Annotated in this window: 354 protein-coding genes and 5 pseudogenes (1 of these 359 running past the window's edge); 200 read left to right on the forward strand and 159 right to left on the reverse strand. The window is 74.0% G+C overall.

What is annotated here, in order from left to right; all coding sequences use genetic code 11:
* The 3 genes in view from ACZ51S_RS02100 to cpt are tightly spaced (at most 19 nt apart) and all read left to right on the forward strand, a layout consistent with a single transcriptional unit that may run on beyond the window.
* Positions 1-643 carry the 3' portion of a glycine C-acetyltransferase gene (locus ACZ51S_RS02100; RefSeq protein WP_388936610.1) on the forward strand. The gene continues 566 nt to the left of window position 1, outside the view, so the window shows 643 of its 1,209 coding nt (coding positions 567-1,209); its start codon lies off the left edge, out of view; its stop codon occupies positions 641-643.
* 12 nt (positions 644-655) lie between these two features.
* Positions 656-1,570 carry a LysR family transcriptional regulator gene (locus tag ACZ51S_RS02105; RefSeq protein WP_468801787.1) on the forward strand — a complete coding sequence of 305 codons (915 nt, stop codon included), beginning with the start codon at positions 656-658 and terminating at the stop codon, positions 1,568-1,570.
* A gap of 19 nt (positions 1,571-1,589) precedes the next feature.
* Positions 1,590-2,138, forward strand: coding sequence for a chloramphenicol phosphotransferase CPT (gene cpt / locus ACZ51S_RS02110; protein WP_468479898.1), 549 nt, complete (start codon positions 1,590-1,592; stop codon positions 2,136-2,138).
* Positions 2,139-2,308: 170 nt separating this feature from the next.
* On the opposite strand, the gene ACZ51S_RS02115 is transcribed toward cpt, so the two are convergent.
* Positions 2,309-3,184, reverse strand: coding sequence for a LysR family transcriptional regulator (locus ACZ51S_RS02115; RefSeq protein ID WP_468477211.1), 876 nt, complete (start codon positions 3,182-3,184; stop codon positions 2,309-2,311).
* Between the two features lie 71 nt (positions 3,185-3,255).
* Between ACZ51S_RS02115 and ACZ51S_RS02120 the strand changes: the two genes are divergently transcribed.
* Complete coding sequence (locus ACZ51S_RS02120; RefSeq protein ID WP_468477210.1) at positions 3,256-3,624, forward strand: nuclear transport factor 2 family protein; 369 nt, start codon at positions 3,256-3,258, stop codon at positions 3,622-3,624.
* Between the two features lie 26 nt (positions 3,625-3,650).
* On the opposite strand, the gene ACZ51S_RS02125 is transcribed toward ACZ51S_RS02120, so the two are convergent.
* Positions 3,651-4,439, reverse strand: coding sequence for a DeoR/GlpR family DNA-binding transcription regulator (locus ACZ51S_RS02125; protein WP_388936596.1), 789 nt, complete (start codon positions 4,437-4,439; stop codon positions 3,651-3,653).
* Between the two features lie 208 nt (positions 4,440-4,647).
* Here ACZ51S_RS02125 and ACZ51S_RS02130 point away from each other — a divergent pair, with 208 nt between their 5' ends.
* Both ACZ51S_RS02130 and ACZ51S_RS02135 read left to right on the forward strand, forming a co-directional pair.
* Complete coding sequence (locus ACZ51S_RS02130) at positions 4,648-5,550, forward strand: SIS domain-containing protein (RefSeq protein WP_468477209.1); 903 nt, start codon at positions 4,648-4,650, stop codon at positions 5,548-5,550.
* Entirely contained in the window at positions 5,547-6,389 is an 843-nt protein-coding gene (locus ACZ51S_RS02135) for a class II fructose-bisphosphate aldolase (protein WP_467883921.1), read from the forward strand. The genes ACZ51S_RS02130 and ACZ51S_RS02135 overlap by 4 nt, the downstream gene beginning before the upstream one ends.
* A gap of 86 nt (positions 6,390-6,475) precedes the next feature.
* On the opposite strand, the gene ACZ51S_RS02140 is transcribed toward ACZ51S_RS02135, so the two are convergent.
* On the reverse strand, positions 6,476-6,976 hold the full coding sequence (locus ACZ51S_RS02140; protein ID WP_468477208.1) for a hypothetical protein: 501 nt from the start codon (positions 6,974-6,976) through the stop codon (positions 6,476-6,478).
* 128 nt (positions 6,977-7,104) lie between these two features.
* On the opposite strand from ACZ51S_RS02140, the gene ACZ51S_RS02145 reads away from it, so the two are divergent.
* Entirely contained in the window at positions 7,105-8,295 is a 1,191-nt protein-coding gene (locus tag ACZ51S_RS02145; protein ID WP_468477207.1) for an acyl-CoA dehydrogenase family protein, read from the forward strand.
* A gap of 67 nt (positions 8,296-8,362) precedes the next feature.
* On the opposite strand, the gene ACZ51S_RS02150 is transcribed toward ACZ51S_RS02145, so the two are convergent.
* The gene (locus tag ACZ51S_RS02150) at positions 8,363-9,694 is read right to left on the reverse strand and encodes a phosphatase PAP2 family protein (protein ID WP_468959305.1); all 1,332 of its coding nucleotides are present in this window, start codon (positions 9,692-9,694) and stop codon (positions 8,363-8,365) included.
* A 206-nt stretch (positions 9,695-9,900) separates the two neighbouring features.
* On the opposite strand from ACZ51S_RS02150, the gene ACZ51S_RS02155 reads away from it, so the two are divergent.
* Both ACZ51S_RS02155 and ACZ51S_RS02160 read left to right on the forward strand, forming a co-directional pair.
* Positions 9,901-10,731, forward strand: coding sequence for a DUF2182 domain-containing protein (locus ACZ51S_RS02155; protein ID WP_468959307.1), 831 nt, complete (start codon positions 9,901-9,903; stop codon positions 10,729-10,731).
* A gap of 138 nt (positions 10,732-10,869) precedes the next feature.
* Positions 10,870-11,541 (forward strand): DUF1326 domain-containing protein, encoded by a 672-nt coding sequence (locus ACZ51S_RS02160; protein WP_468959309.1) that lies wholly within the window; start codon positions 10,870-10,872, stop codon positions 11,539-11,541.
* Here the strand turns inward: ACZ51S_RS02160 and lysA are convergent.
* Complete coding sequence (gene lysA / locus ACZ51S_RS02165) at positions 11,538-12,872, reverse strand: diaminopimelate decarboxylase (protein WP_468959310.1); 1,335 nt, start codon at positions 12,870-12,872, stop codon at positions 11,538-11,540. The two genes, ACZ51S_RS02160 and lysA, sit on opposite strands and share 4 nt — an antisense overlap.
* 13 nt (positions 12,873-12,885) lie before the next feature.
* Complete coding sequence (locus ACZ51S_RS02170; RefSeq protein ID WP_468959313.1) at positions 12,886-13,365, reverse strand: SAV_915 family protein; 480 nt, start codon at positions 13,363-13,365, stop codon at positions 12,886-12,888.
* Between the two features lie 480 nt (positions 13,366-13,845).
* Here ACZ51S_RS02170 and ACZ51S_RS02175 point away from each other — a divergent pair, with 480 nt between their 5' ends.
* The 7 genes from ACZ51S_RS02175 (at position 13,846) to ACZ51S_RS02205 (ending at position 20,679) form a co-directional block, all read left to right on the forward strand.
* Positions 13,846-14,646: a class II aldolase/adducin family protein gene (locus ACZ51S_RS02175; RefSeq protein WP_468477201.1), complete on the forward strand. Its 801-nt coding sequence runs from the start codon at positions 13,846-13,848 to the stop codon at positions 14,644-14,646.
* Between the two features lie 105 nt (positions 14,647-14,751).
* Positions 14,752-15,753: an ABC transporter permease gene (locus tag ACZ51S_RS02180; protein ID WP_468959316.1), complete on the forward strand. Its 1,002-nt coding sequence runs from the start codon at positions 14,752-14,754 to the stop codon at positions 15,751-15,753.
* Between the two features lie 52 nt (positions 15,754-15,805).
* The gene (locus tag ACZ51S_RS02185; protein WP_468477199.1) at positions 15,806-17,350 is read left to right on the forward strand and encodes an FAD/NAD(P)-binding protein; all 1,545 of its coding nucleotides are present in this window, start codon (positions 15,806-15,808) and stop codon (positions 17,348-17,350) included.
* Positions 17,347-17,784 (forward strand): tyrosinase family oxidase copper chaperone, encoded by a 438-nt coding sequence (locus ACZ51S_RS02190; protein ID WP_468477198.1) that lies wholly within the window; start codon positions 17,347-17,349, stop codon positions 17,782-17,784. Before ACZ51S_RS02185 ends, ACZ51S_RS02190 begins: the two co-directional genes overlap by 4 nt.
* A gap of 29 nt (positions 17,785-17,813) precedes the next feature.
* Complete coding sequence (locus tag ACZ51S_RS02195) at positions 17,814-18,680, forward strand: tyrosinase family protein (protein ID WP_468477197.1); 867 nt, start codon at positions 17,814-17,816, stop codon at positions 18,678-18,680.
* A 56-nt stretch (positions 18,681-18,736) separates the two neighbouring features.
* A complete protein-coding gene (locus ACZ51S_RS02200; RefSeq protein WP_468959319.1) occupies positions 18,737-19,198 on the forward strand; it encodes a MoaF-related domain-containing protein in 462 nt (153 codons plus the stop codon).
* A gap of 71 nt (positions 19,199-19,269) precedes the next feature.
* On the forward strand, positions 19,270-20,679 hold the full coding sequence (locus ACZ51S_RS02205; RefSeq protein ID WP_468959321.1) for an amino acid permease: 1,410 nt from the start codon (positions 19,270-19,272) through the stop codon (positions 20,677-20,679).
* A 53-nt stretch (positions 20,680-20,732) separates the two neighbouring features.
* On the opposite strand, the gene ACZ51S_RS02210 is transcribed toward ACZ51S_RS02205, so the two are convergent.
* Positions 20,733-21,599 carry a helix-turn-helix transcriptional regulator gene (locus tag ACZ51S_RS02210; protein ID WP_468477194.1) on the reverse strand — a complete coding sequence of 289 codons (867 nt, stop codon included), beginning with the start codon at positions 21,597-21,599 and terminating at the stop codon, positions 20,733-20,735.
* A 260-nt stretch (positions 21,600-21,859) separates the two neighbouring features.
* On the opposite strand from ACZ51S_RS02210, the gene ACZ51S_RS02215 reads away from it, so the two are divergent.
* The 3 genes from ACZ51S_RS02215 to ACZ51S_RS02225 all read left to right on the forward strand — a co-directional run bounded on the left by ACZ51S_RS02215 (position 21,860) and on the right by ACZ51S_RS02225 (position 26,399).
* A complete protein-coding gene (locus ACZ51S_RS02215) occupies positions 21,860-22,240 on the forward strand; it encodes an SgcJ/EcaC family oxidoreductase (RefSeq protein ID WP_468477193.1) in 381 nt (126 codons plus the stop codon).
* Between the two features lie 446 nt (positions 22,241-22,686).
* Positions 22,687-24,813, forward strand: coding sequence for a serine/threonine-protein kinase (locus ACZ51S_RS02220; protein ID WP_468477192.1), 2,127 nt, complete (start codon positions 22,687-22,689; stop codon positions 24,811-24,813).
* Positions 24,810-26,399 carry a phytoene desaturase family protein gene (locus ACZ51S_RS02225; RefSeq protein ID WP_468959323.1) on the forward strand — a complete coding sequence of 530 codons (1,590 nt, stop codon included), beginning with the start codon at positions 24,810-24,812 and terminating at the stop codon, positions 26,397-26,399. Before ACZ51S_RS02220 ends, ACZ51S_RS02225 begins: the two co-directional genes overlap by 4 nt.
* Before the next feature lie 37 nt (positions 26,400-26,436).
* Here ACZ51S_RS02225 and ACZ51S_RS02230 read toward each other — a convergent pair whose 3' ends face one another.
* The gene (locus ACZ51S_RS02230) at positions 26,437-27,612 is read right to left on the reverse strand and encodes an FAD-dependent monooxygenase (protein ID WP_468959325.1); all 1,176 of its coding nucleotides are present in this window, start codon (positions 27,610-27,612) and stop codon (positions 26,437-26,439) included.
* Positions 27,613-27,690: 78 nt separating this feature from the next.
* Between ACZ51S_RS02230 and ACZ51S_RS02235 the strand changes: the two genes are divergently transcribed.
* The 4 genes from ACZ51S_RS02235 to ACZ51S_RS02250 all read left to right on the forward strand — a co-directional run bounded on the left by ACZ51S_RS02235 (position 27,691) and on the right by ACZ51S_RS02250 (position 29,815).
* Entirely contained in the window at positions 27,691-28,299 is a 609-nt protein-coding gene (locus ACZ51S_RS02235; RefSeq protein WP_468801838.1) for a TetR/AcrR family transcriptional regulator, read from the forward strand.
* 84 nt (positions 28,300-28,383) lie between these two features.
* Positions 28,384-28,767: a VOC family protein gene (locus ACZ51S_RS02240; protein WP_468477188.1), complete on the forward strand. Its 384-nt coding sequence runs from the start codon at positions 28,384-28,386 to the stop codon at positions 28,765-28,767.
* Entirely contained in the window at positions 28,764-29,441 is a 678-nt protein-coding gene (locus ACZ51S_RS02245; RefSeq protein ID WP_468959327.1) for a DinB family protein, read from the forward strand. Before ACZ51S_RS02240 ends, ACZ51S_RS02245 begins: the two co-directional genes overlap by 4 nt.
* Positions 29,442-29,452: 11 nt before the next feature.
* On the forward strand, positions 29,453-29,815 hold the full coding sequence (locus tag ACZ51S_RS02250; RefSeq protein WP_468477186.1) for a DUF4180 domain-containing protein: 363 nt from the start codon (positions 29,453-29,455) through the stop codon (positions 29,813-29,815).
* Between the two features lie 194 nt (positions 29,816-30,009).
* On the opposite strand, the gene ACZ51S_RS02255 is transcribed toward ACZ51S_RS02250, so the two are convergent.
* Positions 30,010-30,339, reverse strand: a complete 330-nt coding sequence (locus ACZ51S_RS02255; protein ID WP_468959329.1) for a CPCC family cysteine-rich protein — start codon at positions 30,337-30,339, stop codon at positions 30,010-30,012.
* A 60-nt stretch (positions 30,340-30,399) separates the two neighbouring features.
* Positions 30,400-32,394, reverse strand: coding sequence for a serine hydrolase domain-containing protein (locus ACZ51S_RS02260; protein WP_468477184.1), 1,995 nt, complete (start codon positions 32,392-32,394; stop codon positions 30,400-30,402).
* Positions 32,395-32,650: 256 nt separating this feature from the next.
* On the opposite strand from ACZ51S_RS02260, the gene ACZ51S_RS02265 reads away from it, so the two are divergent.
* The 4 genes from ACZ51S_RS02265 to ACZ51S_RS02280 all read left to right on the forward strand — a co-directional run bounded on the left by ACZ51S_RS02265 (position 32,651) and on the right by ACZ51S_RS02280 (position 38,276).
* Positions 32,651-33,757, forward strand: coding sequence for a nitronate monooxygenase (locus ACZ51S_RS02265; protein WP_468885252.1), 1,107 nt, complete (start codon positions 32,651-32,653; stop codon positions 33,755-33,757).
* Positions 33,758-33,772: 15 nt separating this feature from the next.
* On the forward strand, positions 33,773-35,332 hold the full coding sequence (locus ACZ51S_RS02270; protein ID WP_468885250.1) for an acyl-CoA synthetase: 1,560 nt from the start codon (positions 33,773-33,775) through the stop codon (positions 35,330-35,332).
* A 217-nt stretch (positions 35,333-35,549) separates the two neighbouring features.
* Positions 35,550-36,668: a calcium:cation antiporter gene (locus tag ACZ51S_RS02275; protein ID WP_468885249.1), complete on the forward strand. Its 1,119-nt coding sequence runs from the start codon at positions 35,550-35,552 to the stop codon at positions 36,666-36,668.
* 111 nt (positions 36,669-36,779) lie between these two features.
* A complete protein-coding gene (locus tag ACZ51S_RS02280; RefSeq protein WP_468477179.1) occupies positions 36,780-38,276 on the forward strand; it encodes a fatty acyl-CoA synthetase in 1,497 nt (498 codons plus the stop codon).
* Positions 38,277-38,358: 82 nt separating this feature from the next.
* On the opposite strand, the pseudogene ACZ51S_RS02285 reads toward ACZ51S_RS02280, so the two are convergent.
* From ACZ51S_RS02285 to paaK, 3 genes and pseudogenes are all read right to left on the reverse strand, one after another.
* Positions 38,359-38,702: pseudogene (locus tag ACZ51S_RS02285) on the reverse strand (SDR family NAD(P)-dependent oxidoreductase); the annotation flags it as partial.
* A gap of 2 nt (positions 38,703-38,704) precedes the next feature.
* The gene (locus ACZ51S_RS02290; protein WP_468477177.1) at positions 38,705-39,559 is read right to left on the reverse strand and encodes a YhjD/YihY/BrkB family envelope integrity protein; all 855 of its coding nucleotides are present in this window, start codon (positions 39,557-39,559) and stop codon (positions 38,705-38,707) included.
* A gap of 101 nt (positions 39,560-39,660) precedes the next feature.
* Positions 39,661-40,986, reverse strand: coding sequence for a phenylacetate--CoA ligase PaaK (gene paaK, locus ACZ51S_RS02295; protein ID WP_468477176.1), 1,326 nt, complete (start codon positions 40,984-40,986; stop codon positions 39,661-39,663).
* Between the two features lie 123 nt (positions 40,987-41,109).
* Here paaK and ACZ51S_RS02300 point away from each other — a divergent pair, with 123 nt between their 5' ends.
* Positions 41,110-41,958 (forward strand): alpha/beta fold hydrolase, encoded by an 849-nt coding sequence (locus ACZ51S_RS02300; protein WP_468959331.1) that lies wholly within the window; start codon positions 41,110-41,112, stop codon positions 41,956-41,958.
* A 63-nt stretch (positions 41,959-42,021) separates the two neighbouring features.
* Here ACZ51S_RS02300 and ACZ51S_RS02305 read toward each other — a convergent pair whose 3' ends face one another.
* The gene (locus tag ACZ51S_RS02305; RefSeq protein ID WP_468477174.1) at positions 42,022-43,653 is read right to left on the reverse strand and encodes an acyl-CoA synthetase; all 1,632 of its coding nucleotides are present in this window, start codon (positions 43,651-43,653) and stop codon (positions 42,022-42,024) included.
* A 173-nt stretch (positions 43,654-43,826) separates the two neighbouring features.
* Between ACZ51S_RS02305 and ACZ51S_RS02310 the strand changes: the two genes are divergently transcribed.
* From ACZ51S_RS02310 to ACZ51S_RS02330, 5 genes are all read left to right on the forward strand, one after another.
* Complete coding sequence (locus ACZ51S_RS02310) at positions 43,827-44,627, forward strand: crotonase/enoyl-CoA hydratase family protein (protein WP_468801847.1); 801 nt, start codon at positions 43,827-43,829, stop codon at positions 44,625-44,627.
* 95 nt (positions 44,628-44,722) lie between these two features.
* Complete coding sequence (locus ACZ51S_RS02315; protein WP_468477172.1) at positions 44,723-45,685, forward strand: Zn-ribbon domain-containing OB-fold protein; 963 nt, start codon at positions 44,723-44,725, stop codon at positions 45,683-45,685.
* Positions 45,685-46,752 (forward strand): thiolase domain-containing protein, encoded by a 1,068-nt coding sequence (locus ACZ51S_RS02320; RefSeq protein ID WP_468477171.1) that lies wholly within the window; start codon positions 45,685-45,687, stop codon positions 46,750-46,752. The genes ACZ51S_RS02315 and ACZ51S_RS02320 overlap by 1 nt, the downstream gene beginning before the upstream one ends.
* Positions 46,749-47,924, forward strand: a complete 1,176-nt coding sequence (locus ACZ51S_RS02325) for a thiolase domain-containing protein (protein WP_468959333.1) — start codon at positions 46,749-46,751, stop codon at positions 47,922-47,924. Before ACZ51S_RS02320 ends, ACZ51S_RS02325 begins: the two co-directional genes overlap by 4 nt.
* Positions 47,925-48,092: 168 nt before the next feature.
* Positions 48,093-48,332, forward strand: coding sequence for a DUF397 domain-containing protein (locus tag ACZ51S_RS02330; protein WP_388936500.1), 240 nt, complete (start codon positions 48,093-48,095; stop codon positions 48,330-48,332).
* Positions 48,333-48,357: 25 nt separating this feature from the next.
* On the opposite strand, the gene ACZ51S_RS02335 is transcribed toward ACZ51S_RS02330, so the two are convergent.
* Positions 48,358-48,897 (reverse strand): hypothetical protein, encoded by a 540-nt coding sequence (locus tag ACZ51S_RS02335; protein ID WP_468477168.1) that lies wholly within the window; start codon positions 48,895-48,897, stop codon positions 48,358-48,360.
* A gap of 176 nt (positions 48,898-49,073) precedes the next feature.
* Between ACZ51S_RS02335 and ACZ51S_RS02340 the strand changes: the two genes are divergently transcribed.
* Complete coding sequence (locus tag ACZ51S_RS02340; RefSeq protein ID WP_468477167.1) at positions 49,074-49,538, forward strand: hypothetical protein; 465 nt, start codon at positions 49,074-49,076, stop codon at positions 49,536-49,538.
* 25 nt (positions 49,539-49,563) lie between these two features.
* Here the strand turns inward: ACZ51S_RS02340 and ACZ51S_RS02345 are convergent, their stop codons facing one another.
* From ACZ51S_RS02345 to ACZ51S_RS02360, 4 genes are read right to left on the reverse strand one after another with little or no spacing between them, the layout of a single operon-like run.
* The gene (locus ACZ51S_RS02345; protein WP_468477166.1) at positions 49,564-50,988 is read right to left on the reverse strand and encodes an NAD(P)/FAD-dependent oxidoreductase; all 1,425 of its coding nucleotides are present in this window, start codon (positions 50,986-50,988) and stop codon (positions 49,564-49,566) included.
* Positions 50,985-52,175 (reverse strand): MAB_1171c family putative transporter, encoded by a 1,191-nt coding sequence (locus tag ACZ51S_RS02350; RefSeq protein ID WP_468801848.1) that lies wholly within the window; start codon positions 52,173-52,175, stop codon positions 50,985-50,987. Before ACZ51S_RS02350 ends, ACZ51S_RS02345 begins: the two co-directional genes overlap by 4 nt.
* A gap of 2 nt (positions 52,176-52,177) precedes the next feature.
* The gene (locus ACZ51S_RS02355; RefSeq protein ID WP_388937480.1) at positions 52,178-52,708 is read right to left on the reverse strand and encodes a toxin-antitoxin system, toxin component; all 531 of its coding nucleotides are present in this window, start codon (positions 52,706-52,708) and stop codon (positions 52,178-52,180) included.
* 14 nt (positions 52,709-52,722) lie between these two features.
* On the reverse strand, positions 52,723-52,986 hold the full coding sequence (locus ACZ51S_RS02360) for a hypothetical protein (protein ID WP_468477164.1): 264 nt from the start codon (positions 52,984-52,986) through the stop codon (positions 52,723-52,725).
* Positions 52,987-53,401: 415 nt separating this feature from the next.
* Here ACZ51S_RS02360 and ACZ51S_RS02365 point away from each other — a divergent pair, with 415 nt between their 5' ends.
* The gene (locus ACZ51S_RS02365) at positions 53,402-53,902 is read left to right on the forward strand and encodes a hypothetical protein (protein WP_214942325.1); all 501 of its coding nucleotides are present in this window, start codon (positions 53,402-53,404) and stop codon (positions 53,900-53,902) included.
* A gap of 62 nt (positions 53,903-53,964) precedes the next feature.
* On the opposite strand, the gene kstD is transcribed toward ACZ51S_RS02365, so the two are convergent.
* Together kstD and ACZ51S_RS02375 are read right to left on the reverse strand one after the other, a co-directional pair.
* Entirely contained in the window at positions 53,965-55,764 is a 1,800-nt protein-coding gene (gene kstD, locus ACZ51S_RS02370) for a 3-oxosteroid 1-dehydrogenase (protein WP_468959335.1), read from the reverse strand.
* A 199-nt stretch (positions 55,765-55,963) separates the two neighbouring features.
* Complete coding sequence (locus tag ACZ51S_RS02375) at positions 55,964-57,088, reverse strand: aminoglycoside phosphotransferase family protein (protein ID WP_468477162.1); 1,125 nt, start codon at positions 57,086-57,088, stop codon at positions 55,964-55,966.
* A gap of 231 nt (positions 57,089-57,319) precedes the next feature.
* Here ACZ51S_RS02375 and ACZ51S_RS02380 point away from each other — a divergent pair, with 231 nt between their 5' ends.
* On the forward strand, positions 57,320-58,813 hold the full coding sequence (locus ACZ51S_RS02380; RefSeq protein ID WP_468477161.1) for a DNA-binding protein NsdB: 1,494 nt from the start codon (positions 57,320-57,322) through the stop codon (positions 58,811-58,813).
* Between the two features lie 163 nt (positions 58,814-58,976).
* On the opposite strand, the gene ACZ51S_RS02385 is transcribed toward ACZ51S_RS02380, so the two are convergent.
* Positions 58,977-60,401, reverse strand: coding sequence for a PP2C family protein-serine/threonine phosphatase (locus ACZ51S_RS02385; protein ID WP_468959338.1), 1,425 nt, complete (start codon positions 60,399-60,401; stop codon positions 58,977-58,979).
* A 272-nt stretch (positions 60,402-60,673) separates the two neighbouring features.
* Positions 60,674-60,922: an SCO4226 family nickel-binding protein gene (locus ACZ51S_RS02390; protein ID WP_388937478.1), complete on the reverse strand. Its 249-nt coding sequence runs from the start codon at positions 60,920-60,922 to the stop codon at positions 60,674-60,676.
* Positions 60,923-61,219: 297 nt separating this feature from the next.
* Here ACZ51S_RS02390 and ACZ51S_RS02395 point away from each other — a divergent pair, with 297 nt between their 5' ends.
* The 3 genes from ACZ51S_RS02395 to ACZ51S_RS02405 all read left to right on the forward strand — a co-directional run bounded on the left by ACZ51S_RS02395 (position 61,220) and on the right by ACZ51S_RS02405 (position 65,977).
* Positions 61,220-63,451, forward strand: a complete 2,232-nt coding sequence (locus tag ACZ51S_RS02395; RefSeq protein WP_468959341.1) for a xanthine dehydrogenase family protein molybdopterin-binding subunit — start codon at positions 61,220-61,222, stop codon at positions 63,449-63,451.
* Between the two features lie 18 nt (positions 63,452-63,469).
* Positions 63,470-63,925: a (2Fe-2S)-binding protein gene (locus ACZ51S_RS02400; RefSeq protein WP_468477158.1), complete on the forward strand. Its 456-nt coding sequence runs from the start codon at positions 63,470-63,472 to the stop codon at positions 63,923-63,925.
* Positions 63,926-64,030: 105 nt separating this feature from the next.
* Complete coding sequence (locus ACZ51S_RS02405; RefSeq protein WP_468477157.1) at positions 64,031-65,977, forward strand: APC family permease; 1,947 nt, start codon at positions 64,031-64,033, stop codon at positions 65,975-65,977.
* On the opposite strand, the gene ACZ51S_RS02410 is transcribed toward ACZ51S_RS02405, so the two are convergent.
* Entirely contained in the window at positions 65,889-67,148 is a 1,260-nt protein-coding gene (locus tag ACZ51S_RS02410; protein ID WP_468801853.1) for a PucR family transcriptional regulator, read from the reverse strand. The genes ACZ51S_RS02405 and ACZ51S_RS02410 overlap by 89 nt on opposite strands.
* 133 nt (positions 67,149-67,281) lie before the next feature.
* Between ACZ51S_RS02410 and ACZ51S_RS02415 the strand changes: the two genes are divergently transcribed.
* The 7 genes from ACZ51S_RS02415 to ACZ51S_RS02445 all read left to right on the forward strand — a co-directional run bounded on the left by ACZ51S_RS02415 (position 67,282) and on the right by ACZ51S_RS02445 (position 74,607).
* On the forward strand, positions 67,282-67,845 hold the full coding sequence (locus ACZ51S_RS02415) for a TetR/AcrR family transcriptional regulator (protein ID WP_468477155.1): 564 nt from the start codon (positions 67,282-67,284) through the stop codon (positions 67,843-67,845).
* Positions 67,846-68,078: 233 nt separating this feature from the next.
* Positions 68,079-68,474 (forward strand): hypothetical protein, encoded by a 396-nt coding sequence (locus ACZ51S_RS02420; protein ID WP_362467359.1) that lies wholly within the window; start codon positions 68,079-68,081, stop codon positions 68,472-68,474.
* Positions 68,471-69,247 carry a transcriptional regulator gene (locus ACZ51S_RS02425; protein WP_468477154.1) on the forward strand — a complete coding sequence of 259 codons (777 nt, stop codon included), beginning with the start codon at positions 68,471-68,473 and terminating at the stop codon, positions 69,245-69,247. Before ACZ51S_RS02420 ends, ACZ51S_RS02425 begins: the two co-directional genes overlap by 4 nt.
* 86 nt (positions 69,248-69,333) lie before the next feature.
* A complete protein-coding gene (locus ACZ51S_RS02430) occupies positions 69,334-69,795 on the forward strand; it encodes a roadblock/LC7 domain-containing protein (RefSeq protein ID WP_468477153.1) in 462 nt (153 codons plus the stop codon).
* 86 nt (positions 69,796-69,881) lie between these two features.
* Positions 69,882-70,253: a hypothetical protein gene (locus tag ACZ51S_RS02435; RefSeq protein ID WP_388936460.1), complete on the forward strand. Its 372-nt coding sequence runs from the start codon at positions 69,882-69,884 to the stop codon at positions 70,251-70,253.
* Between the two features lie 184 nt (positions 70,254-70,437).
* Positions 70,438-74,001 (forward strand): bifunctional glycosyltransferase/CDP-glycerol:glycerophosphate glycerophosphotransferase, encoded by a 3,564-nt coding sequence (locus ACZ51S_RS02440; RefSeq protein WP_468959343.1) that lies wholly within the window; start codon positions 70,438-70,440, stop codon positions 73,999-74,001.
* 123 nt (positions 74,002-74,124) lie between these two features.
* A complete protein-coding gene (locus tag ACZ51S_RS02445; protein WP_388936454.1) occupies positions 74,125-74,607 on the forward strand; it encodes a VOC family protein in 483 nt (160 codons plus the stop codon).
* A gap of 133 nt (positions 74,608-74,740) precedes the next feature.
* On the opposite strand, the gene ACZ51S_RS02450 is transcribed toward ACZ51S_RS02445, so the two are convergent.
* Together ACZ51S_RS02450 and ACZ51S_RS02455 are read right to left on the reverse strand one after the other, a co-directional pair.
* Positions 74,741-75,181 (reverse strand): hypothetical protein, encoded by a 441-nt coding sequence (locus ACZ51S_RS02450; RefSeq protein WP_468801857.1) that lies wholly within the window; start codon positions 75,179-75,181, stop codon positions 74,741-74,743.
* Positions 75,182-75,196: 15 nt separating this feature from the next.
* Positions 75,197-75,880, reverse strand: a complete 684-nt coding sequence (locus ACZ51S_RS02455; RefSeq protein ID WP_468801858.1) for a hypothetical protein — start codon at positions 75,878-75,880, stop codon at positions 75,197-75,199.
* 1,160 nt (positions 75,881-77,040) lie between these two features.
* On the opposite strand from ACZ51S_RS02455, the gene ACZ51S_RS02460 reads away from it, so the two are divergent.
* On the forward strand, positions 77,041-77,805 hold the full coding sequence (locus ACZ51S_RS02460; RefSeq protein ID WP_468801859.1) for an alpha/beta hydrolase family protein: 765 nt from the start codon (positions 77,041-77,043) through the stop codon (positions 77,803-77,805).
* On the opposite strand, the gene ACZ51S_RS02465 is transcribed toward ACZ51S_RS02460, so the two are convergent.
* The 3 genes from ACZ51S_RS02465 to ACZ51S_RS02475 form a co-directional block, all read right to left on the reverse strand.
* Positions 77,751-78,206, reverse strand: a complete 456-nt coding sequence (locus ACZ51S_RS02465; protein ID WP_468477149.1) for a hypothetical protein — start codon at positions 78,204-78,206, stop codon at positions 77,751-77,753. The two genes, ACZ51S_RS02460 and ACZ51S_RS02465, sit on opposite strands and share 55 nt — an antisense overlap.
* A 299-nt stretch (positions 78,207-78,505) precedes the next feature.
* Entirely contained in the window at positions 78,506-79,633 is a 1,128-nt protein-coding gene (locus tag ACZ51S_RS02470; RefSeq protein WP_468959346.1) for an agmatine deiminase family protein, read from the reverse strand.
* An 82-nt stretch (positions 79,634-79,715) separates the two neighbouring features.
* Positions 79,716-81,266, reverse strand: coding sequence for an APC family permease (locus tag ACZ51S_RS02475; RefSeq protein ID WP_468885226.1), 1,551 nt, complete (start codon positions 81,264-81,266; stop codon positions 79,716-79,718).
* Between the two features lie 177 nt (positions 81,267-81,443).
* Here ACZ51S_RS02475 and ACZ51S_RS02480 point away from each other — a divergent pair, with 177 nt between their 5' ends.
* Complete coding sequence (locus ACZ51S_RS02480) at positions 81,444-82,079, forward strand: TetR/AcrR family transcriptional regulator (RefSeq protein WP_468477146.1); 636 nt, start codon at positions 81,444-81,446, stop codon at positions 82,077-82,079.
* Positions 82,080-82,158: 79 nt separating this feature from the next.
* On the opposite strand, the gene ACZ51S_RS02485 is transcribed toward ACZ51S_RS02480, so the two are convergent.
* A complete protein-coding gene (locus ACZ51S_RS02485; RefSeq protein WP_468477145.1) occupies positions 82,159-82,881 on the reverse strand; it encodes an SIR2 family NAD-dependent protein deacylase in 723 nt (240 codons plus the stop codon).
* Positions 82,882-83,090: 209 nt separating this feature from the next.
* On the opposite strand from ACZ51S_RS02485, the gene ACZ51S_RS02490 reads away from it, so the two are divergent.
* Genes ACZ51S_RS02490 through ACZ51S_RS02500 form a run of 3 tightly spaced genes read left to right on the forward strand, consistent with a single transcriptional unit; the run spans position 83,091 to position 85,337 of the window.
* Positions 83,091-83,540 (forward strand): hypothetical protein, encoded by a 450-nt coding sequence (locus ACZ51S_RS02490; protein WP_468477144.1) that lies wholly within the window; start codon positions 83,091-83,093, stop codon positions 83,538-83,540.
* A 16-nt stretch (positions 83,541-83,556) separates the two neighbouring features.
* Positions 83,557-84,444 carry an ATP-grasp domain-containing protein gene (locus ACZ51S_RS02495; protein WP_468477143.1) on the forward strand — a complete coding sequence of 296 codons (888 nt, stop codon included), beginning with the start codon at positions 83,557-83,559 and terminating at the stop codon, positions 84,442-84,444.
* Positions 84,445-84,485: 41 nt separating this feature from the next.
* Complete coding sequence (locus ACZ51S_RS02500) at positions 84,486-85,337, forward strand: GNAT family N-acetyltransferase (RefSeq protein WP_468801863.1); 852 nt, start codon at positions 84,486-84,488, stop codon at positions 85,335-85,337.
* Positions 85,338-85,410: 73 nt separating this feature from the next.
* On the opposite strand, the gene ACZ51S_RS02505 is transcribed toward ACZ51S_RS02500, so the two are convergent.
* The 3 genes from ACZ51S_RS02505 to ACZ51S_RS02515 form a co-directional block, all read right to left on the reverse strand.
* A complete protein-coding gene (locus ACZ51S_RS02505; RefSeq protein WP_468885223.1) occupies positions 85,411-85,854 on the reverse strand; it encodes a subtilase-type protease inhibitor in 444 nt (147 codons plus the stop codon).
* 217 nt (positions 85,855-86,071) lie between these two features.
* Positions 86,072-86,536, reverse strand: a complete 465-nt coding sequence (locus tag ACZ51S_RS02510) for a Crp/Fnr family transcriptional regulator (RefSeq protein WP_388936424.1) — start codon at positions 86,534-86,536, stop codon at positions 86,072-86,074.
* Between the two features lie 194 nt (positions 86,537-86,730).
* Entirely contained in the window at positions 86,731-87,033 is a 303-nt protein-coding gene (locus ACZ51S_RS02515) for a hypothetical protein (protein WP_007262440.1), read from the reverse strand.
* Between the two features lie 354 nt (positions 87,034-87,387).
* Between ACZ51S_RS02515 and ACZ51S_RS02520 the strand changes: the two genes are divergently transcribed.
* Positions 87,388-90,120 carry a DNRLRE domain-containing protein gene (locus ACZ51S_RS02520; protein WP_468959348.1) on the forward strand — a complete coding sequence of 911 codons (2,733 nt, stop codon included), beginning with the start codon at positions 87,388-87,390 and terminating at the stop codon, positions 90,118-90,120.
* A gap of 94 nt (positions 90,121-90,214) precedes the next feature.
* Here the strand turns inward: ACZ51S_RS02520 and ACZ51S_RS02525 are convergent, their stop codons facing one another.
* Together ACZ51S_RS02525 and ACZ51S_RS02530 are read right to left on the reverse strand one after the other, a co-directional pair.
* Positions 90,215-90,403, reverse strand: coding sequence for a hypothetical protein (locus ACZ51S_RS02525; protein WP_468801866.1), 189 nt, complete (start codon positions 90,401-90,403; stop codon positions 90,215-90,217).
* Between the two features lie 33 nt (positions 90,404-90,436).
* The gene (locus ACZ51S_RS02530; RefSeq protein WP_468801867.1) at positions 90,437-90,895 is read right to left on the reverse strand and encodes a hypothetical protein; all 459 of its coding nucleotides are present in this window, start codon (positions 90,893-90,895) and stop codon (positions 90,437-90,439) included.
* Between the two features lie 91 nt (positions 90,896-90,986).
* On the opposite strand from ACZ51S_RS02530, the gene ACZ51S_RS02535 reads away from it, so the two are divergent.
* The gene (locus ACZ51S_RS02535; protein ID WP_468477137.1) at positions 90,987-91,301 is read left to right on the forward strand and encodes a hypothetical protein; all 315 of its coding nucleotides are present in this window, start codon (positions 90,987-90,989) and stop codon (positions 91,299-91,301) included.
* Positions 91,302-91,329: 28 nt separating this feature from the next.
* Here the strand turns inward: ACZ51S_RS02535 and ACZ51S_RS02540 are convergent, their stop codons facing one another.
* Complete coding sequence (locus ACZ51S_RS02540) at positions 91,330-91,770, reverse strand: hypothetical protein (protein ID WP_468801868.1); 441 nt, start codon at positions 91,768-91,770, stop codon at positions 91,330-91,332.
* Positions 91,771-92,242: 472 nt separating this feature from the next.
* Between ACZ51S_RS02540 and ACZ51S_RS02545 the strand changes: the two genes are divergently transcribed.
* Positions 92,243-93,442, forward strand: coding sequence for an MFS transporter (locus ACZ51S_RS02545; RefSeq protein ID WP_468959350.1), 1,200 nt, complete (start codon positions 92,243-92,245; stop codon positions 93,440-93,442).
* 257 nt (positions 93,443-93,699) lie between these two features.
* Positions 93,700-94,449, forward strand: coding sequence for a peptidoglycan-binding domain-containing protein (locus tag ACZ51S_RS02550; protein WP_468801870.1), 750 nt, complete (start codon positions 93,700-93,702; stop codon positions 94,447-94,449).
* A 76-nt stretch (positions 94,450-94,525) separates the two neighbouring features.
* Here the strand turns inward: ACZ51S_RS02550 and ACZ51S_RS02555 are convergent, their stop codons facing one another.
* Positions 94,526-95,269 carry an SDR family NAD(P)-dependent oxidoreductase gene (locus ACZ51S_RS02555; RefSeq protein ID WP_388936402.1) on the reverse strand — a complete coding sequence of 248 codons (744 nt, stop codon included), beginning with the start codon at positions 95,267-95,269 and terminating at the stop codon, positions 94,526-94,528.
* A 138-nt stretch (positions 95,270-95,407) separates the two neighbouring features.
* Here ACZ51S_RS02555 and ACZ51S_RS02560 point away from each other — a divergent pair, with 138 nt between their 5' ends.
* Positions 95,408-96,484, forward strand: a complete 1,077-nt coding sequence (locus ACZ51S_RS02560) for an RNA ligase (ATP) (RefSeq protein ID WP_468477133.1) — start codon at positions 95,408-95,410, stop codon at positions 96,482-96,484.
* A gap of 179 nt (positions 96,485-96,663) precedes the next feature.
* Entirely contained in the window at positions 96,664-97,581 is a 918-nt protein-coding gene (locus tag ACZ51S_RS02565; RefSeq protein ID WP_468885418.1) for an NADP-dependent oxidoreductase, read from the forward strand.
* A gap of 59 nt (positions 97,582-97,640) precedes the next feature.
* On the opposite strand, the gene ACZ51S_RS02570 is transcribed toward ACZ51S_RS02565, so the two are convergent.
* From ACZ51S_RS02570 to ACZ51S_RS02580, 3 genes are all read right to left on the reverse strand, one after another.
* Positions 97,641-100,469 (reverse strand): poly(A) polymerase, encoded by a 2,829-nt coding sequence (locus tag ACZ51S_RS02570; protein WP_468959353.1) that lies wholly within the window; start codon positions 100,467-100,469, stop codon positions 97,641-97,643.
* Entirely contained in the window at positions 100,469-102,211 is a 1,743-nt protein-coding gene (locus tag ACZ51S_RS02575) for an RNA ligase family protein (RefSeq protein WP_468477131.1), read from the reverse strand. The genes ACZ51S_RS02570 and ACZ51S_RS02575 overlap by 1 nt, the downstream gene beginning before the upstream one ends.
* 122 nt (positions 102,212-102,333) lie before the next feature.
* Positions 102,334-102,807: a hypothetical protein gene (locus ACZ51S_RS02580; RefSeq protein WP_468959355.1), complete on the reverse strand. Its 474-nt coding sequence runs from the start codon at positions 102,805-102,807 to the stop codon at positions 102,334-102,336.
* 253 nt (positions 102,808-103,060) lie between these two features.
* Between ACZ51S_RS02580 and ACZ51S_RS02585 the strand changes: the two genes are divergently transcribed.
* From ACZ51S_RS02585 to ACZ51S_RS02600, 4 genes are all read left to right on the forward strand, one after another.
* Complete coding sequence (locus tag ACZ51S_RS02585) at positions 103,061-104,068, forward strand: NUDIX domain-containing protein (protein ID WP_468959358.1); 1,008 nt, start codon at positions 103,061-103,063, stop codon at positions 104,066-104,068.
* A 55-nt stretch (positions 104,069-104,123) separates the two neighbouring features.
* Positions 104,124-104,633 (forward strand): SRPBCC family protein, encoded by a 510-nt coding sequence (locus ACZ51S_RS02590; protein WP_468477128.1) that lies wholly within the window; start codon positions 104,124-104,126, stop codon positions 104,631-104,633.
* A gap of 117 nt (positions 104,634-104,750) precedes the next feature.
* Positions 104,751-105,284, forward strand: coding sequence for a hypothetical protein (locus ACZ51S_RS02595; protein WP_468477127.1), 534 nt, complete (start codon positions 104,751-104,753; stop codon positions 105,282-105,284).
* 118 nt (positions 105,285-105,402) lie between these two features.
* Positions 105,403-106,344, forward strand: coding sequence for a class I SAM-dependent methyltransferase (locus ACZ51S_RS02600; protein ID WP_468959360.1), 942 nt, complete (start codon positions 105,403-105,405; stop codon positions 106,342-106,344).
* Positions 106,345-106,409: 65 nt separating this feature from the next.
* Here the strand turns inward: ACZ51S_RS02600 and ACZ51S_RS02605 are convergent, their stop codons facing one another.
* Together ACZ51S_RS02605 and ACZ51S_RS02610 are read right to left on the reverse strand one after the other, a co-directional pair.
* The gene (locus tag ACZ51S_RS02605) at positions 106,410-107,909 is read right to left on the reverse strand and encodes a DEAD/DEAH box helicase (protein WP_388936380.1); all 1,500 of its coding nucleotides are present in this window, start codon (positions 107,907-107,909) and stop codon (positions 106,410-106,412) included.
* A 163-nt stretch (positions 107,910-108,072) separates the two neighbouring features.
* The gene (locus ACZ51S_RS02610; RefSeq protein WP_388936377.1) at positions 108,073-108,570 is read right to left on the reverse strand and encodes a MarR family winged helix-turn-helix transcriptional regulator; all 498 of its coding nucleotides are present in this window, start codon (positions 108,568-108,570) and stop codon (positions 108,073-108,075) included.
* Positions 108,571-108,660: 90 nt separating this feature from the next.
* On the opposite strand from ACZ51S_RS02610, the gene ACZ51S_RS02615 reads away from it, so the two are divergent.
* Complete coding sequence (locus tag ACZ51S_RS02615; protein ID WP_468959363.1) at positions 108,661-109,044, forward strand: HGxxPAAW family protein; 384 nt, start codon at positions 108,661-108,663, stop codon at positions 109,042-109,044.
* Positions 109,045-109,168: 124 nt separating this feature from the next.
* Positions 109,169-109,372 (forward strand): cold-shock protein, encoded by a 204-nt coding sequence (locus ACZ51S_RS02620; RefSeq protein WP_388936371.1) that lies wholly within the window; start codon positions 109,169-109,171, stop codon positions 109,370-109,372.
* Positions 109,373-109,484: 112 nt separating this feature from the next.
* On the opposite strand, the gene ACZ51S_RS02625 is transcribed toward ACZ51S_RS02620, so the two are convergent.
* The 3 genes from ACZ51S_RS02625 to ACZ51S_RS02635 form a co-directional block, all read right to left on the reverse strand.
* Positions 109,485-109,733 (reverse strand): ferredoxin, encoded by a 249-nt coding sequence (locus ACZ51S_RS02625; RefSeq protein WP_468477124.1) that lies wholly within the window; start codon positions 109,731-109,733, stop codon positions 109,485-109,487.
* 5 nt (positions 109,734-109,738) lie between these two features.
* A complete protein-coding gene (locus ACZ51S_RS02630) occupies positions 109,739-110,926 on the reverse strand; it encodes a cytochrome P450 (RefSeq protein ID WP_468959364.1) in 1,188 nt (395 codons plus the stop codon).
* 146 nt (positions 110,927-111,072) lie between these two features.
* The gene (locus ACZ51S_RS02635; protein WP_468477122.1) at positions 111,073-111,417 is read right to left on the reverse strand and encodes a thioredoxin family protein; all 345 of its coding nucleotides are present in this window, start codon (positions 111,415-111,417) and stop codon (positions 111,073-111,075) included.
* A gap of 269 nt (positions 111,418-111,686) precedes the next feature.
* Here ACZ51S_RS02635 and ACZ51S_RS02640 point away from each other — a divergent pair, with 269 nt between their 5' ends.
* From ACZ51S_RS02640 to ACZ51S_RS02650, 3 genes are all read left to right on the forward strand, one after another.
* Positions 111,687-111,956 (forward strand): hypothetical protein, encoded by a 270-nt coding sequence (locus ACZ51S_RS02640; protein WP_388936360.1) that lies wholly within the window; start codon positions 111,687-111,689, stop codon positions 111,954-111,956.
* Positions 111,957-112,210: 254 nt separating this feature from the next.
* On the forward strand, positions 112,211-112,570 hold the full coding sequence (locus ACZ51S_RS02645) for a YciI family protein (RefSeq protein WP_388936357.1): 360 nt from the start codon (positions 112,211-112,213) through the stop codon (positions 112,568-112,570).
* Positions 112,571-112,646: 76 nt separating this feature from the next.
* Positions 112,647-113,882: an RNA polymerase sigma factor gene (locus tag ACZ51S_RS02650; RefSeq protein WP_468959673.1), complete on the forward strand. Its 1,236-nt coding sequence runs from the start codon at positions 112,647-112,649 to the stop codon at positions 113,880-113,882.
* On the opposite strand, the gene ACZ51S_RS02655 is transcribed toward ACZ51S_RS02650, so the two are convergent.
* A complete protein-coding gene (locus ACZ51S_RS02655; RefSeq protein WP_468801874.1) occupies positions 113,872-115,338 on the reverse strand; it encodes a condensation domain-containing protein in 1,467 nt (488 codons plus the stop codon). The two genes, ACZ51S_RS02650 and ACZ51S_RS02655, sit on opposite strands and share 11 nt — an antisense overlap.
* 513 nt (positions 115,339-115,851) lie before the next feature.
* Here ACZ51S_RS02655 and ACZ51S_RS02660 point away from each other — a divergent pair.
* The 3 genes from ACZ51S_RS02660 (at position 115,852) to ACZ51S_RS02670 (ending at position 119,552) form a co-directional block, all read left to right on the forward strand.
* Complete coding sequence (locus ACZ51S_RS02660; protein ID WP_468801875.1) at positions 115,852-116,229, forward strand: VOC family protein; 378 nt, start codon at positions 115,852-115,854, stop codon at positions 116,227-116,229.
* A gap of 240 nt (positions 116,230-116,469) precedes the next feature.
* Entirely contained in the window at positions 116,470-117,138 is a 669-nt protein-coding gene (locus ACZ51S_RS02665; protein WP_468801876.1) for a DUF4097 family beta strand repeat-containing protein, read from the forward strand.
* A 137-nt stretch (positions 117,139-117,275) separates the two neighbouring features.
* Positions 117,276-119,552 carry a S9 family peptidase gene (locus ACZ51S_RS02670; RefSeq protein ID WP_468801877.1) on the forward strand — a complete coding sequence of 759 codons (2,277 nt, stop codon included), beginning with the start codon at positions 117,276-117,278 and terminating at the stop codon, positions 119,550-119,552.
* A 144-nt stretch (positions 119,553-119,696) separates the two neighbouring features.
* On the opposite strand, the gene ACZ51S_RS02675 is transcribed toward ACZ51S_RS02670, so the two are convergent.
* Positions 119,697-120,134, reverse strand: a complete 438-nt coding sequence (locus tag ACZ51S_RS02675; RefSeq protein ID WP_468801878.1) for an SDR family oxidoreductase — start codon at positions 120,132-120,134, stop codon at positions 119,697-119,699.
* Positions 120,135-120,426: 292 nt separating this feature from the next.
* A complete protein-coding gene (locus ACZ51S_RS02680) occupies positions 120,427-121,152 on the reverse strand; it encodes a TetR/AcrR family transcriptional regulator (RefSeq protein WP_468477520.1) in 726 nt (241 codons plus the stop codon).
* Positions 121,153-121,286: 134 nt separating this feature from the next.
* Here ACZ51S_RS02680 and ACZ51S_RS02685 point away from each other — a divergent pair, with 134 nt between their 5' ends.
* Together ACZ51S_RS02685 and ACZ51S_RS02690 are read left to right on the forward strand one after the other, a co-directional pair.
* A complete protein-coding gene (locus ACZ51S_RS02685) occupies positions 121,287-121,988 on the forward strand; it encodes an NAD(P)-dependent oxidoreductase (RefSeq protein ID WP_468885171.1) in 702 nt (233 codons plus the stop codon).
* Between the two features lie 110 nt (positions 121,989-122,098).
* Positions 122,099-122,677 (forward strand): SMI1/KNR4 family protein, encoded by a 579-nt coding sequence (locus ACZ51S_RS02690; protein WP_468801880.1) that lies wholly within the window; start codon positions 122,099-122,101, stop codon positions 122,675-122,677.
* A 114-nt stretch (positions 122,678-122,791) separates the two neighbouring features.
* Here the strand turns inward: ACZ51S_RS02690 and ACZ51S_RS02695 are convergent, their stop codons facing one another.
* From ACZ51S_RS02695 to ACZ51S_RS02705, 3 genes are read right to left on the reverse strand one after another with little or no spacing between them, the layout of a single operon-like run.
* Positions 122,792-123,784: an ABC transporter ATP-binding protein gene (locus ACZ51S_RS02695; RefSeq protein WP_468477516.1), complete on the reverse strand. Its 993-nt coding sequence runs from the start codon at positions 123,782-123,784 to the stop codon at positions 122,792-122,794.
* On the reverse strand, positions 123,781-126,528 hold the full coding sequence (locus ACZ51S_RS02700) for a hypothetical protein (RefSeq protein ID WP_468959370.1): 2,748 nt from the start codon (positions 126,526-126,528) through the stop codon (positions 123,781-123,783). Before ACZ51S_RS02700 ends, ACZ51S_RS02695 begins: the two co-directional genes overlap by 4 nt.
* Positions 126,525-129,764: an FtsX-like permease family protein gene (locus ACZ51S_RS02705; protein ID WP_468959373.1), complete on the reverse strand. Its 3,240-nt coding sequence runs from the start codon at positions 129,762-129,764 to the stop codon at positions 126,525-126,527. Before ACZ51S_RS02705 ends, ACZ51S_RS02700 begins: the two co-directional genes overlap by 4 nt.
* A gap of 158 nt (positions 129,765-129,922) precedes the next feature.
* Here ACZ51S_RS02705 and ACZ51S_RS02710 point away from each other — a divergent pair, with 158 nt between their 5' ends.
* Complete coding sequence (locus tag ACZ51S_RS02710; RefSeq protein WP_468477513.1) at positions 129,923-130,672, forward strand: ABC transporter ATP-binding protein; 750 nt, start codon at positions 129,923-129,925, stop codon at positions 130,670-130,672.
* A gap of 142 nt (positions 130,673-130,814) precedes the next feature.
* Positions 130,815-131,756, forward strand: a complete 942-nt coding sequence (locus ACZ51S_RS02715; protein ID WP_468477512.1) for a hypothetical protein — start codon at positions 130,815-130,817, stop codon at positions 131,754-131,756.
* Between the two features lie 202 nt (positions 131,757-131,958).
* On the opposite strand, the gene ACZ51S_RS02720 is transcribed toward ACZ51S_RS02715, so the two are convergent.
* Entirely contained in the window at positions 131,959-132,978 is a 1,020-nt protein-coding gene (locus ACZ51S_RS02720; RefSeq protein ID WP_468477511.1) for a hypothetical protein, read from the reverse strand.
* 157 nt (positions 132,979-133,135) lie between these two features.
* Positions 133,136-134,056 carry a LysR family transcriptional regulator gene (locus ACZ51S_RS02725; protein ID WP_468477510.1) on the reverse strand — a complete coding sequence of 307 codons (921 nt, stop codon included), beginning with the start codon at positions 134,054-134,056 and terminating at the stop codon, positions 133,136-133,138.
* 71 nt (positions 134,057-134,127) lie between these two features.
* Between ACZ51S_RS02725 and ACZ51S_RS02730 the strand changes: the two genes are divergently transcribed.
* Positions 134,128-135,081 (forward strand): NAD-dependent epimerase/dehydratase family protein, encoded by a 954-nt coding sequence (locus ACZ51S_RS02730; RefSeq protein ID WP_468801884.1) that lies wholly within the window; start codon positions 134,128-134,130, stop codon positions 135,079-135,081.
* Here the strand turns inward: ACZ51S_RS02730 and ACZ51S_RS02735 are convergent.
* On the reverse strand, positions 135,062-135,541 hold the full coding sequence (locus ACZ51S_RS02735) for a hypothetical protein (protein WP_468477508.1): 480 nt from the start codon (positions 135,539-135,541) through the stop codon (positions 135,062-135,064). The genes ACZ51S_RS02730 and ACZ51S_RS02735 overlap by 20 nt on opposite strands.
* Before the next feature lie 121 nt (positions 135,542-135,662).
* Here ACZ51S_RS02735 and ACZ51S_RS02740 point away from each other — a divergent pair, with 121 nt between their 5' ends.
* Together ACZ51S_RS02740 and ACZ51S_RS02745 are read left to right on the forward strand one after the other, a co-directional pair.
* Complete coding sequence (locus ACZ51S_RS02740; RefSeq protein ID WP_468477507.1) at positions 135,663-136,769, forward strand: DUF2330 domain-containing protein; 1,107 nt, start codon at positions 135,663-135,665, stop codon at positions 136,767-136,769.
* Between the two features lie 13 nt (positions 136,770-136,782).
* On the forward strand, positions 136,783-137,571 hold the full coding sequence (locus ACZ51S_RS02745) for an alpha/beta fold hydrolase (protein ID WP_468801885.1): 789 nt from the start codon (positions 136,783-136,785) through the stop codon (positions 137,569-137,571).
* 107 nt (positions 137,572-137,678) lie between these two features.
* Here ACZ51S_RS02745 and ACZ51S_RS02750 read toward each other — a convergent pair whose 3' ends face one another.
* From ACZ51S_RS02750 to ACZ51S_RS02760, 3 genes are all read right to left on the reverse strand, one after another.
* Positions 137,679-138,422: a hypothetical protein gene (locus ACZ51S_RS02750; protein WP_468477505.1), complete on the reverse strand. Its 744-nt coding sequence runs from the start codon at positions 138,420-138,422 to the stop codon at positions 137,679-137,681.
* Positions 138,423-138,517: 95 nt separating this feature from the next.
* Positions 138,518-139,306 (reverse strand): ATP-grasp domain-containing protein, encoded by a 789-nt coding sequence (locus tag ACZ51S_RS02755; RefSeq protein ID WP_468801886.1) that lies wholly within the window; start codon positions 139,304-139,306, stop codon positions 138,518-138,520.
* A complete protein-coding gene (locus ACZ51S_RS02760; protein ID WP_468477503.1) occupies positions 139,303-140,208 on the reverse strand; it encodes an ATP-grasp domain-containing protein in 906 nt (301 codons plus the stop codon). Before ACZ51S_RS02760 ends, ACZ51S_RS02755 begins: the two co-directional genes overlap by 4 nt.
* A 227-nt stretch (positions 140,209-140,435) precedes the next feature.
* On the opposite strand from ACZ51S_RS02760, the gene ACZ51S_RS02765 reads away from it, so the two are divergent.
* The 11 genes from ACZ51S_RS02765 (at position 140,436) to ACZ51S_RS02815 (ending at position 151,629) form a co-directional block, all read left to right on the forward strand.
* Complete coding sequence (locus tag ACZ51S_RS02765) at positions 140,436-142,043, forward strand: sensor histidine kinase (protein WP_468801887.1); 1,608 nt, start codon at positions 140,436-140,438, stop codon at positions 142,041-142,043.
* Positions 142,040-142,441 (forward strand): roadblock/LC7 domain-containing protein, encoded by a 402-nt coding sequence (locus ACZ51S_RS02770; protein WP_136214855.1) that lies wholly within the window; start codon positions 142,040-142,042, stop codon positions 142,439-142,441. The genes ACZ51S_RS02765 and ACZ51S_RS02770 overlap by 4 nt, the downstream gene beginning before the upstream one ends.
* Positions 142,438-142,794, forward strand: coding sequence for a DUF742 domain-containing protein (locus ACZ51S_RS02775; protein WP_388936307.1), 357 nt, complete (start codon positions 142,438-142,440; stop codon positions 142,792-142,794). The genes ACZ51S_RS02770 and ACZ51S_RS02775 overlap by 4 nt, the downstream gene beginning before the upstream one ends.
* On the forward strand, positions 142,775-143,422 hold the full coding sequence (locus ACZ51S_RS02780) for a GTP-binding protein (RefSeq protein WP_468477501.1): 648 nt from the start codon (positions 142,775-142,777) through the stop codon (positions 143,420-143,422). Before ACZ51S_RS02775 ends, ACZ51S_RS02780 begins: the two co-directional genes overlap by 20 nt.
* Positions 143,419-144,648: a cytochrome P450 gene (locus tag ACZ51S_RS02785; protein ID WP_468477500.1), complete on the forward strand. Its 1,230-nt coding sequence runs from the start codon at positions 143,419-143,421 to the stop codon at positions 144,646-144,648. Before ACZ51S_RS02780 ends, ACZ51S_RS02785 begins: the two co-directional genes overlap by 4 nt.
* Entirely contained in the window at positions 144,645-145,883 is a 1,239-nt protein-coding gene (locus tag ACZ51S_RS02790; protein WP_468801888.1) for a cytochrome P450 family protein, read from the forward strand. The genes ACZ51S_RS02785 and ACZ51S_RS02790 overlap by 4 nt, the downstream gene beginning before the upstream one ends.
* Positions 145,884-145,999: 116 nt before the next feature.
* Positions 146,000-146,731 carry a DUF7873 family protein gene (locus ACZ51S_RS02795; protein ID WP_388936297.1) on the forward strand — a complete coding sequence of 244 codons (732 nt, stop codon included), beginning with the start codon at positions 146,000-146,002 and terminating at the stop codon, positions 146,729-146,731.
* Positions 146,732-147,342: 611 nt separating this feature from the next.
* Entirely contained in the window at positions 147,343-148,098 is a 756-nt protein-coding gene (locus ACZ51S_RS02800; protein WP_468477498.1) for a (5-formylfuran-3-yl)methyl phosphate synthase, read from the forward strand.
* Between the two features lie 8 nt (positions 148,099-148,106).
* Entirely contained in the window at positions 148,107-149,510 is a 1,404-nt protein-coding gene (locus ACZ51S_RS02805) for an aldehyde dehydrogenase family protein (protein ID WP_468801889.1), read from the forward strand.
* Entirely contained in the window at positions 149,510-150,643 is a 1,134-nt protein-coding gene (locus ACZ51S_RS02810; RefSeq protein ID WP_468801890.1) for an NAD(P)-dependent alcohol dehydrogenase, read from the forward strand. Before ACZ51S_RS02805 ends, ACZ51S_RS02810 begins: the two co-directional genes overlap by 1 nt.
* Before the next feature lie 80 nt (positions 150,644-150,723).
* Positions 150,724-151,629, forward strand: a complete 906-nt coding sequence (locus tag ACZ51S_RS02815; RefSeq protein ID WP_468477496.1) for a class I SAM-dependent methyltransferase — start codon at positions 150,724-150,726, stop codon at positions 151,627-151,629.
* A 56-nt stretch (positions 151,630-151,685) separates the two neighbouring features.
* Here the strand turns inward: ACZ51S_RS02815 and ACZ51S_RS02820 are convergent, their stop codons facing one another.
* The 4 genes from ACZ51S_RS02820 to ACZ51S_RS02835 all read right to left on the reverse strand — a co-directional run bounded on the left by ACZ51S_RS02820 (position 151,686) and on the right by ACZ51S_RS02835 (position 154,930).
* Positions 151,686-152,219, reverse strand: coding sequence for an EF-hand domain-containing protein (locus ACZ51S_RS02820; RefSeq protein ID WP_468801891.1), 534 nt, complete (start codon positions 152,217-152,219; stop codon positions 151,686-151,688).
* Positions 152,220-152,520: 301 nt separating this feature from the next.
* Complete coding sequence (locus ACZ51S_RS02825) at positions 152,521-153,261, reverse strand: zf-HC2 domain-containing protein (protein ID WP_468477494.1); 741 nt, start codon at positions 153,259-153,261, stop codon at positions 152,521-152,523.
* Positions 153,258-153,860: a sigma-70 family RNA polymerase sigma factor gene (locus ACZ51S_RS02830; RefSeq protein ID WP_467883788.1), complete on the reverse strand. Its 603-nt coding sequence runs from the start codon at positions 153,858-153,860 to the stop codon at positions 153,258-153,260. The genes ACZ51S_RS02825 and ACZ51S_RS02830 overlap by 4 nt, the downstream gene beginning before the upstream one ends.
* A gap of 83 nt (positions 153,861-153,943) precedes the next feature.
* Entirely contained in the window at positions 153,944-154,930 is a 987-nt protein-coding gene (locus ACZ51S_RS02835) for a DUF1996 domain-containing protein (RefSeq protein WP_468477493.1), read from the reverse strand.
* A gap of 160 nt (positions 154,931-155,090) precedes the next feature.
* Here ACZ51S_RS02835 and ACZ51S_RS02840 point away from each other — a divergent pair, with 160 nt between their 5' ends.
* The 3 genes from ACZ51S_RS02840 to ACZ51S_RS02850 all read left to right on the forward strand — a co-directional run bounded on the left by ACZ51S_RS02840 (position 155,091) and on the right by ACZ51S_RS02850 (position 160,984).
* Complete coding sequence (locus ACZ51S_RS02840) at positions 155,091-155,825, forward strand: DUF1838 family protein (protein WP_468477492.1); 735 nt, start codon at positions 155,091-155,093, stop codon at positions 155,823-155,825.
* Positions 155,826-156,218: 393 nt separating this feature from the next.
* Positions 156,219-157,991: a S8 family peptidase gene (locus ACZ51S_RS02845; RefSeq protein WP_468477529.1), complete on the forward strand. Its 1,773-nt coding sequence runs from the start codon at positions 156,219-156,221 to the stop codon at positions 157,989-157,991.
* A 236-nt stretch (positions 157,992-158,227) separates the two neighbouring features.
* Entirely contained in the window at positions 158,228-160,984 is a 2,757-nt protein-coding gene (locus ACZ51S_RS02850) for a helix-turn-helix transcriptional regulator (RefSeq protein WP_468801892.1), read from the forward strand.
* Positions 160,985-161,002: 18 nt separating this feature from the next.
* On the opposite strand, the gene ACZ51S_RS02855 is transcribed toward ACZ51S_RS02850, so the two are convergent.
* The 12 genes from ACZ51S_RS02855 to ACZ51S_RS02910 form a co-directional block, all read right to left on the reverse strand.
* Positions 161,003-161,923, reverse strand: a complete 921-nt coding sequence (locus ACZ51S_RS02855) for a glycoside hydrolase family 19 protein (RefSeq protein ID WP_468801893.1) — start codon at positions 161,921-161,923, stop codon at positions 161,003-161,005.
* Between the two features lie 175 nt (positions 161,924-162,098).
* The gene (locus ACZ51S_RS02860; RefSeq protein WP_468477489.1) at positions 162,099-162,509 is read right to left on the reverse strand and encodes a rodlin; all 411 of its coding nucleotides are present in this window, start codon (positions 162,507-162,509) and stop codon (positions 162,099-162,101) included.
* A 154-nt stretch (positions 162,510-162,663) separates the two neighbouring features.
* Complete coding sequence (locus ACZ51S_RS02865) at positions 162,664-162,870, reverse strand: DUF5302 domain-containing protein (RefSeq protein WP_468477488.1); 207 nt, start codon at positions 162,868-162,870, stop codon at positions 162,664-162,666.
* Positions 162,871-162,940: 70 nt separating this feature from the next.
* Complete coding sequence (locus tag ACZ51S_RS02870; protein WP_468477487.1) at positions 162,941-163,216, reverse strand: hypothetical protein; 276 nt, start codon at positions 163,214-163,216, stop codon at positions 162,941-162,943.
* Positions 163,213-163,989 carry an HNH endonuclease family protein gene (locus tag ACZ51S_RS02875; protein ID WP_468801894.1) on the reverse strand — a complete coding sequence of 259 codons (777 nt, stop codon included), beginning with the start codon at positions 163,987-163,989 and terminating at the stop codon, positions 163,213-163,215. The genes ACZ51S_RS02870 and ACZ51S_RS02875 overlap by 4 nt, the downstream gene beginning before the upstream one ends.
* A 190-nt stretch (positions 163,990-164,179) precedes the next feature.
* Positions 164,180-166,036, reverse strand: coding sequence for a hypothetical protein (locus ACZ51S_RS02880; protein ID WP_468959382.1), 1,857 nt, complete (start codon positions 166,034-166,036; stop codon positions 164,180-164,182).
* Positions 166,033-169,533: a DUF5682 family protein gene (locus tag ACZ51S_RS02885; RefSeq protein WP_468959385.1), complete on the reverse strand. Its 3,501-nt coding sequence runs from the start codon at positions 169,531-169,533 to the stop codon at positions 166,033-166,035. Before ACZ51S_RS02885 ends, ACZ51S_RS02880 begins: the two co-directional genes overlap by 4 nt.
* Positions 169,530-170,684: an ATP-binding protein gene (locus ACZ51S_RS02890; protein WP_468801896.1), complete on the reverse strand. Its 1,155-nt coding sequence runs from the start codon at positions 170,682-170,684 to the stop codon at positions 169,530-169,532. Before ACZ51S_RS02890 ends, ACZ51S_RS02885 begins: the two co-directional genes overlap by 4 nt.
* A gap of 191 nt (positions 170,685-170,875) precedes the next feature.
* Positions 170,876-175,834: a DNA-binding protein gene (locus ACZ51S_RS02895; protein WP_468959387.1), complete on the reverse strand. Its 4,959-nt coding sequence runs from the start codon at positions 175,832-175,834 to the stop codon at positions 170,876-170,878.
* The gene (locus ACZ51S_RS02900; protein WP_468959675.1) at positions 175,831-176,691 is read right to left on the reverse strand and encodes a DUF4132 domain-containing protein; all 861 of its coding nucleotides are present in this window, start codon (positions 176,689-176,691) and stop codon (positions 175,831-175,833) included. Before ACZ51S_RS02900 ends, ACZ51S_RS02895 begins: the two co-directional genes overlap by 4 nt.
* A 205-nt stretch (positions 176,692-176,896) precedes the next feature.
* Positions 176,897-178,399: an MFS transporter gene (locus ACZ51S_RS02905; RefSeq protein ID WP_468477481.1), complete on the reverse strand. Its 1,503-nt coding sequence runs from the start codon at positions 178,397-178,399 to the stop codon at positions 176,897-176,899.
* A gap of 182 nt (positions 178,400-178,581) precedes the next feature.
* Positions 178,582-179,094 carry a MarR family winged helix-turn-helix transcriptional regulator gene (locus tag ACZ51S_RS02910; protein WP_468959389.1) on the reverse strand — a complete coding sequence of 171 codons (513 nt, stop codon included), beginning with the start codon at positions 179,092-179,094 and terminating at the stop codon, positions 178,582-178,584.
* Positions 179,095-179,212: 118 nt separating this feature from the next.
* Here ACZ51S_RS02910 and ACZ51S_RS02915 point away from each other — a divergent pair, with 118 nt between their 5' ends.
* Positions 179,213-179,623 carry an organic hydroperoxide resistance protein gene (locus ACZ51S_RS02915; protein WP_125602995.1) on the forward strand — a complete coding sequence of 137 codons (411 nt, stop codon included), beginning with the start codon at positions 179,213-179,215 and terminating at the stop codon, positions 179,621-179,623.
* Between the two features lie 57 nt (positions 179,624-179,680).
* Here the strand turns inward: ACZ51S_RS02915 and ACZ51S_RS02920 are convergent, their stop codons facing one another.
* Entirely contained in the window at positions 179,681-180,100 is a 420-nt protein-coding gene (locus tag ACZ51S_RS02920) for a hypothetical protein (RefSeq protein ID WP_468477479.1), read from the reverse strand.
* A gap of 176 nt (positions 180,101-180,276) precedes the next feature.
* Here ACZ51S_RS02920 and ACZ51S_RS02925 point away from each other — a divergent pair, with 176 nt between their 5' ends.
* The 3 genes from ACZ51S_RS02925 to ACZ51S_RS02935 are packed head-to-tail and all read left to right on the forward strand — an operon-like array spanning position 180,277 to position 182,995.
* Entirely contained in the window at positions 180,277-181,545 is a 1,269-nt protein-coding gene (locus ACZ51S_RS02925) for a sensor histidine kinase (protein ID WP_468801899.1), read from the forward strand.
* Positions 181,533-182,186: a response regulator transcription factor gene (locus ACZ51S_RS02930; protein ID WP_468477477.1), complete on the forward strand. Its 654-nt coding sequence runs from the start codon at positions 181,533-181,535 to the stop codon at positions 182,184-182,186. Before ACZ51S_RS02925 ends, ACZ51S_RS02930 begins: the two co-directional genes overlap by 13 nt.
* Positions 182,183-182,995, forward strand: a complete 813-nt coding sequence (locus ACZ51S_RS02935; RefSeq protein ID WP_468477476.1) for a DUF4097 family beta strand repeat-containing protein — start codon at positions 182,183-182,185, stop codon at positions 182,993-182,995. The genes ACZ51S_RS02930 and ACZ51S_RS02935 overlap by 4 nt, the downstream gene beginning before the upstream one ends.
* A 185-nt stretch (positions 182,996-183,180) precedes the next feature.
* On the opposite strand, the gene ACZ51S_RS02940 is transcribed toward ACZ51S_RS02935, so the two are convergent.
* The 11 genes from ACZ51S_RS02940 to ACZ51S_RS02990 all read right to left on the reverse strand — a co-directional run bounded on the left by ACZ51S_RS02940 (position 183,181) and on the right by ACZ51S_RS02990 (position 193,476).
* Positions 183,181-183,900: a hypothetical protein gene (locus ACZ51S_RS02940; protein WP_468959393.1), complete on the reverse strand. Its 720-nt coding sequence runs from the start codon at positions 183,898-183,900 to the stop codon at positions 183,181-183,183.
* 356 nt (positions 183,901-184,256) lie between these two features.
* Positions 184,257-184,772, reverse strand: a complete 516-nt coding sequence (locus tag ACZ51S_RS02945; protein WP_468477527.1) for a mycothiol transferase — start codon at positions 184,770-184,772, stop codon at positions 184,257-184,259.
* A 97-nt stretch (positions 184,773-184,869) separates the two neighbouring features.
* Positions 184,870-185,505, reverse strand: a complete 636-nt coding sequence (locus ACZ51S_RS02950) for a hypothetical protein (RefSeq protein ID WP_468801902.1) — start codon at positions 185,503-185,505, stop codon at positions 184,870-184,872.
* Between the two features lie 139 nt (positions 185,506-185,644).
* A complete protein-coding gene (locus ACZ51S_RS02955) occupies positions 185,645-187,714 on the reverse strand; it encodes an RICIN domain-containing protein (RefSeq protein WP_468959396.1) in 2,070 nt (689 codons plus the stop codon).
* Positions 187,715-188,096: 382 nt separating this feature from the next.
* Positions 188,097-188,429: a TcmI family type II polyketide cyclase gene (locus tag ACZ51S_RS02960; protein ID WP_388937537.1), complete on the reverse strand. Its 333-nt coding sequence runs from the start codon at positions 188,427-188,429 to the stop codon at positions 188,097-188,099.
* Between the two features lie 62 nt (positions 188,430-188,491).
* Entirely contained in the window at positions 188,492-188,971 is a 480-nt protein-coding gene (locus ACZ51S_RS02965; protein WP_388937539.1) for an SRPBCC family protein, read from the reverse strand.
* A gap of 1 nt (position 188,972) precedes the next feature.
* Entirely contained in the window at positions 188,973-189,227 is a 255-nt protein-coding gene (locus tag ACZ51S_RS02970) for an acyl carrier protein (RefSeq protein WP_388937540.1), read from the reverse strand.
* Between the two features lie 76 nt (positions 189,228-189,303).
* Entirely contained in the window at positions 189,304-190,557 is a 1,254-nt protein-coding gene (locus ACZ51S_RS02975; RefSeq protein WP_468477471.1) for a beta-ketoacyl synthase N-terminal-like domain-containing protein, read from the reverse strand.
* The gene (locus ACZ51S_RS02980; protein WP_468477470.1) at positions 190,554-191,825 is read right to left on the reverse strand and encodes a beta-ketoacyl-[acyl-carrier-protein] synthase family protein; all 1,272 of its coding nucleotides are present in this window, start codon (positions 191,823-191,825) and stop codon (positions 190,554-190,556) included. Before ACZ51S_RS02980 ends, ACZ51S_RS02975 begins: the two co-directional genes overlap by 4 nt.
* Positions 191,822-192,268, reverse strand: a complete 447-nt coding sequence (locus ACZ51S_RS02985) for a cupin domain-containing protein (protein ID WP_388937544.1) — start codon at positions 192,266-192,268, stop codon at positions 191,822-191,824. The genes ACZ51S_RS02980 and ACZ51S_RS02985 overlap by 4 nt, the downstream gene beginning before the upstream one ends.
* A gap of 110 nt (positions 192,269-192,378) precedes the next feature.
* On the reverse strand, positions 192,379-193,476 hold the full coding sequence (locus ACZ51S_RS02990) for a SchA/CurD-like domain-containing protein (protein ID WP_468477469.1): 1,098 nt from the start codon (positions 193,474-193,476) through the stop codon (positions 192,379-192,381).
* A gap of 281 nt (positions 193,477-193,757) precedes the next feature.
* Here ACZ51S_RS02990 and ACZ51S_RS02995 point away from each other — a divergent pair, with 281 nt between their 5' ends.
* On the forward strand, positions 193,758-195,389 hold the full coding sequence (locus tag ACZ51S_RS02995; RefSeq protein ID WP_468477468.1) for an FAD-dependent oxidoreductase: 1,632 nt from the start codon (positions 193,758-193,760) through the stop codon (positions 195,387-195,389).
* A 14-nt stretch (positions 195,390-195,403) separates the two neighbouring features.
* On the opposite strand, the gene ACZ51S_RS03000 is transcribed toward ACZ51S_RS02995, so the two are convergent.
* Together ACZ51S_RS03000 and ACZ51S_RS03005 are read right to left on the reverse strand one after the other, a co-directional pair.
* Positions 195,404-195,613: an acyl-CoA carboxylase subunit epsilon gene (locus ACZ51S_RS03000; protein ID WP_468959399.1), complete on the reverse strand. Its 210-nt coding sequence runs from the start codon at positions 195,611-195,613 to the stop codon at positions 195,404-195,406.
* Positions 195,614-195,785: 172 nt separating this feature from the next.
* Positions 195,786-197,606: a galactose oxidase-like domain-containing protein gene (locus tag ACZ51S_RS03005; protein WP_468801903.1), complete on the reverse strand. Its 1,821-nt coding sequence runs from the start codon at positions 197,604-197,606 to the stop codon at positions 195,786-195,788.
* 316 nt (positions 197,607-197,922) lie between these two features.
* Here ACZ51S_RS03005 and ACZ51S_RS03010 point away from each other — a divergent pair, with 316 nt between their 5' ends.
* From ACZ51S_RS03010 to ACZ51S_RS03035, 6 genes are all read left to right on the forward strand, one after another.
* On the forward strand, positions 197,923-200,184 hold the full coding sequence (locus ACZ51S_RS03010; protein ID WP_468477465.1) for a HelD family protein: 2,262 nt from the start codon (positions 197,923-197,925) through the stop codon (positions 200,182-200,184).
* Positions 200,185-200,307: 123 nt separating this feature from the next.
* The gene (locus tag ACZ51S_RS03015; protein ID WP_468959403.1) at positions 200,308-201,501 is read left to right on the forward strand and encodes a cytochrome P450 family protein; all 1,194 of its coding nucleotides are present in this window, start codon (positions 200,308-200,310) and stop codon (positions 201,499-201,501) included.
* 110 nt (positions 201,502-201,611) lie between these two features.
* Positions 201,612-202,886: a VWA domain-containing protein gene (locus ACZ51S_RS03020; RefSeq protein ID WP_468959405.1), complete on the forward strand. Its 1,275-nt coding sequence runs from the start codon at positions 201,612-201,614 to the stop codon at positions 202,884-202,886.
* Positions 202,886-203,692 carry a hypothetical protein gene (locus ACZ51S_RS03025; RefSeq protein WP_468801907.1) on the forward strand — a complete coding sequence of 269 codons (807 nt, stop codon included), beginning with the start codon at positions 202,886-202,888 and terminating at the stop codon, positions 203,690-203,692. Before ACZ51S_RS03020 ends, ACZ51S_RS03025 begins: the two co-directional genes overlap by 1 nt.
* Before the next feature lie 109 nt (positions 203,693-203,801).
* Positions 203,802-204,719: a MurR/RpiR family transcriptional regulator gene (locus ACZ51S_RS03030; protein WP_388937556.1), complete on the forward strand. Its 918-nt coding sequence runs from the start codon at positions 203,802-203,804 to the stop codon at positions 204,717-204,719.
* 366 nt (positions 204,720-205,085) lie between these two features.
* The gene (locus ACZ51S_RS03035; RefSeq protein ID WP_388938114.1) at positions 205,086-205,475 is read left to right on the forward strand and encodes a hypothetical protein; all 390 of its coding nucleotides are present in this window, start codon (positions 205,086-205,088) and stop codon (positions 205,473-205,475) included.
* 24 nt (positions 205,476-205,499) lie between these two features.
* On the opposite strand, the gene ACZ51S_RS03040 is transcribed toward ACZ51S_RS03035, so the two are convergent.
* The 5 genes from ACZ51S_RS03040 to ACZ51S_RS03060 all read right to left on the reverse strand — a co-directional run bounded on the left by ACZ51S_RS03040 (position 205,500) and on the right by ACZ51S_RS03060 (position 211,171).
* The gene (locus tag ACZ51S_RS03040) at positions 205,500-207,086 is read right to left on the reverse strand and encodes a phospholipase D-like domain-containing protein (RefSeq protein WP_468801908.1); all 1,587 of its coding nucleotides are present in this window, start codon (positions 207,084-207,086) and stop codon (positions 205,500-205,502) included.
* A gap of 240 nt (positions 207,087-207,326) precedes the next feature.
* On the reverse strand, positions 207,327-208,436 hold the full coding sequence (locus ACZ51S_RS03045) for an aryl-sulfate sulfotransferase (RefSeq protein ID WP_468477459.1): 1,110 nt from the start codon (positions 208,434-208,436) through the stop codon (positions 207,327-207,329).
* Between the two features lie 47 nt (positions 208,437-208,483).
* Entirely contained in the window at positions 208,484-209,485 is a 1,002-nt protein-coding gene (locus ACZ51S_RS03050) for an ABC transporter substrate-binding protein (RefSeq protein WP_468959410.1), read from the reverse strand.
* Between the two features lie 190 nt (positions 209,486-209,675).
* Positions 209,676-210,392, reverse strand: coding sequence for an ABC transporter ATP-binding protein (locus ACZ51S_RS03055; protein WP_468477457.1), 717 nt, complete (start codon positions 210,390-210,392; stop codon positions 209,676-209,678).
* Positions 210,389-211,171 carry an ABC transporter permease gene (locus ACZ51S_RS03060; RefSeq protein ID WP_468801911.1) on the reverse strand — a complete coding sequence of 261 codons (783 nt, stop codon included), beginning with the start codon at positions 211,169-211,171 and terminating at the stop codon, positions 210,389-210,391. The genes ACZ51S_RS03055 and ACZ51S_RS03060 overlap by 4 nt, the downstream gene beginning before the upstream one ends.
* Before the next feature lie 194 nt (positions 211,172-211,365).
* Between ACZ51S_RS03060 and ACZ51S_RS03065 the strand changes: the two genes are divergently transcribed.
* Positions 211,366-211,938, forward strand: a complete 573-nt coding sequence (locus ACZ51S_RS03065; protein WP_468959414.1) for a helix-turn-helix domain-containing protein — start codon at positions 211,366-211,368, stop codon at positions 211,936-211,938.
* A gap of 5 nt (positions 211,939-211,943) precedes the next feature.
* Here ACZ51S_RS03065 and ACZ51S_RS03070 read toward each other — a convergent pair whose 3' ends face one another.
* Together ACZ51S_RS03070 and ACZ51S_RS03075 are read right to left on the reverse strand one after the other, a co-directional pair.
* Positions 211,944-212,447, reverse strand: a complete 504-nt coding sequence (locus ACZ51S_RS03070; RefSeq protein WP_468801913.1) for a GNAT family N-acetyltransferase — start codon at positions 212,445-212,447, stop codon at positions 211,944-211,946.
* A gap of 29 nt (positions 212,448-212,476) precedes the next feature.
* On the reverse strand, positions 212,477-215,305 hold the full coding sequence (locus tag ACZ51S_RS03075) for a serine hydrolase (RefSeq protein WP_468959418.1): 2,829 nt from the start codon (positions 215,303-215,305) through the stop codon (positions 212,477-212,479).
* A 215-nt stretch (positions 215,306-215,520) separates the two neighbouring features.
* On the opposite strand from ACZ51S_RS03075, the gene ACZ51S_RS03080 reads away from it, so the two are divergent.
* The 5 genes from ACZ51S_RS03080 (at position 215,521) to ACZ51S_RS03100 (ending at position 222,160) form a co-directional block, all read left to right on the forward strand.
* Positions 215,521-215,940: a GntR family transcriptional regulator gene (locus ACZ51S_RS03080; protein WP_388937571.1), complete on the forward strand. Its 420-nt coding sequence runs from the start codon at positions 215,521-215,523 to the stop codon at positions 215,938-215,940.
* The gene (locus tag ACZ51S_RS03085) at positions 215,937-216,869 is read left to right on the forward strand and encodes an ABC transporter ATP-binding protein (RefSeq protein WP_468478651.1); all 933 of its coding nucleotides are present in this window, start codon (positions 215,937-215,939) and stop codon (positions 216,867-216,869) included. Before ACZ51S_RS03080 ends, ACZ51S_RS03085 begins: the two co-directional genes overlap by 4 nt.
* Positions 216,866-217,819, forward strand: coding sequence for a transporter (locus ACZ51S_RS03090; protein ID WP_468478650.1), 954 nt, complete (start codon positions 216,866-216,868; stop codon positions 217,817-217,819). The genes ACZ51S_RS03085 and ACZ51S_RS03090 overlap by 4 nt, the downstream gene beginning before the upstream one ends.
* A 143-nt stretch (positions 217,820-217,962) precedes the next feature.
* Positions 217,963-218,739 (forward strand): class I SAM-dependent DNA methyltransferase, encoded by a 777-nt coding sequence (locus tag ACZ51S_RS03095; RefSeq protein ID WP_468478649.1) that lies wholly within the window; start codon positions 217,963-217,965, stop codon positions 218,737-218,739.
* Between the two features lie 184 nt (positions 218,740-218,923).
* Positions 218,924-222,160, forward strand: coding sequence for a TIM-barrel domain-containing protein (locus tag ACZ51S_RS03100; RefSeq protein ID WP_468959420.1), 3,237 nt, complete (start codon positions 218,924-218,926; stop codon positions 222,158-222,160).
* Between the two features lie 48 nt (positions 222,161-222,208).
* On the opposite strand, the gene ACZ51S_RS03105 is transcribed toward ACZ51S_RS03100, so the two are convergent.
* Positions 222,209-223,525, reverse strand: a complete 1,317-nt coding sequence (locus tag ACZ51S_RS03105; protein ID WP_468478656.1) for an MFS transporter — start codon at positions 223,523-223,525, stop codon at positions 222,209-222,211.
* 38 nt (positions 223,526-223,563) lie between these two features.
* A complete protein-coding gene (locus ACZ51S_RS03110) occupies positions 223,564-224,202 on the reverse strand; it encodes a TetR/AcrR family transcriptional regulator (protein ID WP_468478647.1) in 639 nt (212 codons plus the stop codon).
* A gap of 113 nt (positions 224,203-224,315) precedes the next feature.
* Here ACZ51S_RS03110 and ACZ51S_RS03115 point away from each other — a divergent pair, with 113 nt between their 5' ends.
* The 3 genes from ACZ51S_RS03115 (at position 224,316) to ACZ51S_RS03125 (ending at position 227,794) form a co-directional block, all read left to right on the forward strand.
* Positions 224,316-224,669: a PRC-barrel domain-containing protein gene (locus ACZ51S_RS03115; protein ID WP_468478646.1), complete on the forward strand. Its 354-nt coding sequence runs from the start codon at positions 224,316-224,318 to the stop codon at positions 224,667-224,669.
* Between the two features lie 92 nt (positions 224,670-224,761).
* Positions 224,762-225,679 carry an aldo/keto reductase gene (locus ACZ51S_RS03120; RefSeq protein WP_468478645.1) on the forward strand — a complete coding sequence of 306 codons (918 nt, stop codon included), beginning with the start codon at positions 224,762-224,764 and terminating at the stop codon, positions 225,677-225,679.
* Positions 225,680-225,736: 57 nt separating this feature from the next.
* A complete protein-coding gene (locus ACZ51S_RS03125) occupies positions 225,737-227,794 on the forward strand; it encodes a prolyl oligopeptidase family serine peptidase (RefSeq protein ID WP_468801916.1) in 2,058 nt (685 codons plus the stop codon).
* Between the two features lie 12 nt (positions 227,795-227,806).
* Here the strand turns inward: ACZ51S_RS03125 and ACZ51S_RS03130 are convergent, their stop codons facing one another.
* The 3 genes from ACZ51S_RS03130 to ACZ51S_RS03140 form a co-directional block, all read right to left on the reverse strand.
* Entirely contained in the window at positions 227,807-229,876 is a 2,070-nt protein-coding gene (locus ACZ51S_RS03130; RefSeq protein ID WP_468478643.1) for a SpoIIE family protein phosphatase, read from the reverse strand.
* 197 nt (positions 229,877-230,073) lie between these two features.
* The gene (locus ACZ51S_RS03135) at positions 230,074-230,571 is read right to left on the reverse strand and encodes a hypothetical protein (protein WP_468885118.1); all 498 of its coding nucleotides are present in this window, start codon (positions 230,569-230,571) and stop codon (positions 230,074-230,076) included.
* A gap of 168 nt (positions 230,572-230,739) precedes the next feature.
* Positions 230,740-230,991, reverse strand: a complete 252-nt coding sequence (locus ACZ51S_RS03140; protein WP_388937592.1) for a hypothetical protein — start codon at positions 230,989-230,991, stop codon at positions 230,740-230,742.
* Between the two features lie 93 nt (positions 230,992-231,084).
* On the opposite strand from ACZ51S_RS03140, the gene ACZ51S_RS03145 reads away from it, so the two are divergent.
* A complete protein-coding gene (locus ACZ51S_RS03145) occupies positions 231,085-231,822 on the forward strand; it encodes an SOS response-associated peptidase (protein ID WP_468478641.1) in 738 nt (245 codons plus the stop codon).
* Positions 231,823-231,852: 30 nt separating this feature from the next.
* On the opposite strand, the gene ACZ51S_RS03150 is transcribed toward ACZ51S_RS03145, so the two are convergent.
* Positions 231,853-232,488, reverse strand: coding sequence for an HAD family hydrolase (locus ACZ51S_RS03150; protein WP_468478640.1), 636 nt, complete (start codon positions 232,486-232,488; stop codon positions 231,853-231,855).
* A gap of 5 nt (positions 232,489-232,493) precedes the next feature.
* Positions 232,494-233,249: a DeoR/GlpR family DNA-binding transcription regulator gene (locus tag ACZ51S_RS03155; RefSeq protein WP_468478639.1), complete on the reverse strand. Its 756-nt coding sequence runs from the start codon at positions 233,247-233,249 to the stop codon at positions 232,494-232,496.
* Between the two features lie 72 nt (positions 233,250-233,321).
* Here ACZ51S_RS03155 and ACZ51S_RS03160 point away from each other — a divergent pair, with 72 nt between their 5' ends.
* The gene (locus ACZ51S_RS03160; protein ID WP_468801918.1) at positions 233,322-234,578 is read left to right on the forward strand and encodes an MFS transporter; all 1,257 of its coding nucleotides are present in this window, start codon (positions 233,322-233,324) and stop codon (positions 234,576-234,578) included.
* On the opposite strand, the gene ACZ51S_RS03165 is transcribed toward ACZ51S_RS03160, so the two are convergent.
* From ACZ51S_RS03165 to ACZ51S_RS03185, 5 genes are all read right to left on the reverse strand, one after another.
* The gene (locus ACZ51S_RS03165) at positions 234,560-234,949 is read right to left on the reverse strand and encodes a GntR family transcriptional regulator (RefSeq protein ID WP_388937600.1); all 390 of its coding nucleotides are present in this window, start codon (positions 234,947-234,949) and stop codon (positions 234,560-234,562) included. The two genes, ACZ51S_RS03160 and ACZ51S_RS03165, sit on opposite strands and share 19 nt — an antisense overlap.
* Positions 234,950-235,028: 79 nt before the next feature.
* Positions 235,029-236,015, reverse strand: coding sequence for an ABC transporter permease (locus ACZ51S_RS03170; RefSeq protein WP_468478637.1), 987 nt, complete (start codon positions 236,013-236,015; stop codon positions 235,029-235,031).
* On the reverse strand, positions 236,012-236,956 hold the full coding sequence (locus tag ACZ51S_RS03175) for an ABC transporter ATP-binding protein (protein ID WP_468478636.1): 945 nt from the start codon (positions 236,954-236,956) through the stop codon (positions 236,012-236,014). The genes ACZ51S_RS03170 and ACZ51S_RS03175 overlap by 4 nt, the downstream gene beginning before the upstream one ends.
* Positions 236,957-237,042: 86 nt before the next feature.
* Entirely contained in the window at positions 237,043-238,944 is a 1,902-nt protein-coding gene (locus ACZ51S_RS03180; protein WP_468959424.1) for a helix-turn-helix domain-containing protein, read from the reverse strand.
* 16 nt (positions 238,945-238,960) lie between these two features.
* Positions 238,961-239,089: a hypothetical protein gene (locus ACZ51S_RS03185; protein ID WP_468801920.1), complete on the reverse strand. Its 129-nt coding sequence runs from the start codon at positions 239,087-239,089 to the stop codon at positions 238,961-238,963.
* Positions 239,090-239,152: 63 nt separating this feature from the next.
* Between ACZ51S_RS03185 and ACZ51S_RS03190 the strand changes: the two genes are divergently transcribed.
* The 14 genes and pseudogenes from ACZ51S_RS03190 (at position 239,153) to ACZ51S_RS03255 (ending at position 252,549) form a co-directional block, all read left to right on the forward strand.
* Positions 239,153-239,413: a hypothetical protein gene (locus tag ACZ51S_RS03190; RefSeq protein WP_468801921.1), complete on the forward strand. Its 261-nt coding sequence runs from the start codon at positions 239,153-239,155 to the stop codon at positions 239,411-239,413.
* Between the two features lie 167 nt (positions 239,414-239,580).
* Positions 239,581-239,859: a GlsB/YeaQ/YmgE family stress response membrane protein gene (locus ACZ51S_RS03195; RefSeq protein WP_468478632.1), complete on the forward strand. Its 279-nt coding sequence runs from the start codon at positions 239,581-239,583 to the stop codon at positions 239,857-239,859.
* 200 nt (positions 239,860-240,059) lie between these two features.
* Positions 240,060-240,527, forward strand: coding sequence for an SPW repeat protein (locus ACZ51S_RS03200; RefSeq protein WP_388937612.1), 468 nt, complete (start codon positions 240,060-240,062; stop codon positions 240,525-240,527).
* Between the two features lie 348 nt (positions 240,528-240,875).
* Positions 240,876-241,305, forward strand: a pseudogene (locus tag ACZ51S_RS03205) (DUF1360 domain-containing protein).
* A gap of 369 nt (positions 241,306-241,674) precedes the next feature.
* Positions 241,675-242,196 (forward strand): DUF4142 domain-containing protein, encoded by a 522-nt coding sequence (locus ACZ51S_RS03210; RefSeq protein WP_468478631.1) that lies wholly within the window; start codon positions 241,675-241,677, stop codon positions 242,194-242,196.
* A gap of 256 nt (positions 242,197-242,452) precedes the next feature.
* Positions 242,453-243,637, forward strand: coding sequence for a zinc-dependent alcohol dehydrogenase (locus ACZ51S_RS03215; RefSeq protein WP_468478630.1), 1,185 nt, complete (start codon positions 242,453-242,455; stop codon positions 243,635-243,637).
* Positions 243,638-243,792: 155 nt separating this feature from the next.
* On the forward strand, positions 243,793-244,731 hold the full coding sequence (locus ACZ51S_RS03220; protein ID WP_468959429.1) for an SDR family oxidoreductase: 939 nt from the start codon (positions 243,793-243,795) through the stop codon (positions 244,729-244,731).
* A 2-nt stretch (positions 244,732-244,733) separates the two neighbouring features.
* Complete coding sequence (locus ACZ51S_RS03225) at positions 244,734-245,192, forward strand: SRPBCC family protein (protein WP_468478628.1); 459 nt, start codon at positions 244,734-244,736, stop codon at positions 245,190-245,192.
* A gap of 17 nt (positions 245,193-245,209) precedes the next feature.
* Positions 245,210-246,811 (forward strand): phytoene desaturase family protein, encoded by a 1,602-nt coding sequence (locus ACZ51S_RS03230; protein ID WP_468478627.1) that lies wholly within the window; start codon positions 245,210-245,212, stop codon positions 246,809-246,811.
* A gap of 1,092 nt (positions 246,812-247,903) precedes the next feature.
* Positions 247,904-248,011: a keywimysin-related RiPP gene (locus ACZ51S_RS03235; protein WP_158688462.1), complete on the forward strand. Its 108-nt coding sequence runs from the start codon at positions 247,904-247,906 to the stop codon at positions 248,009-248,011.
* A 140-nt stretch (positions 248,012-248,151) separates the two neighbouring features.
* A complete protein-coding gene (locus tag ACZ51S_RS03240) occupies positions 248,152-250,029 on the forward strand; it encodes a lasso peptide isopeptide bond-forming cyclase (RefSeq protein ID WP_468478626.1) in 1,878 nt (625 codons plus the stop codon).
* Positions 250,030-250,033: 4 nt separating this feature from the next.
* Positions 250,034-250,291, forward strand: a complete 258-nt coding sequence (locus ACZ51S_RS03245) for a lasso peptide biosynthesis PqqD family chaperone (protein WP_468801925.1) — start codon at positions 250,034-250,036, stop codon at positions 250,289-250,291.
* Positions 250,292-250,355: 64 nt separating this feature from the next.
* The gene (locus tag ACZ51S_RS03250; RefSeq protein WP_468478624.1) at positions 250,356-250,772 is read left to right on the forward strand and encodes a lasso peptide biosynthesis B2 protein; all 417 of its coding nucleotides are present in this window, start codon (positions 250,356-250,358) and stop codon (positions 250,770-250,772) included.
* 16 nt (positions 250,773-250,788) lie between these two features.
* Positions 250,789-252,549 (forward strand): ABC transporter ATP-binding protein, encoded by a 1,761-nt coding sequence (locus tag ACZ51S_RS03255; protein WP_468959677.1) that lies wholly within the window; start codon positions 250,789-250,791, stop codon positions 252,547-252,549.
* On the opposite strand, the gene ACZ51S_RS03260 is transcribed toward ACZ51S_RS03255, so the two are convergent.
* From ACZ51S_RS03260 to ACZ51S_RS03290, 7 genes are all read right to left on the reverse strand, one after another.
* The gene (locus tag ACZ51S_RS03260; RefSeq protein ID WP_468478658.1) at positions 252,507-252,689 is read right to left on the reverse strand and encodes a hypothetical protein; all 183 of its coding nucleotides are present in this window, start codon (positions 252,687-252,689) and stop codon (positions 252,507-252,509) included. The two genes, ACZ51S_RS03255 and ACZ51S_RS03260, sit on opposite strands and share 43 nt — an antisense overlap.
* A 38-nt stretch (positions 252,690-252,727) precedes the next feature.
* Positions 252,728-253,444 carry a potassium-transporting ATPase subunit C gene (locus tag ACZ51S_RS03265; protein WP_468959430.1) on the reverse strand — a complete coding sequence of 239 codons (717 nt, stop codon included), beginning with the start codon at positions 253,442-253,444 and terminating at the stop codon, positions 252,728-252,730.
* Between the two features lie 4 nt (positions 253,445-253,448).
* Positions 253,449-255,554 carry a potassium-transporting ATPase subunit KdpB gene (kdpB, locus tag ACZ51S_RS03270; protein ID WP_468959432.1) on the reverse strand — a complete coding sequence of 702 codons (2,106 nt, stop codon included), beginning with the start codon at positions 255,552-255,554 and terminating at the stop codon, positions 253,449-253,451.
* On the reverse strand, positions 255,551-257,215 hold the full coding sequence (kdpA, locus tag ACZ51S_RS03275) for a potassium-transporting ATPase subunit KdpA (protein ID WP_468885105.1): 1,665 nt from the start codon (positions 257,213-257,215) through the stop codon (positions 255,551-255,553). Before kdpA ends, kdpB begins: the two co-directional genes overlap by 4 nt.
* Positions 257,216-257,219: 4 nt before the next feature.
* Positions 257,220-257,309 (reverse strand): K(+)-transporting ATPase subunit F, encoded by a 90-nt coding sequence (gene kdpF / locus ACZ51S_RS03280; protein ID WP_467276221.1) that lies wholly within the window; start codon positions 257,307-257,309, stop codon positions 257,220-257,222.
* On the reverse strand, positions 257,306-257,461 hold the full coding sequence (locus ACZ51S_RS03285) for a hypothetical protein (protein ID WP_468478620.1): 156 nt from the start codon (positions 257,459-257,461) through the stop codon (positions 257,306-257,308). Before ACZ51S_RS03285 ends, kdpF begins: the two co-directional genes overlap by 4 nt.
* 247 nt (positions 257,462-257,708) lie before the next feature.
* Entirely contained in the window at positions 257,709-258,347 is a 639-nt protein-coding gene (locus tag ACZ51S_RS03290) for a PadR family transcriptional regulator (RefSeq protein ID WP_468478619.1), read from the reverse strand.
* A gap of 160 nt (positions 258,348-258,507) precedes the next feature.
* Between ACZ51S_RS03290 and ACZ51S_RS03295 the strand changes: the two genes are divergently transcribed.
* From ACZ51S_RS03295 to ACZ51S_RS03315, 5 genes and pseudogenes are all read left to right on the forward strand, one after another.
* Positions 258,508-259,446: an ATP-binding cassette domain-containing protein gene (locus ACZ51S_RS03295; protein WP_468801928.1), complete on the forward strand. Its 939-nt coding sequence runs from the start codon at positions 258,508-258,510 to the stop codon at positions 259,444-259,446.
* A complete protein-coding gene (locus ACZ51S_RS03300; RefSeq protein ID WP_468801929.1) occupies positions 259,443-260,270 on the forward strand; it encodes an ABC transporter permease in 828 nt (275 codons plus the stop codon). Before ACZ51S_RS03295 ends, ACZ51S_RS03300 begins: the two co-directional genes overlap by 4 nt.
* An 83-nt stretch (positions 260,271-260,353) precedes the next feature.
* A complete protein-coding gene (locus ACZ51S_RS03305; protein WP_468801930.1) occupies positions 260,354-261,025 on the forward strand; it encodes a DUF5701 family protein in 672 nt (223 codons plus the stop codon).
* Between the two features lie 270 nt (positions 261,026-261,295).
* Positions 261,296-262,093, forward strand: coding sequence for a maleylpyruvate isomerase family mycothiol-dependent enzyme (locus tag ACZ51S_RS03310; protein WP_468959433.1), 798 nt, complete (start codon positions 261,296-261,298; stop codon positions 262,091-262,093).
* A gap of 217 nt (positions 262,094-262,310) precedes the next feature.
* A pseudogene (locus tag ACZ51S_RS03315) lies at positions 262,311-262,750 on the forward strand (hypothetical protein).
* A 39-nt stretch (positions 262,751-262,789) separates the two neighbouring features.
* Here the strand turns inward: ACZ51S_RS03315 and ACZ51S_RS03320 are convergent.
* Positions 262,790-264,208: an AI-2E family transporter gene (locus tag ACZ51S_RS03320; RefSeq protein WP_468959435.1), complete on the reverse strand. Its 1,419-nt coding sequence runs from the start codon at positions 264,206-264,208 to the stop codon at positions 262,790-262,792.
* Between the two features lie 50 nt (positions 264,209-264,258).
* On the opposite strand from ACZ51S_RS03320, the gene ACZ51S_RS03325 reads away from it, so the two are divergent.
* From ACZ51S_RS03325 to ACZ51S_RS03335, 3 genes are all read left to right on the forward strand, one after another.
* The gene (locus ACZ51S_RS03325) at positions 264,259-264,471 is read left to right on the forward strand and encodes a hypothetical protein (protein WP_468801933.1); all 213 of its coding nucleotides are present in this window, start codon (positions 264,259-264,261) and stop codon (positions 264,469-264,471) included.
* A gap of 523 nt (positions 264,472-264,994) precedes the next feature.
* Positions 264,995-265,444, forward strand: a complete 450-nt coding sequence (locus ACZ51S_RS03330) for an SRPBCC family protein (RefSeq protein WP_388937652.1) — start codon at positions 264,995-264,997, stop codon at positions 265,442-265,444.
* Between the two features lie 233 nt (positions 265,445-265,677).
* Positions 265,678-267,012: a PQQ-like beta-propeller repeat protein gene (locus ACZ51S_RS03335; protein ID WP_468959437.1), complete on the forward strand. Its 1,335-nt coding sequence runs from the start codon at positions 265,678-265,680 to the stop codon at positions 267,010-267,012.
* A 69-nt stretch (positions 267,013-267,081) separates the two neighbouring features.
* Here ACZ51S_RS03335 and ACZ51S_RS03340 read toward each other — a convergent pair whose 3' ends face one another.
* Positions 267,082-267,498 carry a helix-turn-helix transcriptional regulator gene (locus ACZ51S_RS03340; protein WP_468959679.1) on the reverse strand — a complete coding sequence of 139 codons (417 nt, stop codon included), beginning with the start codon at positions 267,496-267,498 and terminating at the stop codon, positions 267,082-267,084.
* Between ACZ51S_RS03340 and ACZ51S_RS03345 the strand changes: the two genes are divergently transcribed.
* Positions 267,385-267,771, forward strand: coding sequence for a hypothetical protein (locus ACZ51S_RS03345; RefSeq protein WP_468801965.1), 387 nt, complete (start codon positions 267,385-267,387; stop codon positions 267,769-267,771). The two genes, ACZ51S_RS03340 and ACZ51S_RS03345, sit on opposite strands and share 114 nt — an antisense overlap.
* Before the next feature lie 21 nt (positions 267,772-267,792).
* On the opposite strand, the gene ACZ51S_RS03350 is transcribed toward ACZ51S_RS03345, so the two are convergent.
* The 5 genes from ACZ51S_RS03350 to ACZ51S_RS03370 form a co-directional block, all read right to left on the reverse strand.
* Entirely contained in the window at positions 267,793-268,350 is a 558-nt protein-coding gene (locus tag ACZ51S_RS03350) for a hypothetical protein (protein WP_468959439.1), read from the reverse strand.
* Positions 268,347-268,724, reverse strand: a complete 378-nt coding sequence (locus tag ACZ51S_RS03355) for a PadR family transcriptional regulator (RefSeq protein WP_388937663.1) — start codon at positions 268,722-268,724, stop codon at positions 268,347-268,349. Before ACZ51S_RS03355 ends, ACZ51S_RS03350 begins: the two co-directional genes overlap by 4 nt.
* A gap of 82 nt (positions 268,725-268,806) precedes the next feature.
* Complete coding sequence (locus tag ACZ51S_RS03360) at positions 268,807-269,694, reverse strand: LysR family transcriptional regulator (protein WP_468959441.1); 888 nt, start codon at positions 269,692-269,694, stop codon at positions 268,807-268,809.
* 166 nt (positions 269,695-269,860) lie between these two features.
* Positions 269,861-270,514 (reverse strand): C39 family peptidase, encoded by a 654-nt coding sequence (locus ACZ51S_RS03365; protein ID WP_468478607.1) that lies wholly within the window; start codon positions 270,512-270,514, stop codon positions 269,861-269,863.
* Between the two features lie 145 nt (positions 270,515-270,659).
* Positions 270,660-271,109, reverse strand: coding sequence for an arsenate reductase ArsC (locus tag ACZ51S_RS03370; protein ID WP_468478606.1), 450 nt, complete (start codon positions 271,107-271,109; stop codon positions 270,660-270,662).
* A 134-nt stretch (positions 271,110-271,243) separates the two neighbouring features.
* Between ACZ51S_RS03370 and ACZ51S_RS03375 the strand changes: the two genes are divergently transcribed.
* Genes ACZ51S_RS03375 through ACZ51S_RS03385 form a run of 3 tightly spaced genes read left to right on the forward strand, consistent with a single transcriptional unit; the run spans position 271,244 to position 273,439 of the window.
* Positions 271,244-271,558 carry an ArsR/SmtB family transcription factor gene (locus ACZ51S_RS03375; protein ID WP_388937671.1) on the forward strand — a complete coding sequence of 105 codons (315 nt, stop codon included), beginning with the start codon at positions 271,244-271,246 and terminating at the stop codon, positions 271,556-271,558.
* A gap of 37 nt (positions 271,559-271,595) precedes the next feature.
* Positions 271,596-272,387 carry an aquaporin gene (locus tag ACZ51S_RS03380; RefSeq protein ID WP_468959443.1) on the forward strand — a complete coding sequence of 264 codons (792 nt, stop codon included), beginning with the start codon at positions 271,596-271,598 and terminating at the stop codon, positions 272,385-272,387.
* Complete coding sequence (locus ACZ51S_RS03385) at positions 272,384-273,439, forward strand: ArsO family NAD(P)H-dependent flavin-containing monooxygenase (RefSeq protein ID WP_468478604.1); 1,056 nt, start codon at positions 272,384-272,386, stop codon at positions 273,437-273,439. Before ACZ51S_RS03380 ends, ACZ51S_RS03385 begins: the two co-directional genes overlap by 4 nt.
* Positions 273,440-273,454: 15 nt before the next feature.
* Here ACZ51S_RS03385 and ACZ51S_RS03390 read toward each other — a convergent pair whose 3' ends face one another.
* On the reverse strand, positions 273,455-274,126 hold the full coding sequence (locus ACZ51S_RS03390) for a class I SAM-dependent methyltransferase (protein ID WP_468478603.1): 672 nt from the start codon (positions 274,124-274,126) through the stop codon (positions 273,455-273,457).
* 162 nt (positions 274,127-274,288) lie between these two features.
* Between ACZ51S_RS03390 and ACZ51S_RS03395 the strand changes: the two genes are divergently transcribed.
* The 4 genes from ACZ51S_RS03395 (at position 274,289) to ACZ51S_RS03410 (ending at position 277,721) form a co-directional block, all read left to right on the forward strand.
* Positions 274,289-274,624, forward strand: coding sequence for an ArsR/SmtB family transcription factor (locus tag ACZ51S_RS03395; RefSeq protein ID WP_468478602.1), 336 nt, complete (start codon positions 274,289-274,291; stop codon positions 274,622-274,624).
* A 5-nt stretch (positions 274,625-274,629) separates the two neighbouring features.
* Entirely contained in the window at positions 274,630-275,352 is a 723-nt protein-coding gene (locus ACZ51S_RS03400; protein WP_468478653.1) for a cation efflux transmembrane domain-containing protein, read from the forward strand.
* A 76-nt stretch (positions 275,353-275,428) separates the two neighbouring features.
* Positions 275,429-276,211, forward strand: coding sequence for a sulfite exporter TauE/SafE family protein (locus ACZ51S_RS03405; RefSeq protein WP_468478601.1), 783 nt, complete (start codon positions 275,429-275,431; stop codon positions 276,209-276,211).
* Between the two features lie 133 nt (positions 276,212-276,344).
* A complete protein-coding gene (locus ACZ51S_RS03410) occupies positions 276,345-277,721 on the forward strand; it encodes an NAD(P)-binding domain-containing protein (RefSeq protein ID WP_468959446.1) in 1,377 nt (458 codons plus the stop codon).
* A 213-nt stretch (positions 277,722-277,934) separates the two neighbouring features.
* Here the strand turns inward: ACZ51S_RS03410 and ACZ51S_RS03415 are convergent, their stop codons facing one another.
* On the reverse strand, positions 277,935-278,465 hold the full coding sequence (locus ACZ51S_RS03415; protein WP_468478100.1) for a hypothetical protein: 531 nt from the start codon (positions 278,463-278,465) through the stop codon (positions 277,935-277,937).
* Between the two features lie 202 nt (positions 278,466-278,667).
* Here ACZ51S_RS03415 and ACZ51S_RS03420 point away from each other — a divergent pair, with 202 nt between their 5' ends.
* Entirely contained in the window at positions 278,668-279,084 is a 417-nt protein-coding gene (locus tag ACZ51S_RS03420; RefSeq protein WP_468478101.1) for a hypothetical protein, read from the forward strand.
* Between the two features lie 300 nt (positions 279,085-279,384).
* Here ACZ51S_RS03420 and ACZ51S_RS03425 read toward each other — a convergent pair whose 3' ends face one another.
* Together ACZ51S_RS03425 and ACZ51S_RS03430 are read right to left on the reverse strand one after the other, a co-directional pair.
* The gene (locus ACZ51S_RS03425; protein WP_468959448.1) at positions 279,385-280,431 is read right to left on the reverse strand and encodes an SGNH/GDSL hydrolase family protein; all 1,047 of its coding nucleotides are present in this window, start codon (positions 280,429-280,431) and stop codon (positions 279,385-279,387) included.
* Between the two features lie 536 nt (positions 280,432-280,967).
* The gene (locus tag ACZ51S_RS03430) at positions 280,968-281,726 is read right to left on the reverse strand and encodes a PIG-L deacetylase family protein (protein ID WP_468885191.1); all 759 of its coding nucleotides are present in this window, start codon (positions 281,724-281,726) and stop codon (positions 280,968-280,970) included.
* 380 nt (positions 281,727-282,106) lie between these two features.
* Here ACZ51S_RS03430 and ACZ51S_RS03435 point away from each other — a divergent pair, with 380 nt between their 5' ends.
* Together ACZ51S_RS03435 and ACZ51S_RS03440 are read left to right on the forward strand one after the other, a co-directional pair.
* Complete coding sequence (locus ACZ51S_RS03435) at positions 282,107-283,486, forward strand: DUF5685 family protein (RefSeq protein WP_468959450.1); 1,380 nt, start codon at positions 282,107-282,109, stop codon at positions 283,484-283,486.
* A gap of 226 nt (positions 283,487-283,712) precedes the next feature.
* Complete coding sequence (locus tag ACZ51S_RS03440) at positions 283,713-285,212, forward strand: DHA2 family efflux MFS transporter permease subunit (protein WP_468802866.1); 1,500 nt, start codon at positions 283,713-283,715, stop codon at positions 285,210-285,212.
* A gap of 121 nt (positions 285,213-285,333) precedes the next feature.
* Here the strand turns inward: ACZ51S_RS03440 and ACZ51S_RS03445 are convergent.
* Positions 285,334-286,503 (reverse strand): annotated as a pseudogene (locus tag ACZ51S_RS03445) (collagenase); the annotation flags it as partial.
* Positions 286,504-287,068: 565 nt separating this feature from the next.
* On the opposite strand from ACZ51S_RS03445, the gene ACZ51S_RS03450 reads away from it, so the two are divergent.
* Positions 287,069-287,950: a S1 family peptidase gene (locus ACZ51S_RS03450; protein ID WP_468959451.1), complete on the forward strand. Its 882-nt coding sequence runs from the start codon at positions 287,069-287,071 to the stop codon at positions 287,948-287,950.
* Positions 287,951-288,093: 143 nt separating this feature from the next.
* Here ACZ51S_RS03450 and ACZ51S_RS03455 read toward each other — a convergent pair whose 3' ends face one another.
* Together ACZ51S_RS03455 and ACZ51S_RS03460 are read right to left on the reverse strand one after the other, a co-directional pair.
* Positions 288,094-289,347 carry a cation:proton antiporter gene (locus tag ACZ51S_RS03455; protein ID WP_468478106.1) on the reverse strand — a complete coding sequence of 418 codons (1,254 nt, stop codon included), beginning with the start codon at positions 289,345-289,347 and terminating at the stop codon, positions 288,094-288,096.
* A gap of 5 nt (positions 289,348-289,352) precedes the next feature.
* Positions 289,353-289,838 (reverse strand): cation:proton antiporter regulatory subunit, encoded by a 486-nt coding sequence (locus ACZ51S_RS03460; RefSeq protein WP_468478107.1) that lies wholly within the window; start codon positions 289,836-289,838, stop codon positions 289,353-289,355.
* A gap of 245 nt (positions 289,839-290,083) precedes the next feature.
* Here ACZ51S_RS03460 and ACZ51S_RS03465 point away from each other — a divergent pair, with 245 nt between their 5' ends.
* From ACZ51S_RS03465 to ACZ51S_RS03495, 7 genes and pseudogenes are all read left to right on the forward strand, one after another.
* On the forward strand, positions 290,084-291,586 hold the full coding sequence (locus ACZ51S_RS03465; RefSeq protein ID WP_468959452.1) for an ABC transporter substrate-binding protein: 1,503 nt from the start codon (positions 290,084-290,086) through the stop codon (positions 291,584-291,586).
* Positions 291,587-291,963: 377 nt separating this feature from the next.
* Entirely contained in the window at positions 291,964-293,514 is a 1,551-nt protein-coding gene (locus ACZ51S_RS03470; RefSeq protein ID WP_468959682.1) for an ABC transporter permease subunit, read from the forward strand.
* Between the two features lie 10 nt (positions 293,515-293,524).
* Positions 293,525-294,821: pseudogene (locus ACZ51S_RS03475) on the forward strand (MDR family MFS transporter).
* Positions 294,822-294,921: 100 nt separating this feature from the next.
* Positions 294,922-295,809, forward strand: a complete 888-nt coding sequence (locus ACZ51S_RS03480) for a DUF72 domain-containing protein (protein WP_468959454.1) — start codon at positions 294,922-294,924, stop codon at positions 295,807-295,809.
* Positions 295,810-295,837: 28 nt separating this feature from the next.
* A complete protein-coding gene (locus tag ACZ51S_RS03485; protein ID WP_468959455.1) occupies positions 295,838-297,601 on the forward strand; it encodes a bifunctional phosphatase PAP2/diacylglycerol kinase family protein in 1,764 nt (587 codons plus the stop codon).
* 5 nt (positions 297,602-297,606) lie between these two features.
* Positions 297,607-298,584, forward strand: coding sequence for a YihY/virulence factor BrkB family protein (locus ACZ51S_RS03490; protein ID WP_468478112.1), 978 nt, complete (start codon positions 297,607-297,609; stop codon positions 298,582-298,584).
* 77 nt (positions 298,585-298,661) lie between these two features.
* On the forward strand, positions 298,662-299,465 hold the full coding sequence (locus tag ACZ51S_RS03495; protein WP_468885082.1) for a phosphatase PAP2 family protein: 804 nt from the start codon (positions 298,662-298,664) through the stop codon (positions 299,463-299,465).
* A 28-nt stretch (positions 299,466-299,493) separates the two neighbouring features.
* Here the strand turns inward: ACZ51S_RS03495 and ACZ51S_RS03500 are convergent, their stop codons facing one another.
* Together ACZ51S_RS03500 and ACZ51S_RS03505 are read right to left on the reverse strand one after the other, a co-directional pair.
* Positions 299,494-301,221 carry a thiamine pyrophosphate-dependent enzyme gene (locus tag ACZ51S_RS03500; protein WP_388937712.1) on the reverse strand — a complete coding sequence of 576 codons (1,728 nt, stop codon included), beginning with the start codon at positions 301,219-301,221 and terminating at the stop codon, positions 299,494-299,496.
* A 470-nt stretch (positions 301,222-301,691) separates the two neighbouring features.
* Entirely contained in the window at positions 301,692-302,078 is a 387-nt protein-coding gene (locus ACZ51S_RS03505; RefSeq protein ID WP_468478115.1) for a hypothetical protein, read from the reverse strand.
* 581 nt (positions 302,079-302,659) lie between these two features.
* On the opposite strand from ACZ51S_RS03505, the gene ACZ51S_RS03510 reads away from it, so the two are divergent.
* From ACZ51S_RS03510 to ACZ51S_RS03520, 3 genes are all read left to right on the forward strand, one after another.
* Positions 302,660-303,715 (forward strand): NAD-dependent epimerase/dehydratase family protein, encoded by a 1,056-nt coding sequence (locus ACZ51S_RS03510; RefSeq protein ID WP_468478116.1) that lies wholly within the window; start codon positions 302,660-302,662, stop codon positions 303,713-303,715.
* A complete protein-coding gene (locus tag ACZ51S_RS03515; RefSeq protein ID WP_468959457.1) occupies positions 303,709-305,016 on the forward strand; it encodes a DegT/DnrJ/EryC1/StrS family aminotransferase in 1,308 nt (435 codons plus the stop codon). Before ACZ51S_RS03510 ends, ACZ51S_RS03515 begins: the two co-directional genes overlap by 7 nt.
* 188 nt (positions 305,017-305,204) lie before the next feature.
* Positions 305,205-306,329, forward strand: coding sequence for an MFS transporter (locus tag ACZ51S_RS03520; RefSeq protein WP_468959459.1), 1,125 nt, complete (start codon positions 305,205-305,207; stop codon positions 306,327-306,329).
* 67 nt (positions 306,330-306,396) lie between these two features.
* On the opposite strand, the gene ACZ51S_RS03525 is transcribed toward ACZ51S_RS03520, so the two are convergent.
* Positions 306,397-306,531, reverse strand: coding sequence for a hypothetical protein (locus ACZ51S_RS03525; RefSeq protein ID WP_468959460.1), 135 nt, complete (start codon positions 306,529-306,531; stop codon positions 306,397-306,399).
* A 222-nt stretch (positions 306,532-306,753) separates the two neighbouring features.
* On the opposite strand from ACZ51S_RS03525, the gene tsaD reads away from it, so the two are divergent.
* Positions 306,754-307,812 (forward strand): tRNA (adenosine(37)-N6)-threonylcarbamoyltransferase complex transferase subunit TsaD, encoded by a 1,059-nt coding sequence (tsaD, locus tag ACZ51S_RS03530; RefSeq protein ID WP_468959684.1) that lies wholly within the window; start codon positions 306,754-306,756, stop codon positions 307,810-307,812.
* Between the two features lie 127 nt (positions 307,813-307,939).
* On the opposite strand, the gene ACZ51S_RS03535 is transcribed toward tsaD, so the two are convergent.
* Both ACZ51S_RS03535 and ACZ51S_RS03540 read right to left on the reverse strand, forming a co-directional pair.
* Positions 307,940-308,176 carry a hypothetical protein gene (locus ACZ51S_RS03535; protein ID WP_468802873.1) on the reverse strand — a complete coding sequence of 79 codons (237 nt, stop codon included), beginning with the start codon at positions 308,174-308,176 and terminating at the stop codon, positions 307,940-307,942.
* 434 nt (positions 308,177-308,610) lie between these two features.
* Positions 308,611-310,038, reverse strand: a complete 1,428-nt coding sequence (locus tag ACZ51S_RS03540; protein ID WP_468959462.1) for an amidohydrolase family protein — start codon at positions 310,036-310,038, stop codon at positions 308,611-308,613.
* Positions 310,039-310,406: 368 nt separating this feature from the next.
* Between ACZ51S_RS03540 and ACZ51S_RS03545 the strand changes: the two genes are divergently transcribed.
* From ACZ51S_RS03545 to xdhC, 4 genes are all read left to right on the forward strand, one after another.
* Complete coding sequence (locus ACZ51S_RS03545; RefSeq protein ID WP_468802874.1) at positions 310,407-310,694, forward strand: hypothetical protein; 288 nt, start codon at positions 310,407-310,409, stop codon at positions 310,692-310,694.
* A 396-nt stretch (positions 310,695-311,090) separates the two neighbouring features.
* On the forward strand, positions 311,091-312,566 hold the full coding sequence (locus ACZ51S_RS03550) for a xanthine dehydrogenase small subunit (RefSeq protein WP_468478123.1): 1,476 nt from the start codon (positions 311,091-311,093) through the stop codon (positions 312,564-312,566).
* Positions 312,563-314,944 carry a xanthine dehydrogenase molybdopterin binding subunit gene (xdhB, locus tag ACZ51S_RS03555; protein ID WP_468959464.1) on the forward strand — a complete coding sequence of 794 codons (2,382 nt, stop codon included), beginning with the start codon at positions 312,563-312,565 and terminating at the stop codon, positions 314,942-314,944. Before ACZ51S_RS03550 ends, xdhB begins: the two co-directional genes overlap by 4 nt.
* Before the next feature lies 1 nt (position 314,945).
* Positions 314,946-315,758 carry a xanthine dehydrogenase accessory protein XdhC gene (gene xdhC, locus ACZ51S_RS03560; protein WP_468478167.1) on the forward strand — a complete coding sequence of 271 codons (813 nt, stop codon included), beginning with the start codon at positions 314,946-314,948 and terminating at the stop codon, positions 315,756-315,758.
* Between the two features lie 17 nt (positions 315,759-315,775).
* On the opposite strand, the gene ACZ51S_RS03565 is transcribed toward xdhC, so the two are convergent.
* From ACZ51S_RS03565 to ACZ51S_RS03575, 3 genes are all read right to left on the reverse strand, one after another.
* Positions 315,776-316,078: a protealysin inhibitor emfourin gene (locus tag ACZ51S_RS03565; RefSeq protein ID WP_468478125.1), complete on the reverse strand. Its 303-nt coding sequence runs from the start codon at positions 316,076-316,078 to the stop codon at positions 315,776-315,778.
* A 32-nt stretch (positions 316,079-316,110) separates the two neighbouring features.
* Positions 316,111-317,328 (reverse strand): M4 family metallopeptidase, encoded by a 1,218-nt coding sequence (locus ACZ51S_RS03570; protein WP_468478126.1) that lies wholly within the window; start codon positions 317,326-317,328, stop codon positions 316,111-316,113.
* 400 nt (positions 317,329-317,728) lie between these two features.
* Positions 317,729-317,992: a GlsB/YeaQ/YmgE family stress response membrane protein gene (locus ACZ51S_RS03575; protein ID WP_468478127.1), complete on the reverse strand. Its 264-nt coding sequence runs from the start codon at positions 317,990-317,992 to the stop codon at positions 317,729-317,731.
* A gap of 254 nt (positions 317,993-318,246) precedes the next feature.
* Between ACZ51S_RS03575 and ACZ51S_RS03580 the strand changes: the two genes are divergently transcribed.
* The 4 genes from ACZ51S_RS03580 to ACZ51S_RS03595 all read left to right on the forward strand — a co-directional run bounded on the left by ACZ51S_RS03580 (position 318,247) and on the right by ACZ51S_RS03595 (position 320,714).
* Positions 318,247-318,459 (forward strand): hypothetical protein, encoded by a 213-nt coding sequence (locus ACZ51S_RS03580; protein WP_468959466.1) that lies wholly within the window; start codon positions 318,247-318,249, stop codon positions 318,457-318,459.
* Positions 318,460-318,469: 10 nt separating this feature from the next.
* Positions 318,470-319,273 (forward strand): class I SAM-dependent methyltransferase, encoded by an 804-nt coding sequence (locus ACZ51S_RS03585; protein WP_468959469.1) that lies wholly within the window; start codon positions 318,470-318,472, stop codon positions 319,271-319,273.
* 132 nt (positions 319,274-319,405) lie between these two features.
* Entirely contained in the window at positions 319,406-319,885 is a 480-nt protein-coding gene (locus ACZ51S_RS03590) for a cupin domain-containing protein (protein WP_468802881.1), read from the forward strand.
* Between the two features lie 37 nt (positions 319,886-319,922).
* Positions 319,923-320,714: a DUF72 domain-containing protein gene (locus ACZ51S_RS03595; RefSeq protein ID WP_468959472.1), complete on the forward strand. Its 792-nt coding sequence runs from the start codon at positions 319,923-319,925 to the stop codon at positions 320,712-320,714.
* Positions 320,715-320,751: 37 nt separating this feature from the next.
* Here the strand turns inward: ACZ51S_RS03595 and ACZ51S_RS03600 are convergent, their stop codons facing one another.
* From ACZ51S_RS03600 to ACZ51S_RS03635, 8 genes are all read right to left on the reverse strand, one after another.
* Positions 320,752-321,054 carry a hypothetical protein gene (locus tag ACZ51S_RS03600; RefSeq protein WP_468478132.1) on the reverse strand — a complete coding sequence of 101 codons (303 nt, stop codon included), beginning with the start codon at positions 321,052-321,054 and terminating at the stop codon, positions 320,752-320,754.
* A 118-nt stretch (positions 321,055-321,172) separates the two neighbouring features.
* The gene (locus ACZ51S_RS03605; RefSeq protein ID WP_468959474.1) at positions 321,173-321,961 is read right to left on the reverse strand and encodes a VOC family protein; all 789 of its coding nucleotides are present in this window, start codon (positions 321,959-321,961) and stop codon (positions 321,173-321,175) included.
* 120 nt (positions 321,962-322,081) lie between these two features.
* A complete protein-coding gene (locus ACZ51S_RS03610) occupies positions 322,082-322,492 on the reverse strand; it encodes an STAS domain-containing protein (protein WP_468959477.1) in 411 nt (136 codons plus the stop codon).
* Positions 322,493-322,663: 171 nt separating this feature from the next.
* The gene (locus ACZ51S_RS03615) at positions 322,664-322,978 is read right to left on the reverse strand and encodes a hypothetical protein (protein WP_468959480.1); all 315 of its coding nucleotides are present in this window, start codon (positions 322,976-322,978) and stop codon (positions 322,664-322,666) included.
* Positions 322,979-323,029: 51 nt separating this feature from the next.
* Positions 323,030-323,443, reverse strand: a complete 414-nt coding sequence (locus tag ACZ51S_RS03620) for a CBS domain-containing protein (RefSeq protein ID WP_468959482.1) — start codon at positions 323,441-323,443, stop codon at positions 323,030-323,032.
* Positions 323,444-323,536: 93 nt separating this feature from the next.
* The gene (locus ACZ51S_RS03625; RefSeq protein WP_468959485.1) at positions 323,537-324,493 is read right to left on the reverse strand and encodes a TIGR03557 family F420-dependent LLM class oxidoreductase; all 957 of its coding nucleotides are present in this window, start codon (positions 324,491-324,493) and stop codon (positions 323,537-323,539) included.
* Positions 324,494-324,700: 207 nt separating this feature from the next.
* Positions 324,701-325,648 carry an NmrA/HSCARG family protein gene (locus tag ACZ51S_RS03630; RefSeq protein WP_468959488.1) on the reverse strand — a complete coding sequence of 316 codons (948 nt, stop codon included), beginning with the start codon at positions 325,646-325,648 and terminating at the stop codon, positions 324,701-324,703.
* A 196-nt stretch (positions 325,649-325,844) separates the two neighbouring features.
* Positions 325,845-326,216 carry a hypothetical protein gene (locus ACZ51S_RS03635; protein ID WP_468478139.1) on the reverse strand — a complete coding sequence of 124 codons (372 nt, stop codon included), beginning with the start codon at positions 326,214-326,216 and terminating at the stop codon, positions 325,845-325,847.
* A 140-nt stretch (positions 326,217-326,356) separates the two neighbouring features.
* On the opposite strand from ACZ51S_RS03635, the gene ACZ51S_RS03640 reads away from it, so the two are divergent.
* From ACZ51S_RS03640 to ACZ51S_RS03650, 3 genes are all read left to right on the forward strand, one after another.
* Positions 326,357-327,379, forward strand: coding sequence for a winged helix-turn-helix domain-containing protein (locus ACZ51S_RS03640; RefSeq protein WP_468959490.1), 1,023 nt, complete (start codon positions 326,357-326,359; stop codon positions 327,377-327,379).
* 83 nt (positions 327,380-327,462) lie between these two features.
* On the forward strand, positions 327,463-327,810 hold the full coding sequence (locus tag ACZ51S_RS03645) for a GntR family transcriptional regulator (protein WP_468478141.1): 348 nt from the start codon (positions 327,463-327,465) through the stop codon (positions 327,808-327,810).
* Positions 327,807-328,802, forward strand: coding sequence for a DUF1648 domain-containing protein (locus tag ACZ51S_RS03650; protein WP_468478142.1), 996 nt, complete (start codon positions 327,807-327,809; stop codon positions 328,800-328,802). The genes ACZ51S_RS03645 and ACZ51S_RS03650 overlap by 4 nt, the downstream gene beginning before the upstream one ends.
* A gap of 51 nt (positions 328,803-328,853) precedes the next feature.
* On the opposite strand, the gene ACZ51S_RS03655 is transcribed toward ACZ51S_RS03650, so the two are convergent.
* The gene (locus tag ACZ51S_RS03655; RefSeq protein WP_468478143.1) at positions 328,854-329,423 is read right to left on the reverse strand and encodes a mycothiol transferase; all 570 of its coding nucleotides are present in this window, start codon (positions 329,421-329,423) and stop codon (positions 328,854-328,856) included.
* A gap of 192 nt (positions 329,424-329,615) precedes the next feature.
* Between ACZ51S_RS03655 and ACZ51S_RS03660 the strand changes: the two genes are divergently transcribed.
* Both ACZ51S_RS03660 and ACZ51S_RS03665 read left to right on the forward strand, forming a co-directional pair.
* Positions 329,616-330,182 (forward strand): PadR family transcriptional regulator, encoded by a 567-nt coding sequence (locus tag ACZ51S_RS03660; protein ID WP_388937756.1) that lies wholly within the window; start codon positions 329,616-329,618, stop codon positions 330,180-330,182.
* A 50-nt stretch (positions 330,183-330,232) separates the two neighbouring features.
* On the forward strand, positions 330,233-331,951 hold the full coding sequence (locus ACZ51S_RS03665; protein WP_468478144.1) for an acyl-CoA dehydrogenase family protein: 1,719 nt from the start codon (positions 330,233-330,235) through the stop codon (positions 331,949-331,951).
* A gap of 108 nt (positions 331,952-332,059) precedes the next feature.
* Here the strand turns inward: ACZ51S_RS03665 and ACZ51S_RS03670 are convergent, their stop codons facing one another.
* From ACZ51S_RS03670 to ACZ51S_RS03680, 3 genes are all read right to left on the reverse strand, one after another.
* A complete protein-coding gene (locus ACZ51S_RS03670) occupies positions 332,060-333,208 on the reverse strand; it encodes a baeRF2 domain-containing protein (RefSeq protein ID WP_468959492.1) in 1,149 nt (382 codons plus the stop codon).
* Positions 333,209-333,348: 140 nt separating this feature from the next.
* The gene (gene katG / locus ACZ51S_RS03675) at positions 333,349-335,538 is read right to left on the reverse strand and encodes a catalase/peroxidase HPI (RefSeq protein ID WP_468478146.1); all 2,190 of its coding nucleotides are present in this window, start codon (positions 335,536-335,538) and stop codon (positions 333,349-333,351) included.
* 260 nt (positions 335,539-335,798) lie between these two features.
* On the reverse strand, positions 335,799-336,026 hold the full coding sequence (locus ACZ51S_RS03680; RefSeq protein ID WP_468478147.1) for a hypothetical protein: 228 nt from the start codon (positions 336,024-336,026) through the stop codon (positions 335,799-335,801).
* A 200-nt stretch (positions 336,027-336,226) separates the two neighbouring features.
* Between ACZ51S_RS03680 and ACZ51S_RS03685 the strand changes: the two genes are divergently transcribed.
* From ACZ51S_RS03685 to ACZ51S_RS03700, 4 genes are all read left to right on the forward strand, one after another.
* Complete coding sequence (locus ACZ51S_RS03685) at positions 336,227-336,493, forward strand: DUF4235 domain-containing protein (protein WP_388937763.1); 267 nt, start codon at positions 336,227-336,229, stop codon at positions 336,491-336,493.
* A 162-nt stretch (positions 336,494-336,655) separates the two neighbouring features.
* Positions 336,656-337,405, forward strand: coding sequence for a UdgX family uracil-DNA binding protein (locus ACZ51S_RS03690; protein ID WP_468959493.1), 750 nt, complete (start codon positions 336,656-336,658; stop codon positions 337,403-337,405).
* Positions 337,406-337,485: 80 nt separating this feature from the next.
* Positions 337,486-337,809: a plasmid stabilization protein gene (locus tag ACZ51S_RS03695; protein ID WP_468478149.1), complete on the forward strand. Its 324-nt coding sequence runs from the start codon at positions 337,486-337,488 to the stop codon at positions 337,807-337,809.
* Between the two features lie 93 nt (positions 337,810-337,902).
* Entirely contained in the window at positions 337,903-338,337 is a 435-nt protein-coding gene (locus ACZ51S_RS03700) for an ATP-binding protein (protein ID WP_468478150.1), read from the forward strand.
* Between the two features lie 59 nt (positions 338,338-338,396).
* Here the strand turns inward: ACZ51S_RS03700 and ACZ51S_RS03705 are convergent, their stop codons facing one another.
* From ACZ51S_RS03705 to ACZ51S_RS03715, 3 genes are read right to left on the reverse strand one after another with little or no spacing between them, the layout of a single operon-like run.
* The gene (locus ACZ51S_RS03705) at positions 338,397-339,236 is read right to left on the reverse strand and encodes an ABC transporter ATP-binding protein (protein WP_468478151.1); all 840 of its coding nucleotides are present in this window, start codon (positions 339,234-339,236) and stop codon (positions 338,397-338,399) included.
* Between the two features lies 1 nt (position 339,237).
* Positions 339,238-340,347, reverse strand: coding sequence for a FecCD family ABC transporter permease (locus ACZ51S_RS03710; protein ID WP_468802891.1), 1,110 nt, complete (start codon positions 340,345-340,347; stop codon positions 339,238-339,240).
* On the reverse strand, positions 340,344-341,321 hold the full coding sequence (locus ACZ51S_RS03715) for a FecCD family ABC transporter permease (RefSeq protein ID WP_468885059.1): 978 nt from the start codon (positions 341,319-341,321) through the stop codon (positions 340,344-340,346). The genes ACZ51S_RS03710 and ACZ51S_RS03715 overlap by 4 nt, the downstream gene beginning before the upstream one ends.
* A 248-nt stretch (positions 341,322-341,569) precedes the next feature.
* On the opposite strand from ACZ51S_RS03715, the gene ACZ51S_RS03720 reads away from it, so the two are divergent.
* Positions 341,570-342,586 (forward strand): ABC transporter substrate-binding protein, encoded by a 1,017-nt coding sequence (locus ACZ51S_RS03720; protein WP_388937774.1) that lies wholly within the window; start codon positions 341,570-341,572, stop codon positions 342,584-342,586.
* Between the two features lie 107 nt (positions 342,587-342,693).
* On the opposite strand, the gene ACZ51S_RS03725 is transcribed toward ACZ51S_RS03720, so the two are convergent.
* Positions 342,694-343,542 carry a (2Fe-2S)-binding protein gene (locus ACZ51S_RS03725; RefSeq protein ID WP_468959496.1) on the reverse strand — a complete coding sequence of 283 codons (849 nt, stop codon included), beginning with the start codon at positions 343,540-343,542 and terminating at the stop codon, positions 342,694-342,696.
* A 247-nt stretch (positions 343,543-343,789) separates the two neighbouring features.
* Between ACZ51S_RS03725 and ACZ51S_RS03730 the strand changes: the two genes are divergently transcribed.
* The 5 genes from ACZ51S_RS03730 to ACZ51S_RS03750 are packed head-to-tail and all read left to right on the forward strand — an operon-like array spanning position 343,790 to position 351,036.
* Positions 343,790-344,986 (forward strand): ATP-grasp domain-containing protein, encoded by a 1,197-nt coding sequence (locus ACZ51S_RS03730; protein WP_468802892.1) that lies wholly within the window; start codon positions 343,790-343,792, stop codon positions 344,984-344,986.
* Entirely contained in the window at positions 344,983-346,752 is a 1,770-nt protein-coding gene (locus ACZ51S_RS03735) for an IucA/IucC family protein (RefSeq protein ID WP_468802893.1), read from the forward strand. The genes ACZ51S_RS03730 and ACZ51S_RS03735 overlap by 4 nt, the downstream gene beginning before the upstream one ends.
* Positions 346,749-348,026 (forward strand): MFS transporter, encoded by a 1,278-nt coding sequence (locus tag ACZ51S_RS03740; RefSeq protein WP_468478157.1) that lies wholly within the window; start codon positions 346,749-346,751, stop codon positions 348,024-348,026. Before ACZ51S_RS03735 ends, ACZ51S_RS03740 begins: the two co-directional genes overlap by 4 nt.
* On the forward strand, positions 348,026-349,831 hold the full coding sequence (locus tag ACZ51S_RS03745; RefSeq protein ID WP_468478158.1) for an IucA/IucC family protein: 1,806 nt from the start codon (positions 348,026-348,028) through the stop codon (positions 349,829-349,831). The genes ACZ51S_RS03740 and ACZ51S_RS03745 overlap by 1 nt, the downstream gene beginning before the upstream one ends.
* Positions 349,828-351,036 (forward strand): type III PLP-dependent enzyme, encoded by a 1,209-nt coding sequence (locus ACZ51S_RS03750; RefSeq protein WP_468478159.1) that lies wholly within the window; start codon positions 349,828-349,830, stop codon positions 351,034-351,036. The genes ACZ51S_RS03745 and ACZ51S_RS03750 overlap by 4 nt, the downstream gene beginning before the upstream one ends.
* 12 nt (positions 351,037-351,048) lie before the next feature.
* On the opposite strand, the gene ACZ51S_RS03755 is transcribed toward ACZ51S_RS03750, so the two are convergent.
* Positions 351,049-351,591, reverse strand: a complete 543-nt coding sequence (locus ACZ51S_RS03755; RefSeq protein WP_468478160.1) for a DUF6328 family protein — start codon at positions 351,589-351,591, stop codon at positions 351,049-351,051.
* A 131-nt stretch (positions 351,592-351,722) separates the two neighbouring features.
* The gene (locus tag ACZ51S_RS03760; RefSeq protein WP_388937787.1) at positions 351,723-351,926 is read right to left on the reverse strand and encodes a CsbD family protein; all 204 of its coding nucleotides are present in this window, start codon (positions 351,924-351,926) and stop codon (positions 351,723-351,725) included.
* 155 nt (positions 351,927-352,081) lie between these two features.
* Here ACZ51S_RS03760 and ACZ51S_RS03765 point away from each other — a divergent pair, with 155 nt between their 5' ends.
* The 4 genes from ACZ51S_RS03765 to ACZ51S_RS03780 all read left to right on the forward strand — a co-directional run bounded on the left by ACZ51S_RS03765 (position 352,082) and on the right by ACZ51S_RS03780 (position 356,034).
* Entirely contained in the window at positions 352,082-352,573 is a 492-nt protein-coding gene (locus ACZ51S_RS03765; RefSeq protein WP_468478161.1) for a (2Fe-2S)-binding protein, read from the forward strand.
* Positions 352,570-353,562, forward strand: coding sequence for an FAD binding domain-containing protein (locus tag ACZ51S_RS03770; RefSeq protein WP_468802895.1), 993 nt, complete (start codon positions 352,570-352,572; stop codon positions 353,560-353,562). Before ACZ51S_RS03765 ends, ACZ51S_RS03770 begins: the two co-directional genes overlap by 4 nt.
* Positions 353,563-353,618: 56 nt before the next feature.
* Entirely contained in the window at positions 353,619-355,739 is a 2,121-nt protein-coding gene (locus ACZ51S_RS03775) for a xanthine dehydrogenase family protein molybdopterin-binding subunit (RefSeq protein WP_468802896.1), read from the forward strand.
* A gap of 70 nt (positions 355,740-355,809) precedes the next feature.
* On the forward strand, positions 355,810-356,034 hold the full coding sequence (locus ACZ51S_RS03780; RefSeq protein WP_388937793.1) for a DUF6213 family protein: 225 nt from the start codon (positions 355,810-355,812) through the stop codon (positions 356,032-356,034).
* Positions 356,035-356,079: 45 nt separating this feature from the next.
* On the opposite strand, the gene ACZ51S_RS03785 is transcribed toward ACZ51S_RS03780, so the two are convergent.
* Positions 356,080-356,682, reverse strand: coding sequence for a hypothetical protein (locus ACZ51S_RS03785; RefSeq protein WP_468802897.1), 603 nt, complete (start codon positions 356,680-356,682; stop codon positions 356,080-356,082).
* Between the two features lies 1 nt (position 356,683).
* Positions 356,684-357,226: a hypothetical protein gene (locus ACZ51S_RS03790; RefSeq protein WP_468475610.1), complete on the reverse strand. Its 543-nt coding sequence runs from the start codon at positions 357,224-357,226 to the stop codon at positions 356,684-356,686.
* A 132-nt stretch (positions 357,227-357,358) separates the two neighbouring features.
* Here ACZ51S_RS03790 and ACZ51S_RS03795 point away from each other — a divergent pair, with 132 nt between their 5' ends.
* The 3 genes from ACZ51S_RS03795 to ACZ51S_RS03805 all read left to right on the forward strand — a co-directional run bounded on the left by ACZ51S_RS03795 (position 357,359) and on the right by ACZ51S_RS03805 (position 361,769).
* Positions 357,359-359,800, forward strand: a complete 2,442-nt coding sequence (locus tag ACZ51S_RS03795; RefSeq protein WP_468475611.1) for a SpoIIE family protein phosphatase — start codon at positions 357,359-357,361, stop codon at positions 359,798-359,800.
* Positions 359,801-359,863: 63 nt separating this feature from the next.
* On the forward strand, positions 359,864-360,421 hold the full coding sequence (locus ACZ51S_RS03800; RefSeq protein WP_468959499.1) for a nucleotidyltransferase domain-containing protein: 558 nt from the start codon (positions 359,864-359,866) through the stop codon (positions 360,419-360,421).
* 109 nt (positions 360,422-360,530) lie between these two features.
* Positions 360,531-361,769, forward strand: coding sequence for an ATP-grasp domain-containing protein (locus ACZ51S_RS03805; RefSeq protein WP_468959501.1), 1,239 nt, complete (start codon positions 360,531-360,533; stop codon positions 361,767-361,769).
* A gap of 55 nt (positions 361,770-361,824) precedes the next feature.
* Here ACZ51S_RS03805 and ACZ51S_RS03810 read toward each other — a convergent pair whose 3' ends face one another.
* A complete protein-coding gene (locus ACZ51S_RS03810; protein WP_468475614.1) occupies positions 361,825-362,793 on the reverse strand; it encodes a glycosyltransferase family 2 protein in 969 nt (322 codons plus the stop codon).
* A gap of 228 nt (positions 362,794-363,021) precedes the next feature.
* Here ACZ51S_RS03810 and ACZ51S_RS03815 point away from each other — a divergent pair, with 228 nt between their 5' ends.
* Genes ACZ51S_RS03815 through ACZ51S_RS03830 form a run of 4 tightly spaced genes read left to right on the forward strand, consistent with a single transcriptional unit; the run spans position 363,022 to position 370,010 of the window.
* Positions 363,022-364,299 (forward strand): FAD/NAD(P)-binding protein, encoded by a 1,278-nt coding sequence (locus ACZ51S_RS03815; RefSeq protein ID WP_468475615.1) that lies wholly within the window; start codon positions 363,022-363,024, stop codon positions 364,297-364,299.
* A complete protein-coding gene (locus tag ACZ51S_RS03820; RefSeq protein WP_468475616.1) occupies positions 364,296-366,128 on the forward strand; it encodes an aminotransferase class I/II-fold pyridoxal phosphate-dependent enzyme in 1,833 nt (610 codons plus the stop codon). Before ACZ51S_RS03815 ends, ACZ51S_RS03820 begins: the two co-directional genes overlap by 4 nt.
* Positions 366,128-368,590 (forward strand): HAD-IIIC family phosphatase, encoded by a 2,463-nt coding sequence (locus ACZ51S_RS03825; protein WP_468885044.1) that lies wholly within the window; start codon positions 366,128-366,130, stop codon positions 368,588-368,590. The genes ACZ51S_RS03820 and ACZ51S_RS03825 overlap by 1 nt, the downstream gene beginning before the upstream one ends.
* A complete protein-coding gene (locus tag ACZ51S_RS03830; protein WP_468475618.1) occupies positions 368,583-370,010 on the forward strand; it encodes an SDR family NAD(P)-dependent oxidoreductase in 1,428 nt (475 codons plus the stop codon). Before ACZ51S_RS03825 ends, ACZ51S_RS03830 begins: the two co-directional genes overlap by 8 nt.
* An 8-nt stretch (positions 370,011-370,018) precedes the next feature.
* Here the strand turns inward: ACZ51S_RS03830 and ACZ51S_RS03835 are convergent, their stop codons facing one another.
* Positions 370,019-370,768 (reverse strand): HAD family hydrolase, encoded by a 750-nt coding sequence (locus ACZ51S_RS03835; protein WP_468475619.1) that lies wholly within the window; start codon positions 370,766-370,768, stop codon positions 370,019-370,021.
* Positions 370,769-370,827: 59 nt separating this feature from the next.
* Between ACZ51S_RS03835 and ACZ51S_RS03840 the strand changes: the two genes are divergently transcribed.
* Genes ACZ51S_RS03840 through ACZ51S_RS03860 form a run of 5 tightly spaced genes read left to right on the forward strand, consistent with a single transcriptional unit; the run spans position 370,828 to position 376,192 of the window.
* Positions 370,828-372,729 (forward strand): amino acid adenylation domain-containing protein, encoded by a 1,902-nt coding sequence (locus ACZ51S_RS03840; protein ID WP_468959503.1) that lies wholly within the window; start codon positions 370,828-370,830, stop codon positions 372,727-372,729.
* Positions 372,726-372,971: a phosphopantetheine-binding protein gene (locus tag ACZ51S_RS03845; protein WP_468475621.1), complete on the forward strand. Its 246-nt coding sequence runs from the start codon at positions 372,726-372,728 to the stop codon at positions 372,969-372,971. Before ACZ51S_RS03840 ends, ACZ51S_RS03845 begins: the two co-directional genes overlap by 4 nt.
* 12 nt (positions 372,972-372,983) lie before the next feature.
* On the forward strand, positions 372,984-374,303 hold the full coding sequence (locus tag ACZ51S_RS03850) for a condensation domain-containing protein (protein ID WP_468802909.1): 1,320 nt from the start codon (positions 372,984-372,986) through the stop codon (positions 374,301-374,303).
* Complete coding sequence (locus ACZ51S_RS03855) at positions 374,296-375,528, forward strand: MFS transporter (RefSeq protein ID WP_468959505.1); 1,233 nt, start codon at positions 374,296-374,298, stop codon at positions 375,526-375,528. Before ACZ51S_RS03850 ends, ACZ51S_RS03855 begins: the two co-directional genes overlap by 8 nt.
* A 58-nt stretch (positions 375,529-375,586) precedes the next feature.
* Positions 375,587-376,192: a hypothetical protein gene (locus tag ACZ51S_RS03860; protein ID WP_468475624.1), complete on the forward strand. Its 606-nt coding sequence runs from the start codon at positions 375,587-375,589 to the stop codon at positions 376,190-376,192.
* 6 nt (positions 376,193-376,198) lie between these two features.
* On the opposite strand, the gene ACZ51S_RS03865 is transcribed toward ACZ51S_RS03860, so the two are convergent.
* Together ACZ51S_RS03865 and ACZ51S_RS03870 are read right to left on the reverse strand one after the other, a co-directional pair.
* Positions 376,199-377,170 (reverse strand): hypothetical protein, encoded by a 972-nt coding sequence (locus tag ACZ51S_RS03865; RefSeq protein ID WP_468959507.1) that lies wholly within the window; start codon positions 377,168-377,170, stop codon positions 376,199-376,201.
* A gap of 5 nt (positions 377,171-377,175) precedes the next feature.
* On the reverse strand, positions 377,176-378,918 hold the full coding sequence (locus ACZ51S_RS03870; protein ID WP_468959509.1) for a hypothetical protein: 1,743 nt from the start codon (positions 378,916-378,918) through the stop codon (positions 377,176-377,178).
* Positions 378,919-379,162: 244 nt separating this feature from the next.
* Between ACZ51S_RS03870 and ACZ51S_RS03875 the strand changes: the two genes are divergently transcribed.
* The 4 genes from ACZ51S_RS03875 to ACZ51S_RS03890 all read left to right on the forward strand — a co-directional run bounded on the left by ACZ51S_RS03875 (position 379,163) and on the right by ACZ51S_RS03890 (position 382,729).
* The gene (locus tag ACZ51S_RS03875) at positions 379,163-381,325 is read left to right on the forward strand and encodes a CHAT domain-containing protein (protein ID WP_468959512.1); all 2,163 of its coding nucleotides are present in this window, start codon (positions 379,163-379,165) and stop codon (positions 381,323-381,325) included.
* 11 nt (positions 381,326-381,336) lie between these two features.
* Positions 381,337-381,513, forward strand: a complete 177-nt coding sequence (locus ACZ51S_RS03880; protein WP_468802912.1) for a hypothetical protein — start codon at positions 381,337-381,339, stop codon at positions 381,511-381,513.
* 154 nt (positions 381,514-381,667) lie between these two features.
* The gene (locus tag ACZ51S_RS03885; protein WP_468959515.1) at positions 381,668-382,363 is read left to right on the forward strand and encodes a hypothetical protein; all 696 of its coding nucleotides are present in this window, start codon (positions 381,668-381,670) and stop codon (positions 382,361-382,363) included.
* A 6-nt stretch (positions 382,364-382,369) separates the two neighbouring features.
* A complete protein-coding gene (locus tag ACZ51S_RS03890) occupies positions 382,370-382,729 on the forward strand; it encodes an NTP pyrophosphohydrolase (protein WP_468959518.1) in 360 nt (119 codons plus the stop codon).
* Positions 382,730-383,067 lie beyond the last annotated feature (338 nt).

The following is a 383,067-nucleotide window of genomic DNA, read 5'->3' on the forward strand; positions in this document are numbered from 1 at the left end:
GGACGGCTACGTCGCCCCGCTGACCGAGATCTGCGACCTCGCCGACCGCTACGACGCCATGGTCATGGTCGACGACTCGCACGCCGTCGGCTTCGTCGGCCCCGGCGGCCGCGGCACCCCGGAGCTGCACGGGGTGATGGACCGCGTCGACATCATCACCGGCACCCTCGGCAAGGCCCTCGGCGGCGCTTCCGGCGGCTACGTCGCCGCGCGCGCCGAGATCGTCGAACTGCTGCGCCAGCGCTCGCGCCCGTACCTCTTCTCCAACTCCCTCGCCCCGGTGATCGCCGCCGCCTCCCTGAAGGTCCTCGACCTGCTGGAGTCCGCCGACGACCTGCGCGAGCGGCTCACGGCCAACACGAAGCTGTTCCGCACGAAGATGACCGAGGCCGGCTTCGAGATCCTGCCCGGCGACCACGCCATCGCCCCCGTCATGATCGGCGACGCCGCCGAGGCGGGCCGGATGGCGGAGCTCCTCCTGGAGCGCGGCGTGTACGTGATCGGATTCTCCTACCCGGTCGTTCCCCTCGGCGCGGCCCGTATCCGCGTCCAGCTCTCGGCCGCCCATTCGACGGCCGACGTGGAGCGCGCGGTGGCCGCCTTCGTGGACGCCCGCGCGACGCTTTCCGCTGCTCAGGGCTGACATCATGGGGGTGTGATCGACCCCCGCCGGCTGCGCATCCTGCGGGCCGTGGCGGACCACCGTACGGTGACCGCCGCGGCCGCAGCCCTGTACCTCACCCCCTCCGCCGTCTCCCAGCAGCTCGCCGCGCTGGAGCAGGAGACCGGCCACGCGCTGCTGACCCGCAGCGGCCGGGGCGTACGGCTCACGGCGGCCGGGGAGATCCTGCTGGGCCACGCGCACGAGGTGCTGGCCCAGCTGGAGCGCGCCGAGGCGGAACTCGCCGCCTACGCGGGCGGTACCGCCGGCGAGGTCACGGTCGCGGCCTTCGCCACCGGCATCGCCGAGGTACTGGCCCCCGCCATCGCCCGCCTCGCCCTGGAGCACCCGGGCATCCGGCTCCGGGTCCGCGACGCGGAGGGCGATCAGAGCCTGCCGCTGCTGCTCGCCGGGGAGGCCGACCTGGCGCTGGCGGTGGAGTACCGGGGCGCGCCGGGCGCCGACGACGGCCGGCTGTCTGTGCTGCCGCTGTACGCGGAACCCTTCGACGCGGTGCTGCCGGCCGGGCATCCGCTCGCCGGTCTGTCCGCCGTGGCGCTGGCGGACCTGTCCGACGCGGACTGGGTCGGGCAGTACCCGGGGAACCCGTGCCACGACGTGACCCTGCTGGCGTGCGAACTGGCGGGGTTCCAGCCGCGCTTCGTGCACTCTTCGGACGACTTCCGGGCGGTGACCGCCCTGGTCGGAGCGGGCGCGGGGGTGGCGCTGGTGCCGCGTTCGGCGCTGCGCGGCATGGACCTGCGGGAGGTCCGCGTACGCCCCGTCGAGGGCCCGGCCGCCACCCGCCGGGTCTTCGCCGCCACCCGTCGCGGGGCCGAGACCCACCCGCTGATCGCCCCGGTCCTGGCGGCCCTGACCCACGAGGCCCAGCGGGTCCCGGCGCACTGAGTGGCCGTACGGTGGGTCCATGACGACTCAGATGATCATTCTCAACGGCGCGTCCAGCTCGGGAAAGTCGGGGATCGTACGCTGCCTCCAGGCCGAACTGCCCGATCAGTGGCTGGCGTTCGGCTGTGATTCCTTCGTCGACGCCCTGCCCGCGAGGATGCGGGACGCGGACGGGGGGATCGTCTTCGGCGAGGACGGCGCGGTGAGCGTCGGGGCGGACTTCCGGGCGCTGGAGGAGGCCTGGACGGAGGGCATCGCGACGATGGCGCGGGCCGGCGCCAGGATCGTCGTGGACGACGTCTTCCTCGGCGGAGCGCAGTCACAGGAACGCTGGCGGCGGGCCCTGGGCGGGCTGGACGTCCTGTGGGTCGCGGTCAGGTGCGACCCCGAGGTCGCCGCGGGCCGGGAGACCGCTCGCGGCGACCGCACCCCGGGCATGGCGGCGTCCCAGGCGGCCGTGGTCCACGAGGGGGTCTCCTACGACCTGGAGGTCGACACCACGCACACCGAGTCCCTCACCTGCGCCCGCACCATCGCCGCCCACCTCGCCCGGCCCGCGATGCCCTAGGCCCTGCTAGGCCTCGTCGTCAAAGTCCCGCCTGGCCCGCGGCCCCCGGCACCGCACCTCGCCGCGTTGCCGGGGCGCCCGAGTACGTCCAGTACTCGGGCGCCCCTCCGCCTTGCGACGCACGGCACCGGACGCCGCGGGCCTGACCGGCGCTACTTTGACGACAGGGCCTAGGCGGCTCGCAGTGCGGCGAGGAGCCTGGCGCGCAGGAGCCGTACGGACGGGGAGTGCTGGCCGCGGCGGGCGATGAGGCCGAGCCGGGCGTGTGTGGCGGCGTCGGCGAGGGGGACGGCCCGGAGGCCGGATCCCTGGGCGGAGGAGGTGCTGAGGACGGCGACGCCCGCGCCGCGTTCGGCGAGGCGGAGCAGGGTGAGCGGGGAGCTGGCCTCGATGTCCACGCGCGGGTCCAGGCCGAGCCGGCGGCAGGAGTCCTCGTAGGCGGCACGGATGCCGGTGCCCCGGGAGAGGCAGAGGACCTTCTCGCCCCGCAGGCCGGCCAGTCGGGGTTCCGCACGGTCGAGGGGGTGCCCGGCCGGCACGCATGCGGCGATCGGCTCGTCGATGACGACGTGCGACTCCAGGCCGGGGGCGACCTCGCCCGCGTAGGCGATCAGGGCCAGGTCGAGGGCGCCGCAGAGGACTTGGGACTGGAGGTCGTCGGAGTGGCCCTCGTGCAGGCTGAGTTCGATGCCTGGGTGGGTGCGGCCGAGACCGGCGACGGTGTCCAGGAAGGGCGGGATCGAGCAGCCCATGATCATGCCGAGCCGGACGCGGCCGCGCACGGCGTCGGCGAACTCCGCCGCGGTGTGCTGGATGGCGTCGAGGGTGGCGAGGGCGTTCTTCGCGAGGGGGAGCACGGCCTCGCCCGCGGGGGTGAGGCGGACCCGGCGTCCGGAGCGGTCGAGCAGGGGCTGTCCCAACTCGCGCTCCAGCTTCGCCACTTGGGTGCTGATGCCGGATTGGCTGACGTGCAGGCGATGGGCGGCGCCGGTGAACGTGCCCTCGTCCACCACGGCGGCGAAGTAGCGCAGCTGATGCATCTCCATATCCCGTGATGATAGATCCCATCATCATCATCTGTTGGACTGATGGCCGTGGTGCTCGGGAGGATGGGGGCATGACGACAACGAAGAGCGCGCGACAGCTTGCCGAGGCCTACTTCACCGCCTGGGAGGCGGGCGATTTCGAGACCGTGCGGGGGCTGGTGGCCGAGGACGTCGACTTCGTCGGGCCGCTGGGGACGGCCTCGGGGGTGGAGGAGGCGCTGGCCGGACTGAAGGGGGTCGGCCAGGTGCTGGAGAAGATCGAGGTGAAGGCGCGGGTGGCGGAAGGCGATGAGGTGATCACCTGGTTCGAGCTGCACACCACCGTGGCGCCGCCGGCGACGACGGCGAACTGGATGCGCGTGGAGGACGGCAGGATCGCCCGGATCCGGGTCGCCTTCGACCCGCGCGCGATGCTGGCGGGGTTCGAGGGACGGGGCTGAGCGGAGGGCGTACGCCCGGCGCGGCGTCAGACCCGTACGACCTCCACGCCCGCCTCCCGGAAGGGCCGGGCGGCGGCGTCCGTCAGGGCGGTGTCCGTCACCAGGACGTCCACGGCGGAGGTGGCGCAGATCCGGGCGAAGGCGCGGACGCCCAGCTTCGTGGAGTCCGCCGCCACGACCAGGCGGCGGGCCCGTTCGCACAGCAGGGCGTTGACCGCGGCCTCGTCCTCGTGGCGGGTGGCCGCGCCGTCGGCCGCGTCGAAGGCGTCGACGCCGACCACGGCCGTGTCGACGGTCAGCTGACCGAGCGTCTGCTGGGCCAGCGGTCCGGTCAGTTCGTACGACTGCGGGCGGGCCACCCCGCCCGTCAGGACGATCTTGAACTGGGGCCGGACCGTCAGCTCGCCCGCGATGTTGAGCGCGTTGGTGACCACGGTGAGCGCGGGGGAGCCGCCGACGGGCGCGGCGAGGTCGGCGCGGGCCGCCAGGGCGCGGGCGACCTCCGTCGTCGTGGTGCCGCCCGTCAGCCCGATCACCTCGCCCGGCGCGATCAGGGCCGCGACCGCCTCGCTGATCCGGCGCTTCTCGGCGGCCCGGCGCGAGGTGCGGTACCGCAGGGGGAGTTCGTAGGAGACCCCGTGCGGCACCGCCCCGCCGCGCGTGCGGACGAGCAGCTGCTGCTCCGCGAGCTGATCGAGGTCCCGGCGGATGGTCGCCGCCGACACGCCGAGCGCCTCGGCGGCCGGTTCCACCTCCAGCCCGTGGCGTTCCACCAACAGGTCGAGCAGTCTCCGCCAGCGTTCCTCGCGGGTCATGGCGCCCCTCCCGTGTCGTCCCCCGGGCCCTCCGCCGGGCCCGCCGTCGAGATTAGCCCAGCGGATCACCGGGGAGATGCTTGAAGTTGCGCGAAACGGCCCGATACCTTGCAGGAACACGCAGCAACAGGCAGGACACGCAGGAGCACGCAGGGAAGTCCGGCCGGTACGCGTTCCGGCCGACGCATCCGACCCGCAAGGAGCCCGCATGAGTCACGTCGCGTACGAGCTGGCCACGCAGCCCGACAGCTGGGAACGGGCCGCCGAACTGGCCCCGGCCCACCGGGCGGTGCTGCCCGGGCCCGGTGAGCGCACCGCGGTCGTCGGCTGCGGGACCTCGTACTACATGGCCCAGGCCGCCGCCGCCCTGCGCGAGCAGGTTGGGCACGGGGAGACCGACGCCTTCCCCGCCTCGGAGTTCCCCCGCCACCGCCGCTACGACCGGGTCGTCGCCCTCACCCGGTCGGGGACCACCACCGAGGTGCTGGACCTCCTCGCCGGGCTGCGGGAGTCCGGGACCCCGACCACCGCCGTCATCGGGGACCCGGACACCCCGGTCGTGACCCTCGCGGACGACCTCGTCGTACTGGACTTCGCCGACGAACGGTCCGTCGTCCAGACCCGCTTCGCCACCACCGCCCTCACCCTGCTGCGCGCCCACGTCGGCGCCCACACCCCCGCCGTGATCGCCGACGCGCGCACCGCCCTGGAACTGCCCCTGCCCAACGGCCTCGAAGCGCGCGGCCAGTTCACCTTCCTCGGACGCGGCTGGAGCGTGGGCCTGGCCCACGAGGCCGCCCTGAAGATGCGCGAGGCATCGCTGTCGTGGGCCGAGGCCTATCCCGCGATGGAATACCGGCACGGGCCCGTCAGCGTCACCGGCCCCGGCTCCGTCACCTGGTCACTGGGCGACACCCCCGAGGGGATCGCCGAACAGGTCCTGGGCACCGGCGCGCAATGGGTGGACGGGGAACTCGACCCGCTCGCCGAGCTCGTGCGGGCACAACGCCTCGCCGTCGCCGTCGCCGCGCACCGGGGGCTCGACCCCGACGCCCCCCGCAACCTCACCCGCTCGGTGATCCTCACCGCGGGCGAGGAGGCGGTCCGATGAGCCTCGCCGCCGCAGGGGCCCTCGTCGCCGGGGCGGCAGCGGCCGGCGGCGCCGTCGCCGCCTTCAACATCATCACCCTGGAACACGCCGAAGCCGTGGTCGAGGGCGCCGAACGGACCGGCCTGCCCGTCATCCTGCAACTCAGCGAGAACGCGGTGAAGTTCCGCGGCGGAGCCCTGCTGCCCATCGCCCGGGCCGCCGCCGCCTGCGCGGAGGCCGCCCGGGTGCCCGTCGGCCTCCACCTCGACCACGTCAAGAGCCCCGACCTGCTGCGGCAGGCCGCGGACGCCGGCTTCGGGTCCGTGATGTACGACGCCGCGCACCTGCCCTACGCCGAGAACCTGGAGTCGACCCGGTCCGCCGCCGACTGGGCCCACGCCAACGGGCTGTGGATCGAGGCGGAGCTCGGCGAGGTCGGCGGCAAGAACGGGGCCGCGCCGCTCGATCCGCACGCGCCGGGAGCCCGTACCGACCCGGACGAGGCCCGGCGGTTCGTCGCCGACTCCGGGGTCGACGCCCTGGCCGTGGCCATCGGCAGCAGCCACGCCATGACCAGCCGCACCGCCTCCCTCGACCACGCCCTGCTGGCGCGGCTCGCCAAGACCCTGGACGTGCCGCTGGTGCTGCACGGCTCCTCCGGCCTGCCCGACGCGGAACTCGCGGCCGCCGTCGCCGGCGGGATCCGCAAGGTCAACATCGGCACCGCCCTCAACCTGGCCATGACCGAGGCCATCCGCACCCACCTCACCCCGGCCGACCCCCGCCCGTACCTCACCGCCGCCCGCACGGCGATGGCGGCGACGGCCGAGGCGATGATCGGGGCGCTGGGCCGGCCCTGACACCGCCGCCGGAGCCGCGCATCCGCGCGGGAACCGCGTATCCGCGCGGGGGAGCGGTGCGTCCGCGCGGGGCGCGGGCCTCGCCGTCAGCCGTCGAGCGCCGCCAGCAGCGCCCGCGCGAACCCGCCCAGCGCCTCCGGCTCGGCCAGGGGTATCCCGCCCAGTTCCGCGAAGCACCAGCCGAAGGGATTGGCGTACCGGGGCGAGCCGTTCGGGTCCGTGCCGGCCCGGTCCCGGTCCAGGTCGAAGGTGGCCTCCAGCGCCAGGTAGAGCTCGGGGCCGTAGCCGACCGTCGCCCGCACCTCGGTGTAGCCGTCGTCGTAGAGCCGGAAGTCGGGCTCCCCGCCGTCGGTCTCCAGGACGTCCAGGATCCCCAGCGCGAGGTCGCGTACGTCCTGCTCCCGCGCGGTGCCGGCCAGCAGGGGCACCTGGGCGACCGGTGTGCCCACTTCGAAGATCCACGTCCCGTCGGCGGTCCGCCGCCGGAGCCGCAGGGGAACCGGGGTGTCTCCCGTGTGGTGGTGGGTGAGCCCCGGGCACTCCACCACGATCTCGCTGCCGGCCACGACCGTCTCCGCGTCTCTCATGGGGCGTGACCCTACCGGCGCGGGCGGACGCGGGGCCCGCCCCGGCCCTTCCCAATTCCTGTAACGGGTTCTACTCTGACCGCCGCCACCGCAGCGACCGGCGCGACCGCGAGACTCCCGGAGGGGCCGTGCACCTCGAATACACGCCTGAGCAGCAGCAGTTGCGCACCGAGCTGCGCGCCTACTTCGCCGAGCTCGTGCCGGAGGACGTCCACGCCCGCTACGAGGACCCCGCCGCGCAGAAGCGCTTCTACCGGGAGACCATCCGCCGCCTCGGCGCGGACGGCTGGCTCGGCGTCGGCTGGCCGAAGGAGTACGGCGGCCGCGGGATGTCGGCCATGGAGCAGTTCATCTTCTTCGACGAGGCCGCGCAGGCCGTCGTCCCGCTGCCGCTGATGGCCCTGAACACGGTCGGTCCGACCCTCATGCGCTTCGGCACCGACGAGCAGAAGGCGTACTTCCTCCCCCGGATCCTCTCGGGGGAGATCGACTTCGCCATCGGCTACAGCGAGCCCGACGCCGGCACCGACCTGGCCGCCCTCAAGTGCAAGGCCGTCCGAGAGGGCGACGAGGAGAGCGGGACCTACGTGGTCAACGGCCAGAAGATCTGGACCACCAACGGCGACACCGCCGACTGGGTCTGGCTCGCCGTCCGCACCGATCCGGACGCCCCCGCGCACAAGGGCATCACCATGCTGCTCGTGCCGACCTCCGACCCCGGCTACTCCTGCACCCTGATCAACACCCTCGCCTCGCACGACACGACCGCCAGCTACTACGAGGACATCCGCGTGCCCGCGAGCCGCCGCGTCGGGCAGGAGAACGAGGGCTGGCGCCTGATCACCAACCAGCTCAACCACGAGCGCGTCACCCTCGCCGCCCACGGCACCATGGCCGTCCGCGCCCTGCACGACGTACAGCGCTGGGCCGCCGCGACGAAGCTCGCCGACGGGCGCCGCGTGATCGACCTGTCCTGGGTGCGCGGCCGTCTCGCCCGCACGCACGCCCGTCTCGACGCGATGAAGCTGCTCAACTGGCAGATGGTGGGCGCCGTCGAGTCGGGCACCCTCACCCCGCAGGACGCCTCCGCGGTCAAGGTGTACGGCTCGGAGGCGCGCAGGGACGCGTACGCCTGGCTCATGGAGGTGGTCGGCGCGGCGGGCTCCCTCAAGGACGGCTCCGCGGGCGCGGTCCTGCACGGCGAACTGGAACGGGGCTACCGCAGCGCCGTGATCTTCACCTTCGGCGGCGGCAACAACGAGATCCAGCGCGAGATCATCTCCTGGATCGGCCTGGGCATGCCGAGGGTCCGCCGCTGACCGCCCACGGGCACCGCCCCGGCCGAGTGCGGTCCCCCGGCCGGGGCGGTGCGGCGGTGCGGGCGGGTCAGACCAGTTCGGGCTGGGGTTCGTGCGAGCGGGGGGCCGGCAGGGGCGCCGCCGCGGGCTGGCGGTCCCAGAGCCGGGTGGTCCGTACGTAGCCGTAGACGACCGCGGCCGACGCCAGGAGCACCAGCGGACCGAACACCCACGGATGCCCGGCCATCTCCGTCGACAGGTAGCGGTACGACACCAGCTGCGCGGTGAAGACCGCGGTGCCGGAGCCGACCAGCAGGGTCGCCCGCCGGTCCCAGCCGCGGGCGAGTGCCCGCAGCGCCGCCTCGATCGTGAGGGTGAAGACCACGCCCGAGACGATGTCCGCTCCGTAGTGGTAGCCGAAGCCCAGCGTCGCGCCGAGCGTGGCGATCAGCCAGAAGGTGCCGAGGAACCGCAGGGCCCACGGACCCTTGCGGGAGTGGATGAAGATCGCGGTGGCCCACGCCGTGTGCAGGCTGGGCATGCAGTTGCGCGGGGTGATCTCGTCGAAGAGCATCGGCCGCGGGGTCCCGAGGCCGGGCGCCGTGTGCGGCCACAGGTTGGCCACCGCCCACTGGCCGCCGTCGGCGCCGTAGGCGAGGATCGGCCCGACCACCGGGAAGACCATGTAGATGCCCGGCCCGAGCAGGCCGACCACCAGGAACGTGCGCACCAGGTGGTGGGCCGGGAAGCGGCGCTGCACCGCCACGTGGCGCAGCTGGTACAGGGCGACCAGGACCGCGCCGACCGCGAGCTGGATGTAGACCCAGTCGAGCACGTGGTGGCCGACCGAGCCGGTGGCCTCCACGATCCGGCCGGCCACCCACGACGGGTTGCCGAGCGCGTGATCGGCGGCCGCCACGTACTGGTCCAGCACCATCGGGCGGGTCTTCGAGGTGATCAGCAGCCAGGCGTAGCCGGTCTTCCGGCCGGTGACCAGCAGCAGCGCCAGTCCGGCGCCCTTCAGCAGCAGGGCGCGCTCGGGGCCGGTGCGGCGCGTGACGGCGAAGACGGCACAGCCCAGGGTCACCCACAGGGCGCCGCTGCCGACCATGTTCTCGGCGCCGAGCGCCCACCGTACGAGCCAGAGGACCAGGTCGATGCCGACCGCGGCGCCGAGCGCGATGAACCGCTGCCGCCAGGTGAGCACGACCATCATCAAGGCCATGCTCGCGTACAGCACGGTCCCCGACCTCGGGGCGAAGATCACTTCTCGCGCCTGGTCGGTGATCGGACCCGCCACGCCGTAGCGGCGCGAGGCCATTTCCAGGGCGACGAGGAATCCGAGGCCCGTCACGCTCACCGCGGCCCACAGAGCGACCCGTGGCCGACGCCAAGCCCCGGACTCGATTCCGCCGCCCATGCGCGCAAGCGTGCGCGATACCGCAGATATCATTTTCAGCCGATGTTCATATTTCAACCTGGTGATTGTTGGCTCGAACATGTTAGCGGAGTGGTGTGGCTCCGCTCATGGGGTCGGCCGGGGCCGCATCACGGATCGCCGGACCACCGGTTCTGTGCTGAGCTGGGAGGGTCCTCGGGCAACCGCGCGCCCCCGGGAGGCGCACCATGGCGCACGTCCGTCCCGGCGCACCCGCGCCGAACCGGCCCGGAGTCCTGCTGCCGGGGCGCGAGCTGGCGGTCGGCTGGACGCTGATGGTGCTGATCGCCGTACTCGCCTGGGCGGCCACGGTCGGCCAGGCCCGGGGGACGGGGACCGGGCCCGGCAGCATGGGCATGGCACTGCCGCTCTTCCTCGCGCTGTGGGTGGTCATGACGGCGGCGATGATGCTGCCCTCGGTGGCGCCCGTGGCCCTCACCTGGGTGCGCGGCATCGGCCGCCGCTCGGCGGGCCCCGCCCGCGCACTGCGCACCGCCGAGTTCGTGAGCGGCTACCTGCTGGCCTGGACCGGTTTCGGGCTGCTGGTGTACGGGGCGCTGACCGTGACCGGGCGCCTGGTGGAGGCCGCTCCCGGGGCGGCGCGGTGGATCGGCGCGGGAGCCTTCCTCCTCGCGGGGCTCCAGCAGTTCGGCCCGCTGAAGCGGGTCTGCCTCCGGCACTGCCGCAACCCGATGTTCCAGCTCGCCCGGTACGCGCGCTACCGGCGATGGGCCAAGGACCTGCGGGTCGGCGCGCACCACGGCCTGTACTGCGTCGGCTGCTGCTGGGGCCTGATGATCGTCCTGATCCCGCTCGGGGTGATGAACGTGGCCGCGATGGCGGCCGTCGCCGCGGTGATCTTCCTGGAGAAGCTCTGGCGGCAGGGCCCGTGGCTGGCCTGGGCCGTGGGCCTCGTCTTCCTCGTGCTGGCGGCCCTCGCCCCCTTCCAGGACTGGCTGCTGCCGGGACTGGACCCGGGCCCGCCGATGGGGGAGATGGACATGCGCCGGATGGGGTGACCGCTTCCGCCGGTGCGGCGGGAGGAGGAGAATCGAGCTGATGATCCGTGCCGCCGAACGCGGGCGACGGTGTCCGCCCGGCACAGGGCGGGCCCTCCGCGACGCCCGCCCGGCGCGGGGTCACGTGGAGGCGATGAGATGTCCGAGACCACAGCGACCGTCCCGGCCTGGCACGCGGCCGGGGACTGGTTCGACACGTGCAGGTGTGATGTTCCGTGCCCCTGCTCCTTCGCGCAGCGGCCCAGCTACGGAGAATGCGACGGAGTCCTCGCCTGGCACATACGCGAGGGCAACTACGGTGACGTGACGCTCGACGGCCTGAACGTCCTGATGCTCGGTTCCTTCGTCGGGAACGTGTGGGCGGAGCACAGTGACACGTACGCGGCGATCTTCCTCGACGAGCGGGCCGACGAGGCCCAGCGCCAGGCACTGCAGATGATCTTCGGGGGCCGGGCGGGCAGCTGGCCGGCCGAGATGGTGGCCATGATGGACGCCGAGATGCGCGGCCTGGACTTCGCCCCCGTCCACATCGAGGTCGACGAGGACCTCGGCGGCTGGAGGGCCACCGTCCCCGGCCGGGTCGAGGCCGGCGCGGTGGCCCTCACGGGTCCCACGACCCCGGAGGGCGCGCGGGTCCAGTCGACGAACCTGCCGGGCTCGGAGACCGGGCGGGGGCAGGTCGCCACCTGGGGCCGCTCGACCGTGGACCGGGCCGACGCCTTCGGCTTCCACTGGAGCAGGGAGGGCCAGTCCAGCAAGCACATCACCTTCGACTGGACCGGACCCGACGGCACGGGCGCGGGACGCTAATCCCCGATGTCGCGGCTGCGGAAGTCGTCCAGGGTCTCGCGCCTGACGAGGAGCCGCGCCACGTCCCCGTGCACCGCGACCACCGGCGGCCGGCCGACCATGTTGTACCCGGAGGCCATGGACAGCTGGTAGGCCCCGGCCACCGGTACGGCGAGCAGGTCGCCGGGGTGGACGTCGTCCGGCAGGGTCACCCCGGCGGCGAGGACGTCACCGGCCTCGCAGTGCCGGCCGACCACGGTGGCCGTGCGGGGGCCGGCCGTGGAGGCGCGGGCGGCCAGCCGGGGCGCGTACCGCACCCCGTACAGGGCGGGCCGCGGGTTGTCGCTCATCCCGCCGTCCACGGCCACGAACACGTCGCCCCGGGTGCGTTTCACGGCGAGCACCCGGTACAGGGCGACCCCGGCCGGACCCACGACGGCCCGCCCCGGCTCGATCGCGAGCCGGGGCACGGGCAGAGCGGCGGCGGCGCAGGCCCGGGCGAGGCCGGTGCCCAGCCCGCGCGCCAGCGAGGCCACGTCCAGGGCCGGTTCCCCGGGGCGGTACGCGATGCCGTGCCCGCCGCCCAGGTCCAGCTCGGGCAGGGCGACCCCGTGGGCGTCGCGGACCTCGGCCATCAGCTCCACCATGCGGCGCAGCGCCACCAGGTAGGGGCCGACGGCGGTGATCTGGGAACCGATGTGGCAGTGCAGCCCCGCGAGTTCCAGCTGCGGCTGGGCCAGGATCCGGTCGACGGCCCGCCGGGCGCTGCCGTCGGCGGCGGACAGCCCGAACTTCTGGTCCTCCGTACCGGTACGGATCTTCGCGTGGCCGCCTGCGCGGACACCCGGCACCACCCGCACCAGGACCCTCTGGTGGCCCCGGGGTCCCACGGCGGCGGCGATGCGGGCTATCTCGGAGGGGCTGTCGATGACGATCCTTCCCACGCCGAGCCGCAGCGCGGCCCCGATGTCCCGGGGTGACTTGGCGTTGCCGTGCAGCACGATCCGCTCGGCGGGGAACCCCGAGGTCACGGCGAGTTCCAGTTCCCCGGCGGAGCACACGTCGAGGCCGAGGCCCTCCTCCCGGACCCAGCGCACCATCGCGCGGGAGAGGAAGGCCTTGGCGGCGTACAGGACGTCGGCTCGGGGGAAGGCGTCCCGGTAGGCGCGGCAGCGTGCGCGCACCTCGCCCTCGTCCAGTACGTACGCCGGGGTCCCGAACCGTTCGGCGACGTCCGCCAGCGGCACCCCGCCGACGGCCAGGCCGCCGCGGGCGAGCACGGTCGTGGAGGCGGGCCAGACGGACAGGTCACCGGCGCGCCCCGACACCTCGGGGACGGCTGCGATGGTCATGGCGCCCTCCCCTTCAGGCGGTCCGCGCGGCGGAACCCGACGGCCGGGGCGCGGGCACCGAGGGCACCGGCGAGGACGCGGGGGAGAGCGCGGGCGAGGACGCGGGCGCCGGAAAGGGCGCGGGCGTCGGCGGAGCGGGCACAGCGGCCGCCGCCGCCGCGGGCGCCGAGGGCGCCGCCGCGGGCGCGGCGGACGGCGCCGGCGTGACCCCCGGAGCGGTCAGGACCGGGTCGACGGTGAGCGGCGTCGCCCCGAGCGGCTCGGCCAGCGCGCGCAGCGCCGCCTCCGAGAGCCGGATCCAGGGGTGCCCGGCCCCCAGCACGGCGGCGAGCCGGTCCGGCCCGGTGAAGCCGACGGCGGTACGGGCGCCCAGCGGGGTGCGGAACAGGCGTACCACCACCTCCGCGCCTCCCCGCCGGACCGGTACGTACAGGGGTCCGGCCGGGACGCGTTCCTCCGGCTCGGGATCGTCTTCGTACGAGTACACACACATGAGGTCTCCTCCCGGAGGAACCACGAGCGGCGGACGGGGCCCCGGGCAGCGGGGAGGCGTCCCGGGGCACGCCACCGAGGCTAGGCCCGCATCCGGCCGCGTGCGTCCGCCCCCTGACGGGTCGTTGACGGCGCCCGGTCCCATCCTGACGGCCCGTTGACACCGCCCGCGCCGGTCCCGCCGGAGCGCGACGGCCCCGCCGGGCGCGATCTGTGCCGCTATGCCCGTAATCAGGCCCGCTGCGCAAACGTGAAACGCACGCTTATGAAGCCGTGCGGAGCCTTTGGAGGCCGAAAAACCACCCCGGCGTGGGACAGGATTCAGGTGCAGGAGCTGATGCCCTCCCGAGCCGCCACACCCCAGCTGACCAGGGGTTTAGGCGCACCTTCCCCGACCCGTGGCCAGGCTTCGCCCTGCCCCGGCGCGGCCGGGGGAGCAGGGGGCCGGCAGGCCCGAAACCGACCATCCAGGAGACAAGACGTGTCCACCACCGCACACGAAGCCTTCCTCGCCGACACCCACACCGGTCTGCCGATCCCCGCGGACCCGGTGTTCGCCTCCGCCGAGGAGGAGCGCCGCCACCGCAAGCGGCGACTGGCCGCCGCCATGCGGCTGTTCGGCAAGGCGGGCTACGCCGAAGGGATATCCGGCCACATCTCGGTCCGCGACCCCGAAGACCTCGACACCTTCTGGGTCAACCCCTTCGGCGTCTCCTTCAGCCGCGTCCGCGTGGCCGACCTGATCCGCGTCGACGCCTCGGGCCGCGTCGTCGACGGCACCGGCAAGGTCAACCCCAGCGCCTTCACCATCCACTCGAAGATCCACGAGCGGCCCGGGGCCGACGCCATCGCGCACGGCCACACCGTCCACGCCCGCGCCCTCGGCGCCCTCGAACGGCTGCTGGAGCCCTACGACCAGGAGTCCGCGGCCTTCTACCAGGACCAGGTCCTCTACGGCGACTACGACGGCCCCGCCATCCGGATCGAACACGGCCAGGACATCGCCGACCGCCTCGGCGCCAAGCGCGCCATGCTGCTGCGCCACCACGGCCTGATCACCGTGGGCGGCTCCCTGGAGGAGGCCGTCCACTGGTTCTTCACCTACGAGAGCTGCGCCCAGGTGCAGTTGCTGGCCCTCGCCGCGGGCCGCCCCGTCCCGATGTCCCACGAGCAGGCCCTGCTGGCCCGGGACGGCTTCGGTGACGAGCAGCTCGGCCGCTACAGCTTCCAGATCATGTGGGACGAGATCACGGCGGAACAGCCCGACCTGCTCGACGAGTAGCCGCCAGCGCCCCGCCGCACCGGCCCGCCCGCCTGCCCGGCCGGTCCCGCCCGGCCGCCCCGGCCCCGCCTGCCTGCCTGCCGCACCAGATCCCAGGAAGCAATCATGAGTTCGACCGCCTCACCGCGCGCGGAAGCGCGCACCATCCTCGTCATCGTCGCGATCGTGCAGTTCGTCATCGGCGGCTGGTTCTCGTGGTCGGCGTCCCACGCCGCACCCCGGGACCTGCCCGTCCTGGTCGTCTCCGCACCGGGCGCCCCCCAGAGCGCGGAGCAGCTCGCCGACCGGCTGCGCGAGGCCGCCCCCGGCGCCTACGACGTCGGGACCGCCGCCGGTGTCGAGGAGGCCGACGCCGCCCTGCGCGACCGCAAGGCGTACGGGGCCCTGCTGCCCACCGCCAGCGGACTCGAACTGCGCCTGGCCTCCGCCGCCTCGCCCACCGTCGCCCAGACCCTGACCGGGCAGGCGCAGGAACTCGCCGGCGGCCCGGTACGCGTCACCGACGTGGTGCCCGCGGACCCCGACGACCCGCACGGCACGGGCCTTTCCATGGGCTTCCTGCCCCTGCTGATCACCGCCGTGATCGCCGCCCTGCTCTTCGTCCTCAAGGTGCGCGCCGCCGGCGCCAAGTTCCTCGGCGTCATCGGCTTCGCCATCGCCTCCGGACTCCTCAGCTCCCTGATGCTGACCCACCTCAGCGGGGTGGCCCCGGGCGGCTACTTCGCCAACGCCGCGATCGTGGCCCTGCTGGAGCTGGCCATGGTCTCCCTGATCACCGGGCTCGGCTCGCTGATCGGCCCGCCCGGCATAGCCGTCGGCGCCGTCCTGATGTTCGTCGTCGGCAACCCGCTCTCCGGACTGGCCTCGGCCCCCGAGATGCTGCCCCAGCCGCTGGGCTCGATCGGCCAGTTCTTCCCGGCGGGCGCCGCCGCGACCCTGCTGCGCACCGCGGGCCCCTTCGACGGCGCCGGTGCCGGCGGCCCGGTCCTGGTGCTCGTCGTCTGGGCGCTGATCGGCCTCGGCCTGCTCTACGCGAGCTCCCGCCGGCGCCCCGCCGCCGCCCCCACGGCCGCCGCCGCCGAGCCGCAGCCCGCCCCCGCGCACTGACGGCGCCCCCGCGGGCGCCCCTCCCGCCGACTCCTCTCCACGAAGGGTGACCATGACCATCGACACGAACGACCGCCCGCCGACGCGCATCGGCCTGGTCGGCGGAGGGGCCGCGGCCGTCTGCCTGCTGGACCGGCTCTCCCGCACCCGGGGCCGCGGCCGGGGCTCGATCACCGTCTTCGAACCCTCGGGCAGCCTGTGGCGCGGCCGCGCCTACCAGCACGACGCCGACACGGTCCTCGCCAACATCATCCCGGCGGAGATGAGCGCCCGCACCGGAGACCCCGACGACTTCCTGAACTGGCTGCGCGCCTCCGGACTCCCGTACGGGCAGGGCGATTACGCCGCGGACGGCTACTTCCCGCCCCGCCGGGTGTTCGGCAGCTACCTGGAACGCACCGCCGAGAACGCCGTCGGCGAGCTCTCCCTCGGCGGCTGGCCCACCGGCATCGTCCGCGACGCGGTCGTCGCCGCCCGCGAGGTCGGGGAGGAGGTGGTGCTGACCACCCGGGACGGCCGCACCCACGCCTTCGACTACGTGGTCTGCGCGGTCGGCGCCGGCCGGCCCGCCGACCACTACGGACTCGACGGCAGCCCGGGCTACTTCGGCGACCCCTACCCGCTGCGCACCACGGTCGCCGCGATACCCGCGACCGCCGACGTCACCGTCCTCGGCACCGGCCTCGCGGCCGTGGACACCGTCGTCTCCCTCGCCGCCCGCGGCCACCGGGGCCGGATCACCATGGCCTCCCGCAACGGCGCCCTGCCCGCCGTGCGGCAGCGCCCCGTCTTCCCCGAGATCCGGCACTTCACCCCCGCCGCCCTGCACGCCCGCGCCGCCGCGAACCACGACGGCCGGCTCGCACTGGACGACGTACTGGAACTCCTGGAACGGGAACTGGCCGCACACGGCGCCGACCCCTCCGCGGTGGTCGCCGAACTGTCCTCCCTGGGCACCGAAGCCCCCCTGGAGCGGCTGCGCCGCCAGTACGACCGCATCGACGAGGCCGACACCGGCATGCGGGTCATGCAGCACGCCGTCCCCGAGAGCGGCCCCGACGCCTGGACGCTGCTGCGCACCGCCGACCAGGACTTCATCCGGGAGCACCACTACCGGGCCGTGATGAGCCTGTGCTGCCCGATGCCCCCGGCCAACGCCCGCAAGCTGCTGGAGCTCCACGAGGCGGGCGGCCTGCGCGTCCTGCGCGGCCTGTGGAACGTCAAGCCCCTGGCCGGCGACGGCTTCCACATCGGGGCCGACGGAGGGGAGTACGAGAGCGACGTCGTCGTCAACGCCGTCAGCGCGCCCTCCCACCGGGTCCCGGCGCAGGCCCGCCCGTTCGTCGACTCGCTCGTCGAGGACGGCATCGGCGAGTACCACCCGCACGGCGGCCTGCACATCGAACCGTCCACCAGCCGGGCCGTCGGCGCCGGCCGGCCCCACCGGCGGATGCACGCGATCGGCGACATGGGCGCCGGGACCCTCTTCTTCACCTCCGGCATGCCCTCCGTTCTCGAACGGGCCGACGACATCGTCCGGGCGGTCCTCGAGGACATCACCGCACCGGCCACCGCACCCCAGGAGCAGCACGCATGAACACCATCACCCGCAGGGACATGATGCGGGCCGCCCTGACCACGGCCGCCGTCGTCGGCACCAGCGCCGCCGTCGCGCCGATCGTCCTGGCCGACCCCGCCCCCGCACCCGCCGGCGCACCCGCGGGGGCCGGCGCCGCGCCGGCCCCGCTCCCCGGCAGCTTCGACGAGGTGTACCGGGGCCGGCGCATCCAGGGCGGACCGACGCCCGTGCGCTACGCCTCCGCCCGGAACGCCGGTGCCCCGGCCCCGGGCCCCGGCATCGAGGTCAGCATCGACGGCCGTCCGCTGCACGTCATGCGCCGCGCCGACGGCAGCTACCTGAGCCTGGTCAACCACTACCAGTCCTTCCCCACCCCGCTGGAGGTGGCGCGGGCGGCGGTGGACGAGATCGGCACCGCGCAGCTCTCGACGGCCCGGCTGCACCACCACTGACGTCCCGACAGAGCGAGGAACAAGCACACGTGTACACGCGCAAGAACCAGAAGGACCTGGACGCCGACGAGCGGGCGAGGTTCGTGGCGGCCCTCCTGGAGGTGAAACGACGCGGTGTCTACGACGAGTTCGTCCGGCTGCACGGCCAGTACTTCGTCTCCGACGGCGAGGGCGGGCAGCGGGTGGGGCACATGTCCCCCTCCTTCTTCCCCTGGCACCGCCAGTACCTGCTGGAGTTCGAACGCGCCCTCCAGCGGGTCGACCCGAAGGTGACCCTGCCCTACTGGGACTGGACCACCGACCAGTCGCCCACCTCGGGCCTGTGGGCCGACGACTTCCTCGGCGGCAACGGCCGCCCCGGCGACCGGCGGGTCATGACCGGCCCGTTCGCCTTCGACCGGGGCGACTGGCCGGTGAACGTGGGCGTCACCGAGGAGAAGTACCTGATGCGCGACTTCGGCCGCCCCGCCGACCCGGTCGCACTGCCCACGCCCGCCGAACTCGCCCGGGCCGTCGACGACCCGGTGTACGACTCCGCGCCCTGGGACTCCACCGCCACCACGGCGGGCTTCCGCAACAAGCTGGAGGGCTGGACCGTGGGGGAGAAGGAGGGCTGGCACAACCACAACCGGGTCCACCTGTGGGTCGGCGGCCAGATGACCGGCGGGACCTCGCCCAACGACCCCGTCTTCTGGCTCCACCACACGTTCATCGACCTCGTCTGGGCCCGCTGGCAGCGCAAGCACCCCGGATCCGGCTACGAGCCGCGCCGGCCCCTGCCCGCCACCGACCCCCAGCACGGCCGGGTCATCAGCCTCGACGAGCCCATGTCCCCGTGGCAGGTGCGGCCCTCCGAGCTGCTCGACCACACCCGCTTCTACCAGTACGCGCAGTGACGCGCCCCGCGCGCCCGCTGCCCACACCCCGTCACCACCACAGAGAAGGAACCGTCATGCGTCTGCGCACCACCGTCCCGGCCCTCGTCGCCACCGCCCTGATCGCCCTCGCCGCGGCCCCGTCCGCCCAGGCGGCGGCCCCGGCTCCGGCCGCGGCTTCCGCCGCCCCCGCCGCACGGCCGGCCGCCGCCGTCCCCGCCTTCGCGGGCCACACGTACGTCCTCACCCTCGACAACGGCGCCGTCCTGCGGAACTCCTACTCCGCCGACGGCACGACCCTCGACTGGACCGCCCTGGAAGGCCCGATGGCCGGCCGCAGCGGCCAGGAGCGGCTCTCCGTCCGCCAGGTGGGCGAGGGCCTCTACTTCGTCAACTGGGTCGAGGCCTCCGGCATGACGGTCAGCCACGTCATGGACCTCGGCCACTCCACCGTCAGCGTCTACTGGACGTACGCCACCCCCGACGGCGGCCGCGCCGGCGAGCTGCACACCGCGACGCTCGAGCGCGTCTCTTCTTGACCGACACCGTGACGCGGGGCCGGCGCCACGGACGCCGGCCCCGTCCACGTCCGTACCCGGGGGAACCGCACATGTCCGCTCCACTCACCCAGACACCCCGGCCGCCCGCGGCCCGGGCCCCGGCCGACGGGGAACTCGCCGGCGCCCTGCGCCCACGCCACCTGACCATGCTGGCCCTCGGCGGGGTCATCGGCGCCGGGCTGTTCGTCGGCTCCGGAACCGGCCTGCGGGTCGCGGGCCCGGCCATCATCCTGTCGTACGCGCTCGCCGCCGCCCTGGCCCTGCTGGTCATGCGGATGCTCGGCGAGATGGCCGCGGCCATGCCGGCCAGCGGCTCGTTCTCCGTCTACGCCGACCGTGCCCTGGGCCGGTGGGCCGGCTTCACCGCGGGCTGGCTGTACTGGGCCGTGACCGTCATCGCGATCGCCATCGAGCTGATCGCCGCCGCGACCATCCTGCACCAGTGGGTCCCGGCCGTACCGCAGTGGGCGATCGCCCTCGCGGCCCTGGCCGTCTTCACCCAGTCCAACATGCTCTCGGTCTCCTCCTTCGGGGAGGCCGAATTCTGGTTCGCGGGCATCAAGGTGGCCGCCATCATCGCCTTCCTCGCCCTCGGCGTGGCCGCCCTGTGCGGCGCCGTGCCCGGGGTCGAGTCGCCCGGCATGACCAATCTGACCGGCCGCGGCGGCTTCCTGCCGCAGGGCTGGGACAGTGTCGTCGCGGGCCTGCTGACCGTGGTGTTCGCCTTCGGCGGCATGGAGGTCATCACCATGGCCGCCGCCGAGTCCGGCGATCCCGCCCGCTCCGTCACCAAGGCGGTCGGCAGCGCCATCTGGCGGATCAGCCTCTTCTACCTCGGCTCGATCGCCGTGATCGTCACCCTGCTGCCGTGGGACGCGGCCACGCCCGGACGCAGTCCCTACGTCGCGGTCCTCGACCGGCTCGGCATCCCGGGCGCGGGGCGGCTGATCGAGGTCGTCGTGCTCATCGCCCTGCTGTCCGCGATGAACGCCAACCTGTACGGCGCCTCGCGCATGGCGCACTCGCTCGCCGCCCGGGGCGAGGCCCCGCGCGTCCTGCTGCGCACCTCCGCCCGGGGCGCGCCCCGGGCGGCCGTCGCGGCGTCGGCGGCCTTCGGCTTCGTGGCGATCGTCCTCGACCACCGCTGGCCGGAACGGATCCTGCCGTTCCTGGCGAAGGCCATGGGCGGCTCCATGCTCTACATGTGGCTGACCGTGGCCGCCGCCCACCTGGTGCTGCGCCGCCGGCTGGAGCGGGACTCCCCGCACCTGCTGGTGGTGCGGATGCGCGGCTTCCCGTACCTGTCCTGGCTCGCGGCGGCCGGCATCGTGGCCGTGCTCGTGCTGATGGCCCTCGACCCCGGGGCGCGCGGCCAGCTGGGCTGGTCGACGCTGCTGGTCCTGGTGCTGCTGGCGGCAGCGGGCGTACGGGCGCTGCGCGCGCGCCGCGCCCGGAGCTGAGCGGGCCCGGCCGGGGTGTCCCGGCCGGGCCTCGGGTGCTCGACGGGTGGGGCTCAGGCCGGCAGCGGGGCGCAGTCCGGCTCGGCGCGCTCGTCCGCGGGCAGCAGCCCGCTGGTGGCGATGAGGTAGCCGAGCTGGGCCCGGCTGCGGCTCTGCAGGGTGGCGGCGATCCGGCTCACGTGGGCGGCGACGGTCCGCCGGCTGGTGCCGAGGCGGCGGGCGATCGCCTCGTCCGTGTGACCGGCCACCAGCAGGCGCATCACGGCCCGCTGGATCTCGTCGGCGATGTCGGGCTCCACGGTGCGCGAGGCACCCGGGTCGATGGTCGAACCGCGTTCCCAGGCCTCCTCGAAGACCCGCACGAGGAAGGAGACGATGGAGGGCTGCCTGATCTCCAGCACCGAGGTCCGGCCCTCGCCGGGGCCCGGGACGTAGGCGACGGCCCGGTCGATGACGATCAGCCGGTCGAAGACGTGGTCGAGGGTGCGGACCTCGCACCCGGCCTCCGTGAGCCGTTCGATGTGGCGCAGTGTGGCCGCGTGGGTCCGGGCGGCGTGCGGGTACAGGGTGCGGTGCCGTACGGCACCGCGTACGTGGTCGAGCTCGTCCAGGTCGTAGGAGACGCGCGAGCCCCCCGGCTGCACCGTCATCAGTTCCTCCCGGCACTCGCGGACCGCGTGCGCGAGCGTGGAGTGGACGACCTTCTCCCCGTCGATCGCGGTGGCCCAGCCGGTGTGTTCGCGTTTGGCGGCGGTGTAGATCGCGGCCACCGGTACGAAGCTCCCGGCGATGGCGTGCGCGTCCAGCCGCTGCCGCTCCAGCGACTGCTCGATGGGGCGGACGAGTTCGGCCTTGGCGACGTCCGGCGCCACGGGCACGAGGACGGTCGGGTCGTCCGGCGGAGCGACGAGCAGTCCCATCCGCAGGAGACAGGCGGGTGCGCCTTCCCTGGGCGTGCATCCCTTCACGACGGCCTGGCGGTAGACGGTCAGGCCCTCACCGCATACGCCGCCCCCTGTGTCCGCGGAGCGGTCACCTTCACAACATTCCCCCGGGTACTGCCTTGCATGATCCTGCATGGCCTCATTATGCACTTCGAAAAGTAGTCGGTATCGGTACTTAGGCTGTCAACATGGTGTCTTAATAAGTTATTGACCATGGAACCGGAGGTAACGGGCGTATGTCGAACCGTTTTGGGGTACTTGCAGACATCCTGGAGGAGTGGCGCGCGGCCTTCGCGGAGCGCCGCGTCGACGACATCGTCGCCCTCTTCACGGAGGACGCCCTCTTCCAGGGCCTGTCCCCCCGGCTGTTGAACGGCCGGGCGGAGATACGGACCTACTACGAGAACGTCCCGCCCGGCACCACCGCCACCGTGGAGGTCTTGCACTCCCGCCCCGTCGCCGCCGAGGCGCTCGGCGGGTTCGCCACCGTCACCTTCCGGACACCCACCCCCGAGGACCCCGCCGGGACCCCGCTCACCGTCCGCCTCTCCGTCCTCGCCCAGCACACCGGAGACCGCTGGCGGATCCGCCAGTACCACGTCTCGCGGCTGGCCTGAGGCACGCATGGGCAGGCTTCCCGGAGCGAGGGGGCCGCGCCCGCCCCCGCCGCCGCACCCCCGCCCCGCCGCCGGGCCGGCGCCGGTGCCGCCGGGGACCCCCGCGCGCCCCGCCCGTACCCCCGTACCGCGTCCCTGGCCGAAATCCATTGGGGCGCCCGCCCGTTGGCCGCCGCCCACGGATCCCTGCCCCACCGGCCGCACCAGCCGTACGGACACCCCGCACCGGCCCCGGGCGCGGTCACCCGCCGCCTGCGCCCCACGCGCCGCGTGCTGCGCAGCATTCCCGCAGGTCCGCCCCGGCGGCCGCCTCCAGGTCACATCTTGAGAGCGATGCGCCGACTCGGCACCGGCACCCGCCCCTCCGCGTACACACTGCGAACATCAGCGGCCATACTGGACCGGCCGGGGAGGGCGCGGCACGACGACGGGGGCGGCTTTAAGACATGGCGGAGTCCAGACTGATCCAGGGCCGGTACCGGTCACTCGATCTGATCGGGCGCGGCGGCATGGGCGAGGTGTGGCGTGCCCGCGACGAGTCGCTCGGCCGGCAGGTCGCGGTGAAGTGCCTCAAGCCCCTCGGCCCGGAACAGGACGCCCACTTCACCCAGGTCCTGCGCGAGCGCTTCCGCCGCGAGGCGCGCGTCGCCGCCTCGCTCCAGCACCGGGGCGTCACGGTCGTCCACGACTTCGGCGACGACAGCGCCTCCGGCGGCCCCCTCTACCTGGTCATGGAGCTCCTCGAGGGACGCAACCTCAGCCAGCTCATGGAGGAGAACGAGGCGCGTCCGCTCCCCGTCGACGTGGTCCTCGACATCGCCGAGCAGATGGCCGCCGCCCTCGGCTACACCCACGACCAGGGCGTCGTCCACCGCGACCTCAAGCCCGCCAACATCATGCGGCTCACCGACGGCACGGTGAAGATCTGCGACTTCGGCATCGCCCGCCTGGCACACGACATCGGCTTCACCGCCAAGCTCACCGGCGGCGGCATGGCCATGGGCACCCCGCACTACATGTCGCCCGAACAGATCGCGGGCGGCGAGGTCGACCACCGCAGCGACCTCTACTCCCTCGGCTGCGTCCTCTACGAGATCGCCACCGGAGCCCCGCCCTTCGACCTCGGCGACTCCTGGTCCGTGCTGGTAGGCCACCGCGACACCGCGCCCGTACCGCTGCGGGACCACCGCCCCGAGCTGCCCGGCTACTTCGAGCGGCTCGTGCTGGACCTGCTGGCCAAGCGTCCCGAGGACCGGCCCGGCGACGCCCGCCACCTGCACCGGCGCCTGGTCGAGTCCCGCTTCGGCCCCGGCGGGCGGCCCGCCGCCCAGCCCCCGCTGCCCGCCTGGGCGGCGGGGATGACCGCCGGACGCAAGGCCGGAGTGGACGCCCGCCCCGCCAGCGGGGAGTGGGCCCTGCTCACCGGCTCCTGGACGGCGGCCCCCTCCGCCACGACGGGCTACGGATCCGGTTCCGGTTCCGGCTCCGGTCTCGCGGTTTCCGGCTCTGCCTCCGGTACCGCCGAGCACCGCATCGGCCGGCCCGCCCCCGCCGAGGACCCCCGGCTCACCGCCGCCTACGGGCTTGCGCCGCGCACCCCGCCCGCCGGAGAGCCCGACGCGCTCGCCGCCGGCCACACCCGCGCCTTCGCCCTCAGCCGCGCCGGCCGGCCCGAGGAGGCCCTCGCCGTGTACGCCGCCGTGGCACAGGGCCGGGCCCGGGTGCTCGGCCCCGACCACCCCGAGACCCTCGCCGCCCGCCAGGAGGAGGCGTACGAACTGGGCCGCCTCGGCCGCCACGGAGAGGCCTACGAGATGTACCGCGCGGTGCTGGCCGCCCGCGTCCGCACCACGGGCCCGCTCCACCCCGACACCCTGCGCTGCCGCCACAGCCTGGCCTGCGCCCTGAGCGCCCTGGGCCGGCACGCCGAGGCCCACGCCACCGCCGCCGAGGTGGCGGCCGACCGCGCCGCCGTGCTCGGGGCCGAGCACGCGGAGACCCTGCAGAGCCGTTACGAGGCCGCGTACGCCCTCGGCCGGCTCGGCCGCTGGCAGGAGGCCCTGACCGGCTTCCGCCGGGTCGCCGCCGCCCGGGAACGCGTACTGGGCCGGGACCACCCCGACGCCCTCGCCGCCCGCTACGAGACCGGCATCGCCCTGGGCCGCACCGGCCGGGCCGCAGAGGCCCTCGACCTGTTCCGCTCCCTGGTCCGCGACCGCACCCGGGCCTACGGCGCCGCCGACCCGGAAACCCTGCGCGCCCGCCACGTCCTCGGGGTCAACCTGGGCCGCCTCGAACGCTGGGAGGAGGCCGTCGCCGAGGCCCGCGAGGTCGGCGCGGCCCGCGCCAGGGTCCTCGGCGCGGAACACCCGGACACCCTGGTCAGCCGCCGGGAACTCGCCGTCGGCCTGGGGCGGCTCGGCCGCTGGGACGAGGCACTGCCCATCTACCGGGACCTGTCCGGCATCCGCGAACGCTCCCTCGGCGACGAGCACCCCGACACGGTCCTCGCCCACGCCGACGAGGCGCACTGTCTGGAGCGGCTCGGCCAGGTGTGCTACCAAGAGCCATGACCGCCAACTCAGGTTCCCGGGGCCTCGCGCAGGACGTGTACGACGCGGTGATCGTGGGAGGCGGCCACAACGGCCTCGTCGCCGCCGCCTACCTGGCCCGCGCCGGCCGCTCGGTACTGGTCCTCGAACGGCTCGGCCACACCGGCGGCGCGGCCGTCTCCACCCGCCCCTTCGCCGGCGTCGACGCCCGGCTCTCGCGCTACTCCTACCTGGTCTCGCTGCTCCCCGCGAAGATCGTCCGGGACCTGGGGCTGCGGTTCGCGGTACGGCGGCGCACGGTCTCCTCGTACACGCCCTTCGAGCGCGACGGCCGCCCCGGCGGACTCCTCGTCGGCGGAGGCGAGACCCGCACCCGGGAGTCCTTCGCGAAGCTCACCGGCTCGGACCGGGAGTACGAGGCGTGGCGGGCCTTCTACGGGACCACCGGCCGGCTCGCCCGCAAGGTCTTCCCCACCCTCACCGAACCGCTGCCCACCCGTGCGCGGCTGCGGGCCAGGATCGACGACGAGGCGGCCTGGCGGATGCTGTTCGAGGAACCGCTCGGGCGGGCGCTGGAGGAACGCTTCGCCGACGACCTGGTCCGGGGCGTGGTCCTCACAGACGGCCTGATCGGCACCTTCGCCGACGCCGACGACCCGTCACTCGTACAGAACCGCTGCTTCCTCTACCACGTGATCGGGGGCGGGACGGGCGACTGGGACGTGCCCGTCGGCGGCATGGGAGCCCTCACCGACGCGCTGGCCGCGGCCGCCCGGGCGGGCGGCGCCCGGATCGCCACCGGCCACGAGGTCCTGCGCATCCACACGGACGGCACCGCCCCGGCCGAGGTCGTCTTCCGCACGGCGACGGGCGAGGGCACGGTCGTGGCACGCACCGTGCTCGTCAACGCCTCCCCCCGGGCGCTGGCAGAACTCCTCGGCGAGACCCCGGACACCGGCGCCACGGCCCCCGAGGGCGCCCAGCTCAAGGTCAACATGCTGCTGAGCCGGCTGCCCCGGCTGCGCGACACCTCGGTGGACCCCCGTGAGGCCTTCGGCGGCACCTTCCACGTCGCGGAGGGCTACGAGCAGCTCAGGCGCGCCCACGGCGAGGCGGCCGGAGGGGAACTGCCGTCCGTGCCGCCCTCGGAGCTCTACTGCCATTCGCTGGCCGACCCCTCGATCCTCGGGCCGGAGCTCGCCGGCCAGGGCTACCAGACGCTCACCCTCTTCGGCCTGCACACCCCGGCCCGGCTCTTCGAGAAGGACAACCGGCAGGCCCGCGAGGTGCTGCTGACCGCCACCCTGGCCCAGTTGGACGCCCACCTGGCCGAGCCGCTCACCGACTGCCTGGCCTTCGACGGCGACGGACGCCCCTGCATCGAGGCCAAGACCCCGCAGGACCTGGAGCGCGAACTGCGGCTTCCGGGCGGTCACATCTTCCACCGGGACCTGTCCTGGCCGTACGGGGACGAGGCGGACGCGGGGCGCTGGGGCGTGGAGACCGCCCACCGCAACGTCCTGCTGTGCGGTGCGGGGGCGGTCCGGGGCGGCGGCGTGAGCGGGATCCCGGGCCACAACGCGGCGATGGCGGTACTGGGCCGCTGAGCCGCTTGCGCGTCGGGCGGGAGCCCGGGGGCGGTCTTCATTCGGGGAGGGCCGGCGGGGCCGGGAGGGCCGGGAGCGTGAAACCGTCGAACAGGTCGTCCAGCGCTCGCCGCGCGGCGCTCGCCGGGGCGGCCCGGAGGGCGAGGTCGCGCGCGGCCACCGCCAGCGGATGGGTGAGGGCGGCCAACCGGCCCATCCGGCGGGCCCGGACCCGGATGGCGTCGGTACGGGCGAGCCTGGCCCGGGTGTAGGCGGCCAGGGCGGCCGGTACGTCCGGGCCGCGCAGCAGGTGGGCGAGGACGACGGCGTCCTCGACGGCCTGGCAGCCGCCCTGGCCGAGGTTGGGGGTCATGGCGTGCGCGGCGTCGCCGATCCAGGCGGTGCGGCCGTCGTGGAGCCGGGGGAGCGGCGCGGCCAGGTCGTACAGGTCGTGCTGGAGCACCGCCGCCGGGTCGATCCGCGCCAGCAGGGCGGGGATCGGATCGTGCCAGGTGCCGAAGCGCCGCAGCAGTTCGCCCCGGACGTCCGCGGGCCGGTACCCCTCGGGGACGACGGCGGTGGCGTACAGGTAGACCCGCCCGTCGGCGAGCGGGACCGTCCCGAAGCGCTCGCCCCGGCCCCAGGTCTCGGCCGCTTCGGCCGCCGGCCCGGACGGCAGCACGGTCCGCCAGGCGGTCTCCCCGGCGTAGTGCAGGCCCGGGTGGTCCGGGAAGTGGCGCCGGCGCAGCGCGCTGTGGATGCCGTCGGCGGCGACCACCGCGTCGGCGGTGAGGTCCCCGGCGGCGGTACGGACCACCGCGCGGCCGCCGTCCCCGTCCACGGCGGTGACCCCGGCCCCGTACACCAGGGTGCCCCCGGGCAGCGCCTGCGCCAGCGCGGCGGTGAGGGCGGTGCGGTGGACGGCGAGCGGGGGCCGGCCGTAGCGGGCGGCCAGAGCGGCGGTGTCGGCGCGGCTGAGCCGGGCGCCGCCGGGGCGGCGCACGCCGACGGAGGCCGGGACGGCGCGGCCCGCCGCGCGGGTGGCGTCGAAGCCGATGGCGTCGTAGGCGCGCAGGGCGTTGGGGGCGAGGACGATCCCCGCGCCGACGGCCGCCGGTGCGGCCGCCCGTTCGCAGACGGTGACCCGCCACCCCTGGCGGTGCAGGGCCAGGGCGGCGGTGAGCCCGCCGATCCCGGCACCGGCGACGACGGCGTGACGCGGGCTTGCGGGCATGGCACGGCCTCCTGCCTTGACGGCTCCTCTACATCCGTAGAGGGCTCTGCCGTCACTCTACAGCTGTAGAGTGACGGCATGTCCACCCCGGAGAGCCCGCCCCCCGCCGCCGACCGCCGGATGCTGATCGCGGACACGGCCATCGCCCTCGTCGCCGCCGCAGGACTGCGCGGCCTGACGCACCGGGCCGTCGACGGCGCCGCCGCCCTTCCGGCCGGCAGCACCTCGTACTACTTCCGCACCCGGACCGCGCTCATCGGCGCCTGCTACCGCCGCCTCGCCGAGCTGGACCTCGCCGACCTCGACGGCGCCGGCCCGCCGCAGGCCCCGCAGGACCGGGACGCCGCCGCGCGGCTGCTCGGGGCGCTGCTGCACCAGTGGCTGACGCGGGGGCGCGAACGGCAGCTGGCACGCTTCGAGCTGAGCCTGGAGACCGCCCGCAACCCGGAACTGGAACCGGCCCTCCGTCAGGCGGGCCTCGCCGCCCGCGCCCGCGCCGCCGCCGTCCTCGCGGCCCTCGGCGCACCCCGGCCGGCGGAGTCCGCCGAGCTCCTGGCCGCCTGGACCGACGGCCTGCTCTACGACCGCCTCGCGGGCGCCCTCGCCCACGCCCGTCCGGCACCGGACCCGGCCGAACTGACCGCCGCAGCCCGCCGGATGATCGACGCCGCGCTCGCTCCTGCCTGAGGGCCGTCCCGTGATGCGGCGAGGTGCCGTGGCCGGCGCCGCGCGCCCGCCGGGGATCACGGGGGCAGCCCTTAGGATCCCGACATGATCGCCGAACTGCAGTGCGTGGTACTGGACTGTCCACGGCCATTCGAACTCGCCCGCTTCTACGGGGAGTTGCTCGGAGGGGAGGTCAACCGGCCCGACCGGCGCTGGACCCTGGACGAGCACTGGGCCACGCTCCACACCCCGTCCGGAGCCGTCCTCGCCTTCCAGCAGGTCACCGGCCACCGGCCGCCGCGGTGGCCCGACCCCGCCCACCCCCAGCAGGCCCACCTGGACCTCGCCGTCGCGGACCTCGACCGCGCCCAGGAACAGGTCCTCGCCCTCGGTGCCACCCTCCTCGACGACACCCCCGACGCCCGGGGCTGGCGCGTCTACGCCGACCCCGCCGGACACCCGTTCTGCCTGATCCGGGAGGGCCAGTGAGCGCGTCCCGCCTGGCCCCGCTGATACGGCAGTTCACGTTCGCGTCCACGCGTCTGTCCGACCGCCTGGCGGGGCCGGTGATGGACAGCGGCGACGGTACGGACACCCGGGTGGTGCCCATGACCGACGAGGAGTACCTCTGGGAGCTGGTGGCCGACTGCTGGTCGGTCCGGCGGCGCACGGACGGCCCGGGGCCGCGCGCGACCCTCCTGGCCGGTGCCCGCACGGGTGAGTGGGGCCGTGACGCGGCCCCCTACCCGCACCCCTGGCCGCCGCCCTTCACCACCCTCGCCTGGCGCCTGAGCCACCTGACGGAGATGCTGACCCTGCGCGCCGACCACACGGCCGGCACCCGCCGCCTCACCCGCGACGACCACCCCGTCACCGGCGACGCGGCCGGCGCCGTGGCCGCGTTCGCGACCGCCGCCGACGCCTGGCACACGGCGCTGCTGAGCGTCGACGAGGCCGCGCTCGACACCGTCGGGTACTGCACCTACCCGCACGGCAGCGACGCCGAGGAGCCGTTCGTCGACATCGTGTGGTGGGTCAACCAGGAAGTCCTCCACCACGGCGCCGAGATCGCCCTGCTCCGCGACCTCTACCGCGCCCGCCGCTCCCCGGACGGCGGCCGGGGCGCCGAAATCACCTCGCCCGCACCCGGGACCAGCACCTAGTCTCGGTCCGCATGAGCACCCTGAGCACCATCCACGACGTGCCCGTCCTGCTGTGCGACCCGGAGGGCGAGCGGATCGGCGGCGAACGGGACGTCCTGGACCTGGTGGGCAACGCCGCCTGGCAGGGCGCCCGCTGGGTCGTCGTCCCGGCCGGACGGTTCGATGAGGCGTTCTTCCGGCTGAGCACCCGGATCGCCGGCGACATCGTCCAGAAGTTCGTCAACTACCGCGTGGGCCTCGTCGTCCTCGGCGACATCTCCCGCCACACGGACACCAGCACGGCCCTGCGGGACTTCGTCCGCGAATGCAACCGGGGCGGCCAGACCTGGTTCCTCACCGACCTGGAGGAACTGCGGGAGCGGCTCAAGAGCTAGGCGGGTCCGCTGGTCGGCCGTTCCGGGATCGCCGCGCGGATACAGCGTCTGCGCGGGCGGGGTGAACTCACCGGTGGAGTACGCCCTGTCGGCCAGGACCGTGTCCGGCCTGGTGCGGGGCGTCCAGGCGGCGGGAAACGCGCAGGCGGCCCATGACGTCTGGACAACGAGGGCGAGCGTTGCCAGACGCCTCCCTACTCAGCCAGGTCTGGAACCTGGCGTCGTGCTTCCGACCGCCACAGACCCTCACCGCCGCGCGTCACGGACTCATCGCCCGTCTCGGCCACTTCTTCAAGGTAGTCCAGCCGGGCCTGCGTCAAGCTCAGCGAACCGTTGGGCCCACCTCGGACAAGGTGTGCGTCCGCGTCGCCTTGTCCGTCATCCTCCCAGCCGCACTCCGGACAGATCTCGAAGTTGGCCCGCTCCTCCAGGGTCCGCTGGAAGCAGCAGGGGCAGGTGACAAGGCCGTTCGCAGGGTCATTCGAGGGGTCGGGGGGTGGATCCACAGAGGTCATGGCTGACATCGTTCCGTTCTCACGGGTGATCCACAAGAAGCGGCCTGGGCCTGTCGCCCCCGCGGTCCGTCAGTCCGGCGAACGGGTCCAGCCGGACGCCTCGATGCGGGACGCGTCCGCCGGGCGGTCCTCCGAGAAGAGGAGGCCGGCCGGTTCGGCGACGCGCAGGACGTCCACGTACACCCCGCGCCCCACGTAGCGGCCGGTCGAGGCGTGGCGGAAACGGATGCGGGTCTCGCGGCCGGCCGTCCAGGCGGGCAGGGGGGCTTCGAGGCGGTGCCAGACGCGGCCCGACCAGCCCCCGGCCGAGCCGGCCGGCCACTCTTCGGGGGCACCGCCCGTGGTGCGGACCGTGCTGAAGGGGAGCGGCTCCCAGACGGCCCCGTCAGCGGAGACCTCCAGGTGGAAGGCCCCCGCGCCGGGCACCGTGTCCCACCACACCGCGCAGCGCAGGCGGGCCCGCGCCGTGGCGGGGGTCAGCGGGGGCAGGGTGAGGGTGCCCGAGCCGCCGGCCTGCATGCCCGAGAACCAGGCCGGGCCGCCGTGCTTCGTACGGACCGGCACGGCCCGGGCGAATCGGTTGCCGGTCGCGACGCGGGGCGCGCTGCCGGCCCGCCAGGTCCGCACGGGGTGGACGGAGTTGCCGAGCAGGATCAGGAAGGAGTCGGTGGAGGGGTCCAGGACGAGGGAGGTGCCGGTGAAGCCGGTGTGCCCGGCGGAGTGCGGGGTGGCCATGGCACCCATGTACCAGTGCTGGTAGAGCTCGAAGCCGAGGCCGTGGTCGTCGCCGGGGAAGGCGGTGTTGTAGTCGGTGAAGAGCAGTTCGACGGAGGCGGGGCGCAGGATGCGCCTGCCCGCGTAGACCCCGCCGTCGAGCAGGGCTCGGGAGAGGACCGCGAGGTCCCAGGCGGTGCCGAAGACACCGGCGTGGCCGGCGACCCCGCCGAGGGCGTACGCGTTCTCGTCGTGGACCCGCCCCCACACCAGCCCCCGGTCCAGGCCCGACCAGGGCGGGCGCTGCACCTCGGTGGCGGCGGTGACCCGGCGCCAGGACAGGGGCGGGTTGTAGCGAGTGCGGTGCATCCCGAGCGGAGCGGTGATCTCGTCGTGGAGCAGGGCGTCCAAAGTGCGGCCGGTGATCCGTTCGAGGAGCAGGTGGAGCGCGATCAGGTTCAGGTCGGAGTAGCGGTACACCGTCCCGGGGGTTTCCTGCGGCCGCACCGACCACAGCAGGCGCAGCTGTCCCTCGCGGGTGGACTCCTGATAGAAGGGCGCCCACGAGCGCAGCCCCGAGGTGTGGGTGAGCAGCTGCCGGACCGTCACGGCCTCCTTGCCGCCCCCCGTGAACTCCGGCAGGTACCGGTCCACCCGGGCCTCCAGCTCCAGGCGGCCCCGCTCGATCTGCTGCACGGCCAGGATCGAGGTGAACAGCTTGCTCAGGGAGGCCAGGTCGAAGACGGTGTCCTCGGTCATCGCGATCCGCTCGGCCGCCGGGAACTCCACCGGCCGGTCGGTGCGGCCGTCGTAGTCCGCGTACCGCACCGCGTCGCCCATCGCCCGGTGCAGGGCGATGGTCCGGCCGCGCCCCGCGAGCACCACGGCCCCCGCGTAGTACGGGTGCTCGGGGGAGGGGCGGAGGAAGCGCCCCGCCTCCTCCGCCACCCCCTCCAGGTGCCGCTCCAGCAGCCCGGCCTGCCGCGCCGATCCGTAACGCAGCCGCAGGCCCTGGAGGGCGCGTCGCTCGGCCGCGCCGCCCGCCGCCCCGGCCGGTGACCCCGGCAGCGCCGCGTGCAGCACCAGCACCCCGCCGAGCGCCAGCAGCCGCGCCCCAAGACGCCGCCGGCTCAGCCCCGAACCAGGACCGCCCCCCACGCGCGGCCCGGCCCCGGCCCTGACGCCGTGTCCGGCCCCGGCTCCGACGCCGTGTCCCGCTCCGAGGCCGGCCCCGGCCTCGGGCCCGACGCCGGCCCCGGCCCCGGTTGCGCGTCCGTTCTCCGGTCCACCGTCCTCCCGCAGCCCGCGAGGCGTCTCCGCTTCCGCTCCGGCCCCCGTGACTCCCACCATGATCGGCCTCCTGTCGGCTCCGAACCGTTTGCTGCCCGCCGCGTGTTGCCCGCCCGCCGCCCTACGCCTGCGCGGCCCGCCACCACCCCGTGCCCCGGGTCCGGGATCCGTTCGGCCTGCCGCCCCGGGCGCTCCGCACGCTACTGGGTATCTGCCCGCCCGCCGGGGACCCTCCGCACCGGTCCGCCCGCAAGAATCTGACACAGCATCAGAAAATCTCTTCCCTCGGCCGCCGCCCTGCGGCATCCTCACGCCCATGGAGACGGAGCTGAGCAAGGAACTGGGTGTCGAGCACGCCATCTTCGGCTTCACGCCCTTCCCGGCGGTCGCCGCGGCCATCACGCGCGCGGGCGGTTTCGGCGTACTCGGCGCCGTCCGCTACACCGCCCCCGACGACCTCAAACGCGACCTCGACTGGATGCAGGCGCACACCGGCGGCAAGCCCTACGGCCTCGACGTCGTCATGCCCGCCAAGAAGGCCGTCGACGGCGTCAGCGAGGCCGACATCGAGGCGATGATCCCCGCCGGACACCGCGCCTTCGTCCGCGACACCCTCGCCAAGCACCAGGTCCCCGAACTCGCCGAGGGCGAGGCCTCGGGCTGGCGGATCACCGGCTGGATGGAGCAGGTCGCCCGCAACCAGCTCGACGTCGCCTTCGACTACCCCATCAAACTCCTGGCGAACGCCCTCGGTTCCCCTCCCGCCGACGTCATCGCCCGCGCCCACGAGAACGGCGTCCTCGTCGCCGCCCTCGCCGGCAGCGCCAAGCACGCCCGCCGCCACGCCGAAGCCGGCATCGACATCGTCGTCGCCCAGGGCTACGAGGCGGGCGGCCACACCGGCGACATCGCCACCATGGTCCTGGTCCCCGAGATCGCGGAAGCCGTCGCCCCGCTCCCCGTCCTCGCCGCCGGAGGCATCGGCAGCGGCGAGCAGATCGCCGCCGGACTGGCCCTCGGCGCCCAGGGCGTCTGGCTCGGCTCCCTCTGGCTCACCACCACCGAGGCCGAGCTGCATTCCCGTGCCCTCACCGAGAAGCTCCTCGCCGCCGGCTCCGGCGACACCGTCCGCTCCCGCGCCCTCACCGGCAAACCCGCCCGCCAGCTGCGCACCGAATGGACCGAAGCCTGGGACGACCCGGAGGGGCCCGGCGCCCTCCCCATGCCGCTCCAGGGCCTGCTCGTCGCCGAGGCCGTCTCCCGGATCCAGAAGTACGAGGTCCGGCCGCTGCTCGGCACCCCGGTGGGCCAGATCGTCGGCCGGATGAACAGCGAGCGCAGCGTCCAGGCCGTCTTCGACGAGCTCACCGGTGGATTCGAGCGCGCCATCGACCGCATCACCCGTATCGCCGGCCGGTCCTGAGGAGTGAGAAGCAGCATGACCGACACGCAGCAGCTGCCCAACGGATTCTGGGCGCAGGCCGCCGCAGACCCCGGCCGCACCGTCCTGTACACCCCCGAGGGCGAGGAGTGGTCCGCCGGCCGGCTGCACGCCGACGTGAACCGTCTCGTCCACGGCCTGCGCGCGGCCGGGCTGGAGAAGGGCGACGCCTTCGCGGTCGTCCTGCCCAACGGCGTCGAGTTCTTCACCGCCTACCTCGCCGCCTCCCAGGCGGGCTTCTACCTGGTGCCCGTCAACCATCACCTCGTCGGGCCCGAGATCGCCTGGATCGTCTCCGACTCCGGCGCCAAGGTGCTCATCGCCCACGAGCGTTTCGCCGACGCCGCCACCGCCGCCGCCGAAGAGGCAGGGCTCGACCCCGGCCGCCGTTACGCCGTCGGAGCGGTCCCGGGCTTCCGGCCGTACGCCGAACTCCTCGACGGCCGCAGCGGCGAACCGCCCGCCGGCCGCACCCTCGGCTGGGTCATGAACTACACCTCCGGCACCACCGGCCGGCCGCGCGGCATCCGCCGTCCGCTGCCGGGCAAGCCCCCGGAGGAGACGTACCTCGGCGGGTTCCTCGGCATCTTCGGCATCCGCCCCTCCGACGGCAACGTCCACCTGGTCTGCTCGCCGCTCTACCACACGGCCGTGCTCCAGTTCGCCGGCGCGGCCCTGCACATCGGGCACCCGCTGGTGCTGATGGACAAGTGGAGCCCGGAGGAGATGCTGCGTCTGATCGACCACCACGCCTGCACCCACACCCACATGGTCCCCACCCAGTTCCACCGCCTGCTCGCGCTCCCGCAGGAGACGAAGGACGCCTACGACGTCTCCTCGATGCGGCACGCCATCCACGGCGCCGCACCCTGCCCGGACCACGTCAAACGGGCGATGATCGACTGGTGGGGCCGGTGCGTGGAGGAGTACTACGCGGCCAGCGAGGGCGGCGGGGCCTTCGCCACCGCCGAGGACTGGCTGAAGAAGCCCGGCACGGTCGGCAAGGCCTGGCCGATCAGCGAACTCGCCGTCTTCGACGACGACGGCGAGCGACTGCCCCCGGGGGAACTGGGCACCGTCTACCTCAAGATGAACACCGGCGGCTTCAGCTACCACAAGGACGAGGACAAGACCCGCGAGAACCGCATCGGGGAGTTCTTCACCGTCGGCGACCTCGGCTTCCTCGACGAGGAGGGGTACCTCTTCCTCCGCGACCGCAAGATCGACATGATCATCTCGGGCGGGGTGAACATCTATCCGGCGGAGATCGAGTCCGCCCTGCTCACCCACCCGGCCGTCGCCGACGCCGCCGCCTTCGGCGTCCCCCACCCGTCCTGGGGCGAAGAGGTCAAGGCAGTCATCGAACCCGCCGAGGGCTTCGAGGCGGGCGACGCGCTGGCGGCCGAGATCCTGCACCACTGCGAACGGCGGCTGGCCGGCTACAAGCGGCCGAAGTCGGTCGACTTCATCCAGGCGATGCCCCGCGACCCGAACGGCAAGCTCTACAAGCGCCGCCTGCGCGACCCCTACTGGGAGGGCCGCGAGCGCGCCGTGTGACGGCGCCCGCCGTCCGCCCGGACCCACGGCGGCCCCGCCGGCCCGCTCCCGCAGCCGACCGGCGCGGCCGCCGTGGCGCGCGTATTCCCCCACCCGAAGAGCGGGTCCGCCCCACGCCTGTCCGCCACGCCCCGACATGTCGTGAGAAATGCCACTTCAGGCCCCGGATGCGCGCCCCACGGCGCACCCCGGCGGCAACTCTGGCAACTTGGCTCGCATGAGTACGGCAACGCGCAGGTCCCCCCTGACCGACTGGACCCTCCTGGTCCCCGTGGTGGCGCTCCTCGCGCTCGTCCTCAGCTGGGGACGCGACCTGCCCGGCCCCGCCGTGGCCCTGGTCGCCCTCTGCCTCGCGGGAGCGGTCCTCGCGGCCGTGCACCACGCCGAGGTCGTCGCCCACCGGGTGGGCGAACCCTTCGGCTCCCTCGTCCTCGCCGTCGCCGTCACCGTCATCGAAGTGGCCCTGATCGTCACCCTGATGGCCGACGGCGGCGACAAGACCGCCTCCCTCGCCCGCGACACGGTCTTCGCCGCCGTCATGATCACCTGCAACGGCATCGTCGGCCTGTCCCTGCTGGTCGGCGCCCTGCGCAACCGGGTCGCCGTCTTCAACGCCGAGGGATCCGGCGCGGCACTGGCCACCGTCGCGACCCTCGCCGTGCTGAGCCTGGTGCTGCCGACCTTCACCACCAGCAGGCCCGGCCCCGAGTTCTCCTCCGCCCAGCTGACCTTCGCCGCCGTCGCCTCCCTCGCCCTCTACGGGCTGTTCATCGCCGTCCAGACGGTCCGCCACCGGGACTACTTCCTCCCCGTGGACACCGCCGGCGCCGGACCGCACACCGGCGGCGGCGCCGGCGGCGACCACGCCGAACCGCCCACCGCCCGCGCCGCCCTCATCAGCGTCGGCCTGCTCTTCGCCGCCCTCGTCGCGGTCGTCGGCAACGCCAAGGCGGTCTCTCCGACCATCGAGAAGGGCGTCTCCGACGCCGGACTGCCCCACGCCGTCGTCGGCGTGATCATCGCCCTGCTCGTCCTGCTCCCCGAGACCCTCGCCGCCGTCCGGGCCGCCCGCCGCGACCGCGTCCAGACCAGCCTCAACCTGGCCTACGGCTCCGCGATCGCCAGCATCGGCCTGACCATCCCCGCCATCGCCCTGGCCTCCGTCTGGCTGACCGGGCCGCTGCTGCTGGGGCTGGGGGCCATCCACATGGTGCTGCTCGCGCTGACCGTGGTGGTCGGAGCCCTGACGATCGTCCCGGGCCGCGCCACCCTCCTCCAGGGCGGAGTACACCTCGTGCTGCTGGCCGCGTACCTCTTCCTCGCCGTCAGCCCGTAGCACCAGCCGGCCCCTGGCACCGCCGGCACCCCGCCGGCATGCTCCTTCGGGCCGTCCCCGGCCGGTGCGGCGACATTGACCCGGCGACGGGGCCGGGCGAGGATCACGGCCATGACGGCAGTGCGGCACCAGACGGTCGACGGGCTCGTACGGGACAGCGCGCGGCGCGGCCCCGACCGGGTCGCCCTGCGCTACCGGGAGCGGAACTGGACGTACGGGGAGCTCGACGCGGCCGTCTCCACCGGCGCCGCCGTGCTGCGCCGGCGGTACGGGCTGTCCGCGGGGGACCGGGTCGCGGCCTTCGCCCACAACTCCGACGCCTACCTCATCGCCTTCCTCGCCTGCGCCCGCGCCGGGCTCGTCCACGTCCCCGTCAACCAGAACCTCACCGGCGAGGACCTCGCGCACATCCTCGGCGACTGCGCGAGCTCCCTGGTCCTCGCCGACCCGGACCTGGCCGCGCGGGTCCCCGACGGGCACCCCGTACGGGCGCTGCGCGACGCGCCGGGCTCGTTCCTGTCCGAGCTGTCCGAGCCGCTCGCGTACGAGCCCGCCGGGGATCCGGCGGCGGTGGTGCAGCTGCTCTACACCTCGGGGACCACCGCACTCCCCAAGGGCGCGGTGATGACCCACAGCGCGCTGGCCCACGAGTACGAGAGCGCGATCGAGGCCCTGGACCTGGGCGCGGACGACCGGCCCGTCCACTCGCTGCCGCTCTACCACTCGGCACAGACACACGTCTTCCTGCTGCCCTACCTGGCGGTGGGCGCCCAGAACACCATCCTGGACGCACCCGTCGCCGAGGACCTCTTCGACCTGGTGGAGGCCGGCGCCGACAGCCTCTTCGCGCCGCCCACGGTGTGGATCGCGCTGGCCGGCCACCCCGAGTTCGCGCGGCGGGACCTCGGCGCCCTGCGCAAGGCCTACTACGGGGCCTCGGTCATGCCGGTCCCGGTGCTGGAACGGCTGCGGGCCCGGCTGCCCGGGCTGGGCTTCTACAACTGCTTCGGGCAGAGCGAGATCGGACCGCTGGCCACCGTCCTGGGTCCCGGGGAGCACGAGGGGCGGATGGAGTCGTGCGGGCGCCCGGTGCGCCACGTGGAGGCGAAGGTCGTCGACGAGGACGGTGCGGACGTCCCCGACGGCACGGCCGGGGAGGTCGTCTACCGCTCCCCGCAGCTGTGCCTGGGCTACTGGAACGACGACGAGGCCACCGGGAAGGCCTTCCGGGACGGCTGGTTCCGGTCCGGTGACCTCGCGGTACGGGACACCGACGGGTACTTCACCGTGGTCGACCGGGTGAAGGACGTCATCAACTCGGGCGGGGTCCTCGTGGCCTCCCGGCAGGTGGAGGACGTTCTATACACCCACCCCGGCGTGGCCGAGACGGCGGTCGTCGGGCTGCCCGACGAGCGGTGGATCGAGGCCGTCACGGCGGTGGTCGTCCCCCGCGGCGAGGTCACCGAGGCGGAGCTGATGGCCTACGCCCGCGAACGGCTCGCGCACTTCAAGGCACCCAAACGGGTGCTGTTCGTGGAGACCCTCCCGCGCAACGCCAGCGGAAAGATCCTCAAGCGCGAGCTCCGCGACCGCTTCGGCACCGGCTGAGGCGCTCCCGGCCGCCGCGCCGCTCCCGGCCGCCGGGGCTGGACCCGGCGCCGGTGGCGGAATCGGCCGCCGGGAGGGGCCGTCAGGCGTCGAAGGCCGTACCCCGGCTGACCGCCTCCCGGGTACGGGCCTCCGCGCGGACGGTGTCCGCGTGGGCCAGGATCACGGCGGCGGCCTTCACCGGGTCGCCGGGCTGTTTGCCGTCGCTCCCGGGGAGCCCGGTGCGGACGGGGCCGGCCGTGTCCTCGTAGGCCGGCAGCCAGGCGGCCGACTGCTGGAGGGCCCCGCGCCGCCCGCGAACCCCGCACGGAAGGCGCCGGGCTCGACGATCAGTGCCTTGATCCCGAAGGCGGCCACCTCGCCCGCCGGCGCCTCCGTCAGCCCCTCCAGGGCGAACTTCGTCGCCGAGTACGCCCCGACGCCGGCGGTCACCCCTGTCCCGGATCACGAGAAGGCCCGGTTGCGGGGGGCAGTACCCCGTCCGCGCGCAGCCGGCGCAGCGTCAGGTGCTCGTGGGCGAGGCGCCCGAGCATGGCCCCTCCGTAGACCACGAAGCCGACGCCGACGAGCCAGGACTGGACGACCAGCAGCGTCCCGAACGGCCCGTACGTGACGGCGTTCGAGGCGATCAGCGGGGAGAACACCATCTGCGAGAAGACCCTGAGGCCCAGCAGCCCGAGACTGGTCGCCACCGCCCCGGGCAGCAGCGCCCGCCAGCGGACCCGGCCGCCCAGCAGGAGCCGCCCGGAGCTCCAGAAGAACAGGCAGGTGCCCACCGTGTCGCTGAAGGTGCTCACCGCCGTGCCCGCCACGGTGTCGGACGGGGAGGGGATCCCGACCAGCAGCGCCAGGTAGCAGACCAGCAGCGCCAGCCACACGACGTGCCGCCACATGGTGTGCCAGCGGGCCGTCGGCAGGTCCCACACCTTCTCGTAGCCGGTCTGCACGGCGGAGCCGAAGGTCAGGCCGAACACGGCGAGGGCCGCCAGCCCGAAGGCGGTGGTCCGCTCCAGTGCCAGGTCCGCCGCCCCGAACAGCATCTCGACCCGGGACCGGGAGGCCTCCGTCACCCCGAGGGCCTGTCCCAGCCAGCGGCCGAAGTTGGAGCCGCTGCCCGGCGCGGCCGCCGCCACGACCACCAGCAGCGGCACCAGGGTGAGGAACCCCAGAGCGGCGAAGCCCATCGCCCGGTGCATCAGCTCGATCTCCCGGCCCCGGCTCCAGGCCAGCCCGGCCGGGGAGCCCAGGAGCCGGGCGTGGAGGCGCCGGAGGATCGAGGTCACACCTGGTCCCCTACCCGTACGGTCCCGGCCGTTCCCGGGAGCGGTACCGAAGTGGGCCCGAACAGGTGGTTCCGGCCGTCCGCCGGTGTGGCCCGGCCTCCTCAGGAGGCGTGCGGTTCCCGGAGGTCCTTCACCCGCCTGATCTTGCCGACGGAGCGCTCCAGGCTCTCCGGTTCCACCACGTCGACGGCGACGGACACCCCCACGGACTCCTTGACCGCCCGCACCAGCTCCGCGGCCGCCGCCCGCCGTCTCCCGGCGTCGGCGTCCCGGCGCGCCTCCACGCGCACGGTGAGGGCGTCGAGGCGGCCCTCCCGCGTCAGCCGCAGCTGGAAGTGCGGGGCCAGGCCCGGGATGCGCAGGAGTATCTCCTCGACCTGCGTCGGGTAGAGGTTCACCCCGCGCAGGATGATCATGTCGTCGCTGCGGCCGGTCACCTTCTCCATCCGGCGGAAGGCGGGGCGGGCCGTTCCCGGAAGCAGCCGTGTCAGGTCCCGGGTGCGGTAGCGGATCACCGGCATGGCCTCCTTGGTGAGGGAGGTGAACACCAGCTCCCCCGGTTCACCGTCCGGCAGGACCGCCCCGGTCAGCGGATCGATCACCTCGGGGTAGAAGTGGTCCTCCCAGATGTGCAGTCCGTCCTTGTGCGAGGCGAACTCCTGGGCGACGCCCGGTCCGATGACCTCGGACAGGCCGTATATGTCCACGGCGTCGATGCCCAGCCGGTCCTCGATCTCCCGGCGCATCTCCTCGGTCCAGGGCTCGGCGCCGAAGATCCCGGTGCGCAGCGAGGTCCGGCGCGGGTCGATGCCCTGGCGCTCCATCTCGTCCAGCAGGGTGAGCATGTAGGAGGGGGTCACCATGATGACCTCCGGGCGGAAGTCCTGGATCAGCCGGACCTGGCGGTCCGTCATGCCGCCCGAGGCGGGAACCACCGTGCACCCCAGCCGCTCCGCGCCGTAGTGCGCGCCCAGGCCGCCGGTGAACAGGCCGTACCCGTACGCGACGTGCACGATCTGCCCCGGCCGGGCGCCCGCCGCACGCAGCGAGCGGGCGACGACGTCGGCCCAGGTGGCCAGGTCCCCGTCGGTGTAGCCCACGACCGTGGGGCGGCCCGTGGTGCCGCTGGAGGCGTGGATGCGGCGCACGTCCGCGCGCGGCACGGCGAACATGCCGAAGGGGTACTGCTCGCGCAGGTCCGCCTTGGTGGTGAGCGGAAAGAGGGACAGGTCCGCCAGTGAGCGGCAGTCGTCGGGCCGGACCCCCGCCTTGTCGAAGGCCTGCCGGTAGAAGGGCACGTGCTCGTACGCCCGGCGCAGGGTCGCCCGCAACCGCTCCAGCTGGAGCGCCGCCAGCCCCTCGGCGCTCAGCCGCTCGCCTTCGTCCTGGAGATCCCCGAGGTCATCGAGACCCGCACGCGCCGTCATTGCCGTCACCTCATCGTCGAGAGTCGGACCATCAACCCAACCGAACGTTCATTCGGTAGCCTGCCGGACCCCGCCGGGTAAATCAATGACTCGAACGAGTGATCGTCTGATCTGATGGGCCCCATGCCTGCTCTCACCACCTATGACGGAACCCGACTCGCCTACCACGTCAGGGGCGAGGGAGAACCGCTCGTCTGTCTCCCCGGTGGCGCCATGCGGTCCTCCAGGTACCTCGGCGACCTCGGCGGACTCGCCGCCGGCCGCCGGCTCGTCCTCCTCGACCCGCGCGGCACCGGCGACTCCGCGATACCGGCCGACGAGTCCACGTACCGCGTCGATCACCAGGTCGCCGACGTCGAGGCGCTCCGCGTCCACCTCGGCCTGGAGCGCATGGACGTCCTGGCCCACTCGGCCGCCGGCAACCTCGTCATGCTGTACGCCGCCGCGCACCCCGGCCGGCTGCGCCGGACCGCCCTTATCACCCCGACCGCCTGGGCGGTGGACCTCGGGAGCGGGGCGCGGGAGCGGCTCGCGGCCGCCCGCCTCCGGGTCGGCACCGAGCCGTACGACACGGCCATCGCGGCCTACGAACGGATTCTCGGGGGCGCCGACACGGACGCGGAATGGGAGAGGGCTGCCCCGCTCTTCTACGGACGCTGGGACGACGCCGCGCGGGCCGACTTCGCGGCCGGCGAGCAGGACCAGAACGAGAAGGCCGCGCTGGCCTTCGCGGGCCCGGGCGCCTTCGACCCGCCCGCCACCCGCGCGGCCCTGCGGCACGTCGAAGGGGAGGTGCTGGTCCTCGTGGGCGAACTGGACGGCAACCCGCCCCCACCCCTCGCGGCCCGTATCGCGGAGCTCTTCCCGCGCGGGATCCTCGAAGTCCAGCCCGCGACCGCGCACTTCCCCTGGCTGGACGACGCCCCCCGCTTCGCCGGACGCGTCGAGCGCTTCCTCGCCACCGGAGCCTGACGCACCGCCTCCGGGGGCCGGCGCCCCCCGGCCCCGGCGGTCACCCCCCGGGCGGTCGCCGGTTCAGTGCCCCGCGTCGGCCTCCGTGGCCACCGCCTTCGCCCACCGGTAGTCCGCCTTGCCGCTCGGGGAACGCTGCACGGCGGGCGTGATCACCAGCTGCCGCGGGATCTTGTAACCCGCCAGTCTCGTCCGGCAGTGGCGCTGGATCTCCTCCAGCGTCGGCTCCGGCGCCCCCCGCCGCACCTGCACCACCGCGGCCACGTGGTTGCCCCAGGTCGGGTCCGGGACTCCCGCCACCAGGGCGTCGTACACGTCCGGATGCGACTTCAGCGCCTGCTCGACCTCCTCCGGATAGACCTTCTCGCCACCGGTGTTGATGCACTGCGAGCCGCGGCCCAGCACCGTGACGATGCCCTCCTCGTCGACGGTCGCCATGTCACCGAGCAGCACCCAGCGTTCCGTGCCCTTGCGGAAGAAGGTCTCCGCCGTTTTCGCCGGGTCGTTGTAGTAGCCGAGCGGGACGTGTCCGCGCTGCGCGAGGCGGCCCGGCACGCCGACCGCCACCGGCTCGTGCGTCACCGGATCGACCACCTGCGTGCGGTCGTTGACCTGGAGCCGGAAGCCCTTTTCCGGGCCGGAGTCGTCCGTGGCCCGGCCATTGGAACCGGACTCGGAGGAGCCGAAGTTGTTCAGGAGCAGCACGTTCGGCACCAGCCGCTGGAACTCGGCGCGGACGGTCTCCGACATGATCGCCCCGGAGGAGGAGACGCTGAACAGCGAGGACAGGTCCGTCCCCTTGAGCGGGCCGCTCAGCGCGTCGATCAGCGGCCGCAGCATGGCGTCGCCGACCAGCGACACGCTCGACACCTTCTCCTTCTCTATCGTGCGCAGCACCTCCTCGGGGACGTACTTGCGGTGGATGACCACCCGCTGGCCGTAGTTGAAGGCGATGAACGAGGTCAGCGTGGACGTGCCGTGCATCAGCGGTGGAGCGGGGAAGAAGGTGAGCCCGGCGCCGCGCGCCGCGACCCGCTCGGCCAGTTCCTCGGGCCGCTTCACCGGCTCCCCGGAGGGTTCCCCGCCGAAGAGCCCGGCGAAGAAGAGGTCCTCGGCCCGCCACATGACGCCCTTGGGCATGCCGGTCGTACCGCCGGTGTAGATGATGAAGAGGTCGTCGGGGCTGCGCTCCGGGAAGTCGCGCTCGGGGGACCCGGCCGTCTCGGCGTCCGCGTACGCCACCGGCGCGACCGCCGGCTCCGGCACCCCGGCCGGTGCCTGCCCGACCCGGACCAGGTGCCGTAGCCCCGGCGTCTGCGGCAGCGCGGCGGCCACCCGCTCCGTGAACTCGCCCTCGAAGACGAGGGCGGCGAGGTCGGCGTCGTTGTAGAGGTAGACCAGTTCCTCCTCCACGTACCGGTAGTTCACGTTCACCGGCACCAGGCGGGCCTTGAGGCAGGCCAGTACGGTCTGCAGGTACTCGATCCCGTTGTAGAGGTGCAGCCCCACGTGCTCGCCGGGCCGCAGTCCGCTGTCCAGCAGGTGGTGCCCGACGCGGTTCGCCGCAGCGTCCAGCTCCGCGTACGTCAGGCGGCGCTCGGCACCGGTCCCGGGGTGGTCGACGTACACCAGCGCCTCGCGGTCCGGGACCACGTCCACGACCGATTCGAACAGGTCGGCAAGGTTGTACTCCACCGTTCCTCCTGACCCGAAGTGCACACGGCTGGGCTGCTCGGCGGTCATTAGAGCGCCGCCCGGTCCAAGTGGGAAGGGCGCATGCCAAGAAATCTGACTGAGTGTCAGGAAACTATTGAACTGGACCGGACCCTGCTGCAACCTGTTCTAGGTCTTGAGACGGGAGGACGGCAATGGGTGGGACCGAACACCTGACCGTGGAACGCCGCGGCGCCACTCTGGTGCTCACCATGAACAGGCCCGAAGCGAAGAACGCGCTCTCGCTTCCCCTGCTGGTGGGCCTGTACGACGGCTGGCTGGAGGCGGACGCGGACGACACGGTCCGCTCGGTGGTCCTGACGGGCGCGGGCGGTGACTTCTGCGCCGGGATGGACCTCAAGGCGCTCGCCGGCCGGGGGATGGCGGGCGACCAGTACCGGGACCGCCTCAAGGCCGACCCCGACCTGCACTGGAAGGCGATGCTCCGCCACCACCGGCCGCGCAAACCGGTGATCGCGGCGGTCGAGGGCTACTGCGTGGCGGGCGGCACGGAGATCCTCCAGGGGACCGACATCCGGGTCGCCGGGGCCGGGGCCACCTTCGGACTGTTCGAGGTCAGGCGGGGACTGTTCCCGATCGGCGGCTCCACGGTCCGGCTGCCCCGGCAGGTCCCGCGCACACACGCGCTGGAGATGCTGCTGACGGGGCGCCCGTACTCGGCCGAGGAGGCGGCGCGGATCGGCCTCGTGGGGCGGGTGGTGCCGGACGGGACGGCGCTGGAAGCGGCGCTGGAGACGGCGGAGCTGATCAACGCGTGCGGGCCGCTGGCCGTCGAGGCGGTGAAGGCGTCCGTGTACGAAGCCGCCGAGCTGACGGAGACGGAAGGCCTGGCGGCCGAACTGACCCGGGGCCGGCCCGTCTTCGAGACGGCCGACGCGAAGGAAGGGGCACGCGCCTTCGCGGAGAAGCGGCCGCCGGTCTACCGCCGGGCCTGAGCGCCGTCCCGCAGCCCCCGCCACCGCCCCCCGCCACCGCCCGGTGGCCGTTCCGATCGCCCGGTCCCACCGCCCCCGAGAATCGGAGAGCATCCATGACAGCCGCGTCCCCGCCCGAGGTGCTGCGTGCGCCCCTCGTCGTCGAGTTCCCCTTCACCCGCTCCCTCGGGCCCGTCCAGAGCGCCTTCCTCACCGGGCTCCGGCAGCGGGTCGTGCTCGGCGTCAGGACCTCCGACGGGCGGGTCATGGTGCCGCCCGCCGAGTACGACCCCGCCACCGCCGAGGAGATCCGGGAGCTCGTCGAGGTCGCCCCCACCGGTACCGTCACCACCTGGGCGTGGAACGGCGACCCCCGCCCCCACCAGCCCCTCGGCACCCCCTTCGCCTGGGTCCTGGTGAGGCTCGACGGCGCCGACACCGCGATCCTGCACGCCCTCGACGCCCCCGGCCCCGACGCCGTGTCCACCGGGATGCGGGTGCGGATCCGCTGGGCCGCCGAGCGCACCGGTGCCATCACCGACATCGCCTGCTTCGAGCCGTACGGGGGCCGCGCGGAAGAAGGCGCCGCCGCACCGCACGACGGGGTGTTCGCCGACCCCGTCACCGGCATCGTCGCCGAGGCCCGCCTCGACTACACCTACAGTCCCGGCCGCGCCCAGACCGCCTACATCAACGCCCTCTCCGAGCGCCGCACCGTCGGCGAGCGCTGCCCCTCCTGCCACAAGGTGTACGTCCCCCCGCGCGGCGCGTGCCCCACCTGCGGGGTGGCCACCACCGACCGGGTCGAGGTCGGCCCGGCCGGCACCGTCACCACCTTCTGCATCGTCAACATCAAGGCGCGCAACCTCGACATCGACGTCCCCTACGTCTACGCCCACATCGCCCTCGACGGCGCCGGCCTCGCCCTCCACGGCCGGATCGGCGGCATCCCGTACGACCAGGTCCGCATGGGCCTGCGCGTCGAACCGGTGTGGACCGACGGCGGCCGCTACCCCGACCACTACCGCCCCACCGGCGAGCCGGACGCGGACTACGACGCGTACAAGGAGCTGCTCTGATGCCCCGGAACGCCCGCCACGCGCGCGAGGTGGCCGTGGTCGCCTTCGCCCAGAGCGACCACCTGCGCCGCACCGACGAACTCAGCGAAGTCGAGATGGTGATGCCCGTCCTGCACCGGGTGCTGGCGGCCACCGGGCTCAAGGCGGGCGAGATCGGCTTCACCTGCTCCGGCTCCAGCGACTACCTCGCCGGCCGGGCCTTCTCCTTCACCATGACCCTCGACGGGGTCGGCGCCTGGCCGCCGATCTCCGAATCGCACGTCGAGATGGACGGCGCCTGGGCGCTCTACGAGGCCTGGGTCAAGATCCAGACCGGTGAGGCCGACACCGCGCTCGTCTACGCGTACGGGAAGTCCTCGCCCGGATCCGTACGGGACGTCCTCACCCGGCAGCTCGACCCGTACTACCTGGCCCCCCTCTGGCCCGACTCGGTGGCCCTGGCCGCCCTCCAGGCGCAGGCGCTGATCGACGCGGGCGACACCGACGAGGCCGCGCTCGCCGCGATCGGCGCCCGCAGCCGCGCCTCCGCCGAGGACAACCCGCACGCCCAGCTCAGCGGCCCCGTCCCGCAAGGCGACTACCAGGTGCGGCCCCTGCGCACGGGCGACTGCCCGCCCATCGGGGACGGCGCGGCCGCCGTCGTCCTGGCCGCGGGGGACCTCGCCCGGCGCCTGTGCGAGCGGCCCGCCTGGATCACCGGCATCGACCACCGCATCGAGGCCCACGGCCTGGGCCTGCGCGACCTCACCGACTCCCCGTCCACCCGGACCGCCGCCGAGCACGCCGGGGTCTTCGACGCCCCCGTCGACACGGCGGAACTGCACGCGCCGTTCTCCTCCCAGGAGGTCGTGCTGCGCAAGGCGCTCGGCCTGGGCGAAGCGGTGGCCGTCAACCCCTCCGGCGGCCCCCTCGCCGCCAACCCGATGATGGCCGCCGGCCTCGTCCGGATCGGCGAGGCGGCCGCCCGCATCCACCGCGGCGAGTCCCGGCGGGCCGTCGCACACGCCACCTCCGGCCCCTGCCTCCAGCAGAACCTGGTCGCCGTCCTGGAAGGGGACCGAGCATGAGCACACCGGGCAAGGAGCCCGTGGCCGTCGTCGGGATCGGCCAGACCAAGCACGTCGCCACCCGGCACGACGTCTCCATCGCCGGCCTGGTCCGCGAGGCGGCGGCCCGCGCCCTCGCCGACGCGGAGCTGACCTGGGCGGACGTCGACGCCGTCGTCATCGGCAAGGCCCCCGACTTCTTCGAGGGGGTGATGATGCCGGAGCTCTACCTGGCCGACGCCCTCGGCGCGGTCGGCAAACCGATGCTCCGCGTCCACACGGCGGGCTCCGTCGGCGGGTCGACCGCCCTCGTCGCCGCGAACCTGGTCGCGGCCCGCGTCCACCGCACCGTCCTGACCCTCGCCTTCGAGAAGCAGTCCGAGTCCAACGCCATGTGGGGGCTCTCGCTCCCCGTCCCGTTCCAGCAGCCGCTGCTGGCCGGCGCGGGCGGCTTCTTCGCCCCGCACGTGCGCGCGTACATGCGGCGCACCGGCGCCCCCGACACGGTGGGATCGCTCGTCGCGTACAAGGACCGGCGCAACGCGCTCAAGAACCCGTACGCGCACCTGCACGAGCACGACATCACCCTGGAGAAGGTCCAGGCCTCGCCGATGCTCTGGGACCCGATCCGGTACTCCGAGACCTGCCCCTCCTCGGACGGCGCCTGCGCGATGGTCCTCACCGACCGTGCGGGCGCGGCCCGTTCGCCCAGGCCCCCCGCCTGGGTGCACGGCGGTGCGATGCGCAGCGAGCCGACGCTCTTCGCGGGCAAGGACTTCGTCTCGCCCCGGGCCGGCAAGGACTGCGCGGCCGACGTCTACCGGCAGGCCGGGATCACCGACCCCCGTCGGGAGATCGACGCGGTCGAGATGTACGTGCCGTTCTCCTGGTACGAGCCGATGTGGCTGGAGAACCTCGGCTTCGCGCAGGAGGGCGAGGGCTGGAAGCTCACCGAGGCCGGCGTCACCGAACTGGACGGCGACCTCCCGGTGAACCCCTCCGGCGGGGTGCTGTCCACCAACCCGATCGGCGCCTCGGGCATGATCCGCTTCGCGGAGGCGGCGCTCCAGGTCAGCGGCCGGGCCGGGGAACACCAGGTCCCCGGGGCACGCAGGGCGCTGGGGCACGCGTACGGCGGCGGCGCGCAGTTCTTCGCGATGTGGCTCGTCGGAGCGCAGCCGCCGAGTTCCTGACGTGCGCGCGCGGCCGCCGGGTTCCCGACGCGCGGAAGCGCAGCCGCCGGCCGCTGGCGGGGCGCTCCGCCGGACCCGCCGCGCGTCACTGCCCGTGGCCTGTGCGGCACCCGCCGCGATCGCTACCCTGGGCCCCCGACGACGTACCGTACCGGGAGGAGCACGCACGTGGCCGAGAGCACGACTTCGCAGCCGTCCGCCGGCTGGGGCAGGCCCGAGCTCGATCTCAGCGGGGCCGACTGGCAGGGCAGCAGCCGGGGGGTGGGCGACGTGCAGGTCGCCTTCGTGGAGGGGTTCATCGCCATGCGCAACGGCGAGCGCCCCGACGGCCCTTCGCTGGTCTTCGCGCCGCGCGAGTGGCGCAAGTTCGTGCTCGGGGCGCGCGGCGGCCGCTTCGACCTGACCTGACCCGAGGCGGGACGCGGGCCCGGCGTCAGGCCGGGCGGGCGGACAGCCGCAGCGCGACCTGGAGCTCGTGCTCCCCGGACACCGTACCGAGGTGCTCGCCGGCGAAGGCGTCCTCCAGGACGGCGCGGACCTGGCGCACCGGCTCGGCGGCGCCGTCGAGCTCCGCCGTCACCGGTGCCGCCGGCCGGGCCCGGGGGCTCGCGGCGGGCGCCCGGTTGCGGACGTCCACCGTCGTCGACCAGACGCTCGTGGCCGCCGCGGGCCCGGCAGCCCCTTCCAGCACCGGCGGGGTCATCCCGGGGAACGCCTCGGCCAGGACACCGAGCACGGCGTCGGCGCCCGCCCGGTCGCAGTGACTGACCAGTACGTTCACCTCGGCCTCCGCCGAGGGGCCCGCCTGCGCGCGCGCCTCGTCCACCCGGGCCGCGTCCGCGGCGGGGCCGGAGCCCGTACCGGTGCGGGAGGGAGCGCCCGGCGCACGGCCGTGCTCGTCCAGCATGGCCCCCGCGTCCGGGAGCAGCGCGCCGCGCCGCTCCGGGGCGTCGTACCCGCGGTTCGTGTTCATCGATTCGCCTCCGGGTCGGGGTGCGTCCCCGCGCGGAGCCCGGGGACGACCGTGGACCGGCACGCCAGGGTGCCTCACCTGGCGGCTATCCGCGTACGGCCGCGGCAAACCCGCCCGCGCGTCCCGCTCGCCGAATCCACTGGCGCCGCCGCACCGGGCGCCCTACGGTCTTGCCGGTGGACATCGCCTTCAGGAAGCTGCCGGGGAACCGGCACGAGATCACGGTCACCGGCCGCCGCGGCCCCGACGTACGGATGCCCGCGCAGCCCACCGGCCCGACGGTCCCGCACGACCTCGCCCACGCCGCGGTCGAGGAGGCACTGGGCATCACCGACGGCTTCTGGGGGGCGGTCGCCGACGGCGCCACCTTCCAGGGGTTCGAGATGACAGAGCCCGGCCGCCACCGCCGGTCGGGTCTGAAGGTGCTGCGCCGCAAGGGCGACGCCGTGATGGCGGCGGAGATGGCCGTCAACTGGGCGTACCGCGCCTGGTCGGGGCTGCCCGTCACGGGACGCGGCGTGGGCCGTCCCGTGCTGGGCGAAGCCGACCTGGAGCGGGCCCGCACCGCCCTCGACGCGGCCTCGGCCCGCTGGACGGCGCTCCCCGAGGACGGCTCCCTGACCTGGCGGTGGCACGGCTGAGCCCCTCGCCCCGAGCCACCCGCGGTCACGCCCGGGACCGCAGCGCCGCGACCGCCGCCCGCTCCGCCGGCCCCAGCGGCGGCCCGGTCAGCTGCGCCCGGCGCGGCCCCAGCAGGGCCGCCAGCAGCACCGGCGGGGTGAACAGCCGGGTGGCGGGCCGCTCCAGGGTCATCACGTCGGTCACCGCCCGGGCCACCCGCCCGTTGCCGGTGCTCGTGCGCATCAGCCGGCGTACGTAGGCGGCGGCGACCCGCTCGGCCGCCGTCGGCCCGCTCTCGGTGGCACCGGGGTAGAAGACGTCGTTCCCCGTGGACAGGGCCCACGCGGCGGCCACCGGACCCGCGACGGCCTTCTGGGCACGGGCGGCGAGCCGCGCGTCGGCCCAGCCGTACCGGGCGACGGCCTCCCGCAGCGCGAGGGCGCTCTGCGCGGCCACCGACATCCCGTGCCCGTACACCGGGTTGTAGGCGGCGACCGCGTCCCCGAGCACCAGGAACCCGCCGGGCAGCGCGGCCCTCTCGTAGTGGTGCCTGCGGTTGACGGTCGTACGGGTGCGCACCACGTCCGTCAGCGGCTCCGCCCCGGCGATCAGCTCGCTGACGATCGGGTGCCGCAGACCCCGGGCGAAGGCTCCGAAGGCCTCCGGATCGGTGCTGGGTTCGCCGCCGCGCGTCCCCGACAGGGTGACGAGCCAGCGGTCGCCCTCGATCGGGACCAGCGTCGCGGACCGGCCCGGACCGGCCCCGCGGGGATCGGCCTGGACGTTCACGACCAGCGGGAACGTGCTCCCCAGGTCCGCCGGGGCCCGGAAGATCCGGCTGGCGTAGACGAGTCCGGGGTCGACCGTCCGTACGGCGGGCCCGGCCACCCCCAGCTCGCCCAGCCACCGCGGCGTTCGGGAGGCCCGCCCGGAGGCGTCCACCACCAGGTCCGCGTCCAGGACCCGCTCCACGGCGTCCGTCCCGCGCACCCGCACCCCGGTGACGCGCCGGGCGTCGCCCGTCAGGCCGAGTACCTCGGTGCGGTCGGTGACGGTGACGTTCGGCAGCGCCGCGACGGCCCGGCGGACGTGCCAGTCGAGCAGGTCGCGGCTGGCGATCAGCACGTAGTGGGACTCCCGCGCCCAGCGGCGGAACCAGCCCTCGGGGGAGAAGCCCACCATGTTCGTGGGCAGCGCGATCCGGTGGGCCCCGTCTCCCCTGAGCGCCCCGATCGTGCCGGGCAGCAGGGAGTCGATGGCCGCGGCCCCGCCGGACCACAGCAGGTGCGCGTGATGGGCCTGCGGGAGCCCCTTGCGGGACACGGGCCCGTCCGGCAGTGCGTCCCGCTCGACGACGACGACCTCGCCGGAGCCGGCCCCGGCGAGCGCGGCGGCCGCGAGCATGCCGGCCAGGCTGCCCCCGGCCACGACCGCGGTGTGCCGGGCGCGTGACGGCGGTGAACTGCTCATGGACTCACGCTCTCTCGGTGGTCTGAGGGGCCGGACCGGGCGCGGAAGGCGGTGACGGCGGGGGACCGGCGCAGGGCCCTGGCCACCGCGACGAGGTCCGGTGCCGCCGCCGGGCCGGGCACCGGGCCGTCCTCCGGCTCGGCCCCGGCACCCCCGCGCAGGGCGGCGACCGCCGCGACCACGGCCACCGCGTCGGCGGTCGCCGCCGCCCGCTCGGCGGCCTCGCCCCGGGCCCGCGCCTCGGCGAGGGCCCGTTCGCGGACCTCGGGGTCCATGTACGGCTGGAGCCGCAGCAGCCCGTCGCTGATCCGGGTCCTGCGCTGGACCAGGCGACGGCTGATGGAGGACCGGCGGGGCAGCCGTACCGAACCGGTGTCCAGTCCGGCCAGTTCGCGTACGAAGGGGGCGAGGCACCGGTAGTGGTAGTAGTCGGTGCAGATCCCCTGGAGCGCCTGGCCGGCGTGGGGCAGGATGAAGCCGACGGCGATGAACAGGGCGCACACGGAGGCGATGGGCGGGGCCACGTACGTGCTGAGCCAGTCCAGGTCGTGACCGTTCCAGCGGGCGAACACCGCCGTGAGCTTCACCGTGTCGTAGCAGAGGTTCAGGATGAACCCGATGACCAGGAGCACCAGGCCGGAGCGCAGCCAGCCCGAGACCTCCCGCAGCCAGGACCAGGTGACGACGGCGGTGATCGCGCAGGCGGTGGTGTGGGCCCCCAGGTAGAGCATGATGTGCTCGCGCATCCAGGGGGTGTTGGCGTAGTACGTGTCCAGGTCCCGCAGCCGCTCGACCGGGACTTCGGCGAACGCGAAGGTGATCCACAGACCGGCCACCACGGTCGCGTAGACGACGCCGATCGTCCAGTTGGTCCGGCGCACCCGCCGGGGATCGCCGCCCCGCCAGTGGATGATCATGATCAGGCAGCAGGCGCAGAACATCGTGAGCAGCGTGTAGACCACCGGCGCCGCGAAGTTGCTGACGCCGGTCGCGCTGTTCAGCAGGACCAGGGTCTTCGGCCGGCCGAAGTAGAAGACGGCCGAGGCCAGCAGGAGCAGGCCGCCGACGGCCCGGACGTTGGGGTCGATGCGCCAGAACCTCATCATGACCGGGAGCCGGATCGCGAAGGCCAGGGTGAGGATCGCCGCGGGTATGAGGTACGGGATGTAGTACTTGTCCGAGGTCACCGTCAACCGATCGGTCCGCGGTAGCCGAGCGCGTTGCCTATCCGGCCGGCGACATCGCTCCGGCGGGCGGCCCCGGCCGCGTCGCCGCCCGTGAGCCACGCCCTGCACCGGTCGCCGAGCATCAGCCCGAAGCTCTCGGCCTCGATCTCCTGGGTGTCCTCGTAGTGGGACCGCGCGGCGACACTGGCGTACGTCAGGTCCGAGGCGTCGGGCAGGGCCCGGGCCGCGTCGGCCGCCCCGCGCCCGTGGCCGGTGCAGTGGCCCGCCTTCATGTGCCACAGCTCGTGGCCCAGGATGACCAGTTGGTGGTCGGGGGTCGTGTACTTCTCCACCACGACGATGTCGTAGTCCTCCATGTTCAGCCACAGGCCCGAGGTGGTCAGCTCCGAGGGGAAGCGCTCGAAGCGCAGCACGATCGGGCGGCCGCCCCGGGTGCGGCTCATGGCGTCGCACAGGGCCCGGAAGAGGATCTGCGGCTCGACCGGAGCCTCCAGGTCGAGCGAGGAGGTCAGCGTGGCGCACAGTTTGCGCATCGACCGGGACAGGTTCACCGTGCCACCTCCGAGGAGAGGATCCCGCTGATCACCGCGGGCCCCACGGCCCGGTTCGCCGCCCGGGCGGGCGCGGGACGGGCGAACTCCTCGCCACGCGGCAGCGCCGCCGCCCCCTCCACGGGGACGCCGGTCCGCTCGGAGAGGGACACGGTGCCGAGGATCTCGTCCGCCTCCAGTCGTCTCTCCGCGGCGAGTGCCCGTGTCCGGGCGGGCGTCGTGGTGAGGGAAAGCGGCGGACCGCCAACGGGGACAGTCATCTGTCTGTGCTCCCATACGTCCGAAGGGCAGATCCGTCTGCGCACCGGGGACGACGGTAGCGACGGCAGGTCCCCCCGGGCGACAAGATCCCCACCGCCGAAGCGATCGTTGTCGAATCGAAAACGATCGATGACCGGACGTGGGGACGCACAGCAAGATACAGCCAGTGCGGCGGCCCGTGGCGGGAAAGGTGGCGTGACCGCAGCTCATCACGCCGGCCCGCCCCCCGGGTAAGGAGTACCCGGCGCGCACACCCCATACCCGCAGGTCCGCAGCACCGGCGCGGCCGCCCCCGGCGGGCCCCCGCCCGGCGCGCAACCCCTCCCGCGCCCCGCCCCGCACCGCCGTGCCCCGCTGCGCCGCGGGAGAGCCCCCGGCGCCGGAAAACCCGCGCGGCCACGTACCATGGGCCGCATGTCCTTCCTCCGCCGCCACCGCGCCGCCACACCCGCCGGCCCGGACTTCGACGTCCTGGCCATGGACCCGGGGGACTGGCCGGGCAACCTCGGGGCCGGGCTGCTCCCCGCGCCCGACGGCAGCTGCCAGGGCGTCTTCCTCCGCTACGACCTGTTCGGCGGCCGCGGCCCCGCGATGATCATCGGCAACCTCCCCGAGGGATCCCCGGCGCGCGAGCTCGCCGACGGCCAGGTCCCCTTCGAGGTGGCCCAGCTCCTCGACGCCCTCGAGAACGACGAGGACGTCGAGGTCACCGGGACCGAGGACTGCCCCGTCATGCAGGGCGACAACCTCCTCATCGTCCGCAAGATCAAGCTCTCCGAGGGCCGGATCTCCTGCGTGCAGTTCGACCGCAGCGACAACGTCCTCGTGACGATCGCCAGCTGGGACCGCCCGATCACCGACGACCTCTACGCGCTGCTGAAGCCGCTCCCCGCCGAGCTCTTCCAGCAGGGCTGACCCGGCCCGGCCCCAGACCGTTCCGTCAAAGCGGCGCCGGCCGGCGATGCCGCCGACACCGACTAGCGGCTGTCCGCGATGTCGTTCGCCGCGACGTAGCCGAACGTCATCGCGGGCCCGATCGTCGATCCGGCCCCCGCGTAGCTGTGGCCCATCACCGCCGCGCTGGCGTTGCCCGCCGCCCACAGGCCCCGGATCACCGAACCGTCCGCCCGCAGCGCCCTCGCCCGGGCGTCGGTGACGATGCCGCCCTTGGTGCCCAGGTCGCCCGGGACGATCCGGAAGGCGTAGAACGGCGGCGCCCACACCCGTGCCAGGCACGAGTTCGGCACCACGTTCGGGTCCGTGTAGTAGTGGTCGTAGGCCGTGTCGCCCCGGTGGAAGTCGGCGTCGGTCCCGCTCCACGCCTGGGCGTTGAACCGGTTGAGCGTCGCCCGCAGCGCACCCGCCGGCACCCCGATCTGCCCGGCCAGCGCGTCCCAGGTCCACGCCCTCTTCGCCGCACCCGACGCGAACCACGCCTCCGGCAGCGGCAGCGTCGGCAGGATGTCCTTGAACAGGTACTTGTTGCGGTAGTTCTGGTCCACGATCAGCCACGCCGGAATGTGCGAGCCCGTGGCGTCCCGGTCCTTCTCGTACATCACGTGCACCACGTCGCTGTACGGCGCCGCCTCGTTCACGAAGCGGGTGCCCGCCCGGTTCACCATCAGACCGCCCGGCAGGGTCCGCTCCGCCAGGCAGAAGTACGGCTCCCCGGGCAGCGGGATCGACGGCCCCCACCAGGCGTCCTCCATCAACGCCAGGGCCGCGCCCGCCCGTTCACCGGCCCGGATCCCGTCACCGGTGTTCTCCTTCGCACCCACCGACCACTCGGTGCCGATCGGCCGCTGCTGGTACCGCGCCCGCATCTCCGCGTTGTGCTCGAAGCCGCCGGAGCCGATCACCACGCCCCTGCGGGCCCGTATGACACCCCGTACGCCCTCCTTCTCCACCACCACCCCGGTGACCGCACCGCCCTCCCGCACCAGGTCGACCAGCGGGCTGTTCAGCCACACCGGCACCCCCGCCCGCAACAGCCCGGCCCGCAGTCCGGCGGCCAGCGCCTGGCCCATCGTCAGCGGCTTCTCCCCGCGCAGCGCGGCACTGGTGCCCCGCGCCAGGCACTCGGCGGACACCGCGAGCCCCTTCGCACTGACCGCCGCGAGGTTCAGCCACTTGTAGTCCCGGCTGAACACCACCATCCCGGCGGGCACCGGCATGTACGCCGGGTTCAGGTGCGCCAGCTCGGCGCCCAGGAGGTTGCCGTCGATCTGGTCCGGCTCGATGGAGCGGCCGTTCGGCAGCCCGCCGGGCAGGTTCGGGTAGTAGTCGCTGTAGCCGTCCATGAAACGGAACCGCAGCGGGCTGTTCGCCATGACGAAGTCCAGCATCCGCGGCCCGTTGTCGAGGAACGCCCGCTGCCGGTCGGCCGGCACCTGCGGCCCCACCACCGCCGACAGGTACGCCGCGGCCTTCTCCGGGGTGTCCGGCACCCCCGCGCCCAGGATCACCGAGTTGTTCGGCAGCCAGATCCCCGCGCCGGAGCGCGCCGCGGAACCGCCGAAGGCCGGGGCCTTCTCCACCACCAGTACGCTCAGCCCCCGCGCGGCGGCCGTCAGCGCGGCCGTCATCCCCGCCGCACCCGAGCCCACCACGACGACGTCGTACTCGCCGAGCGGGCTCTCGGCGGCCCGCGCGGCAGCACCCGGCAGCACGGCGGCGGCGAGCACCCCGGCCCCCGTACCGGCGAGGACCGCCCGGCGGCTGGGCGGCACGGCGCGCGGGCGGTCCGGGGTCTCGGTCACGGGCATGGCCTCGGTCATGGGCGGGCTCCAGCGGGGTGGGAGGAAGGCGGGCGGCTCGGGCCGTTCTGATGCCGAGTCAGAGAAACTGTTCCGGGGATCATGGGAAGTCAAGGCACGCGCGCGCAACGGTCCCGGCCCCGGACAGGCCGAATCCCGTGCCCCGCACACTGGGTGTGCGGCACACGGGATCCGTGTTCGGTGCCGGACGGGCCGGCGGTCAGCGCGTGCCGACCGCCGCCCGGACCGCTCTACGGGCCATCCCCGCGTCGTCGTGCAGTCGCCGCAGCAGAAGACGCTGCTCCTCGCCCGAGGAGATCGCCCCCGCGGGCAGCGGCCGGTCCGGAGCGGACGCCAGCATGGAGCGCTGCACCGCCGTCTCGCACATCCGGATCTCCCGCGTCAGCACCAGCATCAGATTGACCAGGAAGGCGTCCCGCGCCGCCGGGCCCGCCGACTGCGCCAGCCGGCTGATCTGGCCGCGGGCCGCCGGGGCGTCACCCAGCACGGTCCACAGCGTGGCCAGGTCGTAGCCGGGCAGGTACCAGCCGGCGTGCTCCCAGTCGAGGAGCACCGGCCCCGCCGGGGACAGCAGCAGGTTCGACAGCAGCGCGTCGCCGTGGTTGAACTGCCACGGCGTACTCGCCGGCCGCAGTCCGTGCAGCAGCTTCTGCAGGTCGCCGAAGTCCCGGTCGGTCAGCAGGCCCAGCTCGTGGTCGCGCGAGATCCGCCGCGCGTAGTCCACGGGGTGCCCGAACAGATCGGCCGGCGGCTGCCACTGGTTCACCCGGCACACGGCTCCCAGCGCGGCCCGTACGTCGGGCCGCGGCGGCGCCTCCACCGGATGCCGCTGGAGCGCGGCGACCCGGCCCGCCATCCGCTCCACCACCAGGACGCAGTTCTCCGGATCGGCGGCGATCAGCCGGGGCACGCGGACCGGCGGGCGGTGCCGGACGAAGGTCCGGTACGTCGCTATTTCGTGCCGGTACCGCTCGCGCCACTCCGGCGAGTGGTCCAGTAAAACCTTCGCGACCGCGGTCATCCGTCCCGTCGTCCCGACCAGCAGGACCGACCGGCCGCTGCGGCGCAGGACCTGGACGGGGGCGAACTCGGGACAGATGCGCTGCACCGACGCGAGCGCGGTGCGCAGCTGCGCCCCCTGCGGCCCGGACAGGTCGATTCTTCCGCTGAGGGGCTGCGGTCCGCTTCCCGGCATCCGCCGAGCCCGTACGGCGCCCTGCGCCGGTACCGGCTGACGGCCCGGTTCGAGGTAGGTGCCGCCCCCCGCCTGGAGGGTGCGGTGCTGGCGGACCGGGGCGGACACGGAGGACGTTGCTGCGTACATGGCGTTTACGGTTCCCTTCGTGCGCCGACGAGTGCGTACGCCGCCCCGCCGGATCCCGTACTTCACCCTGGGGAGTTCCGCCGGTGAACCGGGTCGGGGAGGCGCATTCCTACCTGACACCCGCCCGCAGGTGGCGAACCACGGGGCGGCGGGTGGCGAACCCTGGCGAATAGTCGCTGGGCACCTGACGGGCGGCTACTGTCAACTCAGCCGAGAACCTGGGGGCTTGACGTGAGCAAAGGTCCAAACACCCGTCTGAACGACCTGTTCGGCCTGGCCGGCTGGTCGAAGGGCGAACTCGCGAGGATGGTCAACCGGCAGGCGGCCGCGATGGGCCACCACCAACTGGCCACCGACACCTCGCGGGTGCGGCGCTGGATCGACATGGGGGAGACCCCGCGCGAGCCGGTGCCCACGGTACTGGCAGCACTGTTCACCGAGCGGCTCGGTCGTGTCGTGACCATCGAGGACCTCGGGTTCGTACGGCAGCGGCGCACCACCAGACGGCAGCCGGACGCGGTTCAGCGGAACCCCGACGGAGTGCCCTGGGCGCCCGAACGCACAGCCGCGGTCCTCACCGAATTCACGGGAATGGACCTCATGCTCAACCGTCGCGGCCTGATGGGCGCGGGAGCCGCGCTCACCGCCGGCTCAGCCCTCAGCAACGCCATGTACGACTGGCTGCACACCGAGCCCTCCGGCGCCCGGAACGCGCAGCACTTCGGTGACTCCCACCAGGCCGACCCGGCGGGCTACGACCGCTACGAGGCGGCGCCCATCGGCTCCCAGGAGATCGAGGCCCTGGAACGGTCCGTCGAGGTCTTCCGGGCCTGGGACGCCTCCAGAGGCGGGGGGCTCCAGCGCAAGGCCGTCGTCGGCCAGCTCAACGAGGTCGGCGGCATGCTGGCCTACCACCACCCCGACCACCTCCAGCGCAGGCTGTGGGGGGTGGCGGCCAACCTGGCGGTGCTGGCGGGCTGGATGTCGCACGACGTGGGCCTCGAACCCACCGCGCAGAAGTACTTCGTCATCGCCGCGCACGCGGCCCGCGAGGGCGGAGACCGGCCGCGTGCCGGCGAGGCCCTCTCCCGGGCCGCCCGCCAGATGGTGCACCTGGGCAAGCCGAACGAGGCCCTGGACCTGATGAAGCTGGCACAGTCCGGCTCCGGCGAGCAGACCCTGCCGCGCACCCGCGCCATGCTGCACACCATCGAGGCCTGGGCGCAGGCCGCCATGGGCAAGGGCCAGGCCATGCGCCGCACCCTGGGGGAGGCCGAGGAGCTCTTCGTCTCCGACAAGGGCGACGTACCGCCGCCCTCCTGGATGCAGCACTTCGACGAGGCCGACCTGCACGGCATGCAGGCCCTGGCCTACCGCACCCTCGCCGACCACGACGCCTCGGCGGCGCCCATCGCGGCACGGCACGCGCGGGAGGCGCTGCGGCTGCGCGGCGACGGCTACCAGCGCTCGCAGATCTTCGACTACATCTCGATGGCCTCGGCCTGCTTCATCGCGGACGACCCCGAACAGGCCGACCGCTACGCACGCCTCGCGCTGGTCTCGATGAACGAGACCTCCTCGCACCGGACCTGGGACCGGCTCCGCGAGATGTACCGGCTCACCGGCCAGTACGCCGGGTACGCGGGCATCGAGGAGCTGCGCGAGGAGATCGAGCTGGCCCTCCCGAACAGCCCCGCCCCAGCCGCACGCGGGGCGGCGGTCTAGGGGCCGGGTGTCGTCGTGGGACGGTACGGCCGGGGTGCGGAAGACCGGCGGCAGACGGGAGATCGGGAAGACGGCAAGGAGGAGGGACGGCAAGGAGGAAGGGCCGCGCCGTGCAGGCGCGGCCCCGCTGAACCCGTAGGACCGGGGATCCCCGTCCTCGCCGTCAGCCGCCGATCCGGGCGACCAGGACGCAGGCGTCGTCCTCGCGCTCGCTCTCGCCGAACTCCTCCGTGACCATCCGTACGCAGTCCCGCGCCGACCGGGCCCCCGAGAAACGCGACGCCAGCGCCAGCAGCCGCTCGGTCCCGTCCGCCCGGCCGAACTCGATGCCGCGCGGGGTCAGTCCGTCGGTGTGCAGTACGAGTACGTCGCCCGGTTCGAGCTGCTCCTCGGCCTGCCCGTACACGGCTCCGGAGGTGGCACCCAGCAGCACCCCCTCCGGGGATCGCAGGGGCCGGCCCTGGCCGCGCCGGAAGAGCAGGGGCGCCGGGTGCCCGGCCTGGGCCCAGGAGAGGACGCGGCGCGCGGGGTCGTAGCGGCAGCAGACCGCCGAGCCGAGGGCCGGCTGAACGGAGGTCTCCAGCAGCTGGTTCAGCCAGCCCATCAGCGGACCCGGCTCGATCCCGGCCATGGCCATCCCGCGCAGGGCGCCGAGCATCATGGCCATCCCCGACGTGGCGGTCACCCCGTGCCCGGTCAGGTCACCGACCGTCAGGAGCGAGCTGCCGTCGGGCAGTTCGAGCGCGTCGTACCAGTCGCCGCCGATCAGCGCGCTGGTCGCGGAGGGGAGGTAGTGCGCGGCCACGTCCATCGTGCCCGCGTTCCCGTGCGGGAACCGGAGGGAGCCGCGCCACGGGGGGAGCACGGCCTCCTGGAGCTCGACCGCGAGCCGGTGCTCGGTCTGGGCGATCTCCCGCTGGCGCTGGAGCGAGTCCCGTGACTCGCGCACCGCCCGCTGGCTCCGGCGCAGTTCGCTGACGTCCCGCAGCAGGGCCCACATCGAGGCCGTGCAGCCGTCGGAGTCGAGCACGGGCTCGCCCCTCATGTGCAGGGTCCGGACCCGCCCGTCGGCGCGGACGATGCGGAACTCGCCGTCTATCGGCTTGCCGTCGACCAGGCAGTCCGTGACCATCGAGGTCATCAGGGGCTGGTCCTCGGAGAACAGGGTGGAGCCGAGCTCGTCGAGGGGCAGCGGGCCCGCCTCGGGAGGCCGGCCGAAGATCTGGAAGAGCTCCTCGGACCAGGTGACCTCGTCCGTCAGCAGGTTCCACTCGGCGCTGCCGACGCGGGTCTGGCGGTCCTCCACGGCGGGCTCGGGAGGTGCCGCGGGCAGCTCCGCGGGTTCCGGGGCGGGCGGGAGGCCCTCCTTGAGCTGGCCGAGGTGCTGGCCGAGGTCGTCGAGGTGGTGCACGGCGAGGTCGCACAGTGCGCGCTGCCAGCGGCCCTGGGCGTCGTCGTCGTCCACGACGGTGTCGCGGCGCACGGCGGCCACCTCGCCGCGCAGCCGGCGGGTCTGCGAGATCAGTGCGTCCACCGATCCCGGTTCGGGCGGCTGCGCGGGACGGTCCGCGTACAGGTGGGACGGCATGATGACTCCGATACAGGCGCGGCGATACAGACGCTGCTCGGTCGGGTCCCGGAGGGCGACCGGGGACGACTGTGGACCGCTTACGACTGTGGCACAGCCGGAGACGGCCTGTAAGGCGTTTGGCAACATCCGTAACGGCCTTGCTCGGGGCATATGCCGAAGGCCTTCCGGTTACCTCCCGTCCGTACGAATGTTTCCGGTCAGCCGTGGATGCGGTTCCAATCCGCTTCCGTGCGTCTTCACACCGCGCCCGGTCGGAGTCCGCCGCTCCGTCACACCGTGAGCGGCACCGGGTGGATCTCGTCGGCGGGGTGTCCCGCACGCTCGTGGATGCGGCGGACGGCGTCGGCCGAGGGCGCTTCGGACAGGCAGTACACCTCTCCCGAGGCGGGGTCGGCCCAGGCGCGCTCGAACTGCACCTTCTCGTCCGCCTGTATCGCCAGGTCCGCCCGATGGGCGGCCATCAGCTCATCCGCCGTGATGCCCTTCATCCCGTGGTGGACGTCCATGTACTTGGCCACCGCGAACACCTCCTCGTGCGTCGCCGTGTACGGGTCTGCTTCCATCGTGCGCCCATGGCCGGAAAACGGCCCTCCGAGGGGTGCCGGTCGCTCCCATGTGCGAGGTGTACGACTTCTCCGGGCCCCTCTTCCCGTCCGCCCCCGGGGTCGTCCGCCCATCAGGGGCACCACTCGAACGAAGGAACCCCGCTGTGCACCACGCTTCCCACGTCTCCCGGTGATCGCTACCCTACGTGTCGGTAATGAGCCGGGGGGCGGTCCGTTCTGCGGGCCCTGGGAGGGCGGGGACACGGCCGGATGAACGAACAGAGCAGCGCGCCCCGGGGGCGGAGCCGACGCTCCTTCCTGACCCACCTGGTCGCGGCGCCCACGCTGGCCCTGGTCACCCGTGCCGGAGCCGACCTGCTCGCCCCCCAGACCGCGCACGCCGTGGTCCCGAGCCTGCCCGCCATCGCCGACGTCGTCGACCTGGGCGACCTGTTCATCCTGGCCGGTGCCCCCACGTCCGCGCTGCTGGCGCTCGCCGTGGAGACGGACGGCACCATCCGGTTCAGGCTGCCGCGCGAGGAGGTCGGCCAGGGCCTCACCACCGCCGTGGCCATGCTGGTCGCGGAGGAGCTGGACGCGCCGCTGGACACGGTCCGGGTGGAACTGGACGACGCCCGCCCCGAATTGCTGTTCAACCAGCTCACCGGGTCCTCCAACTCGATCCGCTCGCTCTACGGGCCGGTCCGCCAGTGCGCCGCCACCGCCCGGGCCCGCCTGGTCGCGGCCGCCGCCGCGCGCTGGAGCCTCTCCGCCTCCGCGCTGACCACCGCGAACGGCACCGTACGGGCCCCCGACGGCCGCACCGCGAGCTACGGCGGCCTCTCCGCCGAAGCCGCCTCCCCCGGCCTGCTCGTCCTGGGCGCCTCCCCGAAGCCGGCCGCGGAACACGCCCTCATCGGCACCCCGACCCGCCGGATCGACGCCCGCGCCATGGTGACCGGGGCCCAGAAGTACACCCTCGACCTCGACGTACCGGGCGCGAAGCCCTGCGTGGTGCGCCGCCCGCCCTCCGTCGGCGGCACCGTCCGCGCCGTCACCAACCTCGCCGCGGTCCGGGCCATGCCGGGCGTCCTGGACGTGGTGACCGTCAGGACCGGCGTCGCCGTCGTCGCCGAGACGTTCGGGCAGGCCCTCACCGCCAAGGCCGCCCTCACCGTCGACTGGGGGCCCGGTCCGGCCGACCAGCTCTCGGACGCGCAGATCCGGACCAAGCTGAGGGCCGCCACCCCGCCGCTGCTCGTACCACCGTTGCTCACCCCGTACGTGGACGCCGAGTTCGACTTCGCCTTCGTCAGCCACGCCCCCATGGAGACCAACTCGGCCGTCGCCGACGTCCGCGCCGACCGCGCCGAGATCTGGTCCGGGCTCAAGTCCCCCATCGTCGCCCGGCAGACCATCGCCGCCGAGCTCGGACTGCCGCTGGACCGGGTGCGGGTGCACGTGGTCCAGGCCGGCGGCTCCTTCGGCCGGCGGCTGTTCTTCGACGCCGCGCTGGAAGCCGCCCGGATCTCCCAGGCCTGCCGCCGCCCGGTCCGCCTGATGTGGACCCGCGTGGACGACACCCGGCACGGCCGTATGCGCCCCGCCACCCACCACCGGATCCGGGCCACCCACCTGCTCGGGGAGGTGCTCAGCTTCGAGCACCGGGTGGCCGCCGCCGAGACGGACTTCCGGCACGGGCTCGGCGAGATCATCACCGCCACCGCCGCGAGCCTGCCCGCCGGCATCGGCAACGCCACCCTCGCCCAGACCCTGTTCCACACCACCGTCAAGTCCCCGTACCACTTCGGGCTCACCACCCAGGGCCTGACCGAGGTCCCCACCGGCATCCCGACCGGGTCCTGGCGGTCGGTGTACTCGGCCAACACCCGGGGCGCCGAGGAGATCATGGTGGACGAACTGGCCGCGGCCACCGGCAAGGACCCGTACCGCTTCCGGCGCACCTTCCTGAAGACCGACGCCCAGCGCGCCGTGCTCGACAAGGCCGCCGCCGAGGGGCAGTGGGGCCGGGCCCTGCCGGCCGGATGCGCGCAGGGCATCGCCTTCCACGAGGAGTACAAGTCGCGCACCGCGTGCCTCGTGGAGATCGACGCCCGCGACCGGGAACACGTCCGCGTCACCAAGGCGGTCATCGCCGTCGACGTGGGCCTGCCCGTCAACCCGCGCGGACTGGAAGCCCAGATGATCGGCGGCCTCATCGACGCGATCTCCACCACCCTGCGGGCCGGACTGCACATCGACAAGGGGCTCCCCCTGGAGGGCAGTTACAGCCAGTTCCACTGGGCGCAGCAACGCGACACCCCCCGTGACGTACGGGTCTTCGTGCTTCCGGCCACCGGTGCCGAACCGGGCGGCGCGGGGGAGCTCGGGGTGCCCGCCGCCGTGGGCGCCATCGCCAACGCCTGGGCGCGGGCCACCGGTTCGAAGCCCCGCAGCTTCCCCCTCGACTTCGACGTCGACTTCACCCCCTACCCGCGCTGACCGCTGGAGTACGCCGCCGTGCCTCTGCACACCTTCACCGTCAACGGCCGCAGCGTCACCGTCGACGCCCCGGACGACCTCCCCCTGCTGTGGGTGCTCCGCGACATGCTGGGCGTCACCGGCCCCAAGTACGGCTGCGGGGTGGACGTCTGCAAGGCCTGCACCAGCCACCTCGACGGAGCCGACGTCCGCCCCTGCGTGGTTCCCGTCTCCGCCTGCGCGGGCAGGCAGGTCACCACCATCGAGGGGCTGGCCGACGGCGACCGGCTGCACCCCGTACAGGAGGCATGGCTCGAGCAGGACGTCGCCCAGTGCGGCTTCTGCCAGCCGGGGCAGATCATGGCCGCCGTGGCGCTGCTCAAGCGGACCAGCGACCCCACGGACGAGGACATCGACGCCATCGCCAACATCTGCCGCTGCGGGACCTACTTCCGGATCCGGGAGGCCATCAAGGCCGCGGCCGCCAGGATGTGACGGCCGGGACCGTCTGGGCCGTTCGGCGTAGCGCTCCGCCCCGGGACACAGCCACGTAACACCTGTAAAGCCCGATATCCGGCCGAAATCGATGATCATGCCGGAATGAGGCGAATCCATGCGAAACGCGTGCTGGTCGGCGAGCCGCTCGACAGCGCGCGCCTGGGCGAGACCCTGCTGCCCAAACGGCTCGCGCTGCCGGTCTTCTGCAGCGACCCGCTCTCCTCCGTGGCCTATGCCACCGAGGAGATCCTGCTGATCCTCGCCCTCGGCGGAGCCGCCCTGCTCCACCTCGCCTGGTACGCGGCCGCCGCCATCGTCTTCCTGATGGTGGTCGTCATCGCCTCCTACCGGCAGACCTGCCACGCCTACCCCGGCGGCGGGGGCGCCTACGTCGTCAGCCGCGAGAACCTCGGCCCGACCGCCGCCCTCACGGCCGCCAGCGCCCTGCTCGTCGACTACGTGATGACCGTCGCCGTCTCCGTCGTCTCCGGGGTCGCCGCCATCACCTCGGCGGTCCCCGCCCTCAGCGACCACCAAGTGCTCCTGTCCGTCGGCTTCGTGGTGCTGCTGACGCTGATGAACCTGCGCGGCGTACGGGAGTCGGGGCGCGTCTTCGCCGTCCCCACCTACGGGTTCGTGCTCGTCGTCTACGTGATGTTCGCCGTCGCCGCCGTCCGGCTCGCCACCGGCGACACCATCCGGGCCGAGTCCGCCGACCTCCCGATCACCGCCGCCGGTACCTACACCGGCCTCGCCGTGGTCTTCCTCGCCTTGCGCGCCTTCGCCTCCGGCTGCACGGCCCTCACCGGCGTCGAGGCCATCAGCAACGGCGTCCCCGCCTTCCGCAAGCCCAAGGCCCGGAACGCCGCCACCACCCTGGCCGTCATGGGGCTGCTCTCCGTGACCATGTTCGCCGGGATCACCGCCCTCGCCATGGCGTACCACGTGCACTCCGCGGCGGACCCCACCGAACTGGGCCTGCCCCCCGGCACCCCCATGTCCACGGCGCTCGCCCAGATCGGCCGCGCCACCTTCGGGAGCTGGCACTTCCTCTTCTACCTGCTCCAGGCCGTCACCGCCGGCGTGCTCGTCCTGGCCGCGAACACCGCCTTCAACGGCTTCCCGATGCTGGCCTCGATCCTCGCCAGGGACCGGTACGCGCCCCGTCAGCTCTTCAACCGCGGCGACCGCCTCGTCTACTCCAACGGCGTCGTCCTGCTGGCGCTCGCCGCCGTCGCGCTGATCGTCGCCTTCGACGCCCAGCTCACCCGCCTCATCCAGCTCTACATCATCGGAGTCTTCGTCTCCTTCACCCTCTCCCAGTCCGGCATGGTCCGGCACTGGAGGCGCGAGCTCGCTTCCCCCGCCACGCCGCGGCCCGAACGCGTCCACATCCACCGCCGCCTCGCCATCAACGCCGTGGGCGCGGCCCTCACCGCCCTGGTCCTGGTCATCGTCCTGATCACCAAGTTCACGCACGGCGCCTGGCTGGTCGTCATCGCGATGCCAGCCCTCTTCCTCGGCATGAAGGGGGTGCGCCGCCACTACGACCAGGTCGCCCGCCAGGTGGCCGTCGCCCCGGGCGCCAGACCCCGCAGACCCTCCCGCCACCACGTCGTCGTCCTCGTCTCCCAGGTGCACGCCCCGACGCTCAAGGCCGTCGGCTACGCCCAGGGACTGCGGCCCGACACCCTCAGCGCCCTCTCCGTCGCCGCCGACGAGGAGGACTCCCGGCACCTGCGCGAGGCCTGGGCGGAACTCGACCCGGGGATCCCGCTCACGGTGCTGCACTCGCCCTACCGGGAGGTGACCGGGCCGGTCATGGAGTACATCGAGGAGGCGGCGGCCGCCGAGGCGACGGACGCGCTGTCGGTGGTGATCCCCGAGTACGTGGTCGGGCACTGGTGGGAGCAGCCCCTGCACAACCAGAACGCACTGCGGCTGAAGGCACGGCTGCTGTTCACCCCGGGGGTCGCGGTGATCGACGTGCCGTACCTGCTGGAGTCGGCCCGGCAGATGCCGCAGGCCCCGGCGGCGCGGCCGGAGTAGTACCGGCGGCGGAGGGGCCCTGGGCCGCCGCCGCGTGTGCCAGGGCCAGTTCCACCACGTGCGCCGGGTCCGAGAGCGCGCGGCCGGTGAGCCGCTCCAGGCGGCGCAGCCGGTTGGAGACCGTGTTGCGGTGGCAGTACAGCCGCTGCGCGGCGTACGTGGTCGAGCCCTGGCAGGCCAGCCACGTGCCCAGCGTGGTCAGCAGCACCCGGGCGTCCTCCGTCGGCAGCTCCAGCACCGGCCCCAGCACCACCTGCCGCAGCCGGGCGGCGAGTTCCGGATCGGCCGCCACCAGCGCCGCCGGGAGCCGCTCGTCCAGCAGGGCGGCGCCGGGTGCGGCGGACGGCTGCTCGGCGCGCAGGGCGAGGGCCGCCAGCCGGCGGGCCCCCGCCAGCTCGGCCGGGGTCCCGACCACCGGGCTCACCCCGGCGCGGACGGCGAGCGGGGCGAACAGACGGCGCAGGGACTCCAGCGGGTGGTGGCCCAGGTCGGCGAGGCCCGTCTCCCCGTCCGCCCGGATCCGCCACAGCAGGCGCGGGGAGTCCGGTCCGGACGCCGGTCCGCCGTCGGGCCGGGCCGGGCCGCCCGCGCCGTCCGGGCCGAGCACCACCACGGCGAACCGCCCCCGCTCCGGCAACCCCAGCCGCGCGGCCGCCTCCGCCACCGGGCCCGAGCCGTCGAGCAGCGCGTCCAGCAGGGCGGCCCGGCGCTCCCGTTCGCGCTCGCCCCGCCCGGCCTCCGCCAGCCGGTACGCCTCCGAGGCGGCCTCCGTCATCTGGTCCAGTACGTCCCACAGCGCGCCCACCGCGGGCAGCAGCCGCGGCAGTGCCGCCCGGTCGTGTGCGGTCACCGCCTCGGTCAGGCTCTGCCACAGCAGCCGTCCGCCGTCCCGGTAGGTGCGCCGCAGCGAGTCGAGCGGCAGTCCCTGACCGGCGCTCAGGGTTCCGGTGGCGCGGGCGCCGGACAACTCGACGGGCAGCCCCCGGGAGCTGCGCACCAGGCCGTCGACGGCCTGGTGGAGGGTGTGGTGGATCCGCTCGCGCAGCTCGGCCCGCCCGGTCAGGGCGGCGCAGGCCGGATCTCCGGTCAGCGTCCGGTCGGTGAGCCGGTCCGCCGCGACGGCGATCCGGCGGCTCAGGTCCTCGCGTATCTCCTCGATGATCCGGTCCATGACGGGCAGGGTGGCACGGGGGAGGGGACCGTGGGGAGGGCCCGGAGGGCGGTGGTCCGCTAGCGTGTGCTGAGTACTGTGGGTGCAGTGCTCACGAGTACGCGCCCAGCCGCCGCGAACCCCGGGAACCGTCATGCGCCAGAATCCGCAGCGCCGAGCCGCCCTCCTCGACGCCGCCATCGAGGTCCTGGCCCGCGAGGGCTCCCGCGGCCTGACCCTGCGTGCCGTGGACACCGAGGCCGGGGTGCCCACCGGAACCGCCTCCAACTACTTCGCCAACCGGGGCCAGCTGCTGGTGCAGATCCTGCACCGCACCCGCGAGCGCCTCACCCCCGGCCCCGACGAGCTGGCCGGCCCCCTCGACACCAAGGTGCTGCTCGGCCGGCTGCTCGGGCGGATCCGGCGCGAGCGCAGCGTGCACACCGCCGTGCTGGAGCTGCGTCTGGAGGCCACCCGCAGGCCCGAACTCCAGGCGGAACTCTCCGCGTTCCTCGCCGCCGAGCTGGAGGAGAACATCGCCTGGCACCTGGGCGCGGGCCTGCCCGGGGACCGGGCGGGCGTGGTGCTGCTCTACCTCGCGATGCAGGGCCTGATCGTGGACGACCTCACCATCCCGGCCCTGCTCGAAGCCCACCCCGTCGACGACCTCCTCGAGGTGATGGTGGAGCGTCTGCTCCCGGAGCGCTCCGCGGGCTGAGCGGCGCGACCGGCTGAGCCGCTCGGCCGGCCGGACGGCCCCGTGCCGGATGCCCCTGATTCCCAGTCTTGATCAAAAACGGACGGGTTCCGGCCAAGCTGTCACGCCCTACCACGCATGTTCCAGCGGAAAATGCCAGAACCCCTTTTCGCACTGTGGAACTTGAGTAAGTTCCCTTCTGTCACGCCGTACGACCGTGCGAACAGCACGTCCGGCCGGGAGGGGAGCCCGCGGTGCCTGGGATCGACGAATGCCTGCTCGAAGCCATGGCCCTGCCCGGTGCGCGGGGCGCCGCGCTGGTCGACTGGAGCAGCGGGCTGGCCCTCGGCACCGCCGGTGACTCGCCCGTCGGCGACCATGAGACCACAGCCGCCGAGACCGCGGAACTGGCCCGCGCCGCAGCCGAGTACGAGTCCTTCGCGCCCGGGCCGGACGACGCGGGCGCCCCCGGCCCGCCCGTAGAGGACCTGATCGTCACCACGCGCACCGGCTACCACGTGCTGCGCTTCGTCGAGACGAGCTTCGACAGCAGCGTCTTCCTCCACCTGTGGCTCGACCGCACCGACGGCAACCTCGCCCTCGCCCGGCACCGACTCCGCGCCCTCGCCGAAGGACTGGTCCTGAGATGACCACCGCCACCGCCGTCTCCCCGCTGCTCACCCGGCTCGCCGCCGAACGCGCCACCGGAGCCCTGCTGCGCGACCGGGGCACCCTCTTCCTGGAGGACGGCCGCGTCGTGCACGCCGAGAGCCCCGCCACCCCGGGTCTCGACGTCCTGCTCACCACCGGCGGGGGTCTGGCCCCCGAGCGCTGGACCGAGGCCGTGAACGAGGCCGGCGCCCGCCGCCAGGTGGGCCGCTTCCTCGTCGACAACGGCCGGCTGGCCGGGGGCGAACTGGAGATATGCCACCTCGCGGCGATATTCGACGCGGCCTTCTTCGCGCTCTCCCCGGGCAGCGGCCCCTCGCGGTTCCGCCGCGGCGCCACCCACTGGATCGGCCCGGTCCGCTCGGTTCCGGCGGCCGCCGTGGAACGGGAGACCGCCCGCCGCCGCGAGCTGCTGGACGCGGTGTGGCCCTACCCCCTGCTCGACGTCTCCCCGGTGGTGCCCAGGGCGGCCGCCCCGGGGCAGACCGTCACCGCCCGGCAGAAGTTCCTGCTCGAACAGGCGGACGGCGTACGGACCCCCGCCGACCTCGCGTGGGTGCTGGGCCGGCCCGCCTTCCACACCCTGCTCGAGGTACGAAGACTCGCGGCCGCGGGCCTCGTCGAGACCCCGCACAGCACGGCACCGCCCGCCGCGCCGGCCCCGGAACCCCTGCCCGACTGGATGACCCAGGCCCACCCCCCGGACGTGGCACTGCTCCGCCGGTTACGCGACGCACTGGAGGCAAGCCTGTGAGACTCCCGCTGCGACCGGTCCTGCGAGCCGACCGCTCCGAGCGCAGGCAGTCCGAGGAGAGGCGGCCCGGAGAGAGGAAGGCCGACATGAGCCCACCGATGCTGCCCGCCGGGGCCGAAGCCGACGTACTCGCCGAGCTCCGGCGGCTGCGGGCCCGCGTACCCCAGCTCACCGGGGTGCTCGCCGCCAGCGCCGACGGCCTGGTGCTCGCCCAGGAGAGCGCCGCCGCCGAGGCCGAGTCCCTCGCGGCGCTGACCGCGGCCGCCCTAGGCGTGGCCCAGCGGCTCAGCGACTGCACCGGGCAGGGCGGCTTCCGGGAACTGCTGGTGCGCGGCGAGCACGGGTACGTCGCCACCTACGCCGCGGGGGACTCGGCCGTCCTCACCCTGATCGCGGAGCCGCGCGTCAACGTCGGCCGTCTCCACCTGGAGGCCCGCCGCTCCACCCTGCGCATCACCGAGCTGATGGACCACAGCCTCGGCCGGCGCGGCCCCGAGGCGCCGCCCGCGGGAGCCGTCCTCCCGGAACACGCCCCGGAGCACCCCTGACGTTCTCGAGAGCAAACAAGTAAGACGCGAAAGCGAATCCCCCGGCCCGTCTCGGTGCGGGCGACTGCAGAAAGAGGAAGAATCCCATGATCAATGTGGAGACCGCTCTCAAGGAAGCCGCCGGCATCGAGGGCACCCTCGGCGCGGCCCTCGTCGACTACGGCAGCGGCATGCCCCTCGGCACCGTCGGCGGGAGCAAGGACCTGGACCTGGCGGTGGCCGCCGCGGGCAACACGGACGTGGTCCGGGCCAAGGTCCGCACGATGGAGATGCTCGGCCTGAAGGACGAGATCGAGGACATCCTGATCACGCTCGGCAACCAGTACCACCTGATCAGGCTGCTGAAGGGGCGGTCCGGCGAGGGCTTCTTCCTGTACCTCGCCCTCGACCGGGGCCGGGCCAACCTGGCCATGGCCCGGCTGCAGCTGAAGAAGATCGAAGCCGATCTGGACATCTGACGTAGGCCTCGGGACCGTGACGGTGCGGTGGCGGGCGGCGGAATTCTTTGCCGTCCGCCCCGGCGGACCTGGGGATATGTCCGGGATGGGTGGACTTTATCATCCTGTTACAGAGTAAGATGCTGTAATCAGCTGATCTTCGAGCCCGTCGATAAAGCCATAAACGCTGGAGAACCCGTCACCCATGCCCCCGCGCCTGAGCATCGTCGTACCCGTCTACAACGTCGAGCTCTATCTCGACGAGTGCCTGGAATCCATAGCAGCTCAGACGTTCGCCGACTTCGAGGTCGTGATCGTCGATGACGGGTCCACCGACACCAGTGCGGTGATCGCCAAGGCCTTCGCTGAGCGTGACAAACGGTTCCGGGTGGTCCTCCAGGAGAACGCCGGTCTCGGTGCCGCGCGGAATGTGGGCTTCCGCCACGCGGCGGCGGGCAGCGAGTACATAGCCTTCGTCGACAGCGACGACACCATGCCGCCGTACGCCTACCAGCGGATGATCGACTCCCTGGACGAGACCGGCTCCGACTTCGCGGCCGGCAACGTGACCCGTTTCCGCTCCGTCGGCATGCAGCAGTCCTGGGGCCACCGCGTCGCGTTCGCGAACGACCGGCCCAAGACCCACATCTCGAAGTTCCCGCCGCTGGTCACCGACCGCACCGCGTGGAACAAGGTCTACCGCCGCGGCTTCTGGGAGGAGCACGGCTTCCAGTACCCGGAAGGCATCCTCTACGAGGACGCCCCGGTCAGCATCCCCGCGCACTACTTCGCCAAGAGCGTCGACGTCATCAGCGACGTCGTCTACCACTGGCGGGTCCGCGAGACCGGCGAGCGCTCCATCACCCAGCGCTCCACCGACCCGGTCTCCGTCATCGACCGCGTCACCTCGGTACGGCTGGTCCGCGAGGCCCTGCTCGCCAAGCCGGGCGAGAAGTACGCCCGCTACCTGCGCGAGTACGACCACAACGTGCTCAGCGAGGAACTGCCCCTCATATACAAGTACGTCGGCGAGGGCGGCCCCGACTTCCGCGCCGCCTTCGTCAAGGAGGTCGGCGGCCTCATCCGGGAGATCGGCACCGGGCCCTGGAACGACCTGACGGTCGCGGACCGGCTCAAGGCCTACCTGGCCCGCGAGGGCCGCGTCGAGGAGTTCATCGCCCTCACGCACCACCAGCGCGACTACAGCTACAGCGTGCCGGTCAAGGGACTGGCCCGCCCGCAGGCCGACTACCCCTTCCTCAAGGCGCCGGTGCCGCCCAAGCTGCTCACCCTCGGCCCGCGCGAGCGCCGCGTCGTCAGCCGCCTCGAGCAGGCGGCCTGGAGCGACGGCAAGCTGCTGCTGCGCGGCTACGCCGTGCCCGGGCACCTCGGAGCCGAGAGCCGCCTCGGCTCGCGCAAGATGCTGGTCTTCCGCGAGCAGGGCAAGCGCCGCCGCACCGTCGTCAGCGCCCGCACCGTCGCCTCCCCGATGGCCACCGTGAACACCCCGCACCTCGCCCTGCGGCACGCCGACTGGGCCGGCTTCACCGCCGTCGTCGACCCCACCGCCTTCCAGTCGGGCGGCAAGTGGCACGAAGGCGTATGGACCACCTCCATCGCCGTCACCGGGGCCGGAGGCCTGCACCGGGCCCGCCTCAGGGGCGGCGAGCACGACAGCGGAATGACCCCGCCCACCCACTGGGCCACCCCCGACGTCCGCATCCTGCCGACCGTCGCGGGCGCCCTCACCATCCGCGTCGAGATCGTCCGGGCCCGCGTCCTGGACGTCCGCCGCCACGGCGAGGACCTCGAACTGGTCGGCGAGCTCGCCGCCGAGGTCGGTGCCGGCGCCACCCTGCACGCCCAGCACGCCCTGACCGGTACCTCCTTCGGCGTCCCGCTGACCACCGGCGCCACCACCGCCGGCGGCCGGACCGCCTTCACCGCGGTCGTCCCGCTCGCCGAGCTGGCCGCCGTGCCGGCCGCCGACACGCAGCCCGGCGGCTGGAGCCCCGAGCCGTGGAACCTCACCGTGGTCCGCGCCGACGGCACCAGCCACCCCCTGGCCCACGACGAGCGCGGCGGCTTCGCCGGGATCGCCGTACCGCTGCCCGGCACCGCCGGAGAGCGCGCCGTCTTCGCCAAGCGCGGGATCAGCGGAGAGCTCGTCCTCTCCGTCCAGCCCACCCCGCCGCTGGTCGACACCGTCACCGCCGGCGACGGCACCCTGACCGTGAGCGGCACCTTCGTCGCTCCGGACGCCGACGCGGACGAAGCGTACGAACTGGTCTTCCACGACCAGCACGGCACGGAGTTCTGCTACCCCGTCACCCGTGACGGCGACCGCTTCGAGGCCTCCTTCGAGCCCGTCCTGCCCGAGCCCTACGCCGGCCGCACCACCATCCCGCAGGGCCGCTGGTGGCCCACCCTGCGCCCGGTCGCGCAGGGCGGCACCACCGCCGGCCTCCTCGGCGTCGACCGCGGTGCCCCCCTCCAGCTGATCGCGCCGGCCCTGGGCTCCGGCCCGCACGCCGTCACGGTCCTGGGCCGCCGGATGCGGATCGAAGCCCGCCTGCGCGACCGCATGGTCCTGGTCAGCGACCCGCTGCTGAGCCCGCGCGACCGCTCCCGCCACGCCCAGCGCATCGCCCGCGACGAGACCTACCCGGCCCAGCGCCGGCTGCCGGTCAAGGACATGGTCGTCTACGACACCTTCCAGGGCCACGCCGCCGGCGACTCCCCCCGCGCCATCCACGAGGAACTGCTGCGCCGGGGCGAGAAGCTGGAGCACATCTGGCTGGTCCGCGACGGCCGGGCCGAGGTCCCGCCGACCGCGCGCGCCGTCCAGTACGACAGCCTGGAGGCCTGGGAGGTGCTGGCCCGCGCCCGGTACTACGTCGTCAACGACAGCGTGCCGCGGCACTTCACGCGCCGCCCCGGCCAGACCGTCGTACAGACCTGGCACGGCACCCCGATCAAGCAGATCGGCTACGACTACACGCACGACTACTACACCAGCCCCGAGGTCCTGGAGGGCCTGGAGCACGACAGCGCCCAGTGGACGCTGCTGGCCTCCCCGAGCTCGTACGCCACCTCCGTCCTCAAGCGGGCCCTCGGCTACCAGGGCGAGGTCGTCGAGTACGGCAGCCCGCGCACGGACGCCCTCGTGCGCCCGGACGCCGAGCGGATCGCGGAGGTCCGGCGGCGCCTCGGCCTGCCGGAGGGCAAGAAGGTCGTCCTGTACATGCCCACGTGGCGCGAGAACCGCGAGGGCTTCAGCGGCGGCTACAAGCTCGACCTGCGCATCGACCTGGACGCGGCGCGCCGTGAGCTGGGCGAGGACCACGTCCTGCTGGTCCGCGGCCACTACCGGGTGAACGAGCAGCTCCGCGACGGGGTGCGCGACAGTTTCGCCGTCGACGTCTCGCGCTGGCCCGACACCACGGACCTGCTGCTCGTCGCCGACGTCCTGATCTCGGACTACTCCTCCGCGCTCTTCGACTTCGCGCTGACCGACCGCCCGATCCTGCTGTTCACGTACGACCTCGAGCACTACCGCGACACCCTGCGCGGCTTCACCTTCGACCTGGAGGAGAAGGCCCCCGGCCCGCTGCTGGCGGACTCGGCGAGCCTGATCGAGGCCGTGCGCAACGCCGACGCGGTGGGCGCCGAGTACGCCGCCGCGCGGGCCGCCTTCCGTGCCGAGTTCTGCGACCTCGACAACGGCCGAGCCGCCGAGCGGGTCGTCGACCGCATGCTGGAGATGTAGCCCGCACGGGTGAACGTACGGACCGGTCCCGCGCCCACGATGAATTCCGGGCGCGGGACCGGTCTGTATGTGAGGGAAGGCGTTCCAGACCCAGCCCCCTCATCCACCCCTCCGGAGGCAGTCATGACCACCCAGGGCTTCACCACGTGTCTGTGGTTCGACGGCGAGGCGGAGGCCGCCGCCGACTACTACCTCTCCGTCTTCAAGGGCGGCCGGATCCTGCGGACCTCCCGCTACACCGAGGCGGGCCCGGGACCCGCCGGATCGGTGCTGGTCGTCGAGTTCGAGATCAACGGCCAGAAGTTCGTCGCGCTCAACGGCGGCCCCGAGTTCCACTTCAGTGAGGCGGTCTCCTTCCAGATCCACTGCTCCGACGAAGCGGAAGCGGACTACTACTACGACGCGCTGACCAGGGACGGCGGCCGGGAATCCGCCTGCGGCTGGGTCAAGGACCGCTTCGGAGTCTCCTGGCAGGTCGTCCCGCCCGGCGCCATCGAGCTGCTGGACGACGAGGACCGGGACCGCGCCGCCCGCGCCACGGCCGCCATGCTGCGGATGCAGAAGCTGGACGTGGCCGAGATGCGCAGGGCGGCCGACGCGGGTTAGACATCGCACCTCACGCCTGATCGTGCGGGGTCGGTCCACGCGTGCGAGGGTGGCCCGGCGCGAAGCCGGGCCACCCGGTTCGGAGGAACGGGCGCGTTGACGGGCGGTGACCTCCGAGGTGAAGGAACTTCACCTACCCGGTGGCCTGCACCGGGCGGTCGCGCCACCAGCCCCACACCGTGATGCGGTTCAGCCCCTGGCGACGTCGGGCGCAGCTTCCGCATTCGGAGATGCGTACTCGCCGGGTGATCGCTGCCACGACATCACCCAGCCCGATCGAGCGGTGGTGGCCATGGCGCCCGGCACCGAGACCGGACACCTGCTCCTCCAGCTGCTCCCAGGTCATGGGAAGGCCTGGAACGGGCTGTAGCTGCCTTCTGCGCTCGGCGGTGAGGAGCTGCACGTCTCCATGAGTCAGGAGAGCCGCAGCGAGGGCCTCGTCGGCCAGCGCGACGTACGCCGAGCCTTTGCCGTACACGATGACCGCACTGCCGACCTCGTACTTGGGCCGGGGTGAACCGCTCCCATGCTCCGGCGGGAGCGTGGGGACCTGCAGCCATTGAACGCTGTTCACGCTGAGACCTCCTCGTCAGTGGTTGCAGCAGCCGACGCCGATGCGGCACCACCACGTGCAGTCGCAGGTGGCACAGGCGGCGCATTTGACCACGCACAGTCCACAGCGGCCGGCGAGGCAGACGAGGAATATCTGCCAACTCGGCTTGGGACAGCCCATTGCGGCGCTGAGACACGTGGAACCGCAGCCTCCGAGGCACCTGGTGAGCGCGTCCCACCAGCCGTCCCTGGGAACCAGCGCCCCCGCTTCACCGGGTACGAGTTCCTCGGCGGTGTCGACGAGCGCACCCTTCTGACCGACGAGGACGAAAGCGTCTACGATCTCCTTTCCCTCACTTGGGTGGCCCTGCAGGACGGTGGCACAGGCCGCCACCTGCTCGCTGCCGGCTCCCGCGTAGGTCTTGGCGACGATGGTGGCGGTGAGCTTGTTCACCGCTGTGCCCTTTTCCGCGCCCGCGAACTCCGGCGGTACGGGTACGTTGCCGCTCAGGATCGTCTCCGTGCTGTAACCGACGACTCCTGCGGCAAGGGCATCGAGAGCCGCACCGTCGGCGAGGCCCAGGTGGGCCTGCACCCCCGTGAGCAGTTTGGGGAGCTGCTCATGGCGGGACGCCAGTTCGTCCCACAGCGCGGCCGCGTCGGCGGCGGTGTGAATGCTGAGCCTCTCGTTCAACACCGTCGGGTTTTGTTGAGCACCCATAACGGCCTCCTCTTGTGGCCTGAGTGACAGGTGGTGCGGTCGGGGTTCGACCGACTCGATAGTCAGACTGCTCCCATCTCCTCCGCGCCGCACCTCGTCAAAGTCACCCAGGACTCAACGAATTGAGTGGCTGAAACTTGCAAGGTTCTTCAGGAATAATCACGCCTATGGAAAGAGCCGGTACCGTTCCAGTGACGGCTTGCTTGCCGTTCGGCACGCGGCAAAAGCTGTGTGATCTTCTGAAGAGAGAGCGGCAGCGCCGTATCCGCCTCATGTCGGATGACCGATGGCCCGCCGGAGAGTCCAACCACCGAGAGACGCGCGCCCAGGTACGGGCCCTGCAACTGCGGGTTCTGGCGGACATACGGGCCCGTGGCGACCTGCTGGACACGCTCGACAGGTTTGCGACCCTGGGTGTACGCCGAGAACTCGAAGCCCGTGGCTGGAACCGCCTCTGGCCGCCCTACCCGGAGCGGGCGTGCTTCCCCGGCCGCTGGCCCGGCTCCCGCGACCGGGACTTTCCCGAACGGGTCTGCCTCCGGCTGCCGGTGGCCTTGGAGAACCAGGTACGTGCGGCCTGCTGGTACACGTCTGCGGACGCGATCGCGGCCATCCGAGCCTGGCGTGAGCGGTACCCGAGAATCCGAACACGCAGAAGACGCACGCCTGCTGGAATAGAGAACGCCTTGGTCGAATACGACCGGCTGGCAGGAATGGTGACGACAACCGGGGACATTTGGCGGGCGGGTGTTCAGCAAGCCATTGAATTCGCAACAAATGGCGTCGCGCAGCAGTCGAACGACTTTCGGCAGTCGGGCCCTGGCGCTGACGGCGGGTAGCGCCGAAGCAAGGTCAAAAGCCACCAGTAACTGATCTCGGCGGCCGGCCGATGTTGACCATTCTGTGCCTTGCGCGCGAACGCGGTGATCTTCCGCAGCGCCCTGACATCGCGGCGATCGTCCGCCGGTTCCTTCGGGAGGGCGGGGAGACCGACCCGGAGGACCTGGCCCACATCTGCTGCCCACGGCCGCGGCCGCCTCCGGTGGCGGATCGATCCCCCGGCTGCCCGTGCCCGCCGGCCCGTACCCCGTAGGCATCAGACGGTTCATCTGACGGACCCGGCCCGTACCGACCCGTGGGCGGGCGGCGTGCGGGAGTTGATGCTGACCGTCCTGCACCCGGCCCGATCGGTACGCGGCTGCTCCCGGGCCCCGCAGCTCACCCCGGACGAAGCCCGGTTGTTCGCCGACTACGCGCCGCGCGTTCATCCGGGACTTCCGGAGCCGGGAGCGGTGGACTGGGGCGCGGTCCGCACCCACGGGTACGTGGGCGCGCCACCGCTGCCCGGGCGGCGGCCGGTACTGGTGTACTCACCCGGCGGCGGTGACTCCCGCACGCTCGGCACGACCCTCGCCGAGGACCTGGCGAGCCACGGCCGAGTGGTCGTCCTGGTCGACCACCCAGGTGACGCTTCTCAGGTGGAACTGCCGACCCGGATGCGGACGACCGTCCTGATCGGACCGCCGGACCCGGCGACCTTCCGCACGATGGTGGACACCCGGATCGCGGACCTCCGGCTGGTCCTGGACCGGCTTGGCGACCTGCCGCTCGCACCGGTTGTGGACGCCTGCCGGATCGGGTTGTACGGGCACTCCGCAGGCGGCACGGCGGCGGTGTACGCGGCCCGTCGCGACCGCCGGGTCGGCGCTGTGGCGAACCTGGAGCCATCTCGACCTGCACCCGACGCCGGCCGAAGCCCACTGGCCGCTGCTGATGTTCCGGGGCGAGCGGCTCGCGGCGAGACCCCCCACCTGTCCCGGGCAGGGGGTCTCGTCCAGGCGCGGCGGCGGAGTCGCTGCCTTTCGCGGGCTCAACCGCTCTTGTGCATCATGACCGTGAAGCTGACCTTCTTACCGTTGTGGTAGTCGGTGCTGTCCCACACTGAGATGCGAGACCTGTTCTGCATCCGCAGGTGCAGCACCTCATCGGCGTTGTTCCAGTTGTATCCGACGAACTGGAAGTTCGGCTCGGGACTGTCTCCCATTCTCCTGTTTCCCCAGCTGCAGATGCGCGACGAGTCGTTCTTGCAGACGGACCAGGCCCTGGCGTACAGATGGCAGTCCTGTCCCTGCCATACGTCGATGCGCTTCAGCCTCGCGTCGGACGAGCGCCACGTTCCGTTGAACCGGTTGGCGGAGCACAAGGCGGCTGCTTCTTTTGTCGCGGTGACGGTGAGCACCACCGAAAGGGAGAACGTCAGGGCGGCCGTCAAGAGCACGGCCATGATCTGGCGTAGCGGAATGCGGGCAGAAGAGACCTGTGTCATCGTGAACCTCCGATAGCGGGTCGCGTCGCCGGGCATCCCGTCGTCACACGACGCGGCGTCCCCCTACTGCGGCTGACTGCAACCCATTCGGGCCCGGATCATCTGGCCCTTCACCCCCCGCATATTCCAGCGCAGCACTCCGAAATCCTGATCGCAAGTCGGCTCATTTCGTATTTCGCGCACGGTTCAACGATGAATGCGATCCACAGTGGACCGGTCAATAAGGATCTTCCGCGTCTCCTCTCAAGTGCGGCGGGCAGCACGCCGTCCGCCGGCTCGTACCGGACACCGGCGGCGGCTCAGTGCAGGCGCGGGACGTGCTGTGTGACGCAGTGGACGCCTCCACCGCCCCAGGCCAGGGTGCGGGCCGGGGCGCCGACCACCTGGCGGCCCGGGAACAGCGTGGCGAACTGCGCGAGCGCCGGGGCGTCCGCCGGTTCGCCCGCCGTCGGTACCACGACGTTGCCGCTGGTTTCGTAGTAGTTGGTGTAGCTGAACGTCCGCACCATCAGCCCGTTGTGCCGGAAGTGCGGCTGATGGTGCAGTTCCACCAGTTGGAAGGGCCGCCCCAGCGCGTCCGTCGCGGCGTCGAGCACCGCCTTGTTGGCCGCCATCCGGTCGTGGTTGGGACTGGCGGTGTCCGGCTGGGTGTGCAGCAGCAGCCTGGCGGGCCCGAGATAGGCGGCGACGAGGTCGACGTGTCCGTTGGTGATGTCGTCGCCGGCCAGGCCGTACGGCAGCCAGATCACCTTGCTCGCACCGTACGAGGTCAGCAGCGCGGCCTCGATCTGCGCGCGGGTCATTCCCGGGTTGCGGTTGGGGTGCAGCAGGCACTCCTCGGTGGTGATCAGGGTGCCCTGGCCGTCGGTGATGACGGACCCGCCCTCCAGGACCATGTCGACGGGCCGCCGGGGGACCCCCAGGTACGAGCAGACGCCGACGGGCAGGAAGTCGTCCTTGTCGTACGGGTACTTCTCGCCCCAGCCGTTGAAGCGGAAGTCGAGGCCGGCCGAGCGGGTCCGCGCGTCGTTCACCGTGAAGACGGGGCCGGTGTCGCGGGCCCAGCAGTCGTTGACGGGGTACTCGGTCACCGTGACCGAGCTGCCGCACCGCGCCCGCGCCTGGGCCGCCTGTCCGGGTTCGGCGACCATCACGACCGGCTCGAAACGGGCGACGGCCCGGGCGATGCCGGCGACCTCGTCCTGGACGTCGCCGAGCAGTGCGCCCCATCCGGTCGTCCGGTCCCAGGGCCAGGCCATGACGCAGGCGGAGTGGGGCTCCCATTCGGCAGGGGCGTGGTGGAGCTCTTCGCCCCTTGTCCGCGCGTCCGCGGCGAAGGCGGGGGCGGGACCGGCGAAGAGGGGGTGGGCGGCGGCCGCGAGGGCGGCGGCACCGAAACCGCGGCGGCTCATGCATGGCAGGTGCATGACATATCTCCTTGTGCTGTCGGGGGGTTTCGCGTGGGCCGGGCGGGTGTCCGGCGGCGGTGCGCCGGACACCCGCCGCGGGTCAGGGGGTTTCGCCGGTGAGTTCGCCGGCGGGCGCGCCCGCCGCCTGCTCCTCGCGCGCCCGGGCCGCTCGCAGCGTGTCCTGCGGCTTCTTGACGGCGAGGTAGACGAGGCCGGCGGTGATGACCGCGCCGGTACCGAGGAGTCCGGCCCAGATCTGGTACCAGGGGGCTCCGGGCGGGGCCAGGATCGCCCGTGGCCAGCAGACGTTGACCACCTCGAAGGCGGTCCACAGGACGGCCAGGACGTTGAGGAAGGTGCCCTTGCGCCCGAGCCGGATGTGCCCCGACGGGACCCACGTACCGCGCAGCCGGGCGATCAGCGCGGCCAGGGTGACGAGGAAGAACGGCAGGAAGGTGGCCGCCGTGCCGAAGGCGATCAGGCTGCCGATGGCGGTGGCGTTCAGGCCGAGCAGCAGACCGGTGCAGCTGACCAGGGTGGAGGCGATCAGGCCGCCGATGGGGGCCTGGCGCCGGTTGACCCTGCGGACCTGCCGGGAGAAGGGGAACACCCCGTCCCGCGCCAGCGAGTACACGCCGCGGGCGGCGCCGCCCTGGGAGGCCATGGCGCAGGCGAGGAAGCCGATCAGGACCACCGCCACGAAGGGCTTGTCGGACCAGGAGCCGAAGGCGGTGACCACGGCGGTGGTCACCGGATCGAGGTCCTCGCCGGCGACGACGGCCCGCGGGTCCGGGTGCGCCAGCGCGACCGCCATCGCGTTGAGGACGACGACCAGGCCGACGCTGAGCAGCGCCCACCACATGGCCCGCGGCACCTGGCGCCCGGCGTCCTTGGTCTCCTCGGCGGTCGAGACGCAGGCGTCGAACCCGATGAAGCCCCACCCGGCGACCGCGAGGACGGCCAGGAAGGCCATCGGGGCCGATCCGCCGGACAGCGCCTCGGCGCCGAGGGTCTGCGTGAACACCGCGAAGCCGTGCTCGCGGAAGAACAGCAGCAGGGCGAAGCCGACCAGCACGGAGGCGATGGCCTCGGCGGCGATGCCCAGCGAGACGAACCAGCTCAGGATCCGGATCCCGTAGGCGTTGACCAGCATGCAGGCCACCAGGATCCCGGCGGCGACGGCGACCAGGGCGCCGGGTGAGGGCACGGCCCCGATGAGGGCGAAGACCCAGGGGGCCGCCAGGTACGCCACGGTGGTGTTGCCGAACATCACCGCGAACTGCCACACCCAGCCGCTCATCCAGCCGAACGACGGGCCGAGCAGCCGGCGGCCCCATTGGTAGGGCCCGCCGGCCAGCGGCCACTGCGAGGCCAGCTCGGAGTAGACGTTGACCACCAGGCACTGGCCGAGCAGGACGACCGGCAGCGCCCACACCCAGGCGGGTCCGGCGATCATCGTGCCGACCATCGAGACGGCGTAGAGGGCGACCACGGGCGAGACCACGGCGAAGCCCATGGCGATGTTCCCGAGGACCCCGAGGCTGCGGTTCAGCTCCTGCCGGTAGCCCAGGTCGCTCAGGCGGGCGGCATCGGTGTCCGGCGGGGCGGCCGGGGCGGCCGGGGCGGAGGCGAGGGGGGAAAGGTCTGGCATGCGCACCTCTGGAGGAGGGGGAACGCCGGGCGTCCGCACCCGGGCGGGCCCGGAGCGCTCCGGAACGTAAATCTAACGGCGTTAGGTATCGGGAATGCGGGGACCTTAACCCGGCCCGAACCTCTTGGGAACCCCTCCCTACGGGTAACCTGGCGGCGGAAAACGAGGGGGATCACCGTGGGCCGACCCAACCAGCCGCTGCTCAACCGCGGGATCATCGCGCGGGCGGCCCTCGAACTCCTCGACGGGGAAGGCCCCCAGGCCCTGAAGATGCGCACCCTCGCCGACCGCCTCGGAGTGCGCGGGGCCTCGCTCTACCACCACGTCGCCTCCAAGGACGACGTGCTCGACGCGGTCTCGGAACTGATCAACGAGGAGATCGACCTGAGCCCGCTGGACGACCCTCGGTGGCGCGAGGGGATCGCCGCCTACGCCCGCGGCTACCGGCAGGTCTACCTCCGCCACCCGAACGCCATCGCCCCGGCGGCCCGGCGCCAGGTCGAGGCCGACAAGGCGCTGCGCGGCTACGACGCCCTGCTCGCCGCGCTCGTGCGGGCGGGCTGCACCCCGGCCAGGGCGGCCGAGGCGGCGGCCGCCGTCGACTACCTGGTCCTCGGCTCGGCGCTGGAGACCTTCACGGCGGGCTTCAGCCGTACCCCCGCCGACTACCGCCCCGACTATCCGGCGCTGGCCGACGCGCTCAGCGGTGCGGCCGCCACGGGCGCCGGCCTGGACGCGCTCGACGACCGCGGCTTCGAGCTGGGCCTCGGCCTCCTCCTGGACGGCCTCGCCGCACAGCTGTCCCCGGCGTGAGCCCGGCCGGGCTCAGGCCGTCTCGCCCGGCCCGGCTTCGGGCCCTCCCGCCCGGCGCGGTCCGTTTCGCCCGGCCGGGTTACGCGAACCGGGCCAGGAGGGCCGGGAGGGCGGTGCCGATCGGCTCGCGGATCAGCTCGTCGGCCAGCGCGTCGTACGGGGTCTCCTCCGCGTTGACGATGATCAGGCGCGCCCCTGCCTCGGCCGCCATGCCGGCGAGCGAGGCGGCCGGCTGCACCTGGAGGGTGGTCCCGGCGGCGATGAAGACCTGGCACCCCTTGGCCACGGCCACCGCCCGCGCGAGCACCTCGGGGTCGAGACGCTCGCCGAACATCACCGTCGCCGCCTTCAGGATCCCGCCGCAGGCGGGACAAGCGGGATCCGGCTCCCCGGCGGCCACCCGGGCCAGCGCCTCCGCCATGCCCGACCGGGCGTGGCAGCGGGTGCAGACCACCTGTCGCGCCGTCCCGTGCAGCTCGAACACCTTCCGCGCCGGCATCCCGGCGAGCTGGTGCAGACCGTCCACGTTCTGCGTGATCACCCGCACCGGGGTGCCGGAGCGCTCCAGCTCGGCCACCGCCAGGTGCGCCGCGTTCGGCCGGGGCTCAAGGGCCCAGAGCTCGGAGCGCATGAGCCAGGACCGGCGCCGGATCTCCGGATCGGCCATGTAGTACGCGTACGTGACGAGCTTCTCGGCCTCCGGGTCGCGCCGCCACAGCCCCTGGGGCCCCCGGTAGTCCGGAATCCCGGAATCGGTCGACATCCCGGCCCCACTGAACACTGCGACGAGCGGCTTCCCCATGGGCCGACCCTAGACAGAACCCGCACGCGCATGCGACCGGATTACGCCCCGATCGCAGGCCGCTGCCTCCGCGGGGCCCGTCGGCGCTGCCCCCCGGGGCCGGTCGGCGCATGAGGAGAGTCGTTTCTGCGGTGAATCTCCGCGCCCACCGGAGTGAGCCCGCGCCGCGCCCCTGCCGACTGGAGCGGGCGGGCGGCTACAAACCGGACATGACGCTCATCCCGTACCGCCCGGGCGCCGTGCTGCTCGCACTGTCCGCCTCCCTGTTCCCGCTGATCGCGTCGTCGGTTCCGGCGGCCGCCCTCGCCGACCCCGTGCCCCGCTGGTCCCTCCAGCGCCATCACACCGCCGAGGACATCACCAGCTTCCTCACCGCCTTCTACGGGGACCACGGCCCCTCCGCGCTCGACCGCAGCCAGCGGGTCTCGCAGCAGCTGAAGGAGAAGCAGGCCCACAGCCCGGACGCCGACGTGGTGCTCTGCGCCCGGGGCGTCCCGCAGGACATCGGCATCGGCCCGGCCACGGTCGCCCATACCGCCGGAGTCGGCTGGGCCACCGTCACCACCACCTGGGACTCCGGCTTCACCGACACCTTCACCGCGTACGTCCGCCTCGACTCCCGGCCGATCGTGCTGGACGACGTGATCTGCGCGGGCTGATCACTATCGTGGGGGAGTGAACGCGACCACCACCGTCCTGTACTGCCACGACCCGCTGCACGAACGCCGGGCCGACACCCACTTCGCGGCCGAGGCCCGGCAGTTGCGCACCGCCGGCGGGACCGTCGCCCTCGTCGACCACGACGCCCTGCTCGCCGGGGACGCCGAGCGGGCGGTGGCCCGGGTCCCCGCCGGGGCCGGAGCCGTCTGGTACCGGGGCTGGATGGTCCCCGCCGAGCGGTACGCCGACCTCGACGCGGCCCTGCGCGGACGCGGCGCCCTGCTGGCCGTCAGCCCCGCGGCCTACCGGCGGGCCCATGAACTCCCCGGCTGGTACGAGACGTTCGCCGCGCTCACCCCCGTCAGCCGCTGGCTGCCCGCCGCGCCGGGAGAGACCCCGGACGGGGACCGGCTCGCGGCCCTCTCCGCGTCCCTTCCGGCCGGGGCCGGCATCGTCAAGGACTACGTCAAGTCCCGCAAGCACGAGTGGCACGAGGCCTGCCACCTCCCCGACCTCGCCGACCGCCCCGCCGTCCACCGCGTGGTGAGCCGCTTCGTGCAGCTCCAGGGGGAGTTCCTCGCGGGCGGGATCGTCCTGCGCGCCTTCGAGCGCTTCACCGGTCCCGAGGTCCGCGTCTGGTGGCGCGACGGGGAACCGCGGCTGGTGACCCCCCACCCGGACCACCCGGACCACCACCCCGAGCACGCCGCCGCACTCCCCGGCACCGCCCTCGCACCGGTCCGGCAGGCCGTCCGGGCGCTCGGCTGCCGCTTCGTCACCACCGACCTGGCGCTGCGCGAGGACGGGGTCTGGCGGGTCGTCGAGGTGGGCGACGGCCAGGTCAGCGACCTGCACCCGGCGGTCGGGCCGCAGGCCCTCGCCGAGCTGCTGACGGCCGGATAGCGCTCCTGCGCCCACCCCGGCGTTCTGGTACAACACCGGCCATGACGGGATTCGAGATCACCGGCGCGGGCGCCGCCGACATGGAACTGCTGCGCAACTGGGCGGACCTGGAGGGCTGGAACCCGGGAGACAGCGACCGGTTCGCCTTCGCGGTGGCCGACCCGGACGGCTTCCTCGTCGGGCGCCGGGACGGGGAGCCGGTGGCGTGCATCTCCGCCGTTCGCTACGGCACCGGGTTCGGCTTCATCGGCTTCTACATCGCCCGTCCCGACGTACGGGGCCAGGGGTACGGCATCCGGCTGTGGCGGGCCGGGATGGAGCGGCTCCAGGGGCGGCTCGTCGGACTGGACGGGGTGGTCGAGCAGCAGGACAACTACCGTAAGTCCGGCTTCCGTTCCGCCTGGACCACCATGCGCTACGAGGGCTCGCCACGGGCCGGCGCGGACGGTGCGGACGGGGGCGTGGAGTTCGTCGACGCCGGCTCGCTGCCCTTCGCCCGGCTCGCCGCCTACGACCGGCGCTTCTTCCCGGAGCCGCGTGACGCCTTCCTCTCCGCGTGGGTGTCGCTGCCGGGCCGGACGGCCCTCGCGGCCGTGCGGGACGGCCGGATCGAGGGCCTCGGCGTGATCCGCCCGTGCAGCGGTGCCTCCCGCATCGGCCCGCTCTACGCCGCCACCCCCGAGGTGGCCGCCGCCCTCGTACGGCGGCTCGCGGAGCACGCCCCCCGCGGTGAGGTGGCCTTGGACGTGCCGGACGCGAACCCGCCCGCGGCCGCGGTGGCGGCCGGGCTGGGGCTCGACCCCTCCTTCGAGACGGCCCGCATGTACACCGGCCCGGCGCCGGACGTGGAGCTGGCCGGGCTGTACGGCATCACCAGCCTCGAGCTGGGCTGACCGGCACCGTCGGGGACCGGCGCCGGGCCGGACGGCGGTCGTGCGCCGCCGCCCGGCCCGGGAGCGGCGGTCCTCAGACGCCGAAGAGCACGCCGGTGGTGCTGCGCAGCCCGCACGGGTTGCCGAAGGTGTACGTGTAGCTCAGCCGCCGGCCCTGCCACACCCCCTCGGCGGTGACGGTCACCGGGTTCCACTCCCTGGTGCACGCGGTGTCGGGGCGGGGTGCCGCCAGTGCGTCGAGCGAGGCTCCGGTGGCCCGCAGTTCGGCGCAGGCCGCCGCCGGGTCGGGGTGCGTGCCGCCGGGCCGCGGCGCGCACACCAGTGTGGCCGCGCGCAGTACCGTCCCGTTGACGGCGTCCTCCCCGGCCGTGACGCTGACCACGAGCGCGGACGGCGAGTACAGGCTCTGAGCTCCGGCCGGCGCCGCGTCGGCGGCTCCGGTCCCCGCCAGCGCGGTGAGCGCGGTGAGGGCCGTTGCTCCGGAGGCCAGTCCCAGACTCCTGGTGATGGACCGCATTTCGAACACTCCTCGGGGTCGGTACTTCGGATAGCGGACGCGAGTGTGGCCCATCCGCGGCGGGAACGCCCGTACGTACCGCTGTTTTCCGTCACCGATCGTAAGCGCGTGAGCGCAGTCCGCAGCCGTCTCGGCCCGGCCCCCCTCGCGGTGACCAGCGCGAAAGGGATTCCGGGAAACGGCCGAACACCCTCCCCGACAAGTTCACCGCGCGCCTTCAGCGCCCCGCCGCCGTGCGCGGCGAGTAGAGGTCGAGGAGCCGGGTCCGGGTCTGCTGGAGCCGTACGGCGAGGACCCGGCCCACCCAGTGCCCGATCGCCGAGCCGAAGGCCGGATCGGCGTCCATGAGCATCCGGACGGTCGCCCCGTCGAACTCGTAGGCGCGCACCGGGGTCATGGCCTCGGCGCTCAGCTGCCACACGTACGGCGGGAACAGCCACGACCAGCCGACGAGCTCCCCGGGGCCGAGGCTCTCGACGGGGGCGGGGAGGCGGCGGCCGGGCAGCGGGACCTCCAGGGTCACCGTGCCGGAGCGCACGATCCAGAAGCTCAGCGCCGGGGCGCCCTCCTCGAAGAGCCGGGCCCCTTCGGGAAGGTTGACCTCGCGGGCGTGGGACATCAGCCGGCCGCGGTGCTCGGCGGACAGCACGGCGGCGATCCGGATGGGGGAAGGTGTGCTCATGACGGCCTCCGATCGCGACCCCCCACGCGCCTCTGTTCCCCCAGTGTCGCCCGACCGGGGCCCGGATGGGGACGTGCGGCGGTGCGGGCACCGTGGGTCGCCCGCCGTCCACCGAGGGTGGCGGGCGGCGGCCCGGGTCGCCCCGGAGCGTCGCCCGCTCCCGGGCGGAAAAACCCTTCCGGTGGCTGTCGCCGCTACTCCTCGGCGTTGGCCTCCAGGCAGGCCAGTTCCATCGCGTCGAGCACCGCTTCGTGGCTGCGCCCGCTCAGTTCCGCGACGTTCTCGATCTGCGCCGTCGCCCAGGCGGCCAGCGTCATCACCAGCACCCGCAGGCCGTCCGTGCCGTGGTCGTCGAGGATCGCGTCGGCGACCGTCATGGCGTCCTCCGGCACCTGCTCGGGCGGCTCCAGTCCGGCGAGGCCGCGCAGCATCGCCAGGGTGCGGCGCGATATCTCCGGGGTGATCCTCGCCAGCCGCATGTCTTCGTCGTCGTCCATCAGCCCCGCCCTCCCGTCACCGGCCCTGCCCCTCAGGGCACGGTAGAGGCGCACGGCCCCGCGCGGGGCGGTTTTTGCCAGGTGACCGCGTGTGAAAGGGATGGCCCGTGCTTCCCGGAATTGACGCCTCCGGACGCGACCCCTCCCCCCGGCCCGTTCCGCCTCCCGGGCGCGGCCCCTCCCGTCGTCCCGCTCCATCGGCGGCCCCAACGCCCGCTGCGACGGGGCGCGTTCGACATCCGATGCGTCAAGTCTGCTGCTCGGGAAGGCGATCCGTCCTAGGGTGCGCCCGTACGGAAGAACACCGGTACCTCTGCGGTACAGCGGTGCGACGCACAACGAACTGGGGGGTTCATGCGTAGATCCAGAGGCCTGGCGGCCGCTCTCGCCCTGTCACTGGCCGGCACCGGCGCGGTCGTCGGCCTCGGCCTCGTCCCGCAGGCGGCGGCCATCACCCCGCCCGTGGCCTTCACCGCCGACCCGCTGCCCACCTGGCAGCCCAACGGGGTGGTCTGGGCCCTCGCCGAGGCGGGCGGCACCGTCTTCGTCGGCGGAACCTTCTCCGCCGTACGCCCGCCGGCCGGAGCCGGCGGCAGCGAGCGTCCCGCGGTCAACTTCGCGGCGCTCGACGCGGCGACGGGCGCCCCGACCTCCTGTGACCTGTCCTTCACCGTCGGCAGCGGCACCGCCACCGTCCGCGCGCTCACCGTGTCACCGGACAAGAAGACGCTCTACGCGGGCGGCTACTTCGGCGCGGTCAACGGCACCCCCGTCTCCAGCATGGCCGCCATCGACGTGGCCACCTGCACCGTGAAGCCGGCCTTCCGCCCGGCCTTCGCGGCCACCGTACGGGCCGTCGCGGTCACCGGCGACACCGTCTACGCGGGCGGCGACTTCCTCACCGTCGCGGGCCAGCCGCGCGGGCACTTCGCGGCCGTCGCGGCCGCCGACGGCGCACTGCGCCCCTTCAGGGCCGACGCCGACGAGCCGGGGCGGGCCGTCGAGGTCACCCCGGACGGCAAGAACGTACTGCTGGGCGGCGACTTCTTCCGGGTCAACGGGACGGACACCCACGCGCTCGCCGTCGTCGACGCCGCCAGCGGCGCCCTCACCAAGTCCTACGCCGGCTTCATCGAGACCAACTCGGTCGTCAAGGACATCGCCGCCGACGCGACCGGCTTCTACACCGCCAACGAGGGCACCGGCGGCGGTGTCTTCGACGGCCGGATCGCCCTCGACCTGGCCGGCTTCGGCCAGCGCTGGCGCGACACCTGCCTGGGCGCCACCCAGGCCGTCCTGCCGTACCAGAACGTGCTCTACAGCGCCTCGCACGCGCACGACTGCTCCAGCGTGGGCGAGTTCCCCGACGGACAGCGCCACCACCTGCTGGCCCAGCCGACCACCAGCACCGGCAAGCTGGGATGGTCGCCCGACACCAACGACGGCATCGGCGAGGGCATCGGCCCGCGCGTGATGGCCGTCGGCTCCAAGGCGGGCGTCCCCTACCTGTGGGTGGGCGGCGAATTCACCACCGTCAACGGGGCGGCGCAGCAGAGCCTGACCCGCTTCTCCTCCGTCAACGACACGGGCGCGCCCACCGTTCCCGTGGCGAGCGCCGCGGCGTTCGGGCCGGCCGAGGTCCAGGTGCGCTGGCGCACCAGTCTCGACCTGGACGACAGCGCGCTCACCTACCGGATCTACCGCAACGGCTCGGCGACCCCGGCCGGCACGGTGACCGCCGACTCGCTGTTCTTCAAGCGGCCGCAGGCCTCCTGGACCGACACCACGGCCCAGGCCGGCCAGACGTACACCTACCGGGTGACGGCCACCGACGCGGCGGGCAACGTCAGCGCCCCCTCCGCTCCGGCGAGCGTGACGCTCCCGGCATCGGCCGAGGCCTACCCGAGCCGGGTCCGCGCGGACGGCGCCCAGCTGTACTGGCGTTACGACGACGCGGTCCTCCCGTACGCGGCCGACTCCTCGGCCGCCGGCGACCAGGCGGGCGTGCACCACAACGGCCCGGCCCTGCGCCAGTCGCCGGGGGCTGTGGGCGGCGCGAGCACCGCGATCGGCTTCGACGGCACGAACACGCACGTCTACGGCGACCGGCGGCAGAGCGTGGGGAGCACCTACAGCATCGAGACCTGGTTCAGGACGAACACCACCCGCGGCGGCAAGCTCGTCGGGTTCGGCAACCAGCAGACCAGCGGCAGCAATCGGTACGACAAGCACATCTACATGACCAATGACGGCCGGCTGGTCTACGGCGTCTACACCGGAGCCACCCGCACCATCACCACAGCCGCCGCCTACAACGACGACAAGTGGCACCACGTCGTCGCCACCCAGGGCCCCGGCGGGATGACCCTGTACGTGGACGGAGTCCAGAAGGGCACCCTGAACGTCACCACCCACGAGAACTTCACGGGCTACTGGCGCACAGGCTTCGACGGCCTCGGCGGCTGGCCGGACCGTCCCGCCAGCGAGCACTGGGCGGGCCGGCTGGACGAGACCGCCGTCTACCCGGGCGTCCTGAGCGCGGCCCAGGTGCAGAACCACCACGCCCTGGCCTCCGCCCCGGCCGACTCCGTCGTCCAGCTGACCGCGGCCGAGGACACGTACGCCAACGCGGGCGCCCCGGGCACCAACTACGGGACCTCCGGGTCCCTCGCCGTGCGCGGCACCTCGCTGTACACGAGCTACCTGCGCTTCGACCTGCCCGCCGCGCCCGCCGGGAAGGTCCTCAAGTCGGCCGCGCTGAGCGTGAAGACCAGCACCATGGCCGGCGCCGGGACCACCGACACCGTCTCGGTCGTCCCCGTCACCGGAGCCTGGTCGGAGGGCGGGACCACGTACGGCAACCGCCCGGGCACCGGCGCCCCGGCACTGGGCGGCTTCGCCGGGATCCCGGACGGCTCGGCGGTCCACACCACCGGGCTGAACACGGCGGCCGTCGCGGGCGCCCTGGGCGGCTCGTACAGCCTCGCCCTGACCAGCACCGGGACCGACGCGCTGTGGCTGTGGTCCTCGGAGGCGGCGGCGAACGAGGGGACGCCGCAGCTACGGCTGACCTTCGGGGCGCCGTAGGCCGCGGGCCGCGCTCCACGGCGTCCGGGACGCCGCGGAGCGCGAGCCCCCGGGCCGTCGCCCGTCACCGGGCGGGCGAAGGCCCCGCCGCGGGTCAGGCCGACGCCCGCGAGCGCCGCACGTCCCGGACGAGCGTCCACACGGCCCCCAGGAAGAGCAGGACACCGGCCGCGATCCACAGGGGCGACGCCCCCGTGCGGTAGTCGTGAACGGCTCCGACGAGGAGCACCGAACAGGCGAGGACCCCGAAGGCCGAGATCGCGGTACCGGTGTGGCGGGTCATGACGGCATTGTCGCCGACGGCCGGGGCCGCCCCTCACGGGGTGCCCCGGCCGCCCGGCGCCTCCACCTCCAGGAAGCGGCGGCCGCGGGGGCCGCGGTAGAGCAGGCAGTCCCAGCCGTGCCGCTCCAGCTCCGCCGCGCAGGCCTTCAGCCGTTCCTGTTCCTCCAGGGCCGCGCCGCCACCGGGCGGGCCCGCCCAGGTCACCTCCACCCGGTCCGCGTCCGGCACCACCCGGTACCCGGTCCGCACGCGCCGCCCCGCTCCGTCCACCGCCGACGGCGGGAAGCCGGCCGCCTCCAGGACCAGGGCCACGGCGCGCGCCGCCGCCCGCAGCTCCCAGGGCGCCGGGACCGCCGTCCCGCCGGCGAGCAGCCGCCGGATCTGCAGCAGCCCCTCGTACGCCGTGCGCACCTCCGCGGCCCGCCCGGTACCGGACGGCTCCGGGCCGTCGCCGGTCGCCGGCTCGAAGCCCATGCCCCGGGGTTCCGTCACCCCTCCACCCCCGCCGTCTGAGTACTCCATGACCAACGGCCTGAGTATCCGCCCCGATTCCCCGCCGGGCCGCCGCTGCTGGAATGCCGGTATGAACACTTCGGCACCCGGACCCGCCCGCCCCCGCCTCGGGCACGTCACCGCCGCCGGCTCCGCGCTGGCCGTCGCGCTGGTTCCGCTCGTCGTCGGCGTCCTGATCGCCAAGGGGGTCGCCGCCGACCCGCACGCCCCCGTCAACGCCCTGATGACCGGCGGCGGCCAGCGCGCCGGGCTGCCCCGCGCCGAGTGGAGCCGTCGCGGGCACAGCGCGGTGCGCAGGCTGCGCACCGCCGGCCGGGGCACCGCCCGGCGCTGTGCGGCCGTCCGCGACCGCCGCCGGTCCCTCAGGGTGCCGGCGGCACCCTGAGGGACCGGGGACACCCGCTGCCCGGGGGTCAGCGGCCGTACTGGCGCACGCACAGGTCCACGATGGACGGCGGTACGGTCCCCTCCGCCGCCTCGCACAGCTCTTCCCCGCGCACCGGGCGCGGCACGCGCGGGGCCGGCTGGGGGGGCCGTGCGTGCCGGGGAGCGGCGGGCTTGGCGGGCCGCTCGGGGGCCGGGCGGGCCCGGCGGGCGGGCGGCGGCACCCGCGGGTCCGGCTCGGCGCCGGAATCGGGGACCTCGCCCAGGGGAAGGGGAAGCTCCGGCGGCGGATCGTGGGCGTGGTGGGCTCCGGTGAAGTCCGGGGAGTCCGGCGAGTCCGGGGCGTCCACGGGCGGCACGGACCCCCGTGCCGGACCGGGCACGCCGGACTCCGGCCCCACGGAGACGCAGCCGGCGCTGGCGAGGAGCGCGAGGAGGGAGAAGGGCAGGGTGGCCCGGCGTAACTGCATCCGACCACCATGCCGTAGTCCGGGCCGGCCGGATCCCGGCGCTCACGCGTCCGGGTGACGGGGGCGGCGGAGGGACGGACCCGGATGTTGCCGAATCGATCCTTCAGGGGGTGGCCGGGAGCGGCCCCGGCGGTCGCAGAATGGGCGGCACCGCGACCGGCACGGTACGGCAGTGCGGGCGACGGGGGAGGCGCGACCCCCGGGGCCCGGTGCCGCCGTGCCCGTCACCGCCCGCCCGCCGTACGGAGTGCCGAGCATGACCGAACCAGCCGCGTCCAGCGTTCCCGCCCCCGCCCCGACACCCGAACCGGGCGCGACGCCCGCCCCCACCCCGACACCCGAACCGGGCGCGACGCCCACCCCGGCGGACCCCGCCCCGAGGCCCGAACCCGGCCCGACGCCCGCCCCGCGCCCGGCGGACCCCGGCCCTCCGGCCGCCGGCGGGCGGGGTTCCGCGCGGGGGTGGGCGTCCGTGGGCGCCGTTTCGCTGGGGATCTTCTGCCTGATCACCTCCGAGCTGCTGCCGATCGGGCTGCTCACCCCCGTCGGGGCCGCACTGGGGGTGTCCGACGGCACCGCCGGGCTGATGGTCACCGTCCCCGGGCTCGTCGCGGGCCTGTGCGCGCCCCTCGTCACCGTCGGAGCCGCCCGGACGGACCGGCGGCACGTGCTGTGCGTGCTGATCGCCCTGATGGCCGTCGCCAACCTCGCCGCCGCGTACGCCCCGGACTTCACCGTGGTCCTGGCCGCCCGGGTCCTGGTCGGCGTCAGCGTCGGCGGGTTCTGGGCCATCGCGGGCGGGCTCGCCGTCAGGCTGGTCCCCGCGCACCACGCCGGCCGGGCCACGGCCCTGATCTTCGGCGGGGTGCCGACCGCCTCGGTCCTCGGCGTTCCCGCGGGGACCCTCCTCGGTGAACTGGGCGGCTGGCGCACGGCCTTCGCCGCCGTCGGCGTCCTAGGCGCCCTCACGGCCGTCGCCCTGTTCCTGCTGCTCCCCGCGCTGCCCCCGGCCGGGCCCGTCACCTTCCGCGAACTGCCCGCCCTGCTGCGCCGCAACCACGGGGTCCGGGCCGGAGTGATCGTCACCTTCCTGGTGGTGACCGGACAGTTCGCCGCCTACACCTTCGTGCGGCCGATCCTGCGGGACGTCTCCGGCGTCGACTCCGGCCTGGTCAGCACCCTGCTCCTCGGCTACGGCCTCGCCGGGGTCGCGGGCAACTTCCTGGCCGGGCCGCGCGACGCCCGCCGTACGCTGCTGACCGTCAGCGCCACCCTCACCGCCGTACTGGCGCTGATCGCCGTCCTGCCGGGGGCCTTCGCCGGCACCGCGCTGCTGCTGGTCTGGGGCCTGGTCTACGGCGGGGTCTCCGTCAGCCTGCAGCGCTGGATGCTCCAGGCCGCGCCGCTGGCCGCCGAGGCGGCCTCGTCCCTGATGGTGGCCATGTTCAACTTCGCCATCGCGGCGGGCGCCCTCACCGGCGGGCTCGTGGTGGACGGCGTCTCCGTGCCGGCGGCCCCGCTCACCGGCGCGGCGCTGATGCTGGCGGCCGCCCTGACGGTGGCGGTCGCCACCCGCCGGGACGCGGACGGGGAGGGGGACGGCGGTCCCTCCGGCGGGACCCCCCGACCACGGGCCGGCCGCCTCCGCCCCCGCCGCCGACCCGCTGCCTGACCAGAACGGACGCATGGGGCGGAACGGACACCCGGCTTGACGAAGCGGCGGCGGACGGCGAGAGTCCGCTCAAGAGTCACCGAATGAGCCGCACTTCGGAGAAGTCCCCCATGCCGATATCCGCCCGCGCCCCGTTCACCGTGCCGGCCCAGGGGGCGGGCCCGGCCCTTGCCGCCCGGCGGCGCAGGGCCTGACCGGCTGGACGGGGGCCGGTTCCGCACCGCCGCACCGGCCCCCGTCCGCGCCCGGAGACAACCGTGTCCCCACACCCCCATGAGAGCGGGCCCGAGCCCGACGACCACCTGTTCGTGCGCCCTTACGTCGCCGTGCCGGAGGACCCGTCCGGCTCCGCCTACCCCGCCTGGCCGTCCGGCCCGGAGCTCCCGGAGCCGGCCGGGCGGGCGGACACGACCCAGCCCCTGCCGCCCGTGCCGCCCGCGGCCCCGGCCGCTGCTCCGGTCGCCGCGGGACACCGCCGCACGCCCGCGCGGCGGAAGAGCCGGCTGCCGCTGACCGCCCTCGCCCTGCTGGCGCTGGCCGGGGCGGGCGCCCTGGCGTTCCTGGTGAGCGCGCCCGAACCGGAGCCCGCGCCGGCCGCGGGCCGGCCCGACCTGGCCCTGCCCGCCCTGCCCGCCCGCAGCCCGGGTGCGGGGGACTCCGACGTGCGGAGCCGGGCGGCGACGGCGGCGCCCTCGGGCTCCGCCTCCCGGCTCACCCCCAGCGCGTCCGCGTCCTCGGCGAAGCCGACGGCCCCCGCGACCCCGGGGCCGGCCGGCTCCGCGAGGCAGCCGGCCGGGACCTCCGGGACCCTGCGCCCGGGGGACAAGGGGCCCGAGGTCAGCGCCCTCCAGGAGCGGCTGTACGGGCAGGGGTTCACGTACGTACGGGTGACCGGGGTCTACGACGGGCAGACCAAGCGCGGTGTCGCCCAGCTCCAGCGGGACCGGGACATCAAGGGCGACCCGATCGGCGTCTACGGCCCGGCCACCCGGGCGGTCTTCGGCTGAGGCCGGGAGCGGCGGAAGCGACAGGAGCGGCGGGACGCAGGCGAATGCGGTGCCCCGGCCGGAGCCCCGGCCCGGCTCACCGCCCGCCCGAGACCCGCAGCACCGCCCCCGTCGTGTACGAGGCGTCCTCGGACAGCAGCCAGGCGATGGCCCCGGCGATCTCCTCCGGCTGCCCGGGCCGGCCCAACGGGATGCCCGGGGCCGCCTTGGCCGGGCGGTCCGGGTCGCCCATCGCCGCGTGCATGCCGGTCTCGATGATGCCCGGCGCGACCCCGTTGACGCGGACGCGGTCCGGACCCAGCTCCTTGGACAGGCCCACGGTGAGCGCGTCGACGGCCGCTTTGGTGGCCGCGTAGTGGACGTACTCCCCGGGGCTGCCCGTCGTCGCGGCCGTCGAGGAGACGTTCACGATGGCGCCGCCGCCACCGCGCGCCATGTCCCGGGCGGCCCGGCGGCAGCAGAGCAGGTACCCGAGCAGGTTCACCTCCACCACCCGCCGCAGGTCCTCGGTCCGGGCCTCGGCGAGCCGGCCCAGGGGGCCGGTCACCGCGGCGTTGTTCACCAGCCCCGTGACCGGGCCCAGTTCCGTCCCGGCGATGTCGAAGAGCCGCTCCACCGCGTCCTCGTGGGAGGTGTCCCCGCGTACGGTCACGCACCGCGCGCCCGCCGCCCGCACGCGCTCGGCGGTCGCCTCGGCAGCCGCACCGTCGCGCGCGTAGCCGAGCACCAGGTCGTGCCCGTCGGCGGCGAGGCGCACGCAGGTCGCGGCGCCGATGCCACGGCTGCCTCCGGTGACGACCGTGACGGGACGACGTGGCATGTGAACCTCCGTACGGACAAAGGCGGATGGGTTCCGCGCGGGCAGGCTAACACCCGGAAAATCCGCTGGACCAGCGGAAATGGCGGCGCCGAAAGTGGCCGGGACATCCGAACCCGTCCCGTCCGCCAGGAGGCGCCCATGTCCACCCTGCGAGTCACCGTGGAAGAGCTGACCGTGCACGAGCATCCCAACGCCGACGCGCTGGAGCTGGCCCAGGTGGGCCTCTACCGCGCCGTCGTCGCCAAAGGCGCCTACCGGACGGGCGACTTCGCCCTCTACATACCCGAACAGGCGGTCCTTCCCGCCGCCCTGATCGAGGAGCTGGGCCTGACGGGCCGCCTCGCCGGAGGCTCCCACGACCGGGTCAAGGCGGTCCGGCTGCGCGGGGAGCTCTCCCAGGGCCTGGTCTGCCTGCCCCGCGCGCTGGCCGGGACGGACCTGGCCGGCGCGGCCGAGGAGGGCACCGACTTCGCGGAGGCGCTGGGCATCGTCAAATGGTCGCCGCCCGTCCCCACGACGATGGCCGGTGAGGTCGAGGCGGCGCCCGACCTGCTGCCGTGGGTGGACATCGAGAACCTCCAGCGCTACCCGCGGATCTTCGAGGAGGGCGAGCCGGTCGTCCTGACGGAGAAGCTCCACGGCACGGCCTGCCTGCTGACCTACGTCGCGGGGGAGGAGCGGGTCCTGGTCTCCTCCAAGGGAGTCGGCGCCAAGGGGCTGGCGCTCAAGGAGGACGGGCGCAACGTCTACTGGCGCGCCGTACGCGGCCACGGCGCGGCGCGGGCCGCGGCCCGGCTGGCCGAGCGGCTGGGCGCGAGCCGGGTCGGCGTCTTCGGTGAGGTGTACGGGGCCGGGGTGCAGGACCTGGCGTACGGGGTCCACGCCGCGACGGCCGACGCGCCGCCCGGGTACGCCGTCTTCGACGTGGCCGCCGAGATCGACGGCCGGGTGCGCTGGCTGGACCCGGAAGAGGTGTTCCCGGACGGCGAACTCCCGCTGGTTCCCAGGCTCTTCGAAGGGCCGTACGACCTGGAGGCGGTACTGGAACTGGCGAGCGGCCGGGAGACCGTCTCCGGGCGGGGCCTGCACCTGCGTGAGGGGGTCGTCATCCGGCCGGCGGCCGAGCGGTACAGCCCGGTGCTCGGCGGCCGGGCCATCGCGAAGGCGGTCAGCCCGGCCTACCTCACGCGCAAGGGAGGCACCGAGTACGAGTGAGCCCGCCGGGCCGCGCCGCCCGCAGACCCGCGCGGCCCGCCGCTGCCGCACCGGCCCCGCGGCGGCGTTGCGCTCGGCGGCGCGGGCGGCCTCCCGTGATGGGATGGAACCCAGGGGCGATTCCGCCGGTCCGGATTCGAGGAGAGGCCGTATCCATGTCGCAGGACACCGAGGACACCATGCGGGCGATGGCGTACCAGACCTACGGCGGGCCGGAGGTGCTCGCCGAGACCCGTCTGCCCGTGCCGAAGGTCGCGCCCGGTGAGGTCCTCGTCCGGGTGCGCTGCGCGGCGGTCAACCCGGTCGACTGGAAGATCATGGCGGGTGGGCTGGACGGCCTGATGGACGCCGTGTTCCCCGTCGTCCCGGGCTGGGACGTGTCCGGCACCATCGAGCGGGTCGGCATCGACGCCCCCGAGTTCGCGGTGGGCGACGCCGTCATGGGGTACGCCCGCAAGGACTGGGTGCACGGCGGGACCTTCGCCGAGTTCGTCAGCGTCCCCGTACGCTGCCTCGCGGCCAAGCCCGCCTCCCTCGACTGGCGGCAGGCGGCGGGCCTGCCGCTGGCCGGACTGACCGCCTACCAGCTGCTCACCCGTCTCGGCACCGGCAAGGACGACACGGTCCTCATCCACGGCGCGGCCGGCGGTGTCGGCTCCCTCGGAGTCCAGATCGCCGCCTCCATCGGCGCCCGGGTCATCGGCACCGCCTCCCCGCGCAACCACGACCGGCTCCGCGAGCTCGGCTGCGAACCCGTCGCCTACGGGGACGGACTGACGGAACGCGTCCGCGCCCTCGCCCCCGAGGGCGCCACCGTGGTCGCCGACTTCGTCGGGGGCGTCGTCGACGTCACCCGCGCCGTCCTCGCCGACGGCGGACGCCACGCCTCCATCGCCGACCACGCGGTCCTGGGGGCGGGCGGCCAGTGGATGTGGGTCCGCCCCGACTCCGCGGACCTCGCGGCCCTGGGCCGCCTCGCCGACGAGGGCCGCCTGACGGTCACCGTCGCCAGGACGTTCCCGCTCTCCGAGCTCGCGGCGGCCTTCGCCCTCAGCCAGGAGGGCCACACCGCGGGCAAGATCGTCATCGAGGTGTGAAACGAGGGCCGCCCCTCACGACGCGCCGGGCCGCGGGGCGCACCGGGCCGCGCGTCCCCTCACGCCAGGTCCGGGACCTCCCCCGACGCCCTCCAGGCGACCTCCACACCCGGCAGGGACGCCGCCCAGGGCCCGGCGAACGCGGCCAGGGCGGCCGCGTCCGGCGGGATCGGGCCCAGACCGACGGCGTAGCGGGCCAGGGTGGCGGTCCGCTCGAAGGGCCGGGGCCACGCGTGGGCCCCCGGCAGCCCGGCGAGCAGCGCCCGCAGCCGGCCCCTGGCCCGGCCCAGCCGCTCCTCGAACTCCCCGGCCGCACCGCCCCGTACGGTCACCACCGCCCACGCCGCGTGCCGTCGGTGCAGCGGCGGCGGCGACAGCAGCCGGCCGAGGCCGTCCGGCTCGGCCTCCAGCACCTCCCAGGCCCGGTACAGCTCCTGGACCAGCAGGTCCCGCAGGCCCGGCCCCACCTGCGCGGTGCAGCTGCGGACCGGCGCGCAGGGGGTCAGGACCGTCACCGGGTCCGGGGAGCGGCCCGTCCCGCCCGCCGGGAGCAGGGACACCGGCTCGCTCCAGTCCCAGGCGGCCCAGGTCCCGAAGAACTCCCGCCGCAGCGCGGCCGGGGAGAGGTCCCGGGCCTCCCGGACGGTCCGGGCCGCGAGGACCGCCCAGGCCAGCCCCGGCAGCCCGCCGAAGGGCGCCGAGTCCAGGCCCCGCGCTCGCGCCCACGCCTTGACCTCCCGCGCCAGACCGGCGAAAGCGGCGTGCTCCGCGCCCACGGACCCGCGTACCGCGTCGGCGTCGTCGAGGGCGCTCAGCGCCACGGCCGCCGCCTCGCCCAGCTCCGCCCGCCGGGCCACCGCGCGCCCCGGGTCCAGCTCCCCGGCGCCGACCAGCACCAGGTCCACGTCCAGCCCGGACGCGCGCAGCCGCAGCCCCGGCACCCGCGCGCCCGTCACCTCGCGCAGCCGCTGCGCCTCCGGCAGCGCGGCCGCCACCCGCGCCCGCACCCCGGCGGTGTCCACCCGCCCGGGCAGTACGGCCACCAGGTCCAGGTCGGCCCCCGGCAGCGCGCAGCCCATGCTGCGGGAACCCGCCGTCCGCACCAGGCCCTCGGGGAGGGCCGCCGCGATCCGCGCCGCGAGCTCCCCGGCCGCGCCCGGTACCTCGGCGTCCCCCGCCGGGGCCGCGGGCCGCGTCCACCGCACCGCGCCGGTGCCCAGCTCCACCACGGCGCGGACGCGCATCGGCCCGTCCCCGCGCCGCGACAGCACCGCCAGCTCCCCGACCCGCGCCGTACGCCGGCCGGGCCCGAGCCGCTCCGCGAACTCCCGCTCCGCGCGCCGGGGATCCGTGCTGCGGCCCAGCGTCAGGTGCGGGGTCCAGCCCTCCGCGCGGCCCCGGCAGCCCGGGAACCGGTCGGCCAGGGCACGGCGCAGCTCCTGCCACGGCGCGTCACCGTCCGCGCCCGCCGCCGGGTCCAGCCAGAGCGTGGCGTCCTCCCGGTGCCCGAAGGACCGCACCCCCTCCAGCCGGGCGGCGAACGGCTCCGTCCCGGCCGCGACCTCCGCCAGCAGCGGCAGCGCCTCCTCGAAGGAGGACTCCGGCACGAAGCCGAACAGCAGGTTCACGTGCGCCGGCCAGCGGTCCGCCTGCGGGTCGTGCGCCCGGCGCAGCTCCCCGACCACCGGGTCGTGCGGGGCCAACCACGCCACCGCCGTCCGGGCCGTCGCCGGTACGCCGCACCGCGCGGTCCCCGCGTCCGGTGCCGCGTACTCCACGGTTGCCTCCACCCCGAAGTGGTCGGAGACGAACAGCCCCTGCGGGCCCGGGGAATCACCCCGCAGCGCCGCCTGCCGCACCCGCGCCCCGCCGGAGGGGCGCAGCAGGATGCGGTCCAGCCGGGCGGCCCGCCCCGACAGCGAGCACACCGCCGCCAGCGGGTTGACCCGGGGGTCGAAGGTGGGGGTGTCGTCCCCGGGCCCGTGCACGTCGTTCCACGCGTCCAGCAGCCCCAGCGCGGCGGCCGGCCCCTCGGCCCCGGAGCGGCCGTCGTTGAAGTCGCCGAGCAGCGCGACCCCGGCGTCGATCCCGCCCAGCCCCTCGGCCAGCCGCGCCAGTTCGGCCTCCCGCCGGCCGGCGCCGTTCTCGGTGTGGTCGCTGGTCAGGTGCGTCGCGGCGACGACCAGGGGCCCGCCCGCGGTGTCCACGGTGACGGCGGTGACCGCCTTGTGCCGGCCCAGCGCGTGCAGCCCCGCCTCCCGCACCGGCAGCCGGCTCAGCACCAGCAGCCCGTGGTCCGGGACGTCCTCGCCCTGCGGATCGGTGCCCACGGTGTAGCCGGCCCGTACCCACGGCTCGGCCAGCAGCAGGGCCAGCAGCGCCGGTTCGACCTCCTGGAGCGCGATCACGTCCGCGTCGGCCGCCGCCAGGTCCGCCAGCAGCATCGGCCTGCGCCGGGCGGTGACGATGCGCGGGGCGTCGTACCGGTCCCACAGGGTGTTCCAGGTCAGCAGCCGCACGCGCGCCGCGGGGTGCTGACCCGGCCCGTCCGGACCGGGCTGGACCGGCCGCCAGCAGCCGGCCGCCGGATCCCAGCCGTGCGGGGTCCTCGCCGTGAAGAACGGGGCGGACAGCAGCCGCCGCTCGCGCACCCGCCCGGCTCCCGTCGAGTCGATCCGGTCGACGCCGGTGGCCCGGTCCCACACCAGTTCGCCGTCGGCCTCGACGAACAGCACCCGGTGCCAGGGGATGTCGCCGCCGGGCACGAAGGAGGGCAGCGGCACCCGCTTGGGCGCGGCCCCGCGCTGGAGCAGGCCGAGCGTGAACCGTGCCGGGTCGAACCGGGGGTCCCAGCGGACCTGGTGGTAGAGCTGCTCACTCGTGCGCATTACAGATCGTCCCCCTCGCCGGCCGGCCCGAGGGAGCCGGCGGTGTCCTCGACCGTGCCGCCCGCCCCGACGTACCGGGTCCGGTGCGCCTGCCCCGGGTGGGGCGGGCTGAACCGCCGCAGCTGTGCGGCCAGTACGGGCTCCGGCACGGGATGCGGCCGTACGGCGTTGCGCCGCGCCAGTTCCGCTTCCCCGACCAGCATCACCACCCGCGTGACCAGGGCGTCGCGGCGCCGTGCGACCGCACCGGCCAGGCCGCGCTGCTGCTCGGTCAGGGAGGTGGCGTCCCAGACCACCGTGCCCCCGGCGGCCAGGGCGCGGTCCAGCCGCTCCAGGCCCTCGCGCAGCACCTCCGGATTGGCCCGCTGGTCGGCGCGCGCACCCCGGGCCCCGCGCAGGTCGTCCAGGCAGATGTACGCGTCCACCCCGGGCAGGGTCCGGGCGAAGGTGCTCTTCCCGCTGCCCGAAGGCCCGCACAGCTGTACCAGGCGCGGGTACGCGGACCCGTCCCGCCAGCGCCAGGTCGCGGCCACGGCCTCCTGCGCCGAGGAGACCGAGCCACGCCCGAAGGCATCGCGGGCCTCCGCCCAGCACCGGTCGGCGGCGTCCGCGTCGAGGCCGCCGAACGCCCCGCGCAGTCCGGTGCGCAGCTCGCCGAGCGGGTCCGGGCCCAGCAGGCCGGCGTCCTCGGCGCACAGCGCCGACCACTGGGCGCACTCCAGCTCCTCCGCCGTCGCCGGGAGGGCCGTCGCCAGCGCGTGCAGCACCCCGAGGTCGGCGGCCGAGGCCATCCGCACCAGCCCGGCCCGCCGCTCCTCCTCCGGGAAGGGCCTGCGCAGCGCCGGATACAGGCCCACCAGGTCCGCCACCCGCCGCGCCGTGCGCATCCCGAGCGGTCCCGCGGCGAGCCGCGCCGCGAGGGCGCCGCGGTGTTCCTGGTGCAGGGCGGCGGCCAGGACCCCCGCCAGCCGGGCCTCCCCGGTGCGGCCGGCGCCGTCGAGCCGGGCGGTGACCTCCCGGACGGCACGCTCCACGTCCGGGCCGGCCGGCGCGGGCACCCCGACGGCGGCGAGCAGCGCGGCGGGATCCGGTTCGGAGCCGGAGCGGACCGCCCACAGCGGTGCGGCAGGGCCGAGCCCGTTGGGTACCACGGGCGCGTACATCCAGTGCGTGTCGGTCCGCACATGGCCGCCCCGCACCCACTTGGCGGCGTACCGCCCGAAGTCCGCCCGGTCGAATCCGGCCGTCGTCCGTACGACGTAGCCCTCTTGGCGGGTGGTGTCGATCCGCAGCCGGCGCAGCGCCCGCTCGTCGTAGGTCCCGCGCCACAGGACGCGCGGCACGGGGACGCCGAGCCGGCCGAGGAAGCGCACCGTGCGGTCCCAGTCGAGGCAGTGGTCGCCGTCCCACACCGAGAACCCGTAGAACCAGCTGTCGAGTTCCTCGTAGGCGAGCGAGTGGCGGGCGTACACGTTCTCCCCGCAGACCCGCCACCCCTGCGGTATGCGGGCGCCGATCCGGCTCTGGAGGCCCTTGACCCAGGCGCGGGAGGGGTGGTGGGCGGAGTCGAGCGAGCGGGCGTGCAGGCCGTCCGCGTACAGGGTGGTGTTCTCCCCGTCGAGCTTCTCGGTGACGACCACCTCGCGCCCGGCCAGCGCCGAAGTGCCGGCGGCGCGGACGTCGTCCGCCGTGGCACCGGGCGACCACGGCAGGTGTGCCGTGCGGGGGTAGTGCGTACGCATGATCGGCTCCAGCTCGGGCGACGGGTGCCCCGTCACTCTAGGTATCCGGAGCGGCCCCATCCACCCAATTTGCCACGTACCCGCCCGCCCGGGCACCGCCCGCCCGGCCCGGGCCCGCACGGTCAGCGGCACAGGGCGACGATGGCCGGATCCACCACCCCGTGGGCCGCCTCGCACAGCCGGCCCATGTCGTACGAACGCTGCGGCGCGGGCGGGGGCGCGGGGCGTGCGGGCCGCCGCTCGCGCGGCTTCGGGGCGGGGGCGCGGTACGCGGGGCGGGCGGGCCGGGCGGGGGAGGCGCGGCGGGGCGGCCGGTCGTCGGAGCGCTGCCCGGGGCGGGGCGGGGCGACGGGCCGCTGTGGGGCACCGGCCGGCGGCGCGGGAGCCGCGGCCCCGGCGGGCGGCGACGGCACCGCCACCGGATCCGGCGCCGGTCCCAGGGGCAGGCCCTCCGCCACCGGCTGCCGGGGGGCCCACCCGGTCGGAGCGGGCGGTTTCCCGGGCGCCCGTACGGTCACGCACCCGGTGGCCGGCACCAGCAGGGCGAGCAGCAGGGGCAGGGACAGGGCGAGCGGCAGGGTCCGGTGCGACGGCATCCGCCCACCCTGCCGCAAGGGGGCGCCGGCGGTCGCGCCCACTCACACGGACGGGTGAGCGTACGTGGTCGGACCAGCCGCTTTCACACTGCCGGTCCGCAGCACGGACCGTAGCGAGACGGGCGTAACACGGCAATAAGGAGGCGCGCAGCGGTGGAGCGGTCACGGCGCGTGCCCGGACGCCCGCCGTAACCCGGCGCCCGGAGCCGCTGTTGCACAGGCGGCTGGTCCACCCACGGTGAACGGAGTACCGATGCCGCAGCTGACCGACGACCCCGGACGTGCGGGCACCTGGATGACCCCGGCGGAGTACGGGGCCTCGCGCGCCGCGCTCTGGACCGGGGCGACGGTCCTCGTCACCGACCCCGACGGGCGGGTCCTCGTCCAGACCGTCGACTACCGCACGGACCGGCTGCTGCCGGGCGGCGCCGTGGACGCCGGGGAGGCGCCCTCGGCGGCCGCGGCCCGCGAGATGCGCGAGGAACTCGGCGTCGACGGTCACTACCCGCGCGGGCTCGCCGTCGACTGGATTCCCGCCGACATCCCCGGCATCCCGCCCGAGATGCGCTTTCCCGGCGAGATCCTGCACGTCTACGACGGCGGCACCTGGACGGAGGAGCGCATCCGCGCCGTGCGCCTGCCCGTACAGGAGATCACCGGCATCGACTTCGCCGAGCCCGCCGACCTGCCCGCCCTGATGGACCCGGGCGACGCCCGCCGTGCCCTGGCCGCCCTCCGCGCCCGGATCAACGGCGCCGGCCCCGCCCTGCTGGAGGACGGCCGCCCCACCACCCCCACCGCCCTGGACCGCCTCGGGGTCCTGCGCGGCCGGCGCACCCCGCAGCACGGCACCTGGCACCCCGGCCCCGTCCCCGCCCGCCTGCCCGTACGGGACCACACCGGCTGGCTCTTCGCCCCCGACGGGCGGGTACTGCTGCTCATCGCCCGCGCCACCGGCGCCGCGCACCTGCCCGCCCCGAACGCGGAGCCCGCCGTCGGGGCGGTGCCGCTCGGCTACCGGTACGCCGACCGGGGGGCGCTGGCCCGCACGGCGGCCCGGCTCACGGCGGTGGCCCCGGCCGCGGACCCGGCGTACGCCCGGCTGCTGGCCACCCCGGAGCAGGTGCGGGAGCTCAGCGACTGGGGCCCGGCCGGGTGGCACGAGGTCGCCGCGGTGCACGCCGCCCGCGCCCACCTCGGCCTGCCCGCCGCCTTGCGGACCCCGCCCGTGGAACTGCCCGAGCAGGGACTGCGCTGGTGAGGGACCGGGCCCGCCAATGCCGGGCCCGCGGCGGCCGGTCCCGCAGCATGGGGCCATGACCGACAGCGTGATCGACTACACCGTCTACATCCAGGCCGACCCCGAGCGGGTCTGGCAGGCCCTCACCGACCCGGCCTACACCCGCCGCTACTGGGGGCTGACCTTCGAGACGGACTGGGCGGTGGGCTCGACGATGGACTGGGTCGAGCGCGGGGCCCGCACCAGCGACCCCGAGCAGGTGGTGCTGGACTGCGTCCCGGACCGTCGGCTCTCCTACACCTGGCACACCTTCAGCGCCGAGTGGGCGGCCTCCGCAGGCATCACCGAGGAGCTGCGGGCCGAGCTGGCGGGCGAGCCGCGCACCAGGGTGACGTACGAGATCGAGCCGGTCGGGGACACCCTCGCCCGGCTCACCGTCCACCACGAGGGGTTCACCCCGGGCGGCACCCTCATCGGCATGTGCTCCGCCGCCTGGCCGATGCTCGTCTCCAGCCTCAAGACCCTCCTGGAGACCGGCGCCCCGCTGCCCGAACCGGAGCCCGGGCGGCCCGGCCCGGGCCGGTGACGGCCTCCGGGACCGGCACGGCGTACCGCACGGCCACCGCCCGGTGAGCTCGCCGCGGACCTCCCGGCCCACCCCCCGCCCCGGGCACGCCTACGGCGGTCGTGTGGAATACGTGCCATGGGCAGCCCAGAACACCAGATGCGCCGCACGCCGTCGGCCGGCCCGGCGACGACGGCCCGGCCCCCGCAGCAGGCGGGGCCGACCGACCGCTGGCGGTACGCCCGCCACCTCGACCGGCTCGCCGCCGCCGGCGCGGCCGGCGTGCCGGGGGAGGCCGCGGCGGTGGCCGAGGTCCTGCGCGACCGCGACCCGGTGATGGCGCAGAGCGCGGTGGTGACCCATCTGGACCGCCGGGCCGTACGGCTGTTGCCCGGCACCGCCTTCCACGACTGGGCCCGCGCCCTGCACCGCGTGCTCGACGGCCACGCGTTCCCCGCCCGGCGACTGCGCGAGTGGACCCTGCTGAAGGCCATCGAGGCCGGTGGGGAGTGGTCGCGGGCCGAGCTGGCGGCCGCCTCCGACTGGTGCCAGCGCACCGCGGCCCGGTCGCCGGCCCCCGACGAGGCGCTGGCCCTGCTGGCCGCCTCCGGCCGGACCCGCGGCGTGCGCAACGCCGCGGCCCGGCGGCTGCACAGGCGCGCCACCGCCTGAGCGGAAACGATCAGTGCGGGAGAACTCTCGCCATACGCCTGTTCGCGGGTTTATGGTCTGCCTACCTGGCCGGGTATCAGCGCCGAACCGTTGCCATTCCGCTGGAGGATGACTCCCCGTGTCGCACGTTTCACAGGCTCCCGTCACCACCCCCGACGCCGAGCCCGTACCACCCGTTCCCACGTCCTTCGACGAGGTGAAGGGCTGGTTCTCGGCGCATGACCAGGTCCTCTTCGACTGGTTCCTGACCCGCCAGAACGAGGCCGCGCCCGTGGCCGGTGACCTCCTGGAACTGGGCGCCTTCATGGGCAAGAGCGCGATCTTCCTGGGCGGGTACCTGCGTGACGGCGAGGAGTTCACCGTCTGTGACCTCTTCGACTCGCCCGCCCCCGACGACTTCAACCTGGAGGAAGTGCGGGACTCGTACCCCACCCTCACCCGCCGCGGGTTCGAGACGAACTACCTCGCCTTCCACGAGTCGCTGCCCACGGTCATCCAGGCCCCGACCTCCGTCGTCGCCGAGAAGGTGCGCCCCGGCAGCTGCCGCTTCGTCCACATCGACGCGTCCCACCTGCACGAGCACGTCGTCCAGGACATAGCCTCGTCCCGGATCGTCGCCGCGCCGGACGCCGTGGTGGTCTTCGACGACTACCGTTCCGCCCACTGCCCGGGCGTCGCCGCCGCCGTCTGGGCCGCCGTGGCCACCGGCGAGCTGCACCCGATCGCCGTGTCCGCCTCGAAGCTGTACGCGACCTGGGGCGACCCGCAGCCGCAGCAGGCGGCGCTGCTCGGCTGGCTGGAGGGCCGCTCCGACCTGTGGCACGGCGTCGACGTCATCGACGGCAAGCCGCTGGTGCGGATCGGCGACGAGGGAGCCCCGGTGCCGCCCGCCCCGCAGCCGCTGCACCCGCCGGTCCCCGTTCCGGCCGCAGCTCCGGCCCCGGCCGCCCCGCGGCCCGCACCCCGGCCGGGGGTGCGCTGGCGCCGGCTGGCCAAGGACCTGCTCCCGCCGCTGGTCACCCGCGCCATCGTGGCCCGGCGGCGCCGCGCCCGGGCCTGAGGCCCGCGCCGTTCGCGTGGTCCGGCGGGCCGCCGCCCGCCGGACGTCCCCGTTCCCCGGAGGCCTCAGAGGCCCTTGCGGACCCGGGCCGCGCGGCGGGCCTCGGCGGCCTGACGCGCCTCGATGGTCTTGCGGGACTCCTTGCCCTTGCCCGGGCGGCCCGGGCGGGTGCCGATGCCCCGGAACCCGAGTTCGGTGCCGCTCGGGCGGCCCTTGGCGTCGGTGGGCAGCGCCCCGGACAGCGGGACTCCCGACGGCCGCCGCGCGCCGGTGATCCGGCTCAGCGCCGCCTCGCCGGAGCGCACCTGGGTGATGGTGGGCCGGATCTTGGCGTCGGCCATGAGGCGCACCATGTCACGGCGCTGGTTGGGGGTGACCAGGGTGACCACCTTGCCGGACTCGCCGGCCCGCGCGGTGCGCCCGCCGCGGTGCAGGTAGTCCTTGCTGTCGGCCGGCGGGTCCACGTTGACCACGAGGTCGAGGTCGTCGATGTGGATGCCCCGGGCGGCCACGTTCGTCGCGACGAGGACCGTGATCAGCCCGTCCTTGAACTGGCCGAGGGTCCGGGTGCGCTGCGGCTGGGACTTGCCGCTGTGCAGTCCCTCCGCCCGTACGCCCATGGCCCGCAGGTGCTTCACGAACTGGTCCACGCCGTGCTTGGTGTCCAGGAACATGATCACCCGGCCCTCGCGGGCCGCGATCTCGGTCGCCGCCGAGACCTTGTCCGCCGCGTGGATGTGCAGCACGTGGTGGTCCATCGTGCCGACCGAGGCCGACTGCGGGTCCACGGAGTGCGAGACCGGGTCCTTCAGGTAGCGGCGCACGAGCTGGTCGACGTTGCGGTCCAGGGTGGCCGAGAACAGCATGCGCTGTCCGGCGTGGTGCACCTGGTCCAGGATCTCCGTGACCTGCGGCATGAATCCCATGTCGCACATCTGGTCGGCCTCGTCCAGCACGGTGATCCGCACCCGCTCCAGGTGCACGTCCCGGCGTCCGACCAGGTCGCTGAGGCGTCCGGGCGTGGCGACCACGACCTCCGCGCCGGTGCGCAGGGCGCTGGTCTGGCGGCCGATGGAGAGCCCGCCGACGACGGTCGCCATGCGCAGCTTCAGGGCCTGCGCGTACGGGGTCAGGGCCTCGGTCACCTGCTGCGCCAGCTCGCGCGTGGGTACGAGGACCAGCGCGAGGGGCCGCTTGGGGTCGGCCTGCTGACCGGCCGTGCGGGCCAGCAGGGCCAGGCCGAAGGCGAGGGTCTTGCCGGATCCGGTGCGGCCGCGGCCGAGGATGTCACGGCCCGCGAGGGAGTTGGGCAGGGTGGCCGCCTGGATCGGGAAGGGTTCCCGCACCTCCTGCTCGGCCATGGTCCTCACCAGCTCAGGGGGCAGCCCGAGTTCGTCGAACGAGGCCACCGGGGGCAGTGCCGGGGTGGTGGTCCGCGGCATGGCGAACTCGCCCTGCGGACCGAGGGTCCGGGGGGCCTTGCCGGCTCCCCTGGCTCCCGGCTTGGAGCCTGCCTTCGCTCCGGCCTTGATGCCGAAACGCCCGTGAGCTGACGGGTTCTTCATGCAGAACCTTCCGTGAGGAGAGTGAGGCTCCCGGTGCCCGCACCGGATGAACGGCGACGAGCCGGGGTCCGTACCCCTCGGTACGGTCCCCGGCTCGTCGTACGCGTCCGCCCGGGCCGCAAGCGCCCCGCGCCTCAAGTTTCCCGGCCATTTTACCAGCCGGTCACCGTCCCGGCCGGGGGTCGAGCTCCCCGGACCGCACCTGGGCGAGGTGGGCCCGCATCTCGACCGTCGCCCGGCCGAACCAGTCGGCGATCACGGCGATCTCGTCGGGGGTGTACTCGGCGAACACGGCTCCGAGCCGGTCGTAGAAGGGCTGGTAGGTGGCGATGACCCGGGCGGCGGCCTCGGGATCGGCCACCACCCGCACCCGCCGGCGGTCGGCGGGATCGGGCTGCCGGCGGGCGTACCCGGCCCGCTCCAGCCGGTTGAGCACGCCGGTGACGGCGCCGGTGGTGAGGTTCACCAGCCCGGCGAGGTCGCCTGCGGAGAGGGGCTTGTCGCAGGCGGCCAGGATGTGGGCGAGGCAGGTCAGGTCGGTGACGTTGATCCCGAGGAGCTGGGCCACCTCCTGCTGGCCGATGAGGCCGAGGGCCACGTACTGGTCCATGCGCGCGATCGCCTCCCCGGCCGTGGCCGCGGGACGGGGCTTGCCGTGCACCGACACACTCCTTAGTATCTAAGTTACTTAGCTCGTGAGATAAATGACCCTGCTCCGAGCGTACTGCCGCCTGCCCTTCGAGGGGGAATCATGAGTGCCCACGGCGACGTCGACCTCGGCCACACCGTGGCCGGCTGGACCGGTACCACCCTGGCCCTGCTGGGCTGCGCCGGAGCGGGCGTGGGCCTCTGCGCGGCCTGGACGCCGGGCATCTGGCTGGGCCTCGGCCTGGTCGTGGTCGCGGGGCTGGTGACCTGGCTGCTCCACCTCGCCGGATGGGGCAAGCCGAGCGGCCCCCGCCCGCGCGGGGCCTGGGACTGGCGCACCCGGGACACCGCCGCCCGCAGCGGGCACGCCGACTGCCTGGGCTGCCGGGCCGGCGGCCCCCGCCGCGCCGCGGCGGCGTCCGCGCGGCGCCCGTCCGTCGCCCGCCGTTCCACCGCTCCACTGCCCGCCACGGACGGCGACGCCTGACCCGGCCCCCGGTTGGCCGCGCCCGGTTGGCCGCGCCTGGCGTGTGGCCCGCGGGACAGGCGGGCAGTATCGAGACGGCCGCGGGCAAGCGGTCCCAGCGGAACGTTGAGAAGGATCAGTACCGATGGCAACTGGCACCGTGAAGTGGTTCAACTCGGAGAAGGGGTTCGGCTTCATCCAGCAGGACGACGGCGGCCCCGACGTGTTCGTGCACTTCTCCGCGATCGAGGGGACGGGCTTCAAGTCCCTGGAGGAGAACGCCCGCGTTTCGTACGACGTCACCCAGGGGCCGAAGGGTCCGCAGGCGGAGCGCGTCGTACTCGAATAGCGCCGCCGCCCGAGCGGTACCACCGGCCCCGCGGTTCCCGCAGGCCATGGAGCCCCCTCCGGTCGACCGGAGGGGGCTCACCACGGGGCAGGGCCCGGCCGCGGCCCCCGGCTCAGCCCTCCGAGGCCCCTTCCGTGGCGCCCTTCGAGACGCCCGCACCGTCCCCGCCGGCTTCCCGCACGGTGATCGCCGAGACCGGGCAGGCGCGCGCGGCCTCCCGGACCAGCGGGCCGCCGTGGCCGTCCGCGCGCCCGGGGAGCACCTCACTGAAACCGTCGTCGTCCTGGGTGAAGACCTGCGGCGCGGTCAGCACGCACTGGCCGGCGCCGATGCAGACGTCCTGGTCGACGGAGATCCGCACGGCGCTCACCACGTCACCGGCAGTTCGATCATGCCCTGGATGGTGTCGCCGGGCTTGAACGGGATCCGGTCGGGATCGGCCGCCAGACGCAGGCCGGGAAGCCGCTCGAACAGGGTCCCGAGGGCGATCTCCATCTCGGCTCGGGCCAGGTTCTGCCCCAGGCACTGGTGGATGCCGAAACCGAACGCCAGGTGGTGGCGGGTCGGACGGTGCCAGTCGAGCCTGTCGGGTTCGGCGAACACCGCCTCGTCCCGGTTGATCACCGAGGTGGAGAAGACCACCCCCTCGTCCGGCCGGATCGTCACCCCGCCGATCTCGATCTCCCGCGTGGCCACCCGCAGCATGCCGTCCGCGATCGACAGGTACCGCATCAGCTCCTCCACCGCCTCCGGCATCAGGGAGGGGTCGGACCGCAGCTCCGCCAGCTGCTCCGGGTGCCGCAGCAGGGTGAAGGTGCCGAGCGAGATCATGTTCGCCGTGGTCTCGTGCCCGGCGATCAGCAGGATCGCGGCCAGCGACACGAGCTCCTCGACATCGGTCTCGCCCGCCTCCAGCCGGGTCGAGACCAGCTCGTCCAGCAGCCCGTCGCCCGGATCGGCGCGCTTGCGCCGGATCAGGGCCTCCAGGTAGGTGTCGAGCCGCCCCCGGGCGTCCTCCACGTCGGCGGTCGTGGGGCCGCGCAGCAGCCGCCGCGACTGCTCCTCGAAGAACTCGTGGTCCCCGTAGGGGACCCCGAGCAGCGCACAGATCACCATGGACGGCACCGGCAGCGCGAAGTCGCCCACCAGCTCGGCCCCGGGACCCCGGGCCTCCATCGCGTCGATCAGCCGGTCCACCGTCTCCTGGATCCGGGGCCGCAGGGCGGCCGTCCGCTTGACCGAGAAACTCGGGATCAGCATCCGGCGCTGCGTGTTGTGCTCGGGATCGTCCACCCCGAGCAGGGCCGTACGCCGGTTCTGCAGCCCCTTGAACCGGGGGGTGGGCGCGGGGAAGGCCTCCCTGGTGCGGTCGGTGGACAACCGCCCGTCGGAGAGCAGCGCCCGCGCCTCGGCGTGCCCGGTGACCACCCATACGGAGCGGCCGTCGAAGAGGGTGACCCGGGAGAGCGGCCGCCCCTCCCGGAGTGGCCGATAGGCGGCCGGGGGGTGGTAGGGGCAGGTTCGGTCCTGCGGGAAGACAACGGCATCGGACATGGAAAGCAACACCTCGCAAGCGATGGTTCCGTCTCGCCGGACTCCATTACATGCCTAAGGCACCTATCCCACCTATGCCACTTTCGGCCAGCCTGCCCGAGTTCACCCGCCGGACCCGCCGGGGGACGGTCCGGGGCGCGCGGGGACTACAGGTGCGCGTTCAGGAAGGCCCGCAGCTCCGCCCTCCCCATCGGGCCCGCATGGGTCGCCACCGCCTCGCCTGACCGCAGCAGGACCACGGTCGGGGCACCCGTCACCCCGTAGCGCCGCACCGTTGCGGGACAGCGCGTGATGTCGGCGCGCACGGCGGTGAACCGCGCCCCGTACTCCTCGTCCCCCGCCAGCTCCGCGACGACGGAGTCCAGCTGCCGGCAGGCCTCGACGGCCTTGGGCCAGGTGCCGGTGAAGCAGGCGAGGACCGGGCCCGGCGCCATGGCGGCGATGAAGTCGAATTCCTGGTCCTCCAGCGGCCGGTGTACCCGACTGGCCATGGGCGGTGCTCCTCGGTTCGCGTCTGACGGGACCGCCAGCCTAGGCCCTGTCGTCAAAGTCCCGCCTGGTCCGCGGCGTCCGGCACCGCACCTCGCCGCGTTGTCGGGGCGCCCGAGTACGTCCAGTACTCGGGCGCCCCTCCGCCTTGCGACGCACGGCACCGGACGCCGCGGACCTGACCGGCGCTACTTTGACGACAGGGCCTTGGGCCGTCTCCGCTCCAGTCCCCGGACCGCCCGTTGTCAGTGGCGGCTGTGAAGCTGTGCGCATGGACGACAGGATGCCGCGCCGCCGCGTCTACGGCGCCGACCACGAAGACCCCGACCCTGGCCCGCGCCCCGGCCACGTCTACGGCGAGCTCGTGGGCGGTCCCCTCGACGGGCTCCTCCTCGACGTCACCGGCTGGAGCGCCCGGCAGCTCGCCGAAGAGGCCCGGCTGCCCACCGAGATAGGCCGCTACGGCGCCGGTGGCCGCGCCCACTACCGTCGCCGCCCTGCGGACCCCGGGCGCTGGGACTGGTCGGGCGACAGCCGGTAGCGGCGCCCCCGTCTCCGGCCGCCGTCCGGACCGGCCGCGACGGCGAGCCCCCGGACCGCCGACGTGTGACCGGGGGCTCTGCCCCTCCCTTCGGCCGCCGGGGCGCGACCGGATGCGGAGAAGGGGCGCCCGGTGGCCGGTTCCGCGGAACCTCCCAAGAAATTCTCCCGGAGGGCTGTCGATCCGGGCGTCTCCCGTTCGACGCAGAGGTGAGGGACGGGGAAGGCCCCCGCCCCCACGACCGAGGAGTCACCATGCCGCGCTTCCTGACGCTGATCCGCATCGACGAGCAGACCCTGACCCCCGACACCCCGTTCCCGCCGGACTTCGAGCAGCGCATGGGCGCCCTCATGGAGGAGATCACCAAGGCCGGGGTGATGCTCGACACCGCCGGCCTCCTCCCCACCTCCGAGGGCACCCGGGTCACCTGGTCCGGCGGAAGGACCACCTTCACCGACGGCCCCTTCACCGAGACCAAGGAGGTCGTCGGCGGATACGCCTTCCTCCAGTGCAAGGACAAGGCGGAGGCCCTCGAGTGGACCAGGCGGTTCCTGGAGACCCACCCGGCGGAATGGACCGTCGGCGCGGAGGTCCGGGAGGTCCAGGAGATGTGACCCGGCCGCGGCCCGCTCCACGCGCCGCGTTTGCCCCGCCCCGTCACGGCTGCTCTGATGGGTGGCCGTGACGGCAGTGAGCGCGGCCAGGGCGGTCGAAACGGTGTTCAGGATCGAGTCCGCGCGGATCATCGCCGGCGTCACCCGCATCGTGCGGGACGTCGGGATCGCCGAGGAGATCGCACAGGACGCGCTGGTCGCCGCCCTGGAGCAGTGGCCGCACTCCGGGATCCCCGACCGGCCCGGCGCCTGGCTCATGGCCACCGCCAAGCACCGGGCCGTCGACCTCGTCCGCCGCAAGGAAACCTACGCGCGCAAGCTCGCGGAGGTCGGCCGGAACCTGGAGGACGTACCGCCCCCCGACGAGCCGGCGGAACCCGACGACATCGACGACGACCTGTTGCGCCTGGTCTTCACCGCCTGCCATCCGGTGCTGGGCACCGACGCCCGCATCGCCCTCACCCTGCGCCTGGTGGCCGGTCTCACCACCCAGGAGATCGCCCGGGCCTTCCTGACCTCCGAGTCCACGGTCGCCCAGCGCCTCGTCCGTGCCAAGCGGACCCTCGCCAAGGCCCGGGTGCCCTTCGAAGTTCCCTACGGCGCCGACCGGGAACAGCGGCTGGCCTCCGTACTCGAAGTCATCTACCTCGTCTTCAACGAGGGGTACTCGGCCACCGCCGGCGACGACCTGCTGCGCCCCGCCCTCTGCGAGGACGCCCTGCGCCTGGCCCGCGTGCTCGCCGCGCTGATGCCCGGAGAGCCGGAGGCCCACGGACTCGCCGCCCTGCTGGAGTTCCAGTCCTCCCGCACCGCCACCCGCACCGGCCCCGACGGCGAGCCGGTGCTGCTCGCCGACCAGAACCGCGCCGGATGGAACCGGCTGCTCAACCGGCGCGGGGTGGAGGCCCTGCGCCGGGCGGGCAGCGGCCCCTACTCCCTCCAGGCCGCCATCGCCGGCTGCCATGCGACGGCCGCGCGCTACGAGGACACCGACTGGCGGTCCATCGCCACCCTCTACGGGAGACTCGCCGAGCTGGTCCCCTCCCCGGTGGTCGAGCTGAACCGGGCGGTCGCCGTCTCCATGGCCGACGGCCCCGGGGCCGCCCTGCCGCTGGTCGACGCCCTCGCCCGGGAACCGGCCCTGCGCTCCTACCACCTGCTGCCGAGCGTACGGGGAGACCTGCTGGAGCGGCTCGGGCGGGGTCCGGAGGCCCGCGCCGAATTCGAAAGGGCGGCCGCCCTCACCCGCAACGCCCGGGAGCGGGAGCTCCTGCTGGGCCGTGCCGCCGCCCTCCGGGAGCTCAGCCCCTGACGTGCGCCGCCTGCGGTTCGGGCCGCCGGGGCGCCGTGAGCGCGACGGGCCGGCGGAACCCGCCGCTGCGCGTCACGCTCTGCACGGTCAGCCGCAGCGCCTCCTGGAAGTCGCCCATCGTGCGGCGGGCGGCCGGCGTGTCCACGTACAGCGAGTTCATGTGGAGCCCGTCCGCGTCCCGCTGGAACCACGAGCAGGTGCCGTTGGCCCGCGCCGACCACACGTGCGCGGCGGGCCGCCAGTCGTCGTGCCGGTCGGCGCCCCGGCAGCGGCGCATGTCGATGTACGAGAAGAAGTTCACCGGGTACGGCCAGGAGCGGCCCGCGAACTCCTCGGGAGCCAACAGCTGCCACGCCCGTACGAACGGCACGTCGAGGTGGCGCATCATCTCGGTGAATCCAGCCCGGACCTCGCCCATGACCTGGACGAAGTCCTTGCCGGGCGAGGCGTCGAACTCGATCGGCAGGGTGTTGACGAACCAGCCCACCGAGTTGTTCCAGTCCTCCCGCCCCCGCTCACTGACGGGCATGAACCCCCGGTACACCCCGGGCCCGCCCGCCTCGCGCAGGCACACGCCCACCGAGCCGAGCAGACCCATGAAGGGCTTGCCGCCGGCCTCGCGGCACACCTTCTCGAACACCTCGGTCTCGGCGGCGTCCAGCAGCGTGGACGCCTCGTTGACGATCGGGTACATCCGGTCCGGCTCGACGCCCAGGTCCAGCGGGAAACGGGGGAAGAACTCCCCGCCGCGGGCCGTGAACGACTTCCAGTAGTCCAGGCGCTCGTCGTCCGCGTCGATCGACAGGTAGCGGCGGCGCTGCGCGTCGGCGAAGTCCAGGTAGCTCGGAGCGGGCGGCAGCGCGGCCCGCTCCCCGCGGCGCAGCGCCTCGTAGGAGGTCAGCACGTCGTGGACGACCACGGGCATCGACATGCCGTCGCAGACGATGTGGTCGAAGGCGAGGTACACCGTCGCGGAGTCCGGGCGCAGCACCGCGCCCATCGTGAACAGCGGCCACGACAGGGTGTCGATGCTCCGGGTGAAGCGTTCCGCGAGGAACTCGCGCATCGGCTCGGCGGAGTCGAAGGTGGCGACGTGACACGCCTCCAGGGAGAGGGCGCCGGCCGCCAGCGGTTCGCAGGACAACTCCCCGGCGAGCCGGCGGAACTCGCAGCGCAGCACCTCGTGCCGCCGTACGAAGTCCAGCAGGGCACCGGCCAGCGCCGCTTCGTCGAGGGCGCCCTCGATCTCGAAGGTGACGGCCACCCAGGACGCCATGGGATCGTCGTCCGCGCGGCTCTCCTCGGCGACGGTGAAGTGCTTGTCCTGGTTGAAGGACGCCTTCTTGCCCACCTCGTCACCCCGGTCCGGGCCCTGTGGTCCGGCCGTGGCCCGCAACCGCCACTCGACCAGACGCCCTGGCTCCATGTGGTGCATCTGCAGAGGAAACTGCCGCATACGTCATCCCTTCGCCCCCCGATTCAGCCCCGAGCCCCTAACGAGATCCGGGCCGGTGAAGTGACGCCCGAACCACCGGCGGACGGCGGGACGGTGGCCGCGGGCGCGGCGGGTCCCGGTCGTCCAGGCCCTCACGCCATCGCGATGACGACCTTGCCGGCGGCTGACCGCAGCCACCGTACGGGGACCGCCTGGCCGCGCCGCAGGGCCGGTCCGACCCCGGGGTTTTCACACCTCGGGCGCGTCCTGCCGGAACCCGCCGAGGTCGCGTACGACGGCGGCGAACGGCCGGGCACCCCGCCGCAATGAATAGATGATCTTCGTGGAAGGGGGTCACGTGGCTCGGGTCGTCGCGGCGGCCACGGAATCGTCAACTTCCGCGTTAACGACCATTGCGTGATCGGCCGTTGTTCCCTCTTCGCGGTGTCGGGATGCTTGATCCGTTCCCGGAGCAAGCAGACCAAGGAGTCGTGCGCAGATGCCCGTTCCCGCTACCAGGAGGTGCCGATCACGATGAACATCGTCGCTTCCACCGTGACGCTGAGCGTCGCCGATCCGGCCGCCTCCGGCCGGTTCTTCACCACGCACCTCGGCTACCGGGAGGTGCTCGCGGACGAGGAGTACCTGGCCCTCGGCCGCGACGACTCCGCACCGGACATCCTGTTGCGGCGGCACGACCTCGAACTGCTGCCCGGCCGCGGGCCGGTCGGTGTGCTGCTGTCCTTCGCCGTCACCGATGTCGCCGCCGAGTACGCGCGGCTGCAGCGGGAAGGCGCCAACATCACCGCCCCCCTGCACCACGAGCCTTGGGGCGAGCTGCTGCTGGAGCTCACCGACCCCAACGGCGTCGTGGTCCAGCTCGCGGAGTGGATCCCCCCTGCCGGGAGCTGACCCCCGCCGGGACGTGACCCCGCGGTCCCCTTCAGGTTCCCCTGAGGCCTCGAACATGGCGTTCACCCCCACCAATGCAACGCCAGCGCAGCTCGCGTTGCATTGAATCTCTCGCCATTGCAACGATCTAACTGCGTTGACCTGCATGAATACGCATGCCCTGCAACTTAGTTGTTGCGAATAGGGTGAAGGCAATCTAGCGTTTCCATCACCAGAAACAACGGAAAGCAGGAGAGCACCATGCAGAAGTACGACACCCCCACCCCGGTCTCCGTCGTCCTCGGCATCCCCGCCGGACGGATCCGGACCATCGCCGGCGACCGAACCGACACCACGGTCGAGGTCCTGCCCCTGGACGCCTCGAAGAGCCGCGACGTGAAGGCGGCGGAGGAGACCGTGATCGCCTACGCCGACGGTGTCCTGCGGATCGAGGCGCCGGACGCGAAGAACCGGGTCCTCGGAAGCTCAGGTTCGGTCGAGGTGACCGTCCGGGTGCCCGCCGGCTCCCACGTCCAGGCGACCTCGGCCAGCGCCGAACTCCTCGGCGAAGGACGGCTCGGCGACGTCAGTTTCGAAAGCTCCAACGGCGCCGTCAAGCTCAACGAGACCGCGAGCGCCCGCCTCGCCCTCCTCGCCGGTGACATCACGGTCGGCCGTCTCGGTGGCCCCGGCGAGATCAGCACCGAGAAGGGCGACATCCACATCACCGAAGCGGTGCACGGCGTGGTGACGCTGCGCACCGTGTCCGGCGACGTGACCATCGGCGCCGCCCACGGAGTCTCCGCCGGCCTCGATGCCGGCACCACGCTGGGCCGGATCCACAACGCCCTCCGGAACACCGCCGGCGCGCCCGCCCTGACCATCCACGCCACCACCACCCAGGGCGACATCCTCGCCCGCAGTCTCTGACGCGGCATCACCGTCACCCGGATCGCGAGACGGCCAGAGCCCTCCGCCGAGCCCCCCGGATCCTCAACACCCCCGCCGTGCCGGCACCACCGTGGCCGCGCCATGCCCGGATACGGCACCCAGGAAGGACGAGAAGAATGAGCACCACGCAGGACTACCAGGCCGCGGAGCAGCTCCTGCGGCGGCCCGCCCGCCCCGGCGAGCTCGTCGTCGGCGACAAGGTCAGGCCGCAGTGGACCGACGGCGGCGACCGGTTCTGGTACGCGGTGGCCAACGGCTCCGGCTCGCGGTTCGTCCTGGTCGACCCGGCGGCGGGTACCCGCGCGCCGGCCTTCGACCACGCCCGCCTCGCCGCCGCGCTGGCCGCGGCCTCCGGGCAGCAGGTCGACCCCGAGGCCCTGCCGTTCCCGGCCATCCAACCGACCGGGAACACCGTGGAGTTCGGCGCGTACGGTGCGTACTGGCGCTGCCGCCTCGACGACTACACCTGCGAGCCCGCCGAGTTCACGCCGCCGGGCAGCCCGCTCGACGTGCCCTCTCCCGACGGGAAGGTCGCGGTCTCCCGGCGGGGACACGACCTGTGGGCGCGCTCGCTGTCCGACGGCCGCGAGTGGGCGCTGACCACCGACGGCGCGCCCGACCACCAGTACAGCACCGGCCCGGACAGCACGAGCAACGCCACTCTGCTGCGCAAGATCGGCCTGCCGTACCTGCCGCCCGCGGTGGCCTGGTCGCCCGACTCGACGAAGGTGCTGGCGCACCGGACCGACGAGCGCGCCGTCCGGCAGACCCACCTCGTGCAGGCCAGGCCCGCCGACGGCGGTGCGCCCCTCCTGCACACCCAGCGGTACGCCTACCCGGGCGACGAGCAGATGCCGCAGGCCGAACTGGTCGTGCTGGACGTCGCCACGGGCACCGTGGTCCGGGCGCAGGCCGAGCCGTTGCTCATGCCGCAGATGTCGCCGATCACCACCAAATGGGCGTGGTGGGCCCAGGACGGCTCGGCGGTGTACTACCTGGCCCGCCCCCGCGACCTGCGCACTCTCTCCCTGCACCGGCTGGACCCGGTGACCGGCGAGGTCACCACCGTGGTCAGCGAGACCGGCGACACCCGGGTCGACCCGAACCAGTGGCTGTACGAGCCTCCGATCGTCAAGGTGCTCGCCGACGAGGTGCTCTGGTACTCGCAGCGGGACGGCTGGGGCCACCTGTACCGCTACTACCTGCGCACCGGCGAGCCGCTCGGCCGGGTTACCTCAGGACCGTGGGCGGTGCAGCAGATCCTGCGCGTCGACGAGGCCGAGCGGGTGGTGTACTTCACCGCCGCCGGGCTGGTCGACGAGGACCCGTACCGCCGCACGGTGTGCCGGGTCGGTCTGGACGGCTCCGGCTTCGCCAGGGTCACCGACGACGAGTCGGACCACGTCGCCACCGTCCCGGACGGCAAGGAGTACTTCATCGACTCCGCGTCCACGGTCGACACCCCGCCGGTGACCCGCGTCCGCGACTGGACCGGGCGGGTGCTGGTCGAGCTGGAGCGCGCCGACATCGGCAAGCTCACCGCCACCGGCTGGACCCCGCCGGAACGGTTCCGGGTCAAGGCGGCCGACGGCGTGACCGACATCTACGGAGTGCTCTACCGGCCGCGCGGGTTCGATCCCGCCAAGCGCTACGCCGTGGTGGACAACGTCTACCCCGGCCCGCAGGTCAACCGTGTCGCCCCGTGCTTCGACCCCGGCGGGATGGGCATGGACGCCGAACCCCTCGCGGCGCTCGGCTTCGTGGTGGTGGCGCTGGACGGGCGCGGCACACCGGGGCGGAGCAAGGCGTTTCACGACGCCTCCTACGGCCGGCTGGCCGACGCGGGCTGCCTGGCGGACCACGTCGCGGCGCTGCGGCAACTGGCCGATACCCGGCCGTGGATGGACCCGGACCGGATCGGCGTGTTCGGTCACTCGGGCGGCGGGTTCGCCGCGGCGCGGGCGATGCTGGACTTCCCCGAGGTGTTCAAAGCCGGCGTCGCCCTCTCCGGCTCGCACGACGCCCCGTACTTCAACCTCGGCTTCGTGGAGACCTACGACGGCGCGGACAACCCCGAGGCGTGGGCCCGCACCTCCAACACCGACCTCGCGGACCGGCTGGCCGGCAAACTGCTCCTCGTCCACGGCGAGATGGACGACCAGGTCCACCCGGCCCACACCCTGCGCCTGGCCGACCGCCTCGCCGCCGCCGACAAGGACTTCGAGCTGCTCATCGTCCCCGGCGCCGAGCACACGCTCATCGACTGCCTCACCTACGTCCGCAAGCGCGGCTGGGACTTCCTGGTCCGCGAGCTGATGGGCACCCGGCCCCCGGCCTACCGCCCCGCGCCCATCGCCCTCGGCCCCGAGCTCCTCGCCGAGCTGTTCGCCTGAGCGTGATGCCGTCGGCAGCGGTCCCGGGGCTGCGTCGTGACGTGGTCGCCCGCCTCAGCGGAGCTCGTGCCGGGTGACGACGTCGGCCGGTTCGCATCCCAGTGGCATCGAGCGTGGCCACTGCAGCAGCGGGCGGCGGCTCTGTCAGTTCAGGCCGCCGGACGGCAGGATCGTCCAGTCGAGCCCCGACCGGCGCACGGCCTCCTCGAACGCCACTGGGTGGCGGTAGACCTCCGGCCGTGTGCCGGCCCCTTGCGAGGAGAGCAGGACCACCCGCCGTACGCCGGCTGTCCGGGCGAGGTCGAGGATGCCCTGCGGGTCATCGCCGGCCACCAGCGGGAACAGCGCCCGGGCGCCGTCGAGAGCGGGGCGCAGGCTCTGGGGGTCCGCCAGACCGGCGGCCAAGTGCCTTACCCTGCCGGGGAGTTCACCTGCGCGGCGGGAGGCGGCGGTCACCTGCTCGCCGGCCTCGGCGAGGCCCACATGCAGGGGCTGCGGGCCGCGATCGAGGCGCAGGCCGTCCTGGCCCTCGACGTCGAGGACCTGGACCTGGACGGCCGCCGTTCCAGGACGGGCACTCATCTGGCGCTCCGACACCGCCCGGCTGCTCCCTCGGCTGCTGGCCGGCCGCACCCGGGGGCCGCTCTTCCTCACGGAGCGCCGCCCGGGCCCGGCCCGCCTGCCCACCGCGGACCTCTGCCCGGACACCGGCCGCGCCCGGCTCTCCTGCGAACGGGCCGAGTACCTCTTCAAGCAGGCCAGCGGCGGCCTCACCCTCCGGCGGCTCAAGCCCCGTGGCAAGCCGGGGGGAGAGCGGGAGGGCGAGGAGTGCCGCTGAGCGGCGGAACGAACCGCCGGTCGGCTGACCGGCCGATCAGCGGGGCACGCTCTGGGCGGGGAGGGCCAGGGACCTGATCAGCTGGGCGAGTTCGGCTCGGAAGAGCTTGCCGGGGGAGTGCGTCTGGGCGCGCAGGTGGCCGTAGACCTCCAGCGTGACCAGGCCGTGCAGGTGGCCCCAGATGCGCAGCGCCAGGGCGACTCCGGCCGGCGGGAGCTCCGGGAACGCCGGGCGGACCTTGTCCAGCAGGGCGGGGTCGAAGTCGTCCCAGTCGAAACCGTCGTCGTCGTGGGTCCGTTCGGCTTCGCCCCAGGCCGCGTCCGCCAGGCCGGCGATGCCGACGCAGACCCGGCGGGCGGCGTCCGGCGCGGCGCCGCCGTCCGGAGCCTGGTAGCCGGGCACGGGGTCGCCGTAGATGAGCCGGAAGCCCTCGGGGTTGGCCAGTGTCCAGGCGCGGAAGGCGTGGGCCCATGCCTTGATCCGCTCCGCCGGGTCGGCCGGGGCGGAGGCGGCCCGAGCGGCGTCGAGGGCGTCGGCGAGCGCCGTGTAGACGTCGGCGATGAGGGCGGTGACGAGGTCGTCGCGGGTGGCGAAGTACCCGTAGATGGCGTTGGCGGTCATGCCCATCTCGCGGGCGATCGCCCGGAGCGTGATCGCGGCGGGGCCGCCCGAGCGCATCAGCTCCAATGCGGTGCTCTTGATCTCGGCGGTCGTCTCGGCCCGCAGCCGCTCGCGTCTTCCGTTGGTCCGGGTGCCTGTCACGGCGGCAGTCTACAGCGTCACGGAAACCTAGCGCCGTATGAAAACTTCACACCGTATAGTCCTCTTCACGGCGTGAGGCCCATGGCTCTCCCGCTGCCATCGGCATGACCACGGCATGAGACAAGGGGAGAACCATGCACATCGGTGTCATCGGAGCCACGGGCACCATCGGAAGCCGGGTCGTCACCGAGGCCCTCCAGCGCGGACATCGCGTCACGGCATTCAGCCGGGACGCCTCCGGGATGACCCAGGAACGGCCGGACCTGCACTGGGCGAGTGTGGATGTCATGGACTCCGCGAGCATCGCCGCCGTGCTGCCCGGTCTGGACGTCCTGATCAGCGGCTTTCAGCCGGGCAACGCGGCGAAGGACTTCGCCGACACCGTCGAGCGCTCGATCGCGGACCCGAGCGTGTACGCCGCTGCCGCCCGGGCCCTGCTCAAGGCCCTGGAGAGCCGGCCGCGCACCCGCCTGATCGTCATCGGCGGCGCCGGCAGCCTGGAGATCGAGCCGGGCGTCGTCCGCGCCGACCACGACGAGCTCATCCACGCGTCCCTCGACGCGGTCGGCCTGCCCCGCGCGTACGCCGCCGCCGTACGCGGTCACCAGGAGGCGCTGAACGTCCTGCGCGCCTCGAACCGGCTGTGGACCTACTTCAGCCCCGCCGAGCGGATCGCCCCCGGCGAACGTACCGGCCGCTTCCGCATCGGTGGCGACCAGCCCGTGCTGGACGCCGACGGCCTGAGCCGGATTTCCGCGGAGGACGCCGCGATCGCGCTGGTGGACGAGGCGGAGCTGCCCCGCTTCGTCCAGCGCCGGTTCACGATCGGCTACTGAGCCGGGCGCCGGACCGCCGCCCGAGGCCCGCCCTTCGCGCGCAGGTGCCTGAACCCGCGCCGGAGGCGGGCGGAGGCGAGGCGGGATTCCCGGCCTGGCAGTGTGTCCGCGTGGACGCACTCATCGGCACTCAGGTGCCCCATCGGCGACTGGTCGATCCCGTCTCGGCGGTCGAAGCCCTGGAAGGGGCCGCGCCCGAACTTGCCCGCCTGCGGCGTGCGGCTCCGGCCGGCATCGACTGGGGCCAGGTGGAGGGATGCCTGGGCGTGCCCCTGCCCTCGGACTACAAGCTGCTCGCCGAGACCTACCCGTCGTTGGCCTTCGGTGGCTTCCTGTGCGTAGGCTTCCCGCCCCCGGGCCGTGAGAAGGCATGGGCGGACGATTCCGACGATCTCGAGATCCTCGCCGAGTGGTGCGAGTACGCGCAGATGTCCGTTCCCCTGCACCCGTTTCCCGCCCCCGGAGGGCTGCTGCCCTGGGCCACGTCGAACCAGGGCGACTACTTCCTCTGGTCCACCCGGGGGGCCGGCCCCGACGAGTGGACCGTCACCGTGGCCTCCCGCAATGGTGGCTGGTGGCACTACACGGGAGGCGCCGTTCAGTTCCTGGCGGACTTGATCAGCGGATCCCTGGAGCCGTGGGCGTTGCCGGCGGTGTGGCCCTCGGTCGAGGCCTTCGGGGCGGACTGAGACGGTCGCGTCTGTCCGGGCGGCGGTGACGGTCGAGGAGGGCGGCTCGGGAGCCGACGGCACGGCACTCGGCGAGCCGGGACGCCGTCCTCTCGACCACCCGCCGCGCCGGGCTCAAAGGGCGTCCCGCAGCCCGGTGCCGGGCTCGGCGGGGTCGTCCGCGTCGTCGCGGCGGACCTCGATGCGGTCGGCGGCCAGGTCGACCGCGACGCGGTGCTCCATGCCCAGTGCCTCCAGGAACTTCTGGGGGAGCTGCACCCGGCCGGTGCGGTCCAGCATCACGTACTCGCGTTCGCTGACCGACTCCGTGCCGTGCTCGTCGGTGACCGTGCGGCGCAGCACCTCACTGCTGGTGCGGCCGTCGCGGATCGCCACGGTACGGCGGACCTCGCCCGCCACCATCGGGTCGTGGGTCACGATGACCACCGTCGCGCCCAGCTCCCGGTTCACGGTGCGGAAGGCCTCGAAGACGGCGGCCCCCGTCTCGGAGTCCAGCTCGCCGGTCGGCTCGTCGGCGAGCAGCACCGCCGGGTCGTTGGCCATGGCCACGGCGATGGCCACCCGCTGCTGCTGGCCGCCGGACAGCTCGGCCGGGCGCCGGCCGCCGAGGCCGCCGATCTCCAGGGCGTCCAGCAGCTCGGCGACCCGGGCCGCCTGCCGTGCCCGCGCCCCGCGACCGCCGCCCCTCAACTGCATGGGCAGCGCGATGTTCTGAGCGGCCGTCAGGAACGGCAGCAGGTTGCGGGCCGTCTGCTGCCAGACGAAACCCACCGTCTCGCGGCGGTAGCGCAGCCGGTCGCGGGCGGACATCTCCAGCAGGTCGTAGCCGCCGACGGTGGCGGTGCCCGCCGTCGGCACGTCCAGCCCCGCCAGGATGTTCAGCAGGGTGGACTTGCCGCTGCCGGAGGCCCCGACCAGGGCCACCAGGTCGCCCTGGGCCACCGTCAGCTCCAGCCCCTGCAGAGCCTGCACCTCGACGCCGTCGCTGGTGAAGATGCGGACGAGGCGGTCGCAGACGATCGCGGTCCCGGCCGCGTGCCGGCGCGGCTCGGCGGCGGCCAGGGCCTGGCGCCGCAGTTCCTCGTACGTGGGCGCTTCGGTGTTCAACGTCGGTCTCCCGCTCTCAACTCGGTGGTGATCTGACGCCGGCCGTTCACCGCCGCCTCCGCGAGCACGGCCACGGCCACCAGCCCCGCCAGGCCCAGGGCCTGCGCGAGCACCGGCCGCAGGCCGAGCCCCAGACCGGCCGGCACGGGCGCGCCGACCAGCGTCGTCAGGTCGAGCGAGGGGCCCAGCAGGGCGATCGCGGCGACCGCCGTCAGCGCGCCGCCCAGCGGGGCCACCAGCACCTGCGGCAGCGACTCCGTCAGCAGGAGCACCACCCCCTGCCGGGGCCGCAGGCCCATGGTCCGCAGCCGGGCCAGCAGCGCGGCCCGCTCCGGGGCGGCCCGTACCAGGGTCAGCAGCACGGACAGCAGGGCGAAGCCCGCCGCCGCGGCCAGGGAGGTCCAGAACAGCCGCCCGGCCGCCTTCTGCAGGGGGTCGCCGGCGAATTTCGCCGAGACCGCGGAGCTGGTCCGTACGAAGGTCCGCTCGGCGACCGCCGCCGGGGCGTGGGCGCGGACCAGCTCCCGCAGCCGCTCCTCGTCCACCGTGCCCAGGGCGAACCAGTGGTTGGGGCGCGCCGCCTCGGGAACCCGCGCGGTGACCGGCCCGGCCGGCATCACGACGACCGCCGCCTCCACGGACGGTTCCGCCGGGGTCCCCTCGACCAGGCCGACCGGCCGCGCCCGCAGCTCCACACCGCCCGCGACACGGATCCGGAACTCGCCCCCGGAGCCCTTCCCGGCGAGGTTCCCGCTGACCAGCACCGGGACGGGAGCGTCCGCCCCGCCGCCCCCGGCCAGTCCGGCCGGGTCGAAGCGGCCCCGGCCCGCGGCCGCGGACAGCGCCGCGTAGGCCGCCGGGTCGGCGACCACCGCCCTGACCCGCGTACCGATCAGGTCCTCGGACATCAGGAGGGCGTCCCGGTCGGTCCACACCCCGAGCGAGGTCCCTACCCCGGGCAGCGCGTCCGCCGCCCGGAGGAACTCCGGCGTCAGCTGCTCACGGGGCGGGGCCGACACATGGGCGTCGCCCCCGACATCGCCCCGCGCCGCCTGCAGGCGGGCCCCGTCCACGGAGGCCAGTACGGCCGACCCGAACCCGCCCGTCGTCACCGCCAGCAGCAGCGCGATCAGGGGCAGTACGGAGGGACGCGCGCCCCCCGCGTTCCCCCGGGCGGCGCGCGCGAGCCCGAGGAAGCCGGTCAGGCCGCGCCCGCGCCCCGCCGCCCGGGCCGCCAGCCGCGCCAGCGGCGGCTGGATCCGGGCCAGCAGCAGCCCCCCGCACAGCGCCAGCAGCAGCGGCGCGGCGACGAGCAGCGGGTCCAGCCCGGCCCCGGCCGGGGCGACCCCGCGCCGGCGGACCTCGGCCACGGCGGCGGCGGTGGCGGCCAGCACCAGCAGCTCCGCCACCAGCCTGCGCCGCGGTGCGGCCGCGCGCGGGCCCGACAGCAGCACGAGGGCGCGTACCGGAAAGGCCAGCAGGGCCGCGAGCGTGACGGCCCCGGCCGAGAGCAGGCCGGGCGCCGGCCGGGGGGTCGGCAGCAGCACGACCCCGAGGCCCGCGGCGAGCACGGCGGCGGGCAGCACGGTGACGGCCCCCTCGCCCAGCAGCCGGCGCAGGACACCCGTGCGGGAGCCGCCCCGGGCGAGCAGCAGGGCCAGCTCGGCCTCCCGCCGGTCACCGGTGAGCCCGGCGGCCAGGCAGAACACCACGAGGGCGACGCCCGCCACCCCGGCCGGCCCGATCGCGGCGAGCGGCGCGGCGGCCTGCCGGCGGGCCTCGGCGGCGGCGAGCAGTTTCGGCAGTTCGGAGGTGATCCGTATGTCGGGGTGGCCGGTCTCGGTGATCAGCCGGTTGGCGGTGGGACCCGCCACGTACGAGGCGATCTGCTCGGCCGCCTCGGACTGCCGGTCGGCGCGCAGCGCGCCGGTGTCCACGGGCAGCCGCCAGAAGTCCGTCGCGCGGGTGCCCCAGCCCGCCAGCCGGCCGATCCCCTCGGGGCCGACCAGGGCGGACGCCTCCCACCAGGACTTCTCCTGCTTCTGGTCCCATGTGAGACAGGCCTGCAGGAGGCAGGTGGTGGCGGTGTCGCTCCAGTAGACGCCGCCCGGGTCGTTCGGCGTGAACAGGCCGACGACCTCGATGCTCATCGGCGAGGCGATGCCCGAGGAGCCCTCCAGCACCGATCCCACCTTGGCGCCGATGCTGTCGGCGGCGCTCTTGGACAGGGCGACCGGGACGGTCCCCTCGCCGCCGCCGGACGGCCAGCGCCCCTCGACGAGCCGGCTGTGAGAGGCGATCTGCGGCAGGTGCAGCAGGCCCAGGTTGGGCGCGATGTCCGAGGGGCGGGCGAGCCCGGGGCCCGTCAGGGAGCGCGAGTCCTTCGCGCGCACCCCGTAGACGGGGCCGGAGTCCGCCAGGCGGTAACCCGGGCCGACGGCGGCGCGCAGTGCGGCCAGCGAGGAGTCCAGGGAGGCCGGGAGGTCCCCGCTCCGCGCGGTCTGCGCGGTGGCGACCAGGCTGGTCGCGGCCGGGCCCTGCTCGGCCAGGTAGGCGTGCAGGGCCTGGTCGGCGCCCCGGTCGAGGGCGCGCGGCAGCGCGGTGGCCAGCAGGACGGAGACGAGGACCAGGACGGCCGACAGCAGCGTGGCCAGCGGAGCGGCGCGCAGCCGGGTCCGCACCCAGCCGGCCCCGCCGCCCCGCCCGGGCGCGGCGGTCCGGGGGTCGGCGGTCGGGCCGGTCATATCTCCTCCACGTGGCGCAGGCGGGCGGCGGCGCCCCGGGACGTGCGGTCGCCGCGGCCGCCGACCAGCGCCGACAGCAGCGGCACCGCCGCGATGGCGGCGGCCAGCAGCAGGGTCCGCAGGCCCGGGAGGTCGGCCAGGACCGGCGGTACCGGGCGCCGCGCGGCGGGGGTGAGCACCATCAGCGGCACCGTCAGGTGCACGATGGCCGTGCCCACCGCCAGCCCCACCCCGGTCCCGAGCGCGACGAGGACCAGGCCCTCGGCGGAGGCCGCCCGGGCCAGGCCCCGCCGGGGCGCCCCGAGGGCCAGGAGGATCGCGGACTCCCGGGCCCGCTGCCGTGCGGCGGCCGCCGCGGCGGCGGCGAAACCGACGGCGGCCAGCACCGCGCAGGACAGGGCGAGGGCGGCCAGCGCGAGGCGCGGGCCGGCGCTCAGCGGGTCGTCCAGCAGCCCGGCGGCCACCTCCTCGCGCAGCAGCACCCGGTGCGAGCCGGCGCCCGCGCGCAGTTCGGCGGCGGCCCGCGCGGGCGCGGGGTCCGAGGCGGAGGCCGCGGGCAGCCACCACTCGTCGGCGCCGGGCAGGGCCCGTCCGTCGGTCGCGGCGAGCAGCCGGCCGGCGGCGCCGACGTCGACGGCCACCGCCCGGTCGCCGGACGCGGGCAGGGCTCCGACGGCGGCGGTGATCCGTACGGGGACGGTGGCCGAGCCCAGCAGCACCGTGATGCGGTCACCGACCCGGGCCCCGACGGCGGTGAGGTAGGCGCGGGTGGCGATGCCCGGCAGCTCTGCGGCGGCCGGCCCGCCGGTGGTGAGGCTGAGGGCGTGACTCCCCACGGCGGCACCCGAGTACCGCAGCCGCAGCAGCGCCCCGTCGGCCGGCAGCAGCCGGGCGGCCAGGTTCCCGTCCGCCGCCGGGGCCACCAGGTTCCAGGCGGGCGCGGCGGCCCGGACGGGGACGGCCGGGCCGCCCGCCGTCTCCGTGACCGCGACCCGGAGCAGCGCCACCTCCGCGTCGACCGGCGACCCGGCGTCCGGCCGGCTGGACCAGCCGTTCTCGGAGCCGTACGACACGGCGAGCCCCGCGAGGGACAGGGGTTCGGCGGCAGCCCCGAGCGGGGCCCCCGTCAGCGCCGCGACGTCCACGGAGAGGGTGCCCTCGCCGGTGTCCGGCAGCGCCTGGACCGGCGCCCGGTAGGTCAGCCCGAACCGGTCGCGCAGCAGCACCCCCAGCCGGGCGCCGCCGCTCGCGCCGAAGGCCCGGACCGACACGTCGAGGTCGATCCGCCGCGGCCGGCCCGGCAGCACGATGCCGGCGCCGCCCGGGGTTCCGGCCGCCAGCGGGGCGAACAGTTCCGCCATGGGGCGCCCGTCCCGCAGGTCGGCCCGCAGCGGCACCCGCCGGGCGACGGCGGCGGCGTCCAGCGCGAGCAGTTCCCCGTCGGCGCCGCCCGGCAGGCCGTGGGGGGAGCGCACCACCGGGATCGCCCGGTCGCCGCCCGGCAGTGACGCGTACCGGCCGGCCCGGCCGGGGGCGGGCAGGTCGCTGCCGGTGACGCGCAGCCCCCCGGCGGTGGCGAACTCCGCCTGGTCGCGCTGCGAGGCGGACCAGGCGGTGTGCTGGCCGAGGGCGAGGACCCCGCTGGACACCGAGAGCACCAGCAGCAGTACCGGTCCGGTGGCCCGACCGGGGCGCCGCGCGAGCTGCCAGCCCACGAGCGCCGGGCCGAGCCCGCGGCCCCGGGCGGCGATCCGGCCGCCGAGCCGCGCCGCGAACGGGAGCAGCCGCAGCACGAGCAGCGTGCCCGCGCACAGCGCCAGGGTGGGCGCGGCCACCAGGACGGGGTCGACGCCGAGTGCGCCGCCCGGCCCGGTACCGGCGCCGCTGTAGCGGTCGAGCCGGCGGTACGCGAGGACGGCCAGCGCCACCGTGGCGAGGTCCAGGCCGGAACGCGCCGCTCCCGACACCACGGCCGCACGGTGCCCGGCCCGCTGCAGTACCGCGGCCGCGGCCCCTCGCAGCACGGCGGGCAGGGAGGTCAGCAGGACGCACGCGAGCGCGCAGCCCGCCGCGGCCGGCCACAGCAGCCATGCCCCGCCGGTCGCGACGGGGGCCTCGGCCAGCGGCCCGTACCGGCCCGCCAGCCGCAGCAGCGGCGGGGTGAGCAGCGGGGCCAGGACCGCCGAGGGCAGGGCGAGCAGCAGCGCCTCGGCCGCCGACAGCGCCCCGAGCCGGCGGCGGGAGGCGCCGCGCGCGGTGAGCAGGACGCGCTCGGGTTCCTGGCGGTCCGTCAGCAGGTGGGCGACCAGCAGCAGGGCGGCGCCGGCGAGCACGGCCAGCTGGAGCGCCCCGACCAGCAGGGTGGAGCGGGCCACCCGCTGTCCCGTCTCCAGCGCGGCGGTGAAGTCCCGCAGATCCGTGGTGACGACGAGGCCGGCGGGGCCCTTGGTGCCGGTCTCCGGCGCCAGGGGACGCAGGCGGTCGAGGTCGGCGGCCCGGGCGGCGCGGAAATCGGGGGTCAGCAGCGTGGCGCGGCTGTTCTGCACCAGGGCGCCGCCGGTGAAGGCGGAGTCGTCGACGAGCAGGGGGCCGTAGCTGGTGAAGGAGGCGACCTGCACCTCGCGTCCGCCGAGGGGATCGAGCCGCCAGTACGGCGAATCCGGTTCGGCCGCCCGGTAGACGCCGGTGACGACGACGTTCAGCGGCGCCCCGCCGTAGCGGTCCTCCAGCCGCACCTCGGCCGGCAGCGCCCGGGCGGTCAGCCCGAGCCGGTTCAGCGCGGCCTCGGGCGCGGCCACCGGGACACGCCCGGGGCGGTCCGCGACCGGCTCGGGCCACTGGCCCGCGAGGAGCCGTACGCGGTCGCGGCCGAGGGCGGCGAGGAGGGTCAGGTCGGGTTCCCGGCCGGGGGCGCTGGGGCCGGGCAGTCCGTACGAACGGCTGCGCGCCACGCTCTCGATGCCGACGGGCACGCCGGCGAACAGGGTGTCCGCGAAGCTCCGTACGGCGGCGTCGTCACCGGACCGGGCGGCCGTCGCGTGGTCTCCGGTGAGGACGACGGCGGTGCTCGACCTGCCGGCCGGGCCGGTCAGTGCCTGCCGGAGGCCGGATTCCCCCACCCCGCGGGTGAAGGCCAGCAGCGCGGTCAGCGTGGTCGTGGTGATGAGCGCGGTGAGCAACACGGCGGCGGCGAGCGGCAGTCGGCCGCGCAACCGGCGCACGACAAAGCCGATCATGTGCCTGTTCCTTCCCCCGAACCGGACCAAGGGCACCGGATAGCGGACGATGCTGTCAGATTCGGCCCATAAGAGGAAGCGACTTGCGTGATTGATGTGACAGATGAGCAAATTCGGACGCGAAGGTAGGACAGTGCCTGGCCGAGGGGGAGCCCACCATGACGCAGCGACCACACCGACAGGACACCGGGGCCACCCCCGCCACCGCGTCCACCGCCCCGCCCATGATGGCGGTGCGCGACCTGCGCAAGAGCTTCGGTGGCGGGACGAACGCCGTACACGCCCTGCGCGGCGTCTCGTTCGAGGCGCGGCGCGGCGAACTCACCGCGCTCAAGGGCCGGTCGGGCTCGGGCAAGACCACCCTGCTCAACCTGGTGGGCGGCCTCGACACCCCGAGCGGGGGCACCGTCGAAATCGACGGGACCGACCTGTCCACCCTGGACGAGAGCGGCCTGCTCGCGCTGCGCCGCGACCGGATCGGCTTCGTGTTCCAGTCGTTCGGGCTGATCCCGGTCCTCACCGCCGCCGAGAACGTCGGCGTCCCGATGCGCATGCGCAAGGTGCCGGCACAGCGGCGCGAGGAACGCGTCCGCACCCTGCTGGCCCTGGTCGGCCTCGCCGAACACGCCGAACAGCGCCCCGGGGAACTCTCCGGCGGTCAGCAGCAGCGCGTCGCACTCGCCCGCGCCCTGGCCAACGAACCCGCCCTGATCATCGCCGACGAGCCCACCGGCCAGCTGGACTCCGAGACCGGCCGTTCCATCATGCGGCTGCTGCGCGCCGTGGTCCGCAGCGAGGGCGTCACGGCCCTGGTCGCCACCCACGATCCGCAGCTGATGGAACTCGCCGACCACGTCGTCGAGTTGCGTGACGGCCGGGTCGTCGAGCCGGCCGGGCCGGACCGCTGACCGGCGGCAGCCGCACTCGTACCCGGGCCCGGAGGCCGTCGCGCGGGGCCGGGGGCGGGAACCGGCGCCCCGGCGTCAATCACCCGCGTGGCGGTGGGGCGCGCACGCCCCCGGCGGCCGGCCATGACGGACAGTGGGGCGCGTGGATGCCGATGCGGAAATGGATCTGGACGAGATCGTCGACGCGCTGTACCGGCCGCACCCCGCCGGGTTCACGGCGGCGCGGGACGCGGCCGCGGCACGCGTGAAGGAGGCCGGGGACCCGGCGGCGGCCAAGCGGATCGCGGCACTGCGGCGGCCGACGCTCGCGGCCTGGGCGTCCAACACGCTGGTCCGCGCGAAACCCGACGAGACCGAGCAGTTCCTCCAGCTCGGGCAGACCCTGCGCGCGGCGCACCGTTCCCTGGACGGGGAGCGGCTGCGGGACCTGTCGCACCAGCAGCACGTGGTGATCGGTGCCCTGGCGCGGGAAGCCGCACGGCTGGCCGAGGAGGCGGGGACCCCGGTTTCCGAGACCGTGGTACGGGAGCTGGAGCAGATCCTGCGCGCCGTCCTCGCGGACCCCGTCGCGGCCGCGACGTGGGCCTCGGGGCGGCTCGTACGGGCCCCCGCGCCGGTGTCGGAGTTCCCGGCGGTCGACCCGGGCGCGGCGCTGCCGTCCGCGGTGCCGGGAGCCGGGGCGCGGGAGCCGGGGGCGCCGGAACCGGGGGCGTCGGAGCCCGCCGCGCCGGACACCGCCGCCGGTACCGAAGCCGGAACCGCCGCCGAGCCCGTCGACCGCGCCCGCGCGGCCCGGATCGACGCGGCCCGGGCCGCCGCCGAGGACGCGGCGTGGGCCGCCTCCGCCCGCGAGGAGGAGCTGCGGATGGCCGAGCAGGCCCGGCAGCACGCCGTGGCCCGCGCGGCGGAGGCCGACGCCGTGGTCGCGCGGCTGCAGGAGGAGACCGAGCAGGCGCGGGCCGCGCGCGACCTGGCGTACGAGGCGGTGGCCGAGGCGGAGGCCGGCCACCGCCAGGCCGAGCGGGCGGCCCGCGAGGCCCGTCACGCGGCGGCGTCCGCCCAACGCCGCCTGCGCCGGCTGTAGACCGTCTCCTCCGGGGTCACGCCGTGGGCCGGACGGCCGCGCCGGTGGTCCGGGCCGCACGTACGGCACGGGGCCGCTGCGGCGCCGGGCCCTTCCGCCGCGACCGGGCCCGAGCGGTGGTCCCGGCTCGCGGAACGGGGCCGGTCGCGGCCGGCACACCGGACCCGGCACCGTCGCCCGGCCCTCGCCCCCGGTGCGCGGCCTACGGGACCGGCCTCGACGCGGACTGCCCGGCGGCCGGGCGCTGCTGGGGCGGGACGGCGGCCCGGGCGGCGCCGCGGCCCGCCACCGGCATCAGCTGGCCGGTGGCCGCGAGGGCGAGACGGGAGAACAGGGTGCCCGAGAAGCCGAACAGGAGGGCGATGGCCAGGGAGATCGGCCGGGCGGGCGCACCCCAGGAGTTGTCCAGGAACACCTGGCCCAGGAGGTTCAGCTCGGGGTCGGCGAGCATCCGGACCAGCAGCAGGCCACCGGGCGCGGCCAGCGCGCCGCCGACCGGTGCCAGCACCAGAACGCCCCAGGAGGCGGGGCGCTGTGCGCGCATCACGCCGATCAGCGGCGACAGGAACCCGCCCAGCCCCCCGAGGAGCAGCGACAGACGGTGGTCGAGCACCAGGCCGACCAGCAGTACCGCGCCGAGGCCGGTCAGGGCCAGCCACAGGGCGATCCGCTGGAGCTCGTACTCCCGCTCGAAATCGCCGTCCTCCTGCCAGGACAGCTGCTCGGTGACGGCGATCAGCAGGGCCCGTTCGGCCGGCGGGTCGCCCGCGCGCGCGGCGAGCTCCGCGACGAGGGAGTCGTTCGCCGGGTCCTGGTCCGAGGCCAGGCGCAGCCGCAGGACGCGGCTGCGTACGGTGATCTCCTCGGCGCCCTCCAGGCGCAGCAGCTGGCTCTCGGCCTCGTGCAGCACCCGCCAGGCGGAAGCGAGTTTGGAGAGCGGGATGGCGACCGCCCAGCGCCCGGGGAGCAGGCGCCAGGCCACCTGGCCGTTCCTCTCCAGCCGGTCCAGCCGGTCGGTGACCGCCTTGAGGGCGGCGGACGGGCCCGCCGGCCCGGCCGCGCACACGTCGACGCGGGCCCGGCAGTCGTGGATGCGGGCCTGGAGCAGCCGGTACCGGGGAGCGGCGATCAGACCCCGGCTGGTGATGTACACCACCACCAGGTAGCAGCCGCAGACCAGCCACAGCGCCCAGCGCCCGTCCCGGAAAAGGTGCTCCACCACGCCAATCCCCCTTCGGCGCCAGCCCGTCGCCGACGACGGGAACAGGGGCATCTTCCTACGCGGGACCGGCACCTGTCCGGACTTCCGGACCGGCGCACGCACCCGGCCCGTACGGCGCCCGCATCACGGGGCCCGAAAGCCGCGCCGACGCCGGGGTTCACCGGGCCGGGCCCTCCCAGGGCCCCGCCGCACGCCGCAGGGCCTCCGTCAGCGAGGCGGCGTACGGCTGCGGATGGGGGCGCCGCGGGACGGCGACGCCGATCTGGCGGGCGGGGCGGGGCGGCGCCAGGGGCACCACCGCCGAACCCTCGGGCGGGGCCAGGGAGACGTGCGGGATCAGGGTGACGCCGACGCCCGCGCCGACCAGGGTCTGCGCGAAGAAGTAGTCGGTGGTGGAGGCGGCGACCCGCAGCTCGAACCCGGCCCGGTCCGCGTACCGGCGCAGGAAGGCCTCCGTCTTGAGGCAGCCCAGCACCCAGCGGTCCCCGGCCAGCTCCGCCGGCTCGAGCCGGTCCCGCCCCGCCAGCCGGTGGCCGCGCGGCAGGACCGCGTACAGCGGGTCCTCCAGCAGCGGCAGCCACTCCAGCCGCGCGGCGGACGGCACCGGTCCCGAGGACGGCAGCGGCCCGTCGAAGGCGTACGCCAGCGCCAGGTCCGCCGCCCCGCCGCGCACCATCGCCAGCGAGGCCTCCGGCTCGGCCTCCAGCACCGTCAGCTCCACCTCCGGATGGGCGGCCACGAACTCCGGCAGGGCGCGGGGCAGCAGGTGCCGGCCGCCGCTGGTGAAGGTGGCGAGCGTCAGCCGGGGCCGGCCGGCGGCGAGCCGGTCGATCCGGGCGCGGACCTGGTCCAGCTCGGCGGTGATCGTCTCGGCCGTCTCCACCAGCAGCCGCCCCGCCTCGGTGAGGGTGACCCCGCGCGTGCTGCGCACCGCCACCGGGTGGCCGAGGCCGCGCTCCAGCGAGGCGATGTGCTGGGAGACGGCCGAGGGCGTCAGCCGCAGGGCGGAGGCGGCGCGGTTGAAGCTGCCGTGTTCCGCGACGGCCCTCAGGACGCGCAGCCGGTGCACATCGATCAACAGTTTTCCTTACGGTCCGTTCAGCGGGTCATCGGTTCTGCCGGGGACCCTACAGCGGCAGAGTCGGGGGCATGGAAAAGGTTCTGGTCATCGGCGGCAGCCGCTACTTCGGCAGACATCTGGTCACCCGGCTCCGCGACGCGGGCAGCGCGGTCAGCGTCCTCAACCGCGGCTCCTGCGCCCCTCCGCCCGGCACCGCCCACCTGCTCGCCGACCGCGACGACGAGCAGGCCCTGCGCGCGGCGCTCGCGGCGCGCGCCTTCGACGTGGTACTCGACCAGGTCTGCTACACCCCGCACCAGGCGGCCGTCGCCCGCCGCGTCTTCGGCGGCGGACGGGCCGGGCGCTATGTGATGACCTCGACGATGGAGGTGTACGACCCCGCGACCTTCCGCACCCCGCCCCCGGCCGACCGGGCCGGGGCCGCCGTCCGCCCGGTGGCGGAGGACGCGTTCGACCCGCTGGACCTCCCGGCCGGTCTCCCCGGCTACGCCGAGGGGAAGCGGCGGGCCGAGGCGGTGTTCCTGCGGGACGCGGCCTTCCCGTACGTCAGCGTCCGCTCCGCGCACGTACTGGGCGGGGGCCGGGCCGACTTCACGGGACGGCTGGCGCACTACGCCGGGCGGATCGCCGACGGGCTGCCGGTCGCCGTCCACGGGGACGCGTACGAGACCTCCTTCGTCCACCACCGGGAGATCGCGGAGTTCCTGGCCTGGGCGGCCGCCGGGTCCTTCACCGGGCCGGTCAACGCGGCCTCCCACGGCCCGCTCGACGTCACGGCCCTCACCGGCCTGGTGGCCGCCCGGCTCGGACGGCCGGCCCGCCACCAGATCGTGGGCGCGGGGGAGGAGGCCTCCCCCTTCTCCTTCGACCGGGCCTACGCCCTCGACAACACCCGCGCCACCCGTCTCGGCTTCACCTTCCGCCACACCCGTGACTGGCTGCCCGGAGCCGTCGACGAGGCGGTCCGCGAGACCACCGGCCTGCCCGGCCCCGCCGACGGCCTCAGGCGCACAGCGCGATGAGGTCCGCGATGCCGTCGGCGTAGGCCGCCGACACCGAACCGGGCCGCCCCGCCCGGCCGCCGCGCAGCAGCGGCAGGCCGGCCCGGACGTGCGCGGCGCACTGGCCGTAGAGCCCCGCCTCGTACGGGGTCCCGTCGTCCTCGGAGTTCAGCAGCGCCAGCAGCGTCCACAGCAGGGCCTCGCGGGTCGCCAGCCGGGGCGGGCCGGCCGACCAGACGGCCATCAGCACCGCACAGGCCGCCGGGGCGGGGGGCCACAGCCGCGAGCGGGCGAAGACGTGCCCCTCCAGCGCGTGGTAGGCCGCCGGGTGCCCCTCGGCCGCGTCCCACAGGGTGCCCGCGAGATGCCCCGCCGAGCGGCCGCAGCCGCAGACGAACAACTCCCAGTCGTACCGCGCGATGGTCTCCCGTACGCCGTCGGGCACCAGCGGGCTGCCGAGCGGCTGTTCCTTCCCTCTCATGGGGCCCAAGTATGTAAGCGGGCCCCGGCCCGGTCGAGCAGGCCGACCGCGGGCCGGCCGGGCCGGCCGCGACGAGAGGCGGAACCGGCCGGCGGCCGGCCACGTCTGAGAGCCCGTGTGGATGAAGAGAAGGATCCTGGCGCTGCTGTTCGCCCTGCTCGCGACCCAGATCGGATCGCTGGTCAGCCCCGCCCACGCGTGCGGCTGCGGGGCGATGGTGCCCGACGGCGCCTCCCGGATCGGGGTCGACCGGGAGAGTTCCGTCGTGCGCTGGGACGGCCGGACGGAAGAGATCGTGATGCGCTTCACCGTCGGCGGCGACGCCCGCCGCGCGGCCTGGATCATGCCGGTCCCCGGCCGGGCCACCGTGGAGCTCGGCGACCCGGCCCTCTTCCGGCAGCTGACCGAGCTCACCAGGCCCGAGCGCAGGACCCGCACGTACTTCTGGCCGCGCGAGCGGGACTGGCCCTTCTCCTCAGGCCGCGGGGACGCCTCGGCCGCCGCCCTGCCCGGAGCCGGCAGCCCGGTCGGCGTGGTCGGCCGCGAGCGGCTCGGCGACTTCGACGTGGCCCGGCTGACCGCGACCGACCCCGGGGCCCTGCGCACCTGGCTGGAGGACAACGGCTTCGAACTGCCCGAGCGGCTCGCCGCCGAACTGAAGCCGTACGTCGACCAGAAGTGGGAGTACGTCGCCGTCCGCCTCGCCCCCCGCGAGCCCGGCCGGACCCTGCGCGGCGAACTCGAACCGCTGCGCATCCGCTTCGACAGCACCCGCCTGGTGTACCCGATGCGGCTGTCCCGGCTGGCCCGCACCCCGCAGTCCCTCGCCCTCTACGTCCTCGCCGACCACCGGATGGAGCCCGGCTCGGCGATCGGCGGCGCCGGCCCCGAGGTGACCTTCGCCGGGACCGTCGCGCCGAACGGCGCCCTGGGCGAGCTGACCGGCGGCAAGCCGGTGTTCCTGACCGCGATCGACCAGCGGTTCCCCGACCCCTCCCGCATCGACGGGGACCACGAACTGCGCGCCACCGCCAAGGACACCCCCTACCGGCGGGCCGTCTACCGCGACGAACTCCTCACGGCGGGCGGGATCCCCGTCTGGCTGCTGACGGTGGGCGGCGTGCTGGGGGCGGCGACGGCCGCAGCCGTGTTCCTGGCCGTGCGCGGGCGCCGCCCGTCCCGCTCGCCCGGCCCCGGGAATCCGCTTGACCTGCCCGAAGGCGCCTGACACCGTCCCGACGGTGATCACCTTCCCCGCGTACGACGGAACCCGCCTCGCCTGCCACACCAGCGGCGGGGGCACCCCGCTGATCTGCCTCCCCGGCGGCCCCATGCAGGACTCCGCCTACCTCTCCGGCCTGGACGGCCTCCTCCCGCACCGCCGCCTCGTCCGGCTCGACCTGCGCGGCACCGGCGGCTCGGAGGCCTGCGAGGACCCCGCCGGCTACCGCTGCGACCGGCTCGTCGACGACGTGGAGGCCCTGCGCGAACACCTCGGCCTGGAGACGGTGGACCTGCTGGCGCACTCCGCCGGCGCCAACCTGGCCGCCCTGTACGCCGCCCGCCACCCCGGACGCGTCGGCCGGCTCCTGCTGGTCACCCCCAGCGTCTTCGCCGTCGGCATCCCCGTCGCCGGGGACGGCCGGCTGGAGGCCGCCCGGCTGCGCGCCGCGGAGCCCTGGTTCGCACCGGCCTACGCGGCGCTGGAGGAACTCGTCGCGGGCCGGGCCACGGCGGACACCATGGAGGCCGTCGCCCCCTTCTGGTACGGCCGCTGGGACGGGGCGGCCCGCGCCCACCGGGCCGCCGAGGCCGGGCAGAAGAACCACGAGGCCGCCGCCGCGTACGGAGCCGAGGGCGCCTTCGACCCGGACGCCACCCGCGAGGCACTCGCCGGGCTGGCCGCACCGGTACTGCTGCTCGCCGGCGAGGCCGACCTGGCGGCCCCGCCGCGCGCGATGGCCGCGTACGCCGGACTGTTCCCGGACGCCCGGCTCACCGTCCAGCCCGGAGCCGGCCACTTCCCGTAGCTCGACGACCCGGCCGCCTTCGGCGGCGCCGTGGCGGAGTTCCTCGCTTAAGGGCCGTGGATGCGGGCGATGCCGATCCCGACCGCGGCCGGGCTTTACGGGATCCCTCAGGAGCCGTCAGCGGGAGCCGGGGCCCAGGTGGTGGTGAGGCCGTCGAGCCAGGAGGGCGGCAGCTCGGCGGCGTCCCATTCCTCCCGCAACGCCGTGGGCGCCGCGTCGAGCCGCTCCAGCACGGCGATGCTGGTGGGGGAGTGCAGCAGGGAGTAGCGGCCGTGGAGCGCGATGGTGCTGCCGGGTCCGTACCGGGCGTACAGCCCTCGCAGGCGGGCGCGGTGGTCGTCGGTGAACCGCGTGAGGCGTCCCGCGTATGCGGCCCGCCGCCGGGGGCTCATGGTCGCGAGGACGGCGGTGAGCACCTGCTCGGAGACTTCCGGATCGAGGTCGGAGGCGGTGCTGAAGGACAGGTAGAGGGGGGTCACCGCCACCTTCGCCCGTTCCACTTCCATCCTCCGGACGGGCGTACGGGCGTCCCGCGAGGCTTCCGACGCGCCGGCGCCGACGGCCCGGGCCAGGGCTCGTTCGGCGATGTCGCCGAGTGCGTCGGTGAGGGCGCGGGCGCCGTCGAGCCGGCCCGCTGCGTAGCGTTCGCCCTTTTCCCCGGGGATGGTCGCGGCGGTCGCGGCGATCTCCCGGTGGGCGGCGGCGAGTACTCCGGCCTCGACGAGCCCGATCAGCTCGTCGGCGGCGTCGGAGGGAACCCCCGCCCGGCCCAGGAGCTGGACGAGTGTCGTCCTCGCGTTGTGGAGACTGGCCGGGTCCAGCTGTTGCGGGTCTTCGTCGGCGGGGTTCATGGAATCCTCGTCGTCATGGGTCGCGCCGCAGGCGAGTCTACGCACATCGCCCGCCGGGTCCGCCACCCGGACGCGCCCCGGCCCGCCCGCGCGGGCTACCGGGCCCGGCGCAGGGCCAGGGCGGCGAGGGCTTCGGGGGCGCCGGCCTGGCCCCGGACGCCGGGGAAGGCGTTGACGTCGACGATGAGGGGTTCGCCGTCGGCCGTGGTGATGACGTCCACGCCGTAGACGTCCAGCGCGAAGACCGCGCCGACCCGCAGGGCCAGTTCGTCCACTGGGCCGGGCAGCCGGCCGGGGGACCGGCCCGGCTCCTCGGGTCCGGTGGCCAGTTCGGATCGCCGCAGGCCGGTGAAGACCCGGTCGCCTATCACCCACAGCTTGTGGTCCCAGCCGCTGTTGGGGGTGAACGGCTGCACCACGACGGGCTCCCGTTCCCAGCCCGCGGCGGCCAGTTCGCGCAGCCCCGCCGGGCCGTCGACGCGGGCGACGAGGTCGTGCTTGCGGCTGTGCCGGCTCTTGACCACCACGGGCCAGGAGGGCTGCTCGCAGGCCCCGGGCTCCGCGAGCGAGCCGAAGGTGCGCGTGGCGGCGAAGGGGAGTCCGGCCCGCCGGGCCAGCTCGGCCATGCCGGTGCGGTCCTGGCAGCGCCCGGTGGCGGCCGCCGAGTTCAGTACGGGCGCCCCGCGCCGCTCCAGTTCCCGCGCCAGGGTCAGGGCCACGGGGGTCCGCGCCTTCAGCAGGTACACGTCGGCCCGTGCCCCGGCCGCGGCGGCCGCCCCGGCCTCCGGGTCCAGTACCCGCACTTCGTGCTCCGGCGCGAGCAGGGCGGCGGTGGCCGCCAGCAGGGGGTGCCCGGCGTCCGGGGTGATCAGACCGACCCTCACGCGCCGTCCCCCGCCGCCGCCTGCGCGGGCACGGCCACCGGCCGGGCGTACGGCCGCACGGGCGGGCGGGGCACGGCGGCCGGGCGGGCGCCGCCCGAGCGGGCCAGGTCCAGCACGGCGCGCGCGACCCGCGCGGCCGCGTCCGGCACCTGGCGGAAACTCGGGAAGTCGTTCACGTCGACCACGACCGGCCCGTCGGGACCCAGCAGCACGTCGACCCCGTACAGGTCCAGCCCGTACACCTCACCCACCCGGGCGGCGATCCGCGCCACCTCGGCCGGCAGCCGCACCCGGCGCTCGCGGACGGGGGCGTCCGGGTGCAGCGGTGAGCGGCGCTCGGTGGCGTACGACTCCCCGCCGACGCAGTACACCTTGAGGTCGGTGCCGGAGTTCGGGACGTAGGGCTGCGCGATGAGCATCCCCTCGCCCGCGAGCTCGGGCAGCAGGCCGGCGAGCCGGTCCGGCGACGCTAGCAGGTGCACGCCCCGGCCGGAGCTGCCGTCGGCGGGCTTGACCACCAGCGGGTACGCGGAGTCCGGCAGGCCTGCCAGGAGTTCCGGCCGGGCGAGGGCGTAGGTGGGCGGCATCGGCAGGCCCCGGGCGCTGCCGAGCGCGGCGGCCAGGGCCTTGTCCCGTACCCCGCGGATCGAGCGGGCGTCGTTGACGGTGGTGGTCCCGGCGGCGGCAGCGGCTTCCAGCAGGGTGAGCCCCGGCCCGCCGGACACCGTCTTGAGCACCCAGGCGTCGTGCGCACCGGCCCGGACCAGGCCGTCCATGCGCAGCAGGGAGCCGCCCGGCCGGACGACGTCCACCTGGTGGCCCCAGGCGGTCAGTTGCCGGACGACCTCGTTGGGCATGCCGTCGTGGCGGTAGTGCTCCTCCACCAGGAAGCAGAGCCTCATGGACCTTCCCCGTTTTCCGGACGTCCGCCGATTCCGTCCGGCGAGTGGTGACGTCACAGGATGCCACGGCATAGCCCCGAAACCGCTCCAGAAGGATCCTAACTGGGCACTACTCAACGTAATGTTTGTCAAGACCTTTCCTAAACGATCACCAATCCTCTTATAGTTGTGGCTCGTTGCCACAGGAACCCTCTCTTCCATTTACGCCCGGTTTGAGGCTTTGATTGATGACGGCGTCGCCCACCCCCCTCCGCCCCTCCGCGCTCGCCCTGCTGATCACAGCAGCGGCCGCGGGAGCTCTCTCCACGGCGGCGGTGGCCGCGGCCCCGTCGGCCGTCCAAGTCCCGCTCGCCTGGTTCTCCTTCTCCGGCTCACTGCTGCTCGCCGTCGCCGCCTGTGCCGTCACCTGGTGGGCGCGCACCGCCCGGCAGCTGCGCGGCCGGCTCTCCCACCTCGCCGGCGAACTCTCCGCCCGTGACGCCCACATCGCCCGGCTGACGGCCGACGGGGCCCGCGACGCGGCGGCCCGCACCGCCGAACGCACCCGGCTCACGACGGCCCACGCCGCCGAGGTGGAACACCTGACGGCGGCCCACGCCGCCGAACAACTCCACCTCACCACCGCCCACGCCGCCGAACTGGACCGGATCAACGCCGCCCACGCCCTCGAACTGGACCGGATCACCGCCGCCCAGCTCGCCACCCGGGAGCGGCTCGGCGACGAACTGCGCCGCGCCCAGTCGGGCCGCGCCGCCGCCATGGCCGCCGCCGCCAACGCGGCCGGCCGGATGCAGGCGCTCGCCACCGGAATGCTGGCCGACCTGCGGGACATGGAGCACAGGCACGCCGACGAGGCGGTCCTCGGCGACCTGCTCCACCTCGACCACCGCACCGCCCAGGCCGGCCGCCTCGCCGACTCCATCGCCGTCCTCACCGGAGCCCGCTCCGGCCGCCGCTGGGCCAGGCCCATCGTCATGGAGTCCATCCTGCGCGGCGCCATGGGCCGCATCGGCGGCTACCAGCGGATCCGGCTGCACTCCACCAGCGAGGCCGCCGTCGCCGGGCACGCCGCCGAGGGCGTCATGCACGCCCTCGCGGAACTCCTCGACAACGCGGCGAACTTCTCGCCGCCGACCGCCGAGGTCCACGTCTACGTGGAGGAGGTGCCGGCCGGGGTCATCATCACCGTCGAGGACAGCGGACTCGTCATGAGCGAGGTCCAGCTGCGCCGCGCCGAACAGGCCGTGTCCGCCGGCTCCCCGGACCTCGCCGGCCTCTCCGGCACCCGCCTCGGCCTCGCCGTCGTCGGCCGCCTCGCCCGCAAGCACGGGCTGACCGTATCCTTCCGCCCCTCCGCGCGCGGCGGCACCGGCGCCCTGATGATGATCCCCGAGGAACTGATCAGCCACGCGCCGGCCGAACCGGTGCCCGCCCCGGCCCTCCTCGCGGCCCCCGAGCCCGCCGCCCTGGCGGCCCCCGTACCGGCCCGGCGCACCGAGCCCGAGCCCGCCGGCCCCGCGCCGGCCCCGCGGACCGGGGCGGAACCCGCCCGCGGCACCCCCGTAGACTCCGCCGAGTCCGAAACCACCGGCCGCAACCCGGTGCTCGGCGAGAGCGGACTGCCCCAGCGGCGGCGCGGCCGGACCCTGGCCGCCGCCCACCCCGACGGGGCCGACGCCACGGGTGCGGCGGCCCGCACCCAGGCCGCCCCCGGCGGCGCGTCCCGGTCCGCCGCCCGCTTCGGCAGCTTCCGCCAGGCCGTACGCGGCACCGCGGCCCCGGCGCAGCAGCAGCCCACGAACCCCCCGCACCCGGAAGGCAACGACACCCCATGACCGGCTCCACCACCGACGAGACGCTCAGCTGGCTCCTGGAAGGGCTCCTGGAGCGCACCCCCGGCGCCCGGCACGCCCTCGTGCTCTCCCGCGACGGCCTCAAGCTGTGCCGCACCCCCGAGCTGTCCGTCGACCAGGCCGACCAGCTCGCCGCGATCGCCGCCGGCATCCAGAGCCTGTCCCACGGGGCGTCCATCGAGTTCGGCGACGGCACCGGAGGAGTTCGCTCCGCCATGGCCGAGTTCTACGGCGGGATCCTCTTCATCGTCGAGGCCGGCGAGGGCGCGCACCTCGCGCTCGTCGCCGCCGAGGACGCCGACGCCGGCCTCGTCGGGCACAACATGTCCGAGCTGGTGGAGCAGCTGAGCGAGCATCTGATCGCCAGGCCCCGGGGATGAGCCGCGTCAGGCCGGGCCGGGACGACTCCCCGGACCGGCTCTACACCCTCACCGGCGGCCGCAGCAGCTCCGGCAGCGACGCCTTCGACCTCGTGACCCTGATCGTCGCCGAGTGCGACCCGGTCCCCGGCATCCAGTCCGAGCACGCGGCGATCCTGCGGATGTGCCGCTTCCCGACGGCCGTGGTGGAGGTGGCGGCCGAACTGGGCCTGCCCGTCTCGATCGTACGGATCCTCCTCGCCGACCTCCTCGCGGCCGGGCGGATCAGCGCGCGGCACCCGCGCCTCACGACGTACCGCCTTCCCGACCCCGACATCCTGGAGCAGGTGCTCGTTGGACTCCGCAACATCTGACCGGGCCGAACCCCGGCAGGCCCTCAGCAGCACCGCCGACAACGGCCTCAAGATCGTGATCGTGGGCGGCTTCGGCGTGGGCAAGACCACCATGGTCCGCTCGGTCAGCGAGATCCGCCCGCTGAACACCGAGGAGACGATGACCAAGGCGGGCGAGGCCGTCGACGACACCGACGGCGTGGGCGCCAAGACCGCCACCACCGTCGCCTTCGACTTCGGCCGCATCACCCTCGACGCCCACAACGTGCTCTACCTCTTCGGCGCCCCCGGCCAGGAGCGGTTCTGGTTCCTGTGGGACCGGCTCTTCTCCGGCACCCTCGGCGCGGTCGTCCTCGTCGACACCCGCCGCCTCGCGGACTCCTGGTACGCCATCGACCGCCTCGAACACCACGGCACGCCCTTCGTCGTCGCCTGCAACGACTTCGGCGGACCGGCCCACACCGCCGAGCAGATCCGCACCGCGCTCGACCTCCCGGCCGAGGTGCCCCTGCTGTTCTGCGACGCCCGCTCCCGCGCATCCAGCAAGCAGGTGCTGATCTCCCTCGTCGAGCACCTCCAGCACCGCCACAGCCACCGGCCCGACCAGCCGGCCGTCGTCCCGCACACCCTCCCGGAGCCCACCCCGTGACCACCCCCGAGCCACAGCCCGTCTACCTGGGCGGCCCCCGCTTCCAGAGCGACCCCGCCGAGCTGTACCGGGAGATGCGCCGCGACCACGGCCCCGTCGCCCCGGTCGTCCTCGACGGCGACGTCCCGGCCTGGCTGGTCCTCGGCTACCGCGAACTGCACCAGGTCACCAGCGACCCGCAGCTCTTCTCCCGCGACTCCGACCTGTGGAACCAGTGGGACCGCATCCCGGCCGACTGGCCGCTGCTCCCGATGATCGGACGCAAGCAGCCGTCCATCCTCTACACCGTCGGCGAACGCCACCGCGAGCGCGCCGCCGTCATCTCCGACGCGCTGGAATCCGTCGACCCCTTCGAACTCAGGGGCCACGCCGAGCGCTTCGCCGACGAGCTCATCGACGGGCTGTGCGGCAAGGGGCGGTGCGACATCGTCGGCGAGTACGCCATGCTCCTGCCCCTGCGCGTCCTCGCCCGCATCTACGGGTTCTCCGACGAGCAGGGTCCGGGCCTCGTCACCGCCATGAACGACATGATCAACGGCCGGGAGGGCGCCCTGGCGGGCCAGCGCCACCTCGGCGAGTCCATGTACGCGCTGCTCGCGGCGAAGGCCGCCGCCCCCGGCCCCGACGTGGCCTCCCGGATGCTGGCCAACACCGCGGGGTTCACCGTCGACGAGATCGCCCAGGACCTGATGGTGATGATGGCCGCCGGCCACCAGCCCACCGCCGACTGGATCGGCAACTCGCTGCGCCTGATGCTCACCGACGACCGCTTCGCCGCCTCCCTGGCGGGCGGCCGGCACAGCGTCGGCGAGGCCATGAACGAGGTGCTCTGGGAGGACACCCCGACCCAGAACGTCGCCGGCCGCTGGACCACCCGCGACACCCACCTCGGCGGCCGCCGCATCGGCAGCGGCGACCTGGTCCTGCTCGGCCTGGCCGCCGCCAACGCGGACCCCCACGTACGCACCGACGCGGGCGCCCTCACCGGCGGCAACAACGCCTTCTTCTCCTTCGGCCACGGCGAGCACCGCTGCCCCTTCCCGGCGCAGGAGGTCGCCGAGGCCATCGCCCGCACCGGCATCGAGGTCCTCCTCGACCGGCTCCCGGACGTCGACCTCGCCGAGCCCGCCGCCGGACTCACCCGGCGGCCCTCGCCCTGGCTGCGCGGCCTCACCGCCCTCCCCGTGACCTACACCCCGACCCCCGCTCTTGGAGCCACCCCGTGACCTGCCCGATCGACCACACCGGCCCCGCCCCCCTCACCCTCGACCCCTTCGTGGCCGACCTCGACGCCGAGAGCGCCGCGCTGCGCGCCGCAGGCCCGCTGGCCCGCGTCGTCCTCCCCGGCGGCGTCGCCGTGTACGCCGTCACGCACCACGCCGAGGCGCGCAAGCTCCTCACCGACCCCCGGGTCGTGAAGGACATCAACGTGTGGGGGGCCTGGCAGCGCGGCGAGATCCCCCTCGACTGGCCGCTCATAGGCCTGGCCAACCCCGGCCGCTCCATGCTGACCGTCGACGGCGACGAGCACCGCCGGCTGCGTACGCTCGTGGCCCAGGCCCTGACCGCCCGCCGGGTGGAGAAGCTGCGCGCCGGCATCGAGGCCCTCACGGCCAGTTCGCTCGACCGGCTGGAGGCCCTCGCGGACGACGGGACGGTCGACCTGAAGGCGCACTTCGCCTACCCGCTGCCGATGAACGTCATCAGCGAGCTGATGGGCGTCGACGCCGCCGAACACCCGCGCCTGAAGGCGCTCTTCGAGAAGTTCTTCTCCACGCAGACCCTCCCCGGGGAGGTCCCCCAGATGATGGCGGACCTCGGCGCGCTCTTCTCCCGGATCGTGGAGTCCAAGCGGGCCAATCCCGGCGACGACCTCACCAGCGCGCTGATCGCCGCCTCCGAGGACGGCGACCGCCTCAGCACCGAGGAGATCACCAACACCCTCCAGCTGATGGTCGCCGCCGGACACGAGACCACCATCAGCCTGATCGTCAACGCCGTCGTCGCCCTGGAGACCCACCCCGAGCAGCGGGCCCTCGTCCTCAAGGGGGAGGTCCCCTGGGAGAACGTCGTCGAGGAGACCCTGCGCTGGTCCACCCCCACCTCGCACGTCCTCATCCGGTTCGCCACCGAGGACATCGAGGTCGGCGACCGGGTCCTGCCGAAGGGCGAGGGGCTGATCGTCTCCTTCGGCGCGCTCGGCCGCGACGAGGCCCAGCACGGCGAGAACGCGGGCGAGTTCGACATCACCCGCGCTCCCAACCGGCACATCGCCTTCGGCCACGGCCCCCACGTCTGCCCCGGCGCGGCCCTGTCCCGCCTGGAGGCCCTGGTGGCCCTCCCTGCGCTCTACGCCCGCTTCCCGGACCTCACGCTGGCCGTCGCCCGCGAGGAACTGCGCAACAAGCCGGTCCTCACGCAGAACGACCTGTACGACCTCCCCGTGCGGCTGCGCGGCTGAGCACACGGGCCGGAACAGGGGCTGGAGTACGGGCCGGGCACGCGCCGGAACCCGCGCCGGAGCCGCGCGCCAAAAAGAAATGGTAGTCACACCGGGGCCGTTGCTAGGTTGATCACGTGCCGAAGCTGAATCAGATCATCGCAGTCGAAAAGGGCGTCAAGTCCAAGTCCCTCCAGGAGCTCACCCAGGCTCACCACGACGTGCAGAAGCCCGCCCTCCTGGCCGGCATCTCGCGTACGTACCAGCCCAAGGACGAGGAGGGCGAACAGCTGCCGCCCGAGTCCACCCGGGTCCAGGTCAAGGCGGAGGACGTGCTGCGGGCGACGGCCGGCACCCTGACCCGCCTGTTCGACGTGACGGCGACCAAGGACTGGGCGAACCGCACCGCGGCCGCCGACGTCGTCGTCGACGGCAACGTGCTGCTCGCCCAGGTCCCGGTGCCCTACCTGCTCTTCCTCGAGAAGCAGCTGACCGACCTGCACACCTTCGTGCGCAAGCTGCCCGTCCTGGACGCCTCGGAGTCCTGGAACCTGGACCCCTCCACGGACTCCTGGAAGACGGAACCGGTGCGCACGATCCGCACCAAGAAGGTGCCGCGCAACCACGTCAAGGCCGAGGCCACGGAGAAGCACCCCGCGCAGGTGGAGGTGTACTACGAGGACGTCGCGGTCGGCTACTGGACGACCGTGAAGTTCTCCGGCGCCCTCCCGGCCCGCCGGGTCAACGAACTCCTCGACCGGGTGGAACGGCTCCAGCAGGCCGTGAAGTTCGCCCGCGAGGAGGCCAACGGCGCCGAGGTGACCGACCAGCGGGTCGGGGACGCCGTATTCGGCTACCTCTTCGGGTAGCCCCACGAACGCCCCCTGTGTGACAGGGGGTGCGCGAGAGCGCAAGCTGAAACTGACGTTGAAGCTGAAACAGGGGTGTCACTGGGGGTTCGAATCCCTCCCCCGGCACACGTGCCGGGGTGGCCCAAGCCGGTAGAGGCGGCCCCTTGAATCTCAGATTATCGCTCCAGTCTCAGCATTCGCCGCCGAACACCGGATCGACCGAGCGGGGACGATCACCGACGGATGGGGGTTCAAGTCCCTCCTGCGCCTCTTCGCGGCGCGGTAGTTCAAAGGTAGAACACGTCGGCCTCAGAATGATCCCCGCTCTTAAACGGCGCCGGTGTGCGCAATTGGGTGGCACCGAGGGGCCCGGGAACTGGACATGTTCCCGGGCCCCGTCACGTTCCCGGTCCCCGTCTCGTTTCCCCCGCCCCGCCGGTCCCCGGCGCACTGTCCCGTTTGCCCCGCCGTGTACGGCGCGCCGTACGAGGACCCGAGCGCCAATGGACACCCCGTGCGCCCTCCCGGACCCCATGGGTCACGGAAATGATGAGCACGTCGCACATGAACCAGGTGATCCGCGGTCCCCGGCCCCCGGCCGGGCGGACCGGCGGCGAAAGGAGTTCACGGTGTTGCTTCTCATCTCCCCGGACGGCGTCGAGGAGGCTCTCGACTGCGCGAAGGCGGCGGAGCACCTCGACATCGTCGACGTCAAGAAGCCCGACGAGGGCTCCCTCGGCGCGAACTTCCCCTGGGTCATCCGGGAGATCCGCGACGCGGTACCGGCGGACAAGCCGGTGTCCGCGACCGTGGGGGACGTCCCGTACAAGCCCGGCACGGTGGCGCAGGCCGCGCTCGGCGCGGTCGTCTCCGGCGCCACCTACATCAAGGTCGGCCTCTACGGATGCACCACGCCCGACCAGGGGATCGACGTCATGCGCGCGGTCGTCCGGGCGGTGAAGGACTACCGCCCCGAAGCGCTGGTCGTCGCCTCCGGCTACGCCGACGCCCACCGGATCGGCTGCGTCAACCCGCTCGCCCTGCCCGACATCGCCGCCCGCTCCGGCGCCGACGCCGCCATGCTCGACACCGCGATCAAGGACGGGACGCGGCTGTTCGACCACGTACCGCCCGACGTCTGCGCCGAGTTCGTCCGGCTGGCCCACGCCGCCGGCCTGCTCGCCGCCCTCGCGGGCAGTGTCACACAGGCCGACCTCGGACCGCTGACCCGTATCGGCACGGACATCGTCGGGGTGCGCGGAGCGGTCTGCGAGGGCGGCGACCGCAACGCCGGACGGATCCGGCCGCACCTGGTGGCCGCCTTCAGGGCGGAGATGGACCGGCAGGCCCGGGAGCACGCGGCCGGCGTCACCACCGTGAGCTGACCACCGGCATGCCGACCTCCGAGCCCGATCGCGTCCCCCGAGACCGGACCCCGCGCCTCGCCGTCGTCGACCCGTCCACCGGGGAGGTCTTCGACGAGGCCCCCGACCAGCAGCCGGACGCACTGGACGGCGTCGTCGACCGGTCCCGCCGGGCCTGGCACGGCTGGCGCGCCGATGCCGCCGCCCGTACCACCGCTCTGCGCGCGGCGGCCGACGCCGTCGAGGCGGCCGCCGACGACCTCGCCCGGCTGCTCACCCGGGAACAGGGCAAACCCCTGGCCGAGTCGTACGCGGAGACCGCCCGTACGGCGGCCCGGCTGCGCTACTTCTCCGACCTGGCCCCCAGTACCCGGCGGATCACCGACGGCCGGCCCGTCCACAGCGAGATCCGCTGGCGCCCCCTCGGACCCGTCGCCGCGATCGTGCCGTGGAACTTCCCCCTCCAGCTGGCGGCGGCGAAGTTCGCGCCCGCCCTCGCGGCGGGCAACACCGTGGTCCTCAAACCGTCTCCCTTCACCCCGCTCGCCACCCGGCTGCTCGGCTCCGTCCTCGCCACCGTCCTGCCCGAGGACGTGCTGACCGTCGTCACCGGCCGCGAACCGCTCGGCGCCCGCCTCGCCTCCCACCCCGGCATCCGTCACGTCACCTTCACCGGCTCGGTGCCCACCGGGCGGGCCGTCGCCGGAGCGGCGGCGGCCTCGCTGGCCCGGGTCACCCTCGAACTGGGCGGCAACGACGCCGCCGTCCTGCTGGACGACGTCGAGGTGGACCGGATCGCGGACCGGCTGTTCTGGGCCGCCTTCCGCAACTGCGGGCAGGTCTGCATGGCGGTCAAACGGGTGTACGCCCCGGCCCGGATCCACGCCCAGGTCGTCGAAGCCCTCGCCGAGCGCGCCAAGGCCGTCACCCTGGGGCCCGGCCTGGACCCGCACACCCGGATGGGACCGGTCAACAACGGCCCCCAGCTCGCCCGGGTCGAGCGGATCACGCAGCGGGCCCTGGCCGACGGTGCCCGTGCGGCGGCCGGGGGCCACCGGCACGCCGGGCCGGGCTACTTCTTCGCCCCCACGATCCTCACCGACGTTCCCCCCGACAGCCCGGTGGTGACCGAGGAGCAGTTCGGGCCGGTCCTGCCGGTGCTGCCCTACCGGAACCTCGACGAAGCCGTCGACGCCGCCAACGGCACAGGCTTCGGACTGGGCGGCTCCGTGTGGGGCACCGACCCCGACCGGGCGGCGGCGGTGGCCGACCGGCTCGAATGCGGCACGGCCTGGATCAACCACCACGCCGAACTGTCCCTCGCCCAGCCCTTCACGGGCGTCAAGGACAGCGGCGTCGGCGTGGCGGGCGGGCCGTGGGGGCTGTACGGCAACCTGCGGCCGTTCGTCGTCCACCGCCCGAGGGAGGCGTGATGGTGAGCTTCCGGGCGGCCGTACTGCGCTCGTACGAGGACCCGTTCGCGGTCGAGGAGGTCGCCCTGGCGACGGAACCCGCCGTCGGCGAGGTCCTGGTCAAGATCGCCGGCTGCGGGATGTGCCGGACCGATCTCGCGGTCCGGCGATCGGCCGGCCGCAGCCCGCTGCCGGCGGTGCTCGGCCACGAAGGGGCCGGGGTCGTGGTGCGGACGGGCGGCGGCCCGGACACCGCCATCGGCGTCGGCGACCACGTCGTGCTGAGCTTCGACTCCTGCGGGCACTGCCGCAACTGCCGCGGCGCGGCCCCCGCCTACTGCGACTCCTTCGCCTCCCTCAACCTCTTCGGGGGACGCGAGGAGGCCGCTCCCCGGCTCACCGACGCGGCCGGGGGAGCGCTGTCCCCCCGGTGGTTCGGCCAGTCCTCCTTCGCCGAGTACGCGCTCGTCTCGGCCCGCAACGCCGTCCGGGTCGACCCCGCGCTCCCCGTCGAACTGCTCGGGCCGCTCGGCTGCGGCTTCCTGACCGGCGCCGGAGCCGTGCTGAACACCTTCGCGGCCGGCCCGGGCGACACCCTCGTCGTCCTCGGCGCGGGAGCCGTGGGCCTGGCCGCCGTGATGGCGGCCACCGCCGCCGGCGCGCTGACCGTGGCCGTCGACCGGCACCCCCGACGGCTGGCCCTGGCGGAACGGTTCGGCGCGATCCCCCTGCCCGCCGGAACGCCCGGAACACCCGGAGCATCCGGAACGCCCGGACGGGCCGAGCGGATCCGGCGGCTCACCGGCGGCGGCGCGCAGTACGCGCTCGACACCACGGCCTCCGCCCCGCTCATCAATGACGCGCTGCGGGCACTGCGCCCCACCGGCACCCTCGGCCTGGTGGCGCGGCTCCACACCCCGCTGCCGCTCGAACCGGGCACGCTCGACCGGGGCCGCGGCATCCGCCACATCTGCGAAGGGGACGCCGTCCCCGGACTGCTGATCCCGCTGCTGACCCGGCTCTGGCAGGCCGGACGCTTCCCCTTCGACCAGCTCATCCGCACCTACCCGCTGGCCGACATCAACGAGGCCGAGCGCGACTGCGACGCCGGCCGCGTGGTCAAACCGGTCCTGCTCCCGACCGCAGGACGGTGAGCGCGGTACGCGGCACCGCGGCCCCCCCGCATCCGACGAGCAGGAAGCTCGCGGCCCCCACCCCCGCCCATGGAGGAGACATGACCGGCACGGCGCCGCAGCACACGGACGTGGAAGGCGTCGACGCAGGTGTGGGCCTGACCGCCCTCCTGGTCGCCGCGGCACGGGCGATCGAGACCCACCGAGACGACGGCCTGGCCCAGGACGCCTACGCGGAACACTTCGTGCGCGCCGCCCCCGCGTGCGCGGACTGGCCGGTGCGCATCCAGCAGGTCCCGGACGGGGACGGCGACCCGCTGTGGGGGCGGTTCGCCCGGTACTTCGGCCTGCGGACCAGGGTGCTCGACGACTTCCTGCTCGGGTCGGTGCGGACGGGCCCCCGGCAGGTGGTCCTGCTGGGAGCGGGGCTGGACACCCGCGCCTTCCGGCTGGACTGGCCGTCCGGCTGCGCGGTCTTCGAGATCGACCGAGCGGCCGTGCTGGAGTTCAAGCACCGGGTGCTCACCGGCCTGGCGGCAACGCCGAAGGCGAAGCGCGTCCCCGTACCGGTCGACCTGCGCGCGGACTGGGCCGGCGCGCTGACCGCCGCCGGCTTCGACCCGGCCGCACCGAGCGTCTGGCTGGCCGAGGGACTGCTCTTCTACCTGCCGGGCCCCGCCGAGACGTACCTCATCGACACGGTGGACGGGCTGACCACCGGGGGCAGCGCCCTGGCCTTCGAGGCCAAGCTGGAGAAGGACCTGCTGATGTACCGCGACAGCCCGATCTACACGGCGACGCGGGAAGGGACCGGCATCGACCTGCTCGACCTCTTCGACAAGGGGCCACGACCCGACTCCGCGGGCGCCCTGACGGCCAAGGGCTGGTCCGCCTCGATGCACACGCCCTTCGACTTCACCCGTCGGCACGGGCGCGGCCCCCTCCCCGAGCCGAACGACGCGCTGGAGGGGAACCGGTGGGTGTTCGCGCACAAGCCACGGCCATGACCCCCACAGCGCTCAGCGCATCGCCGCCCCGCGCGGCGATGCGCTGGCGGGCCGTGTCAGACGGCCCGGGCGGTCACGAGCCGGTCGCCCGGGATCCCGGACTTTTCCGGCGCGTAGTAGTCCTCGATGCCGGCGGCCCACGTGTCCACGGTGATGCGGTCCTCGGCGTCCGGGCCGAAGGCGTCGAAGAGGGCGTGGATGTTCGCCTCCTCGAAGCCGATCGCCGTCATCAGCGACACGAAGAGGGAGCGCTCGATCAGCCCGTCCCCGTCGGGATCGCCGAGTGCGGAGAGCGCCCCGGCGAACTCGGTGATCGTGGGCCCGAAACGCCCGGGGTCGAGCACGAACGGACGGAACTCGTCCAGGGTGATCACGCCGTCGCCGTTGGCGTCCAGTTCGCTGGCCAGCGTCGTCCAGTAACGGCGGAACGCGGCCTGGATGGCGGCCTTGGCGCCGTCGTCCGACGCGGCCGCCGCCTCCAGAACACGGCCCGTCATCAGGTCGAAGTCTCCGGAGTCGATGACCCCGTTGCCATTGGCGTCGAAGAGGGAGAAGACCAGTTCGGCCCGCTTGGCGGCTTCCATTCGCATGTTCCATCACCTGTCCTCGGTGACCCGGCGGTTTCCGGGCCGTGCCCCATGGAACCGCCATGAAGGGCCGCAGACCGTCGATCTTCGCTTGTGGTGACAGAAGGACCGCCGAATGAACGTGTCCGTCACATCCGATGCCTCGGCTGTGACAACCGGACCGCTTGACCGATCCCGTTCATCAGCTCAGATGACCCCGCAGGCGGCAACTCCTGGACCTGGCCCGCCTTCCGCCGGGCCGCCCCCGAGCCGGTACGGGGACCCGCGCGGTCGCCGCGGGTCCCCGTACCGCGCCCGGCGCGGGCTACACCGGCACGGACACGTAGGTCCGGCCCGCGTCGTTCACCACCTGGACCTCCTTGACGTCCGAGGGGTCCACGGCCGCGGAGCCGTCCAAGGCGGCGCCCTTGCCCTCGCCGTGCTCCGCCGCGCCCACGACCCAGCCGCCCGCCACGGACCGCGTACCGTCCCGGGAGACCACCACCAGCCGGCACCGCTCGCCCGCCGGCACCCCGGTCACCGCCGCGCGCAGCCGCACCCACTTGGCCGCCGGCGTCAGCTGTACGGTCATCCGTGCGCCGGTGCCCGCATCGGTCGCGGAGGCCACCCGGGTCCCCGCCACCGGCGGCGAGGGCGCCGCCGACGCGGACGGCGACGGCGGCGGCGGAGGCGGGGGCAGCGCCCCGGTGTTCCCCGCGTCCGCGCCCACCCGGGCCCCGGCCCAGAACACCGCCGCCAGGGAAGCCGCCGCGGCCAGCCCCACCACCGCGTTCCTCCACCGCGCGGCCGCCGCCCGCTCCCCGCGCACCTGCCGCAGGGTCCGCTGGAGCATCAGGTCGCCGCCCTGCGGCGGCCCGTCCAGGAAGGCCTCCTCGGGCACCTCGCCCAGCGCCCTCTCCATCTCCCGCAACGCGGCCACCTCCTCCCGGCACCGCACGCAGTCGCCGAGGTGCTCCTCGACGCGCCGTGCGTCCTGTCCGTCCAGGACGCCGAGCACGTACGGGCCGAGCAGTTCCATGTCCTCCTCGTGCCGCTGCCGGTTCACGCCACCACCTCCCGCAGTCCGCCGGGCTGCTGGGGCGGCCGGCCGGTTCCTCTCCTGTGCCCGCCGTCGGCGGTGCCGTCCCCGAACACCTCGCGCAGCGCCTTGAGGGCGTAGTGCGAGCGCGACTTGACCGTCCCCGCGGGGATGCCGAGGCGGTCGGCGGCCTCGGCGACGCTGTGCTGGCGGTAGTACAACTCCGTCAGGACGTCCCGGTGTTCCGGCGACAGCCGGTCCAGGGCGCCGAGCACCGTCATGGCGTCCACCACCGCGTCCGCGTGGTCGCCCTCCACCGGGGGAGCGGCGGCCGACCCCGAGACCTCCGGCGGCCGCGCGGCCTTGGCCCGGTACCGGTCGGTGATGATGTTCCGCGTCACGGTGAGCAGCCAGCCGCGCACCGAGCCCTTCCCGTTGACCAGGACCTCGGAATGCCTCCAGGCCCGGATCAGGGTCTCCTGGACGACGTCCTCGGCGGCGGCGCGGTCGCCGGTCAGCCGGGTGGCGTAGGCGAGCAGGGCGTTGCCGTGTTCCTCGTACACCGCCCTGATCAGCGCCTCGTCGGTCGAGCCCCGCCGAGTGCGGGGCCACAGTGGTCCGGGCATTGCACCCTCCGTCCGCCTCCGTATTGCGTCGTGCGGTCGGAACACGCCCCGAAGGGCCCGCCGGTTCATGTGACCCGCGTCACTCACATCCGGCAGGTGCGGCCTTCGTTGAGGCAGCCGACGAGCTCGGCCATCCGCGCGTCGGTCATCACGTCCACGAACATCGCGTGGTCCGTCCTCGGGCTGTGCCGCTGCTCCGGGAAGGAGTCGAGCGCGATGGGTACCCCGGGCGGCACCGCGTAGGCCAGCGACAGCCGCAGCTCGGGCACCGGGAACGTGCCCTGCGGGCAGACGCCCCGCGCGGAGGGGAACGCGAGGTGCGAGCGGTGGTCGGCGGCAGCCGTGTCCAGCCCGTTCCAGCAGCTGGGGAAGACGAGCGTACGGGTCACCAGCTGCCCGGCCGGGCAGCGCGGGTAGCTGGTGGTGGACCGGCCGGGGGAGCCCGAACAGCCCCAGCGGGCCCGGACGTCGGCCCCGCTCCCGGCCGTGGCCGCCACGGCGTCCCCCGTGACGGCCCGCAGGAAGCGGGGCATCGGCACCACCTTGCCCACGGGGCTGCCCCGGAACTCCACCCGCACCGAGGTCTCGGCGAGGATCTCGCCCGCGTTGCCGTGCCCGGCCGCCCGCTCGTGGGGCCGGCCGCCCGGCCGGTCGGTGCGCCGCAGGACGGGCCAGTAGTACGTGGAACGGTCGCCGCCGGCGCAGCTCGTGCCGGCGGAGGCCAGCGAGGCGTCGGTGGACAGGGCGTCCGTGGACAGATTGCCCACGTACGCGTGGGTGTGGTGGGCACCCGCCCGCAGACCCGGCGACACCACCACGTTGTCCTGGTTCCAGTGCCCTTGTTCGTTGCGCCCGCACTCCACCGTCACCGTCCCCGTGGAGGCGTCGGGCCCGGCCGGGGGCGGGGCGGGCCCGGGCGGGACGTCGCCGATGTCCACGCGGTCGCCGGACGCGGGGACGGCGTGCCGCGGCGCCGCGGCCGTCCGGGCGGCCCCCAGTACGGCCGCGGCCAGCCCGGCACCGAGCAGGAGGCACACGAGCAGCGCCAGCAGGCGGTTTCCGTTCCCCATGACGGTCACGGTCGCCGGTGGCGCGCCGGGCCGTCAACCGGGCATCCGTACGAGGCGGTCCCCGCGTTTTCGTAGGTGCCGGGGGGGGTGCGCGGACGGGGGCGAGGTTGGCCCGTCCGGTGCTTGTCCGGCCGCGGGCCCGGCCGCGAGAGTTCTCCGTATGACACCGGAAGAGCTCCTGCACGCCTTCGCCCGCACCCGTGCCTCCCTCGACGGCGAGGAGACGGTCTTCTGGTGGACCGGCGACATCCACTCCTGGGCGCCCGGTGAGCCCTACCGCCGCCTCTTCGGCTTCGAGGGCCTCAACGCCGCCCGGCTGGAGGCCGACGAAGAGGGCGGGGGCTACCGGATGCTCTCCCGCGAGGCCGCCTTCTACCTCGACCCCGCGACCCGGGAGATCCTCGACACCTGGCAGGGCAAGCCCGTCGTCCACGTCTGGAACGATCCGGCCAACCAGCGGTTGCGGCCCTTCCCCGTCCCGCGCACCGAACTGGGCGACCAGGTCTGCTTCAGCCTGGAGATCCCCCTCGCCCACCCCTCCCCGCTGCCGGTCGCCGACTACCCGCTGAACTCGGCCGACGACACCTACCGGGCCCTGGAGCTCTTCCAGTTCTTCACCTCCGCGGCCGCCCTCGCCGGTGACGCCCCGAGCGTCCCCGCCACCATGTCGTGGACCCGGATGTCCCCCTGGCTGCCCTGGATGGAGCAGGGGCAGCGGCCCGGCGGACTCACCTTCCACTGCCGGGGCGTCAAGCTCGGCTCGTACACCGAGGTGCCCGAGCGCACCCGCGCGTACATCGCCGCCCACCACCCGGAATTCGCCCGCGCCCCGGAGAAGTGGGCCGGACCCAACGAGTCCAGCTGGACCTACTTCCGCCGGCTCAACCCGCGCTGACCTGGCCTCCCCCCGCCAACCCCCGGAGGGGGAGGGGCCCCACAGGGTCCGGACAAGGGTTTTCCCCGTATCGGGTTCACCCCCGCGTTGCCTACTGTCTGCCCACCGGCGATCTTCCGGGCCCCGGGCGGACCCCGCACCAACCCCACATGGTGTGAAACGACCGAGGACGCGCTGATCGCCGGGTACGCCGTTGCCCTGCCCCGCCGTCGCGGCCGGGCGACGTGGCGCGCGGCGGCGGCCGGGGCGGGATCGACCAGCCCGCCCAGGCCCCGCTCCGCCTGTTCCACCTCCCACACTGCACCCACCGGCCGCTCCGGCCTGCCCGGATCCGGCCCGTAAAAGGGGAACAACGTGCACGCACCCAGACGCCGGCTCATATCCGTCGTGGCCATGTCCGTCACCCTGCTCGCCGGCTCCGCCACGGCCGCGGTGGCCGTGACCCCCGCGAACGACCCGGCCTCCACCCTGCCGGCCGCCGCGGCCCCCACCGCCCCCGCCGCCGCCCCGGTCGAGAACCTGATCGTCGGCTACAAGTCCTCGGCCTCCGAGGCCAGCTCGAACGACGCGGCCGCGAACGACGCCGCCGCCAAGGGCAAGAAGGCCGGCAAGAAGGCCACGTTCGACCGCCGTCTCGGCACCGGAGCGGCCCTCGTCAACCTCGGCGGTGCGACCGCCCCGGCCGACGCCGCCGCCCTGATGGACCAGTTCCGCGCCGACCCGGACGTCGCCTACGTCGAGCCGGACTCCCGCGCCTACGCGATGGCCACGCCGAACGACACCGAGTACGCCAAGCAGTGGGACCTCTTCGAGCCCACCGCCGGCATGAACGTGCCCGCCGCCTGGGACAAGACCACCGGTTCCGGCGTCACCGTCGCCGTGCTCGACACCGGTTACGTGGCCCACTCCGACCTCGCCGCCAACGTGGTCGCCGGCTACGACTTCATCAGCAGCTCCACCGCCGCCCGCGACGGCAACGGCCGCGACAGCAACCCGGCCGACCAGGGCGACTGGAGCGCGGCCGGCGAGTGCGGCACCGGCTCCAGGGCCAGCGACTCCTCCTGGCACGGCACCCACGTCGCCGGCACCATCGGCGCGGCGACCAACAACTCCAAGGGTGTCGCCGGCATCGCGTACAACGCCAAGATCCAGCCCGTCCGCGTGCTCGGCAAGTGCGGCGGCGCCACCTCGGACATCGTCGACGCCATCACCTGGGCCTCCGGCGGCACCGTCGCGGGCGTCCCGGCGAACGCCACCCCCGCCAAGGTCATCAACATGAGCCTCGGCGGCTCCGGCGCCTGCACCGCGAGCTACCAGAACGCCATCAACGCGGCCGTCGCCCGCGGCACCACCGTCGTGGTCGCCGCCGGCAACAGCAACGCCGACGCGGCCGGCTTCTCGCCCGCCAGCTGCAACAACGTGATCAACGTCGCCGCCAGCAACCGCACCGGCGACCGCTCCTTCTACTCCAACTACGGCGCGATCATCGACGTCGCCGCCCCGGGCGGTGAGACCCGCCGCGCCACCGACACGCCCGGCACCGTCACCACCCCCGAGAACGGCATCCTCTCCACGCTGAACGCCGGCACCACCACCCCCGGCGCCGAGATCTACAAGCCGTTCCAGGGCACCAGCATGGCCGCCCCGCACGTCGCGGGCCTCGCCGCCCTCCTCGTCGCGGCCAAGCCCTCGCTGACCCCGGCGCAGATCGAGTCGGCGATCAAGACCAACGCCCGCCCGCTGGCCGGCACCTGCACCGGCGGCTGCGGCACCGGCCTCGCCGACGCCACCGCGACCGTCAACGCCGTGACCTCGACCCAGCCCACCCCGGCCTTCGAGAACACCGCGGACTTCGCCATCGGCGACAACACCACGGTCGAGAGCCCGATCACCGTCTCCGGCGTGACCGGCAACGCCCCGGCCACCCTCAAGGTCGGCGTGAACATCACGCACACCTACACCGGTGACCTGAAGGTCGACCTGGTCGCCCCCGACGGCACCGTCTACACCCTGCACAACCGGGCCGGCGGCAGCGCGGACAACATCAACCAGACCTACACCGTCAACGCCTCCTCCGAGGTCGCGAACGGCACCTGGAAGCTGCGCGTCAACGACAACGCGGGCGGCGACACCGGCAAGATCGACTCCTGGAGCCTCGGCTTCTGACCCGGTTCGCACCGGTCCCGGCGGAGCCCCCCAACTCCGTTCTGACGGGCCGATAGTACGGACCAATCCAGTGCGCTGGCCTGCCGGTACCTCCCGTACCGGCAGGCCGGCGGCGCTTTCCTGTCACCTGACTGAATTCTGCGTCACAATCCGGGTCCGTCGGGGGGCTGACCTCGTATTGTCGCGTCTCACAGGAAGGGCACAGGAGCAGGGGCGCGAAAGGCTGGTGGCTGTGCGTGGCGGCGACGGGGAACGCTGACACCAACGTCGGACACGGCGCACTCATCGAGGCGGTCGACCGGGCGCTGGCCACGCACGGCCGCGCCGTCCTCACGGGAGTCGCCGGCTCGGGAAAGACCGAGGTGGCGCGCGCCGTCGCGGCCGCCGCCGCCCGGCGGCGCGAAACCGTCCTGCGCCTCGCACCCGAGGCCGTCGACCGGGAGATACCCGAGGCCTCGGCCGCGGCCCTCCTCGCCTCCGTACCCCGCACCGCCCTGGACCGCCTCGCCGGACCGCAGCGCACGGCCGTCGCCCTGCTCCGCCGCGAGGCCGACGCCCCCCGCGCCGGCCGCGACCACGTCGCCCTGCGCCTGGCCGTCGTCGAAGTGCTCCGCACCCTCGCCGCCTCCGGGCCCGTCCTGCTCGTCCTCGACAACGCCCAGTGGCTCGACCCCGAGAGCACCGACCTGCTCCGCTTCGTCCTGCGCCTCACCCCGCCGCGCGTACGGGTCCTCGCCGCCGAATGCGTCCGGGACTCACCCGTCGCCGAATCCCTCTGCGGCCCCGGCACCCCCGTCGTCCACGTCCCCGCCCTCGGCGCCGACGAGGTCGCCGAGCTGCTGCTGCGCCACGGCCTGCCCGCCCGCCTCGCCGGCCGCATCCACCAGGCCAGCGGCGGCAACCCCCGCCTCGCCCTGGCACTGGGCCACTCCCTCGCCGAAGCCGCCGCCGGACAGGGCGGCGGCGCCCACCACGCCGACACCCTGCCCGTCACCGGCCAGGCCCGCGACGTCGCCCGCAGGCTCCTCGCCGCCGCCCCCGGCAGGGCCCGCCCGACCCTGCTCCTCGCCGCGCTCGCCGCCCGCCCCACCACCGCCCTGCTGCGCCGGGCCGGACGCCCCGACGCCGAGGCGGAACTCGCGCAGGCCGAACGGGCCGCGCTGGTCACCGTCGGCGAGGACGGCACCGTCGCCTTCACCGCCGGCGCCCTGCCGACCGCCCTGGCCGCCGACGCCGGCTGGCCCGAGCGGGCCGCCGGGCACGCCGCGCTCGCCGCCGCCGTGGACGACCCCGTCCAGGCCGTACGCCACCGCGCGCTCGCCGTCGACACCCCCGACGCGGACCTCGCCGCCGAGATCACCCGGGCCGCCGACGCCTGCCGCCGCCGGGGCCAGCGGGCCCTGGCCGCCGAACTCGGCCTGCTCGCCGCCGAACGCACCCCCGCCGCCTTCCCGCACGAGGAGCTCGCCCGCCTCGTAGGCGCCGCCGAGGACGCCGGCTGGGCCGGCCGCGCCGACCTGGCCCGCCGCGCAACCCGCGCCGTGCTCGCCCGCGACGCCTCGCCCGCCCAGCGGGTGCGGGCCCGGCTCGCGGTCATCGACGCCGCCGGGCAGGCCCTGGCCGACCTCGACGAGACCATCGCCCACGCCGTGGCCGACGCCGCCGGAGACCCCTCCCTCCAGGCCGCCGTCCAGCTGCGGATCGCCTGGAAGCACAACATCGGCGACGGCGACCCGGTCCGGGCCCGCGACGCCGCGGCCGAGGCCGGAGCGCTCGCGAAGGCCGGGGGAGACCAGGTCGCCGAAGCCATGGCCCTGACCGTCCGCGCCCGGATGGGCCGCATCCTCGGCGACCCCGACGCCGAGGACATCCTGGCCGAGGCCCTCGCCCTGCCCGCCCCCGAGGTCCCCCTCGGCATGCGCAACGCCCCGCAGTTCCTCGCCGTCCGCCACGCCCTCTTCGACGACCGGCTCGCCGACGCCCACCGCCAGCTCCTCGCCCTGCTGCCCGCCGTCCAGCGCACCGGCTCCGCCGAGGACGTCTTCGAGGTGCTGCGCAGCATGACCGAGGCCGAACTGCGCCGGGGTCACTGCGCCCGGGGCGCGGCCCACGCCCGCCGTGCCCTGGAGCTCACCATCGAAGCGGGCCTCTCACCCGGCCCGGCCTGGTACGTGGCCGCCACCGCCGAGGCCGCCGGCGGCAGCTTCGCCCGCGCCGCCGCCTATGCCCGCCGGGGCATCCGGGCCTCCGAGGAGGAGGGCGACCAGGTGTTCCTCTCCCGGGGGCTGTACGCGCTCGGCTCGGTGGAACTGGCCACCGGGGACGCCGCGAAGGCCGTGGCCACCCTGCGCCGGGTCGCCGCCCTGGAGGAGGCCCAGCAGGTGGTGGACCCCTCCATCCTGCGCTGGCACGGGGAGCTCGCCGAGGCGCTGGTCGCCGCCGACGCCCCGCACGAGGCCGTCGTACTGCTGGACCGGGTCACGCCCGTCGCCCTCTCCCTCGGCCGGACCACCGTGCTCGCGGCGCTGGACCGGGCCCGCGGCCTGTGCCTGTCCGCGCAGGGCGAGCCGGAGCGGGCGGTCGCCCTGCTGGAGGCGACCGCCGAACGGTTCGGCGCACTCGGACTGCCCCTCGAACACGGCCGTACGCTGCTCGCGCTGGCCCGCGTGGAGCGCCGGCGCCGCCGCCGCGCCCCGGCCCGGGACGCGCTGCGGGCCGCGGCCGAGCTGTTCGAGGCCGCCGGCGCCGTGCCCTGGCTGGAACTCGCCCGGGAGAACGCGCCCGAGAGCTGCGGTCCGCACCCCGGGGTGGAGGCCCTGACCGAGGCGGAGGCCCGGCTCGCGCTCCTCGTCGCCGGGGGCGCCAGCAACCAGGAGGCGGCGGCGAAGCTCTTCCTGAGCGTCAAGACGGTGGAGTCCCGGCTCACCCGGATCTACCAGAAACTGGACGTCCGCTCCCGCGCCCAGCTCGCCACGGCGCTGCGCGGCCAGTGAGCCGGCCCCCGCCTGCCGTCAGCAGCTGAGGTTGTTCCCCGGGGTGACGCCCAGCAGCTGGGTGAAGCTCTGGTACTTGCCGACCCGGCTCTGCACCTGCGCCGGGTTCCCGCCGTTGCACTCCAGGGCCCCGTTGATGGAGCGGATCGTCTCGCCGAAGCCCGCGCCGTTGACCATGGCGGCGTGCGCGGTCATCGTGCCGGGGCCGTTCTGGGTGTTCCAGTACCAGAGCGCCGTCTTCATCGCGACGGCCGGGTCCCGCTCCACCAGGTAGGGGTCGGCGAGCAGGTTGATGCCGAGGGCGTCGCCCGCCGCCTTGTAGTTGAAGTTCCAGCTGAGCTGGATGGGGCCGCGGCCGTAGTACGCGGCCTGGCCGGCGGGGCAGCCGTAGGGCTGGGAGGCGTCGCAGTAGTGCGGGTAGTTGGCGGTGTTCTGCTCCACTATGTGCACCAGCCCGCCCGTCTCGTGCGAGACGTTCGCGAGGAAGGCGGCCGCCTCGCGCCGCTTGACGGTGTCGTCGCCGGTGCTGGCGAACCCGGGGTAGGCGGAGAGCGCCGCCACCAGGCCGTTGTAGGTGTAGAAGGGGTTCCGGTCCGGGAACATCTGGTTGAACTGGGCCTCGCTGACCACGAAGCCGGACGGGTTGCCGGTGCCCGGGTCGGGTTCCTGGCCCCCGCCGCCGCAGGCGCCCTGGTCCGACCAGACGCCCCACTGGCCGGTGGTGCCGGGCGTCTCGCCCCGCGTCCACCACTTGGCCTGCCAGTTGTGGCCGCCGTACGAGGCGCTCGTACCGCCCGTGTAGACGGCGGAGGAGCTCCAGGCGCCGGCGCAGGCGGGCGCCGCGGCGGCGGGGGAGGCGGGTAGGGCGACGGCCAGGCCGAAGGTCACGGCGGCGGCCGCGGCGAGGGAGAGGGCGCGGCGGCGTAGCGTGCGTATCACGTAACTGCTCCTGGAGTGGGGGGAATTGTCGCCGTCGTGTGGGGGCGGCGACTACCGCCACTGAACCGAAAATGGTCTGGACCTGTCAAGGTCTAGACCAGGGCTGTTACGTGGGGGCCGGACGTGCCGGAGCGGCGTGACGGTCGAACCGTCACGCCGCTCCGGGGACGTCGGGTCAGCTGCCGGCCGAGAGGTTGCCGGACAGGACCGGGATGTTCTCCGCGATGTGCGAGAGGGAATCGTCGCCCTTGCCCTGGGTGGAGTTCTCGGCGCACTGCTGGTTCTGCGGGTTGGCCAGGACGTTGATGTCCTGGACGCCGACGTTGACCAGGGCGAGGACCGACTGCACGTTGACCTTCGCCGGCAGGCCGACGCAGAGCTTGTTCAGCGAACCCTGGACCGCGGAGAGCTGCGGGCTCAGACGGCCGGAGGTCTCCTGGTTGCCGTAGATCTGCGCGGCGTTGTTGCCGTTGACCGTGTTGACCCCGTTGTCGTTGCCGATCGCCATCGCCGGGGAGGCTGCGAGGGCGCCCGCCCCGAGGACGGAGGCGGTGACCGCGGCGGTGGCCATGAACTTCTTGAGCATCGTGTGGATCCTTCTGTCGCATGTGCTGTCCCCGGCGGAACGACCTGATCAACTCCCGCCGGGCCGACGGGTTATCACCCGTCACCCGTGCGGCCCAAAGGATCCACGGGGCCGCCTGGTCAGCCGGCCGGCATGCGGCCGGCCGGCCCGGCGGTCAGCCGGTCTTGCGGCGGACCTTCTTGTTCTTGCCGCCAGGCCCACTGCTGGAGCCCTGCACCTTCGCCCGGCTCTGGTGGGACTGCTGGGACTGGGCGTTCGCGGCGTTGCGGTCGAGGGCCTCGCGGAACTTGCGCTTGGCCTCCTCGGCGGGGGACTCCTCGCGCGGGGCGTCGTTGCCGGGGGTGTCCGGTGTGTCGGCCATCTGCCTGCCTCCTGAAGTGATCGGGTCGCCAGTGTGTCAGCCGGACGGCCGGCGGGCCATCGAGGGGGTGTCAGGCCGGTGCGGCCGGTGCCACGGCGCCGCCACCGGCCCGGATCGCGTGCAGCGCGGCCGTGTGGAGGGCGTGGGGGTCGCCGTGGGCCACCGGGCTGCCGGTGAGCGTGTACCACTCGTCCGCGTCCGTGTACTGGACCTCCAGGCGGACCCGCCCGTCCGGCCCGCCGGTGGTGCGCAGCGTGAGCGGGCCCGTGATGACGCCGACCTCATCGGTCATGGCGCCACCGGGGCCCGCGAGGACGTCGTCCTGCCACTGCCGGGGCGCGGTCATGGGGCGCAGGTGTCGATCATGGTGGTGAGCACGGTCCTTTCGGCTTCGGTGACGGTCAGACCGTAATGGGACTTCACGGTAATCCAGGCCCGCCCGTACTGGCACCAGCTCGACTTGTCCGGCGGCTGCCACAGGTCGGGACTCTGGTCGCCCTTGGCGCGGTTGGACGAGGCCGAGACCGCCAGCAGCTGCGGTCGCGTCAGGTCGTTGGCGAAGGCCTTGCGCTTCGCGGCGTCCCAGCCGGAGGCGCCGGACCGCCAGGCCTCCGCCAGCGGCACCATGTGGTCGATGTCCAGCTTCGCGGCCTCGTTCACGGCGACGCCGTCGTAGAGGCTCTTCCAGCGGCCCGACACGGCCCGGCACTGCGCGTCCCGGGTGACGTCGGTCCCGTCCCGCTTGAGCACGGTCTCGCGGGTGTCGCACGAGCCTCCCTGGTCGGCCCAGTGCGTGAACCTGTCCCGGCTGTACCCGGCCATCGTGCCGGGCCTGCCGGTGGTCAGGGCGGCGAGCCGGGTCCGTGCGACGGCCGCGCTGACCATGCCCGGCAGTACGTCCCCGGAAGCCGGCTTGGCGTCACCGTCGCCGCCGGAGGCGGCGGGCGCGGGGGCCGGGGCGGACGGGGAAGCGGAGGCCGGGGCCGGCGCCGCCGCGGAGGGGCTGATGCTCGCCGCCGGTTTCCCGTCCCCGGAACTCCCCGGCCCGCCGCACCCGCTCGCGCCGAGCAGCAACGCCACGACCACCGCCGCGCCGCCGGCGCCCCTCTGACGACCCATGAGCCCACCCCACCCCGACGACACCGCGCGCAACCGACCCGGGGAGACTACCCAAAAGCGGACAAGCATCACACACCGGCTCCCCGTCGCCCCGTGGCGCACGGTGGTGACGGTGCGTCGGCAGACGGAGCGACGGCGGTGCCGGCGCCCGGCGCGGGACCGCCGCCGCCGGGCAGCCGGGAGCCCCGGGTCAGGCCCAGGAGGCGGTCACCAGGGAACGCCGCGCCGCCTCGAGGTGGGTGGCCGCCGCCAGCCAGGCCCGGGCGTAGCCCTCGGACGAGGCTTCGGTGAGCCGGCCGAACGCGTCCCGGGGGCGGCGGTCGGCCTCGGCCACCAGGGCCGCCGCCAGGTCGGCCGCCGTCCCGAAGCCGGCCCGGCGCAACGGTCCGCACGCCGCCAGCGGCTCCGGCCCCCGGGCGGTCTCCGCGACCGACCGGCGCCCGCCGGCCACCCCCGTCTCCAGCAGCCGGCGTACCCGCCACAGCGGCGAGCCGGCCAGCGCGTCCGGTCCCGGCTCGCCGGTGGGCACCGGCTCCGGGGCCTCGCCGTCCGGGAAGTGGCCGCCCTGGAGCCGGTCGTAACCCAGGTCGGCCCGGTCGCGCCACTCCGGCGGCAGCCGCAGCGTGTACGCCTCCCCGGGCACCGGCCCCACCGCGAGCGGGCTGAGCGTCGCGGCCCGGTCCGGGTCGGGCCGGCCCAGGACGCGTACCGCCAGCCCCGGACACCCCGCCAGTCGGCGCAGGTTGGCGGTGTGCGCCAGCTCCGGGTGCGGATGCGCCGGGCGCAGCCGCAGCAGCGGCGCGTCCGCGCGCGGCTCCCGCACCAGCAGGTGCTCCCCGGCCGCGCCGACCACCCGGACGTCGCAGCCCAGCAGGCCCGGTTCGGCGTCCTGCGACAGCAGCTCCCGTACCGCCTCCGACGCGGGGCGGGCGAAGAGCGACGCCAGCGGCTCCTCGTCCCAGGCCGCGCCGGGCGCCGGCACCGCCCGGACCCCCTTCCCGGCGCCGAGGCGCCCGTCGGCGGAGACCGACGCCCCGGCGATGCGCAGACCCGCGCGCGCCAGCCCCGCGTGGTCGAGGGCGGCTCCGCCCAGGGCCACGGAGGCGGCCCCCGCTCCCCGGGCGCGGGCGAGCCCGCCGGGGCGGACGTCCGACAGCGTGTAGCGGGCGCCGTCCGCGCCCAGCAGGTGGGTGACCACACCGCCGTAGCCGGTGGCGGTCAGCACGGGCTCCCGGCACAGGCCGTGGACGCGCAGACTGCCCCCGGCCCCGTAGGCCCGCCGACCGCCCCCGGTCAGCCCGGGGCCGCCCGTCCCCGACGCCAGCAGCGCGGCGGTGCGCAGCAGTTCCGCGAAGGCGGCGGCCAGGTCGGTCAGCCGGTGGGCGGCGTGGCGCTCCCGCGCGGCGCGCAGTCCCCGTACCACCCGCAGCGCGGCGGCCTCCGCGCGCGGCAGGCCGGCGAGCCGGGCGGTGTGCGCGGCCCGCAGCAGTTCCGCCTGGACCACCGCGCCCGCCGCGCCGGCCCCGGCGGCGAGCGCCTCCGCCGACACGGCCCACAGCGCGGCGCCGGCCCGTGCCTGGGCCTCCGTGGGCCGTTCGCCCGCGCCTCCCGCACCGGGGCCGGCCGGGGATCCGTCCGCCGGGCGCACCTCACCGGCCGCGGGGCCCTGGGCGGCGGCCTCCTCGTCGCGGCGCCCGTCCGCGGACCCGGCCTCCTCCCCGGCCGGTTCCCCAGCCGGTTCGTCAGCGGGCGGACCGGCCAGCGGGGCGGCCCCCAGGACCGCCGCCCGGTGCAGGCAGCGCGGGGCCAGCAGGCAGCCGCACACGGCCTGGCCGGGCTCCGTGACCGCCCCCGACGGCCCCGGCCGCAGGGTGACCACCGCGTCCTCACCGAAGCGGACGGTGACACTCCCATCGGTCGCGGTGTCCGCGCCCGCCGCGCAGCCCGCGATCGCGGCGTCCAGCTTCTTGCGCAGCCGGACGCTCAGGTTCTCCACCGCGTCCGCGACCACCTCGGCGGCGACGGGCGGCAACAGCGGGCTGGTCATCGGGGCTCCCCACGGAGTCGGTCGCCCACCCAGCGGGCGAGGGCGAGAGGGCTGAGCGCGGCCACCGGCATCCCGGCCGCGACGAGCTGCCGTGCGACCGGCACCGAATACCGGGGCGCGCCCGAGTCGTCGAGCGCGGCGCAGCCCAGCAGATGGGCGCCGGAGGCGGCCAGCGCGCGCACCTCGGCGAGCAGACCCCCGAGCGGGGCGCCCTCCTCGAAGTCGCTGACCACGACGACCAGGGTGCGGCTCGGCACCGTGATCAGGCTCCGGGCGTGCGCGAGGCCCGCGGCGATGTGCGTACCACCGCCGACCCGGACCTCCAGCAGCAGCGAGAGGGGGTCCTCGACGCGGCCGCTGAGGTCGACGACCTGGGTGGAGAAGGCCAGGAAGTGGGTGGACAGGGTCGGGACGCCGCCCAGCACCGCGGCCGTCAGCGCCGACCACACCACGGACGCCTCCATCGACCCGGAGACGTCCACCACCAGGACCAGCCGCCAGTCCGCCTCCTTCGACGCCCGGGTGCTGAACACGGGCCGCTCCGGGACCACCACCACCCGGCCGTCGTCCAGGCGCCGGGTGTGCGCCAGGTTGGCCCGCAGGGTGCGCGCCAGGTCGAGCGGGCCGCCGGGACGGCGGGTCGGACGCGGCGAGGCGAGGCCCGTGAGGGCCGGACGCAGCCGGGTGGCCAGCTCCTTGGACAGCTCGTCGACGAGCCGCCGCACCAGCGGCCGCAGCCGGGCCAGGTGCGCCTCGGACATGCCGCCCGCCAGGGACAGCACCGAGGTCAGCAGCTCCACGGAGGGGCGCACCGACGCCGGGTCGAGCTGGGCCAGCACATCGGTGCGGCCCGCCCCGGCCGCGTCGGCCAGCACCTCCTCGCGCACGTCGGCCCCGAAGAGGGACTCCAGCTCCGCCGACCACTCACGGGCGGTCGGGAAGGAGGCGCCGTCCCCGCCACCGGAGCCGGGTCGGCCCACGTCCGCGGAACCCTCCCCGAGCCCGGCGCCGTACAGCTCGTCCAGCGCGCGGGCATATGGCCGCGCCTCGGCCGGGAGGCGGTCGCGCTGGCGGCCGAGCAGCAGGCGCCACCGGTCGGCGGGCGCCAGCCGCCGCCCGTCCGGCGGCGGGCCGCCGGGCGCGGGCGCGGCCGCGGCGGCCGGCTCCGCGAGGGTCACGGAGGCCGTGCCGGGCCGAACCCCGGGCAGCGCCAGCTCCTTGACCGCGGCCAGCCCGGCGGCGTCGGCGGCCGCCCACAGAGCCAGCAGCGCGGGCGGCGCGTCCAGCGACAGGTCGACCCGGTCGCCGAGCCGCTCGGTGACCGTGTCCAGCAGCCGCTCCCGGGCGGCCGGGGTCAGCACGTCGAACCCGGCCCGCAGCGCCGGCAGCCGCTCCAGGAACGCACCGTCGGCCAGCGCCTCCACCCGGTCCAGCAGCGGGGTGAGGGCGGCCGGGGAGGCGCCGAGCAGCGGCCCGGCGGCGGTGAGCAGTCCGGCGAGCCGGCGGGCCAGCGTGCGCCGCCCGTCGGCGGTGGCCGCGCCGTCCACCCAGGCGGCGGCGCGGGAGCCGAGCCCGGCGGCCGGATCCAGATCGAGCAGGACCCGTACGGCCAGGGCCGCACCCCGCATCAAGGGGCCGGCGCCGGAGGCGAGTTCGGCGAGGGCGGCGTCCATGCGCAGCCCCAGCCGGCGGGCGGCGGCCCGGTCGGCGAGGGCCACCAGGGCGCCCGCGTCGGCGGGGTCGTCGCTGCCGGCGAGGCCGGGCAGGGACCGCAGCGCGGCGTCCAGCAGGTCGCCGGCCAGCTCCTCGGCCGTGGCCCGCGCCCCCTCCGGGGCACCGGGCAGGTGGCCGCGGCGCAGCCCCTCCAGCAGGTCGACCGCCTCCAGGAGCTCGGGCACGGTGGCGGTGTCCGGCAGTACGGCCGCCATCTCCTCCAGCCGTACGCCGACCAGTTCGGGCAGGTCGCACCGCGCGGCGGCGTCGAGCCCGGCCAGCACCTGGGCGGCCGTCGGGCCGCCTTCGGCCGCCTGGCGGCGCGCGGTGTCCCGCAGCGTCCCGGCGGCCGCCTGGGCGGCGTTCACGCCGCGGACCCCCGCCAGGTCGAGGCGGGCCGGGACCGACGGGGTCCAGGACAGCCGCCACTTGCTCCCCAGGGCGGTGCCGTCGCCGGTGGCGGCGACCTCCACGGGCTCCCCGTAGGAGGCGCCGCAGACCAGCAGCCGCCGCAGCAGCACTTCCCGGCGGCCGTCGAGCTCGGAGCGCAGCGGGTCCAGGCGGACCTCGCGCGGCTCCGGGTCCTCGGGACACGGCAGCCGCAGCGCGGCCAGCTCCGCCTCCACGGAGGGTCCGAGCCCGGAGCGGGGGGCGTGCGGGGTGGTCCGGCCACGGCCCGTGCCGACGAACACGGCCTCCAGGGCGCGGGCCAGCGCCCGCCCCCGGCCCAGGGGTTCGCCCTGCCCGAGCACCGTGGTGACGGCCTCCAGCAGCTCACCCCGGCCGGGGGCGGGCAGCCCGCGCAGCACCGCCAGGTCGCAGGCCAGGCGCAGCGTTTCGGCGGCCTCCCCGGTGCCCGCGGTGTGCCCGGCGCGGCGCAGCTCCCGGCACAGCCCGGTGACGGCGGCGGCCGCGGCCTCCCGCAGCCGCACGGGGTCCCCGCCCGCTTCGAACACGGCCTGCTGCCACAGCGGGTCCCGGATCCCGGCGGGGTAGCCGGAGCGGGAGTCGAGCAGGTCGTGGGAGTACGCCACGAACGAGGTGACGACGCCGCCGCCGTCGGCGGCGGTGTCCGGACCGGGGACCGCCACCGCCTCCCCGCCCGCACACGGGACCAGGGCGGGGGCGTGGAAGGCACCGATCACCGCGGCGACCCGGCGGCCGGGGAACCCGGCGAGCACGCCCCGCATGTGGGCCTCCCGCGCCAGGTCCACCGCGGGGACGTCGCCCGCGTCCGTACGCAGCGCCCAGCCGACGCCGAGCGCGGCGCGGCGTACGGCCTCCGCGGAACAGCCCGGAGCCAGGACCTCCACGGCCCGGTCCCACAGGTCGTCGCCCTCGCGTCCGGTGCCCGACGCGGCGAGCGCCCCGGCGTAGGACCGGAGCCCGGACGGGCCGGGGGCCGACGGCAGGGCCTGCGCGGTCCACCCCCGGTCGGACAGCGGCAGGTCGCAGCAGACGACCTCCACGCCCCGGCCGCGCGCCCAGCGGATCGCCGCCAGCTCGGGGGAGAAGTCCGCGAACGGGTAGAAGGCCAGGCGCCCTTCGGCCCCCAGGCCCGCCAGCGCGACCGGCGCGAGGGTCTCCGGGTCGGCCAGGTGCGCCAGCCACGGCTGGAAGTCGGCGGGCAGCTCCACGCAGACCACCTCGGGGTCCGCCGCCTCCAGCAGCGCGGGGACCACCGCGGCCAGCGCGGGACTGTGGTGGCGTACCCCGAGCAGGTACGGCGCGCGGCACGCGGCCAGTTCCTCGACCGCCGCCCGCGGTTCGGCGGTGAGCGTCAACGCAGGCTCCCGCGCAGGTCCCACAGGCGGCGCCACATCGCGGAGCCGTCCTCGGCCCGGCGGCGCACCGGGCCGTCCCAGTAGCCCAGCAGCCGCCCGTGGTCGGCGGGGTCGTCCTTGCGCACCACGCCCAGCAGGTGTCCCGGCAGCAGGTCCAGCACGTCACCGCCCGGCAGGTACGCGGCCGCGACCCCCAGCGAGGCGGCCACCTGCACGGCCTCGGCGGTGGACATGACGGTACCGGGCCGCTCCACGTCCCAGCCCTCGGCGCTGCGCCCCGAGCGCAGGTCCCGGAAGACGGTGACGAGGGCGTCGAGGACGGAGTCGTCCACCCCGAAGGCCGCGCCGGCGCGTTCCACGGCGGCGACGGCCTGCCGCCGGACGAGGGCGGCCTCGGCGTCGGGGTCGGCGATCGGGCCGACGGTCTCGAAGTTGAAGCGCCGCTTGAGGGCGGCGGACATCTCCGAGACGCCGCGGTCGCGCAGGTTGGCGGTGGCGATGACCGTGAAGCCGGGGACGGCGGAGACCACCGCGTCCTCGGTGGCGGTCAGTTCCGGCACGCTGACCCGGCGGTCGGACAGGATCGACACGAGCGCGTCCTGCACCTCGGGCAGGCAGCGGGTGATCTCCTCGACCCGCGCCACCCGGCCCGTCCGCATCGCGGAGAGCACGGGGGAGTCCACGAGGGCCTGCGGGGTGGGGCCCTGGGCGAGGAGCAGCGCGTAGTTCCACCCGTAGCGGAAGGCGTCCTCGGTGGTGCCGGCGGTGCCCTGCACGGTGAGCTCGCTGGTGCCGCACACGGCGGCCGACAGCAGCTCGGACAGCATCGACTTGGCGGTGCCCGGCTCACCGGTGAGCAGCAGCCCCCGTTCCCCGGCCAGGGTCACCACGCACCGCTCCACGAGGGCGCGTTCCCCGACGAACTTGGGGGCGATCACCCGCTTCGACGGCAGTCCGGCGCGCCGCTTGGGCAGGGCCAGTTCCTCGCCGTCGCTGCCGCACACGAAGGTGACCACCGCGCGGGGGGTGAGGAGCCAGCCGGGCGGGCGGGGGCCGGTGTCCTGGGCGGCGAGGAAGGCGAGTTCGGCGGCGTGGCGCTCCTCGGCGGGCATGGCCTGCCGGGCGGGCGCGGACGGTTCGGTGACGGTCATCGGTGCGGGTCCTCTGGTTCGTGGAAGCAGTTGGGAAGGCAGGAAGGGAAGGCAGGAGGAAGGACGAAGGAAGGCAGCAGGAACGAAGGAAGGAAGGGCGAGGGAGGGAAGGGCGAAGGGGTGGTGCGGCCCGGTGGGGGTGCGGCGGCCGTTGCCGCGCACCCCCACCGGATCCGGCCGGACGGGTCCGGTCAGCGCCGGCGGCCGGCGGCGCGCTTCACCTTCAGCTCCTCGAAGCGCGGTACGTCGCCCTCGCGGACCCGCCCCCACGCCCGGCGGTACAGCTCCGCGGCCGGCTCGGCGGGCACCAGCACGCCCAGCGCCGGACGACCGCCCGCCGCCACCGCGTACAGGGGCAGCTTCCAGGTCTCCACCGGCAGCACCGGCGCCCCCGGCTCGGTCCAGCCGCCGGGCAGGAACAGGGAGCGCCCGGCGCGGGTGCGGGTGGCCTGCACCACCAGCTCCGTGGCGGCCAGTCCGGCGCGGGCCGCCTTCATCCGGGCCGGCTTCCAGCCCGTCCAGCGAGCCGTGTTGCGGTCCGTGGGGTCGGGCATCGCCAGCAGCGCCAGGTACAGCGCGGCCGCGTCCGCGCCCAGGCCGTACGCCTCCGACACCTCCGCCACCAGCTCCGGCACGCTGCGCGAGGGGTCCTGCGGCCACCAGGTGCCGTCCTTGTCGACGGCGCCCGCGACCGGCGTCCCCGGATCGGCGAGCAGCGCGGCGAACGCCGGGTCCTGGACCAGGCGCAGCGCCGTCTCGGCCGCGGAGGGCTGCTGGTCGGCGTCGCGCAGCAGCGGCAGGTACGGGTCGGACCCGGTCGAGTCCAGCAGGGCGGGCCGCAGCGCGGGCCGCGGCTGCGTGTCGTGCGTGGCGAGCACCACCGCGCCGTACCGCTCGTACCCCTCGCCGGTCTCGGTGGGGGTGCCCGCAGCCTTGCGGAAGTCGGGCAGCCGGATGTAGTGCCCGACGCTGAGCAGCAGTTCGGGGGAGGCGAGGCGCTGGCGCAGCGCGGTCAGCGCCGGCGGCAGGCAGGCCCGTGCCGGATGCCCGGCGGGCAGCCGGTGCGCGAGCCAGGCCGTCAGGGCCGCGGCCCCCGTCAGCACGCCCGAGTCGAAGGGCTGGGCCACCGGGGTGCAGGGCTCCACGTGGTCCCCCTTGACCGTCCAGGCGACGTCCTTGCTCAGCACCTCGGAGGCCGCCGCGTCGAGCAGCGCGGGCAGCGCCCGGTGCGGGGCCCAGCCGCCGCCGCGCACCTCCTTGACGGCCTCGGCGAGCAGCCACTCGGGCACGGGGGTACGACGGCCCACGCGCTCGTTCCACACCCGCGCGGCGGCCGCCGCGTCCGGGCCCCGCGTCCACAGCGCCGCCGGGTCGGCGGGCAGCAGCGCCGCGACCAGCTCGCGCCGGACGTCCACGCCCAGCTCCTTGAGCTCGTCACGGGCGCTCACGGCATCGGTGGCCTTCACCTTGAGGGTCTCGCGCAGCCCGGCGGGCAGGAACCCGCGCTCGTACGAGTCCAGGTGCGGCAGGCCCGCGAGGACCAGCCCGGCCACGGCGGCGCGTACCCCGGTGAGCTTCGCGAACTCCTCGGCGGCCTCCGGGAACCAGGGTGCCGGGCCGCGCTCGGCCGCCTCCTTCAGGAAGGCGGCGGCCCAGTCGGCGCCGCGCCCGCGGTCGCCGACCGGCCCGCCCGCTCCGGCCGCGGTGTAGGGGGCGGGTACGGCGAAGGCGCCGGCCGGGTCGTGCAGCAGCGCGTCGAACTCGCGGCCCCTGGTGTACTCCTGGGTCTGCGCGTCGAGGGCGAGCACGGCGCCGCCGCCGAGCGGGACCACGGCGCGGTGCCGGCTGCCCCGGCCGCGCTCGCGGTCGTCGGCACCCAGCAGGTGTGCGGTGTCGATGCGCACCCGCAGGCGCCGCCAGCGCCCGGCGGACACCTCGGCCGAGGTGAGGCCCAGGGCGTCCGCTTCGCCGAGGACCCGCAGCAGCGCCGCCCGCTCCTCCTCGGTGGTGTCACCGGTGACGACCGCGCGGTAGGCGACCGCCGCCGGCGCGTCAAGGAACAGTCCGGTCCAGGGCAACGAGGAATGGGCCAGCCTCGGCATGTCCACGTGCAGCCGGCCGGGTACCGCCTCGGCGGCGGTGTCGGCGACGGCTTCGGCCAGCGCGCGCAGGAAGCGGTAGGTGCCGTCGGAGTCCGCGCCGTGGTAGCGGTGGTGCGGGTAACCCGTCAGCCCGTGCAGCGCACGGTCGAGCAGCCCGTCGGCCGGGCCCCGGTCCACCGGCGTCTTCGGGCGAGCGTCCGGGGCCGGCTTCAGCGCGGCCGCGATCCTGTCCAGGGCCTGGCGCTGGGTCAGCGCCGCGCGGACGGTGTCGACCACCCCGCCGAGCAGCGCGGGCGCGGTGACGGCGGGCAGGGCCGCGCTGACCAGCGCGGGCAGCTCCGTACGCTTCTCCGCCCGTGCGGCCGCCGCCAGCAGCTCCCCGGCACGACGCCCGTCCAGCGCGCGCAGCGCCGCGGAGCCCTCCGGGTCGCGGGGCCGCAGGCAGTACCAGTAGGCGAGCCGGGGGAGTTCGGCGTGGCCGGTCCAGAAGAGGCCGCCGTTGTGGTCGGAGGTGACCCGGCAGGTGACGGCGCCCTCGGGGTCGGTGAGGGCCAGGGTCCGCCAGTCCTGGGAGACGGCGCGCGGCCGGTCGTCGCCGGGGAAGGCGACGGCCGCGCGCGGAAGGAGACCGCCCTCGCGGACGGTGACGGAGCGCCCGGTGTTGTCGGAGCCGTACCAGCCCTCGCCCGGGACGTGCACGACGCGCCAGCCGAGCAGCCCGTCGACGGGCGCACCCATGACGGAGCCCTCGACGGCGGGCGTCGGCCGCAGCCAGTTCTGGCCGACGTGGTCGTTGAGGACGCTGCCGCTCGGGTGGCCCTCCAGGGCGTCGGCGAGGAAGCCCGGCAGGGAGCGCCGCCCCAGCCCGCCCGTGGCCGGGTCGTACTCGGCCCAGCCCCAGTCGCCCGCGCGGCCTCCCTGGTCCCACACCCAGTACGAGGTCCCGTCCGTGATGACCGCCCGTTCGGAGGGGAGCCTGCTGTCGCCCGCGTGCAGCGGGGCGGCGCCGCCGGTGGTGCGGCCGCCGCCGGGCAGCGGCAGGCTGACGTGCTCCGACCGCACCGACCAGAAGGAGGCGGAGGAGTCCAGGGTGAGCACGTCGTCGGGCGCGCTCAGCCAGTAGCCCTGGACCGGGCCGTCGTAGGAGGCCCAGAAGACGAGCAGGTCGCCGTCGGTGTAGTGGAAGCCCTGGTTGTACCGGTTGCCCGGCGGGATCCGCAGGTCGTGGGTGAGCACGGTGGAGTCCGCGTCGATGACCCGGACCTGAGTGGAGTTCGCGACGATGACGTACGGCCAGGCGTCCATCACGGTCAGCCGCGTGCGTCCCTGGCCGGGCGCCAGCTCGTTGAGGGCGGTCTCCCAGGCCGGCCAGACCAGTTCCTCGAACAGGCCGCCCCGCAGGGTGCGGGACAGGATCTCGCCCAGGTCGACGGACGCGGCCCGGGACACCTCCTCGGGGGCGAGGGCCAGTGCCTCGGACGGCAGCCAGGTGAGCCGGCGCAGCGCCTCGGGCAGCTCCGGCAGGGCCGCCGCCGAGGACTGGGCGGCGACCCCGCGGACCCACTCGGCGACCAGCGGGGCGCTGCCGGGAGCCCCGGCGAGGTGCCGCAGCGTCTCCCGCCCTGCCGAGACGTGCGTGTTGAAGCGCTCCAGGGTGCGGTGGAACGCCGGACGCATCCGCTCGTCGGCGCAGAGCGCCCGCAGGTCGCGCCGCTCGGACGAACGGGCCCAGGCGTCCAGGCCCAGCACCTCGTCCGGGCCGGGGCCGGCGACGGTCAGGCCGAGCGAGAGCAGCAGGTCGAGCAGGTTCACGTCCTGGAGGCCCAGGCGCAGGCCCTGCTCCCGTGCCGGCAGGGCCAGTTCGGCGCGCAGCCGGCCGGCGCAGCGGGTGACCAGGGGCAGCAGGGCAGGGAGCGGCGGCGGGGTGCCCCAGCCGGTGTGGCGGGCGGTGTGGAAGCGCTCCAGCCAGCCGGCCGTGCCGTCGGCGCAGCGTTCCTCGGCGGGTACGTCCGCCCCTGCGAGGCCGGCGGTGGCGCCGGACTCCTCCAGCACCTCCAGCCACAGGGCGGCCAGTTCCCCGGCTTCACCCCCGCCGGAGGGCATGATGCCGAGCAGGGTTCCCCGTACCGCGGGCACGCGCTGGGCGAGCGCGACGAGCGCCGTGCGGTGGGCCTTCCACCAGCCGGTCGCGGCCCGCAGGGTGGCGGGCAGCGGCAGCAGCTCGGCGAGGTAGTCCTGCTCGGGCTCGTTGCCGGTCAGTCCGGCGGCGCGGGCCAGCCTGCGCAGCTCGACGGAGGCCTGCGCGGACGGCGCGAGCCCGCCCGCGGTGCGGCGTACGCACAGACGGCGGAAGCGCTCGAAGGCCTCGGCGGGGGAGACCCGCTGGGCCAGCTCCTTGCCGTAGCCGGTGAGCACCTTCACGGGCAGGGCTCCGGCCAGGGCGAATTCCAGGAAGACGGCGTCGAGCCGGTCCTCGTCGACGGCCAGGCCGTAGCGGGCCTCGCTCGTGCGGGCCCGCCCGAACAGCTGCGCCGCGTAGGTGGTGTTGTCCACGGCGAGGAAGAGGCGCGCGGCCTGCTCGTAGAAGACGGGCAGGAAGTGCGGGACGGCGGCGGCGAGCCGGTCGGCCAGCTCGGTGCAGGCGTCGAGGGCGGCCTTGGGCTTGGTCTTGGCCTGCCGGGCCAGCCGGTCCAGTTCGGGGACCACGGCCAGCGCGTGGTGCCCGTCCTCGGGGTGGTGCACCAGTACCCACTCGGGGAAGCCGAGTGCCTGGCGCCGGCCGAGGCCGACCACCTGCGGCTCGCCGTCCGGTACGAGGCCCAGGAAGCCCGCGGCGAGGTCCTCGGCGGCACCGAGTTCGGCCGCGGCCAGGCGGACCACGACCCGCTCGTCCCCCAGGGCCGGGTGACGGTACGTCCGCGCGGTGAGGGGGACTGCCGAGGGGCCCGCCCCGGTGGTCCCGGCGGGCAGGACGGCTCCCGCCGCCAGCAGCCCGGCGCTGTCGCCGAGTCCGTTCCCGGCCGTGCCCGTGGTGTCGGTGGTGCTCACGCTTCGTCCCCGCCCTCTTCGATCCTGCGCCCGGCGTACAGCGCCGCGGCCATCCGCATGCCCTCGGACCAGGCCACCGGTCCGACCTCGGCCAGGCGCACCGCCCGGCCCTCCTCGTCGTGCCAGTTCAGCGCCCCGGTGGCCGACTCGTCGTCCCAGTAGGGCTCGCCGATCCACACGGCCGCCTCCACCGCCCGGCCGGAGTCGCGCACCTTGCAGGTGGCGTAGCCGCCGGAGACCCGGTAGCCGAGGTTCGTGGCGCGGGCGGCGAGGCTGAACCGGCTGGGGAAGACCCCGCCCGCGTAGTCGTGCACCTCGGTCGCGGCCGGTTCCGGGTGCGCGGGCTTCTCCCAGGTCGCCCGGTGGATCTGCTCGACCCGCTGGGTGATGTCCAGCTCGGCCGCGAACTCCCGTACGTCGTCCAGGTCGGGCAGCAGCACCGGGTGCGGCAGGGTCACCGTGCGCGGGGAGAGGCGTACGGTCTCGCCGTCGAGGTTGACCACCTTCAGCTCGCCGGCGGGGGTGGCGTCGCGCAGGAAGCCCACCTCGTCGGGGTCGTTGTCGGGGACGACCGCCAGGTCGCGCAGCGCGGCCTGCCAGGCCTCGTCGGGCCAGACCCGGGCGAGGAGCTCGGTCGGCACCGGCAGGGAGGACACCATCCAGGTGTCCACCTGGGCCGCGCAGGCCGCCTCGTGCCGGCCCAGCCACTCGGCGAGCCGGCGCAGCCGGTCCACCTCGGGGTGGTCGCGCAGCGCCTTCGGCAGCGCCTTCAACTGCCGTCCCCCGGGCCGCCGTACCGCGACCCGCCCCTCCACGAGGGAGATCTCGTACCCCTCGTCCAACGCCAGCCAGCCCATCAGCGCGCGCCCCTCCACCTGTCCGAAAATGGTCTTGTGCAGCCCGGATCGCGGCGCGAGCGCCTGTTGAGCTGCGGTATGCGGGGAGAGTAGCGAGCGCCACTGACAACGCGCGGGGGAGGGGTTCCCCAGCGGTGCTCCCGGACGCGTCGCTGCCCCCGGTCCGTGCGGACCGGGGGCAGCGGGAGGGGAGTGTGACGCGGGGTCAGGCCGCGTCGGCGGTGTCCGGGACCTTCGCCGGGGCGGGGCTCGGGGCGGCCGTCCGCACCACGCGCGGGCCGTGGCCGGAGCGCAGGCCGAGCCCGCTGATCAGCGCGACCAGGGCGAAGGCGGCGGCCCCGATCCAGAAGGTGAGGGTGAATCCGGACTCGGCCGGAAGCGGCGGGACGCCCTCGGGCAGGTGCTCGACGGTCCGCGACGCCAGGATGGTGGTGACGATGGCGCTGCCGATCGCGCTGCCCGTGGAGCGGGAGATGGAGTTGATGCCGTTGGCGATGCCGCTCTGGTGGTGCGGGACGCTGGACATGATCACGGCGGGCATGGCGGCGTAGCCGAAGCTGACGGCCGCGCCGACGACGAGGCCGGCGCCGATCACCGAGAGGGCGTGGCCGTGGTCGAGCGCCAGCCAGCCGAAGCCGACGGCGCCGAGCGCGGCGGCCACGGTGAGCGCGAGGCGGGGGCCGCGGTGGCGCACCAGCTGGCCGCCGACGGGGGAGGCGAGCAGCGAGACGATCGCGCCGGGCAGCAGGAACTGGACGGAGGCGCGCAGGATGGACGCGTCGAAGCCGTAGCCGGTGAGCCGCTCCGGCATCTGGACGAGGTAGGAGACGCCCAGGAAGTTCGCGAACATGCCGAAGCCGACGAGGATGCCGGCCAGGTTGGCCATCAGCACCGGGCGGTGGACGAACATCCTCATGTCGACGAGCGGCTCGGCGACCTTGCGCTCGACCAGGACCCAGACGGCGGTCATCACGGCCGCCCCGGCGAAGCCGCCCAGGGTGCGGGCGGAGGACCAGCCCCACTCGTGGCCCTGGGAGATGGCCAGCAGGAGCAGCAGCAGGGCGATGCCGAGGGTCAGCGCGCCGAGGAAGTCGGTGCGTCCGCCGGTCTTGTGCCGGGTGGCGGGTACCAGGAACACCACGGCCAGCAGGGCCAGGGCGGCGAACCCGGTGGCCATCCAGAAGGCGTTGCGGTAGTCGGCGTCGTCACCGGAGGTCAGCAGGCCGGTGGCGACCAGGGCCAGGCCGCTGCCGAACGCGAGGGTGCCGCTGACCAGCGCCATGGCGCCCGGCAGCTTCTGCGGCCGGACCTCCTCGCGCAGGACGGACAGGGCCAGCGGGAAGATCGCCGTGGCGGCGCCCTGGAGCACTCGGCCGAGGATCAGCAGGGGCAGGGAGGTCGCCAGGGCGGCCACGACCGAGCCGGCCACCATCACGCCGAGGACGGCCACCAGGGTGGGCTTCTTGCCGTGCTGGTCGCCGAAGCGGCCCAGCAGCGGGGTGAAGACGGCGGCGGAGAGGAGGGTGGCGGTGGTCACCCAGCTGACGCCGGCGGTGGACGCGCCGAGGTCGTCGCGGATCAGGCCCAGGATCGGTACGGGCAGGGTCTGCATCATCGAAACGACCATGGCGGCGAGGCTCAGGGCGAAGACGATGACCGTCTCGTTCCTGTTCCCCGCTCCGGCGGGGGCGGATGTGGCGGAGCTCATGAGGGGAGGGACCTTCTCGAAGTGCTTCAGGACGCAGATGTTTTATGTCATCAAGTACTTCGACGAAGGTAGCCAGCAATAGTTAAGGTGGTCAAGTAAAAGGTTGATAATGTCAACCATCTCGGCCGCCGGGTGTGCGCGGGCGGCGGGCGGCCGCTCCCGGAGGCCGGGCCGGCGGGCCGTCAGTCCCGGGGGGCCGGGCCGGCGGCGTCGATGGATTCCACGGCGGCGTCCAGGGCGGCCGTGAGGCGGCCCAGGCGCTGCTGGAGGTCGCGGATCTCGGCGAGCTCGAACCCGGTCGCCCGCGCGATCCGGCGCGGGACCTCCACGGCCCGCTCGCGCAGGGCGGAGCCCTCCTCGGTCAGTACCGCGTGCACGGAGCGCTCGTCCTCCGCGCTGCGTTCGCGCCGGATCAGGCCCGCCGCCTCCAGGCGCTTGAGCAGGGGCGAGAGCGTGCCCGAGTCGAGCCGCAGGTGCTGTCCGAGCTGCTTGACCGGCATCGTGCCGTGCTCCCAGAGCACCAGCATCACCAGGTACTGGGGGTAGGTCAGGCCCAGGTCCTTCAGGATGACCCGGTAGAGCCCCCCGAAGGCGCGGTTCGCGGCGCCCAGGGCGAAGCAGATCTGTCCGTCGAGGCGGAGGAAGTCCTGGTCGCGGAGGGGGTCGCGGGGGGTGTCGGCGGACTGCTCGGTCATGGTCTCCAGTGTACCGGAGGCCGCTTGCGGGCCATTAAGTTGTGCACAACTGAATTGTGTGCTCTAGTTGTGGCCGAGGGTCGCCACCGGCGCCCCGCCCCTGCGAAAGGACCTCCCGATGGACGCGCTGTACACCGCCGTCGCCACCGCCAACGGCCGCGAGGGCCGCGCCGTCAGCTCCGACGGCCAGATCGACCTTCCGCTCGCCATGCCCCCGGCGCTCGGCGGCAACGGTCAGGGCACCAACCCCGAGCAGCTCTTCGCCGCCGGCTACGCCGCCTGCTTCGCCAGCGCCCTCGGCCTGGTCGGCCGGCAGGCGAAGGTCGACACCGGCGACGTGTCCGTCACCGCGGAGGCCTCCATCGGCCAGGACGCCGGCGGCTTCGGCCTCGCCGTCACCCTGCGCATCGAGCTCCCCGCCCACCTGGAGGGCGAGACCGGCACCCTGCTGGTCAAGCAGGCCCACGAGGTCTGCCCCTACTCCAAGGCCACCCGGGGCAACATCCCCGTCGAGCTCGTCATCGAGTAAAGCGAGTAGCCCCGGCGGCCCCGGCAGCCCCGGCGGGACGAACGGCCCGGCTCCCCGTCAGGCGGTGCGCCGCGCGGCCACCACCGCGCAGGCCGCCGCCAGCGGCAGCTCCGCGGCGAGCGCCAGCAGGACCGCCGCGCCCTGCCCGGACGTACCCGCCGAGGTGGCGACGTCCAGCCAGGCGTCCGCCACCAGCAGCGCGGCCGTCGCGGCCGCCACCGGGGACACCCGGGGATCCCCCCTGCGCAGCAGCGTCCCCGTCGCGGTCAGCCCGGCGGCCAGCAGCGCGTCGAAGCCGATCCATGCGGTGGACCAGTTGGACACCTCCGCCGTCCGCGGCAGCGTCCACGCCAGCACCACCATCCACGGCAGCAGCGCCACCCCGGCCCCGGTGAACACCACCGGGAGGAACGGGGCGCGCCCGTGCGTTCCTCCCGGGCGGCGGCGTACCCGGAAGCGCGGTGCGGCCAGGGCCATGGCTGCGGGTCTCCTTCCGGCCCGGCGGTCCGTCCGCCGGGCACACCACAACCCTGTCGGCCCGTGGGCGGAAGATCAGTAGCCCCACCGTCCCGGCCGGGGGTGGTGCCTGCTACACCCCCGGCCGGATGCCCGGGTGATGGAACCACCTCGATCGATGCGATTAGCGTACGGACATGGCAACTCGCGGCGCGCTGAGGCGTACGTACACCTGGATCGCGTCGCACACCCCCTGGTCGGCGTGGGCCTGGCGCAACACGGCCTTCAGCACCGCCGCGATCCCGCCCGCCCTGCCCCTCGGCACCGGCCTCGCCCTCCTCGTGGCGGGCCCCGGCCACAGCGCGCTCCCGCTGCTCGTCGTCCTCGCCCTGCTCCCGCTGCTGACGCCGCTCCAGCGCAGCCGCTTCCGGTCCCTGCTCGGCCTGGACGTGCCGCCCGTCGTCCACGCCCACCGCTGGACGACCGGACGCGGACTGGCCGAACGGCTGCGTTCCGAGTCGACCTGGCGCCAGTACGGCTACCACCTCGTGGTCAGCCCGCTCGCCGCGGCCGGAGCCGTCGTACTCGTCCTCACCTGGGCCGGCGGCGCCGCCTCGGCCTCCGTCTACGCCTGGTCCTGGCTGCTCCCCACCGACGGCGAACTGCCCGCCCCCGGCTGGACGAACGAGTACGACCTGATCACCGTCCTCGGGGTGCTGGCCCTGCTCGCCGCCCCCTGGATGGCGGCGGCCCTGACCCGGCTCGACGCCACCGCGGCGGCCGGCCTCCTCGGCCCCAACCGGGCCCGGGAACTCCAGCGCCGCGTCGAGGACCTCGCCGAGAGCCGGGCCGGCGTGCTCGACGCCGCCGACCTCGAACGCCGCCGCATCGAAAGGGACCTGCACGACGGCGCCCAGCAGCGGCTGGTCTCCCTCGCCATGAACCTCGGGATCGCCCGCGCCACCCTCACCGACCTGCCGCCCGAGGCCAGGGCCGTCATCGACGAGGCCCACCGCGAGGCGAAGGAGGCCATCGAGGAACTGAGCAGCCTCGTACGGGGCCTGCACCCGGCCGTACTCGAGGACCGGGGCCTGGACGCCGCGCTCTCCGGCATCGCCGCCCGCGCCCCGCTGCCCGTCGAGCTCACCGTGGACCTCGCCGAACGGCCGGGGCCCACCGTCGAGGCCGTCGCCTACTTCGTCGTCTCCGAGGCCCTCGCCAACGTGGTCAAGCACGCCCGCGCCGGACGGTGTTCCGTCCACGTCACCCGTGTCGCGGGCGGACCCCGGGGCGACCTGCTGCGCGTGGTCGTCACCGACGACGGCGCCGGCGGCGCCGATCCGGCAGGGGGCACCGGACTGACCGGCCTGCGCAAGCGCGTAGGGTCGGTCGACGGAACGATTCTGATCAACAGCCCCGCCGGGGGCCCGACCGTCGTCACCGTGGAGCTGCCGTGCGGGCTGTGATCGCCGAGGACTCCGTCCTGCTGCGCATAGGTCTTGTCAAAGTACTGGAAATGGCCGGATTCGAAGTGGCCGCCGAAGCCGGCGACGCCGAAGCGCTGCTGGCGGCCGTCGAGGAACACCGGCCCGACCTCGCGCTCGTGGACGTCCGCATGCCACCCGGATTCACCGACGAGGGAGTCCGGGCCGCCCTCATGATCCGCGGTCAGTACCCGGGAACGGCGGTGCTGCTGCTCTCCCAGTACGTGGAGGAGCGCTACGCCGCCGATCTGCTGGCCTCCCGGAACGGCGAGGGCATCGGCTACCTGCTCAAGCAGCGGGTCGCCGACGTCGAGGAGTTCGTCGACGCGCTGCGCCGCGTCGCGGCCGGCGGCACCGCCCTCGACCCGCAGGTCGTGGCCCAGCTCCTGCTGCGCCGGCGCGGCCCCGACCCGCTCGGGCGGCTCACCCCGCGCGAGCGCGACGTACTGGCCCTCATGGCCGAAGGCCGCTCCAACGCCGCCGTCGCCGCCGGACTCGTCGTGAGCGAAAGCGCGGTGGCCAAGCACATCAACAACATCTTCGCCAAGCTCGACCTCCCCCCGGCGGCCGAGGCCCACCGCCGCGTCCTCGCCGTACTGCGCTTCCTGGACGGCACGCCGTGACCCGCCCCGGCGCCGGCCGCGGTCAGCGGCTCGCCTGGTACACCGCCTCCGGCCTCAGCGCCGTCCTGGTGCTGACCGGGGCCGCCTGGCAGGTCCGCGCGGACGCCGGAGCGCACGGCCGCACCCTTGCCGGGAACAGCGGCGGCCGGGCGGTCACCGCCCTGGAGGTCGTGGCGGGCGCGTCCGAGGTGGCCGTGACCCCGCGCGGGGACCGGACCGTCGGCTACCGCGCCGAGCTCACCTGGTCGTCGCGGGAGCCCGTCATCGAGGAGAGCTGGCTCGGCGACACCCTGCGCCTGACCCCGCGCTGCCCCAGCGGTTCCCCCACTGCCGCCACCGGCCCCGGCTGCTCCGTGCGGCTCGCGGTGACCGTGCCCACCGGGATCCCCGTGAAACTGTCCGCGGGATCGGGCCGGATCAGCGTCAGCGGCCTGGCCGGGACGGTCGACGCCGAGACCGGCTCCGGCACGCTGCTCCTGGCCGACCTGCGCGGGCCCCTGCGGGCGGAGGTCGGCTCCGGCACCCTGCGGGCCACCGGCCTCACCGTCCCCCGGGCCGACATCCGCGCGGGATCCGGCCGGGCCGACGTCCGGTTCGCGGCCCCGCCGGAACAGGTCACCGCACGCGCCGGAGCCGGCCGCCTGGAGCTCGTCCTGCCCACCGACACCCGCTACCGCGTCACCAGCCGGGCGGGCGCGGGCCGCTGCGAGGTGGAGGACGCCCTCAGCGACCCCACCGCCGACCGCACCCTGGACATCGCCGCCGACGCGGGCCACGCCAGCGCGGTCCGCCGCCCGGCCACGCCGTGAGCCGGGCGGCCGACCGACCGGCTTCGATCGGGCGATCCATCGGCGTCGCGACGAAGCGGAGCGAATGAACAACCGGCCCAAGGCCTTTCGAGCCGCGGCAAGCCGCTACGACAAGAGAGCCCACGTGTGCCACGGCACGGTCACCGTTGCCGCGATCCGACTGCGGCTCCGCTCGTAGCCGTGACTCACCGCATCACCGGACGGTTCGCGGATGTGTACTCGTCCGCGACCGTGAAGACGCTGGCACAGCGCGGGCATTCCGCTCCACCGAACAGGTAGGCGATTCCGTCGGCCAGTGCCTCCTGCCCGTCGCGGACCGTGATCCCATACATCCATCGGCCGGTTCCGGTGAGTTCCTCGGAGGCCGCCGGCCGCAGGTCCCGTCGGACCTCCTCACCCCCGTCCCATACCTGCGAGTAGCATCCGAAGCCGCCGATGACGATCGTCACGGCCGCGCCGCAGTGGGGACAGCCCACGCCCAGGATGTCGTCCGTGAAGCCCTCCAGCGCGTTCGCCCAGTGGTACTCCTCTTCGACCGCGAGCAGGGCACGGAAGCACACCAGGTAGTCAGCGGGCCGCGATCGCAGGTGCCCGTCCAGCACCTCACGGAACTCCTCGGTCGCATCGGCGCAGTCAGCCAGCAGGCCGTCGCAGCCGTGCCGCCCTGCCGCGCGCCCAAGGATCTTCCCGGCCAGGCCACGCGCCTCCGCGCTGCGGGGCGCGAGACGAACCAGGCGCGGGAAGGCGGCGAAACTGGCCGGAGACAGCAGATCGTGCTCGAGGACGAGCCGCCAACCCAGCTCCTTCCACGCTTCAGGGTCGTCCTCGCGCTCCACCCGCTCCAAGAGCTCAGGAACGCGATCGACCTCGAACCAGCAGTCGCGCATCTGTGTCCAGTCCACCACCTGGGCATTGAACCCTCCCAAGGCCGCCGGCGGCGACTCGGCCTTCGCCCGTGTGTCGTGGTGGCAGCTCCTGGAGACCCATCGGCCAGGCCCTCACACCGCAACGGTACTTTCCGGTGCGAACTCGCGGGCCCGTGCCGGCGATTTCGAGTCCGACCCCGACGCGGACCATGCCGGGAATACCGGAGGCGACGCTGTCACCCGCGGCGAGCTCGAGGAGCGGCCCGGCCGCGTGACCACGAGACCTGCCGTCAGCAGAGCGCGTGGCCCGACGCGAGGCAGCAGCCGGGCGGAGACCGCCAGGGCGCCGACGAGGAACGAGACGGATGGGCGGGTGGACAGGCATCGTCGCAGTACTAGGCCGAACGCCGCTGGAGCACGCCCCGGACGTAGGCCGCCTGGCCCGCGTGCTGGAGGTCGTCCGCCAGGACGCTGACCAGACGCACGCCCAGGCTGACCGGGGGGTCCCAGCGTTCGTCGACGATCCGCTCGAGATCGGCGGCGGCCAGCCCGCGCACGAACCGCAGGCTCTGTTCGTGCACCTCGTCGTAGTAGCCCAGCAGCAGGCCGGGGGAGTCGACGCGCACCGTGCCGGCCTGGGCGGGGGTGTGTCCGTAGCCGATGCCGTCATCGGGCAGCGGCAGGCCGAAGCGGCCGGCCCAGCCCCCGGACCGCCACACCTGCTCCAGCCCGGAGGCATCGGCCACGTGGTCGTCCTGGACCCGGGTCAGGTGCCAGACGAGCCAGGCGATGGAGTTCGCCGCCGGGTCGAGCCGGGCGTTCAGCTCCTCGGCCGAGAGCCCCTCGACCGTCTCGTGGACCACCTCCCGGATGCGTCCGAAGCCGTCCGCCAGTACCTCGGTGGCCTTCATGAGCAGTCCCCAGCCGTGTCTCTCGTCGTGTACGTCGTCGAGCGCTTCGGGGAACACCATGCTCGCCCGCCGCCCGGTCCGGCCGGACGACACTCCGTCAGCGGCGGGAGCGGCGCAGCAGGATCCCGGCGGCCGCGCCGGCGAGGGCGATCCCGGCCACCCCGGCGGTGGTCCACCAGCCGCCGGAGCCACCGGACGGCGCGGGCGCCGGTGCCGGGGAGGGGGAAGGGGCAGAGGGGACGGAGGGGGCGGAGGAGGCGGTCGGCGTGGAGGGGGCCGAGGGGGTCGCAGGGGCCGGAGCGGGGACGGCGGGCGGCGCCGGGGCCGGGTCCACCACGGGCACCGCGACCTCCTGCCGCGCGTGCCCGAGCGCGGGGAAGCCCGCGTCGACGGTCACCGTCCACGTGCCGGGCGGCAGCGCCTCGGCCGTGATCCAGCCCGCGGCCCGGCCCGTGTCGCGCACCAGCCGCCAAGGGCCAGCCGTACGGCTCCCGTCGGCGCTGACGGCGTTCACGGTGGCGGCCACGGCCTCCTCGACGGCGTCCCCGTCGTTCTCCCAGGTGACGTCGGAGGTGACACGGCCGTCCCGCTGACCGGTGATGACCACCTTCATGGTGTCGCCGTGCGCGCGGGCGGCTCCGGCCGTGCCCACGGCCAGCGCGAGATACAGCAGGGGGAGGGCCAGTACGGCGAAGGCCAGGGCGGCGGCGGGGTTCGGGAGGCGTCGGCGCATCGGCGGGGTGCTCCAGGTGAGGGGATTGACGGGCGAGGGGACGAGGGCCCCGCGGGAGGCGGGGCGAGGTTTCTGCGGCGGGGAGGGTGAGGGGCGGGCGGCCGTAGGGGAGTACGGCCGCCCGCCGGTCCGGGGCCGGTCAGCCGGCCTTGCGGGCAGCCCAGACCTGCGCCGGACGGCCGTCCGCGCGCTGGAGGTCGAGCAGCCAGGTCCCGTAGTAGGGCCGGTTGCTGACCGTGAGGGCGAAGCCGCCGCTCGGGTCGGTGATGGTCACCGCGCCGTCGCGGGAGGTCAGCCGCCACTGCTGGGCGGCGGAGTTCCCGCAGGCCTGCTGCGCGACCCACATGCCCGCGGCGGGAGCGCCGCCCGGCTGGAGGCACTTGCCGGAGGCCGCGGACCGGATGCGTACCGTCCCGCCGCCCGCGTCGTCGAAGTACCACTGCTGCTGCGCGTAGCCGTTGGTCCGGTTCGCGACGAGTACGGTTCCGTCGGCGGTCCGGCCGCCCCACAGCTCGGCGGCCATGCCGCTGCTGCCGTTGCCGAGCACGTAGCGGGTGCCCGGGGTGGTGGCGCCGCCGCCCGCGCCGGCCGTACGGAACGACGCGGCCTTGCCGGGGCCGCTGTCACGGCCGGAGCCGTCGCGGACCGACACGGCGGCCGTGTACGCGGTACCGGGCTTGAGGTTGTAGACGCGCAGCGAGGTGGACTGGACCCAGGTCAGGTGCTTGTCGTTCAGCAGCACCTGGTACCAGACGGCGCCCTCGGTCTTCGGCCAGCTCAGCACCACCGAGTCGGACTGGATCTGGCCCGCCGTCACCGCCGGGGCGCCCGAGGGCTTCTTGGTGGGCGAGGGGCTCGGCTTCGCGGTGGGCGAAGGGTTCGGGTCCGGGGTGGTGCCGCCGCCACCGCCCGCGGAGCGCATCAGGAACTGGTTGTCGGCGATGTTCCAGTGGGTGGCCAGGTAGCTGCCGGGCTTCGGGCTGGTGTGGAAGTAGTCGTCGTGGTTGCAGTCCAGGATGTTCTCGGCGGCCTGGTTGCGGCACACGTCGCGCATCTTCGGGTAGTACGGGGTGTCCGAGTAGCACATGACGTCGAACTCGTCCGTGCAGTGCGCGCCGCGGCTGGTGTTGGGCGCGCTGTTGTTGACCGCGCCCAGGTTGTGGCCGAGCTCGTGCGCGGCGGTGTGGCCGCCCCAGCAGCCCGAGTCCGTACGCCCGTAGGAGGGGCCGAAGTTGCTCAGGTTGTTCTGGCCGGGCCGCTCGTCGCCGTTGAAGGTGCCGATGCCGCAGTAGACCTGGGAGTCCGCGAAGATCATGTACTTGCGGTCGCGGCGGTCCAGCCCCTTGGCCGCCAGCGCGTTGTTGGTGGCGCTGAACTCCCGGAGCGCGGAGTCGGGGAGCTCGATGTTGAGCACCGAGGGGGTGCAGTCGGCGGCCGTCACGTAGCGGATGTGCCGGACGCCGCCGGTCTCCTTGGCGCTCGCCGCGTAGATGAGGTCGGCGTCGGCCGCCCACTTGCGGAACGAGGCCACGTACTCGGCGTACCGGTCACGGCCGGGGCCGTGTACGTACACGACCTGGACGCGGTTGCCCGTGCTGCCGTCCCCGTCGCACTGGACGGTCTGCCCGGCCGGCCCGGCGGCGACGGCCTGGCTGCCGGAGGCCGGCGGGGCGGGGGCCTTGGCGCTTGTGGCGGCGCTGCGGGCGTCGGCGGCGGGCGCGTCCTGAGGACGCCCGCCGTTCTCGGTGGCGGCCGGGTCGGCGTGGGCCGGGGAGGCGGGGTCGGCCGCCGGGGCCTTCGTACGGACCACGGGCTCCACGTCCCGCTTGATGTCGACGCCCCCGGGGGGAGCGTCGGGCCCGTGGGTGCACAGGCCCGCCGCGGTGCGGTAGACGCCGACGCAGCGGTCGCCCTTCGGGGCCGTCTCCAGCCCGTCGTAGACCATGCCGCGGCTGTCCTCGTTCGCGGGCGCCTTCGCGAGGGGGGCCGGTTCCGCGTCCCGGGCCGGTGCGGCGGCCGGTTCGGCGACGGCGGCGGGTGTCTCCGCCAGTGCGGTGGTGGTCGCCTCGGCGTCGCCGCCGATGCCGGAGTAGGCGATGCCTCCCGCGAGGACCGCCGCCGATGCGATGGCGGCGGTCAGGAGTATCAGCTTCCTGGGTTTGCGGCGGTGGCCGGGCCTGCGGCGGCGGCCGGTGGATCGTGCTGTCATGCGCACCTCAAGTCCTGGTCAGGAGAGTGGGTGCGCGGAAGCTTGCCAGATGAAGGGCTCGTGGAATTCGGACAAACGGGAGAACGGACCGGGAAATCTATCCGTTACCTTGATGCAGGATTTGATGAACCATCAAGTCTCTTTACAGGTAGGAGAGTTACGCGCGTTGCGGGTCAAAGGTCCAGGCCTTTTCGGCGTTCTTGTTATCAAATCGAGATATGAGGCGGAACCTTGTTGACGGGAATTCAGTCAGCTATTCATGTAAAAACTACCTGCCGAATTCCCCCCGTCACGAGCCGTGAAGCGGACGCGCCCGGGGGCGCGGGGTCGTGGGTGCCCAGGCCGCCCGGAGGGTGCGGCGCCGGCTTGGGCACCCGTACGACTACCGGGCGGCGTCCCGCTCCCAGAGGTAGAACCGCTGGGCCATCGCGTCCTTCGGGCTCCGCCACGTCTTCGGGTCGTGCGGGCTGACGAAGGCCGAGAGCCGCTCGCTCAGGTCGCGGAACTCCGGGTGCCCGGTGACCTGGGCGATGGCCGGCCCGGGGTCCCGGTCGGCCTCGATCAGGTGCATGTACACGTCCCCGAACTGGAAGAGACTGCGGCGGCGGACCCCGACCAGGTGGGGCAGCTCACCCGCGTCCGAGGCGGCGAACAGTCCGGCGATGTCGGGCGCCGAACCGGGCGCCATGCGGGCCACGATGAGGGCTTGGTGCATCGGGAGGTGTGCCTTTCGACTGGACGGGACTGAGGGGGAGGGGGCGGGAGGCGCGGGAGGCCTCAGCGGCGGCCGGCGACGGGCTTGCGGCCGCCCCGCTCCCGCTGCTCGATCTTGTCCCGGATGAGTTCCATCTGAATCCGGGAGTTGAGGTTGATGCGGTCGGTCATCCCGACGTCGTCGATCGGCGCGTCGGGCTTCATCGCGAAGTCCTGGACCCAGCGCATGCGGGTACCGCCCGGCACCTCGCCGTACTCCCAGTGGATGTTCATGTGCGCGAACGGACCGGTCTCCACCCGGCGGGCCTTCACCGTGAGGCCCGCGCGGTCCACCGTCCGCTCCGACACCCAGCTCCACACCACGCCGTTCTCGTCCGGGTGCATGGCGAGCCGGAACCGGGTGGTGTCACCCGCCTTCTCGAGGATCTCGACCGAGGCGTACTCGCTGAACAGCTTCGGCCAGTTCGGCAGGTCGTTCGTCACGTCCCACACGACGTCGACGGGCGCTTTGACCACGATCTCGTTGTCGGTGTGTCCAGGCATGTCAGGCTCCGGTCATGAGGCTGTTGTTGACGAGGTCGACGAACTCGCGCGGGCTCTTGCAGCGGTCCGCGTCCGGGGGCAGCGCGCGGCCCCGCCGGTTCTCCAGCTCACCGACGATGCCGAGCAGACCGAGCGAGTCCAGGCCGTAGTCGTCGAACCGGGAGTCCGGGCGGCTCGCCAGCTCCGAGGGGTCGACGGTGATGCCGGCGCTCTTCATGAGCGCCGCCAGCTCTTCCATGGTCAGTTGGTCGGACATGGTGCCTTCTCTCTTTCCTGCTTCCGGGAACCGGGCCCTTGACCGCGCCCGGCCCTGACGAACGGGGCACCGGTCCCTACGTGCCGGATCCGGGCCCCTTGCGGAGGACGAGTGCCGCGTTCGACCCCATCCGGCCCCGGCTCAGGACGAGCGCGGTCCGCAGTGGGGCGACACGGGCGCTGCCCGTGACCACGTCGAGGTCGTGGCAGACGTCGAAGACGTTCGGGGTGGGCGGGATGACGCCGTGCTCCAGCGCCAGCACGGCGGCGGCGGCGTCGAGGGTGCCGGCCGCGCAGTACGCCCGCCCGGTACCGGTCTTGGGAGCTGTCACCGGCACCTTCGCGCCGTACGCGCCCAGCGCCTCCCGGATCGCCCGAGCCTCCGCCGCGTCCGCCTCGGGCGTGCCCAGGGCGTCGGCGAAGACCACGTCCACCTCCTCGGGGTCCAGCCCCGCCTCCCGCAGGGCGCCGCGGACGGCACGGGCCAGACCCGCGCCCGACTCCTCCGGCCGTCCCGGCCCGGTGAAGGTGGCGGCGTGCCCGGCCAGCAGGGCCCGCACCGGCGCGCCCCGCCGCTCGGCCGCCTCCGCGTCCTCGACGGTGAACATCGCGCCGCCCTCCGCCGGGACGAAGCCGCAGGCCTTCGAGGTGAAGGGCCGGTAGGCGCGCTCCGGGTCCTCCGCGGTGCTGAGCCCCTCGTACCCGAGCTGGCAGACCACCGAGTACGGCGCGAGCGGCGCCTCCGTCGCGCCGACCAGCATCGCCCGGCTGCCCTGGCGGATCGCCCGGGCGGCGTGCGCGAAGGCGTCCAGCCCGCCCGCCTCGTCGCTCGCGACCACCCCGCACGGGCCCTTGAACCCGCGCCGGATGGAGATCTGGCCGGTGCTGGCCGCGTAGAACCAGGCGATCGACTGGTACGGGCCGACGTAGCGGGGGCCCTGCCCCCACAGCCGCTGGAGCTCGCGCTGCCCGAACTCGCCGCCGCCCGAACCGGCCGCGGTGACGACGCCGACCGCGTACGGATCGTCCTCGTAGTCCGCCCGGCCCAGCCGGGCGTGCTCCAGCGCCAGGTCCGCCGCCGCCAGCGCGTAGTGGCTGAAGCGGTCGGTCTGGACGAGGAAGCGGTCCTCGACCAGTGCCCCGGGCTCGAAGCCCCGTACCTCGCCGGCGACACGCACCGGAAGGTGCTCGCAGCCCTGCCGGGTCACCCGGTCCAGGACGCTCTCGCCCGCCTGGGTCGCCTTCCAGAAGGCGGCGGCGCCGATCCCGTTGGGTGCGACGACCCCGATGCCCGTGACGGCCACCGGCTTGCCGGTGCTGGGTCTGTTCACGTGCGTACCTCCTTGGGCTGGGTCATGACCACGGCGGACTGGAAGCCGCCGAAGCCGCTGCCGACGGACAGCACGCTGCGCATGGTGTGGTCGCGGGCGGTGCGCGGCACGTAGTCCAGGTCGCATTCGGGGTCGGGCGTCTCGTAGTTCGCGGTCGGCGGCACCACCTGGTGCGTCATGGCCAGCACGCAGGCCGCGAGTTCGATCGCCCCGATGGCACCGAGCGAGTGCCCCACCATGGACTTGATGGAGGTCATCGGCGTGTCGTAGGCGTGGTCGCCGAGCACCCGCTTGACCGCCGCCGTCTCGTGGCGGTCGTTCTGCTTGGTGCCGGAACCGTGCGCGTTGACGTAGTCGATGTCCCGCGCGTCGATCCTGGCCTGCGCCAGGGCGGTCGATATCGCCCTGGCCATCTCCAGGCCCTCGGTGGTCAGCCCGGTCATGTGGTGGGCGTTGCCGAAGGTGGCGTAGCCGCCGATCTCGCAGTACACGCGGGCCCCGCGGGCCCGGGCGTGCTCCAGCTCCTCCAGGACCAGGACCGCGCCGCCCTCGCCGAGGACGAAACCGTCCCGGTCGGCATCGAAGGGCCGGGAGGCGTGCGCCGGGTCGTCGTTGTTCGCGGAGGTCGCCTTGATGGCGTCGAAGCAGGCCACGGTGATGGGGGAGACGGGGGAGTCCGACGCGCCGGCCACGCACACGTCCATCCGGCCCTCCTGGATGGAGTGCACGGCGTACCCGACGGCGTCGAGCCCGGACGTGCAGCCGGTCGAGACCGTCTGCACGGGACCGCGCGCCCCCGTCTGCTCCGCCACCGCCGAGGCGAGGGTGGCGGGCGTGAAAGCGCGGTGCAGGAAGGGCGAGGCGAGACGGTGGTCCACGTCCCACCACGCCCCCTGCTGGCTCACCGCGACGTAGTCGTGCTCCAGCCGGGTGGTACCGCCGACCGCCGTGCCCAGTGAGACGCCCGTACGCCAGGCGCGTTCGCCGTCGAGCTCCAGCCCGGCGTCGGCCATCGCCTCGCGGGCGGCGACCAGGGCGAACTGGATGTAGCGGTCGGCCCGGGCCGCCTCGTCCTCGGTGAGGCCGTGCTCACGGGGGTCGAAGTCGACCTCGGCGGCTATCCGGGAGCGGAACCCGGACGGGTCGAAAAGGCTGATGCCCCGGGTCGCCGTACGGCCGTTGGACAGCAGGTCCCAGAAGGCGGCGGTCCCGATGCCGCCCGGGGCCACCACGCCCACCCCGGTGACGGCCACCCGCCGGCGCGTCACGAGACCACCCCGGAGCGCTCCGGCGGACGCTCGGCCCAGGCGGTGGCGTCCGGGTTCGGGGCCTCCTCGGTGTCCACGTGCCCCAGCTCCGGGCGCGGGGCGAGGGGGCCGAGGTGGAAGACCATCCGGGCCTCGGTACCGCCGACGTTGCGGAACCGGTGGCGCACGTTCAGCGGGACCAGCAGTCCCTGGTCGGTGCGCAGCGGGTGGGTCTCGCCGTCGAGGTCGACCTCCAGCGTCCCGGCGACCACGTACACGAACTCCTCGGAGTACGGATGGTAGTGCTCGGCGATCGACTCGCCGGGGGCCATCACCGCCAGGCCCATGAAGCCGCTGGTCGAGCCCACCGAGGTCGGGGTGAGCACGGCGCGCAGATCCCCTCCGCGCCTGCGGTTGGGCTGGGTCTCGCTGAGGTCGACGATGCGCGGCTGATGTCTGGTCATGCTGACTTCCTCCTGGCGGATCGGAGCCTTGGCGTGCGCGCGGGCTGCCGGGTCGTGACGGGGAGCGTGGGCGGGGGGCCGGGCCGTCGGCCGGGGCGGCCCCGTACGGATCAGGACTGCGCGGGAGCCCGGCGGTCGGTGATCAGGTCCATGGGGTGGGGGCCGGCCGGAGCGGTACCGGGCGCCCCGGCCAGCAGACGGTCCAGCACCGCCGCCTTGCGGGGTCCCTCGAGGCCGAAGCCGGCCGCGAAGCGGGCGTCGGCCGGGCCCTTGACGTCGAGGAGGCGCACCACCACGTCGTCGCGCTGGAAGATGCTGCTGCTCAGCACGGGGGAGGTGGGGATCTTCGCCGCCGTCTCGTCCTGGCGGGCCAGGAAGCGGGCGACGAGGGGGCCGCAGCCCGCCTTCGCCGGGTAGAACAGCGCGTGCCGCGTCACCCGGTCGGGCTGCGGGCCGTGCGCGGCCACGTGGTGGACGGCCGGCAGGGCCGCGCGCATGAAGAACATCCGCGCCGACTCCGGATCGGACAGGTCCCGGTGCTGCTCCAGGTACGGGTTGATGGCGTGCTCGACGGCCCGCACCTCGGGCTGCTCCGACACGTGCCGCAGGGCCGCGGTGAGGTCGCCCTGCACCTCCACGGCACGCACCACCCGGTTGCCGTGCATGAACAGCGAGGTCCGGCAGAGCCGGGTGTGGTCGTCGACCCGGGCGGCCGGGGAGGAGTACGAGGAGAGGATCTCGGCGACCTTCGCCTCGCTGCCCGGCTTGACCGTGAAGGTCAGCGCGTGCCGGACGATGCCCTCGCCCAGCCGGGGAGCGCCCTGCAGCCGGCCGCCGGCGGCGCGCTCGGGGGCCTCGTACCGCTTGCCGGTCTCGCGCAGCACGGTGAAGGTCAGCGGCCGCATCGAGCGGGCGCAGGCGCCCAGCGGCCGGACCTGCTCGGCGTGCTCCTCGCTGTTCACCCACGCGAGGTACTGCGGCGCGCTCTCCCACTCGCTGGTGATCAGCCACTGCGAGGGGTTCGCGAAGGACTGGCAGAGCTGGTCGCCGAGGTGGCCCGGCACCGACGCGATGTCGTGCCGCAATTGCTCGTAGGCGTCGAAGAACCGCTGCTGGGCACCCTCGTGGAGGTCCATCAGCAGGACGACCCGCAGCATGGAGCCGTCGAACGCGGACTGCGACACCCGTTCGGACAGGGTGGTTGTCATCTGCTCACTCCTTCGTGAGGGCCTGGACCGGCGCGTACGCGGCTCGGTGCTTCGCCGGCGGCAACCGCCGGGGCGCGGGTCCCGGGGGACCGCGCGGTCGGGGACGGCGGACGGTGTGGCCCAAGTGGGTCCGCCGCTGTCGCTCATCGTCATCCGGCCGGGTACGGATCGCGACATCTCCGGATCAAGCGGGTGACAAGACGCGACTCGCCAAGGCAAGACCCCTGATCGGGGGCATAAGGCGTCCACTGCCCCCCACACGAAACAGGAGCCCGCAGCCGATGGAAGAACATGCCGATGTCCGCGTACCGGTCCTCGTCGTGGGCGGTTCCCTCGTAGGCCTCTCCACCTCGCTGTTCCTGAGCCGCCACGGCATCAGGCACATGGTGGTCGAGAAGCACGCCGGGACCTCCGTCCACCCGCGCGGACGGGGCATCAACGCCCGGACGATGGAACTGTTCCGGACGGCGGGCGTCGAGCCCGCCATCCGCAAGGAGGCCTCCGCGCTCGAGGCCAATCAGGGCATCCTGCAGACGCAGGCCCTCATCGGCGGCGAGCACAAGTGGCTCATCAGGGCGGTCGACCCCTCCGGGGCCCTCGCCCGCTTCAGCCCCACCGGCTGGTGCCTGTGCAGCCAGAACAACATCGAGCCGGTCCTGGCCGCGCAGAGCCGCGCCCAGGGCGCCGACGTACGCTTCGCCACCGAACTGATGAGCTTCGACCAGGACGCCACCGGGGTGAACGCCCTCGTCAAGAACCGGGAGACCGGCGAGCACCTCACCGTCCGCGCCGACTTCCTGATCGCTGCGGACGGCCCGCGCAGCCCCGTCCGGGAGGCGCTCGGCATCCGCCAGACCGGCAACGGCGAGCTCTTCCACAACGTGAGCATCGTCTTCCGCTCCGAGCGCCTCGCCGAGGCCCTGGGCGACCTGCGCTTCATCGTCTGCTACCTGATGCGGCCGGGCGCGGACGGGGCGCTGCTGCCCGTCGACAACGAGACCCAGTGGGTCTTCCACGCCCCCTGGCACCCGGAGACGGGCGAGACCCTGGAGGACTTCACCGAGGAACGCTGCATCGCGCAGATCCGCGAGGCCATCGGCCTGCCCGACCTCGACGTGGAGATCGGCGGCAAGGCCCCGTGGCACGCCGCCGAGCGGGTCGCCGAGCAGTACTCGGTCGGCCGGGTCTTCGTGGTGGGCGACGCCGCCCACGAGATGTCCCCGACCGGGGCGTTCGGCTCCAACACCGGCATCCAGGACGCGCACAACCTCGCCTGGAAGATCGCGGCGGTGCTGAACGGCTCGGCCGGCCCCCGCCTGCTCGACAGCTACGAGGAGGAACGGCTCCCCGTCGCCCGGGCCACCAGCGAGCGGGCCTCCGCCCGCTCGGCCGAGCACAGCCACCCCGGGTACGTGCCGCCGCCCACCATGGGCGGCGGCCCCGGCAGCGGGGTCCTCACCACGGCCATGGGCTACTGCTACCCGAGCGGCGCCGTCATCGGCGGCGACCCGGCGCGGCCGGTCATCCCGGAGGAGATGCGCCTCAAGGGCGACGTCGGCACCCGGGCACCGCACATGTGGCTCACCCGGGCCGGCGAGCGGATCTCGACGCTGGACCTGTACGAGACGTCGTTCGTGCTGCTGAGCAGCCCGGGCACGCCCTGGCAGGAGGCGGCCGGGCAGGTCGCCCGGGAACTGGGCGCGCACCTGGACGCCTACACGGTCGGCTCCGCGCCGGACGCCGACCTGGTCGAGGCGGAGGGCACCGACTGGGCGCGGCTCCACGAACTGCCCGCCGACGGCGCCGTGCTCGTACGCCCCGACGGCTTCGTGGCCTGGCGCTGCGAGGGGACCCCGGCGGACCCGCGCGCGGAGCTCGCCGACGCCATGACCCGGGTGCTGCGCCGCTCCTGAACGGCGGCACCCGCTCAGCGGCAGGCCCAGCACCCCGCCCAGCACCCGTGGCCCCCGTGCCGCGGCGGTGGGCGGTGGTGCGCGGCCCGCACCGGCCGGGCGCCGGTCCGCGCGGCCCGGCCCGCGAGGCAGGCGACCACCACCGTGATGGCGGCGAGTTCCTCGGGCCGGGCGGCGCCCCGGTGGATCCGGAGCAGGCTGGATATGGAGACGTCGCTTCCCATCGGTACGGCCTCTCGTCGGGAGACCCCCCTGCCCCGGTCCGGGCCCTCTCGGGCCGGTGGACCGGGTGCTGACGACGCTACGAGCACCCCGACGGCGTGTCGTGCGGGGGAGCCCGGTCCGCACCCATCCGGGGGACACGCCCGCGAGCGGCACGGGAGGGGCCCCGCCGCCCTACCGCAGGCCCAGCTTCACCCACTTGGCGGTACTGGGCACCCCGCGCGCGTCGAGCAGGAACAGCATGTAATACCCGGGCGGGGCGTCCGCCGGCGTCGGCGGGGTCCGCAGGGTGATGCCGTCGCCGCGCACCGCGGTGAGCGGCAGTTCCAGGTGCCGCTGGCTGGTGTTCACCGCGTGGGTGACGGTGGTCGGCGCCAGGAGTACGGCCCGCCGGACGGCGGCCGCGGTGGAGCTGCGCACCTCGAAGGCGGCGCCGTGGGCGAGCTCGCCCCGGGGCACCCGGTCCAGTGCCGGCCGGGTGCCGCCCCGGTGGAGGTAGGCGGGCTCGTAGATCTCGATGCTGCCGTCCATCGCGTCGCGGATGTCGGGGTCGTTGGCGATCTGCTGGAGCTCGTCCCCGGTCACCATCACCCGCCCGTCGGGCATCACCAGGGCGTTGGAGTGGTAGCCCCGGGGGAGCCGCTGGGCCGGTCCGAGCCGCCAGTGGCCGGCGGCGTCGCGCAGCTCGGTCCGCCGGTACTTGAGGTCGGCCTTCGGATTGAAGGGGCCGTTCCCGTAGTCGCGGGTGCTCAGGGCTCCGTTGACGGTCAGCAGGGTCGCGTCCGGCAGGATCAGGGTGTCGTCCTGGGTGCGGCCGAAGGCCCGGGGCTCCTCCGTGGTCCACCGGCCGCCCGCCAGGCGGTAGGTGTTGGGGTCGTGCGGGTCCCCGCCGAGCACCAGTACGGAATCCGGGCCGCGCAGGCCCGCCGGGAGGGGCACGGCGGATCCGTAGCCGCGGAAGTCCGCGGGGCGCCGGGGCAGGTCGCGGCGGGTCTCCTTGACCGGGTCGAAGAGCCACTGCTGGTCGGCGTCCCGGCCGAGCCCGTAGATCATGCCGTCCCGCAGCGAGAACAGGTGCGGATAGTCGTTGCGGAAGGGCGCGTCCGCCCGGAACCGGTCGGCCGCGACGTCCAGGGGGATGTCGAACGGGCGCCAGGGCACCCGCAGCCCCTTCGCCGGGAAGCGCTCCACCACCGGGGTCGGGGTGCCCGTACCGCGCTCGGACTGGCCGGACATGATGATCTGGCGGCCGTCGGCCCCGGTGACGGCCGACGGGTACCAGCGGCCCACGGCCATGTCGCGGTTGCGGTACCAGTGCTCGGTCCACGGGTCGAAGACGAAGGAGAGCTTGGCGCCGCTGCCGCCCTTGCCGCCGGTGTTGCCGCCGAAGACCGCGAGCATCCCGTTGGGCAGGAAGGCGTGCCCGGCGCAGAAGAACGGGGCGGGGCGCGGGGCGTACGTACCGTCGGGCATCAGCACCGTCGGCGGCCGGACCTCCTGGAACGCCCGTGCGCCGGTGCCCTTGGCCGGGTCCCACAGGAAGGCGCGACCCGCGTTGGTGGGGCCGGTCCGGTCGGTGGGGCCGGTCTCCTTGGTCGGGTCGACCTCGACCCGTTCGAAGGAGAAGAGCAGCACCTTGCCGGTCGGCAGCTGGGCGAGGTGGACCCCGAAGTCGGGGGAGGGGAAGAACTCCGCGAAGCGGCCGTACTCCGCGGGGTCCATGCCCTTGTTGGCCAGCGCCTGCGACTCGGTGAGCGTGGTCAGGCTCGCGGTACGGGTCGCCTGCGGGTAGCCGTCGGTGCCGCGGACCGCGCGGCGCCGCTCGGCGTGGGCCCGTGCGTGCTCCTCGCCGATCAGGGCGGCCTCCGCCGACGTGACCGCGGCGCCGCCGTCCGCGTGGTCGTGGGCGGGCGCGGCGGCGGCCGGCCCGGAGAGGAGGACGGCCGTGGCCAGCGTGGCGGCGACGGCAGCGGACCGGTGTGTTCGTCGGGACATGCGACTCCTCCGTGTACGACCGCCGGGACGGGAGGGACGTCATGCTAAAAGATCAGGTGGATATCGCCTCATATGGCGCGAACCGACTGCCTCGTACGGGTGCCCCCAGCGTCCGCCGTCCGCCCTGGCGCGACGATCGGCGGCGAGCCGGCCGCCGCCTCCCCGGGAGTGGGTCGGTCCGGTACGCATACAAAAACGCCCCGGACGAATTGACGTCCAGGGCGAGCTTTCGCGTATATTCGATACTTCACGCCTTCGCCCGAATGGAGGGCGTGGCGAAGCTTTACGGGGACATCGTATCGCGCTGGGAGCGAAATTGTCAAACACCGAATTTCGGGGCGAGCAGAAATTCATCACCGAGCTCTACGCGCGCCTCGAAGACCTGCGCGACCAGGCCGAACGGGCCGTTCAGGGCGCCCTGGGGGAGAGCGGCACCGGATTCCAGGCGCGGCTGGAAAGGGACGTCCTGGTCGCCGAGCAGTCCGGTCTGCTTTCCGCTCTGAACTCCGCCGAACACGGCCTCTGTTTCGGCCGGCTCGAGTTCTCCGACGGCCGCGACCACCACATCGGCCGTATCGGCATCAGACAGGACGACGCCGAACGCACCCCGCTCGTCCTCGACTGGCGCGCCGAAGTCGCCCGCCCCTTCTACCTCGCCACCGGGCACGTCCCGATGGGCCTGCGCCGCCGTCGCCACATCACCACCGAGGGGCGGCGGGTCACCGCCCTGCACGACGAGATCCTCGACCTCGCCGACACCGAGCGCACCGGCTACGAGGGCGCCGACGCGGACGCCGTCCTGCTCGCCGCGCTCGACACCGCCCGCACCGGCCGCATGCACGACATCGTGCGGACCATCCAGGCCGACCAGGACCGCATCATCCGCTCACCCCACCAGGGCGTGCTGGTCGTGGAGGGCGGCCCCGGCACCGGCAAGACCGCCGTCGCCCTGCACCGCGCCGCCTACCTCCTCTACGCCCACCGCGAGCTGCTCGCCCGGCGCGGCGTACTGATCGTCGGACCCAACCCCGCCTTCCTCGGCTACATCGGCGAGGTGCTGCCCGCCCTCGGCGAGACCGGCGTGCTCCTCGCCTCCCCCGGCGACCTGTACCCCGGAGTGCGCGCCACCGGCACCGACCGGCCCGGCGCCGCCGCCGTCAAGGGCCGCGCCGTCATGGCCGAGGTCCTCGCCCGGGCCGTCGCCGACCGGCAGACGCTCCCCGAGCAGGTACCCGTGGGCAGCGGGGAGGACAGCGCCGTGGTCCCCGAGCCGGCGCTGGAGATCGACCACGACGACTACGGCACCCTCCTGCTCGACCGGACCATGGCCCACGCCGCCCGCGACCGCGCCCGCGCCACCGGCCTGCCCCACAACCCGGCCCGCCCCTACTTCGCGTTCTCCGTCGTCGACGCCCTCACCGGACAGCTCGCCGACCGGCTCGGCGCCGACCCCTACGGCGGCCCCAACCTGCTCGGCCCGGACGACGTCGCACAGCTCGGCAAGGAGATCGCCACCAGCCCGGAGGTACACGCCGCCATCGACACCCTCTGGCCCCGGCTGACCCCCGAGCAGCTCGTCGCCGACTTCCTCGCCGACCCCTCCCACCTCCCCCCGGAGGACGCCGACCTGATCCGCCGGACCTCGGGCGACTGGACCCCGGCCGACGTCCCGCTCCTCGACGAGGCCGCCGAGCTCCTCGGCGTCGACGACAGCGCCCTGCGGGCCGCCGCCGAACGCGACCGGCTGGAGCGCATCGCCTACGCGCAGGGCGTCCTCGACCTCTCCCAGGGCTCGGAGTCCTACGAGTTCGAGGACATGGAGAACGAGTACCTCGCCGCCCACGACATCATCGACGCCGAGCGGATGGCCGAACGGCAGGAGGAGGCGGACCACCGCACCACCGCAGAACGCGCCGCCGCCGACCGCACCTGGGCCTTCGGGCACCTCATCGTCGACGAGGCGCAGGAGCTGTCCGAGATGGCCTGGCGGCTGCTGATGCGCCGCTGCCCGACCCGCTCCATGACGCTGGTCGGCGACCCGGCGCAGACCGGCGACGAGGCCGGCTGCGGTTCCTGGAAGCAGATCCTCGACCCGTACGTCGGCGACCGCTGGGAACACGTCCGGCTCGGCGTCAACTACCGTACGCCCGCCGAGATCATGGAGCTGGCCGCCGGAGTGATGCGTGCCCACCGGCCCGGCTTCGAACCGCCCCGCTCGGTGCGCTCCACCGGCCTACCGCCCTGGGTGCGGGCGGCCCGGGACCTCCCCGGCGCGGTCGCCGGAGCCGTCCGCGACGGGGCCCCGGCCGAGGGCCGGCTCGCGGTGATCGCCCCGCGCCCCCTGCACCCGGCCCTGGCCGAGGCGCTGCCCGGCGTACGGGCGGGGGAGGAACCGGACCTCACCCGGCCGGTGGTGCTGCTGGACCCGCGCCAGGCCAAGGGGCTGGAGTTCGACACGGTGATCGTGGCCGAGCCCGCGGACTTCGCACCGAGCGACCTCTACGTCGCGCTCACCCGCGCCACCCAGCACCTCGGGGTGGTGCACACCGGCCGCCTCCCCGAAGGGCTGCGCGGCTGACGGACCGGCCACCCGCAGGGGACGGACCGGCCGGCCGGCGGCGGAACGGACCGGCCGCCCGCTGGGTGCGGAGTGGCCGAATCCGCCCCCTCCAAGGGGCTTTGACCGTCGTAGGGTGGCCGGATGCCTGTAGTTGACATCAGTTCCGCGGCCGCCGACTTCGACGCCGACCCCCACTCCTTCTACGCGGCGCTGCGCGCCGCCGGACCGGTGCACCGGGTCCGCGGCGTCATGCCCGACGAGGACCCGTACTGGCTCGTCGTCGGCTACGAGGAGGCCCGCCAGGCCCTCACCCACCCGGACCTGCTGAAGGACTGGCGCAGTTCCGGGCTGTATCCGGACATCGAGCCCAGCGCCTCCAACTCCAACATGCTGGAGTCCGACCCGCCCCACCACACCCGGCTGCGCCGCCTGGTGGCCCGGGAGTTCACCGCCCGCCGCGTGGAGGCGATGCGCCCCCGCGTCCAGCAGATCACCGACGAACTGCTGGACGCGATGGCCGCCCGCCCCGCGCGCTCCGCCGACCTCATCGAGGCCCTCGCCTTCCCGCTCCCCATGACGGTGATCTGCGAGCTCCTCGGCGTCCCGGACCTCGACCGGGAACGCTTCCGCCGCTGGTCCAACGACATCGTCGCGCCCCGCCCGGAAGCCACGAACGCCGACGCGCACGTCCAGCTCAGCCGCTACCTCGCGGACCTCGTCGCCGAGAAGGCCGAGTCCCCCGGCGACGACCTGCTCAGCGCGCTGATCCGCACCCGCGACGAGGACGGCGACTCGCTCTCCCCCGACGAGCTGATCGGGATGGCCTTCCTGCTGCTCGTCGCCGGCCACGAGACCACCGTCACCCTCATCTCCAACGGCGTCCGCGCCCTGCTGGCGCACCCCGGCCAAATGGCCTCCTTGCGCGCCGACTTCGACGGGCTGCTGCCCGGGGCCGTGGAGGAGATGCTCCGCTACGACGGCCCCGTGCAGAACTCCACCTACCGCTACGCCGCCAAGGACGTGGAGCTCGGCGGTGCGGTCATCCCCGCCGGGTCGGTCGTGCTCGCCTCGCTGTCCGGCGCCGGCCGGGACCCGGGCCGCTTCACCGAACCCGACGTGTTCGACATCCGCCGCGCCCCCGGAGGGCACCTCGCCTTCGGCCACGGGCTGCACTTCTGCCTCGGCGCCCCGCTGGCCCGGATGGAGGGCCGCATCGCGATCCGGGGCCTGCTGGAACGGTTCCCCGGCCTGGAGACCGACCCGGCCGGCGGCCCCCTGGAGTGGATCCCGGGGAGCCTGATGCACGGGGTGAGCCGGCTGCCGGTGCGCTGGTAGCGGGACGCCTCCGCCGGGCGGCACACCACCGGTGGCCCGCCCGGCGGAGACGCGTACCGGCTGCCGGTACGGGTTTTGGACTGGTGCCCGATCCTCAATACGATCCGGCGATGATCATAAGAAAACGACTGGCGGCAGGGGCCTGCGGCCTGTTCGTCGCCTTGACCGCGGGACTCCTCCCGGCGACCGCGGCCGCCGCCGACGGACCGGCGAAGGAGCCCCCGAAGGTCGAACTCGTGCTCGACGTCAGCGGCTCGATGCGCGCGACCGACATCGACGGCCAGTCCCGCATGGCCGCCGCGAAGCAGGCCTTCAACGAGGTGCTCGACGCGGTCCCCGACGAAGTCCTCCTGGGCATAAGGACCCTGGGCGCCACCTACCCCGGTGACGACAGGGCGCTCGGCTGCAAGGACACCAAGCAGCTCTACCCCGTCGGCACGGTCAACCGCACGGAGGCGAAGACCGCCGTCGCCACCCTCGCGCCCACGGGCTGGACCCCCATCGGACCGGCCCTCCAGGCCGCCGCCCAGGACCTGGAAGGCGGCAACGCCAGCCGCCGGATCGTCCTCATCACCGACGGCGAGGACACCTGCGCCCCGCTCGACCCCTGCGAGGTGGCCCGCGAGATCGCGGCCAAGGGCATCCACCTCGTCGTGGACACGCTCGGACTCGTCCCCGACGCCAAGACCCGCGCCCAGCTCACCTGCATCGCGGAGGCCACCGGCGGCACGTACACCGCGGTGACCCACACCGCCGAACTCTCCGGGCGGGTCCGGCAGTTGGTCGACCGCGCCGCCGACCCGGCGGCCACACCGGTGGCCACCGAGGGCGCCAAGCGGTGCGAGGGCGCCCCGCTGCTGAAGGCGGGCCTCTACAGCGACCGCGAGACCTTCGGCGAGCACCGCTGGTACCGGGTCGACGTACGCCCCGGCCAGGAACTGCGCGCCTCGGTCAGCATCGGTGCCGACCGGGCCGTCAACAACGACTACGGCGTGCTGCTGCGCGCGACCACCGTCCACGGGCGGGAGATCGTCCGCGGCTCCGAGGCCGGGGACGGCCGTACCGACGTGATCTCCACCGGCCTGCGCTACCCGAAGGCCGAACGCGACGGGGCCGGCGGGGACGCCGCCGAGGCCCCGGAGACGGTCTGCCTCCAGGTCAGCAACTCCTTCGCCGCCGGCCCGGCCATCAAGACCAGCCCCGGCATGCCCGTCGAGCTGACCATCGACCTGGTCGACGGCCCCGACGAGGGCTCCGACGTCGCCTCCTTCGGCCTCGGCCGCGGCTGGTGGCTGCTCGGCCTGCTGGTGCTCACCGGCCTGCTCGCCGGTCTGGTCTGGGGCTGGATCTCGCGCTGGCGCGTCTCCGTCTGGAGGACCAACTGATGCGTACCGTACGCACCCTGACCGCCGCACTGCTGGCGGGAGCCGCGCTCCTCGCCCCGGCGGCGGCCGCCGCCGCGGCCCCGAGCCCCGCCCCCACCCCGAGCGCGGGCCAGGGCACCGGCAAGGACGGCCGTGCCCCGACCGAGGCCGGGACGGGCTTCCGCACCGCGGCGCTCTTCCGGCCCGGGCAGAAGGCCACGGCCGCCGGGTCCACCGGTGACTACCTCTACTGGGCGTTCCCCGCCGACACCGGCCAACGGGCCACCGTACGCGCCTCCGTGACGCTCCCGGAGCCGGCCGCCCGGCACGGCGCGCAGACGTGGCGGCTCGACGTGTACGACGGCCTGCGACGCCGGCAGCCCTGCGCGTACGGGCACCAGAGCGCGGCGGCGGACAGGGCGGCCGTCTCCGTGGAACTCTCCTGTACCCTGCGCACCGTCCGCTCCGGGGCCGAGGCCTGGTCCAACGACCCGCTCCCGGGCAGCTACTACGTCCGCCTGACGGTCGTCGGGGCGCACGAGGAGGACCTCGGACTGCCCGTGAAGGCGCAGGTCGAGGCCGAGGTGAAGGAGACGGGCGGGGCCCGGGCGGTGGACGCGGTCCTGTCCGAGCCCCTGGTCCCGGGGGCGGCGGCCGCCACGGAGCGGCAGCGGGAGGCCCGCGCCCCGGAGGGCGGCTGGTCCGGCGGCCGGTGGTCCGACCGCTGGCTGTGGACGGCAGCCGGCGGGGTGCTCGCAGCCCTCGCGGGCGTCTACGGGTACTCCCTGACCCGCGGCTCCGGCCGCCCCTCCCGGCCCCGGGCCTGACCGGGTGCCGCCGTCCCCGCGGGGTACGGCGGCTCCCGTTCCGGAGGATCATCCGGCCACGGAGCGTGGGCTATGTTGGGGGGAGAGTGACGTGAGAAGGAGGCCGCCGGTGTCATCGGGGCAGCAGGCACGCGCGCAGGCGGCCGCGATCACGCCCGGCGGGACCCCGCCCGGGCAGGAGAAACCGCCGGCCGAGCGGCTCCTCGCGCTCTTCGACGGCCACCGCCTCTCCCCGGGCCAGCGCCGGATCGCCCAGTACCTGATCGATCACCTCACCGAGGCGGCCTTCCTGTCGATCACCGAGCTCGCGGAGCGCGTCGGCGTCAGCCAGCCGTCCGTGACCCGGTTCGCGTCCTCACTCGGCTTCAGCGGCTACCCGGCCCTGCGCGACGTGCTCCAGCCCATCGCGCTGTCGGCGGTGGCCGCGACCCCGGACAGCCGTGAACAGATCCGCCGGAACGAACTCCAGGCCGCCGTCGACGCCGAGATCGAGAACCTGGAGAACGTGCGCCGCCTCCTCGCCGACACCAACCAGGTGCTGGACATCGGCCGCGAGCTGGCCCGCTCCGTCCCGCTGACCGTGGTGGGCCTGCGGATCTCGGCCTCCCTGGCGGAATACTTCGCCTACGCGGCCCGCCGCATCCACCCCGACGTGCGGCTGGTGACCCGGGGCGGCAGCGTGGCCTACGACGCCCTGCTCCAGTGCCGGGCGGCCGGCGGGAGCTGGGTGCTGGCCTTCGCCATGCCCCGGCACGCCAACGAGACCCTCGCCGCGCTGCGCGCGGCCCGCAGCACGGGGCTGAAGGTCGTCCTGATCACGGACCCGACCGTCGGACCGCTGGTGGAGGCGGCCGACGTGGTGCTGACCGCCGCCACCGGTTCGCGGCTGGTCTTCGATTCGTACGCGGCCCCCGGGATGCTCTCCGCCGCCCTGCTCCAGGCGATGGCCGACGCGGACCCCGAGCGGACCCAGGCACGGCTCGAACAGTACGAGCAGGTCGCTGACCAGCACGGTTTCTTCATGTAGCGGCAGATCTCGCCCGCCGTACACCCGCCAGACACCCCCAGTACACCCGTCGTGCACGCGCACGCCGTCCGGGGATATTCAGTGCCCGGACATGCATGAAATTTTTCATACCCTTGATTACTCGACGGTATATATGTTTACTGACGGCGGCGCTTCGGATCCCTCAGACGCCAAAGGCGGACGTTCCCCTCGCCCGCCTCGAACGGCCCCGGTACGCCGAACCTCCTCACGGCGGGACCGGACGCCGCGTCAAGGCTTGTGGATCCCCCGGAGGAGCGCCCCCGGCGGCCTCGGTCAACCCCTGGGCCGAGGCCGCCCACCAGCAGTGTCTCGATCAGAGTTCGACACCACTCGGAAGTGACGAGAATGCCCCAGACGGCCACCCTCACGCGCAGCCCGGACTGGCCCCTCCAGGTCAAGGCCCCCGGGACGCACGACTGGGAACGCAGCGCCACCCGCTGGCTGCGGGACCTCCTCCCGGCCCGCTACGGCAGCTACCTGACGCTGACCCGTCACCACGCCCTGCTCGCCCGCCACGTGCAGCTCCAGCTCCAGCACGAGATGCGAGCGGTCCGCGTCGCCCTGCACACCAGCCGGGCCGAGCTGCCGACGATGGGCATCGCCGAGTCGGTCATAGAGAACACGATCAGGATGTACGCCATCGAGCTCGAACAGCTCGGCCGCCTCTCGCGGGGAGCCCGCCTCGTTTCGGAGGCGCTCCTGCTGGCGGCCGCCCCGGGCCAGCGCAGGCGCTGACCCGGAGCGGGGCGGAGCCGGCCGTCAGGCCTGGCAGACGCCGCGCGCGTAGTCGTACGTCGCGGTCGCCTGGGAGTACGTCCACTGCGGGGCCAGCAGCGAGTCCTTCAGCTGGTTCGCGGCGGCCGGGCTCTCGACGACGTATCCGAAGTCCTGGAGCCAGGACGGGTACAGGTTCTTCGAGCCGATGTAGAAGGCCGAGTCGTCCACCGAGACCAGCTTGTGGTGCTGGGCGTACGGCTTGCCGTCCGCCCACGTCGCCCGGTCCGAGGCACGGAAGGACGCCAGCTGGAGGTTCTGGCACATCGCCGCCCTCGACCGGCGCTCGTCGCCGGTCAGGGCCGTCAGGCGGCCCCGCAGCGCGTCGCTCACCTCGGACAGCGACGCGATCTGCGAGTAGCCGCCGCTGCCGACCGTCCCGCGGTTCGCGGGGTCGCTGACGACGATGCGGACCTTGACCCCGGCCGCCAGCTTCGCGGCGAGCGTGTCGTAGAGCCGGACGTCGTAGCGGGGGAGAGGCGGGCAGGTCGCGTTCAGGTCCTGCTGGGAGATCTCGATGTGGCCGGTGGCACCGGCGACCAGCGCGCGCAGGGCGCTCTCCTCAGGGTTGACCGTGTCGTAGTCCCGGTCGGCGTTGGTGTAGTCGTGCACGCCGATGCCGCACTTGGTGTCGGGGGCCGTCGGCAGGACCGGCTTGAACGGCGACACGGGGTCCTTCTGGCGGATGCCCACGCCGAGGCCGCCGACCGCGAGGACGGGCACGTCGCCGTCGCCGGCCGGAGCCGCGGGCCGGGGCAGCGTGGGCATGCAGCCGGCGTCGCCGGAGGAGGCGAACCAGACGCTGCTCCAGCTGGTCCTGTTGCGGCAGGTCCAGTCCCACAGGGTGTCGAGGTAGCGGCCGGCGGAGCCCGCAGCCGGACCGGACAGCGCGAGGTCGACGTCGTTCACCGGGTGCGCGGTGTCGAGGTAGTCGCCCTTCCAGCTGTTGACGCCGCCGGTGATCACCGAACCGCCGTCCACCACCACCAGCTTGGAGTGGTTCCAGGAGAAGCCGGTCCGCGAGGTGGTCATCGACGCCACGTTGAGGGTCACGTGCGCGGCCGCCGTTCCCAGCCTGGCCACCAGCTCGTCACGGTACGAGGACGGGATCACATTGGCGTGGTAGACCGGCGCGGCGCCCACGAGGATGCGGACCTGGAGCCGGCTGCCCTTCTGCACGGCCTCCTTGAGGCCGCCCACGATCGCGTCCTGGAACCCGCCGTCGGGGAACGGCGCCAGCGTGGATATGTCGACGCTCTCACGGGCCCGGGCGATGTCCTGCCGGGTCTTCTCCAGCAGCCGGCGCGAGCCCGCACGGTCGGCGCAGGAGGGGTCGCCCCAGCAGCCGGGCGTCTGGAGCAGCCAGTCGGAGCCGCCGGGGGCGGAGGCGCCGAGGCGGTTGCCGGCGGTCCGCTCCCAGACCGAGCCCTCGAGACCGGGGGAGACCTGGCGCAGGGTCCGCTCCACGGAGTCCAGGTGCGGGGTGGGCGAGTCGGCGAAGGCCGGCGCGGCGGGGAGCAGGGCGAAGGACAGGGTGAGCGAGAGGGCCGCCGTGCGGACGGTGCGTGCCAATGTGGTTCCTTGTTGCTGGGGGTGGCTCCGGCCGGGCGGCACGGTGGAACCGGGCCCCGGCCTTGATCAACTCGCGCAAGTTACCAGCCCGTAAGCGCCTGTTGGTCCGGGTATGGTCGCCTTCCGGCCACCGGTGGAAGCGGTCGGACGGGCCGCTCCGGGCGCCTTCCGGCCACGCCAGCCGGCCCGCCGGCAGGAACCGGCCGGCGGGCCGGCGACAGCCTTCCGGCAGCCGGGGCTTCAGAGCCAGGGGATCTCGTGGGCGCCGTGGCGGTAGGCGCGGAAGACCGAGTTCTGGGCGCCGCGCGAGGACTCCAGCCCCGTGCCCCGGCTGAACGACCCGAATTCCGGGACGACGAACTCCCACACCACGTCCCCCTCCGGCGTCACCTCGAAGAGGCGCCCGAAGGAGCCCTCCGCGACGAAGGTGTTCCCGTTCGGCAGGCGCTGGGCGCTGGACATGTACGGGCTGAAGAAGTTCTGCGGCGGGTTGTCCTCGTACGACCACACCTCCTCGCCGGTGGCCGGATCGAGCTCCAGCACCCGGGAGTACGGCACGGAGGTGGTGTCACGGTAGGTCCCGTTGTCGAAGACCAGCAGGGTGCCGCCCGGCAGCTCGTGCGGGTGGTGCTGCTGCGCCAGCACGTCCGGGCCGATCCGCCACCGGACGGAGCCGTCGGCCCGGTCCACGGCCACCGTCGTCGACGCGCTGCGGAAGCCCACCACGATCCCGCCGTCGGCGAGCTCGTTGACCGTGTTGGCCATCGGCCAGTGCTCGCGGGCGAAGTGCGGGTTCAGCGGCACCTCCTCCGGGTCCAGGTGCTCGATCGCCGCCCAGCGCCACAGCACCTCGCCGTCCCACGCCAGTTCGTACACCACGTCCCCGTAGATCACCCCGCCCGGCGCCTCCGAGCCGGGGATCCCGCCGCGGATCCGGGCGGCGTCGGCCGCCGACAGCGGTTCCACGGCGTTGATGAGCAGGTTGCCGTTGCGCAGGACCGACGCGTCGTGGTGGTGGAAGGGGTGCCGGACCTCGCGCAGCACCGTGGAGTCGGGGGCCAGCTCCTGGAAGATGCCGCCGTGGTAGACGTCCCAGATGGGGAAGAGCGTCGGGCCCGAGGTGTCCTTCGCCGCGTAGAAGAGGTTGCCGTTCGGCAGGAGCTGCGCCTGGCGGCCCGGAGGGTACGGGGAGGTCCAGGTGTGGGCGGGCTCGCCCTCGATGTCGACGAGGTGGATCCGGCCCTCGCTGGTGATCGGGGTGTAGAGGGTGTAACCGCCGTAGCTCCGCTCGGGGTCGTGGGCGCGCAGTCCGGTGCCGCGGCGGCGCAGGGTGTTCTGGTCGATGGTCATGACGGGTCCGCTCTCTCGTGTTTCCCGGGGTGGGTCATGGGGGTGGGTCAGTCGACGGTGACGGCGGCCGGGTCGGCGGCCCTGAGGGGGCCGGGGCGCAGCCGCTCGCGCAGGGTCCGCCGGTCGGCGGAGCCCGGCAGGGACAGGGTGCTCACGGCCCAGGCGGCCTCGTCGGCCAGCTGGGTCAGCAGCTCGGGGGTCAGGCTCGCCCCGTATGCGTAGCGGGGGTGGAAGGTCTCGACGTGACCGGCCCGGAGCGCGCCCCCGGCCTGGGCGACGACGGCCTTCCGTGCTGCGCCCGGGTCGGCCTCGGCGGCCCGCTGCGCACGCAGCACCGTTCGCAGGACGGCGGCGGCCGCCGCCTCGTCGGCGGAGGGGCCCGAGACGAGCAGGGTGCGCGCCGTGTAGCCGGCGAAGGGGACCTCGGCGTAGCGGTCGGCCAGGGCGGTGCGGGCGGCGTCGTAGAAGCTGGGGAAGGTGACCCCGGCGTCGACGTCACCGCGGGCGAGGGCCGGCGCGACCTGGTTCGGGGCCAGGTTGACCACGGTCACGTCGGCCGGGGCCAGGCCCGCCGAGGCGAGCATCCGGCTCAGCGCGTACTCGACGTTCGTGCCCTGCGGCACCCCGACCCTGCGGCCCTCGAGCGTGGCGAAGCCGGTGACGCCCCGGTCGGTACGGGTCAGCAGGCGCCAGTCGGAGAACCGCGACAGGTCGGCGACGATCCGCACGTCGCGCCCGCCGAGGGCGGCCATGACGGCGGGCAGGTCGCCCACGACCCCGAACTGCGCCTGCCCGCCGAGGACGGCGTTCAGCGCGTCCCGCCCGGTGGGCAGGGTGGTCACGGTGGCGTCAAGGCCCTCCTCGGACCAGAGCCCCCGCTCCTGCGCGAGGTACACCGGCGCTCCGCCGAGCTGGTCGCTCCCGGCCAGGGTCACGGCACGCAGGCCGCCGTCGCCGGCTCCGGCGGGTGGGCCCGCGCAGGCGGTGGCGAGCACGGACAGCAGCGCGGCGAGCAGTACGGCGGCGGCGCGGGGTCGGGTTCCGGGCATGGGTGGTGTCCTTTCGGAGTCGGGCAGGGGGGAAGGGCGGTTCGGGGCGTGGGCGGGCGACGGGCCGGTCCGGGAACGGCCGCTCCGGCGGGCCCGCCCGTAGGGAGGGCCGTGTTCCGGGTCCGGCCGGACGGGCCGGGGCCCGCCCGGGTCCGGCCGCGGGTCACCAGGGCCCGGTACGGGCCGCGGGTCAGCCGGCGGTCAAGTGGCGGGCGATGAGGGCGCGCAGGTCCGGATCCGGCGGGCCCGGCGGGACGGGGTGGTCGGCCAGGACACCTCCCGGAGGGGCGCCCAGGACCACCACCCGCCCGGCCAGGGCGAGTGCCTCGTCGATGTCGTGCGTCACGAACAGCACGGTCGTCCCGCTGCGCTGCCACAGCTCCCGCAGCAGGCCCTGCATCCGGGCCCGGGTCAGCGCGTCCAGCGCCCCGAACGGCTCGTCCATCAGCAGCACTTCCGGTCGCGCCGCCAGCGCCCTGGCCAGCGCCACACGCTGCTGCATCCCGCCGGACAGCTGCGCCGGGTACTTGTGCGCCCCGTCCGCGAGGCCGACCTCCGCCAGCGCGGCCATCGCCCGTTCGCGACGCTCCCGGCGCGGCAGGCCGAGCCGCTTGAGGGCGAACTCGACGTTGCCCCGGGCCGTGCGCCACGGGAAGAGCGCGTAGTGCTGGAAGACCACGCCCCGGTCCGGGCCCGGCCCCTCCACCGGCACGGCCCCGGCCGTCACCCGGCCCGCCGCGGGCCGGACGAAACCGGCCACCGTGTTCAGCACCGTGGACTTGCCGCAGCCGCTGGGCCCCAGCAGCGCCGTGAACGACCCCGCCGGGAACGTCAGCTCCGTCCGCTCCAGTACGGGCGCGCCGCCGTAGCCCACCGTCAGCCCTTCCAGCCGTACGTCGAGGCTCATGACGCGCCCCAGTGCACGAAGCGGCGTCCGGCGGCGGCCAGGAGGAGGTCCGCCGTCACGCCCAGCGTCCCGAGGACGAGCAGCCCCGCGAACATCCGGTCCACCCGCAGGAACTGACCGTCCACCTGGAGCCGGTACGCCAGCCCGCTGTCGGCGCCGCCCAGTTCGGCGGCGACCAGGGCCAGCAGCGCCACCGAGGCCCCGTACCGCAGCGCAGCCAGCAGCGCCGGTGCGGCGGCGGGCAGCAGCACCTCGGTGAACCGGCGGTGCAGCGGCGCCCCCAGCGAGCGCGCCGCCCGCAGGTGCGAGACCGGCACCCGCGAGACCCCGTCGTGCACGTACAGCCAGACCGCGAGGAGCACGGCGTACGCGATGAGCAGGCGTTTGGCGCTCTCGCCGATGCCGAACCAGGCCGTCGCCAGCGGCACCAGCGCGATGGCGGGGATGGGCCGCAGGAAGGAGACCAGCGGGGTGACGGCGGCGGACAGCCGCGGCAGGTACCCCGTCGCGAAGCCGAGCGCGCCGCCACCGGCCGCTCCGAGGGCGAAGCCCTGCCCCGCACGGGTCAGGCTCGCGGCGAGGTCGTCGGCCAGGACGCCGCTGCGGGCACTGTCGGCCAGCGCGGAGAGCGTTCCGGCCGGCGTGGGCAGCAGGCCCGGGGCCACCGCACCCGACCGGGCGAGCAGGGCCCAGAGTCCGAGCACGGCGGCGGCCGCGCCGAGCGGCGGGCCGAACCGGCCGAGGGCCCGGCCCGCCGGGGAGGGGGTGGTGGGGTGCACGTGAGCACTCCTCATCTCGTGATCTCGTGATCGCATGGGATTTCGTCGAGCCGCGCATCGGCCGGCCCCATCGCCGACCTGGCGTTCATAACTGAGGTCAATAATTGACCAGGCTTATGAACGGTGTGTTGCGGCAGTACGAAACCTCCCGGGCCCGCCCGGTCCCCCGAAGGCGATGAGGTACGTTCACGAGCGTGTCCCGACCCGAACCCACACCGGAAGCCATCGAGGTCGGCCGGGCGATCCGCGGCTGCCGCACGGCCCGCCGGGTCTCCATGGCCGTGCTGGCCGCCCGGTCAGGCCTCTCGCAGCCCTTCCTCAGCCAGCTGGAACGCGGACTGGCCACGCCCAGCCTCAGCTCGATCTACCGGATCGCCGAAGCGCTCGACGTGGCACCCGGAACCTTCCTGCGGCCGCCGGGCCGGCCGGGACCGGTCGGCCACGAGAGCGACCCGCAGGTGATCCGCGTCAGCGAGGGCGCCGGGCAGGTGGCCCAGGTGCTCATCCCGGGCGGGCGCAGCACCCTGATGGAGGCCTACGAGCACCACTTCGAGCCCGGTCAGGGCGAGCGCGGGTGGTTCGAGCACCCGGGGGAGGACTTCCTGTACGTACTGGAAGGGGAGGTCGTCCTCGAAGTGCGGGGCGAGGAACCCCTCCTGCTGAAGGCCGGCCAGAGCGCCCACCACCAGGGCGGCCTGCCGCACCGCTGCGTACTGGCCGGCGGGGGCGCGGCGGCCCGTACCCTGCTCGTCGTCGCGAACCCGTAACTCCCCTACCGGGGCGCCGCGTAGCAGCGCACGGCGACCACCCTCTCCGGCCCCCACCGTTGCTCGACGACCGCCAGCGGGCTCCAGCCGAGACGTTCGTACAGCGCGACGGCCGCGGTGTCGGAGGCCACCACGTCCAGTACCGGATGCAGCCCGAGGTCCCGAGCCTCCCGCACGGCCCGCGCCATCAGCAGGGCGCCGGTCCCGTGGCCACGCGCGGCGGGCGCGACGAACAGCCGGCTGACGACGGCGGCGCCCGCCGCGGGCACCCCCGTCCGCAGGCTCCACAGCCCCGGCGCCGCATCGCCCGGTCCGCCGCGGCACAGGGCGATGTGGCCGGCCACCCGCCCGTCCCGTTCCGCGACCCAGCTGCCGAGCAGCGCGGGCGGCGACAGCCACTCCCGCGGCCGTTCGGGCCAGTCCACCGGGTAGCCGTCACCGTGGTGGACCTCGGCGAGTGCGCGCACGCACGCGCCGAGGTCGTCGGGTCCGCGCCGTCGGATGTCCATCCGGTCATGCAACCACGGCGTGATCCGCCTCAGGACAGACGGGTGACCCTGGCCCCGAACGAGGGCTCCACCAGGTCCCTCCCGACCGCGACCGGCACGCTCTTCGCCCCGCTGCCCTCGCCCACCGTCAGCACTCCGACCTCGGTCCCGGCCTTGGCCTCGTGCGGCAGCGGCTTGTTGCCCGCGCCGAGGGCGAGCCGCAGCCGCTGACCCGGTACGCCGATGACGGTGAGGTCCTTCGCCGCCACGAGCGGGGTCGAACCGCCCAGCCCGTCGGAGACGTGGCCCACCAGCTGCCCCTTGCGGATGACGGTGGCCGGGCCGAGCGCGGTGCGGACCGCCTCGATGACCCTCCGGCTGTTCTCCTTCACCAGCTTCAGGCTGTTCGCGGCGTTGGGGTCCGGGCCGTCCACGCGCTGGTCCATCATCGTGCCGAGGATCAGCGGGGTCTCACCGCCGACCGTCTTGTACGCGGCCCACATCAGGGTGCCGCCGGCGGGGGTGCTCGACCCGGTCTTGATGCCCTTGATGCTCAGACCGGGTGCGAGCAGGAGGTTGTCGTTGTTGTTGTTTATCGGCTTGGGCAGCCCGTCGATGGTGGCGCTGGGCATCGCCACGACCGAGCGGAACGCCTCGTCCTTCATCACCGCCTCGGCGAGCTTCAGCTGGTCGACGGCGGTGCTGACGGTGCCCGCGTCCAGGCCGCTGGGATCCGTGTACGTGGTGTCCCTCATGCCGAGTTCCCTGGCCGCCGCGTTCATCTTCGCCACGAAGGCTGCCTCGTCGGCGCTGCCGGTGTCCCAGCGGGCCAGCAGCCGGGCCACGTTGTTGCCGGACGGGATCATCAGCATCTTGATCATGTCCAGCTGGCTGAACTTCTGCCCGGCGGTGAGCCCCTCGATCCGGGACTCGTCCTCCGAGGTGCCGTCGGCCACCGCCTTGGCGTCGACCTCGATCTTCGGGCCCGGGTCGTTCTTGCGGAGCGGGTGCCCCTTGAGGACCACGTACGCCGTCATCACCTTCGCCACGCTGGCGGTCGGCACCGGCTTCTGCTCGCCGAACGTGCCGATGTCACCGGATCCCGCCACGCGTACGGCCGCCTGCCCCTTGGCCGGCCAGGGGACGGGGGTCGAACCGTCGAGGGCGTACGAGGTCTGGGCGGGCACGAACCGCGGGGCCGGAAGCGGGCGCAGCATCTGCCCGCCCGCTACGGCGGCGCCGAGCAGCAGCACGACCGGCGCCCACACCTTGACGCGGCGGGTGAGGGTGCGGCGCGGCGTCTCCGGCGGGGGAGCGGTGTTGGTCAGCTCGGCCAGCAGCTCCAGCGGGGGCACCGGGGCCTGTCGGGCGGGCTCGGGAACGGGCCGGGGAACCGGCCGCGGGACGGCCCCGGGCCGGGCGGCCACGGGGTCCCCGAGCGCGGCGAACTCGCGGGTCCGCTCCGGGTCGTGCGGCCGCGTCCGCCGGGCGCTGAAGCCGTCCACGGCCCCGCCCTGCGTCCGTCCGCCCGCCGCCGGACCGTGGTCCCGCGCGCCGGGCGCGGGCGTGCGGGGGTCCGGGGCTCCCTTGCCGGGAGCGGCGGCTTCCTTCCCGGGCCGTGCCGGTTCCGCGTCGGCCGTGCCCGTGCGGGGAGCCTGCTCCCGCGCGCCGGGCGCGGGTGTGCGGGGGTCCGGGGCTCCCTTGCCGGGAGCGGCGGCTTCCTTCCCGGGCCGTGCCGGTTCCGCGTCGGCCGTGCCCGTGCCGGGAGCCCGGTCCCGCGCGCCGGGCGCGGGCTGGTCATCGTCCAGCGCCCAGGCCGGGCGGGGACGGGCCGTTCCGGTCCGGGCCGCCTCGTCGCCGGTTCCCTCGGGCACGGGTGCGGCGGCTTCGCCCGCCCGGTCCCGCGCGGGGGACTCGGCCTTGGCCCAGGAGGGGCGGGGCCGGTCCGTCCCGCGCTGCGCCGACACCTCGTCAGCCGCGTCGGCGGTGCCCTTGCCTCCGGCGGTGGTGTCGTCCGCCGGCTCGGGGCCGGCGCCGCCCGGCCGCTTCCCGGCCTTGGCGTCGGCGTCGGAACAGGCCTGATCCGGCGCGCCTTCCGCCGGGACGGCGGCGGTGGTGTCGTCCGCCGACTCGGCGTCGCCCTCGGCGTCGACGTCGGTGTCCTTGGTGGTGCGGGGATCGGTCTGCTGCACGGGTTGGGCGTCGTCCGCCGGCTCCGCGCCTTCGGCTCCGGTGTCCGCGTTCCCGGCGGGGGTGCCGGGGTCGGTCCGCTGCACGGGCCGGGTGTCGTCCGCCGGCTCCGCGTCGCCCTGGGCTCCGGCGCCGGTATCCGCGCTGGCGGTGGGGGCGTCATCCGCCGGCTCGGCTTCGCTTGCGCCTTCGGTGTCGGCGTCGGTGTCCTCGCCCCCGGCAGGGGCGTTGGCGTCGGTCTGCTGGCCGGGGAAGGCGTCGGATTCCGGTTCCGCGTCACTTCCGGCGGCTATCCGCCCGGCGAGGGCAGGGGTGCCGCCGTCGGATTCCCTTGCGCCCTCGCCAGAGGTGTGGGCGTCGGTCTGCTGGCCGGGGAGGGTGTCGGATTCTGGTTCCGCGTCAGCCCCGGTGGATATCCGCCCGGCCCCGGCGGGGGCGTCGCCGTCCGGTTCCCGCCCGGCGAGGGCGGGGGCGTCGCCGTCCGGTTCCCGCCCGGCCAGGGCAGGGGCCTCGCTGTCGGGTTCCCGCCCGGCCAGGGCAAGGGTGTCGCCGTCCGGTTCCCGCCCGGCGAGGGCAGGGGCCTCGCTGTCGGGTTCCCGCCCGGCCAGGGCAAGGGTGTCGCCGTCCCGTTCCCGCCCGGCCAGGGCACCGGCATCCGTTCCGCCGCCCGCCACCGTTTCCGCCTTCATGCGCGCCCCACCTTGCTGTTCCCACCCGGCTCCGCCGGTACTCGCCGTCACGTCGGCGCGGCCGTCACCGGCCCGCCGATCACCTAGATGGCCGACCCGGCCTCCGCGTTCCCACCTCGGCGGGCTGTGACGGTTCGGTCATACTCCGCCGGTTTGACGAGCCCTCACCACACCTGCACTATTCCACTAACGTGTTAGTGGAATAAGGGGGTGGGATGGAGTTCCGAATCGACCGGCGCAGCGGTGTCGCCACCTATCTGCAGCTCGTCACGCAGGTCAAACAGGCCCTGCGGCTGGGGGTGCTGGAGCCGGGCGACCGGTTGCCGACGGCCCGGGAGGTGGTGGCGGCCACCGCCATCAACCCGAACACCGTCCTCAAGGCGTACCGGGAGCTCGAGCGCGAAGGGCTCGTCGAACCCCGCCCCGGCGCGGGCACGTTCGTGCGCCGTTCCCTCTCGCACCCCGGCGCGGCCGCCGATTCGCCGCTGCGCCTGGCCCTGGCGGCCTGGATGGCACAGGCCCGCGAGGCGGGACTGGACCGCGAGGACATCACGGCGCTCATCGCGGCCGCCGTGGACGAAAGCTTCAACCCCGGGCCCGGGCGGCCCGGGCGATCGAGAGAGGAAACGGCGTGAGCGATCCGCACCACGCGCCGGCACTACGGGCCACCGGGCTCGGGCGGGAGTTCGACGGCCGCCGGGCCCTGCACGCGTGCGACGTCGAGCTGCCCGCGGGAGGCGTCACGGCCCTCGTCGGCCCCAACGGCGCCGGCAAGAGCACCCTGCTCCAGCTCGCGGCCGGCCTGCTGCGCCCCAGCAGCGGAGGGATACGCGTCTTCGGCGAGACCCCCGGCACCGCCGGGGCCCGCCGGCGCACCGGGTTCCTGGCCCAGGACAAGCCCCTGCACGCGGGCTTCACCGTCGCCGACACCCTGCGCCTGGGCCGCGAACTCAACCGCGGCCAGTGGGACCAGGAAGCCGCCGAACAACTGCTCACCGGCTCCGGCATCCGCCGCGCGGCCCGGGTCGGATCGCTGTCCGGCGGCAACCGGACCCGGCTCGCGCTGGCCCTCGTACTCGGCAAGCGCGCCGACCTGCTGCTCCTGGACGAGCCGCTGGCGGACCTCGACCCGGTCGCCCGGCACGACGTCATGGCCCTGCTCATGACCGAGGCCGCCGAGCGCGGCACCGCCATCGTGATGTCCTCGCACGTCCTGGCCGAGCTGGAGGACGTCTGCGACCACGTCGTGCTCCTCAAGGACGGGGCCGCCCGGCTCTGCGGCGACGTCCAGGAGCTCTGCGCGGCGCACACGTGGATCACCGGCCGGGCCGACCCCATGGAGGGCGACGGGCTGCCGCGCTCCTTCGACCGCGGCAGCGTCGTGCACTCCGCCGTCGGCGGCCGTCAGGTCACCGCGCTCGTCCGTACGCCGCCCGGCGCCCCTCCGTCCCCGGACGGCGCGGCGGACGGCCGCTGGATCACCGAAACCCCCACCCTGGAGTCCCTGTTGCTCGCCCACCTGCGCGCCCCGGGCCGCACCGCCGAGAAGGAGGCCGCCGTATGAAGGGCGTGCTGTGGCTGGCCTGGCGCCAGCAGCGCCTGATGATCCTGTCCGCGCTGGCCCTGCTGGCGGTCTGCGCGGCGTGCGTGGCGCACTGGCGCTCCGAGATGACGGAGCTGATCGCCGCCACCGGGTGGGAGCCCTGTCCCGGCTGGAACGGAGGCTGTGAGAGCCCCGTCACCTTCCAGATCATGGAGTGGAACTCCGCCGGCATCCGCGCCCTCGGCGGTCTCGGCCTCGCCGTGCCGGCGCTGATCGGCGTGTTCTGGGGCGCCCCGCTCATCGGCAGGGAGCTGGAGACGGGCACGTTCAAGCTGGCCCTCACCCAGGGCGTGGGGCCGCGCCGCTGGTTCGCGGCCCGCTTCGGCCTGGCGGCGCTGGCCGCCGTGCTGGTGGCGGTGGTCATCGGGGGGCTCGTCGCCTGGTGGTGGCTGCCCATCGCCAACACCCTCGACGGCCCCTACTGGCACGACGCCCCGATCTACAACGCGACCGGCCCGGCCCCGGTGGCCTGCGCCCTGTTCGGCCTCGCCGCCGGTACGCTCGCGGGCCTGCTGGTCCGCCGCGTACTGCCCGCCATGGGCGTGGCGCTGGCCGCGATCTTCACGGTGATGGTGTGCGTGACGTACTTCCGGACCTCCTGGACGGCCCCCGAGACCCGGATAACGCCCGGTATGACCCCGAAGCGGCCCGTCGGCAGTGCCTGGTCCACCGGGCGGTTCGGGTACCTCACGCCCGACGGCCGCGAGCACTCCATAGACGGTGTCTGCCAGCTCTCCGGCGAGGAACTGCGGGCGTGCATGGCCGAACACGGGTTCGTCGCCCGTTACCACAAGGTCTACCCCAGCGGCGACTTCTGGACCTTCCAGTGGATCGACACCGCCCTGTACCTCGGTGCGGCCGCCGCGCTCGTGGCCCTGACCCTCCTCGTCCTGCGCCGACGCACCGCCTGACGGCTCCGGCCGCACCGGGGGCACATCTCCCGCCGGCAACGGGCGCACACCTCCCGGCCGCCGGGCGCCCCCCGCCCGGGCGGGCGCACCGCACACGGCCCGACCACCGCATCCTGACCGTCCGCACCTCAAGGGGACTCCTCATGGCCACCCAGAAGAACCTCACCGCCGACCGCACCGGCCTCGGCCACAAGGTCCGCTACGCGCTGGGCCATCCGACCCGCATCGCCCCGTACGTACGCCGTGCCGCACGCGACCGCTGGCTGCGCCTCAAGCACCCCGACCACGTGGCCTACTACCGCGCCGTCATGGCGTCAGACACCGGCCGCAACCCGGAGGCCGCCGTCGGGAGCCAGACCCACGACCGCTGGCTGGCCCTCGGCAAGATGCAGTTCGACTACCTCGTACGGCACGGTCTCACCCCGCGCCACCGCATGCTCGACATCGGCTGCGGCAACCTGCGCGCCGGCTGGCGCTTCATCGAGCACCTGGAGACGGGCCACTACTACGGCATCGACATCTCGCCCGACATCCTCATCGAGGCCAAGCGGACGCTGACCGACCGGGGGCTCCAGCACAAGCTCCCGCACCTGACGATCACCCAGGACCTCACCCTGGACTTCCTCCCCGACCGGCACTTCGACGTGGTGCACGCGCACAGCGTGTTCTCCCATTCGCCGATCGGGATCATCGACGAGTGCCTCGCGCACGTGGAGCGCGTCCTGGCGCCCGGCGGCTGGTTCGACTTCACCTTCGACCGCACCGAGGGCACCGAACACCACGTGCTGCGCGAGGACTTCTACTACCGCACCGAGACCCTCGTCGACCTCGCCGCCCGGCACGGGCTGAAGGCGCGCTTCATGGAGGACTGGGAGGAACTCGGCCACGGCCAGTCCAAGATCCGCGTCACCGCCGCCTGACGGCATCCGGCCCGGGGGCGAAGCCTGCCCGAAGGCTTCCCTCCGGGCCTCTTCGTGCGCAAAAGTGCGTGGTACCGGACTACTTCGAGCAGGTTCCTTCAAATCGCCCACCCGAGTCCGCTATCTTGCCGGGTGCATGCCAAGGCGGTGTGTCCGCGATCCGGACCGCACGAGGAGCTGCCCCATGAGTCCGACGAGACTGTCCCTGAGGCGCGACCGGCACGATCCCCCACCCCGGCACCACCGCACCGGCCGCTCCGGCCGCCACCGGACCCGCCTCGCGGCCCTGCTCGCCGCCGCGCTCGCGGCCGCCGGCCTCGCCGCGGCCGGCCCGGCCACCGCCCGCGCGGCGGCCGCCGCCCCGGCCGCCACGGCGGGGACGGTCACCGGCCTCTCCCAGTCGGGCGCCACCTTCACCGTGAGCACCTCCAGCGGGGCCAAGGCCCGCGTGGTCGTCGCCCGCGCCGACATCTTCCGCCTCTGGCTCTCCCCCGACGGGGCCTTCACCAACGACCCGGCCGGCTCCGACCTCGCCCCCACCACCGACTTCGGCCCGGTGAACGCCCGGTACACCGACGCGGGCGGGTACTTCCGGATCACCACCGGAGCCCTCTCCATCCGGGTCAACAAATCGCCCCTGCGGTTCTCCGTCTACCGCGCCGACGACTCCACCCCCGTCTGGCAGGAGACCCAGCCCACCAGCTGGGGCGGCGGCAGGACCACCCAGTACCTGGCGCGCGGCGCCGACGAGCAGTTCTACGGCACCGGCCTGCGTCTCGGCGAATGGGCCCTGCGCGGCAAGACGGTGCCGGTCGCCGTCGACAACAAGTGGCGCGAGAACGACAACGCCAGCCCGGCCCCCTTCTACATGTCCACCAACGCCTACGGCGTCATGCGCAACACCTGGGCCCCGGGCTCGTACGCCTTCAACGCGCCCACCACCCTCACCCACGACGAGACCCGCTTCGACGCCTGGTACTTCACGGGCGACTCCCTCAAATCCGTCCTCGACGCCTACACCGACGTCAGCGGCAAACCCTTCATGGCACCCATGTGGGGCCTGGAACTCGGCAACGCCGACTGCTTCAACGCCTCCAACCCCGACTACCAGGGCGACCACGACCGCCCGCGCCACCAGACCACCCCCGACGTGACCGGCTACGCCGCCGACGCCCGCGCCGCCGACATGCCCTCGGGCTGGTTCCTGCCCAACGACGGCTACGGCTGCGGCTACACCGCACCCCTGAAGTCCACCGTCGACGCCCTGAAGACCAAGGGCTTCCAGACCGGCCTGTGGACCTCCACCGGTCTCGGCTCCATCGCCGACGAGGTGGGCGCCGCGGGCAGCCGGGGCGTCAAGACCGACGTGGCCTGGATAGGCAGCGGCTACAAGTACGCCTTCCAGGGCGTCCAGCAGGCCGTCGACGGCATCGAGAAGAACTCCGACGCCCGCCGCTTCGTCTGGACCGTCGACGGCTGGGCCGGCACCCAGCGCAACGCCGTCGTCTGGACCGGGGACACCTACGGCACCTGGGACGACATGCGCTGGCACGTCCCCGCCATCACCGGCGCGGGCCTGTCCGCCCTGAACTACGCCGCCGGCGACGTCGACGGCATCTTCGGCGGCAGCCCCAAGACGTACGCCCGCGACCTCCAGTGGAAGGCCTTCACCCCCGCCTTCATGACGATGTCCGGCTGGGGCGCCACCAACCCGTCGGCCGGCTACCAGGACAAGCAGCCCTGGCGCTTCGCCGAGCCCTACCTCTCCATCAACCGCAAGTACCTCCAGCTGAAGATGCGGCTGATGCCCTACCTGTACACGATGAGCCGCACCGCCCACGAGAGCGGCGTCCCGAGCACCCGCGCGATGGTCCTGGAGTACCCCGACGACCCGGTGGCCCGGGGGAACCTCACCAGCGGCCAGTTCATGGCCGGAGACTCCTTCCTCGTCGCGCCGGTCGTCTCCGACACCTCCGTCCGCGACGGCATCTACCTGCCCGCCGGGACCTGGACGGACTACTGGACCGGGAAGACGTACGCCGGCCCGGGCTGGCTGAACGGCTACCGGGCACCCCTCGACACCCTGCCGCTGTTCGTCAAGGGCGGGGCGGTCGTGCCGATGTGGCCGCAGATGAACTACACCGGCGAGAAGCCCGTCGACACCCTCACCTACGACATCCACCCGCGCGGGACCTCCTCCTTCAGCCTGTACGAGGACGACGGCCGCACCCGCGCCCACCAGAGCGGCGCCTTCGCCCGCCAGCGCGTGGACGTCAGCGCACCGGCGGCCGGCCCCGGCACGGTGACCGTCTCCGTGGGCGCCCCCACCGGCAGCTACGCCGGACAGCGGGCGGCCCGCGGCTACGAACTCACCCTCCACGTGGCCTCAGCCCCCACCGCCCTCACGGTGGACGGCGCGGCGCTGCCCCGCCTCGCCGACAAGGGCGCGTACGACACGGCCGCCACCGGATGGTTCTTCGACCCGGCCGACCGCGCCGGCGTCCTGTGGGTCAAGACCGGTACGAAGCAGGGCGCGTTCGGCGTCACCGCCACCGGCACCTCCGTCCCGGCGGCCGACCCGGTCCCCGTCACCTCCACGCCCGTCCCGCAGACCGCCTGGAAGCTGGTCTCCGCCGACAGCCAGGAGACCGCCGCGGAGAACGGCGCCGCCGTCAACGCCTTCGACGGGGACCCCGCCACCCTGTGGCACACCGCCTGGTCCACCGGCAAGGCGGCCGCCCTGCCGCACGAGATCAGCATCGACCTGGGCGCCCGCTACCGCGTCGACGGCCTCGGCCACCTGCCGCGCCAGGACGGCGGGGTCAACGGCCGGATCGGCGGCTACGAGGTCTACGTGTCCGACACCACCACCGACTGGGGCACCCCGGTCGCCACGGGAACCTTCGCCGACACCCCGACGGCCAAATCCGTCACCCTCGCCCCCAGGACCGGCCGCTACCTGAGACTGCGGGCCCTGACCGAGGCGGGCGGCCGCGGCCCCTGGACCAGCGCCGCCGAACTCACCCTCACCGGCCGCCCCGCACCGCTCCCCGCGGACGCCACCCTCGTCAACGCGGCCTCCGCGCGCTGCCTGGACCTGCCGCACAGCGACACCACCCCGGGCACCGCGCCCACCCTCTACTCCTGCCACGGCGGCCCCAACCAGCGCTGGACCCTCCACGACGACGGCCGCCTCACCGGCCTGAACGGAGTCTGCCTCGACGCCGCGGACCCCGCCCGGATCACCGTACGGACCTGCGCGGCCGGCCCCGCGCAGACCTGGCAGCCGGGCCCGGACGGCAGCCTGCGCAGCGCCGGCCAGTGCCTCACCCCGGCCGGCTCCGGCACCGCCGACGGCACCGGCCTCACCCGCGCCCCCTGCACCGGCAGCGCCGCCCAGCGCTGGACCTTCACCCCCTGACCCCCCCGACCGGGTCCGGTCCGGCCCCCCACGCCGGGCCGGACCCGCCTACCGCGTGGGCCTGCCCCCCACGCCCGCGCCCGCCTCCGCCAGGGGGCGGGCGCGCCCCGGCAGCTGCCAGGCCGCCACCAGGCCCAGGCCGGCCAGCGCCGCCAGGGCCGTCAGCGGCCCGCCCGCCGTACCGGCCCCCGAGGCACCGGCCCCGGCGCCCGCCGCGACCGCGATGCCCAGGCTCGGGCCCACGTTCATCGCCGTCTGCTTGAGCCCGCCCACCACACCCGCGTACCCGGCGGGGGCGTCGCCGACCACCGTCCCGGTGGCGGTGACCATCACCGCCGCGAACCCGGCCCCCAGCACCCCGAAGGCCACCCCGCCGCCCGCTTCCAGCCCCGCCGTGCCCAGCACCGTCAACGCCGTTCCCGCGATCGCCGTCCGCCGCGCCCCGTACCGGCGCAGCGCGGCCCCCGCGACCGGCGCCCCGGCCACCATCAGCGCCGTCAGCGGCAGCACCCGCACCCCGGTGGCCAAGGGACTGAGCCCCCGTACGTCCTGGAGCAGGAACGTCGCCGTGAACAGCGCCCCGAACATGCCGGCCGACACCGTCAGCAGCAGCGCCATCGAAGCCGCCACCGGCCGCGACCGCGCCACCGCGGCGGGGACCAGCGGCAGTTCCGCGCGCCGCTCACCCCGCACGAACAGCGCCCCGAGCGCCGCGGCCGCCCCGAGGCCCAGCAGCGTCGGCCCGCCCCTCCACCCGTGCTCCGGCACACCGGCCAGTGCGTGCACCGCCACCGCCAGGGTGGCCGCGAGCAGCACCGGAGCGGCGGGGCCCAGCCGCCCCGGCTCCCGCCGCTCCGGCGCGGGCACCCGTACGGCGAGGGCGAGGGCGGCGATCAGCAGCGCGGCCGGCACGTTGACCAGGAACACCGCCCGCCAGCCCAGCAGCGCGACCAGCACCCCGCCCAGCAGCGGCCCCGCCGCCGCGGCCACCCCGATCGCACCGGTCCGCACCGCGACCGCCCGGCCCAGCCGCTCCGGCGGGTACGCCAGCCGCAGCAGGGCCAGCGTCGCGGGCTGCAGCAGCGCCCCGAACACCCCCTGCACGGCGCGCAGCGCGATCACCCAGCCGACGCCGGGCGCCAGGGCGATCCCCGCCGAGGCGGCGGCGAAGCCGAGCACGCCCGTCAGCAGCAGCCGGGAGTGCCCGTAGCGGTCCCCGAGGCGCCCGGCGACGACGAGGAAGGCGGCGACGGCGAGCAGGTAGGCGGTGCTCGTCCACTGCACCTCGGCCACCCCCGCCCCCAGATCGCGGCGCAGGGCCGGCTGCACCACGACGAGCACCGTGCCGTCGAGGGCGACGAGCATCGCCCCGGCCACGCTGACCAGGAGGGCGAGCCGGGGCCTCACGCTCCCTCCGCCCCGAGGTGCGCGTCGACCACCGCGTCCACCACCGCGTCCAGGAGCGGGCGGCCGTCCGCGACCGCGCCGGCCCCGTCCGCGTCCGCCCCGGCCGGGTGGACGCCCAGCACCAGCGGCAGACTGCCGTAGCCCCACAGCTGGGCCACCCCGTGCAGTCCCGCCCACAGGGCGGCCGCCGTCACCCCGGGCCGCTCCGCCCCGCACCGGGCGACCAGCCGGGTCAGCAGCGCGAACAGGGGCAGGGTCCGCTCCCGCAGCCGCGGGGCGGCGGAGGGTTCCTGGCCGGTGCTGTCCAGCAGGTCGTGCCGGAACATCAGCTCGAACATCCCGCGCTGCTCCAGCGCGTAGCCCACGTAGACCCGCCCCAGTGCCCGCACGTGCTCCCGGGGCGCGGGCTCCCCGGCGCCGGCCGCGGCGAACCGGGTGCCGAGATCGGCGAACCCGCGCCCGGCGATGGCCGACAGCAGTGACTGGTGCGTGGGGAAGTACCGCCGGGGCGCCCCGTGGGACACCCCGGCGCGGCGGGCGATCTCCCGCAGCCCGAGCGAGCCGGTCCCCTCGCCGGTGACCAGCTCCACCCCGACGTCGATCAGCCGCTCACGCAGCGGCGCGTCCGATTCCATGGGCCCTGTCTAACACGGCGAGTAGACAGTGTCTACTCGTTCCTGCCCGCCGGTTCCCCCCGCGTCCGGCGGGTAGGCGCCGGGCAGCAGCGACCGCACACCGGGAGGCCGTCATGGGAAGCGGAATCTGGGGATACGCGAGCGGATCGGGCCACGCGCCCGGCACGGACCTCATCGGCTACGAGGTCGAGGCGGCCGACGGGTCCATCGGCAAGGTCGACCGGCACACGGACGACGTGAGCCGTTCCTACCTCGTCGTCGACACCGGCCCCTGGATCTTCGGCCGCAAGGTCGTCATCCCGGCCGGCGTCGTCTCCCGCGTCGACACCGAGGAGAAGACGGTGCACCTCGGCTGCACCCGCGACCAGGTCAAGGACTCGCCCGACTACGAGAAGAACGGACGGCACGAGGACGAGCCCGCCTTCGTCCGGCTCATCGAGACCCACTACTCCGACCCGCACATGTGAGGAGGGGCCGGGACGGCCGCCGCCGAGGACGAACCCGGCCCGCGCGGTGAAAACCCCTGGTGGGCGGCCGCCCCGCAGGTGATCATCGCCGGATGACCACAGACACGATCACCGCTTCGGCCTCGGGCACCTGGACCCTCGGCGACCTCCAGGTCAACCGCGTCGGCTTCGGCACCATGCGCCTGCCGCAGAGCGGCCCCGCGCTCCGGGCCGATGCCGTCTCCGGCGACCGCGACCGGGCGATCGCAGTCCTGCGCCGCGCGGTGGAACTCGGCGTGAACCACATCGACACCGCCGCCTTCTACTTCTCCCCGCTCCGCTCCGCCAACGAGCTGATCAACAGCGCCTTCGGCGGCTCCTACCCCGACGACCTCGTCATCGCCACCAAGGTCGGCCCCGCCCGCGACGCCTCGGGGGAGTGGGCCGACCACGCCGGCCCCGGGCAACTGCGCGGCCAGGTCGAGGAGAACCTGCGCCAGCTGGGCCGCGACCACCTCGACGTGGTCAACCTCCGCGTCCTGCCCGCCCAGCCCCACTTCGCCGAACGCTTCGCAGCCCTCGCGGAACTCCGCGGGGCCGGGCTCATCCGCCACCTCGGCGTCTCCAACGTCACCCCCGAACAGCTCGCCCAGGCGCAGGCCATCGCCCCGGTCGTCTGCGTGCAGAACATGTACGGCATCGGCGTACGCCCCGAGTACGACGACTTCGTACGCTCCTGCGGGGAGCAGGGCATCGCCTTCGTGCCCTTCTACGCGATAGCCGCCGCCGGCCGCGAGACCGGCGCGGCCGGCACCGAGAGCGAGGAACTGCGGTCCGTCGCCCGCGCCCACGGTGCGACCCCCGCCCAGGTCCGCATCGCCTGGACCCTCCGGCAGGGACCCCACGTCCTGGCCATCCCCGGCACCGGCAACCCCGACCACCTGGCCGAGAACGTCGCCGCCGGCGCCCTGCGCCTCACCGAGGAGGACCTCGCCCTGCTGGACGGCCTCCACCGCACGGCCGCGCCGTAGCGGACCGGCCGGCCGGGGCCGCACCGCCGCCCCGGCCGCGTCCGGCACAATCGGCGGATGAGCGAAGAGACCCCCGCCGGCTCCGGCGGCCCGCACAACCAGGACCCCTACCTCTGGCTGGAGGACGTGGAGGGCGAGGAAGCGCTCTCCTGGGTCCGGGAACGCAACGCGGAAACCGTCGCCGCGCTGACGACCCGCCCCGCGTTCAAGGAGCTGGAGCGCGAGGTCCGCGAGGTCCTCGACGACGACGGGCGCATCCCCTACGTCGTCCGGCGCGGCCGCCACCTCTACAACTTCTGGCAGGACGCCGCCCGGCTGCGCGGCGTCTGGCGGCGCACCACCCTCGAGGAGTACCGCACCGGGCAGCCGGCCTGGGAGACCCTCCTGGACCTCGACGCGCTCGCCGGGGCCGAGGGGGAGAAGTGGGCCTGGGCCGGCAGCGCCGTGCTGGGCCCCGACCACCACCACGCCCTGGTCATGCTCTCCCGCGACGGCGCCGACGCCTGCGTGGTACGCGAATTCGACCTGCGGACAAGGGAGTTCGTCCAGGACGGCTTCACCGTCGAGGAGGCCAAGACCCGGGTGGACTGGATCGACGCCGACCACATCTGGATCGGCACCGACTTCGGCCCCGGCTCCATGTCCCCCTCCGGCTACCCCCTCCAGGTCCGCCGCTGGCGCCGCGGCACCCCCCTCGCGGAGGCAGAGAAGGTCTACGAGGGCCACCCCGACGACCTGTCCGCCACCGGCTGGCACGACGACACCCCCGGCTTCGAACGGGACTTCCTGTCCCGGCAGATCGACTTCTGGAACGGCCGGCTCTTCCTGCTCCCCGAAGACCCCGCCGGGCCGCCCGAGAAGATCGACGTACCGGACGACGCCGTCGCGGGCGTCCACCGCCAGTGGCTGGTCGTCGAGCCGCGCTCCCCGTGGCTCGGCCACCCCGCCGGCAGCCTGCTCGCCTTCGGCTTCGACGACTTCCGGGCCGGCGGGCGCGAGGCCGCGGTCCTGTTCACCCCGGACGAGCGCACCGCCCTCGCCGGCTACAGCTGGACCCGCAACCACCTCCTGCTGCGCACCCGGGCCGACGTCTCCTCCCGCCTGGAACTGCTCACCCCCGGCCCGGACGGCTGGAGCCGCGCCCCGCTGGACGCCGTACCGCCGCTGTCCACGGCCTCGGTGGTGTGCACCGACCCCGACGAGAGCGACGAGTACTTCCTCGACGTCACCGGCTTCCTCCAGCCCTCCACCCTCTTCCGCGGCGAGGCCGGAACCGCGGGCGCGGAGGTCCTCAAGCAGGCGCCCGCCCTCTTCGACACCTCCGGGCTGCGGGTCAGCCAGTACTTCGCCACCTCCCCCGACGGCACCCGCGTCCCGTACTTCGTCATCGGCCCCGAGGACCGGCCCGGCCCGGGCCCCACCCTGCTCTACGGCTACGGCGGCTTCGAGATCTCGATGGTCCCGCACTACAGCGCGGTCACCGGCCGGACCTGGCTCGCGCGCGGGGGCACGTACGTCGTCGCCGGCATCCGGGGCGGACGCGAGTACGGGCCCGCCTGGCACCAGGCCGCCCTCGGCGCCAACCGCGTCCGGGCCTTCGAGGACTTCGCCGCCGTCGCCCGGGACCTCACCGCGCGCGGCATCACCACCCCCGCCCAGCTCGGCATCGAGGGCGGCAGCAACGGCGGCCTGCTGATGGGCGCGATGCTCACCCGCGACCCCGAGCTCTTCGGCGCCGCCGTCGCCCACGTACCGCTGCTGGACATGCTCCGCTTCCACAAGCTCCTCGCCGGAGCCAGCTGGACCGCCGAGTACGGCAACCCCGACGACCCCGCCGACCGGCCCCACCTGGAGCGGATCTCCCCCTACCACCGGATGCGGGCCGCCGGGCCCGCGTACCCGCCCCTGCTCCTGCTCACCTCCACCCGGGACGACCGCGTCCACCCCGGCCATGCCCGCAAGGCCGCCGCCCGGCTGCGCGAACTGGGCCACCCCGTCCTCTTCCACGAGCACATCGGCGGCGGTCACTCCGGCGCCACCGACCACCAGCAGACGGCCTTCAACGAGGCCCTCGTCGCCACCTTCCTCTGGGAGCGCCTCACCCCGCCGAGGTGACGGCCGGCGTGCTCATGCGAGGGCGCGGGCGATCAGGAGGGCGACGTCGTCGTGCGTGTCGGGCCGGCGCAGCGCCGACAGCAGCAGGTCGCAGGTCTCCTCGAGGGGGCGGTGGGGGCCGGCCAGGAGGTCGGTCAGGGTCAGCAGCCGGGCGTCGATGTCCTGGTCGCGGGTCTCGACCAGCCCGTCGGTGTAGAGCACCAGCTCGTCGCCCTCCCCGAGCGCCACGGCCGTGTTGCCGAAGGGCACGCCGCCCACGCCCAGGGGCACCGCCGTCGGCAGCCGCAGCAGCCGGGGAGGGCGGCCGCTGCGCAGGTGGACGGGCGGCAGGTGGCCGGCGGTGGAGATGTGGCACAGCCGGCTGTGCGGGTCGTAGACGGCGTAGACGCAGGTGGCCATGGCGTCGCCGAGGTCGCCGGTCGCGGCGTCGAGGTGGGTCAGCACCGTGGCCGGGTCGAGTCCGAGACGGCCCAGGGCGCGGGCCGTGGCGCGCAGCTGGCCCATGGTCGCCGCCGCGTTGATGCCGCTGCCCATCACGTCGCCGACGACCAGCGCCGTCCGGTCCCCGGTGAGCGGGATGACGTCGAACCAGTCGCCGCCGGTCTCGTCGGCCGCCCCGGCGGGCTGGTACCGGTAGGCGATGTCCAGCCCGGGGGCCGCCGGCGGGTGCTGGGGCAGCAGGTGCCGCTGGAGGGCGAGGGCGGCGTGGCGCTGGCGCTGGTACCAGCGGGCGTTGTCGATGGACACGGCCGCGTGGGCGGCGAGTTCCGAGGCGAGCAGCACGTCGTCGGGACCGAACGGCACGGGGTTGCGGGCGCGCTTGAGGTCGAGGGTCCCGAGGACCTGGCCGCGTGCGATCAGCGGCACCGCGAGGTACGAGTGCACCCCCGCCTCGGCCAGCAGCCGGGCGGCGTCCTCGTCGCGGGCGATGCGGGGCAGGTCCTCGGGCCGGACGTGCGGGAGGAGCTCGGGCCGGGCGGTGCGGGCGCAGCGCGCCACCAGCCGCTCGGGGCGGTACGACGCCACGTCGCCGACGGGGTCGGCCGCCGCCTCGGCGGGGGTGCGGTAGGCCGCCTTCACCGCGAGCGCGCGGAACCGTACGCCCCGGTCTTCGGCGGCCTCGCCGGGCCGGGGGCCCGTCAGGATGGTGTCGAGGACGTCCACGGCGGCGATGTCGGCGATCTCCGGGACGGCGACGTCGGCCAGCTCCCGGGCGGTGATGTCCAGGTCGAGGGTGGTCCCGATGCGCACCGAGGCGTCCGCGATCAGGGCCAGGCGCCGGCGGGCGTGCGCGGCGGACACGGCGGCCCGGTGCTGGTCGGTCACGTCGACCACCGACACCGCCACGCCGATCACCCGGGCCGCCTGGTCTTCCAGCCGGTAGATCGACACCAGCCAGGCCCGCTCCCCGGACTCCCCGGAGACCCGGCCGGTGGTGAACTGGTCCAGCACCGGCACGCCGGTCGCCATCACCTCCCGCATCCGTGCCTCGACGGCCTCCGCGTCCAGGAAGGGCAGGACGTCGGAGACCCGCTGCCCGAGGTGCCGCTCGGCGGACACCCCGTTGATGCGCTCCAGCGCCGGGTTCACCAGGACGTACCGCAGTGCGGGGTCGAGGACGGCCAGCCCGATGGGGGACTGGTCGACCATGCGCAGCGACAGGGCCAGATCCCGTTCGACGCGGCGCAGCGTCGCCTGCTCGGAGGCCAGGCCCAGCGCGTAGAGCCTGCCGTTGGAGGCCTGGAGGCGCATGTTGCGGAACTCGACGAGCACGCTGTGGCCGTCCCGGTGGCGCACGGGGAAGGAGCCCGCCCACGCGCCCTTGCCCGACATCACCCGGGCGAACAGCTCCAGGACCTCCTCGCGGTGCCCCTCCTCCACCAGCAGCGCGGCGGCGTACTGGCCGAGCGCCTCCTCGGCCGGGTACCCGAAGAGGGTTTCGGCCTGCGGGCTCCACAGGCTGATCCGGCCCTCGGAGTCCAGGACGACGGCGGCCACGCCGAGCACGTCGAGCAGACCGCCCGGCGCCGGAGATCCCGCTCCGGGGCCGCCGGCCGGCGGTTCGGGCTGCGCATCGGCCATCGCCGGCCTCCTCACCCGGGCGCGGACTCCCCACCATGCTGATGCCCCGTCCCGGTCCCGGCGACCCGGTCGCGGCTATCGGTGGTGGCCTGCCCGCCGGGGGAGTCCGGACGGGGTGGGGGTGAGCGGCGCCGGAGGGGGCTGCGGGCCCCGCCGTCCGGTGTGGACGGCGGGGCCCGCCGGTGGGCCGGTTCCGGTCAGTGGAAGAGCATGGACGCGCCGCCGGCCGCGGTGGTCACGGATCCCGGACACAGGAAGCTGCCCGAGACCTTGGTGGCGGTGAAGGCCTGGTTGACGTACTTCCCGGTCGCCGCGTCGAGGCCCCACAGGATGTTCGTGGCCTTGTAGCGGCAGGAGACGAAGCTCTGCTGCCCGGTGATGTCGATCAGGTCGGTGCGGGCGGTGGTCCCGGCGGCGTCGAAGGTGAAGGCCGGGTTGTTGTTCAGGGTGGCGGTGATGCCGCCGTCGCAGGTGAGGTTTCCGCCGGGCCTGTTGATGGTGGTGCGGTCGACGGTCAGGGCGCTGGGGGGATTGGCGCTGGTGCGGGCGTTGGTCCAGGTGCAGGTGTTGCCCGCGACGACGATGACGCCGTCGACCTTCTGCTCGGCGGTGGTGCCGAAGGCGGCGGCGCTCGTGACACCGCCGGCCGTGGCCGCGAGGGCCAGTGCGGCGACGGCGAGTTTCGCACGGTGCATCATGTCGCTCCTCTGTGACACGTCCTTGTGGGGGTGTGGTGCGAGGGCGGTGCGGAGTGCGCCACGGAATGTGTCACAGTGGTCTCGAAATGTCATGTGCACTTCATGAATTGGCCGGAATGCGGCCCCGGCCGGGGGTGATCCGGGGAGGGGCGGGCGAGGGGAGCGTCAGGGGACGTCCGTGTCCGTCGGCTCGGCCTCGTAGACGTGCGGGGCGTCCCCCTGCCACTCGATCAGCGAGGGCGCGCCGCCGAGCACCACCTCGTCGGGGTCCGGGACCTCCGCGCGGCGCAGGAACTCGATCACGTCGGCGTCGGTGTGGGCGGTGCCCAGGGGCGCGTCGCGGTCCTGGACGCGCAGGGTGACCCGGCGGCCGCCCGAGGGGGAGATCCGGTGGACGACGATCGGCGCGTGCTCCATGCCTCCACCCTGGAGCCGGTCCGCCACCGGCGCATCCGGACGCGGACGCGGCGGGGCGTACGCGCCGGGGCGGCGCGTGGCAGGCTGGGGGACATGTGCGGCCGATACGTCTCCACCCGCAGCCCCGAGGACCTGTCTGGCCTCTTCCGCGTCCCCGCGCCCCCCTCCGGGCCCGAGTTGCCGCCCAGCTGGAACGTCGCCCCGACGGACGCGGTGTGGGCGGTGCTGGAGCGCGCCGACCGGGAGAGCGGGGTCCTCGAACGGCAGCTGAGGGCGCTGCGGTGGGGGCTGGTGCCGTCCTGGTCGAAGGATCCGGGCGGCGCGGCCAAGATGATCAACGCCCGGGTGGAGACGGTCGCCGACAAGCCCGCCTACCGCCGGGCCTTCGCCAAGCGCCGCTGCCTGCTGCCCGCCGACGGCTTCTACGAATGGCGGTCCGTCCCGGCCGCCGGGTCCGCGAAGGCGTACAAGCAGCCGTACTTCATCAGCCCGCAGGACGGCACGGTGATGGCGATGGCCGGTCTGTACGAGTTCTGGCGCGACCCGTCCGTCACCGACCGGGACGACCCGGCCGCGTGGTGGGCGACCTGCACCGTCATCACCACCGAGGCCACCGACGCCGCGGGCCGCGTCCACCCCCGGATGCCCCTGGCCCTGGCCCCCGCCGACTACGACGCCTGGCTCGACCCCGCGCACGAGGACCCCGACGCCCTGCGCGCCCTCCTCGCCACCCCCGCCGAAGGGCGCCTGGAGGTCCGCGCGGTGTCCACGGCGGTCAACAACGTGCGCAACAACGGCCCCGAACTCCTCGAGGACGCCCCGGTGTCCTGAACCCGCGGCGCCCTCACCGCCGCAGGCGGGTCACCGGACCGTGCCCGGTCCGGTGACGGAGCCCCCGGCAGCCGGTCCGAGTACCCGGCGCAGCGCGGCCGCGGAGGTGAAGCGGTGGCCGCGCATGCCGAGGGCGAGGGCGGCGTCGACGTTCTCCTGCCGGTCGTCGACGAACAGGATCCGGCCCGGGGCCGCGTCCAGCGCCCGCAGGCACCAGGCGTACGCGCCGGCCGCAGGTTTGGCGTGGCCGATCCGGCAGGACAGGCCCAGCGCCTCGAAGTGGGAGAGCCAGGGGTGGTGGCGCTCGTAGTGGACGGCGAGTTCCTCGGGGATGTTCGACAGGAGCGCGATCCGCCGCCCGGCGGCGGCCAGTTCCCCGATCAGGTCCACCATTTCCGCGTCCACGGCGCTCCAGCTCGCGATGTCGGCCTCCACGAGCGCGGTGACCCGCTCCGGGCCGAAGCGGGTGCCGAGGGCTTCGGCCACCAGGTGCCAGTACCGCGGTCCGTTCACCCCTCCGCTGTCGTAGGGCGGCCGCAGTGCCCAGTAGGCCTCCCAGAACGCGTCCCCGGAGACACCTGCCGTCCCGGCCAGGCGTTCCCTGCCGGCCGGTGACTGGTGACGGGCGATGACGCCGAACATGTCGAACAGCAGGATCTCGTCCAAGGCCCTCACACCTTCCGTACGGTGACGCCCGCCGCGGCCAGCGCGTCGGTCTCGTCCTGCGGCGCCCCCTGGTCGGTGACCACGGCGTGCAGCGCGGAGGCGGGCAGCACGTGTGCGAGGGCGGTGCGCGAGAGTTTCGCCGACTCGGTGACGGCGATCACGCGGCGCGCGGAGCCGATCGCGGCGCGCTTGACGGCGGCGTCCGCCAGGTCGTAGGCCGTCAGGCCGTGTTCCGCGCTCAGGCCGCAGCAGCCGATGACGGCGGTGTCGAAGCGCAGGGCGGCGAGGGAGGCCTCGGTCAGCGGCCCGGTGAGGGCGAGCTCGCCCTTGCGCGGTGCCCCGCCCGGCAGCAGCAGCGTCATGCGGGGCGCGTCGGCGAGGGCGTTGGCGGCGTGCAGGGACAGCGGCATGACGGTCAGCCGGCGGTGGTGCAGGGCGCGGGCCACCTCCAGACAGGTGGTACCGCTGTCCAGGACGACCGACTCCCCGTCCGCGAGCAGGGCCGAGACCTCGGCGGCGATGCGCCGCTTGGCCTCCAGCCCGTCCCGGGCGCGCAGCGTGAAGGGCGGCTCCTCCCCGCGCAGCAGCAGGCTCCGCGCCCCGCCCCGGTAGCGCTCCAGCAGCCCTTGGCCGGCGAGGACCTCCAGGTCGCGGCGGACGGTCATCTCGGAGGCGCCGGTGAGCTCCGCGAGCTCCGTGACGCTGCGGCTGCCGCTCGCGCGGACGGCGTCGGTGATCTGTCTCAGACGGTCGGCACTCATACCCGAATTGAACAATGTGACTGTTCGAAAGGCAAGTTCCGAACAGGATTAATGTTTGTTACGTTCGATCGCATGCAGCGACTCACACGGCCTCGGGCTCTCCGGGGCCCCCACGCTCCGCCCCCGTCCATACGCCTGCGGAAGGCCCGGCGGGTCACCTTCGCCTACTTCGCCCTCAACGGATTCGTCATGGGCATGTGGATCGTGCACATCCCGGTGGTGCAGCGGCGCACCGGCGTCGACCACGCCCTCCTGGGCTGGCTCCTGCTCCTCCTCGGGGCCGGTGCCTTCGCCGGCATGCGGCTGGCCGGGCCGCTCGCCGACCGCTTCGGGGCCCGTACGGCCGTCCCCGCCGGCGCGGCCCTGTGCGCCGCCGCACTGGTGCCGCCCGCACTGGCCGGCGACGCCCGGACCCTGGGCGCGGCGCTGTTGCTGCTCGGCTTCGGCAACGGCTGCCTCGACGTCGGCATGAACGCCCACGCCGTCCAGGTCGAACGCGGCTACGGCCGCCCCGTCATGGCGGCCTTCCACGCCGTCTTCTCCGTCGGCGGAGCCCTCGCCGCCCTGGCCGGCGCCCTCGCCCTGGGCCTCGGGCTGCCGGCCGCCGCCACCCTCGGGGCCACGGCCCTCCTCGGCGTCGTCCTCGCTTTCCTGGCCGCCCCCGCCCTGCTGGGGCGCGACTCCGGGCGGGCCGGGCGTCCGGAGCGGCGGCCCGCCGGCCGGACCTCCCCGCGCGTGCGGATGCTCGCCGTGCTCGCCTTCCTGCTGATGCTCTGTGAGGGCGTCGCCAACGACTGGAGCGCCCTCCACCTCGAGGACTCCCTCGGCGCGTCCCCCGCCACCGCCGCGCTGGCCTACGGGGCCTTCGCCACCGCCATGACCACCGGGCGGTTCCTCGCCGACCGCCTGACGGCCCGCAGCGGCCCCGTCGCGGTCCTGCGCTACGGGGCCGCCCTCGCCGGCGCCGGACTGGCCCTGGCCGTCGTCGCGCCCGGCGTCCCGGCGGCCCTGGCCGGATGGACCCTCTTCGGCGCCGGCCTCTCGGGCTGCGTCCCGCAGCTCTTCAGCGCCGCGGGCCGCGCCGACCCGGAGGCGGCCGGGGCCAACGTCTCCCGCGTCGCGGGCCTCGGCTACCTGGGCATGCTCGCCGGTCCCGCGGTGATCGGTCCGCTGACCCGGCTCGTACCGCTCGGGCCGGCCCTGCTGCTGCCGGTGGCCTGCTGCGCCTTCGCCGGCCTCGCCGCCGGTGCCCTCCGGCCGGAGGGCACGCCTGACCGCGCCGGCCCGCCCGGCGCCGCCGGGACGGAGGGTCAGGGGGCGGGCGGGTAGTGCTCGCCGAGCACCGCGGCGAAGAGCGTCGACACGTCGCGGGCGCTCATGCCCTGCTCGCGCGCCTCGCGCATCCACTCCCCGAGACCGGTGCGCAGCGGGGACTCCGGCGCCGTCTGCGGGGTGGCCAGCGAGCGGGTGATGAAGGTGCCCGAGCCCTGGCGCACCTCGACCAGACCGGACCGCTCCAGCTCGCGGTAGGCCTTGAGCGTGGTGTTGGGGTTGACCTTCGTGGAGGCCGCGACCTGGGCCGCCGTCGGCAGCTTGTCGCCCTCGGTCAGCGCCCCCATCCGCAGGGCCTGCTCCACCTGCTGCACGATCTGGAGGTAGGCGGGCAGGCCGCTGCGGCGTTCGATGCGAAACACGACCACCGTGCCCGCCTCCTTGCTGCTTCTCGATCCTTCACGGGTGACGTTCCAGCCTAGGGGGTGTCCGGCGGGGACGGCCGCGTCAGAGCGCCGAGTGCCGGGCCTGGCGCAGGAACGCGCCCACGAGGAGGGCGCTCAGCCCCAGGAAGATGCCGGCCGCGGTCCACTGCATGCCCGCCATCTGGTCGGTACCGAAGTACTCCCAGACCGAGTTGACGATGCCGAGGGAGGCCCGGCAGCCCTCGGGCGAGCTGTCGTGCACGCACGTGCCCCAGCCGTAGAGTCTGCCGGAGGCGGTGCCGATCCACTGGTCCACCTGTACGACGTGGTCGAGCGCGGCCGGCTGGGTGGAGCCCAGCGGATAGGCGAGCGTACGCGGCGTGGCGAGCCGCTCCCTGAGCAGCCCGGCCGCGAACAGGGCGGCGGACGCGGTGAAGAAGGTCGCCACCATGGCCGGCAGGGACCGGCGGGCCATGGCCCCGATCGTGATGCCGAGCGAGGTGCAGAACAGGGCCGCGGACACCAGGACGGGCCCGGTGGCGCCGAACACCGGCCCGTTCAGCCAGTCCTCGGGGGCGAGGGGTCCGGCGGAGTGCCACCACCACCAGTAGAGGAGGCTCAGGATCCCCGTCGGGACCGCCGCCAGCACCAGGGCCGAGCACAGTTTCCACAGCAGCCAGCGGCTGCGCGGGACGGACTGGGTGGCGACCAGCCGCGCCGTCCCGTGCTCCCGGTCGGCGGAGATCAGCGGGGCGCCCAGGAGGACGCCGAACAGCACGGGCAGGAATCCGAGCGTGCCGCCGAAGGAGTCGAGTTCGTTGGCGGCCCGGTTGTGGACGGCACTGTCGAGGGCGTGGGGGGACGTGACCGGCCAGCCGGTGGCGTGCAGGGTGTCCAGCATGGCCGCGCGCTGGTACAGGATCCAGGCCGAGCCGAGGACCGTCAGGGCGGCGCAGGTGATCAGGGCGGTGCGGTGCTGGCGCGCCAGCAGCCAGGCGAGCCCGCGCAGCCGTCGGGGGCGGGCGGGCGCGGTGTCCGGGCGGGTGGGGCCCTCGGCGGGAGCGCTCATGCCGCGGACTCCTCTCGGTGCAGGGGGGCGGCCGTGGGGGAGAGCAGCGCGGGGGCCCCGGGCGAGCGGAGGTAGGCGAGCAGCACTTCCTCCATGCTCGGTTCCGCCCGCTGCCACGCGTCGTCCAGCGGGCCCTCGCGCCGCACCAGCGCGGTGAAGTGGCGCCCGGAGGTGCGTGCTTCGATGACGGTGTGGTCGTTCAGGGAGGCGGGCAGCCCGGCGTCCGTGCTCACGCCGGTGACCAGGGTGTGCATGGGGACCAGTTCGTCGGTCTCCCCGGCCATCCGGACGCGGCCGTCGGCGAGTACGAGCACGTAGTCGCACATCGGCTCGATCTCGCTCAGCAGGTGGGACGACATCAGTACGGTGGTCCCGTGCTCGGCCGCCTCCGACAGCAGCAGGGCGGCCATCTCGTCCCGGGCCACCGGATCCAGATCGGCCATCGGCTCGTCCAGCAGCAGCACCTCGGGCCGCTTGCCGAAGGCGAGCGCGAAGGCGACCCGGGTGCGCTGGCCGCCCGACAGGTCCCCCACCCGGGCGTCGGGCGGGACCATTCCCGCGCGGACGATGCGCTCGGCCAGCGCCTGGTCCCAGGCCGGATTGAGCTCCTGGCCCAGCCGGAGGGTCTGTGCCACCGTGAACCGCTTGAACAGAGGCTTGTCCTGCGCGAGATAGGCCCACAGGGGCATGGACCCGGGGGAGCCCGCGGGCCTTCCGAAGATCCTCAGGTCACCGGCCGACGGCTGCGCCAGGCCGGCCGCGAGGTTCAGCAGGGTGCTCTTGCCGGCGCCGTTGGGGCCCACGAGGGCCGTGATGCGGCCCGCGGGTATCCGGAAGGAGCAGTCCCGCAGCGCCCAGCCCCGCCGGTACTTCTTGCCCAGCCCGCGCGCCTCCATGGCCCATCGGCCGTCGGCCGCGCCGGAAGTGGTCGTGCTCCGCACGGGCTCCCCCTTTTCAGTGAATCCACTAGATGAGTAATGGAATCATGGGGTGGGGGTGGGGACCTGTCAAACGGTGGCCGCGACGATCAGGGGGAAGCCGGCCCCGGAGCCGTCGGCGCCGACACCTGATGAAGGCGCAGGGCCAGTTGCAGCTCCAGGCAGCGGTCGGGGGACTGCCAGTCCGGGCCGAGGAGGCGGCCGATCCGCTCCAGGCGCTGCACCACGGTGTTCACGTGGACGTGCAGGACCTCCTTCGCCCGCGCCTGGCTCGTACCCGCCGCGAAATAGACCCGCAGCGTGTGCACGAGCTCGCTGCCGCGCTGGGCGTCGTAGTCCAGGACCGGCCCCAGCACGGTCCGCACGAAGCCCGACAGGTCCGGACGGTCACCCAGCAGCACACCCAGGAACCCCAGGTCGGCCAGGGTGCTCCCGTCCCCGGCACGCCCCAGCGCGCGCAACGTCGACAGACAGCGCAGCGCCTCCGCGTGCGCGGCGGGCAGCCCCGCCGGACCGCCGTCCGCCCGCGCCGCACCCACCGTGACGGGCGCGCCCAGGCTCCGGCCGAGGGCCGCGGCGAGCTCGGCGGCGTCCGCCCCGGTGGCATCCGACGGGGCCAGGAGTACGGCGTGGTCGTGGTGGACCCCGGCCAGGCCCCGGCGTTCGCGGGCGTGGTGCGCGGCGGCCGTGAGCAGACGGGGCCGGGGAGCGGTCTCGCTGTGCAGGACGAACAGGGCGTGCGGCCGGGCCAGTTCCACGCCCAGACGGCGGGCGCGCACCGCAAGGCCGGCCGGATCGGCCGAGGGGCTCAGCAGGTCCCCGAGCAGCTCGCCGCGTATCCGGTCCTCGGTCTGCGCCACCGACCGGCTCAGGAGCAGCAGCAGGGCCGTGACCGTCGCCGCCCGCTCGAACAGGCGCCGTCCGGCCTCGTCCAGGCCGGGCCGGCCGGTCAGGGTGATGCTGCCCAGGAGTTCGGGCCCCGCCAGCACGGCGCACACCCAGGTACCGCCCTCCGCGACGGCCCGGCCGCCCGACCGGGAGGCGGCCACGGCCCCGGCCGGCGGGGGACAGGGCCCGGTCCCCGCGCGGGCCAGCTCCGTGCCGTCGGCGTCGTGGACCAGGGTGCCGCCCTCCAGCAGCGCACCGATCGCGGCCGCCACCTCGGCGACGTCACCGCCGCGCAGGACCAGACCGGTGAGCCGGTCGTGCGCCCGCTCGGCCCGGCGCAGGGCGTCGCTGTTCTCCTGGATGGTGCGGGACGCGGCGCCCAGTTCGGCCAGGGCCCGGCGCGTCTCCTCCAGCAGCCGCGCCCCGTCGATGGCGACGGCGGCGTGGTCGGCGAGCGAGGACAGCAGCGCCACCTCGCGCGGACTGAACTCGCGCGGGCTGCGGTCGGCGGCGAAGAGCACCCCGATCACCGTCGGGCCCAGGCGCAGCGGGACACCGAGGATGGCGTGCAGGTCCTCCTCGCCGACGGCGCTGTCGATGGGCCCGGTGTGCTGGAAGCGCGGGTCGCGCTGGTAGTCCCCGGTGGCGTACGGGCGGGCCGTCTGGGCGACGAGACCGCCGAGCCCCTCACCCATGCCGAGGCGCAACTGCTGGAACGCCGCCGACACCGAACCGTCCGTCACCCGCATGAAGGTGTCGCCCGCCGCCTCGTCGATCAGCGACAGGTACGTGACGTCCGTGTGCAGCAACTGCTTGGCCCGGTGCGTGATCGCCCGCAGCACCGCGTCCAGGTCGCGCAGCGCGGCCAGGTCCCCGGCGGTGTCGAACAGCGCGGTCAGCTCCGCCTCCCGGGTGCGGTGCCGGCCCAGGGTCCGGTGGACCTCCAGCGCCACCTCCGTCGCCTCGTCGAGGGCGGCCAGTTCCGCCTCGGAGGCGCCGGCGGCCCGCGCCGCCGCCGAGGGCCGCGCGAACTCCTCCGCCGACGCCCCCTGGGCCAGCAGGCCGAGCAGCTCCCGTATGCCTTCCGTCACGGTGGTGAGCATACGGGCGCCCGCCCCGTCAGCCCTTGACGGGGACGGGCGGGGCCGTCCCGGCGGGCCGGTCGGGGCTGCGGCCGCGGGTCTCGCGGGCGACCGGCGCGGTCTCCCTCGTACGCACGTACGTCCTGACGGCGGGCCTGCTGTTCACCTTCGCCATCTGTCAGCTCGACCCGTGCGCCACCGCTGGGGCCTCGGGTTGCGCGGGGCGACCTTGCTGACTGCCGGCGCGGCGCACGCCGTGCTGGCCGAGGCCCTGTACCCGGCACCGCCCCCCGGCACCCTCTTCACCCCCGCCGACCTGCATACGGGAGCGCAGGTCACGTACTACGGCGGCGATCTGGCCGAAGCGGCCGTAGCCGCCGTCGTGGCTGCCTCCTGGTACCGGGCCACCGGCCGGGCCCGGCAACGCCGACGCCGCCGACCGGACCCGGGCCCGACATCGCGCACCGTGGAAGCCCTGACCGGGCCGTAGGCCGCCACGGCCCATGCCCGCAGGCTGGGCCAGGAGATCGGCTGGGAAAAGACGGGCGGCAGCCGGACCGGAGTCCCGCCGCGATGATCAACGGATCCAGACGTTTGGAAACCTCAACACGGTGCAGACGGACTGACACCAGCTTGTTCATCGAGGAGGAGAAGCGCATGGGCATCATCGCCTGGATCTTGATCGGACTGCTCGCGGGCTTCATCGCAAAGGCACTGATGCCGGGCAAGGACCCGGGCGGCATCATCATCACCATGCTGATAGGTATCGCGGGCGGCCTGCTCGGCGGCTGGCTCGGCAAGGTCATCTTCGGCGTCGACTCCATAGACGGCTTTTTCGACCTCTCCACCTGGATCGCCGCCATCATCGGCTCCGTCATCCTCCTCGTCGTCTACCGACTGGTCACCGGCAACAAGCGCCACCACCGCCACGCCTGAGCGGCCCTATCCCACACAGGCACAACGGCTCCGCCTTCTCCTGAGGGCGGAGCCGTTCCCTTGTCGGTCATCGGGCCTGGCCCATCGGAGCGGGGCCGGAGTGATCGGCGGAAAGACCCGCGACAATCGGCGTCCCATTTGCCCGCATATCTTCCGATGGTGGGGTAGGTGCGGGTCATCAACCCTCTCTGGAGGTCACCATGGCGTCAACCCACCGCGCATCCATCGAAGAGCACCCCGACCTGATGGAACTGCGCGCCCGGCACGACCGCGCGGCAGCCACCCCGCGCGCCCAGATGGTCGAGGCCCTGGCCCTACTCACGGGTCTCTACCTCGCCGCTTCTCCCTGGATCGTCGGCTTCAACGGCTTCACCACCCTGGCGGTCACCAACCTCATCGCCGGTATCGCCTACATGCTCCTCCTCGGTGGCCTGGGCAACTCCTACGAGCGCACCCACTCCATGGCCTGGGCCGCGGCCGCCATCGGCATCTGGACCTGCGTCGCCCCCTGGGTCGTCGCCGGCGACGTCGCCCACACCCGCTCGATCACGAGCAACCTCATCACCGGTGTGATCGCCACCCTTCTCGCCCTCGCCGCGGCCTCCGCAGCCCGCGACAACGACACCAGCCGCCACGGCCCCGGGACACGCATGCCGGGAACCCGCTGACGACGCGAACCCAAGGGCCGGGCGGCCCTTGGGTGCGACGTGTCCAGGGGCTCCCCGTGACACAGGGCAAGACCTTGCGCTGTGCCCGTCTCGCCCACGAGCGGTTCACGGGGGCCCCACCGGGCACCCGGTGGCAGAGTGCCCCTTGAGCTAGAGCCGGTTCCTTCGGAAAGGCGCATAGTGAACAGTGACAGCCCGCTCCCCACCCACCGCCTCGGCGCGTCTTCCAACGCGTCCGGCGCTCCGGGGAGCGCCCTTGAGCGGTCCCGAATCCACACGTGCCTGACCGGGCTGATCCAGGGTTATGGCGGTGGGGAGCAGGCCAAACTGCCCGGGTACGCGGGGTCGATGGCGGTCTTCGGGCTGTACGCCACCGCGTGGACGGCCGTGCTGCGCCGACACGGTCGCAGCGTGCCGGACGCACTCCGTGCCGACGACCTGGCCCTCACGGCGGTGGCGACCTTCCGCCTCAGCAGGCTCCTCAGCAAGGGCGTGGTGACGAGCCCGCTACGTGCGCCGTTCGCCCGGTTCAAGGAAGCGGCCGGGCCCTCCGAGGTCACGGAGGAGCCCCGGAACCGACTCCGGGCTGGGTGGCGCGGTGGGCGCCCTCGCCACCTGCCCGTTCTGCGTCGCGGTCTGGGTGGTGACCACCCTGACCGGCGCTCAGATGCTGTGGCCGCGCCAGGTGCGGATCGTCACCGGCGCGCTCACGGCGCTCGCCGGGGCGGACGCCCTGCAGCTGGCCTACAGCGCCCTGCAGCAGAAGGCCGAGGAGTAGGACGTCGGCCTGTTCGCAGGTGGAGCGGTGCGGTCAGTCCCGGTGGTCAGCAGTGCCGACGTCGTGGCGCTCCGACGACCGAGAAGAGGACGGCCCCGCTGCGCGGGGCCGCACCCGGCTTCTGCCCTCTTTCCGCCTCGTCCGACTCCTGGGTCCATGGTCGTCACTCCCTCCTCACACCCCTCACCCGGGCCGTTCCTCTCCGGCTCCTCCCGGCTGGTCGCTCGGTCCGGCGGGGGATGCCGGCACGTCCCGGGTGAGGGAGCCGGTCCGTTTGGCGGGCTGGAACCGGGTAGGGGCCGAGGAGGAACGCGGCCGAGTCCGGCTGTGACTGTCCTGGCCCAGGCCGCGTGGAAGGAGATGAGAGCGATGCGCAATCGTCTGCTGATTTCGGCGGCCGTCATGACCGCCGTGAGCGGGGTCTGCGCCCCGGCGACGTTCGCCGTCACGCCCGCCGGAGACCAGGACACCGCCTTCGTCCGGGCCGCACACCAAAGCAACCTGGCCGAGATGGCCGCAGGCCAGGACGCGCAAAAGAACGCCATGACCTCCTGCGTCAAGGACGTCGGCGCGAAGCTGGTCACCGATCACCAGAAGCTGGACGCGGACCTGAAGGCGCTCGCCGGCAAGATCGCCGTCACGCTGCCGACCGCGCCGACTGCCGAGCAGCAGCAGAAGATGAAGGCGGTCCAGGAGAAGGCAGGGACGGCCGGGTACGACGCCGCCTGGCTCGCCGACCAGGAAGCCGGCCACACCAAGACCCTCGCGCTGATCGACCAGCAGAGCAAATCGGGCAGCGATGTGGCCGTTACCAGTGCGGCCGAGAAGGCCCGCCCGGTCGTCGCCATGCACCTCGACATGGTCCGCGGCGGCACCTGCCACACCATGTAGCGCCTGGTGGATGGACCTCGGTACCTGTAGGCCGGCCATCTGCGCATGCGGCGATGCGGCCGGCCTGTTCACGGGGACCGGCGCGGACTCCCTGCTCGCTGGAAAACGGGCCGCTTGAGAGCACCACCTGTCCACGCGGCCCGGACGGTCCCGCACAGGTCGGCCGGCGCGGCTTGGACGCCCTTCGGCCGGTGGGCACGGAGGAGAGCGGGACCCTGCTTCAGCACATCCGACGCAACCGAATGAAGGTGATCTCGTGAAGGCACTGACCTGGCACGGCAAGCGCGACGTACGGGTCGACACGGTCCCGGATCCGAGCATCCAGGACCCGACCGACGTGATCGTCAGGGTGACGACGACCGGCCTGTGCGGCTCGGACCTGCACCTGTACGAGGTCCTCGGCCCCTTCCTCGAATCCGGTGACATCCTGGGACACGAGCCGATGGGGGTGGTGGAGGAAGTCGGCCCCGAGGTGACGGCCCTGCGGCCCGGAGACCGCGTCGTCATCCCCTTCAACGTCTCCTGCGGCACCTGTTTCATGTGCGGACAGGGGCTTCACTCGCAGTGCGAGACGACCCAGGTCCGCGAGCACGGCAACGGGGCGTCCCTCTTCGGCTACACCAAGCTGTACGGTCAAGTCCCCGGCGGGCAAGCGGAATTCATGCGCGTACCGTTCGGCAACACCCTGCCCATCGTGGTCCCGCCGGGACCGTCGGACGAGCGGTTCGTCTACCTGTCCGACGTGCTGCCCACCGCGTGGCAGGCCGTGGACTACGCCGCCGTACCGCCCGGAGGCAGCGTCGCCGTACTCGGCCTCGGCCCGATCGGTGACATGTCCACACGCATCGCCGCCCACCGGGGAGCGGGCACGGTGATCGGTATCGACCTCGTACCGGAACGCCTGCGTCGCGTCCAGGCCCGCGGGGTCCACACGTTCGACCTGAAGGAGTACGGCGACGACATCACGAAGGCCGTCCAGGAGATCACCGGCGGCCGTGGTCCCGACTCCGTCATCGACGCCGTCGGCATGGAAGCCCATGGCGCTGCCCTGGCCAAGGGCATGCAGAAAGCGACCACCCTGCTGCCGGACGCACTGGCCGCGAAGATGATGCAGCGCGCTGGAGTGGACCGCCTCTCCGCCCTCTACCTGGCCATCGACCTCGTCCGGCGGGGTGGCACCATCTCCTTGTCGGGCGTCTACGGCGGCATGGCCGATCCCCTCCCGCTGCTGACCATGTTCGACAAGCAGCTGCAGCTCCGCATGGGCCAGGCCAACGTCTGGCGCTGGGTGGACGATCTCCTCCCGCTCCTGACGGATACCGACCCTCTCGGCGTGGAGGATTTCGCCACGCACCGCCTGCCCCTGGCCGAGGCTCCGGCGGCGTACGAGATGTTCCAGAAGAAGCAGGACGGCGCTGTCAAAGTCCTCTTCACTCCCTGACCCGACCCGGGTGTTTCCGCCCACGTCGCCTGGGTTCATGGCCGCTGCCCGATGCGCAGGCCCCTGCGGACCGCCGCTGCCCGACAGGAGGCGGGCGCCGCTCACCGCACCGGCCCGGGCCGTGTAGGCCTCGGCCGGGCGGGCAGACGCCCGGCATGACCAGCTGCGGTCGGTGTGCCCGTCCGGGTGGCCCGGGGCCCTTGGAGGGCCGCGTCGCCGTCGTCACGGGCGCCGCGCGCGGCCTCGGCCAGGGGCTCGCGTACGCGTTGTCCCGTCACGGCGCCCGGGTCGCGCTGGTGGGCCTGGAAGGCGAGCGCCTCGCCCGCCTCGCCGCGGACCTGCCCGGCGCGGCTGCCCACTGGATCGTGGACGTGACCCATGCCGACGAGCTCGCCGTTGCCGCCGAAGCCGTACGCCTGACCCTCGGCAGGCCGTCCGTGGTCGTCGCCAACGCGGGCGTGGCCATCGGCGGGCCCCTGTTGGACTGCGACTCCGACGCCTGGCGACGGGTGATCGAGGTCAACGTCGTCGGCAGCGCCCTGACGGCCCGTTGCTTCCTGCCCGACCTGTTGCGCACCCGCGGCTACTACCTGCAGGTCGCCTCCATGGCGGCGCTCGCGCCCGCCCCTCTGCTCACCGCGTACAGCGCGTCGAAGGCCGGCGCCGAGGCGTTCGCGCACGCACTGCGCGCCGAGGTCCTTCACCGCGACGTCGGTGTCGGCATCGCTTACCTGAACTGGGCCGACACCGCCCTGATCCGTGAAGCCGACGAGACGGTCGTCTTCCGCGAACTGCGGACGCACCTGCCCTGGCCGGCCTCCGTCATCCACGACCCCGCCCCCTACGTCCGGGCCATGGTCCGCGGCATCGAACGCCGGTCCGCGCACATCTACGCCCCGCCGTGGCTACGCGGGGTGTATGCGGCGCGGACCCTCCTGCCCCCCGTCGTCGCGCTCCGCTCCCGGCAGGTCCTCGCGGGCCGCGGGGACGCACCCCTGCCGCCCACCGGCCTCCTCGGGCCCGGCGGCGCTGCCGCGGGCCCCGTCCGGGCCGGCGGGCCGAACCCCGATCCGTACCTCCACCTTGAGGAGTAACCATGGCCGTACGACACCGACTGATCCACGCCGCCCCGCACCACGTTTGGGCCGTACTCGCCGACGGCTCGCGCTACGCCGACTGGGTGGTCGGCACCAGCGATTCGCGCGTTGCCCGCGGCCGGTGGCCCGAGCTGGACTCGGCCATCGAGTACACCGTCCGGATCGGACCGTGGACCGGTTCGGGTACCACGGTCGTGCGGCGGGTCGACGTCCCCGCCGAGCTGGAGCTGGAAGTCGACAGCGGCCCCGTCGGCACGGCGCGGGTGGCGATCGAGGTCCGCCCGTGGGGCGAGGAGTCCCTGGTCATCGTGGACGAGCACCCGCTGCGGGGAATCGTCGGCGCCCTGCACAACGCCGCGTTCGACGCCCTGATCCAGCTGCGCCATCGCGACATGCTCAGACGGCTCGCCAACGTCGTCGAGGAATACGCCGGAGCCCGCACGCACGAACGCGCCTGACGACGAGGGGAGACGCGATGCCCGACGCGATCGTGATCGGAGCCGGCCCCAACGGCCTGGTCGCCGCGAACCTGCTCGCCGACGCCGGCTGGAGCGTGGAGGTGTTCGAGGCACAGCCCGAACCCGGAGGCGCCGTGCGCAGCGACCGCGGGGTGCACCCCGACTACGTCAGCGACCTGTTCAGCGCCTTCTACCCGCTGGCCGCTGCCTCGCCCGTCATCGCCTCCCTCGGCCTGGACCGCGAAGGCCTCGCCTGGAGCCACGCGCCGTGCGTACTCGCCCACCCTCTGGCGGACGGCCGGTGCGCTGTGCTGCACCGGCTACCCGGCGACACCGCCGCGGGACTGGAGGAGTTCGCGCCCGGCGACGGTGACGCGTGGACGGACCTGTGCGAGATCTGGGACCGGCTCGGCCCCGACATCGTCCGAGGCCTGTTCACGCCCTTCCCGCCCCTGGTTCCCGCGGCCCGGCTCCTGGACGGCGTCCGCCGCGCCGGCGGGCTGGCGCTCGTACGGCGGCTGCTGCTGCCGGTGCGCCGGCTGGGGGAGGAGGAGTTCCGGGCCGAAGCGGGAGCCCTCCTCCTCGCGGGCAACGCCCTGCACGCCGACCTGCCACCCGAGGCCGCCGGCAGCGGCGGCTACGGGTGGCTCATGTCGATGCTCGGCCAGCACCACGGCTTCCCCGTCCCCGCCGGCGGCGCCGGCGAGCTCACGGCCGCCCTGGTACGGCGGCTGGAGCGCCGGGGTGGCGCGGTCCGCTGCGGCACGCCGGTCGTCGAGGTCGTCGTACGGGGCGGCCGTGCCGTCGGCGTGCGCACGGCCGCGGGCGAACGTGTGCCGGCCGGGCGGGCGGTCCTCGCCGACGTGTCGGCCCCCGCGCTGTACGGGTCCCTGGTCGGCGAGGAGCACCTGCCCGGCAGCGTCATGAAGGACCTGCGGCGCTTCCAGTGGGACTTCGCCACGTTCAAGGTGGACTGGGCACTGGACTCTCGCGTGCCCTGGGCGGCCCCGCGGGCGGCGACAGCGGGCACCGTGCACCTCGCCGACGGCATCGACGGCCTCACCGCCTTCGCCGCCCGGATCGCCACGGGCCTCGTACCCGAGGACCCCTTCCTCATCTTCGGCCAGATGACGGCGGCCGACCCGACCCGCTCGCCGGCGGGCACGGAATCCGCCTGGGCCTACACGCACCTGCCGCACAGGATCAAGGGCGACGCGGGCGGGCAGGGCCTGACCGGGCGCTGGGAGGGCAGCGAGAGCGAAGCCATGGCCGACCGCATGGAGGAGGTCGTCGAGCGCTACGCCCCAGGCTTCCGCTCGAGCGTCCTGCGGCGACGGATCATGGCCCCTCCCACCATGGAGGCGATGGACGCCAACCTGCGCGGCGGCGCCCTCAACGGCGGAACGGCCGCCCTGCACCAGCAGCTCGTCTTCCGGCCCGTGCCCGGCAACGGACGCCCCGAAACGCCGGTCAAAGGCCTCTTCCTCGCGTCCGCGTCCGCGCACCCGGGCGGCGGTGTGCACGGCGCGCCCGGCGCCAACGCGGCCCGAGCGGCCCTGCGGCGCCACCTGCCGACGGTCCTGACCGTGCGCCGTCGACGACTCTCGCGGTCCGTTTAGCGTCGGGCACCCCGACGGGCGGCGCCCGCCGAGGTCGCATGCCGGCGGTCACCGACCCCCGCGTGGACCAGCGCGCACGTGCCGACGGGAGCCCGCCCCCGGCCGGCTGACCTGCGCATGAACGGCCGGTACGGGGGAAGACGCCCGCTGACCACCTCCGGCCCGGCACGAGGCAGGAGCAGTCAAGGAACGGTGGGCACCCATGGAGCGGAGACAGCCGAGTAATCGTCGCGGCATGGCGTGCGACCCGCGCGATGACCACGCGAACCCGTGGCAGGACCTCAAGGGTGTTCTCGACCAGATGTTCGCTCTCGTGGAAGGGCGCACCGCGTCCGCCGACGGGCCGACCGCCGAAGCCCGGCGCACGGGCGGTGAGCGTCGCGGCGGCCGGGACCCAGAGACACGCGGACGCGGCGGCCACCGCACATGAGCCTTCGGGAGACCGCCGCCGCACCGGATGCCATGCCCGTACGGGGCGCCTGGACGAGCCGGCGGAGTGGGTCCGCGTCGCGCACCTGACGGCCGGACTGACGGCCGGGGCCTCATTCCGGCGGAAGCCGGCGCCGACCTGCTGTTCCGACTCGTACCGTGCCCGAGCAGCGGCCCGACCAGGCCGCCGACCAGTTGCGCGTCTGGCCGGCCGGGCACCAGAGGCCGGGACGGGCATGCCGGTTGGGCCGAAGCCGAGTCATCCCACCGGATCGCGCCAGGCGAGGGCGACGAGGCCGGTCGACTGCCGCACCTGCCGCATCACGCCTCCCAACGCGCCAGATGTGACAGGTAGAACTGCTGTGTTCGGACGCAGCGGCCGCGCTGTTTCCCGCACCGCCGAAAAGTATGTTTTTGCGTCCCTGGTGTTACGAGCGAGGCGCATGCGGTCGGATGTCCGTGAACGGGGCGGCGGGCGGAGCCGTTCGGCGGCGCGCGGGGCCACGTGTGCGCCACGGGCGCACCGCCTGCGAACCGGAAGCGCCCTGTGATGATCCGCTGGTCATACGTAGCGTGGTGAAAGCGGAATAGCCGATCTCCAGATCGGAAACCGCGGCATGCGCATGCAGACCGCTCGTCCCCACAGCGAAAAGGAGTTCGACCATGACGTATGAGCGCCCCACCCTCACCAAGGCCGGCAGCTTCCGCAAGGTGACCGGGATCAAGAACACGGGGCCCAAGGACGTCCTCGGCGGCAAGCAGCTCCTCTGACATGAGGGACCGGCCGCGCCGCTGAACCGGGCGGCGGCGGCCGGGCCCGCGGGTGGCGGCACCCAGCCGCCACCCGGCCATCAGGCCACCCGCCACCCGGTCACCCGCTTCCCGCACATCGCCGACCGAAGGCCGCAGTCGTGGAAGAGTCCCTGTCACTCCAGGCCCTGCCCGCCTGGTTCGCCGTCCTGCCCGACACCGACGCGGCCGCCACCGTCGCAGCCCACGCGCTCGCCCACGCCGACCAGGCCCTGCGCCACCCATCCGGACGTCCCTGGCTCGTGGGCCGCTGGACACCCTCCAGCATGGTGGTGGGCGAGTGCGGAGGAACCCGCATCGCCGTGCTCGGCGAACACTCCGTCACCGCCGAAGCGGCCCGGCGCGCCGCCGCGGCCGTCGAAGGCACGTCCCTGTCGACGCTCGACCGCATCAGCGCCACCTGGGCAGGCAGCCTCCACCTCGTGGCCAGCCGCGACCGACGGGTCCGGGTCCAGGGCGGCGTCGTCGGCATCAGGCGGGTCTTCTTCACCGATGCCGCTCTCCCGGCAGCCGGCGGCGTCAGCCTGGCCTCCGACCGGGCGGACGTACTCGCCGAACTGGTCGGCGCCCCGCTCGACGAACGCAGGCTCGCTCTCGAACTGCTCACCCTGGGCGTGCCGCACCCGCTCTCGGGCTCCCCGATGTGGAAGGGCGTACACGCCCAGCCCGGCGGCCACTGCCTGACGCTCGACCCCGACGGACGGGCACAGGAGACCCGCTGGTGGTCGCCGCCCGAGCCGCACCTGCCCCTGGCCGAAGGCGCCGTGCGCTTCCGGGAGGCGCTGACCGCCGCCGTCGCCACGCGCACACGCGGGCGCGAGCTGGTGACGGCGGACCTGGGCGGCCTCGACTCCACCGCCGTGTGCTGCGCCGCCGCCCGCGGGGACGCGAAGGTCACGGCGTACACCGCCGCCATCCACGACGAACTCGGCGACGACGTGTACTGGGCGCGCCGCACCACCCAAGCCCTGGGAACGGTCGAGCACCACGTCGTCCCGGCGGCCGAACTGGCCATGACCTTCGACGGGATCGACGTACTCGACGACCTCCTGGACACCCCCAGCATCCTCACGGTCGACCGCAACCGCCGCATGCACATCGTCGCCCTGGCGGCAGCCCGCGGATCGAGCCTGCACCTGACCGGCCTGGGGGGCGACGAACTCCTCGCCGGAGCGCCCGCCCGCCTGCACGCGCTGATGGGTACGCATCCCCTCACCGCGCTGCGGGACCTGCGCGGATACACCGCGAAGTACCAGTGGTCCCGATGGCGCGTGCTGCGCCAGCTGCTGGACCGCCGCTCCTACCGCGCCTGGCTCGGCCGGGTCGCCCGCGACCTGGACGCTCCCCCGGCCCCGGCGGACGAACCGCTGCTCGACTGGTCGGCGCCGCCCCGCATGCCCGGCTGGGCCACGCCCGAGGCCGTGGAGGCGGTGCGCGAGCTGCTCCGCACCCACCTCCCGGACGCCGAGCCCCGTGGCCGCGGGCACGGCGAGCACCGGGAGATGGCCGCGATGGACGGCATCTCCCAATGGACCCGGCACATCGGCCAGATGGCCGCCCCGCTGGGCGTCACGGTCGCGGCCCCCTACTACGACGACCGGGTGATCGAGGCAGCCCTCGCCGTCCGGCCGCAGGAGCGGATCACTCCGTGGCGGTACAAGCCGCTGATCGTCGAGGCCATGCGCGGCATCGTCCCCGAAGCCAGCCGCACCCGCGGCACCAAGGCCAACGCCACCTTCGAGGAAGAGGCGGGACTGCGCCGCCACCGTGCCCGCCTGCTGGCCCTGTGCGAGGAGTCGCGCCTCGCCCGGCTGGGTCTCGTCGACGCGAAGGCACTGCGCGAGTGGTGCCGCCGCGCCCTGTCGGCCGAGAGCGAGAGCTACCTGCTGCACCCGACGGTGGCCTGCGAAGTATGGCTGCGCTCCCGGGAGATGACGCCCTCCCCGAGGCGGAGCCCGCTGACGGAACGGGAAAGGTGATCCGATGTGCACGCTGAAGCCCGGGGTCCTGCTGACCGAGACCGAGTACGGCATGGCCCTGCTCGACCAGAAGAGCGCCGAGTACTGGACCCTCAACCCCACGGCGGCCCTCGTGCTCCGCGAGCTCCTGGACGGCCACGGCGCCGAACGGGCCGCGGCGGCCCTCGTCGAGCGGTACGAGGGCGTGGACGCCGACGTGGCCGCACAGGACGTCATGAGCATCGTCGAAGAATTCCGCTCCGCAGGGCTCATCACGCCGTAGCCGGCCACGGCCGCCGGGCCGTGGCCCGCACCACCGGCCGCCCCCGCTGAAGGGACACGCACAGATGTCGACCCCGGAAGCCGTTCCCTACCGCCCCCGCTCCGTCCCCCTGGCCCGCCGCCTCGGGGCACGCATCGTGATCGGCTGCGCCCACCTGCTGGCCACCCTGCCGCCCCGGCGGATCCGGGCCGTGCTGGCCCTGCTCCGCCGCGGATCCCGGCCCGCCACGCTGGCGGAGGCGGAAGCGGCCCGGGAGACGGTGCTCGCCGTGAGCCTGGCCGCGGGCGGGCACAAGGGCTGCCTGCCGCGGTCCCTGGCCACGGTGCTGCTCTGCCGCTGCCGCGGCCAGTGGCCCACCTGGTGCGTGGGGGTACGTACCCGCCCGCCGTTCGCCGCGCACGCCTGGGTGGAAGCCGAGGGCGAAGCGGTCGGCGAGGGCACGCCGGCCGGATACTTCCAGCGCTTCTTCGCGGTGGAGTGAGCCCGTGCCCCCCGCGATGCTCGCCCTCATCGAGCACCTCCGACCTCAGCGCGGCCGCATGGGCGCGGGTGTCCTGCTCGGTCTGCTCGGGAGCATGATGGGCCTGGCCCAGCCCCTGGCGGCCAAGCAGGTGATGGACGACATGGGCCGCGGGGGTCCGGCGTACGGCCCCGTGGTCGTCCTCAGCGTGCTGGTGGCGGCGGGCGGAATCCTGGCCGGCCTCGGGCACTACGTGCTGGACCGGTCCGCGGAGTCCGTCGTCTGCACCGCCCGGCGCCGATTGACGGACCGTCTGCTGGCCCTGCGGGTACCGGTGGTGGAGCGCACCGAACCGGGGGACCTGATCTCCCGCGTCACCTCCGACACGGCGCTCCTGCGGCAAAGCGCCCCCCGGGCGGTGTCGGCCGCGGTCACCGGCACCCTGATCACGCTCGCGACGGTGGTCATGATGGGCCTGCTCGATCCCGTGCTGCTCGGGGTCACGCTCGGTGTGATCGCGTTCGTCGGCGTCGTCGTCGCTGTCGTGTCCCCGCGGATCGGCCGGGCGACCCGGCATACGCAGGAGGCGGTCGGCCGTATGGGCGCCGCGCTGGAACGAGCCCTGGGCGCCTTCCGCACGATCAAGGCATCGGGTGCCGAACAGCGGGAGGCGCAAGCGCTGTACCGGGCGGCCGAGCACGCCCGGCGCACCGGTGTCCGCGCCGCCGCCTGGGAAGCGGTGTCCGCGACCCTCTCGGCGGTCGTGGTCCAGGTCTGCTTCCTGGCCGTGCTGGGGGTCGGGGGCGCGCGCGTCACCTCCGGCGCCATCGGGGTCTCCACCCTGGTCGCGTTCCTCCTCTACCTCTTCGCACTCGCCCCCCGGATCGGCCAACTGGTGGAAGGTGTCGTCCAGTTGCAGATCGGATCGGCCGCCGCCGCCCGGATCCTGGAGGCCGAGAGCCTGGCGGTGGAGAATCTGGAGGTCGAGAACCCGGAGCCCCGGGCGGCGTCGCACCGTGGAAGGGGAGGGGACACGGGCCGGCCGCAGGGCGATCCGCTGCCCGCCCGCGTGGCCTTCCGCGAGGTCCGCTTCGCCTACCGCCCCGGGCTGCCCCTGGTACACCACCGTGTCTCCTTCACCGTTCCAGGCGGAGGCCTGACCGCGTTCGTCGGCCCGTCCGGCACGGGCAAGACCACGGTCTTCTCCCTCATAGAACGCTTCTACGAGCCGGACGACGGGCACGTACTGCTGGACGGGAAGGACGTGCGGCAGTGGCCCCTGGCCGAACTGCGCGCCGCCATCGGATACGTGGAACAGGACGCGCCCGTCCTCGCCGGCACCCTGCGCGAGAACCTGACGCTGGGCGCGGTCGACGCCACGGAGGAGGAACTCCGCCACGCCCTGCGCCTCGTCCGCCTCGACGCGGTGACGGACCGCCTGCCCCATGGCCTCGATACCGACGTCGGCCACCGCGGCAGCAGACTCTCGGGCGGAGAGCGCCAGCGCGTCGCGATCGCCAGGGCCCTGCTGCGCCGCCCGCGACTGCTGCTGCTCGACGAAGCCACTTCGCAGCTCGACGCGGCCAACGAGGCGGCACTGCGCGACACCATCACCGACATCGCCGGCCGCATCACCGTCCTCGTCGTCGCCCACCGCCTGTCCACGGTCACCACGGCCGACCGCATCGTCGTGATGGAGGCGGGCCGCGTACGAGCGGTGGGCACCCACGCCGAACTCCTCACGGCGGACGCCCTCTACCGCGAACTGGCCACCACACAGCTCCTGAACGGCCGGTGAGCGCCGGTGACGACCATGGTGAGGCCGCCGCCGGGGGTGTCCTCGGCGGTGAGGGTACCGCCGATGGCCTCCATGAAGCCGCGGGCGACCGCGAGACCCAGGCCGACGCCGGCGCCCCGTGGGACGTTGCCGCGTCCCATGGTCCGTCGCCCGCTCCTGGTCCGTGCGATGAGGAACATCAGCTCGTGGAGAGTGCCTTCAGCGCGGTGTTGAGTTCGAGGACGTTGACGCGGGGCTCTCCCATGAAGCCGAGGGTGCGGCCGGTGGTGTGTTCGGCGACGAGCTTCTCGACCTGCGTGACCTTGAGCCCGTTGCGCTCGGCGACGCGGTGGACCTGGAGCTGCGCGTATGCGGGGGAGATGTGCGGGTCGAGGCCGGAGCCGGAGGAGGTGACGGCGTCGGCGGGGACGTCCTGGGGCTTTACCGGGTAGTCGGCGGTGGAGTTGTCGGCGATGACGGCTTCCTTGGCGGAGACGACCTGGGCGCAGAGGGTGCCTTCCTCGGCGTCCTTGGTGCAGGTGCCGTTGACGGCGCCGTTGTCGGCGGCACGGTTGGTGGCGCCGGAGAGGATCAGCGCGTACTGCGTGTTGACGCTGTTGCTGCCCAGGCCGTTGGAGGGGCGCGGCTGGAACCACTTCAGGTCGGGCCGGGCGGCTTCCTCGGCGTCGTTCGGATCGTTCTTCGGCAGGTCGTAGGTCTGGCCGATGAGGGAGGAGCCGACGGTCTGACCGTTCTTGTCCTTGATCTCGGAGCCGTTGGCCTTGTCGTTGAACTGGGTTTGGGCGATCCCGGTGACGGCGAGCGGGTAGACGATCCCGCAGATCACGGTCAGGACGAGCAGGGCCCGCAGTCCCGCACCGAGCAACCGTGCCGCGTTTCCTACAGAGTTGTTCATGGGGTCAGCCGATTCCGGGGATGAGGGAGATGAGCAGGTCGATGAGCTTGATGCCGATGAACGGGGCGATCAGGCCGCCCAGTCCGTAGAGGCCGAGGTTGCGGCGGAGCATCTTGTCGGCGCTGGTCGGCTTGTACTGGACCCCCTTGAGGGCGAGCGGCACGAGGGCGATGATGATCAGCGCGTTGAAGATGACGGCCGAGAGGATCGCCGACTCGGGGGAGGCCAGGCCCATGATGTTGAGCTTGTCCAGGCCCGGGTAGACCACGGCGAACATGGCCGGGATGATCGCGAAGTACTTCGCCACGTCGTTGGCGATGGAGAACGTCGTCAGCGCGCCCCGGGTGATCAGGAGCTGCTTGCCGATCTCGACGATCTCGATGAGCTTGGTGGGGTTGGAGTCCAGGTCCACCATGTTCCCGGCCTCCTTGGCGGCCGAGGTACCGGTGTTCATCGCCACCCCGACATCGGCCTGCGCGAGGGCGGGGGCGTCGTTCGTGCCGTCGCCGGTCATCGCGACGAGCTTGCCGCCGGCCTGCTCGCGCTTGATGAGGGCCATCTTGTCCTCGGGCGTCGCCTCGGCGAGGTAGTCGTCCACGCCCGCCTCTTCGGCGATGGCTTTCGCGGTCAGCGGGTTGTCACCGGTGATCATGACCGTCTTGATGCCCATGCGCCGCAGCTCCTCGAACCGCTCGCGCATGCCCTCCTTGACCACGTCCTTGAGGTGGATGACTCCCAGGACACGGGCACCCTCGGTGTCCTCGACGGCGACCAGCAGCGGCGTACCGCCGGCTTCGGAGATCCGGTCGGTCAGTGTCCGCGTGTCCTCGGAGACGCCGCCGCCCTGCTCCTTCACCCAGGCCACGACCGAACCGGTCGCACCCTTGCGGATCTTCCTGCCGTCGACGTCCACGCCCGACATGCGGGTCTGGGCGGTGAAGGCGATCCACTCGGCGTGGGCGAGCTCGCCCTGGTGGCGTTCGCGCAGTCCGTACTTCTCCTGCGCGAGGACGACGATGGAGCGGCCCTCGGGGGTCTCGTCGGCCAGCGACGACAGCTGGGCGGCATCGGCCAGCTCGGCCTCCGCGATGCCCTTGACCGGGACGAATTCGCAGGCCTGCCGGTTGCCGAGGGTGATGGTGCCGGTCTTGTCGAGCAGCAGCGTGGAGACGTCACCGGCGGCCTCCACCGCGCGGCCGGACATGGCGAGCACGTTGCGCTGGACCAGGCGGTCCATGCCGGCGATGCCGATCGCGGACAGCAGCGCACCGATCGTGGTGGGGATCAGACAGACCAGCAGGGCCGTGAGTACGATCATCGACTGCTCGGCGCCCACGTAGATCGCGAACGGCTGCAGGGTCACGACCGCGAGCAGGAAGACGATCGTGAGGGACGCGAGCAGGATGTTCAGCGCGATCTCATTGGGCGTCTTCTGCCGGGCCGCGCCCTCCACGAGGGCGATCATCCGGTCGATGAAGGTCTCACCGGGCTTCGTCGTGATCTTGATGACGATCCGGTCGGACAGCACCTTCGTCCCGCCCGTGACGGCCGAGCGGTCGCCGCCCGACTCCCGGATCACCGGCGCGGACTCGCCGGTGATGGCCGACTCGTCCACGGAGGCGACGCCCTCGACGACGTCACCGTCGCCGGGGATGACGTCCCCGGCCTCGCACACCACCAGGTCGCCGATACGCAGCTCCGCACCCGGGACCTGCTCCTCGCCCCGTCCGTCCTGCTTCAGGCGTCGCGCGACGGAGTCGGTCTTGGCCTTGCGCAGGGTGTCCGCCTGCGCCTTGCCCCGGCCCTCGGCCACGGCCTCCGCGAGGTTCGCGAAGATCGTGGTCAGCCACAGCCACGCCGTGATCGCCCAGCCGAACCAGTCGCCCGGATCCTTCAGCGCCAGCACGGTGGTGACCACCGAGCCGACCAGGACCACGAACATGACCGGCGACTTGATCATGACGCGGGGGTCGAGCTTGCGGACCGCGTCGGGGAAGGACTTCAGCAACTGCTGGGGGTCGAACAGGCCCCCGCCCACGCGTTCACCGCCCGGCTTGTGGCCGGTGGGCAGGTCCTGGTGCGGAGCCCTGGTGGGAGTGGCGGTGCTCATGATGCGAGCCCTTCGGCGAGCGGACCCAGTGCCAGGGCCGGGAAATAGGTCAGACCGGTGACGATGAGGGTGGTTCCGACGAGCAGGCCGGCGTAGAGGGGCTTGTCGGTGCGCAGGGTGCCCGCGGTCTCGGGCACGGGCTTCTGCTCGGCGAGCGAGCCGGCCAGCGCGAGGACGAAGACCATGGGCAGGAAACGGCCCAGCAGCATGGCGATGCCGATGGTGCTGTTGAACCACTGCGTGTCGGCGTTCAGGCCCGCGAAGGCCGAGCCGTTGTTGTTGGCGCCCGAGGTGTAGGCGTAGAGGATCTCCGAGAAGCCGTGGGCGCCCGTGTTCGTCATCGAGTTCACCGGGGTGTCCAGGGCCATCGCCGCAGCGGTGAAGCCCAGGACCAGGGCCGGGGTGATCAGGATGTAGCAGGCCGCGAACTTGATCTCGCGGGTGCCGATCTTCTTGCCCAGGTACTCGGGGGTGCGGCCGACCATCAGACCGGCGATGAACACCGCGATGATCGCCGTGATCAGCATGCCGTACAGGCCGGAACCCACCCCGCCGGGCGCGATCTCGCCCAACTGCATGCCCAGCAGCTGGATACCGCCGCCCAGACCCGTGTAGGAGGAGTGGAAGGAGTTCACCGCACCGGTCGAGGTCAGCGTGGTCGCCACCGAGAAGATCGCGGAAGCGCCGATCCCGTAGCGGGTCTCCTTGCCCTCCATCGCCCCGCCCGCGATCTCGAAGGCCGGGCCGTGGTGGGCGAATTCGGTCCCCGTCATCAGCGCGGTGAAGGTGATCCAGATGATGACCATCGTCGCGAGGATCGCGCAGCCCTGACGCAGGTTCCCGACCATCCGGCCGAAGGTGCGGGTCAGGGAGAACGGGATGACCAGGATCAGGAAGATCTCGAAGAGGTTCGAGAACGGGGTCGGGTTCTCGAAGGGGTGCGCGGAGTTGGCGTTGAAGTAGCCGCCGCCGTTCGTCCCCAGCTCCTTGATGACCTCCTGCGAGGCCACCGCCCCGCCGTTCCACTGCTGGGTGCCGCCCATGAACTGGCCGACCTCGTGGATCCCGGCGAAGTTCTGGATCACACCGCACGCGACCAGGACGACCGCGCCGACGACCGCCAGGGGCAGCAGGATCCGTACGGTGCCGCGCACCAGGTCCGCCCAGAAGTTGCCCAGCTCACCGGTGCGGGAGCGCGCGAAGCCCCGTACGAGCGCCACCGCGACGGCCATGCCGACCGCGGCCGACACGAAGTTCTGCACCGCCAGGCCGCCGGTCTGCACGACGTGGCCCATGGCCTGCTCACCGGCGTACGACTGCCAGTTGGTGTTCGCCACGAACGATGCGGCGGTGTTGAACGCCTGGTCCGGGTCGATCGAGGCGAAGCCGAGCGAGCCGGGCAGGATGCCCTGCAAGCGCTGCAGGGCGTAGAGGAAGAGGACGCTTACGGCGGAGAAGGCCAGGACACCGCGCAGGTAGGCGGGCCAGCGCATCTCGGCGGCGGGGTTGGCGCCGATGGCCTTGTAGATCCACTTCTCCGGGCGGTAGTGCTTCTCGGAGGAGTAGACCCGCGCCATGTAGTCGCCCAGCGGGCGGTAGACGAGGGCGAGTGCGGCCATCAGCGCGAGGAGCTGGAGCACGCCGGCGGTTTGGGGACTCATCTGCTCAGAACCTCTCCGGGTGCACGAGGGCGAGGACGAGGTAACCGAGCAGGGAGGCGGCGACCAGCAGGCCGACGATGTTCTCGACCGTCACAGCCTGGTCACCCCCCGGGCGATGAGGGCCACCAGTGCGAAGACCGCGACCGTGGTGACGACGAAGGCCAGATCGGCCATCGTGAGCTCCTGGATGAAGAGGGAAGTGATGAATCGGCCAGATGGCCGATGACGAGATAACCGTGTCTTCATCCCGGCGTTAAGACGCCTTGACGGTCTCCATACGCACGGCGGGGAACTCTTGACGGCGTCCTGACGCGCGCGAGCCCGCGAACGCCCACTGACCTGCGTTGACGCGCCCTTTACGGACCCCCAGCGCATCCCGTGCGCCGCCGTCAAGAAGGCGGCAATTCCTCACCGGGGTGGTGGCGTGTCCGGTGGGCCGGTTCGCCCCCGTGCCGACTCGGGGCGTCCGGGGACTCAGCTCCGATTCACGGCCTCAGGGGAGGTCCTCGGGGTGGGGGCCTGTGGCGTACGGGTTCGGCTCGCCCTCGGCGAGCACGGCCACGAAGGGCTCGCCCTCGCCGGCGAAGGTGTAGGCGCCGTTCTCGATCCGGCCGATCAGTCCGCGGGTCCAGGCCGCTTCGCTGTCGGCGGAGTGGAGCCACATGTTCATGATCTCGCCGATGTGCCCGAGCTGGCCGGGCCCGTTCTCCGGCGTGTAGTACTCGGTGACCGAGGACCGCCACTGCTGAAGCCGCTCGATCCTCTCCCTGAGGAGCGCGACGGCCTCGTCCCGCGGCAGGTCGACGATGAACCCGACGCCGGCGGAGAGCACGTCCATCTTCTGGTCGTACGAGGTCAGGGCCTGGCGCAGCAGCGTGAGGTACTCCTCGGTTCCCTGCTCGGTGATCTCGTACTCGACCCGGGGCGGGCCGCCGACGGTGCTCGGTGCGACCTCGTGCGCCAGGAGGAGTCCCTCCTTCGCCATCTGCTTGAGGGCGTGGTAGATCGAGCCCGGCTTGGCGTTGGACCATTCGTGGGCGCCCCAGTACTCCAGGTCGTTGCGCACCTGGTAGCCGTGTGCCCGTCCGTGCTGGCGGACCGCGCCGAGGACCAGCAGCCGGATCGCAGACATGGGCGTCTCCCTTCAAGACAACTTTGACTAGCCTATCGGTAGACAAGTTTGACCAGCCTGCCGCCGGGTGCGCCCTTGCCGGGTAATCAAGTTTGACTAACTGTTCGGGAGCTCGTACTGTGCGGCAAGTAGTCAAGTTTGACGAGACGGGGAGGGTGCATTGTCCGACCGCGATCCGGCGATCATCGTCGAAGGCCTGCGGAAGAGGTACGGGGACAAGCGGGCCCTCGACGGCCTTGATCTCACCGTCGATGCCGGGACGGTCCAGGGGATCCTCGGCCCGAACGGCGCCGGCAAGACCACCGCGGTGCGCATCATGTCCACGCTGCTGCGCCCTGACGAAGGACGCGTGGAGGTGGCGGGAGCGGACGTACGGACCCGGGCCCGCGAGGTGCGCTCACGGATCGGGATGCTCGGCCAGAACGCCGCGGTGGACGAGGAACTCAGCGGCCGGCAGAACCTGGAGATGTTCGGCAGGCTCCACCGCCTCGGCGCGCGCCGCGCGGGCACCCGGGCCGATGAACTGCTCGCCCGGTTCGGGCTCGCGGACACCGGCGGCAAGGCCGTCAGGCACTACAGCGGCGGTATGAGGCGCCGGCTGGACCTCGCGGCGTCGCTGATCTCCCGGCCGCAGGTGCTCTTCCTGGACGAGCCCACGACCGGACTCGACCCCCGGGGCCGCACGGAGGTGTGGAACGCGGTCCGCTCGCTGGTGGACGGCGGTACGACCGTCCTGCTGACGACGCAGTACCTGGAGGAGGCCGACCAACTGGCCGACCGCATCGCGGTCATCGACCACGGCAGGGTCATCGCGCAGGGCACGGCGGAGGAGCTGAAGTCCATGACGGGCGGCGACCGCATCGACGTGGTGCTGCACGACGCGGCGCAACTGGCACGCGCGTCGTCCCTCCTGCCCGGCGAGGCGGTGGTGGACGAGGACCGCAGGCTGGTCAGCACCTCGGTCACCGACCGGATGCGGGCCCTGACCGAGACGGTGCGGGCCCTGGAGGCCGCCGGCATCGAGGCGCAGGACATCGCGGTGCGCCGGCCGACGCTCGACGAAGTCTTCATCCACCTGACCAAGGAGGAGGCCGCATGAGTGCGACGCTCACTGTGGGTACGGCGCACGGCAGCACCGGTTCGAAGCTGCGCTGGGCGGCCGCCGACTCCTGGACGATGACCAGGCGCGAGCTGGCCCACTGGGCGCGCCGGCCCGCTCAGGTGGTGGTCGGGCTCGTCTTCCCGGTGATGATGCTGATGATGTTCGGCTATCTGATCGGGGGCGGACGGGGCGTCGACGGCGACTTCACCTCCTACCTGGTGCCCGGCATGTTCGCCATGACCATGGCCTTCGGCCTCGACGCGACGATGCTCGCGGTCACCCAGGACCTGGGCAAGGGGGTCATCGACCGGTTCCGGGCCATGCCGATGTACTCCGGCGCGGTCCTGGTCGGACGCAGCGTCGCCGACATGCTCCAGTCGGCGGTCGGCCTCAGCGTGATGATCGCGGTCGGATATGCGCTCGGATGGCGCTGGCACCAGGGATTCGCCTCGTTCCTGGCGGCGCTGGGACTGCTGTTGCTGCTCCGGTTCGCGATGCTCTGGATGGGCATCCACCTGGCGCTGGTCGCGGGCAGGCCGGAACTGGTGCAGGCCGTACAGATCCTGGTCTGGCCCGTCACCTTCCTGTCCAACGCCATCGCCGCACCGCAGTCGATGCCTGCCTGGCTGGGCGCGATCGTGGAATGGAACCCGCTGTCGGCGACGTGCACCGCCGTACGCGGCCTGTTCGGCAACCCCGGTGCCGGCGGCGGCTCCTGGGCCGCCACCCACGCGGAACTGCTCGCGGTCGCCTGGCCGGCGGCCCTGATCGCGGTGTTCTTCCCCCTGGCGGTCAAGCGCTTCAGGGACCTGAGCCGATGACCCGCCCTTCGAACCGCCCCGAAACGTCCACTGCTTCGTCCACCGCCTCATCCACTGCTTCGTCCACGAACCGAGGGAGTACCGTGCCCAACTCCACGCCCACCCCTGTGACCGGCTCCGCTTCCGGTGACGTCCTACCCCCGCTTCCGCCGCTCGCCGTCCAGGCCGAGCACCTGATCGAGCTCGGCGTACCCGAGATCGCCGGGATCTCCGCCGCCGAGGTACGGGCCTTCGCCGCCGCCGGCGGCGAGGACGTCCTGCTCGCCGTCCACCCGGACCGGGCCCCCGCGTCCGCCCTCGCCCCGCTGCTGCACCGCCAGGACAAGCCCGGCTTCGTCGTCACCGACATGCACGACGTCGACCGGTTCGCCCCCCACGAGGTGGAGCTGCCCGACGCGCCCCTCTACCTCGTCGCCGCGCCCGACCGGGGCGACCGCATGTCCAACTGGAGCCCGGAGGAGGCACTGCCCGCCCTCACCGCGGAGGGCCGCAGCCCGCTGCTGCTGACCGAGGGCATCCACTGGGTGCTCCAGCAGCCGCAGGCCCTGGAGCGCAACCGCTGCTTCATGACCATCGGCTCCCGCCTGCGCAAGGACAACGGCGCTCTGGACGCCCGCACCCCGGCGGTCTGGATCAGCAACGGCACCGGACGGGACGGCCGCGAGCGGCGCGGCGCCCCCAAGGTCGGCTGGTGCTGGTGGAACAACCGCCACACCTGGCTCGGCTTCGCCTCCACCACGGGCCGCCGCCCCTGACCGGGCACGCTCCCCGTCCCGCCGCGCCCCGGCCCGGTCCGGACGGCCCGGACCCGACCGGGCCGGGCCGGCCCGGCTCGGCGGCGCGGTGGCCGCACGGCCGAGCCGCCGAGACGACGGCGTCGAGACCATCCTCTCGGAGGGTCTCTTCCCCGCAGCGCCGCAGGATCGTGGCGCGCCGGGGGTACTGGCCGACCGGAGGTACTGGCCGATCGGCGGGACTATGAAAATCGCTGTCCGATCACCGGAGCGCGGTGATAGGCATCCGGCGTGGACAAGAATCTTGAGTTCGCCGACCTGCTGCGCCTGATCGATGAGCGGTCGACCGCCTTCCGCACCGCGGTCGCCGCCGCGCCCAGTCTCGACGCACCGGTGCCGAGCTGCCCCGGGTGGACGCTGTTCGATCTGGTGAAGCACCTCGGTGGAGGAGACCGTTACTGGGCCGCCATCGTCGGCGCCGGGCCGGCCGACGCTCCTCCCGCCGAGGCCGTAGCCGCGCGCGCCGCTCTGGAAGTACCGCGGGAGAGCGAGGCCATGCTGGCCTGGCTGGCCGCGTCGACGCAGCTTCTGCTGAGCACCCTGCGCGAGGCCGGACCGGACGCCGCCTGCTGGGCGTGGTGGAGCGCCCTGCAGACGCCGCGGACCGCCGGCGGAGTCGCCCGGCACCGGGTCCAGGAGAGCGCGGTGCACACCTACGACGCCCAGCTCGCCGCGGGCGCCCCGCAGCCGCTGCCGGCCGGGGCCGCACTCGACGGTGTCGAGGAGTTCCTGTTCACCTGCGTCGCGACGCCCAGCGCCTGGCCGCACAAGCCGACGACCTTCGACTTCCACACCGCCGAGGGCCGCTCCTGGCGCCTCACGGTCGACGGCGACGGCGCGCGCTCCACCCGCATCCCCGCGCCCACGGCCGCGAAGGGCGAGGACTCGGACGCGGCCGGCGCCTCCGTCCACGGCACGGCCAGTGAGTTGGTCCTCTACCTGTACGACCGAATCCCCGCCGCGTCCTTGCACGTTGACGGCGACGGAGGGCTGTTCGACCTGCTCCGCGCCTGGGAGCCGGAGGAGTAGGGCGGGGCCCGAATCCGCTGCCGCCCCGAAGCGGGCTGCAGGTCGAGTGCGCGGGCGAGTACCCATGCGGCGGTGAGGCCGGTGTAGGCGTTGTCGACGTCCACTGCCGACCGGACGTGCCGGCCGAGGCGTGACATCCGGGCGGGGACGCCGTCAGGGGGACGGACAGGTCGCTATCGGATCGCGTGAGGCGGTCGCCGACTGGCACGCTGCGTCCATGGATCACGCGGAAGTACTGCTCATCGGAGGGCGGGCCGGGGCCGGCAAGACGACGGTGGGCTGGGAGGGTTCGGCGTTGCTGCGGGCCGTGGCGGTCCCCCACCCGGCGCGGCTACCGCCGTCTGGTCTACACGAACACCGCGAGCGTGCTGCCGGAGGCGACCGGCATGTTCGAGCGTGCCATGGGGGAGGGGGTGCGTATCACGCGGGTCTTGCTCACCGCTTCCGACGCCACCACCCGCGCGGCTGGTCGGCCGGGAACTCGGCTCGGAGCTGGAGCAGGAGCTGAGGGGCAGCGCACGCACGGCGCGGCTTCTGGACGAGCGGGCCTGCGCGGGGACCGTACGGGTGCTGACGGACGGACGGCCTGTCGTGGACATCGCGCGCCAGGTGGTGGCCGCCACCGGCTGGGCCCGGCGGAATGCCGCCCGCCGCTGACCCGCTGACCCGCTGTCGTGGGGGCGCCGGGGCGGCCGGCTACGGCGGGTTCTCCTTGCGGTCCGGGGTCTCGGGCGCGGGGCGGTCTTCTTCGCGCCGGGCCGCCGGCCGGTCCTCGTAGCGGTCCTCCTCCCGCTCCGCGGAGTGGTCCGCGTACCCGGCCGCATCCCGGTCCGCGTTGCCGTCCGCGCCCGGGGCCGGCCGTCCCGCCCGGTCCTGACCGGTGGCGGCGGGGTCCGGTACCGCGTCCGGGTCTTCGTCCGCGCCGGCCCGGATGTGGCCGACGACCGTGTGGGTGACGGCGACCAGCGGGACCGCGATGACCGCCCCGCCGATGCCGGCGATCAGCCCGCCCGAGGCGACCGCCAGGACCACGGCCAGGGGGTGCACGCGGACGGCGCGTCCCAGGATGAACGGCTGGAGGACGTGGCCCTCGATCTGCTGGACGATCAGTACCACCATCAGGGTCATCACCGCGGTGAACAGTCCCTGGGTGACCAGGGCGACGATCACGGCGAGCGCGCCCGAGGCGACCGCTCCGACCAGCGGCACGAACGAGGCCAGGAAGATCACGACGGCGATGGGCACGGCCAGCGGCACCCCGAGGAAGTGGATGCCGACGCCGATGAAGACCGCGTCGATCATGGCGACGATCATCGTTCCGCGCACGTACGCGGTCAGGGTGCGCCAGGCCGGCGGGCCCGCCCCGGCCATCGCGGGCCGGGCCGCGGCCGGTACGAGGCGCAGGGTCCACTCCCAGATGCGCCTGCCGTCGTACAGCAGGAACAGCGTGCAGAAGACGGTCAGGAGCACCCCGGTGATCAGCTCGACCAGGATCGTCACGCCCTGGAGGCCGGTCGAGGCGATGTTGTCGGCGCCCGTGCCGATCGCATCGCTCAGCCGGCCCGCGATGTCGTTGATCTGCTCCTCGGTCACGTGGAGCGGGCTGTTCACGAGCCAGCGCTTCAGCTCCTCGATGCCTTCCTGGAGGCGGCTGGACAGACTGCCGAGGTTGTTGAGCACCTGCCATACGACGAACCAGCCCGCCAGACCGAGGACGATGAACCCGCAGACCGCCGTGACCGCGGTGGCCGGCCCCCGGGACAGGCCCCACCGTTGCAGGCGGGCGACCGTCGGCTGGAGCAGCGCGGTGACCAGCAGTGCCGCCATGAACGCCAGCGCGGCCAGCCGGACGGACCCGATCACCCGCATCAAGATCCACAGGGCGGCGGCGATCACCACGAAGCGCCAGCCCGCCTCCGCCGCGACCCGTATGCCCCAGGGCACCGCCTGCGCGGGGGCCGCGGAACTCGGGCGGGCCCGCTGTCCGGCGCGCGCCTCCCCAACCCGTTCGGCTACGGCTTGCGCCTCCTGACGTGCCAGAGCCCGCGCCCTGCGCTCACCGAACGCGGCGGCGCCGCCCTTGAGGCGCTCGGCCCAGCTGCGGATGACGGGCACGACGCACCACCTCCCTACGCTCACCACCAGCCCGTCTGCCCCGGCTGCGCGTGATCAGGCAAGGCCAGGCCGGCCGGACCCCCGCCAACACCACGAGCCTCGCCCTGCTCTCCAACGGCACGGTCAGGGCCTGGGGCGACAACAGCGTGGGCCAGCTCGGCAACGGCAGCACCACCAACAGCGGCACTCCCCTCACCGTCCGCACCGGGATCCCCGCCTTCACCCTCGTCTCCGCGGGCGGTTTGTTCAGCCTGGCCGCCTGAAACCCCTCGGCAGCCCGACCGGGCCGAACGCGGCCGGGGCCTCAGCGGCCACCTGGCTCACACCGTCTCGTCCCACCCCAGCCCGGTACCCGGTACGACGAGGAGCAGCTGGACGGCGCCGTACGCGGCGGCCCGACCCCAGCCGGACCAGGTCCTCCCGACGGCCGCGGGCCGTGACGGAGCCGGCCCGGGCGGTCGGGGGATCCGGCACCGTGATGACCTTCTGCGGCATCGCCGTCGTACCTCCGGTGCGAGGGGGGACGGGTGCACCACCCTGCCCCGCACGGGCCGCCCCCGCATTCCGGGCGTGGCGGTGAGGAGCCGCCCTACGGCGACGGCGGCGGTCGGGCGAACGGGAGGGGGCCGGATGCGCCGACACGCCCGCCGTCCGTTTTCCGGGAGGGTGGTGTGCCGCGGCCGGGCAGGGGCAGGGGCGGCTGGAGGGAAGGCATTACGAGTCTTCTCCGTCCGCCCCCGCCCGAACGGGGCGGGCGGCCGCCCACGCAAGGAACGAGGATCGGTCATGTCGCAGGTCAGGGAATCCATCGAGGTCAACGTCCCGATCACCACCGCCTACAACCAGTGGACGCAGTTCGAGTCGTTCCCCGAGTTCATGGACGGGGTCGAGCACATCGAGCAGCGCACCGACACGCTCACCCACTGGGTGACGAAGGTCGGCGGCGTGCAGCGTGAGTTCGACGCGGAGATCACCGAGCAGGTCCCCGACAGCAAGGTCGCCTGGGTCACCGTGGGAGGCGAGACGGAGCAGTCGGGTCTGGTCACCTTCCGCCCGATCGACCCGGCCCATACGGAGGTCACCCTGATGATGGACTTCGATCCCGAGGGGATGGCCGAGAACATCGGCGACAAGCTCGGCTTCGTCGACCGTCAGGTCAAGGGTGACCTCAAGCGGTTCAAGCACTTCATCGAGGAGCGCGGCCGCGAAACCGGCGCTTGGCGCGGCAACGTCTGACCGCAGCACCCCCGACGCCCCGGACGCCCCACACCTGGTCCCAAATCCCTTTCCGCGGACGGGGTTTGAGCAATCGGATCGGGGACATGCGGCTCAGTGGCGGCGGCACGTCTCACCGGTTCGGCGGGACCCCCGGCGGGCCGATGACCGCAAGCGGCACCCTTCTCCCCGGTGCCGCTTGCGGGCCGCCTGGGACGTAGCCGCCCTCCGCAGCCGTCGCTTAGCCTGCCCCCATGCGTACATCCGGGGGGCGACAGCAGCAGGCCGACCGCCGCCAGGTCCTGAAGCTGGCGGCGGCCGGTGTGGCGGGCGGGCTCGCCCTCACCACCTCCGCGTGCGACGTCCTGGGCGGCGCGCCCGAGAAGGCCGGACCGCCGGTCCGTGAGCCGCTGTGGACCCTGCCCCTGCGGGACCGTGACGGCGGTGCCCAGGGCTTCGACCACGCCGGGGTGGTGCACCGGGACGGAGTGGCCTACGTCAGGTCGAAGAAGGACGGGCTGTACGCGCTCGACGCGGCCACCGGCCGCCGCCGCTGGCGCGCACCGCTGGCCGGGGCCCTCCCCGGCGCACCGGCCGTGACGCCGGGTGCGGTGTTCGTGGCCACGGACGGCGGCGCCGTGCACGCGCTGCGCACCGCGGACGGTGAGCCGATGTGGCACCAGGCCCCGGGAAGCCGCCTGCGGAAACCCAGCGCGGGGGCGGTGTGGACCAGCGGCTCCACCGCCCTGGTCAGCTTCCTGCCGTACACCTACGACGAGGACCCCGACCCGCCGCCCCCCGTCCTGTACGCACTCGACACGGGCAACGGCGACCTGTTGTGGCACGCCGATGCCGCGCTCCTGGAGGTGCGCGACGGCCTCGTGTACGCCAACCCGCCGGGCGGGAGCCTGACCGCGTTCGACCCGCGTACCGGCGCCGTCCGCTGGTCGGCGGCACCGCACGCGCCGGGCGGCCGGTGCACCCTGGACGCCTCCGCCGCGGGACTGCGCTTCGGGCGCAACGGCAACGTCGGCATCGGCTCCGAGCTGGTGGCGTACGACCCGCGCACCGGCGCCGTCCGCTGGACCGCACCGGCGGCGCACGCCTCGGTGCCCGTGGCGCACGGCGACGCCGTCTACATCAGCGCGCCCGGCCGCCGCAGGGGCGACGCACAGCGGCTGCAGGCCTTCGACGCCGCGTCGGGCGAGCTCCGCTGGACCGCGCCCGCCTTCTCGACCACCCTCAACGAAAGCGCCGCCCTCGCCGCGGACCAGGACTGCGTGTACCTGTGCTGGAGCGAGGACGGCGGCTTCGACGACGGCCGCACGACGCTGCGCTCCTATGACGCGCGCACCGGTCGCGAACGCTGGCGGAGCGATCGCCGGGAGGCCTCCTACGGGGCGGGCGTGGCTCCGGGGGGCCTTCTGTTCGTCTGCTGCCTGCGGGACTGGTACTGCCATGACGCCCGCACGGGCAAGGCCCTCTGGCGGGTGAGTGCGGGAGAGAGCACCTCGGGGCCCCCGCCCCTCGCCGCCGACGGGCTGCTGTACTTCGCGAACGACGAGGGCGTCCACGCACTCCGCCCCTGACACCCCGCCCGCGGGCCACGCGCCACGACGCCGAGCACGATCCGCGCCGGCACCCGGACGCGAGGTCGCTCAGGTGTGGAAGCCGTCCTCGTGGGCCCGTTGGGCCAGTTCGATCTTCGCGTGGGCCGGACGGCCCGCCTGGCGGTACTTCTCCTTGACCTGGTCCAGGTAGTACTTCGCGGTGTTGACGCTGATCCCGGCGCGCCGGGCGGTCGCCTTCAGGGTCAGTCCGGACGCGTAGTCGCGCAGGACCTGCCGCTCGCGCGGAGCCAGGCGCGGCCGCGCCGGACCGGTGTCGCTGAACCAGCCGTCCGGGGCTGGAACAACTTCACCGCCTGCTTCGGCTTCTGGCCGGACAACCAGGCGCCCGAGGTGAACGTGCGGAGCCGTGAGGTCGCCACGTCCGAGACGGCCGCGGGCAGGCAGAACACCGTGGTCTTCAAGACGGAAGCCGAGGCCGCCGCCTTCGCGGTCCGCGCCCGGCAGGCCTACGCGGACTGCCCGCGGCTCTACGAAGGGCCCCACACCGTGGTGACCGGATTCGACTACGGGGCGGTGGACGTGGAAGAGGGCGTCACCGTCCAGGGCATGCGCCTGACGTACACCTTCGACACCAGCCTCTACCACAACCACCTGTTCGGAGTGGGCCGTGACGGTGACACCGTCACCCTCCTCGAGTGGGAGGGCAACTGGAGCGCCCCGCCCGTGGACTACTTCAAGAACACCACGATGCGCAACGTCGTCAACCGCCTCTACTGACGCCGCCGCTCGGGCCTGCGCTCACGCCCGGCCGCTCCTCCTGGCCCGGGCGTCGGCCACGGCGTACGGCAGTCCGGGCAGCAGCAGGACCGGCGCCGCCCACAGGGGCAGCTCGAACAGCACCCCGTCACCGGCGAGCCGGTCCGTGAGGAGCGCCGCGGGCAGAGCGGCGGCGCAGGCGACCGCCCAGCTCCGGCGTATGCCGAGGTTGCCGCGCCGCAGCTCCCAGACGACGGTGACGCTGCCGAGCACCGCCCAGAAGGCGAGGTATCCGGGGGTCACGTCCAGGCCGGTGGTCCACCGGGGCACGTACGAGAGGAGCAGGACCACGCCGATGGCGAAGCACCCCAGGGAGGCGGTGCGCAGCACCCGGCGCGGGAGCGGGGCGCGTGCCCGCGCCCATGCGGCGGCGAAGGCACGGACGTTGTCGCCGACGACGTCCTGTGGTGTGCGGCCGGCCGCCTCCGCGTCCTCCAGGTGTGCGGAGAGCTCGGCGAGCATCTCCCTCACCGACGCGTCGTCGATGCCCCGGTATTCCCAGTTGCTGCGGCAGGCGGCGAGGATCTGCGTGTTCGTCATGGCGTGGTTCCCCCCGTGGGTTCCGTCGTGGTCAGGACGCGGCCCACCTGCCCGGCGAAGGCGAGCCAGTCGGCGCGGCCGCCGCTCAGCTCGGCGTGCCCCGCCCCGGTCAGGCGGTAGTACTTGCGCGGGGCGCCGCCGCTCGGGGACGGAGCACGGTACGAGGAGACGAGCCCTGCCCGCTCCATCCGTGCGAGCAGGGGATAGATGCTGCCGTCACTGACCAGCTCCAGCCCGCCGGCGGCGAGCGCCTCGGCGAACTCGAAGCCGTACCGGGGTCGTTCGGCGATCAACGAGAGCAGGCACAGGTCGAGCACGCCGCGCAGGAGCTGACTGCGCCGCTGGTCACCGGCCGCGGACAGGTCCTTTGTCATGCGGTACAAGATAGTCGGCAGGTACCTTGCACCGCAAGAAACCTGGCCCGCCAAGACCCGGCCGGAGCCCGGCCGGGCCGGGTCAGAAGTGGAAGACGCCGAGGTCCCGGACCGTGGCGGCCAGGGCGCGGATGAGGTCGTTCTCGGCTTCGGTCCGCCAGACCAGGACGAAGGTCAGGTTCCCGATCTCGGGGATGGGCAGCCACCGGATGTGGGACATGCCCCAGTACCTGGTGACGTGGCTGGGGAAGGTGTGGATGATCTCGCCCATGCCGATCAGGCTGACCAGCTCGTCGGAGTTGTCCGCCAGCTTGAGGCGCTCGATCCGCCGGCCCCGTGGGGTGTGGAAGGGCAGGTAGCTGTCCTCCCAGTAGTCCGGGACGTCGAGGGAGGTGGCGTGCGGGAACTCGGCGAGCAGCTCCAGGGGCACGGACTCCCGCCCGGCGAAGGGGTGTTCGGCACGCACGCCGAGGACCCGGGAGTCGGTGCAGAAGGCGGGGCCGACGGTGAGGTCCGGCTCCTCGACCGGCAGCCAGGTGATCAGTACGTCGGTGCTGCCGGAGCGGAGCCGTCCGAAGACGTCGTTGAAGGTCTCCAGGCGGATCTGGAGTTCGCACTGCGGGTGGCGTGCGCGGAAGGCCTTCCAGTAGGGGTGCAGTTCGGGCATGTTGAACGGCATCAGGCTGACGCGCAGCTGTGCGGTGATGCCGCGGGCCGCCAGCCGGGCCCGCTCCAGGGAGTCGTGCAGGCCCGCGTAGACCGGTTGCAGGTCGTCGCGGAACTGCCGGCCGATCTCGGTCAGGCGTACGGTGCGGCTGGTGCGGGTGAACAGCTCGGCGCCGATGCGCCGCTCCTGCTTCTTGACGGCCTGGCTGACGCGGGCCTGGGAGACGTGCAGCCGCTGTGCCGTCCGGCCGAAATGCAGTTCCTCGGCCAGCACCAGGAAGATCTCGATGTCCCGCAGCTCCACCGGCTCCCCAGCCCCCTCAGACGATGACCCAGCGGTGATCGAACCGGGCGCAAGTTTACCTTGATCATGATCGCGCCCGATCGCCCGCTTCGGCCACTGGCGGCCGGAGTTCGAGGAACGCTGAACGAACGACCTGCGCGGCGCGGGCGGCCACCCAGGGGCGGGGTCAGTCGGCCGGGCGGCCGAGCAGGACGCCGCGACCGGCGTAGTAGCGGCGCATCACCGGCCACGGGACGTCGGCGAACTGCTGCGAGGTGCCGTGCCGGCCCGACGGGTTGTGGATCGTGACGGCGTTCCGGTCCGCCCCCACGGCCAGCACCAGGTGTCCGCCGCGGTGGGGCGGCTCGGTGTCCCCGTCGCGGACGCCCGGGTGGACGGACAGGACGACGAGGCGGCCGGCGTGCAGCTGGTACGCGACCTCGTGCAGCGGGAGGCTGGGGCGGGATTCGGCGTAGAGGCCGAAGCGTTCCCGGGTGTGGCGGGCGAAGGGCTCGTAGATCAGCCCGTGCAGGCCGCCCTCCTTCGGTACGTACGCGCCCGCTTCGAGGTACTCCTTGCCGAGGGTGACGCTCGGGGGCGCGTCGAGGCCCCAGTGGGTCAGCGCCATCCGCAGGCAGGCCATACCGCACGCCCGCCACGACCAGAAGGCGTACTCCTCGGGGGAGTCGGCGCCGGAGGCCCGCCAGCGGGGGTCGTCGGCGGCGTCCAGGCGGCCCGTGACGATCTCCGAGACCAGCTCGGGCGACTCCCACTGCGCGAAGTACGGAACCTGGTGGCGGACGGGCCGGTACGAGGAGAGGGGCGGAACGGGGTCCGTCATACGAGACTCCTGCGTGGTCGGGGGCGGCTCGGGGTGTCGTTTCCCGCTCGTTCGGTGAGCTGCCGCACGTGTCTTCCGCAGGCGGCGGCGACATGCCGCGGGGCAGCGCGGGCGCCGGTCGCCGTACGGGTCCCGGTCGCGGCGGTCACGCCTGGTTCTTGGCGTCGATCTCGGCGATCAGGCCTTCGACGAGGCCCTTGATCTCGTCGCGGATGGGGCGGACGGCCTCGACGCCCTGGCCGGCGGGGTCCTCGAGCTGCCAGTCGAGGTACGTCTTGCCGGGGAAGTACGGGCAGGCGTCGCCGCAGCCCATGGTGATGATGTAGTCGGAGGCCTGAGCGGCCTCGGGGGTGAGCACCTTCGGCTTCTGGTCGGAGATGTCGATGCCCAGCTCGGCCATGGCGGCCACCGCGGAGGGGTTGACCTGGTCACCGGGGACCGAGCCGGCGGAGCGGACCTCGACGCGGTCGCCCGCGAGGTGGCGGAGGAACCCGGCCGCCATCTGGGAGCGGCCCGCGTTGTGGATGCAGACGAAGAGGACGGAGGCGGCTGCGGGTACCTCCCGGCCGCCGGGCTGGGGGAGAGCGGAGGACATCTGTTCTTCCTTGGGTTGGTGGCCAGGGGGTTCAGGGCGCGAGCCGCGTGAGCGGTTCGGTGACGTCGGCGTCCAGGGTGTCGCGGGTCAGCTCGGACTGGTGTCAGGCCCGGCTGATGTGACAGTATCAGCCCATGATGACGTCAGTCGACACTGATCTGATTCGGGTGCTGGCCGACCCGCTCAGGCTCCGGATCGTGACCCTGCTCGCGCGCGAGACCCTCTGCACCACCCACCTCGTGGAGGAGACGGGCGCCAAGCAGACGAACCTCTCCAACCACCTGAAGGTGCTGCGCGAGGCCGGGGTCGTGGAGACGGAGCCCTGCGGCCGGTACATCTACTACCGGCTGCGCCCGGAAGTCATCGAAGCCCTCGCCGGTCAGTTCGCGGACCTCGCCCGGACCGCGCGTGCCACCGCCGAAGCGAACCTCAAGCGGTCCTGCCCGTAGCCCGCTGTCCGCCTCACCTGCCCGAGGAGAACCCGCCTTGACCGCCACCGAGCGCGTCGCCGCCCCCGCAGCGGAGTCCGCCATAGCCGCCGACCCGCCCCGGCCCGCACCCGGCGCGACCCCGCCCCGCACTCCACTGGTCGCCCGTGCCGCCGCCGAGCTGGTCGGCACCGCCGCGCTGGTGGCGGTCGTCGTCGGCTCCGGCATCCAGGCCACCGAGCTCACCGACGACGTGGCGCTCCAGCTCCTGGCCAACTCCACCGCCACGGTCTTCGGCCTCGGGGTCCTGATCACCCTCCTCGGCCCGGTCTCCGGCGCCCACTTCAACCCGGCCGTGACGCTGGCCGAGTGGTGGACCGCCCGCCGCGGCGGTGCCGGGGTCACCGCACGCGAGCTGGCCGTGTACGTGCCTTCGCAGATCGTCGGTGCGATCGCGGGCGCCATCCTGGCGGACGCGATGTTCGGCGAGCCGCTGGTGAAGTGGTCCACCCACGACCGCTCCGCCGGCAACCTCCTCCTCGGTGAAGTCGTCGCCACCGCCGGACTCATCCTGCTGGTCTTCGGCCTGGCCCGCACCGACCGGCTGCGCTTCGCCCCCGTCGCGGTCGCCTCGTACATCGGCGCCGCGTACTGGTTCACCTCCTCCACCTCCTTCGCCAACCCGGCGGTGACCGTCGGCCGCGCCTTCACGGACACCTTCGCCGGTATCGCCCCCGCCTCCGTTGCCGGCTTCATCGGCATGCAGCTGATCGGTGCGGTGGTGGGCCTGGCGCTGGTCGCCGTCATCTTCATGCGCGGCAGGGCGGACACCGGGACGCCCGCCGCATGAGCATGCGCACGGACGTGGTGGTGATCGGCGGCGGCCAGTCCGGGCTCGCCGCCGGATACCACCTGCGCCGCCTGGGCGTCGACTCCGTCATCCTCGACGCCCAGGCGACGCCGGGCGGGGCCTGGCAGCACGCCTGGGACTCCCTGCGCCTGTTCTCCCCGGCCGCCTACTCCTCCCTGCCCGGCCGGCTCATGCCACCCCAGTCCGGGCAGACGTACCCGGACGCCGCGCATGTGGTGGAGTACCTCGCGGACTACGAGAAGCGGTACGAACTCCCGGTCCGGCGCGGCGTCCGCGTCTCCGCGGTCCACCGCGAGGGCGCCTTCCTGCGCGTCGGGACCGATTGCGGCGACTGGCGGGCCCGCGCCGTCATCAGCGCCACCGGGACCTGGACCCGTCCCTTCCTGCCCGCCGTCCCCGGCCGGCGCGAGTACACCGGCCGCCAGCTGCACACCGTCGAGTACGAGAGCCCTGCCGCATTCGCCGGACAGCGCGTGATCGTCGTGGGCGGCGGCAACTCCGGCGCGCAGATCGCCGCCGACCTGGCCGGGCACGCGGACCTGACGTGGGTCACCCGGCGCCCGCCCCGCTACCTCGCCGACGACATCGACGGCCGCGCCCTCTTCGACGCCGCCACCGCCCGCCGGCGGGCCCTCGACGAAGGCCGCGCCGACACCGGAGGCGTCGCGTCCCTCGGCGACATCGTCGCCGTACCGCCCGTACGCGCGGCCCGTGACGCCGGACTCCTGCACGCGCGGCCGATGTTCAGCCGTCTCACCGCCGCCGGAGCCGAATGGGCCGACGGCACCCGGTCCGCCGCCGACGCGGTCATCTGGTGCACCGGGTTCCGCCCTGCCCTGGCCCACTTCGCCGCACTGCGGCTGCGCGGCACCCGGGGCCGCATCGCCACCGACGGAACCCGCGCCGTCGACGAGCCCCGCCTGCACCTGATCGGCTACGGCGACTGGACCGGCCCCGCCTCCGCCACCCTCATCGGCGTCGGCCGCCCCGCCCGCGACGCGGCCCGGGAGGTCGCGGCTCTGCTCGGTTGACGATCGGTGGGGCCGTCACCGGGGCAAGGTCTGGGTGACGCGCCACAGGCGTCGGGGCAGGTCGCCCTCCTCGAAGGCGTGGACCTCGTTCAGGACCCAGCCGTCGGCGAGGGCGTCGACCAGCTCGCGGGGGAAGAAGTGGACCGCGAAGCCTCCGTGTTCGTGAATGTCGTCGCCGTGTGCGGTGCCGGCGCCGTAGTGGGCGTCGCCGGTGTGGCGGACGGTGTAGACGAACGTCCCCCCCGGCCGCAGGACCCGGCGGACTTCCCCGACGAGGGAGCGGATCTCGTCCGTGGACAGCGCCATGCAGAGCAGCATGTGCGCGAAGACGGCGTCCGTGGAGGCGTCCGCCCAGGGCAGGGGATCGCGTACGTCGTGCTCCAGGGTGGCGACCTGCTCGCCGAGCCCCATGTCCCGGGCAGCCGCACGGAGCTGTTCGAGGCCGGTAGGGCTGAAGTCGGTGGCGCGTACGGTGAAGCCCTCGCGCGCGAAGTGCAGCGCGTCGCGGCCGTGGCCGGCCCCCAGCTCCAGGACGTCCTTCGCGCCGGCGGTCCGGAAGACCGCGGCCGCGTACCGGGCGGGGGCGGAGGGCTCTTCGCCGTACATGCCCGGGTGGGCGCCATAGGTGTGCTGCCAGTGCTCCCGCTGCGCCCGCGCCAGTCCGGGGTCCTGCTCGTGTGACGTCATGGCTGCATCATCGGCGAGCGGGAACCAGGCCGCGCACCCGGCCTTGGCCGGCTCCACGCGCGCCGCCCTGGGCCGTGCGGTTCCTTCGCGAGGGGCACGACGCCCGGCGAGGAGCCGGCATCCAAGGTTTTGTGGATTCAGGATTCGCTGTACTGTCCTAGCGTGCTCACCGTCGCCCCTGACATCGAGGTGCTGGCCCGTTTCGGCCGCGCGCTCGCCGACCCGATCCGCTGCCGCATCCTCCTCGCCCTGTGCGAGGCGCCGGCCTACCCGTCCGACCTCGCCGACAGCCTCGGCGTCTCCCGGACCCGCCTGTCCAACCACCTGACGTGCCTGCGGGACTGCGGCCTCGTCGTCACCGTCCCGGACGGGCGCCGGACCCGTTACGAGCTCGCCGACCGCCGCCTCGGCCACGCTCTGGGCGACCTGCGCTCCGCCGTCCTCGCGGTCGAGAACGACAAGACCTGCCCCGATGCGGAGACGAAGGGCTGCTGCTGATGGCCATGTCCATCGGGCCCTCCCCGGCCCGCCGCGATGCCCTCGCCCAGCGCATACGCCTCCTGGTCGCCGCGACCATCACCTACAACGCCATCGAGGCGGCCGGCGCGCTCACTGCGGGCACCCTCGCCTCCTCCACCGCACTGATCGGCTTCGGCCTCGATTCCGTCATCGAGGTGTCCTCCGCCACCGCCGTCGCCTGGCAGTTCTCCGCCCGCGACCACGCGAGGCGCGAAGCCCGCGAGAAGACCACCCTGCGGATCATCGCCGTCTCCTTCTTCGCCCTCGCCGCCTACGTCACCTTCGACGCGATCCGCGCCCTGACCGGCACCGGTGAGGCGGAGGTTTCCGTCCCCGGCATCGTCATCGCCGCGCTCTCGCTGGCGGTCATGCCGTTCCTGTCCGCCGCCCAGCGTCGCGCGGGGCGTGAACTCGGCTCCGCCAGTGCGGTCGCGGACTCCAAGCAGACCCTGCTCTGCACGTACCTCTCCGCCGTCCTCCTCGCCGGTCTGGTCCTCAACGCCACCCTCGGCTGGTCCTGGGCCGACCCCATCGCCGCCCTCGTCATCGCCGCCGTCGCGGTCAAGGAAGGCCGCGACGCCTGGCAGGGCAAGGGCTGCTGCGCGGCTCCGTCGACCGCGGCGGCCCCCGCGCCGGACGGGGATGCGGACCGGGATGCGGACGGGGACGCGTGCGCGTGCGAGCCCGGATGCGCCTGTTGTCCGTGAACATCGCATTGCGGGCCGGCCGCCCCGGGGAGGGGCGGGCTGATACTGGCCCCACGATCTCGGGGCGGGGGCAGCGGTGGACTGGTGGCTCGTTCTGGGAGCGCCGGCCGCCGGGCTGCTGATCGCCGTCGTCACCGCACCGGTCGGGGTGTCGGGTGCGGTGTTCCTGCTCCCGGTCCAGCTCAGCGTCTTCGGCGTGCCGACCCCCGCGGTCACGCCGACCAACCTGCTCTTCAACGTCGTCGCCGGCCCCGGAGCCCTGTGGCGCTACGGCCGGACCGGCGCCCTGCGCGGCTCGCTCACCCGCCGTCTGGTGGCCGGCAGCCTTCCCGGGGTGTGCGCGGGCGCCGTCATCCGGGTCTTCGCCCTGCCGGGCCCGACCGTCTTCCGGCTCCTCATCGCGGCCCTCCTGCTCCCGTTGGGATTGTGGCTGTGTGCCCGTACGCTCCGCCCTTCGCACGGGCGGCCCGCCGCCGAACCGTCCGCCCGTACGGTCACCGGCCTCGCCATGGCCGTCGGAGTGGTGGGCGGTGTCTACGGGATCGGCGGCGGGTCCCTCCTCGGCCCGATCCTCGTCGGCCGGGGCGTGCCCGTCGCCCGTGTCGCCCCGGCCGCCCTGGCCTCGACCTTCGCGACGTCCCTCGTCGGCGCCGCGACCTTCGCGCTGCTGTCCCTGGCCGGCAGCGGACAAGTGGCCCCCGACTGGCCCCTGGGCCTGGCCTGCGGTGCGGGCGGCCTGATCGGCGGCTACCTCGGCGCCCGCCTGCAGCCCCACCTCCCCGGGACCGCACTGCGGCTCCTGCTCGGTGCGCTGGCCGCTGCCCTCGGCGTCCTCTACGCGGCCCAGACCCTGACCTGACGCCGCTCACGCGGACCCGCTGCCAGGGGAGGCGACCGCCCATTTTGATAGATGTCTATGTTGACGCCCGTCGAAGCAGGTGGGATGCTGATCGGGTCAGACATCGACAAGCGTCGAACCAAAGGGGAACCTCGTGAACGCCAGCGCAACCACCGTCAACGGCCACCTGCCCGTCGTGGTCATCGGGGCAGGCCCGGCCGGTTTGGCCGCCGCCGCGCACCTCGTCGCGCGTGGCCTCACGCCCCTGGTCCTGGAAGCCGGACCGGCCGCCGGCAGCGCGGTGCGCGAGTGGGGCCACGTGCGGTTGTTCTCCACCTGGTCCGAGGTAGTCGATCCGGCCGCCGAGAAGCTCCTGGCCCCCACCGGCTGGACCGCCCCCGACGGTGCGGCGTACCCCTCCGGCGCGGACTGGGCCGAGAAGTACCTCCAGCCGCTCGCCGATGTCCTCGGTGACCGGGTCCGCTACGGCGCCACGGTGACCGGCGTCTCCCGGCTCGGCCGCGACCGGATCGTCGACGCCGACCGCGATGCGCAGCCCTTCACCATCAGCGTCCTGAACGCCGGCGGCACCGAGGAGCGGATCACCGCCCGCGCCGTCATCGACGCCTCCGGCACCTGGTCCACCCCCAGCCCCATCGGCGGCGACGGCCTCCCCGCCCTCGGCGAGCACGCCGCCTCGGACCGGATCTCGTACCGGATCCCCGACCTCAAGGACCCGGCCGTCCGCGCCCGTTACGCCGGCAAGCGCACCGCCGTCATCGGCTCCGGCGCCTCGGCCTTCACCGCCCTCGCCCACCTGGCCGCCCTCGCCAAGGAGGAGTCCGCCACCCGAGCGGTGTGGGTCCTCCGCCGGGGCATCAGCGGTTCCACCTTCGGCGGCGGCACCGCCGACCAGCTCCCCGCCCGTGGCGCCCTCGGCCTCGCCGCCAAGGCCGCCGTCGACGACGGCTACGCCGACGCGGTCACCGGCTTCCGCACCTCCGCCGTCCGGCGCGACGGCAACCGGCTGGTCCTCGTGGCGGAAGACGGCCGGCATCTGGATCCCGTGGACGAGGTCATCGTCCTCACCGGCCTGCGCCCCGACCTCTCCTTCCTGAACGAACTGCGGCTCGGACTCGACGAGCGCCTCCAGGCCCCGCTGGAGCTCGCGCCGCTGATCGACCCGAACCAGCACTCGTGCGGCACCGTCTACCCCCACGGGGTCAACGAGCTCTCCCACCCGGAGAAGGACGTCTACCTGGTCGGCATGAAGTCCTACGGCCGTGCGCCGACCTTCCTCGCCATGACCGGATACGAGCAGGTCCGCTCCATCGCCGCCGCCCTCGCGGGCGACCGGGAAGCCGCCGAACGCGTCGAGCTGACCCTCCCCGAGACCGGAGTCTGCGGCGGCGCCGGACTCTTCGACCAGCCCCAGGCCGCCGAGGAGACCGGCGGCGGCTGCTGCGCGGCCCCCACCACGCTCACCGTCGGCCTCGGCGTCGGCGCACCGGCTCAGTCCGGCGGCTGCTGACCCGCGGTGACCGATCCCCGCGGCAGCGGCGCCGCGACCGGAACAGGGGACCGGTCGCGGCGCCGCGGCGTGCTGCCCGCGCTCTGCGCCACGCAGATCACCAGCTGGGGCATCGTCTACTACGGCCTCCTCTCCGGACTCCTTTGCGCACCGGCCCACATCGCGGCAGCCCTGGTCCCCTGGGGAAGGACGAACGGCTCCTCTGTCGACCGCCTAACCAGCGACCCCCACCTTCTCCAATTCGGCCAATCGGGCGAGGACGCGCTGGGAGAGCTCCGCCGCCGGCATCCGGAACTGGCTCCAGCGATCCTTGGAGTCCGGCTTCATCGACGCCGAGAACTTGAAGCGCCCCTTGCTGTTGGGCTCGGTCACCATCTCGGCGAACGTGCCGCTCGGGATCAGCCACGCCATCGTGATGACCCCCCGCTCGACATCCACGGCGATGAACAGCATGTCCAGGTTGGTCCGCGGCTGGAACGTCTGCGACCGCACGAAGGCCATCAGCCGGTTCTTCTGTACCTGCGTTCCCGTGGACATCCGCGCCTTCACCTGCACCGCCAGAGTCGCGGAGCTCCCGCGCCGGTGGAAGACGAGGTCCACCCCCTCGTCGTCCACGAGCGAGGTGGAGACGTTCAACTCCCCGCCCGTGGCGAGGATGCAGGAGGCCGCGACCAAGTACTCCGCGGCCTTCCCCATGCGCCCGGCGGCCGGGCTCTTGTCCACGTAGTCCTCGTCATCACTCATGGCGTGAACCTACCGAGCGCCTCCGGCGGTGAACATCCCTCCGGACGGCTCCATCGGACGACCGGCCACCTCGAACCACCGGCACAAGCGGGTGCCGCGGGCGTGCGACGTCGGCCTGATCGCGGTGGTCGAGCCGGCCGCCGCGAGTAGGGTGGCCGAAGCTCCTGTTCGCTCCAGGTTCGTCCGACGGAGAGGAAGAGACATGCGCAAGGCCCTGATGGTGATGGCCGCGGCCGCGATGACGGCCATCGGTTTCGCCGCGCCGGCGCAAGCCACCGTGAACGCCGTGGACATGCCCTTCGGCATGGCCTACGGCAACAGCACCACGTCCGGAACGATCCACTTCACCGACGGGTACACCGCCACCGTCTCCGGCGCCGTCCACGCGGCGAGCGGCTACCGCCGGGTCTGCGCCTACGGGGCGAACGGCGACGCGAGGTCGGGTCTCATCTGCAGCCCGTTCGCCCAGGCCGGCGGGCCGGACCAGCCCCTCAGCGGATCGCTGCGGATCGCGGTCCCGGGCGGCGTCCAGCGGGTCTACATCACGATGTACGACGGCAACAACGTCCGTCTGGCCGAGGAGTTCTGCACCCGCAACGGCTGTACGCGAGTCCTCTGAGGCACTCCGGCCCGCCCCGGCCCTTGCTCCGGTGGTGCCTGCCGGGAGGGAGGCTCCGGGGGCTCCTCATGGCGGGGGTGCGTTCCCGCCGGTCGGCGGTAGTGGCGGCGGGCCGCGGCGCCCAGGATGGAGATCGTCCTGACGCGGTGCGGGGGCCCCTTCGGCCGCGACCGCAGTGTTGTGCGCGCCGTTCGCTCGCAGCGGTCACGGCCACGGCTACGGCCTCGTCCCGGTGCCCATGACGGGCGCAGCCCGGGCCCACCTTCGGGCTCGGGCCGCGCCGGCGCCGGGGGTGGTCGGTCAGCCTTGGAGGAGGGCGATGCGGATGGCTCGTTCGACGTGCGCGGCGGCGTTGGCGTGTCCGGCACCGTTGGGGTGAACCAGGGTGACGCGCTTCTGGATGAGACCGCAGTTCAGCGCGGTGCCGGGGAGCTTCGTGGGCCAGTAGTCCTCGGCCTCGCCGCAGATTCCCTCGACCCACTTCGTGCCCGCGGGCTGGCAGGCGTCGTGGCCCACGCTGGAGGAGTAGACGTCGACGTAACGGTCGCCGAAGAACGAGGAGACCTGCTGGATGGTCCCGTTCAGCGGCTTGAGGACGTTTTCACGGAGCCAGTCGATGTCGGCGTGCTTGATCGCGCTCAGCTCGGTGAGGGAGAGGCGGTTGCACTCGCTGCCGTTCTCCGGCAGGACGGCCGGGTAGCCGACGGTGATCACCTTGGCGTTGGGTGCGGCCTCGTGCACCTTGGCGAGCATGGTGATGTACTCGTCCTGGACCCTGGCGATCTTGTCCTGGATGCTCTCCTCTCCCTCGGGCGGGTTGGTGTAGTACTCGCGGCAGGACTCGCCGTACTTGGAGCCCAGTTCGAGGCACTTGAGGAGCATGCCGCCGAACGGCAGGCTGTTGCCGCCGACGCCGATGGTGACGACGTCGGTCTGCTCGTTCAGCTGGGCCCGCTGGATCTGCGGGTTCACCGCGGTCCAGCCTCCGTTGGGGGGCTCGACGGGGCTGATCGGCGTCTGCCGGGCCGTGGCGATGTTGTCGATGGTGGCGTTGCCGCAGCTGACGTTGGTCAGGTGGACGGCTTTGCCGGGCGGGAACTCGGCGAGCTCCCGCTCGACGAGGCCGGGGTAGGCGTCGGTGGTGCGGTCGCAGCCGTCCCGCGACGGGCCACCGAGCGCGGGCTGTGGGTCTCCGACGAAGCCGCCGGCCGTGTACGAGTCGCCGAGTGCGGCCCACTCGTACTGGTCAGCCGCACCAGCGGAGCCCGAGGGCGCGAGTGAGGCAGCCGCCAGGGCGAGCCCGACCGCCAGGGCCCGCGTCCTGAGACGGGAGACAGGGTGTCGCATCAATCCTCCAGAATCGGCATAAGACGCCCCGGAGCCGCAATGTGCCCCAAATGGGAAGGCGTCTCGCGCAAGAGCATCCATGCCACCGGTCCGCCGCTCGACCGAATCGGGACCTTCCAACCCCGATCGAGCTAAATGATCGGATCTTCGTGCTGCCGCCTGCGGTCTGCCAACAGCCGACGCACGCACCGGATCGGCGGCCGGCCGCGCGGCGACCAGACGCCCGACACGGCCTGCGGATCATTTACGGAAACGACCCTTCAGCCCGCCGTTCAACCGGCGGCCCATGACCTCGACGACCCCGAAGAGCTGGAGCCCCTTGTGCACTGCGCCCACCACCTGGACGGTTGGGAGGAGAACTGGGGAGTCTCCGTCGAGGAACTCAACGCAGAGGCGGTGGAGGCGCGAAAATGACCGGGGTTCGTTCTCGCCACCGGGATCGGTCGACGGCGAGGTGAACCGCTCCAGCGCTGGTCACCGCGGAAGGCCGCACACCACCTTGGGGCGGGGAGCGGTGGACGGTCTGCGGTCCCGACCTATACCGCCAGCCGTCTGAGCCCGGCGGCCGACTCGTGCGCGTGGAGGCGGGAGAAGTATTCCGTGCCGATGATCCTGTTCCGGGTCGGTTCAGGGAGGCGGGAGAGGAGCGCGGGGAGCGGGCGGTCCTTCGCGACCTCGCTGCGGTGCGCGAGGATTGCCCGCCACTTCCTGCCGAGCCAGGGCCGGACGTCGACCGTTGCGGTGATCAACTCGTCAGGCACGCTCAGGAGCGACTTGCCCACTCCGGTGAGCAGGGGCTTCAGGTCATCGAGGGCGGAGTGAGGGTGGGTGGCGGTGTACAGAGCTGCCGGCTGCCAGGGTTCCCCGGCGTCGGGACAGAGGTGCTCCAGCCCGGCGGCGGTGAAGGCCATGGTGGTGACGCGGTGGGTGTGGCGGTGGTCGGGGTGGCCGGTGAGCTGCCCGTAGGCGTCGTGGGTGACCACGATCTCGGGCCGGAACTGCCTGATGTGCCGGACGAGTTCCTCGATCACCTCGTCGAGCGGTGCGTCGCACAGGCGTGGGCGGCCCGGAGCGGACTGGGGGATGCGGTGGTCGGCGTACCCCAGCATGCGGGGTTCGCCGGCGCCCAGGGCCGCTGTGGCGTCGGCGAGTTCGGCGGCGCGGTGGCTGTCGGGGGCCCAGGTGGTGGTGACGACGGTCGTCCGGGCACCGGAGCCGGCGTGTGCGGCGAGGACTCCGCCGGCGACGAGGGCTTCGTCGTCGGGGTGGGCGAAGACGCCGAGCAGACTGGGCAGCGGCACGGTGGCCTCCTGGTGGAACGGATCGACGGCGCGGCGCGTCGGTGCGATCTCCGACGGTGACACGGACCAGCTCGGCTGCGCCCGCAGTTCCTCCGTACTGCACCCGTGTCGGCGGCGCGCAGCGCGGAGCTGTGGCGCGGGTCCAGCCCTCGGAGACGCACCGGGCCGGCCGTCGTCCGTCACGTAACGGCCCCGGACGCCGTCGTACGCGACTCCGCGCACAGCGCTCCGGAGGGACCGTCTAGGATGTCGGCCGCGCGCTGATGTCACATGTGGTTGACGTCGCGCCGGGTCGTGCTCATGTGCAGTCCTGCGTCCGTGAGCCGTCCGACCGGATGCGTCCGGGTAGCTGTTCCTACGGGGGAGAACGATCGGTGTTCGGAATCATCAGGCCATGCCGTCATCGCCTGGGCGAGGGCTTGCGTACCGAGTGGATGGCGCATCTGTGCGGGCTGTGCCTGGCTCTGCGCAGCGAGTACGGGCAGTTCGCGAGGGTGGCCACCAACTATGACGGCCTGATCGTCTCGGTGCTGACCGAAGCGCAGTCGGAGCGGACCGGGGACTGGCGGCGGGGTGCCGGGCCGTGCCCGCTGCGCGGGATGCGGTCGGCGGACGTGGCGCGGGGTGAGGGTGCGCGGCTGGCGGCGACGGTGTCGCTGGTGCTGGCCGCGGCGAAGATGCGCGACCACGCGGCCGACGGTGACGGCCTGGTGGGGCGGCGCCCGGTGGCGCTGGCGGCCCGCCGGATCGCCCACAACTGGGACCGTGCGGGCGTCGCGGGCGGTGAGCGGCTCGGCTTCGACACCGCGCTGCTGATCCGTGCGGTCGAGCGCCAGGCGGACATCGAGCGGGCGACCGGTCACGGGGGCTCGCTGCTGGCGGTCACGGAGCCCTCGGAGACGGCGACCGCAGCCGCCTTCGCGTACACCGCGGTGCTCACGGACCGCCCGGGCAACGCCGAACCGCTGGCGGAAGCGGGCCGTCTGTTCGGTCGGCTGGCGCATCTGCTGGATGCGGTGGAGGACCTGGACGCGGACGCGGCGTCCGGCGCGTGGAACCCGATCGCCGTGACCGGCGCGGACCGAGCCGAGGTGCGCCGGCTCTGCGACGATGCCGTCCGCGGGATCCGACTCGCCCTGGATGACGCCGTGTTCGTCGACGGACGGCTGGTACGGACGCTGTTGGGCGGCGAGCTGGAACGTGCCGTCGACCGTGTCTTCGACCCTCGGCACCGTCACCACAAGCCCCGGCGAGAGGCGCGGGGCGGCCTGCGCATGCTGCCCTGGCTGGGACGCCGTACCGGGACGGATGCGGAAACGGCCTCGGCCTGCGGCGTGGGGGAGCTTGCGGGCGCCGCCACGATGGGCGGGGTGACGGCGTCGGGCCGGCCGCCGGAGGGGCAGTGCCGGCGGTGTCGCGAGTGGGGCCGGCTGTGCGGCGATTGCAGGTTGTGCTCCAGGTGCTGCCGGTGCGACGACGGCGGCCCGGATGACGGGGAGCCCATCCAGTTCGGCGACGGCAACCGCAACGGCGGCTCGAGCCGGGACGGTTCCGGGAACGACGGCTGGTTCGGCGGCCAGGGCGGCGGCTACTCCGGCGGCAACTCCGGTGGCAACTTCGGCGGTTCGGGCGGCGGTTCGGGCGGTGGGCGTGGTTCCGGCGGCTCCGGTGGTTCCGGCGGAGGTTCGGGCGACGGCTGCGGCGGCGGTGGCTGCTGCAATCCGTGCAAGTGCTGCTGCGACTGCTGCGACTGAAGGTGGAGGAGCCCGGTTTCCCCGCCCGGCGGGGAAACCGGGTGCCCGCGGCGGGAGGCGCCGGTTTGCTCCGAAGCCGCCTCCTGGCGGTCCCGGGCCGGGAAAATGGGTTGAACCCGGGCGGTGGCACCGACAGGATCGGGGAAGACCGATGAGTTCTTGCCGGCGCCGCAGTCTGTCAGGGTGACCGCCACGCGCGGAGGACACTCACATGACGGAAGGCACCATGCCCGCACCACACGAAACACCCAGCCCCTCACCCGCCCGCGTCACCGCCGTGCTGCGGATCCTCGTGCTGTCCACCTTCGTCGTCCTCCTCAACGAGACGATCATGGTCAACGCGATCCCGCGGCTCATGCGCGACTTCGAGGTCACCGCCGCCGCCGCGGGGTGGCTGTCCACGGCCTTCATGCTCACCATGGCCGTCGTCATCCCGGTGACGGGGTGGTTCCTCCAGCGCGTGACGACCAGAACCGCGTTCGGTCTCGCCATGGCGCTCTTCCTCGCCGGCACGGCACTGGCCGCGGCCGCGCCCGCATTCCCCGTACTGCTGGCCGCCCGCGTCATCCAGGCCAGCGGCACCGCCGTCATGATGCCGCTGCTCATGACCACCCTGATGACCCTCGTGCCCCCGCACGACCGCGGGCGCGTCATGGGCAACATCACCCTCGTCATCTCCGTCGCCCCCGCCCTCGGCCCCGCCGTCTCCGGAGTGCTGCTGCAGCTCGGCTCGTGGCGCCTGCTGTTCGTGGCCGTGCTTCCGATCGCCGGAGCCATGGCCATATTCGGCCGGAGCAAACTGGTCAACATCGGCGAGCCGCAGCCCACCCCCATCGACTGGCTGTCCGTCCCCCTGGCGGCAGCGGGCTTCGGCGCCCTGGTCTACGGCCTGAGCGGGCTCGGCGCCGAGAACGCCGCCCAGGCCCCCGTGCCCGCGGAGGCCATCACGGTGGCCGGCGCCGTGCTCGTGGGCCTGTTCGTATGGCGGCAGCTGGCACTGCAGCGTTCGTCCGCACCACTGCTGGACCTGCGCGCCCTGATGTTCCGTCACTTCTCCGTGGCACTCGGGCTGATGTGCCTGTCCTTCATGGCCCTCATGGGTGCGTTCATCCTGCTGCCCATCTACCTCCAGGAGGTGTGCGGCCTGACCTCACTGCAGACCGGGCTGCTCCTCATCCCCGGCGGCCTGACCATGGGCCTGCTCGGACCGCAGGTCGGCAAGCTCTACGACCGGCTCGGCGCTCCACGCCTGGTCGTCCCCGGCGCCGTGCTCACCGCGCTGTGCCTCGCGCTGTTCGCGCTCACGGGCGAGCAGACCTCGCCGTGGGTGGTGCTCGCCCTGCACGTGGCCCTGAGCGCGGGCATGGCGTTCGTCTTCACCCCCGTCTTCACCTCCGGCCTGTCCGTACTCCCCCCACACCTCTACCCCCACGGCTCCGCCATCCTGGGCTCGCTCCAGCAGGTCGCGGCCGCCGCCGGCACCGCCCTCGTCATCAGCGTCATGTCGGGCCGCGCCGCCACGGCGGCGGCCGAGGGTGCCGACGCCACCGGCGCCCTCGCCGCGGGTGTCCGGTGGGGATTCGGCATCGGCGCCGTGCTCGGCGCCGTGGCCGTACTGGTCGCCTTGCTGATCCGCACACCGCCCGCTCCGGAGAAGCCTTCCGAGCCGGAGGCCCAGGACGAGGACGGCACCGCGACGAACAAGACCGCCCATACGCCCACCTGAGGCCCCGGTGCCGGCGGGGAGCGGGCGGCGGCCGGTCGTCCGCCCCGGTCGGTGGAACGCCGGCTCCGTGCTGCCGGCTCCCTCCCGGAGCCGAGCGGCGCGGAGACGGCGTTCCGTTCCGTCAGCCCCTGAGCGGGCCCTCGCAGGTGTACGCGGAGGTGCCGGCGCTTCCGGCGATGGCGGTCGGGCCGAACCAGCAGTTCATGTCCTGGAAGTTGGTGCCGCTGCCGAGGGCGCGCTCGATCAGCCGCCCGTCCGTGGCGGCCGACATGTCCTGGAAGACCAGGTCCGGGGCGGCCGTGTCGCGCAGCGTGGCCGTCAGCTGCCCCGTGCACACGAACCGCCGGTTGGTGCCGGTGGCGCCCGTGTCCGCGCACTGCGCCGCGGTCCCACTGGCGCCGGAGAGGGCCGACCGCACCTGGTCCGCGGTGTCGTGGGTGAGGGTCCCGGTGGGCTGGAACACCGTACGGGGGACGTACAGGTCGCCGACCTTGGCTATCTGCTCGTCGAGGAAGGTGTCGTACCCGCGCTGGACGGCGGCGTCGGCGCCCAGGCGGTTGCGCCAGGCGTCGAATCCGGTGACGTCGTTGGACCTCAAGAAGCGGTACATGGCCTGGAGTTCGGACGGCCTGTCCCGCCACATGTACTCGAAGAAGGTGCCCGCGTAGTCGTAGAAGCGGAAGCCGTCCCCGGAGTACGTCGCGTGCAGGAGCTGGTCCACGCTCATCCGCGGGCCGCCGGCCGCGGTGTCGTCGATGATCCCCTGGACCAGGGACTTGCGCACCGCGACCCCGTCGTCGCGGGTGGCGCCGTCGAAGAACTCCGCCGTGCCCTCGTCCATCGCCGTGGTCCGGTCACCGCTGTACCAGGCGCCGGAGCCGAAGGTGCCCGGGACGGCGAACCGGCCGTTGAGGTAGTGGGCGTACTCGTGCCGGAACAGTTCCTCCAGGGTGAGGGAGGAGTCCTCGGGCACGCGCCGCTGGTAGGTGTAGAAGGTCGCCGTGGACTCGATGTACATGCCGCCGTTGTCGGTGCTCAGACCGGTGAGGATCGGCTGGTACTCCACGTAGTCGGCGCGCGAGGCGTACAGCACGACGGTGAGGGTGGCGTTGGTGTCTCCGGCGAGCGGCTGCTCGGTGCCGAGCACGCGGTGGAAGTGTGACTTGACCTGCTTGCTCGCGTAGTAGAGCTGGTCGACGGTCGCCCGGTCGAGCCCGGTGCGGACCTTGATCGCGCCCTTGTCGTAGGTGTACGTGTACGGGAAGAGCCGTGCCTCCAGCTCGGCCTTGCACTTCGGCGAATGGCAGGAGCCCCCGGGGGTGGCCTGGGTGGCGGACGCGGCCGTGGCGGCCCGCTCCACGCGGTCGCGCCGGTCGCGCCGGTCGCGAGCCGAGTCGGACGGCCCGGGGTCCGCCTTCGTGGCGATGGCGGAGGCGGGCGCGGAGACGGAGGCGGGCGCGGAGGCGGGTGCCGGCCCCGGGGCGGGCACGGGGGAGGCCTGGGCGGCGGGCAGCGCGGACAGGGCGAGCGTCGCGACTGTCACGGCGGTGAGCAGGGACGCGCGCAAGGATCTCGGAGCGGGCAAGGAAAGTCTCCTGACGGTTCGGCAGGGGTGGATGGTGCGGTGCCGCGGAAGCGCTGCCGCGTAACATAGCAATGTGAAATGGCACTGTTAACCCCTCGGACCGCACGGCTTAGCGCGGGCGGACGCTCACGGGACGGACGAGGTCGGTGGTCTTGTGCGTGAGGGAGTCCCTCCACATACTCACTGCAGCGTCTGTCAGGGACACGCCATTTCCTGACGCGCCTCACAGGGCCCCCACCCCACGGGCCCCGACGCTCCGAGGAGGAGATCAGTGAGGATCACGCGCACCAGTTCCCCCACCCGCACGCCGAGACGAGCCGTGTTCGCCGCCGTCACCGCGGGCCTGCTGGCGGCCACCGGGCTCAGCCTGCCCACCGCCCAGGCCGCCGCCCCGCGGTCCTTCGGGGCGGCGGAGCTGGCCAGGGTCGACCAGGCCGTCCTGAACGCCGACGTCGGCGGGACCGCTTGGTACGTGGACCGGGCGAACGGCCGGGTCGTCGTGACCGCCGACAGCACCGTGTCCGCCGCCGGCCTGGAGAAGATCCGGAAGGCGGCGGGGGCCGAGGCGGGCGCCCTGCGCATCGAGCGCACCCCCGGCACGTTCACCACCCTGCTGGGGCCGGGCGACGCCATCTACGGCGGTGGCTACCGCTGTTCGGCCGCCTTCAACGTCGTCAGCGGCAGCACGTACTCCTTCCTGACCGCCGGCCACTGCGGCAACGTGGTCAAAACCTGGTACGCCAACTCCGCCCAGAGCACGCTGATCGGGCCCACCGTCGGGTCGAGCTTCCCGGGCAACGACTACGCCCTGGTCCGCTACGACAACACCTCGCTGAGCCACCCCGGCGGCTTCACCGCCGCCAACGCCTACGTGGGCGAGCCCGTGAAGCGCAGCGGCTCCACCACCGGCACGAAGAGCGGAACGGTCACCGGTCTCGACGCCACCGTCCACTACAGCGGCGGCGGCACGGTCCGCGGCATGATCCAGACCAACGTGTGCGCGGAGCCCGGTGACTCGGGCGGGGCGCTGTACGACGGCACGAAGGCGCTCGGCATCACCTCCGGCGGCAGCGGCAACTGCACCGTCGGCGGTACGACGTTCTACCAGCCGGTGCCCGAGGCCCTCGCCAAGTACCGGGTGTCCCTCCTCTGAGCATGCCCCTCGGCCGCCCCCGGTCCCGACCGTGACACGGGACCGGGGCGCGGTCCCCTCAGCGGGCCCAGCGGGCCGGCGAGCCCGGCGTGCCTCGGTGTGGTGGCGGCCGCCACGACGGCGGGCCGGCCCGGGCGGCCGGCTCATGCGCCGCGGCGGCCGGCCGTGCTGTCGTCGACCGCTTCCAGCGCCTCCGGCATGACCTCCGCGGCCCCGGGCCGGGCCGCGCGGACGCGTGTGCGGCGCCCGGTGAGCCAGGTCGCGACGGGTTCGGTGTAGCGGGCGGTCAGCGGTCCGACGATGACCAGCACCAGGACGTAGGCGGTGGCGAGTGGCCCCAGCGCGGGCTCGATGCCCGCGGTGACCGCGAGCCCCGCGATGACGATGGAGAACTCGCCGCGCGCCACGAGCGTGCCGCCGGCCCGCCAGCGGCCCTTCACCGAGATCCCGGCGCGGCGCGCGGCCCAGTAGCCGGTGGTGATCTTCGTGCCGGCCGTGACGACCGCCAGCGCCAGGGCGGGCAGCAGCACGGGCGGGATGCTGGCGGGGTCGGTGTGCAGGCCGAAGAAGACGAAGAACACGGCCGCGAACAGGTCCCGCAGCGGGCTGAGCAGGTTGTGCGCACCTTCGGCGACCTCGCCCGACAGGGCGATCCCGACCAGGAAGGCTCCGACGGCCGCCGACACCTGGAGCTGCTGGGCGATCCCGGCGACCAGGAGGGTCAGCCCGAGGACGACGAGCAGCAGCTTCTCGGGGTCGTCGCTGGAGACGAACCGGGAGATGACCCGGCCGAAGCGGACCGCGAGGAACAGCACCAGGCCCGCCACGCCCAGCGCGATCGCGAGGGTGACGCTTCCGGCGGCGAGGCTCACCCCGGCCAGCAGCGCGGTGATGATCGGGAGGTAGACCGCCATGGCGAGGTCCTCGAGGACCAGGATGCTGAGGATCACCGGGGTCTCGCGGTTGCCGAGGCGCCCGAGGTCGCCCATCACCTTGGCGATGACGCCGGAGGAGGAGATCCAGGTGACTCCGGCCAGGACGACGGCCGCGACCGGACCCCAGCCCAGCAGCAGGGCCATCGCCGCGCCGGGCAAGGCGTTCAGGGCGGCGTCGACCAGGCCCGCCGCGTACTGGGTCTTGAGGTTGGAGACCAGGTCGCTGGCCGTGTACTCCAGGCCGAGCATCAGCAGGAGCAGGATGACGCCGATCTCGGCGCCGATCGCGACGAACTCCTCGCTCGCCCCGAGCGGCAGCAGTCCGCCCTCGCCGAAGGCGAGGCCGGCGATGAGGTAGAGGGGTATCGGGGAGAACCGGAACCGGCCGGCGAAGCGGCCCAGCAGGCCCAGTCCCAGGATGATCGCGCCGAACTCGATCAGGAAGACCGCGGAGGAGTGCACGGCGCTCACTCCCGGCCGAGGATCGAGGCGGCGGCCCCGACACCCTCGCGGGTGCCGATCACGATGAGCGTGTCCCCGCCCGCCAGACGGAAGTCCGGCGTCGGCGAGGGGACCGCTCCCGAACGGCGCAGGACGGCCACGACCGACGCCCCGGTCGCGGTCCGCATCCTGGTCTCGCCCAGCACCCGGCCGTTCCAGTGAGAGGTCGAGGACAGCTCGATCCGCTCCGCCACCAGCCCCAGATCGGTCGTGGACAGCAGGTTCGGGCTGTGGTGGGAGGGCATCAACGCGTCGATCAGCGCCTCGGTCTCACCGGCGGTCAGTTTCACGGACAGCGCGCACTCGTCCGGATCGTCCCTGCGGTAGGCGTTCACCGTGCGGGTGCCGTCGCGGTGGGCGACCACCGACAGGCGGCGGTGCTCGCGGGTGGTGAGGTCGTACCTGACCCCGATACCCGGCAGCGGTGTACTGCTCAGACGTGGAACGGGCACGGCGAACCCCCTGGTTCGTAGTGGTGTCCTGCGGCAGACCGGACGTGCCTGGGCACACCCTCCGTTGTCACCTTATCGACATGCGGATCACCTGATCGGGTGAGCGAGGGGTCGATCGCCATTCGTCTCTCGTGAGAAGCGGGGCCGCGAAGGGTCGCGCCCTGATCGTTTAATTGGAAATGATTATCATGTAACCTTCGGTGCGTTCCCTTGATCGGCACCACCGGAAGGCAAGAGCGCGCACCATGAGAACCCCCCGTCGTCGGCTGATGGCCGGTCTCCTCCTCACCCCGCTCCTCACCGGCTGTTTCGCCTCCGGCGGCGACCCGGTCTCCGGCTCCGCGGGCTCCGCGGACGGCAGCCGGCTGCGGGTGGCGCTCGCCTTCCCGCCGACCCGGAACTTCTCCCCGCACAGCCAGGACGCCTTCCACCTGTCCAAGCTGGGCGTCTCCGAGGGCCTGACCAAGCTGGACGCCAACGGCAACACGGTCCCCGCGCTCGCCGAGGCGTGGACCAGCGAGCAGGGCGGCCGCAGCTGGCTGTTCACCCTGCGCGGCGCGAAGTTCCAGGACGGCACCGAGCTCACCGCGCAGGCCGTCGCCTCCGCCCTCACCCATGCCGCCGGAGCCCAGCCCGTCCCCAACGCCCTCTCCGGCGTCAGGCTGACCGCCGAGGCGGTCGGCGAGCGCCAGGTGCGGATCGGCACCGACGCCGCCGACCCGGTACTGCCCCTGCGCATGTCCAACCCGAGCCTGGCGGTGCTCTCCCCGAAGGCGTACGGGGAGAAGGGCACCGTGAACCCGGTCGGCACCGCCACCGGCCCCTTCGCGCTCACCCGGATCACCGGCGACACGGCGGCCACCCTGGACCGCTTCGACGACTACTGGGGCGGCCGCGCCCAGGCCCCGGGCATCGACGCCACCTTCGTCGCCGACGGCACGGCCCGCGCCAACGCCCTGCGGACCGGCCGGGCCGACATCGCCGAAGCCCTTCCCATGGCCCAGATCCCGTCCCTGGACCAGGGCACCGTCCACGAAACCAACACCGCCCGCAACACCAGCCTCTACCTCAACACCAAGTCCGGCGTCTTCGCCGACGCGGGACTGCGCGCCGCCGCGCGCGGGGCGGTCGACACCTCCGTCATCGCCAAGGACGTCTACGAGGGCAACGCCGAGGCCGCGCACGGCATCTACGGCCCCGCCCTGAACTGGGCCGCCGCCAAGCGGACCGAGCCCACCGGGCGGGCCGCGGCCGGCGAGCCCGGAGGGAAGAGCATCACCCTCGCCACCTACACCGGCCGCCCCGAGCTCGCCGAGGCCGCCCAGGTGCTCCAGCGGCAGCTCGAAAAGGCCGGGTTCAAGGTGAAACTGGAGGTCCGCGAGTACGCACGGCTCGAAAGCGACCTCCTCGCGGGGAAGTTCGACGCCGCCGTCGCCTCCCGCAACATGGTGCTCGACACCGGCGACCCCGTCAGCGTCCTCGCCAGCGACTTCACCTGCGCGGGGACCTACAACCTGTCGCTGCTGTGCGACCCGGCCGTCGACCGGGCCGTGGCGGACGCCCGGGCCGTGGCCGACACCACCGAGCGGCAGAACGCCGCCATGAAGGCGGAAGCAGCGGTCCTCGGCACCGACGCGGTGGTCCCCCTCGTGCACCAGAAGGTCTCCACCGGCATCGGCGCCTCCGTGCGGGGCACGCTGCTCGACCCGTTCGAGCGGCAGTTCATCGGAACGGGGACCCGGCGCTGAACGGCAACCCCGACCCCACCCGGTGCGGCACCGCAGCCCTGACCACCGCGCTGCGCGCCCTCGCCCGCGGCGGCGGGCACACCCTCCTGTGGCGGGCCCTGCTCGCCGCGGCCGTGGTGTGCGGGATCGGTCTGCTGCCGTGGCTCTCGCGCACCGACCCCGCGCTGACCGTGCTCAAGGCCCGCTCGGCGGAGCACGACCCCAGCCCCGAGGCACTGGCCGCCGTACGCGACGAACTCGGCCTGGGCGACGGTCCGACGGCCCTGCTCGCGCGCTGGCTCGGCCGGCTGCCGCACGGGGACGCGGGCCGGTCCTGGATCTCCGGGACCGACGTCCTGCCGTCCGTGGCGGAGGCCCTCGGCGTCTCGCTCCTGCTGATGGCGGGCTCCCTCGCGGTCGCCGTGGGCACGGCCGCCGCGGTGTGCGCCCGCACCCTGTGGCTCGGTTCACGGCGCGGACTCGGCGAGCGCACCGCCGGCGGCACCGCGACGGCGGTACTGGCCGCGCTGCCGGAGTTCCTCGTCGCCGCCGTACTCGCCTCGCTGATCGGTGTGCGGCTGGGCTGGCTACCCGCCCTCGGCTGGTACGGCCCGCAGTGGATGGTGCTGCCCTCGCTCGCCCTCGGGCTGCCCGCCGGAGCGGTCCTCGGGCGGATGCTGGACGATCTGCTGCCCGGCGCGTTCCACGCGCCCTGGGTGCCGGCCGCCGCCGCACGGGGCGTCCCGCCGCACTCCGTGGCACGGCAGGTGCTGCGGAGCTGCCTGCCGGGACTCCTGCCCAACCTGGGACTGTTCGTCGTCGGTCTGACCGGCGGCTCGGTCGCCGTCGAGCAGGTCTTCGACATCCCCGGCCTGGGCCGGCTCACCCTGCGCGCCGCCCTCGCCCAGGACCTGCCCGTCCTGCAGACCGGCACGCTCGCCCTGGTACTGCTCGCGGCCGCCGCGGGCGCCCTGGCCCGGCTCTGCGCCCGGCTGCTGACCGGACCCGTGCCGCGTGACGGCGCCCTGCTCTCCCTGCACCGGCCCGCCCCGCCCGCACCGCGGACACCGCCCCTGCTGTACGGGACACTGCTCGCCGTCCTCATCGGCGCCGGCCTGTCCCGGGACCCGCTCGCCCTGCACCCCGGCGCACGTCTCCACGCCCCGTCCACGGCCCACCCGTTCGGAACCGACGCGCTCGGCCGGGACGTCCTGGCCCGCATCGCGCACGGCGCCCTGACCACCCTCGGCACCGCCCTCGCCGTGAGCGCCGCCGCCCTCCTGACCGGTGTGCTGCTGGGGCTGCTCCCACGGCTGTCCGGGCCCGTGGTCGAGACCGTCAACGCCGTGCCGCCCGTACTGGCCGGCCTCCTCGTCACCGGTGTCGCCGGCAGCGGCCCGTGGACCCCCGCGCTCGCCGTGGCCGCCGTCGCCTGGTCCCCGCTCGCCACCCACACCTCGGCCCTCCTCCGACAGGAGCGCGCCGCCACCCACCTGACCGCCACCCGCGCCCTCGGCGCCGGCCGCCGGTACGTCCTCACGCGCGTCCTGCTCCCGGCCGTCCTGCCGCCCGTCTTCCGCCACGCCCTGCTCCGGCTCCCCGGCATCGCCCTGTCGCTGGCCGCCCTCGGCTTCCTCGGCCTGGGCTCACAGCCGCCGTCGCCCGAGTGGGGCCTGCTGCTCGCCGAGAACCTCCCGTACGCCGAACGGGCCCCCTGGGCCGTCCTCGCCCCGGCCGCCGTCCTCGCCCTCCTGGGCGCGCTCGCGGTCACGGCGGCGGGCGCGGCGAGGCGCGGGACACCCCGGCCGAAGCCCGGGGGAGTACGCGTACCCAGGCCGGGGCGGCGGGCGGCGGTACACCCCGCGGCGCCCGCGGCCACCCCCGCCGTACCGGCGCCGGGCGCGCCGGAGCCACCGCGCCCCTCCGTCCTCACCCCGTCCGCGGACTGAAGGGAACCCGATGACCGGCATCTTCTCCCTCGTCCTGCCCCGCCGTGCCGCCCGGGTTCCGAAGCCCCCGCGCGAGCGGACGTGGAAGCACCTGTCGCCGCTGCTGCGCCTGCTGATCCTGACCCAGCTGGCCTTCAACACCGGCTTCTTCGCCGTGCTGCCGTTCCTGGCCGAACACCTGGGCACCGCGATCGGCATGGCCGGCTGGACGGTCGGCTTCGTCCTCGGTCTGCGGACCTTCAGCCAGCAGGGCCTGTTCGTGGTCGGCGGATGGCTGGTGGACCGCCACGGCGTACGCCCGGTCGTCCTGACCGGCTGCGCGCTGCGGATCGCCGGATTCGCCTGGCTCGGGTACGCGGAGGCGACCTGGGCCGTGATCGGCGCGGTCCTGCTGACCGGCTTCGCCGCCGCCCTGTTCTCCCCGGCCGTGGAGTCCGAGACGGCCCGGCAGGCGGCGCTCCGCGAGCAGGAGGGCCACGGCCCGCGCACCCGGACGCTGGCCCTGTTCAGCGCGGCCGGGCAGGCGGGGGCCTTCGTCGGGCCGCTGCTCGGGGGCCTCCTGCTGACCCTCGACTTCCGTACCGTGTGCCTCGCCGGGGCCGGGGTCTTCGTCCTCGTCCTCGCCGGGCACGCGCGGCTGATGCCGCAGCACATCCCCGGCCGCGTCCGCACCCGCGGGCGGGGCGGGACCCGCGCGCTGCTGCGCAACCGCCGCTTCCTCGGCCTGTGCTGCGCGTACGGCGCCTACCTGCTCGGCTACAACCAGCTGTACCTCGCCCTGCCGGACGAGGTGGAACGGGTGACCGGCTCCCAGGCGGCCCTGTCCTGGCTGTTCGCCCTGTCCTCCCTGCTGGTGGTGTGCGCCCAGCTCCCGGTGACCCGCTGGGCGGACGGCCGCTTCGGCCCGCGCCGCTCCATGGCCGCCGGGCTGCTGCTGATCGCGGCCGGTTTCACCGTCGTGGCCGCCGCACGTCCGGCGGAGTGGACGGGACCCGCCGGGCTGCTGCCCGCCGCCGGGTACGTCGTCCTCCTCACCCTGGGCCAGATGCTGATCGTCCCGGCCGCCCGCGCCCGGGTGCCCGACCTCGCCGAGGACGGACGGCTCGGCCTGTACACCGGCGCGTTGTCCTCCGTCTCCGGCCTGATCGTCCTCGCGGGCAGCTCGGCCGCGGGCTCGCTCCTCGACCTGGGCCTTCCCCCCCGCCGTCCCCTGGCTGGCCCTCGCCGCCGTGCCCGTCCTCGCCCTGGGTCTGCTGCCCCGCGACCCCGGCGCGGTCCACGGCCGCCGCCACGGATCTCCACGGTGAGGGCGGGTACGAGCGACCGCGCGTCCCGGCGGAACTGACGGCACGGCCGATCGCCGCCGGGACTTCCGGGCAGACGGGCCCTGACGAAGGGACGGACGTTATGGGCGAGATGCGGATCGGGACGTGTTCATGGACGGACAAGGCCCTCGTGGGCAGCGGATGGTACCCACCCGGGCGCCGTGACCCCGAGGGACGGCTGAGGTACTACGCCGAACGGTTCTCCGTCGTGGAGGTCGACGCCGGCTACTACGCCCTCCCCAGCGTGCGCAACAGCGTGCTGTGGACCGAACGCACACCGCCGCACTTCCGGTTCGACGTCAAGGCGTTCTCCCTCCTCACCGGCCACCCGACCCGCACGTCCGCCCTGCCCGCCGACCTGCGCGGCTACGCCGCCGGGGACCCGGAGCTCCTCGACGAGGTCTGGCACCGCTTCGGCGCGGCCCTGCGGCCCCTCGCGGACACCGGCCGGCTCGGCGCCGTACTGTTCCAGTTCCCGCCGGGATTCGCCCCCGGCGCCCGGGCCGAGACTGTGCTCCACCGCACCAGGAAGCGGGCGCACCAGTGGCCGGTGGCCGTGGAGTTCCGCCATCCCGACTGGTGGCGCGAGGACCGGCGGGAGCGCACCGCCGCCCTGCTGAGGGACCTGGACGCCACCGCGGTGGCCGTGGACACGGCCCAGGGGCTGCCCACCTCGATGCCCCCCGTCACGCCCGTCACCTCCTCAGGGCTCGGAGTGGTCCGCTTCCACGGACGCAGCCCCGCCTGGGGGACCGGCAGCAAGGAGGACCGCTTCCGCCACGCCTACACCGAGGAGGAACTGTGCGCCTGGATACCGCGCCTGCGCCTCCTGGCGGAGCGGGTCGACGAGCTGCACGTCCTGTTCAACAACTGCTGCGGCGACGCCGCCGTACGCGCCGCCGTGACCCTGCGCGGCCTCCTGGACCGTGACGAGAGGAAGGGGCCGATCGGGCCGGCCGGGCACGCATGAGAGGCCCGCGCCGGGTTACACGCCGTCAATGAGACCTGAACGCAGTGCGGTCCCCGGACCCGGCCGCCGCCTCGCCCTCCTCTGGCTGCTGCCGGTACAGGCGGCCCTGATGGTCGCCGTGGGGCTGATGGTCACCGGCCCGCTGGCCGACCGGTGGCCGCTGTCCGCGGAGGACGGCGTCAACCGGAGCCTGGCCGCCCACCGCAGCGGCCCCCTCACCGCGTTCTCGGACTGGCTGTCCCTGCTGGCCGCCACCCAGACCGTCATCGCCCTCACCGTCCTGGCCGTCGCCGCGATCACCGGGCTCTCGCGGGGACGACGGCTGCGGGAGGCGGTGTTCCTGGCCGTGGCCGTGGCCGCGCAGTCCGCGGTTTTTCTGCTGGTGACCCTCGCCGTCGAGCGGCCGCGCCCGGACGTCCCCCACCTCGACGCCGCGCCGCCCACCTCCAGCTTCCCCTCCGGGCACGTCGGAGCGTCGGTGGCGCTGTACGGCGGGCTCGCCGTCCTCGTCGCGCTCCGGCCGCGCGGCGACAGGCCCTGGGTGCGGCGCGCCCTGGTCAGCGCCTTGCTCCTGGTCCCGGTGCTCGTGGCGTTCTCCCGGGTCTACCGGGGCATGCACCACCTGTCCGACGGGGTGGGCGGCCTGCTCAACGGCGCCTGCACCCTGCTCCTCGTGGCGTACGCGCTCCTGCTGCCCGCCCCGCCGCGGCCGTTCGCGCGTGCCGCCTGCGACGCGGTCCCGGCCGGCCGGCTCCCGGCCGCCCGCCCCGCCGTCGGCGGCGCGGCGGGGCGCCGGGCCGTGGTGGTGCGCCACCCGCACGGCTGCGGGACGGAACTGGCCGAGCGCGTGCGGGGCGTCCTGCGCCGCCACGGCTACCGCGACCAGGCGTGGACGGAGACCTCCGCCGAGCACGCCGCGGGCGGTCTCGCCGCGCGGATCGCCGAGGAGGACACCGCCCTCGTCGTGGTCTGCGGCGGGGACGGCACGGTACGCGCCTGCGCCGACGTCCTGGCCGGCACCGGGATCCCGCTCGCGGTGGTCCCCTGCGGCACCGGCAACCTGCTGGCCCGCAACCTGGGGCTGCCCTCCGACCCGGCTGCGGCGCTGGAGGCGGCCTTGTCCGGGGAGACGGCGAGGATCGACGTGGGCCGGGTGGAGGGCGACGGGCCGGGGAGCGCCCGCTTCACCGTCATGGCGGGAGCCGGCTTCGACGCCGCCATGGTCGCCGACGCCTCGGAGCGGGCGAAGCGACGCGTGGGCTGGGCCGCGTACGTACTGTCCGCCGTCGGCCACCTCCGGGACCCGCGGATGCGCCTGTCGATCCGGCTGGACGGGGGTCCCGTACGGGAGCGCCGCGCCCGCATGGTCGTCATCGGCAACGTCGGCAGTCTCCAGGGCGGACTGCCGCTGCTGCCCGAGGCCCGGCCCGACAGCGGCCGGCTGGAGGTGGCTCTGCTCGATCCGCGCGGCGTCCGCGGCTGGCTCGCGGCGGCGGGATACCTCGGGACGCGCATGCTGCCAGGCCGGGCGGCGGCCGCCCCCGGCGGCGCGTACGGCAGGGTGGCCGGCGGCGCGCTGGAGTACTTCAGCGCCGTACGCGTCGACATCCGCTTCGCCCGCCCCCAGCCGCGTGAGCTCGACGGTGACGTCATCGGAGCGGGCACCCGGCTGAGCGCGGAGGTGGAACCGGGCGCGCTGCGGATCTGGCTCCCGCCGCGCGCGCCGGACGGGCGGACGCGCACGGCGGCGGCCGAACCGGCCGTCCGCGCACACGGCTCGGGCGGGCGGTGACGGCCGTGGGAACCGCGACGCGGGTACCGCAGCGCGAGGAAGTGGCGGACGCCACCGCCGGACTGGAGATGGAGGGCGAGGAACTCTCCGCCGAGGAGGCGCTGGCCGCCCTGCGGCGCTACGGGGGCTGGAGCCTCGTACGGGACTCCTTCGTCCGCTTCCGGTACGCCGACGGCTTCAGCCACTCCAGGGCCCTGGCCCTGCAGACGGTACTGGCCCTCGTCCCGCTGGCCATCGCCGTCATCGGGCTGTCCGGCGCGCTGCACACCGAGGACATCGGCCGGATCGCGGAACTGACGATCCGCCGGCTGGCGAGCGGGCCCAGCCAGGAAGTGGTGGACGACGCCCTGGCCCAGAGCCGCCACCGGGCCGGGGACAGCCAGGTCGCGCTCTGGCTCGGTCTGGCCTTCTCCGTCGTGAACGTGACCACCGCCCTGTGCCAGGTGGAGCGGGGTGCCAACCGCATCTACGGAACGGAACGGGACCGGCCGTTCCTGTCCAAGTACGCCCGCGGGCTCGTCATGTCCGTGCTGGCCGGCCTGCCCCTCGGCCTCAGCTTCGCGGTGACCGTCCTCGGCACCCACCTGAGCCGCGCCGTCGCCGAGGTGTACCACCTCGGACCGGGCGCCGTCCGCGCGTGGGACCTGCTGCGCTGGCCCGTGGGCGTACTGCTCGCCGTCCTCGCCACCAGCGCCGTCTTCCGCCTCTCGCCCCGCCGCACCCAGCCCGGTTACACCTGGCTGGCCTTCGGCGCGACGGTGTACCTGGCGCTGTGGCTGCTGGCGACGTGGGGGCTGAGCCTGTACGTCGGTGCCGGCGGCTCCTTCACCACGGTGTACGGGCCCCTCAGCGCGTTCGTCTCCCTGCTGCTGTGGTCCTACCTGACCTCGATGGCCCTCTTCCTCGGGCTGGCCTTCGCCGCCCAGCTGGAAGCCGTACGGGCGGGGGTGACGGAACCGGCCACGGACGATCCCGGCGTCTGAACGGGCCGCGCCCGGACAGCCCGGAAGGGCGGCCCCGGGACGCGGCGGAACCCTCCCTGAAAGGAAGCACCACGACCATGGCACGACCCTCAGCCCCGCGCCGCGCGCTCGCCCGGCTCGTTACCGGCCGCTGGGGCCCAGACGCCCGGTTCGGGGCGCGGCTGGCGGCGACGGTGGCCGCGACCGCCCTCGTGTCCGTCCCCTTCGCGCTCGCGCTGGTCCTCGTGGAGTCGCGGTGGGCACCGCTGTGGCGGCTGGACCAGGGAGCGGCCGAGTCCCTGCACGCGGCGGCGCTCCGGCATCCGGCCTGGGTGCGGGTGCTGCGCTTCCTGAGCGACGTGGTGTGGGATCCGGTGACCATGCGGCTGCTCGTGGCGGCGCTGGTGGTGTGGCTCCTCGTACGGGGCGCCGTACGGCTGGCGCTGTGGGCGGCCGTCACCGCGACGGCCGGCGGCCTGCTCGGCCTGCTGGTGAAGATCGTGGTCGCGCGGGCCCGGCCCCACCTGCCCGAACCGGTCTCCCACGCGCACGGGTTCTCCTTCCCCTCCGGGCACGCGATGACGGCCACCACCTCCTGCGCGGTCCTGCTGCTGGTCCTGCTGCCGCTGGTCCCACGGCGCGGACGTCCGCCGGCGTGGGCGCTGGCGGTGGTCTCGGTCGTGGGCGTGGGCATCACGCGGGTGGCGCTCGGGGTGCACTGGGTGAGCGACGTGGTGGGGGGCTGGCTGCTCGGGCTGGCGGTGGTGACGGCGACGGCCGTGGCCTTCGAGGCCTGGCGGGCGGACGTCGGGCGGCGCCGCACCACTCCCGCGGAGGGTCTGGAGCCGGAGATCCGCTCCGAGCACCCCGAGCCGCCGGCGGGGGCCCCGGACCGTCCGTGACCACCCGCCGGCGGCGTGGGGAGGGCCGTCAGGCCCCGTCGCTGGTGAGGGTCTCCTTGACCTTGGCGATGGCGAAGCCCCATCCCTGGCTGACGGTGGGCTTGCCCGGTACGGCGATCTCCCGGGGGTTGGTCAGCACGTCGAGGAGGACCGGGCCGGGCGTGTCGAACGCCCGGCGCACGGCGTCGTCCAGTTCCGACGGGTCGGTGACGCGGATGCCGGTCAGGCCGAGGGCGGTGGCGACGGCCGCGAAGTCCGGATTGTCGAGTTCGGTGCCGAACTCGGGCAGGCCCGCCTGCTCCTGTTCCAGTTTGACCATGCCCAGGCGGCGGTTGTCGAAGAGGACGAGCTTGACCGGAAGCCGGTACGTCTTGATCGTCATCAGGTCGCCGAGCAGCATGCTCAGGCCTCCGTCGCCGCAGAACGCGACCACCTGACGTTCCGGCGCCCACAGCTGGGCGCCCAGCGCCTGCGGCATCGCGTTCGCCATCGAGCCGAGGTTGTACGAGCCGAGCAGCCGCCGCGTCCCGCGCATGGTGACGAACCGGGAGAGCCAGACGGTGGCCATGCCCGTGTCGGAGGTGAAGACCGCGTCGTCCGCGGCGTACCGGTCCACGGCCGCGGCCAGCGCCTCGGGACGGACGTCGTGGTCCCGGTTGTCCACCAGGGCGCGCAGCCTGCCCCGCCAGCGGTGGTCGTGGCGGGGGTCGGCGAGCTGCTGCTGGTCCTCGCTCCAGGACTCGAAGCGGGAGCGCGAGGCGTCGAGGTGGGAGCGGTCGGACGAGGCCTTCAGCTGGGGGAGCAGGGCGCGCAGGGTGGCGCCGACATCGCCCGCCAGCCCGGCGTCCACCGGGACCCGTCGGCCGAGGTGGTCGCCGCGGGTGTCGATCTGGACGACCTTGCAGCCGTCGGGGTACCAGTCGCGGTAGGGGAAGTCGGTGCCGAGCATGACCAGGGTGTCGCACTGGTCGAGGGCGTGGGAGGCGGCGGGGTTGCCGATCAGCCCCGTCTGGCCCACCTGGTACGGGTTGTCGTGCTCGAAGCCCTCTTTGGCCTTCAGGGTGAGCACCATGGGCGCGTTGAGCAGTCCGGCCAGGCGCAGCACCTCCTCGCGGGCCTCCCTCGCCCCCTGGCCGACCAGCAGGGTGGTCCTGGAGCCGGCGTTGACGAGCTGCGCGGCTTCGGCGAGCGCGGGATCGTCGGGCCGGGTCACCGGGCGGTCCAGGGCGAAGCGCACGGGCCGGTCGTCCTCGACCTCCTGGTCGCCGAGGTCGCCGGGGACGGTCAGGACCGCCACACCGCCCTGGCTGATCGCCGCGCGGACCGCGGATTCCAGCATCCGGGGCATCTGCCCGGGCGAGGTGACGGTCGCCCGGTACACGGCGACGTCCCGGAACAGCTGATCGTTGTCGACTTCCTGGAAGTAGTCGGTGCCCATGTCCGCGAGGGGGACCTGACCGCAGACGGCCAGGACGGGGGCGTGGCTCTTGGCGGCGTCGTACAGCCCGTTGAGCAGGTGGACCGAGCCCGGCCCGACGGTGCCCATGCACACGCCGAGCCGGCCCGACAGCTGGGCCTGCGCGCCGGCCGCGAAGGCCGCCGCCTCTTCGTGGCGACAGCCCACCCAGTCCACGCCCTCGGTGGTGCGGATGGCGTCGGTCAGGGGGTTGAGGGCGTCTCCGACGACGCCGAAGACGTGGTGGACGTCGAGTTCCTTGAGGGCGTCGACGATGACGCGGGCAACGGTACGTGTCACGGGGGAGTCCTGTCGGTCGTGGAGCCGGTGTCGTAGGGGCGGGGGCTCGGGCGGGGGCGCGGGCCGTGACGGCCGGCGCGCGTACGGGGCCCGCGGCGGCGCACCGCGACCAGGGCGGGGCGCGTCGTCGTGGAGCTGCCGCGGGCGAGCCGCTCGCCGTGCGGAGCCGCCGAGCCGGGCACCCGTGTCCAGGGCCGTGACGGCCGGTCGTCAGCGAGCCGGGGCTCATGGCGGGCACGTTGTCGAAGGGGCGGGCGCAGGGGGCCGCCGATCCTGCCCCGCGGTGGCGGCGCCGCCGGAGTGCGCGGCGGTGCGGACGTCAGGACCTTGAACCCCGTCATCGCACTCGCGCTCCTGCCCGCACGGCATCCGCGCGTTCGGGGCGCCCACCGCCCAGCGGCGGTGGACGCCCCGAACGTCCGTGACGCGCCCGCGCCGGAGGCGGGCGCGCCTGCGGCGGGCGGCCGGATTCAGATGCGGCCACCGGTGAGCCGGGAGAGCGGGCCGCGCCGGCGCAGCCCGGCCCGCCGCCCGATCGCGTACGTGCTGGTGATCACGGCCGCCGTGCCTCCCGCCGCGGCGGCGGCGAGGGCCTTGCGGTTCCTGATCGCCGTCCATGCCCGTCCGGCGCTGCCGAGGGTGCCCCGTACCGCCTGCACGGCCGCGTGGGTCCTCTCCGCCAGGGGGGCGGGCAGGGCCGTCAGGGTGCCTGCCACGGTTTCCTTCGCTTCCGTCCCGGAACCGCTCCCCGCCCGGGCGGCGCGGGTGGCCCGGCGCCGCGTGGTGGTGCCGTTGGAGGACGAACGGGATCCGTTGCCGGTCGACTTGGTGTTGTCGGACTTCTCTGATGCCGTCATACAGCGCGTGTAGCCGGATCCGTGTTCGGTAAACGCGGTCCTCCGGGAGTTCACCCGACGGACCCCGGGAACCGGTACCGGTCCCCGCGGATCCCGGCCGGGGCCCCTGGCTTCCGGCCGGGCCCCTCGTGGCGTCCGGCTCGTCCGTCCCCGTGGTGTTCGGGTGGAAAGATCCTCCCGTGGGCAGAAGGTCAAGCCCGCCGAACCGGCCATCCCGGCCCTGCCGTGCGCGGCCGCCCCTCGCCCTTCCGGTTCGGGCGGACGCCTCCGCCCCCGCTCGATCTCCGGGGCGGAGCAGCAGCTCCGCTCCCCGGACCGCCGCGCGACCGGACGGGAGGCAGTCTCGGCCACTCTCCCCGGGACCCCTTGCGCCGACGGGGAGGAGGCGTGGTGAACTGGTTGAGCCGTAACCGATCAGGTGCGTGAGCGGCATTGCGAGTCCGGACCAGGGTTGAACAGCACCCCCGTTTCGAGCGCACCGCCAGGGGCGCGGCGGCAGGCGTGTGCGCCCCGGGTGACCACCGGTCAGTGTCCGCCCGTTCCTGCCTCCCCCCTCGCCCTGAATCTGGAATGGAGTGACCGTGCACCACGGCCCCGACCTGCCCGAAACCCCTTACGAGAACGTGGCCGTCACCGGCGGAGCCGGTTTCGTCGGCCGGCACCTCGTCACGGCCCTCAGCCTTCTCTCCCAGAAGGTCACCGTCGTCGACCACGCCCCCCTTCCCCCCGAGCTCGCGGCCCTGCCCGGCGTCTCCTACGTCCGCGCCGACCTGCGCGATTACGGGGAGACCTTATTGGCGCTGCAGAACGCCGACGCCGTCTTCCACCTGGCCGGCAACGCCAGCGGCACCGAGTCGGTGGCCCATCCCCGTCACGACTTCCACCTGAACGCCCTCGGGACCTGCAACGTCGGCAACGCCTGCCTGGAACTGGGCGTGCGCCGCCTCGTCTACCTCTCCTCCGCCATCGTCTACGGCACCCCGCTCCAGAGCCCGATCCGTGAGGACCATCCCACCCAGCCCTTCCTGCCGTACGGTGCCTCGAAGCTCTCCGGCGAACTGACGCTGCGCAGTCTGCACGCGACGGCCGGACTGCCCGTCGTCATCGGCCGCTCCTTCGTCGTCTACGGCCCCGGCGAGGATCCGCGCCGGGCGGGCGGGGAGGTCTCGCAGTTCCTGCGCTGGCACCTCAACGAACAGCCCATCCCGGTGGTCGGCGACATCGACCTCAAGCGCCGCGACTTCATCCACGTCGAGGACCTGTGCCGGGCCATGATGACCCTGGCCGGCCGCGGTACCGACGGCGAGATCTACAACCTGGCCACCGGCACCGCCGTCTCGATGCGCGAGCTGGCCGAGGCGGTGGGTACGGCCACCGGCCGCCCGGCGCTGCTGGACGCCGACACCTCCAGCCTCGCGGACAGCTTCACCCTCCTCGCCGACGTCACCCGTCTGCGAGGGCTGGGCTTCGCCCCGCGCGTCACCCTGGCCGAGGGGCTGACCGGTCTGGCCGACCTGCTCGGGCCCTTCCCCGAGATCCCCTCAGCCCGGGCGGTGTTCCGGCGGGAGCCCCCGGCCCGCCGGAGGATGACGCTGACCGCCGCCGTCGGGGCCGGTGAGGAGGCCAGGACGTGCTAGCCGTCGACGGGGGTACCCCGCTGCTCTCCGGGGACGAGGTGGCTCCCTGGCCGTACATCGCCGACGCCGACCGCAAGGCCGTGCTCGACGCGCTGGACCAGGCGACGCCCTGGCACTGGCCCATGCGTACGGTGAGCGATCTGGAGGCCGCCTGGGCCGAGTTCACCGGCATGCCCCACGTCCTCGCCGCCAACTCCGGCACGGCGGCCCTGCACATGGCGATCGCCGCCGCCGGCGTGGAGCCGGGCGACGAGGTGCTGGTGCCGGCCGACACCTTCCTGGCCTCGGCCTCCTGCGTACTCCAGGCCAACGCGATCCCGGTGTTCGTGGACACCGACCTCGCGACGTTCAACATCGACCCGGACCGGATCGAGGAACGGATCACCGACCGTACCCGTGCCATCGTCGCCGTGGACCTCAACGGCCTGCCCGCCGACTACGACGCCCTGCGGACGATCGCGGACCGGCACGGCCTCGTCCTCATCGAGGACGCCTCCCAGGCCCATGGCGCGAGCTACCGGGGCCGCCCGGTCGGGTCCCTCGGCGCACTGAGCGGTGCCAGCCTCAACGGGTCGAAGACCCTCTCCGCCCTCGGCGAGGGCGGTCTGTTCGCGACCCGCGACGAGGAACAGCACCGGCTGGCCCGGCGGGTGCTGATGTTCGGTGAGGAACTCCCGGGCCAGAGCCGTGACTACAACGCCCGCATCATGGGCTGGAACTACCGCATCGACGTCCTCGCCGCCGCGTTCGCCCGCTCCCAGCTGACCCGCCTGGCCGAGATGTCCCTCGTCCGGCAGGCCAACGGGGCCGCGCTCACCCAGGCCCTCGCCGGCGTCCCCGGCATCCGCACGCCGGCCGTGCCCGAGGACCGTACGCACGTCTACTTCTTCTACCCGCTGCTCGTCATGCCGGAGGAACTCGGACTCGACGGCCTTCCCGTCGCCGCCTTCCGTGACGCGCTCGCCCGGGCGGTCAACGCCGAAGGCCTGCACATCATGCGCTGGCAGCCGCAGCCGGTGCCCGGGCAGACCCTCTTCCAGGAGCTGCGCGGATACGGCCGGGGCTGCCCGTGGAGCTGCGGACACGCCCGCCCCGGGCACCACTACGATCCGGCGCAGTACCCCGTGAGCGAGGAGGTCTGCCTGCGCCGCCTGGTGCTGGGGCAGAGCTTCAGCTCTTTCGGCCCGCCCAACGACGTGACGACGATGCGCCGCTACGCCGAAGTCCTGTACAAGGTCATTGTCGAGGAACGGGAGGCGTTGATCGCCCTGACCCGGCGGACGGCCGACTCGGCGCGATGACAGGCGGAAGGCCGGTCCTCCCGCCGGGGCGCGGGGACCGGCCCGGGACGGCACGGGCACGAAGGACAAGGGGACGGACGCAGATGCACGACGAGTCCGAGACCGCGGGAGGACGTGCGGTGCCCTCCGCCCGTGAACGTGACGGTGGCCGTGGCCGTGGCGGTGACGGTGGCCCACGGCCGCGGACGATGCGGCTGGCCGTCTGCGCGGTCTTCTTCGTCACCGGAGCCGCCTTCGCCACCTGGGCGGCCCGGGTACCGGCCGTCCAGAGCGGGCTGGACCTGTCCGCCGGGGAACTGGCCGTGGCCCTCGTCGGCCTCAGCGGCGGGGCCTTCGTCGGGCTCCCGCTGGTCGGCGGCCTGGTGGCCAGGTTCGGCAGCCGCAAGGTCCTGTGCGTCGGCATGGCCGCCTACCTGGGCGCCCTGGCGAGCCTGCCCCTCGTCCCCGGCCTCGCGGTACTGACCGCCGCCCTGGCCCTGTTCGCGTGCGGCAACACGGCCGTCGACGTCGCGATGAACACCCAGGGCGTCCTCGTCGAACGCGCCTACGGCCGCCCCGTCCTCGGCGGCTTCCACGCCATGTTCAGCCTCGGCGGCATCGCCGGCGCCACGGCGGGCGGCCTGGCGGCCTCCGCCGGTATCGGCATCCGGGCGCACTTCACGGTGACGGCCCTCGTCCTGCTGGTGGTGGCGGGGGCGGCGGCCACCGCCCTGGCCCCCGAACCACCGTCGGCCGACGGTCCTTCCCCGGCGGGCCCCCTGCTGGCCCTGCCCGGCCCGGGACTGTGGATCCCCGGCCTCGTCGCGTTCTGCGCGCTGATGGGGGAGGGGGTGGTCAACGACTGGGGGGCGGTGTACCTGAAGGAGGAGACCGGCGCCTCACCGGGCGCGGCGGGCCTGGGGTACGCCGTCTTCTCCGCGGGCATGGTCATCGGCCGCCTCACCGCCGACCGGCTGCGCGCCCGCCTCGGAACGGTGCGCTTCACGCTCGTCTGCGCCGTGGTGGCGGGAGCGGGGGCCCTCATCCCGATCATCAGCGCGACGACGACGGCCGGTTTCATCGGCTACACCCTGCTGGGCCTCGGCATGGCCGCGGTCATCCCCCTCGTCTTCGCCCACGCGGCCGGCCTGCGGCCGGAGCGCGCCGGCTCCTCCATCGCCGCCGTCTCGGCGGTGGGTTACGTCGGCTTCCTCGCGGGACCTCCGGTCATCGGCGGCCTCGCGGAGGCGACGAGCCTGCGGTGGGCGATGCTGGTGCTGCCGGCGCTGATGACGGCGATGGCGGTCCTGGCCCCCCGCCTGCGCCGCCCCTGACGCGCCGGAGCCCCGCCGCCCCGGGCATCCGGGGGAGCAGGGCTCCGGGGGTGGTGCGGTGCGCGGATCAGGCCGGGGCGGACACCGGCCGAGGGGCCGTCGCCTCCGTACCGGCGCCATCGGCGGGGCGGGCCGGCAGCCGCTGGGCGAGGACTCCGAAGACGACCCCGAACACGGCCCACAGCGCGAGCTGGACGGGCACAGCCCGCGGGAGGTCCGGCCGAGCGGATGAGTCACTGATCACAGGTGCGTACCGGCCCGGGCGGGCGCACGGGCGTCAGCGTGCGCCGGACACCGCGGAGTTGCCGGGACGGAAGCCGTGGCAGCGGTGCGGGTTCGCGCGGTGCGGAACCGCAGCGGTACCTTGTTGCGCATCCCTTGCAAGAACAAAGATCATGCGAAAGAGGCTGGCGTGGGCGCTCCGGTGGTGCTGGGCATCGAGTCCTCCTGTGACGAGACGGGAGCCGGGATCGTCTCCGGCGGCCGGCTGCTCGCGCACGTGGTGGCGTCGAGCATGGACGAACACGCCCGGTTCGGCGGCGTCGTGCCCGAGATCGCGGCCCGGGCCCACCTGCAGGCCTTCACCCCCGTCGTCCAGGAGGCACTGGACCGTGCGGGACTGCGCCTGCGGGACCTCGACGCCGTCGCCGTGACCACCGGGCCCGGCCTCTCGGGCGCCCTCCAGGTCGGCCTCGCCGGAGCGAAGGCCCTCGCCTACGCCGCCGGAGTGCCGCTGTACGGGGTGCACCACCTGGCCGGACACGTCGCCGCGGACACCCTGGAACACGGGCCGCTGCCGGATCCGTGCGTGGTCCTGATCGTCTCCGGCGGGCACACCTCCCTGCTCCTCGTACGGGACCTCGTACGCGATCCGATCCTGCACCTCGGCGACACCGTCGACGACGCGGCCGGCGAGTGCTTCGACAAGGTGGCGCGGGTCTTCGGACTGCCCTACCCCGGCGGCCCCGCGATCGACCGGGCCGCCAGCGAGGGCGATCCCCGCGCGGTGGCCTTCCCCCGCCCGCTGACCGGGCCGCGCGACGCCCCGTACGCCTTCTCCTTCTCCGGTCTGAAGACCGCCGCCGCCCGGTGGGCCGAGCGGCACCGGCAGAGCGGCGAGGAACTCCCGCTGGCCGACGGCGCGGCCTCCCTCCAGGAAGCCGTCGCGGACGTGCTGACCCGCAAAGCGCTGGCCGCCTGCCGGGAGCACGGCGTACGGACGCTGGTCGTGGTGGGCGGTGTCGCCGCCAACTCGCGCGTACGGGCCCTCGCCGAGGAACGCTGCGCGGCCGCCGGCGTCGAGCTGAGGGTGCCCGCGCTGACCCTGTGCACCGACAACGGGGCGATGATCGCGGCCGTCGGCGACCTGCTGGTCCGCGCCGGCGCCGAACCGGCCCGGCTGGACGTCTCCGTCGACCCCTCCGCACCCCTGGAGCACGCCGCCCTGCACCCCGTCGCCCGCCCGCCGCTGCGGGTCGCGTGAACGGCGCGCGGCCGAACGGGTGCGCGGTCGGCGCACCGGCGGTGGCCACGGCCAACGGCGGCCACGGACACGGCACTGCACGGACCGTCAGCTCGGCGGTCCGCACAGCCTGCGGGATGGTCAGCTGTCAGCAGCCGCCGCCGTGCCCTCCGCCCCAGTCGTCATCGTGGTCGTACCCGCCGTGGTCGTGGTCGTGGCCGTAGCCGTGGTCGTCGTCCCATCCGCCACCACCGGTGACGTAGGAGACCGAGTGGGTGGGCGCCGCCGCGGAGGCCGTGCCCGCCGCGCCGAGGGCGGCGCCGCCGGCCATCAGGACTCCGATCGCGGACGCCGCGAAGAGGCGCTTCACTCTCAGTGCCTGCATGGTTCAAAACCCTTCTCGAACTGCGCCGCGCACGCGGCGCGAAACGGTTTTCGGCCTCCTTCCGGCTCCAAGTCCTGGAACTCCGGCCAGTACCGACAGACGTGTGGAGGTGCATCCGCCGTCAACGCGGCTCTTCGGGCCGCGGACCACGGGGCTGGATGGCACGTTCTCAAGGCCGTACGCATCACCGCAGGTGAAAGGTCTGTTCACACGGTGGCGGCCCTCTTCTGACCATGCTAGTCACCTCTCCGCGGGCCGTCATCTCGGGAACCGGGCGGGAGGCGGGGCCGGAGGACACGGGGCCGGCCGCGGACGCACTGCTCCCCTCGGGTGCGCGACTGGTGGCATCCCCCAACTCCCCCCGTACGAGGGGCCGTCGGGCGGCGCCGGGACGCCCGCCGTGGCCGCGCGGACGCCCCGGCGCCGCGCCCGCCCTACGCGGCCGCGCGCAGGCGGGTGGCGGCCGCCTCGGCCTCCCGCACGACCCGCTCCGTGTCGATGCCGACCAGCCGGCCGCCGAGCTTCAGCGCCCGCCCGTCCACGAACACGGCGTCGACGTTCTCGGGCCGCCCGTTGAAGACGATCTGCCCGACCCAGTCGAAGCGCGGTGCGAAGTTCAGCGCCGCCGGGTCGATGACCACGAGGTCGGCCCGCTTGCCGGGGGTCAGGGACCCCACCCGGCCGGAGAGGCCGAGGACTTCGGCGCCCCCCAGCGTGGCCATCCGCAGGACCTCGTGCACCTGCGGGAAGACCGAGGCCCGGGTGGTGCGAACGCGCTGCAGGCCGACGGCCGTCTTCATCAGCGCGTGGAAGTCCGAGGTGTCGTTGGTTCCGCCGTCCAGGCCCAGCCCGACCTTGACGCCCCGTTGTCCGAGGTCGGACAGCCGCATGATGCCGGAGGCCAGCCGCATGTTGCTGAGCGGGCAGTGGGCCACCCGGACGTCGTGCTCGGCGACGGCGGCGATCTCCGCGTCCGTCAGGTGGACCGCGTGGTTGATCAGGAGCCGCGGACCCAGCGCCCCGATGCCGGCGAGCACCCCGATCGGGTCGTCGGCCCGCTGCTCGGGGCGTTCCAGGACATGGGAGTTGAGCATGACCCCCAGGTCCTGGGCGGCCTCCCAGTGGGCGCGGTTGTGGGACTCGACGGCCCGCGCCGCGTGGGTGGCGACCTGGAAGGAACCGAGGGGCGCCGGGTCGACGAGTTCCCTCTTCACCTTCGTGACCAGCCCCGCGTCGGGCGCCGGCGGGAACATGGCGTACGCGAACCGCAGGCCGGTGCCGGCCAGGGCCCGTACGTAGCTCTCGATGAGGTCGTACGAGAAGATGTCCACCCAGTCCACCAGCGTCGTCACGCCCGACTGGACGGCGTCGAGGGCGGCCAGCCGCACGATGCTGTGGACGTCCGCGGGCGTCAGACGGCCGCGCTGGGGGTCGGTACACCCCCGGAACCAGCCGAACAGGTCCCGGTCGGTGCAGCCGCCCCGGATCGCCGCCTGCCACAGGTGGTTGTGGGTGTCGACGAAGCCGGGCATGACCAGCTTGCCCGAGGCCTCCACCACCCGGGCGCCGGGCGGCGTACGCAGTGCCGTGCCGATGGCGGCGACGGCGCCGTCGAGCACCAGGACGTCGGCGTTCTCGACGGCGCCGAGGGGGCCGCTGCCGAGGGCGGGGTCCATGGTGAGCACGAGGGACGCCCCGCGGAGCAGGACCGTTCGGCCGCCCGGGACGGCCGGGCGGGAGGGCAGGTCGTGGTGGGCGGGGCCCGGGGTGGCGCCGAGGACGAGCGGGGTGGCGGCGGCCAGGCCGAGACCGGCGAGGACATCGCGGCGGCTGGGGGGCGGGGGTGTGGGGGCTGACTGCATGGCGTGTTACCTCCCGAGAGCTCAGAACGGAAGGCCGCCCGGGCGGTACGCCGGGACGGGGCGTCATACCGGGGCGGGAGAACACACGCAGCATTCCCAGCGAACGGCCATTCGATAGACGCCCGATGGAAAACTTTTTCCGCTACGAGCGGTGCCTCGCTCGGCGCCGAGGCGCAGAACCGGTGACCCGGCCCCCACCCTTGAGGTATGCCGCGGCCCCCGCGCGGTCCGCCGGCACCACGGCGCGCCGGTCGAGGGGCCCGCCCCCCGGCGGCCGGGGGGCGGGCCCCTCGACCGGCCGGACCCCGCGGCGCCTTCCCCAGCCGCGCCTCTGAGCCGGCGGCGCCCCCGGTCACTAGCCTGACCCCATGACTCCACCCGCCCACCCCGCCCCCGGCCGGTACACCGTCGTCCTGCGCCCCGGCCCGCCCGGCGCCCAGGACGCCAAGGGCCACGACGCGGTCCTGCGCACCGCCCGGGTCGAAGCCACCGGCGCCATCGGCGTCTCCGGATACCCGCGCTACGCGGGGGAGGGGGTGCAGGCCGAGATCGACCCCGCGAGCCGGGCCGTGGAGGCCGTCACCGTCGACGGCGAGGAGCTCCCCTACGGCTGGATCGCCCAACTGGCCGACGACCCCGGCCCTCCGCGGAGCTGACCCACGGCCGGCCGGGAACCCCGGAAGGGCCTGCTCGTGGCGGGTGCGCGGTGGCTTGACCGATGGACCCGCCGCCACGTAGCTTCTGGCGGACCGGCTCGTGAGTTGACGGAAGGAGGCGACGTCGGATGTCCACCATCTCCGCACTGCTTCGCCTCGCTCACCAGGTCGCCTGGGCCCCGGGCCGCGTCGCACACGGCTGCTGAACAGCCCCCTCTCCGGCGTGCCCGATTGCGGCCCCGGCTCCTTTTTCGATTCTCTGTCACCGCCTGAGGCACGCCGTCGCGTGCCGACGTGCGCTCTCCGGGTTACCTCCGGCCGCGCCACCGAACAGAAGGCTCCTGAAATGGCGACTAGGACGATCACATCCACCGCGCACCGGAACGAGGACGTGCCGTGGTAGCGGCGCGGATCACGGTCAACGGGAAAGACACACCCATCGAGCCCGCTCCGCCCCACACCTCGGTGCTGGACTTCCTGCGCGAGCGCGGCCTCACCGGCACCAAGGAGGGCTGCGCCGAAGGCGAATGCGGTGCCTGCTCCGTCCTGGTGGCCCGACCCGGACTGGACAAGCCCACCGACTGGGTGGCGGTCAACGCCTGCCTCGTCCCGGTCGCGGCGCTCGACGGGCAGGAGGTCGTCACCTCCGAAGGCCTCGCCACCCCGGGCGCGCCCGGCACGCCGCCCACCCTGCACCCGGTGCAGCAGGAGATGGCGGTCCGCGGCGGCTCCCAATGCGGTTACTGCACCCCGGGGTTCGTCTGCAGCATGGCCGCCGAATACTACCGGCCCGACCGCTGCGCGCACGCGGAACCCGCCGACGGCGGCGACCCCGAGCATGACCCCGAGCACGGCCCGAACGGCTTCGACCTGCACTCGCTGAGCGGAAACCTGTGCCGCTGCACCGGATACCGCCCGATCCGCGATGCCGCGTACGCCGTCGGTACGCCCACCGAGGACGACCCCCTGGCGCGGCGCCGTGAGCAGTCCCCGCCCGGACCCGCCGCCACCTCGTACACCCGCGACGGCAGCGCGTTCCTGCGGCCGGGCACCCTCGCCGAGGCGCTGCGGCTGCTGCGCGAGCGGCCCGACGCGGTGGTCGTCGCGGGAAGCACCGACTGGGGCGTGGAGGTGAACATCCGGGCCCGCCGGGCGCCTTGCGTGATCGCCGTGGACCGGCTCCCCGAACTGAGGGAACTGGCCGTCACGTCCGACTCCGTCGTCATCGGCGCGGCGCAGACGCTCACCGAGATCGAACGCCGCCTCGGCGGCACCGTCCCGCTGCTGGCGGACCTGTTCCCGCAGTTCGCGTCCCGCCTCATCCGCAACAGCGCCACCCTCGGCGGCAACCTGGGCACCGGCTCGCCCATCGGCGACAGCCCGCCGGTGCTGCTCGCGCTGGAGGCGTCGGTGGTGCTCGCCGACGCCGACGGGGAGCGCGAGGTCCCCCTCCGCGACTACTTCACCGGCTACCGGCAGAGCGTACGCCGTCCCGGCGAACTGATCCGCGCGGTGCGCGTCCCGTTGCCGCTCTCCCCGGTCACCGCCTTCCACAAGATCGCCAAGCGGCGCTTCGACGACATCTCCAGCGTGGCGGTCGCCTTCGCGCTCGACATCGAGGACGGGATCGTCCGCAAGGCGCGCATCGGCCTGGGCGGCGTGGCCGCCACCCCGATCCGCGCCCTCGCCGCCGAGGCGGCGCTGGAGGGCAAGCCGTGGACGGCCGGGACCGTCGAGGCCGCGGCCGGGGTGCTGCGGGCCCAGGGCACTCCCATGGACGATCACCGGGCGAGCGCCGGATACCGCTCCGCGATGCTCGGCCAGAGCCTGCTGAAGCTGTACGCACAGACCCCCGAGGCGGTGTCGTCATGAGTCACCTGTCCGAACGCCCCGAACGTCCCGCCGTCGGCGTCCCCGTGGCGCACGAGAGCGCCGCCCTGCACGTCACCGGCGCCGCGCTCTACACCGACGACCTGGTCCACCGCACCAAGGACGTCCTGCACGCCCACCCGGTCCAGGTCATGAAGGCCCGCGGCCGGATCACCGCGCTGCTCACCGCGCCCGAGCTCGCCGTGCCCGGCGTGGTCCGGGTCCTGACCGGCGCCGACGTGCCCGGCGTCAACGACGCCGGAATGAAGCACGACGAACCGGTCTTCCCCGACGAGGTCATGTTCCACGGCCACGCCGTCGCCTGGGTGCTCGGCGAGACCCTGGAGGCGGCCCGGCTCGGTGCCGCCGCCGTGGAGGTGGAACTCGACGAACAGCCCGCCCTGGTCACCCTGGACGAGGCGATCGAGGCCGGCAGCTTCCACGGCGCCCGCCCCGAGATGCGGACCGGCGACATCGACGCGGGCTTCGCGGACTCCGCACACGTGTTCACCGGCGAGCTCCGGTTCTCCGAGCAGGAACACTTCTACCTCGAGACGCACGCCGCCCTCGCCCACGTCGACGAATCCGGGCAGGTGTTCGTCCAGAGCAGCACCCAGCACCCCTCGGAGACGCAGGAGATCGTCGCGCACGTACTCGGCCTGCACAGCCACCAAGTGACCGTGCAGTGCCTGCGGATGGGCGGCGGCTTCGGCGGCAAGGAGATGCAGCCGCACGGATTCGCGGCCGTCGCCGCCCTCGGCGCCCTGCTCACCGGCCGTCCGGTGCGGCTGCGGCTCAACCGCACCCAGGACCTGACCATGTCCGGCAAGCGGCACGGGTTCCACGCCGCGTGGAAGATCGGCTTCGACGCCGAGGGCCGCATCCAGGCCCTGGACGCCGCCCTGACGGCGGACGGCGGCTGGAGCCTGGACCTCTCCGAGCCGGTGGTGGCCCGCGCGCTGTGCCACATCGACAACACCTACTGGATTCCCAACGCCCGCGTCACCGGCCGCATCGCCAAGACGAACAAGGTCTCCAACACCGCCTTCCGGGGCTTCGGCGGACCGCAGGGCATGCTGGTGATCGAGGACATCATGGGCCGGTGCGCGCCGCTGCTCGGCCTCGATCCGACCGAGCTGCGGGAGCGGAACTTCTACCGGGAGGGCCAGTTCACCCCGTACGGGCAGGAGGTCGTCCAGCCCGAACGGATCTCGGCCGTCTGGCAGCAGGTCAAGGAGAACGGCCGGCTCGCCGACCGCCAGAGGGAGATCGCGGCCTTCAACGCCGCGCACCCGCACACCAAGCGGGCCCTCGCGCTCACCGGCGTCAAGTTCGGCATCTCGTTCAACCTCACCGCCTTCAACCAGGGCGGCGCGCTCGTGCTGATCTACAAGGACGGCTCCGTCCTGATCAACCACGGCGGCACCGAGATGGGCCAGGGCCTGCACACCAAGATGATCCAGGTGGCCGCGACCGCCCTGGGCATCCCGCCGCACAAGGTACGGCTGGCCCCCACGCGGACCGACAAGGTGCCCAACACCTCCGCCACCGCGGCCAGCGCCGGCACCGACCTCAACGGCGCCGCGGTGAAGAACGCCTGCGAGCAGCTGCGCGAGCGGCTGCTGCGGGTGGCCGCCACCCGGCTCGGCGCGAACGCCTCGGACGTGCGCATCGTCGACGGCGTCGCACGCGTCCTCGGCAGTGACGGGGAACTGCCCTGGGACGACCTGGTGCGCACCGCCTACTTCCAGCGCGTCCAGCTGTCGGCGGCCGGCTTCTACCGTACGGAGGGCCTGCACTGGGACCTGAAGTCCTTCAGGGGATCGCCGTTCAAGTACTTCTCCCACGGCGCCGCCGCGGCCGAGGTGGAGGTGGACGGCTTCACCGGCGCGTACCGCATCCGGCGGGTGGACATCGTGCACGACGTCGGCGACAGCCTGTCCCCGTTGATCGACATCGGTCAGGTCGAGGGCGGTTTCGTGCAGGGCGCGGGCTGGCTGACGCTGGAGGATATGCGCTGGGACACCGGTGACGGGCCGGGCCGCGGCCGGCTGCTGACCCAGGCCGCGAGCACCTACAAGCTGCCGAGCTTCTCGGAGATGCCGGAGGAGTTCAACGTCACGCTGCTGCGGAACGCCACCGAGACGGGCGCCGTCTACGGGTCCAAGGCGGTGGGCGAGCCCCCGCTGATGCTGGCCTTCTCGGTGCGGGAGGCGCTGCGGCAGGCCGTCGCGGCCTTCGGGCCCGCCGGTGCCAGTGTGGAACTCGCCTCCCCGGCGACACCGGAGGCGGTGTACTGGGCCATCGAGGCCGTCCGCGGCGCCGGCGCGCCCGGCGGCAGCGGCGTCCCCGCCGACACGAGCGTATTGAGCAATGTCTGACATGACCTGGGTGGCCGCGGTCGCGCGGTTGCGGGCCCGCCGGGAACCCGGCGCGCTCGTGACCGTCGCGGCCGTGCGCGGCCACGCGCCCCGCCGGGCCGGTGCCAAACTCGTGGTGGGACGGACCGAGACCTGGGGTTCGATCGGCGGCGGCAACATCGAGGCCGTCGCGATCGACCGGGCCCGGGAGGTGCTCGGTACGCCGGACCCGGAGCCGGAGCTGATGGACTTCGCACTCAACGACAAGGTCACCGGCCGCCACGGCGTCCAGTGCTGCGGCGGGGCCGTCAGCGTACTGCTGGAACCGCTGCCGGTGGTCCCGGCGGTGGCCGTCTTCGGCGTCGGGCACGTCGGGATGGAGCTGGCCCGCATCCTGGCCCGCCACGACCTCGATCTGCACCTGATCGACAGCCGCCCCGGCCAGCTCGCCGACGACCGGCTCGCCGTACTCGCGGACGCGGTGGCGCGGATCCACGTCCACCACACCCCGTTGCTGCCGGAGGAGGTGCTGGCGGAGCTGGCTCCCGGCACCCACGTCCTGATCATGACGCATGACCACGCCGAGGACGCCGCCCTGTGCGACGCCGCGCTGCGCACCGCCGGCCTCGGCTCCATCGGGCTGATCGGCTCCGCCGCCAAGTGGGCGCGGTTCCGGCAGCGTCTGGCCACCGAGGGGGGCCACGACGAGGCCGCCATCGACCGGATCCGGACCCCGATCGGAATGCCCTGCATCACCGGCAAGGAGCCCGCCGTGATCGCGGTGGGCGTGGCGGCGGACCTGCTCCGGACCTTCGAAGGGGGCGGCGCGGCGTAGTACGGGGTCCCGCGCGCTCACCGCGGCGCGAAGTGCCTCCGGAGCCAGGTGACCAGGGCCGCGAACGCGGGGGACATGGCGGCGTCCGACTGTTCGAGGACCGTCGAGCTGCCGTCGTCCTCCACGGTGACGCGGTGGCCCATGGCGTCCCTGGCGCGGCCCGCGTCCTCGGGCCGGGGCGTCGCGGCGGCCGCCGCCACCAGCCGGCGCAGCTCGGCCGCGTCGTCCGGGGGCAGCGTGTCCGTGTCCAGCACCTGGGGCGGGCGGCGGAGGCCGGCCGCCGCCGCCAGCCCCCCGTACGACACCAGGCTCACCCTCATCGCACGCGGTCTCCCGGGATCGTTCCCCGCGCTCACCTGGAGACCTTCAGCGCGGCCACGTCCCGGGCCAGGCCGGTGACCCGGTCGCTCAGTGCTCCGATCTGCCGGGTCAGGGCCGCCAGGTCGGCCTCCCGGCCCGTGCCGCCGTGCCCGTTACCCGAGAAGACCCGTGCCCGGGCGAGGCCGGCCGGGACTCCCGTGATCTGGATCTCGACCTCCTGCCAGCCCGCCAGTACGGCCGTCTGCTCGGGGCTGCCGATCCCGAACAGCTGCCCGGCCTTCTGGAAGGTGGTGTCCGCGAAGTCCTGGAACGTGTCCCGGGGGCTGGACGCCTTGAGCGCCTCGTACCAGATCCTCCCGGAGACCTCCCAGGCGAACCCGCCGATGCCCACGGCCGTCACGAAGAACGCCTTGTTCGGGATGCCGGAGTTGAAGTGCACCCCGCCGTTGTCCGTTCGCGGAGTGTCGGGCAGGTGGACGAACTTGCTCATGCGGTCGGGCTGCGGGTCCTTCCCGACCAGCGGGTTGTTGTACGCCGTCCCCGGCGCCTTCATCGACCGCAGGGCGTCGCCCTTGATCCCCGGGGTCCATATGTCGGCCCCGATCAGCCAGTCGGCCTCCTCGGCCGTCTGCTTGAGCGACCACTGCTTGACGAGCGCGCCGAAGACGTCCGACATCGACTCGTTCAGGGCGCCGGACTGATTGTGGTACTCGAAATTCGACGTGTGCTCGGTGACTCCGTGCGACAACTCGTGCCCGATCACATCGAGGGAACCGGTGAGGATGCCGAACTCGATCCCGTCCCCGTCGCCGAAGAGCATCTCCTGGCCGTCCCAGAACGCGTTGTTGATCTTTTCGCCGTAGTGGATGAACCCGTTCAGCCGCATCCCCCGGTCGTCGATCGAATTGCGCTGGAACACCTCCTGGTAGAAATCGCGGGTCAGGCCGAGCCCCTCGAACGCCTGGTTGACGGCCTCGTCCGGGGATTCCGGCCCGTCCTCCGACCTGGCCAGCACCGCGTCGGGGAGGAATTCGCTCCGCTCGCAGTCGAAGACGGTGCGCCGGGCGTTTCCGGGGGAGGCGGCCGCGGCGCCGGTGAAGGCCGACCGGACGGCTCGTTCCCCCCGCAGTCGGGCGGTGGTCAGCAGGGTGTCCAGAGCGGCCTGGCGCACCTCGCTGTCCTCGCTCTCCATGAGCCTTTCGAGGATGTACGGCGGGATGATGCAGTTGACCGGGCGGGTCCTGCTCATGGCCCACCTCCTGGGTGAGAGGACCTACTGTTGAGGGTTCACCGATCCGGGCACGCGATGACCGCCGGGCACGGGATGCCGGAACCCGCGTTGTCGCCACCCGCGTCACCGCCCGGCCGGCCGAGGCTGAAGAGCGGGGCGGATGACGTGGCACGGCAGGCCGCGGGGGCGCACCCACGGGTGCGGATGCGGCGGCGCGGGGGAGCGTTGGCGCCGGCCGGGCGTGGTCCCGCGGCACGGCACGCCGTACCCCCAGTCTCCCGCCGTCCGCGGCCCCCGGCAAACGCGACCCGCATGTGCCGGAACGCCCTTCGGCGGGCCCTACCGCTCGAAGCTCGGGTGGGGGACGGGGTCGGGGCGCGCGGGCCGGACGGCGGAATCCGTCCGGCCCGCGCACCCGTCAGCGTGAGGTGCGGCTGAACAGGCGGAAGACGACCAGGAGGATGAGGGAGCCGACGATGGCGGCGATCCAGGTGGAAAGCTCGAAGAATCCGTCGACGGAGTCGACGCCGAAAATCACCTTGCCGAGCCACCCGCCGAGCAGTGCGCCCGCGATGCCGATCAGAAGGGTGACGATGATTCCTCCGGGGTCCTTCCCGGGCATCAGCATTTTGGCGATGATGCCCGCCAGGAGTCCGATGAGGATCCAAGCGATGATTCCCATGGTGCCTTCTTTGCCTCGTCGCGTTGAATACGGTCAATTCCGCTTTTACGCCGACAAAGCGATTCTCAAACCTCGTCGCGCCGGGGCACCGCCGTGCGGCGGAGCACCCGGGGTCCGGAGCGCCCGCCGGGCCGTGGCCCCCCTCGGGGCGGCGGCCGGGCCATGCTCGTCCCAAGTGGCCCCGGAGGTAGGGTGGTTCTCGTACATCAGTTCTCGACTGCGCGCGCCGCACGTCAGATCAAGGGGGACCCCGCATGAACCAGACCACTCGTCACGCCGCCGTCGTCGCGGCCGCCGTCGCCGCCCTCGCGGGCGCGGCCACGGCCGGTGCGGCCGGCCCGGCGGGCTCGGACGGCAAGAACGGCAAGGACGGCATCAGCGTCGTCGCCCACATGGGGATGCTCTCCGCTCCCGTCGACGCCCCCGCCGAGGGCGACCTGGCCGTGGTCCAGCACGTCGCCCTCTGAACCCCGCCGCGTGAGCGAACACCGCGCCGCCCGGTCGGCCGGGCCGCCGCCCGTGGTGGAGAGGCTGGTCGAGCTCTCCACCCGGCTGCAGCGGATGTGGGACGCGGGGCCGACGGTGACGCTCCCGGGCTGGGGGCACCCGTTCCGCGCCCTCGGGGAGCTGCTGCCCGAGCAGGACGTGATCCACGCGGACCGGCACCCGCAGATGGTGCCGCTGCTGTGGTACCCCGCCCTGCGTTCCCGGGGGCCCGGGGGCCGGGTGGTCGTCGAGGTCTTCGACCACCTGCCGCGGGAGGAGGACGCGGCCCCGCTGATGCTGCGCCGCCAGGACCTCGCCGGGCTGTACAGCTGGGCGGTGCTCACCGGCTCCGTCGCGCAGTGGATCCGCGACGTCACCGGCGGCGCGCCCCTGCTGGAAGCGGGGGCGGGATCCGGCTACTGGGCGCGGCAGTTGTCCCGGGCCGGCCTGGACGTCCTGGCCACGGACCTGAACGAAGTCGAGGCCAACGCCTTCACCCACGGCTTCCGTTACGCCGACATCGAGACGGCGACGGCGGTAGACGCGGTGCTACGCCACCCCGGCCGCACCCTGATGCTCGTATGGCCGCCGCCCGCGGACGCGATGGCCGCGGAGGCGTTGCGCGCCTATGGCGGGGACACGTTCCTGTACGTGGGGGAGGGGCCGGGCGGGATGTGCGCCGACGCGGACTTCTTCGCCGAGCTGCGCCGCCGCTGGACCGCCGGGGCCACCTGCCCCCTGACCGTGCGCTGGCTCGGCCACGGCGACTGCGTCACCCTCTACCGTCGCCGCTGACCGCTCCGTCGCAGCCCGCCCGGCCGCCGCCCCCGCATGGAAAACCGCCGACCGGGCAGGCGACCGGTGAAGAACGGCCGGGCGCGCCCGGGGCGCGCCCGCGGACGAGAGCATGCGAGGCGGTGCGTACGCATGGACACCCAGCCGGCCGTAGCGCGCGGCGAGACCCTCATGGAGCCCGAGGAGCTCCTGGAGATCGCCTACGACGTGGGCCGCGACTACCACCGCTGGCGGCCGAGGCTGTCGGAGGCGGATGGCGAGGGCAACTGGCTGCCGCTCTTCCGGACCGGCCTCTTCGGGGTCTGGGCCCTCGGCTGGGAGTGCTTGCCGCCGGGGGCCGCCTACCTCGACCACGAGCGCCTGCGCGGAGCGGTGTACGTGGCGCGGGGTGCCCTCACGCACGAGCGGGCCCGGCTCGGCGACGCCCCCCGTACCGAAGAGGTCGGCGCTGGCCTGGGCTTCTGCTTCGACGAGACCTTCTACCACCGCGTGCACCCCGTCCGGGAAGCCGGACCGACCGTCACCGTCCACGTCTTCGCGCCCGCCGGCCCGGAGGAGACCCCCGGCGGCGAGGACGGGCCGTGGCCCCCTCTGTGGCTCGGCCTGCCCTGACGGCATCCGCCGGCAGGCGCCGGGGTAGGCGCAGCGCATGGCCGTGACCGTCGGCACCTCCGGGTGGCAGTACCGGGACTGGTCGGGTGTGTTCTATCCCCCTGACCGGCCGCAACGGCTGTGGCTGGAGGAGTACGCGAGGCACTTCCGGACGGTGGAGAACAACAACGCCTTCTACCGCCTGCCCTCTCCGGACACCTTCGCCCAGTGGCGCGACCGCACTCCGCCCGGATTCCTGATGGCCGTGAAGGCCAGCCGGTTCCTGACCCACATCAAGCGCCTGCGCGACCCGGCCGAGCCGGTCCACCGGCTGATGGCGCACGCCGCCTCCCTCGGGGACCGGCTAGGCCCCGTCCTGCTCCAGCTGCCGCCGACGCTGCGCGGGGACCCGGAGCTGCTCGACCTCTGCCTCGCCTGCTTCCCGGGCGGCGTCCGGGTCGCCGTCGAGCCCCGGCACGAATCCTGGTGGACGCCGGCCGTGCGGTCGGTGCTGACCGCGCGCGGCGCCGCCCTCTGCTGGGCGGACCGGGGATCCCGGCCGGTGACACCGCTGTGGCGCACGGCCGACTGGGGCTACGTCCGCTTCCACGCGGGCCGCGCCCGACCCTGGCCCCACTACGGCAGGTCCGCCCTGCGCGGCTGGGCGGCGCGGGTGGCCGACACCTGGCCCCCCGAGGCGGACGTCTTCGCGTACTTCAACAACGACCCCGGCGGGGCCGCCGTGACCGACGCCCGGGCCTTCGCGCGCCTGACCGGCGGCCCGGGGCCGGTCGGCGCCGCCCCGGAAGCGGGCCGCGCGAGCGCCGCACGGCCCGGCGGGCGTTCCTGAGGCGCCGGGTCGGGAACCGGCTGCCGCCGGACGCTCCTCAGCCGGCCGGCGCCGTGGCACCCGACTGCGGGAGCGTCGCCGCGTCGCCGGCGCGTACGGCCAGCAGTACGGCGTCGTGCAGGGCGCGGCTCGCGCCCTCGCTCGGGCAGGGCGCCGGGCTCCCCGCCAGCGTGAGCCACTCCGTGGCGCCGCTGTGCTGGACGGCGACGTGGGCCAGCCCGTCGGCCTCGGTCCAGGTCGTGTGCACGTCGAGCTCGCCGGTCAGGAGAACCGATTCCGCGGTTCTCACCCCGCCCCGCCCGGCGAAGACGCCGCGGGTGGTCCATGATGCCCAGGTCATCCGGCCTCCAGGGTCCGTCCCGTAGCGGTACGGGACATCGATGCGTACGGATCTGGCGTGATACCCGCCGAAAGCGAGATCTATGCCGCTTCGCCCTGGTCTTTCGGATATGCCAGGCTCAGCCGGCGGCCGGGGTGAGGACCACGAAGTCGGCGTTCCAGGGGTCGAGGCAGACGGAGAGCCGGCCGATGCCCTCCACGTCCTCCGGGCCCGTCTGCGTGTTGCCGCCGTTCCCGGTGACCGCGGCGACGGCGGCGTCGCAGTCCGGGACGGCGAACACGGGATGCCAGTACGGCCGCCCGTTCGTGAGGCCGAGGTGCTCCCGGGGCAGTTCCATGAGCCCGCCGTGCATGCGCTCGTCCGGGAGCCCGGCCGGAGTGACGAGCGAGTACGTGCCCCCGCCCCCGGGCAGCTCCATGTCGCTGAACCGCCAGCCGAGGACGCCGCCGTAGAACTCCTTCGCGGCCGCGGCGTCGCTGGTGAACAGCTCGGTCCAGCACAGCGAGCCCGGCTCGTCCACCAGCTCGACCCCCTTGTCAGTGCCCGGCTCCCAGACGGCGAACTGCCCGCCCAGGGGGTCGCTGTACTGGGCCATCCGGCCCGAGTCGTCCAGGGTCATCGGAGCCACCCGGACCGTACCGCCGGCGTCCTCCACCGCCCGGGTCGTGGCGTCCGCGTCCTCGACGCCGTAGTAGATCATCCACGCCGACCGCGCGCCCTGCTCGATGAGCTTGCCGAGTCCGGCGACGATCTTCCCGTCCCTGCGGAACATCCCGCCTTCCATGCCCCCCATGGACTCGTACTCCCATCCGAACACGGCGCCGTAGAAGGCCGCGGCGGCCGGCACGTCGGGCGTGCCGAGGTCGAGCCAGCAGGGGGAGCCGGGGACGTAATCAGTGGTGATCATGGGCGCAGTGCCTTTCGCGGAGCCGGTACGACCCCAGCGTGGCACCGGACACCCGCCCCCGCCCGTCGGCCGGCAGCGGACGCGTACCGGCCGGACGCGGTTCTCCGGAAGGGGAACGGGTCAACCGCCGGCGGGCAGCCGGTCCGTACGGGAGTCCGTGCGCGCGCGGGCTTCGCGGGCGCGTTCCCCGAGCAGCTCCCGGAACCCGGCCGTGGCGTACCGGTCGGCGGTGGCCGAGGCCGGACCGGGAAGGCCCGCGATCCGGGCCATCAGCTCCCGCGGCTGGATCTGCCACCCGACGACCAGGACCCGAAGGCCCCGGCGCTCCGCACGCCGGTGCAGGTCCAGGAGGTGCAGCAGGCCGCCGGCGTCCATGAAGGGGACCCCGTGCAGATCGATCATGAGGACCCGCTCGGCGGAGGTGACGTACTCCAGCGCCCGCCGGAGCTCCCCGTCCGCCTCCGCGTCGAGTTCGCCGCAGGCACTGACCAGGACGGTGGTGCCGCGGTACTGGACGTCCGTGGTGATCAACACGTTCCCCTTCCCGATTCGCCCGCGCGGGCGGCGGCCCGCGGGGCCACCATCCTGGCGTGGTGCCCCGCGGGAGGGGTAAGAGGCTCGCTGACGTTCCGCCCGGGTTGTCAGGTTTCGCTCAGGCCGATACCGACCGCGCGGGTCGGCACCGGCGCGAGTACGGGCGCCTCACGCCGCCAGCGCGTCATGCGCGGCGCGGGCCCTGGGCCGGAGGTCCGACAGCGTCGTGGTGCCCTCGCCGCGGACCGAGTCGAGGACGGCGTCGTGGAGGAGCCGGCTGGCGTACCCGTTGGGGCACGGCAGGGGGCCGCCCGCCACGGGCAACCAGGTGGAGCCGCCCGGAGGGCGGACGGTCACCCGGGCCAGCCCGTCGGACCAGGCGGTGTGCACCTCCAGTTCTCCGGTGAGGACGCCGGCGTCCTGTGTCCGGACGCCGCCGCGGCCCGCCACGACCGAACGCGTCGTCCACGAGGCCCAGCCCATGGTGCTCACCTTCTGCCGCAGTGTTGCCCGGACCCCGGCTCCTCGGCGGGGTCAGCTGGACAGCGATTCGAGGAGCTCGCCGACCTTCTTGTCGGGCAGCGCACGTGCCACGTCGGCCTGGGCCACCATCCCGACGAGGTCGTGGCCGTCGATGACGGGCAGCCGCCGGACCTTGTGCCGGGCCATCGTGCGCAGGATCTCGTCGGCGTCGTCGTCGGCCCCGATGGTCACCGCCTCGCCCTGAGCCAGTTCGCCGGCCTTGCACTGGGCGGGGTCCTTGCCCGCCGCCAGGACCTTGACCACGATGTCGCGGTCGGTGAGCATCCCCTTCAGCTTGTTGTCGGTGCCGCAGATCGGCAGGGCACCGACCCCGAGCTCCTTCATCATCTCCGCTGCCCGGATGATGGTCTCCTCGGCGCCGATGCAGTCGGCGCCCTCCGTCATGATCTCGCGGGCGGTGGTCATCAGCGGTTCCTCCCTCGTGTTCTCGCGATGGGTCTTGTTGTCGCGGCGGTCGGCGGTCTTCTTCTCGCGGCCGGTCCCGTCCCCGGTGCGGCCTCATCCGGTGAGGGCGGGCAGCACCTTGTCGCGGTAGGCCTCGAAGAAGGCCTGGTCGTCCGGACCGATCTGGCCGATGTACACCTCATCGAACCCCGCCTCCACATAGGCGCGGACGGCCTCCACGTGCTCCTCGACGTCGGGGCCGCAGGGGACGGCGTCGGACACCTGGCGGCGGGTGACGAGTTCACTCGCCTGCTCGAAGTGGGCCGGGGTCGGCAGGATCTGGTTCAGCTCGCCCGGCAGCTGCTCGGTGGGCCACAGACGGTGCGCGGTGTCGACGGCCTCGTCCCGGTCCTCGCCCCAGCACACCTTGAGGCCGCCGATCACCGGCTTCCCCTCGCCCCCCGCGTCCCGGAAGCGCTTGATGGCCTCCTCGTCGGGGCCCATGGTGACGAACCCGTCACCGATGCGTCCGGCCAGGTCCGCCGCCTTCGGCCCGAAGCCGGAGACGTGGACGGGCAGCGGGCCCCGCGGCGCCGTGTACAGGCGGGCGTTCTCCACCGTGTAGTGCCGGCCGCGATGGCTGACCTGACGGCCGGTGAAGAGCTCGCGCATCACCTCGACGGCTTCCTCCAGCATCTCCGCCCGCTCGTCGAAGGCCGGCCAGCGGTCGCCGAGGATGTGCTCGTTGAGGGCCTCGCCGGTGCCGACGCCCAGCGCGAAGCGGCCGTCGAGCAGCCGGCTCGACGTCGCCGCGGCCTGGGCCGTCACCGCCGGGTGCATCCGTATGGTGGGGCAGGTGACCAGGGTGGTCACCGGCAGCTCCACGGTCTGCGACAGGGCCCCGATCACCGACCAGACGAACGGGCTTTCGCCCTGGGCGTCGTTCCACGGGTGGAAGTGGTCGGAGATCGCCAGCCGGCTGAAGCCGGCGTCGGCGGCCCGCCGGGCCTGCTCCAGAAGCCGGTCCGGGGGGAATTCCTCACAGGCGAGGAAGTAGCCGAATGCTGTCATCGGTCTCGTGCCTCCAGGTACGGGAAGTACGTGGCTCCGTGGTCGGCGCGTGCCCCGGCCGACGGGGAGCAAACCTCGCGGCCGCGCCGCGGGTCGGGCCGGTCCTCGGACCCGCCCGTGCGCCCCCGGAGCCGCCCTCGCCGTCCGGCGGCGCGTACGGGATGCCGCGCGGGCCGGGCCCGCGGCGTCCACCCGCCGGGGCCGTCCTCAGGCGGGGGGGAACCGGTCGCGGTGGGCCGCCAGCCAGGTGGCGAAGTCCTGGAGGGCCGGGTGGATGCCGCGCACGGCGCCCAGGTCCCGCGCGCCGGTGAAGGAGGCCTCGCAGTCGGCGTAGAACTGGAACATGTTCCCCGCCTCGTCGGCGCCGGGAAAGCCCAGGCCGCGGTACGCGTCCGGGGTCAGGGGCCGGTAACGGACCGGCCGGCCCAGGGACTCGGCGAGGGCCGCGGCCATGTCGGCGACGCGCAGGTGCTCGCCCGCGACGCTGATGGTGGCGGCGACGAAGTCGGCACCCGTCCTGAACATGGCGTGCGCGATCCTGCCGACGTCGTCGACGGCCATGCCGGACAGCCGCTTGTCGCCCATCGGGTAGACCAGCTCCAGGCCGCCGTCCTCCGTCCTGCCCGGCGCGAAGCTGCCCAGCAGGTTGTCCCAGAAGAAGGTGGTCCGCAGGAACGTGACCGGCACGCCCGCGTCCAGGAAGTACTGGTCCGCCTCCGCCTTGGCGTCGAAGTGCGGGACCTTGTACTGGCCCTGGAGCGTCGGCATCCGGTCGTCGTCCACGGGAATGCAGTGCCGCGTGTCCTCCAGGGTGGACCAGATCGCGTGCTGCACGCCGGCGTGCCCGGTCGCCCGGGCGAGGGCCGCCGCCTGCCGCTTCTCGTGGGCGGCGTCCATGTCCTCCCAGAAGTCGGTGACCAGGAACGCCCCGTACGCGCCTTCGAGGGCGGGTCCGAGGCTCGCTTCGTCGTCGATGTCGGCCCGGACCACCTCCGCCCCGAGCCGCTCCAGCTCCCGCGCCCGTTCCGAATCCGGACGGCGGGTCACGGCGCGCACCGCGAAGTCGCCGTCCCGGTCCTCCAGGATCGACCGGGCCAGGGAGCCCCCCTGCTGCCCGGTCGCTCCGAATACGGTGATCGTCCGCTTCCCGGTCATCGCCGGCCACCCACTCCCGCACCCGTTCCTCGCCCCGTGGGACGTTTCCGCCGCGAACATACGGGCGGCGGACCGGACGCGACCGGCGCCACACCCCGGGCCCGCCCGTATGGCCGCACGAGCCTGCGCCCCCTCGGTCCCCCGCGCCGAGGGGGCGCCGGGCCCGGCCCGGTCACCGCCGCCAGGTCGTGCCGGGTCAGCAGGAGGCGTGGTTGGAGTCGTAGACGCTGCCCAGGTTGCCCGCGTACATCCAGCCGCTGTAGCTGCGGCCGCCCGTGTACACGTCGCCGTGGTACCAGAGGTTGCCGGCGCCGTTGACGTACCGGCAGTCGATGCTGAACTCGGTGCTCGCCGGGACGTACGTGCGCACCCCGCAGTCCGCGTTCGGCCCCGACCGCAGCGGCGAGCTCTTGCCGGCGACCGTGAACGAGTAGCCGGAATCGTACGGTCCCCAGCCGGGCGACGAACACGCGGCGGCGGACGCGCTGGCGGTCGTGGGGGCCACGACGGCCAGCGGGGCCGTGAAGGCGGCCACGGCCAGGACCGCGCCCGCGAGACGCTTCTTCATGGAGCACTCCTTCGGGAAGACGCTGTCGGCTTGCCCGGCACAGCCTGCGCCCGCACCGACCCGGGATTCGACTCGTTTCGGGCTGTCCCGAAACGACGGCGGTGGGGAGCATCGCCCGCAGGGCGGTGGAGGGGGAAGGCGTGCTGCGGTTGCACTTCACGGCGCAGGACCTGGCACGGGTGAGGGTCGCCCTCCTGGGGCCGCTCGCGGAGACGGAGCTGAGCCTGTGGAACCTCCAGCGGCGTGACGCCAAGGCGCTCTTCGGCGGCTGGCGTGCGCGCACCGGCCCCCTGATCACGGGCGACGGGCCGGACACCGCGAGGTTCCTCGGCTCTCCGCGCGGGGAACTGGTGGACCTGTTCACCCTGGTGGGCGCGGCGGGCCGGCTCGACGAGGGCGTCGAACGGCTGCGCGGAGCACCCGGGCGCAGGCTGCGCGCGGAGTTCGCGGTGGTCGCGGGCGCGCCCCGGCGGCACGCTCCCTGGCTGGCGGAGGCGGTGGACGCCGGCCCGCGGGCGGTGGCCAGGCTCGCCACCGCCCTCCAGGACTGCCACCGCGTGGCCGTGGCCCCGTACTGGGAGCGCATCCAGCAGCTCCTCGAGGCGGAGCTGGCCCGGCGCGGGCGGCTCATGGTCCAGGGCGGAGTCGGGGCGCTGCTGGACAGCCTGCGCCCGATGGCGCTGTGGGAACCGCCCGTGCTGGAGGTCCCCGGCTACCGGCCGCTGGTCCACCGGGCGGCCGACTTCCACCTGGCGGGGCGCTCGCTCGTGCTGGCCCCGTCGGTGTTCTGCGGACCCGTACCCCAGCTGTTCGCGGGCCCCGAGGCCGACACGGTGCTGGTGGTGTACCCGGCCCTGACCAGTCCCGTCGACGCGGCCGCGCTGTGGGCCCCGGCCGCCGGCCCGCGCCGCGCCGGCGCTCCGGTGCCGCCGGCGCTGTCCGCGCTCCTCGGCCGGACCAGGGCGGTGGTGATGTGCGTGATCGCCGACCACCCCGCGTGCACCACCACGCAGCTCGCCCGGCGGGCGGGCATCTCACCGGCGGGCGCCAGCGAGCACGCCACCACCCTGCGCGGCGCCGGTCTGACCGCCCTGACCCGCGAGGGGAAGACCGCCCTGCACACCCTCACCCGTCTCGGCCGCACGCTGCTGGACGGAATGTGACCCCGCGCGGCCGGCCGTACGAGGCGGCTGCGGCCGGGGAGACCTCCTCCTGGATAGCCAATGGTGCTATCTTCATTAGCATCATGTTGTTGAGACTGAACACCGCGGACAGCCGGCCGCTGCACGAGCAGGTGGCGGGCGCGATCAGGCGCGCCATCGCCGACGGCGAGTGCGGGCCGGGTGACCGCCTGCCGTCGGCGCGGGAACTCTCCCTGGCGCTCGGGGTCAACGCCAACACGGTCCTGCGCGGTCTGCGCGGTCTGCGTGACGAGGGCGTACTGGAGTTCCGGCGGGGGAGGGGCGTCACCGTCGCCGCCGGAGCCGGCCGGCGGGCCGTGGTGCTCGACCGGGTGCGCGAACTCGTCCGTGAGGCGGCGCACCTGGGCTACAGCAGGGCCGATCTCATCGAAATGATCAGGGGGTTGCCGTGAAGGGTCCGCAAGATCCGCAGGGTCCGGCCGGCCCGGAGGGAGCCGCGGGGCGGCCGGGCCTCGGGCTCTGGGGCGCGGGGGTCGCCGCCGTGCTCGTCGCGCTGCCCTGGGCGGCGTCGGGACGGCTGCCGGAGCGGCTGGCGACCCACTGGAGCGCAAGCTCCGGCGAGCCCGACGGCTCCATGCAGCTGTGGGCCGCCGCGCTCCTTCCCGCGGTCGTCTGGGCGGCCTTGGTGCTGCTGACCGCCGGGGTCGCGCGGTGGTGCGGCCGTGCGGCGGCATCCGCCGTCCTGCCGGCCGGCGGCGTCTTCCTCGTCGGCGGGCAGGCGTGCGTCGTCCGGGCGAACCTCGACCGCGCCGACTGGCACCAGGCCCACCTGGACAGCCTCGGCATCGCCCTGACGCTCGCGGTGGCGGTGGCGGTGGCCGCGGGACTGGCCGGCCGGCTGATGACCCGGCGCCGCTCCACGACGCGGCCGCCGGCGGCGGTGCGGGGGCCGGGCATGGAGATACCGGCCGGCGAGACGCTCGTATGGTTCTCCCGCACGGCGAACCCCTGGCTCCGGGCGACCGCGGCCGTGACCGGGCTCGCTGCGGTCGCCGCCGCCCTGGCCGCCGTGGCGGGCCTCGTCCCGTCCCCGTGGGCGCTCGTCACGCCCCTCGCCGTCACGTCCGTCGTGGTCCTCGGGTGTTCCTCCGTACGGGCGAGCGTCACCGAACGCGGTCTGGAAGTGGCCCTCGGCCCGTTCGGTCTGCCCGTACGCCGCTGGCGTGCCGGGGACATCGAGTCGGCGCGCGCCGAGCACCGGACGGCCGCGCAGGTGGGCGGCTGGGGGTACCGGCTCAGCGGCAGGGGGACGACGGTGATGCTCCGGGCCGGTGAATGCCTGGTCGTCCGCCCGCTGCGGGGCGGTGAGTTCGCCGTCAGCGTCGCGGACGCCGAGCGCGGCGCCGCGCTGCTGAACTCGCTGGTCGCGCGGCGCACGCCCTGAAACGGCGCACGCCCTGAAACGGCGCACGCCCCGAAACCCGGCGGGGTCAGCTCACTGGCCGACCCTTCCGTCGACGCACTCGCGCAGCAGGTCGGCGTGGCCGCAGTGGCGGGCGTACTCGTCGATCCTGTGCACCATCAGCTCGCGGATCGCTATGGAGTCCTTCCCCACGCGCTCGCCCAGGTCCGGATGCGCGGCCAGCGCGGCGTCGGTCGCGGCCTGCTCGCGCTCCAGGTCCGCGTACGCGGCGTCGACCACGGCCTGGTCGGCGACGGCCCCGTGGAAGTCGGCGTCGCGCTCGCCGTAGAGCTTGGGCAGCGGATCGCCGTCGGTGATCCAGTTGTGCCAGTCCCGCTCCACCTCGGCGAGGTGACGGATCAGGCCGAGCAGCGACATCGTCGACGGCGGAACCGACCGCCGGGCCAGCTGCTCGGGGTTCAGGCCCTCGCACTTCATCTTCAGGGTCAGGCGGTAGCCCGTCAGGAAGTCCAGGAGCGTGGCGAGCTCGCCGTCCGCGCTCGTTCCGTCGTTGCTGCGGGGGTCGTGGTCCGGATCCGTCCACATGTCCGTGTACACGGTCGACTGGGTCCAGCGCGCGGGTTGTTCACTCATGCGGCCCATGATCGTATGCGACGTCCCGGGTCCGCCATCGAGATTCCGCCCGCCCGGCTCCGGGGGCGGGCGGCGGGCGGGAAGAGGACCCTGCGGAGCGCTCGCGAGCGCCGCCCCGGCCGCTGGAGGCGTCCGTGAGCCGCGTCTCACCCGGGCTCCGGCACTTGTCTATGCAACGAGTTGCATAGAAAGATCGGGGGCATGGCGCTCGACCACGCGATCCTCGTCTCCCTGCTGGAGATGCCCGGCTCCGGATACGAACTGGCCCGGCGGTTCGACCGGTCCATCGGCTACTTCTGGACCGCCACCCACCAGCAGATCTACCGCGTGCTGGGCCGGATGGAACGGGACGGCCAGCTCACCGTCCGCGAGGTCCCGCAGCAGGGCCGGCCGGACAAGAAGGAGTACTCCGTCGCCGCCCCCGGCCGCGCGGCCCTCTCCCGGTGGCTGCACGAGCCGATCGAACCCGAGAGCATGCGCCACGACCTCGCCGTGAAGATCCGGGGCGCGGCCTTCGACGACCCGGCCGCGCTGATCCGCGAGGTCGAACGGCACCACCGGGTGCACGGCGAGCGGCTCGCGCACTACCTCGCCGGGGAACTGCGCGACTTCACCGGGCCCGAGGCCCCCGCCCCGCTCGACGCCGCGCAGGAGCTCCAGCACGTCGTGCTGCGCGGCGGCATCGCGTACGAGCGGATGACGATCGCCTGGCTGGACGACGTCCTCGCCACGCTCAGGCGTCTCGGCGCGGCAGCGCCGTCCGCCTGAACACCCCCACATCCCTCCCTCTCCCCTCCCTCTCCGGAAGGCGACCCCTCATGGCCGACTCCCTGCTCTTCAACCCGCGCACCTACGACCCCGCGCACTTCGACCCCGAGACCCGCAGGCTGCTGCGCGCCACCGTCGACTGGTTCGAGGAGCGCGGCAAGCGCAAGCTGATCGAGGACTACCGCTCCCGCGCCTGGCTCGGGGAGTTCCTGGCCTTCGCCGCCAAGGAGGGCCTGTTCGCCACCTTCCTCACGCCGGCCTCCGCCGCCGGACGGGAGGACCAGCGCTGGGACACCGCCCGGATCGCCGCCCTCAACGAGATCCTCGGCTTCTACGGCCTCGACTACTGGTACGCCTGGCAGGTGACGATCCTCGGCCTCGGCCCGGTCTGGCAGAGCGAGAACGCCGCCGCCCGCGCCCGTGCGGCCGAACTCCTCACCCAGGGCGAGGTGTTCGCGTTCGGTCTGTCCGAGCGCACCCACGGCGCCGACATCTACTCCACCGACATGCTGCTGGAGCCCGACGGCGACGGCGGTTTCCTGGCCAGCGGCTCCAAGTACTACATCGGCAACGGCAACGCCGCCGGACTCGTCTCCGTCTTCGGCCGCCGCACCGACGTCGAGGGGCCGGACGGATACGTCTTCTTCGCCGCCGACAGCCGCCACCCGGCGTACCACGTCGTGCAGAACGTCGTCGACTCCTCGAAGTACGTCAGCGAGTTCCGGCTCGACGCCTACCCGGTTTCCCCGGACGACGTCCTGCACACCGGCCGGGCCGCCTTCGACGCCGCCCTCAACACCGTCAACGTCGGCAAGTTCAACCTCTGCACCGCCTCGATCGGCATCTGCGAGCACGCGATGTACGAGGCCGTCACCCACGCGCAGAACCGCGTCCTCTACGGCCGCCCCGTCACCGCCTTCCCGCACGTGCGCCGGGAACTGGCCGACGCCTACGTCCGCCTCGTCGGCATGAAGCTCTTCAGCGACCGGGCCGTCGACTACTTCCGCTCCGCCGGCCCCGACGACCGCCGCTACCTCCTCTTCAACCCGATGACGAAGATGAAGGTGACCACGGAGGGCGAGAAGGTCATCGACCTCATGTGGGACGTCATCGCGGCCAAGGGCTTCGAGAAGGACACCTACTTCGCCGAGGCCGCCGTCGAGATCCGCAGCCTGCCCAAGCTCGAGGGCACCGTCCACGTCAACCTCGCGCTGATCCTCAAGTTCATGCGCAACCACCTGCTGGAGCCGGTCGCGTACCCGGCCGTGCCGACCCGCCTCGACGCGGCCGACGACGACTTCCTCTTCCGGCAGGGCCCGGCCCGCGGCCTGGGCTCCGTACGCTTCCACGACTGGCGTCCCGCCTTCGACGCGTACGCCGAGGTGGCGAACGTGGCCCGGTTCCGCGAGCAGGCCGACGCCCTGTGCGAGTTCGTCGCCACCATCGCCCCCGACGAGGCGCAGAGCCGCGACCTGGACTTCCTGCTGTCCGTCGGCCAGCTGTTCGCCCTCGTGGTGCACGCCCAGCTGATCCTGGAGCAGGCCCGTCTGACGGACCTGGACCCGGACGTCCTCGACGAGCTGTTCTCCGTCCTCGTGCGGGACTTCTCCGGACACGCCGTCGAACTGCACGGCAAGGATTCGGCCACCGAGGCGCAGCAGGCCTGGGCCCTGGGCGCCGTACGCCGGCCCGTCGTGGACGAGGACCGCGCGGCGCGGATCTGGCAGCGCGTCGAGGCCCTGTCCGGGGCGTACGAGATGGCGCCGTAGCCAAGAGGTGACCCGCGGCGGACCCGCGGCCGGCCGTGCCGGCCGCGGGTCCGCCGCGGACGGCAGCCCTTCCCCGGGCCCGGGCCCTGTCGCAGGCGCTCGGCCCGTTCACACCTTCCAGCGCAGCACCGCCCCCAGGCCGCCCGCCGGGCCCGCCATGTCCGCCGGGACGACCAGCACCTCGCAGCCCGCAGCCGCGGCCGACCGCAGCAGGGCGTCGTCCGCGCGCGCCCGTTCCGGCTTGCCGACGCCCATCGCCTGCGCCTGGCCGCGCTGCACCGCGACCTGGTCCACGCCGGGACCCACCCAGACCTCGCGCGCCGCGTCGGGGCCGTCCGGGGTGAGCAGCAGGGTCGCCGCCTGGTGGCTGCGCACGGCGTCCACCACGGCGGGCATGCCCTCCGCGGCCTGACCCGGCCCGGTGTCCACGGTGGACTCCCGGTGCTCGCCGGGCCGGCCCCGGCCGACGCGGAACCGCTCCAGGGCGTTCTCCAGGCGCTCGCGGGCGAAGGCCCCGCGCACCCTCGCGACCTCGCGGTCGAGGGCGTCCCGGGAGGCGCCGGGCGAGCGGCCGCCGGCGTCGACCTCGACGGTCACCGCCCGCATCGCCTCGGGCAGGCGCTGGTGGACGGCCCGGCGCTCGCGGACGTCCCCGGCGAGCACCACCAGACCGGCGCCGCTCTCCGGCCACTGCCGGGCCAGCTCGGCGGCGATGGCGTCGGCCGTCTCGTTCCAGGCGTTCTCGACCTTGTTCCGGTAGTGCCACTCGTAGCGGTCGGCCGGCACCCCGCGGTGACCCCGGTCCGGCCACCGGCTGCCCCGTGCCTGGCCCACGGCCTCCCGGCGCAGGCCGTCGCACAGTTCCAGATCGGCGCCGGTACGGTCGACGTGCGCCACCAGGCAGCTCGGCTCGTCCCCGCGCAGACCGGCCAGCGGGGCGACGTGCGGCAGGACCGACCAGGTCGCCGCGGTGGCGGCGGGGGCCCGGGCGAGCGGGACGTCCAGCAGGACCTCGGCGCCCGAGGCGAACAGCGCACGGCCGGGCGGCGCGCCGCCGGCGGGCTCCCCGGCCAGCCGGTTCACCACGGCCCGGACGGTGTAGGCGTCGGCGCCCGCGTCGATCAGCTGCGACGCCACCGCCCGCTCACGCAGGGCCTGGATCCGCTGCGCGTCCTCGGTGGCGCGGGTGGTCTCGACGTACACCGACGCCCAGGGGCCGGGACGGGAGAAGAGCGGTTTGAGGAAGCCCAGTTCCATGACGTCCCCCAAGGGGTTCAGGAAGGCGTGAGGGTCCTCCTCCAGAATGCCCCGCCCGCCCCCGGCGCGCCCAACGGCCGGCCGGCGGTGGCCGGCGGGCCGGGGCAGCGGGGGCGGGCGGGCGTGCCGGTATGGACGGGTCAGGAGAGGTCGAAGCGGTCGAGGGTCATCACCTTGTCCCACGCCGCCACGAAGTCACGCACGAACTTCTCGCCCGCGTCCTGGGAGGCGTACACCTCGCACAGGGCCCGGAGCTGGGAGTGCGAGCCGAAGACGAGGTCGACCGCGGTCGCGGTCCACTTGACCCGGCCCGTGGCGCGGTCCCGGCCCTCGAACACGTTCTCGTCCGTGGCCGAGGGCGACCACTGCGTCCCCATGTCCAGCAGGTTCACGAAGAAGTCGGTGGTCAGCGTCTGCGGCCGGCTGGTGAAGACGCCGTGCGGAGAGCCCTTGAAACCGGCGTTCAGGGCCCGCATGCCGCCCGTCAGCACCGTCATCTCGGGGGCCGTCAGCGTCAGCAGGTTGGCGCGGTCCAGCATGAGGGTCTCCGGCGACAGCTTCTCGCCCTCGCCGAGGTAGTTGCGGAAGCCGTCCGCCCGGGGTTCCAGGACGGCGAACGCCTCCACGTCGGTCTGCTCCTGCGAGGCGTCCGTACGCCCCGGCGCGAACGGGACCGTGACCCGGTGCCCGGCGTCCTGCGCGGCCTTCTCGACGGCCGCGCAGCCGCCGAGGACGATCAGATCGGCGAGGGAGACCTTCTTCCCGCCGGTCTGCGCGGCATTGAAGTCCTCCCGGATCCGGTCGAGGGCCCGCACCGTCTGCGCCACCTCGTCCGACGCGTTGACCTCCCAGTCCTTCTGCGGAGCGAGCCGGATCCGCGCGCCGTTGGCGCCGCCCCTCATGTCGGTGCCGCGGAAGGAGGCGGCCGCGGCCCAGGCGGTGGCCGCCAGCTGGGAGACGGACAGCCCCGAGCCGAGGACCCGCGCCTTGAGGTCGGCGATCTCCGCGTCCCCGACCAGCTCGTGATCGACGGCGGGGACCGGGTCCTGCCACAGCTGCGGCTCGGGGACCCACGGGCCGAGGTAGCGGGAGACGGGCCCCATGTCGCGGTGCAGCAGCTTGTACCAGGCCCTGGCGAAGGCGTCGGCGAGCCGGTCCGGGTTCTCGTGGAAGCCCTTCGAGATCGGCCCGTAGACCGGATCCAGCTTCAGCGCGAGGTCCGTCGTCAGCATCATGGGGGCGTGCCGCTTCGACGGGTCGTGCGCGTCGGGCACCGTGCCCCGTGCGGCGGGGTCCGTCGGGGTCCACTGCTGGGCGCCGGCCGGGCTCCTCGTCAGCTCCCAGTCGTACCGGAAGAGGTTGTCCAGGTAGCCGTTGTCCCACTTGACGGGCTCGGTCGTCCACGCACCCTCGAGCCCGCTGGTGATGGTGTCGGCCCCCTTTCCGGAACCGTACGAATTCGTCCATCCGAAACCCTGCTGCTCGATGGGCGCGGCCTCCGGTTCCGGACCGACGTACTCGGGGTCGACCGCCCCGTGGCACTTGCCGAAGGTGTGCCCGCCGACGATCAGCGCGACCGTCTCCTCGTCGTTCATCGCCATGCGCGCGAACGTCTCGCGGATGTCCCTGGCGGCGGCGAGGGGGTCCGGGTTTCCGTTCGGACCTTCCGGATTGACGTAGATGAGTCCCATCTGCACGGCGCCGAACGGACCGGAGAGTTCCCGGTCGCCGCTGTAGCGCTCGTCCCCGAGCCAGGTGTCCTCGGGACCCCAGAAGATTTCCTCGGGTTCCCAGATGTCCTCCCGGCCGAAGCCGAATCCGAAGGTCTTGAAGCCCATGGACTCCATCGCGCAGTTCCCGGCGAAGACCAGGAGGTCCGCCCACGAGACCTTCCGGCCGTACTTCTGCTTCACCGGCCAGAGCAGACGCCGCGCCTTGTCGAGGCTCGCGTTGTCGGGCCAGCTGTTGAGGGGAGCGAAGCGCTGGGCGCCCGACCCGCCGCCGCCCCGGCCGTCGGCGATCCGGTACGTTCCCGCCGCGTGCCAGCTCATCCGGATGAAGAGCGGCCCGTAATGGCCGTAGTCGGCGGGCCACCAGTCCTGCGACGTCGTCATCACCTCGAAGACGTCCCGCTTGAGGGCCTCGACGTCCAGGTCCGCGAATTCCCGCGCGTAGTCGAAGTCCTCGCCCATCGGGTTGGACCGGGGCGAGTGCTGGTGGAGAACCTGGAGGTCGAGCTGGTTCGGCCACCAGTCCCGGTTCGTCCTGGGGCGGGTCGGCGTGGCGGCCGGGGAGGGAATTGCGGGGTTCTCGCTTTCGCTGCCGGACACGTCCGTCCTTCTTCCTGTCTCGGTGTTTCCACCTGCTGGCTGCTTGCTCTGCGCGTCCGTATGGTCGCGCATGGTGGACGGTGCCGCCGAGAGAACACGCAGGGCGCCTCCACCCGGCGGGCGGACGAGATGCGGACCCCCACGCCGATGACCCCGATCAGGGGAGGGGAAAACCGGTGTCCCGCGGCGTGGGCGGGGCGGAGCGGGCGCCGTCCCCCGGGCGGGGGCCCGGGGGACGGCGGACGTGCGGGGACCGGCGGCTACGGCTTGTTGGCGAGCGCTCCCAGGTAGCGGTTGAGCTGCTTCATGCGGGCGTCGATGCCCTGGATGGAGGACGTCAGGAGCTGGAGCTCCTGCACCGCGGCGAGGACGGCCAGCAGGCCGGCCCGCGCCGACGGATCGGTGACGTCACTCAGAGCCGTCCGCGCCTCTTCGAGGAGGTGCGACGGGGCCGGGCCGGCCGTCGGTGCCGAGGGCGGTTCCATCACGTCATCCCACCTTCCGGTTGGAGGCGGAGGCTCCGTCGCGGTTCGAGGATGGCCCCCACCCGGTTTCCTCGCCTGCCCCCGCCGCGCGCGGTCAAACGGCGGGTGCGGCCCGTGACGGCGGACGGGCACGGGGAACGCGTTAGCGGCGCGCGCCACCGGGCAGATGCCGGGGGACCGGACGTGCGAGGAGGAGGAACGCGGTGAAGGCATCGAAGATCGCGTACAAGCCCGTGGGGCTGGTACTCGGCGCGACCGGGGGCGCCCTGGCGGGCGTCGCGTTCAAGCAGCTGTGGAAGAGGCTCGGGCACGAGGACGACGCACCGAACGCCACCGACGAGGACCGCTCGTGGCGGGAGATCCTCATCGCCGCGGCGCTGCAGGGCGCGGTCTTCGCCGCCGTCAAGGCGGCGGTCGACCGGGGCGGCGCCGTCGCGGCCAAGCGCCTGACCGGCACCTGGCCCGCCTGACCCGGCCTCGGGGCTCCGGGGCCTCGGCCGCGGACCCCGGCCGGGTCCGGACCTCCCGTTTGGTGCGGGGGGCGCCGGGAAGAAGCCGACTGCCGCCCCGCGGCCTCGAACGCGGGGCGGACCACGGCACAGGAGCCGGACCCCCGGCCGGAGGTGGTGGCGATGGAGGCGGGCGCGCGTACCGGCTCGGCCCCGGCAGCCGCCGGGCGGGAGCCCGGACAGGAGCACGGATCCGAGCTCGGACAGGGGGACGACGCCACCCCCTACCTCCCCTCGCGGGGAGGCCTGAGGAACCTCGCGCGTGCGGCGTCGGAGTGCAAGGGGTGCCCGCTCTTCCGGGACGCCACCCAGACGGTCTTCGGCAGCGGCCCGGCCGCCGCGCGTCTGATGCTGGTCGGGGAGCAGCCCGGCGACCAGGAGGACCTGCGGGGCGAGCCCTTCGTGGGTCCCGCCGGCCGGCTGCTGCACAAGGCCCTCGACGAGGCCGGGCTCGCGGACGAGGGCGCCTACCTGACCAATGTGGTCAAGCACTTCAAGTTCGCGCTCGCCCCGCGCGGCAAGCGCCGCATCCACAAGACCCCCAGCCTGCGCGAGATGACCGCCTGCCGGCCGTGGCTCCTGGAGGAACTGCGGCTGGTCGACCCGGAAGTGCTGGTGGTGCTCGGCGGCACCGCGGGCAAGGCGCTGCTCGGGTCCTCGTTCCGGGTGGGGGAGCGGCGCGGAGTGCTCCTGCCCATGCCCGTACCGCTCGGCGGGGAGCCGGGCCCGTCGGCCGGGCAGCTGCTGGCGACCGTCCACCCGTCGGCCGTGCTCCGCTCCGAGGACCGGGAGGCCGCCTTCGCGGGGCTGGTCGCGGACCTCTCCGTGGCCGCCGCCGCGCTGGGCCGCCCGGGCCCGAAGCCGTCTGAATGAGCCGCCCCCACCCGGGCAGGCGCACGGTACGGACCCGGTCCGCCGGATCCGCACACACGCACAAGAGTGAAGGAGTCACCATGCCTCGCGGTTCCAGCCCCAAGCGTGAACGTCAGTACGAGCACATCAAGGAGAGCGCCGAGCAGCGCGGCGAGAGCACCGGACGGGCCAAGGAGATCGCCGCGCGCACGGTCAACAAGGAACGCGCCCGCTCCGGCGAGTCGAAGACCGCGAGCCGTTCCTCCACCCAGGACACCTCCTCCTCCAAGCGGGGCGGGCAGCGCTCTCACAGCGGCTCGCAGGGCCCAACCAAGGAGCAGCTCTACAACGAGGCGAAGCAGAAGAACGTCGAGGGCCGTTCGAAGATGGACAAGTCCGAACTGAAGCGTGCCCTCGGCCGCTGACCCCTCGCCCAGTGGGCCCGGGCGGGCCGCCGTGCCGCGCCCCCGGCCATGTCCTCCCGACCGAAGCACCGAGGCTCCCGGGAGTCGGTCCCCATGCCCCTCCACCCCGTCCACCCGACACCGACGCTCCACTTGGCCCTGCGCGGGCGGGGTGCGGCCGCCGAGGCGCGCCAGGCGGTGCGCGACTTCCTCGAGCCCTTCAGGGGCGGGGAGCCGCCGTATTTTCCGGCCCGCGCCCTGGATGCGGCCCTGCTGGTGATCAGCGAACTCGTCACCAACGCCGTCCGCCACGCCAACGGCGCCTGCGCGCTCGACCTGCACCTGGTGTCGGACGGCGTCGACGTCGACGTGACGGACAGCAGCAGCGCGGAGCCGCGGGCCCGGCGACCGGACGAGCGGGGAGAGGGCGGATGGGGGTGGCACCTGGTCAACCTGCTGGGGACCGATGTGGAGATCCACCACCACGACGGCCGGGAGGCGGGCAAGACCATTCACGTCCACATCCCCCGCGGTCCGTTCGCACGGTGACCGCTCCGGGCGGGTCACCGTACGAACGGGGGCGCGGTCCGACGCCGGCGCCGACGGGGTCAGACGACCTCGCTGCGGCGCCCGCCCTCAGGGATGACCAGCGGCGTACCGGCGACCGGGCAGCGGATCACCGCCGCGCGCAGGCCGAAGACCTCGTGGACGAGGTCCGGCGTGACGATCTCGGACGGCGGTCCGGCCGCGACGACCCGCCCGTCGCGCATGGCGACGAGGTGGCCGGCGTAGCGGCAGGCGAGGTTGAGTTCGTGCAGGACCATCACCACGGTGCGGCCCTCTGAGCGGTTGAGCTCCGCGACGAGTTCGAGGACGTCCACCTGGTGGGCGAGGTCCAGGTAGGTCGTAGGCTCGTCCAGCAGCAGCACCGGCGTGTGCTGGGCCAGCGCCATCGCGATCCACACGCGCTGGCGCTGACCGCCCGACAGCTCGTCGATGGAACGCGCCGCCAGCTCCTGCGAGCCCGTCGCCGCCAGCGCCGCGTCCACCGCGGCCTCGTCGGAGGAGGACCACTGGCGCCACCACCGCTGGTGCGGGGTACGGCCCCGCGCCACGAGGTCGCGTACGGAGATTCCGTCCGGGGCACTGGGCGTCTGCGGCAGCAGGGCGAGCCGCAGGGCGAACTCCCGTGCGGACAGGCCCGCGATGTCCTCGCCGTCCAGGTGGACGGCGCCGCCGGCCGGCTTGAGCAGCCGGGCCAGGGCCCGCAGGGCGGTGGACTTCCCGCAGGCGTTCGGGCCGACCAGAGCGGTCACCTTCCCGGCCGGGATGTCCAGGTCGAGGTCCTCGGAGACGATCCGGTCGCCGTACCCCAGCCGCAGCCCTTCCGCGCTGAGCGCGGAGGGGGCGGTGCCGGTCGGCGGGGTCTCGGTCAGCGGGGCGGTCATGTCAGCCTCCCTTTCCGGCCCGGTTGGTACGGGCGAGTAGCAGCAGCAGGTAAGGGGCGCCGACGGCGCCGGTGAGCACGCCGACGGGCAGCTCGGTCGGCGCCAGGACGGTGCGCGCCCCGAGGTCGGCCAGGATGAGCAGGACCGCTCCGGTGAGGGCGCTGGTGATCAGCGGGATACCGGCGGTGCCGGCGAGCCGCCGGGCGATCTGAGGGGCGCCCAGGGCGACGAAGGCGATCGGCCCGGCCGCGGCCGCGCCGAGCGCGGTGAGGCACGTGGCGAGGACCAGCAGCACGATCCGCGAGTGCCGCAGCGGCATGCCGAGGCTCCGCGCGGTGTCGTCGTCGTACTGGAGCAGCTGGTACGGGCGCGCCAGTGACAGGGTCAGCGGCAGCAGTACGGCCAGCGCCAGTCCGGCCCACTGGACGTGTTCGTAGCCGCGGCCGTTGAGGCTGCCCGTCAGCCACACCATGGCGCGGGACGCCTGGTCGATGTCGGCGCGGGCCAGCATCCAGCGGGTCAGCGCGACCAGGGCGCCGTTCGCGGCGAGGCCGACGAGGACGAAGCGGTAGCCGGTGATGGTGCCGTCCCGGAACGCCAGCAGGTAGATGACGACCGCGGTCAGCAGGGCGCCGGCGAGGGCTCCGAACGGGACCGCCGCGAAGGTGCCCGCGCCGGCCGCGGTCACCCCGCCGATGAGGATGGCGCTCACCGCTCCGGCTCCGGCTCCGGACGCGATGCCGATCAGGTCCGGGCTGGCCAGCGGGTTGCGGGTGACGGCCTGGAACACGGCCCCGGCCAGCCCGAACGCGGCCCCCACCAGCAGGGCCGTCAGGGCCCGCGGGAGGCGCAGCTGGTGGACGATGAGGTCGGCCGAGCCGGAGCCCGTGCCCAGGACGGCGGCCAGTACGTCGCCCACCGGAATGGCGAAGGTGCCCAGCGACACGGAGGCGATCAGCCCCGCGAAGCCGGCCGCCACGAGGGCGAGCACCACCAGCGCGACCCTGGGCCGCACGGCCACGCCGAAGGGCCCTGCTTCGAGCCTCAGCCGCGGAACGGCCTTGCGGCGGACCGCCGGGACCGGCGTGCCGGTCGTACGCGTCACGCTCATCGGGTGTGCTCCTTGAGCTTGCCGCGCTTGACCAGCAGCGCGAGGAACGGCGCGCCCAGCAGCGCGGTCACCACGCCCGCCTCCAGCTCGCCGGGCCGGGCGACCATCCGGCCGACCACGTCGGCGGCGAGCATCAGCGACGCCCCGCCCAGCGCGGAACACGGGACCAGCCAGCGGGCGTCGGGCCCGGTGAAGGCGCGTACGACGTGCGGCACGACGAGGCCGACGAAGGTCACGGGGCCCGCGGCGGCCACGGCGGCGCCGGTCAGCAGGACCACCGCCAGCGCGCCCAGGGCACGGGTGGACCTGACCGGGGTGCCGAGCGAGCTGGCCAGGTCGTCCCCGAGGGCCAGGGCGTTGAGCCGGCCGCTCAGGCCGAGGGCGAGGGCGAGGCCGACGATGAGGAACGGGAGCAGTTCCATGCCCAGTTGGGCCTCCCGGCCGGCCAGCGAGCCGACCGCCCAGAACCGGTACTGGTCCAGGGTGCGCACGTCCATCAGCACGAGGGTGTTGGTGCCGGCGTCGAGCAGTACGGTCACCGCCGCGCCGGCCAGGGCGAGCTTGGCGGGAGTCGCGCCGCCGTAACCGGTACCGCCGACGGCGTAGGCGATGAGTCCGGCCAGCGCTCCGCCGAGGAAGGCGAACCAGATGTACTGGTACGAACTCGTCAGCCCCAGGACGCCGATGCTCGCGGCGACCGCGAACGAGCCTCCGGCGCTGATGCCGATGAGGCCGGGGTCGCCGAGGGGATTGCGGGTGATGTCCTGGGCCACCGCTCCCGCGGCGCCCAGGGCGAGGCCGACCAGCAGCCCCAGGAAGGTTCTGGGCATGCGCAGTTCGCGGATGACGATCGCGTCGCCCTCCTCGCTGCCGCCGATCGCCGCGAGGACGTCGGAGAGCGGCACGGATTTCGTGCCGATCGCCAGGGAGGCGCACACCATGGCCGCCACGAGGGCGAGCAGGAACGTGAGCACGAGGGTTCGGGACAGGGTTCGTCGGGGTGGCGGAACTGCCGGGACGGGGACCGCGGCGGCATCGGCGGTGACGGGCTTCAGAGACACTCAGACAAGGTAAGGGATGCCTAACCGTATCGGCTCTTCGGCCCCCGTCTGGATTTGGCCACGAAGAGCGGCTACTGTTCACCACGCATTTACTCAGGCAAGCCTTACCTAAGAGCGCCTCGCCCTTAGAGCACGCGTTCCCTCTGGAGAACTGAGAACCGATGAACAGCTTCACCCACCGTCGCCGGCCGGGCCGGATCGCCGCCGCCGTCCTCACGGCGGCCATGGCCCTCTCGCTCGCCGCCTGTGGCAGCGGGGATGACGGCAAGTCGGCCGCCGAGTCGTCGCCGAAGCCGGCCGCCGCCGAGTCCGCGGGCTTCCCGCGCACCATCACCCACGACAAGGGCAAGACCGAACTGAAGGCCAAGCCCAAGCGTGTGGTGGCGCTGGACAACAGCCTGGTCGAGGCGGTCGTGGCGCTCGACGCGCCGCTGGTCGGCGGCATCGGGTCCTACCGTGACCAGAAGGGCTTCCCGGCGTACCTGGGTGACGCGGTGAAGGACACCAAGGACGTCGGCCCGCTCGACAACCCGAACCTCGAGGCGATCGCGGCCCTCAAGCCCGACCTCATCGTCTCGGCGACCGTCCGGCACGCCGACTTCTACGACCGGCTGAGCCAGATCGCGCCGACCGTCTTCGTGAAGACCACCGGCCCGATCTGGAAGGAGAACGTCACCTTCCTCGGCCAGGCGCTGGGTCAGGAGGAGAAGGCCCAGGCGAAGCTCACGGCCTACCAGACCCGCGCCAAGAAGATCGGTGACGCGATCAACGCCAAGGGCGGCGGCGCCAACGGCAAGCCCACCTTCTCGGTCCTCCGCTTCGTCGACGGTCCGACGCGCATCTACCTGCCCAAGACGTTCAGCGGCATCATCCTGAACGACATGGGGCTGACGCGGCCCGAGAACCAGCGCGACGAGTCGAAGTTCAACATCGAGATCAGCGAAGAGCAGATCCAGCAGGCGGACGCCGACCACATCTTCATGACCTCCTTCTCGGGCGGTGACGAGCGCAAGAAGAAGTTCACCGCCAACCCGCTGTGGCAGCGCCTGAACGCGGTCCAGAAGAACCAGGTCCACGAGGTCGACGACTCGACCTGGATGACCTCGGTCTCCCTCCAGGGCGCGGACATGGTCCTCGACGACCTGGCGAAGGCCTTCCAGGTCGACCCCGCCAAGTAGGCGGACGCCGGGAGGGCGGGCCCTGCCCGCCCGCCTCGACGGAAAGGCCCCGGCCGCGTACTCCCGTACGTGGCCGGGGCCTTTCGGCGTCCGGGAGGGGTCCGTCGTCAGTCCGTCTCCTCGATGCGGCGGATCCGCTCGTCGTCGCAGGTCCGGGGGCAGGTCGCGCACGCCCGGGCCGACTCCAGCGTGTAGTACATGCAGCAGCCGAGCCGGGTGCGCGTCGGGTGCAGCCGCCCGTCGCGCGTCTCCAGCCGCCTGAAGTCCGCACCGCCGGGGAAGGGGGCGATGGCGGTGGGGAGCAGTTCGGTCGCCTCCCGCACCGCCCGGTCCTCCTGGCCGAGGACGCGGCCGAGGTACCAGATCCCGGAGACGAGGTCGTCCGCGGCCATCCCCCACAGGGCGCGGTCGCGGCGCCGCACCCGTGGCCCGAAGGCCGCCAGCAGCGGCCGTACGTGATCGGCGACGGCGGCGCGCAGCTCGGCGCGCAGCGCCTCCTCCCCGGCCACGGGCCGCGCACCGGGAAGGTGCGCCGCCGGGTCGCCGGGCAGACAGGCGAACGCCGTCCCGGGCACGATCTCGAACGTGCCGGCCGACACGTCGATCCGCACCTCGCGCGGGCGGACGCGCGGTACGCGCCGTTCCAGGTACCAGGCGCCGCTCATCAGCAGGCTGACGGACCAGAGGTAGTCGTGCAGCGCGCGCGAGGCGGCGACGTCCGGGCGCGGTTCGTGCCCGTGGCCGGACCGGATGCGTGCGGCCTCGGCGGCGACGAAGGCCTCCAGGGCCTCCTGGTCCTCCGCCAGCCGGTCGCCGCCGACGAGTCCTCCGGGCCGTGCCGCCGCGGTGGCCACCCGGGCGTCGAGCGCCGGGCAGAGGTCCGCGAGGCGCCCGTAGGTCCGCGCGAGCACGGCGGCGGCCACGTTGCCGGGCGTGGTGCGCGGGAGTGCGGTCATCGGTTCTCGATCATGTGCGGCACGAAGCTCCGGTGTTAGCTGATAGGTAAGCCTTACCTTAACCCAATGGTTTACGATCGTGGGTGCCGTGTCAGGTCCCGTGTCGCAGGGGCAAGTTGAGGCTAAGGGTTGGCTAACCTAAGCTGACCTTCGCCGGCGTCAGTGAAGGACGTCGGTACCACGGCGTGCCGGAAAACAGCCACCACGTGCACCGCCACTGCTCAGCACTCGGAAGGGGCTCCAGCCCATGCGGTTGTACCTGCTCGCACTCAACCCGACCGACTCGGTCACCGAGGGGTTCCTCCCCGCCGCGGCCCGGCTCGGCCTCGAGGTCACGATCCTCACCGACCAGCCCGAGGGCCACCGCCGCTCGGCGCCGGACGCCGAGGTCCTGGAGTGCGACGTCCGCGACTTCCGCGCGGTCATCACCCGCATATCCACCCACCGCACGCCCGCCGCGGTCTTCACCAACAGCGACCACCTCCAGACCCAGGCGGCCCTGGCGGCCGACTACTTCGGCCTCCCCGCCAAGGACTGGCGGGCGACGCTGCGCGTCAAGGACAAGGCCGAGATGCGCCGCCACCTGGCCGCCGCCGGGCTCGACGCCGTCTGGTCCACGGAACTGGCCGCCGGCCAGGACCCGACCGTGCTCACCGCCCTCGACGTGCCCTACCCGTGCGTGGTCAAGCCCCGCGAGGGCGTAGCCAGCGAGGACGTGGTGCTGGCCGACGGACCCGGGGAACTGGTCCAGCGCTGCAAGGAGATCCAGACCCGCCGGCCGGAGGCGGCCCTGGTGGTCGAGGAGTACCTGGCCGGCGAACTGTGCAGCCTGGAGACCCTCGGCGACGGCCGGGTGCGCCACGTACTGGGCGGCTTCCGCACGCGGCTCTCCCCGCCCCCGTACTTCATCGAGCAGCGCTGCACCTTCGTCAGCGCCCACCCCGACGCCGTCGTCGAGCACGTCCTCGCCCAGCTCGACGCCCTCGGCGTCGGCTTCGGCATCTGCCACACCGAGTTCGTCGTGAAGGACGGCCGGGCCCGCATCATCGAGGTCAACTACCGGGCCATCGGCGACCAGGCCGACCTGATGCTCGCCCAGCTGCTGGACATCCCGCTCTTCGAGCACGTCCTGCGCACCCACCTCGGAGAGCCCCTCCCCGCCGACCTCGGCATGCGCACCGACGGCGTCGCCCTGGTCGACAACCCCTGCGCCCAGAGCGCCGGCACGCTCACCGCCGCGCCCGAGGCCGCCGACCTCGTCGTGGACGGCATCGAACTCACCTACCGGCCGCTGCGCGCGGTGGGGGAGCGGCACGAGCTGTACAACACCAACCGCGACTTCATCGGCGCCCTCCGCGCGCTGGGCCGGAACACCGACCAGGAGACCCTCGACCGCGTCGTCGCCGACTTCCTCGCGGCCCAGCGCTGGGAGATCACCCCGTGAACACCACCACCCGCACCGGCACCACCGAGGCGGAGCTGCTGCTCCGCGTCCTCGGGGCGCTCCTGCGCGAGGACGTCGTAGGCCTGCGCACGCGCACCACCGCCGTCGACCGCGCGGACGGCCGCTGGCTGCGGCTGCCCGCGGATGACGGCGACGCCCTGCTCCTTCCGGTCACCGCGGACGGCTACCAGAGCGTGTACGCGGCCCGGCTGCCGCTGCTCGCCCGGGAGTCGGACGGCCGCGAGCTCACCACCCACGACGAGGTCCTCGAAGCCCTCGGCGCGCTCGCCGACCCCGTCGACCGCGGCGGCTTCGACGCCTTCGCCGAAGAGTGCCGCCAGACCCTCGCCACCATGCGGCTGCACGCCGACACCGCCGACGAGGCCGCCGACGGCCTCACCGCCGAACACGGCACCGACCCCGCGCACTGGACCGGCCTCACGGGCGGACTCGCCCACGACGCCCTCGCCGCGCGCCTCGACCACCCGGTGTACCCCACCGCACGGGGCCGCTCCGGCCTGGACGAGGACCAACTGCGCGCCTACGCACCCGAGTTCCACCCGCGCTTCGCGCTGCGCTGGATCGCCGTGCCGCAGCGCGACCTCACGGTCGCCGGCGGGCCCGCCGCGCTGCCCGACGTCTGGCCCACGCCGGCCGCGCTCGGCCTGCCCGAGCTCGACCACAGCCACCTCGCCCTCCCCGTCCACCCGCTCACCGTCGGCGCGCCGCTGCGCGAGGCCCTGGACGCGGCGGGCCTGGCCGGCCGTGCCGTCCTCGCCGAGCGCCCGTACCTCGAAGTCGTCCCCACGCTGTCCATGCGCACGGTCGGCGTCACCGCCGACCCCACCCTGCACATCAAGGTCCCGATGGCCACCGCCACCCTGGGACTGCGCAACCGCCGGATCATCCGGCCCGGCTTCCTCGCCGACGGGGTCGCGGGACAGCGGCTGATCGAGACCGTCGTCGCGCGCGAACCCCGCTTCCAGGGCGTCATCCTGCACGCCGACGAGACGGTCTACGCCCACGCCGGCCACGAACTCCTCGCCGCCCTCTGCCGCCGCTACCCGGCCGGCCTCGAGGACGCCGTCGTCACCCCGCTCGCCGCGCTCCTCGCCGAAGCCCCCGGCGGCCGGCTGCTGATCGACCACCTCGCCGACCGGTTCTACGGCGGGGACCCGATCGCCCTGCTCGACGCCTACCTGCGGCTGCTCATCGACTGGCAGACGACCCTGTTCGGCTACGGCATAGCGCTGGAGTCCCACCAGCAGAACGTCTCCCTCGTCCTCGACCACGGTCCGGCCGGCGAGACCCGCGTCCGGCTCCTGTTCAAGGACGACGACGGCCCGCGCGTCCACCCGGCCCGCGTACGCGCCACGCTCGGCGCCGACGCCCCCCTCGGCTTCGACGACCCCCGCGCCTTCTGCGACGACGACCGCCCGCTCACCGACCTGCTCACCACCATCACCCTGCACCTGTGCGCCGGTTCGTACGCCTTCGGGCTGGCCCGGCACGGCCGCGCCGAGGCTTGGGTGCTGCTGGACCTCGTACGGGACCGGCTCGCCGAGGCCGCCGAACGCCTCGGTACCCGACCTGGCGAGCCCGGAGCCGTGCTCCGCGCCCACGTCCTGGACGCCCCGCAGCTGCCGGTCAAGGCGATGGTCAGCGCCGGCACCCTGCTCAGCAAGGAGCGCTCGGGCGCCGCCGACATCAACAAGCACTACACGACCGGCCCCAACTACCTGCTCCGGGGCGGGGGTCCGCGATGAGCGCCGCAGCGCCGACGGACCAGCTCCAGGCGGCCCCCGCCGCCGCGCCGGAACCCCGTCCCGTCCTCGGCCGCAGGCAGGTGCACGCGGTGGCGGGCTGCTACTTCGTGGCCTCCTTCGCCGCGCTGGGCCTGCCGCCCTTCCTCACCGAGATCCTCCCGGAACTCGGCGACCGCGACGCCAGCTGGGCCGGCGTGCTCTACATCGTCCCCACCATCTTCGCCGCCGTCGGCGCCCCCCTGTGGGGACGGCTCGCCGACCGGTTCGGCCGCAAGCGGCTGCTGCTGAGGGCCCAGCTGGGCCTCGCGGCCTCCTTCCTGCTGGCCGGCTGGGCCGACTCGATCGCCACCTTCACCGTCGCCCTGGTGCTCCAGGGCATACTCGGCGGCACCTTCGCCGCCTCCAACGGCTACCTCGGCGCCTCGCTGGAGGGCCCGCAGCTGTCCAAGGCGCTGACCCTGATGCAGGGCGCCGCGCGCGCCGCGCTGGTCTTCGCCCCGATCGTGGTCGGCAGCCTGTCGCCCTGGATGTCACCGCACCGCCAGTACGCGCTGCTCGCCGTCCTCCCGCTCACGGCCGCGGTGCTGATCGCCGCACTGCCGGAATCCCGCGGCGTGAGCGCGAAGCCCCGTACGCCCGCGCCCGCGGAAGCGGCGGGCGCGGGCGCCGCCGAAGAGACGGGCCGCGAGCGCGTCACCTCTTTGCGCGGGCTCTACGCCCTGGAGTTCGCCTTCGTCTTCTCCACGGTCATCTCCTTCCCGTACCTGATCTCCCTTATCGAAGAGCGAATACCCGGCACCTCACCGCTGGTCTCCGGCGTCCTCTTCGCCCTGCCCCACCTGTGCTACCTCGCCGCCGCGATGTGGGTGCACTCCGGCTTCCACCGGCGCCCCCGCCTCGGCGTGGCGCTCGGTTTCGCCTGCATAGCCCTCGGGCTGGCCGGGCACGGGCTCGCCCACTCGCTCGCCGGCCTCGTCGCCGTCCGCCTGCTGCTGGGCGCGGGCCTCACCCTCGGCCTCGTCTGCCTCTCCGTCATGGCCTCGGACTGCGCCAAGGGCCGCGCCCCCGGCGGGCTGTTCGGCTCGATCGAGTTCTTCTCGAAGGCCGGAGCCGTCGTCGCGGGCCTCGCCGCCGCCGTCGGAAACGGCCTGTACGGGCCCTCCGCGCCCGTGCTGACCGGCACCGCCGTGGCCCTGGTCACCGTCGGCGCGACCGCCCTCCCGGCCCTGAACGTCCGTTCCCTCCGCTCTCTCCGCACCCGCTGGAGCCGTTGATGTCCCTGACCGATGCAATCGGTGCCCACCCTGTCGCCGCGCGTGCCTCCGTCTCCCCGGCCGGGCTGCCCACCGCCGACGAGGCGGTCACCCACACCCTCCTGAACTGCCTGCTGCGCGAGCTGTCCGGACCGGAACACCAGACCGCCGTCGCCGACGGCCACCTCATGCTGTGGCTGCCCCGCCGCGGGGTGCTGCTGCGCGCCGCCCTGCGCCGCACCTCGCTGATCGGCGCCCACCGGTTCACCGGACCGGTGCGAGAGCGGCGGGAGGACGGCTGGGTCCAGGTCGGCTGGCGCCGCCTCGCCGAGTACGTCCACGACGAACTGGCACTGCGGACCGACGTGCGCAACGAGGAGTTCCTGGAGCAGATCGCCTCCAGCCACGAGGCCGTGTCCGCCGCGCTCGCCGTACGCGCCGGCCGCCCCGCCACCGCCACCACGGTCGGCGAGGGCGACGGACTCGCCGCCTACCTGGAGTCCGAGCAGTCCCTCGTGCTCGGCCACCGCTTCCACCCCACCCCGAAGGCCCGCAGCGGCGACACCGCCTCCTGGCTCTCGTACGCGCCCGAGACCGGCGCCTCCTTCCGGCTGCGCCACCTCGCCGTCCGCGAGCACCTCCTCATCGAGGAGACCGCCGAGGACGGCGCGACGCGACCGCTCGACCGGCTCCGCGCCGAGGTCCCCGAGGGCTACCGGCTGCTGCCCGCGCACCCGTGGCAGTACGAGATGCTCAGCGGCCACCCCGGGCTGCGCGACGCCCTCGACCGCGGTGACATCCTGGACCTCGGCGACGGCGGCGAGCCCTTCGCCGCCACCGCCTCGGTCCGCACGCTGTACGACGGCGACACCTTCCTCAAGTTCAGCCTCAACGTCCGCATCACCAACTGCCTGCGCAAGAACGCCAGTTACGAACTCTCCGGTGCCGTCGCCCTGACCCGCCTGCTGGCGCCGGTCCTCGCGGAGCTGGAGACCCGCTTCCCCGGCACCGCCATGCTCCGCGAGCCCGCCTACCGCAGCCTCGCCCTGCCGGGCCCCGACGGCACCCCCGACCGCGCCCTGCTCGAAGGCTTCGGCGTGATCGTCCGGGAGGGCCTGCTCAGCCGGCTCATGCCCGGCACCACCCCGCTGCTGGCCGCGGCCGTCGCCGACGAGTACCCCACCGGCCCCGGGCACATCTCCCGCCTCGTCGACACCACCGACCCGCAGGCCGCCCTCGACTGGTGGGCCGCGTACGTCAAGCTGCTCGTCCCGCCCGTCCTGTCCGCGTACTTCGACCACGGACTGGTGCTGGAGCCGCACCTGCAGAACGTGGTGGTCTGCGTCGACGACGAGGGCATGCCCGCCCAGGTGCTCTTCCGCGACCTGGAGGGCACCAAGCTCGTCCCCGAGCACCACGCCGAACTCCTCGCCGCGCTGCCGGCCGAGGTCGCCGGCCCCATGACGTACGACGCCCAGCGCGGCTGGGACCGGGTCGTGTACTGCCTCCTGGTCAACCACGTCGCCGAGATGCTCGCGGCCCTCGCCGACCTGCACCCGCAGACCGAGGCCGCCCTGTGGGCGCAGGTCCGCACCACCGTCCAGGAGCACGCCGACCGGTACGGCTGCCCGCCGCGCCTGGCCGCCCTCCTCGCCGGCGTACCGCTGCCCGCCAAGGCGAACCTGCTCACCCGCTGGGAGCGCAAGGCCGACCGCGAGGCCGGCTACGTCCGCCTGGCCTCCCCGCTCGCCGAGGACGTGCTCTCCCAGGTCCTGCGGAACCACACCGAAGACGACCACGCCGACGCCACCCGGAGCATCCGTTGACCGCCCCCACCCCCGCCGTGCGCGAACGCGCCCTCGACCTCCCGGCGACGGAACTGCCCGCCTACCTCTACGACCTGACGGCACTGCGCGCGCACGCCGCCGCCGTCCGGGCCGCACTGCCCCAGCGCGTCGAGCTGTACTACGCGGCCAAGGCCAACCCGGAGGCGGAGATCCTCGCCGCCCTCGAACCGTACGTCGACGGGTACGAGGTCTCCTCCGGCGGCGAACTCGCCCACGTCAGCAAGGCCGTCCCCGGGCGCCCGCTGGCCTTCGGCGGTCCCGGGAAGACCCCCGCCGAGATCGTGACCGCCCTCGAACTGGGCGTCGAACGCTTCCACGTGGAGAGCCTGTACGAACTGCGCGTGCTGGCCGACCTCGTCGCGGGCAACGCACCCGTCGGGACCGCGCCGGGAGTGCTGCTGCGCTTCAACCTGCCCCTGGCCGCCGCCTCCCTCGAAGGCAGTTCCCTGGCCATGGGCGGCCGCCCCACCCCCTTCGGCCTCGACCCCGCCGAGGCCGACACCGCGGTGCGCCTGCTCACCGACGGCACCTACCCGCAGCTGCGCCTGCTGGGCGTCCACGCCCACCTGGCCAGCGGCCTCGACGCCCCCGAGCAGCTCGCGGTCGCCGAATCCGTCCTCACCTGGGCCACCGGCCTCGCCGCCCGCCACGGCGTCGAGTTCGCCGAGGTCAACGTCGGCGGCGGCATGAGCGTCGACTACGCGGACCCGGAATCCCGCTTCGACTGGGCGGCCTACGGCGCCGGCCTCGGCGAACTCGTGGACGCCCACCCCGGCCTGACCCTGCGCATCGAGCCCGGCCGCGCCCTGACCGCGTACTGCGGCTGGTACGCCACCGACGTCCTGGACGTGAAGCACAGCCACGGCGAGGAGTTCGCCGTGGTCCGCGGCGGCACCCACCACCTGCGCACCCCCGCCACCAAGGGCCACGACCAGCCCTGCACCGTCTTCCCCGTGGCCGAGTGGCCCCACCCCTGGCCCCGGCCGGCCGCCGGCGCCGAGCGGGTCACGCTCACCGGCCAGCTGTGCACCCCGAAGGACCTGCTCGCCCGCGGTGTGGAGGCGCCGGGCCTGCGGGCCGGGGACCGGGTGGCCTTCGGCCTCGCGGGCGCCTACGCCTGGAACATCTCGCACCACGACTTCCTGATGCACCCCCGGCCCGGCTTCCACTTCCTGGAGGCCTGAGGCGGCACGTCGTCAGAGTCCCGCCCGTCCCGCCCCGGAGCGCACCGGGGTGCGGCCGGGGCGGGCGGCCCCGGCCGCCGCGGCGGTGCCCGGGCGGGTCCGGCGGCGGCGCAGCAGGGCGGCCGGGAACAGCCAGCAGGCGCCGCACCACAGTGCCAGGGCGGCGTCGAGGAGCAGCGCGGTGCCCGGAGCGGTGACCTGGCGCAGCAGCACCAGGATGCCCAGGGAGGTCATCGCCAGCAGCAGGGCCATGCCCGCCGCGACGAGCCGTGACGCCCAGACGACGGTCTCCGGCTTGAGCCGCAGCCCCGTCACCAGGCGGTGCAGGGCCACCGGCCCGGTCAGCGCCGCCATGGCGCCGACCCCGCACAGCACGCAGACCAGGTACAGCTGCCGGTCCGTCCCGCCCAGGTGCCCGAAGGCGGGCGTGAACGCCACCGCGAGGAGGAAGGCCAGCAGCAGCTGCACGGCGGTCAGCACCACCCGCACCTCGTGCATCAGCTCCAGCCAGAGCCGGTCGGCGCGCTCGTCGCAGGTCTCCTGGCGCTGACCCACGTTCGACGCCCGGGCGATCACGTCGCACCGCCGAGGGCGGGGGCCGCGGCATCCGGGTGCATGGCCGCCACCTCCTGAGATCTGCGTGCCCCCTGCCGGACCGGCAGGGGGCACGTCGTACGGGATGCGGGTCAGGTGTCGCGGCGACGGCCGCGCAGGGAGTCGCCGACTCCGCGTGCGCGCTGATCGGCCTTGCCGATGGTCTCCTCGGCCTTGCCCTTGGCCTGGTCGACCTTGCCCTCGGTCTTCATCCGCTCGTTGCCGGACATCTTGCCGACGGCTTCCTTCGCCTTGCCCTTGGCCTGCTCCATCTTGCCCTTGGCCTTCTCCGCCATGGTGAACTCCTTTCGAGGGTTCCGCACGGCGTCTGCCCAGCTTCGGCCGTCCGAATCCGATCGGGTGGAACCGGGCGGCGCGGCGGGGCGCGGGGCCGCCGCCCGGTTAGACCTCACCGGGCGGGGGGACCGTGCGGAGAGGAAGGCGTTTCGTCATGGACGGCCACGGGGCCACGCACGCACAGGTCACGCTCCACGTCAACGGCGAACGGCACGTCCTCGACCTGGACCACCGCACCACCCTGCTCGACGCGCTGCGCGAGCGACTGGACCTCACCGGGGCGAAGAAGGGCTGCGACCACGGTCAGTGCGGGGCGTGCACCGTCCTCGTCGACGGGCGGCGCCTCAACAGCTGCCTGCTCCTCGCCGTCGCCCAGGAAGACGCGCGGATCACCACCGTCGAGGGCCTCGCGGGCGACGACGGACGGCCGCACCCCCTCCAGGAGGCCTTCGTGGCCCGGGACGCCTTCCAGTGCGGCTACTGCACGCCCGGCCAGCTCTGCTCGGCCGTCGGCATGCTCGCCGAGGCGGCCGCGGAGGAGGCCGAACTGACCCGAGAGGCCATCGCCGAGCGGCTCAGCGGCAATCTGTGCCGGTGCGGCGCGTACCCCCGGATCGTCGACGCCGTGCGGGACGTGATCGCGTGAAGCCCTTCCGTTACGTCCGCCCCGCGAGCCTCGCCGAGGCCGCCGAGGCCCACGGGGCCCGGCCCGGCTCCGCCTACCTCGCGGGCGGCACGAACCTCGTCGACCTGATGAAGCTCGGCGTCGAGCGGCCCGACACCGTCGTCGACGTCGCCCGCCTCCTGCCCGGCGGGATCGAAACCACCGCCGACGGCGCGGTACGCGTCGGCGCCGGGGTCCGCGGCGCCGACCTCGCCGCCCACCCGCTGGCCGGGGCCCGCTGCCCCGTCCTCTCCCAGGCCCTGCTGTCCGGGGCCTCGGCACAGCTGCGCAACGCTGCCACGACCGGGGGCAACCTGCTCCAGCGCACCCGCTGCGGCTACTTCCAGGACGTGTCCAAGCCCTGCAACAAGCGGGCCCCCGGCAGCGGCTGCGCGGCCCTCGACGGCGTCAACCGCGAACACGCCGTGCTCGGCCACTCCCCGCTGTGCGTGGCCACGCACCCCTCCGACCTGGCGGTGGCGCTGAGCGCGCTGGACGCCGAGGTGGAGGTCACCGGAGCCGACGGCGTCCGCACGGTGCCGCTCGACGGCTTCCTGAGGCTGCCGGGGGAGCAGCCCGAACGGGACACCACGCTGCGGCACGGAGAGCTCGTCACCGCGGTCCTGCTGCCGCCCGGGGCCTTCGGCGTGCCGTCCGCCTACCGCAAGGCCAGGGACCGGGCCTCGTACGCCTTCGCCCTCGCCTCGGTCGCGGCGGTCCTGGAGGTGCGGGACGGCCGGGTGGCACGGATCGCGCTCGCCTTCGGCGGACTCGCGCACCGGCCCTGGCGGGCCCGGGTCGCGCAGCAGCGGCTGCTGGGCGAGCGCCCGACGCCGGACGCCGTCCGCGCGGCCGTCGACGCCGAGCTGGAGGCGGCCCGTCCGCTGCGCGACAACGCCTTCAAGGTGCTCCTCGCCCGCAACCTCGCCCGCGAGGTACTGGCCCGGCTCGCCGCACCCGGGCAGCACTGACCCCGGCGGGCACCCGCCCCGCCCGCCAGGGCGGAGAAGGAAGAGGGAGACAGACCATGGAAGGCTTCCCCGCGCTCGGTTCGCCCGCGACCCGGCGGGAGGGCGCGCAGAAGGTCACCGGCGCAGCCCGCTACGCCGCCGACCACACCCCGCCCGGCTGCCTGTACGCCTGGCCGGTGGCCGCCACTGTCGCCGCCGGCCGGGTGGTCCGCGTGGACACGGCCGCGGCCGCGGCGCTGCCCGGAGTGGCGGCCGTGCTCACCGCCTCCGACGCGCCCCGGCTGGGACCGGCCGAGGACCCGGAGCTGCGGCTGCTCCAGGACGACCGGGTGCCGCACCACGGCTGGTACGTGGCCCTGGCCGTCGCCGGCACCCTCGAACGGGCCCGGGAGGCCGCCGCGGCCGTGTCCGTCACGTACGACACCGAGGGCCCCGCCCCCGACGTCCGGCTGTACGAGGACCACCCCGACGCCTACGCGCCCGAGAAGGCCAACGGCGGCTATCCCGGGCGCCGGGAGCGGGGCGACGCCGCCGCCGCGTACGCCGCCGCCCCGGTGCGCGTCGACTGCCGGTACGCGGTGCCCCCGCTGCACAACCACCCGATGGAGCCGCACGCCGCCACCGCCGTCTGGGAGGCGGACGAGGGCCGGCTGACGGTGTACGACTCCAGCCAGGGCGCCTGCACCGTGCGCGCCGACCTGTCCTCCCTCTTCGGGCTGCCCGAGGACCGGATCACCGTGTTCTCGGAGCACGTCGGCGGCGGCTTCGGATGCAAGGGCACGACCCGCCCCCACGTGGTGCTCGCCGTGATGGCGGCCCGGCACACCGGGACGCCCGTCAAGCTCGCGCTGCCCCGCGGCGGCCTGCACGAGGTGGTGGGGCACCGCGCCCCCACCCTGCACCGGGTGCGCCTCGGCGCCCGGCCCGACGGCACCCTCACGGCCCTGGCGCACGAGGTCACCACCCACACCTCGCGCATCCGCGAGTTCGTCGAGCAGGCGGCCGTCCCCGCCCGGGTCATGTACGCGGCCCCGGACCTGCTCACCGCGCACCGCGTCGTCCCGCTCGACGTGCCCACCCCGTCGTGGATGCGGGCACCGGGAGAGACCCCCGGCATGTACGCGCTGGAGTCGGCGATGGACGAACTGGCCGACGCGGTGGGCGTGGACCCCGTCGAGCTGCGCGTGCGCAACGAACCCTCCGCCGAGCCGGACGGCGGCCGCCCGTACAGCAGCCGCAACCTGGTCGCCTGCCTGCGTGAGGGCGCGCGGCGCTTCGGCTGGCCGCGGACCCGCGGGCCGCAGACCCGGGGCGCCCTGCTGACCGGTGCGGGCGTGGCCGCGTCCACGTACCCGGCCCTGGCCGTCCCCTCCCAGGCGCTGGCCCACGCCCTGCCGGACGGCACCTACCGGGTGGAGGTGGCCGCCACCGACATCGGCACCGGGGCGCGGACCGTCCTGGCCCTGGTGGCCGCCGACGCGCTCGGCGTGTCCCCCGACCGGGTGAGCTGCGAGGTCGGGCACACCGGACTGCCCCCGGCATCCCTGGCGGGCGGCTCGTCCGGCACCGCGTCCTGGGGGTGGGCGGTGCACGAGGCGTGCCGGGCGCTCGCGCTGAAACTCGCCCGGCGCGACGGGAAGGTGCCCGAGGGCGGCCTGTGCGCTTCCGCCGACACCACGGCAGCCGCCAAACAGCGCTCGCCGTACGCCCGGCACGCCTTCGGCGCCCAGTTCGCCGAGGTGTCCGTCGACACCGTGTCCGGCGAGGTGCGGGTGCTGCGCATGCTGGGCGTCTTCGCGGCAGGCCGCGTCCTCAACCCGCTGACGGCCCGCTCCCAGTTCGTCGGGGGCATGGTGATGGGCCTGGGGATGGCGCTCACCGAGCACGCCCCGCTGGACCCCGCGTACGGCGACTTCACCGCAAGGGACCTGGCCTCGTACCACGTCCCGGTGCACGCGGACGTGCCCGACATCGAGGCGTACTGGGTCGAGGAGCACGACAAGCACCTCAACCCGATGGGGAGCAAGGGGATCGGCGAGATCGGCACGGTGGGCGCGGCCGCGGCCATCGGCAACGCCTTCGCCCGGGCGACCGGCCGCCGGATCCGCGAACTGCCCCTCACCCCCGACCGGGTCCTCGCCGCCCTGGAGGCGGCCGACGGCCCGGCCGGCACCTGAGCCCCGGGCGACGGTTGCCCTCCCGGAGCGCGGGTAGCCGCCGTTAAGGAGCCGTCCGGGAGGAAGTCCCATGATCCAGGTCTCGATACCGCTGTTCCCCGCCGAAGACGGTGGTCTGCTGATCCCCGCCGACCACGTCACCGCCCTGCTGCGCCAGCTCGCCGCGGACTGGCTGCACGCCACGGAGACGGGCGAGCTGCCGGCTGATGAGGAGACGGTGTCCGAACTGGCCGACGTACTGACCGAGCTCGCCGATCAGATCGACGTCGAGTGCATCGGCTGCGCCTCGCAGTGACCGCCCGCCGCACAGCACCCCGTACGGGGTCCGCCGGTGGCCTCCTCAGGTCTTCAGCAGCCGGTTGAAGAACGACCGGTACTGCTGGAGGGCCATCCGCAGGTCCTCCGTAGCCACCTCGTCACCTCGCTGCCACTGGCCCTCCAGGTCCTGCTTGTGCGCCGCGAACGTCCCGGCGAGGTTCTGCATCAACTCGGCCACCAGACCGTCCGCCGAGGTGACCGCGTCCTTGGGGTCGTCGACGAAGCGGCCCTGGATCTCGCCCCACGCGGTGCGGTACCGCTCGGTCTCCTCGGCCGACAGCAGCGGCTGGTCGTCCCCCGCGTCAGGCTCCACGGCCTCCTGCGTCGTGCTCTCGTCGCCCGCGCCCCCGGTCATGCCTCCGGCGCCCGGGACGGCCGTGACGTCGTCGTCCCGGCCGGCCAGGCCTTCGTCGTACCGGCCGGAGACGGTTTCCTCGTGACGGCCGGAGACGGTTTCGTCCGCGTCGTCGCGGCCCGGGGCGCCTTCGTCCGCGCCGCCGGAGAGGTCTCCGGCCGCCTCGCCGGGGTAGACCGGCACGTCGCGCCCCTCGGTGTCCTGACCGGCGAGGTCCTCCGTGCTCAGGGGGGTGCGCCCGGCCGACTCGTTCTCGTCATGGTTCCGCATCTCACCGGCTCCTCTGATCCGTGAGCAGTTCCTCGAAAAGGGCGCGGTAGTGCACCATCGCGCCGCGCAGCTCCTCCGTCGTCGCACGGCCGTCCACGCTCCGGGCCCGGACGTCGTGCGCCGCCCGGTAGTGCTCCAGCGTCCGGCCGTGTTCGACCGACAGGTCGCGCACCGCTCCCTGGTACCCCTCCGTGGGGTAGCCGCGCTCCCGCATCAGCCGGGAGACGAGGTCATCGGCCTCCTCGACGGCACCCGCCGGACGGTCCACGAAGTGTTCCTGGACGCCCGTCCACTGCTCGGCGTAGTGGCGCCTGCGGTCCGGGGGGAGTTCCTTGATGTCGAGCTTGTCATGCCGCGCCTCACGGGCGCGCAGTTCGCGGTCGGCGGCCATCGAGCCGCCCTTCTCCTCGACCGTGCGCTCGTATTCCGGACCGAAGCGGTCGCGCAGATGGCGCCGCCGTGCCAGCAGCCACATGATCGCGGCGAGTGCGATCACCACGACCACCGCGACGACGATGACCGCTATGAGTGTGCTTGTGGACATCCTGGGCCTCCGTCCCGGGGCCTTGTAACCCGTATAGCGCGGCTGCCCGCCCTGCCCCCGGACAAACCCGGACGCGGGGCCGGCCCCGCCGTTCCGCACGCCCACCGGAGCCGTGCGTGGCATCCTCGTCGTATGGAGGGCGAGTCCGTGCTTCGCGCCGCCGGTGACGCCGCGGCCCCGGAGGTGCTCGCGCTGGCCAAGGTGGTGGCCAAGCTGCGTGCCGAGGTGGTCGACCTGGAGGGCGTGGCGTCGGTGACGGCCGTCCTCGAGCGGGCCAAGGGCGTGGTGATGGCCCAGGCCGACGTCCCGGCGGACGTCGCCCATCAGCTGCTGCTCGACCGGGCAGCCCAGCACGGGCGCAGCCTCCTGGAGGAATGCTGGATCACCCTGGGCCGCACGGGCAGGAGCCCCGCCGAAGAGCCGCCGCGCGCGGCCGGCCCCGCCCGGGCGCAGGCGCCGGCCCCCGAAGCGCCGGAGCCGGACTCCGGCTCGGTCTTCCGCACGGGCCGGTTCGTCATCGGCGCGGGACGCCCCGCCGGGAACCGGCGGATCCTCGCCCGGCTGGCCCGGGAACTGGCCGGTGTCCGCACCCCGGACGGGGTCGCGGAGCTGCTGCGCTCGGCTCTCGGTGAACCGGAGGACGTGGACGCGGTGATGATCTACAACGTGTCCCCGGCCGGCAGCCTGGAGCTGGCGGGCCACGCCGGTGCCGGGGACGCGACGGCCGAACGGTGGAGCCACATCCCGCCGCTCAGCGGGGTCGCCGCGCTGGAGGCCGCCGGCACCGGCGAGGCGGTCTGGCTGGAGGACCCGGACCGGGACGGCGACCGGTACCTGCTGATCGGCGACCCCCCCGAGCGGTGGCCCTCGCGGGCCTGGCTCCCGGTCCCCGGCAACGGGCCCGTGACGGCGGTCGTCGGCTTCTTCCGCACCCGGCACGGCCCCTTCGACGCCCGCAGCCGCACCCTGCTCAGGCGGGCCGTCCGGCTCTGCGGCGGGCTCCTGCGCGAAGACCACCGGCTCCGCGGCCCCGACCCGCTGGACGCGGACGTGGACGCCGTCCAGACCGTCTTCGACGCCCTGGCCGGACCCGCGGTCCTGCTCACTCCGCTGCGCTCCGCCTCGGGGGAGGTCGAGGACTACCGGATCGAGGCGGCGTCGTCGGAGTCGGTCGACGTGGCGGGCCGGCGCGGCAAGGAACTGGTCGGGCGGCGGGTCCTGGAGACCTACCCGACGGTGGCGGGCACCCCCCTGTGGGAGGGGTACCTGGAGACGCTGGCCACGGGCACGGTGTACGAGGGCGAGCCCTTCGTCTACGAGGAGGTCACCGCCGGGGTGCCGCAGCAGTCCGTGTACTCCGTGCGAGCCGCCCGGCTGGGGGACCGGCTGGTGGTCTCGTGGATCCGCCACGACACGAGCGAGCGGGAGACCCGCAGGCTGGCCGACATGCAGCGGCTGGGGAACCTCGGCTGGGCCGGCTGGAACCTGGTGACGGACACCATCACCTGGTCCGACCAGGTCTACGCGATCTTCGACCGGGATCCGGCGCTGGGCCCGATGAAGCTGGAGGAACTGCCCCGGCACCTGCTCCCCGAGGACCTGCCCGGGCTGTCCTCGGCGGTGCGGCGGCTGCTGGGCGACGCCAGGGCGATCGACCAGCCGTTCCGGATCACCACCCGCCACGGGGTACGGCACCTGAGGATCGTGGCGGAGGCCCAGACGGACGCGGACGGCAGCCCCATCGAGGTGCACGGCTTCTTCCAGGACATGACCGCGCAGCGGGACACGGAACAGGCCCTGCTGGAGAGCGAACGCGCCAACCTGGTCCAGCGCGGCATGCTGAAGGCCGAACGCGCCCTCGCCGCCCGCCTCCAGGACACCCTCCTGCCGATCCCCCAGCAGTCGCTGGAGCTGGCCGGGCTGCGCGTGGACGTCGCCTACGTGCCCGCCGACAGCGGAGTCAACGTCGGAGGCGACTGGTACTCGGCGATCGAACTCCCCGACAACAGCGCCCTGTTCGTCGTCGGTGACGTCGCCGGACACGGCCTGAGCGCGGTCGGCACCATGGCCCAGCTGCGGTTCACCACCAAGGGCATGACCATCACCGGCTCCCCCCTCCCGGACGTCCTGCGCCTGCTCAACACCCTGCTCATGCACACCGCGGGAGATCCGTACAGCGCCACGGCCACGATGGTGATGGGCCGCTACCAGCCCTGGGACCACCGGCTGACCTGGGTGCGCGCCGGCCACCTGCCGCCGCTGCTGATCCGGGGCGGCGAGGCCCGCTACCTGCCGCAGCCCGACGGCAGCCTCCTGGGCGCCGCGTTCGACGCCACGTACGGCCAGGACACGATCGACCTGCTGCCGGGAGACCACCTGCTCCTCTACACGGACGGTCTGGTGGAGAACCCGGGCGAGGACATCGAACAGGGCCTCGCCCGCCTGGCCGAGACCGCCCTGCGCCTCCTCCGTGAGGGCCGGGGCGACACCCTGGCCCGCTCGCTGGCGGCGCTGCGGCCGGGAAACCGCGACGACATCTGCGTCCTCGACGTCAACGTCCCCGAGGACACCTGACCCGCTGCCCGCCTCGGCGATATCGGGCTGCGAGCCGGTGGAACGCCGCTTAGCCTGCCGGTCATGGCCTCTCCGATCACGAACGTGGAACGCACCGACCGTCAACTGCGGCTGATCGCCGAGACGGCCGGGATCGCCGGGGCCCTGGGGCTGGAAGTCCGGCTCCGAGGGGGCTGGGCCATGGACTTTTTCCTGGGCGAGCCCACGAGGGACCACGAGGACATCGACTGGTTCGCCTGGAGCGAGGACGCCCCCGCCCTCACCGGCGCACTGCTGCGCCGCGGGTACCGGCCGGTACCCGGTCCGCCGGCCGGCCAGCAGCTCGACTTCGTGAAACAGGGCGAGGAGAGCAGCTTCGCCCTGCTGGCCCGCGATCCCTCGGGGCGGCCCGTCGTCGCGGGCGGGCCGTGGGCCGGGCTACCGTGGCCGGACGGCATGCTGGACGCTCCCGCCGGCCGCATCGGCGCGCTGCGGTGCGCGATCGTCAGCCCGCGCGTCCAGGTGGAGATCAAGCGGATGACGCCGGTCTGGATCCCGGGCCGGCCCCGCCGGGCGAAGGACGCGGAGGACATCCGCCGCCTGGAGGAAGCCCTGCGGGCCGGGGACCCGCACCCGGCGTGAGCCGCCTCAGCGCCCGGCCGGAGCGGGGCCGGTGAAGCGGCGGCGGGCGTCGACGTGGGCTCGACGGGAGCTCGAGCCTGCTGCCGGGCGGCCCGCCTAGCGTGGACGCATGCGCAAACTACCCCTCCTCGCCGTGGTGTTCGACCGCGGGTCGGCCGGATACATGGAGGTCCTCGCCTCCGCCCGGAAGCTGTGTTCCGTCGTGTTCGTCTGTGACGAGGACCTGCCCGGCTCGGCCGGTGTCGTGCGCCGGCTCGGCGAGGTCGCCCGGGTGCTCGACGTCACCGGGCTCACGCCCGACCGGCGCCGCGCCGCTCTCCGGGAGCTGCGCCCCGACGGCATCACCACCTTCAGCGAATACCGCCTCGCGGCCACGGCGGAGCTGGCCCGGGCCTGCGGACTGCCCTTCCACACCCCCGAGGTGGTGGCCGCCCTGGTGGACAAGGAGCGGCAACGGGCGAGGCTGCGCGAGGCCGGCGTCCAGTCGACCCGTTGCGTGGCCGTACGGACGGTGGCGGAGGTGGCGGCGGCCCTTGACGAGGTCGGCCTGCCGGCGGTCCTCAAGCCGCGCAGCGGGGCGGGCAGCGTGGACACCTGCCGCGTCGACGGTGCCGAACGGGCCCTGGCCGTCGCCGCCGACTTCCTGGCCGGCGGAGACGCGGAGTTCGTCGTGGAGGAGCTGCTGGCCGGGGACCCGGACGCCGCCGGGCCCGGATTCGGTGACTACGTGTCGGTGGAGTCGGTCAGCTCGGCCGGCACCGTCCGACACGTCTGCGTGACGGGCAAGCTCCCGCTCGCCGAGCCCTTCCGGGAAACGGGCATGTTCCAGCCCGCTGCCCTGCCCGAGCCGCTGGCAGGCCAGGTGCTCGAGCTGACGGACGCCGCCCTGCGCGCCCTCGGGATCACCGACGGCGTGACCCACGTGGAGATCAAGCTGACCCCGGACGGCCCCCGGCTGATCGAGGTCAACGGCCGGATGGGCGGCTACGTGGGCGCCCTGCTGCGGCGCTCGACGGGCTTCGACCTGCTGCGCGCCGCGCTGCGCGCCGCCCTCGGTCTTCCGCCGGAGATCCCGGAACTGACCTTCGGCGGCGTGGAGTTCGTCTACTTCGTGACTCCGCCCGCCGATGCCGGTGCCACCCTGGCCGGGATCCGGGGGCTCGACGAGGTGGCCGGCATGGAGGAGGTCTGGCAGGTCAAGGCCGACGCCGCGGCGGGCCGTGCCCTGCACTGGCGCGCCGGTACGGAGGGCCACCTCGGCACCGTGCACGGCACCGCCGCCGACCACGACCGGCTCCGGACCGTCCTCGGAGCCATCGACACGGCCATCCGGCTCGACTACGCCTGACCGGAGCCGGAGCCGGAGCCGGAGCCGGAGCCGGACCCGGCCCCGGAGCCGCCGGTCACAGCGGGATCGTGGGGTCCAGCGGCTCCCGCAGCCGTCGTGCCACCAGGGCGCGTACCGGCGCGGCCAGCGGAGCCAGGTCCCACCAGCGGCCCGGGAACATCAGCCGGAACAGCCGGAAGTTGCGCAGCGCCACCGCCGTCGGCCGCAGCGGCACGCACGACACCAGCAGCGCCGTCCGCAGGGCGCGCAGGTGGTGCGCGGGGCGCCGTGAGGCCAGCAGCGACTGGGCGAAGGCGTTGCGGTAGGCCCACCACATCATCTCGTGGCGCTCCGCGCCGATCTGCATCCGGGTGTTCGGCTCACCCGAGTGCGGGTCCGCCGAGTGCGCGAGGCCGGCGGCGATGTGGTGGACGTACGGGTACCGGTCGGCCACCCGCCACAGCAGGGTGCCGTCCAGCCCGAGCCCGTGGCTGAACTCGAACGGCAGGTTGCTGGGCAGCTCGTCCTGGAAGACGTCGAGCAGATCGGCCCTGCGCATCAGGGTGCAGGAGGCGCTGACGGGCACCTGGTCCTCGACCGTGGCCGACCGCACCAGGAACTCCAGCGAGGACATCCGCCCCTCGCGGTGCCGGTAGCAGGTCTGCGGCCGCTCGTAGTGCCACGTCATCGCCGTGAACACGAATCCGGCGCGCGGGGACCGGTCGAGCACCTCCACCGAGCGCTCCACCGCGTCCGGGGATATCCAGTCGTCGGAGAAGAGGAGCTTGACGTATTCACCCTCGCTCAATTCGAGTGAGCGACGCCAGTTCAGGACCCGGGGCAGCAATGAATCATTGCGGTACGCCCGGACCCGCGCATCGGATTCCGCGATTTTCGTGATGACGTCCCAGGTTTCGTCCGTACTCGCATTGTCAACGACGACGACTTCAATATCGCTATAAGTCTGTTCGAGGGCGCTGCGTACGGCGCGCTCCACCTCCGCAGGCCGGTTGTACACCGGGATACAGATGCTGACCTTGCCCATTGCGCGCTCCCCTTCGTCGAGTCGGCACATTGAAGCACAGTCCGTCAACCCACGGCACGGTGAACGGACATGACCAGTCGCGGCCTCCGCGATCAAGCTGTGTTGACTTATCGTTCACCCCGTGTTTGGTTTATTCGGCGATCAGTTCAGCCATTCCCAGCGCAACTCCTGCACACCAAGCAGACGGTTATGCCGGGACGGAGAACCATGCTCTTGGGGGAAACTCTCTTGCCGTCTGCCGACCACTCCTTCGGCTTTGTGTTCTGCGGTGGAGGACCCGCAGCACTCGGCCCGGTCATCACCGCCGCCCGCTCCGGCCGCCTCGACGAGCTGCTCGGCCGGGGCATCGCCCTCGTCGAACCGGGACCCGTCGGACCCGGCGGCCTCGCCCACTACCGCATCGGCGCCAACTCCCTCGGCGGCCCCTTCCTGGAGTGCCTCGACGGCCTCGGCGACACCGGCCCCTTCGCCGCGCTCCACGACCTGCCCGAGACCCGGCTGCTGAGGGCCCACGCCGACGGCCACCCGCCGCTGTCGGTGGTCGCCCCCTTCCTGACCCGTCTCGGCGCCGTCGTGGCCGGCCTGCTGGAGGCGCACCCGCGCTGCGAAGTCCTGCGGGACCGCGCCGAGGCCGTCCGGCTCACCCCCGACGGCGTCGTCGTCACCACCGGCTCCGGCCGCGGGATCACCGCCCGGCGCGCCGTACTCGCGACCGGCGGCCGCCCGCTCACCGGGTACGCGGACGCCGAGGTGGCACCCGGCCTGGAACTGGCCCCCCACCGTGACAAGGTCGTGCACTCCTCGTCGCTCATCGACGCCCGCCACACCCCGCCCCCCGCACGCGGCAAGGCCGTCGTCGTGGGCGGCTCGCACAGCGCCTGGTCCGCCGTCGACCTGCTGCTGGCGGGGGACACCGACGGGATCACGGTGATCCACCGCACCGCCCTGCGGCTGTGGTACGACAGCGCCGACGAGGCGCGCGCCGACGGGTACGCCTTCGACCCCGAGCTCGACGTCTGTCCGGTCAACGGCCGCGTCAACCGCTACGGCGGCCTGCGCGGCCGCGCCCACGAGCTGGCCAGGGCCGCGCTCGGCCTGCCCGGCACGGCCCCCGCACCCGTGCGCCTGCTCCGCGCCGGCGACCCGAGGGACACCGAAGCGGCCCACAAGGCGCTCGCCGAAGCCGACGTCATCGTCATGGCCAACGGCTTCGAGGCCGACCTGCCGCCCCTGCACCACGCCGACGGCACCGCGCTCACCCCGGCCACCGGCCCCACCGGCACCGTCGTCACGGACCGGGGCCACCTCGTGGACGTCCACGGCACGGCCCACCCACGGCTCGTCGCGTACGGGCTGGGAGCCGGACTGGCCCCCTCCGCCGACATCGGCGGCGAACCGAGCTACACCCGCAGAGCCGACGGAGTCTGGCTCTACCAGCACGACATCGGCGAGATCGTCCTCGACGACCTGCTGCACACCACGACCACGGGGGAGAACCACACATGAAAAGGCCGACCAAGGCAGTCGTCCTCGCCGCGGGACTGGGCCGCCGTCTCGGGCTCGACCACGCCAAGCCGCTGCTCCCGGTGGCCGGCACGCCCATCCTGCTCCGCACGCTCGACAGTCTCGCCGCCGCGGGCGTGCGCGAGGCCGTCCTCGTCGTCGGCCACCTCGCCGACGAGGTGCGCGCCGCGGTGGGGGAGACCCACGCGGGCATGAGCGTCACGTACGTCCACTCCGACGCCTACCGCACCACCAACAACGCCTACTCCCTGTGGCTGGCCCGCGAAGAGCTGGACCAGGACGTCTACCTCGTCGAGGGCGACGTGGTCTTCGACCCCGAACTGCCCCTCGCGCTCGCCGCCGAAGAGGGTGAGGTGATCACCGCCGTGGCTCCGCACCACCCTCCGATGAACGGCACCGTCGTCACCCTCAGGGCCGACGGCACCGTCTCGGCGATGCTGCTGCCCGCCCAGCAGGGTCCCGGGATCGACCTCGGCGAGACCTTCAAGACCGCCAACGTCCACCTGCTGCGCGAGCGCTACCTGCGCGAGGAGTTCGTACCCGCGCTCACCGCCCTGATCGCCGACGGCGGCCACGGCGCCTACTACGAGCTGGTCATCGCCGACACTGTCACCGGCGGCCGCTTCCCCGTCCACGGCGTCGACTGCGGTCACCTGCGCTGGTACGAGGTGGACGACCTCACCGACCACGCCGCCGCCGAGTACCTCTTCGCCGACGACGACGACCGGCTGACCATCCTGGAGAACCTGCACGGCGGCTACTGGCGCTACGACCTCGTCGACCACCGCCTCCTGTACAACCTGTACTTCCCGCCGGCGTCCCTGGTGGACGAGCTCGCCCACGACTTCCGCGACGCCCTCGTCCACTACCCTGTCGGCCACCTGCCGCTCCAGCAGCTCCTCGGAGCCGCGATCCGCCAGCCGGCCGACCGACTGGTCGTCGCCAACGGCGCCTCCGAACTCATCAAGATCCTCGGCGGCCTGCTCGGCCGCGTCGGGCTCGTCGTCCCGGGCTTCAACGAGTACGAGGCCGTCTTCGACGAGGCCGACATCCACCGCATTCACCTGCCCGCCCCGGCCTTCACCATGGACCCCGCACGGGTCGCCGAGGAAGCACGGCGGGCCGGCGTGGCCGCCGTGATCATCACCTCGCCCAACAACCCCACCTCGATGGCCGTCCCGCGCGCCGACCTCGTCACCCTGGCCCGCCTGCTGGCCGCCGCCGGGATCCGGCTGGTCGTGGACGAGTCCTTCGTGGACTTCTGCGCACCGGGCCACAGCCTGGAGCCCGACCTTGCCGAACTGCCCGGCCTGACCGTCGTCAAGAGCATGAGCAAGGTCTACGGCATCGGCGGACTGCGCCTGGGCTACCTGCTCTCGGCGGACCTCGGCTTCGTCGCCGACGTCCGCGCCGCCCTGCCCATCTGGAACGTCAACGGCTTCGCCGAATCCTTCCTGCGACTGCTGCCCCGCTACCGGGACGCCTTCGCCGCCAGCTGTGCCCAGGTCCGGCGAGACCGCGACGAACTCGCCGGCCTGCTCGCGGCCCTGCCCGGCGTCACGGTGTACCCCCCGGACGCCAACTACGTGATGCTGCGCCTGCCGGAGGGCACCTCCGCGCTCGACGTCGTCCGGCGCACCTTCTCCGGCCACGGCATCCTCATCAAGGACTGCGGCGGCAAGTCCATGCCGGACGGCGACCGCTACCTCAGGGTGGCCTGCCGCGCCCCCCAGGAGAACGCCCGGCTGGCCGACGCGCTCGCCGCCGTCATGGCCGAACGGCCCACCCCCCTGGCCACGGGGGCCTCGTGATGCCCGCCGCGTCCCGCCGGGACGAGATCCATGCCGCGCTGAAGTCGGTACTGCGCCCGCACGACCGCCTGATGGTGCTGCACTCCAGCCTGTTCGCCTTCCGCACCCCCGCCGAGGGGCTGCGCGGGGACCTGCTCGCCGCACTGCGCGCACTGGTCGCCGAGGGCATCACCGTCGCCCTGCCCGCCGTCACCTTCGAGTTCTGCCGGACGAAGGAGTACCACCACCGCACCTCCGCCCCCAACACGGGCGTCCTCGTCGAATGGTTCCTCGGCCTGCCCGAGGTCCGCCGCACCCCCCACCCCGTGTACTCCTTCGCCGTGGCCGGCCCCCTCGCCGACGAGCTGGCGGCCTGCCCGCCCGACACCGCCTTCGGCGCGGGCACCGTCTTCGAGGTGTTCGAACGCCACGACGCGCGGATCGTCACCCTCGGCGCCGAATGGAACTCCTGCACCCAGGTCCACCGCTACGAGGAGCTCGGCAAGGTCCCGTACCGCCACCCCATGACCGTGAGCGGCACCGCCGACTTCGGCGCCGGCCCCGTCGCCGTGGACCTCGAGATGATCGTCCGCGACACCGCCCTGAACTCCACCCTGGACTTCACCCCCGTCTTCGACCGGCTGCGCGAGGACGGCGCGCTCGCCCGCACCGGCCTGTGGGGGGCCGCCGTGGAGGCGGTGTCCACCCGTGAACTGGCCCGCACGTGCGACGAGCTGATCACCACGGACCCGTACGTCCTGGTCCGCGAACCCCGCGTGATCGAGCACCGGGCCCGCCAGCTGGCCGCCGCGCCCGTACGGCTGGCCCTGCTGGGCACCCGCAACCTGGAGATCCTCGCCGCCGAGATCAGCGCCGAGGGACGGCGGGTCCTCGGCTCCGCGCCGCACACCGTCTACGCGCCCGAGTACGGCACTCTCGCCCGCCAGATCCACGACCCGGCCTCCGGCCTGCGCGGATTCGACCCGCACGTGAGCTTCTTCACCGACCGGCTGGAGGACGTCCTCGCCTCCGACACCCTCGGCCCCGCCGACGGCGAACGCCTCGCCGCGGCGATGGAGCACTACACCGGCCTGGTCCGCGCCTACGCCGAGACCACCGACCGGCCGGTCTTCGTCCTCTCCTTCGCCCCGCTCCAGCCCTCCCCGCTGTCCACCGGCCCCCTGCTGCGCGAGGCGGACCGGCTGCTGCGGGAGGCCCTCGACGGCCACGAACACGTCCACGTCGTCGAACTGTCCGAGATCATCGCCCGCGCCGGCGGCGGCCCCCTCGTCGACCAGCGGCTGTGGCTGGTGGGCCGCGTCCCCTACGGCACCGCCCTGAGCCGCGCGCTGGCCCGCAGGTTCTGGGGACTCACCCTGTCGGTGACCGGCCGCACCGCACGGGTCATCGTCACCGACCTCGACAACACCCTGTGGCACGGGGTCGTCGGCGAGGACGGCATCGACGGCATCCAGATCGGCACCGACCACCCGGGCAACGCGCACAGCAGGCTCCAGCGCGCCCTCAAAACCCTGCGCGAACAGGGAGTCGCCCTCGCCATCAGCAGCAAGAACGACGAGGACCTCGCTCTGCGCGCGATCCGGGAGCACTCCGGGATGGTGCTGCGCGAGGAAGACTTCGTCGCGACGGAGATCAGCTGGCGGCCCAAGGCCGAAGCCATCGCCGACATCGCCGAACGCCTCAACGTGGGCCTCGGACACGTGCTGTTCCTCGACGACAACCCCGTGGAGCGCGCCCGGGTCCGGGAGTTCCTGCCCCAGGTGATCGTGCCGGAGCTGCCCGAGGACCCCGCCGGGTACGCCGACGCCCTGCTCGACAGCCCCTACACCACCGTGTTCAACGTGACCGACGCCGACCGGCGCCGCACCGAGCAGTACCGCGCCCGCGAGAAGGTGCAACGCCAACGGCGCGGCTTCGAGCGGATCGAGGACTTCTACGCCTCGCTCGGCACCGAACTGCACGTCGGCCCCCTGACCGAGGGCAACACGGCGCGCGCCGAACAACTCTGCGCGAAGACCAACCAGTTCAACACGACGACCCGCCGGTACAGCCGCGCCGAACTGCGCCGCCTCGCCACGGCCCCCGACTCGGACGTGTTCGTCCTCGCCGTGGCCGACCGGTTCAGCGCCCGCGAGGACCTGGGCCTGCTGGTGCTCACCCACCAGGGCACCGAGAGCACCGTCGATACCTACCTGCTGTCCTGCCGGGTCCTGGGACGCGGCGTCGAGGAGGGCGCACTGCGCTGGCTGGCGGCGTCCCTGGCCGCCGGCGGACGCACCCGCCTGCACGGGCTCGTCACCCCGACCGAGCGCAACGCGCCCTGCCGCTCCGTGTTCGCGGACGCCGGCTTCGGACCCGGAGCGGCCGAGGGGACCTGGCGGCTGGACCTGACCGGCGAGCACCACGCCCCCGCGTGGCTGCGGATCGTCGACCACACCGAGGCGGAGAACCACCGTGCATGACGTCAAGCCGGGCGACATCGCCCACAGCAGCCACACCTTCACCGCGGCCGAGTTCACGGCCTTCGCCGCCGTCACCGGAGACCACAACCCCCTGCACCACGACGCCGGGCACGCCGCCGAGACCGAGTTCGGCGCACCGATCGTTCCCCTCGTGATGACCCTCGGCCCGGTGTCCGCGCTGATCGGCATGGTGCTGCCCGGACCCGGGGCGGTCATCCTCGGCACGGAGTTCCGCCCCGTGCGCCCCGTCTCCTTCGGCCGGCCCGTCCACTACTCGCTGCGCGTGACCGCGGTCAGCGGGGCCGGCGTACTGACCTGCCGGGTGCTGGCGTACCAGGACCGCGAGGTCGTACTCGAGGGGGAGGTGCGCAGCACAGCCCGCGCCCCGCGCCCGCGCCCCGACGCGACCACCGGCGGACTGCTGATCCCGGCCGACGCGGCCCGCACCGCCGTCGTCACCGGCGCCGCCGGGGACATCGGCTCGGCCGTCGCCCGTGAACTGGCCCGCCAGGGCTGGGACCTGGCGCTCGTACACCGCGGCGGCGCCGAGGAAGTCGTACGGCAGTGCGAGGAGGCCGGAGCCACCGTGCACTCGGTGACGGCCGACCTCGCCGACCCCGCCGCCCGCGGGGCCGCGGCCGGGAAGCTCGCCGCGCTGCGACCGGCCGCCCTGGTGCACGCCGCCGCCGCACCGCTGGCCGCCGGCCACGCGGCACATCTGGAGGTGGGCTACGCGGCACTGCGCGACCTGGCCGACGCGGTCCTCGACGGGATGCTGCTGCGCCAGCGCGGCAGCGTCGTCCTGATCGGCTCGGAGGCCGTCCGCTACCATCCGCGCGGCTGGTCGGACTACGTCGCCGGCAAGGCCGCCGCCGAGAGCGTGCTGCACGGCATCGACCGCCACCACGGCGCCCACGGCATCCGCGCCGTCGTCGTGGAGCCGGGCTACGTCCAGGGCCGCTACTCGGCCGATGTACGCCCCGAAGGGCTCGGCCTGCTGCCCGAGGAGGTGGCCGAGGTCGTCGCCGCCGAAGCCGCCGATGCGGACGCCCCCGCGCGGCGGGTGTGGCTCACCACGGGCGGCGCCACCCGCTTCGCCCTCGACGGCACCCCCGAGGACGCCGCCGTACCGTCACGGGACGGCGCCCCGGCCCCGCGTACGGCCGCCGCCGCACCCGCCGCCGCGCCCGGGGACCTCGCCGACCGGGTGGAGGCCGCCGTGCGCGGGGTCCTGGGCCCGGGCGTCGACGTACGCGGCGGCGGGGTCGGGCTCACCCCGGGCTGGGACTCGCTGGGCCAGCTGCAGATCGTCCTCGCGGTGGAGGCGGAGTTCGGCATCCGGCTTCCCGCCTCCGCCCTCACCGGCGCCGGCCGCTTCGACCGGCTGGTCCGGGTCGTCGCCGAGCAGGCCGGGACGTGAGCGTGCGGTCAGTTCCAGCAGGGGCAGGCCACCGGGCGGGCGGTGAACACCTTGTCCGGGTCCGGCTCGGGGGCGACCCGTCCGGCCGGCGGAACCAGCGTGAAGTCGCCGGCCGGGTCGACCTGGTCGAAGGAGGCGAACAGGTGGGTGCGCGGGAACCAGTCGCCGAACGGGGCCGTGGCCGCGCCGATGCCGATGAACTCGCTGCCCGTCGCCACGGCGGCCCGTACGTCCCAGGGGCCGTCGCCCACGCACACCACCCGCTCGAAGCCGCCGCCGTTGCGCTCGACGGCCTGGTGGACGGCCTCGCGCACCACGTGCTCGCGGAAGGTGTGCTCGCTCGCGGTGGACACCGGCCCGCCGGCCCCGCCGCCCAGCGGCGCCAGCTTGGCCGCCGTCACCTCCCGCAGGCCGCCCGTGGCGAAGGCCACCGCGTACGCGCCGTCGGCCTCCAGCGCCCGCAGGAAGGCGGCGGCGCCCGGTATCTCCTCGACGCCCTCGCGGGCGGTCACGGCCAGGAAGTGCTCGTTCAGCAGGCCGGCGAACCGCTGGACCTCGGCCTCGCCGGGGAGGCGGCCGGTGTTGTGGCGGAAGACCTCGCGGAAGATCCACGAGTCGGTGTGGTGGGCGTAGCCGCCCCACGCCGAGTCGATGTCGGTGAGCCCGCAGTCCTCCAGCGCCGCGTGGAAGGCGGCCTGATGGGGGGCGACGCTGCGCAGCAGCGTGCCGTCGATGTCGAAGACGATCAGGGTGGTCATGTCCTGCTCCCTCGGTCGGCTGAACGGACTTTTCAAGATCGTAGGGGAAGGGGCTGGACATGCCGTCGAACGTGACCGGGCACACCGCCCGGGTGATCCGGCTGGAAGCGGAAGCCGTCGCGGCGGCCGAAGCGCTCGCGCGGGCGGCGGGGACCACGGCCGAGCGGGTCCTCGGCACGGCGTGCGCGGCGCTGGTGGCGCGGCTGTGCCGGTCCGACAGCGAGACCCTCGCCGCCGGGCCGGCCGCGGGCGCGGCGGCCGACGGGCCGTCCGCCCTGCGACGGCCCGACGGCGCCGCCGAGTTCCCCCTCGCCGGCGTGCCGGACGACGTCGCCGTCGCGATCGCCGACGCGGCGGGCCCCTTCGTCGCCGCGGCGCTGGCCGAACCGGGCCGCCCGCTCGGCGAGCTCGACCTGACGGACGAGACCCGCTGGAAGCAGCTCTCGGCCTGGTCCGGCGAGGACACCGGGCCCGTCGATGAGCCGGTGCACCGGATGTTCGCCGCCTGGGCGGCCCGCCGACCGGACGCCGTCGCGGTGTCCTGCGACGGCGGCTCCCTGACCTACCGCGAGCTCCTGGAGTACGCCAACGGCATCGCCCGCGCGCTGCGGGACCGCGGCATCGGCGCCGGGGACGCCGTGGGACTGCTGTTCGAGCGGAGCGCGGAATCCGTGGCGGCGACCGTCGCCGTGGCGATGGCCGGGGCCACCGCCGTGCCGCTCGACCCGCACTACCCCGAGCCCCGGCTGCGCCTGATGCTGGAGGGTCCTGCCGTGGCCCTCACCCTGACGGCCGGGCCCCCCGAGCCCGGAGCCGCCGTACTGCCGGGGGCCACCCTCAGCGTGCTCGGCATCGCCCCCCGCACGGAAACACCGGACGCACCGGCCCCCGAGGTGGCCACGGTGATGTACACCTCCGGGTCGACCGGGCAGCCCAAGGGCGTCCGCCTCACCCACCGGGGCATCGCCCGCCTCACCCGCGACGAACGGATCGACTTCGGCCCCGGCGACACGGTCCTCCACCTGGCGCCCGCCACCTTCGACGCGGCGCTGCTGGAGGTGTGGTGCACCCTGGCCCGGGGCGCCCGCCTGGAGGTCGCCCCGCCCGGCCCGCTGACCCTGACCGAGCTGGCCGACCTGATCACCGCACGGGCGGTCAGCGCGCTCTGGCTCACCGCCGGACTGTTCCACCAGCTGGCCGAGCACCGCCCCGACGCCTTCGCGGGCGTACGGAGGCTGTTCACCGGCGGCGACGTCGTCTCCCCGCACCACGTCGCCACCGTACTGTCCCGCCACCCCGGCCTCACCGTGGTCAACGGCTACGGCCCCACCGAGAACACCACCTTCACCTGCTGCCACCCGCTGAGGGAACCCCCGGCGCCGGGAGCGGCCACCATCCCCATCGGCACCCCCGTCCGCGGTACCCGGGTGTACGTGGTCGACCGCTCCGGCCACCCCGTCCCCCCGGGCGTGCCGGGCGAGCTGTGGGCGGCCGGGGACGGCCTGGCGGCCGGCTACCTGAACCTCCCGGAACAGACAGCCGAGCGCTTCCCCGTACCCGCGTCCGGCCGGCTGCGCGGCATCCGCTGCTACCGCACCGGAGACCTCGCCCGCTTCCGGCCGGACGGAACCCTGGAGTTCCTCGGCCGAGAGGACGGCCAGGCCAAGATCAACGGCCACCGGATCGAACCCGGTGAGATCGAACAGGCCGTCCTCGCCCAGCCCGGCGTACGGGGCGCCTGCGTCCTCGTGGAGAGCGACCCCCTCGGCGGCAAACGGCTCGCCGCGTACATCGAGGGCGACGACCGGAAGCTGGCCAAGGCCGTCCGCGCGGGACTGCGCGCCGCCCTGCCGGCCTACCTGGTGCCCGCCCGTTACATCGTCATCGACAGGCTTCCGTTGACCGCCAACGGAAAGATCGACAGGAACCGGCTGCGCGCCGGAGAGAGCGAGTCCCGATGAGCACCCCCGTACGGGAGACCGTGGAGCGGATCTGGTCCGAGGTCCTCGGCACCGCCATCGACGAGGAGTCCGACTTCTTCCTCCTCGGCGGCCATTCCCTGCTCGCCACCCAGATGGTGGCCCGGCTGGAGGCGGCCCTCGGTGTCCGGGTCACCATGCGCGAGGTCCTCGAGTACCCCGAATTCGGCGAGTTCGCCGACCTGGTCGCCGAGCGCGCCGCCAGCGGCCTCCCCACCGCCTAGGAGCACACGCACATGTCCGCACCCCTGTCCCTGCCGACCCTGAGCTACCAGGAGGGCCGGCTGCTGATGGACGAGCGCGGCCGCGCCCTCGGCGTCCCCTCCGTCCGTACGATCTCCCAGGCCTACCGGGTCCGCGGGCCGCTGGAGCTGCCCCGGCTGGACCAGGCCCTGGCCCGGCTGGCGCAGCGCCACGAGGCCCTGCGCACCCGGTTCGACGGCCCCCGGCGGCAGACCGTGCACCCGGCCGTGACCCTGCGCGCCGAGGTGCACGACGCCCACGGCGACGAGGCCGCGGCGGTCGCCCTGGTGCGGACCGAGGCGGACCGCCCGCTCCCGGCCGAACGCGAGGAGCGGCTGAGGGTCAGCGTGGTGCGCGTCGGGGACGAGGACCACTTCGTCGTCCTCGTCTTCGACCACCTCGTCGTCGACGGCTGGGCACGCGGCGTGCTCACCGACGAACTCTCCGCCCTCTACCGGGAGCTGGCGGCCGGCCGCGAGGCGCGGCTGCCGGAGGTCGCGTACGCCTACCGGGACCACGTACGCGAACAGAGCCTCCTGCTGGCGGGCCCCGACGGCGAGCGCATGATGTCCTTCTGGCGCGAGCGCCTGGCCGGCACCGGCGCGATACCCCGCCTGGACGTTCCCAAGCGGGAGCCCGGCGCCGCGCCGGAAGGCGGCTACCAGGTCCGCCGGCTGTCCCCGGAACTCGTCGCCGAGGTCCGGGGGTTCGCGGCCAGGGAGCGGGTCACCCTCTTCATGCTGGTGCTGTGCGCCCTCAACGTCGCCCTGCGCGAGCACACCGGCAAGGACGACCAGGCCGTGGCGGTCAACGTCTACAACCGGGAGACGGAGGGCCGCGAGAACCTGGTGGCCCCGCTCGCCGAACTCCTCGTCGTACGCAGCGACCTGTCCGGCGCCGGCACCTTCCGGGCAGCCCTCCGCCGCGTGCGCTCCGACAGCCTCGACGCCCAGGAGAACGCCGCCGTCCCCTTCGCCGAACTGGTGAAGGCCCTCAACCCGCAGGAGTACGCCGACCCGGACGCCCCCATCGGCGTCGTCCTCAACATGCTCTACTCCCAGCTCCACGGCGGCGGCCTCGACCTGACACCCGCCACCACCACCCCCTTCCCCCTGTCGGACGAGGGCTTCCGCCCGCGCAGCGAGCTGATGCTCGTCGGTGAAGCGGGGGGCGACGAGCTGACACTGGCCGCGTACTACCAGGCCGACCGGCTGCCCGAGGCCTTCGTCACCGGCCTGCTGGACCGCCTGGTCGCCCTCCTGGAGACCGTCGTCCGCGAACCGCTGCTGGCGCTGGACGGCGACCGTGACTGACCGCCGCGACGAGGGCCTGCTGCGCGCCGCGTTCATCGTCTCCACCTGCGGGGACTGGGTATTCCGCTTCGCGCTGCCGATGCTGGTGCTCCAGTTGACCGGGTCGGCCTTCCTGGCCGCGTTCACCTACGCGCTGGAGTTCGTCCCGTACGTCCTGGTCGGGCTGTTCAGCGGGGTGGTCGCCGACCGGGCGGACCGGCGCCGCCTGATGACCGGCTGCGACCTGTGCTCGGCCGTGGTGGTCGGCGGGATCGGCCTGCTGTGCCTGCTGGACAGCCCGCCCGTGTCCGTGGTGTACGTCGCCGCGTTCGTGCTGGCCTGCATGCGCCCGCTGTACTTCCCCGCCTTCCAGGGCTTCCTGATGGAACGGGTCCCGCAGGAGCGGCGCGCGGTGATGAACGCGTGGGTCCAGGGGTCGGAGAGCCTGCTCAACATGCTCGGGCCGATCGCGGGCATCAGCGTCGTCGCCTTCCTCGGACCGGCCGCGGCCAGTGGCGTCAACGCCGTCTCGTTCGCCCTGTCGGCCCTCCTCGTCTTCCTCACCGCCGCCTCCCCGGCGACCGCCGCGAGGACCCCGCTGCGCGAGGCGGTGCGCGGGATGGGCCCCGACCTGCTCACGGGATTCCGGCTCCTGTTCGCCGAACCCGTGCTCCGGCAGGGCACCGTCCTGCTGACCCTGACCAACTTCGCGGTGCACGCCGTCGAGGCGAACCTCGTGTACGTGGTCACGGACGCCACCGGCCAGTCGAGCTTCGTCCTCGGGCTGGTCGTCGCCGCCCAGGGCGCGGGCGCGGTGGCGGGCGCCGCCTTCGTGCCCCGGCTGCTGAAACGCTTCAGCGAGGGCCGGCTGCTGTCCGCCGGGATGGGCGCGCTCGCCGTGGCCCTGCTGGCCCCCGCCGTCACCGCGGACGTCCGGCTCCTCGCCCCGGCCTGGGCCGTGGCGGGTGCGGCGACCTCACTGATCGTGGTCGGCTGGTTCACGTACCGGCAGAGGGTCATCGACGCCGAGTTCATGGGCCGGGTGGTCGCCGTGAACCGCGCCGTCTCCTTCGCGGCGATCCTGCCGGCCGCGCTGCTGGGCGGCTGGGTGGCGGCCGAGTTCGCGCCCGCCGCCCTGTTCGCCACCGCCGGCGTCGTGCAGGCGCTGGCCTGGATCGCCACGGCGGCGGGACTGGTCGGCAGGGCGGGGCGTACACCCGCCCCGGTGATCATGAAAGCCGGATGATGGGAGAGAATGCCCATCACCGGACATGACCACCCGAAGAAGGACAGGAGCGCACCCGTTGAACGAGGAGAGGCGCCAACAGGCCCGGGAGTTCCTCCAGCCGGGGGAGCACCTCATAGCCGTCTGCTCCCACGACCTCGGACCGGGGGTCCCCACCCCTCCCGAGTCGATGCTCGCGCCCCCGGAGCCGGCCGGCCTCCAGCAGCGGATCGAGGCGAGACTGTCCCGCCCGCTGCGGCACCTGGCCAAGCCCCGGGCGCTGGATCCGCGGCGGCCGAGGCCGGCCGGCGCGGCGGACCCCAGCGGCCGGACGTCCGACGCGCCGGACGCCAAGGGCATGGAGGGCGGCTGGCAGAGCTCCGCCGGAGACTTCGTCATCAGCCGGGCCAACGTACGCGGTCCGCTCGCCTGCGTACTGGCCCTCACCGACCGGCGGTGGTTCGCCCTCGGCGACGTGTCGCCGCTGTGGCACACGACGCCGGTGATGAAGCAGTACTGGGAAGTGCCCCGTTCGGCCGTGGCCGCCGTACGCGCCAACCCGGGCGGCGCCGCGCAGTTCGGCCGCATGGACATCGAGTTCACCGACGGCTCCTGGGTCGCCCTCCTCGCCACGGTACCGGCGCACGCCACGCCCTTCGCCGCGGCCTCCGCCCGCTACCGCTGAACCTCTTCACGGTGCGGGACAGTTGTACTGCTCCTCCATCGGCACGGTGACGCAGTACACCCCCTTGCCGCGCGTCTCCTCCACCACGGCGGCGGGCACGGTGAACACGGCCGTCCTCGACCGGGGCATCACCACCGTGCCGATCCGGCGGACCAGCGAGGCGCTGTCGGAGGAGGCGTCGGCCGCGTACAGACCCACGGGCAGTCGCGTGCCGGGCTCGAAGCCGTGGACGAGGATGCGGTGGCTGCCCTCGTCCACGCGCATGCGGTCCGGCCTGTCGGGGAGTTCGACCGGGTGGCTGTGCCGGGCGGACAGCGCGCCCTGGGTCGCCCGGATCGTGAGCTCGCCCGCGGCGGCGAGGTCCTCGCGCGCCGTGTCGGGCGGCACGAACCACCACTTCTCGCTCTGCAGGACGCCGTTGCCCAGCTCGTGCACCGCGAGCTCGCGATGGGCGAAGAGCGAGTCGGACGGTTCGAGCGTGCTGGAAGTTAGCCCGGAAGAGGCGGGCCGCGCCGTGGTCGTGTACTGCTTGCCACCGGCCGTGACGGTGACCTCGACGGGCTCACCGGGCGCGAATCCGTTCAGGCACAGCGCCACCTCGTCCGGGGTCAGCACCCGGTCCCGGCCGCGGATGTTGCCGATCCACACCGCGGGAACCTCGCCGGCCCCCGGGATCCGGCCCAGGTCGGCGGCGCAGTCCGGGACGGCCCCGTCACCGGCCGCGAGGAGCGTGATCTGCTGCGCCAGCAGCACGTCCGTGGCCGGGTCGGCGGTCACGGACGGTGACGCGGAGGGTGACACGGGCGACGGGACGGTCGGCGCGACCGAGGTGGCGTCGGCGGCGCGGCTGGTGGTGACCGGCGGAACGGGCACCTCGGTGGCACCGCCCGAGGAGGTGCCGGAGGTCGAGTCCGAGCCGCAGCCGGTGACGAGCCAGCCCAGCATGGCGATGCCGGGGAGCAGGGTGCGTGGCCTCACGTGTATCAGGGTCCTTTCGACGGGGGGACGTCCTGCGGAGCCCCCGCGCAGGGGGCCTTCGCGGCCGTGGCCTGTTGCCGGAGCGCGTCCTCGATCTCCTCGTACCGCTGAGCGGTGATCTCCCCCTTGGCGCGGGCGTCGCGGAGCTGGCCGAGCGCCTCCCGCAGGTCCGCGCAGCCCGCCGCCAGGTCCCCGCCCCGGAATTCCCAGCCGGCCGCGAGCGCCTGCCACAGGCCGCGCCGGGCGAAGCCGCGCTCCTTGGCGACCGCCTCCTTCATGGTGGCCACCGCCCCCGCCAGGTCCCCCCGCCCGTAGGCGTGCACCGCCGCGATGGAAGTGGCCAGCACCCGCAGCTCCTCGACCGCCGCGCCGCCCCCCTGGGCGGAGCGGACGCGCGTCACGGCCCGCTCGACCGTCCCGTCGTCCCGGACGAGCCGCGCCGTCACCCGGCACTGCTCCACCTGGGCCAGGTTCACCGACGCCCGCAGCCGCCCGGTCTCGGTGAAGGCGTCGTCCGCCGCGAGGGCGCGCAGCTCGGTGGAGGCGGCGGCCAGCGCCTCGGCGTCCACCGTTCCGGGGAGGCAGCTGGGCTTCGGCCCGAGCGCCAGCTGGTACCGGGCACCCGCCAGGCTGAGGCGGGCGCGCAGGGCGATCGGGCCGTCCGGGGCGATGGCCCGGTAGTCGGCGCGGGCCGCCTCGAAGTACGGTGCCCGCCCGGCGGCCGGGAGGCCGACGGCGATCTGCTCCAGGGCGTGTCCGCGGAACAGGCGCACCAGGTCGGCCGTGACGAACTCGGCCCCGTCGTCGCGGGCACCGTCCGCGGCCGGTGCCAGCAGCCGGTCCAGTTCCCGCCTGGCATCGGCGACCCGGCCCGCCCGCCAGAGGTCGAGGGCATGCGTGAAGCCCGCCAGCCCGCGCGTACGGCGGGCCAGCTCGGCGATCACGTGCCTGCGGCCGGTGTCGGAGTTCCAGTCCTGGTCGAGCCGGATCGGGCCGCTCAGGTACCACCCGGCGAGCTCGGGCGCGTCGAGCACCTGCGCGGCCCGTACGTACACGGCGGGCCGCAGCCCGATCTGCCCGGCGGCGTCGGCGCTGACCAGGCCGCCGACGACGATCCCGGCGTTGGTCTCGTCGACGAAGCCGGCCGTCCAGTCGTCCAGCTTCCGGCGGTCCCGGCCGGTTCCGGCGAGCACCTCCAGCGGAGGCGAGGTGGTCCGGGCGTAGTCCCGCGCCGTGCCGCCCTCCGGCAGCCGGTCCTCCAGCAGCGTCGCGGTGAAGGCCTCCGACACGTCGTCCAGGACCCGCTGGTCGTGGCCCTGGCCGACGCCCGCGAAGCCGACCACGGCCACGCCCTGCGTCCCCGGCAGCCGGGCCAGGTCCGGAGGCGGCGGGCGCGGCCGGAAGACGACCACCAGAGCGGTGCAGGCGAGCAGGAAGACGGCCAGGCCCGCGACGGAGAGCCGGCGGGCCCGGCGGGACATCGCCGGCCGTTCCTTGAAGGCCTTCCTGACGGCGACGATCCCCCCGACCAGCACGGCGAACAGCACGAGCCCGGAGGCCACGGGGCTGGAGTGGATGCCGAGCAGCTGGAGCAGCGGGCCCATCAGCGCCGAGAGGAGGGTGGTCGCGAGGGCCAGCAGGGCCAGCCCCCACGGCGGATTGGAACCGCCGTCCGCAGGCCCGGGGGGACGCGGCGGACGGTCGGCGGGGTTCTCGTCGGGGGCGTCCTGCGGCCCGGGGCCGTCCACGGTGGCCTCCCTTCGGAACACGGTCGCGGCGCGCGGCGCGCACGGGGCCGCCCCCACCCTCGGGGCGGCGGGCCCGCGTCCGCGGGTGGCGCGCCCCGCGGGCCCGCGCATCCCCCACGTTCGGGCGAGCGGTCCGCGGTACCGCCCGAGCGGGGCCGGCGGGGAAACGGTGGGATAATCCGGTTGGGGGGACAGGTGCGGCGCACCCGCTACGCAAGCTCGGGCGACCCGAAGGAGGAGCGTGGTGAGCACCCCCGCCGCTCGCATCGCTGACCTGCTGGAAGGCGTACCGACGCCCTCCGACCCCCGGCCCGCCCGCAACCCCGACCCGGCTCCGGTCCCGCCGCCCCGCCCCGACGGTCCAGCCGTCACCGTCACCGTGGTCTGGGGCGACCTCGTCGAGGTCCCCGCCGATCTGCACGTCACCGGGCACTACCGGTCCGTGGTCCCCGACGCGGCGGAACTCGCACTGGACCGCGCCATATCCGGCGGCCCCCGCCCGCTGATCACCGAGCACACCCGGCTCGGCTGGATCGACGCCCAGCTCGGGCAGGTCACCTATTTCCCGTGCGGGAAGGGCCCGGTACGGTCGGCCGCGGTCGTCGGCATGGGGCCGATGGGCACCCTCACCGAACCCCGCGCCGTCCAGCTGTACGCCTCCCTGCTGGGCGAGGCCGCCGCCGTCGGCCACGTCACGACGATGGCGACCGTCCTCATCGGCGCCGGCACCGGGAACCTCAGCGTCGGCCAGGCGGGCCGCGCCCTCGTCCGGGGCTTCGCCGCCGCCCTGGCCTCCATGGGCCCGGCGACACCGCCACCCCGGCTCACCGAGGTCCTGGTCGTGGAGGTCGACCGGCTGCGCGCCGAACAACTGCTGCTCGCACTGACCGGCGCCGCCGCGAACCAGCCGCAGGTGCGGATCCGGCCGGAGCTCCGCGAGGAGAGGGGCGGCCTGCTGTTCGTCCCCTCCGCCGCCGTGTACGCGCTGACCGCGCTGTCCGGACTCGCCCGCCCGGCGGACGCCGCCGCCCCCGGCGGCCCGGATCCCCCCGTGGCCGAGCAGGCCCTGAGCGCCGTACTGGCCGGATTCGAACCCGGCATCCGCGACAAGGTCCGCGAGCAGCTGGCCCGCCTCGCCGAGGTGGCCCGCACCGACCTCTCGCTGACGGTGCGCGGCCCCACCGCGCTCCAGGACGGCTCCGTACCCGTGCGGATGTCCGTCCAGTCCGGCACCGGCGGCCTGCGCTGGGCGGCCCTGACCGGGCGCGCGACCGTACCCGAACGCCTCGTCCCGGTGGACACCGACCTGCTGCGCGAGCTCGTGGGCCGGCTGACGGAACCCACCGTCGAGGACGCGCGCGGACTGCCCGGCCTGCTCTCCCGCTTCGTCGTCCCCACCGACTTCCAGCGGCTGCTCACCGACGACGCCACCGTGCTGCTGGAACTGGACCGCGACACGGCCTCCGTCCCCTGGGAGTTCCTGACGGAAGTCCAGCAGGCCGGCGTCGAGCGGCGCGACCCCCTCGCCATCCGCACCCAGCTCTCCCGCCAACTGCGCACCGCCTACTCGCGCGTGCTGACCGAAGGAACGGCGGACGGACCACTGCGCGCACTGGTGATCGGCGACCCGGGAGACCCCGAGACGGGCCTCCAGCTGCCGGGCGCCCGCAGCGAGGCCCTCGCGGTCGCCGCCCGGCTCTCGGCCCTGGGCGTCCAGGTCAGCCTCTTCGTCGGCGCGGCGAACTCCACCCGCCAGCCGGGAGTGGAACCCGCCCGCCGGCTCGACGTCCTGCGGGCCCTGCTGTGCGGGCGCCACGACATCGTCCACTACTGCGGCCACAGCGCCTTCGACGTCTCCGGCACCGGACGGCGCTCCGGCTGGGTCTTCGCCGACGGCCTGCTGACCGAGCAGGAACTGGCCCTGCTCGAACGGCCCCCGCAGATCGTCGTGGCCAACGCCTGCTACACGGCCCGCCTCGGGTCCGCCGGCCCGGCCGGCACCCCCGCCGGAGCGCCCGACGCGGCCGGCCGGAGCCCGTGGGGGAACCCGCAGGCGGCCCTCGTACCGAGCCTCGCCGACGAGTTCCTGCGGATCGGGGTCGGCCACTACATCGGGGCGGCCTGGCGGATCCCCGACGACCAGGCGGTCACCTTCGCCGAGGAGTTCTACTCCCACCTGTTCGCACGCGGTCCCGGCGAATCCGAACGGACGGTGGGCGCGGCCGTCCGGGCGGCGCGCAAGAAGCTCTACGAGCAGCGTGCCCGGGAGGAGCAGGAGGGCGGCGCCGACCGGCAGCGGTGGAGCTCGTGGGCCGCCTACCAGCACTACGGGGACGCGTCCGAACCCTTCCTCACGCCCGGGAACCCCTCTGACCGGCAGGGGGACGGCGGAGGCACCGCCTCCTAGGAGGCCGGCTCATGGCCAGGATCCCGATGCCCGACGTCGTCGTACTGCTCCCCGGCATCGCCGGCAGCGTACTGACGCGGAACGGGACGGACCTGTGGGCGCCCTCGTCCCCGGCGGTGCCGGCCGCCCTGGCGCTCCTGGGCCGCTCCCTGGAGGAGCTGGAACTGTGCGACGGCCAGGACGACTGACGCGTGGACGACTCGGCGACGGCGTCGTCGCCGACCGGCTCCTTCTACGGGTCCCTCAACGCGGTCGAGTTCCTCCGCAACGGCTTCCCCCCAACGGATCGGCCCCTTCGAGCACGACCTCACCCGCCTCCTGCGCTCCGGCCTGCACCAGCTCGTGCCCGTCTACCGCTGCGTGTACGGGCGGGACGGGGCCGCCACCACCCCCGCCAAGGCCGGACTGCCCGGCCGGCAGCCGCAGTGGAGCAGCCGATCCACCGCGTTCTACGAGGAGATGGAGGCCGCGGCCGCCGCCAACCGGCAGGACCCTGCCTGGGAGGCCGGCCAGGTCGTCCACCACCCCGTCGCCGGCGCGGACCAGCCCACCCGGCAGTCGGCCAGGATCACCGGCGAGGGGGTCGAGACCCCGATGGCCCGCGAGGACCACGACGAAGGCGGCGACGGAACCGTGCCCCTCGTCTCCGCCGCCCTCTCCGGCACCGAGGACGCCCGCACCTTCGTCCCGCAGAAGCACGGCGGCCTGCAGAACCACGGCGCGGTGCTCGACCACCTCGAGGGCGTCCTCCGGTCCCTGCACGACATCCGCACCGACGACCTGCGCGACGCCGCGACCACCTGGTTCAGCCACCTCGGGGACGACCTCTACCTCGCGGGGGAACCGGTGGTCTGCGAGATCGGCGCCCACAGCGCCCAGGGCGAGAGCGAACTGCCCGAGGTCCCCGCCAGGCTCTCCCTCGACCTCGGCGTACTGCCCCCCGACACCTACGACCTGCTGATCAGCGTCGGCGCCGACACCTTCCCGCTGTCCGACGTCTTCGTCGTGGTGGCTCCGGAGGCGACCGTGGCAGAATGACGGAACGTGACCGAACCCCTCACCTCCGTCCTGATCGTCGACGCGGCGAACGTCGTCGGCTCCGTGCCCGACGGCTGGTGGCGCGACCGCAAGGGCGCCGCCGAACGGCTGCGCGACCGGCTCGCCCGGCGGGACACCGGCGAGGAGGTCATCCTCGTCGTGGAGGGCGAGGCCCGCGGCATCGCGTCCGTGCCCGGCGTCCGGGTCGACTCCGCGCCCGGCAGCGGTGACGACCGCATCGTGGAACTCGCCGCCGCCCACGCCGGCCGCCCCTGCGTGGTGGTCACCGCCGACCGCGCGCTGCGCGAACGGGTGAAGGCGTACGGGGCCGCGTGCGCGGGCCCCCGGACGGTCCGGCCTTCCTGACGGCTGCCCCCGGCAGGCGACGCAGGGTACCGCTTCCCGCCACGCCCGGGGCTTCCCCGGGAAAACCCACGGCCGCGCACTAGGCTGGTGGGCCGTTCTCCGCCGGACCGGAACAACCCGGGCAGACCCGGGCTCCGCCGGCGCCCCGGACGCGTCCGGCAGCGAGACGTGAGGGCCCATGGCAGCCACACCCGAACGCGGCGAACTCACCCTGACGCCCTGCGGAGCCGCGCCTGACGGGCCCGCGCCTGACGGGCCCGCGCCTGACGGGCCCGCGCCTGACGGGCCCGCGCCTGACGGGCCCGCGCCTGACGGGCCCGCGCCTGACGGGCCCGCGG

The organism is Streptomyces sp. NPDC034043, assembly GCF_055575675.1.

What these genes read in the sequence shown, in the direction of transcription:
- ACZ51S_RS02460 (WP_468801859.1), top strand. Translation starts at nt 77,041, where the DNA reads ATGCTGACCGTCCTGCACCCGGCCCGATCGGTACGCGGCTGCTCCCGG.
- ACZ51S_RS02405 (WP_468477157.1), top strand. Translation starts at nt 64,031, where the DNA reads ATGAGGCGAATCCATGCGAAACGCGTGCTGGTCGGCGAGCCGCTCGAC.
- ACZ51S_RS02300 (WP_468959331.1), top strand. Translation starts at nt 41,110, where the DNA reads ATGCCTGCTCTCACCACCTATGACGGAACCCGACTCGCCTACCACGTC.
- ACZ51S_RS02665 (WP_468801876.1), top strand. Translation starts at nt 116,470, where the DNA reads ATGCAGAAGTACGACACCCCCACCCCGGTCTCCGTCGTCCTCGGCATC.
- ACZ51S_RS03385 (WP_468478604.1), top strand. Translation starts at nt 272,384, where the DNA reads ATGAGCATGCGCACGGACGTGGTGGTGATCGGCGGCGGCCAGTCCGGG.
- ACZ51S_RS03115 (WP_468478646.1), top strand. Translation starts at nt 224,316, where the DNA reads ATGGGAAGCGGAATCTGGGGATACGCGAGCGGATCGGGCCACGCGCCC.
- ACZ51S_RS03795 (WP_468475611.1), top strand. Translation starts at nt 357,359, where the DNA reads ATGGAGGGCGAGTCCGTGCTTCGCGCCGCCGGTGACGCCGCGGCCCCG.
- ACZ51S_RS02770 (WP_136214855.1), top strand. Translation starts at nt 142,040, where the DNA reads ATGACCGGCTCCACCACCGACGAGACGCTCAGCTGGCTCCTGGAAGGG.
- xdhC (WP_468478167.1), top strand. Translation starts at nt 314,946, where the DNA reads ATGACCTGGGTGGCCGCGGTCGCGCGGTTGCGGGCCCGCCGGGAACCC.
- ACZ51S_RS02810 (WP_468801890.1), top strand. Translation starts at nt 149,510, where the DNA reads ATGGTGAGCTTCCGGGCGGCCGTACTGCGCTCGTACGAGGACCCGTTC.
- ACZ51S_RS03720 (WP_388937774.1), top strand. Translation starts at nt 341,570, where the DNA reads ATGAACAGCTTCACCCACCGTCGCCGGCCGGGCCGGATCGCCGCCGCC.
- ACZ51S_RS02115 (WP_468477211.1), bottom strand. Translation starts at nt 3,184, where the DNA reads ATGGAGATGCATCAGCTGCGCTACTTCGCCGCCGTGGTGGACGAGGGC.
- ACZ51S_RS03730 (WP_468802892.1), top strand. Translation starts at nt 343,790, where the DNA reads ATGCGGTTGTACCTGCTCGCACTCAACCCGACCGACTCGGTCACCGAG.
- ACZ51S_RS02950 (WP_468801902.1), bottom strand. Translation starts at nt 185,505, where the DNA reads ATGCGCCGACGCCTCCCGAACCCCGCCGCCGCCCTGGCCTTCGCCGTA.
- ACZ51S_RS02685 (WP_468885171.1), top strand. Translation starts at nt 121,287, where the DNA reads ATGCACATCGGTGTCATCGGAGCCACGGGCACCATCGGAAGCCGGGTC.
- ACZ51S_RS02445 (WP_388936454.1), top strand. Translation starts at nt 74,125, where the DNA reads ATGACCACCCAGGGCTTCACCACGTGTCTGTGGTTCGACGGCGAGGCG.
- ACZ51S_RS02915 (WP_125602995.1), top strand. Translation starts at nt 179,213, where the DNA reads ATGGACGCGCTGTACACCGCCGTCGCCACCGCCAACGGCCGCGAGGGC.
- ACZ51S_RS03705 (WP_468478151.1), bottom strand. Translation starts at nt 339,236, where the DNA reads ATGACCGCCCCGCTGACCGAGACCCCGCCGACCGGCACCGCCCCCTCC.
- ACZ51S_RS03090 (WP_468478650.1), top strand. Translation starts at nt 216,866, where the DNA reads ATGAAGGGCGTGCTGTGGCTGGCCTGGCGCCAGCAGCGCCTGATGATC.
- ACZ51S_RS02865 (WP_468477488.1), bottom strand. Translation starts at nt 162,870, where the DNA reads ATGGCCGACACACCGGACACCCCCGGCAACGACGCCCCGCGCGAGGAG.
- ACZ51S_RS03535 (WP_468802873.1), bottom strand. Translation starts at nt 308,176, where the DNA reads ATGCAGGCACTGAGAGTGAAGCGCCTCTTCGCGGCGTCCGCGATCGGA.
- ACZ51S_RS02905 (WP_468477481.1), bottom strand. Translation starts at nt 178,399, where the DNA reads ATGAGCTCCGCCACATCCGCCCCCGCCGGAGCGGGGAACAGGAACGAG.
- ACZ51S_RS02170 (WP_468959313.1), bottom strand. Translation starts at nt 13,365, where the DNA reads ATGTGTGTGTACTCGTACGAAGACGATCCCGAGCCGGAGGAACGCGTC.
- ACZ51S_RS02815 (WP_468477496.1), top strand. Translation starts at nt 150,724, where the DNA reads ATGACCGGCACGGCGCCGCAGCACACGGACGTGGAAGGCGTCGACGCA.
- ACZ51S_RS03745 (WP_468478158.1), top strand. Translation starts at nt 348,026, where the DNA reads ATGTCCCTGACCGATGCAATCGGTGCCCACCCTGTCGCCGCGCGTGCC.
- ACZ51S_RS03470 (WP_468959682.1), top strand. Translation starts at nt 291,964, where the DNA reads ATGGCGGGCTCCCTCGCGGTCGCCGTGGGCACGGCCGCCGCGGTGTGC.
- ACZ51S_RS03800 (WP_468959499.1), top strand. Translation starts at nt 359,864, where the DNA reads ATGGCCTCTCCGATCACGAACGTGGAACGCACCGACCGTCAACTGCGG.
- ACZ51S_RS03120 (WP_468478645.1), top strand. Translation starts at nt 224,762, where the DNA reads ATGACCACAGACACGATCACCGCTTCGGCCTCGGGCACCTGGACCCTC.
- ACZ51S_RS02960 (WP_388937537.1), bottom strand. Translation starts at nt 188,429, where the DNA reads ATGCACCAAGCCCTCATCGTGGCCCGCATGGCGCCCGGTTCGGCGCCC.
- ACZ51S_RS02205 (WP_468959321.1), top strand. Translation starts at nt 19,270, where the DNA reads ATGTCCGCTCCACTCACCCAGACACCCCGGCCGCCCGCGGCCCGGGCC.
- ACZ51S_RS02345 (WP_468477166.1), bottom strand. Translation starts at nt 50,988, where the DNA reads ATGAGCAGTTCACCGCCGTCACGCGCCCGGCACACCGCGGTCGTGGCC.
- ACZ51S_RS02575 (WP_468477131.1), bottom strand. Translation starts at nt 102,211, where the DNA reads ATGCGTACGCACTACCCCCGCACGGCACACCTGCCGTGGTCGCCCGGT.
- ACZ51S_RS02830 (WP_467883788.1), bottom strand. Translation starts at nt 153,860, where the DNA reads ATGCCCGGACCACTGTGGCCCCGCACTCGGCGGGGCTCGACCGACGAG.
- ACZ51S_RS03600 (WP_468478132.1), bottom strand. Translation starts at nt 321,054, where the DNA reads ATGACCTGGGCATCATGGACCACCCGCGGCGTCTTCGCCGGGCGGGGC.
- ACZ51S_RS02835 (WP_468477493.1), bottom strand. Translation starts at nt 154,930, where the DNA reads ATGGGGAACGGAAACCGCCTGCTGGCGCTGCTCGTGTGCCTCCTGCTC.
- ACZ51S_RS03335 (WP_468959437.1), top strand. Translation starts at nt 265,678, where the DNA reads ATGCGTACATCCGGGGGGCGACAGCAGCAGGCCGACCGCCGCCAGGTC.
- ACZ51S_RS02135 (WP_467883921.1), top strand. Translation starts at nt 5,547, where the DNA reads ATGAGCCTCGCCGCCGCAGGGGCCCTCGTCGCCGGGGCGGCAGCGGCC.
- ACZ51S_RS02660 (WP_468801875.1), top strand. Translation starts at nt 115,852, where the DNA reads ATGAACATCGTCGCTTCCACCGTGACGCTGAGCGTCGCCGATCCGGCC.
- ACZ51S_RS03790 (WP_468475610.1), bottom strand. Translation starts at nt 357,226, where the DNA reads ATGTCCACAAGCACACTCATAGCGGTCATCGTCGTCGCGGTGGTCGTG.
- ACZ51S_RS03390 (WP_468478603.1), bottom strand. Translation starts at nt 274,126, where the DNA reads ATGACGTCACACGAGCAGGACCCCGGACTGGCGCGGGCGCAGCGGGAG.
- ACZ51S_RS03740 (WP_468478157.1), top strand. Translation starts at nt 346,749, where the DNA reads ATGAGCGCCGCAGCGCCGACGGACCAGCTCCAGGCGGCCCCCGCCGCC.
- ACZ51S_RS02425 (WP_468477154.1), top strand. Translation starts at nt 68,471, where the DNA reads ATGACCACCGCCACCGCCGTCTCCCCGCTGCTCACCCGGCTCGCCGCC.
- ACZ51S_RS03080 (WP_388937571.1), top strand. Translation starts at nt 215,521, where the DNA reads ATGGAGTTCCGAATCGACCGGCGCAGCGGTGTCGCCACCTATCTGCAG.
- ACZ51S_RS02210 (WP_468477194.1), bottom strand. Translation starts at nt 21,599, where the DNA reads ATGGGACTGCTCGTCGCTCCGCCGGACGACCCGACCGTCCTCGTGCCC.
- ACZ51S_RS03485 (WP_468959455.1), top strand. Translation starts at nt 295,838, where the DNA reads ATGAGACCTGAACGCAGTGCGGTCCCCGGACCCGGCCGCCGCCTCGCC.
- ACZ51S_RS02760 (WP_468477503.1), bottom strand. Translation starts at nt 140,208, where the DNA reads ATGAGGCTCTGCTTCCTGGTGGAGGAGCACTACCGCCACGACGGCATG.
- ACZ51S_RS03050 (WP_468959410.1), bottom strand. Translation starts at nt 209,485, where the DNA reads ATGCCCGGAACCCGACCCCGCGCCGCCGCCGTACTGCTCGCCGCGCTG.
- ACZ51S_RS02750 (WP_468477505.1), bottom strand. Translation starts at nt 138,422, where the DNA reads ATGAACCCCGCCGACGAAGACCCGCAACAGCTGGACCCGGCCAGTCTC.
- ACZ51S_RS03350 (WP_468959439.1), bottom strand. Translation starts at nt 268,350, where the DNA reads ATGACGAACACGCAGATCCTCGCCGCCTGCCGCAGCAACTGGGAATAC.
- ACZ51S_RS03840 (WP_468959503.1), top strand. Translation starts at nt 370,828, where the DNA reads ATGCCGTCGAACGTGACCGGGCACACCGCCCGGGTGATCCGGCTGGAA.
- ACZ51S_RS03020 (WP_468959405.1), top strand. Translation starts at nt 201,612, where the DNA reads ATGATCATAAGAAAACGACTGGCGGCAGGGGCCTGCGGCCTGTTCGTC.
- ACZ51S_RS03690 (WP_468959493.1), top strand. Translation starts at nt 336,656, where the DNA reads ATGGAGGCGGGCGCGCGTACCGGCTCGGCCCCGGCAGCCGCCGGGCGG.
- ACZ51S_RS02765 (WP_468801887.1), top strand. Translation starts at nt 140,436, where the DNA reads ATGACGGCGTCGCCCACCCCCCTCCGCCCCTCCGCGCTCGCCCTGCTG.
- ACZ51S_RS03420 (WP_468478101.1), top strand. Translation starts at nt 278,668, where the DNA reads ATGCGCAAGGCCCTGATGGTGATGGCCGCGGCCGCGATGACGGCCATC.
- ACZ51S_RS02465 (WP_468477149.1), bottom strand. Translation starts at nt 78,206, where the DNA reads ATGACACAGGTCTCTTCTGCCCGCATTCCGCTACGCCAGATCATGGCC.
- ACZ51S_RS02415 (WP_468477155.1), top strand. Translation starts at nt 67,282, where the DNA reads ATGCGCCAGAATCCGCAGCGCCGAGCCGCCCTCCTCGACGCCGCCATC.
- ACZ51S_RS02320 (WP_468477171.1), top strand. Translation starts at nt 45,685, where the DNA reads ATGCCCCGGAACGCCCGCCACGCGCGCGAGGTGGCCGTGGTCGCCTTC.
- ACZ51S_RS02130 (WP_468477209.1), top strand. Translation starts at nt 4,648, where the DNA reads ATGAGTCACGTCGCGTACGAGCTGGCCACGCAGCCCGACAGCTGGGAA.
- ACZ51S_RS03400 (WP_468478653.1), top strand. Translation starts at nt 274,630, where the DNA reads ATGTCCATCGGGCCCTCCCCGGCCCGCCGCGATGCCCTCGCCCAGCGC.
- ACZ51S_RS02230 (WP_468959325.1), bottom strand. Translation starts at nt 27,612, where the DNA reads ATGCCCGCAAGCCCGCGTCACGCCGTCGTCGCCGGTGCCGGGATCGGC.
- ACZ51S_RS02880 (WP_468959382.1), bottom strand. Translation starts at nt 166,036, where the DNA reads ATGACCAGCCCGCTGTTGCCGCCCGTCGCCGCCGAGGTGGTCGCGGAC.
- ACZ51S_RS03130 (WP_468478643.1), bottom strand. Translation starts at nt 229,876, where the DNA reads ATGGCCGATGCGCAGCCCGAACCGCCGGCCGGCGGCCCCGGAGCGGGA.
- ACZ51S_RS02220 (WP_468477192.1), top strand. Translation starts at nt 22,687, where the DNA reads ATGGCGGAGTCCAGACTGATCCAGGGCCGGTACCGGTCACTCGATCTG.
- ACZ51S_RS02560 (WP_468477133.1), top strand. Translation starts at nt 95,408, where the DNA reads ATGTCCACCCTGCGAGTCACCGTGGAAGAGCTGACCGTGCACGAGCAT.
- ACZ51S_RS02440 (WP_468959343.1), top strand. Translation starts at nt 70,438, where the DNA reads ATGCCCCCGCGCCTGAGCATCGTCGTACCCGTCTACAACGTCGAGCTC.
- ACZ51S_RS02270 (WP_468885250.1), top strand. Translation starts at nt 33,773, where the DNA reads ATGACCGACACGCAGCAGCTGCCCAACGGATTCTGGGCGCAGGCCGCC.
- ACZ51S_RS02525 (WP_468801866.1), bottom strand. Translation starts at nt 90,403, where the DNA reads ATGACCCGCCACACCGGTACCGCGATCTCGGCCTTCGGGGTCCTCGCC.
- ACZ51S_RS03015 (WP_468959403.1), top strand. Translation starts at nt 200,308, where the DNA reads ATGCCTGTAGTTGACATCAGTTCCGCGGCCGCCGACTTCGACGCCGAC.
- ACZ51S_RS02255 (WP_468959329.1), bottom strand. Translation starts at nt 30,339, where the DNA reads ATGTCAGCCATGACCTCTGTGGATCCACCCCCCGACCCCTCGAATGAC.
- ACZ51S_RS03820 (WP_468475616.1), top strand. Translation starts at nt 364,296, where the DNA reads ATGAAAAGGCCGACCAAGGCAGTCGTCCTCGCCGCGGGACTGGGCCGC.
- kdpB (WP_468959432.1), bottom strand. Translation starts at nt 255,554, where the DNA reads ATGAGCACCGCCACTCCCACCAGGGCTCCGCACCAGGACCTGCCCACC.
- ACZ51S_RS03580 (WP_468959466.1), top strand. Translation starts at nt 318,247, where the DNA reads ATGAACCAGACCACTCGTCACGCCGCCGTCGTCGCGGCCGCCGTCGCC.
- ACZ51S_RS02655 (WP_468801874.1), bottom strand. Translation starts at nt 115,338, where the DNA reads ATGCGGCAGTTTCCTCTGCAGATGCACCACATGGAGCCAGGGCGTCTG.
- ACZ51S_RS03365 (WP_468478607.1), bottom strand. Translation starts at nt 270,514, where the DNA reads ATGACGGACCCCGTTCCGCCCCTCTCCTCGTACCGGCCCGTCCGCCAC.
- ACZ51S_RS02395 (WP_468959341.1), top strand. Translation starts at nt 61,220, where the DNA reads ATGAACGAACAGAGCAGCGCGCCCCGGGGGCGGAGCCGACGCTCCTTC.
- ACZ51S_RS03210 (WP_468478631.1), top strand. Translation starts at nt 241,675, where the DNA reads ATGCGCAATCGTCTGCTGATTTCGGCGGCCGTCATGACCGCCGTGAGC.
- ACZ51S_RS03480 (WP_468959454.1), top strand. Translation starts at nt 294,922, where the DNA reads ATGGGCGAGATGCGGATCGGGACGTGTTCATGGACGGACAAGGCCCTC.
- ACZ51S_RS02475 (WP_468885226.1), bottom strand. Translation starts at nt 81,266, where the DNA reads ATGCCAGACCTTTCCCCCCTCGCCTCCGCCCCGGCCGCCCCGGCCGCC.
- ACZ51S_RS02265 (WP_468885252.1), top strand. Translation starts at nt 32,651, where the DNA reads ATGGAGACGGAGCTGAGCAAGGAACTGGGTGTCGAGCACGCCATCTTC.
- ACZ51S_RS03835 (WP_468475619.1), bottom strand. Translation starts at nt 370,768, where the DNA reads ATGACCACCCTGATCGTCTTCGACATCGACGGCACGCTGCTGCGCAGC.
- ACZ51S_RS03160 (WP_468801918.1), top strand. Translation starts at nt 233,322, where the DNA reads ATGCAGCGACTCACACGGCCTCGGGCTCTCCGGGGCCCCCACGCTCCG.
- ACZ51S_RS02515 (WP_007262440.1), bottom strand. Translation starts at nt 87,033, where the DNA reads ATGGACGACGACGAAGACATGCGGCTGGCGAGGATCACCCCGGAGATA.
- ACZ51S_RS02200 (WP_468959319.1), top strand. Translation starts at nt 18,737, where the DNA reads ATGCGTCTGCGCACCACCGTCCCGGCCCTCGTCGCCACCGCCCTGATC.
- ACZ51S_RS02485 (WP_468477145.1), bottom strand. Translation starts at nt 82,881, where the DNA reads ATGGGGAAGCCGCTCGTCGCAGTGTTCAGTGGGGCCGGGATGTCGACC.
- ACZ51S_RS03660 (WP_388937756.1), top strand. Translation starts at nt 329,616, where the DNA reads ATGGCGCTCGACCACGCGATCCTCGTCTCCCTGCTGGAGATGCCCGGC.
- cpt (WP_468479898.1), top strand. Translation starts at nt 1,590, where the DNA reads ATGACGACTCAGATGATCATTCTCAACGGCGCGTCCAGCTCGGGAAAG.
- ACZ51S_RS02275 (WP_468885249.1), top strand. Translation starts at nt 35,550, where the DNA reads ATGAGTACGGCAACGCGCAGGTCCCCCCTGACCGACTGGACCCTCCTG.
- ACZ51S_RS02565 (WP_468885418.1), top strand. Translation starts at nt 96,664, where the DNA reads ATGCGGGCGATGGCGTACCAGACCTACGGCGGGCCGGAGGTGCTCGCC.
- ACZ51S_RS03710 (WP_468802891.1), bottom strand. Translation starts at nt 340,347, where the DNA reads ATGAGCGTGACGCGTACGACCGGCACGCCGGTCCCGGCGGTCCGCCGC.
- ACZ51S_RS02985 (WP_388937544.1), bottom strand. Translation starts at nt 192,268, where the DNA reads ATGACCAGACATCAGCCGCGCATCGTCGACCTCAGCGAGACCCAGCCC.
- ACZ51S_RS03250 (WP_468478624.1), top strand. Translation starts at nt 250,356, where the DNA reads ATGTCGACCCCGGAAGCCGTTCCCTACCGCCCCCGCTCCGTCCCCCTG.
- ACZ51S_RS03655 (WP_468478143.1), bottom strand. Translation starts at nt 329,423, where the DNA reads ATGGGCCGCATGAGTGAACAACCCGCGCGCTGGACCCAGTCGACCGTG.
- ACZ51S_RS02215 (WP_468477193.1), top strand. Translation starts at nt 21,860, where the DNA reads ATGTCGAACCGTTTTGGGGTACTTGCAGACATCCTGGAGGAGTGGCGC.
- ACZ51S_RS03825 (WP_468885044.1), top strand. Translation starts at nt 366,128, where the DNA reads ATGCCCGCCGCGTCCCGCCGGGACGAGATCCATGCCGCGCTGAAGTCG.
- ACZ51S_RS03370 (WP_468478606.1), bottom strand. Translation starts at nt 271,109, where the DNA reads ATGTCCTCCGCTCTCCCCCAGCCCGGCGGCCGGGAGGTACCCGCAGCC.
- ACZ51S_RS02995 (WP_468477468.1), top strand. Translation starts at nt 193,758, where the DNA reads ATGGAAGAACATGCCGATGTCCGCGTACCGGTCCTCGTCGTGGGCGGT.
- ACZ51S_RS02775 (WP_388936307.1), top strand. Translation starts at nt 142,438, where the DNA reads ATGAGCCGCGTCAGGCCGGGCCGGGACGACTCCCCGGACCGGCTCTAC.
- ACZ51S_RS03520 (WP_468959459.1), top strand. Translation starts at nt 305,205, where the DNA reads ATGCGGCTGGCCGTCTGCGCGGTCTTCTTCGTCACCGGAGCCGCCTTC.
- ACZ51S_RS02240 (WP_468477188.1), top strand. Translation starts at nt 28,384, where the DNA reads ATGATCGCCGAACTGCAGTGCGTGGTACTGGACTGTCCACGGCCATTC.
- ACZ51S_RS03425 (WP_468959448.1), bottom strand. Translation starts at nt 280,431, where the DNA reads ATGCGACACCCTGTCTCCCGTCTCAGGACGCGGGCCCTGGCGGTCGGG.
- ACZ51S_RS03440 (WP_468802866.1), top strand. Translation starts at nt 283,713, where the DNA reads ATGCCCGCACCACACGAAACACCCAGCCCCTCACCCGCCCGCGTCACC.
- ACZ51S_RS03810 (WP_468475614.1), bottom strand. Translation starts at nt 362,793, where the DNA reads ATGGGCAAGGTCAGCATCTGTATCCCGGTGTACAACCGGCCTGCGGAG.
- kstD (WP_468959335.1), bottom strand. Translation starts at nt 55,764, where the DNA reads ATGACCGAGGCCATGCCCGTGACCGAGACCCCGGACCGCCCGCGCGCC.
- ACZ51S_RS03760 (WP_388937787.1), bottom strand. Translation starts at nt 351,926, where the DNA reads ATGGCGGAGAAGGCCAAGGGCAAGATGGAGCAGGCCAAGGGCAAGGCG.
- ACZ51S_RS03135 (WP_468885118.1), bottom strand. Translation starts at nt 230,571, where the DNA reads ATGCACCGTGCGAAACTCGCCGTCGCCGCACTGGCCCTCGCGGCCACG.
- ACZ51S_RS03055 (WP_468477457.1), bottom strand. Translation starts at nt 210,392, where the DNA reads ATGAGCCTCGACGTACGGCTGGAAGGGCTGACGGTGGGCTACGGCGGC.
- ACZ51S_RS03245 (WP_468801925.1), top strand. Translation starts at nt 250,034, where the DNA reads ATGTGCACGCTGAAGCCCGGGGTCCTGCTGACCGAGACCGAGTACGGC.
- ACZ51S_RS03005 (WP_468801903.1), bottom strand. Translation starts at nt 197,606, where the DNA reads ATGTCCCGACGAACACACCGGTCCGCTGCCGTCGCCGCCACGCTGGCC.
- ACZ51S_RS02235 (WP_468801838.1), top strand. Translation starts at nt 27,691, where the DNA reads ATGTCCACCCCGGAGAGCCCGCCCCCCGCCGCCGACCGCCGGATGCTG.
- ACZ51S_RS02555 (WP_388936402.1), bottom strand. Translation starts at nt 95,269, where the DNA reads ATGCCACGTCGTCCCGTCACGGTCGTCACCGGAGGCAGCCGTGGCATC.
- ACZ51S_RS02925 (WP_468801899.1), top strand. Translation starts at nt 180,277, where the DNA reads ATGGCAACTCGCGGCGCGCTGAGGCGTACGTACACCTGGATCGCGTCG.
- ACZ51S_RS03545 (WP_468802874.1), top strand. Translation starts at nt 310,407, where the DNA reads ATGACTCCACCCGCCCACCCCGCCCCCGGCCGGTACACCGTCGTCCTG.
- ACZ51S_RS03880 (WP_468802912.1), top strand. Translation starts at nt 381,337, where the DNA reads ATGGCCAGGATCCCGATGCCCGACGTCGTCGTACTGCTCCCCGGCATC.
- ACZ51S_RS03635 (WP_468478139.1), bottom strand. Translation starts at nt 326,216, where the DNA reads ATGAAGAAGCGTCTCGCGGGCGCGGTCCTGGCCGTGGCCGCCTTCACG.
- ACZ51S_RS02140 (WP_468477208.1), bottom strand. Translation starts at nt 6,976, where the DNA reads ATGAGAGACGCGGAGACGGTCGTGGCCGGCAGCGAGATCGTGGTGGAG.
- ACZ51S_RS03415 (WP_468478100.1), bottom strand. Translation starts at nt 278,465, where the DNA reads ATGAGTGATGACGAGGACTACGTGGACAAGAGCCCGGCCGCCGGGCGC.
- ACZ51S_RS02325 (WP_468959333.1), top strand. Translation starts at nt 46,749, where the DNA reads ATGAGCACACCGGGCAAGGAGCCCGTGGCCGTCGTCGGGATCGGCCAG.
- ACZ51S_RS03330 (WP_388937652.1), top strand. Translation starts at nt 264,995, where the DNA reads ATGTCGCAGGTCAGGGAATCCATCGAGGTCAACGTCCCGATCACCACC.
- ACZ51S_RS02155 (WP_468959307.1), top strand. Translation starts at nt 9,901, where the DNA reads ATGGCGCACGTCCGTCCCGGCGCACCCGCGCCGAACCGGCCCGGAGTC.
- ACZ51S_RS03285 (WP_468478620.1), bottom strand. Translation starts at nt 257,461, where the DNA reads ATGAAGACACGGTTATCTCGTCATCGGCCATCTGGCCGATTCATCACT.
- ACZ51S_RS03035 (WP_388938114.1), top strand. Translation starts at nt 205,086, where the DNA reads ATGCCCCAGACGGCCACCCTCACGCGCAGCCCGGACTGGCCCCTCCAG.
- ACZ51S_RS02620 (WP_388936371.1), top strand. Translation starts at nt 109,169, where the DNA reads ATGGCAACTGGCACCGTGAAGTGGTTCAACTCGGAGAAGGGGTTCGGC.
- ACZ51S_RS02455 (WP_468801858.1), bottom strand. Translation starts at nt 75,880, where the DNA reads ATGGGTGCTCAACAAAACCCGACGGTGTTGAACGAGAGGCTCAGCATT.
- ACZ51S_RS03265 (WP_468959430.1), bottom strand. Translation starts at nt 253,444, where the DNA reads ATGAACAACTCTGTAGGAAACGCGGCACGGTTGCTCGGTGCGGGACTG.
- ACZ51S_RS02920 (WP_468477479.1), bottom strand. Translation starts at nt 180,100, where the DNA reads ATGGCCCTGGCCGCACCGCGCTTCCGGGTACGCCGCCGCCCGGGAGGA.
- ACZ51S_RS02185 (WP_468477199.1), top strand. Translation starts at nt 15,806, where the DNA reads ATGACCATCGACACGAACGACCGCCCGCCGACGCGCATCGGCCTGGTC.
- ACZ51S_RS02225 (WP_468959323.1), top strand. Translation starts at nt 24,810, where the DNA reads ATGACCGCCAACTCAGGTTCCCGGGGCCTCGCGCAGGACGTGTACGAC.
- ACZ51S_RS02125 (WP_388936596.1), bottom strand. Translation starts at nt 4,439, where the DNA reads ATGACCCGCGAGGAACGCTGGCGGAGACTGCTCGACCTGTTGGTGGAA.
- ACZ51S_RS03465 (WP_468959452.1), top strand. Translation starts at nt 290,084, where the DNA reads ATGAGAACCCCCCGTCGTCGGCTGATGGCCGGTCTCCTCCTCACCCCG.
- paaK (WP_468477176.1), bottom strand. Translation starts at nt 40,986, where the DNA reads ATGACGGCGCGTGCGGGTCTCGATGACCTCGGGGATCTCCAGGACGAA.
- ACZ51S_RS03095 (WP_468478649.1), top strand. Translation starts at nt 217,963, where the DNA reads ATGGCCACCCAGAAGAACCTCACCGCCGACCGCACCGGCCTCGGCCAC.
- ACZ51S_RS03695 (WP_468478149.1), top strand. Translation starts at nt 337,486, where the DNA reads ATGCCTCGCGGTTCCAGCCCCAAGCGTGAACGTCAGTACGAGCACATC.
- ACZ51S_RS02670 (WP_468801877.1), top strand. Translation starts at nt 117,276, where the DNA reads ATGAGCACCACGCAGGACTACCAGGCCGCGGAGCAGCTCCTGCGGCGG.
- ACZ51S_RS03300 (WP_468801929.1), top strand. Translation starts at nt 259,443, where the DNA reads ATGAGTGCGACGCTCACTGTGGGTACGGCGCACGGCAGCACCGGTTCG.
- ACZ51S_RS02335 (WP_468477168.1), bottom strand. Translation starts at nt 48,897, where the DNA reads ATGAACACGAACCGCGGGTACGACGCCCCGGAGCGGCGCGGCGCGCTG.
- ACZ51S_RS03025 (WP_468801907.1), top strand. Translation starts at nt 202,886, where the DNA reads ATGCGTACCGTACGCACCCTGACCGCCGCACTGCTGGCGGGAGCCGCG.
- ACZ51S_RS02990 (WP_468477469.1), bottom strand. Translation starts at nt 193,476, where the DNA reads ATGACAACCACCCTGTCCGAACGGGTGTCGCAGTCCGCGTTCGACGGC.
- ACZ51S_RS03105 (WP_468478656.1), bottom strand. Translation starts at nt 223,525, where the DNA reads ATGCTCGTCGCCCTCGACGGCACGGTGCTCGTCGTGGTGCAGCCGGCC.
- ACZ51S_RS02875 (WP_468801894.1), bottom strand. Translation starts at nt 163,989, where the DNA reads ATGGGTCGTCAGAGGGGCGCCGGCGGCGCGGCGGTGGTCGTGGCGTTG.
- ACZ51S_RS03070 (WP_468801913.1), bottom strand. Translation starts at nt 212,447, where the DNA reads ATGGACATCCGACGGCGCGGACCCGACGACCTCGGCGCGTGCGTGCGC.
- ACZ51S_RS03505 (WP_468478115.1), bottom strand. Translation starts at nt 302,078, where the DNA reads ATGACGGCATCAGAGAAGTCCGACAACACCAAGTCGACCGGCAACGGA.
- ACZ51S_RS03590 (WP_468802881.1), top strand. Translation starts at nt 319,406, where the DNA reads ATGGACACCCAGCCGGCCGTAGCGCGCGGCGAGACCCTCATGGAGCCC.
- ACZ51S_RS02710 (WP_468477513.1), top strand. Translation starts at nt 129,923, where the DNA reads ATGACGCAGCGACCACACCGACAGGACACCGGGGCCACCCCCGCCACC.
- ACZ51S_RS02700 (WP_468959370.1), bottom strand. Translation starts at nt 126,528, where the DNA reads ATGACCGGCCCGACCGCCGACCCCCGGACCGCCGCGCCCGGGCGGGGC.
- ACZ51S_RS02180 (WP_468959316.1), top strand. Translation starts at nt 14,752, where the DNA reads ATGAGTTCGACCGCCTCACCGCGCGCGGAAGCGCGCACCATCCTCGTC.
- ACZ51S_RS02945 (WP_468477527.1), bottom strand. Translation starts at nt 184,772, where the DNA reads ATGAAGGCCACCGAGGTACTGGCGGACGGCTTCGGACGCATCCGGGAG.
- ACZ51S_RS03235 (WP_158688462.1), top strand. Translation starts at nt 247,904, where the DNA reads ATGACGTATGAGCGCCCCACCCTCACCAAGGCCGGCAGCTTCCGCAAG.
- ACZ51S_RS02365 (WP_214942325.1), top strand. Translation starts at nt 53,402, where the DNA reads ATGTCCTTCCTCCGCCGCCACCGCGCCGCCACACCCGCCGGCCCGGAC.
- ACZ51S_RS02160 (WP_468959309.1), top strand. Translation starts at nt 10,870, where the DNA reads ATGTCCGAGACCACAGCGACCGTCCCGGCCTGGCACGCGGCCGGGGAC.
- ACZ51S_RS02385 (WP_468959338.1), bottom strand. Translation starts at nt 60,401, where the DNA reads ATGCCGTCCCACCTGTACGCGGACCGTCCCGCGCAGCCGCCCGAACCG.
- ACZ51S_RS02260 (WP_468477184.1), bottom strand. Translation starts at nt 32,394, where the DNA reads ATGGTGGGAGTCACGGGGGCCGGAGCGGAAGCGGAGACGCCTCGCGGG.
- ACZ51S_RS03495 (WP_468885082.1), top strand. Translation starts at nt 298,662, where the DNA reads ATGGCACGACCCTCAGCCCCGCGCCGCGCGCTCGCCCGGCTCGTTACC.
- ACZ51S_RS03540 (WP_468959462.1), bottom strand. Translation starts at nt 310,038, where the DNA reads ATGCAGTCAGCCCCCACACCCCCGCCCCCCAGCCGCCGCGATGTCCTC.
- ACZ51S_RS02315 (WP_468477172.1), top strand. Translation starts at nt 44,723, where the DNA reads ATGACAGCCGCGTCCCCGCCCGAGGTGCTGCGTGCGCCCCTCGTCGTC.
- ACZ51S_RS02580 (WP_468959355.1), bottom strand. Translation starts at nt 102,807, where the DNA reads ATGCCGTCGCACCGGACCCTGCCGCTCGCCCTGTCCCTGCCCCTGCTG.
- ACZ51S_RS02630 (WP_468959364.1), bottom strand. Translation starts at nt 110,926, where the DNA reads ATGTCCGATGCCGTTGTCTTCCCGCAGGACCGAACCTGCCCCTACCAC.
- ACZ51S_RS02510 (WP_388936424.1), bottom strand. Translation starts at nt 86,536, where the DNA reads ATGAGCACACCTTCCCCCATCCGGATCGCCGCCGTGCTGTCCGCCGAG.
- ACZ51S_RS02955 (WP_468959396.1), bottom strand. Translation starts at nt 187,714, where the DNA reads ATGACAGCACGATCCACCGGCCGCCGCCGCAGGCCCGGCCACCGCCGC.
- ACZ51S_RS03100 (WP_468959420.1), top strand. Translation starts at nt 218,924, where the DNA reads ATGAGTCCGACGAGACTGTCCCTGAGGCGCGACCGGCACGATCCCCCA.
- ACZ51S_RS02410 (WP_468801853.1), bottom strand. Translation starts at nt 67,148, where the DNA reads ATGGACCGGATCATCGAGGAGATACGCGAGGACCTGAGCCGCCGGATC.
- ACZ51S_RS02675 (WP_468801878.1), bottom strand. Translation starts at nt 120,134, where the DNA reads ATGAGTGCCCGTCCTGGAACGGCGGCCGTCCAGGTCCAGGTCCTCGAC.
- ACZ51S_RS03725 (WP_468959496.1), bottom strand. Translation starts at nt 343,542, where the DNA reads ATGACCGCACTCCCGCGCACCACGCCCGGCAACGTGGCCGCCGCCGTG.
- ACZ51S_RS03000 (WP_468959399.1), bottom strand. Translation starts at nt 195,613, where the DNA reads ATGGGAAGCGACGTCTCCATATCCAGCCTGCTCCGGATCCACCGGGGC.
- ACZ51S_RS03780 (WP_388937793.1), top strand. Translation starts at nt 355,810, where the DNA reads ATGATCCAGGTCTCGATACCGCTGTTCCCCGCCGAAGACGGTGGTCTG.
- ACZ51S_RS02585 (WP_468959358.1), top strand. Translation starts at nt 103,061, where the DNA reads ATGCCGCAGCTGACCGACGACCCCGGACGTGCGGGCACCTGGATGACC.
- ACZ51S_RS03850 (WP_468802909.1), top strand. Translation starts at nt 372,984, where the DNA reads ATGTCCGCACCCCTGTCCCTGCCGACCCTGAGCTACCAGGAGGGCCGG.
- ACZ51S_RS02820 (WP_468801891.1), bottom strand. Translation starts at nt 152,219, where the DNA reads ATGCGAATGGAAGCCGCCAAGCGGGCCGAACTGGTCTTCTCCCTCTTC.
- ACZ51S_RS03220 (WP_468959429.1), top strand. Translation starts at nt 243,793, where the DNA reads ATGACCAGCTGCGGTCGGTGTGCCCGTCCGGGTGGCCCGGGGCCCTTG.
- ACZ51S_RS03155 (WP_468478639.1), bottom strand. Translation starts at nt 233,249, where the DNA reads ATGAGTGCCGACCGTCTGAGACAGATCACCGACGCCGTCCGCGCGAGC.
- ACZ51S_RS03625 (WP_468959485.1), bottom strand. Translation starts at nt 324,493, where the DNA reads ATGACAGCATTCGGCTACTTCCTCGCCTGTGAGGAATTCCCCCCGGAC.
- ACZ51S_RS03775 (WP_468802896.1), top strand. Translation starts at nt 353,619, where the DNA reads ATGGAAGGCTTCCCCGCGCTCGGTTCGCCCGCGACCCGGCGGGAGGGC.
- ACZ51S_RS02860 (WP_468477489.1), bottom strand. Translation starts at nt 162,509, where the DNA reads ATGCTCAAGAAGTTCATGGCCACCGCCGCGGTCACCGCCTCCGTCCTC.
- ACZ51S_RS02605 (WP_388936380.1), bottom strand. Translation starts at nt 107,909, where the DNA reads ATGAAGAACCCGTCAGCTCACGGGCGTTTCGGCATCAAGGCCGGAGCG.
- ACZ51S_RS03375 (WP_388937671.1), top strand. Translation starts at nt 271,244, where the DNA reads ATGATGACGTCAGTCGACACTGATCTGATTCGGGTGCTGGCCGACCCG.
- ACZ51S_RS02535 (WP_468477137.1), top strand. Translation starts at nt 90,987, where the DNA reads ATGAACACTTCGGCACCCGGACCCGCCCGCCCCCGCCTCGGGCACGTC.
- ACZ51S_RS02570 (WP_468959353.1), bottom strand. Translation starts at nt 100,469, where the DNA reads ATGCGCACGAGTGAGCAGCTCTACCACCAGGTCCGCTGGGACCCCCGG.
- ACZ51S_RS03570 (WP_468478126.1), bottom strand. Translation starts at nt 317,328, where the DNA reads ATGAGCAGGACCCGCCCGGTCAACTGCATCATCCCGCCGTACATCCTC.
- ACZ51S_RS02730 (WP_468801884.1), top strand. Translation starts at nt 134,128, where the DNA reads ATGGAAAAGGTTCTGGTCATCGGCGGCAGCCGCTACTTCGGCAGACAT.
- ACZ51S_RS03045 (WP_468477459.1), bottom strand. Translation starts at nt 208,436, where the DNA reads ATGACCATCGACCAGAACACCCTGCGCCGCCGCGGCACCGGACTGCGC.
- ACZ51S_RS02540 (WP_468801868.1), bottom strand. Translation starts at nt 91,770, where the DNA reads ATGCAGTTACGCCGGGCCACCCTGCCCTTCTCCCTCCTCGCGCTCCTC.
- ACZ51S_RS02805 (WP_468801889.1), top strand. Translation starts at nt 148,107, where the DNA reads ATGCCGACCTCCGAGCCCGATCGCGTCCCCCGAGACCGGACCCCGCGC.
- ACZ51S_RS02250 (WP_468477186.1), top strand. Translation starts at nt 29,453, where the DNA reads ATGAGCACCCTGAGCACCATCCACGACGTGCCCGTCCTGCTGTGCGAC.
- ACZ51S_RS03125 (WP_468801916.1), top strand. Translation starts at nt 225,737, where the DNA reads ATGAGCGAAGAGACCCCCGCCGGCTCCGGCGGCCCGCACAACCAGGAC.
- ACZ51S_RS02870 (WP_468477487.1), bottom strand. Translation starts at nt 163,216, where the DNA reads ATGACCGCGCCCCGGCAGTGGCAGGACGACGTCCTCGCGGGCCCCGGT.
- ACZ51S_RS03195 (WP_468478632.1), top strand. Translation starts at nt 239,581, where the DNA reads ATGGGCATCATCGCCTGGATCTTGATCGGACTGCTCGCGGGCTTCATC.
- ACZ51S_RS03110 (WP_468478647.1), bottom strand. Translation starts at nt 224,202, where the DNA reads ATGGAATCGGACGCGCCGCTGCGTGAGCGGCTGATCGACGTCGGGGTG.
- ACZ51S_RS03805 (WP_468959501.1), top strand. Translation starts at nt 360,531, where the DNA reads ATGCGCAAACTACCCCTCCTCGCCGTGGTGTTCGACCGCGGGTCGGCC.
- ACZ51S_RS02740 (WP_468477507.1), top strand. Translation starts at nt 135,663, where the DNA reads ATGAAGAGAAGGATCCTGGCGCTGCTGTTCGCCCTGCTCGCGACCCAG.
- ACZ51S_RS02505 (WP_468885223.1), bottom strand. Translation starts at nt 85,854, where the DNA reads ATGCGGTCCATCACCAGGAGTCTGGGACTGGCCTCCGGAGCAACGGCC.
- ACZ51S_RS02845 (WP_468477529.1), top strand. Translation starts at nt 156,219, where the DNA reads ATGTCCGTCACCCTGCTCGCCGGCTCCGCCACGGCCGCGGTGGCCGTG.
- ACZ51S_RS02590 (WP_468477128.1), top strand. Translation starts at nt 104,124, where the DNA reads ATGACCGACAGCGTGATCGACTACACCGTCTACATCCAGGCCGACCCC.
- ACZ51S_RS03180 (WP_468959424.1), bottom strand. Translation starts at nt 238,944, where the DNA reads ATGCTCACCACCGTGACGGAAGGCATACGGGAGCTGCTCGGCCTGCTG.
- ACZ51S_RS03075 (WP_468959418.1), bottom strand. Translation starts at nt 215,305, where the DNA reads ATGAAGGCGGAAACGGTGGCGGGCGGCGGAACGGATGCCGGTGCCCTG.
- ACZ51S_RS02435 (WP_388936460.1), top strand. Translation starts at nt 69,882, where the DNA reads ATGATCAATGTGGAGACCGCTCTCAAGGAAGCCGCCGGCATCGAGGGC.
- ACZ51S_RS02430 (WP_468477153.1), top strand. Translation starts at nt 69,334, where the DNA reads ATGAGCCCACCGATGCTGCCCGCCGGGGCCGAAGCCGACGTACTCGCC.
- ACZ51S_RS03615 (WP_468959480.1), bottom strand. Translation starts at nt 322,978, where the DNA reads ATGGGCTGGGCCTCGTGGACGACGCGTTCGGTCGTGGCGGGCCGCGGC.
- ACZ51S_RS02375 (WP_468477162.1), bottom strand. Translation starts at nt 57,088, where the DNA reads ATGTACGCAGCAACGTCCTCCGTGTCCGCCCCGGTCCGCCAGCACCGC.
- ACZ51S_RS02360 (WP_468477164.1), bottom strand. Translation starts at nt 52,986, where the DNA reads ATGACTGTCCCCGTTGGCGGTCCGCCGCTTTCCCTCACCACGACGCCC.
- ACZ51S_RS03765 (WP_468478161.1), top strand. Translation starts at nt 352,082, where the DNA reads ATGGACGGCCACGGGGCCACGCACGCACAGGTCACGCTCCACGTCAAC.
- ACZ51S_RS03785 (WP_468802897.1), bottom strand. Translation starts at nt 356,682, where the DNA reads ATGCGGAACCATGACGAGAACGAGTCGGCCGGGCGCACCCCCCTGAGC.
- ACZ51S_RS02640 (WP_388936360.1), top strand. Translation starts at nt 111,687, where the DNA reads ATGGACGACAGGATGCCGCGCCGCCGCGTCTACGGCGCCGACCACGAA.
- ACZ51S_RS02615 (WP_468959363.1), top strand. Translation starts at nt 108,661, where the DNA reads ATGAGTGCCCACGGCGACGTCGACCTCGGCCACACCGTGGCCGGCTGG.
- ACZ51S_RS02120 (WP_468477210.1), top strand. Translation starts at nt 3,256, where the DNA reads ATGACGACAACGAAGAGCGCGCGACAGCTTGCCGAGGCCTACTTCACC.
- ACZ51S_RS03665 (WP_468478144.1), top strand. Translation starts at nt 330,233, where the DNA reads ATGGCCGACTCCCTGCTCTTCAACCCGCGCACCTACGACCCCGCGCAC.
- ACZ51S_RS03230 (WP_468478627.1), top strand. Translation starts at nt 245,210, where the DNA reads ATGCCCGACGCGATCGTGATCGGAGCCGGCCCCAACGGCCTGGTCGCC.
- ACZ51S_RS03605 (WP_468959474.1), bottom strand. Translation starts at nt 321,961, where the DNA reads ATGATCACCACTGATTACGTCCCCGGCTCCCCCTGCTGGCTCGACCTC.
- ACZ51S_RS03260 (WP_468478658.1), bottom strand. Translation starts at nt 252,689, where the DNA reads ATGGGACGCGGCAACGTCCCACGGGGCGCCGGCGTCGGCCTGGGTCTC.
- ACZ51S_RS03595 (WP_468959472.1), top strand. Translation starts at nt 319,923, where the DNA reads ATGGCCGTGACCGTCGGCACCTCCGGGTGGCAGTACCGGGACTGGTCG.
- ACZ51S_RS03700 (WP_468478150.1), top strand. Translation starts at nt 337,903, where the DNA reads ATGCCCCTCCACCCCGTCCACCCGACACCGACGCTCCACTTGGCCCTG.
- ACZ51S_RS03225 (WP_468478628.1), top strand. Translation starts at nt 244,734, where the DNA reads ATGGCCGTACGACACCGACTGATCCACGCCGCCCCGCACCACGTTTGG.
- ACZ51S_RS02280 (WP_468477179.1), top strand. Translation starts at nt 36,780, where the DNA reads ATGACGGCAGTGCGGCACCAGACGGTCGACGGGCTCGTACGGGACAGC.
- ACZ51S_RS02840 (WP_468477492.1), top strand. Translation starts at nt 155,091, where the DNA reads ATGACACCGGAAGAGCTCCTGCACGCCTTCGCCCGCACCCGTGCCTCC.
- ACZ51S_RS03670 (WP_468959492.1), bottom strand. Translation starts at nt 333,208, where the DNA reads ATGGAACTGGGCTTCCTCAAACCGCTCTTCTCCCGTCCCGGCCCCTGG.
- xdhB (WP_468959464.1), top strand. Translation starts at nt 312,563, where the DNA reads ATGAGTCACCTGTCCGAACGCCCCGAACGTCCCGCCGTCGGCGTCCCC.
- ACZ51S_RS02735 (WP_468477508.1), bottom strand. Translation starts at nt 135,541, where the DNA reads ATGAGAGGGAAGGAACAGCCGCTCGGCAGCCCGCTGGTGCCCGACGGC.
- ACZ51S_RS03145 (WP_468478641.1), top strand. Translation starts at nt 231,085, where the DNA reads ATGTGCGGCCGATACGTCTCCACCCGCAGCCCCGAGGACCTGTCTGGC.
- ACZ51S_RS03255 (WP_468959677.1), top strand. Translation starts at nt 250,789, where the DNA reads ATGCTCGCCCTCATCGAGCACCTCCGACCTCAGCGCGGCCGCATGGGC.
- ACZ51S_RS02635 (WP_468477122.1), bottom strand. Translation starts at nt 111,417, where the DNA reads ATGGCCAGTCGGGTACACCGGCCGCTGGAGGACCAGGAATTCGACTTC.
- ACZ51S_RS02645 (WP_388936357.1), top strand. Translation starts at nt 112,211, where the DNA reads ATGCCGCGCTTCCTGACGCTGATCCGCATCGACGAGCAGACCCTGACC.
- lysA (WP_468959310.1), bottom strand. Translation starts at nt 12,872, where the DNA reads ATGACCATCGCAGCCGTCCCCGAGGTGTCGGGGCGCGCCGGTGACCTG.
- ACZ51S_RS03355 (WP_388937663.1), bottom strand. Translation starts at nt 268,724, where the DNA reads ATGACAAAGGACCTGTCCGCGGCCGGTGACCAGCGGCGCAGTCAGCTC.
- ACZ51S_RS03565 (WP_468478125.1), bottom strand. Translation starts at nt 316,078, where the DNA reads ATGAGGGTGAGCCTGGTGTCGTACGGGGGGCTGGCGGCGGCGGCCGGC.
- ACZ51S_RS02310 (WP_468801847.1), top strand. Translation starts at nt 43,827, where the DNA reads ATGGGTGGGACCGAACACCTGACCGTGGAACGCCGCGGCGCCACTCTG.
- ACZ51S_RS02150 (WP_468959305.1), bottom strand. Translation starts at nt 9,694, where the DNA reads ATGGGCGGCGGAATCGAGTCCGGGGCTTGGCGTCGGCCACGGGTCGCT.
- ACZ51S_RS02890 (WP_468801896.1), bottom strand. Translation starts at nt 170,684, where the DNA reads ATGACCGTCACCGAACCGTCCGCGCCCGCCCGGCAGGCCATGCCCGCC.
- kdpA (WP_468885105.1), bottom strand. Translation starts at nt 257,215, where the DNA reads ATGAGTCCCCAAACCGCCGGCGTGCTCCAGCTCCTCGCGCTGATGGCC.
- ACZ51S_RS03200 (WP_388937612.1), top strand. Translation starts at nt 240,060, where the DNA reads ATGGCGTCAACCCACCGCGCATCCATCGAAGAGCACCCCGACCTGATG.
- ACZ51S_RS02900 (WP_468959675.1), bottom strand. Translation starts at nt 176,691, where the DNA reads ATGGGCTGGCTGGCGTTGGACGAGGGGTACGAGATCTCCCTCGTGGAG.
- ACZ51S_RS02355 (WP_388937480.1), bottom strand. Translation starts at nt 52,708, where the DNA reads ATGCGCAAACTGTGCGCCACGCTGACCTCCTCGCTCGACCTGGAGGCT.
- ACZ51S_RS02520 (WP_468959348.1), top strand. Translation starts at nt 87,388, where the DNA reads ATGCGTAGATCCAGAGGCCTGGCGGCCGCTCTCGCCCTGTCACTGGCC.
- ACZ51S_RS03630 (WP_468959488.1), bottom strand. Translation starts at nt 325,648, where the DNA reads ATGACCGGGAAGCGGACGATCACCGTATTCGGAGCGACCGGGCAGCAG.
- ACZ51S_RS02190 (WP_468477198.1), top strand. Translation starts at nt 17,347, where the DNA reads ATGAACACCATCACCCGCAGGGACATGATGCGGGCCGCCCTGACCACG.
- ACZ51S_RS03645 (WP_468478141.1), top strand. Translation starts at nt 327,463, where the DNA reads ATGTTGTTGAGACTGAACACCGCGGACAGCCGGCCGCTGCACGAGCAG.
- ACZ51S_RS03170 (WP_468478637.1), bottom strand. Translation starts at nt 236,015, where the DNA reads ATGAGCGCTCCCGCCGAGGGCCCCACCCGCCCGGACACCGCGCCCGCC.
- ACZ51S_RS02470 (WP_468959346.1), bottom strand. Translation starts at nt 79,633, where the DNA reads ATGCACCTGCCATGCATGAGCCGCCGCGGTTTCGGTGCCGCCGCCCTC.
- ACZ51S_RS02965 (WP_388937539.1), bottom strand. Translation starts at nt 188,971, where the DNA reads ATGCCTGGACACACCGACAACGAGATCGTGGTCAAAGCGCCCGTCGAC.
- ACZ51S_RS02500 (WP_468801863.1), top strand. Translation starts at nt 84,486, where the DNA reads ATGACGGGATTCGAGATCACCGGCGCGGGCGCCGCCGACATGGAACTG.
- ACZ51S_RS02705 (WP_468959373.1), bottom strand. Translation starts at nt 129,764, where the DNA reads ATGATCGGCTTTGTCGTGCGCCGGTTGCGCGGCCGACTGCCGCTCGCC.
- ACZ51S_RS02970 (WP_388937540.1), bottom strand. Translation starts at nt 189,227, where the DNA reads ATGTCCGACCAACTGACCATGGAAGAGCTGGCGGCGCTCATGAAGAGC.
- ACZ51S_RS03620 (WP_468959482.1), bottom strand. Translation starts at nt 323,443, where the DNA reads ATGACCACCGCCCGCGAGATCATGACGGAGGGCGCCGACTGCATCGGC.
- ACZ51S_RS02910 (WP_468959389.1), bottom strand. Translation starts at nt 179,094, where the DNA reads ATGACCGAGCAGTCCGCCGACACCCCCCGCGACCCCCTCCGCGACCAG.
- ACZ51S_RS03290 (WP_468478619.1), bottom strand. Translation starts at nt 258,347, where the DNA reads ATGTCTGCGATCCGGCTGCTGGTCCTCGGCGCGGTCCGCCAGCACGGA.
- ACZ51S_RS03845 (WP_468475621.1), top strand. Translation starts at nt 372,726, where the DNA reads ATGAGCACCCCCGTACGGGAGACCGTGGAGCGGATCTGGTCCGAGGTC.
- ACZ51S_RS02490 (WP_468477144.1), top strand. Translation starts at nt 83,091, where the DNA reads ATGACGCTCATCCCGTACCGCCCGGGCGCCGTGCTGCTCGCACTGTCC.
- ACZ51S_RS02595 (WP_468477127.1), top strand. Translation starts at nt 104,751, where the DNA reads ATGGGCAGCCCAGAACACCAGATGCGCCGCACGCCGTCGGCCGGCCCG.
- ACZ51S_RS03140 (WP_388937592.1), bottom strand. Translation starts at nt 230,991, where the DNA reads ATGGAGCACGCGCCGATCGTCGTCCACCGGATCTCCCCCTCGGGCGGC.
- ACZ51S_RS03575 (WP_468478127.1), bottom strand. Translation starts at nt 317,992, where the DNA reads ATGGGAATCATCGCTTGGATCCTCATCGGACTCCTGGCGGGCATCATC.